The following is a 461,373-nucleotide window of genomic DNA, read 5'->3' on the forward strand; positions in this document are numbered from 1 at the left end:
CGTGTTTTGATATCACCATCTTAATGGTGTGAAAACTATCACCCCCTGATTATTACAAATATTTCTTAATGGGGCTTTTAATGTTTGAATTTATCTCTCTTGATAGGGATGGTGTTTTATATATTGCTGCTTTCTTGGTGATAATAAGATCTGTGTCACTCTATATTTTTTCGAAAGGAAACAATGTTGATAAGGCCAATGTCAACATATTGATGCTGGTTTTTTTTCTGCTCTTTATGACAGCATCCTCCCTTTCATCGTGGCCGCTTATTTATTTTTTGGCACTGTTTTTCGTCGGCAGTATTATCTCTTTCACATGGTTCACATACTCAGGAATGATAACCCCGTTTGGGTCGGGACTTACAGCAATTAGCACTACTTTGCTTTTATGTCTGCTCAGCTACATGCTTTCTTTTTATGAAACGTTTGTCGAACATGGTTTTCAGGCTATTTTTATTGCTATTTTTTTATTTTCGATAATAACATCGATTTATTCATTTTACTATTTGCCATTTTCTCAAAACTCCTTGTTTTATCTTAATTTCAAGAGAAATAAAAAAGTGATGCATATCCAGAGTGTTAGTGAAGTCTACTCACCCAAAGTCACTATCCATCTGCCTTGCTATTCTGAACCGCCAGAAATAGTAATCAATACGCTGAATAGTATTTCCGCATTAGATTATGACAATTATGAAGTTATCGTCATAGATAATAACACTCGGGATGAAACACTCTGGAAACCCGTGGAAAAACACTGTAGCATGTTGGGTGAGAAATTCAGATTTTATCATGTTCCTGTACTAGCAGGAGCAAAAGCTGGAGCATTGAATTATGCATTGAAAATCACGTCTTCTGATACTGAGTTGATCGCTGTTATTGATGCGGATTATATCACCGAACCCGATTTTATTCGACGCTACGTCAAAATTTTTAAAGATGAAAACGTCGGTTTTGTTCAGACTAGCCATGATTACTATAATCATCAATCAAGCCCTGTTATGGAAGGCGCCTATTATTTCTGGACATTATTCCATAAAATAGAACTGCCATCATATACCGAAATTAACGCTGCATTTACCGTCGGGACGATGTGTATTTTGAGGCGGAATATATTGGAGAAGGTAGGAGGGTGGGATGAAACTGCATTGACAGAGGATTCTGAGCTTGCAGTAAGAATGCATGCGCAGGGATATATAGGTTACGTATTCGCTGATACGGTAGGAAGAGGACTGATTCCTACAACTTTTTCTGATATGAAAAAACAGCAAGTTAGATGGACTGCGGGGCCTGTTCAACAATTACTTAAACATTGGCGGCTGTACTTCGGTTTTTCGAGTGAAAATAAAATGACCCTCAATCAAAGAGTCATGGAAATTAGACATAGTACATCCAGAATCAAACCCGTTTTTTCGCTAATATCACTTCATATTATGGTGGTGGTGAGCTTCTTTCTCTTGAGCGGGAATGTTTATTTATCTATTCCTTATGAATTTATCGTTTTCTTTTTATGCATGTTGATAAGCACCTTTATTGAAAAAATGGCCTATTTTAGATTATTTAATTGCTCAGGGATTCTTCCCGTTTTCTATCATGGGATTATGGCTCGGGCGTTAGAGTGGACTTTTATTTACGGAGTCATTTCATCACTGTTTGGTTTTTCAATGAAATGGGATAGGACAAATAAATTTGAAAATTCGAAGAGCATTAAGCGTGCATTTTTAGCATCAAAAATAGAGGTGGTAATGAGTGTCTTTTTTTTCTTATACTCATTTTTTTTATTATCCGGAAATCATTCTGGTTATAATGATTTTGTTTTCCTTACAGGTATTGCATGCCTTGTTAAAGGGATAGGTTTCCTGTGTGCGCTGCTTGTGGCTTCCTTACTGGAAAACAATTTGCGTATCCTGGAAGCACCTTAAAAATCTCGTAGGGGAAAGGAGAGAAAAGGGCACGCAGAGAAGATGAGAATTACCCTTTTCCTCCTATTGATGGCATCATGCGGCCTTCGCATTATTCTTGTTAATGGATAGGCTTGTGCCAGAAGATTCTCAACCGATATCGTCGTTCCCACTTTATGATTTGCATAGCCATACCACGGCATCTGATGGTCTTTTAACGCCGACGGCGCTGGTCAGTCGGGCGGTAGACATGCGGGTGAGCGTGCTGGCCATTACCGATCACGACACGACGGCTGGACTTGACGAAGCGCAACATGCGATTGCACAACAGGGGCTGCCGCTGAGATTGGTTTCCGGCGTGGAGATCTCCACGCTGTGGGAAAACCATGAGATCCATATTGTCGGATTGGGGATGGATACTGCACACCCTGCATTGACGAGGTTGCTGCAACAGCAGGCGGCGTGTCGGCAAAGTCGGGCGGAGCAGATCGCGGCTCGACTGGAAAAAAACCGCATTCCTGATGCGCTGGCTGGCGCACAGCGTCTGGCGACCGGAGGGCAGATTACACGCGCGCATTTTGCACGTTATCTGATCGAACTGGGTATCGCGGCGAATATGAATCAGGTGTTCAAAAAATATCTGGCGAAAGGCAAAATCGGTTACGTGCCACCGCAGTGGTGCACCATCCCGCAAGCGATTGAGGCGATTCATCAATCCGGCGGTGTGTCGGTGTTGGCGCATCCGGGGCGCTACGATTTGACGGCCAAATGGCTAAAGCGCCTGTTAGCTACCTTCGCAGAAAGCGGCGGGATCGCGATGGAAGTGGCGCAATGCCAGCAGGCACCGGATGAGCGAACACAGTTGGGACGCTATGCGCGTGACTACAACCTGATGGCGTCGCAAGGATCGGATTTCCACCTGCCGTGCGCCTGGATTGAGCTGGGCCGCAAGCTGTGGCTGCCTGCCGATGTCGAACCCGTTTGGCACCATCCGCTATTGGTGGAGGCTGGCAGCGCATAGCCGCGTTGATGCCACGACACTCTTTTTGAAATAACAAATTCATGGAATAACAATCTTTTACCGTCAACACGTTCTATAATAATCCTTATTGCACGATGAAGCGGGTTGGAATGAACAGCGCCGCGAAATGTCAGACGTACGAGGTAGGGTCATGAGCCAGTTTTTCTATATTCACCCACAGAATCCGCAGCCGCGATTGATTAATCAGTCGGTCGAGTTTTTGCATAAAGGTGGGGTGATTGTTTATCCAACGGATTCCGGTTATGCGTTGGGCTGTATGTTGGGCGAAAAGAACGCACTGGAACGCATCTGCCGGATTCGCGATCTGGGGAGCGATCATAACTTCACGCTGATGTGTCGCGATCTGTCCGAACTGTCGACGTATGCCCATGTTGATAACTCGGCTTTTCGGTTGATTAAAAATAATACACCCGGTAATTACACATTTATTCTGAAAGCGACGAAAGAGGTTCCTCGCCGCTTAATGAATGAAAAGCGTAAAACCATCGGCCTGCGCGTGCCGTCCAATCCTATCGCACTGGAGCTGCTGGCCGCGCTGAATGAACCGTTGATGTCGACGACGCTGATGCTGCCGGGAAATGATTTCGCCGAATCCGATCCAGAAGAAATTCAGGACAGATTGGGAAAACAGGTGGATTTGATTATTCATGGCGGTTCGCTGGGTCAACAGCCGACGACGGTTATCGACTTGACCGAGTCCGTGCCGCGCGTCGCCCGCGAAGGTACCGGTGATGTCACGCCGTTCTTATAAACGCGGCGACGAGCGGTAACAATGGGAATACAAATGGCGTGAAGATCGGTATAATCGCGCCAGTTTTTAATACGACAAACGATTTTTACGTAACCTGCTGATTTTTATAAGCAGTTATGACTCCCCCCGACGCCTGGGAAGGCGACACTAGAGGTTGCTCAATGAGCGAAAAGTTACAAAAAGTTCTGGCGCGTGCCGGACATGGCTCACGCCGCGAAATTGAAGGTATCATTCAGGCTGGACGCGTCAGCGTTGACGGTAAGATTGCCACTCTGGGCGATCGCGTTGAAGTGACGAAAGCCACCAAAATCCGTATTGATGGTCATGTGGTTACCGTTAAGGAAACCGAAGAGTCCGTGTGCCGCGTACTGATGTACTACAAACCGGAAGGTGAGTTGTGCACCCGTAACGATCCTGATGGCCGCCCGACAGTATTTGACCGTCTGCCAAAAATTCAGGGTTCTCGCTGGGTTGCAGTAGGGCGTCTGGACGTGAATACCTCCGGCCTGCTGCTGTTCACGACCGACGGTGAGTTAGCCAACCGCCTGATGCACCCCAGCCGTGAGGTTGAGCGTGAATACGCCGTGCGTGTTTTCGGTGAAGTTGACGACGAAAAGATCAAACAGCTGAGCAAAGGCGTACAGCTGGAAGACGGCCCGGCATCATTCCGCACTATCCGCTATCAGGGCGGTGAAGGTCTGAACCAGTGGTATAACGTAACGCTGACAGAAGGGCGTAACCGTGAAGTTCGTCGTCTGTGGGAAGCGGTTGGCGTGCAGGTTAGTCGCCTGATTCGCGTACGCTACGGCGACATTACGTTGCCAAAAGGTATTCCACGCGGTGGCTGGGCAGAAATGCCGCTGGAACAGCTGAACTATCTGCGTGAATTAGTGCAGCTTCCAGCAGAGACAGTGTCGAAACTGCCGGTTGAGCGTGAACGCCGTCGGGTGAAAGCGAACCAGATCCGCCGTGCGGTAAAACGTCACAGCCAGATCAACAGCGCGCCAGCACGTCGTACATCTCCAAAGCCGAAACGTAACGGCTAAGCTTTTCTCTATATACGCTTCACGGGCAGCCTTCGCTGCCCGTTTTCATTTAGCCCATTACTGATAGCTATGGGACTAAAGACTACCAGTCAATGCCTTGTTGTGCCTGAATCCCGTAATCAAACGCATGCTTTACTGGACGCATTTCCGTCACGGTATCGGCCATTTCGAGCAAATCACGGTGGCAGCCACGACCGGTGATGATCACAGTCTGTCCTGCGGGGCGCTGCTTCAATGCAGTGACAACGTCACTTAAATCTAGATAATCATAGCTAATCATATACGTCAGCTCATCTAATACGACGAGGTCAAGCAGTGGATCGGCCAGCATCCGTTTCCCTGCTTGCCAGACATGTTGTGCCGCTTCGGTATCCGTCTGGCGATTCTGCGTATCCCAGGTAAAACCGGTTGCCATCACCTGAAATTCTACGCCGTGCTGCTGCAGCAGGTTCTTTTCACCGTTTGGCCATTCACCTTTAATAAACTGGATCACACCAGCCTGTAACCCGTGGCCTATCGCCCGCGTGACGGTGCCAAACGCGGCTGTCGTTTTCCCTTTCCCATTCCCAGTGAACACAATCAGGATACCGCGCGTTTCATTCGCGGCGGCAATACGGGCATCGACCTTTTCTTTCAGACGCTGTTGGCGTTGCTGGTGGCGTTCATCGCTCATATTGAGTGCTCTTGTCTATTATTCGGCTGGACCGGCTTTTCTACCCGGCTGAGCATCAAAACTCATCCCTGTTTTACGGCGGCTATCATCGCCCATCAGGTAGAGATACAGCGGCATGATATCTGCTGGCGTTTTCAGCTTCATTGGATCTTCGCTGGGGAATGCCGACGCGCGCATACCCGTACGCGTTCCGCCGGGATTAATACAGTTCACCCGCAGATTGTGCGAACGATACTCATCTGCCAGCACCTGCATCAGGCCTTCTGTAGCGAACTTGGATACGGAGTAGGCTCCCCAGTTAGCACGACCTTCGCGGCCGACGCTGGAACTGGTGAAAACCAGAGAAGAGCATGGCGATTTCAATAACAGCGGCAGTAGCGCTTGCGTCAACATGAAAGTCGCGTTGACGTTGACCTGCATAACCTGATGCCAGATCTCCGGTGTTTGCTGTACAACAGGGACAATTTCCCCGAGCAATCCGGCGTTGTGAAGCACGCCATCCAGATGGGGTACAACCTGTGACAGCTCGTCTGCCAACTGAAAGCACTGTGCAGAGGATAAGGCCAGCATATCGCAGACGACAACGTGTGCTGTCGTACCGTGTTCTTGTTCGATCTGCTGCTTAACCGTTTGCAGTTTGCTTTCCGTTCGTCCTAATAAGATAACGTGTGCGCCATACCGAGCATAAGTCAGTGCGGCTTCCCGACCAATGCCGTCACCCGCGCCGGTGACCAGAATGATGCGGTTTTGCAGTAAATCGATTTTAGGTTGGTAGTGCACAATGAATTCCTCTTGCCGCGACGCAGAACGTTCACGCTTCAGATAATAGACCTGCCATAGCATATCGACCCGATGCGAGCTGTCGGGGCGTGCGGTTCGGAACGTCAGGTGAAGGCGCATCCAAACAGGGCGAATGGGGGTGTTATGCCTCAAATACCGCACGTTTTCAATGAGACTGCCTCTATTTATCCCTGTGCTGTTGTAAAAAGCAGCAATAGGCATAAAAACCACAGGAATAACATCGCCATATTGCGTGCCATCAGTTAGGTTATAGGAAGGGAATGGCGTGCGACGTCAAGGCCATGGTTGGTGAGTAGGCCAACATTAATTAATACTCAGTCAATGAGGACGGTGTTTGTGGAATTACTTTCTCTGTACGGTTTATTCCTGGCTAAGGCACTCACCATCGTGGTGGCTATTGGTGCCTTAGTCGTTCTGGCATTCGGGATGACGCAGCGTAAGCGCCAGCATAAGGGTGAGTTGCAGGTCACGAATCTGGGCGAGCAATATCAGGAAATGCAGCGTGAAATGCAGACCGCCTGTATGAGCGACACCGAACGTAAGCTGTTATCTAAACAAGAAAAAAAGAAAGAAAAAGAAACGGCTAAGCAAGATAAACAGCGCGCCAAGCGTGGCGAAGAGAAAAGTGTAAAACCGTGCCTGTACGTTCTCGATTTCAATGGCAGTATGGATGCGGGAGAAGTCAGTTCGCTACGTGAAGAAATCTCCGCCGTACTCGCCGTGGCGAAACCGAAAGACGAAGTGTTGTTGCGTCTCGAAAGCCCCGGCGGTGTAGTACACGGTTATGGGTTGGCTGCGTCGCAATTACAACGTCTGCGCCAAGGCGGCGTACGTTTGACGGTTGCGGTCGATAAAGTGGCTGCCAGCGGTGGATATATGATGGCCTGCGTGGCCGACCGTATCGTAGCAGCGCCTTTTGCCATTGTGGGTTCTATTGGCGTTGTGGCACAAATCCCCAATTTCCACCGTTTGCTGAAAAACAAAGACATTGATGTTGAACTGCATACCGCGGGTGAATTTAAACGCACATTGACGCTGTTTGGTGAGAATACTGAACAAGGCCGCGAGAAATTCCGCGAAGATCTGAATGTCACGCATACGCTGTTTAAGGACTTTGTACAGCAGATGCGTCCGTCCCTGGATATTGATTCGGTTGCAACCGGAGAGCACTGGTTTGGCACTCAGGCGAAAGATTTAGGATTGATAGATGCTATCGGCACCAGTGACGATCTGCTCATTGCCGAAATGGCGAATCATGAAGTATTAAGCGTACGCTATACGCGCCGTAAACGTCTGCTGGATCGTCTGACGGGCAGTGCGGGAGATACCGCTGAACGTCTGATGCTACGCTGGTGGCAGCGTGGTTCGAAGCCTCTGCTGTAACCGATAATTGTTATGCCTATCAATCTCCCCTAAATAATTCGAGTTGCAGGAAAGCCAACGTACATGCAGCTTGAAGTATGACGGGGAAATGCCCGCAAACTGCGGGCATTTGCGTCTAATCGACCAAATAATATTTTTCGGATAAAACATGCGCAAGATGTTTGAACATGTTAAATACAGCAGTACTTTTTAAGGTTGGTATTCCGCTCTCATCGAGAAAAAACTCACCGCGAAAAACGAGCACGCCGCTTTTTTGTTCTACGCTATCAGCGACCATTCCGTGCAAATAATCATCGTGATGTTTAATGATGTCATTGGCTTCAACTAATAAGCTCTGGCGGTCAATAGGACGTTTTTCTTCATTAACCTGGTGTTCAGGTGACATGATTACTACTCCTGTACTCACCCTTGAAAAAGGGGGGTAGTTACACTATATCAACAATGTTATTTCGAAAACCAATGCGGCTATTTCAAAAATAAACACTGTTATTTCAAAAACTGCATCAAGATAAAGGGTACTGCGATCCGGTTTCAGCGTAAAGTGCAGATTATGATGCAAATGGGCTACATTTTAGGGGCTTACCTGCCGATATTCAATTTAGCAGGAAGCGGATAAAACTGGATTTCCATGCTAATTAGGTTGCGTGGCAGTATTTATCAGGTAGAGTGTGGGATTTTGCGCAGTCAGTAGAATCCGCTCTGAATGCCCCGAAAAATATCTGATTTTCAGAAGAATTCAGCAGGTAATAGTACATATGGGTAAAGCTCTCGTTATCGTCGAGTCCCCGGCAAAAGCCAAAACGATCAATAAGTATTTAGGCAATGACTACGTGGTGAAATCCAGCGTCGGTCATGTGCGCGATTTGCCGACGAGCGGCTCAGTTAGTAAAAAGAGCGCGGACTCAACGACTAAAGATAAAACGAAAAAGAAAGTCAAAAAGGATGAGAAATCCGCGCTGGTTAATCGTATGGGCATCGATCCTTATCATGATTGGAAAGCCAACTACGAAATACTGCCGGGTAAGGAGAAGGTTGTCTCCGAATTAAAAACGCTGGCGGAAAATGCTGACCACATCTATCTCGCAACCGACCTTGACCGCGAAGGGGAAGCCATTGCCTGGCACCTGCGGGAAATCATTGGTGGTGACGATCAGCGTTTCAGCCGCGTGGTGTTTAACGAAATCACGAAAAATGCCATTACACAGGCGTTTGAAAAACCAGACACGTTGAATATTGACCGCGTTAATGCACAGCAGGCGCGCCGGTTTATGGATCGCGTTGTGGGGTACATGGTTTCCCCGTTGCTGTGGAAAAAAATTGCTCGTGGCCTGTCTGCTGGGCGCGTGCAGTCGGTTGCGGTGCGCCTGATTGTCGATCGCGAGCGTGAAATCAAAGCGTTCGTGCCGGAAGAATATTGGGAATTGCACGCCGACTTGCTGGCGGGCAGCGATATTCAACTGCAAATGCAGGTGACGCACCACAACGGCAAACCGTTTAAGCCAGTCAATAAAGAGCAAACGCATGCGGCGGTCAGTCTGCTGGAAAACGCACGCTATGTGGTTGCTGACCGTGAAGATAAGCCGACCAGTAGCAAACCGGGCGCGCCGTTCATCACATCCACGCTGCAACAGGCTGCCAGTACGCGTCTTGGTTTTGGCGTGAAAAAGACCATGATGATGGCACAGCGTCTGTACGAAGCGGGCTACATTACCTACATGCGTACCGACTCAACGAACCTCAGTCAGGATGCACTGACGATGGTGCGTGGCTATATCGGCGAAGAGTTCGGCAAGCGCTACCTGCCGGAAGCGGCGACCGGCTACAGCAACAAAGAAAATTCACAGGAAGCGCATGAAGCCATTCGTCCTTCCGATGTCGGCGTACTGGCCGACAGCCTGAAAGATATGGAAGCCGATGCGCAGAAACTGTATCAGTTGATTTGGCGTCAGTTCGTCGCCTGTCAAATGACGCCAGCGCAATACGATTCCACCACGTTAATCGTGGAAGCCGCAGATTATCAACTGCGCGCGAAAGGTCGCACGCTGCGTTTCGATGGCTGGACGAAAGTCATGCCAGCGCTGCGTAAAAATGATGAAGATCGTACGTTGCCGACCGTTGCGGTGGGCGAAGGGCTGTCGTTGCAGAAACTGCTGCCAGGACAACACTTCACCAAACCACCGGCACGCTACAGCGATGCTTCTCTGGTTAAAGAGCTGGAAAAACGCGGTATTGGGCGTCCATCTACCTACGCCTCTATTATTTCAACCATTCAGGATCGCGGCTATGTACGGGCGGAAAACCGCCGTTTCTACGCCGAGAAAATGGGTGAAATCGTTACCGATCGACTGGAAGAAAACTTCCGCGAATTGATGAATTACGATTTTACCGCACGAATGGAAAGCCGCCTCGATCAGGTCGCCAACAATCAGGCAGAATGGAAAGCGGTGCTAGATGAGTTCTTCAACGAATTTAGCCAGCAGTTGGAAAAGGCAGAACAGGATCCTGAAGAAGGCGGTATGCGGCCTAATGCGATGGTGTTGACCAGCATTGACTGTCCTACCTGCTCTCGTCAAATGGGTATTCGCACCGCCAGTACCGGGGTGTTTCTGGGCTGTTCCGGCTATGCACTGCCGCCGAAAGAGCGCTGTAAAACCACGATCAATCTGATACCAGAAACTGAAGTTCTGAACGTGTTAGAAGGTGATGAAGCCGAAACTAACGCGCTACGTGCTCGTCGTCGCTGTGAAAAATGTGGTACGGCGATGGACAGCTACCTGATTGATAATCAGCGTAAACTGCACGTTTGCGGGAATAATCCGGCCTGTGATGGGTATGAGATCGAAGCTGGCGAGTTTCGCATCAAGGGCTATGATGGGCCGATCGTTGAGTGCGAGAAATGTGGTTCCGAAATGCATCTCAAAATGGGACGCTTCGGCAAATACATGGCCTGCACCGGCGAGACGTGTAGTAACACGCGTAAGATCCTACGTAATGGCGATGTTGCACCACCGAAAGAAGATCCGGTGCCGTTGCCTGAGCTGTCCTGTGAGAAGTCCGATGCGTATTTCGTATTGCGTGACGGTGCGGCAGGGGTATTCCTTGCGGCCAATACGTTCCCGAAATCTCGTGAAACACGGGCACCGCTGGTAGAAGAACTGGATCGATTCAAAGATCGTTTGCCGGAAAAACTGCGCTATTTGGCCGATGCCCCTGTTGCAGATAAAGACGGCAATAAAACGCAGGTGCGTTTCAGCCGTAAAACCAAACAGCAATATGTCTCGTCAGAAAAAGACGGCAAGGCAACGGGCTGGTCGGCGTTTTATATTGACGGAAAATGGGTTGAAGGGAAGAAGTAACCCTTACGCACCGTTGTGTTTGTGCGTTTAAAATAGCCCAATCGAGCCAGCCGCAAGGCTGGCTTTTTTTATCATAAAAATATCCTGATAAAACAGGCGTATGAGGATAGTCTTGCGGTAGCATGAAGATTGTTGATCCGTGATAGAGAATCATGCGGTTTACCTCGGTGATAATCGCACGCACTGCGTTCTTTATCGCTGCAGTCATGCAAAAATGGTTATATAAAAATAATTTTTATGATTAAATGACATTAATTGATGGAAATATGCGCCGGACGGTTAAGGCGTAATCAAGGTTAATATATCCCAAATAATTCGAGTGGCAGGACAAAAACGGCAAGGCGTTTTTGAACAGCGCTTGCGCTGACCCGAAGGGGTGAGGCCATAAGGCCGAATAACGCGGCAAGAGAGGGACAAATTCGTCGAGAACGAATTTGACCAGCCAACGGCTGGCCTTCGGTGAGAGACAGGATGTCTCTCGTTTCATCCCGATGAGCTTACTCAGGTAAGTGATTCGGGTGAATGACAAATCAGCCAGAGGGCAGATTTGAACGCTGCTTGCAGCGACCCCAACGGGGCGAGGTCCACGTGAGTGGGCCGAGTAGCGCAGCCAACGCACATGCAGCTTGAAGTATTACGGGTATAAAACGGAACGTCGTCAGAACGTCGTGAGATGCTACACGCACACTTCAATTGGGAATGGGATAAATTATGAAACTACAACAGCTTCGTTATATTGTTGAAGTTGTTAATCACAACCTGAATGTGTCTTCTACCGCAGAAGGGTTGTACACCTCCCAGCCGGGGATCAGTAAACAGGTCCGCATGCTGGAGGATGAGTTGGGTATTCAGATTTTCGCCCGTAGTGGAAAACACCTGACACAGGTGACACCCGCTGGACAGGAAGTCATCCGCATCGCACGTGAAGTGTTGTCGAAAGTCGAGGCTATCAAAGCGGTTGCCGGAGAGCACACCTATCCCGATAAAGGGTCGCTGTACGTCGCAACTACCCATACGCAGGCTCGCTACGCGCTGCCAAGCGTTATCAAAGGTTTCATCGATCGCTATCCTCGCGTATCGCTGCACATGCATCAGGGTTCACCGACGCAGATTGCCGAGGCTGTTGCGAAAGGATCTGCTGATTTTGCTATTGCGACGGAAGCGCTGCATCTGTACGACGATCTGATCATGCTGCCGTGCTACCACTGGAATCGCGCAGTAGTCGTAAAACCGGATCACCCGCTGGCATCCAAAACAGACATCACTATTGAAGAGCTGGCCGCTTATCCCATCGTTACCTATACCTTTGGCTTTACGGGGCGTTCTGAGCTGGATACCGCGTTTAACCGAGCGGGTCTCACGCCGCGCATCGTCTTTACCGCAACAGATGCTGATGTGATTAAGACCTACGTGCGTTTAGGACTGGGCGTGGGGGTGATTGCCAACATGGCGGTTGATCCGCAGACGGAAACCGATCTGGTGACCATCAACGCGAACAGCATCTTTAGCTATAGCACCACGAAAATTGGTTTCCGCCGCAGCACATTCCTGCGCAGCTACATGTACGATTTCATCCAGCGTTTTGCTCCGCATTTAACGCGTGATGTTGTCGATTCTGCCGTTGCGCTGCGCTCGAATGATGAAATTGAAGCGATGTTTAAAGACATTACGCTGCCAGTGAAGTAAGCATCAACAGCCGTACTTAAGCCTTGAAAGCAAAAAAGCCAGACAGTGTCTGGCTTTTTATCATCTATCATCTATCATCTATCTATCTATCTATCTATCTATCTATCTATCTATCTATCTATCTATCTATCTATCTATCTATCTATCTATCTATCTATCCTCAAACGCTTCACCAACAACACCTCACCCCGTTATCCGAGCGAGGTGTTAGGGCGGGTTATCAGGCAGATGCTGTGGTCGTGACGGTATCCACAGGGGCGTCGGTAACATCCTGCGTCATACGTGTCAATTTTGGTGCGGTCAGCAGCATCAGAACGGCGATGATGCCCGTGACGATGCCAATCTGCAGGAAGACATTGCTATAAATCTCAAGAGACGCGTGCGGATCTACGACGTTCTCTGGCACTGCCATCATATTGGCGACGTAGCCTGCGATAATCGCGGCGCCGGCTGATGTCAGGAACCAGGCACCCATGATGAAGCCCATCAGGCGCTGTGGCACCAGTTGAGCGACCATCGCCAGACCCAGACCGGAAATCATTAACTCCCCGATACTTTGCAGGCCATAGCAGAGGATCAGCCAGTTGACGGACATGATACCCTGTTCGTTTGCCATGCTAGCGCCCCACGGCAGCACCAGAAACGCACCGGAACACAACACCATACCAATCGCAAACTTGTGCGCCATCGGCAGTTGGTCGCCCATTTTGTTGTAAACCGCCGCCAAAATTGGGCTGGCCACCATGATCCAGAATGGATTGAGCGCTTGATACTGCTCTGGCTCAAAGGTAAAACCTAAAATAGAGTGCTCAACGTTGCGAATAGCAAAGAAGTTCAGCGATGTTGGCATCTGGTTGTACAGTACGAAGAAAACGACGGCTTCCAGCATCAGCAGAAGTGCCACGATCATTTTCCGACGTTCAGCACCGCTCACGGCCAGCATCTCTTTAATGAAGATGGCGACAACTGCCAGTGAAATAAGCGTCAGAATCCAGCGAGCGACGCTCTGGTTGTGTAACAACCAGGTGGAAATGGCGACCAGCGCGACAATACCCGCAAGGGTGATGGCAAGTTTCAGCAGATTAATTGGCTGAAAATCTGGCTGAGAACCTTGTGTGCTAACCCACTTACGACAGAACATGAAGTTGATCAGCGTCAGAATCATACCGACCACGCTTAGGGAGAAGGCAACGCTCCAGCCATAGCGCGCGGCAAGCACCGGTGTAGCCAGCATAGAAAAGAAGGAGCCGATGTTCACCGACATATAGTACATGGTGAAGGCACCATCCAGACGAGGGTCGTCTTTCGCGTAGCAGGTGGACAGCAGGGCTGACGGATTGGCTTTAAACAATCCGTTACCGACGGCAATCGTTGCCATGCCGATATAGACCCACGTAACGCTGTGGCCCGAGTAGGAAATCATGGCGTAGCCGAATGCCAACACGATAGCACCCAGCACGATGACACGTTTGGTGCCGAGGACTTTGTCGCCCAACCAGCCGCCAATGGCGACGAAACCGTAAACCAGCGCGCTGAAAGAGGAGAAAAGGGTGATGGAATCCGTTTCGGACATGCCCAGCATTTTGACCAGATAAACCGCCATAATGCCCTGCAGACCGTAGTAACCAAAACGCTCCCACAGTTCGATGCTAAAGATGAGATAAAACGCTTTTGGTTGTTTGAATGCGTTCATGCTGACGCTTTCGGGGGATTCGCTGTTGTTGTTTGCTGTTGACACAAAGACCTCTGATTTTACATATCTCGCTTTTTTTAACGAGAAAATAACAAGAGTGAGACAGTGAAACTGCAACCTCTTTTGATTGTTATGGGGAGGAAAAACGGCGTTATATTGACGTTATTTTACGGACAGGCAAGTCGTTTGACATGTTTTGTTACAAGTGGTTTTTGTAGTGGGATAAAACCAGAAAATAAATGTTATGCAGAGTTTAATTTCAGAACTTGCTTTTGCTTCAAATGATTATCTCGGTTTATCGCATTTGTTTTTTGTAAAAGGGATATAATCTGCCTTTTACTTAAAACCAAGACAATATCATTAACTATGAATGAATATGCGGTTTAATCTTTTGCATATTACTAAATATGCAGTGAGTGTAAAAATTCATCAACGGCAGGCAATAAGACCAATCTCGATATAGTTGCTCCATGTGACTTTCAATCCCTGAATTTCCTATTAAAAATAACTTATTAGCCTTAAATAGTGGTTACTTGTGTTTTTATACAGCTTTTGAACGAGGATCAGCCAGAAAGGGCGTGGTTGTCTGAGTGGTGAGGCGTTGCGAGCGTGTGACTGACGCTGATAGAGCGGGAACTAAGACGGGGCCGAGCGTGGAGCAATCGAGAAGAAGGTCTGGTCATAGAAGCCACCAGACCACAACAGATTAGGCGTCGACCTTTTCGCCAAATTCACATAAATCTTCAATCAGGCAGGAACCACAGCGTGGTTTTCGAGCAATACAGGTGTAACGGCCATGTAGGATTAACCAGTGGTGGCAGTCGACTTTAAATTCTGCCGGAACGACTTTCAGCAGTTTTTCCTCTACCTGTTCGACATTTTTACCTGGTGCGAATCTTGTACGGTTACTGACGCGAAAGATATGGGTATCAACAGCAATCGTCGGCCAACCAAATGCGGTATTCAAAACAACGTTTGCCGTTTTTCGTCCTACGCCGGGTAGGGCTTCCAACGCAGCACGATCTTCAGGAACCTGCCCCTGATGCTTTTCCAGCAATAGGCGGCAGGTCTTGATGACGTTTTCCGCTTTGCTGTTAAACAGACCGATTGTCTTGATATAGCCTTTAACGCCGTCGACACCGAGTGTGAGTAGCGCCTCCGGTGTGTTGGCGACAGGATAGAGCTTTGCGGTTGCTTTGTTGACGCTGACGTCGGTTGCCTGTGCGGAAAGCAGTACGGAGATGAGCAGTTCAAACGGCGTACTGAAGTTTAACTCAGTCGTCGGATGGGGATTGTTGTCGCGTAAACGCATTAAGATCTCAACCCGTTTGGCCTTGTTCACAGCGACTCCCCTACAGCACCGGCAGTTGGCACCATTTTCCCTTCGGCGGCAACGGCACGCGCTCGGCGTTGTTTCATTTTCTCATCGATCAAATATTTCACGGCAAGCAGCAGTCCCAGACCGATAAAGGCCCCCGGTGGCAACATTGCCAGCAGGAAAGGGGAATCGAGGTGGACAACCTCAATGCGGAGGACTTTAGCCCAACTGCCCAGCAGCAAGTCTGCACCGTCGAACAGCGTACCGTTACCCAGAATTTCACGCAAAGAGCCGAGAACCACCAGTGCGCTGGTTGCCCCCAGCCCCATTGCCAGCCCATCAATGGCGGAAGGGAAGACGGCATTTTTAGACGCGAAGGCTTCTGCGCGACCGATAACAATGCAGTTCGTCACGATCAGTGGAATAAAAATCCCCAGCGATTGATATAAACCGTAGGCATACGCGTTGATCAGCATCTGTACGGTGCTGACGACGGAAGCAATGATCATGACGTAAATCGGAATACGGATTTCCGCTGGTACCCAACGGCGCAGCGCAGAGACGGCTATGTTGGTACAGGTGAGAACCAGTGTGGTTGCCAGTCCTAATCCCAGCGCGTTAGTTGCAGTTGATGACACCGCCAGCAGGGGGCACAGGCCTAGCAATTGAACCAGTGCCGAGTTGTTCTTCCATAACCCGTCAATGAAAAGCGCTTTGGTTTGACTCATTGGTTCTCTCCACAGGCGGACAGCGTGTTGATTTGTGGCGGTAGCGTTTGCAGATAAAGCGCGCTGCGTTTCACGCTGTTAATGACGGCACGTGGCGTGATGGTGGCCCCGGTAAATTGATCAAACATCCCACCTTCTTTCTTCACCGCCCAGCGGGCGTCATGCTCGCCTTGCACCATCAGCCCATTGAACCTTGTGATCCAGTCAGAAATTCGCACTTCGATTTTATCACCCAGCCCCGGTGTTTCATGGTGCTCGGTCACGCGGACGCCGAGTACCTTGCCATGAAAATCGGCACCTACCAGCAGTCTAATGGCACCAGAGTAACCATCCGGCGCGGTACTTTCCAGTGCAGCGGCGACCGGTTCACCATTCTGACGGGCGATGAAGACACGGTGCGGTGCTGACGATCCTAATGCTGGATTGGTGACAACGTAACACTCTTTTTGAATATCACTATTGTACAACTCGGCGGGAACCACCTGATCTAACAACATCTTTTGCTGCAACATTGCCTGATGGGAGATTGTCGGCTCCGTCAACATATTCACCACGGCAGTGACTGCGGTAGTGGAAGCGGCAAATAGAGCCAGTGTTGTCGCGTGGCGGCGCATTGTTGTCATCATGGGCGTCTCCTCAGCGATGGTGGCCGTAAGCACGTGGCTTGGTGTAATAGTCGATCAGCGGGACGGTGATGTTCGCCAGTAGAACGGCAAAGGCAACGCCGTCTGGGTAGCCGCCATAGGTGCGAATCAGCCACACCAGTAACCCAATCAACGCACCGAAAATCAGACGGCCCCGGTTCGTGGTTGATGCTGTAACGGGATCTGTGGCGATGAAAAATGCGCCGAGCATGGTCGCACCGGACAACAGATGTAACATCGGTTGGGCAAATTTATCCGGCGCGATGATCCAGCTTAGCAGGGCGCAGAACATCAGCGACAGCAGGAAACTGACTGGAATATGCCAGCGAATCGTGCCGCGCATCAGCAAGAACAGCCCGCCGATGAGAAAACCGATATTAACCCACTGCCAGCCAATACCAGACAGTGATTGTGCAAACATCGGCTGTTGCAGGATGTTCTGTGGCGTTTGGCCGGAACGTAAGCTGGTTTTAAACGTATCCAGCGGGGTGGCCTGACTCACGCCATCAACATTGTGCATCAGCTGCTGCATGGTATGCCCGTCAGGCGTGTGTCCGGTAAAAATGATGACTAGCGAGTCATGGAAACTAAGCGAGATGGTTTGCAGCGGCTCGGGTGGCAGCCAGCTCGTCATCTGGACAGGGAAAGAGATCAGCAACACCACATAACCAATCATCGCGGGGTTAAAGGGATTTTGCCCTAATCCGCCATACAGCTGTTTAGCGATAATGATAGCGAAGACGGTTGCCATGACCACCATCCACCAGGGCGCTAATGGCGGTAGACTGATTCCGAGCAGCACGGCGGTCAGTAACGCGGAATTATCAGCCAGGGTGGTACGAACCGCAAATTTCCTCAGTGACAGCGTCACGCCTTCCGCAATGAGTGCGGTGGCAGACGCCAGCCCGACCTGAATCAGGTTGCCGTAGCCAAAGAAATAGACCTGCGCCAACATGCCCGGCAGGCAGGCCAGAATAACCCACAGCATGATGCGCTGCGTGCGCTGCTGGTTATGTGTGAACGGTGAACTCGCAATTCTAAAAGCCATTTATTCCTCTTGATATGACGATGCCTGCGCGGCTTTACGGGCTTTAACGCGAGCGATAGCGGCGGCAACGGCAGCCTTCCGTGGATCTTCTGGCTCTTGTACTTCAACGACAGCAATGGGTTCCGCTGTTGTCTCGGTAACGACAGGAACGGCTGCTTCTACGTTTGTTACAAGCTGCTGCGCGGCTTTACGGGCTTTAACGCGCGCGATAGCGGCGGCCACGGCAGCCTTGCGCGGATCTTCCTGCTCTTGTGCTTCAACGACCGCGATGGGTTCAGCTGCTGTATCGGGAATAGCTGATGACACAGACTCTGTCGTATTTAACTCGGACTGCTGTGCAGCCTTGCGGGCTTTAACGCGCGCAAGAGCAGCCGCTACGGCGGCTTTACGTGGGTCAAGCTCCTCAGGCGTCACCTCTGTCGCTGGTGTTTCCTGCTGTGATTGTTTCTCTCGCACCCGTTCTTCACGTACTAATGCTTTATGTGCGGCACGCGCAGCAATGGCCGCACTGTTATCCGGCTGCGCATCAGGGATTACCGTGATGGGTGAACCGATCTCGGCTTCTGCGGTTTGTTTGCGGCGTACACGTTCTAATGCTGCCTAAACCGCGTCTTTGTCACTGGTGGATACGCCAGCGGCGGCCTGTTTATGGCGCAGTTCGCGCGCGGCTTTTTCCCGTTCCAGACGCGCTTGTTTGGCATCAAAACGCACTTTGGCCAGCGCGGCACGCTGTGCGTCTTCGTCGATGGCCCGAATTTCGGCCTTTTCCTGACGATAGTACTGTACCAGCGGGATATTGCTGGGGCAGACATAGGCACAGGCACCACATTCGATACAATCGAACAGATGGTGATCGCGAGCTTTTTCGTGTTCCTGTCCGCGACTGAACCAGTAAAGCTGCTGGGGTAACAGACCCGCCGGACAAGCATCGGCACATTTGCTACAGCGAATACAGGATTGTTCCTCGGCAACCGGCTCCATTTCCGAATGTGACGGCGCGAGCAGGCAGTTGCTAATTTTGACGATGGGCACGTCTAGCAACGGCAGAGTAAAACCCATCAGCGGGCCACCCATCACCACCATCGGCTGTTTAGTGACATGGAATCCACCCTGTTTCAGCAGGTGGCGTACTGGCGTCCCCAGTCGCGCCCACACGTTACCGGGCTGACGCAAGGCTTCACCGGTCAGCGTTACCACGCGCTCGGTGAGCGGTTCACCGTCGATCACGGCACGTTTGATGGCGTAGGCCGTGCCGACGTTTTGCATGAGCACGCCAATCGCAGCGGAGTGTTTACCGAACGGGACTTCTTTGCCGGTCAAAATCTTGGTGAGCTGCTTGGCACCGCCCGACGGATACTTGGTGGGGATGACGCGCAGCTGCATGTCGCTGCGTTTGCCCAAAGCCAGACGCAGGGCGCTGATGGCTTCCGGCTTGTTATCTTCGATTCCGATCAGAATACGTTTCGGCTGCAACAGGAATGACAGAATCTCGACGCCTTGAATAATCTCATCGGCACACTCCTGCATGAGCCTATCGTCGGCGGTAATATAGGGTTCGCATTCTGCGCCGTTGATAATCAGGGTTTCAATCCCGCGCATCCCGCCTTGTAATTTGGCGGCAGTAGGGAAGCCTGCGCCGCCCAAACCCGCAATGCCAGCCTGATGCAGATGGGCAAGCAGGGTATCGACGCTCTGCGCACGATAATCTCTATAAGTCAGGCGCTCGCACCAGCGATCTTCGCCGTCTGGCACGATAATGATACTGAGTTCGGACAGGCCAGATGGATGCGCCGTCGTGTGCTGGCGAATCGCGTTCACCGTTCCCGATGTCGGTGCGTGAACGGGCAGTGTACGGCCTTTTCCCCGCGTCAACGGCTGGCCACGCAGTACTTTATCGCCGACGCTAACGCAGATTTCACCTTCCGGCCCGAGATGCTGCTTGAGTGGAATAATGAACTGTTCTGGCAGCGAAATCTGGCGCAGTGGCGTTTGGCTGGACTGCGTCTTCATTTCTGGCGGATGAATGCCTCCGTCGAAATCCCAGATCCTGTCTTTTCTAAAGGCGGAAAACAGCTTAAGCATGTCGTTCTACTTGAATAACGCGTACTGGAATCGTATCGAGATCCCATTTCCAGTTAGCAGGAGTCGGAGCGATGGGCCGTAATTCGATACAGTCCGTGGGGCAAGGGGAGATGCAGAGATCGCAGCCAGTGCATAAATCGCTGACGACGGTGTGTACCGCTTTGGTACTGCCGATGATGGCATCAACCGGACAGGCCTGAATGCACTTGGTGCAGCCGATGCAGTTGCTTTCATCGATCCAGGCAACATGTCGCGCAGGGGCTTGAATGTCAGCATCGCCTTCCAGCGGTTGCGGATCGACGTTGAGCTTTTCAGCCAACTTCAACATCATCGCTTCGCCGCCGGGCCCGCATTTATTAATGCTTTCACCATTTAGCGAGACCGCTTCGGCGTAAGGGCGACAGCCGGGGTAACCGCACTGGCCGCACTGGCTCTGCGGCAGCATGGCTTCCACTTCTTCCACGATCGGATCGTTTTCGACTTCAAAACGACGTGAGGCATAGCCAAGCACCAAGCCGAACGCCAGCGCGAGTGCGCTTAATGCCGCAATGGCGATCCAGATAGCGGTCATCAGAATTTCACCAGTCCGGTAAAGCCCATAAATGCCAGCGACATCAGGCCAGCGGTGATCAGTGCGATAGACGAACCTCGGAACGGCGCGGGAATGTCCGACACGGCGAGGCGCTCGCGGATGGCGGCGAAAAGGACCATCACCAGTGAGAATCCTGCGGCACCGCCGAAACCATAAATTGTCGATTGCAGAAAACCGTGCGACAGGTTGATGTTGAGCAAGACGACGCCAAGCACGGCACAGTTGGTGGTGATCAGCGGTAGGAAAATCCCCAGCAGGCGATACAGCTCAGGGCTAACTTTGCGCACGAACATCTCGGAGAACTGCACCACAACGGCGAGCACCAGAATAAAAGCCATGGTGCGTAAATAGAGAATGTCGAGCGGGACAAGAATAAATTCGTTGATCAGCCAGGAAAACATCGAGCCCAGCGTCATCACAAACGTGGTCGCCATTCCCATGCCAATCGCCGTCTCTAGTTTTTTGGACACGCCCATAAAGGGGCACAGCCCAAGAAACTTCACTAAGACGAAATTATTTACCAGAAGGATGCTAACAAAGAGCAATGCGTATTCGGTCATTACGGTGCCTAGAAAACAAAACCGGACTATTATCAGGCATTGTTGGGTTTTCGACAACATACCCAAAGTAGGGTTATCGCTGTTCCCTTCAAGAATAGCCATGAACGGTCATGGTAAAATAGCCTAATAGTTATGTGGTTGAGATGACTAAGTCTATTCAAACAAGAAGTCCATCTAGGACGGATTTGTAAAAATATAGTTATTTTTCAATGACAAAAAATGGAAAATAAAGAATTGATAGGGCGGTGAGATGGCTTTTAAGTCTACGGTGAGTCGCTGGGTGATGACACACAGAGAGTGGAAACAATTAATGTCTATGAAGGGGCAGATTGTGTTCGGATGAACGATCCATAGACAATCTGCCCCTTACGATCGGACTTAGCGGCTACAAAGTTTGTAATACACTTCGTTCCAGCGTAGGGCATCTTTGAATTCGTGGAGTCGGGTTTCGTTGTCGATCACCAGTAGTTCAATGTTCTGCATCTCTGCATAAAGCCGCATGTGGTCGAGATCCAACGCCTGACTAAAGACGGTGTGGTGTGCTCCTCCTGCCAAAATCCAGGCTTCGGCCGCCACTTCCAGCGACGGTTGCGCTTTCCAGATGGCACGAGCAACCGGCAATTTTGGCAATGGACGTGGCTGCTCAATGGTATCGACCAGATTAACCAACATTCTGAAGCGGTCACCCATGTCGATCACGCTGGCGTTGAGAGACGGTCCGGCTGGCGTGGAGAAAATCAAACGGGCAGGGTCGGCTTTTCCGCCGATGCCAAGGTGTTGCGCATCCAGAATCGGTTTCTGCTCTTTCGCAATGGTAGGGCAGACTTCCAGCATGTGGGACCCGACGACCAGATCGTTACCATTCTGGAAGTTATAGGTGTAGTCCTCCATGAACGAGGTTCCGCCCGACAATCCACCGGCCATCACTTTCATGATGCGCAACAGCGCGGCAGTTTTCCAGTCGCCTTCACCGCCGAAACCGTAACCTTGCTGCATCAGACGCTGCACCGCCAGCCCCGGCAGTTGTTTCAAGCCGTATAGGTTTTCAAAATCGGTGGTGAACGCGTGATAGCCGCCTTGTTCTAGAAAGCGTTTCATCCCGAGTTCGATCTGGGCTGCATCCAGCAGGTTCTGACGATTAGCTCCGTTGAGTTTCACCGCGTCCGTCAACTGGTAACTGGTTTCATACTCTTCGATCAGCGCATCGATATCGCCTTTGGAAACAGCATCAACCACGGCGGTTAAATCGCCCAGTCCCCAGGCGCTAACGGAGTAACCGAACTGAATCTGCGCGCCGACTTTATCGCCTTCGGTAACGGCGACCTCACGCATATTGTCGCCAAAGCGTGCGACCTTCAGCTGTTTGCTTTCCTGAATTGCCGCGGCAACACGCATCCATTTGCCGATGCGAACATGCGCGTTCTTATCCTGCCAGTGGCCGACCACCACCTGATGTGCCTGCCGCATCCGGGCACCGATGAAGCCAAACTCACGTCCGCCGTGTGCGGTCTGGTTCAGGTTCATGAAATCCATGTCCATGGTGTCCCACGGCACTTCGGCATTGAACTGGGTATGGAATTGCAGCAGCGGTTTACTGAGTACGCTCAGACCGCCAATCCACATTTTTGCCGGAGAGAAGGTGTGCAGCCAGGTTAGCAGGCCGATACAGTTATCCTGATAGTTGGCATCGCGACACAACGCCAGAATTTCATCCGGTGTTTTCACCAGCGGCTTCAGCACCAGCTTAACCGGTAGGTTGGCCTGTTGATTCAAACCCGCAACGACTTTTTCTGCGTTCTCTTTTACCTGACGTAATGTTTCCGGCCCATAGAGATGTTGGCTACCGATGACGAACCAGACTTCAAGCTGCTTAAAATGATCCATGATGACTCCTGTACGTGATCCCCAGAGGGATAAAAATTAGTTTTTTGCCGTAGACGTTGGGCTATAGGCCGGTTCCGCGAGGCGGCACCACTGCTGATAGCGCTCGTAAAGCTGCTGATAACGGGCAACACGCTGGCTGTCTGGCATCAAGGTGCGCTCTATACCGCTGGCCATATGCTGTTGTGCGGTTGGGATATCTCCGTGAACGCCGGCAGCGACGGCGGCAAAGATCGCCGCACCGAGTGCACAGCACTGGTCGGACGCGACGATCTGTAAGGGACGATTCATTACGTCAGTACACACCTGCATGATGACCGGGGATTTCCGTGCAATACCGCCCAGTGCCAGCACGTTCTCCACGGGGACGCCTTGTTCTTCAAAGCATTCCATAATCGCGCGCGCACCGAAGGCCGTGGCGGCAATGAAACCGCCAAATAGCGTAGGGGCATCAGTGCCCAGATTGAGATCGGTAATCACGCCTTTTAAGCGCTGGTTGGCGAACGGCGTTCTGCGGCCGTTAAACCAGTCCAACACGATAGGTAGGTGATCCAGCGTGGGGTTTTCTGCCCAGTTGTGGGTAAGTCGCTCCAGCAACTTGGCTTCCATCGCCTGTAGTGACGTTTTGAGTTCAGGATGGTCTTTCGCCGCTTCCTGTAACGACCAGCCCAGCAGCCTGCCAAACCAGGCGTACATGTCGCCGAAGGCTGACTGTCCGGCTTCCAGACCGATATAGTTGGGGACGACGCTGCCGTCTACCTGTCCACAAATACCAGCGATAGTGCGGTCGGCAATACGTTCTTCGTCGGCGATCAGAATGTCGCAGGTGGAGGTGCCAATCACTTTGACCAACGTATAGGGCTGTGCGCCAGCGCCGACGGTGCCGACGTGACAGTCAAACGCGCCGCCTGCAAGCGTGACCGTCTCAGGGATGCCAAGACGCTGCGCCCACTCTGCGGTGATGGTGCCGACCGGTTGTTCGGCAGTCCAGGTGTCGGTAAACAGTGGATACTGCAATGTCTCTGTCAGGCAGGGATCGAGCGCGTGTAGGAAATCTTTCGGTGGGAGTCCACCCCAGCTCGGATGCCAGAGTGATTTATGTCCGGCGCTGCACCGGCCACGACGAATATCGGCAGGCGCTTGTGTGCCGGAAAGCAGGGCGGGCACCCAGTCGCACAGTTCTATCCAGGAAACGGCCGCCTGACGCACCGCTGCATCTTCGCGTGATACATGCAGGATTTTGGCCCAGAACCATTCGGATGAGTAAACACCACCGATATAGCGAGTGTAATCCGGGAACTGACCGCTGCGGCACAGCGCGTTAATGGCATCCGCTTCTTCTATTGCCGTGTGGTCTTTCCACAGCACGAACATCGCATTGGGGTTGTTGGCAAACTCGGGGCGTAGCGCCAGGATCTGGCCATGTTCATCAATGGGGGCGGGCGTTGACCCGGTTGAATCCACGCCAATACCGATGATGCTCTGCCGTTGGTCGTTCGTCAGGCGAGAGACGACCACTTTGATCGCCTGTTCCAGCGATTCTATATAGTCCAGCGGATGGTGTCGGAACTGGTTGTTGGCAGGCTGACAATATTTACCCTCACGCCAGCGGGGGTAGTAGACCACGTCTGTTTCCAGCTCTTTCCCGCTTTGGCAGTCAACGGCTAAGGCGCGTACCGAATCACTGCCGAAGTCGAGACCAATCGTAATAGCGCCCGCGCTCATGCTTTGCTCCTCATTAATCTCAGATCGTTGGTGTTTACGATAGGCAGGGATAACGAGAGGCGGTTAGGAGTGGTTAGCTAGAAGTATGTATTTTTCTGTCGCGAGCAGCCATTTTGTGAAGCTGGTCAAAGGTTAATGATTGGTTAAATTTGCTAAATGTATGCACAAACCTGTCATTGTTCCGGACTGTGATAGCGCTCTATATTCTTGCCGGTAATAACGGCTAAAACATAAAGCGTCTGAATGCTACTGAGTAAAGGAATCACGCTAAGTCTGTGTTTTTCCTTTATCCGGACCGGAAATGCCTTACCAGGAACTCGAACTCGCTTCAGCGTCGCTGGCGAATGAAAAGATAATTACACCGGAGAACATCATGCATAAATTCACTAAGGCGCTGGCAGCAATCGGGTTAGCCGCTGTTATGTCACAATCAGCTATGGCAGAGAACATAAAGCTGGGATTTTTGGTTAAGCAGCCGGAAGAGCCCTGGTTCCAGACCGAATGGAAATTCGCTGATAAAGCAGGAAAAGATCTCGGTTTTGATGTGATAAAAATTGCGGTTCCTGACGGGGAAAAAACCCTGAACGCAATTGATAGCCTAGCGGCCAGCGGGGCGAAAGGTTTTGTTATTTGTACCCCAGACCCGAAATTGGGGCCGGCCATTATTGCAAAAGCACGTAGCTATAATCTGAAAGTGATCGCGGTTGATGACCAGTTCGTGAACGCCAAAGGTCAGCCAATGGACACGGTGCCGTTGGTGATGATGGCGGCCACCAAAATTGGTGAGCGTCAGGGTCAGGAACTGTATAAAGAGATGAACAAACGCGGCTGGAAAGTAGACGAAACCGGCGTGATGGCGATTACCGCTGATGAGCTGGACACCGCGCGCCGTCGTACTGCTGGTTCCATGGATGCGCTGAAGGCTGCTGGATTCCCAGAAAAACAGATCTATCGGGTTCCGACCAAATCCAACGATATCCCCGGAGCGTTTGACGCCGCTAACTCCATGCTGGTTCAGCATCCTGGCGTGAAAAACTGGCTGATTATCGGTATGAACGACAACACTGTGCTGGGTGGCGTTCGTGCGACAGAAGGACAGGGCTTTAAAGCGGCAAACGTCATTGGTATCGGTATCAACGGCGTGGATGCGGTGAGCGAACTGTCTAAGGGGCAGGCAACGGGCTTCTTTGGCTCACTGCTGCCAAGCCCAGATATTCACGGCTACAAGAGTATCCAGATGCTGAATGACTGGGTCACCAAAGGCGTGGAACCGGAGAAATTCACCGAAGTGACCGACGTGGTGCTGATCACTCGTGACAACTTTAAGGTCGAACTGGAGAAAAAAGGCCTGATGTAATCACGCCTGATTTCGTAAAGATGCGGATAACATCGATCAGCATGATGCTGGCCGAGGTTATCCGCGCTCTACCTGCATCGTTATGAGGAAACAGACATGACAGCACAGTCACCCTATTTGTCGTTTCATGGGATCGGTAAAGAATTTCCCGGTGTTAAGGCGCTTTCGGATATCAGCTTTTCCTGCCATGCCGGCCAGATCCATGCATTGATGGGGGAAAACGGGGCGGGCAAGTCGACGCTGTTAAAAATCCTGAGCGGCAACTATTCACCGTCAGCGGGCGAAATCCACATTCAGGGCAAGCCTGTGCAGTTTAGTAATACGATGGATGCCCTGAATGCGGGCGTTGCCATCATTTATCAGGAACTGCATTTGGTGCCGGAAATGACGGTCGCCGAGAATATCTATCTGGGTCAATTGCCGCATAAATACGGCATGGTGAACTACTCACTGCTGCGCTATGAAGCCAAACTGCAATTACAGCATCTGGGGTTGGATATCGATCCTGATACCCCGCTGAAATACCTGTCTATCGGGCAGTGGCAAATGGTAGAAATCGCCAAAGCGCTGGCGCGTAATGCCAAGATTATCGCTTTTGATGAACCGACCAGTTCGCTGTCTGCCCGTGAAATTGAGCAACTTTTCCGAGTGATTACTGAATTGCGCAGTGAAGGCCGGATCATTTTGTATGTTTCGCACCGGATGGAAGAAATTTTTGCGCTGAGCGATGCCATTACCGTGTTTAAAGATGGTCGCTACGTGTGCACGTTTGACGATATGCAACAGGTGAACCATGAGTCGCTGGTACAGGCGATGGTAGGGCGTAACTTGGGGAATATCTATGGTTACGCGCCGCGTCCGCACGGCGAAGACCGCTTGACGCTGAAAGACGTAAAAGCGCCGGGCGTGAAATCCACGATTTCCCTGAACGTGAAGCAGGGGGAAATTGTCGGGCTATTTGGCCTGGTGGGGGCTGGCCGCAGCGAACTGATGAAAGGGCTGTTTGGTGCGACCAAAATCACCAGCGGTCAGGTGTTGCTGGATGGCAAACCGCTGGTGGTGAATTCCCCCATCGATGCGATTCGCCAAGGCGTGATGCTCTGCCCTGAGGATCGCAAAGCGGACGGTATCATTCCTGTGCACTCGGTGCGTGACAACATCAATATCAGCGCAAGACGTAAGAGCCTGAAAGCCGGTTTTATTATTAATAATCAGTGGGAAGCGGATAACGCCGCGCAGCGCATTGACGCGTTGAATATCAAAACGCCGTCCGATGAACAGCTGATTATGAATCTTTCCGGCGGAAATCAGCAGAAAGTCATTCTTGGTCGCTGGTTGTCCGAAGAGATGAAAGTCATTTTGCTCGATGAGCCCACGCGCGGCATCGATGTCGGCGCGAAGCACGAAATTTATCATGTCATCTATGAACTGGCGAATCAGGGGATCGCGGTGCTGTTTGCCTCCAGCGATTTACCTGAAGTGCTTGGGCTGGCCGACCGGATTATCGTCATGCGCGAAGGTGCCGTTTCCGGCGAACTGCTACATGCCGATGCAACGGAACAGAAGGTGCTCAGCCTCGCAATGTTACGAATCCCCGATATCGAATCTGCGGTTGCCTGACCGCGAAGGAGCAAAATAATGTCAACGGTTACGTCTGCAACCTCAGAAAAGAAGAAAAACGGTATGGGATTGTCCCGCATTTGGGATAACTACGGCATGCTGGTGGTTTTTGCCGTGCTGTTTCTTGGCTGTGCGATTTTTGTCCCAAATTTCGCCTCATTTATCAATATGAAAGGGTTGGGACTGGCGATCTCCATGTCCGGTATGGTGGCCTGCGGGATGCTGTTCTGTCTGGCTTCTGGTGATTTTGATCTATCCGTGGCTTCGATTATCGCCTGTTCCGGGGTAGCGACGGCGGTGGTGATTAATATCAGTGAAAGTCTGTGGATCGGCGTCGGTGCTGGGCTGCTGTTGGGCGTGGCATTCGGTTTACTTAACGGCTTTGTGATTGCCCGTTTGAAGATCAACGCACTGATCACGACTCTGGCGACCATGCAGATTGCACGCGGTCTGGCGTACATTATTTCTGATGGTAAAGCGGTAGGGATTGAAGATGAGCGTTTCTTCGCATTGGGCTATGCCAACTGGCTGGGCTTGCCTGCGCCAATTTGGATCACCATCGGCTGTATGATCCTGTTTGGCCTGTTGCTGAACAAGACCACGTTTGGCCGCAATACGCTGGCGATTGGGGGAAATGAGGAAGCGGCGCGTTTGGCCGGGGTGCCGGTTGTACGTACCAAGATCATCATTTTTGCCTTGTCCGGTCTGGTATCCGCCGCGGCGGGAATCATTTTGGCTTCGCGTATGACCAGCGGCCAGCCGATGACGTCCATCGGGTATGAGCTGATCGTCATTTCTGCCTGTGTGCTGGGTGGCGTATCGCTGAAAGGCGGGATCGGCAAAATTTCCTACGTGGTGGCTGGCGTACTGATTTTAGGTACGGTGGAAAACGCGATGAACCTGCTAAATATTTCTCCTTTCTCTCAGTATGTGGTGCGCGGTCTTATTTTGCTGGCGGCGGTTATCTTCGACCGTTACAAACAGCTGGCGAAGAAAACGGTATAAATGCCCGTGCGGTAGGTAAGTCATCCTGCCGCTTCTTATCATTACTAGCGTGTACCGGAGGCCTGATGTATCACCGTATGGCGCATGAATCTCAGCCTAATCCGCTGCTGCCGGGATATTCGTTCAACGCTTACCTTGTGGCAGGTCTGACGCCGATTCTGGCTGAAGGGCCGCTCGACTTTTTTATCGATCGTCCCGATGGCATGAAAGGCTACATCATTAATCTCACCATGAAGGGACAGGGTCAGGTCTTTGATGGCGATGAGACCTTTTTCTGTAATCCTGGCGATCTACTGCTGTTCCCGCCTAAATCGAAGCATTTTTATGGCCGCTCATCGGGCAGCGACTGCTGGTATCACCGCTGGGTCTATTTCCGTCCACGCGCCTACTGGGCTGACTGGTTGGAATGGCATACCAAAAGCAGCGGGATTGGCCGTATGAGCCTGCCGAATAACCAACTGCTGCTGGAATTTGACCGGCTGTTTGCCAATATCGAGCAGACGCAGCGTTCAGGACGGCGTTTTTCGGAAGAACTGGGCATGAATCTGCTGGAGCGTCTGTTGCTCAGAGCGATGGAAGAAGATCCGCAGAGTCCGCAGAAAATTATGGATCCGCGCGTGATTGAAGCCTGCCAGTTTATTACCAGCAATCTGGCCGGAGAACTGCGTATTGATGAAGTCGCACGGCACGTTTGTCTGTCGCCGTCGCGGCTGGCGCATTTGTTCCGTGAGCAGGTGGGCATTAACATTCTGCGCTGGCGTGAAGATCAGCGCGTGATCCGCGCCAAGCTGTTATTGCAGACGACGCAGGAATCTATCGCCAATATTGGTCGCGTGGTGGGGTATGACGATCAGCTCTATTTCTCACGCGTGTTCCGTAAACGGGTCGGTGTCAGCCCCAGTGATTTTCGTCGCCGCAGCAGTGAAATCAACTATCCGGCGGCCAAAGCGCTGCCCGTGGCATGGGGAGATCGGATACCCAATGCCGTGACCGGTTAACATACTGGAATGACCTCGATTCCCCTGATAAATATCCCTCTCTGCAATCTGGCGGGTGACGGGTATATACTGAGTGAGAAATCACAAAGTCAAAATAAGCTAAGGGGAATCGTCATGAGTGAGACCGTTCGTGTTGGGCTGCTGGGCTACGGTTATGCCAGTAAGACATTCCACGCGCCGTTAATTGCAGGTACGGCAGGTATGGATCTGGTGGCCGTGTCCAGCAGCAATGCTGAAAAAGTGCATGCGGATTGGGCAAATCTGCGGGTGGAAAAAGACCCGCAGGCATTGTTTAACGATCCCGATATTGACCTCATTGTTATTCCTACCCCCAATGACACACACTTCCCGCTGGCAAAGCAGGCGCTGGAAGCGGGTAAGCATGTCGTCGTCGATAAACCTTTTACCGTGACGTTGTCACAAGCATACGATCTGGGCGCGATTGCCGAACGCTCAGGAAAAGTGCTTTCTGTTTTCCATAACCGCCGTTGGGACAGCGATTTTCTGACGCTGAAACAGCTACTGTCTGCGGGCACACTGGGAAATGTGGTGTATATGGAATCGCATTTTGATCGCTTCCGTCCTGAGGTTCGTCAGCGCTGGCGTGAAGACGGCAGTGAAGGTAGCGGGATCTGGTACGATCTTGGTCCGCACTTGCTGGATCAGGCGTTGGAACTGTTTGGTTTGCCGGTGGCGATTCAGGTAGATATGGCGCAACTGAGACCAGGCAGTAAGGCAACGGATTATTTCCACGCGACGCTGATTTACCCGCAGCGCCGAGTTATCCTGCACGCCAGCATGCTGGTGGCAGCGGCTTCCGCACGCTATACCGTGCATGGTACGCGCGGTAGCTTTGTAAAATATGGACTCGACCCACAGGAAGATCGCCTGAAAGCGGGTGAACGCCCACCGCTGGCCGATTGGGGACAGGATAAACATGATGGCGTGCTGACGCTGTCTCGCGATGGCATAACGGCGGAACAGACCATCGCAACGATTCCGGGTAACTATCCGGCTTACTATGCGGCAGTGCGCGATGCGTTGCTGGGTAAGGGAGAAAATCCTGTTGGCGTGAATCAGGCGATTCAGGTGATGGAGTTAATCGAACTGGGGCTGCTTTCCCACGAGCAGAAAAAAGCCGTCGCGCTGAAAAATAGCTAGATTTGCTGCATTTTATTCCAGATAGTTAACGGTTTGTTTAAACAGGCGATCTTAGGATCGCCGTAGACTGCCGTTTTGGGCGATCTCCGGGTCGCCCGTATTGTTAGAGTGTTAATTAGGCTAAGGCTAGGGGAAAGGTGTCGGGCATGGGGTGGTTACAACGGTTACGCATTGATAAGTTTTTATTGGTTCTGATTCTGGTCGTAGTGACGGCGTCGATTCTTCCTGCTGAAGGCACCGTGAAGGTTTTCTTTGAGTATCTGACAACGGCGGCGATTGCTCTGTTGTTCTTTATGCACGGTGCGAAGCTGTCGCGTGAAGCGATCACCACCGGTATGGGGCACTGGCGTTTGCACCTCGTGGTGTTTGCCAGCACGTTTATTCTGTTCCCGCTGCTGGGAATCGGCATGAGCCTGCTGTCGCCAGTGGTGCTGACGCCAACCTTGTATCTTGGCTTCCTCTACCTGTGTGCGTTACCCGCAACGGTGCAGTCAGCGATTGCTTATACCTCAATGGCTGGCGGTAATGTGGCGGCGGCGATCTGTAGTGCCTCTGCATCCAGTATTTTAGGCGTGTTTCTCTCGCCAATTCTGGTCGGCTTACTGATGCATACGCAGGGGGGAGAAACGGACACGCTGCATGCTATCGGTTCCATCATCATGCAATTAATGGTGCCTTTCGTCATTGGCCATCTGTCGCGCCCGTTGATTGCCAAGTGGGTCGAACGTCACCGTAAGTTGATTAATATTACTGACCGGTCATCGATTCTTCTGGTGGTTTATGTCGCGTTCAGCGAGGCGGTCGTGCAGGGGATTTGGGGGCAGATTAACGGATGGTCATTGCTGGCGGTAGTGGGTTGCTCAATAGTACTGTTAGCGATTGTGCTGGTGGTGAATACACTGGTTGCACGTAAGCTGGGCTTTAACACCGCCGATGAAATCACCATTGTTTTCTGTGGTTCGAAGAAGAGTCTGGCGAACGGGATTCCGATGGCAAATGTGCTGTTCCCAGCGGCGGCGGTCGGTGCGATGGTGCTGCCGCTGATGATCTTTCACCAAATTCAGCTAATGGTTTGCGCCGCGCTTGCACAGCGTTATGCCAAACGGCTAAATAAAGAACAAGATACACCTCATCAGTAAGATATTATCGATCCCTCGATACATAAAATAATGCCCTCGGACCTTACACGGTTCGGGGGCATTGTCATGTGTGACCATTCTGACATAGATTAAATAATCTATTACAGTGATAGTTTCTAAAGTGTATCACTTCCTCGATCCGTTACGTTATAACAATGCTGGCTCATCGACATTCGTTGTCGAGGGCAGGGTACAGTTGATGATAATCGGTATTTTGAGATCGAGGGAATATGTTAAAAAAAACGGTGTTAACTTTAGCAATGCTAGGGGCGTTAGCTTCCACATCCGTACAGGCTGCTCAACATATGGACTGTGTACAAACCAGTCAAAAAGAGATTGCGTCGTTATTTGACCGTTGGAATGCCTCGTTGCAAACGGGTGATGCGAAGAAGGTTGCAAAAAACTATGCGCCAGACGCCGTGCTGCTGCCGACGTTGTCCGATAAACCACGTACGACTGATGCAGAGCGCATTGATTACTTTGAACATTTCCTAGCAAAAAAGCCGGTTGGTAAGATTGACACCAGCACAATCCGGATCGGCTGTAATAAGGCTGTTGATACCGGAACATACACTTTCACATTCGGTGATGGTAGCGTAGCCAAAGCACGCTATACCTATACTTACGCTTGGAACGGTAAACAGTGGTTGATCACCACGCACCATTCTTCAGCGAATCCGAGTAGTTGAACCTTATAGATGTTCTGTAACAAATCCGCATCAAACGGCTAACGAGAGTTAGCCGTTTTTCATGAGCGGCAGGCGGAAGTGACAGCATGACGTCACGGTGATTAGGCAGAAGCCCGCTTACGCAGAACCTTTTCACGCAGCTGTTGTTTTTCCTGCTCGCTGATAAAAGCAATGTTCAGGCCGTTTTCCTGCGCTTTGCGCGTTTCTACCGCCGTCAGGCCGGCAAGTGGTGCTGCGACCTCATATTCGTGGCGGATTTCGATGCCTTGAACCGCAGGGTCATCGGTATTGATAGTGGCGGGAATGCCATAACGCAGGAAGTGGATAAGGGGATGTTTATCCAGTGTTTCCACCGTACTGGTTTGAATGTTAGATGTCAGACAGGATTCAATGCCGATCCCATTCTCTGCCATGTGCGTCATTAGGCGAGGATCGATAATGGCGGTTACGCCGTGCCCGATACGCTCTGCGCCCAGATGATTAATCGCCTGCCAAATACTTTCCGGCCCAGCCGCCTCACCCGCGTGAACGGTGATATGCCAGCCTGCATCGCGGGCTTGTTGGAAATGAGAGGTAAACTGCGCACCAGGGTAGCCCAGTTCATCACCCGCCAGATCGAGCGCTACGATACGATCGCGCTGTGACAACAGGGCATCCAACTCTTGTTGGCAGGCCTCGGTACCGAATGTCCGACTCATGATGCCAATCAGACGGATGTCGGTATCGAAATCACGGCTGCCTGCTGTAATACCATCGATCACAGCTTCAACAACGCCCGCAATCGGCAGCTTATGATTCATCGCCATATAGTAGGGAGAGAAACGTAGCTCGGCGTAATCCAGCCCAGCGTTCATGGCATCTTCAACATTTTCGTAAGCGACGCGGCGGCAGGCATCCAGTGAACCGAGAACGGCTACACCCCAGTCGAGCTTTTGTAAAAAACTCAGTAAATCAGGTTCATTTTTGGTGACCTGAACGTGAGGGCGGAGTGCGTCAAGATCGCTGGCAGGTAACGCAATATTATACTGGCGTCCTAGTTCCAGAATACTCTGGGCGCGGATGTTGCCATCCAAGTGGCGGTGGATATCAGTCAGTGGCAGGCGTAAATCAATCATAATGTTATTGTCTGATTATTGTTTTTCATAGGACAAAGTATAAAAAGAAATCGTGGTAAATAGCTAATCGTTACCGATAAAATTCAAGCGAACTGGGCAGTAATTGAGCAAAAACAATCTGTTATTGGTTTTTTTGCTTAATTTCAGGCGCGTTTAACTTAGGGATAACTCGGATATAAATGAGTTCACTGAGTAACTCGACTAAAGTTTGGCTGACAATGACGGCAGGAAGTAACGGTAGTGCACCCGGTATTGCCAAGGCCAGCGGGAGAATAACCAGAGAGTTACGTGTGCTGGCGCTAAAAGCCACTGCTCGTCCGCTAGCCGAATCCAATCGGAATACGCGGCTAGTTAACCAGCCAAGCAACGGCGCCAGCAGAGCGAAGAGCAGGTAAAACGGTATTGCGAGTAAAACGGATTCCCAGGTGGTGCGCAATTGTGGAATGACAGCAGCCACCACGATAAACAACACCAGAGCCGTGGCTGGAACGGTCAGATAGCCTAATGCATCTGAACATGTTGCCATAATACGCAGCCGCGCCGCTAGCCATTGCAGAAGGGCTGCCAGTGCTAAAGGTATGGCGATGAGCCAGATAAACGCGTCGATAAAGGGTGCGAAGACGATGAGTCTGGCGGCCTCATGGCCGAGGAATAGCGTCAGGTAAAAGGGTAACGCCAGCATTTGCAGCATCAGTAGTATGGGTGTCGCGGCCAGTAGGCGGGTGGCATCGGCACGGCCCAGATGCGCGAATGTCACCACGTAATCTATACAGGGTGCGAGTAGCACTAATATGATGCCTAGCTTCACCAGCGGTTCGGCGGGGAGAAAGGGTAACAGCACCGCGATCAGTAAGGGAATCACGATGAAATTGGCAATGAGAAGCGCGCCGATGAATCTGACCTGAGTGATACTTTTTCCTATCGTGGTCAGCGGAACTTGCAGAAACGTAACAAACAGCATCAGCGCCAGAGCGGGATTAATCACGGCACTGAGTTGCTCTGTTTCCGGAATAACCATGGCGGTTGCCGCTGCCGCTATTACAGCAAAAAAGTAGATTGCGGCCTGATGGGCTTCCATAAAAGGTTTCAGCGCGGACATGACGTTATCTCAATATCAAGCAGAAGATTTAGGGCAGAAAAAACGGTGGCTGAAAGAGCGGCCACCGTGTGTTTTAGCGCGTAATATTATTGAGTACTAGATTATTGCGCTGGTGGTGCGATCGGCTCTTGCGGCGCGCCAGGCTGGGATTCTTCACCTTCTTCCGTTGGAACGGAGAAATAAGGGGCGATGAAATCGGCCAGTGGTATCTTGTTACCGTTGAAGTCAATTTGACCATCAGCGTAGTGCAGTGAGCTGGTAATCGCATTGTCCTTCGTGACACTCATTTGGTTCATTTGACCGATGCCTGCCATCATCTTAGCTTGCTGCTGCGCCATTTCTGTCGCCTGCTTTTGCTCTTCTGCGTTAGCTGGTTTCGGCCCCGCCTGCACCATTAACTCTGCCAGCATATCGAGCGGTACATTGAGTTTGGCATCGAATTTTTTGACCGATTGACGAATGATTTTTTCTTCATCCGATACCGTTGCGTCAGCGGCTTTATCCGTGCTCTGCAATGGGTCGGTTAAATCCAGTGCCAGCGTGAATGTGCCTTCTCCTTTACTGTTTTTCCAACTGATCGGAGAAATCTCAACGCTAGGATTACCTTTCAGCAGTTGTGGCAAGTATTGCAGAATAGACATAGCGACTTCATGCTGATAAACATCGGGGTCCATAGCACTTGGATCTTGCAACAGTTTCTGCACTTTTGCCTGATAGGCGGTGAGGAACTGTTTGGTACCCGCGCCGTCAAGCTGTGAAATGGACATGCTTGCGTTACCCGAGCCCAGATTACGGTCGCCGATGACTAAGGAACCCAGCGTAACGTCCATTTTGCCCGCCAGATTTTTATCATCTTCCGTTGCGCTACTTTGCAGAGAGAAGTCGTTCAAGGTAACAGGATCGCCGCCTTCTACGGTAAACGTCATCGTTTTAAGAGATAGGGCTCCATCGCCTAAATCAATATCGAATTTGCCTTTTTGATTAGTCCCCTTGATGGCGAAATCGCTGACATCGACCTTCTCGGTTTGGCCCCAAGCGTTTTTCCTTTCCATCTTCACGCTGCTGATGGTGGTGTCCAGCTTGCTGCTGCGTAGATCGTGCCCGATATCCAACAGCGCTTCTGCGCCGCTGAAGGAAAATTTCTGTTCTGGCGTCTGATAGTCGATCGGCACCAGCGTAATAAGTGACTGCGTATCACCGCTGTAAGCGACGCGAGTGTCGGACGTAAAGAATGGTTTATCTTTGGTCAGCTCAAACCAGGCTTTGACTGCCGGGGTGTTGGCCAACTCGGTATGAACAGAAGCCATCGACGGAGCGAGGTTGAATTTCTTTAGCTGTGCCAGCGGGAACGGCCCGTGAGACACGGTTTCGTTGAAGACGAGTTCTTCACCGGGCGCAAGGAACTGTGTACCTTTTGCTGTGCCATCGGTCTGTAAGACATAGGCCAGAGTGCTGCTGAATATTCCGCCTTGATAGTCGCGATAGACCACTTTTAACCCAGCGTTCGGGTAGGCTTGCTTGATCTTAGTGTTCAGCGTATCGGTAAAACCATCAATCTGCTGAGCCACTTGTTTGCCGGTGTACCAGGATGCGCCGGTCCAGATGGCGCCCAGAGCAACAATAACGCCTACGGCGACTAATGACTTATTCATTTTTATTCATCCTTTAGTAAAAAAATGCGCGTTTTCAACGCGAAACGCGGGTAACTCTCAACGTAATGCGCAGGTAACTTTCAACGCGATACGTGGGTAACACAGCGTATGGAACAAGTTATCGGTTAAATACGCGAGCGAGACGCCCCTGTCCCTCAACCGTTATCGGTGACTCACTGGCGGAAATAAAGCAGGATTCTCCCGGACGTAGCGAGAGCCGCTGCTCATTTTTTTGCAAGACGGCATGGCCGTCGACGCAAAATACAATGGCAGCACTGTCTTGGCGGAGCGTTTGTGGGCTCTGGCTCAGTTCGTGCAGTGAAAAAGCAAAATCATCAACAGGAATGGGGAAGCTTAGTTCATTACCCTGTCGCTGTGGCGTAGTCAGCAACTGGTTTGCGGGTTTGCCTTCAAACACGACATTTTCCAGCAGCTCTGGAATATCAATGTATTTCGGCGTTAACCCCGCACGCAGCACGTTATCCGAGTTCGCCATGACTTCTAATGCCACGCCTTTTAGATAGGCATGCGGCGTTTGAGCAAACAAGAACATGGCTTCGCCGGGTTGAAGCGTAATGACATTCAGCAGCAGTGGGGAAAACAACCCGCTGTCATCGGAATAGTATTGTGTAATCGCGCGAATAGTGGCCCACGGCTCGTCATTCTGACTGTTTAGCGCAGCCTTCAATACGCCGAGTGCACGGGATTTTTGCTCACCGTCCATACTCAACAGATTAGTGAACAGCATGGCGAGGTTCTTCGCATCGGGCTGTTGTAAAAACGCGGCGATTGACGGGTGTGCGCTGGCAACTGGCTCTAGCAGGTGCACAATTTCAGATAATTCTCTAAACCCGTTCATGGCCTGAAAGGGCGTTAACGCGTAGACCAATTCCGGTTTGTGATTGGCATCTTTGTAGTTTCTTTCGGCTGCATCCAGCGCGATACCGGCGGCATTTTCTTTCGCAAAGCCTTGTTCTGCCGCTGATTTACTTGGATGAACCTGAATAGAAAGTGGCTGTTCTGCACACAATACTTTAAACAAAAAGGGTAATTCGCCAAAACGTTGCGCGATCGTTGCGCCAAGATGAGCTGTCACGTCTTCGGCAATCACCTCACGCAGGCTGCGGGTGTCGCCTTTTTCATCAATAATCGCCGAACTGCTTTTAGGATGGGCACCCATCCACAGTTCCGCCATCGGTAAATTTTTAGGGTTATCAATGCTATAAAGCTCACTTAACGTGTGTTTGCTGCCCCAGGCATAGTGCTGGACGCAATTGAGCATTTTTTGCATGTCGGCTCCCTGCTATTACATTAATGGTTAATTTCTGTGACGCTGGCTGTTAACTACTTGAATGATTATGAATACACTGCATCTTCTTCGCTTCATGGTAATGTTTTATGTAGCGCGATGCCAGACCGTGTTAGTAGACACAATAAGTGTTATAGGCCAGTTAGTGTTATCAGAATAGGCCCAGCGATGTGATTCGATGTCTTCTACTATTTGAATCTGTGTTTTAAGGAGGAAAGGTAATGAGCACGACACGTAGTGAAAAAGACTCAATGGGGCCAATCGATGTTCCTGCTGAACATTTATGGGGTGCGCAAACACAACGCTCACTGGAACACTTCCGTATTTCTGAAGAAAAAATGCCACGCACGCTGATTTATGCACTGGCGCAAACCAAGCGCGCGGCGGCCCGCGTCAATATGGATCTCACACTTCTATCTGCCGATCGGGGAAATGCGATTATTCAGGCCGCGGACGAGGTGTTGGCTGGCAAACATGCTGGGGAATTCCCGTTAGCAATCTGGCAGACGGGGTCTGGCACGCAAAGCAATATGAATATGAACGAGGTGTTGGCTAACCGCGCCAGTGAGCTATTGGGAGGAGAGCGAGGCAACAATCGGCTGGTTCATCCCAATGATGATGTCAATAAAAGTCAGAGTTCCAATGACGTATTCCCAACGGCGATGCATGTTGCGGCCGTGGTTGCGATCAACGAACACCTGATTCCTGAATTGAAAGCGCTGCACGCCACCCTGGCGTCGAAGGCTGAGGAATTCAAAGACATCGTCAAGATTGGCCGTACGCATTTACAGGATGCGACGCCACTGACGTTGGGGCAGGAAATCTCCGGCTGGGCCGCAATGTTGCAGCATAATCTGAAGCATATCGAAAACAGCGTGCCACATATTTGCGAGCTGGCGCTGGGCGGTACGGCGGTAGGTACTGGGTTGAACACACATCCTGAATATGCGGTGCGTGTGGCGGCGGAACTGGCGAAATTAACCGGTCAGCCGTTTGTGACCTCGCCGAATAAATTTGAAGCGCTTGCGACCTGTGATGCGCTGGTTCACGGGCACGGTGCCTTGAAGGGGCTGGCAGCATCGTTAATGAAGATTGCCAACGATGTGCGTTGGCTGGCATCTGGCCCGCGTTGTGGCATCGGCGAACTCAGTATTCCTGAAAATGAACCGGGTAGTTCCATCATGCCGGGCAAGGTCAACCCGACCCAGTGTGAAGCGCTGACAATGCTGTGTTGCCAGGTGATGGGCAATGATGTTGCTGTGAATATCGGCGGAGCTTCCGGTAATTTTGAGCTAAACGTGTACCGGCCAATGGTGATTCATAACTTCCTGCAATCGATTCGCCTGCTGGCTGATGGCATGAAGAGCTTTGATGAGCACTGTGCGGTGGGAATTGAGCCTAATCACGATCGCATTACTCAACTGCTGAACGAATCACTGATGCTGGTTACCGCGCTGAACACGCATATCGGCTATGACAAAGCGGCTGAGATTGCAAAAAAAGCACATAAAGAAGGGCTAACGCTGAAGGCGTCCGCGCTCAAACTGAACCACCTCACTGAAGCACAGTTTGATGAGTGGGTTCGACCGGAAGAGATGGTCGGTAGCCTGAAAAAGTAATGGCGCTGTAGTTAGCGTTTTATCACGTAGCCTGCCGATTTATATCCGCAGGCTTTTTTTATTCCGGCGCATCGGTATACAGATGCAAACGCGGGATAAGCAGGCGAAGTTCGGCTGCTTTCGGCTTGTGCTTATGTTTGATGTTGTTGGCATCGTAAGGATTGAGTTCGCCGATAATCGGCATAGTGCCCCCAGATTCCTGCTGACAAAGCACAAGTAGAGGAGACGGGCAGGGATGTTGAACCTGTTTCTGCTGCTCGGCATACCACACGCGTGCGATTGGCTGCACTTTTACCGGACGTTTGATCTTCAAGACCGCGTCTTCCGGTAACTGCAATACGGCATCCATTTCCTGTTCCACATGCTCAATCCATTGCGCTTTGGTATACGGCGCCGCATGCTTTGCTGCATTCAGGCTTTTGGTCAATTTTTCCAACAATTCTATGCGTGTCATGTTGTTGATGACGTGCTTATTCGCCCAGCCAAACCGGACTGACGCTGGGTTGGTTATGAGCGTTAATGAACGGTAAGCGCTGAGTGTGATCAGCCCTTTCAGGTGTGAGTGGACAAACTCAAAGCGCTGTTCCGGCTCTAGACCAGATTCGACGGTAATAATCTGCTCCAGCTCTTTTTTCAGTGCATTAATTTCCGCGATGAGCGAATGTGCCTGCTGATATTGCGCCGCGTTTACCGCAAAGCAGAGAGCACCTGGTAAGCGAATTGCACTTTTGCTGCTGAGCGCTTCCGGGTAGTGGTGAATGAACAGACGCTGAAAGTGCGCGAGTCCTTTATCTTGAGCCTCCTGACCAACGTACTGCGTGACGGCAATGTGCTCAATAGGATCGTGCTCCGTTCCTTTTTCCACAGGGGGAAGGGAGTAGACGCGGCCCGCCAGCAGTCGATACGTTGAAAACTGTTGCTGCATCACTGCAAGCTTGATCTCTAACGTTTGAAAACAGTCGTTCATGCGTTCGATTAACGCGTAGCGATTCATAGCTAACCCCAATTTAGTTACAACATACTTATGTTTATACTCATAAATACACACTTCAGCAATTGTGATTATCGTTATTTTCAAGCAGGGCTGGTGGGATAATATTGAGGAAGGGAGTAGAAACAACGCGGAGTTTACCCTGATGCAGGTAAACCCCGGTAATAAAAGAGATTAAATACGGTGTTTTAGTATCAGGCTGACTACCAACGCGAGAAGTAAGAGCGTCGCGAGAAACACTGTGATCCCCATCCAGCCGAATGAATGCCAAAAGAATCCCCCTAGCGTGCCTGCCAAGCTTGAGCCCAGATAGTAAGAAAAGAGATACATGGACGAAGCCTGACCTTTCGCGCGCCGCGCACGTTGCCCAATCCAACTGCTCGCTACCGAGTGGGCAGCGAAGAAACCTGCGGTAAAGAGCATCATCCCGCCAAAGATAGCGAATAGCGGGCTCAGTGCCGTTATCCCTAATCCGATTAGCATCAGAAGAATCGAAATACTCAGCACCGGGCCGCGTCCGTAGCGGGACGTTAACGCACCGGCTTTCGGTGAACTGTAACTTCCGGTGAGATAGACCACCGAAAGTAAGCCAACCACCGCCTGACTGATTAAATACGGCGGAGCTAACAGTCGATACCCGATGTAGTTAAACAGGGTAACGAATGCGCCCATCAGCAAAAATCCCTCAAGGAACAGCAGCGGCAAGCCTGCATCGCGCCAGTGCAGTTTACTATTCAGTAATAGCGTTTTCGGGCGTAGTGAGCCGGGGCGGAAATGGCGTGATTCCGGCAGAATTCGCCAAAACGTTATCGCCGCAATGAGCGCTAGTATGCCGATTGCACCGATAGCAACTCGCCATGGGAAATAGTCCGTTAACACGCCGCTGACCAAACGTCCGCTCATTCCTCCAATCGAGTTACCGCTGATATATAACCCCATCGAAAACGCCAGCACGCTGGGGTGAATTTCTTCACTCAGGTAACTCATGGCGACAGCCGCGACACCACTTAGCGACAGGCCAATCATCGCCCGCATAATCAATATGCCGTTCCAACTGGTCATAAAAGCACAAATTATGGTACAGATTGCAGCCAGCATCAGCGACACGGCCATCACATTCTTACGACCAATCGTGTCGGACAGAGGGCCGGTGAACAACAGGCCAAAAGCCAGCATCACCGTTGAGACGGAAAGTGACAAACTGCTGGTTGCTGGAGAAATACCAAAATCCTGAGATAACACCGGCAGCAGCGGTTGTACACAATACAGCAGGGCGAACGTTGCTAACCCAGCGGAAAATAGCGCGAGCGTGACACGCATAAATTGTGGTGTACCACGCGTGATATAAGGTGTTTTTCCAGAAGATTTCGGGGCAATATCGTCCGCAGCGTCGACCGTAGAAATAGGCCAGTCGTTCGGTGCAGAAGATGGCAGGTTACTCACAATAATTCCTTAGCGGGAAAGGTAAATCAGACGTAAAACAACAATAAGCCGATCATAGAAGAGTGATATTATTTTGTATAATATATTAATAATCATGATTGATACGTTTAACATATGAATATAGAACTGCGTCACCTTCGCTATTTTATTGCTGTCGCCGAAGAGCTACATTTTGGCCGAGCTGCTGAAAGATTACGCATTTCACAGCCGCCACTAAGCCAACAGATTCAAATTCTGGAGGAGCAGGTGGGGGCGAAACTTTTAGCGCGCAACAACCGGAATGTTCAACTTACGCCAGCAGGCGCAATGTTCCTGAAAGAAGCCTGGTCGATTATCAGTCAGGTTGATCAGGCGGCAGAGCGGGCGTCCCGCATTCAACGCGGCGAGATTGGGGAATTAACAATCGGCTTTACGTCGTCCGCGCCGTTCATCAAAAAGATCTCCAGCAGCCTGCTGCGTTTTCGCCAAACGTACCCGGAAGTGCATATTCAGATGATCGAGCTCAACACCAAGCAGCAAATTGAACCGCTGCTGAACGGTAAGCTTGATATCGGCATTATGCGCAATAACCCGTTACCGGACGCACTGGATCATCAACTACTATTACGCGAACCGCTGATCGCCGTAGTGCAGGAATCCCATCCCTTAGCGCAGCAGGCCGCAGGGCGGGCAATCAACATCACACAGTTGGCAAATGAGCCGTTCGTTTTCTTCTCCCGCGCGGTTGGAACCGCACTGTATGACGACACGCTGACGCTGTTGAAACGCTATGGCATCAGCCCTTACATCACGCAAGAGGTAGGTGAGGCGATGACCATCGTTGGGCTGGTATCGGCGGGATTGGGCGTGTCCATTTTGCCTGCGTCATTTTTGCGTATCCGGGTCGATGGCGTGAAATATTTGCTGCTGGAAGAAGAGGACGCCACAACGGAAGTCTGGCTGGTTACGGCGCGACATCATCCGCAAAGTGCAGCGGCTAACATGCTGATGTCGCTGATGTTGGGTAGATAATATTTTAAATATGCGCGCTAAATCACATAACGAATCAAATATTTGACGAGTTTAGTGAAAAGCCCCACCATACCCGCAGTTTTTTTATTTTGCAGCGTGAAAAATAGTCATACCGCGATAATAAAGATGAATTTTTCAACAGCAGTGCCAGTTATACCCTAAATAATTCGGGTTGTAGCCAACGCATAGGCAGCTTGAAATATGATGGGTATATAATGCGTAGGAGCCAGGTTTGTGATTGCCGACGGTCAACCAGGACACATCGATCAAATCAAACAAATTAATGCCGGTGCAGTCTATCGGCTGATCGATAAGTACGGCCCGATATCACGTATCGAACTGTCCAAACGCGCTCAGCTCGCACCCGCCAGTATAACCAAAATCGTCCGCGAACTGCTGGAAGCTCATCTGGTACAGGAAACTGAATATCAGGATGTTGGCAGCAGAGGGCGTCCCGCTATCGGCCTGATTCTGGATACCCAGGCCTGGCACTATCTTTCTGCACGCATTAGCCACAATACCCTGTTATTGGCGCTGCGTGATCTCAGCAGTAAGCTGGTTGTGGAGGAAGAAATTCCGCTTCCCGCAGAAGCTCCGCAGCCACTGCTCGACCGCATTCTGAATGAAATCGATCAGTTTTTTATTCGTCACCAAAAACGGCTGGAGCGGTTAACGGCAATCGCGATTACTGCGCCGGGCATGATTGATGCCAGCAAGGGCATTATTCATCGGATGCCATTTTATGACGTTGAGGAAATGGCGATTGGTCCAGCACTGGCACTGCGCACGGGCCTGCCAGTGTATTTGCAGCACGATATCTGCGGCTGGACGATGGCCGAAGCGCTATACGGCGCATCACGCGATTGCCAAAATGTGATTCAGGTGGTGATCGACCATAACGTCGGTGCGGGCGTGATTACCGGAGGACGCATTCTGCACGCAGGGAGTCGGAATCTGGTCGAGATCGGGCATACGCAGGTCGATCCTTATGGCAAGCGTTGCTATTGCGGCAATCACGGCTGTCTGGAAACGGTCGCCAGCACGGAAAATATGCTGGAACTGGCACAACAGCGCATGAATACCTCCATGAGTTCGCTTCTGCACGGTTCACCGCTCAGCGTTGAAAACTTGTGCGATGCTGCGCTCAAAGGCGATCAGTTAGCTAAAGATATCATTAACGATGTGGGTAATAACGTGGGCCGAATTGTCGCCATCATGGTGAATCTCTTCAACCCCGATAAAATTCTGGTCGGTTCCCCCCTGAATAAAGCAGCCAGCATTTTACACCCTGCAATTTTAGGCTGTATTCAACAACAATCATTCCCGCCCTATAGTCACAACATCCAGGTGGAAGCTACTCAGTTTTACAATCAGGGCACGATGCCCGGTGCCGCACTGGTAAAAGATGCTCTCTACAATGGAACGCTGCTAGTTAAATTGTTGCAGGGATAACCATAAAGGTGTAGAGCAACAAAACATTGCGCTAACGCAAACCGCCCGAATGAGGCATAGCCTAGACTTTCACGCTTGGAAAGCATTTTAGCTGTGCTTGTTTTTTGGTATTCAGGTGGTCTGGAGTTATCCCATGTTGAAACGTATTTTTGTCACTGGTACTGATACCGCCGTTGGCAAAACAGTGGTATCCAAGGCGCTACTGCAAAAACTGGCGCAGGCAGGCAAATCGGTTGCAGGTTACAAACCGATAGCAAAAGGGTGTCAAGAGACGGAAGCTGGCCTGCGCAATAAAGATGCACTGTTGCTTCAAGCAGCCTCCACGCTGGAATTACCCTATAAGATGGTTAATCCCATCGCACTGCGAGAAGATGAAATCAGCGCCAGTGAAGACGCCATTGATTACTGCACGATGACACAGGGTCTGCGCCACATGGGCGAGATAGCCGATATCGTGGTGGTTGAAGGCACGGGGGGATGGCGAACCGTCATGAACGATCTGCGTCCATATTCCGAATGGGTGGTACAGGAACAGCTTCCTGTCGTGCTGGTTGTCGGCATCAAGCTGGGCTGCATCAGCCATGCGCTGTTGACGGCGCAGGCGATCATCAATGATGGGCTGCCGCTGGTCGGCTGGGTTGCCAACCGTATTAATCCTGGTCTGGCAAATTACGCAGAAATTATTAACGTTCTGCGGAAAAAAATTCCGGCACCGCAACTGGGTGAACTGCCTTACTTGCCGCGTGCCGAACAGCGGGATCTGTCGTCTTATATCGATCTTTCCGCCGTCAGCTACTAATTTCTTTTAGCCCTCTATTCCCGCATCTCTGCGGGAATAAATTTCCTCCGTAACGCCACCTGTTATACTCACAGGCAGTTTTTCTTCTTATCTTGAAAATATAATGAAAACAGAGAATAACCAGAAACAAACACCTGTCCCACATCGCCATTGGATCTTAATTGCCTGTATGTTAGCCATGTTCACGGCAGCGATTGAAGTGACAATTGTCGCGACAGCGCTTCCCACTATCATCGCGGATTTAGGTGGATTTTCCCTACTAGGTTGGGTCTTTGCAGGTTATTTGTTGACGCAGTCGATCAGCATTCCGATTTATGGCCGATTGGCCGATCTGTATGGTCGTAAAAAGATTTTCTTCTTCGGCATGATTGTGTTCCTGCTGGGGTCGATTCTGTGCGGGTTTTCGACGCAGATGGGCTGGTTGATTGTCTTCCGTACCTTGCAGGGGCTGGGCGCAGGGGCGATTACACCGATTGCATTCACCATTGTTGCCGATGTGTACAGCTCAACCGAACGCCCGAAAATACAGGGCTATTTATCCAGCGTGTGGGGCTTTTCCGCCATTATTGGCCCGTTGCTCGGGGCGTTCATTGTGCAACACTTCAACTGGGCACTGGTGTTCTGGGTCAATGTGCCGATTGGGCTATTCTCTATCTTCCTGCTGGCTCGTTATCTGCCGACGATCAATGTCGTTCGTCAGCATCAGTTGGACTGGACGGGCGCGTTCTATCTGGTTGTGTCCGTTGCCAGCTTGCTGATGGCACTGCTACAAGCTGAGGTATTTGGCTACTGGGTGATTCCTCTGCTTGCGCTCTCCGTCGTGGGCGGCATTCTGCTGGTTCGACAGGAAAAACGTACGCAGGAACCGCTGTTTCCGCTGGCGCTGTGGCGCAACCGAGTCATTATCGCCGGCAATCTCGGCGGATTAGTCGTCGGGGCCGCTATGATGGGCGTGAGCGCCTTTTTGCCGACGTTTATTCAGGGCGTGATGGGTAAAACTCCATTGGAAGCGGGCAGTATATTGGCGATGATGTCGATTGGCTGGCCGCTGGCCAGCACGCTGAGCGGACGGTTAATGCTGTGGACATCTTACCGGTTTACGGCGATGTGCGGCGGTATTGTACTGATTATCGGCAGTCTGACATTATTAACGGTTCAACCGGACAGCAATCTTATGTGGGCGCGGCTAGCCGCATTTTTGATCGGTTCAGGGATGGGGCTGAGCAGCACCACGTTTCTGGTATCGATACAAAATTCGGTGGACTACTCCATTCGTGGCATTGCGACCGCCTCCGCGATGTTTACCCGAATGTTGGGTTCCGCGCTGGGAACGGCAATTCTTGGAGCCACGCTGAATATCAATCTGCACTGGCGATTACCGGAAGTGAGCGATCCTCTCCAGACGCTCATGGACCCAGCCAAGCGCATTTTACTGAGCGTAAATCAGCTCGATACGCTGGCATCGCAAGTCGCTTCGTCAATCCACGGCGTATTTATCGTTTCCGCACTCATCGCGGCTATTACGCTGCTTTCCGCCAGAATGATCCCCGCGAGTCAGCGACCAGGACAGACGTAAACCAGACAGGAATACCAGCAAAAGAAAAGGCGCGAAAGCGCCTTTTGAACATATAGAGAAGGGTTTACGGTGTGGTCGTCGGCTGGCCTTCAGCTGGCGCAGGTGCGCTTTCAGCATTAGCTTCACCATCGGCATGACGGGTGTAAACAATCTTGTGTGAATCACTCTCGCAGTGACCCACCACCTGACCACCGGCTTGATTCACCTGATCGTTCGGTACAATATCCAGCGTAAAACCGGATTCTGGCACACCATTGGCGATGATTTTCTGGGTAATATCCGCTTTCACGCTCTCGCAAGATGCCTGTGCAGCCAATGGAGCAACCAGGAATAACGCGGCACTAAAAATGACGGTTTTTTTCATCTTTTGATCCTTTTCTCTGAAAAAAGTCTATTTGAGTATATCAAACGATGAGGATAACGCGAAAAAGCGGCGAAATCAGACCATCAATGATGGCCAGGAAACACTCTAGACGCAGGGGCCGGTGGCGCAGCCATACATCATAAACAGCGGGAAAAGGATAACGGCCGGAATCATGAGAGGGGCAAGCAGTACTTCTTTACCCGAGTTATCGCTGCTATTGATTACAACGGGGATTGGCTGCGGCAAGCGTCCATTGTCTGTCGGGCTGACCAGCGAACCTTCTTTCTTACTGAATGTGCCTTTCGCGCTAAACGTGACTTCGCCTTTTCCCATCGTCGTGGGAATTTGTGCCGCGTAGAGCTCGCGTAAATCGAGTTCCTGCGCTTTGGTCAACCGGCGAGTATCAATCATATTTTTATAGCTCGCATAGACTTGGCCATTATGGAGAGAAAAGTCGACCCTCACACCAATAATGATGTCTTTATAATCGCGATAAAACGCGTAATAGTCCTGATACTCCTTTTGCGTTCTTGCGTCGGGGAATGTGTAAACGTAGGTATTGGACTCAGCGATAAGCGTCCCGTTGTTGTTGGCGATATGCGTGATGTTGTCCGTTTTCGGGTATGTGCTTGCGCATGAACTGACCAACAAGCACATGATCAGCAGGCCCCACAGCTTGATGTGAAAAGGGCGTGAAAATAACCGTGCTAAATCCATATTCATCCTGGTGCACTCCATTTTGGATAAAAACGCGTGTTGCTGCGGTGTAGCGCTAATCGTTGAATTTAAAGGTGATGTCATCCTCGAATGCAGATTAATTTGCTGCAATACGAAGAGGAAAGGGGAAACCCACGCCAGAAGGCGTGGGTAAAGAATTATGGGGCAACCGGACGACCTGTACGACGATCGAGGCAGCGATCGGTCGTATTTTCCCAATAAGCATTGACGTTATAGCTCGCGTTGCACTTCTCACGCCCATCAATGGATTTTTCAGTTTTATCGAATTCTTTCTCAACGCGGTTATTAACTTTATTACGCAGCGAGCGGGTTGAATCCCATTGCTCTTTGCTTTGACGCGCCGCTTCTTTCGACAACGCGCTGTCGCCAGAGTCGACAATGATATGGCGCGTATCAGCCAGTGCGGCAGGCTGCCAGGCAGCGGAAACGATAACCAGAGAAAGCGGGATGAAGGCCCGAATCAAAGAGGAAAAGGAGTAGTGGTTCATGTTTCACCTTGACAGAACGAATGATAAAAACAAACGCCGATGCCGTAAAACGATAACAAGCGCACGGCAAGCGATAGACAACAAAAGGCGACCGCCGTTCCCTGTAACCTTCGCGCTTCGTGCAAAACGAAAGGTTGCCTATAAAGATAAGTATACATCCTTCGCTTCAACGGCACTATAACCGTGCAACATCGGGTTAAATGCTGTTTGTGACATCATAGAAAAGGGCATGAAACCACGTTCACACCCTTAATTCTCGTCCTGTCGGCGATTATCAGCCTTCGCGATGTACGCTTAACCCTGCAAAAGATTGGCTAACTGGCATCATTTCCAGCGTGTTGATGTTGACGTGTGCTGGCAGGGTAGCAACCCAGAAAACAGCTTCAGACACATCTTCAGCGGTCAACGGTGTCGTGTTGTCGTAGGTTTTGCTGACTTTGTCGTCGTTACCCTTGAAACGCACGGCTGAGAACTCAGTTCCACCGACCAGACCCGGTTCGATATTCGTCACACGGATCCGGGTGCCAGACAGATCGGCGCGTAATCCCAGGCTAAACTGCTGCACGAACGCTTTGCTGGCACCGTATACGTTACCGCCTGCGTATGGCCAATTTCCTGCGGTAGAACCGATGTTAATAACATGACCGATATTGCGCTCTACCATGTCAGGTAGCAGCGCGCGCGTCATAAACACCAAGCCTTTGTTATTGGTATCGATCATATTTTCCCAATCGTCTACCGATGCCTTATGTGCAGGCTCCAGGCCTAGCGCCAGTCCAGCGTTATTCACCAGCACATCAATCGCCCGCCATTCGGCAGGCAGAGAGGCAACGGCCTGCTCAATCGCCTGACGATCGCGCACGTCTAATTTTAGCGGATATAACGCATCGCCCAGCTCAGCCTTCAGCGCATCCAGACGTTCCTGACGGCGGCCCGTCGCGATCACTTTATGGCCCGCGCTAATAAATTTACGGGTAATTGACTCACCAAACCCAGCTGTTGCACCGGTAACAAAAATAATCATGCTTTTTTCTCCCTGACCGTTTTCATATTCTGTTTGTGCCTGATATCGATATAAATAATGAAAGGCATGAGATCATTTAGCCGCGCAATTCCCCGTGGGTCAAGCGTTACTCCGGTTTCAACGATACGGTTCAGGAATAATTGCCCCTCAGGAAGAGGGGCGGATATCGCGCCATAACAGTGCGACAAGACAGGTATAACGGATAATTAAATCCAGTTCTTGTTACGGAATTCTCGCATGGTATCCGCGACCCACTGCATTTCCTGCGGTGTGCCTAGTGAGATACGGCACCAGTTATCCGCCGGAGGAAACGCACGGCCGATCAGCACGCCAGCGTCTGCCATATGCTTTTGGTAATCCTTGAGCGGAACGACCAACTGATGGAAAACAAAATTCCCTTCTGACGGCAAGTACGGCAATTTCAGGTCATCTAGCGCCTTCAACAAGATTTGACGCGACACATCATTACTCTTTTTACTGTAGGTAATAAATGCCGAGTCGTTCATGGACGCCAGTGCGGCATCCACGCCGCTAAAGTTAATTTTTTCACCCGCGACATACCGTCCCATCAACGCAATCACGGTGGGATGCGCAACGGCATACCCAACGCGCATACCGGCCATCGCGTGTATTTTGGAAAAGGTTTTGAGCAGAATAATATTTTCTGCGCCTTGAGTAATCATCGGCGAAATAGAGCGAAAACGTGGGTCATTGACGAATTCGGCGTAGGCTTCATCGACGATAAACATCGTATTGGCAGGCTTGCTGGCAATCCACGGTTCGATTAAATCCGCAGGCGTAATCGTGCCCGTTGGGTTGTTAGGATTGACCAGATAAACAATGGAAGGGCCACTGTAACCCGCAACGGCCGCTTTTAGCCCTTCAATATCGAACGCCCAGTTGTCGAGCATTTTGACTTTTGTGACTTTCATTCCGGCAATTTTGGCAAAGTGCTCGCCGTCACCGTAGGTTAATTCAGGAATGACCAGTTGCGCATCCAACGATGCGTAGGCTTCAATCGCTGCCCGGATGCCCTCGGATGAGCCTGCCGTCAGCAAAATGGAAGGGGCCTCCACCTGATGATGCGCTGCCAGTTTATTGCCAAGCATCAAAATTTCATTCTTTGCGTAGCGGTTGGCTTTCACCACCGCATCACGTGCGGCGGCTTGCGCCTTGGGTGACATCCCCAGTGGATTCTCATTGAAGTTAATACGGATTGGGTTATCGGCCGACGGTGCGGTAAATGCTGCGCTCTCAGGCTGTGTCTCGGCAAACACTCGCGAACTTAATCCTGTGGTTACCGCAGCCGTCCCCAGCAAGGCGCCAGAAAGTTTTAATAATGCTCTGCGTTTCGGGTTTAACACGTCGCTTTCATTGATTAAAAAATTCATCAAAACACTCTCCTTAGTTACATAATGACAGGAGAGCTAAAGCATAAAGCGCGCCAGTTTTCCCAATCGCTCGATCTCTAATACCTTGTCAAATAGATGAAATAATATTTTCTTACGACAAGTTTTCCCGTATGGCGGGAAATTTCACCTTTATTGCGTATCGATCAAAGGTAAAAAAAATTGATTTATTCATCAGGTGATTAAATCAAAGGATCGGTGTTACTTATGCAAGAGATCCATCATGACGCATAAAATGATGCATCATGATGCGCTTGCCCTACGAGATAGCGATTGAGTCACGCTTCCTGATTGTCGGCTTCTACCGCAGCGTACAACCGGTCAAGAATATCGGGAAAAGCAGACTGCACGCGGTTCCAGCTCGGTACAAACGGTTTATCACCTGGACTATCGCTGAAGGCATGGCCGGAAAAGGTGATCACATCGGAAAACAACTCCACAGCCGACTCTTCTTTATGGCGGTCAAAACTCAGGCCGTTCATACGGGCATCGTGTTCGAAGGCATCGATCATATCAAGAGCGGTGCGATAGTAGGTCGCACGCAGGACACGGAAAGAATCTGTGGTGATATTCACACCAAGAATGGCCAGCTTGCGATACAGCGCTTTTGTGATATCCGCCGCCATGCGCTGCAATCCTGCGTTCGGATCGTCTTCAGACATCGGCTGATGTTTATGGTCGTAGCGATCCGCAATGTCTACCTGACAAATACGGCGAGTTGCTGTTCCTCGATGGATCTCTGATAGCACACCAATCTCCAGTCCCCAATCGCTTGGAATGCGCAGGTTATTCAGGATTGCGGTGCGCATCGCAAATTCGCCGGAAAGCGGATAACGGTAACTGCGCATGTAATCCAGATAGTCGGAATTACCGTAGACCTTTTGCAGCGATTTTAGTAACGGATAAACCAGTAGGCGTCCCACGCGGCCATTCAGTTTTCCCTCAGCAACGCGGGCGTAATAGCCTTTGCAGAAGTCGTAACTGAAGTGCGGATTCGCCACAGGATAGAGCAGGCGAGCCAACATCGCACGATCATAGGTGACAATGTCACAATCGTGTAAGGCGACACAGGCAGAGCGACGCGATGCCAGCGTGTAGCCGACGCAAAACCAGACATTTCTGCCTTTGCCGAGTTCACGCGGTGCCAGCGATTTTTCTGCCAACTCGTCGCTGAGTGCTTTCAGTCGCGGGCCATCGTTCCACAAAATACGATGCCGCTGCGGTAGACGAGAGAAAAATTCTCGAGCGTAAAGAAACTGTTCCCGATCGGCGCGATCCAGCCCAATCACAATTTCGCCAAGGTAAGAAACCTGGGATAGCTGCTCGATAATGTGGTTCAGCGCAGGACCTTCCAGCTCAGAATAGAGCGATGGCAAAATCAGTCCCATGCTGTTTTGCCCGGAAAATACCTGAAGTTCATACTCCAACTCTTCCGTACGTCTCTGAGTGAGATTGTGAAAATTGGTAATGATGCCATCTTGATAAAATTCGCTCATCGTGTGCTCCCATACCATCTTGTGGCTCATTCATGCCAAGAAATGACCGTTGCTGATAAAGTGATCCAGTCCTTCGCTCCAGCCCCGAGGCCCTGAATTCTTTGTGCAATATTGTTCACCGCCATACGACCCAGGGAGGCTAACAATTTGATTTTCAATACCTTTAATTAATACAGCACAGTCTACGGTGCATAAAAGAGAGATATCGTTCGGGCCATCGCCGAGGCCGAGGGTTTTGACGTCAGTATCGTATTTCTCGATATACTGTGTTTTTATCCAGTTAGCCGTAAATCCCTTACTCGTTTGAGCGCTCATGACGTGATAGAAGCGACCGCCTTGCGTCAGCGCCAAACCCATATCCGCCAATAATTGGCGAAAATGCGGTAATCTGCTGGCATCATCCAGCCAAAGCAACGGTTCAGAGGCTTCACGCTGTTGCGCTAGTCGGGCGTCTTGCTCGCTTAACCCTGTGACTTCTGCTACTTCCTTACCGCTCATATCACCAAAGCCTTTGAAGCGAAAACCGGATGCGCGCAGTTGCTCTAGCTGTGTGCGGATAATGGAATACCCTGAACCCATCCTCTTCCTTGGGTAGTCAGGATGAGGTCGCCATGTCGGCGGCAGTGTCGCAATGGCGCCGTTTTCAGCAATATAAGGATAATCATCCAGCCCAAGCGCCTGCCGTAATGGCTCAACTTCGGCCGCTGTTTTACTGGTGGTAATAATCAGCGGAATTGCTTCATTCGTCAGCCGCGTCAGCCAGGGTTGCGCGTCATCCCATCGGTAGGTCTCATGGTCAAGCAATGACCCATCGAGGTCGCTGAAAATAATCAGCTTCGTATTGCGTGGTTGCATAGGTTCTCCATGTTTTATCGTGGATAAACAGAGAGTAACGATGGACGGTTAACGTTAGTCAGAAAGGGCGTGTGTTTGTCAGTGAGGTGTTGTATTAGCAGTATTGGTGAATGTGATCATAATCACATTTTAAAGATAGGCGGCGATCTGTAGCTTCACCAATAGCATAATGATCTGGCTACTTTTCTGTGCAAAATGAGGATTAGCGAACGCTACTTTTATCCTGAAACGTTTTACGCCAGTCGGTTGGGTTAACGCTAAAACGTTGTTTAAACTGCTGGCGAAATGTCACCACTGACTGAAACCCCACACTATCCGCAATCGCTTCGATTGAATGGGATGTCGATTCCAGTAATACCTGGCTATGGCGAAGCCGTTCTGCCGTTAACCAGTCGCTGACCGTCATGCCCGTGGCACGGAAGAAATGCCGGGTAAATGTTCTGCGACTCATCTGTACGCGGCTCGCCAATGCATCCAAAGAGTGGGGAGCGCGGAGATGGCTGCGCAGATAATCCAGCAACTGATTGATTTTGCTATCCCGTGTATTCTCCGGCACAGGATGTTCAATAAACTGGGCCTGCCCACCTTCCCGATAAGGCGGAATAACCAAGCGGCGAGCGGCACGGTTAGCGATAGCGCTGCCGCAATGCTGGCGCACCAGATAAAGGCAGCAGTCAATTGCTGCCACCGTGCCCGCAGACGTAATCAGATGTTCATCTTCAACATAGAGCGCATTGGTGTCCAATCGCACATCAAGAAAGCGGGCGATAAAATCCTGCTCAAACGCCCAGTGTGTTGATGCGCGGCGGCCATCTAACAACCCAGCATAAGCCAGCACATAGGTGCCTAAGCATAATCCGGCGATCTGTGCTTTGCGTGCTTCTGCAACACGTAATGCATCCAGAAGTCGCGTAGAAGGGCACGTATCTGGATGGTTCCAGTAGGGAACCACGATCAAATCAGCTTTTTCCAACGCTGAAAAATCGTGCTCAACGTTGATAGAAAAACCGTGTTCAGAGGCAACCGTACCCGGTTTTTCTGCACAGAAAAAAAGTTCAAACTGTTTTTCTTCATAGAGCGTGTCGCTGAAAACCATACTCGGTATAGATAAATGAAACGGGCTAAAATTTTCGCAGACAACCACTGCAACGGTTAATACAGCCATAATAGCCCTCGTTAAAGATCAATATGTTCCGGTATTATCCGGTTTAGAATTGCACGCTTTCACCATCGTTCGGTACGTGCGCGATGGACTGAAGCTTTTCTTCGTGCAGATAGTCACGGAGTTCAGCACGGCTCAGGAGGCAATGATTCACCGCTTCCATATGTGTGGCAACTATCGCCGCGTTAGGCACAAGCTGATGTACACGCCGAACATCCTCTTTTCCCATGATAATCGAACCGAAACTGGGGATGAATGCATTACCGATATTCAATGCGACCACATCGGGAGAATAATCCGTCAGTACATCGATAACATGCTGATTCCATACGGTATCACCAGCCAGATAAAATGACTTCTCATTAGCATGTTGAAAGACGATACCGCAGACTTCACCGAGTCGTTCCGCCAGTTGTGGGTTGGCGTAGGTTTCATCAGAACCGTGCTGACCAGCCGTTTTTATCAGCGTTATTCCGTCATATTCCATCTGCTCACCCAGTACACGTACCGATATAAATCCCGCGCGTCGAATGAGGTCAGCATCTTGCGCATTTTGGCTGAAAATTGGCATCGTTTTCGGGATGGCCTTGATAGCTGCATCATCCCAATGGTCAAGGTGTGTATGCGTCACAATCACGGCATCAACGTCCAGAATCGTCGCCATAGGTAAAGGAAGCTCGACCAAGGGATTACGCAGATGATCATTCGCTGTTCCGGGGAAGCCAGGATAGGTTGCTTTTGGTGCCAACATCGGGTCAATCAGAAACGTTTTTCCACCAAATTCCAGTTGTAATGTCGCATTACGAATCTGCGTTATTTTCATCTTATTGTTCCTATATTGGGTTAACTGGCAGCGCCGTTACGCGCCAAACAGAAGCAGTATAAGAATCTGGCAGATCGCTAACAGTGGCCTGAATGACACACTTCGATGAGTTTAGGCCAATTTGTCATAAGCGGATTGTTTATCATCGGGCGGGACTATCCTATTGCTGTCTTCATGCACACTAGCTATCTTAACTAACTGGCTATCTTAACCAACGTGCTGTTTCATCACTGAAAAGGACCATCCCATGCCCCATATTGATGTCAAACACTTCCCAAGAAACCTGTCTGAAGAAGAGAAGAAAATCGTCGCTGAAGATCTCGCTGCCGTTCTGAAGAAGCATTTCGGTTCTTCTAATGATTCGCTTTCTGTCGCGTTCAACGAAATTCAGCCAGAGCGCTGGAAGGATGAGGTTTACGATCCGATCATCAAACCGCATTTGGATACGTTGGCAAAAAAACCGGGATATTCGTATTAAAAAATACGTAATAAAAAGCCGATAACACTGTGAGTGTTACCGGCTTTTATGCTGCTGTAGAGCAGGGGAGATTACGCTGTCAGCAGTTGCTGTGCAGTGCTTTCAACCAGAGCCAGCAGGACTTTGACATCATCCAGGCTCACCGTTGGGTTCAGCAATGTCAGTTTCAGGCAGGTAACGCCATCAAACTCAGTTACCCCGACGTTGGCACGTCCTGATTCCAGCAGTGCATCGCCAATACGTTGGTTAAGCAGTGCAATCGTTGCATTATCCGCTGTTGCCACCTGTTGTGGACGAGAACGGAACAAAACGCTTGCCAGCTGCGGCTGCATTACTAATTCCAGCGAGGCGTGTTCATCCACATACTGGGCAACCTGCTGCGCCAGCGTGACGCCATGATCGATGATCGCCGCGTACTGCTGTTGGCCTAACGCTTCCAGACCCATCCACAGTTTCAGCGCATCAAAACGACGCGTCGTCTGTAATGATTTCGACACCAGATTCGGCACACCCTGCGCTTCATCGAACTCAGAGTTCAGGTAAGCCGCCTGATAGCGCATTAGCTCATAATGGCGAGCTTCTTTCAGCAAGAATGCGCCACAGCTGATGGTCTGGAAGAATTGTTTGTGGAAATCCAATGTAATGGAATCCACCAATTCAATACCGTCCAGATAATCGCGATACTTCTCGGACAGCAATAGTGCACCGCCCCAAGCTGCATCAACGTGCACCCAAATCTGGTGTTCCGCTGCCAGTGTCGCAATCGCCCGCAGAGGATCGATTGCTCCTGCATCAGTGGTTCCCGCCGTCGCGACAATCGCCAGAATCTGCTCGCCGTTAACCTTGGCCAACGCTACTTTCTCAGCTAAATCGTTGAGATCCATCCGCGCGAAGCGATCGGTTTTCACCAGCGTGACGCATTGATAACCCAGCCCCAATAAAGCCATGTTCTTTTGCACCGAGAAATGGGCATTTTCAGAACAGAACACTTTAATTTTCTTCAGGTTACCGACTAATCCGTCTTGCTGGATCGAATGTCCCTGACGTGCGAAGAAGGCATCACGCGCTAACATCAGCCCCATCAGGTTGCTCTGAGTGCCGCCACTGGTGAATACGCCAGCATCGCCAGACTGATAGCCGACTTGAGTACGCAGCCATTCAATCAGCTTCATCTCAATGATGGTGGCTGACGGGCTTTGATCCCAAGAGTCCATGCTCTGGTTGGTGGCGTTAATCAAGACTTCAGCCGCCTGACTGACCACCAGACTCGGGCAATGCAGGTGAGCGACACACTGTGGATGATGCACCGACAGGCTGTCTTTCAAAAAGTACTCAATTGCACGCTCGATAGCGACCTGGTTACCCAGGCCCTGAGGATTAAAATCCAGCGTGATGCGTTCACGCAGTTCAGCAACCGTTTTCCCCTGATACATCTCAGGCTGTTGCAGCCACTGCATAACGGCTTGGCTACTTTGAGTTATCGCTTCCTGATAGGCTTCAATACTCTGCGCAGAAGAAGCCAGAATCGGGTTGATTTTTGTTTCAACTGCTTCTGTTTCCACTACTTCTTTTTCCACTAATTGGGACATCGTGGTCATTCGCTCCACTCAGACTGGCTTCACGCCAGCAGACAGCAGGGCGTTTTCAAATTTATCCAGGAAGATTTCCAATTCAGCATTGCTGATCAGCAGGGAAGGCAGCAGACGCAGAACGCAACCATTACGGCCACCGCGCTCCAGAATCAGGCCTGATTCAAAACATTTTTTCTGTAACAGCGCAGACAGATCGCCGTCGGCTGGATAGCAACCCATGTGATCCTGCGCTTCGCCAGGCTTAACCATCTCAATCCCGATCATTAACCCCAAACCGCGAATGTGGCCGATTACCGGATAACGTTTTTGCAGCTCAGCCAGTTTGGCCTTCAGCCATTCACCTTGCTCAGCGACTTTATCTGCCACCTGATTGTCTTTGAGGTGCATCAGCGTCGTCAGGCCCGTTGCCATTGCCAGTTGGTTACCGCGGAAGGTGCCGGTATGGTGACCCGGTGCCCAGGCATCGAACTGCTTCTTGATACCCAGTACGGCTAATGGCAAGCCGCCACCGACCGCTTTGGACATCACGATGATATCTGGCTCAATGCCTGCGTGTTCAAAGGCGAAGAATTTACCAGTACGTGCGAAACCGGCCTGAACTTCGTCGATGATCAGCAGAATACCGTGTTCCTGCGTCACTTTACGGATGCGCTGCAACCACTCGGCCGGTGCTGGGTTCACGCCGCCTTCACCCTGAACAGCTTCCAGAATGACCGCTGCCGGTTTGCGTACGCCACTCTCAACGTCGTTGAGCAGGTTTTCAAAATAGTAGGTTAATGCTTTAACGCCAGCGTCACCGCCAATGCCCAGCGGGCAGCGGTACTGATGCGGATAAGGCATAAACTGGACTTCAGGCATCATGCCGTCGACGGCTTCTTTCGGTGACAGATTACCGGTTACCGACAGCGCACCGTGTGTCATGCCGTGGTAGCCACCCGAGAAGCTGATCACACCAGAACGGCCAGTGTATTTTTTTGCCAGTTTCAGCGCGGCTTCAACTGCATCGGCACCAGAAGGGCCGGTAAACTGGAGGCAGTACTCTTTGCCCTGACCAGGCAATAAGGAAAGCAGATATTCGGAGAACTGATCTTTCAACGGCGTTGTCAGATCAAGGGTATGTAACGGCAAGCCGCTAGTAATGACACGTTGGATGCTTTGCAGCACGTCAGGATGGTTATGTCCAAGCGCCAGCGTACCCGCACCAGCCAGACAATCAAGATATTGATTATTCTCAACATCAGTGATCCACACACCTTCAGCTTTCGCAATGGCCAGAGGCAATTTGCGTGGATAACTCCTCACGTTCGATTCAAATTCAGCTTGTCTTGCCAAATAGGTTTCATTGTTTCCGTTTAATGAATTCGCACCTAAACTGTCAATACGGACTTTATCCGTCATCATATCTCTCCTACAACCGTGTGCACGCTGGCAATCACAGTTGAATAAATGAATTAAATACGTAACTACTATAAGAAAAACGCGGCCAATATAGGGTTTTTCAGCCACCGACTCAATGATTTATTTCGTTTCGAAAACTTTATTTTTTCACATAAAAATCAATGTGTTGAGTAATTAATTGCTGATCATGATGCCATGACCATCTTACATGCTTATTAAATAAGCAAAAAAAAACCTCCCGCCGCAGGGTTTTTGAGCCAAAAAGGTGGTAATGAACGGAGTAAACAGCACTTTTAGCTAGAGAAAACGGAATGGAAACCGCAGGCTAGGGGGAATGTGATGCTGCTTTATGCGTTGCGATCAGTCTATATAAAGACTAAATTAAGACTGAAATGGTGGAGGGGAAGGAATTATGAAGATCGAAACGATTAGCTATATCAAAAAAAACGCAGCCACGCTTGACCTCGCTGAGCCAATTTTGGTGACTCAGAATGGCGTCCCAGCCTACGTTATTGAATCCTATGATCAACAGCAGGAACGCGAAAATGCCATTGCACTGCTTAAACTTCTGACGCTGTCTGAAAAAGACAAATCTGAAGGGAAAGTGTTCAGCAGGGAACAATTACTGGATGGGTTGGAATTCTGAGCTGACAATATCATCAGGAAGGGAAGCTAAATGAAAGAACCGAGAGTGGAAATAGAATATACCTCGACGGTCAAAATCTGTATCAGTGATATTGTCAGCCATCTTCGCCGTGTTGATGTAGAACCCGGCCCGGTGATCAATGAAATTCTGGATCAATTTGAGAGTAAAATCCGACAATTTCCCTTGAGCTGTCAGATCAGTCCTGAACTGTTGAAAATTGGGTGCGGGAAATACAGGGAATATAATACTTCGGGAGGATATAGAGTTCTCTATTCAATCGAAAATAATCGAGTTACTGTCCATGCTCTTCTTGCTCACCGACAAGATATCAAGCAATTGTTATTTAAGCGCTTGATTCAGACGTGATTGGGCACAAGGGGACAGTACAGAGATTTTGGATGCCGCTGCAACCCGTTAAATTGGATTCCAGCGGTTTCTGAGATAATTGACCGCTTCCTGAGTTTGTGGCTGATTGAGATAGTTTTCTCTGAACAAAATCGTGCCGTCAATGTGCGGAGTAGACTCGTTCAAATCGAGCTGCTTCTTCAGTTCTGGCACGCCACCACTGATCATCCAGTCTGGTTCATTCTTTGACGGTTCACCCACTTTATACAGTGCAACGCCAATATAGAGGCGCGTGCTTGTGGGCTTCACCACATCCGCCCACCATTTTGCCAATACATCGTAGCGAGCCGCATCGCGCGCAAAGGGCCAGTAAAGCTGCGGGGCGATGTAATCCAGTAGCCCTTGCTGAACCCACAGGCGGGTATCGGCATAGGCTTCATCATAGGCAGCCGCGCCTCGTGTGTCGGAACCTGCTGCATCGTGCGACCGGTTGCGCCATACGCCAGCAGGGCTGACACCGAATTCAACCTCAGGTTTCAACTGCTTGATGGTGCGCGAAACCTGCTCAATCAGCTGTTGTGTATTGTGTCGCCGCCAGTCAGCTTTTGAGCCAAATCCCTGACCATACTTTTTAAAGGTCTCTCCATCGTTAAGAACGGAGCCGGGTGATTCAGCATAGAAGTAGTCATCGAACTGCACCCCATCAATAGCGTAACGCGCAACGACTTCGGCCACGATACTGGTGATCCAGTTTCGTGCTTCCGGAATTCCTGGGTCGAGCACAAAGCGATCGCCAGCCGTGCGAATCCAGTCACGATGCAACACAAATACGCTGGCCGGATTCTGCGACAGCGTGCGGTTTAGCTCCGCAACGGTTCCTGACTTGGTGTTGACGGATACGCGATAGGGATTAAACCAGGCATGGACTTTCATGCCGCGTTTGTGCGCTTCATCCAGCATGAACTGGAGCGGATCGTAACCAGGATCCTCACCAATATGGCCTGTCATCATATCTGACCAAGGCAATATTTTAGAGGGCCAGAGTGCGGTGCCATCAGGCTTAATCTGGAAAAATACGGTATTGATACCGAGACTTTTCAATTTATCCAGCTTGCCTTTCAACGCTTCCTGCTGCTGAGTAATGCGGATGGCAGGGCTGTTGGTATTGACTGATGTCACCGGCGGCCAGTCGAGGCGGGAAACGGTCGCCAGCCAGACACCGCGCACCGGTTCCTGATGCTGCTGAGATGTGGCCGGATGTGGCTGTTTAACAGGAGGAAGCGGAGTGACAAGTGAACTCGGCGGTTTGGAGGCGCAACTGGCGAGTAGAAGCGCAGCGGCAATAAGTACGACTGGCTTTTTCACGTTAGTTAGCTCTTATTTTTGCGACTATTAGCCCATGGGTCAGTGGCACTATCATCTGGTGTTACGGGAGCGGCATCATCCAGAGAATCAAGATACAGTGCTTCAACTTCGGCGCGAGCCCACGGCGTCCGACGCAGAAATTTTAAACTGGATTTCACGCTTGGATCGCTTTTAAAGCAATTGATGTTGATCAGTTTACCCAGCTCAACCCAGCCAAAACGGTCAACCAGCGCATTGACTTGCATTTCAAGCGTTACGCCATGTAAAGGGTCTTTAGAAATATGAGCTGTCATGTAGTAAAAGTCCGGTAGTTTCAGATGTTATGTGCAGAATTGGGCTTGTAGCAAGGGAAGGGTACAAGAAAGCAGGGCGTGCGGCAATGTTGTGCGGCCATGCCGATATGACAATATTGGCACGAATACACAGGATTACATCAGCAAAGTGCTAGTATGAGCGTCCTAAGCCATCATCAAGGAAAGGTAATGAGAGCCAGTATTCGGACGAAGATAGTGAGAGTATGTGAAGCCAAGATTGCAGCTAAAGGAGATAATGTTGGCGTATCATTTTATGCTTTTTTTGCCAACAAAAACGATGATCCGGAATTACTCATGGAAGTCGCCCAATGGTGGATCATGGAGATGAAGCTGGACCATTTTGAAAAAGCCAGAAAAATCATATCTCTTGTATGACTTAATCAAGCTCATATTCCAAAACTGACCTTAATTGCTGGCTCACCGCAGTTTTTAGTGAGGTATGAGCCAATACTTTTTCAGATATTTCCCCACCATATCGTAGGGTGGAATGAGTAAGTAGAGTCTGACATATAAAATTCGGACTCTACTTTCAATAGTTTACCGAGGAAAGTTAATCATTAAACGCTATACATAAACATCTATAGCATTATCTTCCGTTGGACTATTGACGCCTTCAGCAACTTTGGGAGTGGGATTATCTTTCGATACCTCCTCAACGCCTACGATATTTTTATCCGCAGCCTTCTGAGTTTGCTGTTGCTGAATTTGTGCGAGCTGTGCTTGCAGCATTTGAATTTGTGCCTGAATAATATCCTGCATCGCTTTTTTTTCTTTAGCATCAAGAGTCGTGTCGGAGCCTAACTCTTTTAGCTTTTGCGTCAATTGAGAGATCTGTTTGGTTATCGCAGCAATTTGTGAACCGTTGCCTCCTGAGCTCGCTTTCGAGCTGCTTGACACGCTGCTGCTATCCATAGTTATTGTTGCCATAATTCCTCCGTTAGATGGTACTTATTAAGTATCGACCGCGTTTTTCTTCACTTTAATTATTCTGGCGATCAGCCGTTTTTTGATTCACTCCTCTAGATTACCGATTTCTGATTAATATAATAAGAATACTGCTATAGACAGTGAGCTATAGCAGTCAGGCTAGCGGTTATATAGACCACTTAGCTTTGCGCTGCAGCGATACGCTTTCCAACTTCTGCGGAAAGGTCTATTACGACGCTTGCAGGGCGCATCATTACGACTAAATCAGTGATTTTACCAGCATCATTAAATTCAATAAGATCGACACCGGTGAGAAGTTCGTCACCCATATTGGCGTTGAACTCTAAAACATAACCTGATTTGCTGGAAAAGTGTCTAGCATACTGAAAGTTTTCAAGTACGCTAAAGACGGCTGGCAGAATAACCATCAGTGGTCCCTTGCCGTGGTATGGGTCGAACGTTGATGGGTTACTGAAAACAACATCTTCAGCAAGTAAATCAGGCAGCCGTTCCCAATCTGCTTCAGCGATGATGCGATGCCACTCCTGAAGCCCAGACTGAACCGCTGCATTAGGTGAAGTTTGTTGGATATTGTGCTGGGCATTCTGTTCTACTTTACTCATATCTGTTTCCTTCCACTTATTATTATAGGCACGACTTCTTTTTTAAATCATAGAGTCGTGCTAGTGCTGACATTTACCATTTTAATAAATGGCAGGTTTTCAGTTTCTATAGCGTGCTGCTGCACGGCTGTTGCTAAAACCCTGGGCCAGAAGCATTCTTGCATGCTCAAATGAATTCCATTCCTCAATGTCAGGAACAGGAGGGATCGTGACCAGTTCTTGGCGGTCAAAACCTATAAGTGCGGCGTTGACTAACTGGTCTACACGTTCCTCAATATTGGACGGTTGACGAAATGGATGTTAGTATCGTTTAGATAGTCAGTCAATACAAAAAAGATAGTAACAAAGAAAAGCGGCATTCTTGGGCATCTCAGGCTTTGAAAGTGGTGAAGCGTCAAGTCTGTTCAAGTCTAAGATGTACTGAATATTTAACGTCTTATAAGCAGTTAAGAGCGTTGCTGCGGCGATTTTGATAAAATTGTAAGAAAGGATTCATACTCATCGTGCTAGCAATGCGGTGGGTATACCCCCTGGTTTATTAAAAAAACTGCCTGCGATTACAGTATTGCGTGAAGGTTGTGAAGGGAAAAATGGGGAAATAGTTGATGCTTCATACATGTGATTTATTACACTCAGGGTTGACTGATTACCTCTGCTGACCATTTAGGAAGTGACGACAAGGTGTTGTAGATACTCGCGTTTTCCTCAGTCAACAAGTCAACTTTGAAAATGTGTTTTAAAATCAATTAAGTTCCAACCTAATTTTAGTGAATATTATGAAAAATAAAGATTTCTCAACCGGATCTTGTCCTATTGCAAGAAGCCTCGTTTTTTTAGGGGACGCATGGACAGTGCTGATACTCAGGGATGCTCATGCTGGAATGACCCGTTTTGATCAATTCCGTAAAAGTCTGGGGATTGTGCCGACGATGTTAACCAAGCGGCTGGCCTCACTGACTCAGGAAAATCTTCTGCAAAAGAGGCTGTATTCAGAACATCCGCCACGCGAGGAATACGTTCTGACAGAGTCGGGACGGGACTTTTTACCTGTGCTGTTTATGTATGAAGCATGGGGACGAAAATACCGCGGTGAAGGTGAACTCATGCAGATCCTTGATGATGAAACCGGACTTGAAGTGCGGCCCGTAGCGATAGACCGTATTACCGGTGCTGAAATCGGTACCAGACCGTTCCACATCGTGCAGCCTAAAGACTAGCGGAAATATAACTCAAGATGGAGGAAGTAATGGCATTGTCAGAACCTGAACAAAATACGTGGATAAATCGCCCTGAATATTCAGAAGTTAGCGAAGACAGAATAGTTATAGTGAGTGATGCTAACACTGACTTTTGGGAAAATACTTACTATGACTTCAGCCATTACACCGGACATGTGTACGGGAAAGAAACTGAGAGTGATTTCACTTTTCAGGTCAGAATCAAAGCGGACTTCAGAGCCCTGTACGATCAAGCGGGGATTTTCATTGGAGGAACTGAGACAACGTGGATTAAGGCCGGAATAGAATTTAATGATGGACAGCCATCTATCGGATGCGTTGTCACTAACAATAATTCTGACTGGTCGACAGGACTTTTTCCGGGAAATCCAGGCGACTTTTGGATGCGGGTAACATCTAAAAGCGATGTTATACGCATCCAATATTCTATTGACGGAAAAAATTGGCCCTTGCTGAGATTATGTACATGGCCCGGGACACGAAAAAGATTCATTGGCGTGATGTGCTGCTCTCCTAAAAGAAAGGGATTAAGCGCCGAGTTTACCGAAATATTATTGACTACTCCGCTCGATAGCGATCTTCACGACCTTTCATAGGTAACAAGCAATACAGGTGTTCATAAGTCCACTGTTGAAACCTTCTTAAAAGGTAATGGAGTTTATTATGTACGGTCATATACGAAATAAAGGTGTCAATATTGCTTATGAGAGTTTTGGCGACGAATCGGCAGAAATTATCATCCTTGTCGCTGGACTTGGATCTCAGATGATCAGTTGGTCCGATGCATTTTGTCAAAACGTTGTAAGCAGAGGCTATCGCGTTATTCGTTTCGATCATCGCGATGTAGGGTGCTCCTCACATTTCTACGACTCTCCTGTTCCAAATATGGGAGAGGTTAATAAAGCCATATCAGCAAACCGTCAACCGGACGTTCCTTACACGTTAGATGATATGGCGGGGGATTTAATCGGTATGATGGATGCCCTTTCAATTACAGCGGCGCATTTTGTGGGCCGGTCAATGGGAGGGATGATCGCCCAGATTATTGCCGCTCATCATCCTGAAAGGGTGCTATCGCTCTCAATAATTATGTCAAGTTCCGGAAACCCTTCGTTGCCGCAGACAACGTCGGACGTCATGGCTCTGATGACGCAGCCAGCTCCCAATCCTTTCCTTAATGAACCCGAATATCTTAATCACCGCCTGCGGCTGGCTGAGCGGTTAGCGGGTAAGATCTATCCCTTTGATACTGAGAGGTACCGCAGTCAATTCAAGGAGGAACTCAGACGTTGTTTCAACCCAGAAGGATTTACAAGACAAATGGCGGCTCTTGTTGCTTCTGGCGACAGGCGGAAACTACTCGCTACGATAGCGGCTCCGACACTGGTGGTCCACGGTACTGATGACCCTCTGTTCGTTCCTTCACATGGTGAAGACGTTGCCATAAATATCCCAGAGGCTGAATTTATGCTTATTGACGGCATGGGGCATGATATTCCGAATCAGCTAAATGCACTCGTTACTGACGCTATAGTACGGATCGCACAACGCCATCATCAGAATTCCGCGTTACGTACTTCTTAAGATTGTGATTAATCAAGAGGGATTATCAATGCGCAGAAAGAATATTAACGATTATCAGGCTTTTATCGCGGTCGCGCGTGAACAGAGTTTCACCAAAGCAGCAGCACAGTTGGGTGTCTCACAATCTGCGTTAAGCTACACAATCAGAACTCTGGAGGCACATCTGGGTATTCGCCTCCTGACACGTTCAACCCGCAGTGTCTCGGTTACCGAAGCTGGCGAACGTCTCCTCAGTCGCATCGGGCCACATTTCGATCAAATTGAAGATGAAATCGCTGCACTCAGCGGGATGCGTGAAAAACCGGCAGGCACGGTACGCATCACCTCGGTTGAGCATGCAGCTGAAACCCTCCTCTGGCCTAAACTCGCGCCCATGCTCCTGAAATATCCTGATATCAATATTGAGATTATTAGTGAGTACGGGCTTAAAGATATCGTTGCGGAACGTTATGACGCAGGTGTGAGACTCGGGGAGCAGGTTGATAAGGACATGATCTCCCTGCCGCTTGCGGAAAACTTTAGTTTTGCTGTGGTGGGTTCTCCCTCTTACCTTAAAAGGAAGGCGGTTCCTGTGATCCCCAGTGATCTTAGCCACCATAGTTGCATCAAATTACGACTTCCAACTCTGGGAAGCATTTATACGTGGGAGTTTTATAAGGAGGGTAATGAGATTAAAGTTCGCGTTGATGGGCAGGGGACATTTGCCACAATAAGTATGATGCGTCAGGCTGCTCTTGATAGTCTGGGTCTCGCATACCTGCCAAAAGACACGGTAGATGCCGAGCTAAAAAATGGCAAACTGGTTCAGGTTCTTGCTGACTGGTGCCCTCCACGGCCTGCTTATCATCTTTACTATCCCAGCCGGAAGCAGCATTCGCGGGCCTTTATGCTGGTACTCGATGCTCTCCGATATCCCAGCGTATAACTTCCCCACATAAATACCCCGTCTACATGAATCTTATCGATTCGATTTTATTAAGAAAATACCTTTCTAAGCTCATGCACTATTAAGCATCTAATCTCTGAATATCATTGGAAGTATGATGATTTCTGAAATGACAAATGAACTATTCGCCGCTGTCATCGAATGAATGAAGGAGTCTTGCAATGAGCAATAAAACAGGTGGGCTCAGCCGCCGAAATTTCATCCTGAAAAGCTCGGTTGTCTCAGCTGGCTTTTTGATGGCAGGTAAGGCATCAGCAGTACTTCCCCCGACGCCGAGTGTTTCCGGAACGACAACCCATATTGACGGTGTCACCGTCCAGAGTGTCATGTTCAGGAATCACGAGATTATGATGTCGGGTAACATCTATCTTCCCAAAGGTTTCAGCGAAGATCAAAAGTATGCTGCAATCGTCGTGGTACACCCCGGCGGAGGCGTAAAAGAGCAGACGGCGGGTCTGTACGCACTCAAGTTGGCGGAAGCTGGCTTTGTTACGCTTGCCTTTGATGCGTCACATCAGGGGGCCAGTGGCGGTTTGCCTCGTTTTCTTGATGACCCTATGAAACGTGTCGGTGATTTCTACAGTGCTGTCGATTACCTGACTACGCTGCCTTATGTTGATACCGCACGCATCGGCGCACTGGGAGTTTGTGCGGGTAGTGGTATTACCGTGAAAGCCGCCATGACCGAACGACGTATTAAAGTGCTGGCAACAGTCAGTGCGGTAGATGTGGGTGCAGCAACCCGGAAGGGCTGGGAGGGTAATACGAATGAGTCTGAACTTATTCAGACTCTGGACGCTGTCGCTAAGCAGCGCTCGGCAGAAGCCGCGGGGGGAGCCCCCGTCTATGTCAACTATGTACCTAAAATCGGGGACACTACTGCACCTCGTGATCTTCAGGAAGCCGCTGATTACTATTTGACAGCCCGCGGTAGATACCCGACATCAACCAATCAGATGTTAATGACCAGTATCAGCACTCTGGCGTCCTTTACTGGATTTGAAGGCGCGGATATTTACATCACACAACCCCTCCTGATGATAGCCGGTAGCAAAGCAGGGTCACTCTGGCATAGCCAGCAACTGCATACCAGTGCTGCCTCAGAGCAAAAAGAACTCTATATCATCCCGGGTGCGACGCACATGGATCTCTACGATGGCAAGGGTGCAACTACCGCGGCTAAAAAGCTGGCCCCGTTCTTCAAGAAAAATCTCGTATAAGGAAAATCATCGATGAAACACGCTGCACTTTTTGAAAAACTCTCACTGGGTCAGGGTATTACTTTACGTAACCGTATTGTCATGGCACCGATGACGACCTGGTCTGGTAACGACGACGGCACGGTGTCTGAAGATGAAGAGGCTTATTACCGTTTACGTGTGAAGGATATTGGTCTGGTCATTACCGGTTGCACGCATGTACAGGAAAATGGCATTGGATTTACCGGTGAGTTTGCTGCTTATGATGACAAATTTATTCCCAGCTTAAAGCGGCTTGCTGCAGCAGCAAAAAGCGGTGGGGCACCGGCGATTCTGCAAGTTTTCCACGCAGGTGTCAAAACCCGACCCGATCTCGTCTCTGACATTGTGGCTGCGAGCGCCGTTCCCGGGGATGCCGGTCCGTCGGCTCCCTCCGTCACTCCTCGTGAACTTCAAAATGAGGAAGTTCTCATGGTCGTTCAGGCCTTTGGTGAAGCAACTCGGCGTGCTATTGAAGCTGGTTTTGATGGTGTTGAACTCCATGGCGCACATGGCTTTTTACTGCAGAATTTCTTCTCACCACATTTTAATCAACGCACCGATTGCTGGGGTGGTTCTCCTGATAACCGTATGCGCTTTCCACTCGCCGTTGCCAGTGAAGTGCGTAAAACTATTTCCGAACATGCCACTGGTCCTTTTCTGCTCGGTTATCGGATCACTCTTGATGAATCACATGAAGATGGCTTACGAATAAAAGACTCTCTTCAGCTCATTGATAACTTGATAGATGTTGGTATCAACTATCTTCATGTTTCATTAGGTAATGCGCTGGAAGCTCGGCCAGTCGACGGGCCGAACGGTCCTAAAATCATTGAAATCGTTCGAGACCATCTCGACGGCCGCATACCGTTCATCGCTGCGGGTCAGATCAGGACACCAGAGCAAGCCGACGACGCCCTTGCGGCGGGCCTTTCTCTTGCCGCAATCGGGCAGGGACTAGTTATGAATCCTGACTGGGTTCGGATTGCGAGTGGTGAATCTTCAGATCCGATCGCTCTCGACGTGGCAGCTTGCGACGTCGAGTCACTTGCTATCCCTCGAAAACTGTGGGGCATTATCGAAGACACTACGGGGTGGTTTAACGTTCGGTAAACTCAGGCTTTCAGGGACATCTTTCACATCCATGAAGAAACACATTTACCTGACCTATAATCCCTTAAAATACTGGTTCTGACGGGCATTGAGTGGGCGCCGGAAATGTGTTTTCGACAAATTTCTCGTTTATTCCATTTCTAAATATTTATCTGGGCAGACACGCTGCCCGGATATTGTAGCCGGTGAACGCAACGCTAGATGATCTACAAGATATTGTAAGGGATACAGCAGAAGCTGGCTGGTCCAAGTATCCATCAACACCCATAGCCGATGTCGGTGGTTGATATTGAGCTGGGTGAGCATGAACATGCGCACCTTTTCTGGGATCGTATCCGTCCTCAACAGTCGTGATGATCAGACCAAATTTATCTCCTAATAATTATGGTTATGAAGAAAATGTACTCTGTACCTAACGCAAGAAACGGGAGGGAAGTCAGAAATTACTAACGTATTGATTTATCGCAACGTGGATGTGGCTTATGAACTTATTTACCATCACAGGTTATTAACTTATGTTGAGTGAGAATCCAATTCATAAACAACAGATGCCATATCTCTTTGCTTTGAATGAGTATTTTTAATAGAAAGAAGAGTTAACTTTCAAATAACTTCACGAACTAACAGAGAATCCGCTTCTTATGAGCATTTTCTGGCCGCTTACTTTTCTTCCGTTCATGAACCGTTTCCCACCATAATCGCATAGTCAGGCCTATCAAGCTTTAGGGTTTATCTGATTGTCTTCTTGAGCTATTCATGAATTTTGTTAACATTCAGATACATCAATACTTAATCGGAACTGATATCTCTGAGGGCGGTAGCGTTGTCAAGGCTGGTTGGTTTTTCCAGCGGAGGATAAGTTCAATCCGTAGTAGCAAGTTTGGTCTGATTTTACCCACCAATAGTGGACACGCCACTAAGTGAGTAAACTCTCAATCAGAGGTGACTCATGACAAAACCATCATCAACCACTAAGAAGCTCCGTAAACAGCACACACCTGAATTTCGCAACGAGGCTCTCAAGCTTGCAGAGCATATCGGTGTTGCCGCCGCTGCACGATAACTCAGCCTGTATGAATCACAGCTTTATGCCTGGCGCAGCAAGCCCACAGACTGATCCGCAAGGATAATGGACAGCGAGTATATGATAGCCGGATTTTAAATGATAAATATAACGATGCACTAAATAACTTTGCAAAATAATAGATCACTTGGAGGGAACTCAGTCCGAATTGAGCGATCTGATCAATCGCCAAACATCACAAATCACCAACCGGACTGAGCGATGCCGATCATAGCAGTAATCCCTGATGAAGAACGACAACTGATGCGTAAAGAAATCCAGCAGACACGCGATAAAAATTACGCCAGACGACTCATTGCCATGCTGATGTTGCATCGCGGGATGACCGTCACCGACGTTGCCAGACTGCTCTGCGCTGCCCGCTCATCCGTCGGTCGATGGATTAATTGGTTTACTTTACATGGTATTGAAGGACTACAAAGTCTCAGGTCCGGACGTGCTCCCCGGTGGCCTGTCGCTGATATTCTTCAGGTTCTTCCACTGCTGGTACAACGCTCTCCGCAGGATTTCGGCTGGCTGCGTTCCCGATGGAGCACTGAGTTATTGGTACTTATCGTTAATCGGCTTTTTAATGTAGCGCTTCATCCCGCCACGTTGCACCGTTACCTGAGACGAGCGGGTATTGTCTGGCGCAGAGCCGCACCGACACTGAAAATCAAAGACCCGCACTATGAGGAAAAGCGACTCGCCATCGAACACGCTGTCGCGCGGAAGCAGACCGACCATCCGGTATTCTATCAGGATGAAGTCGATATCGACCTGAACCCGAAAATCGGTGCAGACTGGATGCTCAAAGGACAACAGAAGCGTATTACTACGCCGGGACATAACCAAAAACATTATCTGGCAGGTGCACTGCATTCGGACACGAGGCGAGTCCATTATGTCGGCGGTAACAGCAAGTGCTCTGATTTATTTATCAATCTGTTAGAGGCATTACGGCGCACATACCGGCGAGCAAAAACGCTCACGATAGTGGTAGATAACTACATTATCCATAAAAGCCACAAGGTGGAGCGCTGGCTGGAGAAAAACAAGAAGTTCAGGTTGTTGTTCCTGCCAACGTATTCGCCGTGGCTGAATCCAATAGAATTGCTGTGGCTGTCGTTGCACGAAACCATAACGCGTAACCATCAGTGCCGATATATGTGGCAATTGCTGGGTCGGGTAAATCAATTTATGAATGCGGCCTCACCGTTCCCCGGCAATCATCATGGTCTGGCTAAAGTGGAGCGATAATATGCAAAGTTATTTAGACCTCGCATTACATATATCGCGAAGACATGAAAAACCAGCAATAAAGTTTTCGAGGGAAAGTGATTTAAAAAATAGCAGTCAACTACTATTCATCAAGAATAAGGATTTAATTTTGCAAAACTACTCTGAAATGAAAGGATATAAAAAGTTAGAATTTAGAGTTATTCCAACCTTGGTTGATTCTTTAAGTTCATTTTTTTGCGCAAGAATAAAATACACCTCCTCGCCGATGAATTATTTAAAGGACAAATACGACCTTGATGTTAGCTTATTTCCAAATAGAGGTGTTTATATTATTGATGATGAAAAAACCGTTATATTAGGAAAGTTTATAGAAAACAAAACAGTTAAGTATGTTTTTTCGATAGAGATAATGGGTGTTAATTTATCATATGTGCCTAGTTTTTTAAATTCATTGGAAGCCGTGATTGCTCGTAAACTAAGTAATAACACTTGCCTTCAGTTAGCCGAAGACTACTTTTTTTTTGGTGATCAGTTATTAGAGAAATCCATTGTACACTTTCTAGGTAAAGGGCATTATAACCAGAGTGCGTTGCAAGTGTTAATGCAATCATTCCACAAAATATCCTCCTTTCAATATGAAGGTAACTCTTTCACAACCGGTTTACTTTTAACGAAATCTTATGTCGACTTTATAAAGAATAAAAGTCTAAAAGAAAGAGGGGGGTTTTTATCTGAACTACATTCAAAGTTAGTAATTATAGGTAGCACTACAGTAAATAAGCGGCTATGGTTTTTAGTTGATGGAGAGTCGACTTTTTTCCTTGCAACGATGCGTCGAGGTAAAACCCAAATACAAAATTATTTCACTCTGGAGTCTAGCGACATTAGAAACAATGGCTTTGTGGATAATTACAACTTAGTCAAAACGATGAAGGGTAATGATATTCTCTTCAGAGTTACTGGTTGTGCTGAGTTTTCGATTACGACTCCTAAAGGAATCGATTTTAATTATAAGGAGGGGAAATGGATTTTCCGTAATTTAGAATGGTACATTTTCATGCTTTGTTCGCTATTGAAAGCAGAACGCAATGTAATGGAAAGCTTACTGAATTATCTCTTTCTACTATCTAATAGAAGAACTAGCAGCATTATTTGGATGCCGGAGAATGAAGAGGAAATCGCAAGTGTCACTAATAACATCAACGTATTTACAAAGGATGAAATTACAATAACAAATATAAATCACAAAGCAATTATAACAAGGATTTTTTCAAGTGATGGGACTGCTATTTTATCAAAAAAAGGCAGCCTTATTTCATTCTCTACAATGATTAGTCATGATAATAATACTACTGGGCCGCTAAGCGGCACAGGTGAAAAAGTTGCAGAGTATTTATCAAAAAATGGAGTCGCAATTAAGGTATCACAGGATGGTAGCATAAAATTATTTCACCAAGGGAAAATTAAAATTATTCTATAACTCAATCATGTTTTAATTTTTTAATAGAATTGAATAGCGCATACTTTTTTTAGAGAGTATCCTTGCTGATTGCCAAATTAAAATTGGAGTCGAGATGGTTAATTTCGCGGAAGAAAAAGATGAAGGGAAAATATTACGCATACTTTCTCTGGATGGAGGTGGCGCAAAAGGTTTCTATACTCTCGGCGTACTGAAAGAGATAGAGTCGTCGATAGAAACTCCGTTACATCAGAAATTCGATTTGGTTTTTGGTACTAGTACTGGAGCTATAATTGCATCACTAATTTCTTTAGGTTACAATATTGACTCTATTTTAGAACTTTATCGAAAATACGTCCCCGCGATAATGTCAAAAAAGAGAGCTCATGACAGATCTGTTGCATTAGAGGCGTTAGCATACGAGGTTTTCGGTGATGCGATGTTTGAGGATGTAAAAACAGGCATAGGAGTTGTGGCTGCTAAGTGGTCAACTGAACGTCCTATGATTTTCAAAGGAAATATAATGCAGGCCCATGGACGGAGAAAATCGTTCATTCCGGGATTTGGTGTTAGTATCGCCGATGCAGTCAAAGCTTCTTGTTCCGCTTACCCATTTTTTGAACGTACTATCGTTCGGACCTCCTTAGGAGAGGAGATAGAACTTATTGATGGTGGTTACTGTGCTAATAACCCTACTTTATATGCTATCGCAGATGCAATTAAGGCTTATAATATTGAGCGGGATAGTATTCGCGTGGTTAATATTGGTGTTGGTAATTACCCAGAACCCAAGCCTAAATTGCTTATGCGTTTAGCTAGAAAGTACTTGGTTAGTATACAATTATTGCAAAAAACATTAGAGATAAATACGCAGTCTATGGATCAACTGCGTCAAATAATGTTTGATGATGTGCCAACTATCCGAATTAGTGACTCATATGTTGCGCCTGAAATGGCAACCGACCTACTCGAGCATGATATCAAAAAACTTGATGTCCTCTTTCAACGAGGGAGAGAGTCATTTTCTTCTCATGAGAAAGAGCTTTTAGAATACTTGATGTAAACAGCGCTGACTGACCGGAATATAACAGGGAACGACCTCATGAACCCCTGAATAACCCGATACCGGAAGAGTACCGACTGATGGCTGAAAAAACCGGAAACACAGTAGTTCTATTTTGCTTACCCATACCGAGCAAACTAACTGATAAATAACAATAAATTTCGTTTTCCGCTTCAACCATCTCAACGTATTTTTGCTTTTGTGGATGATGTAATTATCAACGATCAGTGTGATTGTTTTGGCACAGTGATATGCGCTTCTCAACTTGCGTAACATTTTGATAAATAGTTCTGAGCTCTTACTTGTTCCGCTAGCGTAATCCACTCTTCCCGTTCCTGCATGGAGGGACCCGACAAGAAGCGTTTTTCCGACGAACAGATCATCAGTATCCTCCGCGAAGCTGAAGCCGGGGTTTCTGCCCGTGAGCTCTGCCGCAAACACGCCATTTCCGATGCCACCTTTTATACCTGGCGTAAGAAGTATGGCGGTATGGAGGTGCCCGAGGTTAAGCGCCTGAAGTCGCTTGAGGAAGAGAACGCAAGACTCAAGAAGCTGCTTGCCGAAGCCATGCTGGATAAGGAGGCACTTCAGGTGGCTCAGCGTCCGGCGGCTGATGCGCATTTATCAGGGCGCATCACTGAGCTGGCACTGGAGCGCAGGCGTTTTGGTTACCGCCGCATCTGGCAGTTACTGCGCCGTGAAGGCCTTCATGTTAATCACAAGCGCGTGTACCGCCTTTATCATCTGAGAGGGCTGGGCGTAAAACGCAGACGACGTCGTAAAGGGCTGGCAACAGAACGTCTGCCGCGGCTCGGAAGTTCAGCCCGGTCAGCTACCGTGAACATGGGTTGCCAGTATCAGAGAACCTATTGAAGCAGGATTTTTACGCCAGCGGCCCGAATCAAAAATGGGCCGGCGATATCACGTATTTACGCACGGATGAAGGGTGGCTTTATCTTGCCGTTGTTCTCGATAAATAATTACGAAACTGAATTTCGCCGATAGGGAAGGGGTTAATAGGGTTCGCTCGGGAACGTGAACTCGGCCTGATAACCTCGTAAAAAACCCTTACCATCTCAGGTGTTAAGCTACGGAATTGTTTGTGAGATTTTTTTATTTTACCAATTTGAAACTCATCCCGGAGCATCGATACGCGATTTGTCAATCGAGAGGAAAGACGAGACAATTCCTTAGGAGATTCATCCATATATCGTGGTGAAATATAAGTGTTAATCATATATGTGATAAAGCGAATAACCGAATGCACATGCTTTGCATTCGTGCAACTTTGAGTAGTCGGTTTTTGGTGGTTTGTGATCCTGAGTATAGGAACACCTGGTTTTCCGCATTCCAAATAATGGAAAAAAGCTTCCAGCTCTTCAATAGCAATCAGAGGATTATGTCCCGACTGGTAAAAACTGAAGCAAAAAGTTACTCCATATTTATTAAACCAAAACTCATAGAAAAACTTTAGCGCCTGGAGGGTAGTTGCTTGAGTGGACGCAGAACGTAAAGACAGGCGGTCGACAAGAAATCTAAGTGGAAACAAAAGTGGCAGGTTTGTTTCTGAATCGACCAACACCCACAGTCGCTTATGCGGCACAACATTGAGCTGAGTGACTACAAACACCATAAATTCCTCATCAAGTGCATGGATATGAAGAAAGTAACTCTTAACATAACTGCTGCAATGAAAAGGTGAGCGACGTTTTAACTACATGATTTCCAGTGGTGAGGATTGATTCGTGAAGTAATTGTGCATTAAACAAGATTTAACATAATATACATTATGCGAACCTATAGATGAAAAGGCAGGAACTGACCGTTCTACTGAGTAAATTCCCACGCATCCGCAAAACACTTTTTCCGGCATCAACAATCATTCAACCGTGTTAACGGTAACCACTAATTATTTAATACGGAAAGACACGCGGTGCGATTTATCTGGGACTCAGAGTGTTTTCCTCTACAATGTGTTTTCCAGTTCGCTTATTAGGTCCATTCCCATGCCCAGACTGACTCAGAAAGACATGACAGAAAGTGAACAACGTCAACTCAAGACGTTACTCGATCAAGCGAGAAAAAAACAGGATCGTCCACTGACCAACTCTGAGAGTAATCATATTAAAGATGATTACATCGATAAACTGATGAAGGAACGTGAAGCCGTGGCAAAGCAAGCGCGGGTCGAGAAGAAGAAAAATAAATTCAAGCCTGATTCCTCTACAACTTATGAGTGGTCTGCTAATACGAATTTACGAGGACGCCGCTAGCATCCCGGCTCGGATGATTGAAAAAGATGCCTAACGGCCGCTGCTCGCACGCTCTGACTTAATGCTTCCAGCGGCACAGAGCGGATATTCCACCGGTGCCAGTACAGGCGGATATCTATCGGGTTCCCGATTTGCAACTGCACCAGCTCGCCTTTTTCTTTATGAGGTGATGCCATATGTTCAGGGATCATCCCCCACCCTAACCCTCTGAAAATGGCGCCGACAAAGGCTGCGGTTGAAGGGACAAATTGCTGAGGCGGTTCAATCACTTCAGGAACCAGCGATTCAATGAATAAGGACTGTAGCCTGTCTTTATTGTTAAATATCAGGAGCGGCGCTTTTTGCAAACTGTCTGCATTAATGCCGTCAGCAAAGTACGTATCGTGAAAAATCTGTGAACAATAGGCGCGATAGCGCATCGTTCCCAAATATTCTACGCCGCATCCTTGAATCGGCTCCGGGCTGGCACTGACAGCGGCCATTACCCGACCTTCACGCAACAAGGTCGCTGAATGCTCCTGATCCTCAACGAGGATGTCGAGCAAAATACCGGATTGGTGACAGACATCCTCCATCGCATCCAGAAACCATCCATCTATAGAGTCCGCATTTACAGCCACTGAGATACTTTGTCTAGCTGGCATTTCAAGCGTGCTGAAGAGCTCACTCTCCAACATATCTATCTGTTCTGCGTGTCGAAGTAGCGCTTGTCCCGTTGGCGTTGCACGACAGGGATTGCCTCTTACGATCAGTACCTGACCAAGCTGATCTTCCAACTGCTTGATACGCTGGCTGATGGCAGACGGCGTGACGTGAAGCTTACGGGCCGCAACCTCAAAACTGCCGCTACGGACGATCTCCATGAACGCTTTCAGGCAAGGGTAATTCAGGTGCATGGTTATTTTTTCTTAACAAGATCAGAATGATTTAATTTGCCTTAATTAAGGGAACGATACAACTTTCACAGCGTTGCGAATGCTATACGCGAATCGGGGAAAATTTGTGGGTATGGGAGGAAGAATCACAGAAGTGCTGAATATAGTAACCCAGCGACCATGAGGTCGCCGGGTTACTGTGTTTCTTTTTATCTCAATAACGCATGAGGTAAAGCGTGCTGCTGTTCCAGACGGAAATGCTCTATCGTTTGCGCCAACAGCATGGACTGATCTTCCAGCGAACTGGCGGCGGCAGACATCTGCTGTACCAGTGCGGAGTTTTGCTGCGTTACGCCATCCATTTCATTGACGGCAATCGTTACCTGACTGATGCCTTTCGCTTGCTCATCCGATGCGGTGACAATTTCACCGATAATACTTTGTACCGAGTTGACGGCATGCGTCATATCCTGCATGGTTTTACCCGCGTCGTTCACCAGCTTAACGCCACTTTCAACGCGCTGGCTGGATTCCTCAATCAGAGCGGCAATCTCTTTCACAGCGCTAGCGCTGCGCTGTGCCAGACTGCGAACTTCAGATGCCACGACGGCGAATCCTCTTCCCTGCTCACCCGCTCGCGCCGCCTCCACCGCTGCGTTCAGCGCCAGAATGTTGGTCTGGAAAGCGATGCTGTTAATCATGGCGGTAATGTCGCCAATCTTCTTCGCACTATCATCAATCTGCGACATAGTCTGAACCACCTGACTGACCAGCGATTCACCGCGCAGAGCTATCTTCGTGGCATTTTCTGTCAGCGTTGTGGCTTGATGGGCATTGTTGGCATTGTGTTTCACCGTGGCGGTAATCTCTTCCATGCTCGCCGCCGTTTGCTCCAGCGCGGCAGCCTGCTGCTCCGTACGCGAAGCGAGGTTGAGGTTACCGCTGGCAATTTCCGCAGCGCCTTGTCGCACGGAATCACTGGCGTCTTTGATCTGTCCCACCACCTGACGCAGCTGTGATTGCATCGTATTCAGCGCGAAGAACAGGCTGCTGCGATCGTTGGCTTTCACGTCAATCACATTACTCAATCGTCCTTCCGCAACAGACAGTGCAATGGTTGCGGCTTCAAGTGGCTCGCCGCCAATCGGTTTAAGCACTTTGCGGCTGAATACCCAGCCCAGCAGCGCGCTCACCAACAGAATGCTGATCACCATCATGATGACGGCATTAATCAACTGGCGCTCAGACGCGGCCATCACTTGACTCACGGGCACAACAATCCCGAGATACCATTTCTCTGTGCTGTTGCCAATGGTGACGGGCTGCCAAGTAACCAGCGCTTGCTCGCCCAGAATCGCATCGTCGTGCTGTACCACAGAAGAGGTGAAATTGTCCGTCGGTCCTTGCCAAGCTTTGCTCGTCTGAGATTTGTCAGGATAAGAGATGACTTTACCCGCGCTGGATAACAACATCGCGTAGCCACCGCCTTCCCAGGGTTTAATCTGGTTAATTTTTTGCTGCAATGACGCAAGAGAAATGTCTGAAGTGACGACACCCCACAGTTTCCCCTGACTAACAATCGGTGCGGCGACTGATGTCAGCAGCGTCGGAACGCCGTTGTAAGCATAGGTGTAGGGTTCGATTAGCGTATCTTTCTGGCTCTTTTGCGGCAGCAGATAGTAATCGCCTTGGCCGGGAGTCAGGTAGGAAAGCAGAGGATGCATGGCGTAATTACCTGCCTGATCGCGGTCAACAAACCAGGCATAGCGACCTTTCGGCGCCTGACCCGGTTGATCGGCAAACTCGGCATCACGTCCGTCAAACACGTTCTCTTCAAAAATGACTGAAATCGAAAGGTATTCCGGGTTATCCCGCAGAGCATATTCCATCATTTTATCGACCACTGCGCGGTCTTTAATGCCTGCGGATGGCAAAGCAGCCAGCCCTTGCCCGAGGTTATGCGCTACATCACGTGCGTAGTTGAGTTCCTGCTGAATTCTCAGGGCTTCGCTTTGAGCTATTTGCTGTAAATAGCGTTCGGCCAAAGACTTTTGTTCACTACTAGACTGCCAGCTGAGCACGCCGATGGTGACAGCAAAACCGAGTGCGATGGTGAATGCGCCAGTTAGCAATACCTGGGCGCGGGTGCTCATTGTCTTTTTTTGTATTAATTGTTTGGCCATTATGGCTCTCCTGGTGTTGATTCTGATCGTAATCAACATTCCCTTGCAATGAGTTCCCTGCTATTTGTCTATCGGCGTTTTTTTTTTGAACTTTAGCGGCGCAGGAATGAACTAGAGATAAGGGGCGGAGGCCAATGGTCGTCGGAGATCGTTTTTTTACGTCATAGACTTAGCCGCAGTCTGACGATGAGTCTGATTCCAGACTTTTGTGCATATTAAAACCGGTAATCTGGAATCCCTGTTTTTCATATAACGCCTTCGCGACCGAGTTACTCGTAGCCACTCTCAGCCCGATTTCGCTGATGCCTAATGCAGCGACCGCAACGTCCATCGCTGCTAGTGAAGCTTTACCGAATCCGCAGCCACGCCACGCGGGCAGAAGGCAAAAATCAGATATCCAGGCAGAATTTCCGTTCAGAATCACCCACAAATAGCCGATGACGCCGCCGCCGTCTAAAGAATGAATGCACCATAATTTATTGGCTGGCGTATGGATGCCTTGCGGCAACGCAATATCGATGGATTGCGTTGCGATCGCCCTCGCCTTTTCCGCGTCATATCCCCGAGACTCTTGTAAATCCTGAGCATATTCAAGAATAAAGAACTGACGATAGTCGGGATAATCCGACTCGGTCATATCCGTTAAGTTTACCATTATGTTCGCTTTACCCAACCCGAGTGACGGCCAGTCTCACGGCTGTTATTCAGCAGTGTCAGCCATCACGTAATTTATTTTCAACATAATCAATATAATGACACAATCAGCGCGGTTCCGATAATACGAAACGAAACCGCGCAGAAACGTCAGTATGGGGTTTCTGATGCCGTTCTGGTCGCACGATCGCGAGCGGAAGAAGAACAAATAAAGGCCAGAATCACCATGACAAGCACCGGCAGCATGGCGATGCGTAACCCCGCAACCTCGCCTAGAAAGCCCAATGCCGGCGGGCCCACGAGAAACGCAAAGTAGCCTAATGTTGCGGCAATCGTAACGCGAACAGCACTGTTTTCTCCACTTCCTGCGGCGGAAATCGTGAGCGGGAACCCCAGCGATGCACCAATACCCCAGAAGATAACGGCGGCAGCAGCCAGCAGTGGCGCATCGGAGAAGATAACCAGCGTTAGCCCTAATGCGGCGGAGGCGGCACTGAATCGGAGGACATTGACCTTGCCGAAGCGATCGACAAAATATCCTCCAGCAAAACGGCCCAGCGTCATACCCGCAGTAAACCCGACATAAACCAGCGTCCCCGTCGTGTGACCGAAATTGTGGCCATCGATCATCAGTAACGGCAGCCAGTCATTGGCTGAACCTTCCGCAAGCGCCATCGCCAGAATTACCACACCCAGAATCAACAATCGGCTGTCTTTAAGTTCGTTGAAAACCTGAGCCGTGTAGTTCCCCTTTTCTTCTTGCCCGGAACTGGCCAAATCGCTCAACCATGGCATTTGGCGCATCAGCAAAATAGCGATAAGTATCGACAGTGCAACCACGACGATAAAATGCATCGTCGTATTGACGCCAAAAGCCGTCATCGCCATCCCTGCCAGTGCACCAACCAGCGTTCCCAGGCTAAAGAAGCCGTGCAGCGTTGTCATTATGCTTTTCTTCAGGTGTTGCTCAAACGCCGCACCTTCAATGTTGATGGCGATATCAACCAAGCCGACACCCGCCCCGAAAATTAGTAGTCCCATAAAGGCGCAGGGCGTGCTCCGGATCGAAAGTGAAACGGCAAGCACAAGTAACCCAAGCAGAAGCAGCAGAAATCCACTGGCCATGGTTTTACGAATGCCGAGGACGTTAATGACTTTACCCGCGGCCAATACACCGAGCATGGAACCACATGAAAAACCGAACAGGATCATGCCGATGGTTTCCGTTGAAGCATTCAGAACATCACGCATCACAGGGGTTCGGGTCACCCACGTTGCCCACGTAAAACCGGGAATGAACATCAGCCCAAACAGTGCGAATTTATTGATAGCGGGTTTTGTGGTCATAGCTCTCGTCGTCTTTATTTAAAAGTATTCGTACATATGTACGAATAACTATCGCACGAATATGCACCGCTTTGCACCTGTTTCATTACGTTCTTTTTTCACGGGAAGACGTCCGGCAAGATCGCGCCAGACGATATCAGGATGTCAGTTTTATCACCGTATTGAGAATGTCTTCGCGGCTAACTGCGTCATCATTGAGATAGTTATGGATCGTATATCCTTCAATCATCGCATCCAGTGAGCACGCGGTCGCAATGTTGAAATGAAGGTGAAGTGATTTTCTACTGCGCGTCATCCACTCCTGCAATATCAGCCGATACTCTTCTTTACGTGATGCCAGCGCGTACAGCTCAAAGCTTAATGTCAGATGACGTGGCGTCGCCCAGATATCGCCACAGATCAGATCAACCACCGCTTCACGTGCGCTGTCGATATCCTTTGCCTGCTTGAGGCGGACACGGAATGCCTGTGAGATGCCATCAACCATATAGACGAACGCGTTGTTGAGCAGCAATTCAATGCTGCTATAGCGATAGGTCAGCGTCCCCGGAGAAAGCCCAGCCTGTTGCGCAATTTTCCGGTAGGTTGCCCCCCGCACGCCATGGTCCAGAATGACTTCCAGCGCAGCCTCAAGAATTCTGTGTTGTGTATTTTTGCCATCATGCGCTGCATCGTGTGATGGTGACATCATTCTGTTCCCCTTAACTGGCAATGCTGACGATCGTAACCTTTATAACAAAAAAAGCCGCCAGCGGGTTCTATTCCCACTGGCGGCTTATGGTAAACGAAAAGCGGCTTAGCCTCTCAATTTACTGTGGTATTCACCCTTCAACGTATTGATTTCTGCTAATGCTGCTTTGGCTTCGCTCACTTTACCGGCATCCGCCAGAGCCTGTGCGCTATCGACTTTTTGCAAAATCTTATCCAAGCCTTCCACATAGGCTTTTCTATCTGGGCCGTCTGCAGGTTGCTTGGCGAAATCAGGCGGCACTTGCGTTTTAGCATGCTCGACGTGTTCGCGGAATGTGCTCAGCGCGGTTTTCAACGTTGCAGCATCGTCCGCTTTCGTCGCCGCGGTATAACTTTTTTGCATACCGCGCATGTCTTCCGACACGGTTGCATTCGCTAAAACCGGTGTCAGCAAACTCCCGGCCAGCAGTACAGAAAAACAGATCTTGGTCATTCTATTCATCTTGAATTCTCGCTTGTTTCCATAGCACGACATACTCGGAGAATCTGGCCATCACACGCCGGCCAGCCCAATATTGATCTTGTTATATTGCGTCCTACGCCATTGCCCACATCACGGAGCGATGGCTCTACTAATTTTATGGTTATTACGGTAAAGATGTTAAATTATTTTTAATCGTTTCGTTATTTTTAATTGTATAAATGTAAAAAAGCTCACCAGAATCACTCTGGTAAGCCTTTTATCAGCACTAATTTTATTGGTAAAGCAGATAAACAGTGTTAGTTCAACTGATAATCCAGCGTAATTTCGGCCTTAAGTACTTTTGACACTGGGCAGCCTGCCTTCGCTTTTTGGATAATCTTATCGAACGTGGCTTCATCAATCCCCGGTAGCTTCACCGTGCTGTGAAGGGCGATCTTGGTGATCGCGAATCCACCATCGACTTTATCCAGTGAGACATCCGCAGTCGTATCAATTGACTCAGGTTTATGGCCTTCTTCGCCCAACATCAGCGATAGCGCCATAGAGAAACAGGCCGCATGCGCCGCACCAATCAACTCTTCTGGGTTCGTACCGGGCTTACCCTCGAAACGGGTATTGAAGCCGTAAGGTTGCTGCTGCAATGCCCCGCTTTCCGTTGAAACCGTGCCCTTTCCCTGCTTGATATCACCTTCCCAATGCGCTTGCCCTTTCTTATGAATGGTCATGCAATCTCCTCTATCATTTTAGATTAGCTATTGGCAGCTATCCGCGTTAGAGCGAAATCATGCTGTCGTCATACCCTTTAAACCGTAGAACACATTTCGCATAAACCCAAATTGATTATTTCATCACATAATAATTTCACGCTATAGAAATAAACCTGGTGATATATTCACTGCTTTATTATTTTAAGATAAAACCGATTTACCTATTTATACAAAACTTGGATTATCGACGGGCCAAATCAATAGATTTTCGAAAAATGGACTTCTGTTTTGGCGTATTTATTTTTACAACTCACCTATGTTATTAATCTTGAATCATATTGGATGTGAAACATGAATAAAATAACCTCATTAGCGTTGTCCGCATTATGCGTCATTCCCCTAATTAATACCGCCCACGCCCAGTGGGAACTGGACGATATCTGTTACGGCTACGCTACCGCAACCGGCTCTGGGTATCAGGGCGGCGCGCTCTTGTTGGACCCTATTCCACAGAACATGGAAATCACCGCATTAAACCGGAGCCAACTGGATTATCGCGGCGTGAAAGCATCACTGGCTGGGGCTTACCTCAAAGTGAATGGCCCAAAAGGCAGCACGGTGGTTTATGTCACGGATCTTTACCCTGAAGGTGGAGATTGCGCATTAGACTTATCGTTTAACGCTTTCGAGAAAATAGGCGATCTGCGAGATGGGAAAATTAATATAGATTGGACGCTGATCGAAGCGCCAGTAAATGGCAACGTTATTTATCGTATAAAGGAAGGTTCAAATCCTTATTGGGCTGCGGTGCAATTTAGGAATGTAAAATATCCGGTTATTGAAATGAAATATATGCGCGATAACCAGTGGGTTGCTGCACAAAAAACCGATTATAACCACTTTATTGTTGAGCACGTTGGAATGAACGATATTCCTATTGAGTTTACCGATGTAAAAGGTAACGTCCTCAGTGACACGCTACCACCAATGTCACAAAGTACCTCATCTGCCTACCTGATCACGGGCAACGTCCAACTGTAGTCGCCCACAACTTGAGGGACGCTGACACCGTGCAGCCTCCCTCGCTTCTGCCATATTGCGTTTAAAAAAGCTCTCGCCATTTTTGCCAGCATTTTCATCACATTATCTGGCCATCGTCTACAGCTCGTGAGTACAGTTCTCGTTTCCCACTTTTTCTATTGCTTAAATATTTGTTAGTTTTACCACTTCTTTAAGCGTTTGATTCGCCATCATTCGCACTACAGTATACCCTGTCGCAGATTACATTTTATTTTCTGCTTTAGGCATCATTACAAAAGGTCTCTTTTGCGTGGCAAAATTATTTTTACGTAGTGGAAGTTTGGATGATTTTCTGGCGCTGGGTGAGAACGGGCAGCCAGTTTATGCATCGGCACTTCAATTGCGGGAAACGTTACGTCTCAGAAAACAGCAGCAGATTGCCGATTGTCTGGCGATTCCCCAACCCAACGAGCATGGCGACCGTATTGACTGGTATTCGCCGGTTGACGGTAACGTCACCTCCTGGATTGCCGCCAGTGAAGAAGAAAGAGAAAAAGCGCTGTCGTTACTGGAAACCTATAAAGCCGCAGTTGCCGACATCAGCCAGCGTGCGCAAAATGCAGAAAAAGCGGGGCAGAAACTTTTCGGTGTCCTGCTGGCAAAAGCGATACAGTTCCCAGGGGCGAACCACGTCTATCTGGTTGATGGCATGCCAGTCTTAACATTCTGGGGCTTCGTTAATCTGGATAAGAAATCCCGCCTTGATGCATTGGACTGCCTACGGCCTATCATCAAGGAAGCAGAGCCGCTTTTTGTTGCACCTGCCCCCGCTGCAAGCGCACCAACGCTTCCACTGGTCGACCCCGTACCGGAACCAGAACCACAGCCTATCGTTCAGCCCGACCCCGTCGAGCCAACGCCTGCACCTGCTACGTTACCGACTCGCCCAGCATTCTTTCGCCTGTGGTGGCTATTACCTGCCGCCGCGCTGTTAGCTATTTTGTCATTGCAGATACGCGGTTGCGTGTCTGAACAAGAAAAACCGACATCCGAACAAGCCGCGACGGTCAAACCGGAAAAACGAGCGCTGTCTTCTTCCACACCTGCTGAACCAACACCGCCACCTGCTCCGCCGGTCGTAGAAAAAGAGATCGTGAAAGCGGCTGAGCCCCCCATTTCAGCTCCGCCTGTTGTTTCTCCGGCGCCTATCGTAGAAGCGGCCAAACCAGAAGCCCCTGCTGCCGTTGAACCAAAAGAGCCGGTTGAACCTGTTGTCGAGCAAGTGCCTGCACTGCCTGCGGGCAAAGATGATTTAGTCATGCCAGCCGACGCCGTGAAAATTGGTTCCATCAAGTTCCTGAACGGCAACTGGCGCGTCATTGTTGATAGTAAAGCGCCGATTACCGGCAGGCCGCCTAGCCTGCGCTACCAGATTCAAAATGGAAAAGGAACGGCGCGCATCACTCATGGTGACGGTGTCACGTGTCGCGCCAACGTTGAGGCAGGCTTAATGGGCTCCGGCAACCTGATCGTCAATAGCCGCTCAGGCGCACGCTGTTCCGATAATTCTCGATTCCAAATGCCTGAACTGGTCTGTAAACAAGGTGCATCTGGCACCGCTGCGGAGTGTATCGGTCGTTATGACGCAGACACCGTTTTCCCGATGACGATAAAGCGCGAGAGTAAATAATCATGCTGGCGACGATTACCGATTATAAACAACGCATTACGTTGATTCAGGACAGCGGAATTCAGTTTTTGGATTTTGCGTTAAAGCCACAGTTTTCGGCTGAACAGCCTAACCGTTATGTGCGTAAAAGCGCCAACGGCCCCTTGCTGCACCTGCTTTACGATGAACACACGGACAAATACCTGCTGCCTTCTGCAACGGGTATGCCACCGGAAGTGGTCAAGCCCGAGTTAAGTGCTTCGCTTGATCAATCGCTGAAGCTGCTGGAGAACATCTGGCTGCCGTTGCCCTTCTTCCGCTTCAATCCGCCACGTACCTTTATGGGTGGGCCGGATAACTGGGCGCGGATGCGGATCCTGGCTTTGGATACGCCCGATCAGGACGGCAATACACACCGCATTTGTCTGGCATTCGATACCAAAACCTACCCAGAAGGTCACGAATACGAGTCGCTGGCGCCTAATGCCAATGACATCAAAACCGGTGGGAATTTCGCGTTGGCCTATCACAGCGATGAACTGGGTGAATTTCTCGATGAAACCTGGGTCGACGGCTGGCTGCGTGAAATATTTACTCAGCAGGTTAAAGCGCAGGAAAAACGCGACAGCCATGATGTGAAAGTGGCACTCAGGGGATTCGAATATCAGGCGCATTACCTGAACGTGTTGGATATGCTGGGCAACCAGCTTGAGATACCGGAAATCCGTATCAACACCAGCACATTGCAGGAGCCAGCCGTCAACGTTGACCTGATTTTGGACGTCGGTAACTCGCACACCTGCGGTATTCTGGTAGAAGATCATGCCGATGAAAGCAACGGCCTGAAGCAGACCTATGAGCTGCAACTGCGCGATCTGAGTGAGCCGCATTATCTGTATAACGAACTGTTTGAGAGCCGTGTTGAGTTTTCACAGGCGAAGTTCGGCAAGGAAAACTTCTCCGTAGAAAGCGGTCGTGATGACGCCTTCATCTGGCCGTCAATCACTCGCGTCGGACGTGAAGCCAGCCACATGGCGTTGCTGCGTCAGGGAACGGAAGGATCGAGCGGAATTTCCAGCCCGCGTCGTTACCTGTGGGACGAAGAAAGCTATGCACCTGGCTGGCGTTTTAGCCAGACGGACGCACATTCACAAACTGAACCATTAGCCACTGCCATGCCGCTGACCATCATGCTGAATGATGAAGGTCAACCGCTCTACAACCAGCCGCTGGATGAGCGTTTACCGGTATTTTCGCCGCACTATAGCCGCAGCTCGATCATGACTTTCATGCTCTCCGAACTGCTGGCTCAGGCGCTCATGCAGATGAACAGCGCCGCCCAGCGGTCGAAGATGATCCACAGCAGCGCACCGCGCCAACTGCGCAACATCATTCTGACGCTGCCTTCCGCGATGCCGAAGCCTGAGCGTGAAATTTTCCGCCGCCGGATGCATGAAGCCATTGCGCTGGTCTGGAAAGCGATGGACTGGCATCCGATGGATGAGGATTTCACCACGCTAGCCGACAAACAGCAGAGCCGGGTTCCCGTGCCTGAAGTACAGATTGAATGGGACGAAGCGACATGCGGGCAGATGGTTTACCTGTATAACGAAGCGCAGGTGAACTTTGGTGGCCGAGCGGAAGATTTCTTTGCCAGCATGGCTCGCCCGGATAAAGAACTCGACGAGGGTGAGCCCGCAGGAAAAACGCTGCGCATTGCCTCAATCGATATTGGCGGCGGTACTACCGACCTCGCCATTACGCAATATTTGCTCGATGACGGTGTCGGTAACAACGTTAAAATCATTCCACGCCTGCTGTTCCGCGAAGGCTTTAAGGTCGCAGGTGACGACATCCTGCTGGATGTGATTCAGCTTTATATCCTCCCCGCGCTACAGGCCGCGCTGAAAACCGCAGGAATGGCCAGCCCAGATGCGCTGATGGCGAAGTTGTTCGGCAATGAAGGTCGTATGGATGCGCAGCTTACGCTGCGCCAGCAGGTGACGTTGCAGGTCTTCATTCCAATCGGTCGCGCGATTCTGGAAGCCTACGAGCGCTTTGATCCGCTGGACACCAGCGCCGAGATTGAATCCACCTTTGGTGAATTGTTGGAACAGGCGCCGACGGAAAAAGTGCTGGAATACATCAATACGGAAGTGCAGCGCGAATTGCCCGTTAGCGATACCGTATTCGATATTTTACAGGTGCCGCTCATCCTCAAACTGAACAAGCTGCACGGCGAATTCCTGTCTAACAAAATGAACATCACGCAGAATTTGCGCCTGATGTCTGAAGTCGTGTCGCTGTATTCGTGCGATGTGCTGCTACTCACTGGTCGCCCTTCACGCTTCCCTGGGATTCAGGCGCTGTTCCGCCACCTGCAACCGCTGCCGATTAACCGAATGCTGTCACTGGATGGCTATCACACCAATGATTGGTATCCGTTTAACAAACGTGGGCGCATCGATAACCCGAAATCCACCGCTGCCGTTGGCGCGATGCTGTGCCTGCTGGCGCTCGATCTGCGTCTGCCGGGCTTTTACTTTAAGGTCGGTGATTTCCAGCCGTACTCTACTGTGCGCTATCTCGGCATGATGGACAGCAGCAACGCACTGACGCTGGATAATGTGTATTACAGCGATATCGATCTGGATGCGCCGGATTTCGTGCTTGATCCGAAACACAGCTTCCAGGTGCGTGGTTCTCTCTGCCTCGGCTTCCGTCAGTTGGACAACGAACGCTGGCCCGCCTCTTCACTCTATATGCTATCGATTGTCGATCAGGATTTGGCCCGTAAGGTCGTCGGCGACAGTAAGCTGCGCGTCCGACTGGCTGTGACGAAAGGCGACGATCAAGACAGCCCTGAGCGTTTTGAGATTGCCGATGCAGTATTGGAAGACGGCACCCGCGTTCCACCTCATCATTTACGACTTAAATTAAACACATTATCCGCTAACGGTTCAGGAGCGACCCATTATTGGATCGATAGTGGGAGTGTATTTAAAAAATGAAACGACTAACGCCTAAACAGCTTTCCACCCGACTTCACGGCCAGCTACAGGCGGTCGCGCAAGGTGTTGAACAGGCCATCGGCTGGGTTGAAACCACACGTCAGAACGCCCCGCGTCTGGATATTGAAGCCGACCGTCTGATCGTTAAACTGCGCCGCAACCACAATAAAGCGCAGCACTTGTCCGATGTAGCGCAGAAAGAGATTGCTATCGGTTTTTTTGGCCTGTCTCAGGCTGGGAAAAGCTATCTTATCTCGTCGCTGGCTGGGGGAGAAAACGGTAAGTTGGAAACCTCATTTGAGGGGCAACAGCTGGATTTTGTCGATCACATTAACCCATCTGACCGAGCCACCGCGCTCGTTACGCGCTTTAGCCGACAGTCGGGCGTGAAGAACAAATCGTTTCCCGTTCAGTTGCAGCTCCTCAGCGAGCTGGATATCGGCAAGATCATGGCTAACGCTTTTTTGAACGATCTCAACCAAGAGACAACGTTTGAAGAGCTGGATGAACGCCATATCGCCGAGCACATTAAAACGCTGTTGATGCACCGCCAGCCAGAACCCGTTGAAGGGATGAGTCGCGATGAAGTGGTCGAACTCTGGGACTACCTCGTGCGCCACGATGTTAAACGGCAAAAACAGCTCGAAGCGCACTTCTGGCCAGTTGCGGTTGAATTAGCACCTTATCTCACCGTAGATGACCGCGCCCAGCTTTTCTCCGTACTGTGGGGAGAGTTGAATTCGCTGACCTCCGCGTATCGCCATTTCAACCACACGCTGCAACACTTGTCTGGTGCAAGTAAGTTATTAGCACCGTTACGGACACTGGTGGATGATGAGTTAAATCCCGCAGACGGTCTGGTCGACGGTTCCGCGTTGGAGCGATTGCACAGTACCGACGATCCCAGCGTGCTGGTACGCCCGGTTCAAAACGGCCGCGCGGGGAAAACAGCAGAACTCTCGCTGGCGGAGTTAACGATGCTGACGGCGGAGTTGCTTATCCCGCTACAATCGCCTCCTAAAGAAGCGCTATTCGAGCAGGTCGATGTGCTGGATTTCCCCGGTTTTGGTGAGGTTCGCGAAACGCGGGCTGCGCCACCAGCAAAAGGTCAAAACACGCTGTATCCGCTGGCGCACACGCTATTACGTGCGAAACGCGCCTATCTGCTGGAACGCTATACCGATAATCAGGAAATGAACGTTCTGATGGTATGCAGCGCCGCTGGCGATCGTGCTGACGTTAAAGTGGTCGGCAAAGCGCTGGATCACTGGGTCAAACAGACTCAGGGTGAAAACGCACAGGTTCGTAGCCACCGTAAACCGGGGCTGATTTGGGCGGTTACCCGTCACGATCGCCGTATTACACACGGGCAAAACTACGATGCCGCGGTACAGCGCTATGTCGGTAATCCCGGCGACGCTTGGGGAACGATGCTAGCCATGGATAAACGTGGTGTAACACGGATGGCAACCTGGCTGGGGACTGAAGTTCACCGAGAAGTAAAACTGGGGCGCATCAGCGAACAGCTGAACGAGATCCAACGTGAACTCAGCGATAACCTGTTAGGTAACTGGTATCTGCCTGTTGATGTTGACGATCCAGCGGAAAAACAGCGCATCGCAGAAACCTTGCTTAAATCGCTCCAGACCCGCACTGGCGTGCACGGCGAACTGCTGGAACGGCTTCTGCCCTCGCGTGATGAGCTACGCCGTCTTTATCTGCAACAGAAAGGGGCAAGCTACGGCGGTTTCCACACCGATGCGGAAGACCTCTCTGCCCCCTTAGCCAATAGCGATCCGTTTGGCGTTGGGATCGAAATCGATCTGTTCGCCGATGAACCGATCGCTATCGATCAACCTGTAATGCCCATTCTGACGATCGATCATGGCTATGAGGCGGACTATGCGCACGGCGTTTATCGTTACTGGATTAACTACCTGCGCGGCTTGCCGGAAAATGCTCCGCTTCTCGATCTGCTGAACGTGCCGAAATCAACGATCGAAATGCTGGTCGAAGAATTGATTACTGGCAGCATCCGTTTACGTATCGAAGAAGCGCTGGTCGACATGTTGGTCGATGGTGAACAATTGGGCATCAACCGCGAGAATAAAGCCGACCGTCAGGTTTCACGCGTGCTGACCATTCTCGGCGATTTTGTCGCCTGGCTCGGCTTCCAGCAGCTTGATGAATCTCTGCGCCCTGCCAGCCGCATCAATCGCGGCCATAAGATTTTCGCCAAGCCGGAAAAACAGTCGGTCAGCTTTGGGGCCTCACAACGCTTAACCAAACTCTCGCTCACGCCTACCAACAATACGGCGTTTTATATCTATGACTGGCTGGTTGGCCTGAATGAGATGATTATCCAGAACGCGGGCTACTCCGCTGCGAGAGAAGTCAGCGCTGAACAACGCGAGCAACTTGGCACAATTCTGGCGCTGATTAAACCCGCTGAGAAATAACGTTCAGTCTGCCGCTGTCGATGTAAGAAACATGACGTGACATTGTCACTAAAACTCACGTCATGTTTCCTTTTTTCTGCAACATTCCCTCTCCTAATGTGTTTATCTTCTGTTGTTACTCCTCAAAATCTTATTTGACGAATCGTGGATTCAATCTATACCTAAGTATATGACTTTCAATTAATAAGCGTTGAGTTCCTCTATCTCTGCTAGCCATTTCCACCGCGTGGGAATGGGTGACCTTAACAGGAGTGGTTATGACGATAGAAAAAGCGCGCGAGGAAGGCGATCTCTCGCTAGAAAATGGCGAGTACGAACCTATTTTGCTGAAAATAAGGGAATTCTATCAACAACTGACAACCGAGGGGTTAGCGAAGCTGGGTGAAATTTATCATCAAGATATTCATTTTATCGATCCCGTATCTAGCCATCATGGGTTGAGTGCTTTACATCGTAACTTTTCCCATTCACTCGAAAATTTGAGTTATTGTCGGTTCGATATCTCCGATATTCATACCTTTCGCGGCGGTGCGACGATGTTCTGGACGATGCATTATGCGCATCCGTCCTTAAAGCGTAATGCGCCGCTGATGCTCGCAGGCTGTAGCCATCTGCTCTTTGCCGACAATAAAGTTATCTACCACCGTGATTATTACGACATGGGTGCGATGCTTTATCAGCATGTTCCCTTGCTCGGCTCGTTAATCAACTATCTGAAGTCGAGACTTAAAACATGAAGCGCGTGTTGATTACCGGCGCCAGTTCTGGAATCGGTCAACAGCTGGCGCTGGATTATGCCAGAGACGGCTGGGACGTCCTCGCCTGCGGGCGCGATGAGCAACGGCTTCACGCATTGACTGCCACCTCCCCAGCCATTCGCACTGTGGCATTTGACATGACGAATTTAGATGACACGCGTCAGGCGTTGGAGGGCGTAACAGCCGATTTGGTGATTCTCAGCGCGGGAACCTGTGAATATCTGGATAACGGCGTCGTTGAGGCAGAAAAAATAAGCCGGGTGCTGACAACCAACGTAATTGGCCCGGTAAATTGCCTGTCGGTGCTATTGCCACAGCTTGCCAGCCATAGTCATCTGGCGCTGGTTGGTTCGACCGCTAGCCTCGTTCCTCTGCCACGTGCGGAAGCCTATGGTGCCTCAAAGGCGGCGCTGGCCTATTTCGCCCGCAGCTTGTCGCTGGATTTACAGGCGCGCAATATCACCGTGTCGCTGATCCTGCCCGGTTTTGTGGAGACCCCACTGACCGCGCGTAATGATTTCCCTATGCCGATGTTGATTTCCGTGTCCCACGCTTCTGATGCTATTCGGCATGGGCTAGCAAAGAAGAAACGCGAAATCGCCTTCCCTCTACGCTTTGCGCTATTGCTCAAATTGATTTCTGTGCTCCCACAGTCATGGCAACGTCTACTCGGAAGCCGCTTAGTAAGGTAAAAAATATGAAGATTGCCATTATTGGTAGCGGTATTTCTGGCTTAACCTGCGCACTCAGGTTGTCCGATCGCTTTCAGGTGTCGGTATTTGAAGCGAACGATTATCTGGGCGGGCACACGGCAACGGTCGATGTGGTTCAGGATGGTACGCCCTACGCCATCGATACGGGCTTTATTGTCTATAACGAGCGGACCTATCCAAACTTCATTGCTCTGCTGGATGAACTGGGGCTAACTGGCCAGCCTACCGAAATGAGTTTCTCGGTCAGTAATCCGGTTTCCGGGCTGGAATATAACGGGCATACCTTAAACACGCTGTTTGCCCAGCGTAGCAACCTGTTCCGCCCCACTTTCTATCGCTTCGTTGCGGAAATCGTGCGTTTTAACCGCGTGTGTAAGCGGTATTTGACTGACGACAATTATCAGGGGCTGACGCTAAGCCATTTATTGCAGCAGGAAAAATTCTCGCCGTTCTTTGCTCAGCACTATCTTTTGCCCATGGGCGCAGCAATCTGGTCGTCGTCGCTTGAAGATATGCGACTTTTCCCGCTGTCGCTTTTCCTGACCTTCTTCAACCATCATGGGCTGTTGGATTTGGTCAATCGTCCGCAGTGGATGGTGGTGCCCGGCGGTTCACGAGAATATGTGCGGCGCATTGCCGAGCGTGTCCGCGATCGGGCGACGATCCACCTCCAGACGCCTGTCAGCCAGGTAGTACGTGATGACGCAGGGGTTACGGTGCATACCGCCGAACAGGCGCATCGGTTCGATCAGGTTATTTTTGCCTGCCATTCCGATCAGGCGCTGGCGATGCTGGAAACGAGTACGCTCGATGAGCAACATATTCTCGGTGGCATACGTTATCAGCCTAACCACGTCATTTTGCATACCGACACCCGACTTTTACCGCATAGCCGACGGGCATGGGCAAGTTGGAATTATCGTCTGCCGGTCGATCAGGCGCTTAGCCGTTCGCGCGCGTCCGTCACCTATAACATGAATATCCTGCAAGGTATTCGTTCATCCACCACCTTCTGTGTTTCGTTGAACCCTCAGCAAGATATCGACCCGAGTAAAATATTGCATCGCGCGGTTTATCATCACCCCGTATTTACGCAACAGACAACAGAGTATCAACAGCAGCGCGAACGCATTAATGGGCACAACCGTAGCTGGTTTTGTGGGGCCTATTGGTATAACGGTTTTCATGAGGACGGTGTAAAAAGCGCGCTGGACGTCGTCAGCCACATCGAACAAGGTGTGCAACATGAATAGCGCACTGTATGTAGGCAAGGTTCGTCATCGGCGCTTCACTCCCGTCACGCATCGTTTTGACTATGCATTATTCATGGCATTAATCGATTTAGATGAAATCCCCGCCTTGCCGCACGTTGGCATTGCGTTGGAACGTTTTGCTCCTGCGTCATTCTATCGCGGTGATTACCTCGGTGGCGGCGATATCAAAACCAAAGCACAGGATCGGATTGCGGAACTAACCGGGGAACGCCTCACGGGGAGGGTCTTGCTGCTGTGCCAGCTACGCTATCTGGGCTGTTCTTTCAACCCGGTTAATTTCTATTATTTGTACGATGAACATAACCAGCTACGCTGGTTATTGGCAGAAGTGCGCAATACGCCCTGGAACGAACGCCATACTTATGCTGTCGTCCCCGATGGGTCTACGCCCATTTCCAAGGCGTTTCACGTGTCTCCTTTTAACCCGATGGATATGGTTTACCACTGGCGACTCACGCCGCCCGTCGAGCGTTTGAGGATCCACATTGAGAATCACCGGCAAGGACGCGAATTTGATGCGACGCTGTTGTTGCACCGTCAGCCGCTCACTCGCGCGGCGCTGCGCAAACAGCTTTGGTCCCTGCCGTTAATGACGATAAAGATCGCCTGCACCATATATTGGCAGGCTTTAAAACTGTGGATTAAACGCTCACCCGTTTATCCTCATCCGCAGTCTGGAAGGAAGGACAACCCATGAGTTCGACGGAAACACAGCTGGTACGTCAGCCAAACAATACCGCTCGCTATACACGAGACCGGAAAGTGGTATTTGCCTTACTTGGGCGAATAGACGGAGGAAGTTTGCGCCTCCGCGAACCTGAAGGTCATGAGATACTCTTCGGAGGCCAGCACGCGACATTGCAAGGCGAAATCACGATACATAATCCTCGCGTTTATCGCCGCATATTGCTGGGTGGAAGCATCGCCGCTGGAGAGAGCTACATTGATGGCGACTGGAGCTCAACAAACCTCACTCTCGTCCTCCAGCTTTTGGCGCAGAATCAAGGGCTAATTGATACGCTTGAAGCGCGTTTCGGCTGGCTGACGGCGCCATTTCATCGGTTTATCCACTGGTGTCGTCGTAATCGTCCGCAGCAGGCACAGAAAAACATCGCCGCCCATTACGATCTGGGCAACCATTTTTACCGCAGTTTTCTCGATAGCGAGATGCTCTACTCTAGCGCCTGGTATCAGCAACCCGACATGACACTCGAAGAGGCTCAGCGCGCTAAGCTGCGTCGCCTCTGCGAGCAATTGTCGCTGTGTGAAACCGATCATTTGCTGGAAATTGGCACCGGTTGGGGAGGACTGGCCGAACTGGCCGCCCGTGAATATGGCTGTCACGTCACCACGACCACGCTGTCACAGCAGCAATATGACTACGCGGTTGAGCGTATTCAGCAAGCTGGACTGAGTCATAAAGTGACGGTTCTGCTACAGGATTACCGCACATTGACCGGCCAGTATGACAAGCTGGCATCGGTCGAAATGATCGAAGCGGTCGGGAAAGCTTATTTGCCCACCTTCTTCAAACGCTGCCAGCAATTGTTGAAGCCACAGGGCCGAATGGTGCTTCAGGCTATCACCATCGCCGACCAACGCTACCATCATTACTCTCGCAACGTAGATTTTATCCAACGCTATGTTTTCCCCGGCGGTTTCCTACCATCGGTCACGGCGATGACGACCACCATGACGCGGCATACCGACTTTATCACCCGTGACCTGTTCGATATCGGCCAGGACTATGCCCGCACCCTCAGCGAATGGCGGCAGCGTTTTCATCAGCAGTGGCATACCCTGAGTACTCAGGGTTTTGATGAATCTTTCCAACGCCTGTGGGTATTTTACCTTTGCTACTGCGAAGCAGGCTTTCGCGCACGCACCATCAGCACAGTACAGCTCACGGCAGAAAGACCATGAGCCAAAAGCGGAACGCTTGACCCTTTACACTCAAATCCTAAGAGGCAAAAGACAATGAAACTGAAGGCACTTATCCTGACAGGCGTGTTCTTTTCCTGTTCTACCTTGGCGGCAAGCACCACGGTTACACTGAATGAAGCGCTGCCAACGGGCGCAGGTAGCAGTATCGGTGACGTCTCCATTACGGAAACACCGTACGGCCTGCTTTTCACGCCGAACTTGAAAGGATTGGAAGCGGGTATTCACGGGTTTCACGTACATGAAAATGCCAGCTGTGAACCAGCCGAGCAAGACGGTAAATCGGTTCCTGCGCTGGCAGCAGGCGGCCACTTCGATCCGAAAAAAACGGGTAAACACCTTGGACCTTATGACGATCAGGGACACGTAGGTGATTTACCCGGACTGGTGGCTAATGCCGATGGTACGTCAACTTATCCGATTCTAGTTCCTCGTATAAAATCACTGTCTGAGGTAAAAAATCACGCGTTGATGGTACATGTCGGCGGGGATAACTACGCGGATATGCCAGCAAAGCTGGGTGGTGGCGGTGCCCGCATGGCGTGTGGTGTGATTAAGTAAAGCGAGAAGAAAAAATAACGATGCCATATCGCGAAGGATATGGCATCGCACGTTAACAATCGTTGGTTATCGAATGGCGCGTTTTAATATACGGTTAGCGCCGCTGAGGAAATCATCGGCAACCTTATTCACTTCACCATTGCCGTAGTCCAGTTTTTGCAGGCTCGTCGTCCACAACTGAACCAGTTCCTGATTTTCCATAAACGGTGAAACAGCCACCTTCGATTCAGGCTGTGCTGCGGCTGCCCTATAGGCATTTGCTAATAAGTTACCGGGGTTGATCACGCCGATATCCTCCAGCAGTTTTTGCGCTTTCGGGTTGGCTGGCATCCCGTTTTGCAGCCCAAGCGCCTTCACGCCTTCTGGATTACTCAGCATGAAATTCATCAACATCGCCGCTTCTTTAGGATGTTTGCTGTTCTTACTGATCGCAAACAGTGAGGACGGTTTGCTTGTAAGCCCCGAGTCTTTAGCGCCCGGTATCGTGATAAACGGCCCAGTTTCCAATACGGCATCTTTCGGCATATTGCTCGAATAGGTATAAATGGCTGAATCCCACAGATACATACCCGCTAATTCGCCGTTAATCCACGGACGGATTTCATAGACGTTGGTGCGCCCGAACGAGGAGAAATAGCGCTGATCGGGTATTACATGGGAATCAACCAGCTTTTTATAAAAGCCGAAGAGCTCCCGCACCTGATCGCGGCTATAGGCGATGCTTTGCTTCTTCTCATCGATCATATCGATGCCATATTTCTGCGCCATATAGCTACGACCGAGCGTGAGAATATCCAGCACATCGCTTGCCCCTTGGGCTACGCCGAGCGGATAGTAGCTGTCACCCAGTTTTTGTTTAAACACCGGGCCAGCAGCAAACAGCTCATCCCAGGTTTTCGGGTAGGCAACGCCCGCGTTGTCCCAGGTGGTTTTATTGTAAATCATACTGCGGGATGTCATCGAAATCGGGAGACCTTGCAGTTTCCCTTTTACATCCGCCGTTTTCAGAGCGTTAGGCGGAAAATCCCCCAACCCCAAAATGTCTTTTTGCTTATTCAAATCATAAAAGCCGTCTCCATTGCGGGAAAACTGCGGCAACCAGTTCCAGTCAATACGCATAACATCAGGTTCTTGCCCCCCTGCAATCTGTGTTGATAGTCGAGAAAGATAACCATCCCAGCCAGCATATTCGGCTTTGACGGTGATCGTCGGGTTGGCTTTTTGAAACGCGTTAATTGCAGCCAGCGTGGCCTCATGTCGCTGATTACCGCCCCACCAAGAGATGCGGATTTCGGCAGCGTCAGCAGAGTGAGAAAATGCCGCACCCAAAGGGAGAGCAGCACAGAGCAGGAGTAGGTGAGATAATGTGTTCCGTGTTTTCGCCATAATAGAACCCTTATAATTGTATTCGGAGGTTTCCACCCGCTGCCCTTTTAGGGGCAGACAGGTACTACGGATGCGGAAGCTTTTTCTGCCCAATGGCAGAGACTCTGATTAATTCTCTCTTTTCAGGTTAACGGCCAGCTCGCTTATTTTCACTGGCAATTCGGTGCGTAATGACCGATTAGCGGCAATACCGGTTAAAATAGACATTGCCCCGTCTCGATAATCCGCTGCACGATGTAATGGATCGGGTTCCGGTGTACCAAACAGATCGTTCAACATGACCTGATCGCCGCCACCGTGTCCGCCCGATTTAAATTCAACCGGTACGACATAAGGTTCATCAAACATCGGATAGATCTTTATTTCACATTCATTCAGCGCACCTTCATCCTCTTTTTGTCCGCCTCCGTTTACATAAGACTTTTCTACCAGTTTCATTTCTAACCGGCCCTTGCTACCATTAAATACCACATTCAACCCTTCCCATGGCAAATAGGCATTTAATGAGTATGTCATGATGGCTTTGTTCTTATAGCGCACCATCACACCCAGTACATCTTCAATATTAATACCGTCATCGAACACGCTTTTATCACGGTAATAACCATCTTCGTGTTCGGCGTCTAAATATAAAGCCGTTAGCTGTTCGCTTTGATTCATATGCAACGCAAACGGGTCGTTTTCCGCCGCGGCGCTATTATGTGAACGTGAATAGAAATCCGTGATACCACGCGCTTCGGCATTCGCTTTACCATAAAAACGCAAATCGCCTTGTGCGTAGACCGTTTCCGGTTCGCTATTCAGCCAGAAATTGACCAGGTCAAAATGGTGCGTGGATTTATGCACCAACAGCCCGCCGCTATTGCGTTTGTCACGGTGCCAGCGACGGAAATAATCTGCCCCATGTTCGGTATTCAATAGCCACTCAAAATGAACGGAATAAACTTCACCAATCGATCCTGCGGCAATTAATTCACGGACTTTACTGTGATGCGGTGCGTAACGATAATTAAACGTCACCCGTAATTTACGTCCAGTACGATTAATCGCATCAATAATGGCCTGACATTTTTCTTCGTCAATCGTCATCGGTTTTTCACTGATGACATCACACCCTAATTCCATTGCCCGGATAATATAATGATGATGCGTCCGGTCTATCGACGACACAATAACGATATCTGGCTTGGTTTCCGCGATCATCTGCTCAAACCGATCGGCGTGATACGTTGCCACATTATCGTGTCCAAATTTATGGACAATACGGTTGGCGTAATCCATTCGCGTCTGGTTTGTATCGCAAAAAGCAACAAATTGTCCCTGATCCTGATAATCTCTGGCGATCGACTCCAGATAAAGGCCTGCACGCCCCCCCGTTCCCACTACGGCATATTTCTTTTTCATTCTGTGTATTTCCTCCAAATAACGTAGGCACATAGCTATTCGTACATAAAACAGGACGCTAAAAAACTTCACCGAATTGACGGGTACATACCGATTGAGGGCTGGCTGGTATAGTGATTTTCATCATGACAGCCATACCCACACTCTCCTGCCTTTGTCATAAAAAATAGAGCATATAGACATAGTTCACCTTCACATTATTGCCACGTGATGATGTTATCTGGCAGTAGGAGAAAGATTGGCATGCTCCATCTCTCATAAGTATAAATTAGAGGACTTCTATTTTAGTGATTGATTTTATTGAAAATGTCACACGTGACGTATCTCCGCATACCTCACAGTAAATGGGGATTAGCTTTCTTACGTGCCATGTTGGGGTAAGGCTGAGCTATGTTCGTGATGACTTTCTCTTTCTTCACTTCATCATGTGACATATCTTGCATTTTATTTTCAATCCGCCGACCGATGCCGGATAATCGACACGTAACTAATATAGAGATGCAGGAAAGCGACAAGCGCGTAAGGAATTACTATGCAGACTTTTTTCCAAGACACCATGGCTACCCCACTTGGGGAGTTATTGATTATTGCTGATGAAAATAATCATTTGCGCGCTGTCGAGTGGCGCGAGTATGAAGACGGTTTATTTCGCTCACTCAATCGCAGTTATCGAAATGATCCCTTTTCGTTACAGTCACGTCATAATCCCGGTGGTCTGACAGACAGCCTGCAGCGCTATTTTGATGGCGAATTAGCGATTATTGATACGCTGCCCGTTGCTTCTGTAGGGACAGAATTTCAACAGCAGGTTTGGCGGGAATTACGTAGAATTCCCTGCGGAGAGATTACCACCTACGGCGAACTCGCCACGCTATTGGGACGCACTGGCGCAGCGCGTGCAGTCGGCATGGCAAATGGCTCAAACCCTATCAGTATCGTGGTTCCGTGCCATCGCGTCATCGGTACGGGCGGTGCACTGACGGGCTATGCGGGGGGGATTCATCGTAAACAGTGGCTATTAGCTCATGAAGGTTACTTACCGCACCAAAATAGTTTACCGTTATAATTATAACGCTGCGGCCTGAGAAAATGCCTCACCGAATTGCTTATCAGCGTAAGTGATTCGGATTAATCAACGTGTAACCGTTTGAAAACGCGATGGACGAAAATATTATCGCCACGCGGCACTTATATATCGAAGTATTTCCCAGAAAAATTGAAAATTTATAGTTAGTTCACTATTTATTGGTCTATTCCGGTGATTGTCGGTCTTATCACAGCCGATAAAAGCTGTTAAAATTGACCAATATCAATTATTGCCTGAGCAAAGCCTATGATCCCGGAAAAGCGAATTATCCGACGCATCCAGTCTGGCGGTTGTGCAATCCACTGTCAGGATTGCAGTATCAGTCAGCTATGCATCCCTTTCACCCTGAATGAACACGAGCTCGATCAGCTCGACAACATCATTGAAAGGAAGAAGCCTATCCAGAAGGGGCAAGCGCTGTTTAAAGCAGGTGATGAGCTGAGATCGCTGTACGCCATCCGCTCCGGTACGATAAAAAGCTACACCATCACCGAGCAAGGCGACGAGCAGATCACGGGTTTTCATCTGGCAGGCGATTTGGTTGGCTTTGACGCTATCGGTACCGCTCAGCACCCAAGTTTCGCTCAGGCGCTGGAAACCTCAATGGTCTGTGAAATCCCTTTCGAGACGCTGGACGATCTCTCAGGGAAAATGCCTAACCTGCGCCAGCAGATGATGCGCCTGATGAGCGGTGAAATCCGTGGCGATCAGGACATGATTCTGCTGCTGTCGAAGAAGAATGCTGAAGAACGTCTGGCTGCATTTGTCTACAACCTCTCCCGCCGTTTCGCTCAGCGTGGTTTCTCACCACGTGAATTCCGTCTGACCATGACGCGCGGTGATATCGGTAACTATCTGGGGCTGACCGTTGAAACCATCAGCCGTCTGCTGGGGCGTTTCCAGAAAAGCGGTACACTGGCAGTAAAAGGGAAATACATCACGATCGAGAATATTGATGCGCTTTCCGAATTAGCCGGGTCTTCACGTAAATAGTCTTTCCAGCCTAACTATTTGACGCTGCCACTGTTTTACTGTGGCAGCGTCAACGTTCTATCCTCCCTGCCCGCGTCGTTCGTGATATTTCTTATTTTTTTATTCTGCGGCTTATCTCTGTTGTCCAAATAGATCCCATTGCGGTACTCTTGATTTACAGGCTGTGGAATAACAGCTGTTTGGAGGCGCTATGGCAAAGTATCAGAATTTACTGGTAGCTATTGACCCAAATCAGGATGACCAACCAGCACTGCGTCGGGCAGTTTACCTGGTTCAGCGACTTGGCGGCCGTATCAAGGCATTTCTGCCGATCTATGATTTCTCTTATGAAATGACGACTCTGCTTTCCCCCGATGACCGGGTGGAAATGCGTCAAGGTGTTATTCAGCAACGGACGGAGTGGATTGAGGAACAGTGTCAACACTACCTTGAAGCGGGCGTTTCGATAGAGATCAAAGTGGTCTGGCACAATAAACCCTTTGAAGCCATTATTCGGGAAGTGATTTCCGGGCAACATGACCTACTCTTGAAAATGGCCCATCAGCACGATCGACTGGAAGCCGTGATCTTTACCCCTACAGACTGGCAATTACTGCGCAAATGCCCTTGCCCTGTATGGATGGTAAAAGATCAACCTTGGCCAGCCGAAGGCCGCGCATTGGTTGCGGTCAATCTGGCCAGCGAAGATCCTTATCACGATCCACTCAATATCAAATTGGTATCGGAAACACTGGAACTGGCACAGCAGGTTGACCAAACCGAGGTTCATCTGGTTGGTGCCTACCCGGTTACCCCCATCAATATCGCCATTGAATTGCCTGATTTCGATCCTAGCGTCTACAACGATGCGATTCGAGGGCAACACCTGATTGCCATGAAATCGCTACGGCAGAAGTTTAGTTTGGATGAGCGCGTGACGCACGTAGAAAAAGGGCTGCCAGAAGAAGTGATTCCCGACCTGGCGGAGCATTTGCAGGCAGGCGTCGTGGTGTTAGGGTCGCTGGGTCGAACCGGCCTTTCCGCCGCCTTTATCGGCAACACCGTCGAGCATGTTATCGATCATTTGAAGTGCGACCTGTTGGCGATCAAACCCGATGACTTCGTTTCGCCGATTACACAGGAAGACAGCGACAACAGCTGACCTCATGTTTCATCACGTTCGAATCGAATAATGCCAGCCTCAGTGCTGGCATTATTTTTGCCAATGTTATGCGACGCACATGCAGCGTAAAGTATGACGAGTAAAGCTTATTTTCAGATGTAAAAAAGAGATGTAAAAAAGGGGCGATATTCGCCCCTTTCGTTGTCAGTCGAAAACCACCTCTGAGGAGGTGGCTTTCACTTATTACAGCGCTTTCAAAATCGCCTCGACGCTGTCTTTGGCATCGCCAAACAGCATCTGCGTGTTCTCTTTAAAGAACAGCGGATTCTGTACGCCAGCGTAGCCGGTATTCATGGAACGCTTAAACACGATAACATTCTGCGCTTTCCACACTTCCAGCACTGGCATGCCAGCAATTGGGCTATGTGGATCTTCTTGCGCCGCTGGGTTAACGGTGTCATTCGCGCCAATGACCAGAACGGTGTCGGTGTCGGTGAAATCATCGTTAATTTCATCCATTTCCAGCACGATGTCGTAAGGCACTCTCGCTTCGGCTAACAGCACGTTCATATGTCCAGGCAAACGCCCTGCAACCGGGTGAATACCAAAGCGGACATTGATACCACGCGCACGCAGTTTTGCAGTGATGTCATGCACAGGGTATTGTGCCTGTGCTACGGCCATACCGTATCCCGGTGTGATAATGACCGAGGTTGAGTTCTTGAGTAAATCAGCCACGTCTTCCGCTGAAGCCTCACGATATTCCCCAACCTCTTCGCTCTCACTGGTGGAAACGCCATCGGTACCAAAACCACCGGCAATCACGCTGAAAAAGGAACGGTTCATCGCCTTACACATGATGTAAGACAGAATCGCACCAGAAGAACCCACCAAAGCACCGGTCACGATCAACAGGTCATTGCCCAGCATGAAGCCTGCCGCTGCTGCCGCCCAACCAGAGTAGGAGTTCAGCATGGAAACGACTACTGGCATGTCCGCACCGCCAATCGATGCAACCAGATGCCAGCCAAATACCAGAGCAATCGCTGTCATCAGAATCAGCGCCAACACCTGCAACGCTACGCTTCCCGTGTTGACGAAAACCAACAGCAGCAGGAAGGATACGACCAGCGCCGCCAGATTCATTTTATGGCGATGAGGCAACATCAACGGTTTGGAAGAAATATTACCGCGCAGTTTACCGAACGCGATAACTGAACCCGTGAAGGTCACAGCACCGATGAAGATACCCAGGAAGACTTCCGTCAAATGGATATTGACCATCACCGGGTCGGTGATTTCACCATGATCGAGAAAACTGTTAAAACCAACCAGCACCGCAGCCATCCCCACAAAACTGTGAAGAATAGCGACCAACTCTGGCATTTCGGTCATTTCAACCTTACGCGCCAGATAAATACCGATTGACCCACCGATCGCCATAGCCACGATGATCCAACCAACGTTGCCGGAATCAGGCCCCAGAATCGTCGCGATCAGTGCAAGTGCCATCCCGCTGATACCAAAGATGTTCCCTTGTTGCGACGTTTCGTGCTTGGATAATCCAGCCAAACTGAAAATAAAGAGAATTGCGGCAACAATGTATGCAGCAGTTACTAATCCACCAGACATGTGTTACCCCTTAGTTTTTACGGAACATTTTCAGCATGCGCTGAGTCACGGTGAAGCCACCGAAAATATTGATGCTGGCAATCAATACAGCAATGAATGAGAAGAATGACACCCATCCGCCGTGACCGATTTGCAACAATGCTCCGACAACGATAATGCCTGATATCGCGTTAGTGACTGACATCAATGGTGTGTGCAACGCGTGGCTGACATTCCAGACAACGTAATAGCCCACCACGCAGGACAACGCAAAAACAGTAAAGTGGGACAAGAACTCTTTAGGTGCGACATTTGCCAGCCAGCCAAACAGCAGAATAGCGATCACAAGGAATGCATATTTCTTCCACGGTGATGTTGGCTTGGCTTCTACCTTCACAGCCGCAGCGGCAGGTTTCGCCTGCTGTGGCTGAGCAGAAACCTGAATCGGCGGAGCTGGCCAGGTGATTTCGCCTTCTTTAACAACGGTCACACCGCGAATCACGGTGTCGTCAAAATCGACGTCGATTTCGCCGTTTTTCTCTTTGCAGAGTAATTTCAGCAGGTTAACCAAGTTCGTGCCGTAAAGCTGCGAGGATTGTGTCGGCAAACGGCTGGGTAAATCGGTGTAACCGATAATTTTGACGCCGTTTTGCGTCACCGTCACGCGGTCGGCAACGGTCAATTCGCAGTTTCCGCCCGTTTGCGCGGCCAAATCGACGATCACGCTGCCGGGCTTCATGCTCAGCACCATCTCTTTGGTGATCAGGCGTGGAGCCGGTTTCCCTGGGATCAGTGCGGTAGTGACGATAATGTCGACGTCTTTCGCCTGTGCGGCAAACAGTTCCATTTCCGCTTTGATAAAGGCTTCAGACATGACTTTGGCATAGCCGTCGCCGCTGCCAGCTTCTTCTTCAAAGTCGAGTTCGAGGAACTCGGCACCCATACTCTTAACCTGCTCTTTTACTTCAGGGCGGGTGTCAAAAGCACGAACGATAGCACCTAGGCTGCCAGCAGCACCGATCGCGGCCAAACCTGCCACACCCGCGCCGATAATCATGACTTTGGCAGGAGGAACCTTACCTGCTGCGGTAATTTGCCCAGTAAAGAAGCGGCCAAATTCGTGAGCAGCCTCAACGATAGCGCGATAGCCTGCGATGTTAGCCATCGAGCTGAGCGCATCCAGTGACTGCGCTCGCGAAATACGCGGCACGGAATCCATTGCCATTACCGTCACTTGACGGGCAGCCAGCTTCTCCAGCAGTTCTGGGTTTTGTGCTGGCCAGATAAAGCTGACAACCGTACTGCCCGCACGGGTCAGTTCGATTTCATCATCCTGCGGCGCGTTTACCTTCAGGACGATATCAGATTGCCAGACTTCTGAACTGTCAACAATTGACGCACCGACTTCTTCATATGCCGCATCGTCAAAACTTGCCAGTTTTCCCGCTTCACGTTCTATCGAGACCGTAAAGCCCAGTTTCAGCAGTTGTTCAACCGTTTTCGGCGTCGCTGCAACACGGGCTTCATTGGTCAACCGCTCTCTTGGTACACCAATACGCATGCTGATACCCTTTTCGCTTATTTTTAACGAAGGTTATTATTCTCACCCTACTCTGTTATACGAATTCGCCGAGACCTGCTGCACTCTGAATCCCCGCATTCACACGGTAGGAAGAGGGTCTTATCATCTTCTTGCTACACGCTTTTCTGGGGCGTCTCACTGTAGGCGAACTCATTTATAACGTACTGAAAATGTGATCGATGATCCATAAATAAAATGAATTTCACAGAAAAGCCGAGTTATCACAGGTTCCATCAGCCTTTCTTGGTCGAAAATCATGCTCTTCTCTGTCTTTTGTAGCATTATTACAGAAGTATTTTTCTGTTCTGTTTCACAAAAACGATGTGTTACAAGGTTGTTAATGCGATAAGCCACATAAATATCCCTTATGATGTCAAAACAATCATTAACCGTTATTATTAGCACTTTTCTTGTTCCCAGCCGAAGTATCACGGCTTTTCAGCACCGCTGAAAATGCTAAAGCACAAGAATTTATTCCGTGCGATAATCAGCCCTATTCCGTTACAGGTTGATTGCTATACCTTAAATAATTCGAGTTGCAGGAAGGCGAAAGGATTTTTTATGAAGCTGAAGACTACTGTTATTGCATCTACATTGTTGTTATCACTCTCGGCATTTTCAGCGCAGGCTGCACAGGAACTTACACCTGAGCAGGCAGAATCCCTGCAACCCTTTGAGCGGATTACGTTTAAAGGACGTTTCAACGCAATCAATGAAGCGGTAGCCGCGGCATCAAAACGCGCCGACAAATTGGGTGCCCAGTCGTTCTATGTGCAAGCTATGGATGACGCTAATTCGAGCGGTAACTGGAATGTTACTGTCGATCTATATCGCAAAGATGCGCCAAAGGCGAATCAGGATACCCAATTCCGCACGTTCTACGGTGTAAAAGAGCTGCCGAAAGATGTCGCTTACGGGTTGGAACCTTATGACACGGTAACCGTTGGTGGATTCTTCCGTAGCCAGCCGGATGTGAATGATGCGATTGCGAAAGCAGCAAAAGAGAAAAACGCCGATTCATTCTATATCGTCCGTCAGGTTGATGTGAACTCGAATAGCGCCAATCAAAAAGTCACTGCATATATTTATAAAGCCGACGCACCGAAGCGCCAAACCCAGAGTACGGACGTGATTCCAGCAGATTCTGATGCGGGACGCGCTGCGCTTGCTGCGGGTGGTGCGGAAGCTGCTAAGGTAGAAATCCCAGGTGTCGCCAACTCAGGTAGCCCTAGCCGTAACGTAGGTAACTTCTTTGAAACGCAGTCATCAAAAGGTGGACGTTACACGGTAACGTTGTCTGATGGCACACAAATTCAAGAACTAAACAATGCCACGGCGGCGCAGATGGTACCTTTCGACTCCATTCAGTTCCGCGGCAACTACACCAATATGACACAGGTGTCTGAAGCAGTGGCTAAACGCGCAGGCGAGAAAGGGGCCAAATACTACCACGTCACCAGACAGTGGGAAGGTAAAGGCAACAACCTCACGATTAGCGCCGATCTCTATAAATAACAGCAATCGCACAGTGTCGTAGAAATCAGCGAGCTGTTATAAGACAAAAAACCCGCGATATCGCGTAATGCCGATCAGTTAAGGATCAGTTGATCGATCCAGTGCTGTGTAAGAATCCGTAGTCTTCATGGAAGATTACGGATTTTTTATGCAACTATCTCAGGCTCTCAACGTTATTTCCCAGTATGACACTCTGCGTAATCCCCTCTCCACCCTGGCTGAGGTCCTCGACCCCGAACTTGTCGCGCGCTGCCTTGAAGAAGCTGGGACCGTCACGCTGCGTAAACGCAGACTCACTACCGACATGATGGTCTGGTGCCTTATTGGTATAGCGCTTGAAAGAAAAGAACCACTACATCAGATAGTTAACCGACTGGATATCCTCCCCCCCGGTAACCGTCCCTTCGTCGCACCCAGCGCAGTGGTACAGGCGCGACAGCGTCTGGGTAGTGAGGCTGTCAGGCTTGTTTTTGAACAGACTGCTGACCTCTGGAACCGGCAAACAAACCATCCCCACTGGGGCGGGCTGACCCTGCTGGCTGTCGATGGTGTCATCTGGCGCACGCCTGATACGCCTGAAAACGACACCGCAGGCGCGGAAAAAATGGCCACATCTGGCTGAAAAAATAGCAGTACGGATGACTGAACGTGAAATCAAAGGAAAAACAATCCGCTTCCTGACCTCAATGACGGATCCAATGCGCTGGCCGGGTAAAGAAATAGCCGATCTGTACAGCTACCGGTGGGGAGCCTTGCACAAGGCCTGTCCGATCAAGATCAGCAAGCTGCTCATGGACAACGGCAAGGAGTTCACGGATCGCTTGTTTGCCAGCCGCGAGCGTGAGCCCAGCGGCAATCATGAGTTTGATCAGTTGTGCAAGGAATTGAGCATCGAGCACCGCCTGACCCGACCCAGAACGCCCAAGACCAACGGGATGGTGGAGCGCTTCAACGGGCGTATTGCGGATGTGCTCAAGACCCACAGGTTCAACAACAGTGAAGACCTGGAGCAGACGTTGATGCGTTACACGGCGCTTTACAACCATCAGTTGCCGCAGACGGTCTTGAAGAGTAAGACACCGCTGCAAACCATGAAGCAGTGGCACCAGTCACATTTGTTCCACAGACGTCCTTATGATCGTCCTAAAAGAACTTTATTTTGTCGGTCGTTGGACATGATTTTCTCCGGTGGCGGTTGCTCTTAATCTGCAGGAACCCCGCGCATCGTTGCTTGTGACGCAGGACTACTTCAGTTTCACTTGAGGCAGCGAAGACGGGTCGAAGCCGTTCAACTTGATGGTTCCCAAAGTTTGGCTTGAGAGATTGATCTGCTTCTTGCGGCCGGTCTTTGTGTCGCTGACGCCACGCACAGCCTCGTGCAAGACCCAGCCGTTGATTTCGGGCGCGTACTTGAAGTGAAATTCATTCCACCAGTGTTCCCGGGACCCGCCTTCCGTGACCACAGTGAAACGCCCGGGAGCCACACGTGAATAGCTATAGGGGTCTCCCGCAGCGCCCCCGCACCGGGCGCACGGAACGATCTTGTCGTTCTGGGCGAGCGTTCTCAACTGCCCTTGTCCATCGCGTGCCACTAGCAACAATGTGCGCGACGGGCCTTCCCGTGCACTCGGATCACTGCTGGCAGGGCGCTCAAGTACGACCAGTGCTGCAGCGTTGCCTTGGCCAGTGAGATCGCCAATCTGGGCATCCAGCAGTTTGGACCCGTCGGCAGTCAGACCCTTTAAGTCATCTTTGGTCAGTGGCTGGACGCTGCCCGGCCCCTGTGGGGACTCCGACGTTGGCGCCGAGCCGGCAGTCTGCACACGCACTATGCTTGGTTGAGCGGCGAGGCTGGCTGCAGAGAAACATGCCACCCAAGCCAATGAAAGAACCAAAGTTGATCGAAGTGCGAGCGAGCGAGTGAGATGGGCCGGTCCAGTTGCGGTCGAACTGGCGGCTCCGAACAATGCGCCAAAAAAATTACTTGTTCTCATTTGAATCCTTCAGCTAACGGATACGGACTGCATGCGCTGTACAAAACCACGCAACTCCTGTCGCTATCTTTACACTTTTGGATGCCCGATGCAATCGCTTCATCCACGGTCGCTCTAGACGCGATGTTGTAACCCCATTCACCGACGATCATTGCTGTGCAGCCATTCTTATAGGAGTTCTCGATCTTGCAGTGCTCGCCGCCCTTTGTCGCACAGTCAGCCAACGCTGCATGTTGTGCGGCAGGTTCACTTGGGAGCCAGGTCGAGAAACCAAGAATACCTTTTGGCTTGTCGCCTGCGATCGCACCCCAGCGGTCTTCCCATATGGGCGCCGGAGGACTCGGTTCATACTGCCAGCCGCCCCCGCCCGCGTTGCCCCCACCGGGAATAGGAGCGCATCCTGCTGTGGCACCTCCGCCAATCGGGTAGGAACCTGGCGGGCAGTTTCCTTCGGCATGGACGTCTATGCTGAAGCAAGAAAGAGCGAGCAACGCACCTGCCAAGTTGATGCATTTCATGAGCGTACTCCAGGGTCGCCTTGATAGGACCTCACTCTCTCAGGGGGGCACTTGAGCGCTGGACCGGTACCCTCCGAGATTCGAATGGGCAGCGTTGACAGTCGAAGCCGCAGGCGGTGCTGCCCCACTCCAAGACCCAGGCGGCTGCCCCTGCGGCCCCGGACGGTTCACGGAACCTCCCCCATTGACCTGCGCATAGCTCATGAACTGCCCCATCGTGCCCCAAAAAACGCTGCGGCCATCGGCGGGCCGGCCACACCTAGCAAGGCGATAAACGAAGCACGGCTCTGAGCGTTGGAGCCTGCAGCATCGTCCGGCGGAACCGGGATCGCTTCGATTGCTCCCATCGCGAGCTGGGGCAAGCGGATTGAACCTGGTGACCGCCGCCATCGTGCTGTGGAACACGGTCTACCTGGAGCGGGCTACCCAAGGACTGGTTGACGCCGGAAATCCGGTGAATACCGACCTGTATCAGTACCTGTCGCCGTTAGGTTGGGAGCACATCAACCTGACCGACGATTACGTCTGGCGGCAGAGCCGCAAGCTTGAAGACGGCAAATTCAGGCCGCTACGACAGCTCGGAAAACCTTAGCATACGATTTTTTCCGAATTCTCTAGGCTCCCCACGGTGGGAAATAGAACTGGGCTACCGGGAAATAAAACAGGGACTTCAGGACAGCAGGCTGACGCTGAGAAGTAAAAAATCGGACATGGTGCGACAGGAACTGTGGGGCGTACTGCTGGCATATAATATAGTGCGTTATTAGATGATTAAGATGGCGGCGATGCTAAAAGGAATGTGGCCAAATCAACTGAGCTTCAGGGAATCGACGGCATGGGTAATGAAGCTACTCTGGACGCTGGAAGGGGCATCACCGAGCAGGATCCCGGAGTTGGTCAAAGATGTGGCGAGCATAGCGCAGATGGTGAAGCTTCCGCCGCGCAGAGAAAGAGCTTTCCCCCGAATAGTGAAGGAAAGGCCCCAAAAGTATGCAACGGCACGGAGAAAAAATGCAGCCAAGCTTAACTGACTGGCATTACGCGATATCGCGGTTTTTTTATGGCGAGCTTCCTGCCCGCCACACTGCGGGCCGTCGCAAGCGACGTTGAAAAACGTTCCCTACGTTTTTTACGTCAGCAATCAATCTACAGTGATTAAGATTAGTTACTGGTATCCAGTTCTGGGAAGCTTTTCACTAGATCGTCAATCGCTTTGATCTGTTGCAGGAACGGCTCCAGTTTATCCAGCGGCAGCGCGGACGGACCATCACACTTCGCGTTAGCTGGATCGGGGTGAGCTTCAATAAATAGCCCCGCCAGACCGACTGCCATGCCAGCACGCGCCAGCTCGGTTACCTGCCCGCGACGGCCACCGGACGCCGCACCAAACGGGTCGCGGCACTGTAACGCATGCGTAACGTCAAAAATCACGGGTGAGCCGTTGGAAGCGTGCTTCATGACATTGAAGCCCAACATATCAACAACCAGATTGTCGTAACCGAAATTGCTGCCGCGATCGCACAGAATAATCTGATCGTTGCCACCTTCGATAAACTTATCGACGATGTTACCCATTTGACCAGGGCTGACGAACTGCGGTTTTTTAACGTTGATCACCGCACCGGTTTTCGCCATCGCTTCCACCAGATCGGTTTGGCGTGCTAAAAACGCAGGAAGCTGGATCACATCAACCACATCAGCAACGGGCTGCGCCTGATGCGAGTCATGTACGTCAGTGATAATTTTTACGCCAAAGGTCTGTTTCAATTCTTGGAAGATTTTCATCCCTTCTTCCAGACCAGGACCACGGTAAGAGTGAATCGAAGAACGGTTAGCCTTATCGAATGACGCCTTGAACACGTAAGGAATGCCCAACTTCTGCGTGACCGTGACGTAATGCTCACAAATGCGCATCGCCAGATCGCGTGATTCAAGAACATTCATGCCGCCAAACAGCACAAAAGGCAAGTCGTTGGCAACGGGGATATCCCCTATCTTGACCACTTTATTCGTCATACTTTTACCTTCATGTCGGGAAATAAATTAACGCTGCATTACTGCAAAACGGTTTCTTAATGCAAGACAATCTGTTTTTGCTCTATCGAGTGAATCTGTACTTTTATCATTTCACTCACTGGATCTTCCGGGCACTGTTCAACGAAATAGTTGAGATCGGACAGCGCGATATGGTCGCAATCCAGTTGAGCATAAATCAGGCCGCGATCGCGAATTTCATACGGATCGTCCGGGTCAAATTGCAGCACAGCTTCACTGGCTCTCAACGCCAGTTCCATCTGTTTTTCTTCCATCAGAGCAACTTTCAACGTATCGAGCATTTTACGCACGATCATGACATTTTCTGCTTCATCCAGATCTTCATCCAACAAACGGGTTGAAGGACCGATGTTACCTTTCAGCCAGACTTCCAGCACATGCTCACTCAGCGTATCGCCATTGAGCGGATTGATCAGCCACATCTCTTCATCGAGCCAGTCAGCACGCAAAATCAACTGCGTCGGGAAAATCACCGGCATCAGCGGCAGGCCGAGTTCGTTTGCGATATGCAGGAAGATAATGCCAAGCGACACGGGCATGCCCTGGCGAGATTCCAGCACCTGATCCAGCCATAGTGCATCAGACAGGCGATAAACACCGCCGGCACCGCCGAATCCCCAGGTGTGATAAAACAGCTCAATCAGTTTTTCAAGCTGAAGATCTTGCTCAAGGCCGTCAGGAATAACGGCTCGGGCGCTCTCAACCAGCTGTTGCAGATTTTGCCGCACATCCTGAGCGGGAAAGTCGCGGCGAATAGCCTGTGAAACCAACACGACACCATCACTTAGCAGTGACTGGTTGAATTCAAAATCAGCAATAGCACTCATAATTATTCCATCAGCAACGGTGACTGGGTCAGTGCCAGCAGCACAACCACACCAAAGCATAGTAAAGCAGATACAAACGCCAGCCAGCGAACTTTCTGGCTACGGGGGCGTTTCCCCAAGGCAATAGCGCCAAGAAGGATATAAATGATAACGCCAAACAGTTTTTCCGTCAGCCAGCTTTGCTCGGGCGTAAACGGATAAGTGTGACTCAGAATGATTAAACCAATACCGCTGATCAATAACAAGGTATCGTTAATATGCGGCAGAATTTTAACCCAGCGCTGTTGCAGTAAAGCCGATTGCCGACATAGCCAGAAAAAACGGATGACAAACAGGGAAATACTGATGCCAACCGTTGCCAGATGAAGATATATCGTGGCTGGGTAAAGAGTTATCACGTCCATTGCTCCTAATAATTGATGGTATCCAACCAGCGCCCTAACGACACACGGTCATTGCCACCATAATCCTGATAAGTTTCTATCTGTGTAAATCCTCGTACCTGCAACAGTCGACGCACGGCGTCCCCCTGCTGCCAGCCGTGTTCCAACAGCAGCCACCCACCGGCATCTAAATAATGCGGGGCGGATTCAATAATGGCGCGTAAATCCGCCAACCCGTTGTCGGCAGCAATCAGTGCGCTGGCAGGTTCAAAGCGAACATCCCCCTGCGCCAGATGCACATCATCAACATCGATATACGGAGGATTACTGACGATAAGCGCAAAGCGCATGTGTTCGAGCGGTGAATACCAGCTTCCAGGCAAAAAACGGGCGTTGTCGAGCTTCAATTGCTGGGCATTTTTTGTCGCTAACGCAACCGCGTCCGGTTGAAGGTCAACACCAATCACCCGGCAATCACGTCGCTCGCTGGCCAACGCCAGCGCGATCGCGCCGGTTCCAGTGCCCAAATCCAGCACGGAACACGGCGTTTGAGGCAGGCGCAACAACGCTTGCTCGACCAAGCATTCGGTATCGGGACGGGGAATCAGCGTGGCGGGCGAGACGGCCAGCGGCAGTGACCAGAACTCGCGCACGCCGATCAAATAAGCGATAGGTTCTCCCTGTTCACGGCGCGCCAACAGTTCAGTTAACGGCTGCTGTTCAGCCGCGCTCAACTCGGTTTCACCAAACGCTAGCAAGAACGTGCGAGACTTGCCGGTCACAAAGCCCAACAGAATTTCCGCATCTCGCTTCGGGCTTTCACCCGCTGCGAGTTGCTCCGTCGCAGAGATTAACCAATCCTGATACGTCATTATTCCTGCTCGGACAACGCAGCAAGCTGATCGGCCTGATATTCCTGTACTACTGGCTGAATCAGCGCGTCCAGTTTCCCTTCCATGACTTCATCCAGTCGGTAAAGCGTCAGGTTAATACGGTGATCGGTCACCCTTCCCTGTGGGAAATTGTAGGTGCGGATACGGTCGGAACGATCGCCACTGCCAAGCAGGTTACGGCGTGTTGACGCTTCTTCCTGCTGACGTTTATGGATTTCTGCCGCACGAATACGCGCGCCCAACACTGACAACGCTTTAGCTTTGTTCTTGTGCTGTGAACGTTCGTCCTGACATTCCACAACAATACCGGTTGGCAAGTGGGTAATACGAATGGCGGAGTCGGTGGTGTTAACGTGCTGACCGCCCGCGCCAGAAGAGCGGAAGGTATCGATGCGTAAATCCGAAGGGTTGATGTCCGGCAGTTCCGCTTCCGGCACTGCCGCCATGACAGCGACCGTACAGGCCGATGTATGAATTCGCCCCTGAGATTCAGTAGCAGGAACGCGCTGTACGCGATGACCGCCGGATTCAAACTTGAGCTGGCCGTACACACCGTCACCGGAGATTTTGGCAATCACTTCTTTATAACCGCCATGTTCACCATCGCTGGCACTCATAACTTCCACGCGCCAGCGGCGTGATTCAGCATAACGGCTGTACATGCGGAACAGGTCGCCAGCAAAAATCGCGGCTTCGTCCCCACCCGTTCCGGCACGCACTTCCAGAAAACAGCCGCGTTCATCGTCGGGGTCTTTCGGCAACAACAGCACCTGAAGCTCCTGCTCCAGTGCTTCAATCGCCGCTTTACCCTCTTTCAGTTCTTCCTGCGCCATATCGCGCATTTCTGGATCGTCCAGCATCATTTCTGCGGTCTGCTGATCCTCTTGCGCCTGCTGCCATTGCTGGAAACAGCGGGTAATATCAGTGAGCTGTGCATATTCTCGCGACAACGCGCGAAAGCGATCCATGTCAGCGATGACGCTGGGCTCACCGAGTAACGCCTGGACTTCTTCGTGGCGTTCTTGTAACGCTTCCAGTTTAGCAACAATAGAAGGCTTCATGCGGGCGGTTAAATCCTGTAATAGAGATGAATGCTAGTCCAGCCCAAGGCTGTCACGTAAAATTTGTAACCGGTTTTGGTCGCCGTCACGAGCGGCTTGCTGAAGGGATTTGGTCGGCGCGTGAATCAGACGATTAGTTAAACGGTGTGTCAATTCCTGAATCACCGCCTCAACGTCATTGCCTTGCTGAATGGCAGCCAGCGCTTTGGCCGTCATTTCCGCACGCAGCTCATCGGCCTGAGCGCGATAATCGCGAATCGTTTCCACCGCGGACTGCGCACGCAGCCACGCCATGAAATCGGAGCTTTCCTGCTGCACGATAGATTCAGCCTGCACCGCCGCCGCTTTGCGCTGCGCAAGATTATGCTGAATAATCGCATGCAGATCGTCCACACTGTAGAGATAAACGTTCGGCAATTTGCCCACTTCTGGCTCAATATCACGTGGAACCGCAATATCTACCATCAGCATAGGCTGATTCCGTCTCGCCTTCAGCGTCCGTTCCATCATCCCTTTTCCGATAATCGGCAGCGTGCTTGCCGTTGAACTGATCACGATATCAGCATGAACGAGCTGTTCGTCCAACTCAGCCAAGGTGATGACTTCTGCGCCCACTTCTGTTGCCAATGCCTGTGCGCGTTCACGGGTTCGGTTCGCGATCACCATTTTCTGAACGTTGTGATCTCGAAGATAGCGAGCGACCAGTTCAATGGTTTCTCCAGCACCGACCAGCAGCACAGTGACATCGGCCAGTGATTCAAAAATCTGTCGCGCCAGCGTACAAGCAGCAAACGCCACCGACACCGCGCTGGCACCGATATCCGTTTCTGTACGAACACGCTTGGCGACGGTAAAGGATTTCTGGAACAACCGCTCCAGTTCGCTGGACAAGGAATGGCCACGCTGTGATTCGGCAAACGCCTTCTTCACCTGCCCTAAAATTTGCGGTTCGCCTAACACCAGAGAATCCAGACCACTGGCAACGCGCATGAGATGGCTAACAGCAGCGTTGCCCTGATGCCAATATAGGCTGCTGTTGACTTCTTCCGGGCGCAATTGATGATATTCGCACAGCCAGCGAATCAACTGCTCACGCTGATTTTCCTGTTCGTCAACGCTAAGGTAGAGTTCCGTGCGATTGCAGGTAGACAGCACAACACCGCCCTGCACCAGCGGTTGCTGTAACAGACTATCGAGGGCCACCCCGAGTTTATCTTGTGAGAACACAACGCGTTCACGCAAAGAAACGGGGGCGGTTTTGTGATTAATACCAAGCGCAAGCAGGGTCATTAGGCTGTTTCTAAGTAATACCGATCTTAGTATGGATTTCGTTTGAGTCGCATTCTACTTGATGCAGGAGTGCAAGAAAAGCGACAGCACGCGATACACCTCGTCTGAGGTATACGCTTTTTGATAAAAAACAATAAACGCCATTAACGAATAACAACCATTGACGCTGAGCGGTAAGCCCGTTAGCGTGACGTATTTCACGGACTTCTTCATTACAGGATACGACCGACATGCCAACCAAAACCGTCCGATGCCTGCGTTTACTGCCTTTAGCCAGCCTATTGCTAGCCGCCTGTAGCGTTAATCAACCAACACAAACGGGTAAAAGCCCAACCTCGCCAGAGTGGCAAAAACATCAACAAAAAGTACAGCAACTCACCCAATATCAAACGCGCGGCGCTTTTGCCTATATCTCCGATAGCAAAAGAGTATCAGCCAATTTTTTCTGGCAGGACACGCCTCCGCAGCGTTATAGACTGTTGCTGACCAACCCGCTCGGCAGCACCGAATTAGAACTGCGCGCCCAGCCCGACGGCGTGCAAATCACCGACAATCAAGGCAAACGTTACGTAGGTAAAGATGCCGAGTACATGATTCAGCAACTGACCGGCATGGCGATCCCGCTGAATAATCTGCGTCAATGGATCCTCGGCATACCGGGTGATGCGACCGAATTCACATTGGATGAACGCTATCTGCTAAAAACCATCACCTATCGTCAGGGCAATCAAAACTGGGATGTCAGCTATCAGAGCTACAACACCGAGTTGACGCCCCCGCTTCCAACCAGTCTGGAATTGGTTCAGGGCGAACAGCGAATTAAGCTGAAGATGAATAACTGGATGGTTAAATAGCGATGCAACCGACGGTTATCGAAACATGGCCTGCTCCCGCCAAACTGAATCTGTTTCTTTATATTACAGGTCAGAGGCAGGACGGGTATCACCTGCTGCAAACGCTATTTCAGTTTCTGGATTACGGCGACACGCTGACAATTCGACCGCGTAATGATGACCAGATTAACCTGCTTACCCCCATAGACGGTGTAGAGAACGAGCAAAACTTGATCATCCGCGCCGCACGCTTATTACAGCAGCACTGCGAACGCCGTAATATTCGCCCTGCACAGTTTGGTGCAAACATTCATATCGAAAAGTGCCTACCAATGGGCGGTGGATTGGGCGGCGGTTCATCCAATGCGGCCACCGTGTTGGTCGCCCTTAATCATTTGTGGCAAAGTGGTCTAAACGTTGATACGTTGGCCGAATTGGGACTGCAACTGGGTGCGGATGTTCCTGTGTTTATCCGTGGGTATGCTGCCTTCGCAGAAGGCATTGGCGAACAGCTAACACCGGCGAATCCGCCAGAAAAATGGTATCTGGTGGCACACCCTAGCATTAGCATTGCCACACCGTTGATTTTCGGCGATCCTGAACTGACGCGTAATTCGCCAGTTCGTGATTTAGAAACTTTATTAAACCAGACCTTCGTCAATGATTGTGAAGCTATCGCAAGAAAACGTTTTCGTGAGGTTGAACAGCTACTTTCATGGCTGCTAGAATATGCCCCGGCGCGCCTGACTGGAACGGGGGCTTGTGTGTTTGCAGAGTTTGACACCGAGTTCGCAGCCCGTCAGGTGCTTGACCAGGCCCCGGAATGGTTAAACGGTTTCGTAGCACGAGGCGTTAACGTCTCTCCGCTACAACGTAGACTTTCTGGGCAACGTTAGGTTTTGCTACACACCGGCTGCCGTGCGGCCAGTCTGTAGCAAACTTAATTCATACACCCGTATGCATATTGTTCCTGTTGCTCTTCGCTGCTTGGCAGGTACAATATTTCTCTGGACGCAAGCCTGAGGTTCTTCTCGTGCCTGATATGAAGCTTTTTGCTGGTAACGCCATCCCGGAACTAGCACAACGTATTGCCAACCGTTTGTACACTAGCCTTGGCGACGCCGCTGTTGGTCGTTTTAGTGATGGCGAAGTCAGCGTGCAAATCAATGAAAATGTACGCGGTGGTGATATTTTCATCATCCAGTCCACCTGTGCACCCACCAATGACAACCTGATGGAACTGGTTGTGATGGTAGATGCTCTGCGTCGCGCTTCTGCGGGACGTATTACCGCTGTTATCCCCTACTTCGGCTATGCCCGTCAGGATCGTCGCGTGCGTTCCGCACGTGTGCCAATTACCGCGAAAGTCGTTGCTGACTTCCTGTCCAGCGTGGGTGTTGACCGTGTTCTGACCGTTGATCTGCATGCTGAGCAGATTCAGGGTTTCTTCGACGTGCCGGTAGATAACGTATTCGGTAGCCCGATCCTGCTGGAAGATATGTTGCAACAGAATCTGGAAAACCCAATCGTGGTTTCTCCTGATATCGGTGGCGTTGTGCGTGCTCGCGCAATCGCTAAACTGTTGAACGATACCGACATGGCGATCATCGACAAGCGCCGTCCACGTGCCAACGTTTCTCAGGTGATGCACATCATCGGTGACGTCGCTGGCCGTGACTGTGTGCTAGTTGACGATATGATCGACACGGGCGGTACGCTGTGCAAAGCGGCGGAAGCGCTGAAAGAACGTGGTGCTAAACGTGTATTCGCTTATGCTACACACCCGATCTTCTCAGGCAATGCTTACGAGAACATCAAGAACTCTGTAATTGATGAAGTGATTGTCTGCGATACCATCCCGCTAGCGGAAAACATTCGTTCACTGCCGAATGTTCGTACGTTGACGCTGTCAGGTATGTTGGCCGAAGCGATTCGTCGTATCAGCAACGAAGAATCTATTTCTGCGATGTTTGAACATTAATCGCTTCTGACCGGGTAACCGATCACAAACGATAATGATGGAGCCACCTGTAACAAGGTGGCTTTCTTATTTCTACCGTTGTTGTCGCTATAAAAAACAAAAAGCCACCATAGCGAGGCTACAGCGGCTTTACTGTTTAATGTTCATTCGACTTCATTAACGCTTATGGGTGACGCTGGCGGCGGCAACGCTTATCAAAGTGTTTAACCCACCAATAACGGTCTGCGACTTCTTCACGCCCGCTAATACGCGCCCCCACCAACCAAAATATTGCGCCAGAAAAGATACCAACCAAGTCAATGTAAGTCATATATTCAGGGACATTCAGCTTAGGAAACTGACTAGCGATGGAGAAGCCAATACCACCAATCATCAGAATCATACCAAGCCCCATCAACACATTACCCAATGCTGCCACATTCTTGCGTTTCATCTGCCACCTCCAGATTAATTCTGTGGATGAATCGGAGTGCCATTACAGGTTGCTTCCTTATATTGATATAATTATAGACAATAACGCAGTCGGATGATTGCGGGAGGGATCACAGATAAAGGGAATGATTAATATTTTTTTACGTTTAAACAAATAAATAGACAAAAATATGAATAATCACATCACTAAACAAATAACAATGTATTCACATTCCAATACCGCGATTTGGCTATCCACCATGCGGTGTGTAAACTAGCGTTCTCATAATCACGCTACCCTGCGTAAGTCTAAGCACGTAATCTGGAATATACCGTGAGCAGCATTAAATTAATTGTCGGCCTGGCTAATCCTGGCGCGGAATATGCCGCCACTCGTCATAATGCGGGTGCCTGGTTTGTCGATCGTCTGGCTGAGTCTTATCGCCAGTCGCTAAAAGAAGAAAGCAAATTTTTCGGTTACACCTCCCGTCTGAACCTGGCTGGGCAAGATGTACGTCTGCTGGTTCCCACCACGTTCATGAACCTAAGCGGAAAAGCCGTCGCGGCAATGGCCACCTTCTACCGCATCCAGCCCGATGAAATTCTGGTTGCACACGATGAACTGGATTTATTACCGGGGATTGCCAAACTTAAACTGGGTGGCGGACACGGCGGTCATAACGGGCTTAAAGACATCATCAGTAAATTGGGTAATAACCCTAACTTCCATCGTTTGCGCATTGGTATCGGTCATCCGGGTGATAAAAGTAAAGTGACCGGTTTTGTGTTGGGTAAGCCACCGATGAGCGAGCAGACTCTGATCGACGAGGCCATTGACGAAGCCGTGCGCTGCACAGAAATTCTTATGAAAGAAGACATGATAAAAGCGATGAATCGCTTACATGCTTTCAAAGCGGCATAATCTGGTCAGAATGCGGATGGTAGATCGAGATAAATCACCATTCCGTGTATAATCGGCCGAAATGTTTCCATTCTGACAGGCAAGATAAAGTAATTGCCTGATTAATAAGTTATTTAAGGTGATATAAACATGGGATTCAAATGCGGTATCGTTGGGCTGCCTAACGTCGGTAAATCCACTCTGTTCAATGCGCTGACCAAAGCCGGCATCGAAGCAGCCAACTTCCCGTTTTGTACCATCGAGCCGAACACCGGCGTAGTGCCGATGCCCGATCCACGTCTGGACAAGCTGGCTGAAATCGTTAAGCCGCAGCGCATCCTCCCTACCACCATGGAATTTGTTGATATCGCTGGTCTGGTAAAAGGCGCGTCCAAAGGTGAAGGTTTGGGTAATCAGTTTCTGACCAACATCCGTGAAACGGAAGCCATTGGCCACGTTGTACGCTGCTTCGAGAACGACAACATCATCCACGTCAATAATAAAGTTGATCCGGCTGATGACATCGAAGTCATCAATACTGAATTAGCACTGTCTGATCTCGATACCTGCGAACGTGCCATTCATCGAGTGCAGAAGAGAGCTAAAGGCGGCGATAAAGATGCTAAAGCTGAGCTGGCTGCACTGGAGAAATGCTTACCGCAGTTGGAAAACGCTGGCATGCTGCGCTCGCTGGATTTAAGCGATGATGATAAAGCAGCCATCCGCTACCTGAGCTTCCTGACGCTGAAGCCAACGATGTATATCGCCAACGTCAACGAAGACGGTTTCGAGAATAACCCTTACCTCGATAAAGTGCGTGAAATCGCTGTTGCTGAAGGTTCTGTCGTCGTAGCCGTCTGTGCCGCCGTTGAATCAGACATTGCAGAAATGGATGATGCCGATCGTGAAGAATTCATGACCGAGTTAGGTTTGGAAGAACCGGGTCTGAACCGCGTTATCCGCGCAGGCTATGAACTGCTGAACCTGCAAACCTACTTTACCGCTGGCGTGAAAGAAGTTCGCGCATGGACAATCCCTGTCGGCGCCACCGCCCCACAGGCCGCAGGTAAAATTCACACCGACTTTGAAAAAGGCTTCATCCGCGCACAAACTATCGCCTATGAAGACTTCATCACTTACAAAGGTGAACAAGGCGCGAAAGAAGCCGGAAAAATGCGTTCGGAAGGCAAAGATTACATCGTAAAAGATGGCGACGTGATGAACTTCCTGTTTAACGTCTAAATGATTTCTGTTGTCTCATGGTATCTCAAAGCATCGCATGAAGACTAAAAACCCCATAAAATCCACGCAGTTGCGTGGATTTTCCTTTTCATAGTGTCTCAACTCATCTCGTGACAGCGCAGTCAAAAATGCGTACAAGGATGAGTACAATCAATTTCCATCTTCATGTTCGCGTTGGGTGAGTACTCAGCGGTAAAACTTGCCGAGGCGCGGGAGAAATGCAATCAAGCGCGTAAGCAAGTTGCAGAGGGAGTCAACCCGGCACAGGCTAGGCAACTAGATAAAATCCGCAAGGTCAACTACGCCTCCAACACCTTTGAGCTTATCGCCAAAGAGTGGTTACAGATGAAAGACTGGGCCGAAATCACCAAAACGCGGCGACTGGATATGCTTGAACGTGTGGTTTTTCCCGCAATCGGTAAGCTCCCAGTCAGAGAGATCACTCCACACCATATACTTAAAATTCTTCAGGAAACCGCTAAACGAGGAGCGCCAACAGTTGCCGCTGAAGCCCGTCGCACCATTTCATCAGTTTTTGAGTTGGCAGTCGCGACGCTTAGAGCTGATAGCGATCCCGTATGGCCTGTGCGTAAGGCCCTTCCGGCCAATAAGACACAGCACAAACAGGCACTAAATCCTCAGCAAATCGGAAAGTTATTAAGCTGTTTTGACAATAGTCGTGGCTCGTACCAGGTTAACTATTGCATGTGGCTTATGTGGTGGACATTGGCGCGTCCTGCAGAAGCCACCGAAGCAGAATGGACAGAATTCGATCTTGATAACGCCCTGTGGACCATTCCGGCTACGCGAATGAAAGCCCGAAGAGAACACGTTATTCCCCTACCCTTCCAAGCTGTCAAAATGCTCAGAACACTACAGGGATTAATCGGGCATCGGCAGCACCTTTTCCCGGGCAGAGATAATCCGCTGGGTCCAATGACATCGCACTCTCTGCGTCAGCTACTTAAAAGCCTCGGCTGGAGTGGCACTTATAGCCCACATGCAACCCGAACCACAGGAAGTACCCGTTTAAACGAGATGGGCTATCGACCTGATGCTATCGAGGCTCAGCTTGCGCACGCTGATACCAACAATATTCGTCGCACGTATAACCACGCGACTTATCTTGATGAACGCAAAGTGATGATGCAGGATTGGGCTGATAAGCTTGATGGATGGGTAAGCAGCACTCGCAGCAGTGCTGATGTTTCGTAAACGATGATGCATTGGTGCGTTAACACTGATTACTAACGATTATTTCCCACCATAATATAAAAACTACATTTTAACCTATACTTTAGTAACTATCTGATTTTACAAATATTGTTTGCTCTACTTATCCAGCGTTATAATCCCTCTGTTTTTCCATTCCTCTAATAACACAGGGCATATCCATGAGCCGATACCATGTATCCAGTAGTCAAGGTCAGTATGAGAAAGACTCTGGCGAGCAGAACGGGGCGGCACTGGTCAATACGCTGGCACCGGAATTAATGGGTACTGCGGCAGTGAGAGAGCTGGCGATACGGCGGGCGACACATTACATCGGTGAAGCACTGCGGGGCTATCTGGCGACAAGTAATGAAATCAATTATTCGGCTGAAAATAACGACATTTTAACGGCCATCGGATTCAGGCCTGATACGGCTTCACGGGTAGATAATCAGCAGAAATATACCCCGGTACAGAACCGTGTTTACGCGCACCGGCAGGCAGAACTGAGTCAGCAAAAACCCACTTAAAATCAGCCATAAAATACCGCGATTTAATTCAATTAAACCATGCATTACGGTGCATGGTTTTGCATGTAAAACCCCGTATTTTTCACACCTCAACACCCCAGAGCCGGCGCGGCTCGGGGGTGCTCATGCACCTGCATAAAACCCCACCCATGAAGCGGGCAGGCGTGGCGGAGATAGCATTGCGCGCTAAGAGTAAACATTTCTCACGCACAGCGTTGATATTATATGATGTTTGAAAGTTCATCATTCTGTATGACGAGCCCTTCTCTAAAGGCTGTTTCAAGCAAGGGGCTAATTTTTTGTGTTTTTTCAGTTACGAAAGCTACTTGATATTTAGCTCTTGTAATCGCAACATATAATTTATTGAAAGAAGAGTAATTGATGAAATGGAGTGATTCTCCATTATAAGTTGATTGCTCAGGGAATTTGTCTGAGTCAGCGCCTACAATTATCACTGCGGAAAACTCTAACCCTCCGATGTATTCCATACCTCCGATTACATATAAGTTTTTTTCCGAAGCTTTAAATACAGCAAGATTATCCCCGCGCCTTTCTATAGAAATATGGTTTATATCATGTTTATTTGCATGATTTTTAAGATCTTTCAATGTGCTATCGGTGCACGGAACTATTAAAATGTCACTTCGTTTAATGCCAGAATTTTGCGATATATAATCAGCCAAAGCAAATGTGGATCTATAAACTTCTGATGATCTTTGTTTGCTTATAATATAAGGAATGTCGCATTTTTCCTCAATAAGGGACGTGTGGCCTGTCATTGACTCAGCTAAAGGATTTTCTAACTCTTGGAATAAGGTAGCACCTGAAGCTAACACACAGCTTGCTAAGTTTATAATATGCTCCGATGAGCGGAAAACAGCATTTAAACCATGCTCATGTGCTAGAGTTGCATCAAGCTCTTTTGCAACATCTTCTTTAGTTATAGTCGTGTCCCCAGAAGCTTGGCTTCGATCCATTGTGAATACAATATGGTTTGAATTTGGTTTAAGAAGGTTGTGGAATAAACTCAACTCATTAATATTAAAAAGATGAGTTTCATCGATATACATGATATCAAAACCGCCATTTATTCTTCTGCGCTTCCAAATTGGAGTCGAGGTTTCTTTAAGAGCGGATAGGGTTATATCATCACTATCAAACAAACCTAAAGTGATAAGTTTATCTTGATATTTATTATAAATTGAGAAGATAGTTTTAAAGTCATCCTCATTTTCTAATGGTATGACATTTTTACTACGAGGAAGAGCGGCGTAAGTTTTAAGATCATCACCAGCACGCCCTTTAATGTATGTAGAGATCTCCTCTTGAAGCAAAATAGAAATCCCCCATGGATCATTGTTTCCGAAAAAATCTTTAAGTGCGGGGGAAATAAAGTTGACAGATCCTGCGTAATCATTTATCAAAAAATCTTCAAGAGCTTCGTTTATATATAAGAGCTGTAACTGCTTAGATTCAAAAGCATCGCTATCAAGATACTCTGTTGCTTCTATTCTGTTACCTAAATTTTTGATACACCATTCCTGTAAAGTTGTCACTTCAACAGACTGCTGATGTTCTGAGTCAATAAATTCAGAGCCACCATTAGATGCTATAAGGTTTTCTATATTAGTCTTAGTTGCTATGCTGTGGGTTATAAAAATAGCTCGTAGCAGATTGTCTGTTTTTTTTGAATTTTGAAGCTGAACTACACATCTCAATATTAAACTTAAAGTTTTTCCTGTTCCTGCTGCCCCTTTAAGAATATCCGGCCCATAGCTTTCGCTATAAACAAATCTTTTTTGACTTTCAGTAAGATTTTTTTCCCAATAATCTAACCCCATATGTGGGTTTGATTGAGTATTGGTATTATCAGTTTCATTTATGTTCAGATATGTAGTGACATTCTCCTCTTCTATGTCGGGTATTTTAAACAGAGAAAGCGTATCAATATCATGTATCCCTTCTTTAGCTTTGCGGAAATTAGCTAATTTTGGCACCGCATCGGTAGTGTCATACCCGTCATGAAATATTAAAAAACTACTTTCGTTCCTTTTTTCTTGTCGCTCCTTATCAGGAGATTTATCAAGTATGACTTTATAGGATTTTCCAGTAGTAAATGAAAGAGGTAATAAAGCAATTAAAGAAGAACCACTAATTATTTTCTCACATGGACTATGCCCAATCTTATCCCACAATTTTATCGCCAGCCTGCAAGATTTCTGAATTATCGTGATAATTTCATTACTGTTTTTTTTAAAACCATCAAAGGTCGTTGTGTCGAATATTAACATATTCTTTTTATTTGGGTTTTTGCTTAATATATATATACCAGTATTGATAGAGACAGCTTTAACTTCGAGGCTGAAATCAAGTATTTTTCTGTCTTTCAATAAATCAGCAAGTATCTGACCTTTATCATAATCTGCTGACTGAAGCATTCTTTCAGAAACGATTTTTCGTGCTGCATTACTTTCAATGGCTATGAAACTCATATTTATACGCTCATGATATTGGTTAATAATGCCGAGCGGTGATTAGCTACACCTACTCTAACAAAGTTATTTGTGAAACGTTGCATTAATAATTCTATAAACGGTGATTTCAATTGACCTACAATACTACAAAATTTATTGGAGATATTTAAATTTAGACCAGGATGTAATTCGCCATTATCAAGCTCTATTCCATTAGGGATTTTTTTTGCTGTAAGAAGATTAAATTCATAAATTTCTCTTAAGTTCACTAATACTGAATTATAGCCAAGAACGTCATCAATGAAAAAATAGTCGGGGTTTTTATTTTCAATAATGTCACAAATTATTTTTCTTGCTTCATCATGAAAATAACTTAATAACTGTGAATAAGAAGAGTTTTGCTCTAGGCAATTTATTTTTTCTTTTACACTATTTAGGCGAGTTATCTGTTTCTGGTTAAGCAATTTTTTTTCAACGATAATATCATAAATCCTATCAAAGCCATAGGTTTCAATATTAGCTGATGAAAAACTTGCTGTAGTTAGCAACACTGAATATTGCTGTTCTAAATTTTTAAAAACTTGTTTTTTTATAAGAGGTAACAGCCCTTTCTCTTTCCAAATTTCAAATTTCAAATTTCAAATTTCAAATTTCAAATGGAATTGCCGGTATGAAATTATAAAAATCAACCTTATCTTTATTAACTATGTCACATCTTGCGGTTATAACTAAACCTAACGTTTCATTGTTGGGGTACGAAGCGCAATAGGCACAATTGAAAATTGTGCCTTGTGTTAGATTTTTATCATCCGTAACATCGACCATGTCACGCAGCATTTGATCTCCTTATATAGAGTTCTTAGTCACAAAATTTCCCCACCAGTCCATCATCACTGTTCTGATATCGGGATAGATGGAGCGGTTGTAAGCTCTTCTTACTTCATTTTTATCGGCATGTGCTAAAGAAACTTCAATAGCATCGCTATTGAATTCAGCCTCATTTAATGCAGTACTGGCAACGATCCTTAGACCATGCGCAACTAACTTACCACCGTAGCCAATTCTTTTTAAAGCGGCATTAGCCGTCTGGCTATTCATGTTGGTCTGGGCTGGGCGGATAAAAAGCACGATGTCTGCGTTCACTTTAAAAACAGTGAGCGCATATTCCAAGTGATTAAACATACGCCGGAAGCGCTTGATATCTGGCTTACCAAGTTACACCCGAAGGTGAAAGGCAAGATCGCTATTGCCGTTAAGCTGGCAGGTGCCAATAAGGGAGTAAAGCACCGCGGCCCGCTCACCGCCGCTGTCTGAACTGGCAAACAGCCAGTTTTTACGGCCCTGGGCAACGCCCCGCAGGGCGTTCTCCGAGATGTTGTTATCTATTTCGGCCCAGCCGTTGCCGCAGTACAGGTTGAGTGCATCCCACTGCTTCAGCAGGTACGAGAACGCCTTCGCTGTATCCGAGCGTCATCTGCACCTGTATCCAGTCGTACAGTGACTGCATCAGCTGGATAGTTTTCTCTTTCCGGATCGCCAGTCGTTCATCTGCCGGGCTGCCACGTATTTCCGCCTCGATGGCGTACCGCTCACCGATGCGCTTCAGCGCTTCGGTGGTAATGTCGGTCGGGGTACGAACGTGAACGTCGTGGATTTTTCTCCGGGCGTGCGCCATGCAGGCCGCCTCCGTGATGTGGCCGTCTTCGTACAGCGCGTTTGCAGGCAAAAGAGGTGAACAGGCTAACCAGTTTGTTATCCATAATCGCAACAGTGCTGGCACCATCAGTCATCAGCAGCAGATACGGCTTTTTAAGCTGATCTATCCAGATTATATTCAGAGAGCCCGTAACAACTATGACCAGTGGACTGGGAAATATGCTGAGCGTACTCAATGGGATAGTTTAAAATCGGCGATTAGCGATCTTCTGGTCGACTTTGTCTACCAGGGATTCACCAAAGGTGAAGTACCGATGAAAGCTGGCATGACAAATGATGTGGATACACTCATTTATTATATCGAACACAGTACTACTATGATGAGTTATGAAAAAGGACGTAACCGGGTTGGTTACTTGAAGAAAAACCGTTAAAGGGCGTGTTATGAAGAAAATTTTAATCGCTGCCGCAATGCTTGCTGGCATGAGTGTCAGCACTTCGCTTTGGGCCGCTGATTGTGCAAATCCTAGTGCAAGTGCAGAAGTTGACAGTTGTGCCAAACAGGGCAAAGAGGCCACTGAACAGGCATTAAATAAAGCTTGGAGCGAAGCCAAGGGTCGTATCACAACGACTTACAAAGTGGATGATAAGCTGCAAAAAGAGTATCAGCAGAACCTGGTGGATTCGCAGCGTGGCTGGCTAAAATACCGCGATAGTCAGTGCAAAATGCAGGCTTTCCTCGCTGAAGAGGGGACCACAGCTCATGACACGCTGACCAATAACTGTATTAGCGATATCGATAAGCAGCGTATTGAGCAGTTAAAACTAATCCCTTATCAGTAATAACAGGCCGGAATGAATGACGGCAGCAAGTGATTTTGCTGCCGTCAGCTGCCCCTGAATCAATAAATTTTGGCACAGGATTTTTTATGAAGTTGGCTGATGGATTGGTAGTAACGATATTGGCACTAGGTGGAATTGCTTCGGCTTTTGCTGACGATATTTGCTCCAAACAGCCTTCAGATGGTGCACTTTATCAGTGTATGGTGCAGCAGAAAAAATTGGCGGAAGATGATCTAAATAAAGAGTACGCGGCTGCCAAAAAAAGGATTGTGCAGATGTATGGATCGCAGAAGCAGTTAGGCGATCAGTATGTTGCCATTGTCGTTGATACGCAGCGCAGCTGGCTGCCTGTCGATACGATAAGGGGCGATCTGGGTAACGGTTTACTGGTCCCCCTCAAACTTGCCGTCGGCGACAGTCGTATCATTCATCTGAACCTCTATCGGGGGACCACCGATGCGGCAGCGACAAACGCGGCAATGTCTTTGGAGAGTTTGCTGCGCGCTCTCGACTGAACTACGTCCAGATCTCTGATTTATCCTGGCCCCAATGTCGATACCATATCGCTCCCGTTCATACCGGATAATGAGCAGGTATTGCGGATTCAGGACTCAAACGTCGTCAGTTGGGATCTTTCCGCCGCGACCTGTCCCCCAAACTTCGGGCATTCATTAACTGCCTGAGTGAGAAAACATTTAGTTGATGGCGAATACCCTATCCATTCGCCACGCGGCAAAAATGTTGATAAATGCGTTTAACTCTCGTTCAACTCATTACCACCACTGACTAAAAATCTGCTGCGGATTATCGACCTGTACACGTTCACCAATACGGGGCGTCATTAATCGCCAGCCCTGATTTTCGCTGGCTTGAGAAATGCGCTCCAATGGATCGTTCCAGCGGTGGTGCGCCAGCTTAAATTTGCTGTTGTGGCTCGGTAACACCGCTTTGGCGTGCAAGTCACTCGCCGCCTGTGCGCTCTCTTCCGGCGTCATGTGAACGTAGGGCCAGTCACTGTCGTATTGGCCGCATTCCAGTATCGCGATATCGAATCCACCCAAACGCTCGGCGATCTCTTTGTAGTGCGCACCATAGCCGCTGTCACCACCGAGATACAGGCGATGCTGCGCCGTTATCAGCGCAAATGAGCCCCACAGCGTTTGGTTATGCTTGAGGAGTCGACCGGAAAAATGCTGCGTCGGCAGCACGTGAATTTCCACCCCGTTCTCTTTCAAGCTGCTGAACCAGTCACCTTCCGTAATATCTTTCCGAGGGAAGCCCCATTTTACAAAATAGGAACCCACACCGGTCGGCGTGACAATACGACGGATTTTTCCACGTAGCGCGTTCAACGTAGGGTAATCCAGATGATCCCAGTGATCGTGAGTGATCAACAGATAGTCGATTTCTGGAATGTCTTCCGGTGAATACACATTGCTGCCTTTGAAGGCGATATTAGTACGCGGCACCGGCGAGGCGTTGTCACTAAATACCGGATCCAGCAGGAAGGTTTTCCCATCCAATTGAATAAAGTAGCTGGAATGCCCCATCCAGATGATGACGTTATCCGTTTTACTTAACTGATGCAGATCGGTCTTTTCCGACAGCAGGTGGGTATCGGGTAACGCGCCAGCGTCTTTCTCGAAAAGAAAGCGGTACAGCAACCCGAACCGGTTCTGGCTATCTACCGTCGGGCGGGCTACCGGGTTATGAAACGCGCCATCGCGAAAGAGTGGGTTTTCCGGTTGAGGTTTTACCTCTGGTGAAACGTATTGCGGCTGTTTTAACCAGCCGTAAACGGCGACTGCAATCACAGCCAAAACGAGTAACAAAAGCATAGAGTTTATCCAGTGTCGTTTCGTGATGAATATTGTTTTGTAGCGAGTACGAGTTCGTAATAATGATTTCAGGCATCGTATCTCCAGCTTCGGCAGTTATGCACGAACGCTGAGAACCTGGCAAGGGAGAACCGGGGGGTTTTTGGTGCAAAAAAAGCGAAGGCGCTCACCTTCGCTCTGGTTTCTGATGAAAAACTATATGCCCTTTCACCGATAATACTAGTCTTGCTGTGTCACCCACATACTATTTTTTAAGCGTCAGCAGCGTTTTTCCCATCGCGATAACAAATTCGTTCTGTTGTTCGATGGTTTTATTAAGCCCTGCTTCATCCTGAATATTATCGACCGTATTGATCGCCTGAACTTCCAGTACGCGCCCTTTAATCAGCGTCGAGCACAGCGAATGCAGAACCTTGTTATTCAAAATCGTTTGTAAGCAGCGAAAAGGCGTCGCGTCGTCAACCTTTCCCGCACGCTGGTCAGGCTTGATGCGCTGGCGTAGCATCTCTTTTTCCGTACTGGCGATCACTGCATCCAGATCGCTAGGCTTGGAAGCAATCGGGACGTTACCCTCTCTATCTGGCGGCAACATGAACAGTGAAACCAACGCCTTATTGCCTGTCGTCGGATCAACATACTCGGTTTGCACCATGTGGTTTGCCGCATCGACCACTTTTTCTCGCTGAACCATGCTCAACAACCGAGCAGGCAATGCATCGGTGAGATCCTGCGTGGTATAGCCGACGAACAAATCTGGATCCTTTGTCTCGGCAAACCCATGCAGCGGCAGCACCAATAACAGACCCGCAATCCCTTTCTTTATCACACTGATTTTCATTATATTCCTCTACTCTTCATTGTGTGCATCATCCCGTCATACTCAGCACGTTTATGTCGATAGACTTCGACTTTTTTATCGCCTTTACCACCGCATTTAAACACTACAACGCATTCTACAACTACAGGAAAGAATAGCATTTTTTATACAAAAACTTGTTGTCGGAGGATTCCTTCGCTAGAATCGCGCCATTTACTCACCCCCAATGTGTCATTTGGAGCCCTAAAGTGCCCTGTACGTCAGCCCCCCACTAACCGCCGACGACTGCATTAAGCAGCCTCGATTCGGCGCAGTCTGCGCCAGCGTTGGCTGCGGTACTGGTTCCCTTCTCTTTCTCGCCATCACGCGGAACAGAGAATGAATCTCCCGCTTCCTCCCCCGCGACTCTGACCTCTGGAATGCCAGTGGCCAGCCTATTGACTCGCGCTCGAACACGTTCGTCGGCCCTCTTTTTTACCGTAGATGGGCCTGGCTGCGCCAATAACGCAGCAGGCGAAAAACATGTATTTACATTCAATACCGTTATTAAAGTATCCGCGTACACCTCATTTGGAAGGCTCACGCTTACAGCCCGGCGATGATGCATCTGACCAAATTGCACTGAAAGCGCTGGCAGGCCGTTACGTCGTGATCGAAGAAAAAATCGACGGCGCGAACAGCGGTGTGTCCTTCAATGAAACGGCAGAGCTTTTGCTCCAATCACGCGGCCACTATCTGGCTGGCGGTTCGCGGGAACGACAGTTCAACCAGTTCAAACTTTGGGCTACTGCGCACGAAATGCGTTTTCTTGAACTGTTGGAAGACCGTTTTGTGATGTACGGCGAATGGGCCTACAGCAAGCATTCCGTGTTTTATGACCGTTTACCGCACTACTTTCACGAATTTGATCTTTACGATCGTCGTGACGGCATTTTTTTATCGACGGCGCGCCGACATGCCATGCTGGCTGGCTCGCCCGTGTTGTCCGTTCCGGTGCTGTATGCCGGAGAGATGCCAACGAATCCGGCGTTGCTGTGGAAGTTGGTATACCGTTCGCTGGCGAAGAGCCAGAACTGGAAAACCGCGTTTGAATCCACCGTTCAGCGTGAAAGTTTGCCGCTCGCGCTATGCTGGCAACAAACTGACAAATCGGATCGTTCGGAAGGACTTTATCTAAAGGTTGAAGATGATGAACAGGTGCTAGCGCGTTACAAACTGGTACGCCATGACTTCATTCAGACCATTTTGGACAGCGGCTCGCATCATTCTCGACGCCCTATTTTGCCGAACCAACTGGCAGAAGGCGTTGACCTGTATGCGCCTTGTCCACCGGTATCTTGGGAAATGCTGGGGCTGAATACGCTGCGTTCGTTGGACGCACTCGCCACCGCAATGCCCGATAAATAAGGAGTATGACTATCATGGATTGGAATACCATTAAGGGGCTGGTCCCCGTCTCTGGCGTACAGCCAGATTTTGTGAATTGTCTGGATGCGTTCCCTGTACTTAAGCGGGCCAAAGAAACGCCGCAAGAGCCACGCTATCACGGTGAAGGCGATGTCTGGACGCACACCATGATGGTGATCGAGTCGCTATTACAGCTTCCCGATTACCAGACAGCCACGCGAGAACAACAGGAAATCTTGTTTTTTGCCGCGCTGCTGCATGACGTTGCGAAATACCGAACAACGGTCATTGATCCAGTGACGGGCCAGATTGGTCAACCGGGACATTCGCGCAAAGGTGCCATCGACGCTCGGGTGCTGCTGTGGGATGCAGATGTCCCGTTTGCGATTCGAGAAGCGATTTGCCGGTTAATTGCGGTGCATCAGGTGCCGTTTTACTGCCTTGAAGATGAACGCCGTCGGGTGTCGCCGATCTTTACGATTCGCGAACTCTCTTGGCAGTTGAGCATTCCGCTGCTGGCCACGCTGGCGGAAGCTGATATACGTGGGCGAATCTGTCAGGATCAAACGCGCGTACTCGACAGCATTGAGTTGTTCCGCGAACTGGCGCGGGAAGAAGGCTGTTACGGCCAGCCGAGAGCGTTTGTCGATGCTCACACGCGCCTGAGTTATTTTCGCGGTGCCGATGTCCATCCAGACTATCCGCTGTTTCAGGAACCAGGCTCGAAAGTCACTGTTATGTGCGGTTTGCCTGCTTCAGGAAAAGACACCTGGGTACGGACGCATCGGCATGATTTACCGGTGGTCTCTTTTGACGATGCGCGCACAGAGTTGGGGCTGAAACACGGAGAAAATGAAGGAAAAGCGGTGCATTGGGCGACCGATAAAGCACGTTCACTGCTGCGAACCCATGAACCATTCGTGTGGAACGCCACGCATCTGAGTCAGCAAATGCGCACCCGCACGTTGGATTTGTGCTATGCCTACGGCGCAGAAGTGGAGATCGTTTATCTGGAGCGTCCGCGTCAAGAACTACTTCGCCGCAACGGTAAACGAGACACGACGCTGAGCAATAAAACGCTGCAAGGAATGCTGACAAAATGGGAGCTTCCCTCACCAACGGAAGCGCATGTTGTTCGCTATGAAAGCTAACGCAGCTGTAGCGAAGTCCAGCGTGGAAGCGCGGTAAACGGGATCTCGTATTCCGTGCTACCGTGTTTTTCTGCACCAAAATACTGTTTTTCATAGATCAGATTATCGTCCTCGAAGCGTACGGGGACGATAAATCCACCCGCAGCCTGAGAAACCTGGCATTGCCTCTCTTCGAGCACATCAATACACAGCAAAGCCGTTTGCGGGCCGTCGCGTTCCGCCGTAGAGAGCCACTCTTGTGCCACAAGGTAACGAGAATCCGGCGACCACAGCATCTCGTTGCCGAAAACGCGCTCTTCTAATGCGTTGCCGTCGATCGATAGCGAAAAATAAGGCGGGCCAAATCGAATTTCACCAGCGAAAATCAGCATCGCGCTATGTTGTCGATCGAATGATGGCAGTTTGTGCAGCATACAAAGGGTTCCCGAATCAGTCTGATGTTATCTCAATCAGATTACCATCAGGGTCGCTGACGATCGCTTCATAAAAACCGTCCCCCGTCATGCGAGGTGGGGCAACCAAAATGCCGCGTTCAGCCGCTTTGCTAGCTAACGCTTCCACATCCGCTTTACTGCCAACCGAAATCGCCACATGCGCCCAACCGCAACCTTCTTTGTTGGTTAAGGCGTCCGCCAGCACCGGCAGCGTCATCAGCTCAATGGATGCCCCTTCACTCAGTTGAACGAAATGCGATTCAAACCCGGGGCGATTCTGGCTCACATATTTTTCCCCCACCTGAGCAGAGAAGAACTCTTGCCAAAATGCAGCCTGTTCGGCCAGATCGGCTGTCCATAATGCAACGTGTGCCACTTTCATCATGATTCCTTCTTAACCGTTGTTTTTCACATCACCATGGTCTGTTATACAAACCAAAGACGATTACCGCGATCCGTTGAGAATCGCTAAAACCTGCGGGTGCAAGTCTGGATTACCGGTCGCGACCACGGTGCCACCCGCTTCTGCTCGCTGCCCGTTGAGATCGGTAATGATGCCGCCCGCCTGCTCAATAATCGGAATCAGCGCGACAATGTCGTAGGGCTGCAATGCAAATTCCACGCAGATATCAATCTGGCCTGCCGCCAGCATCGCCAGCGCGTAGCACTCACCGCCGTAGCGCGTCATCAGTGTGCTTTCGGTGAGCTCTGCGAAGCGAACGGTCGGATGCATGCTCAGCGCTTCCGGCGCAGTGGTGTGAAGAATCGCCTGTTCGAGTGACACGCCTTTACGCGTACTTAAGCGTGTTTCTCCCTGCCGATCGCTACGCCAGGCCTGTGAGCCATCGGCCCAGAAACACTCTCCGGTAAACGGCTGGCTCATCATTCCCATCACCGCACGTTCATGATGCAACAAACCGATGAGTGTTCCCCACACGGGTAACCCGCATAAGAAAGGCCGGGTTCCATCGACCGGATCCAAAACCCAGCGCACTGGCCCTTCACCGCTCAAGCCAAATTCCTCTCCCATAATCGCGTGCTCGGGATAATGGCGCGTTATGTGTTCACGTATCACACGCTCGGCTTCCCGATCGGCTTCCGTCACTGGATCAAAGCGAAAACCTTCTTTTGGCTTCGTTTCAATTTGGCTGGCTTTGAGAGAACGAAAACGCGGCAACGTTTCTTGACTGGCTAACGTGGCAAGTTCATGAAAAAAAGCAATATCGGGAAGCGACTGACTCATCGTGTTTTACCTTCCTATCGCGTTTGCGCGATCGTATCACTGAGAATTAGGCTGATAGATAGCAATGCTCACTTTAGCTCGATCGCACATCAATGAGCATAACCAATACGCTCGATTATGAGTGAAAAAACAAACACCGACAACCTCACTTTCCTCTACGGATAAAAAAATAGCCCCCAGACGCTACCGTCAGGGGGCTATAACAAGAATAGCTAAACTGAATTATTCCATTCAGCTCAGGTCAGCGCCGTTGCTGGCGATCACCTTTTTATACCAGTAGAACGATTTCTTTTTCTTTCTGGCTAATGTCCCTTCGCCTAGGTCGTCGCGATCGACATAGATGAAGCCATAGCGTTTACTCATCTCGCCGGTAGACGCGGCAACCAGATCGATACAGCCCCACGAGGTGTAGCCGATAACCGGAATACCGTCGCCGATGGCGTCTGCCATCGCGCTGATGTGCTCACGCAGATAGCTGATGCGGTAGTCATCATCAATGTCGCCCTGCGCGTTAATCTCGTCCTTCGCCCCTAATCCATTCTCCACCAAAAACAGCGGTTTCTGATAACGGTCATACATCATGTTCATCGTGATGCGCAGGCCCAGCGGATCAATCCCCCAGCCCCATTCACTCGCCTTGATGTGCGGGTTCTTCAGCGATTTAACGATGTTCGCGGCGCTACTGTTGTGCTCGTTCATATCTGCCGACGCGCAGCGGGAGGCGTAATAACTGAAGGAAACAAAATCCACCGTGTTCTTGAGAATTTCGTCATCGCCCGGCTCAGAAGCAATCGTGATGCCCTTCTCTTTAAACAATCGTCCGGTATACGCCGGATAGGTGCCACGCGCCTGCACATCGATAAAGAACAGGTTTTCACGATCTTTATTCAGCGCCGCCCAGACATCTTCCGGTTTACACGACCACGGATAGAAATTACCGCCAGCCAGCATGCAGCCAACCTGATTTCCTGGGTTAACCTCATGCGCAATCTTCGTCGCCAGCGCGCTCGCCACCAGTTCATGGTGTGCCGCCTGATATTTTACCTGTTCCTGATTTTCCCCTTCGGCAAATACCAGCCCTGCACCGGAAAACGGGCTGTGCAGTAAAATATTGATTTCGTTGAACGTCAGCCAGTATTTCACCAACCCGTCAAACGCTTCAAAACAGGTTCGAGCGTAACGCGTGAAGTACTCCACCATTTTCCGGTTACGCCATGAACCGTATTCCGTGACCAAATGCATCGGCACATCGAAATGGCACAGCGTCACCAACGGTTCCATGTTGTACTTCTTGCACTCGGCAAACATATCGCGATAAAAGGCGATGCCATCCGCGTTGGGCGTCAGCTCATCCCCGTTTGGATAGAGACGGCTCCAAGCGATGGAGGTACGGAACACCGTGAACCCCATTTCCGCCATTAGCGCGATATCTTCCTTATAGCGATGGTAGAAATCGATCGCCTGATGGCTGGGATAAAACTCATCCTCACGCAGCGCAAAACGCGGTTCTTGTCCTAGCTTCACCGGCAGGCGATTCACGCCGTGGGGAATCATGTCCACCGTCGTCAGCCCTTTACCGCCTTCAAGGTACGCGCCTTCTGCCTGATTGGCCGCAATCGCGCCCCCCCATAAGAACCCAGTGGGAAATGTTGATGCAGACATACGCTATTTCTCCTTCGTATTAGTGCTTCATTTAATTCGTGTTCGCTGCGCGCTGCGGCGCGGAAATCTCATCGCCCTCTACGCGTTTTTCTTCCGGTTTTTCTTCTACTGGGATGTCTTCAAAGCCCAGCAGCAAGGTCACGAAGAAGGAAATCACGACGGACAGAATCATGACGCCGAATACCCAGGCAATGCTCATCGGATTGGTAGGATCGAAGAACTGTACGCTGGTGAATAGCCCCGGCGACGCCATTGAATGGCTTGCTAATCCACCGATACCCGCGACGGCACCACAGATAAATCCGGTGATTAAACAAGCGATCAGCGGACGTTTCAGACGTAAAGCCACACCATAAAGCGCAGGTTCAGAGATCCCAGCAACAATCGCTGATGCCGCTGCTGCCAGCGCCGTCTGGCGCAGTTCCGGGTTTTTGGTACGCCAAGCGACGGCCAGTGATGAGCCACCCAGCGACAGGTTCGCGCCAATTTCAGACGGCATGACCATGCCTTCTTTGCCGGTTTCAGCGATGGTTTGAATAATGGTCGGCGTAAACACACGGTGCATACCGGTCATGACCAGAAGTGGCCAGATAGCGCCCATGATGGCAACGGACAGCCAGCCCAGATAGTCATGCACGGTGTACACTACCGCAGAAATACCGCTACCAATCCAAATCCCAATCGGCCCGATAAGCATGATGGCAATCGGGGACGCAATCAGCACGATTAACATCGGCTTGAGGAAGTTTTTGGTCACTGCTGGCGTAATGCGGTCTACCCATTTTTCAATGTAAGACAGAATCCAGGTCATACACAGCGCCGGAATTACGGTATAGGTATACTTCACCGCCGTGACCGACAACCCCATAAACACCACCTGCTGACCCTGTGCTGCTTTTGCCATCAGATCGATAAACGTCGGATGCACCAGTACCCCAGCGATAGCAATCGCCAGCGACATATTGGTTTTGAATTTTACCGCCGCAGACGCCGCCACCATGATCGGCAGGAAGAAGAACGCGCCGTCGCCAATCACGTTCAGAATAGTGATCGTCGATGCGCCCTTCTCAAACAGCCCGGTCATATCCAGAATCATGGCGAGCAATTTCACCATCGACCCACCGATAATTGCCGGGATAAGCGGTGACATCGTGCCAATCAGCGCATCCAGAATGCCTGCACCGATGCGTCGCAGCGTAATTTTATTGTTCACTGGCACCGCTTTTTCAGCAGCCGCACCTTCCGGTAATAGCTTCACCACCTCGGCGTAAGCCTGAGAAACAGTATTACCGATGATGACCTGACACTGGTTATCGTTTTTCACCACACCTAGCACGCCGCCGATCGCCTTCAATTCGGCGACATTCGCCGCATCATTATCTTTAAGCACAAAACGCAGGCGGGTCATACAGTGCGTCACGGCAGTGATGTTATCAGCACCACCGATGGCATCGACTATCGAACGGGATACAGCCGCATAATTCTTTGACATGGATAGACAATCTCTCGTAATCGCGCACGTTACACCTGTTTCAACAAACCGCTTAACGCGAGTTTATTGTTTAGTGAACATGCATTTATTATTAAATTTCATACAGTTATGAAAGAATTCATGCCGGTATCCCTGCTCCATGCAACGTGATGAAACGCCGATGGGTAACCGGTTCCACATAATAGTGTTTATATATGAGTGCGATTTCAATAGATGGATTGTTAATATTTTACTTATGTGACCACGATCGCCATGAAAAGCACAATTCTTCTCCCGAGACCATTGGCTCTGCATTTATCACCCTGCTGCTGCCAGCCTAAAGTGTGTAAAATGATGGAAGTACTCAACGTCTCAGGATGTCCCATGTCAACAATGCAGGAAGTGGCGAAGAAAGCAGGCGTATCAAAAGCGACGGTGTCGCGCGTGCTTTCAGGTAAAGGCTATACCAGTGAAGAAACCAAAACGCTGGTCTATCAGGCCATTGAAGAGACGGGATATCAGCCAAATTTACTGGCGCGTAATCTGGCGACCAGCAAGTCAGCCTGCATTGGTTTGGTGGTGACGAATACGCTCTATCACGGCAGCTATTTTAATGAATTACTGTCACAGGCCGCCAAGAAGCTCGAAGACAATGGGCGTCAGTTAATTCTGGTCGACGGTAAACACAGTGCCGCTGAAGAACGCGATGCGATTCAATTCCTGCTCGGTTTACGCTGCGATGCGATTATCATCTACCCCCGTTTTCTTAACGTGGATGAGATGGATGACATCATCGAGAAGCACAAGCAGCCAATCATGGTGGTCAACCGTAAACTGCGTAAACACCAAAGCCACTGCATCTGCTGCGATCACAAAGGTTCCAGCTACAACGCCACGCAGCATCTGATCGCACGCGGTCATAAAGACATCGCGTTTATCACCGGTTCACTGGATTCACCGACCGCTATCGAACGCCTTTCTGGCTACAAAGACGCCCTGAAAGCAGCTAACATCGCAGTACGGGATGAACTGATCGTGAGAGGGAAATGGACGCCGCGCTGTGGATCACTCGCCATTACCACCCTGCGCGATAGCCAGGTATCGTTCAGCGCCGTGCTTGCCAGTAATGACGATATGGCGATTGGCGCAATAAAAGCGCTGGATGAAGCTGGCGTTGCCGTACCGAACGACGTCTCTGTGGTCGGGTTCGACGATATTCCCACCGCGCCGTTTTTGAAGCCGTCGCTCTCCAGCGTAAAAGATCCGGTGAGCGATATGATTAACGAGGTGATTAACCGCCTGATCGCGATGCTGGACGGCGGGTATTTTTCGAAAGAGAACCTGTTTTTGTCTGAACTGCGGGTCAGAGATTCCATTCAGGACGGGCCGTACGGGTAATCATTCCGCGCTGATCTCAATGCGGGGTCGTTTCAGACCCCGTTTTAACGCCTTATGTCAGCACCAAGAGTGAGTCCTGTTCTTCATCAACAGATTCAGAATTGCCACTGTACGCCCACGCTGTAGCGCGTTTGATCGCCATCCTGATGACCAAAACGACTGCCGATTTCGGAATATAGATTCAGATTCTCTGCCGCAAGCCACTGCACACCGACCGTCGCCTTGCCGAAATTCTTATCCTGCTCTCCCACCGCAACGCGGCGGTTTGCACCATCGACATGATCTTTCACAGTAAAGCTGGAATCGAGCCCATCGGCCAGTTCACGCACCCACGCCACTGTTGCGTAAGGTTGTAGCGACATCGTATTGCTGAATTCCACCTTGCCACGCACTCGCCAGCCCAGACTGGCCTCCAGCGAATCGACATCCTGCTTTTCATACCGCACGCCAGTCCGCAAATTGCCCTTGTCATCAAACGCATTGATGCGATAACGCGCGTAATCCAGACCAACAACCGGGCCAGTGCGCAGGCCGCTTATTGGGAAGTCATAACCGCCGCTAACGCGGGCACCGATAAACTGCGCTTCGGTGTTACCATCCAGCGCGTTGTCCAACAAAACCGGACCGCCTGCAGATTGCAGATAAACCGAGCGGCGTGATTCAATCGCTGCGCGACCTGCCGTCACTTCGCTGCCCAGCCAGGCGGGTCCGCCCTGATTCAGCAAACCATAGACACCCGCTTGCCAGGTATCGCTTTCAATGTGTCCATTGCGCTCCAGCTTATCCTTACTACGCAGCAGACTCAGGCTTCCGCCAATCGTGACAATGTCACTTAATTGATAATCCACCAGTGCATAAGCCATCGCCTGCCGAGAGCGCTGCTGCGGTGCGCGGTCAAAGCCATTTGACGGAATAACATCGCCCTCAACCCCGATCGCCGTATCCAGCGTGCCCACGCTCCGAGTGGTATTTTGCAACAGCAGCCAGCGCTGGTTATGCAAATCACTCAATGACTGACGCTGACGCTTCAGACTCTCTTCCATCGCCTGCTGCATCGCGGCGGCGGAATATGCCGAATGCAGTAAATCGGTATTGGAGATTTCCAGCAACAGTCGCGTCACCAGACGTGAAACGTCACGCAGGTGCTGGTCGATACGCTCCTGCCCGAACACGCTGGTCAGAAAGGCTTCGTTATCAACGGTGGGATCATGCCATGTCGCGCCACCCGGCACCGCGGGGTTTGTGGTTTGCTCATAGCCATCTTGATCGCCAATATCCCAGTTGGTGGCCTCCATATAGAGCACGGGAATATCAAACGCCGCATTGAAGCTATCGCCGTCGCTGCAACAGCCGGTTCCAGCGGGATAACTCGCATTCAACCCCGGATTAGTGAACAGATCGATGCCCAATTCATTCGCAATACGCAGCGTCTGTTCACGCAGGCTTGCCAGAGCAGGGTTAGCCACGCTGTTATCGCCGGCGTGAGCGTAGAGTTTGTCACCGGTGATCATGCTATCCATGTTAATCATGGCCTTAAGATCGCCCGCGTTTCCTTGCGCAATCAGATCGTTAACCATCGCACGCGAACCGCGTAGCCCCTCTTCTTCTGCACCGAAGGCAGCAAAGACCAGCGTTTTTTCCGTCTGGATACCGCTAAAATTACGCGCCACTTCCGTCAGAATGGCGGCACCCGATGCGTTGTCATCCAGCCCTTGTAGCGTTGGCCGCCCGAAGAAGGTATCAAAGTGCGCCCCGGTAATGATGTATTCGCTGCTCAACCCGACATTAGAGGCCAGCACGTTCTGTGACGAACGTGTCGTGCCACCTGCCGTCCAGGAAAAATCCTGCCTGACTGTGCTATAGCCGGGTGCCATACGCTGCGTCATCCAGTCCGCCGCACCAACAAAATTTGCCGTATCGCGATAGCGCCCCGGATAATCATTAATGAGCGTATCCACGGTCTCTCGCGCATAGTCACCATAATCATAAGCCCAGGCCGGTACACATAAACACGCCATCCCTACCGCAACAGCTACTTGCTTCAACATACACCCCACTCCCTTTTCTCGTTATATACACGTAATACTTCAAGCTGCATGTGCGTTGGCTGCGTTCAAATCTGCTCCAGGCAAATTTGTCACCCGAATCACTTACCTGAGATGATCAAGAACAGCACCAGAGGAACCTTATTTAGGTCATGTGTTTGTTAAAGAAAGAAAAATAGCAGCAATATTCATTCCAAGACTATGGAATAGAAGAAAATATGATGAAATGTGTCAAAAAGCAGCAAATAGAAAGGAAGTTATCAGAATTGTGTAATGCTGATTAATCATAGGGTTAATCATGAATTAGCCTGACTTCATCAGGAGACGGGTAAATGACGAGCAGGGAAGAAAAAAGGTGATGGTGGCTCGACAGGTTTGATGAAGGTGCAATGAGGATGTGATGAAGATACTTTTATGAGGATACAACACGATCAAAAAGGGCAAAACACGCACCGAAAACGATCGTTTACAGCGCGCGATTGCCCATTTCTGTAGGAAATTTAAACATAAACGTTAAGCTGGTTAGTTGCCGTTGGGCGATTCACCCCATCTGCTATGGGTGCTTTAAAGACCGAGCCGCTATTTTCATACGCTGTCCGCGTTCGAGTAGAAGCGTCCTGATTAGGGTAACCAGACAGCTGCGACGAACGGGAAATACCTTGGACATAATCCAGTTTGTCAGGCGTGGCGTAATATGACACTGGAGAAACTAAGTTGAGACCAATCATTTTTCTTCCCCCTTATTCATCTCATCTGCCAGTAAAACTTACCTTGCTTATTACTGAGTATAGAACAGTCAAACAGGGGGAATATGTAAGGTTTTGTCTGAAAAAACGCCGCTAACGAGCCCTTATAAGGGGAAAGATAAGGCCAACAATCATTTTTATTTACTATCAAACACTTATTTGTTTTTCTCCCACGTACGCAGGCGTCCGGCCGCATTTTTATAAGGCGCGGCGGTATTGAACTGAATCATTCGACCACGCGTCCACTTGCCGTACCAGCCTTCGCCATAGAGCTGTTCATCGGTATAGCGTTCAACCAATGCGATGAGTGCTAATTTATTCGCGGCAAGCAGCGCGATCAGTTCCGCCCAATCGGTAATAGGGGCATAATCCTGATAGAATTTTTGTGCCAGCAGGCCAAGCTGATTCCATTTATAACCGGCCTCAGGGAAATCAATGGTTTTACCCTGCTCTTCGTCCTCATGCCATTTCAACACCACATTGCCCCAGCCCAGCAAATACGCCACCAGATTTGCCGGGCTCATCTGCGTCCCCTGCGCATGTCCTGCCATTTCTGGCGAGAACGCTCGCTCTGCAGGCACTGCGTCAATTTTCTTCATTAATAGCGTGAACTGACTGTTGATCGCCTTAATCAAGGCCTCCTTGCTCTCCGGCACCGCCATCGCATAACCTCACTTTTCTACCAGACAGCATCAGGTTACTGTCCACATGGCGGCCCGGCGGTGTCATTGCTCACATTTCTAATCATTACTCACGCTGCTAGCCGTTGTTCAGCGTTGCGCCAACAGCCGGATAGACGCCTCACGCTCACGGGGTGATGTCACGGGCGTATGGATAATGAACTCATCTACGCCAAAGCGCTGATGATAGTTCTCCAGACGCTGATGAATATCTTCCGGCGTACCGTAAAGCACATGGCGTGGCTCCTGCTCAATACGGAAATCCGTCACGCCTGCCTGTCGAACGAAATTTTCTGCCTGTTCCTGACTTCCAACCGTTAGCGGCGGCTTGTTTTCAATATAAACCTTATAGTTATGCTGCGTGCTGGCCAGCGCTTCCGCATCCTCATGACGTTCGGCGGCAATCACCGACAGCGATAGCAACGTATGTGCACTGGCTGGCTTCAATTCCCGATAGCTCAAGAGTGATTCTGCCAGCAGCGTTTCGCTGGCGTTAATGAACCCAGCGAACACGAAATTCCAGCCAAGCGATGCCGCTAATCTCGCACTATCCTGACTGGCCCCTAGCAGAAAGCGCTGTGGCGCATGTTCCGGCAGCGGTGTCGCATTCAGACGATCGACCGTATCGTCATTGCTACCGAGAAAACGATTGAGCTGATGTAATTTCTCCGTGAAGGCGACCCGCTGCGCTTCACCGATTTCCTGCTGTAACGCCCGTGTCGCAAGTGGCAACCCGCCCGGCGCTTTACCGATACCCAAATCTACACGTCCGCCTGCCAACGCGCTGATGACATGGAAATTCTCCGCGACTTTATACGGGCTGTAATGCTGTAACATCACGCCGCCGGAGCCAATGCGCAGCGTTGTCGTATGCGCCAACAGCCAGGTGATCAAGACCTCGGGAGACGACCCCGCCAGCTCATCGGAATTATGATGTTCGGAAACCCAAAAGCGGTAATAGCCAAGCGCTTCCGCCACTTTCGCCAACGACACGGTTTGTGCCAACGCCTGCGCCGCGCTCATTCCTTCGGCGATAGGGCTTTGATCTAATAAACTGAGCTTATATCCCACGATGTTTCCTTATTTTCAGCGGCTATCCGTTAGCACTATTCATAGTAATAAATAGTCATAACCAAAAAACAGAAATAGCAAAAAAACCGAATAAGAAGAATGTTGCATAACGGTGTTAAAAATAAATATCAATAATGAGTTTTGTTAGCAGAAATATTCATAATACATGAATACAAAAAACGCCATCATAAAAAGACATGAAATATAACCAGACGGTATTTATCCATTTAGTTGCTATCGGCTACCTTTATCATGTTTACATTTTGTTAAGGAGGTGTATTGATATGGCTGAATCTATCCCCTGTTGTGATACGTCATTTGATCAACAGTTAATTAACTGGCGACGGCACTTGCATCAGTACCCAGAATTGTCCAATCAGGAACACCAAACCACCGCGCACATTACCCGCTGGCTACAAGAAAAAGACATCCGCCTGCTGCCCCTTGCGTTAACCACCGGCGTCGTTGCCGAAATTGGTCACGGCAGCGGTCCGACGATTGCGCTACGCGCTGATATTGATGCGCTGCCGATTGAAGAACTGGTCGATGTCGGCTTTCGCTCTCAAAATGCAGGCGTCATGCATGCCTGCGGACATGACTTCCACACCGCAGTGATGCTCGGCGCTGCCTGTTTGCTGAAAAAACGTGAACATGCCTTACCGGGTAAAATCAGGCTGTTTTTCCAACCGGCAGAAGAGGTATCTACCGGAGCTAAACAGATCATTCGTGCGGGGGCACTCGCCGATGTGGCCGCCATTTTCGGCCTGCACAATGCGCCCGAACTCCCCGCAGGCACCTTCGCCACACGCAGCGGGCAGTTCTATGCCAACGTGGATCGCTTCGCCATTCACATTACAGGCAAAGGCGCGCACGCCGCCAAGCCGGAACAGGGTATCGACAGCATCGTCACCGCCTGTAATATCGTCAATGCACTGCAAACGTTGCCCAGCCGCAGCTTCAGTTCGCTGGAGTCGCTGGTCATCAGCGTCACGCGAATTCAGGGCGGCAACACCTGGAACGTACTACCGCAAACGGTAGAATTGGAAGGAACGGTTCGTACTTACAATGCCGCGATTCGTGCAGAAATACCGGAGCGTATTGAACAACTGATCGGCGGAATTGCCCTTGCTTTGGGCGCAAAAGCGGAACTCAAATGGTATCCCGGCCCGCCAGCGGTCGTGAATACCAGCGAATGGGCCGATTTCAGCAAACAAATTGCCCGAGACGCAGGTTATCAGGTAGAAAATGCCGAACTGCAAATGAGCGGCGAGGACTTTGCCCTTTACCTTCAGGAAGTGCCGGGCACGTTCGTCAGCATTGGCTCAAACAGCGAATTTGGCCTGCATCACCCTCAGTTCAACCCAGATGAAAGCGCGATTGCGCCTGCATCACGCTACTTTGCACAGCTAGCGGAAGCCGCACTGCATCGCTTGCGCACCACGAAAGTTACACCACCACAGGCAGTCCTGTCCTCATCGTGATCGTTGACTTATAAAAATCCCTCCGTCCGGTCAATCCGGCGGAGGGGACTCCCTCAATAATTCGCGTTAGAAAGAGAGCAAAAACCCTATTTTCAGAACGAAAACGGGGGTAATGGAATAGAAGAGTAAAGCGTCCGCGCCAAGGATGGCGCGGCTCGAGCTTACAAGGACGTACTTGCAGCGTCTTTACGATCTATCCATTACCACCGCTCGACGCACTTTGTCTGCAACATCAACTCATATAGATGGCTTAACATATAGTCGATGAATTTCATTACCCGCGAACAGCGTGATAACCACGGGAAAAATACACCAGACCATCGGTACTTTCGCCCTGCTTAATCGCTAACACTCTGCAAATAAAGATATCGTGCGTCGCCGCGCTCACCACTTCCTCAACCCGGCAGTCAAATGCAACCAGCGCATCTTGCAACACCGGTGAACCCGTGTGTAACACGCCCCACTTCGCCGCAGCAAACCGTTCTTCCGTAGACGACCGACTCCCAAACAGCGACGACAGCGCTTCATGATGTGCCGCCAACGTATTAACGCATAAATGTTCATTCACCTGAAACGTGGGATACACCGATGAACCACGATTCAGACACACCAGCAGCGTGCCGGGCGTGTCGCTAACGCTTGATACAGCCGACGCGGTAAACCCAGCCTTACCTGCCGGACCATCGGTGGTAACGATATTAACCGCCGCGCTCAACTTTGCCATTGCATCGCGAAACGCCTGCCGGTCAACGGCGCTAACCGCCGCAGAGGGAACGGCGTCATTCACGGTTACGCGTCGTTCAGCTGTCAAATCAGACATTACATTCTTCCTTTAGATACGGCGAGAGACATGGCTATTAACATCATACTAACAAAATAAGCCGCGCCATCATCTGAAATTTTTGAATTTCATTATCCATTTTTGTTGTTTTACATCACACCTCGCCTCATCAATAGTGAAAACACGCTATTAACGTCCCATTAACCTTTCATTGAATGCGTGAATGCCTATTAATGGCTTATTTATTGACAGCCGATTTTATTGATGGACTGTGTTCACTTTCATGGAAGTTAGCTCAATTAATAACAAGCACATTCAATTAATAACAAGGTTTATAATAATGAGTAAAAAACAAACATCCTCAAATCGACAATTAAGACTAGGTTTAATATTACAAGGTGCGGCGGGAAATATGTCCGCGTGGCGACATAAAAACGTCGTACCGGATGCCAGCATTAATTTTGGTTTTGTGCTAGATGCGGTGAAGAAAGCCGAACTGGGCAAGTTTGATTTTGTCTTCGTGGCAGATGGTCTGTATATCAATGAAAAATCTATCCCACATTTTCTCAACCGTTTTGAGCCGTTGACGCTACTGTCCGCACTGGCTACCGTCACCAGCCATATTGGCCTGGTCGGCACACTCTCGACGTCGTATTCCGAACCCTTTACCACCGCCCGACAGTTCGCCAGCCTCGACCATCTCAGCAACGGTCGCGCGGGCTGGAACGTGGTGACATCGCCATTAGAAGGATCGGCGAAAAATTTTTCCCGTGAGCAGCACCCAGAACACGCGCTGCGCTACCGTATTGCCGATGAATTCCTTCAGGTAACAAAAGGCCTGTGGGATTCCTGGGAAGACGACGCCTTTATTCGTGACAAATCAAGCGGGCAGTTCTTCGACCCTGAGAAGCTGCACACGCCGAATCATCAAGGGGAATTCTTCTCGGTACAGGGCCCGCTGAATATTGGCCGCTCTGCGCAGGGTCGCCCAATTGTGTTTCAGGCTGGCGCGTCTGAGGACGGGCAAAAGCTTGCCGCCAAACACGCCGATGCCATCTTCACCCATCAACACACGCTGGAAGACTCGCAGCGTTATTACCGCGAGGTGAAGCAGAAGCTGGAAGAAAACGGTCGCCACGCCGATCAGCTGCACGTCTTCCAAGGCGTCAGCGTGATTGTCGGCAACGATGCAGAAGACGTCGAGCGCCAGTATCAGGAAACTGCACAGCTGGTCACGATTAAGGACGCGCTAAATTATCTGGGCCGCTACTTTGAGCACTATGACTTCTCACAGCATCCGCTGGATGAGCCCTTCCCCGATATCGGCGAACTGGGGAAAAACAGCTTCCGCAGCACCACCGATGAAATCAAACGCAACGCGCAGGAAAAAGGCTTAACGCTGCGACAAGTCGCGCTGGAAGCGGCGTCACCCCGCCCGGTATTCAGCGGCACGCCCGAGCAGGTGGCGGATGGCTTACAGCTCTGGTTTGAGAATGGTGCGGCAGACGGCTTCATTATTCAGGGCGGCACGCCAGATACGCTCAACCACTTTGTCGATCGCGTCGTCCCACTGCTGCAACAGCGCGGATTATTCCGTCAGGAATATCCCGGCTACACGCTGCGGGAAAATCTGGCGCTGGACTATCCGGTGAATCAATTCACGCGCTAATTCGCGCAACAGGAGATTCACCGTGAAGCATCCCAATTTTATCACTGTAACCGGTCTGGCTACGCTACTGAGCGCCACGCTGGCAGCAAACGTGCAGGCACAAGACGCGGGATTCGTCAGCCGTATCGATCTCAAGGCCAATCAGGTTCCCATTCGTACTGATAAAAACGCCGAGGCTATCGCGCAAATCCCGGCTAATTTCAAATTCGTTACGCCGGGTAAACTGACGATTGCCGTTTCGGCGCTCAGTTCACCACCGCTGTCTCTGCTGGCTGACGACAACAAAACAATTGTCGGCAGCGATGCCGACATCGCACGGCTAGTGGCGGACAGTCTCGGGCTGGATCTGAAACTGGTGCCTGCCTCTTGGGAAGATTGGCCGCTGGGCATTACGGCGGGGAAATACGATGCCGCTATTTTTAATATCGCCGTAACGAAGCTGCGCAAAGAGAAGTTCGATTTCGCCACCTACCGCATTGATACGCTGGGTTTCTACGTGAAATCGACCAGCAAAATTACCGCAATCAACAAACCGGAAGACGTGGCGGGCCTGAAAGTGATTGTCGGCTCCGGCACCAATCAGGAAAACATTCTGCTGGGCTGGGATCGGCAAAACCACGCTAACGGCCTCGCCCCCGAACAGCCTGTCTACGTTACCGACGATGCCGCCGCCAATTTGAGCATCCAGTCCGGGCGTGTCGATGCGTTTTTCGGTCCGCACTCCATCGGCGCTTATAAAGCGGCGTTAACAGGCAAAACGCGCATGGTAGGCAAAGGCCCGACTGTCGCTTATGTCGCGGTCACCACGCAAAAAGGTAACGGTTTGGCGCAGCCAATCAGCACCGCCATCAATGGCGCGATCCACAACGGTAGCTATGCGCAGGTGCTGGATCGCTGGGGTGAAGACGATGAAAAGATCACACAGTCCGTGGTGAATCCGCCGGGTATCGGCGATTAATAAAAGTGACACGTTCTTTAAAGTGACACGTTCTTTAAAGTGACATGTTCTTAAAAGTGACGGCGTCACCATAACAACCTGCAAGGGAAAGACAAATGCAAAAACAGATCGCCTACATCATCGCACATTCGGCCGCGACACCTCGCGTGCTTCCCTCGCTTCTGACAAGGCTACTGACGGGATCGCTGCTGCTCGGCACGCTGTCCGTAACGACTATCGCGCAGGCGGCTATCGACCTGAAAACCAATCAGCAACCGATCCATGCGCCGAAGAATGTGGACGCTATCGCACAGATTCCGGCTGATTTTAAATTTGTCACGCCGGGTAAATTCACCGTCGCGATTGCCACATTGGGATCGTCACCCCCGCTGGCCTTTCTGGCTGACGACAACAAAACTGTAGTGGGCAGCGAACCGGATATTGCCCGACTGGTAGCAGACAGCCTTGGTCTGGAACTAAACATCGTTCCCACCTCATGGGAAGACTGGCCACTCGGCGTAGCCTCCGGCAAATATGATGCCGCCATTATCAATATTACCGTCACCAAAGAACGTAAAGAAAAGTTCGATTTCGCCACTTATCGCATCGACTCACTCGGCTTCTATGTGAAATCCACCAGTAAAATTCAGTCCATCAAGGAAGCGAAAGACATTGCTGGATTGAAAATTATCGTCGGCTCCGGCACCAATCAGGAAGCCGTGCTGCTGGCGTGGGATAAACAGAATCGCGCTAACGGCCTACCCGCCTTTCAGCCCATTTATGTCACGGACGATGCTGCGGCCAACCTGAGCCTGCAATCCGGTCGTTCTGATGCCTATTTCGGTCCAAACGTGATCGGCGCCTACAAGGCAGAGCTAACTGGAAAGGTTAAGCATGTCGGCACGGTAAACGGCGGTTACCCCAACGTTGCACATATCGCGGTCACCACGCGCAAAAGCAGCGGATTGGTACAGCCGATTAATACGGCGTTGAACGGTGTGATTAAAAGCGGTGAATACGACAAAGTGCTGAGCCGCTGGGGAGAAAGCATTGGGCGTATCGAGCGTTCAGAAATCAATCCGCCGGGACTGGGCGATTAATCCCGCTTTATGGCTATCGCGACGCTATAAGCGAAACGCAATAGTTACCGATAGCCCGCGTATCCCCTAATGAATCAGGAGCATGCAATGTCCGACGATATCTTCATTGTTACCCAGCCCGAGGATCCTATCGTGGCCCCTATTATCGACGGCCTGTTCGCGGAATATGAGCAGCGTTATGGTGATTTTTTCGGTGAGCGGGAAAGCGACCCACCGGGAATCTACCAGCAGCCGCACGGCATTTTTATTGCGCTGCTGCGTCAAGGTATCCCCATCGCCACGGGGGCGTTTAAACGCTACGACAGCACTACCGCCGAGATTAAACGGGTATGGACGGATAATTCACTGCGCCGTCAGGGGCTCGCGGGGAAAGTGATGCATGAGCTGGAGCAACACGCTCGACGATCAGGCTATCTGCATTTTTTCCTGACCACCGGTTTCCGTCAACCTGAAGCGGTGCGCTTATACCTGAGCCACGGTTATACCCCTCAGTTCGATACCACCATCGATCCGGTGACCTATAGCCTCCCACCTTACGACGGGCGTTTACCGTTTAAGAAAGCGCTGTTCGAAACGGCGACACCACGGGTTACGCGGCAAACGGAAGTCGATCTTATCACCCGCCATTTGAAAGTGTGTTGACCCTTACGCACCAGTAACAACCCTATGCGCTAACCACAAAACGACATTTTTCAGCATCACATTCAAATGGTATCGATCATGACGCAATCTCTCCAAACATCGTCTCAGCAGCCACCGCTGAGTCAGGCGCAGGAACCACCGTTGAACATTGTTCCGGCGCGTTATCCTTTTCGTTTTGCCGGTGCACTGTTTTCGCTGTTTATTTTTGCTGGGATTATTCAGTCAATCGCGCTGAACCCGCGCTGGGAATGGTCAGTCTTTGCCGAGTGGTTTTTTAATCCGGTCATCCTAGCCGGGCTGGGGCAGACGCTGTTGTTGACCGCGCTGGGTACATTACTCAGCATTTTTCTCGGCACCGCGCTGGCGCTGGCACGGCTTTCACCGTCTTATCTGCTCTCCACCCTGTCGTGGCTGTATATCTGGCTGTTTCGATCGCTGCCGCTGATTCTGGTGCTGATTATTCTCTACAACTTCTCGTATCTCTATGACGAACTGGCGCTGGGGATTCCGTTCACTTCTATCATCTTCCTGCGCTATCCGACGATTGATCTACTGGATCAATTTTCCGTCGCCGTACTTGGCCTGACGCTGGTGCAATCCGCGTATACAGCGGAGATTATTCGCGGCGGTATTCTTGGCGTGGACGCGGGTCAGTTTGAAGCCTCCGCTGCGCTCGGCCTGCCCGGCGGTCGCCGCACGGTACGCATCATTCTGCCGCAGGCGCTGCGTTCGATTCTCCCTACCGGTTTTAACGAGATAATTAGCCTCGCTAAAGGTACCTCGATCGTCTACGTGCTGGCGCTGCCAGAGCTGTTTTACACCGTTCAGGTCATCTACAACCGTACGCAGCAGGTTATTCCGCTGCTGATGGTCGCCACCATCTGGTATCTGTTGATTACCACAGTGCTATCCATCGTCCAATACTACGTGGAACGCTATGTGTCCCGCGGGGCGGTGCGTGAAATGCCGCTAACGCCGCGCCAGAGACTCGTCCGTATCCTGACGCGCAAGCGCGCACGTTAACCCCGATTCTGGAGATTCACCATGTCTGAAGCTATCGATTATTTTGCTCATGCCCGAACGACCACGCAGCCACAGGCAGAAAACGCTCGCGGGCTGATCGAAATCCGCAATGTGGCGAAACATTTTGGTCAGCATAAAGCGCTGGATGATATCAATCTGACGCTGGCACCCGGCTCCGTCACGGTGATCCTGGGTCCATCCGGCTCAGGGAAATCCACGCTGTTGCGCACGATTAATCATCTTGAACGCGTAGATGAAGGGTTTATCCGCATCGACGGCGACTACATCGGCTATCGGCGCAAAGGGAATACGCTCTATGAATTGAAAGAAAAGGACGTGTTACGCCAACGCATCAACGTCGGCTATGTGTTCCAGAATTTCAATCTGTTCCCCCACCTTTCCGTATTGGAAAACATCATTGAAGCGCCGCTGGCACATAAGCTGCATTCCCGTCAGGAAGCGGAAGATCTCGCCTTTACATTGCTGGAAAGCGTCGGGCTACGCCATAAAGCGCAATCTTATCCCCGCCACCTGTCAGGTGGCCAACAGCAGCGCGTCGCGATTGCCCGCGCGCTGGCACTCAAACCGAAAGTGATGCTGTTTGATGAACCGACGTCCGCGCTCGATCCCGAGCTGGTCGGCGAGGTGCTGGATGTGATCAAATCGCTCGCCCGCTCCGGAGTGACGCTGGTTGTCGTCACACATGAAATCGGCTTCGCCCGCGAAGTCGCCGACCGCGTCGTGTTTATGGTGGAGGGGAAAATTGTCGAAAGCGGCGAATCCTGGCAAGTGCTAAACCATCCCCGCCATCCGCGGACGATCAACTTTTTGAATAAGGTACTGTGAGACTCCTACCTGACTCTCATCACACCATTCTCAATGGTAAAGGCTAAAAGCTCAGCGAGCCAGATGACTCCCTTCTGGCTCTATTTCGCATGTTGACCCAATTCATCAGTGACTTTTCCCTACCTTCTTTTGTGAATGCGCCTTGCTGCGTGCGGGAGAAAAAATGGTGGTTTCTGCCCAGCCGTACTCAGGCCGAAGGCATACTGCTATTCACTCTTTGCTAGTATCGGTATGATAGCCAGAGATGAATGGGCAACTACGTGTTGAAGGATAACTATCTGACCGTCAAGATAGTTACTCAACGTATTGACCGCCAAAGCCCGAATCATACTCTGGAGAAATGGGATGACTGCTCAAACACATAATGACGTCGCTGTTTGCTGGAATCAAAATGCCAATCAATGGACTAGTGATGTACGCAATGGCTACGATGTCTATCGCGACTTTTTCACGCTCCCAGCTTTCCTACAATTTTTGCCAACTATGGCAGATCTAAACGTTATCGACTTTGGATGTGGCGAAGGTTCGAATACCCGACACTTCGCTCAGATGGGCGCAAAGGTGGTAGGCATAGATATCTCGAATGGTTTAATCGAGCATGCCAGGCAAGCAGAGCGCGTGGACCCCGTTGGCATAACATATAAGATTGTGTCGTACAGTTCTGACACGGGATTTCCAGCCTCTTCTTTTGATGCAGTCGTTTCGACGATGGCGTTAATGGATGGGCCTGACCTTCAGGGCGCAATGCATGAAGCTTACCGTTTGCTCCGTCCGGGTGGCTTCGTCGCGTTCAGTGTTCTACACCCCTGTTTTATTACGCCCGGCTGGCAATGGCAGAAGGATGAGAACGGTCAGACAACGGGTCTTTGCACCTCACGTTATTTCGATAAATCCGGTTTCACAGAAAACTGGAAATTTGGAAATCGGCCGAAAGACGAGAACGTCGCGCCATTTGCCGTGCCGCGTTTTCCCAGAACGATCGGAGACTATATCAACGCAGTGGCATCAGTTGGATTTCGCATAAGTAAAATTGAAGAACCGCAGCCTACGGAAGAGGCTTGTAAGGCGATTCCACAGCTCCGCAGATGGCGTGATCTCGGCGCGTTTCTTTTGTTGGTAATAGCAGAACGGCCCAAATAGTCATTCTCTGAATTGCCTATAGTGTAATTGGAAAAATCCAATTTATTCCATGGTGAAGAATTGCAATCACTTTTTCCTCAATCTCTATTAAAAAGTTGGTTGTCGTCACACATGAAATCGGCTTCGACCGCGTAGTGTTTGTGGTGGAGGGGAAAATTGTCGAAAGCGGCGAATCTTGGCAGGTGCTAAACCATCCCCGTCATCCGCGGACGATCAACTTTTTGAATAAGGTACTGTGAGGAAAGTAAAAAAGAGTTTATTTACGCTGTTAGCCATATTTCCTGGCGAAATCTTCATCTGAATCGCACAGGTAAATAATAAACTCCACAAACGCAATAATGCTTGGAATAAATGTCCAGCAAAACAGTAAATATAAAATTCCTTGTCCGACTTTTCCTAAGTAAAATTTATGAGCACCAAAGCCCCCAAGGAAAGCAGCGAACAATGCAGCAGATACTCTACTTTTTTCGCCCTTACCACTAGCTTGCGTAGCCCCACACTGTGGGCATGCTTTTGCTGTGCTATGAATTTCCTTGCCGCATCCTCGGCAAAATACCATGGCAGACATAATAATTAGACTCCTAATAATATATTATACTAATTTTAACTTAAATTTACTTACTGCTATTAACACCACCCAAAATGATCAGCAGCGTACTGCGTCGTGTTTTATACACCACTGATTTTCAGTGTTCAATTTAAAACTATCGTGCTAGCGACAGAAGTGGAATAGTGCGTTCATAGTACTATTTTTATCCGTTCCGTTCTTATCTATCTCTTTCGACTATTTTCGCTACGCTTGTATACCTTTATGACTAAATACAGGAAATAACTCGCCAGCTAATAACATCAATGAAGGACAATGAATGATAAAAATCACAGTTTTACTTCATTATTGTGATTTTTACGTTAGTTGAAATAATTATTTAGGTAGTAATGGCTCAGTGTATGGACTGCTATAAACTTGAACCACCACGCTCTTATCGGTATCAAACGTGGCAACCGTCACAACGTCATTAGTACCAGCCGCTCGCCAACATTCAGCCTCAACATCGCAACGATCTTGCTTCTCATACCCCACCGAAGTCAGATAGGTGTGAACGTTGCGGGTATCGCCAGTGCCATAGAAATTCACCGTCCATATTTTAGCTTCTGGACCTGTTACGTTCGAAAAACTGAAGTCATAACGATCTGTAATACGCGGCATTTTCTTTAGAATATCGGGGGTATAGAACGCATATTCCCTTTTATCCTGTTCGGTATAATGCGCACTGCTGGCAAAATCCATTTTGATATACGGCCATATCGCACCAACCACAACAGCAATAACGATGGTGCCGATCGCAGCAAAAATCTTCAGCGGTTTACTCATCCTTAAGTTTCCTTCCCTTTTTAGCTGAAGCTAAACAATGAATTATCTTCTTAAGGTTGTATTTTACACCGCTTGCCCGACCAGTATGAAAATTTTGCACTAACGAAATGAAACCAAGGTCACTGTACTCAAATCGCGACCAATCCCCGTACGTCGTCCTGCTCCATCGTTTCTCCTCGCCCGCGCTGTATGATTTCCCCGCGAGACATCACCAGATAGCTGTCGGCCAGTTCGGCGGCAAAGTCGTAAAATTGCTCAACCAGCAGGATCGCCATATCGCCGCGCTGTGCGAGTTGGCGAATCACCGCGCCGATCTCTTTAATCACCGACGGCTGTATGCCTTCTGTCGGCTCATCCAGAATCAACAGCTGTGGTTTACAGGCCAGCGCGCGACCAATTGCCAGTTGTTGCTGTTGTCCGCCGGACAAATCGCCGCCGCGCCGCTGTTTCATTTCATCCAATACGGGAAAAAGCTGGTAGATCTCATCCGGCACCTGTCGCGCCTGTTTGCCCGGAAAACGCGATAACCCCATCAGCAGATTTTCTTCCACCGTCAGACGGGGGAAAATTTCGCGTCCCTGCGGTACATAGGCAATACCTGCTTGCACGCGCTGGTGGGGTTTACGTGTATTAATTGCCTCGCCCTGCCAGCGAATCGTGCCGGACTTCGCCGGAATCAGCCCCATCAGACATTTCAGCAACGTGGTTTTCCCCACGCCGTTACGCCCTAACAGACAGGTAATCTCGCCGGGTTTTACCTCAAACGACAGGCCGCGCAGAATGTGGCTGCCGCCGTAATATTGATTCAGTTCTGCAATTTCTAACATGTTAGCGCCCCAGATAAACGTCAATGACCTGCTCATTAGCCTGCACCTCACGCAGCGATCCTTCCGCCAGCACCTGTCCCTGATGCAGCACGGTCACGCGATCGGCAATACTCTCGACAAATCCCATATCGTGCTCCACCACCATCAGCGAGTGCTTGCCCGCCAGACTGCGAAACAGCTCGGCGGTGTAGGCAGTTTCTGCATCCGTCATCCCGGCGGCGGGTTCATCGAGCAACAGCAGATGCGGTTCCTGAACCAACAGCATCCCGATTTCCAGAAACTGTTTTTGCCCGTGCGACAACAACCCTGCTGGTCGCTGCCGTTCCTGACCGAGTCGCAGCAGCGCCAGCGTGTCGTCAATCCGGTCACGTTGCTCGCCGTTCAGCCTGGCACGCAGGCTTGCCCACACTGACTTATCGGTTTTCAGCGCAATCTCGAGGTTTTCGAACACGGTCAGCGCTTCAAACACGGTCGGCTTTTGGAATTTTCGCCCAATTCCCGCGCGCGCAATGTCCACGGGTGATAGCGTCGTCAGGTCAGTAAATTGATCGTAAAACACCTTACCGTTATCCGGCCGCGTTTTGCCGGTAATGACATCCATCAGCGTGGTTTTCCCCGCGCCGTTAGGTCCGATGATGCATCGCAGTTCCCCCACGCCAATCTGCAACGAGAGATCGGTGAGTGCCCGAAAACCGTCAAAACTCACGTTAATCTTGTCGAGTTGCAGCACCGGATCGGTCTGGTGTCGATGGCGATCCGACGGATGTTGCTGGGCAAACTGGGTCGGTGAGGAAACCGTCTGTGCAGACACTGAGGATACAGATGCAGGTTCAGTCATGTTTCTTCCTCGTTAGCAATCCAATCACACCACGCGGCAAAAACAGCGTGACGAGAATAAACATCAGCCCCAAAAAGAACAGCCAGTATTCGGGAAAGGCTACGGTAAACCAGCTTTTCGCACCGTTGACGATCCCCGCACCGAGCAACGGCCCGATTAGCGTTCCGCGTCCACCCAGCGCAACCCAAATAGCGGCTTCGATGGAGTTGGTCGGCGACATTTCGCTGGGATTGATAATGCCGACCTGCGGCACATACAACGCCCCCGCCAGCCCGCACAGCACGGCGGACAGCGTCCAGATAAACAGCTTAAATCCTTTCGGATCGTAGCCACAGAACATCAGCCGGTTTTCCGCATCGCGCACCGCCGTCAACACACGACCAAATTTACTGCGCGCCAGCGCAAACCCCACTAACAGGCTGGCGGTCAGCAACAGCACGGTGGCGATAAACAACCCGATGCGCGTACCGGTGGCCGTAATAGGAAAACCCAGCAGCGTAGTAAAACCGGTAAATCCGTTATTCCCACCAAAACCGGTTTCGTTACGGAAGAACAGCAGCATCCCGGCGTAGGTCAGTGCTTGCGTCATGATCGAGAAATAGACGCCTTTGATTTTGGAACGGAACGCGAACCAGCCGAATACAAACGCCAGTACGCCCGGCACCAGCACGATCAGGCACAGCGCCCAGACGAAATACTGGGTGCCCGCCCAGAACCACGGCAGCTCCGTCCACGACAGGAATGACATAAACGCGGGCATTCCCTCGCCAGCGGCCTGCCGCATCAGATACATGCCCATGGCATAGCCGCCCAGCGCAAAAAACAGGCCGTGACCGAGTGATAGCAGCCCGGCGTAGCCCCACACCAGATCCAACGCCACGGCAACAATGGCATAGCACAGAATTTTACCAATCAGCGTCAGCGTATAGGTGGAGATCGCCAGCGGGTTCTCTGCGGGCAACAGCGCGAGAAACGGGAGTATCAGCAAGACCAACAGCATGCTCGAACCGAGGCCAAACATGAGTCGCGGTGCGCGCTGCGTCAGGGTTATCGTCATCGGTTGTTTAATAGATTGCGTAATAGGTTGCGTCATCAGTCAATCACCCGTCCTTTGAATGCAAACAGCCCCTGTGGCCGTTTCTGAATAAACAGCACTATCAGTACCAGAATGACGATTTTTCCCAGCACCGCGCCGATCTGCGGCTCCAGCACTTTGTTGAGAATACCGAGACTAAATGCAGCTACCACCGTCCCCGCAAGCTGCCCAACGCCACCCAACACGACGACGAGGAAGGAATCGATGATGTAACCCTGTCCCAGCTCCGGCCCGACGTTGCCCAGTTGTGATAGCGCTACGCCGCCCAGCCCCGCGATGCCGGAACCCAGCCCGAAAGCCAGCATATCGACGCGTCCGGTCGGCACGCCGCAGCAGTCCGCCATCGCTCGGTTTTGCGTCACTGCCCGCACATTCATGCCGAGTCGTGTTTTATTGAGTAATAGCCAAGTGAGCAGCAGCACGCCGAGGACAAACAAGATCACCGCAATACGGTTATACGGCAGCACCAGATTTGGCAACAAACGCAGCCCACCGGACAACCACGCGGGGTTCGCGACTTCCAGATTCTGCGTACCAAACAGCATCCGCACCAGTTGGATCAGCATCAGGCTGATACCCCACGTTGCCAGCAGTGTCTCCAGCGGGCGACCATAGAGATGGCGAATCACCGTGCGCTCCAGCGCCATGCCGACTCCCGCCGTGATAAAAAAGGCGACAGGTAGCGCCAACAGCGGATAATACGGCAGCCAAGCGGGTGCAAACTGCTGGCACAGCGACTGCACCAACCAGGTTGCATACGCTCCCAGCATCAGCATTTCACCGTGCGCCATGTTGATAACACCCAATAACCCGTAGGTGATCGCCAGCCCCAGTGCAGCCAGCAGCAAAATAGAGCCAAGCGACAGCCCGGTAAACGCCTGCCCTAGCAGATCGCCGACGATCAAACTTTGCTGAATATGATCCAGACTCTCCTGCGCTGCCGCACGCACGCCGGTATCTGATTCATTCGGTGCCTGCGTCAATGGCTGTAACAGTGCCTGCATTTGCGGATCGCCGGTCTGTCCTAAGCGTTTGACCGCATCAAGACGCACCAGCGGATCGGCAGCACTTAACTGGCGGGTGGCAATAGCGATATTCAGCGCATCGTGCACCTGTGCGTCTTTTTCTACCTCAAGCCGTTGCACCAATAGCGGCAGTTGTTCCGCACTGCTGTCGCCTTGCAATTGCCGCACCGCATTCAATCGCGTTGCGACGTCATCACTGACTAACTGGTGTGAGGCCAGTGCAGTGGCAATCAGCACACGCAAGCGGTTATTCATAAACAGTTTTTTGGTCGAGCCAGTCGGTTGAGCATGCCCTTCCAGCGGCGTTAACGTGCCTTGCACATCCATAAACGGCTGTTGATTCTGATCGAGTACCACCGATTCGGCACGCAGTGCCTGTAGCAGCGGCAAGCGTGCGGGCTCCGGCGCAGCGGCCCACTGTTGCAGTAACTCTGCCTGCTGCGTGCGGCTAGCGGCGGCGAAATCGGCTGCGGGCCCAGCCTGTGCCAGAAAAGGAAGCATCAGACACAGCGACAGCACAAACGTAGATAATTGACGATTAATCATCGCAATGTCCGCCATATAAGAGAGGGAAGATCCCCGTCCAGCCGTTGGACGGGGCGTATAGGGCGACGTTTACTGTGCGGCTTTTATTGGATGATCGGGCTTCTTATCATTACCGGCGATGTACGGGCTCCACGGCTGGGCGCGAACCGGTTTATCGGTTTGCCAGACCACGTTGAACTGACCGTTCTCTTCGATTTCGCCAATCATCACTGGTTTATGCAGATGGTGGTTGGTGCTGTCCATCGTCAGCGTAAAGCCATCCGGCGCGGCAAAGGTTTGACCCGCCATTGCAGCGCGCACTTTATCCACGTCGGTGGTGCCCGCTTTCTCTGCCGCCTGCGCCCACATGTGAATGCCGACATAGGTAGCTTCCATCGGATCGTTAGTCACCACCGTGCCAGCGTTCGGCAGGTTTTTCGCTTTGGCATAGGCTTTATAGGCTTCTACGAATTGGGTGTTGGTTGGGTTCTCGACCGATTCAAAGTAGTTCCACGCCGCCAAATGGCCGACCAGCGGTTTGGTATCGATGCCGCGCAGTTCCTCTTCGCCTACCGAGAACGCAACAACCGGCACATCGGTCGCTTTGATACCCTGATTCGCCAGCTCTTTATAGAATGGAACGTTGGAATCACCATTGATGGTAGAAACTACCGCCGTCTTACCGCCCGTCGAGAATTTCTTGATGTTGGAAACGATGGTCTGATAATCGCTATGGCCGAATGGCGTATAGACTTCCTCGATATCCTTGTCCTGCACGCCTTTCGAATGCAGGAACGCACGCAGGATCTTATTGGTGGTACGCGGATAGACATAATCGGTACCCAGCAGGAAGAAACGCTTCGCCGCCCCGCCGTCTTCACTCATCAGATATTCCACGGCAGGGATCGCCTGCTGATTCGGTGCCGCACCGGTATAGAATACGTTCGGCGACATCTCTTCGCCCTCATACTGCACCGGATAGAACAGCAGCCCGTTTAGCTCTTCAAACACCGGCAGCACCGATTTACGCGACACCGATGTCCAGCAGCCGAATACCACCGCCGCTTTATCCTGCGTTAGCAACTGACGCGCCTTTTCAGCAAACAGCGGCCAGTTCGACGCGGGATCGACGACCACCGGTTCCAGCTTTTTACCCAACACCCCGCCTTTAGCATTGATCTCATCAATGGCCATCAGCGCCACATCTTTCAGCGGCGTTTCCGAAATCGCCATCGTGCCAGACAGCGAATGCATCACCCCGACTTTGATGGTTTCCGCCGCCTGCACGCTCCAGGTCAACCCCATACCAACCACCGTCGCAGAAAGCGCAAAAACTTTTATCAATGAACGTCTTTTCATTTATTAGCCCTTAAGTCGTGTTGAGTGAGAACGGAATCGTGTGATGCGTCAGGTGAAACGAGTTCAGCAGAAACAGATTGCGGTGAAGTGGATTCAACAGAAGCGGATTGAGGCCGCGCCTGCTGTAGCATATGCAAGGTTATTTTTCTGACTTCGGCCTTACTGACCGCAATGTGGTCGGTCAGAATGCGCTGCGCCTCCTCGGTGTGTTGTTGCAAGATCGCCAGCAAGATCTGGGCGTGTTCTTTATAGGTCGCATCGATGCGATCCTCACGGGTGAAATCGAGACGGCGAATAATGCGAATTTTCTCCGTCAGTTCGCCGTGAATCCGCGCCATTTCGCTGTTGCCCGCCGCCATAACCAGCCCACGGTGAAACCCTTCGTCATAGCGGGACACGGTCTTCCCATCATCCAGACGCGGTTCCTCAATCCAGAAACGTTTCAGATCGGCCAATAACTCGGCGCAGCGCCCCGGCGGCATCCCGCACAGTCGCCGAATGGCTTCGCGCTCCAACACAATGCGGAAGTCATACAGTTCTTCGAAATACTCAAAATCAAAGGGGCGCACCTGCCAGCCGCTGCGGAAATAGACTTCGACATACCCTTCGCGCTCCAGCCAAAACAGCGCCTGACGCACCGGCGTGCGGCTAACCGACATCCGCTCGGCAATCTCACTTTCACTGAAGCGATCGCCCGGCATCAGGCGAAAGTCGAAAATGTCGTTTTTCAGCGTCTGATACACCCGTTCCGCCAATGCTTCCGGGCGATCTTTGTTATTTTTTTGTGTGCCTGTTCGCATCGTTTTCTCCGCCTCGCCGTTTATTACCTGTCGTCCGTTTTATGCCGACGCATACTTTATTCCAGCCATAGCAAGGCATCGCCAGGACTGACCGGACGCCCCGGCTGGCAACCGATGCGCTTCACTCGGCCAGACTGCGGCGCGTTAATCGTCAGTTCCATTTTCATCGCCTCGACAATGATCAGCGGCTGTCCGGCCTCAACCTCATCCCCCACATTCACCAGTACTTTCCAGATATTGCCGTTCATATCTGCACTGACCTGAAAAGCGTCGTCGTCGTTTTCTACGGGGGCGATTAAAACGTCCTCCTGCGGCGCGCTGTCATTTTCTTGCTGCCACAGCGCCACCTCGGTTTCAAATGCACAGGCCTGACGCTGGCGAAACGCGGCGATATCGTCGGCTTGTTCGGTCAGAAAACGCGTGTGTTCAGCGAAATCAAATTCGGTTTCTTCGATGTGGATCGCAGCGCGTCCTTCGCGAAAATCCTCACGCAGCGCCGTTAATTCGGCTTCGCTGACCGGATAAAACCGTACCTGATCGAAGAAGCGCAGCAACCACGGTTCGCCCGCGATGAATTGATCGTTTTTGAGGAACTTGTTCCAGATCGGCAGCGTGCGCCCCACCAGTTGATAGCCGCCGGGCGAATCCATGCCGTAAATGCACATGTACATGCCGCCGATACCGACCGTGCCTTCAGCAGTAAAGGTGCGCGCCGGATTGTATTTGGAGCTAAGCAGACGGTGGCGTGGATCGACTGGCACCGCACAGGGCGCGCCGAGATAAACGTCGCCCAGCCCCAAAATCAGGTAGCTGGCATCGAAAATGGTGTCGCGCACGTCATCGCGGCTCGGTAAACCGTTAATGCGCTGAATGAAATCGACATTATTCGGCAGCCAGGGCGCACTGGCGCGTACGGTTTCACGGTAGCGTTCAACTGCGCCGAGCGTAGCGCTGTCTTCAAACGCCATTGGCAAATGGACAATGCGCGACGGCACGGTCATCTGGCCGACGTCGCCAAGCTGGCTTTCCAGATGCAGCAACACATCCAGCAGCGCACGCTGGCGGAGAATCCGGCTGTCGTAGCGTACCTGTAGCGAACGTACGCCAGGCGATAGCTCTTCTATTCCCGCCGTCTCTGAAGCACGGATCGCGATCATCAGCAGATGAATACGTAGCCGCAGCGCCAGATCGAGCACGTTCTCGCCGTACTCGACCAAAACGTAGTTATCGCCTGCCTGACGATAGACGGCGGCTGGCGTGGTCGCCGTGGCTTGCACGGCAGCCAGCACCGTTGCGGAGCCATATTCCGTCGTCGCCAACGAGGGGACATCAAATGCAGGTACGTGGGCTACACCCAACGAGGAAACACAGTCAGCCTGCGCCTGTTCCAGCGCAACGGCTTCGTCCGCGCTGATGGGATGGAAACGAATGCGATCGCCCGGCTTAACCTGACCGACTTTCCACAGTTCCGCTTTGGCAATGGTGACCGGACAGACAAATCCGCCCAGACTTGGCCCATCTCGCGTGAGGATCACCGGGAAATCGCCGGTAAAATTCACCGCGCCGATGGCATATTCACAGTCGTGAACGTTGGAAGGATGTAAACCGGCCTCGCCGCCGTTAGCTCTTGTCCAGCTTGGCTTCGGCCCTACCAGACGCACGCCCAGTCGGTTCGAGTTGTAGTGCACCTGCCACTCCGCCGCGAAAAACTCGTCGATTGCCGCATGGGTAAAGAAATCCGGCGCACCATGCGGGCCATAGAGCACGCCAATACGCCATTCGTTGCCATACTGCGGAATCAGCGCGGCGTCCACGGTCTGTGGTTCACTCACTGGTGCCGGCGTAGAACAGGCAGGTAATTCGGGTTGAGAAATCGCCAGCATATCCGCCACGCGCAGCGTTCGTCCGGCGTGACCGCCAAATTCTCCGAGCGCGAACGTCGAGCGGCTGCCGAGATACTGCGGCACATCGATACCGTTACGCACCGCAAGATAGGTGCGACAGCCGGACTGCGCCCGCCCCAGCGTCAGCGTTTGCCCAGCGGTTACCGTAACGGGCTGCCAATAGGGCACAACCTCTCCATCCAGCGTCGCTGGGCAGTCAGCCCCCGTCAGCGCAATCACTGCCTTACTGTGGAAACGCAGCGTCGGCCCTTGCAGCGTAAATTCCAGCCCTGCCGCAGCGTCATCATTACCGACAATGCGGTTCGCCAGACGGAACGCGAAATCGTCCATCGGGCCGGACGGCGGCACGCCGATATCCCAATAGCCGAGGCGTCCGGGATAATCCTGCACGCTGCTCCAGGTGCCGGGTTGGATGACCTCAATCACTGACGCCGACGGCGTAAAGCTGTCGAGCATCCTCGTCCATACCGTTCCGCTACGGAATGCGTCGGTGGTGATAATCTGACGCAGATAATCCAGATTGGTGGCAATACCGTGCAAACGCGTGGCATTTAACGCCTGCTGCATCTTCTCCAGCGCCAACTCACGGGTTTCTGCGTGGACGATCAGCTTGGCGATCATCGGATCGTAATACGCCGACACCTCAGTACCCGTGCTCACCCAACCGTCAACCCGCACACCGTCGGGAAACGTCACTTCTGTCAGCACGCCGGGGCTGGGCTGGAAATTTTTCAGCGGATCTTCAGCATAAATGCGCACTTCAATCGCCGCGCCACGCGGTCGTTGTGCGAGCTGCGCCCAGTCAAGCGGTTCATCCGCCGCAACGCGCAGCATGCATTCGACCAAATCCAGCCCGGTGACACACTCCGTCACCGGATGTTCAACCTGCAAACGGGTATTCACTTCGAGGAAAAAGAACGCGTCACGCTCGGCGTCGTAGATAAATTCCACCGTTCCCGCGCTGCGGTAGCTGACCAGCTCACCGAGTTTTACTGCCGCAGCCAGCAATGCCGCCCGCGTGGTTTCTGGCAAATGCGGCGCAGGTGTTTCTTCCACCACTTTCTGGTTGCGCCGCTGCAATGAGCAATCACGTTCGCCCAGCGCCACCACGCGGCCTTTGCCATCGCCAAAAATCTGTACTTCTACATGGCGTGCCCGATCGATACAGCGTTCGAGAAACACGCCTGCATCGCTGAAAAACTGCTCGCCTAAGCGGCGCACGCTTTCCCACGCTGCGTGAAGTGCGGCGGCATCCGCACAGCGCGTCAGGCCAATTCCCCCGCCACCGGCGGTACTTTTCAGCATCACCGGATAGCCGATCTCGTCTGCTGCAACCAGCGCGTCCTCCAACGAGGCCAGCAGCGGCGTTCCCGGCATCATCGGCACACCCGCAGCCGCGGCCAGTTCACGGGCGCGGTGCTTCAGGCCAAATTCACCAATTTGCTGCGCGGTTGGCCCGACAAATGCGATACCCGCCTTTTCACACGCGGCGGCAAACGGCAGGCTTTCGGATAGAAAACCGTAGCCCGGCCAGATCGCTTCTGCTCCCATCTGCTGGGCAGCCGCCAATACCTTATCGATGCACAGATAGCTGTCGCTGGCCTTTTCCCCGCCAATCGATACGGCGATATCGGCATCTTTCACATGCTGCGCGTTTTTATCCGCGTCGGAATAAATCGCCACGCTGGTAATGCCTAGGTGCTTTAGCGTGCGTATCGCACGGCAGGCGATCTCACCACGGTTAGCAATCAATACGGTCTTAAACATGGGACGCCTCCTGACGAGCGAGCCAATGACGCCAGCCGCCGAACGCGGTGATATCCGTGGCATCGCTCAGCGCGGCCGGTTCGCAAATAAAGCCTTTAACCTGTCGCCCGTCGGCTAACGTCAGCGTGCCAATCCCCAGCGGTGCCGGAATCTCTGCGACAAATTCACCAAAACGCGCCAGCGGGATGTCCCACAGTTCGACGATGATCGCCACGCCGTCGGTGCTTTTCGCTAATCCGGGCTTGGCAGGTTGCGTATTCGCCAGTGCATACAGGCGATAGTTCTCCGCCGTGCGCGTCTCTTCTATCCATACCGCATCACGGTTGGTTAGTTGATGATTGAGCGGCATGCCCGTCAGATGCGCACCGACAACGGCGAGGCGGACGTGTGAAGTGGAAGGCGGTAATGTGGCCGGTCCAGCAGGCAGCGCTTTTCCTGTCGCGCCCAGCGTAAGCGCCAACTGTGCCTGCCAGCGCAGGCCAAAGCTCGCTAATGCACGGTCGTGCCACGCGGGCGCAATCAGCGTGATGCCAGCAGGCAAATCGTCAGCACGGAAAGGTGCAGGTAGCGCCAGTGCCGAAAGATCGGCCAGATTAGTAAAGTTGGTGTAGGTTCCCAACTGGGAGTTGTTACGCACTGGCTCCTGTTTCATCGCCTCACGCGTGTGGATAGTCGGCGAGGTCGGCACCACTAACGCATCGAACGAGGCCAGCGTCTGTTGAATCTGGCGCGACAGTTCGGCTCGCAGGTATTCGGCTTTGAAAGTATCCACCGCGCTAAAGCGCTCACCGCTCGCCACAATACCGTACACCACTGGGTCCATCAGTTCGGGCTGGCGCAGCATATCGCCAACCGCCACCGTGCGTTCCGCCACCCAAGGGCCTTGGTAAAGCTGTTCTGCCAACTGTGTGAATACACTAAAATCGATGGGATGCAGCGTCGCGCCCGTCGCTTCTAATTCGACCAGCGCGAGCTGCCATGCTGCCTGTGCGACGCTATCATCAAAAAAGGTCGGATCGCTGGGAATGGCAACGCGCGGTTTTTCCGGTAGCAAGGCTGGCGCACTGCCCGGATGGCTGCGCGAATAAGCATCTGCGGCATCATATCCGCCAGCCAGCTCCGCGACGGTAAACGCATCTTCGACGGTTAACGCAAACACGGAGATCGTGTCATTCAGGCGACAGGCTGGCACCACGCCGCTTGCCGATAGCCACCCTTTCGTCGGCTTGAGGCCGACGATATTGTTAAACCCAGCGGGAACACGCCCCGATCCGGCGGTGTCGGTGCCTAATGAAAATGCGACCAGCCCCCGCGCCAGCACCGACGCCGATCCTGAACTGGAACCGCCGCTGATATAGTCCGCATTGAAGGTATTTGGTACTTCACCAAACGGGGAACGCGTGCCCACCAAGCCAGTGGCAAACTGATCGAGGTTGGTTTTACCGACAACTACCGCGCCTGCCGCTTTTAATTTGGCGACGGCAGTCGCATCCTTGCTGGCCAGATAGGTGAATGCCGGACACGCTGCGCTCGTCGGCCAGCCTGCAACATCAATATTATCTTTGACAGCAAAGGGAACGCCGAACAGCGGTAGCGCGTCTGGATTTTCACGATACAGAGGCAACAGCGCCGCGATCTGCGCCTCAAGCAGCTCAGGTGTCGCCAGCACGATCCACGCTGGATCGTCCGCAGAGAAACTGGCGAGCAGCGCACTTAGCGTCTCGCCAACGCTATCGGCCTGCTGTTGATAATGCTGTTTCCATTCCTGAAGCGTGAGTCCCGTCATTCTTGGCATAGTGTGAATCCCATCTGGTATACAAGATTGAATTCACTAAAGCGAAAACTATGCCACTTTTCACCGCATTGATTTATATGGAATTAAATGAGTTCGTTTCATTATCATGCACAGAAAAGGAACAACCGTGCGCCATCGCGGAGCACGGTTGTTATAGGTTAATTCACGGAAAATGCCACGTCAGGCGATCTTATTCGCGGCCTGCTGCGCCAGAATCGACAGTTCTGTTGCCTTGAAGATATGAGGCTGCGACATCGCATTTTCGGTGCGCTCACGACAGTCACGTAGAAAATCGGGGAAAAAAGCGCGTTCAACGCTACCTGCGGGGGTGAAACGTTGTTCACCCTTGCCATTCACCAGATAAACGACGTTGCTTTCACCGCGCGTGAGATCGACATATTTCCTGATTTCGATATAGCCTTCCGTCCCCAGTATCGTCAGGCGACCGTCGCCCCAAACGCTCAACCCATCCGGCGTAAACCAGTCACAGCGGAAATAGCCCGTTGCCCCATTGTCGCCCAGTAGCATCGAATCGCCAAAATCCTCAAATTCGGGATGGTGCGGGTGGTGATAATTCGCCGTCTGGCTGGTCACCACGCGCGCATTGGTATTGCCAGTAAAATAGAGAAACTGCTCAATTTGATGGATGCCGATATCACAGAGAATTCCGCCGTACTGACGCTTTTGATAAAACCAGTCAGGCCGCGCGCCACGTTCACGATGTGGGCCAACACCCATCGTCTGAATTACTCGCCCGATCTCACCCCGCTGCACCAGTTCACCGGCAAACAACGCGCTATCCACATTGATGCGTTCATTAAAGTACACGGCAAACTTGCGACCCGTCTCCGCCACCCGACGTTGGACGGCATCCAGCTGTTCCAACGTGGTCAACGGCGGTTTGGCCGTGAAAAAATCCTTGCCCGCATCAAGCGTGCGCAGCGCCAGTTCGGCTCTGTCACAGGGAATCACCGCACAGGCGATGAGATCGGTAGAAGCATCGGTAATCAGCTGTTCCGCAGAAGCAGCAAAAGGGACGGACGGGAAAAGCGAGGTAAATTTTGCCCGATTATCCGAGTCAGATTCGAATACGCCAACCAACTCAGCACCTGCATCAATGAGTTGCTGACACATGTCATAAATGTGGTTGTGTGCTAATCCAATCGCTGCAAACCGAATCTTTTTCATCTTCACCTCTGCCGATCTCGCTATACCGAATCACTACAATAGAGTGGGAATGGGACTAGCTAAAGACAAAAGCCACGCAACGCGTTAGAATTTTCCCTGTTTTTTGACATACCTACATTTTCTGCAACGCAACCAAAAAAGATAACCATGAAAAGAAAACGTATTCTGATCCCCCTCCTCATTCTGTTCCTGTTTGTGCTCTATCTGAATCGCGATGCGTTGAATCCTTTTGCCCCAGACTGCAAAAACCTGCCGGCGAATCAACCGAAGCCAGAAGCGTGCAAAAAACCGGTGAAAGAAGTTGCACCCGGTTTTGAGATTTAAGCTGTCGAAATTTAATCTGTTCCAGCGCGGGATTAACCGCCTTGCAAATCTTCAGGGATATTTGATGGCTCTGGGTTATTTATTCATTTTATAGGAACGTCACTTCCAGAAAAATATTCCTGAGCTTGTGGCGGAAGTAATACAGACAACAGGTCAATTGTTGTTCGATTTCATATCATTATCATCATTAACGTTCAAGAGATACATCCCTCAACCTGACAACAACGATCCCCGTAAGACCTACGCTCCCCTCTTACAATAATCAGACTAAATTATTACAAATAATTTCAAGTGGTAACTAAATATGTGATCCACATAAATGAAACAACGCTTTCTTTTCACCATAATACCACACAGGCTAATTATCAAATTTACTGATTAATTAGAGTGACCCGTAAAAGGTAGGGATTATCGACACTCACTCATCAGCATAAGTCATTTCGCTGATTGAAATACTCATAACCTAAGTCGTATATAAGGGGTAACCGATGAATTGATAGATCTTGATTTACCAGGGAGAATGCCCTGTCTGACATTATTAATGGCGTCATCATCATAACTGGTGATTCTATTTTTACGCCCAAAAAATGACACCAACTGTCTGGTTTTAAAGATAGAGACTGCACTCGCCAAAAATATTATTTATTCAAAAAGAGAAAGACAGAATGAAAATAGACACACGTAACCTACTTATCGTTTGCGCTGGACTCGCCCCTTTTCTTGCCCAGGCAGAAACTGACGGCAAAACGACTTTCCAATATGAACATAACTGGAAGACGGAAGACCGCCGCCACTCAGATTCCATCAAGCTCATTCACAAGAAAACAAACGGCTGGTCGTACGAAGTCAAATTCAGTACGTCTGCGGGCGGGAACAGCAACTACGACGTCGCCTATGACGATATGCAAGGCGGCTCAGGTGGCATGGTGATTGGTAAGGACTTCAAACTAAGCAAAGCCGCAACCTTAACCCCTAGCTTCGAGTTCTCGATTGGGAATGCCTCCATGATGTATCAACCGGGGCTAAAATATAGCTACCGGATCAACAGCGACTGGTCCACTTATGGTCGCTATCGCTACGAATATAAAAAACCGACTCGTAGTTCACGTTATTCGACCATTTCCACGTCGGATAAATATGGTTACGCAGGGGAATCTTATTTATCAAAATCTGACACCGGACGCCACCGGTTGGATGCCGGGGCAACCTATTCTGGGTTGGATAATATTAATCTGACTTACGTCTTTAACTACTATATCGGTGATAACACCTCCAAATCGTATAAATACAGCAAAGGTGAATTCACAGAAAGAGAATACGCCGTTTATGACAACGGTAAAACGGATTATGAGCATCAGTTCAAAGTTCAATATAAGTTAAACAAACAGCTAACTCCTTATATTGAGTATGATGATATTAGCCAATCCAGCACATCATCAAGCCGTCAGGGGAAAATCAAAGTTGGTTTCAACTACGTTTTCTAAGAAATGCAGAACTTTATAAAATAAATATACCGTATTTCGTATCGCGTTGATGAAAAATAAACTCATGAATAAATTTTGTCTATCAGCGCACAGTTTTCATAATTAACGACCAATATTAATGGTGCCCATAATGAAAAAACGCTACCTTGTGGCCGGGATTCTCTTTGCCCAAATTTATGCTATTTCCGCGTCTGCCTCTGATACTAAACTCAGCTATGAACATAGTTGGGGAACGATGAATCGCTATCACGGTGATGAAATCGGCATGCGACATTTTATGGATAATGGCCTGTACGTTGGCGTTAAGCTGAATTTTTATAATAAGAATAAAGATCTGACGATCGATGATGTCGTCTCGAACTCTTATGCTTTTTATACCGGTTATGCCTACAGCTTAACGCCTGAATTAACACTGACACCCAATCTGGAAGCACGCTTCTACTCCGGCGGCACCAGCGGTGAAGGCACCGTAGGTGATATCGCCGATAGTCAAACGTCCGGTGCACGCTATACGCCGGGGTTAAAACTGACCTGGGCGGTGACGGATAAGACGGATCTTCATGCGCAATATCGCTATGACCTCAGAAAAATCACTCGTAGCAAGCGTACCAGCACGGATGATGACACCCACCGTCAACGTTATGAAGCAGGGGTTGCCTACAAAGGCTTCGATAACTTCACGCTGGCGTACACCGCTTACTACTATCACGCGGATTACGTGCTGCAAAACAACAAAAAACATGACTATCAACAGGATTTCGACGTGTCTTACACCATCAACGACAACTGGACGGCACACGTTGGCGTTGAAGACGTCGCTAGTGGGCGCGATGTGAAATCACGTGAAGGAAAAGGCAAAGTCGGCTTCACCTATACGTTCTAACGCCGACTTACTGCTACGCAATGTTTCTCGGGGATCCTGTTAATCAAGCGGGATCCCTTCATTACAGTTACAGATGAACACTCGTTACAGGGAAATAACATGAAAAGATTTGCGCTGTCGCTCCTTGCGGGTCTGGTCGCTTTACAGGCCAGCGCGGCTACACCGGACCGTCTCACCATCGTCAATCAGTATGTTGACAACGTGCTGGCGAAAGCCGGTGACCATTATCACGGTCAATCACCTACACCACTGCTTGCTGATGGCGTCGATCCGCGTACTGGCAAACAGATGGAGTGGATCTTCCCTGATGGTCGTCAGGCCGTATTATCCAACTTCTCCGCTCAGCAGAACCTGATGCGCGTGCTGGTTGGACTCAGCAACCTGAGCGGTAATGCCAGCTATAAGCAGCGTGCCGAAGCGATTGTGAAGTACCACTTTCAGCATTATCAAGATGAGAGCGGCCTGCTGATTTGGGGCGGTCATCGTTTCGTTGATTTAAAAACGCTGCAACCGGAAGGCCCGAGCGAAAAAGAGATGGTGCATGAGCTGAAAAATGCTTATCCCTACTACGATTTGATGTTCAGCGTTGATAAAGACGCAACCGCACGCTTTATTCGTGGTTTCTGGAATGCGCACGTTTATGACTGGAAGATTATGGAAACCAGTCGCCACGGTAAATACGGGCAAAAAATGGGCGCACTCTGGCAAAGCCCGTTCGAACAACAGCCGCCCTTCTTCGCCACCAAAGGCCTCAGCTTCCTGAATGCGGGTAACGACCTGATCTATTCCGCATCGCTGCTCTATAAATACAATAAGGAAGATGGCGCGCTGGTCTGGGCAAAACGTTTAGCGCAGCAGTATGTACTGCCACGGGATAAGGCTACCGGTCTTGGCGTGTACCAGTTTACGCAGGCGCTGAAACGCGATGAAACCACTGACGATGCGGATACACATTCCAAATACGGCGATCGCGCCCAGCGTCAGTTTGGCCCAGAGTTCGGCCCGACCGCGTTGGAAGGCAATATGATGCTGAAAGGACGTACCAGCACGATCTATTCTGAAAATGCGCTCATGCAGATCCAACTGGGCAAAGATTTAGGTGCGGAAGGTAAAGAGTTGCTGACGTGGACAACCGACGGCCTGAAAGCCTTTGCTAAATATGCCTACAACGCGTCCGACAACACGTTCCGCCCGATGCTCGCTAACGGCAAAGATCTTTCCAACTACGTTCTGCCGCGTGACGGTTACTACGGTAAAAAAGGCACCGTGCTCAAGCCTTATGCTGCGGATAATTCGTTCCTGCTTTCATATGCTCGCGCCTATACCGTTTCACCGGATGCCGAACTGTGGCGTGTTGCACGTGGTATCGCTGGCGCACAGGGGCTGGGTGAATTAGGTTCAGCGCCGGGTAAAGACGTCAAAGTCGATCTCGCCACCAAGAACAACGATCCTTATGCCCTGTTCGCGCTGCTGGATCTGTATCAGGCTAGCAAAGTGAAAGACTATTTGTCGCTGGCGGAAAAAGTGGGCGATAACATGATCAGCACACGTTATAAAAATGGCTTCTTCATGGCCGAGACCAACAGACAGTATGCCGATGTCGATACCATCGAGCCTTATGCCCTGCTAGCGCTCGAAGCTGCGGTACGCAATCAGCCACAGTCTGTTGCACCGTTCCTGAATGGTGCGGGCTTCACTGAAGGCGGCTACCGGATGGAAGATGGTTCAACGCGCGTGTCGACTCGCGATAATGAACTTTTTCTGCTGAACGTTGGTGAAACACTCAAACCCAACAACAAGAAATAAGCGTTAATCCTCAACAAGCCAATGGTGGTTCGCTGCCATTGGCAATCCCTTTTGCTTACCCTGCTCAACCGTTCACAAAACGATCCAGCCATTACACGATGCGCTATATAGTGTAATGCTGGCCACTATTGATGTGACCAGCATAAGTTGACGCAATAATCTCAGGCGTTAGTTAACCAGAGGGACTTCTGGGTGCACGCCAAGCCAGCCCGGCGTTGGTTCTCCTTTGGCTTCACCCACATACAGGCTCAACTGCGCGCGAAAACGCTCTACCGCACCGCGGTCGTACATGAAATCAGCAAAAGCCTGAGGACGCGTGTTGCGGTATTCCCAGATATGCTTGTAACCCACTGGTGGTTCAACATCGGTACGTACTGACCACATACGTGAAACCTGAGTCTGCGTTTGCGGATCCAGCACCCAGCTCAGATACAGCTTGGCGCTTTCTGGGTGTTTAGCCTGTTTAAAGATGGCTGCGCGTTGTGCCCAGGAGACAAACGGATCGGACTTAGGCAGAACAAAACGGGTTACAGCATCGGCTGCCGGAACGAGCGCACCGGAACTGCTAAAGGTCGCGCTGTATTTCCCTGTCGCGATCTCAGCACCGGGTACGTTGGTGCCGCGCACGTAGACGGGATCCTGCTCCTGCAATTTTTTAACAAAATCCCAGCCGTATTTATCTACAGCCAGTTTGTACCAGAACAACACCGCATCATCGTCGTTAGGATAGGCCAGAATCAAATTGCCCCTCAGATTGGGACGAAGGTAGTCATTGACTTCGCGCGGCCAGGATTTTTCATCCAGAAGCTGGGTGTTGACCAGATTACTGAATGCGATGACATAAGCGCCAGTCCAGGCACCATCCGCATCACGAAACTCTGGATAGATTTTGTCCCAGCCCCGTGCCTTGTAATTCAGCAGCACGCCTTCCTTTTTCCAGCGCGGAAAATTCTGCACCGTTTGCAGCTGCACCACATCAGGAATCAGGGTATCGGTCGCCAGTTGGTTATCGATACGGGCATCATGATATTTGCTGTAATCGACAATCACATTCAGTTTCATGCCAGGAAAACGTGTCTCAAATGCATTCTTGAAGCCAGTCTGCTGTGATTGCACGTCACCACCGGCATAGACGGTGACCGTACCACCTTCTCTCAACGCACTCTGATAGATTTGATCCAGCGAACGCGTCTCAATTTCGACGCCCGCCTGACTTTGTCCGACGCTGAGACCGGCCATCATGGCCAACATCAGCACTGTTTTCTTCAGGTACTTCCCAGTGTATTGCATTGTGATTTCCTTCACTTAATGAATAAAACCCGTGCCGACAAACAACAGATATCAGCCGCTGAAACGGCAACGGTGTGACCAGCGAATCGTGAGTACGCGACGCGCAGGATTGGATCGACGATGAAATCGTCAAAAACAAAGCCGGAATAGAAAACGGATGAACCTTCGTCATTATATCTTCCATCCAAAGGCCAACATCCATGCTTCTATTATGGAATTTAGCCGTAAGTTTACAGGATTAAATAAAAATACATACGAAGAAAAAACGAACGATATAGTTAAAAATATTGAATGGAATAAGAGAGGCGATATTCTATTCAGTGCGAACTAAACAGAGAGAGGGAGAAATCCAGAGGGAAAAGAATGGAAAAATTTAGCCTTTATAATGATTCCAGTTTAAATAATGTCATTTTGAAATCATGTAGGTGTGATAACATTAGGATTGAAATCACTTACCATTTCAGCCACTAAAATAAAACCCTGAAAATAACAATCACTCGATTAACGCTAAGAATCTATATACTCAGCAAGAAATAATACATAGTCGTGATTATCTATATAATGATTATCAGGATTGGAATAAAAGATCCTTCTCAATTATCGTTACCTTGTCTGTTTCAGTATCCAGAATAAGCAGAGCTTCGTGTGTCGCATCAGCTTGTATAAGAAGTTTTCCCTCACGATCCCAAATCGCCGACTGCCCTGCACAGATAAAATTATCAGCATGACCAACCGCATTCGCCATCAGGACAAACATCCCATGCTTCTTGGCGATTGCAGGATAATGCGCATGAGCCTGCATAACGCCATTAGGCGACTTTGCCACACTTGTAGCATAAAGATCGGCACCCAGGTTTGCGGCCTCAAGAGCATGAATTGGCTGCAAAGACTCATAACATATCGCAGGCACAATCAACTTACCTTCAATACTAACCGTCGTTTGTTGCATGCCTTGTTTAAAAAAAGGCATTTCATCAGGATGAAGTAACTGCTTTGAATAAAATAACGTCTCTTTTTCAGGTTGAAAAATAATCATCGTTATCTTTATTTCATCGCTGAATTTTACGGGATAACCAACCGAAATAGAAAGTTGCTATCGCAGTTGATAAATCAGCATTGTCTGAAAGCATTCCAGTTTCGATATGCTGGAAAAGCTCTAACTTATCTGATTCTCTTAAACAATCCAATTGGTTTACTAATGCCTTGCCCACCAATGAGAACAATAAAATAGTCGGGGGGTTATCTGGAAGCCAATACTTGACACTCTTATTTACTTCATTTTTTATGTACTCCGATTTCTGAGTGAAAATACTAAGGTATTCATTAATATATTTTCCCATTACTACTCACCTTTAAGGTAACTGGCTGGAAGCCGCCGAGTTTGACACAGATATCTCAGTCGTCATCACCGTTGAGCACTGCCAACTGCTGATACACATTGTGGCTGAGTGACAGATGCAAAAATCCCAGCTTTTTTAGGAGCCGGGATTTTTAATGGCTAATAGAATTCGGGATCTATTCGACCTTCCGCTTTCAGGATTTCAAGGAAGCGTTTATATGCAGTTTCATCATACTCAAGAAGATCATCAAGGAGTTTTTCTTCTATCAAAGGTTTATAAAAAACACCTTGGTTAAAATAAATAAAATCACCTGATAAATCAGAGTCAACTATATCTATGCCATCTCCTAGTTTATAAGCAGACAACCCACCATTCCCCTTAGATAGACCATAGAAGTAAGTGTTGCCTCCAACCCAATAGACTGCATAAACATCAACGAGATATCCCCCTCGTTGAGTTATTATTTTCATTGTTTTTCCTTAAATGAAGCACCTTGACGTTGTGGTGTGATAACTTTCATATCATAAGCCTTATTAGTCAATGAGTTATATTGATAATGAACTTCAATATTCCTACCATCCGGGAGTGTATGATTGACTGACATTTTCTGGAACCCTGCCGATGAAGGAAATTTAGGATCATTATTCAATCCCGTCAGTGGATATCCAGCCGATGGATTAGCCTTAACTCCATTCCATAATACTTGCTCATTCAGATCCCTCGGGAACGGATTCTGTATCCCCTTTGCTGTTGATACAGACTCAGCCTTTCTGATTAATTCCTGTTGCTCTCTTGTCAGCGGCGATGCATTAGAGCTTCCACCGATAGGTCTTTCGAGCGTTAGACCAGATATAACTGCAGCCAATATTCCTTTGTTAATATTATCCTGATGTAATTGAGGGTTGTTAACCACTGGTTCGAGCTGGGAAATCGAGTAACTTACTAACTCCTGACATTGACCGACACAATCCGGTGAAACAGCAAGCAACTTCAGTTTTTCCAGTTCTGCTTTTTGTTCCTTCAACGGGATACCGGTCGATAAGGCTTGATGCTGTTTATCTTTATCTAACTGGCTAAGTTCAGCTTTAAGTTGATCTCTTTCCTCATCGGTCTTCGCATTCGCATATTTCTCAGTGAAGATCGTGATGTCCTTATCACTCAGATAGTTATTCTCCACCGCATTACGCCCAGACTGTGCTCCGCTGGCGGCGGAGGCGGTGCTGTTGCCTGCCAGGCCGGATACCAGCCCCGCAGCCAGTGTCGAAAGCGCGCTCACTGACTGTTTTTCCGCTTCCGTCAGGTCGTTCGCCGTCTTGCCGGGATATTGATCGGCCATGATGGCTCGGGCGATCAGTTCACCGCTGGAGGCACCTATCGCCCCCGCTGCCGCATTCTGACCCGACAACTGTGCAACCACCGCACCCACCACTGCATGCGCCATCGCGTTGGCTGCGATATCGGAGGCCGTGACTTTGCTCTCATCCTTCGGCATCGTGACATCTTTCACCAGCTGTGCCAGATACGGTGACGCACCACTGGCAATCGCTTTCTGGATATCCCCGCCCGCCAATGCCTGAATCGCCGCCGTCGCCGCCTGTGCCGCCCGCTGGAAATCGCTACCCGTGCCGTATTTCTGCATCTCGGCCTTGTAGGTCGGCGATTCCGTCAGCGCCTTTTTATAGTCCTCCCACAGCGCGACCGAATCACCGTCTTTCGGACGTTCGACTTTGGAATCACCTTTCGCTTCCGCGGCCTTCTGCGCTTTCAGCTCGCCTTCCGTGCGCACGATATCCATCACCTGCGCGCCGATTTCACCAATCAGCTGCGCCTGTTTCAGGCGTTTTTGCTCTTTCTCTTTGTTAAAGATCGGGCTGAGCGCATTGTTCGCGTGCTCAACATCACGGCTCAGCGTGGCGATATCCTGCACCTGCTTCGCCGTATCCCGCAACAGCAGGCTGCCGTCACTCACCGCCGCATAGGTGGTGCTGGATGCATTGCCACTGTTACCCAATGCCATCAGCGCCGACGGCACATTCATCGCCAGCGTCGACAGCATGCTACCGCCCATCGATGGGCTGGCGCTGAAACCTGCGCCGCTGTGCTCCACCTTGAATTCGGCTTTATTGTTAAGCCCGCTCCAGCCGAGCGTCCCCGTTTCCAGCCGGTTTTTCTCGGCGCTGGCGGTAGAACCAATAACGGCAGCGTCAAGCTGGGTATGTTCACCGGTTTTTATACCAAATCCGTCTTTACCAGCAAAGAACCCCGTCTGCTGCTGCACACTATCATAATTGCTGTGCATCTTGTCCTGGCTGAGGCTGATGTAGCCGCTGCCGCCACCGCCGCCCCAGGTAAAGCTGCCCCCAGCCGCCACGCTGGTCTGTTTAGAATCATAGCGGTCGCTATCCTGCTGGCTTTGCAACAGCAGATTGCGTCCTGCGTCGACATCAATGCGCTCACCGTTAACCTGCGCGCCAATCAGTCGCGTGTCGCGATCGCTTTTCAGCGTGACATGGTTACCTGCATCCACCGTGGTTTCTGACCATGTATTGCCCGTGCCGGTTTCCCGCCCTTTCGCCGCATTAACGTTAGCAAAAATGCTAAGCCCCGCGCTGCCGTTACTCAGTCCCAGACTGATGCCGATATTGCCGCCGCTACTGCTGTTTTTGCCACTTAGTGCTTCACTATTACGGGCGGAGATCAGGTGGATATCCTGCGCCGCGTTCATCATGACATCGCCGCCCGCCTTAAGCTGGCTACCCGCAACCGTGATATCTCCCGTGCGCGCTTCAATGCCGATATCCCGCGTTGCATTCAGCGTCGAACCAAAGCTCTGCTTCTGTTCACTGGTCTGGCTGGAGCGTGAGTTCTGCGCCCCGAGAGAAATACTGACGCCGACAAAAGAAGCCTCCCCTTTGTTGTTCAACTCAGACTGACTGCCCTGGTAAGCCTGATACCCAGCCAGCCCCGCCTTCATCCCCTGAAGTAGCGCCAGTCGGCCATCACTTTCGCTTTTTGCCGCCTGAATGCTCTGCACCGCGCTATTGAGCGCCGACCCCACCACGCCGGAGAGCGCCACGGTCAGACCTGCGCTTTTCTGCTCAAACTCCTGTTGCTGCTTGCGCGTGTCATAACCCGGATCGATCGTGACGTTGTTACCTTGCAGGAGGATGTCTTTCCCCGCCACCATGTCGGTGCCGCTGATGGTGACATCGTTCCCGGCCTTCACCGTCACCGAGTCTGTCGTACTGCCGAGCGTGCTGATACTCTGGCTCTGTGTTGCGGCCTGATCGCGCAGTTTTTGGCTGGTCGACGTCGATCCGATGGTGAAGCCAATGCCGCCGCCGCTGAACAAGCCGCTTTTTTTCTTGCTGTGCTCTTCATAGTTCTGGTAGTTCTCTACGCTGGCAGCGGTGTTGATATCATTATTTGCCAGAAGCGTGACCTGCTTGTCGCCGACCACCGAAGAGCCTTGCAGATTAATATTCTGATTAGCCGCCATAGTGACACTGTCACCAGAAAGCAGACTGCCTTTCTCATCGGTTTGCAACGTTTCCCGCAACGTATGCGTCACCGTCTTCGAAAAGGCCTTTTTCTTGACTTTCGTTTCTTCAAAGAAGGTGTGCTGCGTTTCGGTCGCCGACAGCAGATTGATGTCGTTGCCCGCCTGTGCCGTCACCGCGCCGCTGGCTACACCCTGTGCCGCTTGCAGATTGATGTCTCTGCCCGCCTGCAGGTTCAGGCCCTTGCCCGTCGTTAACTCGGTACTTTGCTGAGTGATGTTTTGCTGCCAGTCGGCATGACGGTTCCACCAGTTGCCGCTGTAGGTTTCTTCCTCTTCAGACAGCAAATTGAGATCGCGCCCAGCCGCCAGTGTCGCCGTGCCTTTGGCATTCAAGCTGGCCGCTTCAGACAAGACATCTCGCCCCGCCACCAGAGTCAGATCGCCGCCGCTCAGTAACTGGCTGTTTGCCACCTCCTGCGTGCGACGCTGCGCCGTGCTGCTGCCCTGATACAGCGTCTCTTTCAGCGTGTCCTGCGCGGTGAGGTGAATATCATTACCCGCCGCCAGCGACAGCGCCGAGCCGCCGGAAAGCTGGCTGGCATCGATCTGAATATCCTGACCCGCTACCGCTTTCAGCGCGCCGCCCGCATTGACGGTGCTGCCTTGCACAGCCGTGTTCAGCGCAGTATTGCTGCTGCCCCACCCGATATCCACGCGATTATTGGTCAGCGTCAGCGCCTCAATCGCCACATTGCCTTTGGCGTTCAGCGCCATATCCTGCCCGGCGTTCAGCGTAGCCGCCACGTTGCGGATATCCTTGCCCGCGCTGAGGGTCAGGCTGTTACCTGCCACGATTTCGGCGGTTTTACCCAATTCGGTGAACGTAAGCGAGCCCGTGCCGCTGCGTGAAGCATTCGGCTGCGCGGTCTGAAAATCGCGCGACGCAGTCTGGTTGATAATGTCGCCGTTAATGCTGGCGAGCTGCAGCGTATTGCCTTCAATCCGGCTGCCGCTGTTTGTGATGTTGCTGAGCGCTACCAGATTCAGGCCGCCGTCTGACTTGATCAGTCCGCCTTCATGGTTATCAATCTTGTCGCCACTGGCAATCGCCAGCACCTCAACTGCCTTGAGCGTGCCGCTGTTGGTGACGCTGCCGCCAGCGTTCAGCTCAACCTTGTTCGCGACAATCGCGCTGCCCTGCAGGTTATTTTTATCCGCCTGCGCCAGATACAGCTTCGGCGCCAGCACGGTCTGGCCATTGACTTCAATATTTTCCCACCAGATCATACTCTGGCTGAGGTTGGCAACCTGATCCGGCGTCAAACTCACACCAAGTTGCAGGTTCATGCCTTTCTGCGCAGCAGCGGCGTTATCGAGCAGCATTTGCATCTGTGCCAGATCGGAGCCAGTGCCATTCAGGTGACGCTGCCCGCTCTGTTTCAGCACCGCCTGACTGATGTAGCGAGTATCAAACTCCGCATCCCCCAGAAAACGGTAGTCGTGATCCGCATCCAGATTGAGTTTATCTAGCAGATAGGACGACCCCAGCACCTTGTCGACCTGCGTCCACTGTGAACGCGTTTCGACAGGCACCACCGTTGACGGTTGTTGTCCCAGCAGCGTTTGCAGATCGCTGAACAGCGCATTGTCGACCTGCCCAAGCTGTTCCAGTTTCGGGTTGGTGTGGATCAGATAGCGGCTGTCCGCATTAGGATCGACAACCAGCAGCCCGTTATTGCCAGTGGGCAGTGGGTACTCGGCGAGCGGATTGGTGCTCAGGTTTTGCAGTCCATTGCCAATGGCGTTTAGCAGTTCTGTGGCAGAAAGAGGCTTCGGCACGGCGGGGGTAACCCCACCCGGAAGGTTGTCTGCGCTCACCGTTTGTTTCGGTATTTCTACCTCCACCGTGCCCGGCTTCGTCAATACGGCAGGCGAACCTACCGTGCCCGCTATCGTGACGCCCGCGACGGTATTGTCCACGGTAACGGGCGTCAGCCCCTGTCCCGCATCAGGACGTTGACCTGTCGACGTGAGCGCAACAGCATCAGGGTGGGCGACAGAGCTGGCGTTGGGATCGGTTAACACTAACGCATCATCGGTTTTCAACGTCAGCGGCCCTGCGGACTGCTGCCCCTGCGTCAACGGCGTAATGTTCTCTGCCTGCACCGCCGTTTGCAGCACAGTGCCTGCTTGCTGCGTCAGCGCGACCGTATCAGGATTGCTGACGTGACCGGAAGTAGAAGGCTGTAACGCCACCGCATCGCTGGTGTTCAGCGTCAGCGGCTCTGCAACCTGCTGCCCCGGCATCATTGCCGTAATGTTCTCCGCCTGCACAGCCGTTTGCAGCGCGGTGCCAGACTGCTGCGTCAGTATCACGGCTTTACCCGTCGCAGCTACGCCTGTGGCATTGCCCGCCAGCGTCGCCTGTCCGCTACCTGTTTTCGTAACGTCTATCGCACCCGTATTAAACGACGAATCCTGACTGACCAACTGACGTGTGGTCTGTTTCTGCAATGGCGACAGCGTGGTGATAGCATCCAGCACCGGTTTGGTGGACGCCGGCATAAATCCGCCGCTGCCCGGTTGCAGCGTGGTGTTGCTGATATCCTGTTTAAAGTCGGCGGTAATGGTGCCGCCTGCCTGAATTAACGCATTATAGCTTTCACCCTCAGTTTTTTCGTAGGTTGGAGTGCCGTCAAGTTGATAACTAATATATCTGAATAGAGCTCTCTGATGATGATAATCGCTAATCGTTGTACTTGTTGCTCTTGGTCCTATATATGCATAAGTCAAATACTCAGTAAATCCACCCTCATGATATGAGCTATTTTCAAATTTATTACCTAAAATAAAAATATTATCGGCTGCATATAATGAAGATGCTCTGTTTATCAAATCATCGGATAATATTGACAGCATATGACCAGAATTAATGACAGCATTATTTCCTTGGGCTACAACGTTTATTTTTTTATCTTTTAAAGTAAAACGCTGAACAATAAAATCTCCGAGAGGAGCATATATGGTTCTATCAGGGGCCCCCAAATGCCCTTTGTTAACATAAACTCCATAACTACCTTCTTTAAACCACTCAATCGGAATTTTTATCACCATTTCACCCACCCAATCCGGCACAGATTCCGCCGTAGATTCACTCTCCGTCACCACAAACCCTTCACGCTGATTAGTCAACGTGCCGGTATTAATCGTGATATCGCCGGACTGGGTTTCGATGGTGCCGGAGCTGTTGAGCAGCGAGGTGCTGGCCGTGCCCTGATCGTCACGCTGAATGAGCAGGTTATTGCCCGCTAGAATGGTGCCAAAGACGTTGGTGAGGGAATCGGACAGCAGACGCATATTGCCGCCCGCATAGAGCATGCTGCTGTTATGGAGCGCGCCACCCGCCTGAATAAGCAGATCGCTCGTAGTGCCAATCAGTCCTTTATTATTCAGCGTGTTATCGCTCACCAGCGTCAGGTTACCCCCCGCCTGAATGCTGCCCGCCTCCAACTGAGCGATGTTTTTCGCGCTGATACGCGACTCGCCGCCGCCCGCCAGAATGTTGCCCTGATTGGTCAGCGTACCGGTACTGGTCAATTGGACGGATTTACCCTGTAACGTCCCGCGCTGATCGAGGTCACCCGCCACGTTTAGCGCCAGCTGTTGCCCCGCAGCCATGCTTTGGGTGAAAGTCAGCGGTCCGGTAATATCGGCGGTCAGGTTACCCAGCGCGACCAGTTGCCCGTCCTGTTGTAGTTGATTGGTTTTCAGGCGCAGATCCTGCGCGCTGTAGAGCTTCGCGCCCTGACGGTTAATCAGCCGCTGCGTTTGCAGCGCAAGCTGTGTTAAGCCCAGCAGCGTACCGTGGTTGTCCAGTTCGTCGGCGATAATCTCCAGTTCGCCCGCCTGCACCAGTCCGTTGTTTACCCACTGCGGGATTTTCAGCGTCAGTTTGTCCTGCGCCATCAGGCTGCCCTGCTGAGTAAACTGGGCAGATTGCACCTCCAGTCCACGCCCTTGCAGCCAGCCGTGGTTGTCTACCGCCGCTGATTTCAGCGTCGTGGTGCCGTCGGATAACAGTTGTCCGGCCTGTTGGTTGACGATGCGGTCTATCGTGTCCAATTGCAGCGCTGCTGTGCCCTGCACCGTGCCGCTGTTGGTGACGGTATTGCCCGTCAGCATGGTGTTGACGGCTTTTATCTCGCCCTGATTATTCAGTGCGCCCGCTTGCACGTTCAGCGTGCCGTCGCTGCTTAAACGCGCTTGTGGCGCATTGCTGAACTGAGTGGAGACAGTCGCGTTAAGCGCGCTATCGCCACGCAGAGTGCCGTGATTCGTGATCTCATCAGCACCCAGCGTCAGCGTGCGGCCCTGAACCTGTCCACGGTTAGTGATGTCATGCGCCGTCAGGCTGAGATCGCCGCCGCTGACCAGTTGGCTACCCTGCGCGCCCTGATATGATCCGGTCAGTTGCAACGTACCACGCTGCACGCCCAGCAGATTCCCCTGTTGATCGAGGTCACGGGCTGTCAAACGCAATTCATCCGCTTGCCACAACCCCTGATTGCTCAACACACCAGTCGTGAGTTCGCCCACACCGCCGCTGAGTAAACGTCCCGCCGCTAGATTGTCGACGCGATCGGTCAATTGCAGCGTAAAGCCGCCGACACCCGTCAGCGTGCCGCTGTTTTCCAGCGTCTTGCCCGTTAACGTCACCGTTCCTTGCGAGAATAATTCACCCTGATTATTTAGCACGTCACCGTTGAGTGACAGGCTGTTCAGCCCCGCCACGGTGCCACTATTGTCGAGCGATTCTCCGTTCAGCGTCAGCGTACCCGCCTGCCATAAACCGGCGTTTTCTGCCTGTTTAGCATTAAGGGTTGCGACGCCTTTGCTAAGCAGTTGACTGCTTTTATCGCCTACATAGCGCAGCACGTCGAGCAAACGCAATGCGTCGGTGCCCTGAATGCGTCCCTGATTATCGATTTCACCAGTCCGCAGTTGCAGGTCGTTAGCTTGTAGCGTGCCCGCGTTGGTCAGCGATCCGCTGTCAACACGGCCTGCGCCGTTAGTCAGCAGCTCTCCATCGGCATGGTTAAGTAGCGCATCACGGTTTGTAACCGTCAGGCCATTGGTGCCCAGCACCCGCCCGCCGTTCTCCAGCGTCCCAGTGGTCAGGCTCAGCGTTCCCGCTGCAATTTCACCGGTCTGTGTCAGGCGATCGGCTGTGATAGTGGCCTCACCGTCACTCAGTAGGTGGGATAAATCGGTTCCCTGATAGGTGCGCTGTAAATCGAGGTGAAGGCCATCCTGACCGAGCAGCGAACCACCATTAATCAGGTCGTTCGCGGACAGTTCCAGTGTGTTGCCCTGCCAGAAACCGTCGTTCACGACCATCCCCGCCTGCGCCTGCAGGGCACCGTTGGTCAGCAGTTTGCCGGTGTCGCCGACCGTCAAGCCTTCACGCAATTCCAGCGTGATGCCGCGTTCACCGACTAGCGTACCCTGATTGTTCAGTGACCCGCCGTTCAGCGCCAGCGCCCGGCTTTCCCAGCGTCCGCTGTTGTTCAATTGATTACCGCGTAGCGTCAGCGTGTCGGCCGTGTGTAGCAGGCCTGCACCCTGATAGTCGCCACGGAGCGACAGTGCGCCGTCGGCAATCAGATTGCCCGCATTGCGAATATCTGCACTCTGCACGTCCATCTTGCCCATGCTGGAGACCGTGCCCTGATTGTCGAACCGGCTGGCGTTAAGCTGTGTATCACCACCGGAGAGCAGCGTGCCCTTATTGGTTAACAGGCTGGCAGGGTTGTTGCTATCCAGCGTGATATCGAATCCACGATCGCCCTGCATCCGTCCGCGGTTAGTCAGCTGTTGTGCCTCAAACGTCAGGCGATCGGCCTGTACATCACCGTCGTTTATCACACTTGCGGCGCGTAAGGCGGCAATACCCTGCGACAGGAGCGTACCGTCTTTCTGATTAGTCAGATCGTGGGTTGTCGTCAGCGACAAAGCATCGAGACCGAATATCTGTCCGGTATTGATCAGATCATTGGCCTGAAGCGTGATATCACCCGCCTGCCACTGGCCGTTATTTTCAACCTGACCCGCGGTCAGCGTGCTGCTGCCCTGACTCAGCCATTTCCCCTGATTGCGTGCCGTATCCGAAATCGCCAGCGTCAGTGCATCCACACCCAGCATTTTTCCGTGGTTATCCAGTGTCTGGGCGTCCACGGTCAACGCGCGGGCTTCCAGCGTGCCCTGCTGATCGAGGCTTTTCGCGATCACACCCAACGTATTGCTACCGCTGATGACACCGCGATTATCCAGCTTATTGCGCAGATCCAATTGCAGATCGTCCGAACCCTGCATCTGCCCGTGGTTGAGCACGTCCTCCGCGGTTATATCGATGCGCTGGCTGGTGAGGTCACCGGTGTTGGTCAAGCCACCACCCAGCGTTAACTGAAGGCCGCGTGTGCCGTTAAGCTGTCCGCCGTTGCTCACGTCGCGGGCGGCAATGGCAAGCACATGGCTGTTCAACGTACCCTGATTATCAAGATGATTGCTGAGTTCCAGCGTCAGCCCGTTAACGCCCGTCAGGGTACCGTGGTTGAATACGTCATTGGCCTTGAGCGTCAGCGCATTACTGCTGACGTCACGCGCGTTGTTCAGTGTCCCCGTCAGATCCAGGGTCAGGCTGTCCACGCCCGTAATATCGCCGCTGTTGGTCAGGTCGTTCGCGTTCAGCGTCAACGCCGTACCGTACAACGCCCCCTGATTATCCAGGCTATCGACAGCAGTCAATTCAAGGCGGTCAAGGCCGTTAATTTTTCCGCTATTGACCAGTCTGTTGGCCTGTGCGCTGAGCTGGTTGCTGTTCAGCGCACCCTGGTTAGTTAAGGTGTTATCCAGCGTCAGTTGAAGACCGTTAACGCCAGTGATGTTGCCCTCGTTGGTCAGCGTCTGGGCGGCAATATCGGCGTTATCGCTCCACAGCGTGCCCTTATTGTCTACATCACCATTCACCAGCGTCGCCTTAAGCAATTTATCGCCCTGAATGTGCCCGCGGTTGATCAAGTTCTGCGCGTCCAGCGTCAGGCTATCCGCCTGCCATTCACCGTCATTTTCCACGTCGGCCGCGTGCAATACCGCGAGTCCCTGTGTGAGCAGCTTGCCATTTTGCGTATTGTCCAAACGGTTTTTCGCCGTCAGCGACAGCGCAGACAGCCCCAGCAGTTGCCCGGCATTTTCGACGTCATCTGCCGTCAGCGTCAGCGTGTTGCCCTGCCAGAAACCGTCGTTCACGACCATCCCCGCCTGCGCCTGCAGGGCACCGTTGGTCAGCAGTTTGCCGGTGTCGCCGACCGTCAGGCCTTCACGCAATTCCAGCGTGATGCCGCGTTCACCGACTAGTGTGCCCTGATTGTTCAGTGACCCGCCGTTCAGCGCCAGCGCCCGACTTTCCCAGCGTCCGCTGTTGTTCAGTTGATTACCGCGTAGCGTCAGTGTGTCGGCCGTGTGCAGCAGGCCTGCACCCTGATAGTCGCCACTGAGCGACAGTGCGCCGTCGGCAATCAGATTGCCCGCATTGCGAATATCCGCACTCTGCACGTCCATCTTGCCCACGCTGGAGACCGTGCCCTGATTGTCGAACCGTCTGGCTTGCAGTTGGCTGTCGCCACCGGACATCAGGGTACCCAGATTGGTTAAACGGCTGGCGGGATTATTGCTATCCAGCGTGACCGCTAACTCGCGATCCCCCTGAATACGCCAACGGTTGGTCAGCTGCTGTGCCTCAAACGTCAGGCGATCGGCCTGTACATCACCGTCGTTTATCACACTTGCGGCGCGTAAGGCGGCAATACCCTGCGACAGGAGCGTACCGTTTTGTTGGTTAGTCAGACCGTGGGTTGTCGTCAGCGACAAGGCATTGATGCCGAAGATCTGCCCACTGTTGGTCAGATCATTGGCCTGAAGCGTGATATCACCCGCCTGCCACTGGCCGTGGTTGTCAACCTGATCTGCCGTCAGTGTGCTGCTGCCCTGACTCAGCCATTTGCCCTGATTGCGTGCCGTCCCCGCAATCGCCAGCGTCAGCGCATCCACGCCCAGCATTTTTCCGCGGTTATCCAGCGTCTGGGCGTCCACGGTCAGCGCACGGGCTTCCAGAGTACCCTGCTGATCGAGGCTTTTCGCGATTACACCCAATGTATTGCTACCGCTAATGACACCGCGATTATCCAGCTTATTGCGCAAGTCCAATTGCAGATCGTCCGAACCCTGCATTTGCCCATGATTGAGCACATCATTGGCCGTTATCGCTATTTGCTGGCTGGTAAGATCGCCGCGATTGGTCAACGCCTCGTTGAGAGACAGTTGCAGGTTGCGTGTGCCGTTGATCTGGCCATCGTTAGTGAGACCGTTGGCGGTGATGGACAGCGCATGGCTGTTCAGCGCTCCCTGATTGTCGAGGTGATTGCCGAGCAGGAACGTTAACCCGTTAACACCCGTAATCATGCCGTGGTTGAACACGTCGTTAGCATCAAGAGTCAGCGCATTGCTGCTGATATCACGCGCATTGTCCAGCGTCCCCTTTAGGCTCAGGGTCAGGCTGTCCACGCCCGTAATCGTGCCGCTGTTGGTCAGATCGCTGGCGTTCAGCGTCAACGCCGTACCGTACAACGCCCCCTGATTATCCAGGCTATCGACGGCGGTCAGTTCAAGACGGTCAAGGCCGTTGATTTTTCCGCTATTGACCAGTCTGTTGGCCTGTGCGCTGAGCTGGTTGCTGTTCAGCGCACCCTGGTTAGTTAAGGTGTTACCCAGCGTCAGTTGAAGACCGTTAACACCGGTGATGTTGCCTTCATTAGTCAGTGTCCGGGCGGCAAGCGTGGCGTTTTCGCTCCACAGTGTGCCCTCATTGTCTACATCACCGTTTACCAGCGTCGCCTTAAGCGATTTATCGCCCTGAATGTGCCCGCGGTTGATCAGGTTTTGCGCGTCCAGCGTCAGGCTATCCGCCTGCCATTCACCGTCATTTTTTACGTTAGTCGCCTGCAATACCGCGATCCCCTGCGTGAGCAGCTTGCCGTTTTGCGCATTGTCCAGACGGTCCTTCGCCGTCAACGACAGCGCAGACAACCCCAGCAACTGTCCGGCATTCGCGATCTCGTCTGCCGTCAGCGCCAGCGTGTCCGCCTGCCAGTGTCCGCTGTTTTCCAGCCGATTAGCTGTGAGCGTGCTGGTGCCCTGACTCAGCAACTTGCCCTGATTACGTGCGGTATCACGGATGGCAAACGTCAACGCATCCACGCCCAGCATTGTGCCCTGATTGTCGAGTGTATTTGCCTGCACCTGCAGATCGCGGCTTTCCAGCGAACCCCGTTGATCGACCTGACTGGCCTCAAGCTGCACTTGCTTGCTGCCGCTAATCAGACCACGATTGTGCAAGCCATCTTGCAACGTCAGGTGCAGGTCGTCACCGGAGACGTCGCCCTGATTGAACAGATCGGTCGCCGACAGCGTCAGCGCCGACCCATAGAGTTCGCCTTGATTCGTCAGGCGATCGGCAAGCGTCAATTGCAACGCGTCAATCCCGGCCATCTCGCCGCCGTTGAACACGTTATCTGCCGTAATATCAATCCGTTGCCCCAGCAACGTGCCCTGATTATCCAGCGTGAGTCCCTTCGCCTGAATGGTATTCGCCCGCCAGTGCCCGGTATTCGCCAGCGTCGTGCCGGACAAGGCCAACAAACCGTCCGTATTGAGCGACCCGCTTCCCTGATAATTCCCCGTCAGCGACAGCGATTTCATTGCCACCACAGCACCGGTATTATCAATCGACTCACCAGTTAAGGTTGCTGCACCGTTGCTGGAGAGCGAGCCATGGTTGGCTATTTGCGTGGCGCGTAGGTGTACATCCCCACCTGACACCAGCGAGCCGCGATTGTCCAGAACACCGCTGTTTTCCCCCGCATCCTGAGGTGAAGCACTCAGGCTGAGTTGCTGTGCATCTGCCGCCAACGTTAACGCCATCGCCAGAAAAGACGGCTGACGAAGAGCACGCGTTGGCTCCACGATAATGCCGAGATCGCGATCGATCTGGATCCGTCCCGTGTTAGTGAAACGTTCGGCCTGCAACGTCAGGTTATCCGCCAGCCATTCACCGTGGTTCTCCGCCTGAGCCGCCTGCAGGACCGCCGCCCCCTGCGTGAGCAATTTGCCGTTCTGCTGGTTGGTCAGCCCGTGTTGTGCGGTTATCGACAGCGCCTGAATACCGAGTAATTGCCCAGCATTGGTCACCTCATCCGCTTCTAGCGTGAGACTGTCGGCCTGCAGCAGCCCGCTATTGTCCAGTTGCTGCGCGGTCACCATCCCGTTGCCCTGCGTCAGCACATTGCCACTGTTCGTGGCATTGCCTGCGATGGCGAGCGTCAGCGCATCCACGCCCAGTATTTTGCCCTGATTGACCAGCGAGGCGGCGTCCAGTGTGACGGTTTTCCCTTCCAAGGTGCCGAGCTGTTTGACGTCACCTGCCGTCACTGCCACCGACTGGTTGCCGCTGATGACGCCCGCGTTATCTATTAATCCCGCCACATTCAGTTGCAGGGTATTGATGCCCTGAATATCGCCATGATTGTTCATGCCTGATGCCGCAATAGACAGATTGTCGCTGCGCAACTCGCCGACGTTATCCAGACGGTCAGACAACGTGATCCCCAGAGAATCACCGCCCACAACGCTGCCGTGATTCGTCAGACGGTTTGCCGACAGCGTCACGTCATTCCCCAACACCGAGCCCTGATTGGTGAACGACATCCCTTGCAGAGACAGCGCCCGACTTTCCCAGTGCCCGTCGTTAACCAGCGTGTCGCCCTGGAGCGTCAGCGTACCGGCCGTGTTCAGCAGTCCGCGGCCACGATAGTCACCGTGCAGCGACAGCCCTGTCGCGGCCACTAAACGGCCGTCGTTAGTCAACGACATCCCGGTCAGTACCGTGTGACCCAGACTGGATAGCGTGCCCTGATTATCTATCAGACGCGCGAACAACGTGGCGTCACCGCCCGTCGTCAATGCGCCACGATTGATTAACGAGCCCTTGCCTTCAGTGGCCGGTAGCGTCAGGGATAAGGCGTCATCCCCCTGAATCTCACCGTCATTGGTTAAATTATTCGCCGTCAGCGTCAGTCGCTGTGCCTGCCATTCTCCAACATTGACGACATCCGCCGCGGTGAGCACCGCCGCACCCTGTGTGAGTAATTTACCACTCTGCTGATTGGTCAACCCGTTGGTGGCCGTCAGCGCCAGTGAAGCGATACCGAAGATTTTTCCAGCGTTATCCAGCGAACCCACCTGAAGTGCAGCGTTTTTTGCCTGTAATAACCCTGAGTTATCAAGTTGCTGTGCCGTCACCGTGCTGTCGCCTTCGCTCAGCAACGTCCCCTGATTAGACAGGTTGCCAGTTATCGCCAGCGTCAGTGCATCCGTACCGTGAAGCGTGCCCTGATTGGTGAGGCGAGCTGCCTCTGCGTGAAGCTGATTGCCCTGAAGCGTGCCGCTGTTATCCAGATCTCCGGTGATAGCCAGCGTCAGCGCATCGGTACCGTAAAGCGCTCCCTGATTAGTGAGGCGGGCAGCCTCCGCGTGAAGCTGGTTGCCCTGCAGGGTTCCAGCGTTATCCAGATTGCCGTTTAAGAAGAATGACAGGCTATTGATACCACTGATGTTGCCGCTGTTGTTAAGCGCGCTACCGACTGCAGTGAGGTTTAACGCCTGTAGTGTGCCCACGTTCTGGACGTTCGCCGCCTGAATGCGCAGCGCATCACCGCTTAACCAGTCGCCGTCGTTGGTAAACGCATCAGCCACGGTCAGAGTCACCGCCCCCGGTGCCTGTACTTGACCGTGATTCATGAGCGTATCAGCCTGAAGAGTCAGCGTATTGCCCTGCAACGTACCGTCATTGCTCATGGCATTGCTGGCAATTGCCCAGTTCCCCGCCGTCAGCAAACTGCCGCGGTTGTCCAACTGAGCAGCCGTAATCTGCCCGTCGCCGGTAATGCTGGTTTTACCCGTATTGAGCCAGCGTTCGGCATTCATCAGGAACTGCTGCGCCTGAATCGCGCCGTCGGTCTCTGCCTGTCCGGCGTTCAGCGTCAGTTCGGTGCCCGCCAGCAGCGTTCCGCTGGCAGATTGCGTCAATTGATGCGTGGCATCGAGGTGCAGCGCATTATCGGCCTGAAGCGCCCCCTGATTGGCTAGGGTTTCGGTGTGCAGCTGTAATTCAGGAGCGGTGAGCGTACCGTCATTGCTAACGTGGTCGGCGGTCACGTGTAAGGCAGTACCGGCCTGCATCAGACCACGGTTATCCAGCGTATTCCCCAGCGTCAGCGCCAGCTTCTCTCCCGCGCTGAGCGTGCCGTCATTCACTACACTGCCGCCATGCAGCGCCAACATCTGCTGCGCATTGATGGTGCCGTGGTTTTCTGTCGTCTGATTGGCCAGATCGAGTTCATTAGCCGTCACTTCGCCCTGATTGGTAAACTGACGACTTTGCGCGGTCAGCGCGGTCGCTTGTAACGTCCCATCGTTGCTGATGCTGTCAGCCAGCAGAAACAGCTGGTTATCCGTCAGGATCTTGCCCTGATTGGCAAGCGCCGTTTGCAGCTCAAGCCTGATATCGTCACGCGCACTGAGTAAGCCAGTATTATCTAGTCGATTCGCATTGACCGTCAGGCGTTCTGCGGCGGCCAGCGTCCCGCCGTTTGTCAGGTCAGTGCCGCTGAACGTCAACCCCTGCAGCGAGGCGATATCACCCTGATTATCCAGCGAATCGACAGTCAGCGAGATCGTTTTCCCTGCCAGCGTACCGCGCTGCACCAAACGTCCACCCTCAACGGCTAGCGCGTTACCTGCAGTCAGATTACCCTGCCAGTCACCCTGCTGCGTGACGCGCACCGTGGCGTTGTTTTTTGCCTGAAGTTGCGCGCTGCCTGCACCGTTGAGGATTTTTGCCTCAAGGCGAATAGTGTCTGCGTCCGCCATGCCCGCCAGCGACACCACGTCCCCACGCACATCAAGTAAGGTACCTGTCTTAATCCCGCTTTTGGCATCCTGCTGCAGCGATTTCCCCGCATCGATCGCGACCTTACCCGCCGCAAGCTGGGTATTGGAGAGTGTGACGCTGTCACTTTTTAGGGATAATAGATTGGTGGGTTTGACGGTGCCTTGTGCATCCACGCCTGCGCTGATAAGACTGTTCTGCGCAGCCAGCTCACCGCCGGATTGGAGATCGATATCCTGCCCGGCACGCAGCGTGGCGTCCTGCAGCGCGATGTCCTGCCGGGCTTTTAGCGTCAGAGCGCTTCCCGCCTGCTGCTTGCCCTGTAGCACTAGCGCGTCAGCGTCGGCCTGAATTGTCCCCTGCGCCACCGTATCACCGAGGCTGAGTTTACCGTTGGCGGACAGCGTGATATCGCCGTTACGTGCACTGAGGTTGCCGACGTTCACGCCCACACCTTTATCACTCGAAATCAGCTTGATGCGATTGGTGTACATCCCGCCGAGTGCGCCGGTATCCAACGCGACTTTGACACCATTAACCGCACCGCCATCCGCCGCCTGCGCCGTCACCTTGCCCGTCGCGTCAACCTGATTGGCACCCAGCACAATCTGCGCATCGTTGGCATTCAGCCCGGCATTAATCTGCGCGGTACGGGAAATCAGGCTGAGGTAGTCGCTCTTGCTCGCATCCAGTCCCTGCCCGGTCAGCGTGATATCACCGCGTGTCACATCAATACGCTGCAGATTGCCCTGCGCATCCAACTGGGGTTTCCCAGTGGTCAACGTCACTTGTGGGGTGTTGATAAAACCGCAGCCGTCACAGGTAATGCCGTTCGGGTTGGCAACGATGACACTGGCCGGTTTACCGCCCACTTCCAGATAGCCCGCCAGCGTACTGCGGTTGGTCGATACCACTTCGTTGATAATGGCGTCGGCGGCTTTCCCCTTCAGATTGGGGTTGTTCTGAATCAGCCCACCGAGTTGGGTGGGATTAAGCTGTTCCGTGCCGTTATTCAGGATCAGACCGGGCTTGTCGACGTTAAAATCGTGGTACTGGTTGTGGGAGATCCCCGCACTGTTTGGCGTGGCAATGTTGATGACCGGCACGCCGTTGCCAGCCTGATCCAGCGCGGTATTGCCCGTTGCGACCTGCACGCCTGCGGCCATTGCTGGCAATTGTGGGGGAGTGATCATTTCTGCATAGCTAAGGGGGAGAGTCTGGGATAGCGCGACGCCTTGAATGACGCGGCTTTCGTGGGATTTCAGAGATTTTGCATAGCTCTGGAGAAAATGAGCAAAAGTCGACTTTTTTGTATTTAAAACTGCATAGTTTCGAGCACCGATTGATCCTGTTTAAGCGGCGTTTAACGCATTATTAAAACACCGCATAGGATATTATCTTTTACCCCACACTGTTTGGTAGAGCTGCTGTAATTCACTATCGGTGAGTTCTGTCATTGAGGATTTTTGAAATTTTTTAGCCATATGGCTTTTTCGCCACTCCTGCCATCCATTCTTGGAACATCTTGTTTGGATTGATTTTATTGTCTCTTTTCTCCAATCAGTAACTTTTTGTGGAGCTGAAGCCATATTGCGTAAAATGCCTATCTGTGTACGTAGGTATTTGATGGATTTAGAAAAATCATCTGATTTTATTTCATGATAGCTATTCACTTTCATGCTTTTATTCAACCGAATCCATGCTGCATTATGTGTTATTGCTGTTTTTTTTACAGCATTATGGGTTTCAACCCATTCATATATAAGTGTTTTTATTTGATGTTTTTGATTGGCATCAACAACACCGTCACCCGTTTTCACTTGCACCCGCGGTTTTTTCACGGGGCTGTTGAAATTGATAACATTGTTAACGGTGTTCCCATTACCGATAACGTTACCTGTACCAGATATATAACTATATGATTTTTCGATATTTGAATCATCACTAGCTTCTTCCCCATTGATTAACTGGGCTATCTCCAAGAGCTCATCTTCGAGGGAACGCTTATTTTTTCCTATATGTACGATTTTGTCGTCCTTCATAACATGTCCTCAATATTAAGCAACGAGATCAACGGTTTCTCTGACTAGCTTTATGTCTATGAAATTACTTGACTTAAAGGCTCTATAAAGTATTGCAATAACTTTTGCCTTAGTTGCTGGGGGGATTTTTTTTGTTCGGCTAGCCAGCAAAAGTTCAACAGACTCGATAATTTTTGATAATGCTTCAATATCAATATCTCCTTCATCGAAGACTGCCGTCTCTACCCCTAGAGCTTCTTGTGTTTCCATTGGCAATGAAGATATATGGAACTCAAACGCAACGCCCTTGACCCCCTTCTTCTGGCGTTTTCTCCACTCCTCCTTATTGGCTTTTCTGTTAACGCTACTTTTATCCCCAGGTAGCCCTGGAAGTCCTGCAAGCTCACTAGCTGAAAACCATTCATTCAGTGCCATCACAAAACACCCTATTTGGTTGCATATTTGGTTGCATTGATGGTTGTGAAACGAAAGTAAATAACCTTTAAATTCAGTCAAATGTAAAATCAAGCAAAGGAGAGGTGATTTTATTTCGTTGCAGCCATTGCAATGACAACGCAATGAAAGTATCTTTTTCATAACTAGATGGCTACTTGAGGCGCTAGCTAGTCGGTTAACTTTTAAGGATGGCATGAAATGAAAGGTGAAAAAAGAGTAAACATGCACAGGGCAGACATAGTCGCCGCTCTCCGCAAGAGAAACTTGTCTCTGTCAGGCTTGGGGCGTGAGCACGACTTGTCTCCTTACACATTAAAAAATGCATTAGATAAACCTTATCCAAAGGCTGAAAAGATTATCGCGGATGCTATTGGAATGACTCCCCAAGAAATTTGGCCAGGGAGATATTGAAATGATGTCGATAAGCAGTTGGGTAACAGCAAAGGATATTGCAGGGCTTCCAGGTCTTCCGTCAGCTATCAGTTCGGTACTTAGAAAGGCCAAAAAAGAGAATTGGGTTTTTAGACAAAAGTGTGGAATTAAAGGTGTTGCCTATGAATTTAATTTTGATGGCTTACCGATGGTCGTGCAAAACGCTTTGCGTGAGCGTTACTACAACACCTTGCTGCAACAACAGCCCGTTAAAGCTCTGGCAGTGGCGAAGACTTCTGCGTCATCCAGTCAGTTGCTTGAAATCGTGCGTCAATGCCCTGCGGTACTAGACCAGAAAACCGCAGAAATGACGCAAAAACAGCGTGATATCGCTGATGCCCGTATGGTGCTGGTTGTTGAGGTGCTGCGTCTTGAAGATACCGGTTTATCGCGTATCAAGTCGATTAACTTTATCTGTGACCGGTCACGCTCCGGCGATCTGCCTGCACACCTGCACGGGTATGTTGATCTCGCTAATGCGCGTCGCGGCCAGCGTGTCGGCGTCAGTGTGCGTGCGTTGAATCAGTGGGTTGTTGACTACCTGAGAGCGAAAAACAGCGCGGAACGCCTCGCCCTTTTAGCGCCCGGTCATAAAAAAGCTAAGAAACCAGAGCAGCTTTCGTGGGTGCCGATGTTTATGGCGCACTATCGCAACCCGAACGGCCCGTCAGTTGCAGAGGCTTATCAGGGGTTCTGTGCCGAGTGGCATCAACGCTATGCCGATCAGCCTGCGATGCGTGATGCGGTTCCTTCTGTCCATGCTGTTTATCGCGCATTAGACAAGATGCCTCGCATCGTGCGCCAGCGCGGCCGTGTCACTGGCTCTGCCATGACGGCATTACAGACCTACGTTAAACGCGACTGGTCAGTGATGCCTGTTAATGGTGTCTGGATTGGTGACGGTCACAGCATGAAAATGAAAGTTCAGCATCCTGACCACGGCCGCCCGTTCACGCCAGAGTTAACACTGGTGATTGATGGTCGTACCCGCTACGTCGTCGGCTGGAGTCTGGCGCTGTCAGAAAACACGCTTGCCGTTGCCGATGCGCTGCGCCACGGCATCGAACGCCACGGTGTGCCACTGCTTTACTACTCCGATAACGGGGCGGGCGAAACTGGAAAAATGCTGGATGCGGATATCACCGGTATTCTGCCGCGCCTCGGTATCGAACACCCTACCGGTATTCCAGGGAACCCACAGGCACGCGGTATCATCGAACGTCTGAATAGGGAAATTCCGGCACGTATCGCCCGTAAGTTCGCCACCTATAACGGTAAATCGGCGGATAAAGAAACCGCGCGTATTACCAGCCGCGCGATTGACTCTGCGGTGAATGCCCTGAATCAGAATAAGGCGCTCAATCCCGTACAACAGTCTGCGATTGCCAAGCTGCCAAGCTGGAACCAGTTGATTGATGCGATTGAGGATGAGGTCACGGCATATAACACGCAACACCGGCATAGCGAATTACCACTGCGTGCAGCGGGCGGACATTACACGCCTGCGGAATACCGCGCCGCACTGCTGGCTGACGCTGAGATTGATCGCTTGTCTGAGGCAGAGCTGCGCGAAATGTTCCGGCCGCAAGTCAAGCGCACCGCGCAGCGCGGCTGGTTATCCATTTTCAACAATCAGTATTTTGCTGAAGAGTTGATAAAGGTGGATGGCGAGGAAGTGCTGGTCGCGTTTGATATTCACGATGCAACGAGCGTAACCGTTCGTTGCGTGGATGGTTCGCTGGTCTGCACGGCCATCGTCAACGGCAACACCCGCGCCGCTTTCCCTGTCGATTACATCGAGAAGGTTCGCAAAGACCGTCACAGCCGCCGTATGGCGCTGAATAACAAGAAAGCTGAGGAAATAAACGCTGAGCTTAATCCGGCGTTGCCTGGCGAGACATTTGATTTTGGCAGTTTTATCCCCGCAGAGCGACCGGAGCCGGAAGACGAACCGTATTTCTTCCTGCAAGCCGACCGCGACGAATATTTAAGAAAGAAAGCCGCGCAGCGGTAAATACAGAGAGGTTGATATGAATTTACAGGCTGAATTAAACGAACTGATTACCCGTAAGGGCTGGTCACAGGCGCAAGCCGCGCGGGCGATTGGTAAAAGCCCTGCGGTTATTAACCAGTATTTGCAGGGAAAGTATGCTGGTGACGTAGACGGCATTAATGAACTGATTGCCGGTTTCATTGCGCGTGAAAGTGAAAAAGACAAAGGCCAGCGCATTACGGCGGAATACGTCAAAACGATGACGTCGGCACGCGGTATTGAGGTGATCCGCATGGCGCACCTGGACGGCGACATCAATGTAATTTACGGCGAGGCCGGGCTGGGTAAAACCATGATGTTACGGGAATACGCTGCCCGTCATCGTGACGCGATCCTGATTGAAGCCGACCCCGGCTATACCGCCCGTGTGGTATTGGAAGAACTGTGCAGCCGCCTCGGTCTTAGTAAGCGCGGCAATATGCACGAACTGAGCGAGGCGTGCATTACGGCGCTGCGTGAGTCGGGTCGTATTGTGATGATCGACGAGGCGGAAAACCTGCCCTACCGCGCCCTCGAAACGCTGCGTCGTATTCACGATAAAGCGGGGATCGGGCTGGTATTAGCCGGAATGCCACGCTTGATCATCAATCTGAAAGGCAAGCGTGGCGAATACCGACAGTTATATAGCCGCGTCGGCTTTGCCCTGTTCATCGGTGATGTGCTGCCGGAGGATGATATCAACATTATCGCTACCCATATGCTGCCTGATGCGCAGAACGCCGACATAGCGGGTGCGCTGTTTAAAGCCTGTCGTGGCAATGCCCGACGCCTGTTTAAGCTGGTGCGCGGTGTCAGTCGTCATAGCGATATTAGCGGCAATGCGATTAGCGCGGGGGCGGTACGCAAATTTGCAGAAATGCTGATTAGTTAATTAACGAGGTATTAATGATGTGCAAATTGCCAATTAATAATCCCGAATTAATGCGCCCGATTAATCGGCTTATTCGGTCTGGTATTAACGTCGTCAATGTGAATTTAAATTTTAAACGCCCTGTTATTGAAGTTGATCGTCCGTTTAAAGCATGGGAAGCCGGAGCCGTGGACATTACTGAAACACGCAACGGCGTGCAGCAAATTGTAAAAATGACGCGCTGGCGTGGCGCTCACATTATCTGGAGGTAGTTGATGGCGAAAGTCGTTGTGTATTTGCGTGAACGGTCACGCGGGCTTGTGGTTGATTGCAAAGTGGAGCGTGAGCCTAGTGATGGCGAACTGGCGCAGCGAGCCGCTGAAACGGTGGCCGCAGGTCTGACAGGACACGTACTAGCAAAAGTTAGTGACGTAGTAAAAAAATCTAAATCACGTAAGGGGAAAGTCAATGTCCATTAAAAACAAACAATTCACCGAAACCGCAGCCCCGGAGGGGTACTGGGTTGATGCTAAGGGCGTATTAACGCCAGAGCATCTGATTAAACCGATTGATACCGCGCGTGATGGGCTGGTTGCGGAACTCATTGGCCGTGCGTTGGCTGTCAATAAAGCGCTGGCTGAGTTTAAGTTGTCTGGCTTTGCTGATATCGCCGCGTTCGTGGCGCTATCAGGCGATGAGTACGGCGTTAACTTGGGTGGAAAAAAAGGTAATGTCACTCTGTATAGCTACGATGGCCGTTACAAGATTCAGCGGGCTATGCAAGACCGCATTGATTTTGATGAGCGCCTACAAGCCGCTAAAGCGTTGATCGATGAGTGTCTGGCTGATTGGGTAGAAGGTGCACGTCCAGAGGTTCATGCCATTATCAATCGTGCGTTTCAGTCTGAGAAATCAGGTGAGGTTAACACCGGCGCGGTACTTGCCTTGCGTCGTCTTGAGATTGCAGACGAACGCTGGAATCGGGCGATGGATGCAATCGGCGAAGCGGTGCAGGTTGTCGGTAGCCGTTCTTATATTCGCGTCTATGAGCGGATCGGCGACTCTGACCAGTATCAGCCTATTTCATTAGATATCGCAGGGGTGTGATGTGAACGCTGGCGAGTTTAATAAAAAACATAAAGTGGGGGCGGCGTTTTTTCACCGCGCTCCCCCTCTGCGCCCACGTCGAATGGTTAAAACGGTCGATATTGCGCGTGACTTTAATTGTGGTGCGATTGTTGAAATTAATCTGGAACCGTATTTCGTCAAGATTAATACGTTAAAACCCGCAGGCTGATTTAAACCGAAATTAAAACTTCTTTAAACATGGCGTAAACCCGCCAGGGCTGGCTTACGCCAAAATCAGGAACTGGATCATGATGAATAACGAAAAATATCTCAACAAAATTAAAAAACTGCTGAATCTGGCGCGGCGGAGTACCAATACTAATGAAGCCGCCAATGCCATGAGCCAAGCGCAGGCAATGATGCGCCAGCATGGTTTAACTGAAACTGACGTTGATTTGATGGCAATTAACGAAGCTGACAGTAAAACGGCTCCTTCCAAAGCTCAGAAAACGCCTAAATACATGGCTGGGTTGATGCAGCTTATTTGCAATGCGTTTGGTGTGCGGAGCTATTTATCATTTAAACGTGACTTTCTTGGTGGTCGCCAGAATAGCGTTATTTTTTACGGCCCGAATGAGCGCCCACAAATTGCGGCCTATGCGTTTGATGTTTTATCGCGTCAGATGATGAAAGCCCGTCGTGAGTTTTCAACCAGTCTGCGCAAAAGCATTAAACAGAGTACCAAAATTGCTCGCGCAGACACGTTCTGCGAGGGCTGGGTATTGGGTGTATGGCAAGTAGTTGATTCATTTGTTGTCAGTGACCCGGAAGCCACGTTGATTTCAGCATACCACCATAAGTTACAGCAGAGGGGCGGGCTTAAATCTGGAGAAATGAGAGACGCTAAAAAAGCGCGGGGAACCGAAGATGCACGCTATGCGGGTTATGTCATCGGTAAAAATGCCAATTTGCATCATGCGGTTAACGGTTCGGGAGTCGTTACACCAGCAAGAATCGGGAAGGTGTGACATGCCGACCGTTAACAATTGTGAATATCTGGAGAACGGAGCCAAGCGCCTTTACCACTTTAACGATGGCTCGCTGGTAAAAGAGCGTCCAGCGTTACCGGGAAAATCGCGCCTTGAGTTTTACGACGCGCGCGGTAATCGCATTTACAAGCCTGCGACACAGCGGGAAATGAAACAGGCCATTGAACGTCATAAAAAATTCTGGAGAGTGTCATGAATAATGTTCGCGCTGATTTACATTTGCTTGATGGTTTTATTGCCCATAACCCCGATTTAGGTGATCGGTTTCTGGATATGCTGGCTAATTGTCGTGACGAGCTGCTTGAGCTACGCAAGCAAAGCCCTAACCCTGACCAGCAGGCGCTCGGTCATGTTGGCAATCAGGCTGTGGGTTGCTTCATCAATCGATATGAGCGTAATAGCGGCAATGAAATCATCGCGTTAACCCTGCGGCACACACTGGATGGTAAGGTTCTTGAGCAAGATTTAACGCTGACAAAATTGTGCGGACACTGGCGTGCAATTATCGCCCTAGATGAGTTTCCTGATATGGAAACCCCAGCAGGTGCGCTGTTTACGCTATCTGACTGGCTGATGCGCCTCGGCTTGGCTGCCCGGATTGATGCCGTTACAGAGCAACGGCTGGAGGCGCTGACAGAATGAAAACCGTTAATGATATCCGGCTGGAAGTGATTGGCTTTGGTTCAGTTCCTGCCAGTGTGGACGAACAGCGAGAAATGGCGCGTGAATTGATATCACTGCGCACACAACTGGCAGAGTTGCGGGGGCAAGCGGTATTTATGTGCGGAATCGCAGATCCAGATGGCAATGCGTATTTTGGCGAGTGCTGTGTCGGCGATGCGGGCTTGATGAATGATGAAGTAGCGAGACTAAATGACGATCTGGAAGATGGCGAGCCTCTTTATTCCGTTGTTGATTTATTTCGCCGCCCCGTTCCGCAGCGTAAGGACGGTGATGCATGACAAATACAGCCAAACGGCAAACAGTGGCGCGTAAGCGCCGCCAGCGTGCCAGGCAAGCTGGCGAGTACGGGAAGAACCGGTTGGAACTGGTGTTATCCGATAGTGAATTGCAGATGCTAGAGCAGAACTGCCAGCGCCGTAACCCAGGGCGAGAACCTTACAGCAAGGCGGATTATGTTTCTCTGCTGATACTGTGCGATAACGAGCGACTGATGCGGCAGGAAGCTGCGCTGGGAACCTGTGAGCGTTGCAATGAGACGCTGCCAGCAGGCTGTGGCGGTCTGTTTCGTGGTGAGTCTGCGTGCTTTTTTTTGCGGGATTTTCGGCAGTTGAATTTAACTGGTGTGACCGGTCACGCTCAACTGGATGGGGAGCGACAGAAATGAATATTCAGCAACGTCGCATGATTGGCGCAATCAAAGCGGGGCAATCCGCGCTCGGATGGGACGATGCGACATACCGCAGCGTGCTGGCCCGGATAACGGGAAAATCCTCATCGACCCTTTGCACAATAACAGAACTGGAGAAGGTAAAGGAGTACATGCACCAGCAGGGTTATCCGCGCAAAGCGAAAAGCCACGGCCGTAAACCCAGCGTTCCTGCTAGCAAAAAAACCGTACTCAGCAAGATTGAGGCGCTACTGGCTGATGCACAGCGCCCGTGGCAGTATGCGGAGACTATGGCGAAGAACATGTTTGGTGTACGATATATTGACTGGCTGGATATACAGCAATTAACCAAACTCATGCAGGCGTTGATTATTGACGCCAAACGTCGCAAAAAAGCTGCCGAGGAATAATTATGGAACTGGAGCGTGTCGCGAGGCTGTTGCCCGAAGTCGTTTTGCAAATCGCTGACCTTATCGGCTTCCCCGCGACCGCTCAGTTACTTGAGAAGTTCGGCGGTACAACCTTCCCCATCGGTAAAGGGCTGCGGGCGCTGGGTGCGCATCGCGCCGAGCTACTGCGCGAAACGGTCGGCGTTGATAATGCCGCGATGCTAGTTAAGAAATTCGGCGGCGAAGTCCTTTACCTTCCGCGCTGCGACCGTGCATTACGTGAGTTGCGTAACCGGCGCTTTCTCTCTGAGTTTGCCGCACTGCGCGAGAGCGGCACCTCGGGTAATATGGCAATGACGCAACTTTGCCCCGTGTACGGCTTTTCTGACCGCTTCGCATGGGAACTAGTGCGCGAGAGTAAAAATGCAGTAACACATTCACAGCAAAGTCTTTTTTAGTTTTCTAAGGAATGAGAAATATGAAATTAAAGACCATAACTCTGGGTATTATCTTATCTGTAATGTCATCTACAGCGTTCGCTGCTGATGGCTACAAAAATGTGAAGTTTGGCTCAAGTGTAGAAACGGTTTTAGCATCTAAATTATGCTCTCTTCAAAAATATAAAAGTGATACACCTGGGATGGACTCTTATGCGTGCCAGGACTTTATATTTTCAGGGCAACCGACACTAGCTATGGCTATTTTTTTGAATGGAAAGTTTCAACGATTCGCCATTTCTTTAAATACTTCCGCTACCCCCGTTCTCGAAGGGTTAACCAAGAAGTATGGCCCAGCATCATCGTCCTCTACAGCTGAGGAAATGGATCGCGCCGCAGTCACGGGGGATTCAATTTTTGTTAGATTTGATAACAATACGGTTTTTATCCAAGGAAACAAGAACGTATCGACAGGCAAAGATGAAGGGATACTTGTTTACACTACCCCGCAATATGACAAAGAGTTGCTAGCATTACAGGCAAAATCGCTAGGTAATGACTTGTAACCCACTGAACCCCTTCCTCTTATTCACCTCCCCGCATAATTGAATACTGACCACCTCACATAACGAGGTGGTTTCATGAACATTTTCAACAACAAAATCTTTCATATCACACGCTTTAAACGCTTGCTAGGCTGGCAGTTGACCGCTGTTCTGTTACTTGTACTCATCGGTCTGGTATCACCGCAGCAGCTTCCCGTTGTCATCTACAAAATCTCACTCATCACATTAGCGGCTGTGCTCGGCTACTGGCTTGATCGTTCTTTGTTCCCGAAGGCCGGGTTAGCACAATACCTGGAACACAAACCCGAACTAATGAAAACCGGTATCTATCCGGTCAAATCAGGTTGCGAGCAGGTCTTTGCCGCCGCGCTCATTCGACGTGCAATCATCGTTGCTGCCGTCTGCCTCGCTGTGGCGATGGGGCTGTAATCATGGACTGGCCGAAAATCACCCGTGTGCGATGGTTAGCCGTGTTGCTGCTGTGGGCTGGCAGTATTTTCGGCCATGCCCACGCCGCACAGCCTCCTGCCGCCGCTCAACAGTACCGCAATGATGTGATCCGCAGCGCCCGTCTGGATTGGGGTATCAATGCCCCCATCGCGGACTTTGCCGCACAGTTGCATCAGGAAAGCGGCTGGAATCCACGCGCAATATCCCCCGTTGGCGCACAAGGTCTCGCGCAGTTTATGCCTGCTACCGCCGATTGGTTCAGTCGCATCATGCCTGAATTAAAGGCAAACCAACCGTTTAATCCCACCTGGGCTATCCGTGCATTGACGAGCTATGACCGTTGGCTGTGGGAGCGCGTTAGCGCCCGCAACGACTGCGAACGCATGGCAATGACATTATCTTCCTACAATGGCGGGTTGGGCTGGGTGCAACGCGATCAGCGTTTGGCAACACAACGCGGGTTAGATCGTCTGCGCTGGTTCGGTCACGTCGAAACCGTGAATGCCGGTCGCAGTGCCGCCAACTGGCGCGAGAATCGGCACTATCCTGACCGCATTCTGAATCAACTAGCTCCTCGCTATCAGATGTGGGGAGGCCATAGCTGTGCTGAAACTATTTAGAGCCTACTGGCCTCACATCCTGATCCTCGTCGCTGTTGCGGCATTCGGCTACAACATCGGCCACATCGCGGGCAAGAACGCGAAGCAAACCGAATTACAAGAAGCCATCACGTACTTATCAGCAGATAACAAGCTGAAAACCGGGCAAATCACGGTTTACGAACAGGATAAGCGCATCGCCGCCGAGCAACATGTCGCGGCGTTGCAAAAAGCGATAGCCGATGCAGATACCCAGCGCCAGCGGGCTGACCAACTATCTGTCGAGCTGCTGCAAACCAAAGCCGAGCTGAGTAAGACAAAAAATCAGCTTAAAAGGACGATTAACGATGTTGTTAAAAAAGATGGTGCCACTTTTACTGGTATTGGCCCTGACAGCCTGCGGCTCTACCGCGCCGGTCTTGGCTACCCCGCCGATGATTTGCCCGAAGCCGCCAGCGGAGCTGCTGTATATCCCGCCGATGCCGTCCGCGCCCGTGGCGGACTCTCTCCAGCCGGACTTCTTGAGCACAGCGCCGACTATGGCGAGTGGTGCCTGATCCTGCGTGAGAACATGGCGAAGCTGAATCAGTTTTACGTGGAGGGGAACCCATGAGCATGGAGTGGGTGCTGGGGGTGGCGATGGCGTTAGTTTCCACGCTTGGCAGTCTGTTTATTCGTTCACTGCAAAAGGACATCACGGACTTGGAAAGCGCGGTCGAACGTATCAAAAACGATTACCAGCGCCGTGAGGATGCGCGGCGCGATCAAGATTCTGTGATGGCCGCCCTGCGCGACCTGAAGAACACGATTGAACGCATCGATAACAAACTGGACAGGAAGGCAGATAAATAATGAAGGCACGGCAAAAACGGCGCGTTCGTCGCGTCACAGTGGTATCGAGTGCGGACTCGGCAGCGCTGGTGGGCATTAAGCAGCGGCTGGATGCATTACAGGTTCCGGCCGTGCAACTGGGCGGGCTGGATGAGATTTCAGGTCAGTTAAACCGCATTGAACGGCGCATGGACAGCATCGAAGCCGCCGCCGTTCGCCAGGGCGCAATCGCGGGCGGGGTTACCGGAGCCGTAACCGGTGGCCTGGTCACCACGGCGATTTTACTCATCAAAGCGCGGCTGGGGTACTAATGGCGCATCCGCAGGAGGTTCGCGGCAAATTGCGACGCGCCTACATTTTCGGGCAAATGTCGCTTGAAATCGCCTCCGCGCAGTCTGGTGTCGCATTTGCGACCGCACGGCGTTGGAAGAAAGATGCGCAGGACGCAGGCGATGACTGGGACAAGCTACGCGCCGCGCATGTTATTGCGGGCGGTGGTCTGGAGGAGATTGGCCGCGCTGTACTTACCGGGCTGGTTACACAGTACCAAACCACGCTGGAAATGCTGAACGGTGCAGCCGATATCCCGCCGCGTGAACGCGTCGAGCTGCTTGCCAGTCTGGCGGATGCGTTTAACAAGGCGACATCGGCTAGCAAGAAGATCCTGCCAGAAACCAGCGAGCTGTCTGTTGCGCTTGAGGTCATTCAACTGCTTTCGACCTTCATCCGAGAGAGGCATTCAAAACACCTGGACGCGTTCGTCAGCATTCTTGATGGGTTCGGCGAAGAGATAGGGAAACGTTATGGCTGACAAGTTGATCCGCATAAACCATGAAAATTCAGTAATGGCAAGCCAGGTTACCCGCATAGAGCGCGGGTATCACGATAGTGTTTTTGTCTGGGCTGATGGTGTCAAACATGAGCTATTGGTTGGCTACGGTGAATCAACCTATGACGCAGAAAGACGCATTACTAACGAGATTAACGCGGCGTTAAGCGGGGATTAAATGGCGCGTAAATCTAACAAGCTAACCGCCAAAGACTTTGCCAAAGAACTGGAAGAGCTGGCGGCAACGCTGCGCCGGACGATTGAAGCCGAATGTGTCGGCTTTGATCCGTCTGCGGCGGCAATAGCAGAACGTCGCGCCCGTGTATTCGACCCGGTCAGTGGCTACGACTATTTTGTCGAGCATTACTTCCCGCACTATGTGCGCCATGCTGACAAAAGCGAGCTACATAAATACCTGTTTACGCGCCTACCGGAGATTATCGCCAGCCCCAAAGGCGAAAATGATGCGATAGCCGCGCCGCGCGGCGAGGCTAAATCGACGTTGGTTAGTCAGTTATTTTCGATTTGGTGCATTGTCTGTGGCTTCAAGCATTACCTGGTTATCGTGATGGATTCAATTGATCAAGCGTATCCGATGCTGGAAGCCATCAAAGCCGAGCTGGCGTTTAATCCCCGCGTGGAGATGGATTTTCCTGAGGTCGCTGGCGGTGGTCGTGTGTGGCAGGCTGGAACCATCGTTACCCGCAACGATATCAAAGTACAAGTCGCAGGCAGTGGCAAAAAACTGCGTGGTCTGCGTCATGGCCCGTATCGCCCCGATTTGGTGGTGCTAGATGATATCGAGAACGACGAGCAGGTACGCAGCCCGGAGCAACGCGACAAGCTGGATAACTGGCTGAAAAAGACCATCCTGCCGCTCGGTGGCGCGGGTGCGAAATTCGATGTTATCTATATCGGCACTATCCTGCATTACGATTCTGTTCTGTCACGCACCCTGAAAAACCCGCTGTGGAAAGCCGCGCGATTTAAGGCGGTGATCCAGTGGCCGGTCAATCTGTCGCTGTGGGAAGAGTGGGAGGAAATCCTCCGCAATAACGACAGTAACGGCGAATGGATGGCGAGCGCGTTCTATCAAAACCACAAGCTCGAAATGGACGACGGTGCGGTCGTGTCCTGGTCTGCTCGTCCGATACTGACGCTGATGCTGATCCGTGCGCGTGATGGTCACAGTACTTTTGATTCCGAGTACCAGAATGACCCGGTGAGCGGTGAAGACGCTCCATTCGCCCACTGCATAAATTTTTGGATAAACCGACTCAATGAGTGGATCTTCTTTGGCGCGTGTGACCCCAGTCTCGGCAAAGCTGGTGCGAGTCGTGACCCCTCCGCGTTGCTGGTTGGTGGGTTTAACCGCCATACCGGCATTCTGGATGTGGTGGAAGCGGCTATCCGTAAGCGTTTGCCCGACAAAATCATTTCTGATGTGATTGAGTTACAACGCATTTACGCCTGCCTGGTGTGGTCGATTGAGTCCGTGCAGTTTCAGGAGTTCCTGCGCACCGAGTTGGTGAAGCGCAGCGCGGCTGTGGGTATCCCTGTGCCTGCGCGGGCAGTCCAGCCGCACAGCGACAAACTGCTGCGTATTGAGTCGCTACAGCCACATATGGCTAACGGATTAATTCGATTACATCCGAGCCAATCCACATTGATTGATCAGTTACGGCATTTCCCGATGGCTGACCACGACGACGGCCCGGATGCATTACATATGTTGTGGGCGCTTGCCGTGTCTGGTGTTGGCGCATTTTCATTTACCGCTGTACCCCGCCGTAATTCTGATGACCGGGGCAGTAGATTCGGTTCAGGAGGCTGGTAGTTTATGGCTCAGATTGTTGATCAATATGGTCGTCCGCTTAACCGCGAGGTACTGAAATCCCCGCAGACAGCGCGTGTGGCGCAAATAACCCGGCATTTTCCAGAGCATCCCTCGCGTGGCCTGACGATTCGCCGCTTGCCGCGTATCCTGGAAGCCGCCGAGCGTGGCGATCTGGCCGCGCAAGCTGACCTGTTTGAAGACATGGTCGAGAAAGACGGGCATATATTCTCTGAGATGGCAAAGCGCAAGAATGCGCTATTGGGTTTGGACTGGAGCATCGAACCGCCGCGTAATGCGACCGCCGAAGAGAAAAGCCTGGCAGCGATGGTGGCCGAATGGATGGATGACATTCCCGATTTTGAGGACATTATTCTCAATGCTGCGGAGGCTATTGGGCACGGATTTTCAGCGCAAGAAATTGAAAAGTGGGAGTTTGAAGACAATATCTGGCTCCCCGCGCAAATCAAATTGCGCCCGCATCGCTGGTTCTGCACTAACCCGGAGATTGACGATACAGTTCGCCTTTCTGACGGTAGCATGAATGGCTCGGAGCTATGGCCGTTCGGCTGGCTGGTTCACACTCATAACGCTAAAGCGGGCTACATTGCACAGTCTGGGTTATACCGCGTCTTGGTCTGGCCGTATCTGTTTAAAAATTATTCCGTGCGTGATTTTGCTGAATTCCTTGAGATTTACGGTTTACCCGCGCGGGTCGGAAAATACATGGAAGGGTCGTCTGACGACCAGAAAGACGCGTTGTTACACGCGCTCGTTACGCTTGGCCACAACGCCGCCGGTATTATCCCGATGGGCAGCGAAATCTCATTTGAAGCCGCTGCTGACGGTCAATCCGATCCGTTTATGGCGATGATCGACTGGTGCGAGCGTACCGTATCGAAAGCGGTGCTCGGCGGAACGCTGACGAGCCAGGCGGACGGTAAAACCTCAACGAACGCCCTGGGCAACGTTCACAACGACGTGCGCAACGATATCCTGGTTGCCGACGCGAAACAGCTACGCGGCTTTTTCTCGAACATGATCCAGATGCTGCTGTCGATTAACGGCTATCAAGTGAGCCGCCGCCGCTTGCCGAAATTCGTTTTTGATACCAGTGAGCTGGAAGATATCGGAACGTTCTCGACCGGAGTGTCGACGCTGGTTCAGGCCGGGATGAAGACTATTCCGCTTTCATGGGTACACAAGAAAGTTGGTATTCCCGTCCCACAGAATAACGAGCCGGTGCTAGAAGCCGCTCCGCGTCCCTCACTTACGGGATTATCCACATCACCCTACCGTGGTTTTGCGGCATTAAGCACTGCACCTGGTGAAATCAGCGACCCGGCACAATCGGCACTCGACAGCGCACGCTCAACGCCAGAAGCAATCAACGATGCAATGCAGGCGCTGATTGCACCACTTGTCACAGCGTTACAGCAGGGACAAACGCCAGACGATGCGCTCGATATCATCGCGGCCAGCTATCCTGCGTTGGATGATGCGCATCTCCAGCAACTGCTTTCCCAGGCATTGTTTGTCGCCGATATCTGGGGGCGACTGAATGCCGACGCCTAACGATGTCAACCTCGGCTACGCTATCGGTCTGAAACCCGAAGAAGCGATCCGCTATTTTGAATCCAAAGGCTATACCATCGGCTTTAACTGGCATGACGTCGAAGCCCGCGCCCATGCTACCGCATTCACCGTCGCCGGTATTCTCAAACAAGATGTATTAGAAGATATCCGGGGCGGATTGAATGCAGCGTTGAAGAACGGCGAAACCCTGGAGCAGTTCCGGCGTCGATTAACGCCCGTTCTTGAGCAAAAAGGCTGGCTCGGTAAGGGGCAAGGGCTGAAAGCCGACGAAGACGGTGTGCTCGAAGGGAAAAAGCTCACGCCGCGCCGTCTGAAAACCATTTTTGAGACGAATATGCAAGCGGCCTACAGCGCAGGCCGTTACGAAGAGCAGCTCGCTAACGCGGAGTTTCGCCCTTACTGGGAGCGAATCGGTGTAATGGATTCGCATATTCGCCCCAGCCATGCCGCGCTGCATGGCTACATCGCACGCTATGACGACCCTGTCTGGCAGTTTATGTACCCGCCAGATGGTTATGGATGTCGCTGCCGCGTTCGTGCTCGTTCGCAGTCCGATATTGAACGCCTGAAAGTCACGGTTCAGCACAGCGAGATCGTCGATGTCGAACAAGCGTGGGGGCCGAATGACTCGCGGACGGTACGGGCCATTAAGTGGAACGGTCAACTGTATACGCCTGACGCTGGTTTCGGTCACAATCCCGGACAGGGTTATCTGGCATCGCTCGGCCAGCGGCTGCTTGAGCGTTCGGCAGTCGCAGACCCACAACTGGCAGCGCTGGCTGTTCGTCAAACAATGGGCAATGAAACGCTGTTAAAGGCCGTTTCAACGGACGTTAATGCGTTCGTCAATAATACGCTGCTAAACAAGCAGGCTCGCGGCCAGCTCCGGCACGTCGGCGCACTACCGCCTCAAGTGGTTGACCGTCTGGCAGAGAAAGGCGTCGCCGTTGAGTCATCCGTTATCACGTTGACAGATGAAAACCTGTTGCACGCCATTCGCGACAGCAAGGATGCGCAGCTTCCTGAGTCGCTATGGCAACGCCTACCAGAGTTTATACTCAATCCTAAAGCCATTCTCTATAACACGCAGAAAGCCGACGCGGCATTGACCTACGTTTTAGATCTACCGGACACCTCCGGCAAGCTGGTCGTGTTTATCGATCGGGAGCTAAAAGCTCGGCCGCCAGAGGGCGGAAAGAAAGAAAGGATAAAAACCAATCTGATAAGAACAGGGAAAATCTTGGCGAATGACGAGTCGCTGAGAAACAAAGGGATTAACGAAGTGCTGTTTGGCAATCTGGATTAAGCGGCGGGATGAGAAGCGCCGGACTCGAACCGGATCATGCTCAACACTCGTGGCGTAGTAGCAACCGTTACCCATTGGAAACAGCTTCCCATCCACCGCACCTTAAGTATACACCGAGTAATTTATGTACGAAATAAAATATGACATTACCGATTTTGAGCGCGGCCTCGGTGAGCTGATTAGTCGCATTGAACACCGACAGCCTCTTATGCGTGAGATGGCCGCCGCGATGCATGATGCGGTCGAAGAGAATTTCGCGCAACAGGGTCGTCCTGCTTGGGCTGGCTGGAGTCCACGCTATGCTAAAAAACGCCAGGGCGGAAAAATACTGCAAAAATCAGGGCGACTGGCGGCGAGTATCAATGAGTACAGCGACAATGACAGCGCCACGGTCGGGACTAACGTTGTCTATGCCCGCATTCACCAGGAGGGCGGCACGATCAATATGCCCGCCCGCAGCCAACGGGCTTACTACAAGCAGAACAAAGACGGCAGTGTCGGTAATCGGTTCGTGAAAAAATCAAAATCCAATTTTTCTCAATGGAACACGATGGGAGAGTATAGGATCACTATCCCTGCGCGTCCGTTCCTGCACCTTACGGAATCGGATGTTGAGGGAATGGAGAACACGGCGGCAGAATATTTAAAGCGCGTGATTGACGGTTAACGCCGGCCTCATAAAAACGCCGCTGAGCGCGTTTTCGTTGTTTCATCATGCCGTTACCGCCCCTTATGTGTTTAAGGGGCTTACAACGTGATTTAAACGGGGTTTAAATGCGGTCATATCGGTTGCCGTTGCCATGATTTGAGTGGCAAGATAAAAAGCGTCATTTCCTCTCTACTGTTACCCACTGAACCCCTTCCTCTTATTCGTTGATTAGCGTGCTGCCATTCTGGCGGTATGAAAAAGAAATTACTCGTTGCTGCCCTTGCCGCAGAAATCAATAAAGCCTCCCTCGGCGTCATCCAGTTGTTTCCGGCTGGTGAGTTCCGGGCACGTGATGACCGTCCTACCGAATGCCCTGCATGGATTATGACTGCTGAGGTCGCGCAGGCATTGATTGCCGCCGCTAACGCACAGCTGACCCCGTATGTCATCGATTACGAACACCAGACCCTGCGTGCAGCAAAGAACGGCAAGCCCGCCCCAGCTTCCGGCTGGTTCAAAACGCTGGAATGGCGCGAAGGCGTCGGCTTGTTTGCCGTCGATGTGATTTGGACAGACAGCGCCGCCGCGATGATTGCCGACGGCTCATACCGCTTTGTTTCCCCAGTTTTTTCTTACGACAAATCAGGCCGCGTCTTGCAGCTCCTGCACGCTGCGCTTACGAACACTCCCGCGCTGGACGGAATGGACGAAGTCATGTTGGCTGCCGCGTCATTCTTGACCAGCGCATCATCAACCCAAGAGGACACTATGGACGAACTACTTGAGCGTCTGCGCTGGATGCTGAATTTACCTATCACAGCCACCGCAGAAGACATTACCGCCGAGCTAAACAAGCTCATTGATCAACTGGCATCTGCGACCGCAGGAACAGCGGCAGCATCATTTAACACGCTGTCGGCTAATCCGTTCAATTTGATTGAAAAGCTCACAGCGGATGCCGCCAGCGTTGTTGCGCTGACCACACAGGTCGCAAGTCCCGACCCCGCTAAGTGGGTTTCTGTCGATGTGATGCAGCAATCCGTCACGGAAGCATTGGCAACCGCGAATAACAACACGGCGGCGCTGGCGCAGCAGCAATGTGCGGAGTTGATCACCGTCGCATTGTCTGACGGACGTTTGTTACCCGCGCAAAAAGGCTGGGCGAAATCTCTGGCGGAGTCATCGCCAGACAGTCTTAAAGCGTTTCTGGATAACGCGCCAAAAATCGCGGCGCTGACAACTACCCAAACCAGGGGCCTGCCGCCCCCTGGCGTGAAACCCAAAACCGCAACCGACAATGACGACGATGTCGTAGACGTCGCTATCTGCAACCTGATGGGCATTGATCCTGCTGAGGTGGCGAAGTTTGTAAAAGGAGAAGGTAATGAGTGATCGCAATACACCACACCGTGACGGGCTGCTGTTCCCCGTCCCGGTTGCAGCATCAACCGAAATTTTTGGCGGTCACATTATTGCCGCTAATGCTGCCGGTTATGCCGTTCCCGCGACGGCGACGGCCACGCAAATCACGCTCGGAGTCAGTGACGGCTGGGTGGATAACAGCGCGGGTGCGAACGGCAGCGCTGATGCACTAGTGCGACGTAGCCGTGCGTGGCAGTTCGTCAACCATGCGGCCGATGCAGTGACGCAAGCTGATGTCGGCAAAGACTGCTATGTCGTGGACAGTCAGACCGTCGCGAAAACCAACAATACCAATGCCCGCCCTGTAGCGGGGAAGGTTCAGGCAGTCGGCAGTAATGGCGTCTGGGTTCTGATTTAAGGAGAAATACCGTGTTAGTGAATGTAAAGAACGTAAGGGCGATTTTCGTCAATCTGAAAACTAGCTTCCAGAATGCGTTTGACCAAACGCCGACGGACTGGAAAAAAATTGCAATGGTCGTGCCATCGACCGGGAAACAGAATGATTACAGTTGGCTGGGTCGTTTCCCGAAAATGCGCAAGTGGATCGGGGATAAGGTCATTAAGGCCCTGTCAGCCTTCAACTACAGCATCGTCAACGATGATTTTGAAGCCACAGTCGAAGTTGAGCGCAACGAAATCGAAGATGATCAAGTACTGGGGCTAGCAACTCAGGCTAGAGAGGCAGGCCAATCCGCTGCTGAATTACCCGCTGACCTGGTGTTTGCGTTGCTAAGTCAGGGCTTCGCATTGAAGTGTTATGACGGACAACCGTTCTTTGATACCGATCATCCCGTTGGAAACGATGTGCCTCACTCGGTTTCAAACATGGGAACGAAAAAATTGAAGGTAGGCTCACTGGCGGAAGCTAAAGCCTCCTATGGTGCCGCCCGCACCACTATGCGTAATTTCAAAGATGACGAAGGCGCATCACTGAAAATCCGGCCAGGCGTGCTAGTTGTGCCTGTAACGCTGGAAGACGATGCGAATTATTTGATGACAGCCGAAAAATTCCCAGACGGCACACCAAATCCGTATCGCAATACAGCGGAAGTATTGGTTGCACCTGAGCTGGCATCTGATAGCGCGTGGTTCTTGCTGGACACTACCCGCGCAGTCAAGCCTCTTATCTATCAGGACCGTAAGAAGCCCGAATTTGTCGAGCAGATAGACTACAACTCCGAAAACGTCTTTATGCGTAAAAAATTCCGCTTCGGTGCTGAAGCTCGTGCGGCGGCTGGATATGGGTTCTGGCAAATGGCCTATGGCTCTACAGGAGTAAGTGAATAATGCCAATTCAAATTACTGCCCGCAACGACGGCTTTCGCCGTTGCGGCATGGCGCACAGCGCCAAAACCCAGACCTATGCTGATGACCATTTCACTGCTGTACAGTTAACAGTGCTGGAAAACGATCCGCAGTTGATCGTCGTTCGCGTCAGCGGTGATGTAGAAAAAAACAGGGACACGGCTAAACAACTGTCGGCTGCGCTGGAAAAACTGAAAACGGCGGAAAAAGCCTCGGCGGCGCTGATTGGCGAGCGTGACGCGCTCAAAACCCGCGTAGCAGATCTGGGGCGTGATATTGCGTCCGCTAATGCAGCGATTGAAGCGGTGTCAGCTGAACGTGATGTCCTGCGGGAAAGCAATACGGCACTAACCACCGAGCGTGATGCACTCCAGGCACAGCTAACTGCGGCTGACGCGACGAAGGCGAAAAAATAATGTACGCGACCCGTGACGATATTGTGCTGGCGTTCGGTGAGCGTGAATGTGTTGCACTCACCGACCGGAGTTTTACCGGCGATATCGACGAAGTGGTGCTGAATGGCGCGTTAGATCGCGCCAGTGCGGAAATCGATAGCTATCTGGCTGGTCGTTATCCCGTTCCCTGGTCGGATACGCCTCGCATTCTGGTTGGTCGCTGCTGTGATATTACCCGTTACCTGCTGTGCGGTGCGGGTACACAGATGACTGATGAGGTTCGTCTGCGCTATGAGGACGCCATCCGCTATCTGGAACGTGTCGCTGATGGCCGCATCACGCTCGGAAAAATGCCAGATGGACAGCTTGTGCAACAAACCAGCTCCGGGGCACGTTTCCAGTCTGCGGGGCGCGTGTTTGACAGGGGTTCTACAGGCGGAGGTGCATTTTGATTATCCGTGATATTGAGCTGGCAATGATTGACCGGCTACGCAAAGGGCTGGGCCGTATGGCTGCAAATGTGTGTTCTTACGGTGGTGAACTGGACGGCGAACCCGCAGAGGTTGCTCGTGCAATGCCAGCCGTATGGGTGACGTTCGGCGGCATCCAGAACACGCAAAACGCCAATATTGGTAAACGGAAGTACAAAACCACCGGGCGTTTTGTGGTGATTGTCGGCGAGCGCAGCGTGCGCAGTGAAGAGTCCTCACGCCACGGCGGCGCGCGGACTGATGAGGTCGGTACTTATCGCATGGTCGAAGCTGTACGCCGGTTGATCTCCGGGCAGGATTTAGCCGAGTCCGGGTTAAAGATCGACGTTTTGATGCCAGGCCGTGTACGGCCTTTGTTTAACACCAAGCTGGAAAACCAGGCGCTGTCAGTATTTGCGTGTGAGTTCGACACGGTGTGGATGGAAACCGCGCTGGAAAACGGCAAATACCCGCTAGACGGCGCGGCACCGTTCCATCCTGACAGCGTTTTTTCTGGTTATCAGGGGGCGGTAAGCGAAGACGACCCAGACTGGCTGCGCACCCATTTGAGCTATGACATTCCGCAGACATCTACGTCGCCGGATGCAGAGGATGTGATCCATCATGAAAATCAAGGTTAAAGCGGCTCCGGGGGTTCAGGTGCCGCGTGAAGATAACGGCCGCCGTTACATCACTGATGAAATAGCGGGCGAAGTCGCGCTGACGGCGTACTACCAGCGGCAGTTAAATGCCGGTGATCTGGTAGTCGTTACTGACGACGCGGTAGTAGCAAAGAAAGGCAAATCTGAGGAGGTGAGCCGTGGCGAGTCCTAACGTCGAGTTTTACGAAATCGGCAGTAGCATCCGCAAGCCTGGGAAATATTTTGAGTTCAATACACGGCTTGCGGTGCGCACGTTACCGAGCAATCAGCAAAAGGTTCTACTTGTCGCGCAGATGCTTAGCAGCGGCACGGCAACCCCACTCAATGCGGTTAACGTGTTCTCTGATGAAGAAGCGGCCACGCTATTTGGTCGCGGTTCAATGGCCCATCTTATGGTTGCGGAAGCCATTGGCTGTAACAGCTATTTGCAATTGCAGGTTATTGGCGTCAGCGATGCAGGGGCAGCAACAGCAGCAACAGGAACGATGACACTAACCGGAACGGCGACAGCGTCTGGAACGGTGAGCGCGTTTGTCGGTGCAACGCGTATTGATGTTGCTGTGTCTGCTGATGATACCGCTGCGACCGTTGCTGCTGCGCTGAATACGGCAATCGGGCAAAAAACAGCATTGCCGGTCACTGCTTCTGCCGCCGCTGGTGTAGTCACGCTGACGGCCAAAAATAAAGGCGTGGCGGGCAATGACATTACGCTGCGCATCGCATCAACAGCGGCAGGTGTAATCGCTGCGGCGGCGTCAATGATGAATGGTGATGTTGATCCTAATATTGCACCCGCTTTCGCTGCTGTGTTCGCTGCTGGTCACAATATTATCGTCAGTCCCTATGCGACGCAGACAGCATTAACAGCCCTGCGCACGTATCTGGATAACGTCAGCGGCCCATTGGAGCAGCGCGGCGCGATTGGCGTTGCGGGCTGGCATAAATCACTGTCAATCGGCTCTACACTGTCGGCCAGTATCAACAATGGGCGTATTACGTTCGGCTGGCATAACGGCTCGGTGAAGACACCGGCGCAAATTGCTGCTGCGTATGCCGCTGTTATCGCCAGTGAAGAGGATCCCGCTCGGCCACTGAACACCCTAGCGATGAACACGCTAGATGTGACGGCGCTGTCTGCACGCCCAGGTCGTAACGAGCAGGAAAATGCGTTGTACAACGGGCTGACACCGTTTGAGATTGGCCCCGGTGACAACGTTCAAATCGTCCGGGCTATCAGCACGTACACCAAAAACGCGGATGGCGTTGACGATGTCTCGTTGCTGGATATCACGACTATCCGCACGCTGGATTACGTGCGCAAAGCCTGTCGTGAGCGCATCACGCTGCGTTTCCCGCGTGACAAGCTGAGTTCCCGCACGCCAGACCGTGTGCGCAGCGAGCTGCTTGACGTGCTCTACAAGCTCGAAGAACTGGAAATCATTGAGAATGTTGACGCTTATAAAGACCAGTTAATTGTTGAGCGTGATTCTCAGGATGTTAACCGACTCAACGCCCGCATTCCGGCCGATATCGTGAACGGTCTGCATGTCTTTGCTGGTCGCATCGACCTACTGCTGTAATTGTAAGGAAAATCCATCATGGCATTAGAAGAATACGTCGGGGCCATCGTTCTGGAAGTGAACGGCGTAGAACTGGAATGTACCGACCTGAAAGAAGACGTACAAACTGGGCGTAAGCTGGTCAAGACGATGAACCGCACTGGTCGCGCAAAAGGATTTTCGCGTGGTATCGCTGAGTACCAAATAACGGTATCTGTCGTTATCCCGTTGGGTGGCGATCTGGATTGGGAAGGTATGGAAGGCGTCAAGATTACGCAGTATCCCGTTAGCGGAAGCGGCGGTAAGCGCGTGTCGTTCCTTGACTGTTTTAGCACCCAGGTCGGTGCGCAGTACACCGTTGATAGCGAAGCGAAACGCGATATTACGTTTGCCGCACTGCGTCGTGTTGAGGAGTAATGAAAATGGAAAAAGGTATGTTGCTACACGGCGTTGAACTTGACGGCCAGCGCCACTTTACTTTCTCTGTTCGTCTTCCGGTGGTTGGCGACACCATTGCGGCGCTGGAAGAAACACAGGAAGAGAAAGGCACAACGGACGGGGCCGCTGCGGGTATGCACTATCGCGTCGGTATCCTGGCTAGCGTGCTCACGCTGGACGGTGTCGAGCGTGACAAAGTCACCACGGAATTGCTGTTAGATCAGCTTTCTGATGAGGACTTTGATCTCATCGATGCGCAGGTGTCGGCCGTTAAAAAAAAGCTGATGCAGTCGAGACCGCCCTCGGCGGATACCGCACCGTTATCCTCGCCCTCGGACGCTACGGCATCACAAAACAGCAAATAGAAGCGATGAGCCGTGCTGAGTTGGACGGCTACATCAATGCTCTCGCTAGGCTGAACGGCAGAAAAGCGCCGGCTGCTGGGGGTAGCAACACATCCCGCACCGTAAAATCACTACGCCAAAAGCGGCAGACAAAACGGAGAAAGTAAATCATGGGTCGTACTCTCCAGCTCGCACTGACAATACTCACCCGTGACAACGGCTCAAAGGTACTGCGCAAGGCGCTGGAAGAGGCTGTCGCAAAGACGAAAGCCGCAGAAAAATCCGGTGACGACCTGGCTAAGTCTCAGCAGCAGAACAGCCAGCAAGGTATCCGGGCGTCGAGAGCCTTGAGTGAAGAATTCAAACGGGCGAACAGCGCCCGTTCTACGCTAGGCATTCGCTCAGAGCGTGAGATTCAGCGCGAAATCCAGCAGACGATTGCGGCATACAGCCGCCTAACCCGAATGGGTGTTATGTCGGCGAGTGAGCAGTCTCGTGCATTCGGTGCGATGACTGACCGTGTGAGCCGATTGCGTGGTGAGTTGAGCGGAACCGCTCAGGCTATGAGCCGCATGGATAAGCTGAGCGCGGTGGGTTCTGGCGCTATGGCTATCGCAGGTGGTGTAGCTGCGGGGGCTGCTATGTTAACCCGCCCAGTCAGCAATACGATGACATACGAACAGACGCTGGCGAATATGACAAATACAGCCTTTTCAGACAGGAAGACTGTTGATGCTCGTCGAGCAGGTATGCAAGAAATCGACTCGCTAATCCGTGATTCCGTCAAGGTTGGAGGCGGAACAAAAGAAGGTACGGCAGATACGTTAAATGAAATGTTGGCGTCTGGTGAAGTTGATATGACGTCAGCTAAAACGTTATTACCAATGCTGCAAAAATATTCGACGGCAAGCGGAGCCAGCTCCAGGGATTTATCTCAGATAGCAATCCGACTAAAACAAACGTTTGGCGTCGAAGATAAAGACATGGAAAAAGCGCTGAACATGGCGATTGCTGCCGGACAAGCCGGCGGTTTTGAGTTGTCAGATATGGCTAAATGGTTACCGCAACAGTTAGCGGCTGCAAGTAATAACGGCATGAAAGGATTGGATGACTTTGCTGTTTTACTCGGCGTCAATCAGGCCGCAAAGATTACAGCTGGCACCAGTGATGAAGCTGGGAACAATGTGGTAAACCTGCTGGGGAAAATTACAAGTCAGGATGCGGCGAACGCTGCAAGCAATGTCAAAATTAAAGGCAAGGGAATAGATTTGCCAGGCAGTCTCTCAGCGGCGCAGGGAAAAGGATTGAATTCACTGGATGCGTTTGTTGCCATTATTGATAAAGTCGTTGCCAGTAACCCAGCATACAAGAAGCTGGATGCGCAACTAGCTTCTTCATCCGGTAGTGACCGCCGCCAAATAATGGAATCACAGGCAAAAATATTAGAGGGATCAGCTGTTGGGCAGATCATCGCTGACCGGCAGGCACTGATGGCGCTGATCGGGTATCGCAGTAACCGTGAGTATGCAAAGAACGTTATCACTGAGGTTAACGAGCAACGTAGTCTCCCGTCTGGAGAGACAGCGGGCGATTTGAATTTTTCGCTAATGTCAGATACTGAAGGTTTCAAAATACAGCAGTTAAAAAATACTGCTGATTTTGCAGAAATTGACAGCACAGATGGGTTATCTAAGCTGCTCGGTGATGTATCCGAGAAACTGGTCAAATACTCAAATGAATACCCTGGGTTGACTGTTGCGCTCTCTGGCGCAACGACAGGCATTAAAGCGCTGGGCGCGGGAGCGGTTACTGCCGGGGGTGTTCTGGCTGCGTGGAAACTCATATCGGGAAATGGTGGCGTTACTCCCCCTCCTGTACCCGGAGGCCCGACAACTACGCCGAATGTTCCTGGAACAAAGCTACCCTCATGGTTAAGTCGTCTGGGTGGTGTTGCACGTGTCGCTGGGCGCGTCGCTGCACCATTAGCCCTCTATCAAGCGGCCGAAGATGCCCCGCTGGTGCAAGTCGAGCGTGGTGATGCCGCAGTACGCACCCGCCTCAAGGCGAACAAATACGCCAGCGAACTGGAACGCATTCAGGATAGCCGCCGCGCCGCTCCTGGCTTTCTTGATGTGGTCGATGAGGTTAAAACATGGTGGGCCAGACCGACCACCATCGGCGCAGACGTGAACCCCGCGACGATGGGCGTGCCGTCTTACCTGTTGCCGCAGCAGCCACAAAGCAACCAACCAATTCAGATAAATACAAAGGTTGAGCTGGATAGTCGTGTTATTGCCGAGGCAGTTAACGAAGTCAACAGCCAGCAGGCCACGCGTGGCTCGAACGGAGCATATCAATAATGGCCTGGGCAGACTCATTACAAGACGGCTCCTTTCGTGGCGTGAAATTCGATGTGATCAACGTGCGTGACAGCGCTCAACGCGATATTGCGCAGCATGAATACCCTAACCTGGACGGCGCAGACATTCAGGATTTGGGGTTAAAGCCTCACAGCTCACAGATTCAGGCTGTGGTGTGGGGTGACGATTACGAAACCCGCCTCCAGTCGCTACTGGACGCTCTACGCAAGCCAGGTGCAGCGGAACTGATACACCCGGTGTTTGGTGCGATGCCGAACATGCTGGCGGCTGTGTTTCAGGTCAATCACGATGCGGAGAATGTCAATTACTGCACCATCGATATTCAGTTTGTGCAGTCCAAAACGGGCAATCCGTTCTTTGTTAAAGACTATCCGCTATCAAAAGCCGATGAGATTTTTAATCAGACGCAGTCGCTGATCGACAATGCCAGTTCGCTGCTGGACGATGTTACTCAGCCACTGAGAACGGCAAAAACCATGATGAATAAAGTGCGTGGCCTGGCGACCGGCGCATTAAACATGGTGACGATATTCCGCAGCGATATCAGCGGATTTATCAGCGGTACAACTGATTTTATCAATTTCCCTGGCGCGTTTTTCGGTGACCTGCGTTCTGCGCTGTCACTCAAAACGGGCGCATCAAAGAGTTCACTGCATTCTGCTTATGTGGGTGGTGGCACATCTGCTGTGGCTGCATCATCCGTTACTGTACCCAGCAGTGCAGAGCAACAAGCCATCGCTACAACGAACTATGCAGCATCACCGACTGTCATCATGGCCGATTGGGCAAGCACGCAGGCCGCGCTGCTATCCGTTCAGTCCATGCCTGCTGGTTTAGTCTCCGGCAGTATCGATGCGCCGGTTGATATGCCCGCACAACTGGTCGAGAGCGATATTGTTGAGTTAATCGCGATTGTCGCGGTGGCCGTCGCGATGGAGGCGGCAGAAGAAGCTGGAGCGGTGCTCAGTGACCCTGCGCTGACAGCAGTATTAACGCCGCTCGACATCGAGAAAATCACCAATGAGACGCGGCAGATGATACAGGACGCGATTGATATCAATCGTGATGCGTATGCACCAGCGATGGCTGAAATCAGCAGCAGCGCACAGCCGACGGGCTTGTCTTATCAGCCTGTCATCGACCAGTTGGCGACTATCGCGCTGACAGTTCAAGCGCTGGCCGAAGCTGTCATCAGTGAGAAACCGCAACTGATGACGCGCACCGTCACTGCGCTCGGTAACCTACATCTGGTTGCGCATCGCTGGTATAACGACTATTCCCGCGCGGCAGAGCTGCAACGCCTGAACCCGCAACTGCGCGACCCGAACAACCTTAACGCGGGGGATGTGCTGAATGCCTACGCAGAATAACCCCGCGACTGATAACGCTGCTGTGTCCGTCATTATTAACGGCAAGGCGCACACGGACTGGTCACGCTACCAGATTGACAGCGACTTCCTGATACCGGCTGATGCGTGGAGCGTTAGCCTGGGACTGCCTGATGGTAAGTTTCCTGCTGACGTGGTACGTGGTGCGCCGGTGACGGTAAAAGTCGGCAGCGATACGGTGATGACAGGCCGCATTGACAGCGTGCAGCGTTCTGTTGCGCGTAGTGGCGTCACGCTGTCGCTGTCTGGCCGTGACAGCGCCGCTATCCTTGTTGACTGTGCCGCACCAATCCTCACCGCGCGACAGGTTGGGCTTGAGGATGTCGTCGCGCAGATCGTCCGCCCGCTTGGTATCACAAAAGTCCGCATTGAGGCTGAGAGCGCTATCCGCAGCGATAAAATCAGTGCAGAGCCTGGCGAACGGGCGTGGGACATGCTGTTACGCGCGTGCGCCGGTCGAGGTCTGTGGCCGTGGTTCGCGCCGGACGGGACGTTGGTTGTCGGTGGCCCGGATTACACTAAACAGCCCGTCGCGTCACTCATCATGAGGATGGACGGCAAAGGCAATAATGTGCTGTCGCTGTCTGATGCCAGCTCAATAGATAAATCGTTTTCAGAGCTGACGGTATTAGCGCAAAGCCACGCGCATTCCTCCAGCAAAAAGGATCTGGCGATTATCGATGTCGATGATGACAGCGACAGCGATATTGAGTTGAGTACAGGCACAGCAGAGACGGGCCAGCACGGCATGAAAACCGTAGTTAAAGACCCAACGGTAAATTATTACAGGCCGCAGGTGATGGTTGTGGGTGATGCCGACAATCAGGAGCAAATCAACTATCGCGCCCGTAAAGCGCTGTCTGACGCGCGACTGTCTGGCTACAGTCTGACCGCTATTGTCCACGGCCACAGAGCATCGGACGGCGTGCTGTGGGAGCCAGGGCAACGTATTCACGTAATCAGCGAGTACCACGGTATCGATGCTGTTTTCTTTCTTATGGGGCGTGAGTTCAGCGGTGGACGTCCGGGCGGCACAACCACAACGCTCAGACTGAAGGAAGATGGCGTCTGGATACCCGATGCGTATCCGAAGAAGAAAAAACAGCGTAAACGTAAGAGCAAAAAGGAGCTGCAAATTGTCGATGTGGCCTGATATTGAAAGACGTATTAATGGGGCGTTAAATCGCATTAGACTGGCGTTTAGAATCCGTTTAACGCGGGTGAATAGTACCGGTTCGGTGCAAACGTTCCAGGCTAAAGGACTGGCGGGCGAACCATTGCAAGACAGTGAGCTATTCCAGCACTACGGGTTTACGTCAAATCCGCTGCCTGGTGCGATGGCTATTGTGATACCTCTCGGTGGGCAAACGTCGCACAGTGTCGTGATTGCAACTGAGCACGCGACCTACCGGCTCCAGTCTCTCGCTCCCGGAGAGGTAGCGCTTTATACCGATGAGGGCGCTCGGATTGTACTTAAACGCGGACGGCTGATAGAAACAGACTGTGACGAGTTCCGCGTCAACTGCAAACAATTTGTTGTCAACGCAGAGGAAAAAGCGGATTTTAATACCCCGATGGTGACGGCCAGCGAGCAAGTTACCGCGCAGAGTCAAATCACCGGCAACGGTGGCATTGCGATTAAAGGCGGTACGGGTGCATCGTTTGAAGGTAACGTCACGCAAACACAAGGCGACTATCAGACCAGCGGGAACGTCACTGCGGGCAATATTGCGCTCAACGGCCACAAACATCCTGGCGATTCTGGCGGCACGACTGGCCCCGCCATTCCATAACAACCCACTGAACCCTTTCCTCTTATTGATTGCCTCCCATGCTGCCATTCTGGCGGCATGGATAATTTACTGAACCCGACAACCAGCGATTACACCGGCACGACGACAACGACATTAGCGAATGCCGTTTATCTGCGCCTAATGACGCCGCTAGGCTCGTACTGGGCCGCCCCGTCGTTAGGTTCAAAGCTGCATCTGTTGGCGCGTGAGAAAGACGTTGCGCGGGTGCATAAGCTGGCGCAGCAATACGCGGCTGAAGCATTGCAGCCGATTGTTGACGATGGCCGCGCCTCTGCTATTTCCGTTTCTGTCTCTGCGAGTGAGCCAGGTTGGGTGGTGTTGCTGATCGAGGTCACAACGGCCGCACAGCAAACACAAACCTTTAGACATCCGGTAAGGGTGAGCTGATGCCGCATATCACACCATCGTTCGATGAAGCACGCAGTCGTCTATTGCGTGACCTGAAAAACCTGCGCCCGGATGCAGATATTAGCGACGACAGTGATTTTTATGTCCGTGCATCGTCCGTAGCAAGTGCTGTGACCGGCATTTATCAGCATCAAGGCTGGATAGTTCGCCAGATATTCCCTGATACGGCCGACACTGAATTTTTAGAGATGCACTGCCGGTTACGTGATATTTCACGTAAAGCTGCAACCACAGCCACGGGTGAAATTACGGCCACAGGCGAAGTCGGCGCGGTCGCGCCAGTCGGGCAGATTATCAATCGCGGTAGCCTGTCATTCACAACGACTGCGGCTGGCACTGTGGGCGCAGATGGCAAAGCAATTATTCCTGTCATTGCGTTAGCATCCGGCGCGGTCGGTAACACTACCGCTGTGATGTCTGGCACGTTCTCCAGTGCGCCGGATGGTTATGACAGCACGGTGAGCATTGGTCTGATTGGGGGCGGAACGGACAAAGAGACTGACGCTGAAATGCTGGCGCGTCTGCTTGAGTTGATCCGCCGCCCCCCTGCGGGCGGGAATAAGTACGATTACAAACGCTGGGCGCTGAGTATCACAGGAGTTACGTCTGCGTATGTCTATCCGCTCCGGCGTGGCCTTGGAACCGTTGATGTGGTTATCACGTCTGCAAACGGCTTGCCGTCTGATGAAATCATTAGCGCGGTGCAGACGTACATTGATGATGTTCGCCCGGTCACAGCAAAAAACACGATGATAATCGGCCCGACAATCAAGAATATCGATATTGATGCGCGGGTGTCCCTGTCTGGCGTGACACTGATTGAAGCGACAACGGCAATTAATCACGCGCTGACGGATTATATCAATACGCTCGCGCCCGGTGAGCCGTTTATTCGCAGTCAGGCTGAAATGATTATTTCGCAATTATCCGGCGTGACAGACCGCAATATTATTTCTCCTGCCGCCAATATTTATCCGGCAGCGGATGAAAATAAAGTCGAGTGGCTACGAATTGCAAATATAGCGGTGTCATTGCTATGAGTGAGTCGAAAACATTACTCGGCCTGTTACTACCACCTGTTTCATATGATGCGACACAGCCCGTTATCGCCGCAGAGTTGGAAGTCGAAGGGAATGTGCTGGACGCAGCCAGGCTGCTGGCTAATCGCGTGCTCGGCGGCATCACGCCAGTTGCTGCACAAAGCCTGTTAGCAGATTGGGAGCGCGTTCTGGCTATCACGCTACCCGTCGATAGCAGCTATCAGCAGCGACTCGGCAACGTGCTGATAAAGCTTGCCGAAACGGGTGGGCTGAGTATTCCATATTTTATGCGTTTAGCATCACGACTCGGCTACACAATAACGATTGATGAGCTGCGACCGTTCCGCACAGGCGTAAGCCGCTGCGGTGAGCAAATAATGCATCACGACGTTCTTTGGGCGTGGCGCGTCAATGTTACCGGTACGCAGGTAAAAAAATACTATTTCAGGGCGGGATTATCTGCGGTCGGAGAGCGTCTATTGTCATTCGGTGACACGGTTATTGAGTCGGTATTCAATGACCTGAAACCAGCACACACCTTTTGTTATTTCTCGTATCAGGAAAACTGATTATGCAAAACCTAATGCCCCCGGTAAATACGCCGGATAATGTATTTCACGACGGTAATCCGCTGACGGGTGAACTGGGAACGATTGTCACTGCGAAATTTATGAATGATGTGCAAGCGGCGATCAGGAATTCGCAAGCTGAGATTATTTATGTATTAGCAGATGCTGATATTGTCATTGATCCGAATAAAACTGATCAGTTATTAACGGCGTTAAAAGCAACGTTTGCAACAAACGTGAGCATGAATGACCGTGTGCCATCGACTCGAATAGTTAACGGTAAGTCGCTATCTGCTGACATAACGCTGAATGCTGGTGATGTCCGGGCGTTGGCACAAGACCAGAACGGCGCTGACATTCCAAACAAGCCGCTATTTTTGTCAAACATCAACGCTATGACGCTAGATACATTTCAGCGTGTGACGGGAAAAAAACTGTTCTCAGTTGATAATGACGTGATAACGGTAAAACCAGAAAACTATGGTCAGCGCGCATACTTCCAGTTTAACAATGCAGCAAGCACTGAGGCGATAGCATTCGTCGGGCTGCGATACGGCACAAATGAGCAAGGGCTGACTCTAGAGCATCGATCCGGAGCATCAATACGCATTGATAACGGCGAAATTAATTTTTATGGATTACCGCATGGGGCAACTGCTGCAAGCGGTACCAGCACTCAGCAGCTCGCATCAACTGCGTTTGTGCAAAACGAATTAGCTGTGACAGCTGGTATCCCTCAACCGTGGCCGCGCGCCACCGCTCCGACCGGATGGCTGAAATGCAATGGTCAACCTTTTGATACATCAGCATTCCCGCGTCTGGCCGCAGCATATCCAGCAGGTGTTTTACCAGACTTGCGCGGTGAATTTATGCGGGGTTGGGATGACGGGCGCGGCGTCGATTCTGGTCGTGCTCTGCTTAGCGCTCAAAGTGACGCGATCAGGAACATAGTCGGCGAAATCTGGACTAGCGCAGCAAGCCAGCAGTTTTTAGGTGAAACGTTGTCATCCAGTGGTGTATTTGAACTGCTATATGAATTTGCGGTCGGCGCGATTCCTGATGCTGCTGGAAACTCATGCCCATCACGCATGAGATTTGATGCGTCGCGAGCAGTCCCAACAGCTAACGAAAACCGTCCCCGCAACATTGCCTTTAACTACATCGTGAGAGCAGCATAATGAGCAACTATTCAACACAAATTAAAAACGCAGAACTGAACGAACGCGGCCTGGCAATCAACACGGGCTGGATTACGGTTTATCACGTTAATCCGGCTACGCGGGAATATCAGAACGCCAGCTATGAGTATGTTATGCAGGGTGTTGGTATTCCTGCCGACAGCTATACCGACGAGCCAGAATTACCGCCCGTCGGCCAAGCCCTGCGCCGTTCCGCTGATGGGAAATCGTGGGAACAAGTGCCAGATTATCGCGGCCAGACCGTTTACAGCACAGAAACCCGCCAGCCGCAGACGGTGATGCAATTCGGTGCTCTGCCTGAAAATATGACGTTTCTGGCTCCGGCAACCGAGTTTGATAAGTGGAACGGTAAAGCGTGGGTGCTAGATAAAGTCGCACAAGCCGCCGCAGAGATCAGAGCGGCACAGCAGGAACTGGCAACGCGTAAAGCCGCAGCCACGGCACGCATCAACGAGCTGACATATGCTGTCAATCTAGACATTGCGACGGATGACGAGAAAGCTGCACTGTCCGAGTGGCAAAAATATACGGTGCTGCTGAGTCGAGTTGATGTGAGCACTACTGATATCGAGTGGCCGACTGTGCCAGATAGTGGATTGATCGCTACAACCGATCAATAACACATAATTGATCTGTATAAACGTTTATAAAATAGCCAGCCCAAATGTCATTATGTTGTTGGTTTTAAAAATATAATGATATGCCAGGGAAAGCGAAGCCCGCCAGTAGCATCTGGCGGGCTTTTTATTTAGCTGGAAATAATACTATTCAGGAACACCGCGCTGCATTAAATAGTCAGCCAGTCCGCTACGCTCACCTGAACTTAGAGGGCTATGTTTTTCTGTCAGGCCAAGAAGCTCAGCGCGATTCCCTCCAACCGGGGTCGCCACGCTTGATTTCACGTTCTCCCCATATATCACAAGTGCATAGACCCCATTTGGTAATGACGTCAGCCGAGCATAGCGGCCGACACTAATCTGGTAATCACTCACACGTCACCCTCGCGACTGATATTGCACAATGCTGAATCTCGGTTAAATGGGGATTATAGCTTATGCGGAATTAATCATGATTCTATGCAAAAAAAAACGGCGCGCTACACAATAGCGGCTGAAACGCAATGAAGTGGATCAGCGTATACGCCAGCAGGCGCTGTGTGGTTTTTATTGGTTTCATCCCTGATCCCCTGCCTTACAATAAAAAGTTAACAAGAAAAAATTAACAATTAAAAAGAAAGTCCAACGCGATAATAAGCAACAGCGTGATCCGGTTTTAACCAGTCGGGGTGTGCCAACGGCCAACCAACTGTGATTTGCTGTGAGAGGTATTGGTTAGCAACGCCCATTCCTACCGCCGCGCCCCACAACGTGCCCGACGATTCACTGTCTGCCTGCTGTGAGAAAAGATGCCCGCCGTCCACCGCCGCCGTCAGCGTGACACTGCCCAACAGCGGCAACTGCGTCGCCCGCCAGTTGACTTCGTTGCGCCAGTAGCCACCACGATTACCAGAAAGGTATTGCTCTTTGAAACCACGCACGGAGGTTTCCCCGCCCAGCGTCACCTGCTCGCTGCCATATAGGCGCTGTGGTGAATACTGGCCATAGAGGTTGGTGAGGTAATGGAGGTTGTCAGCGATCGGGTAGTAATAACTGGCCGCCAGCGTCACCTTATTGAATTCGGCGCGCGGCGCATCGTCAGATTTACCGTCATCGCTTTCTGCGCCAAACCAGCGCGTTCCACGGCTGTAAGCCGGATTGAGTGTCGCCAGCCCGCCCCACAGTTTCTGGCTGTGGTTAATGCCGATAATGGCGCTGCTGAGTTTGCGACTGCTGGATTGCAGCAGAACATCGTTCAGGTAGTTCTGTCCGATACGGTGTGACATGCCCGCCGAGAGGCTGGTTTTCATGTCGCCATTACGGAACACCACACGTGAAAGCGTGGCGCGGTGCGTTTGGCTGTCACCCGTTGAATGCCAGAGAAAATCTCGGTTAGTGAAATCGTTGCGGTAACGACTTTGAGAATAGTCATAGCTGAGCATCCAGTAGCCATAGGGTAGCGATAAGCCCGCCTGTAAGCTTTCGGTATTGCGGCTATCCCGAAATTCACTGCTGTGTCCGCCGTTGATAAACCACTGGTCGGCCAGCCCCAGCACGTTATCCGCCCACAGGCCGCCGTTTAGCTGCTGCTCCCCAGTGCTTTTCTGCCCACTATTATCAAAACTGATGTTTGCCGTCAGCGGAATTTGCTTTTTACTGGTGAGGTTAACGATGGAATAGCCAGGCTGGCTACTGGGCTGAATTTCGATACTCACCTGCTGCGTCGGCATGCGGTTGAGTTGTTCCATGCCCTGTTCGATATCGCGGAGATTGAGGATTTCGCCCTCTAGCCCCAGAAAAACCTGTTTTAAGGCTCGCGTCGATTCATTATTAATATTAATGAATTCGAGACGACCTTCCAGAATATCAATCTGTAATATTCCGCTCGACAGATCTTGCTCGGAAATAAAAGCACGACTAGTAATATAGCCCTGTTCGATATACCAATTGCTGACATCATGAATCAGCTGATTTATATTATTAACATTAATACAACGATTGATATAATCTTTATTTAACGTATTTTTATCTTTTTCACTCAGCAGAGAACTGTTGCGATAATGAATTTCATTAATGGTAAAACAGTGTCCTGCATCGCTTCCACCGGCTGGATTTATCGTCTCTTGTGGCTGATTTAACTGCAATAAGTCATCGCGTTGCTGCCGGGATTGGTCGATCACCTCGGCCTGCCGCTGCTGAATATCAATTCTGTCCGCTGGATTAAGCGGCGCGGATAATACAGAAAATGATATAGAAGAAAATAACGCAGGCATGATAACAATCAGCCTAAAAAAACCACGCATGGTTTCATCCCTGATGATAATAATTTTTCGGCATAGTAGAACCGTTAATTACCAAGCTCAATATGTCAGGTAATATATAATTTTATGACAATTGGTTTACGTTAAGACGCGATAAAATATCTTCCTAAGCAATAATTTTAGGTTAGTTACACCTCGTCACACAATACTGCGTATTTCATGACCCTTTCTTGACGATTTTCTGCCAGAGAGATACTTCCCCCATAGCCTCGTTGATGCATCATATTGTATATTAGCGCTTCATCGCCGCGAGTCCGTTGCGGTAGCAAACCATATCTTTATCTCATCACCTTGCGCAGCACTTCTCTCTGGGGGAACAGTGAATTATCCAATTGGGCAGATCAATCACAGCTATCTGGGCTCCAGCGTTTACACCATGCTGCGTGAAGCGTTAATTACCGGCCAACTCAAACCGGATGATCGCTTGAGGATACGGGAGCTTGCCGCACAGGTTGGCACCAGCGTAACGCCAGTAAGGGATGCAATCCTGCAACTGGCGAAAGAACAGGCGCTGGTGCTCAAGACGCCGCGCGATATTCGTGTCCCCCAATTAACCGAAGATCAGTTTAAAGAAATCCGCACTTTGCGGTTGGCGCTGGAAGGAACGGGCGCCGAACTGGCCGCCGCGCACATTACGCCGAAGATGTTGGAGAAAATTGAAGAAAATATTCGCCAGAATCGTCTGGCGATTGACGAGAAAAACCTACGCGAAGCATTGCAGTTGAATAGCGAATTTCACCTGTTTCTGGCACAGGCAGCACGTATGCCGCTGTTAACGCAGTTTATCGGCAGCTTATGGATGCGCACTGGCCCGCTGATTGCGCAGGCCTATGCACATTTTTCCGTGCAGATGGCGATAGAACATCACGAAGACGTTCTCGCAGCCTTACAGCAACACGATGCCAGTGCCGCTCGACAGGCCATCCAGTCTGATATTCTGGACGGGAGCGAAACGATGCTGGCCTTTATTGCCATGGATCAATAGATTGCGGCGTTAAGCTGCCATGAGCCGTGGCAATAGCCCGCGAATCAGAAGTCGGGTCTCTTTTACCTGGCTGATAAACGCGGGCAGCAGCGCCGTAAAACTTGGTTCATCTAACGATTCTGCGGTGTGCTGAGTGCACAAACGCAGCGTCGAATTCTCATCCAACGCCAGCCAACAGCCTTTCATCGCCGCCATCTCAAAATTAAGCATCAGCATCAGTTGATACACCTCGGTGCCGACGTCTCCCTGAAACCGCATCACGTCACTATGCAATACCAACGCGCTGCCGCTCGCGGGGACTTCCAAAACCACCGCTTCCTTCCCGTCTGGCTCGCGCAGTGCGCAGATCCCGTTCTGCAAGCCCAGTTGAGTCCGGTTGAGCGCACCATAATGGCGTAATAAGCGGGCAATATGTTGTTGTGTCGGTGTCATCCTGTTCTCCTTTAATCACAGCATTTTGTTTACATTAACCGTTAAGCTGCAAGCCTTCTTGCTGTAGCTGCTGCAACGCATTAGCGGTAGCAGGATTGGCTTTTGCAATCTCGCCACTCAGTTTGTAGCTTTGCGGTACGGTTTGATCCTGTCCGTAGCTGAAGCTGACGCTGCCCAGCAGTTTATTCATGCTGACGCCTGCACTGCTTGAGGCGTTGATGATGACTGCCGGGGTATTGAACCCTTCGCTCTTCTTCACCGTCTGCGAGACATCGATGCTGGCGAGACGTAAATTATTACCGTCTTTAAACAGCGCAATGACATCATCTTTGCCGTGCGTCTTGTTCTGAATGCCCTTCTCTATCTTTTCCCGCACATCGTCTTTCAGCTCTAGTCCAACCGTCACTGAGGCGCTGTCGCTATCCTGCAAGCGGCTTACGATATCCTTCAGTGCCGGGTTGTCCGCGATCAGTTGATTGATACGGTCGGCATTACTTGGCGGGAGCGAAGAAAACAAATGGTTGCCGATGACCTGAAACAGCCCATTTTCCGTCAGTTTGCTGAGATTGGTGTAGGACGTCGTGTGCTTAACGCTATCCAGCGTCGCCCCATCACGCTGGGCGACATCCTGTCGCACGTTCAATTTTTGCAAACTCATCAACCCCTGATGCTGATCGTCGGTTTTGGCCGTTTTATCGGCGAAGTGCTCATTCAGAATGGCAAGCTGATCGTCCGGTTCTGCCATTTTTTTCACACCGTCGATCAATAGTTGGCTGGCAGGATCGTTAAACGCGGAGTTCAGCGTCTTGGTCAACGCGTCGATATCCTTTTTCTCCAACGGCTCGGCTTTCTTCATGCCCAGGCTAATCGATTGGTTAGTACGCGAGTCTGCCGCCACATTCACCCCAACGCTGGCTGAGGTAAAGAACGGAACCGTCCCCTCTGGTGTGTTTCTGGCTGCCCCGGCGCTAATGGTCGCGTTTGCCCCCATCGCCGCCTGATTCATGAAGCGCAGACGGTTGTCGGATTCGGTGTAGGTGGAGGATTGCTCACCTTGCGCGATGCTGGACGAACTGGCGCCAGACAGAATATTAGCGCTCGCCGTCAGGCCGACAGAGCCGCGTAATGTGGCGCTGGTGGGTGCCGCACCTTTTTCTGTCAGGTTTATCCCACCGCGCAGTTCCAGCGCCGCATTGCTATCCAGATTGAAGCTGACCGTTTTACCCGCCTTCACGCTGTGCTGCTCACCTTTATCCAACAGAGCAAGCGGATTGATCGTACCGCTCGACAGACCGTCAATAAAACCGGGCAGTTCTTCTTCGCTGAGGGTAAAGTTCAGGGCGTTTTGCTGCGCCATTTGCAGGCTGGCGGATACGCCGAATGACGCTCGGACATCCGGTGCAAAGCTGTGTTTGCTGTTAATGTTTTGCGTCATCTGCGCCGAGGTTTTTCCTGTCAGATACTCGCTGACGTCATATCCGCCGGAGTAACTCACTTTCCCGGTAATCCCGCCCGAACGCTCGAAGGCGACATTAATGCCGTTTTCACCACGGGAAAAACTCAGGTTGTAATTTCTTTCGCCGCTGACACCGCCGCCCGGCACCGGAGGGAAAGGCAGAGGCGTGCCGTTGACCACAAACGACATGGATGCCCCGCCGCCATAGGTCCGGTTAAAGGCGATGCTTTCGTTGCTGTCCAACGACAAAACGGTCGCCTTCATTTTATCGATCATGTCCGTCTGGTTCGCCGCCTGCATCACGGTTTTCGAGGTCACGCTGACGGCATTCTCTTCTTTCCTGAACGCCTTCATAAAGGTTTTAACCGAATCGTAATCCGCTTCCAGCGACTTATGGTTGGTGAATCCCATGTCGGTCATTTTCTTCACCGGATTGTCACCATATTCCCCCTGCCGTAACGCGTTTAGCTCCTTCATCATCGATGCCAGCGCCGCCTCATTCGGCGAGGTACCTGATAGCGCCCCAGCGCGATCGGTCAGCTTGTGCAAATCACCTAACACCAGGGTATCCAGCACCAGACGCGTTTTTGCCAGCGACAGAGCATCACTGGTATCACGCTGCTGCCCAAACGCCTCACTATTCGGCTTTTGCGCTATCGGTGTTTTACTGTCTACAAAGGCTTTTATCAGCGTACCGGCGGTACTCGTTTTCGATGACGGATGGCTCTCCATCGCTGCCAGCAGCACCGGAGCTAGATCTTTTTCCCTGCCGTGCACGCTGGCTGGCTTGCCTTCCGGATTCATCACACCGTTATCGTTCACCACGCCCTGCTGCCTGCCGATAAGCAGAGCCGCTTTGGCCGAACTGCTTTCCAGTTCGGTCTGGAACTGTTTTAACAGGTTCACCAACGGTTTCCCCTTCTCCCCCAGATCCAGCGTGTCGAGCTTACTCGCCAGATCCATCGCCGTTCCCTGCGGCTGGCTCGTCGTGGCGTCCAGCTTTTTCAGTAATTCGGTCTGCATGTCGTAAACGGGCTTCAGACCTTCGCGGCCGCTGATGTGGTGCTGCACATGATCGGAAAAGGTTTTTAGCGGTCGGGGTACTTCCATGGAGAACGAGACAACATGGGCTCTGAGCAAATCTGACAGCTTGCTTTTAACCTGCTGTGACTCTTCACCCGTTTTACCCAAGATCTGAACATCGGCTTTAACTGACACGCCGGTCAACGGTATCTTCATCCCTTTTGTCGCCACATCAAGCCGACCAAACACCGTTTCTGCCGCACGCGCTTCCGAAGGTAATGGCGCTTCTCCTTTCGGCACTGTCGTTTTCCACGCGCTCCCGTGTTGGGTATGGAGTTCATGATCGTCATGCGCAACCTGCAAATGATGCTGCGCATCCGTACCCAATGAATTCACTTTGCCTTCTGCTGGCGTCTTCACCGGCTGCCATTGTGCCTTGTCATGGTTCGCGGCATTCTGCCAGTCGTCTTTCGGTAGCTGAAAGAGATGCCCTTCTTTATTCAGAGCGAACAACGTCTGCTGGTGATCCAGCGTGATGTCCTGTATTTCACCGGATAACCCATTTTTAGGCAGCGCCAGCGGCGACGCAGCGGGCTTCTCCGTTCCCGGCTTGATCTGGTGGAAATGCAAATCACCCTGTTTATCGACGGCAATAAATTTATTGCGGTTGAGCACCGCCATCGCCGAGACACCGTCGTCCTTGGCGATCCCAGGGAGCGCAGTGCCCGCAGACGGCGTCATACGCACCTGCGACAGCGCAAAAACGGTGTTGTCACCGTGCGTAAACGACTCTGATTTCTGATTGATGGACAGTGGCGTGATTTCACCATCTTTCAGCGTGTAAGCCTGATTATCCAGCCCGCGCTTTAATTGGCTGGCTTCAACGCTGGACGCTTCCCAGTTTTTAGTATTGCCGTTGTAAAAATGAACTTTGCCATCCTGTAGCCCTATTTGCCCCAGTCGTCCCAGATCTACGGTGTCTTTCGCTGCTGGTGACTCCGTCGTCAGACCTAGTTTATTATCCACCACCAGACTGTCGCTCAGGTTCCATCCCGGCGTTGGCGACACCCCATTTTGCCCCAGAGACGCGACGTGTTTTTGTCCCTGACGATCGGTGGCGAGTGCCTGCGTCTGCCCGTGTTCATCGTGGGCAAATCCGGTAATACGGTGGTCAGTCCCCAATGCCGCATTCAGTTCAGACGTACTGACCGGCGTTAAGGTGGCGTGTTGCTCGCCCGCCTCAGGCAGCGGTGCGTGATAAAGTTCTCCATCATTATCAGCAACGAGCAGATGTTCAGCGGTTAACCCCACCGCTTTCGCATACACCGGTTCACCATTTTCCAGTTTGAGATCCACTGGCTGCGGCGCGGCATCCAGCTCGTTCATCAGATGCAATTGTGTCAGATGATCCTGTTCGGTCAGCACGGCCGATTGTCCGTTCTGATTGGCTGAGAACGCCGTGATTTTATCGCTGAAGGGCGATGACGCCGTCCCCGACGACAAGTTGCTCAGCGTGTGGTCATCTTTGACTGCATACAGTTGACCATCTCCCTGCCGGGATAATTGGCTATGGGGGACGTCGCTGTTTTTCTGCCAGACGCCAAATTCAGTATTCAATGAAAACAGCTTGCCGTCATGCAGGCGCAATTGCTCGCCCGCACCTGAAGCCGAGTCAGGCTGTCGGTGGATACCCGTCAATAGCTCGTGATTCATCCGTCCAGATAGTGGCACGTTGGTGGCTTCACCAGACTTTGTTTGCAGAGAGAGATGTTGCGACGTAGATTCCAGCTGTACGTTATCCCCTCCCGACTTACCTGACGGCATCGTGCTTCGTCCGCTGCTGTGAAGTGCAATATGCTGATTTCCATCACTTTGAACAACGAATAGTCGCCCTGATTTGTCGGCTAACGCATGCTGCTGTTCGCCCGCTCGCCCATCTTGATTTTCATGATGGGCAACGAACGGTTGGCTGTTTTTCCCTATGGTTTGCTGCAACAGCGTAGTCAGCGCTTCCGGTAAGCCCTTGCCGAACTGAAGCTTACCGTGGCTGTCCAGCGTGATATCGGATTTAGCGGCGGATGTAGGATTACCGCTGCCGTTTATTTTGATTTCAGCAGCTTCGGTGGAAGCAAAACGCGGCAAGCTCTGACTCATACCTTCCAATGAAAATAGCTCGCGTAAAGTCGTCGATCGCGCCCCCTGACTCTTTACCTGACTGCTTCCCTGCTCCAATTCAGGCGGTTTGTTTTTATCATGCAAACCTTGCTGAATCAGGGATTGCGCCCCCTTCTGGCTCGCACTGGTGCTACTGCCCTGCGATAACGATGTTTTAGCTAGCGCGGCAGGTGCAATTTCCGAAATGGACAGACTGGGCTGAGCATGCTGGATTTTCTGCATAACAAGTTCCAAAGGTGATGAAGTGAACGTGCCAGTTAAGTGGTCATTTCCCCCCTCTGGTTCCCCATCATCTTTCTCTTCCCCGCTCGGGAACCACATCACACCGCTCTTCACTTAATACGCAACAGACATAAGCCTGTTAATAACCCATCACTATTCACTTTCAAGGAGATGTTATGGCTGATATGACGATTACGCTCAGCATACAACCCGGCGCAGGTCTGTCATCGACAGGTCTGAATTCCCCGCTTTCAGGCAGCAATGGCGGGGCGTCACCACGTTCTGGGCAGCAAGATAGCCAACTGATGGAAGCGCTGAGCACATTGTTGAGTGCCCTTCTGCCCAATTCACAAGGCAATACTCCCTCATCAACAGACGGCAGTTCGCAGGGCCAGGCAGGGATAGGTAATGGAGGGAGTTCAGCATTAGGGCAAAACGGCAGCGCTGCCGATATGCTGATGAAGCTGTTGGAAGCGCTGATCCCTAGCAAAAATGGCCAGGAAGCAGGGAATCCGCTCTCTTCCGGTTCGTCGGGTGCAGCAGGCGGCAACAGCGGTGCCTCACCGCTGACGGGTTCATCCGGTACTGGAGGCGCGGGTGGCGCACAAAATCCAGAGGATCTGAGCCGTTCCCTGCTGCAAGATTCGGCAGGCAGTGCGTTAGATAACGCGATCAATCCAACGGCAGACGGCGGTGGCCAACTAAGCGGCAACGATCTGTTAAAAGCGCTGCTGGAATTGATCGGTAATTTGATGGATTCACAGAAAGGTGAATTTGGTCAGCCGCAAGGTAGCGGCCAGTCACAGGGTGGCGGCTCTCCGTCAACGGGCGCGCCGCAGGCGTCATCTGGTGGTGGAGGTGGCTCCCCAGCTGCATCGTCTGCACCTTCTGGTGGTGGTGGCTCCCCAACTGCGCCTTCAGCACCATCTTCATCAGTCGGCGGTAACGGCGGTGCCGCGTCCGCCCCACTAACGGCGGCGCCAACCGGCGTTGATAACGGCTCAGCTGCGTCAACAGCAGGTGCTGGCCCAGTTTCCTTCCCAACCGCCAGCGCTAACCCCACAGTAGTAAACGACACCATCAAAGTCGGCCCCGGTGAAGTTTTTGACGGCGGCGGCAAAACCTTTACCGCCAGCAGTAAATTAGGTGACGGCGGCCAGGCTGAAGGCCAGAAACCACTGTTTGAGTTGGCTCAAGGCGCAACGCTGAAAAACGTGGTGTTTGGTGATAATGCGGCGGACGGCGTACACGTTCGCGGCGATGCCAAAATTGATAACGTGCACTGGACCAACGTCGGTGAAGATGCACTGACGGTGAAGTCAAACAGCGGTAAACCTGCCAACGTTGAAATCACTAACAGCAGTGCTCAGGGCGCTTCCGATAAAATTTTCCAGTTGAACGCGGATGCCAACCTGACTATCGATAACTTCAAAGCGAAAGATTTCGGTACGTTCGTCCGCACCAACGGCGGACAACAGGGTGACTGGAATTTGAACCTGAGTAACATTGACGCAGAAAACGGCAAGTTCTCGTTCGTGAAAAGCGACAGTGAAGGGTTGAACGTCAAAGGCAACAATATCAACCTGACGAACGTCAATAATCACTACAAAGTACCCGACTCCGCCAACTTACAGGTGAATTAAGATGCCAAACGCGATGACATCGTCCACACCGCCTCGCTGGGCGGATCTCGCCAAGCGAGGCGGATACATTACGCCCGCTCAGCGTGAATCATTCACTCAGGCTATTCATCTGGTGAGAGCACAGTTGAACACGGTACTTAGCCAGTCAGGAACGCAACGGCGGGGTGAGTTCGAGTTCGATAACTTTGTGGATTCTCTGGAACAGGATTTCCTGCATCAGGCCGATATCCATAAGGAGAATGGACTACATAGCGACGTGGCACAAACCTCATTCTGGGTCGCCCGCCTGATCGCCGATCGCTGTATTGCGGTGCGTCAGATGTAATACTTGCGCCACACCACATAGGGAAAAAGCCAGCCAGAGAAACCTGCGCTGGCTTTATTAGGATTTGCGTCGACAGATATCAGGCGTAAATAAACCCTCACCCAATGCTCACCGTTCCCCCGCCAATCAACACGCCGCCACAGCTAACCGCATCACCAGTGCGAGCAGCAGGCTTTCCATCAATGAGCACGGCGGATGAACCACCGCTAATACTCCGGTCATGGCCGTGAGGAACCAGAGGATCGCCTTGTCGAGCCAACGGCATACCATCAACCTTAACCGTTGATGAGCCCGCCGCGACGGGCGTCGGCGGATGGTTACCGTGCCCCGTGTCGCTATCGCCTAATTTAACTGCGTTACCCATTTTTATTCCCTTATTAATCCGTTTATTAAAACACCGAGATAAATCGGTTTATTTAATAGGCTGCTGGTCCGTTTTAGGCTGCTTAGCACGGTAATCATCCATGATCGGCGCCCAGTCCATTCCCAGTGGGATAGGGTGTTGTTTAAACAGTTCGCCGTATTCTTTGTCAAAGTCTTGGAGCGTCACGGTGTATTGGCTCACACCAATCGGAAATTTTTTATCATACCAATTGTCTGTCACCTCTTCGGCGATACCACGGGCAAGCAACAAATCTGGACTGACGCCAAGTCCCCTCCCCATCAAGACCACTTCATAATAGCCGCCTGGGGCCAGACCAAAATACAAACGTTCGCGGCGATCGTAGCGCCCCTGAACTTGATAAACTGCTCTCATTCTCTGTTCTAAATCCGCAGGTAAATCAACCTTGATGCGGTAACGCTTGCGATCGTAGAGAGACACCATTTCTATCACCGCGCGGTCGGGAACCGCAATTCCTTCTACAGGTAAACCGCCACCGCCGGCCCAATAGTAACGTTTTTCCGTAATCCGTTTTACACTGGCACCAGGTCCTACGCCCCCCCCTGGATAGCCGCCAATTAATGTTCCTCCACGATAAAATTCAACGTTGGTCGTCCACGTTTCATCGATATTACTGCCAGTACCATATCGCCATGAAAAAGCTGGGATCGTTGGAGCCGTCGCACAAGCAGCCAATGAAACGCAAAGACCCAGCAACACAATACATTGTTTAAACATCATGCTTCCTCATTCCCTATCATGTGCCGCCGCTCTTTACTCACGGTGACACAATCACTTCACAGGCTGCTGGTCCGTTTTAGGCTGCTTGGCGCGGTAATCATCCATGATCGGCGCCCAGTCCATTCCCTGTGGGATGGAGTGCTGCTTAAATAGTGCGCCGTACTTTTTGTCAAAGTCTTGGAGCGTCACAGTGTATTGGCTCACGCCGATTGGAAATCTTTTATCATACCAATTGTCCGTCACTTCCTCGGCAATACCACGGGCAAGCAACAGATCTGGGCTGACGCCAAGTAAATCCCCCTGCAATAGCACTTCATAATAACCACCGGGTGCAAGGCCAAAATAGAGCCAGCTACGTTGATCAATACGCTTGCCAATCTGATAGCGCTGCTGCATTTGCTGGGCTAAATCAGCCGGTAAATCGACTTTGATGCGATACCGCTTGCGATCGTAGAGGGACACCATCTCGATCGAAGCCCTGTCAGGGACGGGAACACCATCAGTAGGTAACCCGCCGCCCCCAGCCCAGTAATAACGCTGGCCTGTGATTCTGTCACTCAGCAGTCCGCCCGCCCCGCCGCCCGCTTCACGATCGGCGTAAATAAGTTTTCCACCACGATAAAATTCCGTTCGCGTATTGTTAGTGATATCAATGTTGCTGCCAGTGCCATAACTCCAGCTAACCGGAGTTCTTAAATTCGGGCTTGAGCAGGCGACTAGCGAGATGCTGAGGCCCACGACCATAATCAAATACCTGAACATTATGCTTCCTCATTCCCTATCATGTGCCGCCGCTCTTTACTCACGGTGACACAATCACTTCACCGGCTGCTGGTCCGTTTTAGGCTGGTTGGCGCGGTAGGCATCCATGATCGGCGCCCAGTCCATTCCCAGTGGGATGGAGTGCTGCTTAAATAGTGCGCCGTACTTTTTGTCGAAATCATCAATGCCATATTGTTCAGCCACAGATACTTTTTTATCATACCAATCATCGGTAACCTCTTCGGCAATACCACGGGCAAGCAACAAATCTGGACTGACACCAAGTAAATCCCCCTGCAATAGCACTTCATAATAACCACCGGGTGCAAGGCCAAAATAGAGCCAGCTACGTTGGTCAATGCGCTTGCCAATCTGATAGCGCTGCTGTATTTGCTGGGCTAAATCAGCCGGTAAATCGACTTTGATGCGATACCGCTTGCGATCGTAGAAAGACACCATCTCGATCGAAGCCTTATCAGGAACAACAACGCCCTCAGTAGGTAACCCGCCGCCGCCCGCCCAGTAATAACGCTGGCCTGTGATTCTGTCACTCAGCAGTCCGCCCGCCCCGCCACCCGCTTCACGATCAGCGTAAATGAGTTTTCCACCACGATAAAATTCCGTTCGCGTATTGTTAGTGATATCAATGTTGCTGCCAGTGCCATATCGCCATGAAAAAGCCGATTTTGTGGATGTCGTCGCACAGGCAGCCAATGAAACGCAAAGCCCCAGCAACACAATAAATTGTTTAAACATCATGCTTCCTCATTCCCTATTATGTGCCGCCGCTCTTTACTCACGGTAGTTTCAAATTTGCTGGTATTGGCTGGACTGGCGATACCCTGATTGCTGGCGCTACGATGGACATAATCGCGGCGCAGTGACTGATAAACCTCCGCAGAGAGTTGCTGGCTCAGATTTTTCACTACACCCTGCTCGGTGGCCGCTAATGCCCACACCTCATCTAGTTTAGTCAGATTGACCGCTGGCAGTTTGGCTGAAAGTGGTTCAAGCTGAAGCTGTTTATCTTTTGATCGCCACGCCTTAAACGGCACGCTGGCGGCTCGTCCCGCTTCCACCATCATGTGTAGTGGAATGCGCGAATACTCCCCCTCCACCACGCGGCTCATCACCACCTCCACATACACGGCCTTTTTCGGCCACAAATCATCCTTGCCACGCCGTCGGATAAACGAGTAGGGGATCAAACTGATCGCCCCTACAGGAGGAATAGCGGCACGCAGCAAACGCGGGTGAAGACGTCCGACCCAGCCCTGCGCAATTTTTTCCTCGGCATAGGCGTAGGCCTGACGATAGGCCTGACTTTCATCATCCGGCGTGGAGGTCGCTTCTTCACTCATAAAGCGCTCCAGTTCGAGGCACTCGGTCAGCGCCGGATCGCTGTTCGGATTAGGCAGGCTCCAGCGGCTGTAATAGCCGCCGCCAAGATCCGAATGCGCGCCCGGCAGCGCCAGCTCGGTGAAGTGTGGCGGAATGCTAGAGCCTATCGCCGTAGGAGTGACACGCGTTAAGGGGAAGTGTTTTCGCACCTCATCCAGCGCTGTCAGATGCACCACCCGTTCGGCACAATCATCCTGCAAGTGGATGTTCAGACTGGGATGGTACGATGAAGCGACCGTGTCAAAAATCCCGACAAACGTGATACGCACATCGTCCCTATTGGCCCAGTCAAACCCAGCCTTAAGACGGATAGTGGGCGTATTGGCGATCGCCTGTACCAACGGGTGATCGGTTTTCTGGTCGATGACATTGACAAAATGGCGTGCCGCCGCCGCCCCACGACTAAAGCCAAATACATCGAACACGATGCGATGAATGCATTCAATATTCGGTAATACCTCCCTTAAATCACGTTTGACCGCATCCGTAATCCCTTGACTACAAGCCTGATTAACCTTGCCAACGATAGAGGTATTTTCACCGCCAAAATCCAGATCCAACCCTTTTGTCAGCATATTGTCCGATCGGTATTCCAGACCATCTTTTCCTGCAACCGGATCGCGAGTGCCAATGCCGCTGATATAGCTATGGACGACCAACGGGCCAGCAGTCAGATCGTATTGGTTGAATAGTTTACCTACATTAGTAATATCGTTAGCCGCACTATCCCCAACCGGGAGTTGCCCCATCTGGCAGCCACGCAGCTCTTTCTCCCGCTGCGCCGGATCGGAGCAGGTTTCAGCCAGCCATTGCTCCACTTTTTTAAGACCAGACTCGGCATTATACGTGTTATTCCCCGTACCATCGAAGAACACACCGATGCGCAGCACGTTGATCTGATAACCTTTTACTTCGATAACGTAAGAATGCTTGGTAAAGAAACGGACGCTACCCGCTTTCCCTTCCTGATGCGCCTCTGGCAAGGGTTGCTCCGGTGCGGTCAGGCACAGGTCTCCGGTGGTCGCCTTAATATGTTCACGTAGCGTTTCATCATACCCAACCTTTTTTGCCACATAAGCAGGGACGGCACTTTGCCCGTCCTTCAATATTTCACGCGATTGCGCTGCCTTGAGCCAGGGCTGCGTCTCTAGTTTGACGGCTATCGGGCCTACGGCAAAACCACGTACGACTACAGGCCCTTCTTTGAGGGTGACCGTTTCGGATTTGCCGGTATCGTCGGTCAGTGTCGCTTTTAGGCCCTTGAACGAACGATTGTGTTCATCACGAACCTCAATCTCTATCCAGGTATCGTAACGTTCGCAGGGAATACAGTGGGGATCGGCTGCCATTAGTTAGCTCCTATCAACGCGTTATGCTGCACCATCCAGTGGTTGACCTGCGCGAATTCAGCCTCGGTCAGCATCAGCGGCGCTCGAATACTCTCCAAAGGAAGTCCGGCCTGCAAGGTCAAGGCTCCAGCCACCACGCCATCGAGCACATCGTCTTGAAGCCTCTCCGCATTGGCTTGCCTGAGAACGGACAAAATAGTCCCTGCCGGATCGGGATGACGTTCCATCATGCTCGTCATGGTCTGCCACAGACGCCGACGAAGAATGTAGGCGTGACGCTTTTCGTCATACAACGCCGCCATATGGTGTGAGCGGATGTGAAACCAGGGACTCTTTAACCGGAGATGGAAGGGAATATCAGGATTACGCGTAAATCCATTTTCGTTGATCCAGAGTCCATTGCAGGGGCCAAGCACGGCATCCCGCTCTTCTGGGCTCATGGCGCAGAACATCGGAAGAAAGATACGAGGTTCAGAGAAACGAAACCAGACAGCCTCTCCTTCACGGATAGCTAATATCAGGCTTTGCCAATGGTTGCGAACGACGTCAAGAGACTGTTCACTGACCAGATAGAATCCACTCAACGCGGGAGAATCCGTCACGAACGCGGGCGAAGGGTTAGACAGCAGCCAAGGGCCAAGTGCGGCTTGCTCGTTAAACTCGGTCCCCGCAAAGAGGGGGAAAGCTTCACCTTGGCTGAGTTCATAGAAACGGGCTACTGCCGAGCGATCTACCGCGCCGTCGACGATCGCAAAGAGCGCGCCGCTATGCTGGGCTTGCCACGCATTCAGGCTCATGCTTTGCCTCCCTTAGCGAGGGGACAAGGTTTGACAAGCGGTGACATCGATTCCATGCTTTTATGAATGGCAGGGGCAGGCAATGTCGCGGGTGGTGCAGGTGGGACGGCAACACCACCCGGCAGAATGGGGCTCTGTCCTGCCCAACCAGAACCGCTCCCAGCACTGCCCCCAGAGTTAATTTTGATAGCCGGGCCCACCACGCTCACGCCGCTGGGATCGATCTTGATGAAGCTTCCCCCGACTTTCAGCGTCAGCTCCGCCCCCGCTTCAAGAACCACCTTAGCCCCCGCTTTCACATGCACTTCTTGCCCTGCCTCGACCAGCAAAGCCTGTCCCAGTTTCTGGTGCATAGAGGCATCGACGTTCAGTGAGTAATCCCCTTTAACATGATCACGTTTCTCGCTCTCGACCGTCAGGTGATCGTTGGCTTTAACGCGAGTTACACGGTCATTATCAATATCCGTATGTGCATCGCGTTTGATATGCCAGACAACATCGTTCTCAATCAGCGCGTTGAGATCTTTCTGACCATGAATATAAATCTCTTCCTGCCCTGCCTGATCTTCAAAGCGCAGCTCATTAAATCCTTCGCCCTGATGGGTTTCCGTACGCAGCACGGTGCGCGTCTTGTGCGCAGGCAAGTCGTAAGGAGGACGGTTGGTCGCGTGGAACGTACGCCCGGTGATAATCGGCTGGTCGGGATCACCTTCTAGGAAGCTAACAATCACTTCATGGCTGATGCGCGGGATAGCAATCATGCCGTACTGACCGCCAGCCCAGCCCTGACTGACACGCACCCAACAGGAGCTCTGGTCGTTGCTCGCGCCATAGCGATCCCACGGGAATTGCAGTTTTACCCGACCGTACTGGTCGCAGTAAATCTCTTCTCCCGCCGGGCCGACGACGGTGGCGATTTGCGGGCCATCGACCATCGGTTTGTATGGCAACTCCGCACGCCAAGTCGTGTTGGCGCTAATGACGTCGAAGCTGTTACTGTAGGTGGTCGGTTCGCCGCCACTTTCCTCCTCCAGCGCCTGCGGTTGCTGCCCACTGTGCGTGATAGCCACCAGTTGCCAGCCGCTATTCAGCGCCGGATTGGGGTGCTCGGTCAACATGAAACTGCTGCCCGGCATTAACATCGCCGCATTCGATTCACCCGCGCCGGTCACCGCCCCTGAACGTAGCGCATCCAGCCGGTAACCGCTGAACGCCTTGCCGCTCGGTTCTTGTTTATAGCGCCCCGGATAATCGTAGTGCTGATAGCTTTCGCGCTGGTGCGCCAGCTCGTTGCTCATCTTCTTGTGTGACAGCCCGTAAGCCGGGGTTTTGAAGCTGTAGTCCTTCAATTCCACTTCTGCCGTACTCACCCGCTCCGCGTAGTGGAACCGCCGGACATAGTCGCCTTCGCTCAGCCCCTGAACCGCCAGATTGAAGAACAGCTCGGGGCCTTTGGTCAGCGCCCCGGCATCATCAGCAAACACCACACGGTGTTTGCCTTCCTCAAACTCATGGAAGAAGTACAGGCCTTCCTCTGCGGTCAACCGGGTAAGAAACGCCAAATCACTTTCTCGGTACTGCACGCAGTATTCCCGCACCGTATGGTCATGGCGCAGCGAAAAGGCATAATCGGTGATACCCGTTTCTTCCAGCAATATGCTGATAATCGCTTCCGGTTTCTGTGCCTGAAAGATACGGGCATTGGTGCGAAGCCCTAGTCGCCACAGGGCAGGCCTGACTTCTGCCTGATAGCGCGTGCGGCGAAATCCGGTGTCACCCTGCGTGAATCCACTAATAATCCCGCAGACTCGGCGTTTTAACTCGCCCTCATACCAAATCATCAGTTCGCACGGCTGGTCCAGAACCGCGCCAAAATCGACATCCGGCAACGCGCTCGCCAGACTCAGCGACAGGCTGAAAGGCCGGTTCAGCCCCTCATCCAGCCTGAAATCCACCACCGCAAACGTGCCTGCCGCAAGCGCGCCGACCTTTACGGTGAATTGCAATCCGGTACTGTTTGCCATCGGTCTTCTCCTTATTATTCTTGTGCTGTTACCACGGCGACCGCACGCCTCGGGTTCCCTCGGAGCGGCACGTCGCTATCCTGATTAACATCAAAACCTGAGTTGTGGTCTGAGTCTGCTCACACCACGACCTAGGTTGATAAAAACATCACACGGGAAAAATGTGATTTCAGAGAAAAGCACAGAAAATTAGGGGGAGTAGATATTCGGTGTGTTCACGCCATCGGAGACAAAAAGAATACGGGGTTGAAGCGGAGTGAAGAATAATGAAAACGTTCCATGTGACATCCTTGGCGCTATTCCTTTTGAGAAAATATGTGTAAAGGATAACAAGATGCTCACAGAGCTAATAGCGCAAAGAAAGGACAAAAGCTGAGTAAACTAATTGATTTGAATTGAAATAATTTCATTAAAACTAATAACAAGAAAGCAGAGCTTTCGCCCTGCTCCCGGTAATTTTTCGTTTTAGCTCGCGAGCTTTTGCAGCCCCATATTGACGATGCGGTCACCGATCATGGCCGCATCAATCCCCAGAGAAGCGCCGCCGTTGCCACGAGCATTCAGGTTGGTATTGCCGGTATCACCCGCTACCGCGCTCTTGATCATGCCGACAGCCTTCATAAATTTATCCATGCTGCCTTTGGTCATGCCATCGTCATCCGGCTTGCTCAGCGCCTTGGCCCAGGATTTGTCATCCTGCTTCGCCGTCTGCCAGTTATCTTTCTGGTATTCCGGCTTACCGAAGACTTCAGGATATTGATCCATAAACTGACCAATTTCTTTCGCCATCCCCCGATCTTCTTTATCCACGAAGTAACGGGTCGGGCTGTCATTGTGCGTGCTGATGTTATTCAGCTCCTGCAAACCGGCTTTTTGCCCAACGCTCATCCCCAACGTGCTACCCAATTGATTGAACGCCCCTGCGCCGCTCAAGCCTTGCAGACCGTTGTTACCCAGTTGCAGCGGTGAGTTCTGGCCTTGTGCCTGACTCAAGCCGTTGCCCAAAATCGCTGATAACGCATCGTTAACGCCTTGGGTATACGCCGAAATTTCCGGTGATGCAGGCTGTTTATTGCCAAACAGGCCCCCCTGTTGCTGTGACATACCGCCGCCCAACAGATCCTCCAGCGCGCTAAACAGCAGGCTGCCCATCATTGCTGATGGATTCATGGCATTCATACTGGCACCCAGCGCCCCACCTAAACCACCACCGAGTGCGCCACCCAATCCGCTGCCAAGACTGCTCCCGAGACCACCGGCCAGACCGCCACCAAGGCCTTGTCCCAGCAATCCGCCGCCTAATCCGCCCAGGCTACTTCCCAGACCGCCGAGCGCGCCACCCAAACCGCCCCCCATACCACCGAGGCCACCGCCCATGCCGCCGCCCATCATGCTCCCCATGAACATCATGGTGGTCATGATATCGGACAACTGTTCTGCAATATTGCTACGCTGGCCACCAAACCCCGATTGCGATGGCGATGCGCCATTTTGTGAAGACTGAGATTGAAATAAACTGCCGTTACCACCCGCTTTGATCGTAATTTGCAAAGAAGTACCGCCACCAAGAGAATTAAGCATAATGTTTCCTCAATGAATAAATGGAGTATGAAAGCGCCAATAGGTTTGCGGTCAGCCCGCGTGATTGTGACACTCCCCCATTAAGTGATTTTCTTGCCTGCGTGGTTCCCGCCTTACATACGAAAACACAGGACTTTTTCACGGTTCAGCGCGGAGGTAGACCGGCTAAACGCCACAGTTCGTCGATCGCTGCGACGGAGTCAGTCAATATGGATAATGAGCGGCGTAACCGCAGAGTGTGCTGTTCATCCAGGCTCAGGCTGCATGCAGGTAGCGTGTCAGCCTCCAGAAAGCGGCGTTGTAAAATTTGCCGCAGCATACCGGGATAATGTCGGGCAGGTGCCAGCGTTAAGATGAGTTCAACCTGCCGCGCCGACACTACCGTAAACCACAGCCTCACGCCCGGTTGTACTGACCAACATGCCGTCGGCGTGGTTTCCAGCGCTGAGAGAAAATCATGCTGATTGTCGAATACTTCCGTTGGCTCACTCATCCACGCTTACCCTGCTGTAATCCGCCGGGCCATTGCGCAGGTCAGGCTGCCACCAGATGATGAGCTGTCGCGTTTCTGGCTGCGGGCGACAGGTGACTGAAGCACAGTTAGTCACCTGCCGCGGTGAATTGCAGGCACTCAATAAGAATGCGATGAACACCACTAACCACGTTTTATGGTTCATATGCATCTCCTGTAGTGGATAAGATTATTAATTTGATATCAGCACATTGCGTCGGGTTGGTTGAGCCGTTAGCGCGGGCTGCAAAGCAAGGAACACCTCGCTGGATTCCCCCGGTGCCAGCGTCGTTTTCGGCCACACGGCCACCGCTAGCGTGCGGCTACTGGCACAAGCCGCTTCATCAAAACGCTGTGGCTGGGTGCCTCCATTACGCACCACGCCTACGCTCAGGCGTACCTGACCGTTGCCATACCATTGATAGCGCGAGCTGTCATAGATCAGGCCCGACTGTGAGCGGCACACCTCTCCCAATCGCGCGCCTTTGCTGTCGGCCTGAAACCCGGCAGGAAGCTGGCGGCTGGCAAGATCGCGGAACGCGCCTTCAATCAGGCTATAGAGATCCGTTTTACCGTTGCGCTGCGCCACGCGGTTCATGGCACCGTTCAACTGCTGGCGATTGACGGAGGACACATAGCGCGTAGGATCGGTTTGATCGCCAACAAGGTGGGGTGTAAGAATGAAAAGGCGCTCGCGGCGAGAGACTTCATGACGCGTCGAGGTAAACAGTTTCCCCAGCAGCGGGATATCCCCAAGGATCGGAATACGACGATCGCGGTCACCGCTCTCCTCGACGTGAAAACCGCCCAACACCAGCGCTCGGTTCTCACCAATCAACGCCTGCGTGCTGACAGTACCGCGCTTCACGCCAGAGGCTTCCCCCTCGCGCCCTGTCTCGACCTGACCATCTTCGATATCGATAACCAGTTGGATGCTGCGCTGTGCCCCTTCACCAATCACCCGCGGCGTCACTTGCAGGCTGGTGCCCGCCGTCACTGGTTGAATGTCCGCGACACGCTCACCCGTCGCCGTGATGAACGCCGTCCGGCTGAAATCGACAATCGCAGGCTGGTTCTCCAGCGTCAGCACGGAAGGATTGGCGACGATGGAGGCCGTCCCTTCTCCCTCCAACGCCTGAATATCAGCGAAGAAACGCTTGAAATCACTGACAAACAACGTGCTTCGTCCCATCATCATGGTGCTGCCCGCGCTCACATTGCCGAGCTGCGCCTGCCAGTTCGCTTCCAGCCGCGACAGCGCGGTACGATCCACATCCAAAATAATGGCATCAATGTTGACCAGATTTTGCGGTACATCGATATGCTCGACGAGCTGTTGGTACTCCGCCCGGCGTTTTTCATCATCCCGAATCAACAGCGCATTATTGCGTACATCAGCGGAGATCTTGCCGCTTAGCGTCACGCGGCTTGACGCCTCACCGCTGCGTCCTGGGCTAGTGCGGGTTGCGAGCCGAGTCATCAGCGAACGCGTACTGTCCCGCATAGCTTCCATCCCCGTATCCGGCTGTACGGGCATCGGACCAGATGCGCCCGCCGGTGCGGCTCGCTGACCATCCATCAGTTCATTGAGAATGGTCGCGACGCCCGGAATCGTGATTTTTTGATCGCGGTATTGCAGCGTTCGGTCGGATACAGAGGCATAGCGCAGCGGGAAAATCATCACCTTACGCCGTTCGTCCTGCTTTTCCCGCTGTTGGCTAAAATTACGGATCAAATCGATATACGCCTTCGGCCCGGTAACCAGCACTACGCCCTCTTCAGGTAACTCCCCCCAGCCGAAGCGCGAGTCGATCAGCCCGATGCCACTGAGTGCCTGTTTGATGTCAGGCGCAGCATCCGGTGAGATCTCCAGACGCACCGACGCCTGTTCATCCTGTGGGCTGACATACAGCGCATTGTTATACACAAACCACTGGAAGCGATGCTCCAGCGCCAGCCTGTCGAGAAACAGCGTGGGATTATCCGCCCGAATCTTCGCCGTCACCTCATTGTCCGCAATATTGCCCAACACCAAATCCACGCCGTGGCTGTTGGCGAAATCCGCCAGAATCGCAGACAGTGGCGTTTGCTCGGCAGAATACGCATACGCCCCTTTATTCCAGTCGGCGGGTGTGGCGGCGTACGCCAACGAAATAACCCCATTCACGGGGATAATCCCGATCAGCACTATTGCCCAGCAAAACCAGCGATAGATCACCAGCAAAATGCTATACGATCCATTACGTATCAATCCCTTACGCATGTCGTTCTCCTTGCAAAAAAGCCAGCGTGCTCAGATTAAGTGGGGCGGAAACAGCCGCTTTTGTGCGCGGCGTGAGCAGGCTCAGCCAGACGTCCCGTTGATTAAGTAAGGTTTCCAGACTGCGGCACAGTTGCATGACGTCGTCGGCATCGGGCCACATCCATAGCCAAAACTGTTCATCCTGCGGTGAGAGCGAAAGTACGGCGGTATCCTCCTGAAACTGCGCGTGAGCGGCATCAGCCAGCTGTAATGCGCGTGCCAGCATCGGCTCATCCGGCACCGTGTGCAGCGGAATCGCCGCACTGCATGCCACGCCCGATGACTGCCGTACTATCGCCACTGCGCCGCCGTCGATCTCCAGTTTCAGCATTGACGCTCCGCCGTTTAGCCAGCGCTCCAGCATCGCGGCTAACTCAGTTGAAGTCATTGATGATGGCCTTTGCCAAACCGTGCTTAACGCTCAACAGTTGCCCGACCGCCCAGTTGGCATTGGAATAATCCATACTGGCTTCAAAAAAAGCGTAGCTATCAGCCTGACTGGCACCGCCTTCGGCAACATTCAGAGCAATATCATCCAGTTGCTGCTGCGAATCGACCAGGTGCGCGTCAAGGCGGCGCTGAATGGGGTTAAGGGACATAGCACGTTCTCCTCATAAGGTATTTTTCTCACAAAACAGGTTTCGGTCGCTGACCTGATAGTGAGTGGTTAACCCTGGCGTGCAGTTCCCATTGGCAAACGATGATTTCACATAGCAGCGGCGGAGTGATTGGGAGGAATGAGCTGCTGTGTCGCCTGCCGCCAGTTCAGCGACATCACGCCATGCGCCGTGATCAGCTTCATGGCATCGTTATCCAATGCCTCATCGCTGGCGAGACGCCACTCCAAATGTGGATGCGCGTCCAGCCAATGTTGCACATCGGCAAGCTGACCGGGATGGCAGTACAGCGTTCCTCGGCTCTCCCCCTGCTGTTGTTTCAGCAACTGTCGCAATAAGGCATGATGGCGTGACGGCGTAGGCGTTTTATCCAGCAAGTGCGCCAATGCATCGCGCAGCAGTTGTCCGGCTTGCGTAATCATGGTCTGCTCAAGGCGCATCCTGTCTTGCCGAACGCCCAGCAGTAATGCGTTTGCCTGCTGCCAGAACGCAGCTTCTGCATTTTCTACCGCCTGTTCGCAGAGCGTTCCAGCACGATTGTGCGCCTGTGCCACGATCGTCTCTGCCTGTACAGTGGCTTCTTCCCAGAGTGTCCGACTGCGACGATGCGCCGCAACCCGCTCCGCCGGAATAATCACCGCTTCATCTCGACTTGCGCCGGGTAATGTCACAAACATCTTTGTCGTCAGCATGCTTCGTCCTTAGCAAAATGAATAAAAATGAGGAGGGTTATGCGGGGGTTGATGCCTTCCAGATTAGGGCATCGCACAGCGCATTCAGCCGGGCGGCGGGTAATGACACTGCTGGAGCCTGACAGTGGGTTCCCCAATCACGGGAACAATCATATGGAAAGAGCAATCGCAGACGCGGCCAGCACGCTTCGCCATAGCGAACGCGCAACAGCATCAAGGCGTCCTGGTCGCGTGATGTCGAGGGATCCGGTGATGATTGAGCAGAAAAAGCAGCCGGTGTCGGTAGCCACAAACCGGGCCGCAGCGCCTTTGCCAGCCGTTCACACCATATGCCCTCTGCGTCAGAGTGATTCGGTTCACGTATGGGCTGGCACACCCGTGCCATCAGGTGTAATACCGTTTCCCGCTGCGCCGTATCCAGAGTCCCCAGTTGCATCAGCGAGGCAAGCGGATCCGGCGGTAAGACCAACGGCAGAGAGAAATAGCGATTAAGCTGTACGGCGTTCACATGCAGCCAGTCGCGACGCCGTGGCGAATCAGGCAACATAACGCCCCCCGTCCACCAACTGGGGTCCGCTTGTAACAGACAGTCCTTTACCCACCAGGTCAGCCACGCAAGCGGTGTGATGCCATCCGATTCGCGCCCTCTGGTTTGCTCTTGTGTTGTCATTGTGACGACGACGCCCTCGCTTTTTTCTGCTGCCATTGTCGCAGGTAAGGCGAGCCAATACGCCAGCCTAATAGCCCAGCCAGCACTAGGCCAAATAGCCCAGCGCTCCACTGCCAACGACGCATTTCATCCGGCGTCAGCGTGAACGGCCCCAGCGTAACGACGGGGATCGTGTCCTGATACGGTTCTGCCGGAACAAAAACGATCGCCAGTTCTTTATCGTCCTTACCAGACAGACCGGGAATACTGCTGGCGACCATCCGACGGATACGCGGCTCCATCCCATCCGGTTCCAGTTCGGCACGATATTTAATAAATACCGCTGCTGAGGCGGGCTGAACCGGTTCGCCGGGCGCGATACGCTCGGGCAACACCACATGCACTCGCGCCACCATCACGCCATCGATCTGCGCCAGCGTCGCTTCGACTTCCTGCGACAAGGCATAGATATAGCGGGCTCGCTCTTCCAGCGGCGTCGAGATCACACCGCTTTTCTGAAAAACTTCCCCCAGATTAGTGCGCGACTGCTTCGGTAAACCCGCCGCATTTAGAATGTTGACGGCGCGTTCCATATTTTTTGCATCGATCACCAGCGTGACGCCGGTTTTCTCAACCCGTTTCTCCGCACCGATCTGATAGCGGCCAAGCATTGAAATCGCTTCGTTGGCATCGTTCTCCGACAGCCCGCGATTCAGCTCAATCGGCTCACCGCAGCCAGCCAATAATCCGATCAGCAGGAGCAACACTCGCTTATCTATTTTCATAGGCCGCTACTGTAAGTTGGTGAGTTTTTCCAGACTTTGCACACTTTTCGCCACCAGTTTGGCGCTCAGCAAGCTTTCCAGATAGAACGACGACAGTGTTCGGGTTGCATCCAGTACATCCTTTGGATTATTGGAACGCATCGCCTGGCTGACGTCGCGTTCGGCGGATTTGAAGACGCCGTTCAATCCCTGAGATTTTTCCGCCAGCGCACCCAGCCACTGACTGTTACCGCTTCCTGCCGTCATCGGTGCCGATGACAACGCCGCACTAAACCAGGAAACATCCTGATCGTTGGCAGAAAAGGAAAAAGACGTGCCGTTGTCCGCCAGCGGAGCATCCCCCGGCTGAGGCAACGTACTGGCGTGGTTGATTTTCATGGTGTGGATTCCATCGCGGACGGGATAAAAATAAAGCCGGAGCATAGCCCCGGCTCGTTGACTCACGATCAGAACTGGATAGCTTTCGCCGCTTTCTGCCCAGAGTTCAGTGATTTGGAGGCAGAATCCATCTGACCATCCAGAATGGAGTTTTCCGTATCCAACGCAATTTTCTGTGCCTGCGCGCCTGCTGCACGAGTCAGAGAACCGGCCATCGCGGTATCCAGAGTCTGAGAAGCCGCCTGAGATGCAACCTGAGAAAGTCCTAAAGCCATGATATATCTCCAAATATGATGAATGTTTACGGTAGTGAACTGTCATGCTGTACATACAGTCATCTTGTTCATTCATTAAGTAGAGATCGGGCTGGAGGAGTTCCCGCTGAAAGGAAATTCTTTCGGGAAATCGTATTCGAGGGGAAGAACTAGGCTGGTTTTATCAACCTTTCCGACCGTTAGCTAGCGACCATTTTCCTTTAAAATAGCAAAGACCACGACTGCGTCTGCCGAAAACGCACGCGTGGTTTTGATTTGTAGGATCGTTTACGCCATTCTTCTGCCCCTGAATAATGGCTGATAAACGCTGTACCGTTGGCAAGGATGCGATATCTGAATCTATGCCGCTTTTATTTCCGTCATGCTGCCGGATGATCGCTATGCTCGCCTTAACGACGAATACTGGATTGTGGTTCAGACTGGTTTCAATTTCACTTGGCAGCGCATTGCTAGCCCTGTTACTTGGGCAAGCCATTGTCGCCAGGATGGAACAAACACAACTACTGCACTATAGCGAGGAGGTACTCGATCAGGGAATCGCCGTCGCGAATGAAGGCCGGGAAACCATCAACCGGGTTCTGACGCTGAATAACACCCCGTGCTCCAGTGCCGATCTAAAAGAATTACGCCTGATCTCTTTTTACTCCGTTTATCTACGCGATATCGGACGTATCAAAAATAATTATCTCATCTGCTCTGCTGGCTGGGGGATGCTCAATCCTCCTATTTATCTGCTGCCACCGAACCTGACGACGCCGGATGGCGTGCAACTGTGGACCGCAATGAAGGATGTGGTTGATCCACGTATTACCGCAGATATGGCAAGCCTCAACGGTGTGGTCACCATCACCGCCGCCGCTGCATTTCGCCGTTTCACTCAGCCGCCGGCCGAGCATAGTGCGATGCTACTCACACGTAATCTGGACCATGTTTATCAAAAATTTGGCGACATTGATCTGCCTGCGTTTAGGCAAACACGGCAGCAGAATAACGCGTGGCTGACCATGGGAAAACGCCAGACGTTTTTCTGTGCGCAGAACCGAGATATCTGCGTACTGGCTCAGTTGGATTCCGCAGGTATTCTGTATCACCCTTGGTATGTCATCGCTTCTCTTCTGTTTCTCGGTTTGCTGATTGGTGCCAGCTCTACCTTCTCCTATCAGCTCTACTACGATCGGCATCAGGCTTTGCCATCACAGCTAAAACGCGCGATCAAACACCAACGGTTTCAGGTGCATTATCAGCCTCTGATCAGCCTGCCACAGCGTGCCATTATTGGCGTAGAAGCATTGGCCCGCTGGAGAAACGAGCACGGCGACAACGTCTCGCCGGAATACTTCATCAATATTGCAGAAGAAATGGGCTATTTACCGGAGCTCACTCGGATCATTACGCGTCAGGCATTGCATGATATGCAGCCGTACCTCACGCAGGAGCCCCCCTTCCTTCTCAGTATTAATCTGTCGGTAACCGATATTGTTTCGCCTGACTATCACCATTTCCTACAGAAGATGTGTGACGAACTGGGGATAGACAGAGCGCGTATCATGTTAGAACTTACCGAGCGGTCGAGCACATCCCACCAGACGCTGGCCAACGGTCTTGAGGCATTACGACGCGAGGGCTATAAGGTTGCGCTTGATGATTTCGGCACGGGGTATTCCAATCTGGATTATCTGAGCCACTTACCGTTTGATATGATCAAAATCGACAAAGTTTTCGTCGGTGCCATTGGTACGGACTCGGTTAATGCCGCCATGGCGGACCTGCTCTTCACCCTGGTCAAAAAACTGGACGTCCCCGTAATTATCGAAGGGGTAGAAACACGCGAGCAGGCCGCTTATATCCTTCAGCAGTGCCCTTCAGCGATGATACAAGGATGGTATTTCAGTAAAGCGGTAGCATTATGCGATCTACCAGATATCCATCACTATCAGTGCCCACCGATAGAAACGGCGTAACCTGAAAGTAGGTCTACCGTCAAAGGTAGACCTACTTCCATCGTCCACGGTATATGGGTGTTTAAACGATCGGTTTAAACGATCGTCATGCGTTTATCATGCCTGACACGTTTCCCCGCCCCCTGCGCACATTTCTCGCACCGTCACGTTAAGCACTTTCAGGCGATGGTAGAGCGTTCGTTTGGGGATCCCCAACTCCACAATCACATCGTCAATACAGTGGCCGTGGCGGCGCAGCGCATCCTGAATCAGAAACTTTTCAATCCGCTTTAAACGGTCTTTGAGCTGCAAAGGGCGTGGATGCAGTAGTTGTTGAATTTCAGCCAAGGGCGACAGCCCCATTGCCCAGCGATCGGCCGCCGCTTTCAGCTCACGGATATTGCCCGGCCAGCTGTGGGTCAGCAGTTGCTCGTCAATTTCCGCCGTCATCGGCGGCAATGTCATCCGCAGGCGTACCGCCGCTTCCTGACTAAAACGCTGAAACAGCGGCAGAATGAGATCACTGCGGGAACGCAGAGTCGGCAACTGAATTTTTACCGTATCCAGACGGAAATAAAGATCGCGTCGAAACAATCCTTTCTCTACCAGTTGCAGCAGCGGTGTTTGCGTCGCCACAATCACACGCATATCTACGGGGGTGAACTGAGTACTCCCCAGCCGCTTAACGCCGCGGCTTTCCAGCACGCGTAACATCTTGGCTTGCAGCGTCATGGGCATGCTGTCGATCTCATCCAAAAACAGTATTCCCTTGTCTGCACTTTCAAGATAACCGGCGCGGGAGCGGTTAGCGCCGGTATACGCACCCGATACCACGCCAAACAGCTCGCTTTCAGCCAGATTTTCCGGCACAGCGGCACAGTTCACCGCCACCAAAGGGCCGCTGCATTGAGAAATTTGATGGATCCGGTTTGCCAGCGTGTCTTTCCCCGTACCCGTTTCACCTTCGAGAACGATGTCGACATTGAGAGGAGCAATAACATTGATGATTGGCGACAACGATGAGTGAATATCCTCAGCCGTGTAGGTGGAATAGCTCGACGGTAACGAGGAATATTCGAGTGATCGGTTTGCTAATGGGGGATTTTCTAATGCTGAATTCTCTGATGATGAATGTCTTAATGATGAATAGTGCTGTCTGTCCTGACGGTAATGATTGTTCATTAACTACTCCTGGGGCCCAAACGGGCTAACTCACTGCTTTCCATAACGTGGGGCGAACCACCGCATTTCTCCGCGTAGCGCACACCGATTCATCACTGGTGGAACGATGACAATCATTACCGTCATTGAATAATGAAACCATCAGGCATCGCTGAACATCAGGTAGGAATTTCAGAGGGATTTGTAGGGAAATGACTACAAACAATCGGCCAAAATTAGTAAAAACAGCCCGTTACTCTTCCAGATGATTCGCAGGAAAACGAAAAGGGATTGTCAGGAAAACGTTAGCTTCAGCAAAAGGGATTCATCGACTGTTGAATCCCTTTTATCTGTTATCGTCTCGGGCTCCCATTGCTAGGGAATGAGCTTCTTGCTAAAGACGTATTTAACAATCTCCACATTGGTACTGAACTGCATTTTTTCCATCAGGCGCGCTTTGTGGGTACTGACCGTTTTGTTGCTGATGGCCAGCTCATTGGCGATGGTGTTAATCCCCATCCCCTGCGCAAACATAATCATGATTTGGTGCTCTCTGGCCGTCAGGACGTCGTGCTCGGCTCTGCCGCCCTCGGTATAATGAGAAAAAACCAGCTGCTCGGCAATGGTGTGATCGATATAGCGGGCGCCCTGCGCCACACGACGGATCGCCGCCAGCAGCGCCTCTGGGTCTTTATCTTTGGTGATGTAGCCTCTGGCACCGCTTTTCAGGGCATGCTGTGCAATCTGCGCCTCGCTGTACATGCTGAGCACCAAAATCGGCAGACGCGGATATTGCGCCACTACGCGCGAAATCAGCGCTTCACCGCTGATACCGGGCATCGACATATCCAGCAGCAGCAAATCGGGTGCCACGCTGCGCAACTGCGCCAGCACCTGTGCTCCGTTTCCGGCTTCAGCGACGACGCTCAGCGAGTCATCCAGCGCGAAGATCTGCTTGAGTCCTTCACGCATAATGACGTGATCGTCTGCGATCATTAAACGTATTTGTTTGTCCATCGCTCATTTCTTCCTTTTGTTATTCTTGTTCCGCGATTAACGGAGATAGCCATTTTTAGGAAACGTTAACTGCACCTGCGTGCCTTTGCCGGGTGCACTTTCAATGATGACTTCGCCCCCCAGCATGCGACCTCGCTCTTTCATACTCATAAGACCGAAGGCGTTTTTATTTTTCGCGCGGGAATCAAACCCTTTACCGTTGTCTTTGATACACAGCACAACGCAGTCCTGCTGATTTTCCAGCGTAATGATCACCTGTGTGGCAGCAGCATAACGCGCCACATTGGTCAACGACTCCTGAGCGACACGAAATGCCGCGGTAGTGCTTTCATCATTAAGTGCCAACGTTTCCCCCGGCGTTCGCAACAGGCAGGTTGCACTGTAGTGTCGGTTAAATTCGTCGCACAGCCATTCCAGCGCAGGCGTGAGCCCCATATTTAATACATTCGGCCTGAGTCGCGTCGAGACATTACGCACCACCTGAATCGTTTGGTCAGTCAGTTGCATCAACTTTTGCAGATGCGCCTGCATCTCTGGATTTTTCTTGGCAAAGCACATGCGCATCAGCGACAGGCTCATGCGAATCGTGGTCAGGTGTTGCCCAAGCTCATCGTGAATTTCCTGTGCGATATGCTTGCGCTCTTCCTCGCGTGAAATCTCACGCTGGCGTGCCAGTAAGCGCAGTTGCATATGTGAATCGGCCAGCGTCTTCTCCGCATAGCGAATGGCGGTAATGTCCCGCCCCACGGTCAGAATGGAAACCAGAGCGCCACGCTGATCGAACTCCGGCACGCAGCGAATATGGTGAATGCTTTGATGACGCTGATCGCCTTTCCCTAGCTCTTCCATCACTTCGCCTTCCGCGCTGCTGCGGGTATCGACAACCTGCTGCACCAACTGTTCCATGCGGATGGCACACCCCGCTCCGGGCATCAACTCCGTAATCATTCGGCCTCGAAGTTGCTCTACGGTAAATTCCAAATGTTTCAAACTGGCGGGATTGGCATACAGGCAATTCAGGCTGGGATCGAAGCGAATAATCAAATCCGGTGAATTTTCTACCAGCGCGCGAAATTCCTGATCTCGCGCGTAAGCTAACTGTTCGATATGTTTACGTTCCCTGATATCTCTGACTACACACATGCTGTAGCTGCGTCCTTTATGTTGGAAATGCGTTAGATTGACCTCGACTGGAATAGTCATACCGTAGCGAGTGAGGTGCCGGGTTTCAAAAGTGGTACCCACGCCAGATTCATACTCCAGCAACCAATCGGGCGAGCGATGCTCGGCGGCCCAGCAGGGATCGATATCAACCACACTCAGATGCATAAACTCCGTGATGCTGTAGCCCAGCGTCTGACTGGCAGCCTCATTGACATAACAGAAACGCTGATCTGCATTGACGATATAAATCGCATCCTTGATACGGCCAAACGCAAAATCTACTAGCTCCAGTTCGGGGGCCTTGGTTTGTTCATCGGAACGAAAAGGTTGGGTAAACATCATTGCCATCTCCTTATTTTGAATTAAGACATTGGTGCAGCCACCCGCGGTGCAGGTAGCGCAATACGGCGTCTCAACATTCCAGAAGATGGACAGGAAACCCTGCAACGGCTAAACGCGACCTGATATCACAACGTGCGACCTACGTCCTGAGCGGCAACCGCCCTATTGAATCAGGCGGTCACCACATCAAGCAGTGAAAAACGGCGGCGGCAGACACGTCCTTTCGTCCCGTGGGATAGCGTCAGGATTCAACGGCCTGACGGATCACACCTCGGGCACGAGACAGTCGTGACCGCACCGTACCGATGGGGATCCCCAACTGCAACGCGAGATCCTGGTAGCTGGCATCGGTATCCAGCAGTTGCATCAGCATCTGACGAGTATCCTCAGGCAATGAGACGATAGCATCCATGGCGCGTTTCAGGGCTCGCTGGCTTTCGGTAATCGCGCCGGGATCGAGTTCTATCGCGATATGTTCCAGCATCTCATCGCCCATTTCCTGAGCGCGCTGTCGTGCCTGCTTGAAATAGTTGCGCACCAGATTGAGAGCAATGCCGAACACCCATGTTTCCGGCCGCGATGCCCCCGCAAATTTATCCTGATGTTTGAGCACTTCCAGATAGGTCATTTGCTGTAAATCCTCAACGTCATCATGGTTGCTGACGCGCTTGCGGATAAAGTTATGCAATTTCTTTCCGTGTTGACGAAACACCTGTTCCCAATCGACAGCTAGCGCCGGGTAAAGCGAAGGGGTCTGTTCGGTGTGTTTGGTAGACATTTCCATTTGCTGACTCTCCGTTGTTGTGCCCTATTGGCAAAAACGGAAGAGCAAGCCTTATGCCAGCCCAAAATAATTTTTATTCCACTGATTTTTAATCAGTTATTTTTAATTTTGTTTTTTATCGCGCCACTTATTGCCAACGCCAACGGCGTGAAATTGCAAGTTATTGCAATCAGTAAAACGGCATTTAATCCAATCCGCCATCAAATTCAGCCTGCTCCGATGACTTCACACCGGGGAACCCATCCTTTTCTGCGTCCACACAGCAATACATTCATATCACTGCACGTTCACACCACGACACGTAGCCGGTTCATTCAGGATGACATCATGATCAAAATACCGACGGTTCTTCCCACTAGCAGCGCCCTACCGCGCCCTGTCGTCGTGGATGACGATCCCGTGCCGCAGGTTGCGGTACAGCAGACGAGTTCGCTTCATGCTTCACCCGGTTCTCCACTCTCTACCTCAATGGAGGAGGTCGCCATGGCATTTGGCGAGCAGGCCGAACGTAGGAGTAAATCACTGAATCGGCGTCAAATCGCCCAGCAGCCAGAAGCGCGTGCCACTGCCAACGTTGAACGGATCGAGAAACTGACGGAACTGTTCAAAATGTTGGAAAATCCGTCACAAAGTACCCTCGACCAGCAGTTGAGCCGCATGCGCGATCTGTTGACGCGGCAAGGTTCACCGTCTATTGATTCTGTGCTGGAGGCCGCAGGCAACGATCCGGCACGCGGGGACATTTTGCTGCGCCACATCCAGCAGCAATCAGCGCAGCAGCCTGAGCTGGCAACCGCGGCAGAAAATGCGCTACAGCAGTTGCATCAAGAGAAAGGGCCGGAAGTTCGGGCTGGCCTGAATACGGCAACGGCCATTGCTCTGTTCAGTACGCAGCCGGAACAAAAACAGGCGATGCGCGATCTGTACTACCAGAAAATCGTGCATCAGCAGTCGGCCAGTGCGCTGCTGGACTCCCTGTTGGAACGCTTTGACGCCGCGACATTTTCCATTGGGCTGCGCACGTTGCAACGCGCATTAGCGGCGGATATCGCCTCGCTGACGCCGTCTATTTCAAAAGCCGTTCTCAGCAAGATGCTGAGCAATCTCAACGATTCCCGTCACCTGAGCCACACGCTGTCATCCAGCCAGACGCTGCTCACTCGATTGGCGAACAAAGTGCCCGCGTTTACGCTGGGTGCCGTGGAATTGACGCGTCGTTTGATTGGCCTGAGCGCAAACGGCGCCTACGCCCGCGATCTGCATAATCTCGGTCGGGAAGTTGCCGGTACACAGGTGCAACATCAGGCTATGTTTTTCAGCGCCCTGCTGCCGCTCGTCAGCGACCTGCCACATCCGCTGTGGCGAGACAGCAAAAATCGGCAAACGGCGCTCCAACTGATACGCGGCATGATTGGCGATATCGCCCAATACGAGAAACAGCAAGCCAAAAATACTCAGCATGATGATCTGGCACAGCCAAAACAGCCCCCGCACACGCCGGATAAGGGGCAGCCATGAATCTGCTGATTATCTGGCTAAATCGTATTGCGCTGAGTGCAATGCAGCGCTCGGAGGTGGTGGGCGCGGTGATCGTCATGTCTATCGTTTTCATGATGATCATCCCGCTGCCCACCGGACTGATCGATGTGCTGATCGCGCTTAATATCTGTGCCTCCTCTCTGCTAATCGTGCTGGCGATGTACCTGCCTAAACCACTGGCTTTCTCGACGTTTCCGGCGGTGCTGCTGCTAACCACCATGTTCCGGCTGGCGATCTCCATTTCCACCACGCGCCAAATTCTGCTCCAGCAGGACGGCGGCCATATCGTTGAGGCTTTCGGTAACTACGTGGTGGGCGGGAATCTGGCGGTCGGTCTGGTTATTTTCCTGATTCTGACGGTAGTGAATTTTATGGTCATCACCAAAGGCTCTGAACGTGTGGCCGAGGTGGCGGCACGCTTCACGCTCGATGCGATGCCAGGTAAACAGATGTCCATCGACAGCGATCTCCGCGCTGGGTTAATCGAAGCCCATCAGGCACGGCAGCGGCGGGAAAATCTGGCGAAAGAAAGCCAGCTTTTCGGGGCAATGGATGGCGCGATGAAGTTCGTTAAAGGCGATGCGATTGCGTCGCTGGTTATCGTGTTCATTAACATGATCGGCGGCTTTGCCATCGGCGTGTTGCAACACAATATGGCCGCGTCCGATGCCATGCACGTCTACTCGGTATTGACCATCGGCGATGGGCTGATCGCCCAGATTCCGGCACTGCTGATTTCACTGACCGCCGGGATGATCATTACTCGCGTTTCGGCCGACGGGCAAAAAGTGGATGCCAATATTGGTCGGGAAATAGCGGAGCAGCTCACCAGCCAGCCCAAGGCGTGGATCATCTCCTCCATCGGCATGTTTGGATTTGCACTGCTGCCGGGGATGCCAACGTTGGTGTTTGTCGCCATCAGTTTGTCCTCGCTCGGCAGCGGTCTGTTTCAGCTCTGGCGCATCAAACAACAAGGCCAGTTGGATGCCAACCAATTGGAAGCGGACAACATGCCTGCCGAACAGAACGGTTATCAAGATCTACGGCGCTTCAACCCCACGCGTGCCTACCTGCTGCTGTTTCATCCGGTCTGGCAAGGGCAGCCGACGGCGACGGTGTTGGTGCAGAATATCCGTCGCCTGCGTAATCGGCTGGTCTACCGCTTTGGCTTTACGCTGCCGTCCTTTGATATCGAATTCAGCGACCGTCTGGCGGAAGATGAATTCCAGTTTTGTGTCTATGAAATTCCCTACGTTAAAGCCACATTTGTCACCGACCAGTTGGCGGTTGCCAATGGAGCCATCGAACAGGTTGACGCGACGATCGCCACGCCAGGCCACACGTTACGGGATGAAAGCCAGTGGCTATGGCTGCCGCTGGCGCATGTCGCCCAGCAGCCGGACGACATACCGCGCTGGACATCAGATGAGCTGATTCTGGCTCGCATGGAACAGGCCATTCACCGCACAGGTTCACAGTTCATCGGCTTACAGGAAACCAAATCTATTCTGGCCTGGCTGGAGAGTGAACAGCCGGAGTTGGCGCAGGAGCTACAGCGCATCATGCCGCTTTCGCGTTTTGCCAGCGTACTGCAACGGCTGGCTTCCGAACGTGTACCGCTGCGGTCGGTGCGCCCTATCGCCGAAGCGCTGATTGAAGTCGGCCAACACGAACGGGACACGCTGGCGTTGACCGACTACGTGCGTCTGGCGCTCAAATCACAAATCTGCCACCAGTACAGCGATGAGAACAACCTCGCGGTCTGGCTGCTGACGCCGGAAAGCGAAGAGCTGCTGCGCGATGCGCTACGCCAGACGCAGAACGAAACCTTCTTCGCCCTGACGCAAGACTACGCCTCAACGCTGCTCAGCCAATTGCGGCAGGCGTTTCCACCGTTCTCGTCACAGAGCAGTCTGGTGCTGGTAGCACAGGATTTACGCAGCCCGCTGCGCACGCTGTTACAGGACGAATTTCACCACGTCCCCGTGCTGTCCTTCACCGAACTGGAATCCACCCTGTCGATCAACGTCATTGGACGCCTTGATCTTTACGACTCCCCTGATCCCTTTAGCGCATAGGAAGACACCATGTTTGAATTACGCGTGCTGACTGGTTTACATCGCGGAGCGGCGCTGCCGCTCTGTGGAAACGCCTGGCGCATCGGTGCAGCCGATGATGCCGACCTTGTGCTCTACGATCCCGGCATTGCGCCTTATCACGGCCAGTTGGAGAAGGCCGCAGACGGCTGGGCGCTTAGCGCACAGGATGGCACCTTGTCTAATGCGGAAGGCCACTCCGTCGAATACATTAACGCGCTGCCGCCCGGTACCCCTTTTGCACTGGGGCAAATTTGGCTCTGCATCGTAGCCGCCGATACCCCCTGGCCTGATGACAATGAAACGCCTCTGTCTACGGAAGAGGACATCCCCTCTGCGGATATCCCCGCCGATGACTCACCAGTTCATACCACTGTGCCCATTCCCACCACTGCACCCGCGCCGCGCCTACCGCTGTGGGCCAAAGCCTGCTACTTGCTGCTCGGCGCATTGCTGCTGGTGATGGTGGGCAGTTGGCAGCTACAGGAGAGCGTCGCAATGCCTGCCGCCCCGCCGCCGCAGGATACCCGCAAGCCACTTGGCACGCTGCCACAGTTAGAAAGCACGCTGCGGATTATGTTGCAGGAACGGGAGCTGAGCGCGGCCGTGAAAGTGGCGGCGTATCAGGATCGCCTCACGCTCACCGGGCAATTAACGCCAGACGATCAAAAAAAGCTGGAACGGATGCTCGCCCAGTTCCACCAACGTTATAGAACCGCGCTATCCGTTGATAACCGGACACAGCTGAAAACGGAGCAATTGCCGTTTCAGATCATTCAGGTAACCAGCGGGTCACGCGCCAATGTCGTTACGGCAGATGGTCAGCGCTTTTTCATCGGCGATGAGATCGACAACCTGCGTCTGGTGAGAATTGACGAGCACCAGATTGAATTCAGCGGCAGACAACAGATAACGGTGAACTGGTGATGCAGACACAATCTTCTTCTTTTCCGCTGCTCGATCAGTGGGTCGCCCGACAGCGCCAGCATCTGGCGGGTTACGCGCCGGTGGAGAAAAAAGGCCGCGTCATGGCCGTCAGCGGTATTTTGCTGGAGTGCAGCTTGCCGCAGGCACGTATTGGCGATTTGTGCTGGGTGGCGCGTCAGGATGACAGCCAAATGATGGCCGAAATCGTTGGATTCAGCCCGGACAATACTTTCCTCTCCGCACTCGGTGCGCTGGACGGCATTGCACAAGGTGCGACCGTGACGCCGCTGTATCAGCCGCACCGTATTCAGGTGTCAGAACGTTTGCTGGGCAGCGTATTGGACGGATTTGGTCGGGCATTGGAAGACGGCGGCGAGAGCGCCTTTGTCGAACCGGGTCAGGTCACGGGGCGCACGCAGCCGGTGCTGGGCGATGCCCCGCCGCCGACCTCCAGACCGCGCATCAGCCAGCCGCTCCCCACCGGATTACGCGCCGTCGATGGCCTGCTGACCATCGGTCAGGGTCAGCGCGTCGGTATTTTCGCCGGTGCGGGCTGCGGCAAAACCACGCTGCTCGCGGAACTGGCGCGTAATACGCCGTGCGACACCATCGTTTTCGGGCTGATTGGCGAACGTGGGCGCGAACTACGCGAGTTTCTCGACCACGAACTGGACGACGAGCTGCGTAGCCGCACCGTGTTGGTATGTTCGACTTCCGACCGTAGCAGTATGGAGCGCGCCCGCGCGGCATTCACTGCCACCGCCATCGCCGAAGCCTACCGCGCAGAAGGCCGTCAGGTGCTGCTGATTCTTGATTCCCTGACGCGTTTCGCCCGCGCCCAGCGTGAAATCGGTCTGGCACTCGGGGAACCACAGGGGCGAGGCGGGCTACCGCCGTCGGTCTATACGCTGCTGCCGCGTCTGGTCGAACGTGCCGGACAAACGGAAGACGGTGCCATCACCGCGCTCTATTCCGTGCTGATCGAACAGGATTCCATGAACGATCCGGTCGCTGACGAAGTTCGTTCGCTGATCGACGGACACATCGTGCTCGCCCGACGTCTGGCGGAACAAGGGCATTATCCGGCTATCGACGTGCTCGCCAGCCTGAGCCGTACCATGAGTAACGTCGTGGATACCGATCACACCCGCAATGCGGGCGGCGTACGGCGTCTGATGGCAGCTTACAAACAGGTCGAGATGCTGATCCGCCTCGGCGAATACCAGCCCGGTCATGACGAATTAACCGATTCGGCAGTCAACGCCCATTCAGAGATCACACAGTTTCTGCGCCAGTCGATGCGTGAACCGATGCCTTATGGCGTGATTCAACAACAGCTCGCTGGAGTCAGCCGCTATGCCCCATAACACCGAACGTGATGCCGAGTTACAAAGCGTGCTGAATCTGCTGATGCCGATACGCCGCCAGCGCTTAAGCCGCAGCGAGCGCCAGCAGCGGCAGGAAGAACAGCAGCTTATCAGGATTGCGGAGCAGCAACGCCATCACCGGCAGCAGGTCGAGGCGCTGCGACAGGCCAGTCACACACAGCGTGACGCGTTTGTCCAAGAGACTCAGGGACAACGCCAAACGCTGGAAAACCTGAAAAAACACCTTTCCGCCGAACAGCGTTTACTCGGCGAGATAGCGGCAGAAGCGCAGCAGGTTCAGGCCACACAGCAGCAGCACGACGACCAGCAGCGTCAGGTTGATGACGCCCGCAACGCGACCCGCCAATGTCAAAAGGCGGTGGAGAAACTGGAGTATCTGCTTACGTTACCTCAGGAGCACGTATGAATAACCGACAGATTGCGTCATCCGAGTCCAAGGCAACACAGAACGCACAGGCCACGCTACACGGCAAATCCTCACGCGCAGACGACCCGCAACATACCGATTTCTGGGAAGCCTTCACGTTTTCAGACGGCTTTGAAGACGCGCTCTATCAGGAAACGCCTATCGCGTTACCGCAGGGCAACCCCATCAGCACGTCGCTGTCGCTGTATAGCGAGGCACCAGAAAGCCCACAAAATGTGACACCGTCACAGTGGCAGCCACTGCAATGCGAACTGATGGAGGCGATGGACAACATTTGCGCCCCACCGTTTGCCTTTAGCCTGCAACTACCGCAGTTGGGCGACATCGATGCCCGTTTAGCCAATATGGTGCCACGCGGCTGGGACATTTCTCTGCGCTTTAGCCGGGAAAGTTACCACCAGTTAAAAGATCGGCGTGAAGCGTGCCGTCGCGCAATAGCCACCGCGCTGGATTGCCCTATCAACCTGCGTTTTGACGCCAGAGAGTATGAGCGATGAGCCAGAATGCACTCGACTTCAATTCACTGCATGTCAGACCGCTGACGCTGCCGATCATGCGCATACAACACGCCCGCATCAGATCGACGCTGGCCGCCGGACTATCGCTGCCTTTTGTCCGCGATGGGCTGGCTGGCTGGCTGCACCTTCAACTGGCACATAAGGGTGAGCAGATAGAGGAAACGTCTGCCGCACAGGTAAGCAACTGGCGTAGCGATATCGGCAATTTCTCACTGACCGATCCGTTTCCTGTGCTCAGCCTGCTGTCCGACTGCCCGCTGTTGCCCCTTACCGAAGACGACGACGCGGCGCAGACGTGGTACTGGACGCTCTACAACCAGTCGCTGAACCCCGTGCTGCGGTCGCTTGTGGGGGAGATTTATCCAACGGCAGCGACCTCGGAAGAACGTGATTCTGCACAACAGCACGACACCCAACAGTACAGCCCTCAACAACACAGCGCCCAACAATGCAGCAATAGTGCCGCACTCTGCGCCTGGTTCAACGTGAGCTGGAACGGGATTGTGGTGCGCAGCAGGATGCAGGCTGCTGACGCCACCTGGCTAAAACTATTTTCTCTTGCTGAATGGCATCGCCAGCGCCGTGCGCTACCCGCAGGAATGACTATCGCTATCCCGCTGACGCTGGCTGACGTCGTGTTGCCGTTTACCACGCTGCAACACCTCCAAACTGGCGACATAGTTCTCCCTAATCGCCCGTGGTTTACGCCGTCCGGCGAGGGAACGCTGTCATCCGGCACGCTCCGCCTTCGCGGCACGCTGCAACTCGCAGAACACGCGCCCTATATTTTTACCGTTACCGACATGGAGACTGTCTCAATGCCCGCGACCGCGACCGATATAATGCTAGCCGATCCTAACTCCGATACATCGGCGTTTGAATTTACGCTCGATAGTGACAATGTCACTGAAAGTTTACCGCCGCTGCCGATCACCTTACACATTCGCTGCGGCAGCCTGACGATGACGCTGGCGGAATTGCAACATCTTGCCAGCGGTAGCGTGCTGACGCTGCGCGATGTGGTGCCGGGGCAAGCCTGGCTGTATCACGGGGATATCGCGCTGGCGAGCGGCGATCTGGTCGATGTGGAAGGCCGATTGGGGCTACAGATTACCCAGCGCTTTTCCACGCCGAAACCTATGTTACCAATGCAGGATGAAGAACACGCCGCCGCACAGGAGCTGGCACCATGACGTCCGGCGCATTCGATCCGTTGATGTTTGCGCTCTTTCTGGGCGCGCTCTCTTTGATTCCGCTGATGATGATTGTCTGCACCTGCTTTCTGAAGATTGCGATTGTGCTGCTGATTACCCGCAACGCCATCGGGGTGCAGCAGGTACCGCCTAATATGGCGCTGTACGGTATCGCCCTTGCGGCAACGATGTTTGTCATGGCTCCGGTGTTTCAGGACATCAGCAAGCGCGTGCAGGAAAAACCGCTGGATATGACCGATATCACCTCGCTTCAGGCCAGCGTGACCTACGGGTTGGAACCGCTGCAAACCTTTATGTCGCGCAACGTTGACCCGGATATCCTCACCCATTTGCATGAGAACAGCCTGCAAATGTGGCCTGCCTCGCTATCCGAGAAGGTGAATACGCAAAACCTGCTGCTGGTGATTCCGGCTTTCGTGCTGTCGGAGCTACAGGCTGGGTTCAAAATCGGCTTTCTGATCTATATCCCGTTCATCGTCATCGACCTCATCGTCTCCAATGTGCTGTTAGCGCTGGGGATGCAGATGGTCGCACCGATGACGCTCTCGCTGCCGTTAAAGCTGCTGCTGTTCGTGCTGGTCAACGGCTGGACACGGCTGCTAGACGGCCTGTTCTACAGCTACCTGTGAGGCCGCGATGGAAATAATCACGCTTTTCCGTCAGGCCATGGTGATGGTCGTGCTGCTCTCTGCTCCGCCGCTGCTGGTTGCAGTGATTGTCGGCGTGTTGATTTCACTGCTACAGGCGGTAATGCAATTGCAGGATCAGACGCTGCCCTTTGCCGTCAAACTGATCTCTGTCGGGCTGACGCTCGCGCTCTGTGGCCGCTGGATTGGCGTAGAGCTGATGCAATTAGCCATTACCGCGTTCAACATGATTGCGCACACTGGGGTATAAATCCGCATGATCGCCACCATTCAGCACGTTTACGACTTTATCATCGCCATTACACTCGGCATCGCCCGGCTGTATCCCTGCTTTATTCTGGTGCCGGTTTTCTCACTCAACGTGTTGAAAGGCATGATGCGCAACGCCGTGGTGATTTCCCTGACGCTGTTGCCCGCCCCCATCGTGCAGCAGCAACTCCTGTTGACCCCGCTCTCCTGGCCGATGCTACCCGCGCTGTTGTTCAAAGAAATCATGGTGGGATTGCTGATTGCACTCATTCTGGCGATGCCGTTCTGGCTGTTTGAGTCTGTCGGGGCGCTGTTCGATAACCAGCGCGGTGCGTTGATGGGCGGCCAGCTCAACCCCGCGCTGGGCTCGGATGCCACGCCGCTCGGTCATCTACTGAAACAGACCCTAATTCTGCTGCTGATTGTCGGTATCGGCCTAAAGGGGCTGACACAGCTGATTTGGGACAGCTACCAGATCTGGCCGGTACTGTCCTGGCTGCCTGCGCCGAGCGAAAAAGGGTTTGAGGTGTATCTCAACCTGCTGGCCGACACCTTTACTCATCTGGTGGTCTACGCCGGGCCGCTGGTAGCGTTACTGCTGCTATTAGAGTTCAGCATTGCGTTACTCAGCCTGTATAGCCCACAGCTTCAAGTGTTCGTTCTGTCAATTCCGGCTAAATGTCTGGTCGGGATGGCATTTTTCATCATCTATCTGCCGGTGCTGCAATATTTAGGCGACCACAAACTTCAAGGGTTGCCGGATCTCAAACACCTGCTCCCGCTGCTTTTTACCGCATCGAACAGCTAACAAGGCGGAACCGATGAGTGAGAAAACGGAACAACCCACAGAGAAGAAACTGGAAGACGCACGCCGCAAAGGGGAAGTGGGGCAAAGTCAGGATGTGCCCAAGCTGCTGATCTGCGTCGGCCTGCTGGAGTGTGTACTGGCGCTGGCGGACAGCACGATGGGGAAACTGCAAACGCTGGTACAGCTGCCGCTGCAACGGCTTGGCACACCGTTTGCGCAGGTGGCGAAAGAAGTGTTTCATGACGCCGCTGTGCTGGCGGGTACGCTCTGCCTGCTGTCTGCAGCAATTGCCGTGCTGTTACGCATCGCGGGTGGTTGGCTCCAGTATGGTCCGCTGTTCGCGCCCGAAGCGCTGAAGCTCGATCTCAATCGGCTGAACCCAATCAACCAGTTCAAACAGATGTTTTCGATGCGCAAGCTGGTGGAAATGTTGACCAACATTCTAAAGGCGGTGGTGATCGGTACGGTCTTTTATAAAGTGGTGGTACCGGAATTAGAGGCGTTGGTTGAATTAGCCTATGGCGATCTGCACGGCTTCTGGCAAGGGGTGAAAGCGCTGCTGACGCGCATTACCCGCACCACGCTAACGGCGCTGCTGGTGCTGTCGGCACTGGATTTCGGCATGCAAAAATATTTCTTTCTCAAGCAGCAGCGCATGAGCCACGAAGATTTACGCAACGAGCACAAAGATTCCGAAGGCGATCCGCATATGAAAGGCCACCGCAAATCGCTGGCGCATGAACTGGCGAACGAATCCGCCGCGCCGCGTCCCAAGCCGAAGCTGGAAGATGCCGATATGCTGCTAGTCAACCCGACGCACTATGCGGTGGGGCTCTACTATCGCCCCGGCAAAACTCCGCTGCCGCGCATTTTGTTTAAAGGTGAAAACAAGGCGGCGCAGGAGCTCATCGCACAAGCGAAAAAAGCGGGCATCCCGGTGATTCGCTTCATTTGGCTGACCCGCACGCTGTATCGCACCACGCCGGAAGGCCATTATATTCCGCGCGAAACGCTTCAGGCGGTAGCGCAGGTGTATCGCGTCCTGCGCCAGCTCGAAGACGAGCAAAAACGCGACATTATCGAGATGGAGTGAAATAAGCGATGGCAATGAACAGTATCAAACCATATCCGTCGCCATGTGACTCAGATAGTACGCCTCCCCCTGACGCAACTCCGCCATCATGAAATCCAGAAAAGCCTGCTGCTGCGGCGCATGCGCTTTACCAGCCAGCGTTTGGATCTGGAGCGAACGCTGGTCGAGCTGCTTAATATTTAACGGCTTCAGGCGCATCGGTTCCTGTAAGCACTTATACATCACGGAATAGAAGCTACAGGCGGTGACCGCACCCGGCGTGCTCATCGCATAGTAATAGAGCGTGGTGAAGTTGTTGCAGCACAGCGTCGGTTCCAGAAAGGTGCCGTTCATGCGGCATGAGAGGTCAAACAGCTGTCGTAACGTCGTCGATGATTCCGGCAGCGCCAGCGGGAAAGGATGCAGATCCGCCAGTTGAATAGACTGCTGCGCCAGCGGATGTTCATCCGACATCAGCAGCATCAGCGGCGCAGGCAGCGCCAGCTCTACATTCACGCCCTGCTCGGGAGCCAGCGCAAACTATAGCGCGATATCCACTTCACCGTTACGGATCATCTGGGACACTTGCATCGCCGAGTCCACTTTCAGCGCAAAGGTGGTATCTGGATCATGTTGGCGAAAACGCGCAAACAATGTCGGCAACAGATCAAACGCCATTCCTTCCGTACAGCCAATCCGCAGCAGTGCCCGGCGACTGGCCTTCAGCCCCTGAATCTCTGCCACAGCGGCATCCATATCCATCATACTCTTGCGCACATGATTTTCCAGAATGCGTCCCGCATCATTTAACACCATGCCGCGTGCATGACGCTCGAACAGCGGCACACCGATGCGTTCCTCTAATCGCTGAATCTGGCGGCTGATAGCAGAAACGGCAACAAACAGGTGCTGACTGGCGGCGCTGAGCGAACCGGTGGTGGCAACCACCAAAAAATAACGAATCTCGGAGCTGTGCATACCGGCCTTCCTTTCAGACAGAGCGAGGGGACTCGGAGGTTTATATTAAAAGCAAAGCTTAATTGCAATTTTTATTATTGTTGCAAAGCTCGTTTTTCCTTTAAATATCGGTAACTTCGGCACATTATCCAGCAAGGAAAGGCATGACCAGCGCAGACCTTATTCGTATCGCCTGTGAACGTTTCGATCGCGGAGAATTTAAGCAGACGCTGGCACGGCGTATTGCGCATACCAGCGAGAGTCAGAAAACCGATAACCAGCCTGCGCTGAACCGCTATCTGACTGACGAGATCCAGCCCGCGTTGCTGGCGATGGGGTTCAACGTAAAACTGATCGCCTCGTCAGATGAACGTCATCCCCCTTTTCTGCTGGCCGAACGCATTGAAGATCCCAACCTACCGACAGTGCTCTCTTACGGCCACGGCGACGTGGTTTTCGGTGATGAAGAAAACTGGCGCGATGGGCTGATGCCCTGGGAATTGGTGGAAGAAGGCAACCACTGGTACGGACGCGGCAGCGCCGATAATAAAGGCCAGCACAGTATTAACTTGATGGCACTTGAGCAGGTGTTTCAGGCGCGCGGGCAGCGTCTGGGCTTCAACTGCAAGCTGCTGTTCGAGATGGGTGAAGAAATAGGTTCTCCGGGGCTTGCCGACCTATGCCAACAGCATAAACAGGAACTGGCTGCCGATATTTTTATTGCCTCCGACGGGCCGCGACTTAATGCAGAACGCCCGACGTTGTTCCTCGGCTCTCGCGGCTGCGCTAACTTCCGTTTACGCATCAAGGCACGTGAGCAGGCATACCATTCTGGTAACTGGGGCGGGCTGCTGAGCAATCCGGGTACGCAGTTGGCGAACGCCATAGCCAGTCTGGTGGACGAGCAAGGACGGATGAAAATCGACGCCCTGCTCCCCCCGCCGCTGACACCAGCACTGCGGGAAATTCTCAGCACGATTGATCCCGCAGGCAGCGAGGGCGATCCGGCGATTGATGAAAACTGGGGTGCAGAGGGACTCACGCCTGCCGAGCGGCTATTTGGCTGGAACACGCTGGAAGTGCTGTCGTTCATTACCGGTAACCCAAACAAGCCGGTGAACGCGATCCCCGCTGACGCCACCGCGATTTGCCAACTGCGCTTTGTGGTCGGCACCGACTGGAAAAATTTGGCACAACATGTGCATCAACACCTCGACCAGCACGGCTTTGATCAGGTAGACGTTGAGGTGCTTAACACGTCTCCAGCGACGCGGTTTAACCCCGAAGATCCGCTGGTAAACTGGACGCTGGCGCTGATGCAGCAAATCAGCGGTAAGCAACCCGCGCTGTTACCCAATCTGGGCGGCTCGCTGCCTAATGACGTCTTCGCTGACATCCTCGGTCTGCCAACGCTGTGGATCCCCCACTCTTACCCCGCATGCGGCCAGCACGCCGTCAACGAACACCTACTGAAATCTGTCGCCCGAGAAGGATTAGCAATCATGACCGGCTTGTTCTGGGAATTAGGGGAGCAAGGCAGTCACCTGCTGGCACGGCACAAGCAACACGAGAATAGAGATGGGTAACAACATCCTTCATGTTGATAAATTTAATCCCATACTACGAATATTCAGGTTCTGAGTGGTGATGCCATATTGCTTATGGTGTCATTAATAATTTTTCACAGCGTTAAAGGCAGAAAATTTTTTAGTACACATTCCCTTGATGCACCATTTTGGATCGAAAAAGCTCAAGTACTCATCTCTGGATACTGACTCATACCATTGTAGAAATTGAGTGTAAGGATATGACTTTCGCCTTCTTTCATAACACAAACAGAGTCAGTTAATGGAATGTTACATTCTTGATTACTTCAAATGCATTTATATGGTGCACTTAATCGTTACACTGCACTCATTTTGAACGTACCCATTGAAAATAAAACAGATTTATCAGGAAAAAATACTTGATCACCTAATACCTGGCATGTAAATGTATTAACAATGTCACAAGATAAGCGTGATGTTTAAACGAAGACGACTGCAAGTATGTGTCGTTTTTTTTAACAAAACGAAAACCGAACGTCCGTTCGTTCGTAAATTTATCATTATAGTAATAGCAACCTCTAAAGGTGCCAATATGTCCGAACTGACACCCACTATAGCGATCGTTGGTAGCGGCCCTGCTGGCTGCTACAGTGCACAATTTCTTAAGAAATCCATACCCAGTGCTGAAATAACTGTGTTTGAAGCGTTACCCGTTCCCTATGGCCTCCTGCGGTATGGGGTAGCAGCTGACCACCAAGGTACAAAAAATGTTTCTGCCCAATTCGAACGTTTATTTACCCACAGTGGTGTGCGCTTTATGGGTAATGTTGAGATCGGTAAGGATCTCGGCGTGGACGAACTCATGGTTGCCTTTGATGTGGTCGTTTTTGCAACCGGTCTGAGTTCAGATCGTAGGCTAGGTATACCTGGGGATGACCTAGAGAATGTAATCGGTGCAGGAAAGCTCCTGCGCGCGTTGAACGGCTATCCGAACAAAAGCATTAACGGTCAAGACGTTACTCGCCCTCTTGGAGATCGCGTCGCTGTGATAGGCAACGGTAACGTTGCTATGGACATCGTAAGACTCATCGCTAAAAGCGAAGATGAGCTTTTAGGTTCAGATGTTGATGACAACCTGAGACTTGAATTGTGTACTACCAATGTCAGGCGTATCGACATAATTGGCCGTTCTCCCATTGAGTCTGCAAAATTTGACCTAGCCATGCTACGTGAGATCTGCCACCTGAAAGGGGCTACGGTCAACTGGCTTAATAAACCATTAGACATTAACTGCCCAGCCGCTGACCTACTGCTAAGTACAGAAGCGGTATCTTCACTTGTATCGGGTTCGGTTGAAATCAATTTTCGTTTCAGTGCCGCCCCTCTTCTCATCTCTTCTCGAAACCAAGCCACCGTATTGACATTGCGACTTAACGAAGGTGGAACGGTTGAAGACCTCGAGTATGACACCGTGATAACAGCCGTAGGATTCTGTAGCGAAGAGAGTGACTCGTTAGCATTGACGCCGGGAACGTATCCAGTTGGCTGGGCACGCCGTGGCCCAAAAGGAACGGTTGCCGAGAACCGAAGAGATGCCGCAGAGGTCGCCTCTTTAATTGTGGAGGATTTGCATAACGGCCGTCAAAACATAGGTAAACCAGGATTAAAGGCAATTGAACATCTTGTTACCCATAAAGCGGTTTCGTTTGAGCAATGGAAGCGACTTGATCGGCATGAAATTCATTCTGCGGCACCAGGAAGGTGCAGAAAAAAAACAACGTCCATAACTGAAATGCTTTCCGTTATGGAAAATCAAGTTCCTGTAGCGAAATAACAGGGTCCTAGTCCGTCAACGGTTTCTTGCCCCACGCGTCTGAAAATCGTGTTGAGCGGTTACTTAGTTATCTAACAGAGGTTTTAGATGTTGAAAATTATTTTTGGTACAGAAAGCGGCAATGCTGAAATGGCTGCGGAAGATATGGCTACCGCGCTGAATGATTCAGGAATTACCGCCACCGCTGTCGCGATGGATACCTACGACGTGGCTGAAATTGCAAATGAAGAGCACATCATCCTGATGACCTCGACTTACGGAGAGGGTGAACTGCCCATGACGGCAGCACCGTTTTACGAAAGCCTTAAAGCCTCTTCTCCAGATTTGAAAGGGGTGAAGTTTTCAGCGTTTGGGCTAGGTGATAGCACTTATGAGACTTACAACCAAGCGATCAAGTCATTGATTAATCTGATGCAAGATCTGGGAGCCAAGCAAGTGGGTGAACCCGGTTTTCACGATGCGGCACTGCCGTATGCTGTCAGCGATATGGCTGTCTGTTGGGCAAGCCGCCAATTCATTATTGCCAACTAAAACTCAGGGGAGACCACTCATGTTTGCACATCCAGAAAGGCAGGATAAATATTTCCCATGGGCCGATCGTCTTTTTCGCGTAAACCCGTATCCGTGGTATGACAAAGTCCGCGCCGAGCACCCAGTGTACCGCATGGAAAATGGTGAAATTGTACTTACTCGTTATCACGATGTCATGACGTGGCTAAAAGCGCCGCTGGGTATTTCTAATTTTGGCAATGGTCCTTGGAATAATTTTGATAATACCGTTCTGAATTGCGATCCTCCTGAGCACACAACATTGCGTCGCCACTCTAATAAGTGGTTTACACCAAAACTAGTTAACCAGTACGTCACAATTGCCACTGAATTGGCGGAGAATGCTCTTGATCGTTACAGCGACGGTAGCGTGATGGATGCGTTTTACGAGCTAGCAGTCGTTCCTCCGCATGCAACCATGTGCCGTGCTCTTGGCGTGCCGGAAGATGATGCTGGCCTAATTTATCGTCATTTTTTGACCTGTACGGATGCACTGGGTCATGGTGTTGGCCGTGATGATACAGAGAAAGCATCTCAATCTTTTGACTATCTTTTTGAACGTTGTGCTCATTACATTAAAGAAAAACGCAGCAATCCAAACGTTGGTCCGCAGGGGCTGGTCGATGATTTCCTTAAACTGGCTGACGAAGGAAAACTGACAGAACGCGCCGTATTGGAAACGATGGTGCTGTTCTATGGTTCTGGATCGCCTAACCCAGCAACAGTCATTGCATCGGGTCTTAACCATTTTGCTCGTGAACCAGAAACGTTCGAGCTGTATCGTACACAACCGGAAGAACGTAATGCGATAATCAATGAGTTAACCCGACTTTATCCCGCCGAAATTTCAATGATTCGTTATGCGACGGAGGATACCGAGATAGATGGCATTCCCGTTACCAAAGGCACACCAGTGCGTGCTGTTATTGCTGCGGCGAACCGAGATCCTGAGTTTTTCGAAAACCCACACGAGTTCAACCATAAACGTCCACCAGAAACCAGCATGAATCTGACTTTTGGTGTGGGCCACCATGCCTGTGCGGGTCAGTTGATCAGCCGTTCTGCGGTTCGCTCGGTATTCGATGCCGTTGCCAAGAAAGCAACCCGCATTCAGATCGCTGGCGAAGCGGGGATTGCCCATACTGACCGTGTACGTGGCTATCTTTCTCTTCCGCTACGTATTTACTGATATTTATCCCAGTTCATTGATGGGTGAAAGTTAGAAAGCAAATTCGGGGTCTCATGGCCCCCGATATCTCCGCCCTTACCTTCAGAAAAAATAGTCATGTTTAATTCAGCACTGCTTTTATTTTCTGCCTGTATGGAGACAGTAATTGTCGTAAGTATTTACGCACGCATTATCTCTTATACAACCGAATATTAAGATCAAAACACATGAATGTTTAATCATCTTAAAAGATGGTGTGGCGTTTATTTTGAATGTATGAAGAAAATTCAAGGTGATTAAAAACGTGGCCAGAACACAGGATATGCTGAAAAAGCAAAGAGTACGTCTGCTGGAGATCGCACTTGCACTTGGTGGCTTTGCATTAGGGGCGACTGAATTCGCATCAATGGGCCTGCTTCCTGATATCGCCCGTTCTTCTGGCATAACGGAAACACGTGCCGCTGGTGTAATCAGTGCTTATGCTCTCGGCGCTATAGTCGGTGCCCCCCTTCTAACATTGTTGGGTGCAAAGTTGTCGCGACGAAGTTTACTGCTATTAACGATGACGCTAGTAATAATTGGTAATTTTGCTACCGTTTTTTCTACTAGTTTTAGCAGCCTTTTCTTCGCACGCTTCCTAAGCGGCATTCCTCATGGTGCATATTTCGGCGTAGCTGGGTTTGTTGTTGCCTCTTCTGTCCCCCTGCATCAAAGAGCCAGAGCAATAAGTCGTTTTATGTTAGGCGTGACGTTATCAATTGTTGTCGGTACTCCCTCAGCAACATTCATCGGTCAGGTATTTGGGTGGCGATGGGCGTTCGTTATGGTCTGCATACTTGCCATGTTAACTCTGATCATGATCGCCCTCTTTCTTCCCCCCAATCCAAATGAGAAACGTAGCGCACCACAGATTGAGTTACAGGCAATGATGAATATTCAAGTTTGGCTTACGTTGGGAATTGCGGCTGTTGGGTTTGCAGGTATGTTCTGCGTATATAGCTATCTTGCGCCAGCGCTAACCAACATTACCAAACTATCTCCTCACGGGGTGCCATTGATGCTGGTGTTATTTGGCATTGGTACGGTCGTGGGTAACGTAATTGGTGGTCGACTATGTGACCGCTTTGGTTTTGATTCTGTGGGCATAATTTTAGCAGGGAGTGCTGTTTGTATGTTCATTTACCCATCTGCAATGCACGGGACTTTATACGCAGCTATATCAATTCTTTTGGTAGGTTGTCTCATGGCTCTCGCACCTGCTCTGCAAATTCGACTTCTGGAAGTAGCAAGTAGTGCCCCTTCTCTAGCCGCAGCGTCTAATCATGCTGCGTTCAACATCGCCAATGCGGTTGGTCCATGGCTAGGCGGAATCGCGATCTCCGCAGGGTATGGATGGACCTCAACAGGATATATCGGTGCAGCAATGGCGATAGGCGGGCTAGGTATTTGGTATATTTCGCGCCGTCTTGGCACATAATTTTTTTGCCAAGTGACGGCTTAGCGTAATAAAACCAACAATATTCCCATTACCGATACTCGTTTCACTTTAGGCTGAATGTGTTTTTTATTGTAAAGTGTGGTTTTCCCTTACATACGCGATAATTATGCATTCCCTTACCACAACGAGAAAAATGCTACAGAGATTGGACGTCTATCTTACTTCCTTTGAATGGGGAAATTTTTCTAAAAGCAAATTATCAATTCTTCAGGCTTTTCTTAAAATAGCCACTAAAGACGGTTATGATGCCGTTTCAATGCGTAGCCTAGCTAAAGCTGTTGATTTAAAACCACCTACAATGTATTCCCACTTTCCTGCCGGCAAAGATCAGATTGTTTCTTCAGCGTTTCGGTGGCATTACTATTCCTTTGCTATGGCGGTTAAGGAAGGGTTGAGCCAAAGTGAAACATTGGAAGAATACTGGTCAGCACTCATTCGAGTACATATCATTCAGCAGATAAAACATCCTGAAAATGATCTATTTGATATGCTAATGGCTACGGATCGACTGGGAAGTATTCTACCAACAGACCTACGCTCTGAGATGATTGAGTGGCTATCCTTCTGTGATTTTATGTATGAATCAATTGCAACGGATCTAGGTATCGATGATGCAAAACAGAAATCTAAGATAATTCGTGTAACACTCGATGGAGCGAACAGTTGGTGGAAGTGGGATGATAGCCAAGAGAATCTCGAAGAATGTATTCGCTACGCGGAAAGAATTGCGGCAGGAATCCTAAAGATTTAATACTCAATGTGTAAACTCTGGATTCAATACCTTATTACAATATGACAGCCGCAAAAGCGGCTGTCATAAGACGTACTTTTTATGATTATAAATGTGAGCGTCCAAGGCACTCATATACTTTTGGATACTTCTTCTTATAAAACTGAGCTAATCCCATACCAACGAAAAGCACACCTAGCAGACAATAAAGCATCCAGCGGCGTTCACCGGGTTCTCCCCCCACGAGAAGATCAAAGTTTTTAGTAACCAACACTGTCAAACCAATAAAGAAAACACCTGAAATAACGGGAGCCATAAATAATCTGACAACACTGAGTTTTTCAGGACGACCAACACGGAAATACCAAACCAGTGAGGCAATACAAACGACTGTCATCAACATGATGATCCCAGCAGTGCCTACGCCAGACAACTGTCCATAAAGAACATCAGGTTGTGCGCCGCTGATAATGAACGGTGCCATAACCAAAAGAACCAGAGCAGAAACACTCAATGATGCAACATAAGGTGAAGCATGCCGAGGATGCACTCTACGCAACACTCGGGGGAATGCGCCATCTGTACCAAGATTATGCAGATAGCGTGACAACACATTATGGATAGAGAGCACACAGGCGAATGACGAGGTCAATACTAAAACAGCAACAATCATGCTTAGCTTCGGGCTTATATATTTCGAAAATGCATCTGAGAACATAGTCGCTGGAGCATTTTGAGCGATAGTTCTCACTTCCGGTCCATAAGCCGCAATTAAAGCATAGGCGCAAATGGTATAAATCGTTCCAATGAAAATAATCGCTCCGTACGTCGCTCTCGGAATCGTTTTCTCTGGAGAGCGAACCTCATCACGAAACAACGCTGTTGCTTCGAACCCAATAAAGAAAGATACCGCAAAGAGCATAGCAAAAGGAATATTAGCCCCTTCTGCGGTCAATTCAGATACGGCAAATGGAGCGAAAGTAGGAATCGCTATATCCCCACTACCGATGATGCTCCCAGAAAAAACCAGACAAATTATCACTTCGCTAAGCATAACCCATGACAATACTTTTGCAGAAAGTTCAACATGCAAATAGCCCAGTAATGCAACCGCTGCCCAACAAATTAGCGCATAGGCATACCAGGGTAATGAACTTCCAGTTATCCCTTTCATAAGCTCAGATGCCGACACCCCAAAAAAAGACGCGACACCAGCAAGAAGAAGGAAATAAGAGACTGCAGCCATTAACCCTGCTCCCAAACCTACTGATTTACCCAGTCCGAAGCTGATGAAAGAATAGAAGTCACCGGGACGATTAACAGCATTAATGACTGCAGTGTAACCAACAGCGAATAGCAAAATGACAGCGGTTATGATCATAAACACCAAAGGTGCGGCCACTCCTCCAAACATCATTGCTACCGGAATGTATCCAGATACGGTGGTAAGCGGGGCTGAAAAAGCCAGTACGGTAAGTGCCAGACTCACAGCTCCCATCTGGCCAGTGAGTTTGTGCTCACTAGATGAGGCGGATAGGTCGATAAATTCTTTGGTTTCCAAGCTCATTTTTAATGTCTCACGCAGATGAATCGTTGATAGTTATTAAAAGCAGCTGACTCAAACGTTTAGGCTCGGCGGCGTAGTTAACAAACACGACAACTAACCGAACGAACGTTCGTAAACGAAGCAAACTATGTGCCAGATCATCATTGATTGAATTTAGAGGGCTTTGCGTGAGTCTATAGCGCAATATTGCACTGTAAGGATGCTTGTTTCCGTTTCGTTGCACTAAGATGAAACGTTTATAGATAAGTTGTGAACAAAGAAATAACCGTCACGCTATTCAGAGCGAGTCCTCACCTCCTAACAGCTAAATCAATAACGCAGGTTTGAGTTTGAACCGTTATTACACCTGATAGATTTATTTTGAACAGCTACCAGAACAGTAGCCTAAGTGACACGCCCTATCGTGCCCAAACGGCATAGCCGTGTGACATTGCTGGACACGCTAAATATGGCTACAGAGGAAGTTGTTAGTTGCAAACAGCTAACGGGGCAAAAAAATAAAGCCATCTCGATAGGAGATGGCTTTATCGTAAGACAGACTTATATAAAAGCCGTCTTTAATTTAGATTGAGCAATAAACGCGTGCTTCTCTCGGCGTATAAATCCCGAATGTCACCACCCCAAGTAAACCGTTAACAAAGGTCGTCTGTGTTTCAGTGCGAGCAACTTTATCAGCACCGCCACATACCGCCGCAGCATCAATAGTTTTCTTCTGACCAATCCCAGAGACGAAGAAGTGATGTGTTGTCACCTGTTTAGGTGTTGCAACAGCGGCATTCTTGACTGTAAACGTTTGTTGGGCACATCCGGTCAGCACCAGCGCCAATACAGCAGCAGAAAGTATTTTTTTCATTAAATCCTCGTTATGTTGTGTTGATAAATCTTACGAAGAATGACATTTATACAAAAAATTACAATACTTGAAATATTTTTATCTTTGAGTTAACAAAGTATGTTGGCTAGGAGGGAGTTTGCTGGTTGAGACACGTTCAGTGAAGAAGCCAGTGACCGACGAGCAATAGGTCACTGGCAGCTTGAAAGGTCAATTACTTCTTCATCCACTCAGGCTTCTGGAACGCGTGAAACATTGAGTTTTTGTCCGCAAAGAACGCGGCGAATTCTGGGGATTGAACGGCGGCTTTCAGATCCTGAGCAAACGGTTTGTCGGTATCTTCCGCACGCACGACGATCATGTTTTTCAGGTCTTCCGGCAGCACATCCAGTTGAATGGCGTCAGACAGATTCAGACCTGCGGAAATCGCGAAATTGGCATTAATCAGCGAACCCGTTACACCGCCCAGCGCACGTGGTATCTGTGCCGCTTCCAGCGGTTTAAAGACCAGCCCTTTCGGGTTTTCCTTGATATCACGCAGCGATGCTTTGGTCGGCGTAATGTCTGGATTGATCTTGATGAGGCCGTATTTTTGCAGGAAATCCAGCGAGCGTGCCAGATTTGACGGATCGTTCGGTAACGTAATGATATCTCCGGCTTTCAGTTCATTCAGCGAGCGCACTTTGTTGGAGTAAAAGCCCATGCTGGCCGTCGGCACGGTGATCACTTCCGCCAGTTTCAGCCCTTTATCCGCGCTGAAGCGGTCAAGGTAGCGGCGGTTTTGGAACAGGTTGGCGTCGATACTGTTATTCGACAGCGCCAGATTCGGCTGGATGTAGTCGCTGAATTCCCGCACTTTCACGTCGTAGCCTTTTTTCACCATTTCCGGCTTGATCGTTTTCGTGACCATATCGCCATACGGCCCCGGCGATACGCCGATGGTGATTTCTTTGCCTGAATCTGCTGCGTAAGCCTGAGAAATGCCCAACGCCAGCATGAGTGGAATGAGTTTTTTCAATCGCATTGTCGCGTTCCTGTCTGTCCGATTTAGTCAGTCTTTATCATTATTTTGGGCGCAATAGGTGCCATGATATTGATGACGCAGTAAGGCGGGCAGAGAACGTGGGTAGATCGTAAAGACGCGGTGAATACATCCCTGTACGCTCGAGCCGCGCCATCCCTGGCGCGGACGCTTTACTCTTCTATCCCACGCTCTCTGTTGCCATGTCGTATAACGATTATGGGCGTCTGTAGCGCCCTGTTCTATTTTTATGACGTTATTCCCTGGTGTTGGATAACGCTTTACTGCTTACTAACTTTAAAGTTTTTATTTAACAAATAGTTAAAACAAAAAGGTTTCCTGTCCGTAGCAATATTTGTCGTACAGTTCAGGCTTGATATCAAAGCCGATTCCCGGTTTATTTGGCACCGCGACACAGCTGTCGTTGTCTAATTCGACAAACGGCAGCATGAAGTCTTCATGCCAGTAGCGGGAAGATGGCGGAATATCGTGCGCATAGATAAAGTTCGGCAGCGTAGACACCGCAATGTTGTGCGCTTTACCGACCGCCGTATCCAGCATACCGCCGCACCACACCGGAATATTGTGCGCCTGACAGTAATCATGAATCAGCTTGGTTTCAGTAATACCGCCCACGCGCGCCACTTTGATATTGATGATTTTGGCGCTGCCCAGCTCTATTGCTTTACGAGCATCTTCTACCGACGCAATACTTTCATCCAAGCAGATAGGCGTGTTCACCGCTGCCTGAAGTTTGCGGTGGTCGATAATATCGTCGTGCGCCAGCGGTTGTTCAATCATCAGTAGATTGAATTTATCGATGCGCTTAAAGAAATCGATATCGTCCAGCGTATAGGCGGAATTGGCATCCACCATCAGCGTAATATCACCAAATTCCTGACGCAGCGCCGCAATATAGTCGTAATCTTTTCCCGGCTTGATTTTTATTTTGATGCGCTTGTAGCCTTCCTTCAGGAAATTATCGACCACGCTGACTAATTTATCGGGCGTTTCCTGAATACCGATACTGACACCCGCTTCGACTTTATCCCGTACGCCGCCCAGTAATTGATGCAGTGGGACACCTTTTATCTTTGCGTAAGCATCCCAGATGCCACCTTCGATTGCCGCTTTAGCGCAGTTATTACGCTTTACCGGAGCGAAAATATCGCGAACCTGCGAAGGGTGCTCAATATCTCCAGCCTGCTTAATCATCGGGATCAGGAAGTCACGCATAATATGCCAGGCGGTGACGTTGGTTTCTTCGTTATAAAATGGCAGGGAAATGGCGGAACAATCGCCGTAACCAATCTGCCCACCCGCGTGAATTTCCGCGATGGAGAAGTGTTTCTCCGTCTGCGTCGCAAAGCTGGTGGTAAATGGCGTTTTGAGCGCCATTTTCATTTTTCGTAATACAATTTTGTCTATTTTCATGACATCTCTCTGCTGTCCTGAATAACGTATTCTGTCGCGGCTTAGCGGCGTTCGCGCTTATTCGCCCGTCGCGAGAGCATATCGCCCAGCGTTTGTACGACCTGCACCAGTACCACCAATGCAATCACCGTCACAACCATGACTTCGGTTTCATAGCGATAATAGCCGAAGCGGATCGCCAAATCGCCGACACCGCCGCCGCCCACAATTCCGGCCATCGCCGAGTAACCAATCAGGCTGACCAGCGTGATCGTCAGGCCGCGTAACAATCCCGCCAAGGCTTCAGGCAAGAGCACGGTCGCGATGATGCGCGTCGGGCTGGCACCAAAAGCCTCAGCCGCTTCAACAATACCCGGATCAACTTCACGCAGCGCGGAATCCACCAGTCGGGCATAAAACGCAATCGCCGCCACAGACATCGGTACCGCCGCCGCAACAGGCCCTATTGTGTTCCCCAGCAGCAGTTGTGTTAATGGCAACAGTAGCACCAGCAGGATCACAAACGGGATCGAGCGGATGATATTCACCAAAACGGTAGATACCAGATAGATAAAACGGTTCTGCCAGAACAAATGACGATCGGTCACATAAATCGCAATACCTAACGGCAAGCCGAATATCACCGCACAAAGCGTTGAAATACACACCATCGTGAAGGTTTCACCGAAGGCGAAGATTAATTCACCTATTAACTCAGTCATTGATGACCTCCACCCCAAAGGTATTCTGTCGAATATAAGTAATAGCCGCCGCGAGATTTTCTGCTGCTGGATCGTCACGATATGAAATCTGGGCGATAATATGCCCCAATGCGCGATCGTTAATGTACTCAATATTCCCGTGCAGAATATTCACCGATACCTGAAACCGCTGCGCAACGTCGGATAATATCGGTTGTTCTACCGAATCATCGGCGAAGAGTATTTTCAGCAGGACACCTTTATTATTCTGCTTAAAACGCTCAGGTAATTCGATCGGCGTGGTATGGCTAACCAGCTGTTTGGTGTAGGCGTGTTGAGGCGCAGAGAAGATCGTAAAGACCTCACCCTCTTCCACAATATTTCCGCCCGTCATCACCGCCATGCGCTGACAAATACTTTTAATCACGCTCATTTCATGGGAAATCAGCACGATTGTGATACCTAACCGAACATTAATACTTTTCAATAACGCCAGAATAGACGCTGACGTTTCCAGATCCAGCGCCGAGGTAGGTTCATCACACAGCAGCACTTCGGGATGGTTGGCAATGGCACGGGCGATGCCTACACGCTGTTTCTGCCCACCACTCAACTGCGCTGGATACGAGGCCTCTTTATCCTGCAACCCGACCAGCGCCAGAATTTCCGGCACGCGCGAGGCAATCTCTTCTTTACTCTTGCCCGCGGCACGCAGGCTGAACGCCACGTTGTCATACACATTGCGGGTATGCATTAGATTAAAATGCTGGAAGATCATCCCGATACGCTGACGATGCTGGCGCAATTCACGGCCAGAAGCATCGCTGATCAGCGTATCGCCCAGAAACACGCGCCCTTCGGTTGGGCGCTGCAATAAATTGATCGTCCGCAACAGCGTACTTTTCCCCGCGCCGCTGGTGCCAACAATCCCAAAAACTTCACCCTGTTGAATGGTCAGGTTGACGTTGTTCACCGCCCTGGACTGTGCATCTTTACCGGCGGGAAAATCAACGCTCACGTTTTCTAACCGAATCATTACCTGACTCACTCCTGCTGTTACTGACTATTTTAAGACATATGACGTTGGCATACGCAAGGTAAGCCTGTTTGATGTAGGGAAACCTTTGTTCGTGGGTAAAATCATTTCGCATTAGCGTGCGTTAAACCTATCCCACGGAACTGTTTCACTTATTATTTTGAACAGAGATAGGCTCTTCATCGCCTTTTTTGCATTGAGGAATAACCGGGCTATTTATGGCTGCCATTTTTGTTATAATTAGATTAATTTCTTATAAATCAATAAAATATTAAAAAATATTCGTCTGTTTAAGTTAGAGAGAAATGAGCTTTGCGTCAATGATAAAAAAAGCAAATCACCCTTCTGTTTTTTAGAAACTCTTTTATGTCTTTTTCTTCTATATATCCCCGCCATCTTTGTTTATGCCGTTGACGTTTACTGCGTCACCAAACATAACAAATCATGATAATTCTTTGATAAGTATCTCAAAATATATCCTGAAACATTACCATCACAATCAGCGCCTAGCCTGATCCCGCACCGACAAACGTTTGTCCTCCCCATAAGGATGCCATCATGCGTTATCGCACGACTATGCTTGCGACGATCAGAGTGTTACCAATCACCAGTCTTTTTCTGCTACCGCTTTCTGGGATTGCCGCCTCGCCCCAGCCGGACAGCGCGACTATCAGCACCATTGTGGATTCCACCACGCAGGCCAGTAACCGTCCTCACGTTATTGAACTGGAACAAACCATTCAGGCCGCGCTGCGCAAAGCAATCCAAGGCGATGCGCCGCAGCTCACCCGTGCGCAGTTAGCGCAGGCGCAAGAAACATCACAAATGGCGGATATCAACTGGCTGAATGCCAGCGGATATGACTTCGCAGTCAAAGCCAACCAGCAGGCAGGCATTGCGCTATTGGAATCCTTCTCACACCTTTCTACTGATGTGTTGCAGCAAAACACGGCTATCGTTACACGCATTAATCGTGAAGCCACCACGGGACAACGTGAGCAGGCAGTCGTCGATGCTGAAGGCCAGGGATATCTCTATTATCTGGCGGATGCGCTAGGCCCGAGGCTGGGCAAGGTATTTATCACCGCCTATAACCACGGTGAAATACGGAAGGCCGCCGTGTTACTCAAGTTATCAGGCGTCAGCACGTCCGCCGCAAAACTGCATTTCAACTATCCTCGTCCTTTTCTACAGCCAAATAACACGATTCATCTGGTGCCAGATACTGCTGTAATCGGCGATAACAAACCCTATACCGCAACCGGTGGCGCGTTTCCGAGCGGCCATACCAACACCGGCTATACCGATGCCCTACTGTTAGCGGAAATGATCCCTGAACGCTTCGTCCCGCTAATCGATCGCGGCGCACGCTATGGCTATTCACGCGTCGTGCTGGGCGTTCATTACCCATTGGACGTCATAGGTTCACGGATGATTGCCGAACGTAACGTGGCACATTATCTCAACGATCCACAGTATCGTCGGCTGTTTGAACAGGCCAAGGTCGAGTTACGCAGCGCGTTAGAGAAAGCCTGTGGTACCACGTTGAGCGCCTGCGCCAAGAATGCCCCGCAGGACGATCCTTACGCGGCACCGGAAATGAAAACCTTTTATCACTACACCATGACGTACGGGCTGCCTGCTCAGCCTGGCGCAACGTCTACGGTTAGCGTTCCCGAAGGTGCAGAGGTGCTGCTCGACGCCGTGCTGCCACAGCTCTCTGCCGCCCAACGCAGAAATTTGATGGTGAAAACTGCGCTGGCCGATGGCTACCCACTCTCCGGCGCGCCGGGTGATAACGGTGCGCAGAATTTCTGGCAGCGCCTCAATCTCCATGAGGCCGTGCAATTGGCTCAACATCCTTAACCGTTCCCCCTCTTCCTCCGCATTTTCTCGCGCAGAGGAAGAGGGTGTGATAAGGATATAAAAATGAGTAACGGAAATTTATTACCCTCGTTATTCTCTTAATTCCCTGTATCTTTTCATTTTTTAAAACAAACCGTTCTTTTTTAAACATAGCTATTCTGGCGATAAAATGAAGTCACCATACTGACTCCGTGGCTTTGCCGTGATTATTATTTACTTCACTTAGCTGTAACGGTAACTTTCCGGACAGAATAATATATTAACTATTTTTTATCATTCAGCATAGAATATCGAACGTTTTGTAAATCAATGTAAACAAATGCTATTACAAGTCCCCTAATGCCATTTTAAAATTTTAGTTTACCCCAGCATAAACATTCTCCTCATTTCGTCGATATAAGAATACCGCTCCTTATCTTGGAGTAATTTAGAGGTACTTATGAGCATTAAACTTAAATTAATTTCGGTTATGTTGTTAATGGCATTATTGCTTTCGGTTGTCTCTCTTACCGGCTTGTTTGGCATGAATAATACCAATCAGTCGATGAAGACCCTGTATCAGGATCGACTGATCGCGCTGGGTTATCTGGATAATATAACCAGACAGGTAAATAGCGTGATGTTTGAAATCGCGAGCGTTGATCTCTCACAGCCAGACAATGTCAAAACGGGGTTGGCGCACATTGCGGAAGCGCAAAAAATTTATGATACCCAATGGGATTTATACAGTAAGACGTATTTAACTGGTGACGAAAAAATATTAGAAGAACAGTTTTCCATGTTATACAAGCAGTACAACGATAAAGTCATTACCCTTGCCATTAATGCAATACAGAAAAATGATAAAGACGCGTTAGAAAACATTATCAATCACACATTAAAAAGCGAATATGCGCCCCTGCAAAAAATTGCCGATCGGCTGATTAAATTACAATCTGACGTTGGTCAGGAACTCTATTCCGAATCACAAAGTAGCTTCAATAAACTATTATTTTCCGTAGTGATTATCCTTCTGGCGGGCATCGTTATCGTTGCCTTATCCGGCTGGCGGTTGATTGTTTCAATTGCCGTACCGATAAAAAATGCAGTGGATTTAGCAAGAAAGGTAGCGAGTGGCGACCTGACCCATCGTATCGCGATTACTTCACGTGATGAAATGGGACAGTTGCAAACCGCGCTGCGGGAAATGGTGTTGAATCTGACGGACATCGTAGAACGCGTACACAGTAACGCCGACATTATTGCGACGGCATCCAGCCAGATTAGCAGCGGCAATATCGACCTCTCCTCTCGAACCGAACAGCAGGCTAGTTCACTGGAAGAGACGGCGGCGTCAATGGAACAGATGACCTCCTCCGTCAAACAGAATGCTACGCATGCCGCTCACGCCAGCCAGCTGGCAACAACCGCCTCACAGCGCGCTGTCGATGGGGGCAAGATGATGGGCGATGTGACATCAGCGATGCAGCTGATGGTGTCATCCGCAGATAAAATAACCAACATCATCAGCGTGATAGACGGAATCGCTTTCCAAACCAACATCCTCGCACTGAACGCCGCCGTGGAAGCGGCTCGGGCAGGAGAACAAGGCAGAGGCTTTGCCGTCGTCGCAGGCGAAGTCCGCACGTTGGCGCAACGCAGTGCAAACGCGGCCAAAGAGATTAAAAACCTGATCGGGACGTCCGTCGAACAGGCGAACCTTGGCCACACTATCGTCATTGACGCTGGCAACACGATTCAAAGCGTGGTGGAGGACATAAAACGAGTGGCGTCGCTCGTGACCGAAATTTCCACCGCCAGCAATGAGCAAAGCCTGGGCATAGGGCAGATTAATACCGCAATTTCACAGATGGAAACGGTGACGCAGCAAAACGCCGCACTGGTTAACGAAGCCGCCGCTGCCGCGGGTTCATTGTCCGAACGGGCAGGTGAACTCAGTCATGCCGTGGCGGCGTTTCGTATCTAACGCCCTGTCCTTTTCACCGTAACCGCACAATCGATTATCTCTGTGCACGAGTGCCGATGAGCGCTAAAACGTCACTCAGCGTGGTTAAGAACACATCGGCGTGTTCTTCCAGAAACACCAGCGGCGGGCGAATTTTCAGTATGTTCGCCGCTGGCCCCGTCGCGCTGATGAGCACACCACGTTGGCGCATCGCATTCACCACCTGCAACGCGGATTCACTTGCCGGCGTTTTACTTTCGCGATCGCTGACCAGCTCCGCACCAATAAACAGGCCGTAAGCCCGAATATCACCAATCAGCGGGAAATGCTGCGCCAGTTGCTGCAACCCTTGCCGCAGATAATCACCGACCCGCTGGGCATTCTGCTGCAACTGCTCTTCCCGAATCACCCGCAGCACCGCGTGCGCCGCCTGACAGGAAACCGGATTGCCGCCAAAGGTATTGAAATAGCGCACATCGCGCCCAAATGCGTCGAACAGAGCGGAACGCCCCACCAATCCAGCGATGGGATGTCCGTTGCCCATCGGTTTCCCTAGACTCACCAAATCAGGGACGACATTGTGGCGCGCAAAGCCCCACAGTGATTCCCCGGTGCGCCCGAAGCCCGGCTGCACTTCATCCGCAATAAACAGCCCGCCCGCCTGACGGATCAACGCCGCCGCCTGTGCCATTTCGCCTTCCGGCGCACAGAACACGCCATCGCTGGAAAAAATGGTATCTACCAGCAGCGCCGCAGGACGAATACCTTCCCGTTGCATCTGCGCCAGCGCTTCACGAATGCTGGTAAGAAATGCACCGGGCTGACGATAAGTGTCTGGCGCGTCGATCAGCTTCACATGGCTACCGCGCACAACGCCATCCCCCAGCGACGGAGACAGTTCCGCCAGCGCGCTGGTCACGCCGTGATACGCCCAGCGCGTCACCAACATCCCCGTCCCGCCCGTGACATGTCGGGCGATACGCAGCGCCAGATCGTTAGCCTCACTGCCGGTACAGGTCAGCATTACATTGTTCAATTCGGCGGGAAATTCGCTCAGCAAATCTTCCGCAAAATCGACAATCGCGTGGTGCAAATAGCGCGTGTGGGTATTGAGTTGTGCGCTCTGTCGCGCCACGGCTTCAACCACCACGGGGTGGCAATGTCCGACCGAAGCCACATTATTGTAGACATCCAGATAACGTTTCCCTTGGTGATCGAACAGCCACACGCCCTCGCCGCGCGCGACATGCAGCGGCTCTTCATAAAACAGGCGATAACCGCCGCCCAACACTCGCTGACGGCGCGCCAGCAAAGCTTCTGTCGCTGTCATTTCAGACGTCATTCCTTTCTGGTTCATCGCGCATTCTCCGGGCAAACCTGCTGTAGGCGAGTCAAAAATTGCGCATGGGAATAGGTCGCAATGCGCTGCAAACTGTGCCAACAGCGCGGCACGTTACGCAGCAGATACTCCCGATTGTCGGGATAACGCGATGCTCGCCACTGCGCAATGGTCAGGGTCAGCGCCATACGGGTCGCTATCAGATCGGGTAACAGCGCAATCTCCTCCGGTGCTAACGGAATGCGTTGGTGATAGGCCGCAACAAACGGCACAACATGCTCCAACAAATCGGTTCCATCGCCGATCTGATACGCCAGTGCCGTCGCGACTTCGCAAATTAACGGGGCAAATACGGCATCGCCAAAATCGATAATGCCAGTAACCCGCGTCGGCGACGATCCATCCACCAGCACGTTATGCGGATTCAGATCGTTATGAATGACCTGACGACGTAGCGTCGTCAACAGAGGAGCAACGTTACTGTCATAACGGTCAAAAATACGCTGAAGATGCTGATACTGCTGCGGTTCAGAAACGAAATCGAGGTAAGGACGCACCTGCTCTGCCCGGCTGATATCCCACAGCAGCGCACGGTTTGCCGCCGGATGCGTAAAGCTGTGAAGCGCGTTATCCAACTGCGCCAGCGTTCCCCCCAACTGCGGCATCAGCGCCGTTGACGGTGAGGCCAGATACTGCGGCATTCCTGCCAGATAGCTCACAAGCCGCACACGCAGCAGTACACCATCGATCTCAACGCCTGTTTCCGACTGACCCGCTTTTGTCGACCTGATACGCGGTACGGGCAGTTCAGGTGCCTGACGGGCAAGATGCAGCAGCAGCGCGGTTTGGAAATTGCTGACGTCGGCAGGTTCTGCCGCATTGATGACTTTCAGCATGTAGCGTTCATCTGGCGTCACCGTCAGACAGAAATTCACATCACGCTCGCCCTGAAGCAGCGACATCTGCCCAGACAAGCCATATTCTTGCTGCGCAATCGCCAACGCCTGCTGACAGGAAACCTGCGGTACGGCCTGCGTCATTAACTCGTCGTCGTGCGGTGAAGCCTCGGCAAATACGGGCTGATTGGACGCCGGGTGTGGGAATGCAGGAAAAAGTGCGGTGAGTCGTCCGTCAGACATGCTGCCCTCCGTTAACATGAATTTCGGCACCGTTGACATAAGAGGCACCGGACGTGCAGAGAAAATAGATCAGGCTGGCCACTTCTTCGGGCTTACCTAAGCGCTGCATCGGCACCTGCCGCTCGATGATGTCGTTCGTGCCGGGCGACAGAATCGAAGTTTCAATTTCTCCCGGCGCAATCGCATTCACACGAACGCCGTGCGGACCAAAATCAAACGCCATTTCTCGCGTCAGCGCAGACAGCGCCGCTTTTGAGGTGGCATAGGCCACGCCAGCAAAGGGGTGAACGCGCGAACCGGCAATCGAGGTCACATTAATGACGCAGCCCTGTGAAGCCTTGAGCTCATCGAACAGGCCGTTTGCCAATAGCGCACAGGAAAACAGGTTAACGTTGAAGACGCGCAGCCAGGTCGCATAGTCTGTGTCACGTACGCCAAGACGTTGCCCTTCTGCACCCTTTGGTGAAATCCCTGCGTTATCGACCAGCGCATCCAACCGCCCGCCTAGCTTTTCCTTAATCAGCGGCAGCGTCTGTTGCAGGCTGTCGATATCTTCCAAATCGAGATGAATATGATTGAGCAGCTTTTCTGCCCACGGGCACTCTTCCGCCCAGTTCTGGCGTGAAGCGGTAAAGATCCGCCACCCCGCCGCGTGGAAATGCTTAACGGTAGCATGCCCGATTCCCCGGCTGGCACCGGTCAGCAATAACGTTTTTTGCGCTGTCATACCGAACCTCCTGAACGCTTTTACACAATAATTTTTTTACACAGCACACATCAAAATGGTGTTTGATGCATCATCATTTTGGTTTTAAAAAAAGCTGAAAAAAATTTCAGCGAAAAAAACGATTTTTCCCTTGGCGTAGAATGATGCTGAAGAGAAAACGTTTTCCAGGATGAGCAGCATGGATGCTGCGAAAGCCAGTGCCGCGTAGGGAACGCGTCACTGGCGGTCCGTCAGGAAAACGTTATCTCTGAAGGCACCGCGCAGCGGCATCATGTACCGCCAAAAAGCCAGGGTTCCAAGGGCGACGGCAACTGAGCCGCCCTTGGTCGTGCGCTCTCCCATGCAAAGGGAGAAATCCAATATCAAAGCGCACGAAACAAACCACCAACACTAAACAAGAATTACGAGGCACACCCTAGCGTGGTGTGGTTAACCACCTTATCCCCCACTCCGTAACCGCTCCGAACGGCGACGTAAAATTTCCATCACGATCAGTAGGATAAGCGCCGCACCGACCATCATTGTCGCGGCGGCGGCTATCGTTGGGTCGAGGTTTTCACGAATGCCGGCAAACATCTGTAGCGGTAGCGTGCGTTGGCGCGGGCTGGCGAGAAACAGCGTGACGATCACCTCATCGAACGAGGTCGCAAAGGCAAAGAGCGCTCCAGAGAATACCCCCGGCGCAATCAGCGGAAACGTTACCTTGCGAAAAGCCAACAACGGTGAAGCGCCCAGACTGGCAGCTGCGCGCGTCAGGTTGTGATCGTAGTTCTTTAGTACCGCCGTGACCGTAATCACCACGAACGGCACGCCCAGCATCGCATGCGCTAACACCAGCCCCAGATAGCTGTTCAGCAGCGACAGTTTGGCGAAGAAGAAAAACATCCCTACCGCGACAATCACCACTGGCGCAATCATCGGCGAAATCAGTACCGCCATCACCAGCGATTTGCCGCGAAATTCACCACGTACCAGCCCGACTGACGCTAATACGCCGAGCACCGTCGCCAACAGCGTCGCCAGCGGTGCAATCAGCAGGCTGTTGCCCAGCGCCCCCAGCCACTCGCTAGAGTTGAAAAACTCGCGATACCAGCGCAGGGAAAATCCCGTCAGCGGATAGCTCAGAAACGACCCCGCATTAAACGAAAGCGGAACAATCACCAGCACGGGGACGATCAAAAACAACAACATCGCTGCGCCGTAAAAATTAAAGAACGTGTTCCACAGACGGATACCCACTTCACCCTGCTGTCTCATTTGTTATCTCCCCAGTATAAGGTTATGGATATCGTACTTAATGCGCTGCCGCTTCCGCATTGGTGCGCGTCACACGGATATACACCACGTACAGTAGCGTCACGATGATCAGCAATTGCGTACCCAGCGCGGCGGCCATCCCCCAGTTCATGGTGGTATTGGTGAAGAACGCGACAAAGTAGCTCAGCATCTGGTCGCTTGGCCCACCCAACAACGCAGGCGTAATGTAGTAGCCAATCGCCATCATGAAGACCAGCAGCGCCCCCGCCGTTACCCCCGCATACGTTTGTGGCACGTAAACCCGCCAGAACGCGATAAACGGATGCGCCCCCAGCGAGATCGCCGCACGCACATAGTTCGGGGAAATGCCTTTCATTACCGCGTATAACGGCAGAATGAAAAACGGCAGCAGGATGTGGGTCATCGAGATATAGACACCGATGCGATTGAACACCAACACCAGCGGTTCATCAATAATTCCGGTGCTCATCAACGAACGGTTGATCAACCCGCCGGACTGCAACAGCACAATCCAGCTCGCCGTCCGCACAATCAGCGATGTCCAGAACGGCAGTAAAACCAGAATGAGCAACAGGTTGGCACGGTTAGACGGCTGTTTTGCCAGCCAGTATGCCAGCGGATAGCCCAGCCCCACGCACAGCAGCGTCACGACACCCGCCATCAGCAACGTGCGCAGCAGCACGTCCACATACAGCGCCTGATCGGCAGGTAGCGGAACGATTTGCTGGGTAGTGGCATCAACTTTATGGTCAAACACCGCCAATAGGTAATAGCTGGTGAAAGGCCTTGCGGCGCGATCGAACGTTTGCCAGGTAGATAATGCTCCCCACATCGGCTGTTCGCGTATCAGTTGGTCACGCATATCGCTGCTGCCCTCAGCGGGCAGCTTACGCAATGTGCGGGTAATCAGCGTGCGATATTCCGACCCTTCATACCCTAACCGTTTAGTGATCGTGCTTAGCTTACCGCTGCTGCGGGCATCACGCAGATCGCCGACCAGCGCCCGGAAGACCGCTTCATCCGGCACATCGTTACCCGACCAAAGCCGCATTGCGGCAATGGTCTGCGGCATATTGTCGCGCAATTCCGGATTGGAGACGCTTTTCCCCAAAATCGAGGTGATCGGGAACAAAAAACTCACCACGATAAACAGAAACAGCGGTGCAATCAGCAGCAGAGAGCGTTTCTTATAGGCTTTCTGCGCGATCCTCAGTTGCTGTTTCAGTGTCGAATCTTCCTCGCTCCCGCTAGGCGGTGCAGAGTCGACGATTTCGCTCTGGGACATAGGCTCTTTCTCCATCATCACGTACGGTAAATCACTGCAACTTTATTGGGCGGCCCAGGCGTTGAAGCGTTGTTCCAACTCTTCACCGTGATCGATCCAAAACTCAGTGTCTACTTGCAAGGCCTGTGCCAGATTATCTGGAGCCGTTGGCAGATTGGCGGCAACAGCCGGAGCCAGCAGGCTGGTGGTCTTGACGTGTGTCGGGCCATAAGGAATGTTCTCGGCGAACACCTTCTGGTTTTCCGGCTGATTGGCAAAGGCAATAAACTGCTCCGCCAGTGCCTTATGCTTGGAACCTTTAACGATCGCCCAACTATCCAGATCGTAAATACTGTCAGCCCAGACAATCTTGAAGTCATGCCCTTCTTTCTGCGCTGCCGCGACGCGACCGTTATAGGCGGACGTCATCACCACATCACCCGACACCAACCATTGCAGCGGCTGCGCACCAGATTCCCACCACTGAATATTTGATTTGATCTGATTCAGTTTCTTAAAGGCGCGCTCGACACCTTCTGGCGTCGCCAGCACCGTGTAGAGGTCTTCACGCTTCACGCCATCGGCTAGCAGCGCAATTTCCAGCGTAAATTTGGCGCTTTTACGCAACGCACGCTTGCCGGGGTAATCTTTTACATTCCAGAAATCGGCCCAGCTTTTCGGTGCCTGTTTCAGTTTCTCAGCGTTGTAGGTCAAGACGGTTGACCACAGGAAGATCCCCGCGCCGCACTCAGTGGCTGCGCCTTTGACAAATTGGGATTGATCGCCCAGCTTTGACCAGTCCAACTGCTCGAACAGCCCTTCGCTACAGCCACGCATCAGCTCAGGGCCTTCGACTTCCACGACATCCCAGCCCACCTGCCCGGTTTCTACCATCGCCCGGATACGCGCCATTTCACCGTTATACTCACCGGCTTCTACCGTACCTTTGCCCGCCGCGGCGAACGGTTTGTAAAACGCTTTATCCTGCGCATCTTTGTTCAAACCGCCAAATGAGATCACCGTGACAGATTCCGCCTGCGCCTGACAGGCCATCGTCACCAAAAAAGCCGTCGCTGCTATTTTCTTCAGCGCCTGACGCGTGAACAGCCCTTTTGCTTTGGAGGAAGTATTGAGTTTGGACATTGCTTTGCTCCTGGAGTGGTAGTCAACGTAAAGGTCAAATGCGTATCACAATTTTGCACACTCTATTTCGTGTACTGCATTCTTGATGCATCATGTATCAACGTAATCATGCAAAAAAATATGAGCATAAACTGTGCCAATTCAAAAATTTCATTGATGTTTTTCTACTGCGGCGGCGGGAACGGCGATGAGAAACATCAGTAGTACGCAGTGTTGCCTTATGCCTGATTGTATTTCGCCATTTTTGCCATGTTGTGGTGCAAGCCGACATTGCCTTGCACCACTCAGACGCATTGCGCGTCTGTCGCACGGGTGCCGACGTTGACTGCCGACACGCGCTTCTTACCGACTATGGGGATGAAAACCTTATCGGGAAAGATCGACGCAAAGGTATTTCATTTCCAGATAGTCTTCGATACCGAAACGTGAGCCTTCACGGCCCAGCCCTGACTGTTTCACCCCGCCAAACGGCGCGACTTCATTCGAGATCAATCCGGTATTGATGCCAACCATGCCGTAGTCCAGTGCTTCCGGCACCGTCCACTGGCGTATCGCGTCGCGCGTGTAGACATAGGCAGCCAGACCGAACTCGGTATCGTTCGCCATCGCAATCACCTCGGCTTCATCGCTGAAGCGGAACAGCGGTGCGACTGGCCCGAACGTCTCTTCACGCGCAAAACGCATCTCGCGGGTCACGTCGCCAACGATGGTCGGCGTGAAGAACGTACCGCCTCGTTCGTGGCGTTGGCCGCCCAGTAGTAGCGTTGCCCCGTGCGATAACGCATCGGCAATGTGCTGCTCGACTTTGCTGACCGCATCGTCATCAATCAGCGGCCCCTGTGTGACACCTGGCTGTGTACCGTCGCCCACGTTTAATTTACGCACTTCCTCGATCAGCCGTTCTACCAGCGTCGGGTAAATCCCGTTCTGCACATAGATCCGGTTAGCACAAACGCAGGTCTGTCCGCTGTTACGGAATTTGGAGGCCAGAATGCCTTTCACCGCCTGATCCACATCGGCATCGTCAAACACGATAAACGGCGCGTTGCCCCCTAGCTCCAGCGACAATTTTTTCACCGTTGGCGCACTCTGCGCCATCAGGATGCGGCCCACTTCCGTGGAACCGGTGAAGCTCAGCTTGCGCACCACTGGGCTATCGCACAGCACCTTACCGACGGACTGTGCGTCGCCGACAATCACCTGCAATACGCCGCGCGGAATACCCGCCTGCTGCGCCAGCTCAGCCAGCGCCAGCGCGGTAAACGGCGTCTGCTCCGCAGGTTTAACGATCATCGTGCAGCCCGCCGCCAACGCGGGTCCGACTTTACGAGTGATCATCGCAGCCGGAAAATTCCACGGCGTAATCGCTGCACACACGCCGATGGGCTGCTTAATCACCATCAGGCGCTGCTGCCCCTGCGGCGATTGCAGCACGCTGCCTTCAATGCGTTTAGCTTCTTCCGCAAACCAGTCGATAAAACTGGTGGCATAGGCAATTTCGCCCCGCGCTTCCGCCAGCGGTTTTCCCTGCTCCGCCGTCAGCAGCACAGCCAGATCGTCCTGATTGTCCATAATCAGGCGTGCCCACGTCTGCAATAGCACGGCACGTTCTTTTCCCGTCTTCTTACGCCATTCAACCAGCGCCTGTTCTGCGGCGGCAATCGCCTGCTCGGTTTGTGACACCGTCACGAGTGGTACTGTACCCAGCACCTCACCCGTCGCCGGATTGATGACATTCAGGCGTTCACCGCTTTGGCTATCCTGCCACTCGCCGTCAATCAGGCAGTGTTGACGAAATAGCACCTGTTGTTTCAGTGAAATAGACTGTTTCAGTTGCATAGCTTCTCTTCTATCGTGTTAATACGCGCGTCAGGATGTTCATCGCTTTGCTGAACTGCTCATCAGGAACCGTCAGCGGATACAGGAAACGAATCACGTTGCCATGCACACCGCAGGTCAGCAGCAGCAAGCCCGCCTCTAATGCGCTTTTCTGAAATTGGCGGGTAATCTCTGCCGAGGGTTTACCCGTGTTCGGATCGTTAAATTCAGCCGCGACCATCGACCCTTGCGCACGAATCGCTACCAGTGCTGGACACTGCGCTTTTACTTTCTCCAGCGTTTCTACCAGTGCAGCACCCAGACGCTGCGCACGTTGGCACAATTTTTCTTCTTCAATCACATCCAATACCGCCAGCGCCGAAGCGACCGACAGCGGGTTACCCGCATAGGTGCCGCCCAGCCCGCCCGGCGATGGCGCATCCATCACCTCAGCACGGCCGACCACGCCAGAGATCGGGAAACCACCGCCCAGGCTTTTCGCCATGGTGATCAGATCCGCTTTCTCCGTGTAATACTCCATCGCAAACAGCTTACCGGTACGCGCAAAGCCCGTCTGCACTTCATCGGCAATCAGCAGGATGCCATGCTCATCGCACAGCTTACGCAGCCCGCTGATAAAAGCGGGCGGCGCAACATGAAAACCGCCTTCACCCTGTACCGGTTCCAGAATAATCGCAGCAACCTGATCGGCGGCGATATCGGTATGCATCAGACGTTCGACGCTTTCCAGTGCCTGTTCAACGGTAATACCGGTTTGTTCATTCGGATAAAGCGCGTGAAAAATGGAACCGGGGAACGGGCCAAACCCCGTGGAGTACGGTGCTACTTTGCCCGTCAGCGTCATGGTCAGCAGTGTACGACCATGAAACGCCGCGTTGAAAGCAATCACGCCAGGACGCTTGGTGTAAGCACGGGCGATTTTCACCGCGTTTTCCACCGCTTCTGCTCCGGTGGTAAAGAACGTGGTTTTTGCCGCGCCTTGAATCGGTGCCAACGCATTAATACGCTCGGCCAACGTGACATAGCTACCGTAAGGCACAATTTGATAGGCCGTATGGGTAAAGCGATCCAGTTGTTCGCGCACCGCAGCGACAATTTTCGGGTGGCGATGGCCGGTATTCAGCACCGCAATCCCGGCGGCGAAATCGATAAACTCGCGTCCTTCAACATCCCACAGGGTGCTGTTTTCCGCTCTCTCAGCATAGAAATCACACATGACACCTACACCACGCGGTGTGGCGGCCAGACGGCGTTGATTCAGTTCGCTATTCTTCATTGTCTGCTCCGGTATCCCAAATACATCTGTTATTAGTTGAAGATGGTGAGTTGAACGATGACAGGTCGTTGCAAGATGATGATGTCATTTAGACGTGAGATGGTTCTATAATCCAGTGCCAGTTTTGAATATTTGAAGGATCCACTTTTGCGCTCACTCCTGACCGACTTATTGCTTCAGCGTTTAGCCAATCAGCAAGATGGTGCGCTGAACAAGCGTTTGTACGACAGTATCCGGCTCGCGATTCTTGACGGCGCGATTGCCGCAGGCGTTCGTCTACCGTCGTCACGCGATCTGGCGCAACAGCTCGCGCTGTCACGTAATACCGTGCTAACGGCTTACGAACAGTTACTGGCTGAAGGCTATATCGAGGCGCGCAAAGGAAGCGGGACCTTCGTCACGGAACAGTTGCCCGACGGCAACATGCAGCCCGTGGATAGCGACAATACGGGGGAAATACGGGAACCTAAACACGAGCTTTCGCGTCGCGGCATGCATCTGCTGGGTTATGCCGGTGCCTCCGTCCGCCAATGGGGAGCGTTTATGCCCGGCATCCCCGATATCGCCAGCTTCCCTCATGATTTATGGCGGCGTATTCAAACGCGGTTGACGCGGCGCGTTCGTCCTGAACAACTGTCTTACTCGCCGATTGGCGGTTCTCCCGAACTCCAGTTGGCGCTGGTGGATTATCTGCGCGTCGCTCGTTCCGTGGAGTGTACGCCGGAGCAGATTCTGATTACTGAAGGCACCCATCAGGCGATGGATCTGCTCGCCAAAATGCTGTGCAATCCCGGTGATTTGGCATGGATTGAAGATCCCTGCTATTGGGGGATTCGCAATGTTCTGACGATTAACGGCCTGCGCATTGCTCCAGTCGATGTGGATGAACAAGGGCTAGTGCCGCCGGATACCCTGTTGCCCGACGCCGCACCGCGTTTGATTTGCGTGACACCGTCACATCAGTATCCGCTGGGTGCAGTGATGAGCCTGGCACGTCGTCAACGACTGCTGGCACTGGCACAGGAGCACGGCTGCTGGGTGGTGGAAGATGATTACGATAGCGAGTTTCGCTTTTCTGGCAGCCCAATCCCCGCACTGCAAGGGCTACAGGCGCAATCACCGGTGATCTACATCGGTACATTCAGCAAAACGCTCTACCCCGGCCTGCGCGTCAGTTACATGGTGCTGCCGCCGCTGCTGGCGCAGTCTTTGAAGACGGCACATTCCGAGCTTTATCGGGGAGGACATTGGCTAACGCAGGCAACGCTCGCGCAGTTTATCCGTGAGGGCCACTACGCCGCGCACATCCGCCGCATGCGCCTGTTGTATGCCAAACGCCGTGCGTTATTGACATCGCTGATCGAACAGCATCTGGGGGCGGATTACGTCGGAGATAACAGTAATGCCGGTCTGCACATGCTGCTTAGCCTGCCGCCCCACGTTGATGATGTTGTGCTGAGCGCCGCCATCCTACGCCGTGGCGTGATGGTCAAACCGCTTTCCAGCTACTACCTGCAACCGACGCAGCAGCGCGGTTTATTGCTGGGCTATGCCAGCATCGAAGAACCTCAAATGGAGCAGGCTTTCGCTGTGATTGTGACGTGTATTCAGGCGCTGAATACGCATGATTTGAACGCCTGACGGGGTGCATTTTTATAGGGCACAGCGATACAGCATGCTCGCACCATTAGAGTGCCACCTATCCATGACGCGCCCCATTACAGGGCATTCATCGTAGCAAGCGACGGCATTTTTGCCTGTCGTAGTATGACAATCCTCAGCTCTCTCGTATCCGGCATGGTTTATGCATCCTTATGAATAACAGTGACTGCCGGAGAGTGAAAAAATGAGAAATTATGTCAGCTTCAAGAACGTTCAGAAGACCTACGACGGCGACCGCCTGATCGTCAAAAACCTGAATCTGGATATTCGTGAAGGTGAATTTCTGACCCTGCTTGGGCCGTCCGGCTCGGGAAAAACCACCAGTTTGATGATGCTCGCCGGGTTTGAAACCCCAACGCAGGGAGAAATCCTGCTGCGCGATGCACCGTTGCATCATCTCCCGCCGCATCAGCGCGACATCGGCATGGTGTTTCAGAACTACGCACTGTTTCCACACATGACTGTGGCGGAGAATCTGGCGTTTCCGCTGTCCATCCGCCGTCTAAACCGCGTCGATATCAAAGAGAAAGTCGATCGCGTGCTGGATCGCGTAAAGCTGACTAGCCTAGCCGATCGCTACCCCGCACAGATGTCCGGCGGCCAGCAGCAGCGTGTGGCGCTGGCTCGCGCGCTGGTCTTCGAACCGAAACTGGTGCTGATGGATGAACCACTGGGTGCGCTGGATAAGCAACTACGCGAGCATATGCAGTTAGAAATCAAAGAGCTGCATCAATCGCTGGAATTAACCGTGGTGTACGTCACCCATGACCAGAGCGAAGCGATGACGATGTCCAACCGCGTCGCCGTGTTTAACGACGGCGTGATTCAGCAGATGGACAGCCCTAGCGATATCTACGAAAAACCGGAGAATGCGTTTGTGGCGCAGTTTATCGGCGAAAACAATACGCTGCTCGCCACGCGCGCCGAGGCCGAAGGCGCGTTCTACCGGGCAACGCTAGACGACGGCACATCGCTGCGTGCGCTGAAAGTCCGCCCCAGCTCGCCGGGTCGTAAAATCACACTCTGCATTCGGCCGGAACGTATTCACGTCAACGCGGCTCATACCGACGACACAATGCAGCATGTCAAAGCCCGCATTCAGCAGTTCATCTATCTGGGCGATCACGTCAGGATGATGACGGAAGTCGCAGGCCAGCCGCAGTTTATGGTGAAACTCCCTGCTAACGAGATTCAGCCGCACTGGAAAGCGGGCACCGAAGTCAACCTGTCGTGGCAGCCAGAGCACCTGCGCGCGCTGGATAGCATCATCACGCATTAATGGTGACGCATTAACCTCTTTCGTATTAGCCACTTTCCAGACCCATTCACCGGGCGCAATGTGCGCCCGTCTCACTGATTTCCAGCCCACACTATTGTATATCTCGCTAACAGACACACGGCTGAACTCACGACCTCATGGATATACTGTGCTTTATCATCGCGTTAACCCCGATCACATTATCTCCTGGAGCCAGTTTTACGCTGGCAATGAATAACGCAACCAGTGGGGGAATACACGCCGTATCGCGCATTATTATCGGTACTGCGCTGGGTATTTATACACATAGCTTACTGGCAAGTATTGGTCTCGCAGGGCTGCTATCCTTTTACCCTACGATCATGCATACCATTACCGCGATTGGTACGGGTTATTTGCTCTACTTAGCGTTTCGTTTGATAGAGAGTGGGTTGCGGGAGAAAAGTACAACCTCATGCAACAGCAGCAGAGTGGGTATCAAAGAGGCCTATTTGGCAAATGTTCTGAATATTAAAGCGATCCTACTTTATGTCACTATTGTTCCGCTGTTTGTGAATACCAAAGGCACCTCACCCGTGTCGCTTGCGTCCTACCTAACACTCGCTACCCTACACATTGTAATGATGTCGGCCTGGCTGCTATTTTCAGCACAGTTACTTATCCGCTCATCAGGCAGAATCAACCCCATTGCGTTGAAAAAAAGCATTAATATTGGTGGAGGGATCGTGCTGGTTGTTCTGACACTCTCTCCCTATATCTCAACTTATTTTTACTAGAGATAATATTCCCGCCGAAGTTAAGGCCATCGACCGAATCGATGTCTACTCGCGTCGCCGTGATTCAGCAGATGGACAGCCCCAGCGTTCTCTACGCGTTAACCATAATCGCTTTCCTCACTACCATGCACAAACAGCCTGAAGTTTGACGGATATATACTGGCCTTATTTTTAAGCAATAAAATATATACTAAAAAAGCATCTTGTGGATAAAAACAAAAGCAGCTTATATGTCATAGTATTTTAGATAATTCCATGTATTTTTTGAATAGACAGGAGGGAAACTCTCGTTAAATGAGGGTTTTATTTACCACAGCAACAACCCTGCACCATCGTAGGATGAATCCAACCAGAAATAAAATAGTAAAATGATAAAAAGGTTTTTTCATTATGCTTTCAAAATATAATAACCCGCCCATTATAAAAACATTTTATCGCCCCATCGAAGTGGCTATTCGGTGGAGTCATTTAATGTCGTCAGAATCTGAAATACTTAAAAAACTCGATGAAGACCCCCTGTTTTTTTTACATTACGCGTATCAAACATGGCCAAAATTGTCGTTAAATCAAGAAAGAGTGATTGATGGGCTTATCAATGGGGAATTGCGTCATAGCAAACGAGGGGTTACTAGTTTGACACCGGTAGACTTAAACGATCCAGATTTATCTATTCGACATGTCGATCTAAAAAACTGGATGATGTCATATTATCCGAACGAAAAGCCCGATTTTTTATTTTCCCCAGAAGAACGATTAACCCCGATAACAATAAACATGAATTCGGTGCAAATATTGCTAGCCGAATTAGAGGTGATGCGTATAAAAAATACCGCTCTTGAAGTTCAGCGAAATAATATAAAAAGCGATTATCTTTCACTAAACGCTACTTACGCATCAGTGATGATGCACCCTACACAACCCATACTCGGGGAGCGTAGTGAAAGTACGTATCTGACGATTATTGGCGCGTTAATCAGCCTATATAACCAACGCTCACCATCAGGCAAGGCCTATACACTTTTTAACTCTCAGGACGCTGTGATTTCTGCCTTAATTGCGCATTATGGCGATAAAAGAGGGATTTCCAAAAGCACGCTTGAAAGTAAGTTCGCTCAGGCAAAACGCCAGCTCAATGGCACGTAGTTCCTACCCTTGCCAGGGTCCAATCCACCCCAGTTAAGGTGAAAGCCGTATACTCTTTTTTGCATAGTAGGTTATCCGCATCATTCTATTACGCCATAGGGATAATCTACTATCATGCATAAACAGGATCGTTTTGTATTAGCGTATCGCCCATCATTTCACGCCCAGCGAATCTCACCGACCAGTAGAAAATCGCTAGTATCATCTTTTGTATTTCGCATGCCCTGCTTTCTCATTCTGCTGTGGACACTCACATTCAGCCCCCCAGGTGTTGCCTTAACGATCGCAGAAACACGACATCTGATAGATCGTACCGGATTTGGCACAACCCCACAGGATATTGAACGTTTCAACGATATGACGCGGGAGCAAGCCGTGGACTATCTACTGGGCACGCTCAATGCGCCTTTTTACACGCTTCCCCCGACTTTCGTGCAGCAACCTCATCCAGATTACTGGCAGGAAGGTTGGCGAGAGCAGAAAATGATTTTTTTCCGTATCAACGAAATTAACCAGCTACAGGCTTGGTGGGTACAGGAAATGATCCTTACTCCCACTCCTTTTGCCGATCGTCTCACGCTGTTCTGGCATAACCATTTCGTTTCCCGGTTTGACAATACCCTCATCACCGCGCCTTTTTTCGATCAGCTCACGCTATTTCGTCAAGCGGGTAGTCAGAGCTTTCGCCTTTTGGCACGAAAAATACTGCAAGATCCCATGATGCTCAGCGGGTTGGATAACACGTCCAATACACGCCAACATCCTAATGAAAATCTTGCTAGAGAATTAATGGAGCTCTTTACCCTGGGAGAGGGTAACTACAGTGAAAATGATGTCAAACAGGTTGCCAAGATTCTGGCAGGGCACGGTGTAAACGCCACGCAACAATGGCGTTATCAATTTGACGCCAGCGCAGCGGTATCCGGCGAAAAAATGCTGCTCGGCCAGAAAATTCAAGGAACGCCCGATGAAGAACTCGATCAACTTGTCGATGTTTTGTTGTCGCAACCCCAAACGGCAACGCGTCTGGCGGGGAAATTCTACCGAGCGTTTATTTCGTTAGAGGACGACCCTGAAACAGTATCGGTATTAGCGCAAGTGCTACGCAATCATGACTATGCGATGAAACCGTTCATGCGAGCATTGCTGCTCAGTCCCGCGTTTTGGCACGAACACCATCGTGGATCATTGGTCAAATCCCCATTGGATCTGATCGTCGGCTTTTCTCGCACGCTGTCACTGGTGTTACCCGATCAACACATCCTACTGGATTATCTCCAAAATTTGGGACAGAGCCCGTTTATGGCCCCCTCCGTAGCGGGATGGGAAGAAGGCACCGCCTGGCTTGATGGGAAGACACTGGTCGATCGTACCAGAGTGTTAACCCGGCTGTGGTCCGCGATAGAAAGCTCGCCGCTGACTGACAATACGAAGCTAATCGTGCGTTTTTCATCCGAAAGCCGTGGACTTCCTGCACGTTTTATCGTTACCGCGAATGGGCAACAGCTTGCCAGAATTACCGCCAAGCTCGGAGCAGATACCCGGCAAGAACAAGCGTCCAACGAACCGGGAAATCTGAAACCGATGTGGGAAACTGTCGCCATTCCACTCCCCAATGCGTCTGCGGTATTGGAAAATGTCACTATTACGATGGATGCTGATGAACCCGACACCCATTTATTTATCAATTGGATTTCCTTCAAGGGCTATCGTTTTTCCCCCTATCAGGCCAGTTGGATCATTCCGAATGGTTCTTCCTGCCTTGCCGACTCACCGTTAGGATCTTTTTACTGTAACTTAAGTTTATCTTTTGACCTCACCACCCCAATCAGGAGCGAAGCAGCCAGCCTGATCGATCGGCACGCTCCGCTCAACGCCAATATCGAATACGGTACGGGTCGCCTGAGGCCGCAATTTAGCCAATCGGGAAACCGACTCCCCGCCAGCATCACGCCTTATACCCGCATACCTGTTGATTCACTACTGGCTACCACACCTTTCGGGCAGCCCGTGCCACCGGATAACAGTGCCACGGCCTTAAAGGCACTGACGCTTGATCCCGCATTTAATCTGAAATAGATAAGGACATCTGCTTATGTCTACACCATTTACATTGTCACGGCGCGTGCTCCTCGGCGGGCTTGGCGCGGGCCTATTAACAGCCATGCTTCCCCTGCGCGGGTTTGCCCAAAACGCCATTCCCACAAACAAGCATTTGATCGTCATCGAATTATTTGGGGGAAATGATGCATTAAACACGCTGGTTCCCTATCGGGATCCACTCTATCGACATTATCGCCCTACGCTGGCGTTAAACGCTCACGAATATGCACCGTTAAGTGATGATCTGGCCTTTAATATCGTCTGGAAAAAGCTCGCTAATGTATTTCAAAAGGGGGAATTAGCGGTAATACAAGATGTTGGCTATCCGTCTCCCAATCTGTCTCATTTTAGTTCCGCCGCAATCTGGGCCAATGGTGCTGACACCCCAACGCTGAAGTCAGGCTGGGCTGGCCGCGTTCTGAGCACATCTTCACGTGAGGATCGCTATCATGATACTGACGGCATTATTCTCTCTGGCGATCAGTCTTTACTCATCCATCCGGCGATCCAGGCACTGACGCTTCAGGATAGTCGCGCCCTACTTAATGCCAATTTCACCCTACCCTCTGCCCACACGAATGATAGAAGTACGACGGCAGCACAGCATATCCTCCGGTTAATGGAGAGTACCAGCACGATAAGTCGCCGGATTCAAAATAAGCTGCGCAATCAGAACCATTTCACCCGTCGATTTACACAGGACGGCTACATTGAACCGCAAAACGCGCAAGCGGCAACGATACTCTGGCTGATAGAGAACAATGTCCGTTCACCACTATATAAAATCAGTTTGTCTGGCTTCGATTTGCATAGCCATTTACGCGGTGAACATGAACGCCAGCTCAGTAAAGTAGAGACGTTGCTGCTTGGGCTACGGCAAGGACTCATCGATATTGGTGCCTGGCAGGATAGCCTGATTATGGTGCATTCGGAGTTCGGCCGTCGGCCAAAAGAGAATGCATCGGGCGGAACCGATCACGGCACGTGCGGGCCGATGCTGCTAGTTGGCGGTCAAGTCGAGGGAGGTATCTGGGGAAATCGCAGCCCACTCGATAAGTTGGATAACGACGGCAACCCTTATTTTTCGACCGACTTCCGCTCGGTATATGCCACCGTCGCCGAACGTTTTTGGCGACTTCCCGCCGCTCAGGTTAGCGGAACATCGCTCTCCCCGCTGAATATTCATCTTTAACCCACCGCCTTATTTCTACAGGACACGCTTTCTATGCAGAAAACAATGACACCAAGCCATCCTCCGACAACGACAGACATGACAGACAGCAAAAACTGGCAGATGTTGGCAAAAATCCGTCAATCTTGTCGTGATAATATCCATATCAGTGGAGAGCTCCCCACCGGACAAACCGATATTCTGGTTTGCCTCACGCTGTATAACGAACCTGCGCCCATGCTTGCCGATACGCTGGCGGGGCTGGTGCGTAACCAGCAAGAGTTAACCGCAACGTTTGCCGATCGTCCGCCCAACATCATCATTTGCATCCTGCTTGATGGCACCAACAGTGCTCACCCATCAACCGTTTCACTTTTAGGGTCGCTAGGGTTGCTGCCAATGCAAATGCCCAGAGCGGATAGCCAGAATAATTCACTGACGCTTCAGGTCAGCGAACAGCCCGCCTCGCATATTCTGCGCTGCTGCGATCAATCTGACGCCATTGAAAACGCGGAGCAGAGCATTACGCTACTTCTTGCCAACAAACACCATAATGCAGGAAAGCTGGATAGCCACGCCTGGTTTTTCTGGGGCGTTGGAAGTGTCGTTAAAGCCGAGTTTGCTATGCAGATTGATGTCGGTTCGGTGACAGAATCAGCATGTTTGATACAGTTGCTACAACACATGTGGCGAGATCCTTATTGTGGGGCCATCACAACGCGCGTTATGCTCCCGGTTCCCACGAATGCAAACCTGTCTCAGAATTGGCAATACGCCGATTTTATCTGGGAAAAAGTCAGTGATTGGGCCATCGGCAGCGCTCTGCATTATCTGGAAGTGGTTCCAGGGCAATGCAGTATGATTCGATGGAGCCAATTTTGTGAAAACCACGGACATTCGCACGCGCCGCTCGACGCCTACCTGCGTGGGCTAATTCCTCAGAGTTTACTGGAGCGCAACCTGTTTCTCGCGGAGGATCGGGTTCTGGGATTTGAACTGACCAAACACCATAAAGGAAGCGGAGTACGTTATGAGCAAGGTGCCATCGTTCGTTCGGATCCTGCTCCCACCTTCATAGAACTTCTGCGCCAGCGACGGCGCTGGGTCAACAGTACTATTGCCGCTCGCTTGCACTCACTGTCCCGATTGCCTGCGGTGATGACACAGTCTTCTCTTTCGCCACTGCGGCGCTGCGGTATTGCGCTTTCTTTGCTTTGGGGAATGTTGCAGTTTATTGCTCAATTTATCATGCCGGCATTTGTCGCCATCTTGCTCGCCACTGGCGTACACCCACTTGCCAGCCATATCCTGCCAGATGCCGCACCGTCTCTTATCACCGCCGCAGCCATAGGTATGGCGCTGCTTTTCCTTGTCGTATGGATAAGCATCCTCTTTATGAGCCGCAGTACCACCTTGACTAGCGAGGTTGGCACACGCTACCACGTCTCAGCGATGTTGCTATTAGGTGCATTAATGGGGGGCGCATTCGTCTTCACGCTGCGGGTGGCACCCATACCGAGCATTGGCCTCATGGGTGTAGCACTTTTCTTGCTTTGCCTTGCAATTAGCCTGCATTCATTGCGCTATCTGCGACAGTTCATACGCTGGATGCCCCTTTACCTCATGCTATTACCCGTCTTCAGTCTCTATCTGACAACCTACTCTATCGCCAACATTAACGATGTCAGTTGGGGAACCAAAGGCTTGACTACTAATCATGTTGAGGAGAATAAACAAAAATCGTGGGCGGCCACACGCAACAAAGTGCTCTTTATCTGGAGTGCCTGTTCACTGAGCGCCGTGCTGCTGTTCTTGCTGACACTCCCTAACACGCAATGGATGTTCGTTATCCAATGTGCCTCCACGTTTTTCTGTGCCCGCATAATACTGTCATCCTCCGTCAGCATCGGTGCCAGTATCACCAAACGATTGCGGACTCTGCGTAAACACACCCCCATGCCGTTTGTCGATCGCGTTGAATGTCCAGTTTCCACCTCACTCCCTATCGTCAGGCCGGTTTTTCCCCCTTTCGCGTCATTCGCTTCGCTGATCAAAGAGAGTCTTACCTCCGGCCATGTCACGAACAATGGCCCCTATGTTCGTCAGTTAGAAAGCCGATTAACTGAATATCAATCGGTCCCCACACGCGTATTCTGTAACGGTGAGCAGGCGCTCATTACCCTGTTACTGGCCGCCGACATTCGGGGTAAAGACGTCATTGTTCCCTCATTTACCTTTGCTGGCACGCCCCATGCGGTTGTTATGGCTGGGGGAAACCCCGTGTTTGCTGATATCAAAAGCCGGGATTGCCCGCTGCTGGATGCCAACGATGTCGTGCACCGCATCACGGCGAATACCTGTGCGATTGTCGCGGTGGACGTGTATGGTTACGCCAGCGACTATTCCGCCTTGCAAAAAATTGCGCGAGACCACGGACTGCGTCTGTTTATCGACAGTGCCCCTGCGTTTGGTACTACGATCAATGGACAACGAACCGGTGGTTTCGGCGATGCACAGATTTTCAGTTTTCACGCAACAAAGCCATATAACACCATTGAAGGTGGCTGCCTATGCAGCCATGACGCAGAGCTTATCAAGCGTGCCGAAGCGATACGCAATTTCGGGTTGGATGCATCAGGCATCTGCGTATCTCCTGGATTAAATGGCAAGATGAGTGAACTCAACGCGATTATCGGGCTGGCGCAGCTTCCTTATCTGGAATCGCAATTAACGTGCCGCCGACAAGCGGCGTCACATCTGATTGCAGGTATAACGTCCATCCCCGGCCTTACACTCTGCTTACCTCCCGAGGGCCAATCCCCTGTCTGGCAGTATCTACCCATTCACGTAGACGCAAAGCGCTACGGTATGGATCGTAACGACCTGCAACACGCGCTGCATGCCCAAGGGATCATGGTGCGCTGCTATTACGCCCCAGCCTGTCATCTCATGCCAGCCTACGCAGGGGAGCATCAGGCCACGCTCCCACAAACCGAACACCTGTCTGCCTGCGTTCTGGCATTGCCAATTTACAACGACATGACGGAGAAAGAATGCGAACGCATCATTACCTCGCTCCGTGCAGTCGCCCTTTCTCCCATCACTCACCACGCGGCTGAAGGAGTATACGCATGAAAAACACGATTCTGGTCGCTGGCGCAGGTGGCTACATAGGCATACCGCTATGCCATTTATTAATTAATCAGGGATATCGCGTGGTGGCCTTCGATCGCTTTTTCTTCGGCCTTCCTGTATCAGAAATGCCACAATCACCAGAGTTCCATACGTTACGTGGCGATATACGCTACATCACCCCCGATATATTGCACAATGTTGAAGCCGTCATCGATCTCGCGGGATTAAGCAACGATCCTGCCGCACAGATATCATCCACGCTCACTCATGCCATCAATTACGAAGGCGCTTGTCATCTCGCAAATACGGCGAAAAAGGCGGGTATTCAGCGCTATATCTATATGAGTTCCGCCTCAGTTTATGGTCGTTCTGGTTCAACACCCGCAGATGAAGAGACAGAGTGCCAACCACAGAGTCTCTACGCGGAGCTGAAACTCAATGTGGAACGTGAACTTCTTCGACTGCGTGATACCACCTTTCATCCGATCATTCTGCGCAATGCCACCGTGTTCGGCCTCGCGCCTCGCATGCGTTATGATCTCTCCGTCAATATCATGACGCATATGGCTGTGCGGGATAAATTCATTGCCATTGATGGTGATGGTCTCCAGCAACGTCCGTTTATTCACGTTAAGGATGTCGCTCGTGCCGTACTACTCACCTTACAGCTTAATCGCCCGCTTTCGGCGCCACCCGTATTTAATATTGGTGGCGACGTGTTAAATCACAACATCAATAGCATTGCTAGCATCATCGCTGAGGAAGTGCCCAACGTGAAAATCGTTCATCGCCCGCAATCTCTGGATACCCGTGATTATCGACTCTGTTTTTTCCATGCGAAAAACACGTTAGGCTTTTCACCGACACGCAGCATTCGAGATGGTGTAAGAGAAATTGCGCATGTCCTGACTACCGATCAAGAGGCAGGAACACAGCCGACCTGCTTTACTGCACAGTGGTACACCGATTTGATTGAGTGGGAGAAACGCTTACAGCCTTTGCAACTAGATGGACACCTCTTTTAGGTATTAACAACAGAAAGCACGTTGCCCCTGAACCGGGGCAACGGATACATACTCTAAATAATTCAAGTTTCAGGAAGGCGGCAAGGGAAGGAATCCCGATGAGCTTACTCAGGTAAGTGATTCGGGTGACTAAACGCAGCCAACGCACATGCAATTTGAAGTATGACGAGTATAGAATTAATCTCGAATCTTGCGGTAAACCCACAGCACAACAATCGCGCCGACAACCGCGACGACAAAGCTGCCGAAGTTAAAGCCATCCACCCGACCGAACCCAAAGAAAACGCTGATGTAGCCACCCACAACTGCACCGACAATCCCGAGTAGCACCGTCAGGATGAAGCCACCGCCGTCTTTACCGGGCATAATCCACTTAGCCAAAATCCCCGCAATCAAGCCAAAAATAACCCAAGACAGAATACCCATACTTACTCCTCGCGTTTTCGTTTCACCACACCCAGCTTGCAACTCGTTGGCAAGTCGGGCAGTTAAGCAAGTATAGGTGAGGATTTGGGAAGTGGTTGGTGGGGGCATGATACAACACAGCGCATCAACTCCCTTGGGATCAAAACGGTGGCGTGTTAGAAAATCCAGATGCATTTAACTTCAGTTTTAAACTCTTGGATATAGAAGACAGGCCCTCAGTTGCCTGCATGTGCAGTTTTTGCCCGCGAACGGAATGGGAAGAAGATGAAGAACACTTTGCGGAAGGTCCAACGCTAAATATTGAAATGTTACAAAATTTTCATTTGCGTGATTCAGAACTGGATGGGAATACCCTAAAGTATGCGCTCTACGCTGTACTATTTTTCATCATAGAGACACAGTGTACTGGGGTTCGCTTAATCGAACCGATTAATGATAGCGTGGCTAACTATTATCTTGAACAGGGTTTTGAGGATATAACGGGAGGTAGCAAAGCAATACTGTGGCGATCTTCAGAAAATCTTCTTCAGTGGCTTGGTGAATACATTCAGGTAGTAAACGACGACGTTGAAGATGAGTATTTTTTAGGCGATAATGAACTCAATCAGAACGAATTTAATGGGGGTGAAAATGGCAACTAACAGAAAAAAAACCTATGCTCCGCCTCTAACCAAAAATAGTCATGACATTGATTTTGATGAAGATAAAATTGGATCGATTCATATGGGCAGTATAAAATACACACAGGAAGAGCTTGCTCGCATAACACCACGCGGGAAATGCATCACTGCTACTAAAGAAGAGGATTTTTCTATCATCTTAGCCTCCGCCAGAAGAACTAAGCGCCAGAAAGACCCTATAATTGAAGCAATTGGCTCAATTTATAAACCCGCTAAATAACGTTTAACGGTCGCATATATTTCTTTATTTGCGACCATTTTGCTGAAAAAATCAAACCACTCCCATACAGTTAACTCTGCGCATCAAAGCAATCTGATATTAAACGCTTTCACCCTACTCCTTCGCATACAAATACACCGAAGCTCTCGATACGCCGAGGTGCTGTGCGATGGTTTCCATCGATTTTTTGACTTCCAGCAGGCCGTTGTCTTTCAGTTCCTGAAGCAGTACTTTTCTGTCCTGCGCTTTTAGCGCCCGTGGCGTGGTGGCAAGCCGTGCGGCGAAAAGATCGATGTGTTGTCTGATCGCCGCTGCACCGTTTGGTTCTAAATGCTCGGTTACGGAGTCCGAAGCAAGCTGGGTGAATTGCGCCAGCGCATTCTGCATGCCGCGAAATAGCGTCATATCGACATTAAGGCACAGTGCGGCGACGTATTCACCTTCCGCGTTTTTGATGCCGACCGAGGTGCTTTTTACCGGACGCCCGTCAGCAAACTGGTTAGCATAGTTCGCTAAAATATTAGGAAATTCGGGTGAAGCGATGCGTGCAAGGCCCAGCTCCGTCGCGGGTGCGCCCACCTCCCTGCCAGAGAGGTTATTGTGAATAGAAAGTATTGCGTGTTCCGGGTTCTTCAGATCGTGCACAACCACTTCACAGAATGGCGCGAACGTCTCGCTCAACCCTTTCGCTATGGCATCTAACTGCGTCAGCAGCAGACCCTCTCCAGATGCAGACATATTCCTCTCCAATACCAATACTGGCGCAACCGCGTTTTCTGGCGCTGAGTGTACTGTAAGTACACCTGTTTTAGCATCACACGCTGCGTCTCACGTAAGCTGAGAATCTAAAAATAAATCAAATTAGACAATTTATCTAATTTTATATATTTTGTTTATCAAGCATTCGATAGCATCGGGGTCAACGGCCTCGGTATTCATAATCGCTACTAGCAGGTGATCCAGACATGAGCGACTTACGCCTCCCAACCTTCGACGATGTGGTAGCCGCAGCGGAACGCATTGATGGCTATGCCAATAAAACGCCAGTGATGACATCACGCACGGTCAATGATGCCTTCGGCGCAGAGGTTTTCTTCAAGTGTGAAAACTTTCAGCGTATGGGCGCATTCAAGTTCCGCGGAGCCATGAACGCGCTGTTGCAGTTCTCAGATGAGCAGAAAGCCGCAGGCGTGGTCACCTTTTCTTCCGGTAACCATGCGCAGGCCATTGCCCTTTCCGCCAAATTACTTGGCATTCCGGCAACGATCGTTATGCCGCACGATGCACCCGCAGCAAAGGTCGCTGCGACACGTGGCTATGGCGGAAACGTGGTGGAATATAATCGATATACCGAAGATCGTGAGCAGATCGGTAGAGATCTGGCTGAAAAGCAGGGTCTGACGCTCATTCCCCCTTATGACCACCCGCACGTCATTGCAGGACAAGGTACGGCTGCGAAAGAGCTGTTGGAAGAAACCGGTGAGCTGGACGCCCTGTTCGTCTGCTTGGGCGGCGGTGGATTGTTGGCAGGTTCCGCACTGTCCGCGCGTCAGCTGTCTCCACGCTGTAAAATTTATGGCGTCGAACCTCTCGCGGGCAACGACGGGCAGCAATCTTTCCGCAGCGGCAATATTGTGCATATCGATACGCCCAAAACCATCGCCGATGGCGCACAGACTCAACATCTGGGCAACTATACCTTCCCGCTGATTCGCCAGAACGTCGACGATATTCTGACCGTGACGGATGACGACCTGATTGACGCAATGCGGTTTTACGCTGAGCGCATGAAGATCGTCGTTGAGCCGACGGGGTGCCTCAGTTTTGCGGCGGCGCGTAATCTCAGGGAATCACTACACGGCAAACGTATCGGTATCATTATCAGCGGCGGGAATGTCGATATCAGCCGCTACGGCGCATTTCTGACCGGCAGCGTTTGAGGAAAAAACGATGATCTTTATTTCTGAAGCGGAATCGGCAGCGCTCATAAGCCATGAGCTGGCTTATGATGCCGTTCGCGAAGCCCTGCTTGCCGCCAGCGAACCGGAAGCGCGCAGCTTTCCAGTAGTACACGGACAAGGCTCCGATCCGGGCAATACATTCAGCATCAAAGCCTCTGCGACCCGTGAGCTTGCGGGGCTAAAAGTGGGTTCATTCTGGCCGGGAAACCCCGCTAACGGCCTGCCCCGCCATAATTCCCTTATTCTGCTGTTCGATCAGCAAATCGGGAAAATGGCTGTGGCCATAGAAGCCGGAAAGGTGAACGCCTTTCGTACCGCCGCCGCCGATGCTGTCGCAGCCGATTTGCTGGCGAGACCCGATGCCTCGGTTCTGGCGGTGTTCGGAACCGGTCATCAGGCCCGTTACGAATGTGCTGCACTGGCAAGAATACGGCCCATTCGTACTGTACTGATTGTCGGGCGCGATAGCGGCAAATCCGCAGAGATGGCGCAAGAACTCAAGGCTGCTGGACTGGATGCACAAGTCAGCGATGCCGAAAGCGCATGCCGCGCAGCGGATATCATCGTGACCGCCACACCATCGCGCGCGCCGCTGTTTAACGCCGAATGGGTCAAGGCAGGAACGCACGTCGTCAGCATGGGATCGGACGCCGCCGGCAAGCAGGAACTGCCGCCAGAACTGTTTACCTCCGGCCGCCTGTTTTGTGATCTGCCTTCTCAGTCCAGAACCATCGGTGAGTTTCAACACGCACCAGCCCATGCGACATTGACCGCCATCGGCGATGTAATTAGCGAGAACGCCACCGGACGGCAAGCGCCGGATGACATCACCATTTTTGACAGTTCTGGTTTGTCCATTCAGGACTTATATATCGGCCAACGCATTCTTGCTGTCTGGCAGGCAGAGAAACAAAATGGAGGCATAGAATGAGTAACGCCGAGTGGCTTAACGCGTTGGAAACACCCTTTTTACTGATCGATGAATTCCGCTTTCAACGCAATATCGACAGGCTTTATCAGCGTACGAAAAATCTAGGCAGCCAGGTTCGACCGCACCTTAAAACGCTACGTTCGATTGAGGCTGGCCGCTATTTGCTCAAAGACTCCGCCTCACCGGCGACGGTTTCAACACTGGCAGAAGCCGAAGCCTTTGCCGGAGCGGGTTACACCAACCTGCTCTACGCCGTGGGAATCGCTCCGCACAAGCTGCCGCGTATCGCTAACCTCATCCATAAAGGAGTGAATCTTCATATTCTGCTGGATAGCGTGGAACAGGCGCGGGCGGTGACGGATTATGCTCTCGCCAATAACGTGACATTTTCAGTGTTTATCGAGATCGACTGTGATGGACATCGCGGCGGTATTCCGCCGGAAAGCGATGCGCTGCTTGAGCTAGCGCAGCAGATCGACGGCAACGGCGCGACACTCACTGGCCTGCTGGCTCATGCAGGAGAATCCTACGCCTGCCGCACGGACGAGGCGATCAGAGCAGCCGCGCGGGCCGAGTGCGCAGCCATCAATATCGCCGGACGGCGTGTACGGGCGCTGGGAATTGCCTGCCCCGTGCTCAGCGTCGGAGCCACGCCGACGGCACACTTTGCCGAAGACTTAACTGGCATTACGGAAGTCAGAGCGGGCGTGTTCACCACGTTCGATCTGGTGATGAAAAATGTCGGGGTCTGTTCGCTGGATGATATCGCCCTCTCAGTCGTCAGCACGGTGATTGGGCATAACCGCGAAAAAGGCTGGGTGTTTATCGATGCAGGCTGGATGGCGCTATCGCGCGATCGTGGTACGGCTTCTCAGGCAAAAGATTACGGTTACGGACTGGTTTGCGACCTGCATGGCAGCCCTTACCACGACCTCTGCGTGACCGTCACCAATCAGGAACACGGCATCATCGCGCTACCTACCGACAGTGGATTTTCGGTCGATAATTTCCCCGTCGGCACGCGGTTGCGGATATTGCCTAACCACGCCTGTGCGACGGCCGCGATGCATCAACACTATCAGGTGTTGAAATCGCACCGGCATGAACAGGAAACCTGGCAGCGCATTACTGGATGGTGATGACCTGCTGAACGTAATCGATCATTCCGCCCGGTCTAAACACATCGGGCGGTGATTTTTGCTTATTTCTTCGCGTAGTTCCCTGTTCAGCTCTTCGTCCCTAACGTCGGCTCACAGTTGACCGGGAAATTCACCGAGTGAGCGATGTAGCAAGCATCATGTGCCAGTTCGTGCAAGGTGGCATATTGCTCGGCGGTAGGCTGCTTTTCACCGCTGAATGTTACCTGCGGGTGCAGCGTGACGTCCAACATCGCCGTTTTCCCCGCCGCGTTAACGCCCATCGTTCCCACCGCGTGATCCTGATAATCATCCACGCAAAACCGCTTTTTAGCCGCAATCGAAAGAAACCACAGCATATGGCAGCTCGACAACGAGGCTACCAGCGCCTCTTCGGGATCGACCGCGTCTTCCAGCGAAAAAGGCAGCGGTACGACATGAGGTGATGACGAGGCGCGCAGCGTAATACCGCCATCAAACTGCCACTGATGAAGTCGGCTGTAGCGGTTATCAATAAAATCTTGTCCATCGCGTTGCCAGCAGATTGAAGCACGGTATTCAGACATGGCTCAGTTTCCTTTGTTATGACTTTCCAACCCGCGCAATAGCGCCGCGAGATTGGTATCAAGTGCCGCCAGAACCTCAGCAGGCAGCACCGAGAGCACCTGCCGCTCATTCTCAATGTGCGCCTCAACGGCACGGTTAATCAGTTCAAGTCCCGAGCTGGTGAGCTGCACGAGCGTACTGCGCGCATCCAGTTCGTTTTGCACTCGTTCGATAAATCCTCGGGTTTCAAGGCGCTTGAGCCGATGAGTCATGGTTCCTGACGTTACCATCAACGTGGAGAAGAGTTCGGTCGGACTAAGGCAATGCGGTGCACCTGCACGCCGCAGCGTAGCCAACATATCAAACTCCCAACTGCTCAGATCGAATCTGGAAAAACAGGATTCCAGACGCTGATCCATAAGCACAGCACATCGCCTGAGGCGTCCAATCGGTCCCATAGGGCTGGCATCCAGATCGGGGCGTTCGCGCCGCCACTGTTCAAGGATGGCATCTACCGCATCGTATTCGTGCTCGTGCTCGTGCTCGCTGGTTTGATTTTTCATTTATCTTGACTTCAAGGTAATTAATCAACACTATCATAGTATCTTGAATTGAAGGTAAAGTCATGAATACTCCATCCCCATCACACTATTGGCGTGACGTCATACTCACGGCGCTGGCTCCCGCGATTTGGGGGTCTACCTACATTGTGACATCAGAATTTTTGCCACCGGATCGCCCCTTCACGGCTGCGTTTATCCGTGTACTGCCTGCTGGCCTGCTGCTACTTTTATTCACCCGCGTCTTTCCCGCTCGGCGAGACTGGTGGCGAGTGGTCGTGCTCAGCGCCCTGAATATCGGCGTTTTTCAGGCACTGCTGTTCGTCGCGGCTTATCGTTTACCCGGCGGATTGGCTGCGGTACTTGGCGCTATCCAACCGCTGCTGGTGATGGTGCTGGTCTGGGCGGTGGATCATCACGCTCCCAAGCTGGCCACGCTGTGGTCGGCGATAATCGGTGTGATTGGCATGAGCATTTTGCTGCTGTCGCCGCAGACAACATTCGAGCCGGTGGGAATTGCCGCAGCGCTGCTGGGTGCGGTATGTATGGCGACGGGAGTCTGGCTGACGCGTCGCTGGCAGCTTGATTTACCCGTACTACCGCTTACCGGCTGGCAGCTCTTTATCGGTGGATTGATGCTTGCGCCCGTTGCGTGGCTAGCCGATGCGCCGCTGCCTACCTTGACTCTGTCGCAGTGGGCCGCTTACGCCTATCTCTGCCTCGCGGGTGCAGTGCTAGCTTATGGGCTCTGGTTTCGCGGCGTATCCCGTCTTCCAACGGTTGCCGTTGCATCACTGGGATTATTGAGTCCGCTGACTGCCGTGCTGCTGGGTTGGGCGCTGCTTTCACAGTCGATGACCGGTACGGCATTTCTGGGCTTGGCGATCGTGTTAGCCAGCGTCTTCGCCGTGCAATGGACGACGGCACGAAGCAGGTAATCGACTGAACTGCGAATGGTGAGTGCTATTGGCGGGGAAAGAGGAAAAGAAAGAGATTAAAACGGCGGTGTTATCATAACACCGCCGTTTTCTATCATACTTAGCGACGGTTACGCACTAACTGGTAGCGACGCGTCAGGTACTCGACCGGTGCGCTCCAGATGTGAACCAGACGGCAGAACGGGAACAGAACGAACAGCGTCAGCCCCAGTACGATATGTAGTTTGAAGATCAGCGCGACACCCACCAGATGCGCAGACGCACCGCCCTGGAAGTACACCACGCTCTGTGCCCAACCGACCAACTTCAGCATTTCACTACCGTCCATGTGCTGTGCAGAGAACGGGATGGTCAACACACCTAAACCGGCCTGAATCACCAACAATGACAGAATAAGAATGTCACCGACGCTGGAAGTGGCACGAATACGCGGGTTAGTCAGACGGCGCTTTAACAACAGCGCGCCACCGACAAATGTCAGCAAACCTGCTGCACCACCGCCGAACATCGCCATTTTCTGTTTTATTTCCATCGGTAGGAAGGCTTCGTACATCCAGTGCGGCGTCAGCATCCCGAGGAAATGTCCGGCAAATACGCCCAAAATCCCCAGGTGGAACAGGTTAGACGCCAGACGCATCCCTTTCTTATCCAGCATTTGGCTCGAACCGGCACGCCAGCTGTACTGGCCGTAGTCATAGCGCAGCCAGCTGCCAATCAGGAAAATAGCCATCGCCAGATAGGGATAGATGTCAAAAAAGAACACGTTGCTGAAGTTGATAAAAGAAGAGTTCGTGAAAGCACTCATTAACGTTGCCCCCCCGCCGATGTAGCGTCAAGATTCAGATATTGCGGCACCACAGCGCCAGCAAAGCGGCGTTGGTGTTGCGTTTGTTGGGCCGATGAGCAGCCTTCTTCACCGAGGAACTTAATCTGTTCCTCTTCCCACACGGCATCCAGCGCCTGCGGCGTGTCGTCGCGCGCTTCGTCAGCGACCTGGTGTGTGACGTCGTCACTTTTTAGGTCGCTGCCAGACAGCGCCAACAACAGATCGAACAGCACGGAATAACCACTGTCACGCTGTTGCAAACGCGCACCAACCAACGCGAGAATCGGCGCGATGTCGAGTAAACCCGCACGACTCTGCGCAGGTTCCAAACGAGAAAGGTACTCAAGATACAGCGGCAGGTAGTCCGGCAGCTCACGGCAATCCAGCGCCAGCCCGGCATCTTGATATTGCTGCATGAGATCGACCATCGCCTGACCACGGTCACGAGACTCTCCGTGAACATGCTCGAACAGCAGCAGCGAGGTTGCCCGACCTCGGTCAAACAGGCCGCTGTACTCCGCCTGTTTGTCCAACAAGTCCTGCGCACACAAGGTATTGATGAACTGCATCAGTTGATGGCTTTCATGCAACGGTAGGGTATCAGTCTGCTCCACCGCTTCGATCAACTCAGCTTTATTTTCCCACAGCTCGCTATCGGGATAGTCCAACAAGCGGGCAATAATCCTCAGGCTAATCATGGTTCGTCTCCCGCATGATTTTGCTGTTCATATCGCGCGTTTTGTTGCTGACATCAATGGCATCAATACGCTTGCTGTTGAACAGGTTGAATTTGGTATCGCTGCCGTGGCAACCATCGCCAAAGCTGAAGCCGCAGCCTTTGCTTTCAGGGAAGGCTTCACGCGCCAGCTCACGATGGCTTGATGGGATCACGAAACGGTCTTCGTAGTTAGCAATCGCCAGATAGCGGTACATTTCCTGCGCCTGTGCTTCCGTCAGCCCAACCTGCTCCAGCGCGCTGGTATCGATTTTGCCTTCTACGGTTTCTGCACGTTTGTAGTGACGCATCGCCAGCATACGTTTCAGCGCCAGCAATACCGGTTCGGTATCCCCAGCAGTCAGCAGGTTCGCCAGGTATTGCACCGGAATACGCAGGCTTTCTACGTCCGGCAATACACCGCTATGCGCCAATTGACCCGCATCCGCGGCAGATTGAATCGGTGACAACGGTGGCACGTACCAGACCATCGGCAACGTGCGGTATTCTGGGTGCAGCGGCAGCGCCAACTTCCAGTCCATCGCCATTTTGTAAACCGGCGACTGCTGTGCCGCTTCAATTACGCTGTTTGGAATACCATCTTTCAGCGCTTGTTCAATGACTTTCGGGTCGTGCGGGTCAAGGAACACATCCAGCTGGCTCTGATACAGATCTTTCTCGTTTTCTACCGCAGCAGCTTGCTCAATACGGTCGGCATCATAGAGCAGCACGCCCAGATAGCGGATACGCCCAACGCAGGTTTCCGAACAGATCGTCGGCTGACCGCTTTCGATACGCGGGTAGCAGAAAATACATTTTTCTGATTTGCCGCTCTTCCAGTTGAAGTAGATTTTCTTGTACGGGCAACCGGTCAAACACATCCGCCAGCCGCGACATTTATCCTGATCGATCAGGACGATACCGTCTTCGCCGCGTTTGTAGATCGCGCCGCTCGGACAGGTCGCTACGCACGCCGGGTTCAGGCAGTGTTCGCACAGGCGCGGCAAATACATCATGAACGTATTTTCAAACTGGCCGTACATCTCTTTCTGTACGTCATTGAAATGGACGGGATCGAAGTTTTTGTCCTTCGACCGCTTGCTGAATTCGCCGCCCAGATCGTCTTCCCAGTTCGGACCCATCTCGATTTTCTTCATCCGCTGACCGGTAATCAGCGAGCGTGGACGGGCAACGGGCTGGTGCTTACCTTCCGGCGCTTTACGCAGGTTCTGATAGTCGTAGTCGAACGGCTCATAGTAGTCGTCGATTTCCGGCACATCCGGGTTAGCAAAGATTTTGGACAACACACTGATGCGGTTACCCATACGTGGTTCGAGCTTACCGCTGATCTTACGGATCCAGCCACCCTTCCACTTTTCCTGATCTTCCCAGGCATGGGGGTAGCCCACGCCCGGTTTGGTTTCGACGTTGTTGAACCAGGCGTATTCCATCCCTTCACGGCTGGTCCAGACGTTTTTACAGGTAACGGAGCAGGTGTGACAGCCGATGCATTTGTCCAGATTCAGCACCATGCCCACTTGTGAACGAATTTTCATCAGGCTTTCCCCCGCTGTACCGCTTTCTGAACTGTTTGTTGCTGAACATAGTCCTGACCTTCATCATCCAGCCAGTCGATGCGTTTCATTTTACGAACCACGACGAACTCATCACGGTTTGACCCGACGGTGCCGTAGTAGTTAAAACCATAAGCCAGTTGTGCATAGCCGCCGATCATATGGGTCGGTTTCGGAGTGATACGGGTCACCGAGTTGTGGATACCGCCGCGCTGCTGGGTAATTTCCGATCCCGGCAGGTTGATGATGCGTTCCTGCGCGTGGTACATCATGGTCATTCCCGACGGTACACGCTGACTCACCACCGCACGCGCCGTCAGCGCACCATTGGCGTTGAACGCTTCTATCCAGTCGTTATCCTCAATACCCAAATCGCTGGCATCCTCTTCGCTCAGCCAGATAATCGGGCCACCGCGACCCAGCGTCAGCATCAACAGGTTGTCGCTGTACGTGGAGTGAATGCCCCATTTCTGGTGCGGCGTCAGGAAGTTCAACGCTTTTTCCGGGTTGCCGTTAGGTTTCTGGTTCATCACCGGTGCAGCAGCACGAGTGTCGACTGGCGGACGGTACACCAGCAGGCTTTCACCGAAAGCACGCATCCACTCATGGTCTTGATACAGCTGTTGGCGACCAGACAGCGTACGCCACGGAATCAGCTCGTGAACGTTGGTATAACAGGCGTTATAGGAAACGTGTTCGTCTTCCAGGCCAGACCAAGTCGGGCTGGAGATAATTTTGCGCGGCTGTGCCTGAATATCACGGAAGCGAATTTTCTCGTCTTCTTTATTCAGTGCCAGGTGCGAGTGATCGCGACCGGTGAATTTGCTCAGCGCTTCCCACGCTTTCACGGCCACCTGACCATTGGTTTCCGGAGCCAGAGACAGAATCACTTCTGCCGCATCGATCGCCGTTTCAATCTTCGGACGACCAGCTGCCGCACCTTCAGTTTTGGTGTAGTTCAGCTTTTTCAGGAAATCGACTTCGGTCTGCGTGTTCCAACCGATACCTTTACCCCCGTTGCCCAGCTTGTCCATCAACGGACCGAGCGAGGTGAAACGTTCGTACAGGTTCGGATAATCGCGCTCTACCATCATCAAGTGTGGTGCCGTTTTACCCGGAATCAGATCGCATTCGCCTTTTTTCCAGTCATCCACGCCGAACGGCTGCGCCATTTCTGCTGGAGAATCGTGTTGAATTGGCAAGGTAACCAGATCAGTTTCCTGCCCAAGGTGTCCCTGACACACGCGAGAGAAGGCTTTAGCGATGCCTTTGTAGATTTCCCAATCACTCTTGGAATCCCACGCAGGATCGACAGCCGCAGACAGTGGGTGAATAAACGGATGCATATCCGAAGTATTCATGTCGTCTTTTTCGTACCAGGTTGCCGTTGGCAGGACGATATCGGAGTACAGGCAGGTGCTGGACATACGGAAATCGAGCGTCACCACCAGATCCAACTTGCCTTCAACGCCGTGATCGCGCCATTCCACTTCTTCCGGCTTCACGCTGCCCGCCATGCCCAAATCTTGCCCTTGAATACCGTGCTCCGTACCCAGCAGGTACTTCAGCATGTATTCGTGGCCTTTACCGGAGGAACCCAGCAGGTTAGAACGCCAGATAAACAGGTTGCGCGGGTAGTTTTGCGGGCTATCCGGCTGTTCAGCGGCAAATCTGATCTCGCCTGACTTCAGCGCGGCAACGGTATATTCCTGCGGCGTCATCCCGGCGGCACGCGCTTTTTCTGCGATATCCAGCGGGTTAACATTCAACTGCGGTGCAGACGGCAGCCAGCCCATACGTTCGGCACGCACGTTGAAGTCAATCATGCTGCCGCTAAAGCGAGATTTATCCGCCAGCGGTGACAGCAATTCCTGCGGCGTGACCGTTTCATAACGCCATTGGCTGGAATGGTTATAGAAGAACGACGTGCTGTTCATGTGACGCGGCGGACGCTGCCAGTCCAGACCAAACGCCAGCGGCGTCCAACCGGTTTGCGGACGCAGTTTTTCTTGTCCGACGTAGTGCGCCCAACCGCCACCGCTCTGACCGACACAACCGCAGAAAACCAGCATATTGATGATGCCGCGGTAGTTCATGTCCATGTGATACCAGTGGTTGATACCCGCACCCACGATAATCATGGAACGACCGTGCGTTTTATCGGCGTTATCCGCGAATTCACGCGCAATACGGATGATGTTCTGACGAGAAACGCCAGTAATCTTCTCGGCCCAGGCTGGGCTGTACGCTTTTACATCGTCGTAATCACGCGCGCAGTTGTCGTCACCCAAACCACGATCCAGGCCGTAGTTCGCCATGGTCAGGTCATAAACGCAAGCAACCAGCGCCTCGCTACCGTCAGCCAGCGTCAAACGTTTAACCGGCAGTTTGTGCAGTAGGATTTCTTGTAACTCGACATTGTTGAAATGTTCGCTGACCGCGCCGCCAAAATACGGGAAGCCGACATCAACCACATCGTCGTGTGTACCTAGCAGGCTCAAGCGCAGTTTAACGTCTTCACCGCTGACGCCGTCGCGCTGTTCCAGGTTCCATTTACCCTGATCGCCCCAACGGTAGCCGATCGACCCTTGCGGTGCCGTCAGGTTGCCGCTTTCATCGTCAATCGCGATGGTTTTCCACTGCGGATTGCTATCATGCCCGAGGTTGTCCACCAGATCGGAGGCACGCAGCATACGACCCGCGGCGTAGTAACCGTCTTCACGCGGCTCCAACAGCACCAGCATGGGTAAGTCCGTGTATTGGCGCACGTACTCGCTGAAATACTGGCTCGGTTTATCGAGGTGGAACTCTTTCAGAATAACGTGGCCCATTGCCAGCGCCATGGCGCTGTCGGTGCCTTGTTTCGGGTTCAACCACTGATCGCACAACTTAGCGATTTCAGCGTAGTCCGGCGTGACCGCAACCGTTTTGGTGCCTTTGTAGCGCACTTCGGTAAAGAAGTGGGCATCCGGCGTACGGGTCTGTGGAACGTTAGAACCCCAGGCGATGATGTAAGAAGAGTTATACCAGTCAGCAGATTCCGGTACGTCAGTCTGTTCACCCCAGGTCATCGGTGACGCTGGCGGTAAGTCGCAGTACCAGTCGTAGAAGCTCAAGCACACGCCGCCGAGCAGAGAAAGGTAACGCGCGCCCGCCGCATAGGACACCATCGACATTGCAGGAATCGGTGAGAAACCGATAACGCGGTCTGGGCCATAGGTTTTGGCGGTGTAAACGTTAGAGGCAGCAATCAGTTCGTTAACTTCGTTCCAGTCAGAACGAACGAAACCACCACGGCCACGAATTTGTTTGTAGTATTTGGTTTTTTCGGGGTCGTTGACGATGGATGCCCAGGCATCAACCGGATCGCTGTGCGTTAGCTTCGCTTCACGCCACAGTTTCATGAGGCGCTTACGCATCATTGGGTATTTCAGGCGATTGGCGCTGTACAGATACCAAGAGTAGCTGGCACCGCGTGGGCAGCCACGAGGCTCATGGTTAGGCAGGTCCGGGCGGGTACGCGGATAGTCAGTCTGCTGCGTTTCCCACGTCACCAGACCGTTTTTCACATAAATCTTCCAGCTACATGAACCGGTGCAGTTTACTCCGTGAGTAGAACGTACAATCTTGTCATGCTGCCAGCGACTGCGATAGCCATCTTCCCAGTCACGATTGCTATTGAGGGTCTGCCCGTGACCGTCAGAAAACGGTTCGGCCAGTTGTTTGAAGTAACGTAACCGGTCAAGGAATTTGCTCATCCGGACTCTCCTGCTGCGAAGCCTGTTGGCTCCTGTCGTTATGAAATGCTCGTAGCAGACATCTGTTTTTGCTGACGACACATCGCTCAAATTGGCGCTAGGGTATCCAGCAACCGCGCAGCCAAACTTGATAACGATCAAGAGTGTCCCCCGATGAAAAACGGAGTACACCGCTAACTACCACTAAAGAATTATTACGAAATAATTAATCAAATTATTGATTTTAAAGGTTAAAAATAAAACCACTAACTTTGTGTTTATACTGAATTCATACACACGACTATTTAGAGGTAGTAGTCAGAAAGTGACGAAGAATCGTGCGCACAAGAGAGATTACATATAGGCATTTTAGTGTGGGCATAAGACCTAAGATCACAGAATGCTCTCTGTGCTTATTTTTTCCGGCGTAAGAAATTGTGCTGAGGTGGACGTGACTGCCGGGTGAGCCGCATGGAAGCGGCGAAAACCAGTGCCGCGTCGAGAACGCGTCACTGGTAGCCCGAGTGGCAGTTACGAACGCCGAAGGTATCGCGTAGCGACACAGTTAGCGCCAAACAGCCACAAGTCAAGGAGCGGCGGCAACTGAGCGCTCCTTGTCGGGCGTGTAATAAAGTTACATAGGAGTGTCGAAATTAATACGCACGAAACTTCGCACTACTGCACATAAACATGTGGAGCTCGCATTGTTCGGCACTTGTTAATAAATTAAAAATCCTAATTTTTCTTTCTGGCATAAAACAACCACGTCACCAGTACACACACCACGTAGCACACCACAAACACTTTCATCGCACCGGTGGGTGAACCCGTTAACTCAAGCGACATCCCAAAGGCTTGAGGAATGAAGAAACCGCCGATAGCGCCAATGGCCGAAATAAAGCCCAACGCCGCTGCGGTATCCGTGACTGCCGCACGCTGCGCGTCAGCATCTTTCCCGCCTTCCGATTTAACGCGATCCGCCGTTAATTTACGGAAAATGACGGCAATCATCTGGAACGTTGATCCACTACCCAAACCAGCCGTCAGGAACAGCATCATGAAGATGCCAAAGAACATTCCGAATGAACCAGCAGAGCTCGCACTCGGCAGAGACAAGAATAACAACACCGAGAAAATCGCCATCAGGATGAAGTTAATCAACGTGACTTTCACACCGCCAAAGCGATCGGACAGCATTCCGCCAACCGGACGCGCCAACGCCCCTAGCAGCGGCCCGAAGAATGCGTAGTACAGAATCACGATGTCTGGGAACTGCGTTCTGGACAGCATCCCGAAGCCTGCTGAAAAACCGATAAATGAACCAAAGGTGGACAGATACAGGAAGCTGAGCACCCACAGGTGCATTTGCTTCAACACTGGCAGCTGTTTGCGTATAGACGCATTGGCCGTCGAAAGATCGTTCATGCCAAACCAAGCAGCGGTTGCGGCAATCACCAAAAACGGTACCCACATCCACGCGGCATGATGCAGCCAAATCTGGTGGCCATCAGGTTGCACAACGCCATTGCCGGAGAATCCCAGAATCGGCAGGAAAATCACCACCGGCACCAGCAACTGCATTACGCTCACACCGAGATTACCCAACCCACCGTTAATACCTAACGCACTGCCCTGACGTGATTTGGGGAAGAAGAAACTGATGTTAGCCATGCTGGATGCGAAGTTAGCACCGGCAAAACCACACAGCAGAGAAATCGTGACGAAAACGCGGTAAGGCGTTTGTGGGTTCTGTACGACAAACCCGAGCCAAATACATGGGATAACCAGAATAATGGTGCTTAATGTCGTCCAACGGCGACCACCAACGATTGGAATAACAAAGGAGTAAGGCACACGTAACAGCGCGCCGGAAACGGAAGGCAGCGCGGTAAGCAAAAATAGCTGGTCTGTGGTAAAACTAAATCCGACCTTGTTTAGGTTAACGGCCACGGTGCTGAAAATCATCCAGACACAAAACGATAACAGCAGGCACGGTACAGAGATCCAAAGATTACGCTGTGCTATCCGTTGTCCGCCAGATTGCCAGAATTTAGTATCTTCAGGATCCCATTCCCTTAGGAGCGTGCTTTGCGATACTTTTTCGGGTGATGAAGGCTGCGTCATAAAAACCTCGATAAATAAAAACGCGGTAGAATTAAGGCGCAACATTAGGGATTACACCGCAGGTAAAGTTGATGCAAATCAACGCGCTGTCAGGTAAAAAAACTGGGTAAAAATAACCACACTCCTTAATGAGTAATAAAAATAGAAAAATAAGCAACGATAATTCAAGCTGTTATATCTCTATTTTTTCTTACTGCCATACCCCCTTTCAAAGCGTGGATATTTAGTGGTACTCACTAGTGGGTATGGGGTTATCTCGTAGGATCGGGAAAAATGCCGAAAGGGTTATCCTTCTCGGTACTGGTTTTCTACTCCTCCAGCAGAGGTCGCTTTATTATGTTGAAACGTTTCCTGCTGCCGCTGTCGCTCGTCAATCAGGTTGCACTATTGATGCTGCTACTCGGTTTGCTGGGTATTGCAGGCATGTCGGTTTCCAGTTGGATGTCTCAAAGCATTCAAGGGAACGCGCACGCCATTAATAAAGCGGGCTCACTGCGTATGCAAAGCTACCGTCTGTTATCGATGGTACCGCTCTCTGCCGAGAATGAAATTTACCTGCAAGAGCTGGAAGAAGACGAAATAAGCAGTGACTTGCAGCAGGCCGTACGCCGAGAAGGGCTCAGTGAGCAATTCACTGCGCTGCGTGTTTTCTGGCTCGATAATCTGCAGCCGCATCTGCGACAGGCAACGCATTCCGCCGATGCCTCGGCGGATGTCGCTCGCTTCGTGAAACAGCTGGACGATCTGGTTTCCGCCATCGATCATAAAACCGAGCAGCGGTTGATGATGGTCACGCTGGTGCAGCGTATCTTCATTGGCATCATGTTCATCCTGCTGATCGCTACATTTTTTTATCTGCGTCGCCGTCTGCTGACACCGTGGCGACGTTTGGTTTCGATGGCGCAGGCTATCGGGCAAGGTGATTTCACCCAGCGTGTCGCTATCACCGGACACGACGAAATGAGCAAACTGGGACAGGCGCTGAACAGCATGTCGGATGAACTTTCCGCCATGTATCACAGCCTGGAACAACGCGTCGCCGAGAAAACGGCCGATCTGCAACAGAAAAACGATCTACTCTCTTTCCTTTATCGCGCCAGTCGACGCCTGCATACCGGCGCACCACTGTGCAGCCGACTGATGCCAATCCTGAACGAACTGCCGTCGTTAACGCCGCTCCGCAATATTCAACTGCGGCTGTATGAAGATAACAATCAGGAACAATTTCATCAGTTTAGCGATTGCAGCCAGTCACAGCCGGAGCACTGCCCGGATAACAGCTGTCAGAGTTGCGGTATGCAGGTAAAACGTGACGACCTGCAGGGTGAACCTCACTGCTGGGATCTGCACGACAAACATGGGCAATATGGCGTTGTGTTGGCCACACTGCCGGGCAATACCGCGCTGAGCCGCGATCAGAATCAGTTGCTGAATACGTTACTTGAACAGTTGACCAGCACGCTGGCGCTGGAGCGTCAATCCAACCACCAACAGCAGTTAATGCTGATGGAAGAACGCGCAACGATTGCCCGCGAGCTGCACGACTCTATCGCGCAGTCCCTCTCCTGTCTGAAAATTCAGGTGAGCTGCCTACAAATGCAGGGCGGCGATTTACCTCCTGCCTCGCAACAACTGCTGATGGAAATGCGGGAAGAATTGAACACCGCGTATCGCCAACTGCGTGAACTGCTGACGACCTTCCGGCTGAAGCTTTCTGAATCCGGCTTACTCGCGGCGCTGCGAGCATCGATCGATGAATTCGGCAAGCGGCTGGGGTATCCCATCGAATTACATTACCGTTTGCCACCGCAGTCGGTATCCGCTCACCAAGGCATTCACGTTCTGCAAATTGTACGTGAAGCGCTGAGCAACATTTATAAGCACGCGCAGGCCACGCAGGTCGATATCACGCTGCAACTACGTCAGGGTTACATCGAACTCAGCGTGACCGATAACGGCATCGGTATTCCTGATGATGCCAGCCGCGCCAACCACTATGGACTTATTATCATGCGTGACCGTGCACGGGGTTTGCACGGCGAATGCATTGTTCGACGCCGGCCGTCGGGAGGCACTGAAGTGAATGTCAGCTTCCTCTCCGAATACCGTCACCGGCTGCCATTAACAGGAGAAACTCATGATTAACGAAGATGCTGCCACCCTACTGCTGATTGACGACCATCCCATGTTGCGCAATGGCGTTAAGCAACTCATCAGTATGGACCCAGAATTGCAGGTGGCAGGTGAAGCTAGCCACGGCGAACAGGGTGTTGAGCTAGCGGAACAACTGGACCCGGATTTGATTCTGCTCGATTTGAACATGCCTGGCATGAATGGCCTAGAAACGTTGAACCGCCTGCGGGAAAAATCGCTGTCTGGCCGCATTGTCGTCTTTAGCGTATCCAACCATGAAGACGATGTGGTCAATGCATTAAAGAATGGTGCCGATGGTTACCTGTTGAAAGATATGGAGCCGGAAGATTTATTAGCCGCGCTGCATCAAGCGGCATCAGGAAAAATGGTGCTGAGTGAAACGTTGACGCCGATTCTGGCCGCCAGCCTGCGCGAAAGCCGCCACAGCAGCGACCGGGATATTCAACTGCTCACGCCGCGCGAACGCGATATTCTGAAATTGCTGGCTCAGGGGCTCTCCAATAAAGTGATTGCTCGCAAGCTCACGATTACGGAAAGTACCGTCAAGGTACACGTCAAACACCTGTTGAAAAAAATGAAGCTAAAATCGCGGGTTGAAGCAGCAGTCTGGGTATTGCAAGAAAAAGTCATTTAATCAAACGGTAATAACAAGCAGCTATGATCGGCGGTACGGATAAGGCGCTCAGGCGCCCTTCCCACCGAGATTATCCTCGCACGAGCGAGGGTGCCGCAACAACTGGTGGAAATGCCACCGCCCCAATCCCCAAAGTAAACGGTTACTAAACGACACCGGCATTTATAGCCATTATCCTAATTAATGTGACGTTGCTCTCGTCTAAACTAGTTCGTAATCGCATTTTTCGGCTTTTACACCGAGTTTAACGTTGAGGAACAACATGAAGAAGGTCAGTAAAGAGCGATTTATCGGCCTAGAGTGGCTACGATTTTTGCTCGGCTGTTATGTGATGATTTATCACACGGTCCACATTTATCCCCAGCGTGAGCGCATTCCTTTCTTGAGTGAACTCACCAGCATGGGATTCTTCGCGACCAGCACGTTCTTTGTCCTGTCTGGCTTTTTGCTAGCGCATGTGTACATTAAGGACGGACGTCTGCGTGAACCTGTTCGCCAGTTCTGGGCCAAACGTTTCTTTAATCTTTATCCTATCCATATCATTGCCCTACTGTCTTCTATTGCCGTTGTCACGCTCATGCAGTGGTTGGCTGTGCCGCCGGAAGGACAAGTCGCCAGCGCGCGTTTCGTCATTTATGACACCAACGATCCCGCTGCCGACCCCGAAACGCTGCGCCATTACATGACAAACGCACAACTGGCGTTCAACGGGTTATTGCAGGTACTGATGTTGCAGGCATGGAATCCTTACTTCCTGACCTTCAATGCCCCGTTATGGTCGCTTTCTACGCTATTCTTTTTCTATCTGGCGTTTCCGCTGTTAGCCCCGCGTCTGTTGAACAGCCGCCATCCGTGGCTGTGGATGGGGATCGTTTGCCTGCTGTATCTGCTGCCACCGATTTGGGTGATCTGGCAACAGCAGTTCGGCATGCCGTACACTGGGTTATTGCAGCGTGGGCCAATCTTCCGTTTACCAGAGTTTTTGGCTGGGATTTTGGGCTATGCACTGTTCCGTCATTATCGCCAGAAAGATCGCTCACCGCTAAGCAAGGGCCAGCGTTACGGTGTCGCCTTCTTCATCGGTGTGAATTTTCTTGTCGCCACCTGGCTGTTCACTAAAGGCGAAGCCTATTGGTACTTCTTGCTGCACAACGGTTTGATGCTGCCAGCTCAGGTCGGTTTGGTTTGTCTGAGTGCGCTGGCGCGTGAACCTAACAGTGAATGGTTGCGGCATTGGTCGCCTCGGCTGGGCGCAGCCTCGCTCTCTATCTTTGCGCTGCATGTTCCGCTGTTTAATCTGTTCCGCACCTTGGAGCAACTGGTGCGTGGTAATCCGATGGCCTGCTTCAGCGATTGGGATCAGTGCATTGCCGCTGCCGGTCAGGTACAGCTGTCCATGACGGGCTATATCATTTTCCTGCTCAGCACCGTGACGCTATGCGTTCTCTTCCAGGAACGGATCGTGTTCCGCGTAAGAACATTACTGATCTCGCGTTTCATTAGTAACAACACATCACGCACGCAACGCACTGCGTAGCACTATAACTGCTCGCAATTCTCTGGCCTGAAACAGACTGGGCCAGAGATTCACCGTCCCACATCGATATCCCCTTCTACCGCTAAAAACGTGACGGACATCGCGTTATAGCAGTTAATCATCAATAGCAACTTTTATAACTATTTACATTCTAATCAATTATCGTTTTCGGGTAGAGCATCACTCCGATTCCTGTTAATGTTTGCCGTTCCGGGCTAAACCGGTTCATTTTTATAGGCTGTACGTCTTTGTCTCTCACGGACGTCTCACTACATGTCACCACGGTTTATTTGGCAATAATGACACTATCCAAACATGCAATCTCTTCCCTCAGCTTGGTTATCGCCCTCTCTGCTGGCATTACACAGAGCCGCGCTGACACCATTTGGCTGAACAACGGCGACAAGCTCACAGGGAAAATCACGCTGCTTGACGGCGGTAAACTCTTTATCAACACAGACTATGCAGGATCTATTTCTGTAGCCTGGGACAAGGTGAAAACCTTTGAAAGCGATCATGGCCTGGTGATTCAGGGCGAACGCTACGAGAAAGGCGTATTGTATCCGGCAGTGAAGGCTGGTGAAAACCGCGCTATCGTCGCAAGCCCATCACTTTCTAACGAAGCCGCAGGTCCGCAAACATTGCCGCTTTCCGAAATCACCTCAATCGTGGCGCAGAAGCCGCTGGTGACTGATTTATCGTGGAAAGGCAACATTGACGCAGGCATGTCACACAAGAAAAGCTCGACCGAAACCGACAACTACGATGTGACGCTGAACACCAAAGCACGTCACGATACGTGGCGACATAACCTTGATGCCAACTATCATTTGGCAAAAGAGGATAAAGTCGAGAGCACCAAAAATGCGGCTGGCGAATATGCGTTGGATAAATTTGTGGATGAAAACTGGTTCTGGCAGGGCCGTTATCAGTACAAACGCGACTGGATTGAAAGCATTAAAATCAACCGTTCTTTGGGTCTCGGTCCAGGTTATCAGTTCTGGGATAACGATTTAGGTTCGTTCTCACTGACGTCGCTGGTTAACTCCCAAACGTTCGTGTACCGCGATCAAGGCGATGATGATTTCTACTCTGGTGCGCTAAAGTGGGCATACAACCGCTATCTGTTCAGCAAATCGGTTGAAGCCTTCACCAACGGTGAATTGGGGCGTTCATTTGATGGCACGGCACCAATCTACCTGAAAGCGGATGCAGGCTTGCGCTTCAAGCTGACCGACTGGTCTTCTATGACTATGAAAGTGTCACGTACCCGTATCGAAAGTAATCAAGGGAATGTTGACGACACGCTGTACACCATGGGTGTTGGCGTCGGCTGGTAATTCGGCAGCTTTACATCGTCTCAAGGTGAACAGCAATATCGCTGTTCACCTCAAATCTCACGCTCGCCCTGTCGTTATTGTCCGCCCCCTGCTGGCGCAGGACATGATTGTTGCAAGGTACGCACCCGCTGCGCCAATTCGCTCACGCTTTCATCTTCCGTTCCGTGATTCTTCAGCTCTTGCTCTAGCGCAAACAGATATTGCGCATTGGTGCCGAGCGGACCGCTCGCACGGGCGATCAGCGGTGCAACGCTTTGAATACAGGTATCATTTTCATTCAGGGGATGTTCCGGTTCAGAAACAAACACCAGTGCCGTCAGCGGCGCACCGTTCTTGCGATGCAGTTCACACCAGAGCGGACGATAGCAGCCCGTCAGCATTTCACGCTTCCACAGCAGTTCCAGATCTTCACGCAATGAGGTTTTCGGCAGGCGGAAAGCCAGGCCCGTCGTTTGTCCACCAGGTTGCAACGCCAGCATCCGCCCCGGCTGTGTTACCGTACCGCGACCAATGGTGAGGCGCAGACAGAAAGCACGCTGCCACCCCGTCAACGTGGCCAGACAGGTTTCTTCGGCGTCAAAAACTGGGTTCCACATGAGTGAACCGTAGCCAAATACCCAAACAGGACAGCTATTTGGCCGTAGCGCCAACATCCTGTCCAACGAATCAGCCCGCTGCTGCGGCGTGAGCAGTAAGGTTTCTTCAATACACCCAAAAGACGTTCTACAATCTGCTTTCTGCAAAAAATCGCGTGTTAACACTACTTCCCACCCCCAACCTTACTCTTTTTCTGCTCGTCAGATCGGCTCTCGCCCTGCGTTTAAAAACCTAACTACTTCATCTGCTTAATTTTACAACACCATATAACTTGAGATTATTCATTTATGGCTTTGCGATCAAGTTTGATACTGGTCACAAAACCTGAAAAAGTTAGTGATAATGTTTCATTCATACATGATGCAGCGTTAATACCCTAAATAATTCGAGTTTCAGGCAGGCGGCAAGGGAAGGACAAATTCGTCGGGAACGAATTTGACCAGCCAACGGCTGGCCTCCGGTGAGAGACAGGATGTCTCTCATTTAATCCCGATGAGCTTACTCAGGTAAGTGATTCGGGTGACAAATCTGCCGGGAGCAGATTTGAACGCTGCTTGCAGCGGCCCTTCAGGGCGAGGCCCACGACGGGCCGAGTATTTCAACGCAGCCAACGCACATGCAACTTGAAGTATGACGGGTATATCAACTTAATCGGCAACTCATCGCTGGACTTGACGCTTTCCTGACACAAACCTCATTTTTGTGACGTCAGGAGCCTGCCACAAGCCATTTGTTTAATGTAAAAGCGCTAGCAGCGTATTTGTTTCGATGAAAATGTATTTATTTTGAGAAAAATAACAACAAAGACACGAAATGATAATAGTTATCATCTCGTGTTACTATCATCCCTACACTGGAATTGATTACCACGGAGACACTGAATGGCAACGCCGCGTCAGCCTGTTTTAGTTCAGATTAAACAGATCCACGATATTTCCCCTCATTTACGCTGCATTACTTTTCATCATGACGCGTTGCGTGATTACCCAACCGAGCGATATGGCGCGCATATCAAACTCTTTCTGCCTCAGGCTGGACAGCAAAAACCGGTTCTGCCTACCATCAGTGAGCGCGGCCCGATCTGGCCAGAAGGCGAAGCTCGCCCCATCGTTCGCACCTACAGTGTTCGCTCGTTGCGCCCAGAGGACGCGGAGTTGGATATGGTTTTCGCGCTGCATGAACACGCAGGGCCTGCAGTCAACTTTGCCCGCCAGGCCAAACCTGGTGACTGGGTCGGTATTTCGCAACCCGGTGGCCCACACCCGATGCTGCCACCTGCTGCCGCTTATTATCTGGCAGCCGACCCGGCTTCGCTTCCTGCGCTAATGGCGCTGCTTGAGAATTTGCCTAGTGATGCCCAAGGGCATGCCGTGATTCGTGTCGACAGTGAAGCGGATAAACTCAATATCGCTAAACCCTCACAGCTTCAACTACATTGGATCGTTGGTGGGACAGACGCTACCGACGCGCTGTTGCAGCATTATCAGGCACTTCCAGCGGCTGATAATGCATTTCACTGGTTGGCGGGTGAGGATCGCATCGTGGTTCAGCTTCGGCGCCACGTGCGTCGCGAACGCGGGTGTGAGCGAAATCAGATGTACGCAGTGCCTTATTGGCGAGAAGGGTTAAATGAAGAGGATTATCATCATAAACGCCACAATATCATGGATAATCCTGACGAATAACCACAAAAAACATATTTGATATTATCATGATAGGGAGAAGATACGCAGATTCTCCCTTTTCATTTAGATTTTAACTCAAAGCGTAAAAATCCGTAAAATCTCCCGCACTCACACGACAATCTGTTATTATATTGTTCGTTTTATTACGTTATAACTACTTTTTAGTAACCTTTTGCGGTTTATTATTGTTTTATGACCATGAATAAATGGTTTTATACCTTTAATAAATTGCTTTATGCCCTAAGTAATTCGAGTTGCCAGTGCGCTAGCTTGACGTATGACGGGGATATTTTGCCGTATCATTCCTCTGGATAAGGAGAACTCCCGCAATGAAGTCTCATGCTGAGGTGGTTAAAACTCGCCATCATGAATACTCACTCGTTTTTCCTGTTATTGCTCTGGTCGTGCTCTACATATGGGGCAATTCACAAGATTTTATCGCCATTCTTGGTATCAACGCCGTCGCGCTAGCCGGGATACTTTTCAGCGCGTTTAGCGTGGTGCGTCATGCTGATGTGCTCGCACATCGCTTAGGTGAACCCTACGGTTCGCTGATCCTCAGCCTATCCGTTGTGATCCTCGAAGTCAGCCTGATTTCAGCGCTAATGGCCACTGGCGATGCTGGCCCGGACCTGATGCGTGACACCCTCTATTCCATTATCGTCATTGTCACCGGCGGCCTGGTGGGCTTCGCCCTCTTGCTCGGCGGCCGTAAGTTCGCTACGCAGTATGTCAACCTCAGTGGTATCAAACAGTACTTGATGGCGATCTTCCCATTGGCCGTGATTGTGCTGGTTTTCCCCAGCGCCTTGCCCGATGGTAACTTCAGCGTAACGCAGTCACTGATTGTTGCCGCCATCTCTGCAGCAATGTACGGTGTTTTTCTGTTGATTCAAACGCGTACGCACCAAAGCCTGTTTGTCTATGAACATGAAGACGAGGGTGACGGCGACGATCCGCATCATGGTAAACCGTCCGCGCACAGCTCGCTGTGGCACACCGGCTGGCTGCTGGTTCACCTGATTGCTGTTATCGCAGTAACCAAGACGAATTCCATGCCGTTGGAAACGCTGCTGACCGAAATGAACGCGCCAACGCAGTTTACGGGCTTCCTGGTAGCGCTGTTAATTCTCTCTCCTGAAGGGCTGGGGGCAATCCGCGCCGTCCTGAAAAATCAGGTACAGCGCGCGATGAACCTGTTTTTCGGTTCCGTACTGGCGACGATTTCACTGACGGTCCCTACCGTCACGATCATCGCCATGATTACCGGCCGCACGCTGAACTTCGGTCTGGATATGCCGCATATCGTCGTGATGCTCTCCGTGCTGGTGCTATGCCACATTACGTTCTCCACGGGTAGAACCAACGTGTTGAGCGGCAGCGCGCACTTGGCGCTTTTTGCCGCCTATTTGATCACCATCACGCTGTAACCCCTTTGCCGACGCGGTTTTAGCCGCGTCGGCCCCGCCAAATCTCACTTCTCTTGATGTATATCTGGATCTTCTGAGCGCGTCCAGCGTATCGTAAGGCTGTCGTCGACGGACCGGCAGGCCCGCCATGTTGATTTACTTCCTTACTTTGGTTTCTGCTTAGATGAAAACGCACGGAATTAACGGCATCAGGCCGTTCAGCGCGCTGATTGATGCGTGCTGGCGCGAAAAATATACGCTGCAACGTTTTACCCACGACATTATCGCTGGTGTTACTGTCGGCATCATCGCCATACCGCTGGCGATGGCACTGGCGATTGCCAGCGGCGTTCCTCCGCAGTACGGGCTATATACGTCGGCCATTGCTGGGATCGTTATCGCCGTCAGCGGCGGTTCACGCTACAGCGTATCCGGCCCGACAGCCGCCTTCGTCGTTATTTTGTATCCGGTATCGCAGCAGTTCGGGCTATCCGGCCTACTGGTTGCTACCTTGCTTTCCGGTGTGTTTCTGCTGCTGATGGGCCTCTGCCGCTTCGGCCGTTTGATTGAATATATTCCACTTTCCGTCACACTGGGGTTTACCTCCGGGATCGCTATTACCATCGGTACGATGCAAATCAAGGATTTCTTCGGTTTACAGATGGCAGTAGTGCCCGAGCATTACGTCGAGAAAGTGGCAGCGCTAGCACAGGCGCTACCTACTCTGCATCTTGCTGATACGTTGATCGGCGCAACGACGCTGCTGGTGTTGATCGTCTGGCCCAGACTCGGTATTCGCCTACCCGGCCACTTGCCTGCGCTGCTGGCCGGTGTCGCGGTGATGGGGATCATGTCGCTAGTGGGTGAAAATGTGGCCACAATCGGTTCCCGATTTAGCTATATGCTGGCGGATGGTTCACAAGGGCAAGGGATTCCCCCTATCCTGCCGCAGCTCGTTTTGCCATGGAATATTCCATCACCGGATGGGAAAACGATGACGCTGGATTGGCAAAGCATTTCCGCTCTGCTGCCTGCGGCATTCTCGATGGCGATGCTGGGGGCGATTGAGTCGCTGCTGTGCGCCGTTGTGCTGGATGGCATGACAGGCAAAAAACACAACTCCAATGCAGAACTGATGGGACAAGGTTTCGGTAACATCATTGCGCCATTCTTTGGCGGTATTACCGCGACCGCTGCGATTGCCCGTTCCGCCGCCAATGTCCGCGCGGGCGCCAATTCACCGGTTTCCGCCGTGATCCATGCGCTACTGGTGTTGTTGGCGCTATTAATACTTGCCCCGTGGCTGTCTTATCTGCCGCTGGCCGCGATGGCATCGTTGCTGCTGATCGTCGCCTGGAACATGAGCGAAGCGCACAAGGTGGTAGATTTGCTACGCCACGGACCGAAAGACGACATTATTGTGATGTTGCTCTGTATGTCGTTGACCGTACTGTTCGATATGGTGATCGCCATTACCGTTGGTATCGTGCTGGCCTCCTTGCTCTTCATGCGTCGCATCGCGCAGATGACACGTCTGAGCGAACTGCCGGACACTAAAATACCGGATCATCTGGTATTGCGCGTTAACGGTCCGCTATTTTTCGCCGCGGCGGAACGCATCTTCAACGATCTGACCGTGCGCAGCGAAGGCTACCAAAATATCATCTTGCAGTGGGATGCTGTGCCAGTGCTGGATGCGGGTGGATTGAATGCGTTCCTGCGCTTTAGCGAAACACTACCCGAGGGTAAACAGCTCATCATTACTGATATTCCCTTCCAGCCGCTAAAAACGCTAGCACGGGCGAAGGTTCACCCAATTGAAGGGCGACTGAGCTTCTACGGTTCATTAGCGCAGGCGATTGAAGCGACGACGGTGCATTCAGCGTAACAGGGACAAAGTAGAAATAGAGAACAGGCCACGCCGTGCTATTGTCACGGTTAGCCCCCTTTTGACTAGCGTGTTGAGGAGACCTAATTGTGACAACTTTTTCTTCTGCTCCCGTGTTAATTACCGGCGGCGCGCGACGTATTGGTCTGGCGCTGGCACGTTCGTTTTTGGCCCAGTCGATTCCCGTCATTATTAGCTATCGCACGCCTTATCCCGAACTGGACACGCTAGAGCAAGACGGTGCTGTTTGTCTGGCTGCCGACTTTTCCACCACGGAAAGCATCTATACGTTTGCTGAGAAAATCCAATCACTCACGCCGCAGCTACGCGCCATTATTCACAACGCCAGCCGCTGGGAGCCAGAAAACCCCTCAATACCGCCAGAACAGACGCTGGCCGATATGCTACAAATTCATGTCTATACGCCCTATTTGCTCAACCAACTGCTAGAACCTTGCCTGCGTGGGCAAGGCATTGCTGGCGCGGATATTATTCATCTGACGGATTACGTGGTTGAAAAAGGCAGCGAGAAACACATCGCCTATGCTGCCAGCAAAGCGGCGTTGGATAACATGACGCGGTCGTTTGCCCGTAAGCTGGCACCGGAAGTGAAGGTCAATGCTATTGCTCCCAGCTTAATCCTGTTTAAGGAACAGGATGACGACACATATCGCCAACAGGCGCTGGAAAAGTCATTGATGAAAATCGCACCCGGCGAAGAGGAAATTGTCCGACTGGTGGATTACCTATTCAGCAGCCGCTACATCACGGGGAAAACGTTGGGCGTTGATGGCGGACGCGCGTTGCGCTAAAGCCCTGAGCAGCAATGTGAGGATAAGAAAATCACCACCAGTGAAGTTCGCCAGCAGCTTACTGCACACCTAACACGCCTGTGGCGCTATGGGCTAGTCCTGTCGCGCAGCCACGAGGTTGCCGAAGAGTTAGTCCAGTCTACCTGCGTTCGTGCGCTCGAAAAAAGTACACAATTTACCCCAGGCACTCGTATCGACAGATGGCTGTTCTCCATTCTCCACTCAATATGGATTTCCGAACTGCGCGCCCGTCGCGTACGTCAGGGGCAAGGATTTATCGAAAGTGAGGAATTGCTGGCTCCAGATACCCATGAGCGGGACAACGATCGTCTGCATTACCAGAAAATAATGCAGCGCGTCAGCGCACTGCCAGAAGCACAGCGCAACACTGTATTTTTAGTTTATGTCGAAGGGTTTACCTATCAGGAGGCGGCAGACACGCTGTCAGTACCGATCGGCACTATTATGAGCAGACTGGCCGCCGCGCGGGGTACGCTGGCTAAATCAGCTGACACCCCGGCCCCTGCAAAGGAGAAACTGTCTTGAAACCCATGAGTTTTACTCCCCCTTACAGTGACGAAGCCATTGTTGCCTGGTTGGATGGCGAGATGACTGAGGCCGATGCGCAAAGATTCAAGGCACGACTTGAAGGGGACGAACAGCTTGCCGAGCGCACCGCTGAACTGATGAAAAGCCAACTTGATTTTGAAGAAGCCTTCGCCCCGTTACTCGACAAAGCACCTGAGGCGAAGATGCAGGACAGGCTTGAGAGATTAGTAACGACAGCGCCAATACCCAGCAAACCTTCATCTCACGCGGGAGTCAGTCGCCGCTCGCTGATTGCTGCTTCCCTCAGTTTTCTGGTGATTGGCTCAGGGCTAGGCTACTTCGCACATTCGCCCCAGATCACTCTCAGCGACAGCGAGAAAATTCGCGATCTTGAAGCCCAGTACATGTCTCTTTACAGCGCTAAAACTCTACTCGATGCGGACAGCTCCGCACAGACCTTGCAGAGTGGGCTGTCTCGTGCTGCTCAAGACATAGGGTTGTCTCTCAATGAACAACAACTGACGCTTCACGACGCAGAGTTGAAAATGGTACGTCTACTGAGCTATGACAATACGTCAATTGCGCAGATTACCTGGATGCATGCCAAATATGGGCCGATGGCACTGTGTATTTCCCCTGAACATCAGGCAACTGCTACTACGCTTAACAATGAGCAACGCCATGATATGCAGGTTGTCTGGTGGCGCGATCGCGGCTATCAGTTCGTATTAATTGGCCGTAGCCCTGTTACGCCGCTGACGGAAAGTGCGCTCAGGTTACAAGCGTCGCTGGCATAAACAGTGAATGCCCTTCACGCACGGTCAACTCCGCGTGTGAAGGGCAAATATTTATACGGTGGGTCGGGCTTTCGCCTGAATTTCAATATTAATCGCTACGCGATCGTCCACCACCCCGGTAAACCGATCCATATTAAAAGATGAGCGTGAAATAGCAGTGGTCGCATGAAGAGACAGCGAACCCTCATGGGATGAGATTCCTCCATGTTCTTCAAGCGTGGCTTCCAGAATTACCGGACGTTGAACGTTTTTTACTGACAGTGAACCAAAAACCCGAAAGTGACCATGACCCAGCGCCACCACTCTGCTGCTGGTGAAAGTAATCGCGGGATAGTGTTCAGCATCAAAAAACAGGCTGCTTTTTAACTGATAAGTCAGCAAACGGTTGGACGCCTGTAGCGTCGTGATTGGAATTTTCACATCAATACGGTCATTCATTTCCTTTTCAGCATCCAGTGTAATGTTGCCCGTCACGCCGTCAAGAGAGGCCTGCGACGGGTGTCCAAATGCTTGCCATGAAAGCCCAATAACCGTGTTATCAGTAGCAACGGTGTAGTTAAGCGGCATAGCGTGCAGCAGTGGGCTGATGAGCAGCCCGAAGGCCAGTACAGGAACGATGCGAGTCATAACAGAATTCTCCTCAGAATAGACAACGCGTAAACGCTCCAGAGCACGACTTTATTCGGACACGTTTCACTATTTCTGTTCATTCTGAGGAAAAAGTTTGGCGAGCTTTGCATTAGCAACCCGCTCAACGAGGTTGTTGACGCGATTACGAACCTTTTTTCTTCGCACGCCCCTTGCGCTGGTAGGCTTTATGTTCGGCTATATATGTCAGGTAGGCTGCCCGCGTCATCCCGTCGGTACGTTGGGCAAACACATCGTAGGTCGTATCGGGCGGAAAGCCAAACTCAGCCAATACCTGCTCCCATGCTTCGAGTTGTTCTGGGTTGAGCAACGTCTTATCCCAGTCTGGGAATCCTCTATCGACAAAACAGTCGGCTGACACGCTGCTATAAGCCCCATTGTTCATATAGTTGCGCCCGGTTTTCAAAGCCGTATCCTGACTGGCTTTACTGATCGAACAAGGTCCCCACGACAGGCGATAATCGCTTTTCTGTGCGCTGATGCTTGAGCCATAACCAACGGGAAACAGGATGTCCTCTTCCGCCAATATTTTCGATCCCACATATTCGTAATTGCCACGCAGGAAAGCGTTATCCATAACAATCCAGCATTTGTCTGACAAAGGAGAAGCCACAATCTCCGACAGCGATGGATTACGCACGGTCGTGCAGAAAAGGTAAGGCCGAACAAACAGCGGCATCGTCATCACATCATTCCAGATGCTGTGTTCAGCAAATAATTCGTCCTTTTGCATCTGGCGCAGATTGCCAATAACCAGAACATAGCCATCGGTATGTAAGTCTATTTCTACGCGAAAGACGTCGCCCGGAATGGTTTTATGCTGCCGATTTTTCATATGCATCAACCGCTCCAGCTTATGCGCATAATCAGCAGGCAAGCGTTCGCGATAAGATTGCAGCCATTCGACAATCTCTTCTTTACTGGCCAGGTCGCGGCATTCCGGCAGAGGCAGTCGGACAGAATTTCGATAATTACTGACGGTAATATATCCGTAGCGTCCCGAGTTCAGCGTTCTGATACCCGCCGAAAACACAATGCCGTCAGCTATTACAATGGAAACGCTAGTGTAAGTGAGTTTTTTCTCTTTACCGCGTGCGGTTCTCGGCAGAACAACCTCGCGCTCACTCGTCTGAATAATGACATCTTCTTCCTGATAATTTAGCTCTGTGGCCGTAATGCGCTTGCGGATCGTATCGCCATCAAAACAGATAAAATAGCCATCACGGACGGTTAAAATATCCCATTCGTCCGATAACGGTTCCAGTCCGAAATAAGGGCGTAGGGCTTCCTGCATCCAGCTAGTTATCTGATCAATTGGTTTCATCTTCAGCACGGTTCCCAGTGAAGTATTCAGTCATCATGTCGTGGTCGTTCTCGGTAAACAACGAGAATCAGGTGCAATACCGCCTAAAAAAGACACGCGCCGCAGCTTATCTAATTTTGATAGGTAAACAAATACTTAACACCCATTTACGCTTCATTTCTCGTTTATCACCTATCATCAGGCTATGCTATGAGCAGTGAGATGGGGATAACGTAGATACCATGCATAAGATTGTTTTTATAGAAGATGATACCGAGGTTGGAAAATTGATCGCTGCCTACCTCGGCAAGCATGACATTGATGTTCAAGTTGAAGCACGAGGCGATCAGGCATTAGCCTTTATTGAGCAACAGCAGCCCGATCTCGTGCTGCTGGATATAATGCTGCCCGGCAAAGACGGGATGACCATCTGCCGGGAGTTGCGGCCACAGTACAGCGGCCCGATTGTGCTACTGACGTCGCTGGACAGCGACATGAATCATATTTTGGCATTAGAAATGGGTGCCGATGATTACATTCTGAAAACCACACCGCCCGCTGTCTTGCTCGCCCGCCTGCGCCTGCATTTGCGGCAATACGCCACCGCGCCACAAACAGTGGCAGAAAATGCAGCGCCCGCCGCGTTGCAGGTGCATAAATCACTGCACTTCGGCCTGCTCTGTATCGATCCGGTTAATCGGGAAGTGACATTAGGGCAAGAGCATATCGTGTTATCGACTGCGGATTTTGATCTCCTCTGGCAGTTGGCGACCCATGCTGGTCACATCATGGATCGGGATGCGCTGCTGAAAAATCTGCGCGGCGTGACCTACGACGGCATGGATCGCAGTATTGATGTCGCTATTTCCCGACTGCGTAAAAAACTGTACGACAACCCGCTAGAGCCATTCCGTATCAAAACCGTACGCAACAAAGGCTATCTGTTCGCCCCCAATACCTGGGAGAGCGTGACGCTATGAGAAAGCTGTTCGTCCAGTTTTTTCTATTGCTGTTTGCCTGCTTTGTCGTCATGACGCTACTGGTCGGGCTGGTTTATAAGGTGACAGCTGAACGCGCTGGGCGTCAGTCCATGGATGATCTGATGAAAAGCTCGCTGTATCTCATTCGTAATGAGCTACGCGCTATCCCCCCTCGCGAGTGGCATAAAACTATCAGCCAGCTCGATCTAAATCTGTCGTTCAAATTGCACATCGAGCCGGTGAGTAAATACGCGCTGAGCCCCAAGAATCGGCAGCGTCTGAATCAGGGGGAGATTATCGCGCTGGATGATGAATACACCTTTATCCAACGCATCCCCCGCAGCCATTACGTTCTCGCCGTCGGCCCTATTCCTTATTTGTTCTTCCTGCACGAAATGCGGCTGCTGGATTTACTGCTGGTGATGCTCATCGGGCTGTCGCTGGCATTACCGGTTTTCTTGTGGATGCGGCCACATTGGCAGGCCATGTTAAAATTGGAGAATGCTGCGCAGCGTTTAGGGGATGGTCATCTGGAAGAACGTATTCATTTTGATAGCACCTCAAGCCTGTTTCGTCTTGGCATCGCCTTCAACCGGATGGCGGATAATCTGAACCAGCTCATCAACAGTAAAAAGCAGCTGATTGACAATATCGCGCACGAACTGCGTACGCCGTTGGTCAGGCTGCGCTATCGGCTGGCGATGAGTGACAACCTGACGGAAGACGAACAGCAGGCATTAAATCGGGATATTGGTCAACTTGAAGCACTGATTGACGAACTGCTAACGTATGCCAGACTCGATCGTCCACAGGTGACGCTGCATCTTGCCGATATTGATATTCCTTCGTGGCTACAGGCAAAAGTTGACGATTTTCGGCTTATCCACCCTGATAAACACATCTCGCTGGACATGCCTCATTCGGCACAGATTGGTGCACTCGATTTGCGTCTAATGGAGCGAGTCCTGAATAATCTGATCGGCAATGGGTTGCGCTTCTGCCATAGCCAATTGCATGTCAGCCTGACGTCCAACGCCGAGCATATCGCCTGTCTGCAAGTCGAAGATGACGGCCCTGGTATTGCACCCGAAAGCCGGGAAAGCGTTTTTGAACCGTTTATCCGTCTGGATGCAGGTATTGAGAACAGCAGCGGTGGGTGTGGGCTGGGGTTGGCGATTGTTCATGCCATCGCGCGTGCTTACGAAGGCAGCATTACCGTGGATGAAAGCCCACTGGGCGGCGCTCGTTTCCGTTTCTGCTGGCCGGTAAAAACCGCAACGACACAGGCTGCAATCACCATTCAGCACTAGCGCCAAGACAGCGGTAACCCCTCGCTGTCTTTCAATGTATTTATCGCCCTTCCAGACTTGTACATTAGGTTACACGCCGAAACCAATCACTCACTGAAGCCGCCCTCTGTTTCTCCTATTCTCTCTTCAACGGCCCGCGTGAGGGTCACGAAACGTGAATGAGATAACGAGGAAATGATGATGAATAAAGTATTAGTTATGATCGCAGGTGCTGCACTGGGTCTGTCCTCTGTAGCCTTTGCCGCGGATACCGTAACCAGCGCACCTGTTCAGCCTTCGGCGACCACTACCACCTCTGCTCCGGCTAAAGCCGTTCATCATAAAAAGCAGATGAAGAAAGCTAAACCAGCCGCTGAACAGAAAGCGCAGGCTGCCAAGAAACATGTGAAGAAAGCTAAACCGGCCCCAGCACAGAAAGCACAGGCTGCCAAGAAACACGTGAAAAAAGCTAAACCAGCCCCTGCACAGAAAGCACAGGCTGCCAAGAAACACGTGAAAAAAGCTAAACCAGCCCCTGCACAGAAAGCGCAGGCTGCTAAGAAACACGTGAAAAAAGCTAAAACGGTAAAACCTGCTGATACCACGCCAGCAGCGTAATCAATTAGCACCCACTCCTTCCCCCACCGGGAAGGAGTCACTTCTGGCTAACCCCGATTTGAATCGTGTAACTAAAAGGTTTACCGAAAAAATAGGGCAACCATCAAACACCCGGTTTACCGGGTGTTTATTTCATAGGGGGACGGGAGAATGATGCGGCGTTACTCATTTGAAATTATGTTATCTCTTGTTCTGCTCTGTGGCGTTATTACTCTGAGTTTTTTTCTTTAGCCCCCAAGGGCAGTATCCCAGCCGCTACCAATCAAACACGCTAGATCCATACGCAGAGAAAGCGCTATCTCAATACAATAACCTCTCCATTAATAATTCGGCTCAACTCATCAAATCCCTTTGAAGATCTGCACATAGATATCACCAAATAATAGAACGTCAAAAAAATAAGATATCGATCCAAACAAAAATTTTGGAATAGTAAAGTTTTACCATTCCGCGCCGTTTATATCATTACACTCCGAGCAATACCGAGAACACCATAATGAAAAAAATCCTGCAAATATCTGCCATATTGCTTAGCACTATGACTGCGACATCGTATACATTCGCATCCCCCTCTCCGTCAGCCGGTATCATTCGATTTTCGGGTGCCATCGTCGAACCCGTTTGTGATGTTACAACGCACTCAAACAATGTGACCGTCAGTTGCGAACGACAAGGTGAAGTACAAACGCTACAAATGAAAAACAGCTCACAACACGCCGCTTTACCTCAAGGCATCGGTTCTGTGAGTTCAAAAACATTGAATTCAGATGCACGTATCGTGATCGTCAGCTACGAATAAGGCTGACGCCGCTCGCGACGATATAACGTTTATTGATGCAAAAACGCGACGCCACCTAAAATCGTGGCGTCGCGTTAATCTTGGCGATCGGCAATACCATGCCAGCCATAGCACTGTTATGTCATGAGCATCCTTTTACACTCGATAACATTTTAATTCCCCGCTCCACGCCAACAATTACATCTATAGTTAAAGCAACACGCTATATTTAGCGCCTCAAAATGACTTTTATCATAAGGCCCATTGACGACATGCGCATATCAGCCTGGTTGCTATGTTCATTATCCTTTATTGCCCCGTTAAGTTGGGCAGAATCCTCACCAGCAGACATCGCTGCGCAGAAACAGCAGCAAATCTTATTTTTCAACCACGACGATCGGGATATCGTTCCTGACACAGCTGTCTGGCCGTGGCAGGCGATTGGGCAGTTGGAAACCGCCAGCGGCAACCTTTGCACCGCGACGCTTATATCACCGCATCTGGCGCTGACGGCTGGGCATTGCGTGGTCACCCCACCGAAGGGCGGGATAGATAAGCCCGTCGCGCTGCGCTTTCTGGCGACAGAAAATGGCTGGCGTTATGAAACGTCGGAAATTGAAGCGCTGGCGAATAAAACACTCGCTAAAAAATTGAAAGCTGACGGCGAGGGGTGGATCGTTCCGCCCTCAGCAGCACCGCTGGATTACGCCTTAATTCGGCTGAAACAAACACCGCCAGGTATTCGTCCGCTCCCGCTCTGGCAAGGCAGCCGCCAAGAATTGATGCAGGCCTTGAAGGACAATGGTCAACGCGTCACGCAGGCTGGCTACCCAGAGGATCATCAGGAAACGCTTTATCGCCATCAGGATTGCTTGATCACTGGCTGGGTTCACCCTGCCGTTATGGCACACCAGTGCGACACGCTGCCTGGCGATAGCGGCTCCCCTCTGATGCTGAACTCGGCAGCAGGTTGGGTACTGATGGGAATTCAAAGCTCAGCACCCGATGCCAGTGAACGCGATCGGGCCGATAATCGCGCTGTTTCGGTTACCGCCATTCGTCAGCAGTTAGAAACATTGGCAAAACTAAGTTCACCAAAACCAGGTTCACCAAAACTTTCACCAAAGTAATGCTAACGCCCACTACGCAGTGGCCCACAGTCAGGCGGCAATCGCAATTCAGGATACCGCCCGACGCCTCCCGCTTCACACCTGCTTCATGGTATAAAAAAATATCTGTTCTATTCTTATCAGAGGTATAGGTTAATCATCCATATTGTCGCCCGACAGCGGCGCGACAATTAACAGGATTTTATTTTATCTTATGAAAGATGCTTCTTTTATAATTAGATTCTCATTTATTCGCAGAGCATTTCATCAGCAAAATCAGTTATCGCTGCTCGCAAGTAATGGGAAAATATCATAAATTCATACCGCACACTGAAAACCGAAAACACGGTTAAGACAAGAAAGCCACTGAACCTTAACGGAAAGATAAAGGTAATATAATAAGTTACCTCAAATTTTAGCCTCTATGTTATTGTGTCGCCGTTAAATTAAATTGATGTCGTCGCGGTTATTATTGCGAAAAGGAAGAGTCTACATGTTAAAACATTTGAGCCATGACGAAAAAAAACGCATGCAGACTCTCGATGAATTACAAAAAATCGATATATCTCAAGACGATGTTCTTCACAAACTCACAAAAATGGCCTGCCAACTGCTCGGAACCCCAACGGCACTCGTTACACTAACAGGTTCTAAATCTCTGCATGTAAAAGCAAAAAACAATTTTCCTATGGATGATATGGATAAAATTGGTTCATTCGACCATTTTACCGTACAAACGGGCCAAGCTTTTGTCTGCACCGATGCCACTCAGGACGACCGTTTTAAAGATAGCCCCTTTGTAACAGGCAAGCCTTTTATCCGTTTTTATGCTGGCGTTCCGCTTAAGACCAAAGATGGCTATTCCATCGGTACTTTCTGCGTCATAGATTATGTTCCACGCTCCTTCACTAAGGTCCAACTGCGGTTACTGCACGATTTAGCCGCCATTGCGATGGTGTTAATGGAATATCGTAATGCGATTGGCCTGATCGATGGGGTAACCCTGTTGCCCAACCGCCAGCGCCTGATTGATGACATCAGCCACATTACCGATATTCACGAGAATTACCTGCTTATCCTGATTGATACCATCGACATTTCTTACGCTTATGAAATGGGATGTGCATTGGGTATGCCAACGGTAGAAGGCCTGCTGAAAGATATCGGGATCTTTTTACGTCTTAGCTTAAATTCATCAGATAACCTTTACTCTGCCGCCGTCGGTCGTTTCGCACTTCTGGTGAAGTCGAACAAGAAAGAACTGGTTCTGGCGGAGCTCGACGCTTGTGCCGAACGGATTCATGAAAGTATCGCCAGCCATATCCCGCTTAAGCTGGAGCTTTTTGTTGGCTATACTGAATTTCAGATTCCGGCCAAAGATCCCCATCAGATCCTGCGTGAATCGATGAGTGCGCTGCGCGCCGCCATCACCACGAATACCCGCCAGTTAGCTTACGACACTGAGGCCGATAAGGCGCAGCAAATCGCCTTTACCTTGCTCAATGAGCTGGCCGATGTGTTACAGAACAATAAGCCGGGTTTGTATTTGGTCTACCAGCCAAAATTAAGCATCAAGACCAATGCCGTCATTGGTGCCGAAGCGCTGATTCGCTGGCGTCATCCCGAATTAGGCGAGATTTATCCTGACCAGTTTATTCCGCTAGCGGAGGGCACGACGCTAATGCGCCCGCTAACAGACTGGGTCACCAGAGAGGCGGCATGTCAGGTGAAACAATGGCGTCAGGAGGGGTTAACCTTCCCTGTGTCGATTAACGTTTCTGCCCGAAATTTTTCCGAAAATGACTTCATTCCGCGCCTAATTTCCATTCTGGACAATCACGGTCTTACTCCTCAGGATATTGACATAGAGTGTGTCGAAACGCAGGAAATCATCGAAAGCACTGAAACGCTCGCCACCATCCAAGCGCTGCAACAGCTCGGATTTACTATCGCTCTTGATGATTTCGGTACCGGGTATAGCAACTTAAGCTATCTGCGTAACATCCCCTCTACGGTGATAAAACTGGATAAGTCACTGATTAAAGATATAAAAACTGACCGAAAAAGCCGCGTTATTGTGCAATCCATTATCAGCATGCTGCACAAACTGAATTATATTGTGCTGGCGGAAGGGGTGGAAAATAAGGAAACGCTCGAACATCTGGCTCATTTTGGCTGTGATGAAGTACAGGGCTACTATTTTTCCAGACCTATCCCACCCAAAGCATTTACCGCTTGGTTAGCGGCGCGCTCGTCACAAACTTCTGCATAATAGTCCCGCCAAACGGGCCATTCAGTAACAGTATGGAGAACACATATGACTCTTCTTACTTCAGAGGATGAGCTCGCTATCAGAAATGCCATAGCTCTGCTGGAAGCCCCTTCCTTTGCAATACAGGCGGCGAATCAGGTTGGAAAACCGATTGAATGGAGCCTATCGAAGTTACCGTCCATAGTGAAAAACAAAATACAGAATCTGGTTCACGCCGCGCTACACAAAGCGGTAAACGCCGCACTCTATACGCTGGAAGACGCCCCTGCTCGCGTGGCATCACCAAGGACACATAAGCTAGCCGTCGCCGCTTCCGGCGCAGTCAGCGGTTTTTTTGGCGCTGCCGGACTGTTGGTTGAACTGCCTATCAGCACCACGATCATGATGCGTTCCGTGGCTGATATTGCTCGCAGCGAAGGTTTCTCCCTCACTGATTATTCCGTCAAAGCCGCCTGTGTGGAAGTTTTCGCGCTCGGCGGTACACAAGAAAGCGACGATGCTGCCGATTCGGCCTATTACGCGTCACGCGCCGTACTTGTCGATATCACAAGACATGCCACACGAGAGTTGATTGGGATAGCAGGAAAGAAAAGCGCGGAGAAAGCATCAGCAAGGGTAACTACCGCACAGGCAGGAAAAACGCTGGCAAAGCTGATTGATGTGGTCGCCACCAGACTAGGTATCACCATGACGGAAAAAATGGCCGCGCAGATTGTCCCCGTGATCGGTGCCGCCAGCGGCGCAGCCATTAATACGCTTTTTATTCACCATTACCAAAACATGGCGAAAGGTCATTTCATCATAAAACGTCTGGAGCAGCAGTATGGTGAAGAGGCGATCAGGTCGGCTTACCTTGAGCTAAAACAGCCACAATCGCCGACCTGATGTAATACGAGAGATTACCCTTCTACCTGCTCCATCGCCTGTAATACGCGTTTATCCGAGATCGGGAACGGCGTTCCTAGCTGTTGGGCAAAGTAGCTAACGCGCAGCTCCTCAAGCATCCAGCGCACCGCCTTCACATCGTCGTCATCGCGTCGTTCCGCAGGCAGCTTATTCCACCACTGCTGCCACGCCTGTTGAACCTGTTCCACTTTCAGCATCTGCGCCCTGTCACGATGTACATCCTGCGCCAGCTTCTCCAGACGTCGCTCTATCGCGTGCAGATAACGCAGTACGTCCGGCAGGCGCTGCCAGCCGTTTTCGGTCACAAAACCGCGGAACACCAGGCCGCTCATCTGGCTTTTGATATCACTTAACGCCAGCGCCATCGCCATATCTATACGCCCTTTCAGGCGCTTGTTAATGGTGAAGACGGCAGTCAAGATTTGCTCAACCTGTTTGGCGATATCGACCACCGTCTCGTTCAGCTCCGCGCGTACTTTCTCATGCAACTGCTGGAAGGCGTCTTCCTGCCAGACAGGACCACCGGATGATTCAATCAGCTTGTCCACCGCACAGGCAATACAGTCATCGATGAGATCCATCACCTTACCGTACGGGTTGAAATAGAGGCCGAGTTTCGCCTTGTTCGGCAGTTTTTCATGCAGATATTTGATCGGCGACGGGATATTCAATAACAACAGACGGCGCAGTCCTTGTCGCATTACCTGCTGTTGCTGGTGTGGCGTGTCAAACAGGCGAATCGCCACGCTATCCTTTTCATCCACCAATGCAGGATAGGCTTTAACCGAGTAGCCACCACGCTTCTGCTCATAACAATTCGGCAGCGAGCCGAAACTCCAAACGTGCAGACCGCGTTGCTCTAACCCATCATCCACCACGGATGACAGCGTTTGTTGCACTTTATCTTTGAGCTGATCTTTCAGCGCGTTCAGGTCTTTACCTTCCCGCTGCGTCCTGTTTTTCTCATCAATGACGCGGAACGTGATTTTCAGATGATCGGGCACCTGATCCCACTGCCACGCTTCGCGTGGCACCGTGACACCCGTCATCAGACGCAGTTCACGTTCCAGCGCATCCAATAACCCTTTCTCCAAGGGAGTGGTACGCGCCAGAAACGCCTCAGCATAGTTCGGCGCAGGGACAAAGTTACGGCGTAACGGCTTAGGCAAGGATTTAATCAACGCGATCGTCAGTTCGCGACGCACGCCGGGAATCTGCCACTCGAAGCCTTCTTCACGCACCTGGTTGAGGATAGGCAACGGAATATGTACCGTCACGCCATCTGCATCCGCGCCCGGCTCAAACTGATAGGACAGGCGCAATTTCAGACTGCCCTGATGCCAGAAGTTCGGGTAGTCCAGCGCGCTCACTTTCTCCGCGCCGTCTTTGATCAACATGCTCTTTTCAAAATTAAGCAGGTCAGCGTTGTCGCGGCTGGCACCTTTCCACCATGTATCAAAATGACGCGACGACACAACATCATGCGGCAAGCGCTGATCGTAGAAGGCAAACAGCGTTTCGTCGTCCACCAGAATGTCGCGACGGCGCGATTTATGCTCTAAATCTTCTACCTCTGCCAGCAGCTTGAGATTGGCACGGAAAAAGGCGTGATGCGTTTGCCAATCGCCTTCCACCAGCCCATGGCGGATGAACATCTCACGCGCCAGCGTCGGATCGATTTGGCTGTAGTTCACCTTACGCGCCGCGACAATCGGCAGCCCGAAGAGCGTCACCTTCTCCTGTGCCATTACTGTGCCCTGCGCTTTCTCCCAGTGAGGATCGCTATAGCTCCGTTTAATCAGGTGCTGAGCCAGCGGCTCGATCCACTCTGGTTCAATACGCGCGGCAATACGTCCCCACAGGCGGCTGGTTTCCACCAGTTCGGCCACCATCGTCCATTTGGGCGGCTTTTTGAATAATCCAGAACCAGGGAAAATAGCAAACCGTGCGTTACGCGCGCCGCTGAACTCTTGTTTCTCAATATCTTTCTGCCCGATATGTGACAACAGCCCGGTGAGCAACGCACAGTGAATACTCAGGTAATCAGCTGGTTCGCTGTTGACCGGCAGCCCCAATTCTTTCACCACCTGACGCAGTTGCGTGTAGATATCTTGCCATTCGCGAACGCGCAGGTAGTTAAGGAAATCAGTGCGGCACTGACGACGGAACTGGCCGGAAGACAGCGCCTTCTGCTGCTCACGTAGATAGTCCCACAGATTGACGAAAGCCAGAAAATCAGAGTCTTTATCGGCAAAGCGGCGGTGTTTTTCATCCGATGCCTGCTTCTTATCCATCGGCCTTTCACGCGGGTCCTGAATCGACAGCGCGGCGGTGATCACCATCACTTCACGCACACAGCCCGTTTTGCGCGCTTCCAGCACCATTCGCGCCAAACGCGGATCAATCGGCAATTGCGCCAACTGTTGCCCTTGCGGCGTCAAATGGTAATGTCCGTTCTCTGCCAGATGAATCGCACCCAACTCCTCCAACAAGCGCACGCCGTCCTGAATGTTGCGCTTATCCGGCGCTTCAACAAACGGGAACGCGGCGATATCGCCCAGCCCCAGCGACGTCATTTGTAGAATAACGGAAGCCAGGTTGGTGCGAAGAATTTCGGGATCGGTAAATTCAGGTCGCGACAGGAAATCCTGCTCGGAATAGAGACGGATACACACCCCAGCGGCGACACGCCCACAGCGCCCTTTACGCTGATTCGCCGACGCCTGCGAGACAGGCTCAATCGGCAGGCGCTGCACCTTGGTGCGGAAGCTATAGCGGCTGATACGCGCGGTGCCGGGATCGATCACATAGCGAATCCCCGGCACGGTTAATGAGGTTTCCGCCACGTTGGTCGCCAGCACGATGCGACGGCCATGATGTGACTGGAAGACGCGGTTCTGTTCCTGATTCGACAGGCGCGCATAGAGCGGGAGAATCTCGGTATGCGGCAAGTCCAGACGGGTCAACGCCTCTGCCGTATCGCGAATTTCACGTTCACCGCTCATGAAGACCAGAATATCCCCCGGCCCTTCGCGCGTAAGCTCATCAACCGCATCAAAAATCGCCTGTAGCTGGTCGCGCTCGCTGTCATCAGCGTCTTCCACCACGGGACGATAGCGCACATCCACCGGATACGTTCGGCCAGACACTTCAATGATCGGCGCATTATTAAAATGGCGGGAGAAGCGCTGCGGATCGATGGTGGCCGACGTAATAATCACTTTTAAATCGGGGCGTTTTGGTAAAAGCTGGCACAAATAGCCCATAATGAAATCGATATTCAGGCTGCGTTCGTGCGCTTCATCGATAATCAGCGTGTCGTACTGCATCAACAGGCGATCTTGCTGAATTTCAGCCAGCAAAATACCGTCGGTCATCAACTTGACCAGCGTATTGTCACCGACTTGATCGTTAAAACGGACTTTATATCCGACGCTGCCGCCCAGCGGCGTTTCCAACTCTGCGGCAATGCGATCGGCAACGGTTCTGGCCGCCAGACGGCGCGGCTGCGTGTGGCCAATCAGACCGTGCACACCGCGACCCAGTTCAAGACAGATTTTCGGCAACTGCGTGGTCTTACCCGACCCCGTCTCACCTGCGACGATAATTACCTGATTATTACGCAGGGCCTCCAGTATCTCGTCTTTTTTCTGGCTAACGGGAAGCTGTTCAGGATAGTGAATCGTCGGACAGCTTGCCCGCCGGTTTTCGACTTTCTGGCGTGCAGCAGCGATTTCCCCCTCAATTTCCTGAGCGATGGCGGCCTGAGCCTGCGGGCTACTGACCTTCGCTGCGCCCTGTAAACGGCGGCGCAAACGTTGCCGATCGCGAAGCATTAGCTCACTTAACTGCGTAGATAATGCACTGAGAGGTGATTTCACGTTGCTCTTCCTTAATCGTTTTCTAATTCTTTTCTCTGTCGGGGAGATGATCGCCACCGAATCTGGCTCAATTGAGCCTAACCTGATTTTAAGGCACTGAATTTTTAAGCCGTGGATAGTAGCACATTGTCATAACCGGCTCTAATGGCACCACCTGGTCTTAGGTAAGAACGGTCTTATGCAAAAACTGTCTTATTCAATAAAATCGAATAAAGACCTCGAATATTTGCACTTTTTACTTTCCAGAACACCGCATAAGATGTGAAGCATCAAAGGGCGTTATGTTGTCGCCCACTTCAATCACTAAAGGAATTGGCAATGAGCAAAGTATTGGTTCTGAAATCAAGCATTCTGGCAGGTTATTCTCAGTCAAACCAACTGGCCGACCACTTCACCACTCAGTGGCAGTCTGCACATCCAGACGATAGCATCACCGTACGCGATTTGGCCGCTCAACCGATTCCGGTTCTCGATGGTGAATTAGTCGGCGCACTGCGTCCTTCCGATGCCACTCTGACTCCTCGTCAGCAGGAAGCACTGAAACTGTCCGACGACTTAATCGCTGAATTGCAGGCACACGACGTGATCGTGATCGCTGCACCAATGTATAACTTCAACATTCCTACCCAGTTGAAGAACTACTTCGACCTGGTGGCACGCGCGGGTGTAACGTTCCGCTACACCGAGCAAGGCCCTGAAGGTCTGGTGAAAGGCAAACGCGCTATCGTATTAACCAGCCGTGGTGGTATCCATAAAGGCACACCAACCGATCTGCTGGAACCGTACCTGCGTGTGTTCCTGGGCTTCCTCGGTCTGACTGACCTTGAGTTCGTATTCGCTGAAGGCTACGGCTACGGCCCGGATGTGGCACAGAAAGCGACCGAAGACGCAAAAACACAGCTGTCCCAACTGGTCACCGCATAACGAACCATTATTCATCGCGAATAATGGTTCATATACCCTAAATAATTCGAGTTTCAGGCAGGCGGCAAGAGAAGGAATCCCGATGAGCTTACTCAAGTAAGTGATTCGGGTGAGTGACAAATCCGCCAAAGGCTGATTTGAGCGCTGCTTGCAGCGACCCCAACGGGGCGAGGCCCACGCGAGTGGGCTGAGTAGTGCAGCCAACGCACATGCAACTTGAAGTATGACGGGTATACCGACCTTGCCATTACATTGATTTAATTGGCTTAATTATTGCGCGCCTTCCGGCGCGCTTTTCTTTATCTCATCACCTGCCGCATTGTCGGATCTTTCCAGCAGTTGCGTCGCTTCTTTATCCGCTTTGATGTGAATCTCATGCTCGATCTTCACATTCATATTGATGGTGATCGGCTCTTTGGGCGCGGCAACCTCAATGCGCGGCACACATCCCGTCAGGAAGGCTACCGTGCAACACACCAGCACTGTCTCGCTTTTATTCATTGTCCTGCCTTGAGTTTATTCATTCGCCTGCTGTTCCAGCGTATCCCGCAAGTTATCGCCAAAGCGCAAACTGCGCCATAGTTGGAAGATATTCTCCTGATGGCGATAGTTAAGAATAACCTGTCGTTTCGCGCTGAGCTGCGGATTTTTCCCCTGCACCCGCGACGTTAATGTCAGCTCACCTTGGTTATTCAGGTCAAGCGTGGCATAAGAACGCCCGATCTCCAGATAGCGCAACCAACCAATCGCCGCACCGCCCGCCAAACTTTTACTCGCTAACTCGTCTGCCAGTTGGTTATCCAATCGTAGCGTCAGGAAACCATCGTTGGTAATTCGTCCACCTTCAATCAGCGTGGTCGGATGATTAAAATTCAGCGGAAGCGTACCACTCACACGCCCGGACAGCGCAAACTGCTTTTGCTTTACCACAGTGATCAGTTCGCTGAGATCGACACTCTTAACGGTGAGAAGTGCCGGCTCACGCTGCGGCCAGCGCAACGTGGACAGGCCGACATGCCCATTCAATACGTCCATATCAGCCTGAGACATAATCAGCGGTCGTCGCTCACTGTACGGATAAAACCCTTGTAGATCGACGCGGATATTGTTCATCCTAAACAGGTTATCCAATACATCGATTCGCAGCGTGACGGGCTGCTTGACGCCCAGTTGCCAACGTTGATCTTTCAGGCGATAAGGGAGAACAAAATTTACCCCGCTAACTTCGCCATCCTGTAGCCATAGCCCACCATTTTTCACCACCCAATGTCCGCCAGCGCTGAACCCTTCTTTACGTGCAGCGGAAAAGGCCGCCTGTGCGTAAAACTGTCCGGTGCGGATATTCATTTTCAACAACGGGGAAAGCAGAGGCTGAAACACCTTAAGCGGCTGTATTGGCCACCATGCGCCACCGCGCAGTCGCTCACCATCCCAGCGTCCGCGCAGCCTAACGGGCCCAATATCTTCAGCCTGTAGCTGCCCCTGTAGCTGGAAATCATTTGGGCTGCGCCCCTGCATTTCCAGCGTTAACAATGAAGGCGGTAAATAGCCACCGTTGCTGAAGTGCGCTCGCTCGGAGGCCAGTTGCAACGCCCCTTGAAAATGTTCGCCTGAGCGGGCGCGCTGCCAACGGATCGGCTCAGTAATCGTCAGGCGAGGCTGGTGTACCGTCACAATGCCATAACCCAGTTGGTCCAGCCCACTCGACAGTTGGCTCACTTCAATCAGCGTATCCTGCCAACGACCTCGACCCGCTACGTCCCACTGTCCTTTCAGCGGCGGCAGGCGACCACTGCCCCAATAGCGCCATTGCCACTCACCTTGGTCCGGCCAGAAATCCTGCGCCTGACCGTCAAGGTGCAGGTTAAAGCGTCCCCAGTATGCTTCCCGTGCCTTCACAATCGCCTGTAGCCGCCCATTCACGCCCGTCGCACTGATCCTAACGCCAGCCAGCGGCCAACGCGCTTCTTCAAGATAAATCTGTGGTGCGGGCGTTCCCCAGGCACGTAGCAGCGCGCCCGGTAAAAGAGAGAGTTCGGGGTTGAGAATAGAACCCTGCAAAATCCCCGGTAGCGTCGCCGTCAGGGAGAGCGCCGGTAAGTTAGCCTGTCCGGTAAGCTGAAAGCGCAATTCACTGTTGAGCAAACCGATATTGCCCGGCCCCAGCACCAACACGGCGTTAGCCTTGCCGTTATGTCCTTGCGTCAGCATATTCAACCGCGCATTAATCGTGGTGGCATCCAGCCCTTGCCGCCAGTGCTGTAATGTCATGGCTACTTGCCCTGAGAGTGGCTGATCCGCATAAGGCCAGCGCCAGACGCCGTTAATGACCTGAATAACGTCATCCGTCAGTTGCCACGGCAGCGATATCAGCGGCGTCTCATCATTCGCCGCATTCAGTACCAGTTCGCCTTGCTGCTTATGCCAATCCAACAGGAGCGAGAGCGGATCCGGCGTCTGCCCTGAATCCAGCTTGCCGGTAAGCCGCCCCCGCACCGGTGCGGCATCCAGTGTATCGGCCAACTCCATCTCACCACTGACTTGTAAACGCACAAATCCTGCTGGCGTGGCAAGCGTGCTTTCATGCAGAGTCAGGCGTGTATCATTTAGCTCTGCCCTAAACGCTAACTGATCGCCCTGATAATCGAGTGTTTGTTGTTGTTTGCCATCGCTACTGAACCTCACCTGTCCGGCATAATCCTGCCAAGGCTGTAGCGTAAATGTCTTTACCTGAATAGTGGCAGCAGGCAGTCGCCGCTGCCATTGCGATAGCTGCACCGCAGGTTCAGTGCTGTTACCTGCTGGCACATGCTGCAAGCAGTCGCTGTTTAACGTCACAGCATCAATATCGGCATGCCATCGCCAGCTATGCCAGCGCAACGTCATATTCCGTACGTCAAATAGCGTGCATTCCCCAGCCGTAATACTGAATCCCGCGCTATGTAGCCCGCCGCCCTGCCAGCCAGGCGACCCATTTACGGTCAACGACAGGCCCGCAGGTAGCCAGATTTCGGCAAGGCGCGGCAGCCACTGTGGCAATGCCCGCCAGGAGAGAAACAGCAAGGCTGCCAACAGAAAAGCGATTGGAAGTGCCTGTTTTTTAATCATTAGAGAATGTTAAGCATATGTTCAATGTCCGTAAAAATCCGTCCTGAATTTACCCGTTGATTGTTCATTCACAAATAGCTCTTTTTATTAACAAATAACCCTACCCAACTCACATTTAGCCCTATTGTGCGTACAGGCTCATTACCCTTTCGTGGTAAAATGTTTAATTGAGGTTATATTTTGTAATGAATCTCGTTATCTCATCATGAACAAAGCGTTTCTGGGTGGATATCAGGATTATCTCCTTCTGTCCGAATCGCCTTAAAAAAAAGCAATGAGCAACCTGAACCATTACCGCTATCCGCTGATTCATTTTCGTGGGTATGCCTCATGTTAAATCAGTAATCGGACACAGCATATCAAGGACTGCTTTATGCGTAATAACACCCCAGTCACCGACCATCAACTCCCGCTTTCTGAAAAAACCAGACTCATGTCGGTCACCACGCCAGAAAGCCACATTACTTATGCAAACAAAGATTTTATTGATGTCAGCGGCTACACCACCGATGAGCTGATGGGGCAGCCCCATAATCTTATCCGACACCCGGATATGCCACCAGCCGCCTTCGCAGATATGTGGAAAACGCTGCGTGCAGGGAATATCTGGACGGGAATTGTAAAAAATCGGTGCAAAAATGGCGATCATTATTGGGTAAAATCCAGCACCACGCCGTTGAGAAAAGGCGGTGAGATTACCGGTTATATGTCTGTGCGAACCGCCGCGTCGCCCGACGAAATTCGCCAAGCCGAGACGCTCTATGCCAGTGCGAACGAAGGTAAACTGAAACACCGCACGTTCCATCACGGTCTACTTATTTATACTGGACCATTGCGTATCCTGAGCCTTTTTAAAACCATGCCGCTACGCTGGCGCATCCGCAGCTATTTTCTGCTCTTTAGCCTGATTCCATTAATCGCCGCCTATTCCCTACTGGCGGGAACGGCATTGGCTTCTGTGCTTTTTCCGCTGCTTATCGCCTGCTGTTTTGTCAGTGGAGAGCTTCTGGTGCACCATGTCGCCCGCCCCATCGAGCAAATATTGGCTCAGGCCATGCGTTCCGCTGCCGGACAGGCAGACAATCTAACGCAGCTTAATCGCGTGGATGAAATTGGCATGTTAATGCGGGCAGTAAACCAGTCCGGTATGAACTTCCGCACTTTCGTGGACGATGTGAACACCAATCTGAGCGAGCTGAAAAACGCCTGTAATGAAATCGCGCAAGGCAACCATACGCTGGCACAGTGCTGCGAGGAGACGGAAAAAAGCCTGCAACAGACTGCCGCGTCCGTGGAACAGCTCACTGCAACAATAAAAAGTAATGCGGAAGCCTCGCTTCAAGCCTCTATATACACGCAGGATGTGAATCAGGCGGTGAACTCTGGCGAACAGGCCGTCAGCCAGGTCTCCGATACGATGGAGACGATCACACGCTCCAGCGAACGCATTACGGATATCGTCAGCGTGATGGATAATCTCGCGTTTCAGACTAATATTCTCGCCGTGAACGCCGCCGTCGAAGCTGCGCATGCCGGAGAACAGGGGAAGAGTTTTGCGGTGGTCGCGAGTGAAGTTCGTTCGTTAGCGCAGCGCAGTGCCTCCTCCTCCAGCGATATTTCGACCATTATTGACGAAACGCTGAATAGTATCCGTACCGGCGAACAGCAGGTCTCGCATACACACAAATCCATGAGCAATATTCTGCTTCAGGTTCAGCACGTCACTAATTTGATGAATGAGATCAGCCTCGCAACGCAGGAACAATCTTTAGGGCTGGAGCAAATTAATGAGGCGGTAAATCGCATTGATGAACTCACACATCAGAATACCGCATTGGCCAGTCAGTCACATTCAGCCACCGATCACCTGCAACAGCAGATATCGAGTATGGTACAGGCTGCCTCGGTCTTCAGCCTTTCCCGCTAATCTCATCTTTAACGGGCGCTTACATCAGGGCGCTCGTCGCCTTCCCTCTCATCATCTCCCGTCGTTCTTCAACATGTGTTGCCCACAGTGCAAATTTGCAAAGGCATAATATACTTAGCAAATGAATGCTTTTGGTCATCAGCATGCGCGTTTGCAGCCAGTCAGGTCGGACAACTACTTTCCGAAAGGGAAAATAACGTAAGAAACTAATGAGAATATATAAATCCCTGAGCTAATTATTTCTTAGACATTGCCGTTAATTAGATAGCGTTAATCGTTTTTCAGTTAGCTAATGGATCTAAAAACATCATATTTACGCTTGCTTATACTAAAAGGATCAATAAATGCGTAAGAATTTTCCTGTCAGCGATATTCAGTATTTATTAGATGAAAAAGCCAAGCTAATGTCGGTTACGACCACCGATAGTCATATCACTTATGCAAATGACGATTTTATTGATGCCAGTGGTTACGACTTTGAGGAAATCCTCCACCAACCTCACAATATCGTACGTCACCCAGATATGCCCCCGCTGGCGTTTGCCGACATGTGGGCAACGCTGAAGGCAGGTAAAATCTGGACGGCGGTCGTCAAGAACCGCCGTAAGAGTGGCGATTACTATTGGGTGAAGGCCAGTACGACGCCGCTGATGAAGGAAGGGAAAATAACAGGATATATGTCGGTGCGAACGCGCGTTTCTCAGGAAGAGATTCGACAAGCTGAAGCGCTTTATCATCAAATGAATGAGAATAAATTAAAAAACCGCCGACTGTATCAAGGATTGCTGATTTATAAAGGGCCGCTCAAGTTCCTTAGCTTATTTAATGTCATTCCGGTACGTTGGCGGATTAGAAGCTATGTTTTCCTTTTCATGTTATTCGCGCTTCTTTTCTTACTCGCAACCCTTCCACTCACCACACCGTTATTCGTTTTTGTTTTGGCGCTACTCGCTGGCGCGACAATAACCAGTGAATTATTAGTTCAGCACTTGGCAAAACCGCTGGAAAAAATTCTCCGCCAAGCCATTAATTCTGCATCCGGGCAGGCGGATAACTCGTTTCAACTTAATCGGGTGGATGAAGTGGGCATGTTATTACGCGCCGTCAATCAATCCGGTATGAATTTCCGTACGTTTGTCGATGATGTCAACGGCAAGCTGGCCGAGCTACGCCACGCCTGCGGCGAGATTGCTTCTGGGAATTACACGCTCAGCCAGCGCTGTGAAGATACCGCACAAAGTTTGCAATCTACTGCGTCATCAATGGAAGAGTTAACGGCAACGATTCAAAGTAATGCGTCTGCCACACAGTTGGCGACACGATGTGCAAATGATGCCAATCAGGCTGCCGACGCTGGCGAGAAAGCGGTCAACCAAGTAACAGAGACGATGGCGACCATGACGCGTTCCAGCAAAGAGATCACCGACATCATCAGCGTGCTGGATAATCTGGCGTTCCAGACCAATATTCTGGCGCTTAATGCGGCAGTAGAAGCGGCTCATGCTGGAGAACAAGGAAAGAGTTTCGCCGTGGTTGCGGGGGAAGTTCGTATTCTGGCACAGCGTAGCGCTGCTGCCGCAAAAGACATCGCGGAGATTATCGACACCACGATTGCGAATATTCACACCAGCGACAAATTGGTCAACCATACCAGCCAGTCAATGCAAAATATTTTAACGCAGGTGCAGCAGGTTACGCAGCTTGTGAATCAGATCAGCTTGGCGACACAAGAGCAATCACAAGGGCTGGGGCAGATTAATTCCGCAGTGAACAACATTGATGAATTGACGCGCCAGAACACCATCTTAGCGACACATTCCAGTTCTGCCATCAACAGCCTGGAACAGCAGATATCTACCATGTCCGAAGCCGTATCGGTCTTCAGCATCCCTCGCTAAATCCGTTCTTATGCAGTTATCACCTCTTATTTTCAAACCGTTACTGTCAGTAAGGTAACGGTTTGTCACCGCCCAATTTTCTGATAGCTTAATCTGAGGATTTTTCGGAGAAACTATCAATGAAACTGGCAATTTACAGCACTAAGCAGTATGACCGTAAATATCTGGAACAGGTCAATCAGCAGTTTGGCTATGAACTGGAGTTTTTTGATTTCATGCTGACCTCGCGCACAGCGAAAACAGCCGCGGGCTGTCAGGCCGTCTGCATCTTCGTGAATGATGATGGCAGCCGCGACGTGTTGACCGAACTGGCGGGGTTGGGCATTAAAACACTGGCGCTACGCTGCGCAGGCTTTAACAATGTCGATTTGGAAGCCGCCAAGGAGCTGGGTATCAGCGTGGTACGCGTTCCCGCGTATTCCCCCGAGGCCGTCGCTGAGCATGCAGTCGGCCTGATGCTGACGCTCAACCGCCGTATTCACCGCGCCTATCAACGTACCCGCGACGCGAACTTCTCTCTGGAAGGGCTGATTGGGTTCAATATGCACAACCGGACGGCGGGCATTATCGGTACTGGCAAAATCGGCATCGCCACCATGCGCATCCTGAAAGGCTTTGGCATGCGCCTGCTGGCATTCGATCCTTACCCGAACCCGCAGGCGTTAGAGTTAGGGGCGGAATATGTCGATCTCAAAACGCTGTACGCCAATGCGGACGTTATTTCTCTGCATTGTCCGCTGACGCCAGAGAATCATCATCTGCTGAATCAGGCGGCCTTTGCACAAATGAAAAATGGCGTCATGATCGTCAATACCAGCCGTGGCGGACTGATCGATTCGCAGGCCGCTATCGATGCATTGAAGCAGCAGAAAATTGGCGCGTTGGGTATGGACGTTTATGAAAACGAGCGCGATCTCTTCTTCGCCGATAAATCTAACGATGTAATCCAGGACGATATTTTCCGCCGTCTATCGGCGTGCCACAACGTACTGTTTACCGGACATCAGGCTTTCCTGACCGAAGAAGCGTTGATCAGTATTTCCCAAACCACGCTACAGAACCTGAAAGACATCAGCCAGAACGTGCCCTGCGCCAATCTGGTTACGCCTTAAGGTTTTCTGCGGCAGTACAGACTGCCGCACATTCACCCCGCAGGACAGCTTCCATTCATCACCGATTGTTCGCTACAGCGCTTACCATTTGCTAACTGACAGGCTCCCACGTTCATACCATCCAGTTGTCTGGCACTCGCCATCGTCCCGCCAATCAATGTACAGTTGACGTCAACCGGAGAACTGCTTTTCAGCAACACCGCGGTACTCCTATCATCATTTTGCATAGCATCTTGTTGGGCAACCGCAGCGTTCTCACTATGATTACTGCATCCCGCCAGCAGGAGCGCAGCAGCAGTACATAGCCATGGCAAAAATTTCATGTTTTGGCCTCGTATCGGATGGACCACAGATTCTGACGCCACATTGGGCACCAAAATCTGACGAATAGACTTTTCAGATAAAGACTATATCCACCACATCTCACGTCGGCAACCGCGATCGTGAAGCAAAAGGCATTATCCCCCTAAACCCCGCACCAGAGGAGACGAAAAAATCATCACTCGGAAGTCAAAGCGATGTACCAAACACCGTGTTTTTTCACGCTAAGCAATCTTTCACATACTTATATTTAATATAGGTAATAGCAAAGATAGCTTGTCGACTTCTTATTAAATAAAACCATAACCATCATTTAATTTAAACATAATAATTAGCTGATAAATCATTTAAATTATTAACACTTCATTGATTTCTTCATTTAAATACCAAGTTTCAGTTATTTTTTTGATATCGCAAATATTAACTTTTTACATAAAGAAAGGAATTAATTATCATTGGTAAATAAAATCACATCGAATAGTGTCATTTCAATGCTCTCAGAAAGACTAATAGAGCATCACAGCAACAATATTAACAATAAAATTAAATAAGGTGACATAATGTCAAATCAACTTCTTAGTGGATGGATTGCTTTCCGTGATTTGAATGATACAGATAAAGCGCTTTTTAAATCTACTGTACATCTGTTGGGCGTGACCTACTCTCCTTTATTTGTCGCAACACAGGTGGTATCAGGCACAAACTATTCTTTTCTGACGAAAGGCACGGTAACGTCTCCAGAGGCACCGCTGAGAATTGTCAAAATCCATGTTTACAAACCGCTAAGCAGCGAGGCGCACATTACTAAAATTGAAGAAGTTCTGCCGCAATAAATAGTTCATAAAATAAATATCACTACGGCTAGTTTATTTATCTTACTAGCCGTAGTACCGTTTTACTGTATATTCCCAACTTGCCAGAACCGCCTCCTATTTTACCTGAACCTCCACCCAGCAATGAAAGTGTATCGCTATTGCTACCTAATAAATTTCCGGGGGTGCGAGGCCACTGCAATCAAAAATCGGTCCAATACCCGCCGACTCCCCAACAGGAATGAACTGACCCCATAATGATTTTGTGGTATAAAAACCGGAGCAACTTTTTAAGGCATACTCCGGTATTTTTCGCGAATTTAGCGCGGATTATCCCTTAACTCAAGTTCAAAGAACTAAAACTAGTAATACTCTGATTAATTAGAAAAACCTACGATAGTGATTATAAAGGCATTATATCCTTTAGAGGAATCATCGTTGATATTTTCGATAGCATTATCATTGCTCTTTTTTATTTCACTTTTATCAGTCAACTTATCGAAACCATCCCACCGAGTGTTCCCATCAGGTTGGAATCCTGGATTCAACCAGTGACCACCTTCGATCATTCCGATTGGTAGATTGCGTTTAGTCGCTTCCTGGCATACTTCAATAGCTGCCTTTGGTGATAATTTCATTACAGCATTACCACCAAGTTCAAAGAAAAATTCACCTTCGCTAAAAAAATCTCGCTTATTTTTATTCATTTTTATCTCCCCAATTAATACGTGAATCATCAACCCATTCGGGATCACTTTTATCACTGAACTGAACGACTTCCCCTGTCCGATCATTAACTACGATATATTTCCCAAATTCGCCATAAACAGAGGCAGGATCATTTCTACCTAAAAAATCAGGGGGCGTCTTTTTAGGACTACACTTATCTTCGGCGCTGCCTTTTGCTCCTTTTGAAACGGTATCTCGAACATCTTGTTCCGTCCACCCACGATTTCCAAGCTGCTCCCTGATTTTATCATCCAACTTCAGCTCAGGAGCTTTACCTTTATCCTTTTCTTGCTCATCCTTCAGCTTTTGATCCGCCGATTTTTTATCCTGCTCAGCTTTTACCCTGCTTTCCAACGCAATAATCAGAGATTTTTCAGCGTTGCTAATTAGTTCCTTGCTCTTTAGCAATTCACTGCGGAGATAACCGTAATATTCCAGAGCTTGCTCTTTGTATACGTCACCTAAGACAAACATAGTTTCGCTAGGATCATTCAGCATATCTTGTGAAAGATTGTTCACAGAATATTTTGTAATGACATCATGCCAAATGATTTCGTCAGTAAACAAAGCACCGGATCCCTGTGCAAAAAGATCGTTGAGATATGAACAAAAAAATTAGCTACTCTTTCTCGTCCATAGGGCAATTGTGGAATGCTGCGGTAAAACGATCTGGCATTCGTCGCCGTAATCCGTACCATACACGCCATGATCACGCAGACCATATTGGCGTCTGCTCTGAACCGTTTTCCACCCGTAACGCCTTTTGCAACGAGCACAGATAAAAATGTCAGAAAATCAACAAACTAACCAAAAAGAACAATACAATTTAAACAAATTGCAAAAGCGCCTGCGCCGTAACGTCGGCGAAGCTATCGCTGATTTCAATATGATTGAAGAAGGCGACCGCATTATGGTGTGCCTTTCCGGCGGGAAAGATAGCTTCACCATGCTGGAGATTCTGCGCAATCTGCAACAAAGTGCGCCAATTAACTTTTCTCTGGTCGCAGTGAATTTGGATCAGAAACAGCCGGGATTCCCGGAACATATTCTGCCGCAATATCTTGATAACATCGGCGTGGAATACAAGATCGTCGAAGAAAATACCTACGGGATTGTGAAAGACAAGATCCCGGAAGGAAAAACGACCTGCTCGCTGTGTTCACGCCTGCGCCGTGGGATTTTATACCGTACCGCGACAGAGCTCGGCGCAACAAAAATCGCCCTTGGCCACCACCGCGACGATATTCTGCAAACGCTGTTTCTGAATATGTTTTACGGTGGAAAACTGAAAGGTATGCCACCAAAGCTGATGAGCGACGACGGTAAACATATCGTCATCCGCCCTCTTGCCTACTGCCGTGAAAAAGATATCGAACGCTTTGCTGAAGCCCGCCAATATCCGATTATTCCGTGTAATTTGTGCGGCTCACAGCCCAATCTGCAACGTCAGGTGATTAAAGACATGCTGCGCGATTGGGATAAACGCCACCCTGGTCGTATTGAAACCATGTTCAGCGCTATGCAGAACGTTGTTCCTTCTCATCTTGCCGATCATGCGCTGTTTGATTTCAAAAACATTCGTCACGGTAGCGACGTGGTGGATGGTGGCGATCTGGCTTTCGACCGCGAAGAACTGCCGTTACAGCCTGCGGGCTGGCAGCCGGAAGAAGATGACGACGCATCGCCAATTACTCGCCTTGATGTGTTGGAAATAAAATAAGCGCGACATTCTCATTAGGGAATGACATTACCGTCAAAAATAGAGACACGGTGGCAAGAAGCAGAAATTACTGTTTCACCACCGTGTTTTTTATTTCCGTTTTCCACCAAGCACAGCTATCTATCTTGCGGTGGTTCAGTGACAGGCTCGTGTTCCGGCCCTGTGGGTGGGTCAGGAATTGGCGGTGGATCGGGGAGTGGATAAGGTGACGGGTCGTTCGGCACAATAGGAATCGGTTCAATGGGAACCGTGTCGGCTTGCAGATAATCCGTCGCGCCTTGCATGAGCATATTTTCCTCCTCGGTGTTGGATAATGTTAAAGCAAATCCAGCTACTGAAGCAGTACAGACATGCGTTACAACTGGTCAAGCAGCACCAGCGCTTCCCTTTAAGCATAGTAAGCTAATGAATAAAATGCCAAAGGCATTTTACAACGTCGCTTGCGACGGCCCGAAGGGTGTGGTGCTTTAGCCCACCATAATAAAATGCCAAAGGCATTTTACAACGTCGCCTGCGACGGCCCGAAGGGTGGATGGAAAAGGAAGGAACCGGATCGAGGGACAAAAAAAAGCCGACAAAACTGTCGGCGTGGTGTGAATCAATTGTGCTATGCAGTAATTCAAAAAAGGAAGTAAGACAATATGGAGCGCAACGCCCATCGCTTGACGTTGCATTCACCTGCGAGAATGATAGTGCCGCACAACAAGGTAAAAAATGTTGATATTGCTCAATTTACGCGTGGTTTTTTAGCCGTTCGCGACAGTTTGTGATTATCTACGCACTCACTCACCGCGAGTTTCTATAGCCATTTACTGCGCTTTAACCACCATGCAACGCCGCCAACCAATATCACCAACATCAGGCAGAACGTGAAAAAACCAAACGGCGCATCGCCGCCGGGAATTCCCCCTAAATTGACGCCAAATAAACCGGTTAAGAACGTCGTTGGCAGAAAAACCATCGCCAAAAGCGACATCGTATAGGTACGGCGGTTCATCGCTTCGGTCATCAAGGCGGTGATTTCATCCGAAAGTACCGTGGTGCGAGCAACACTGGCATCCAAATCCTCCAACCCGCGCCCTAACCGATCGGCAATTTCCTGCATTCTGCGTCGGTCGTCATCCTGCATCCAAGGCAGCTTCTCGCCGGAAATACGCGAGAATACATCGCGCTGTGGCGTCATATAGCGGCGTAGCACGATAAGCTGTTTGCGAATCAGCGCCAGCTCGCCGCGCGGCGGAATCTTTTGTTCCAGCAAATCGTCTTCCAGATCGATGATTTTCTCATGCAAATCATCAATGAACTCGCTGGTATGATCGGTCAAGGCTTCCGCAATGGAGACCAGCCAGTTTCCGCTGTCCGTCGGGCCATTGCCTTCTTTCAGGTCGGTAAGAATCTCATCGATAGCCAGAATCTTACGGCGTCGAGTAGAGATAATCAGCTTGTCGGTAATGAACACCCGAACGGCCACGAGTTGATCTGGCCGCGCATTGGCATTCAGGTTAATGCTGCGCAGCGTGATCAGCGTACCTTCGCCCAAACGCGTAACTCTGGGGCGGACGCTTTCCCCCGCCAACGCAGTGCGTACGCTATCGGGTACCACTAGCGTTTTATTCAGCCAGCGTGCGCTAGCTGGCACTGTAGAATCCAGATGTAGCCAGCAGGGTTTCTCGCTGTTGACAACGTCTTGCTCGCCAATCGGGGTAATGCCCCCCCTTCCATCCAACTGATACGCATGAACCGCACCGCTGTGTTGCAACTCTTTTCCTGCAAAGGATTCCACGTTTTGCCTCCAACGGTTTTTGCTATCAGCTCTTTACCTATTCGTTCTTTTACTACCCGTTCTGCGTTCTACCAGCCGGAAGATCCATCATGACCACTCCGGCTTTATTACCACATCATTCGATGTATCAATACGGTACTTAATGCTTTTCAATGTAGAGCATATGACTGTACGCCACATCTTCAGGGTTAGTAATCGGATAACCCTTCACCCACGGCTTAATCAAGCGACCGTTGGTATATTGATAGATCGGCGCAATCGGCGCTTCATCCATCAATATCTGCTCTGCTCGGTTGTAGTCCGCATTCAACGCCTGCGGGTTAGTCTGGTTACCCGCTTCATCTAGTACACGATCGTAATTCGCACTTTTAAAGCGGGCGATATTCCCGCTGTGGTGCGATGTCATCAGAGAAAGGAACGTCGAGGGTTCGTTATAGTCACCGACCCAAGAGGCACGCACGACGTCAAAATTACCGCTATTTCGGCTGTCTATGTAGGTTTGCCATTCTTGATTGGATAAGCGTACGTCTACTCCCAACGTTTTCTTCCACATGGAAGCCACGGCAATCGCGATCTTCTGGTGGCTTTCCGACGTGTTGTACAACAACGAGAGTTTCAACGGGTTATTTGGGCCATAACCTGCGGCCGCCATCAGCGCTTTTGCCTGCGCATCCAGCTCATCCTGAGAATATTGCTGCAACAGGCTTTCCGTAGGTTTGAAGCCTGCGGTGACATCAGGCGTAAAGTGCCAAGCCGGCTTTTCCCCCGTGCCCAGCACTTTTTCGGCAATCACTTTACGGTCGATGGCATAAGACAGTGCTTTTCGTACCCGGACATCATTGGTGGGCGCACGTTGCGTGTTAAACGCGTAGTAATAGGTGCCAAGCTGCTCTGGCGTATAAACCTGACCGGGCAAATCCTTCAGCAGCTTCTGATACAGATTTTTAGGGAATGACTCGGTGATATCAATATCACCAGACAGATAGCGTTTTGTCGCGTTCGATTCCTGATTGATCGGAACAAAAGTCACCTTTGTCAGGCGCGTGTTGGCGTTATCCCAATAATATTGATTCTGCGTGAGCACCAGCTTCTCATTAACGACGCGATGATCCAGCTTAAACGCGCCATTTCCAACCAGATTTCCCGGCTTCGTCCAGTCGTTCCCGAATTTTTCTACCGTGGCCTGATGGACTGGAAACAGGCTGAAATTCGCCGTCAGGCTGACAAAATAAGGTACTGGCTTGCTGAGCTGCACTTTCAGCGTGTGATCATTAACGGCCGACACACCAAGTTGATCGACAGGCATTTTGCCCGCGAGAATCTGTTCGGCATTCTGAATCCCCGCGAGCCGGGCAAACCAGGCGAATGACGAGCTGTTTTCAGGCGTGACCAAGCGACGCCAGCTATAGACAAAATCGTTTGCCGTAACGGGTTCACCGTTAGACCAGCGAGCATTATCACGCAGGGTAAAGATAAACGTGCGGTTATCGGTCGTCTGCCAGCGCAGCGCCACACCCGGGACGATGTTGCCCTTCGCATCCTGATTGACCAGACCTTCAAATAGGTCACGTGCCACCTGTGCTTCCGGCAGCCCCACCGCTTTTATCGGATCGAGAGAAGCTGGTTCATCTTTAATGTGGCGGACGATTTCCTGTTTCTCAGCCAGAACCGTTCCCGCCGGAACCTGCGCCGCGACAGCATTGCCCGCCAACGCCGCCATCAACGCGGCATAAAATGCAGAATATCCATAGTGCATGATGAGTTGACCTGAAAGCGTAATGAATTGATTGAAGAATATAATAGTCAGAAATCATCGCTATCATCCAGCGATACGCCTGCAATTTGTCAATCCACATCACCGTTTGCGTCTCTGAAGCGATTTTTTTATGATGAAACGCATAGGTAACCACAGGGCGATATCATGGAAAACACAATAATTCCTCTTCAGGCGCGTCAGCAACGAGGTAATTTGCCGTCGCTGGGCGAACCTTATGGAAAATCGCTACTAGGCGCACCGCTACTCTATTTCCCAGCCGAATTAGCGCCTTCAGAAAGCGGGCTGATTATTGCCGGGACACACGGTGATGAAACCGCGGCGGTTGTGGCGCTATCCTGCGCGCTTCGCACCCTCTTTTCAGGGCAGCGCCGCCATCACGTTGTTCTTGCGGTAAATCCCGATGGCTGTCAGTTGGGCCTGCGTGCCAACGCTAACGGTGTCGATCTCAATCGCAATTTTCCAGCCAGTAACTGGCAACCGGGGAATACGGTATATCGCTGGAATAGCGCCGCAGATGAACGTGATGTCGAGCTATCCACGGGTGAAACCGCAGGCTCAGAGCCAGAAACAAAAGCCCTTTGCACGCTGATTGAGAAACTTAATCCTCACTGGGTTGTCTCTTTTCATGAGCCGCTCGCCTGTATTGAAGATCCACACGGGTCCGAACTGGGTCAATGGTTGGCGCAGCAATGCGAACTGCCCTTAGTATCGAGTATCGGCTACGACACACCGGGATCTTTCGGAAGCTGGTGCGCCGATCGGTCGCTCCATTGCATTACCGCTGAGCTTCCGCCAATCTCGGCAGATGCGGCCAGCGAATGCTATCTGAACGCCATGGTCGCGTTGCTAAGCCAGCAATTTTAATCGTAATTTTTATACCAATGTTGCTAATGTTGCCCTAAACTGAGCAGCGTGTTAATCACCTGTAATTAAGGACGCAAACATGTCACAGAACGTACATTTTCAAGGCAATCCTGTGCCAGTAGCTGGGTCATTCCCGGCCAAAGGAAGCAAAGCGCCAGCATTCACTATGGTCGCTAAAGACCTGTCAGATGCTTCACTCAGCAACTATGCTGGCAAGCGCAAAATCCTGAACATTTTCCCAAGCATCGATACCGGTGTTTGTGCCGCGTCCGTGCGTAAATTTAACCAGTTGGGTTCTGAGCTGGATAACACCGTTGTTCTGTGTATCTCTTCCGATCTGCCGTTTGCACAGTCCCGTTTTTGCGGTGCGGAAGGTCTGAACAACGTGGTTGTACTGTCTACCCTGCGTGGCGGTGAGTTCAAAGAAAGCTACGGCGTTGCTATTGCAGATGGTGCGCTGAAAGGCCTGACCGCTCGTGCTGTCGTGGTGCTGGACGAAAATGACAACGTGCTGCATAGCGAACTGGTGAATGAAATCACCACTGAACCAGACTATGACGCTGCACTGGCTGTTTTGAAATAAGCCATACTGCCAGTTATTCATACTGATGATAGTGAAGAAACGGCTGCGCAAGCAGCCGTTTTGTTATTTACTCTTCGTCATCCCCCGCCGGTTTGCGTTGGCTGAGTCCATATTCCCGCAGTTTGTTGGCTATCGCCGTGTGCGACACGCCTAGCCGCTTCGCCAATTTGCGTGTGCTTGGATAGGATTGATAAAGACGGGTCAGCACGGAGCGCTCAAAACGTTTGTTGATGTCATCCAACGAGCCATCCAGCAGAGTTTCATCTTGTGGCGCATCAATCGAAAACGCAGGGAGATCGATGTCTTGCATATGCAGTTCGCCACCGTGCAACTGCGTCAGCGCGCGATAAATGGTATTTCTTAGCTGCCGAACGTTACCCGGCCAACCGTACTGCGGCAGGAAATGTTCCACATCTGCTGCCAGCTTGGGGCGAGGAATTCCCTGTTCGTCGGCAAAACGTGCCACAAAGAGTTCAGCCAGCGGCATAATGTCCGCCGGACGCTCGCGGAGCGGCGGTAACATTAACGTGAGCACATTGAGACGATAATAAAGATCCTCGCGGAATTCCCCGCGCTGCACCAGTTCCAGCAGATTTTTCTTAGTCGCGCAAATCACCCGCACGTCCACATGGACTTCGTGATCTTCGCCCACACGGCGGAATGTCCCGTCATTCAGGAAACGTAACAATTTAGTCTGCATCTGTGCCGACATTTCACCGACTTCATCCAGCAGAACCGAACCACCGTTAGCCTGTTCGAAGAATCCTTTCTTACCTTCCTGCGCATTGAGATACGCGCCGGAAGCATGGCCGAACAGCTCGCTTTCCATTACGTCATCGGGCAATGCTGCGCAGTTCAGCGCCAGGAAAGGATTCTTGCCACGCGGCCCACGCAGGTGGCAGGCACGCGCCAGCATATCTTTGCCCGTCCCCGTGTCACCTACGATCAACAGCGGCGCGTCCAACATCGCCAACTTACGTGCCTGTTCAACCACCTGACGCATTTTTGGGCTAGCGGCGACGATATGATCGAATTCATTTTCATCGTTCACGGCAAGATTCTGTAACTGTCGGCCCATGCGAGCGGCCGATTTCAACATCACTAGTGCGCCTGCGGTTGCCACGTTACCAGCATCATCTTCCAGGCGGACCGGTGTCATTTCCAGCAAGAAATCTTGACCACGAATCACTACGCGTTCTGCGACGATAGAGCTACTCTTCTCAAGCCAGTTGGCGAAATTGAAACTGGGAATCATCGTGGCAATCGTCAATTCGCTGATGGTTTCTGCCGATTGTTCAAACAGCGCCAGCGCGGCCGGATTAAACAGTTCCGGTGTCCCTTTCATATCCAGCGAGAACACGGGCTCAGGCATAGACTCCAGCAGCGCATTCAACGCCCGATGCTCACGTTCAGATGGCATAAACGCCACGGTGCGCACATCGCTGACGCTTTCAATACGGCGGATTTCCGTCATCAGTGGACGAAAATCATCAAAATCTAGGGTGGCAAAATTGAGGTAAATACGGCCAATAGACGCAATTTCGATGCCGCGTAAATCAATATGGCGTGACGCAAGCAGATCTAACAGCTCACGGACCATACCAATGCGGTCTTCACAAATAACTTCCAGATGCATCAACGGCTACCTTCTTCAAGAGACACGACATGGCTATTGCTACTGATAATACCCTTTCGTTTGCACCGGATGAAGTAAAGTGGCAGCAAAAGTTGACACATCTGTACGTTTTTTCCACGTCAATAACGAAACGAGGTTAAGACAGCGGCGTGGTTGCCATCGCCACAATGGTTCGAATGCCTTCCAGATAATTGCCGAGACGTAAATTTTCATCAAAACTATGCTGATTATTATCGGCATTAACCAGAGGCACGATCACGTAAGGCACTTTCAACACGCTGACCGCACCGCTCATCGGCAGCGTACCGCCCATCATACGGTTCTTCTCCGGTGCGATACCACGCGGTGCGGTTGTGGTGGCAACCGCCCAATGACCCAACGGAGAATCGATCTCGGTTCTGGCCGCATAGGCACTGCTCGGATAAGCCGTCAGATGAAGTGAAATCAGATGCGGATACTGCTCGCGTTCTGCCTGTGTAGGCGATTCACCTGCAATGATATGAAAGCCTTTGCTGGCGATATACTGGCGTAATAACGCATACATATCATCCGGCGGCGTTTCCGGTACGGTACGGATATTCACGCTAGCGGTCGCGGTTGATGGAATGGCATTCGATGCTTTTTTTCCCGTCTCACCAGCTTTAATACCGAGAATATCCAGCGAAGGATACTGCACCGCCTCTGCCGCATTGCCTGCGACCTTATCCAACTGCGCGACGCCAAAGCGTTTTTCCAGCGAACCCGCAGGTGGTGAAGTCTCGGCTACCTGTTTTTTATCGCTATCGCTGAGTGTGACGCGGTCATAATAACCGGGGATCGTGACCTTGCCGTCCGCATCTTTCATGCTGGCCAGCAACGTAGCCAGATTTTGCACCGGATTTGGAATAACATTGCCATAGCCACCGCTGTGCGCAGCGGCATTCGCACCGAAAACCGTCATGTCGATCTGAATTGAACCACGATTACCAAAGTTGATGCCAGGGCGATTGCTGGACGGCATCGCACCATCATAAATCACCATACCATCGCTTTTCAGCAGCATCAGATGATCGGCCATCACCGTCGTCAGGCCGGGTGAACCTTTTTCTTCTTCGGAATCCAACAACACTTTGATGTTAACGGCAGGTTCAACACCCTTCTCTTTCATCGCATCCATTGCTGCGAGGAACATCACGATCGGCCCTTTATCATCGGCCGATGCTCGGGCGAAAATACGCCATTCCGGATTCATGTCCCCTTTCAGAAGACGCGACTCAGGCAGCGTCTGCCATTTACCCGCGGCATCTTTTTCTTTTAGCACAGGCTGCCACGGCGGCGTTTGCCACTCGGACGGATTCACGGGCTGCCCGTCAAAATGCATGTAGAACAGGATAGTTTTACGATCGGACTTTGCCGCACCAAACTCAGCATAAACCAGCGGCTTGTCGCCATTCGTCAACGTTTGCGTGGTAAAACCGCGCTTCTGAAACGCCTTTTCCAGCCAGTCGGCATTACGTTGGATATCCGCAGGCACGGCAGCATCATTTTGCAGCGTCAGTAATTCGAGATATTCAGGGAAGCTGTTTTGCGCATAACGTTCAGCATCGGCAGGTGCCAGAACCAACTGGGCACTGGCAGGTAAACAGAGAATGCTCGTCGCCAGCGATAGCGCCGCCAGCGTCAATTTTTTACCGGGAATCATAAAAACGTCCTGTTATACAGAAATGAGAAGTATTTATCCTACACACGATTCTGTAACAACGGTACTCTCTGCCATACCGATACGCTTTTGCATTACATTCCCCAGTTGAACAATGACAAATGACGATGGCGCACACCGTACACCATCGTCTTCACCACTAACGTCCTTTTTGCAGTGTTTCTTTTACCTGACCAATCAGCTCGCGGCGGAAATCACCGAGGCGGGGTTTGTCATCCAGCCACGGCAGCGGGCGACATAATTCCATCGCTTTGATACCCAGACGCGCAGTCAGCAGACCTGCGCCAATGCCCTGTGCGGCGCGGGTCGATAGCCGTGCGGCAAGATCCTGCGACATCCAGTCCATGCCAATTTCCCGCACCAGCTCCGATGCACCGGCAAACGCAATATTAATCAACACCAGACGGAACAAGCGAATGCGGCTGAAATAGCCGAGTTCGATGCCGTATAACGCGGCAATCCGATTAATAAGCCGCAGGTTACGCCAGGCAATAAATGCCATATCGACCAGCGCTAGCGGGCTGACGGCGATCATCAAGGTAGATTCTGCCGCAGAACGACTAATTTCACGCCGCGCCTGCGTGTCCAGTACGGGCTGAACCAGACGCGCATACAATTCCAATACTTCGCGATCGTTGTGCGTTTCGTGGAGTGAAGCCTGCCAGCGCTGTATAGCCGGATGACCGCTATCCAACCCTGCCTGCCGCGCCAGTTTTTCACAGAACTCACGCCCACGTTCCACTCCGTGGCTGTGCAGCAAATCGCGCGCCATATCGCGCTCTTCCGCACGTTCTCGCAGGCGATAGAGTCGTCGCCACTCGACAGCCAGTGAGCCAACGCCCGCCGCCACAATCAGGCTGCCCGCCGTAATACCGCCCAGCGCGATCCAATCCTGTTGCACCCAGGCGTTATGCAGCGACTGAACGCCCTGCGCCAGCGCGCTGATGCCGAACAATGCGACGCCTGCCATCACCATACGCCGCCACAGGCTGCGTTTTGGACGTAGCGCCGCACTGATAGCCTCTTCCGCCGCACCTTCTTCCGGCACTTCTTCTTCGCGGCTGATAGGGGAAAATGGCGTGCTGCTCTGCTCGTCAAATGCCAATCCGGCACGTAGTTGTGGTTGCGGCTCTTGCGGTGAAACATCGTCGAACGTAACGCGTGGTTTTAGTGGCTCGTTCATCGCAATTTATCCTTTAGCAGAAAGTCCATGACCGTATCCAGCCGGATATGCGGCAACGGCGTATCTACCGTCATCTCGCGCGGACGAAATTGATCGAAGTGGAAGCCCTGCGTTTGCCAGAATGCTGCACCCGGTAAACGCGCGGGCACTTCACCGGGATAGACCGTCAACGATTGACCATCGCTGAGCCGATGCCCTTTCAGCGCCGGAATTTTCTGGCCCTGATGATCGACCACCCCGCTCTGCGTTGATTGAATCGATGCAATGCCTTCACAACGCATATCAATGCCTTCAAATGCCGCGTTCTGCCAAGCCTCTTGCACCAGTTGCTGAAGTAAAGACACCAGATTGGCGTGCTGATCGGCGGTAATGTGATCGGCTTTACTCGCAGCAAACATCAATTTGTCGATGCAGGGCGAAAACAAACGCCGGAACAGCGTGCGCTTACCGTAGTGAAAACTTTGCATCAGTTGGGTCAGCGCCAGCCGCATATCGTTAAACGCATGAATACCGCTATTGAGCGGTTGCAGGCAGTCGACCAGCACAATCTGTCGGTCGAAACGTACGAAGTGATCCTTATAAAACCCTTTGACGACCGACTGACAGTAATAATCAAAACGCTTGCGCAGCATGCCGATGTTGGTTTTCTCATCCGCCTGCGCCAGTTTGGCTTCACCGATGTTATTCACCTGCGGCCAAGGGAAGAATTGCAGCACTGGCGCCCCCGCCAGATCGCCCGGTAGAACAAATCGCCCCGGTTGGATAAAGTGCAGCCCTTCCTGTTTGCAGCGATACAGATAGTCGGTGTAGGCCTGCGCTACCTCAGCTAACTGATTTTCATCCGCGGGTGCCAGCGGATCGATTTTCTCACACAGTGCCAGCCAGGGTTTCGCCCATTCAATGCGTCCCCCTTGCAGCAAGCCGCTCATCTGCTGTGACCAGCTCAAATAAGTTTGCTCCAGCAGCGGCAAATCCAACAGCCACTCACCGGGGTAGTCAACAATTTCGAGATAGAGCGTCGAGGTATCTTTAAAATGGCGCAGCAGCGAATCTTTGGAGCGATAGCGCAGCGCCAGACGGATCTCACTCACGCCACGCGTCGGCGTCGGCCAATCCGGCGGTGAACCATATAGCGCCGCCATGCCTTCATCATAGGCGAAGCGCGGCACGCCTAGATCGCGCTGTGGCACACGCTTTACGCCGAGCAAACGCTCTTCGCGCGCGGGGGAAAACATCGGCAGATGCGCACCGCTGTGGGTATTTAATAATTGGTTGACGAACGCGGTGATAAACGCGGTTTTGCCACTACGGCTCAGCCCAGTGACGGCAATACGTAGATGGCGATCCACGCTGCGATTGACTAGTGAGTTAATTTCGTTCTGTAGTCGACTCATCGAATGAACCATCACTCCTGTCGTTGCAAAAGTATGTCGTTAAAAATGCGCATTCAGGCTACCGCATTGATCGCGCAGAAAAAAGCAGTGCGACGCTATCCACTTGCGATCTGCATCGCACGGTAGATAACGTCAGCGGCGGTTATAACGACTAAATGTCATCACTGATGACGAATTACAGATGGCGAAAGCGGTTCTGAACGCCAAACGTATCCGAGGTAACATAGCGCTCAATATTACGTAGACGCTGTTCGCTGGCCTGCAATGTCGCATCTGCCTCATCCAGCAGTTGGCTGGGTGTCCGGGCCGCTTTTTCATCCTCAAATCCCATTCCCGCCGGAGCCGGATCGAGCATAAAGGTCAGAATGATGTAAGCCACAATCGTGAAAAAGAACAGGCCGAAAAACATCGACAGCACCACGATTATCCGCAGGAGTTTCACCGGCACGTCAAAATAACGCGCTAAACCAGCACAAACCCCTTTCAGCATGCCTTCTTCCGGTATGCGATATAACGTTTTACCTGACCACGTATTTTTCATTACGATTTTCTCCAGTCCGGGTGTTCTGCATCCAGAATGTCTTCCAGTGCCCTGATACGCTCACGCATACGGCTGGACTCTTCCGTTAAGCGTGTCAGTCGTTGCATATCGTTTTGTCCCAGTTGAGCACTGTTTTTACGCTGACTGTAATGTAGCCAAAGCCATATCGGTGCCACAAACAACATGAAAATGGTCAGCGGAATGGCAAGAAACAACGCACTCATTGTATCTCCTTAGTATTATTCACACGCCTCAAACAGCGCGAGGGCTAAGCGTTGGCTGCCATTTTGCAACGGCAGCCCGCCCAATAGCGTTTACGCTTTAATTACTCTGCTGGCTTAACTTTAGCTTTAAGTGCCGCCAGCTGCGCGCTGATTTCATCGTCCGCTTTCAACTCGAAAAACTGCTGATCCAGCGATTTTTGTTTCCCCAGCCCGTGGCTTTCAGCTTCCGCTTCCATCGTGTCGATGCGGCGTTCAAACTGATCGAAACGCGCCATAGCTTCATCCAGCTTGCCGCTATCCAGTTGGCGGCGCACATCACGCGATGATGCCGCAGCCTGATGGCGCAACGTCAGTGCCTGCTGGCGAGCACGGGTTTCGCTTAATTTGTTTTCCAGCTCACCGATTTCACGCTTCATGCGCTCCAGCGTTTCATCCACATTTTCGGCTTCATGCTGCAACACGGCGATCAAGTCGGTCAGCTTCTGCTTTTCAATCAGCGCCGCCCGAGCCAAATCGTCTTTATCTTTACGAAGAGCAAGCTCTGCTTTTTCCTGCCACTGCTCTTGCTGACCGTGCGCTTGTTCAATACGGCGGGCGATCTGTTTCTTTTCTGCCAGCGCACGCGCCGAGGTTGAACGCACTTCAACCAGCGTATCTTCCATTTCCTGAATCATCAGCCGCACCAATTTCTGCGGATCTTCAGCTTTATCCAGCAATGAATTGATGTTGGCGTTCACGATGTCGGCAAAACGAGAAAAAATACCCATAATTACATCCTCTTCATGATTTCCAGCGTCTGATTACGCCTGATTTATCATCGTGACCAGACGAGCCAGTCGCGATCTCGTTCTAGATATATCAATAAGCATGCCAACTTTTAATTCCATTTAACTAACTGAAAATAAAAGAATAGATAATTTTGACTATTTTTTCCTTTTCGTTAGATTAGTCAAACACACTAATAGTTAGTAAAAATAACGCGGTGAAACATCATGATTCAGGAAAAAGAGAACCTGCTGGGCGAAGCCAACAGTTTTTTAGAGGTACTGGAACAGGTGTCGCAGTTGGCACAGTTGAATAAACCGGTGCTGGTGATCGGCGAACGTGGCACAGGTAAAGAGCTGATCGCCAGCCGCCTGCACTACCTTTCCCCGCGTTGGCAAGGGCCGTTCGTTTCTCTCAACTGTGCGGCGCTCAACGAGAACCTGCTCGATTCCGAGCTATTTGGTCATGAAGCGGGTGCCTTTACCGGAGCGCAGAAACGCCATCTGGGGCGCTTCGAACGCGCCGACGGCGGAACGCTGTTTTTGGATGAATTAGCCACAGCTCCGATGCTGGTGCAGGAAAAATTACTGCGGGTAATCGAATACGGCATGCTGGAGCGCGTAGGTGGCAGAGATCAGCTCCAGGTTGACGTGCGTCTGGTGTGTGCCACTAATGACGACCTGCCTGCGCTGGCTGCCAGCGGTAAATTTCGTGCGGATCTGCTCGATCGTCTGGCGTTCGATGTCGTGCAACTTCCGCCGCTGCGCGAGCGCCAGCAGGACATCATGTTGCTGGCGGAACACTTTGCCATTCAGATGTGCCGAGAATTGCATCTGCCGCTGTTTCCCGGCTTTACCTCTGCCGCACATACGACGCTGCTGAATTACGATTGGCCGGGCAATATTCGTGAACTGAAAAACGTGGTTGAGCGCTCGGTGTATCGTCACGGCGATAGCGAACAGCCTCTCGATACCATCATTCTTAATCCCTTCAGCCGGACTACCGCCGTTCAGGAAACACCTCTGCGTGCGGCAACTGGCCAGCCAGATTTACCGTTGGACATGAAACCGTGGCTGCTGGAACAAGAGAAGGGCTTGATTAATCGAGCGTTAAATCAGGCAAAGTTTAACCAGCGCAAGGCCGCTGAACTGCTGGGGTTAACCTACCACCAACTGCGTGGATTGCTGAAGAAACATGATATTGCAGTGAATGAGTGAAGGTCTGGAAAGAAAATGCGGGCGAATTAACGCCCGCACTATCAGTCGGTTAATGGGGTAATAACGCGCTATTGCGGCTCAGCGCCCCATACCAGCGTGCCTTTATCATGCACGGTGATCTTATCCCAGTTGGTGTAGCTCGTGACGTTAGCACCGTATGAATAGTCATTCGTTTCATTCACGTTGCTCCAGTCACCAGCGTGAATGCGGACCTGTACCTCACCGGTCTCCGCGCCCGGTTGAAGGGAACCGGCTCCGCTGCTGAAGGTCACCAGAACATAGCGATTGGCCTTATCGGTGCTGGCGGCAGGCATCCCCGTGCTGGTCACGATGTTGTTAGGGCCGACATTCGCCCAATCAACAAAGAGGTTCGCACCCGGTTTACCATCATCGTGGAAGTAGTAACGTACTTGCAGATCGCTGAGTTTGATCGGCGTACTTCCGGTATTTTTGATGTTGAAGGCCATACGAATTGCATCATCGGAAGGGTTGTTATCCACATTACGATATTGCAGCACGACGTCACCCGTTGTTCCATTGCCTGGGTTAGTCGGCTCCGTTGGCGTGGTCGGCGTATCGCCACCACTCAGGTCTGCACCCGCACGAACCTGCTCTCTGACAAATTTTCCTGACGTCGACAGATTCTGCTCCGTCCAACCGCCTGATTTACTCGCCCCTGGAGTCAGCGCCGCAGACGTCTCAGACTTATCGCTTAGTGACCAGTTTACCCAGCTTATGCCACGGTTATTCAGGAAATCGATCCAGGTTTGCGATTCTGGCAGGAACGGCCCGCCATTGCCGGACGCATCGCTTGTCCCCCACTCGCTGACGAAAATTGCGGCACCGCGGCTTTGCGCATAATCGATACGATCGCGCAGGAACTGCCCGTGCGTACCGGCATAGAAGTGCAGCGCATACAGGGTATTCGGATCGGGCAGCTGATTGTCTGCCGCATCATGGATGTCCTGGCTCCAGGTCCCGCTGCCGACGATAATAAGGTTATCAGGATCTTTGCTACGGATAGTGTCAGTAACATCCAGCGCATAAGGCCGAATCTGTCCGTTCCACGTCACGCCGCCGTTTGGCTCATTGGTGATTTCATAAATCACGTTCGGCGAGTTACCATACAGCCCCGCCATTTCAGCAAAGAAGGTTTTTGCCTGCGCTTTATAAGTATTGGGATCGTTATCCGACAAGGTGTGCCAGTCGATAATGATGTAGATGCCAAGGCTTTGCGCCGCCGCAACAGCCTCTTTTACCTTATTGGCGAGGGAAGGGTTAGCAATATAACCATTCTCCGCCGTGTACATGGCAACGCGAAACACATTGATCCCCCAGTCGTCACGCAGCCATTTTATCGAATCTTTGTTTACGTAATCACCAACCCACTGCAACCCGTTCGAGCTGATTCCTCTCAGTTGCACTCTTTTTCCCTGCTCATCCACCAGTCGCCCATTTTCGATGGACAGTTGGCCATGTGTTTCCACCGGCGTGGCGGATAATGCGGAGAAACTGAGCGACATGCCCAGCACCGTTGTTACCACACCTAACGTCAATTTCCTGACGATTTTATTCCTTCTGATCCACATATTCCTTATCTCCATTGTGAACACCCATAATCTTGGGTATAGGCATGATAAGGGAGATTTCCACTCACGAAAATAATTTAGGAAATATCCAAATCATATTGATTTAATTAATTATTTACAAATAAATAGAAAGCAGGATAAGGATGTGGCGAAGCCATTTAGTGGGCAAAAAAAAGCCAGCACGTAGGCTGGCTAAAATAATACTGGAAGCAATGTGAGCAATGTCGTGCTCTCCTTCAGTGTCTGCGAGGAGCCACTGCTGAAGTGCGAGAATAATGATAATAGTTATCAGTATCATCTGTAAAGTACTTTGTTGAGAATTTTTCTCATTTCCATACTGACTATAGGGTTCTTGCCCGTGTATCCATCTCTACTCGGGACTCTGTTTGGGAAATGGATGATATTGCACGCTAAGGCTAAAATTCAACCATAGTCACCGTCGAGAAAACCATAGCTAGCATAATTTCTCTTTATGTCACAAATCCTTATCTACACTCAGCGCTACCGTTCTGGTTTCCTCCAGGATCTGGATCCGAGTGTTCAGCGCATCGCGGATCGAGTGGTATGCCTTGCTGCCGAGTGCCAGGCGGAAAGGTGGAGTATCTGCATCCGCAGCAGCAATAATGGCCTCTGCCGTTTTAGCCGCGTCACCTAGGATGGCAATACTGCCATCTACCAACCCCCTGCGTACATCACCAGCCGGTGTATCATCGTAACAGTCCATCTGCTGGGCAATATCCACCCCGCTGGCGAAATTCGTATCAGTAGGTCCAGGTTCCGCTATCAGAAAATCAATCCCGAAAGGAGCCACTTCCTGCGCGACAGATTCAATGAATCCTTCAATACCCCATTTGGTAGCGTGGTACAGACTGAAATTTGGCCAAGCAATTTGGCCGCCTTCTGACGATACCTGAACAATACGCCCGCCCCCCTGACGACGCAGATACGGCACCGCGGCACGAATAAACTGAATGGAGCCGGTGAGATTGGTAGAAATCTGCCTGTCTATCTGCGTATCACTGACCTCTTCCGCTGCGCCGAACAGGCCGTATCCGGCATTACTCACCAACACATCAATATGGCCAGCACGATCAAATGCTGTTTGCACGGCTCTGCGTATTGCTGCGGTATCGGTTACGTCCAACAACAGGATGTGCAGTTGTTCGCCATATTCCGCCAACAATTCGTCCAAGGCTCCTGGACTGCGCAGTGTGGCAAATACTCGGTCACCCCGTGCCAGCAGGCGCTCTGTCATCACCCTCCCTAATCCGGTGGACGTACCGGTAATAAACCACGTTTTTACATTCATTGCTGTTCTCCACAAAAAATCATTAATCCGCAATCACAGATTATGGCAACATGGTTAGCATGATAAGACTCAACAAATAGCACGAAGAGGTGAAATAAAATCACCAATGAAAACACCAACACTCTCTGATCTGAAAGCGTTTATTGCGGTGGCTGATCAACGTAGTTTTCGACGCGCAGCGGATCTATCCGGTGTTACCCGATCCACGCTAAGCCATGCCATTTGTGGGTTGGAAGAACGTCTTGGTGTCCGGCTGCTGCACCGCACCACACGCAGCGTGGCACTGACAGAAGCTGGGGAGCAATTATTACAACGGATGCGACCCCATCTCAACGGACTGGAACAGGCGTTGGAAGAGGTAGCTGACACGCAGGGGCAACCGATCGGTAGTCTACGTATTAACGGGGGTGAAGAGGCTATTCGTCTCTTGCTGCATACCGTGGTGCCCAGCTATCAGGCACGTTACCCCAGCGTGGTTCTAGATTTGGTCGTCGATGGAAGGCTGGTGGATATTGTCGCTGAGGGGTTTGATGCAGGCATTCGGCTAGCAGAAGATGTTCCTAGAGATATGGTGGCAATACGTTTTGGTAATGATATGCGTTTTCTGGCGGTGGCATCCCCTGCATATCTGATGAAACATCCTGCTCCATCAGTGCCAGATGATCTGGTGCAACACCAATGTATTCGCCAAAGATTACCCAGTGGAAGACGTTATCGCTGGGAGTTTTCCCGCCATGGGCAGGACGTTGCTCTTGATGTTCCCGGCACGCTGACACTAAACAGCTCACCGTTAATGGTGTGTGCCGCTATACAAGGATTAGGGATTGCTTATGTTCCTGAAGTTCACGCGCGGGCGGCGCTGGATGATGGCAGGTTGGTGACGGTGCTGGAGCCTTGGAGTCCTCCTATCCCCGGTCTGTGTCTTTATTTTCCCGCCAATCGCCATATGCCCGCCAGCCTGCGAGCCTTGGTAGATATGATTAAGAAAACGCCAACTATAGTCAGAAACGTGGTGGCTGAAATCAATAAGACGTAGCAGGCTCAGTGTTAGCGATTGAAAATTAGCCAGACGCACACAACAAGAGTGGGGAGGATGCCAAGAGTACGATACACTCTCTCTATAATCGTATTGACTGAAAAATCCCGTATGTTCGGAAAAACCTGTTTCGCACTGGCATTCACCTGGCTGGCTTTGCCTGCACTGGCCGCACCGCAGTCCGTGCTAACGCCACCTGCTCCACTGGAAAATATTCGCCAGAGCGGTTTTGTCTATTGCGTCAATGATGTCCTAAACACGTTTAACCCGCAGATGGCACGCAGCGGCGTTACGATTGATACGCTGGCGGCGCAGCTTTACGATCGCCTGCTGGATGTCGATCCTTATACTTATCGCCTGATGCCGGAACTGGCGCAGCGTTGGGACGTGTTAGATAACGGTTCGACGTACCGTTTCTACCTGCGCCACGATGTGCCATTCCAGAGTACCGACTGGTTCAGCCCGACCCGCATGATGAATGCCGACGACGTGATATTCAGTTTCCAGCGCATGCTGGATAAAAAACACCCGTATCATGATGTCAACGGCGGCGAATATCCCTATTTCGACAGCCTGCAATTTGCCGATTCAGTGCAAAGTATTCGCAAGCTGGGCGAGTACAGCATTGAAATCCGCCTGAACAGCCCAGATGCCTCTTTCTTGTGGCATCTGGCTACGCATTACGCCCCGATTCTGTCCGATGAATATGCCCAACGTCTGGCGAAAGAGGATAAAAAGGAGATGCTGGATCGCGAACCGGTCGGCACCGGGCCTTATATGCTCAATGAATACCGCAACGGGCAATATATCCGGCTGACGCGCAACGCTGATTATTGGCGCGGTTTGCCACGTATGCCGCAGGTGGTTATCGATCTCGGTTCCGGCGGTACGGGTCGCCTATCCAAGCTGTTGACGGGCGAATGTGATGTTCTCGCTTATCCGGCGGCCAGCCAGTTGACCATCCTGCGTAATGACCCGCGTCTGCGTCTGTCGCTACGTCCCGGCATGAACGTCGCCTATTTAGCCTTCAACGTACGAAAACCGCCGCTGGACGATCGCCGCGTGCGAGAAGCCATCGCGCTGGCGATCAATAACGACAGGCTGATGCAGTCAATCTATTACGGCACGGCGGAAACCGCCGCCTCTATTCTGCCCCGGGCCTCGTGGGCGTACGACAATGAATCGCAGGTTACGGAATATAACCCGCAGAAAGCGCGACAAATCTTGCAGGAACTGGGGCTGACTAACCTAAACCTTCGCCTGTGGGTGCCCAGCACCTCTCAATCCTACAACCCCAGTCCGCTGAAAACGGCAGAGCTGATACAGGCCGATCTGGCGCAAATTGGCGTCACCGTCACCATCGTGCCGGTAGAAGGCCGCTTTCAGGAAGCACGACTGATGGAACTCAGTCACGATTTAACACTGGCAGGTTGGGCAACGGACAGTAACGACCCGGACAGTTTTTTCCGACCGTTGTTAAGCTGCGCGGCGATTCGTTCTCAGAGCAACTACGCACACTGGTGCGATCCTACCTTTGATGAAGTGCTACAAAACGCGCTCTCGTCACAGCAGCTCTCTAAGCGGATTGACTATTATCAGCAGGCACAGCGCATTCTGGCAGAACAATTACCCGTTCTACCGCTAGCGTCATCATTGCGATTACTCGCCTACCGCTACGACATGAAAGGGCTGGTATTGAGCCCGTTCGGCAATGCCTCGTTCGCAGGCGTATTCCGCGAGGATCAACAAGCGCAGCAGAAGCCCCCTGCACCGGAAACCGTGGAGGAAGCACAGCCGTGATTATTTTTACCTTGCGACGTCTGGTGTTATTGTTCGTGACATTGTCACTGCTGACGCTGGTTGGCTTCAGCCTCAGCTACTACACGCCTAACGCCCCGCTCAATGGCGCAGCGTTGTTTGATGCCTATCATTTCTACCTCACCAGCCTGCTTCAGGGCGATTTCGGTCGTTCCAGCATTAACGGGCAGGCCATCAGCGAACTGCTGAAAGAAGTGTTCCCAGCCACGATCGAGCTTTGTCTGCTGGCGTTTGCGCTCTCGCTGCTGGTCGGTATTCCGCTGGGGATTACCGCAGGCGTGATGCAGAATCGCAGCGCGGACATCGTGATCAGCACGCTGGCACTGATCGGCTTTTCCCTGCCGGTGTTCTGGCTGGCGCTGCTGTTGACGCTATTCTTCTCGCTGCATCTCGGCTGGCTGCCGGTTTCAGGCCGCTTCGATCTGCTCTATCAGGTTAAAACCGTGACCGGCTTTGCGCTGATTGATGCCTGGCTGTCAGATTCACCGCATCGGGGTGAAATGATCGCCAGCGCCATACGCCACCTGATTTTGCCAATTACCGTGCTGGCCGTCGGGCCGACCACCGAGGTGATTCGCCTAATGCGCGTCAGCACCACGGACATTATCAGCAAAAATTACATTAAAGCGGCGGCAACCCGTGGGCTTTCGCGCTTTACGATCATTCGTCGCCACCTGATTCACAACGCGCTGCCACCGATTATCCCCAAGCTAGGGTTACAATTTTCCACGATGCTGACGCTGACGATGATTACCGAAGTGGTCTTTAATTGGCCGGGCGTGGGTCGCTGGCTGGTGAATGCTATTCGTCAGCAGGATTTCGCCGCGATTTCTGCGGGCGTAATGGTGGTCGGCGCGATGGTCATCACGGTCAATATCCTGTCCGATATTTGGGGTGCTATGGCAAATCCGTTGAAACACAAGGAATGGTATGCCCTACGATAACGTCTATAGCGAAAAGCGGCTGCCTAGCCGACTGGGCGATACCTGGCGGGCATTCCATCAAGATATGCTGGCGATGGTCGGGCTGTACGGTTTTCTGATCCTGATCGGCCTGTGCCTGTTCGGCAAATTTCTTGCGCCTTATGAAGTTGACCAGCAATTTTTGGGCTATCAACTGCTGCCCCCTTCCTGGTCGCACTACGGCGAAGTGTCGTTCTTTCTCGGCACCGATGATTTAGGGCGCGACCAGCTAAGCCGCCTATTGAGCGGTGCGGCCCCCACCGTCGGTGCGTCGCTCATCGTCACCTACGCGGCGGCGCTGTGCGGCATCGTGCTGGGTGTCTTTGCTGGCGTCACGCGCGGGCTGCGTTCGGCGATGCTCAATCATATTTTGGATACACTGCTGTCGATACCGTCGCTGTTGCTGGCGATTGTGGTGATTGCCTTTATGGGCCCTAAGCTCGAACACGCAATGCTCGCCGTCTGGCTGGCGCTGTTGCCACGCATGGTGCGCACTATCTACAACGCCGTACACGATGAAATGGACAAAGAATACGTGATCGCCGCCCGTCTTGACGGTGCCTCAACGTTTTATCTTGTCTGGTACGTCGTCTTACCGAATATTGCTGCGCTGCTGGTTTCCGAGTTTACCCGCGCGTTGTCGATCGCTATTTTGGATATCGCTGCGCTGGGTTTTCTCGATTTAGGCGCACAGCTACCAACCACCGAATGGGGTGCCCTGCTCGGTAACTCACTGGAGCTGGTTTATGCCGCGCCGTGGACCGTGATGCTGCCCGGTGCGGCTATCGCGCTGAGCGTGTTAATCGTCAATCTGCTGGGCGACGGCATCCGCCGCGCGCTCGTCGCGGAAACGGAATAAGAGGCGACGACTCCCTATGCCATTACTTGATATCCGTAACCTGACGATTGAGTTTCTGACCGCCGACGGCGCCGTAAAAGCCGTCGATCGCGTCAGTATGACGCTGAGCGAAGGAGAGATTCGCGGGCTGGTGGGCGAATCAGGCTCAGGAAAAAGCCTGATCGCTAAAGCCATCTGTGGGATCACCAAAGATAACTGGCGCGTGACCGCCGACCGCTTCCGCTTTGATGATATCGACCTGCTGCAACTGTCGTCGCGCGAGCGGCGTAAACTGGTCGGCCATAACGTTTCCATGATTTTTCAGGAGCCGCAATCCTGTCTCGATCCGTCCGAAAGTGTGGGTCGGCAGTTGGTGCAGGCAATTCCCGGCTGGACGTATAAAGGCCGCTGGTGGCAGCGATTTAACTGGCGCAAGCGCCGCGCTATCGAATTGCTGCACCGCGTCGGGATTAAAGATCACAAAGACATCATGGGCAGTTATCCCTATGAACTAAGCGATGGCGAGTGTCAGAAAGTGATGATTGCCATCGCGCTGGCGAACCAGCCGCGTCTGCTGATTGCCGATGAACCGACCAACGCGATGGAATCCACCACGCAGGCGCAGATTTTCCGCCTGCTATCGCGCCTAAACCAAAACAATAACACCACGATTCTGCTCATCAGCCATGACCTACAAACCATGAGTAAATGGGCAGACCGGATTAACGTGCTTTACTGCGGACAAACAGTAGAGAGCGCTACCTGTGAAGATTTGATCACCGCGCCGCATCATCCTTATACGCAGGCGCTGATCCGCGCAATGCCAGATTTCGGCCGCTCACTGCCACACAAAAGCCGGTTAAATACCCTGAACGGCGCGATCCCCTCACTGGAACACCTGCCGATTGGCTGCCGACTCGGCCCGCGCTGCCCTTATTCACAAAAACAGTGTATGCAAACGCCGCCGCTGCTCTCCGTGAAGAACCACTTATATGCCTGCCACTTCCCACTTAACATGGAGGAGCCGTAATGGTTGAGATGCTGCTTGAAGCCCGCAACCTAACTAAGACGTTCCGCTACCGAACCGGGCTGTTTCGTCGTCAGCATGTTGAGGCGGTGAAGTCCGTCAGCTTTACGCTACGTGAACGCCAGACGCTCGCCATCATCGGTGAGAACGGTTCGGGGAAATCGACGCTGGCCAAAATGCTGTCAGGCATGATCGCTCCGACGTCCGGTGAGCTGGTTATCGATGATCATCCGCTGCATTACGGCGATTATGGCTACCGCAGCCAGCGCATCCGCATGATTTTTCAGGATGCGAGCAATGCGCTCAACCCGCGTCAGCGTATCGGGCAACTATTGGATGTTCCGCTGCGGCTAAATACCGACCTCAGCGCCGAAGCGCGCGAAAGAGCGATTAATCAGGCGCTACAGCAGGTCGGGTTACGGCCCGATCACGCTTATTACTATCCGCACGCGCTCGCGCCGGGGCAAAAACAGCGCGTCGGTCTGGCGCGTGCGCTCATTCTGCAACCGAAAGTGATTGTTGCCGATGAAGCGCTGGCTTCGCTGGATATGTCTATGCGGTCACAGATTATCAATCTGATGCTGGAGTTACAGGAAAAGCACGGTATCTCTTATATTTACGTGACGCAGCATCTGGGCATGATGAAGCACATCAGCGACCAGATTCTGGTGATGCAGGCAGGCGAAGTGGTCGAACGCGGCAGTACTGCCGATGTGTTGTCCGCCCCGCTCCATGACCTGACGAAACGTTTGATTGCCAGCCACTTCGGCGAAGCGCTCAGCGCCGATGCCTGGCGACGAGACGGCGCACAACGTTAATCTTCGCGCACTACGACAACTGCTCGGAGTACCCCTACCGTCCCCAACATGGTAGAATTGCGCGGTTTATTCATCTCGGTCGTCACTTGCCACGTATGTTTACAGGCACAGAAGTGGCGATCGCAGCAACAATGATCACAAGGATTACTGCTATGGGTTTTCTTACCGGTAAGCGCATTCTGGTAACAGGTGTTGCCAGCAACCGTTCTATTGCCTACGGTATTGCAAAAGCAATGCAACGTGAAGGTGCCGAACTGGCGTTCACGTATCAGAACGACAAATTGAAAACACGCATTGAAGGCTTTGCCAGCGAGCTGGGTTCCAGCATCGTTCTGCCGTGTGATGTCGCGGAAGATGCCAGCATCGAAGCACTGTTTACCGAACTGGCTAACGTATGGCCGAACTTTGATGGCTTCGTGCATTCCATTGCTTACGCACCGGGCGACCAACTGGACGGTGACTACGTTGATGCTGTTACCCGTGAAGGCTTCAGCATTTCTCACGACATCAGCTCTTACAGCTTCGTCGCGATGGCGAAAGCCTGCCGTAAGATGCTGAACCCGAACTCTGCGCTGGTTACCCTGTCCTATCTGGGTGCTGAGCGTGCCATCCCTAACTACAACGTGATGGGTCTGGCAAAAGCCTCTCTGGAAGCGAACGTACGTTACATGGCAAATGCTATGGGTGCTCAGGGCGTGCGCGTCAACGCCATCTCTGCTGGCCCGATCCGTACACTGGCTGCATCTGGCATCAAAGACTTCAAGAAAATGTTGTCTCATTGTGAAGCCGTTACGCCAATCCGCCGTGTCGTTACCACTGAAGACGTAGGCAACTCTGCTGCGTTCCTGTGTTCCGATCTGGCCGCCGGTATCTCCGGTGAAGTCCTGCACGTTGACGGCGGCTTCAGCATCGCCGCGATGAACGAGCTGGAACTGAAATAAGTTCTCACCGCTAACGGTGTTTCAACAATGCGCTCTTGAAAAGGAGCGCATTGTTATTTCCCCATCCCCAAAAGAAGATCGTCAGTACGATCATCCTTCATAGATAAAATATAATAATTGAATTAATGCATACAAAATAATATGCATGGAAAAGTATGTTTGTGCAGAATAAAATCCCATACAAAAAGCAACCCCTAACATTAATAACTATATATTTAAAAATATTGAATTTTTATCATTTATCCATAAAAAACACAAATGCATAATACTCATTAAATAACAAAGGAATAGTGAATTAATTACAGATGTATTAAAAAATAAATCCTGTCAAATCAAAAGAATGATAAATAATAAAGCAGAACGCAAAAAACAAATCTTCATCTATTATTTACCTGCGCGCCAGTCGAGCCGTATTTTATTTTTCCACAAAAAATTTACACGCTAATTATTTAACGTTTAGTTAAATAATATATTTACCTATCATTTTAAAACGAGGTCATTATGAGTAACGCTGATGCATCTAGTTTCAAATCCAGTAATAGTATTATCAACATCATTGTTGTTATTGATACGGATAGCATTATTAATGATTTTACAGGTAAAAACCCCAGCAAAAATGAAAAAAGCCCGACCCCTATTGGCCATCAATATTCGTATATGGTTGTCGCTTCTGAATCGGCCATTAGTGGTTCAGGCACAGCCGATCTTAATATCAGCGCCAATGTTGGTGATGTGATTCGCTGGACCGGAACATCAGAATCGGGGAACTTTGACTCCAGTGTGTTGATTTATGGTTTACCAAAATTTGGTGGGCAAGATGTATTTACCAGCCCAACCTTTAAAATGTACACAAAGACCTCAATGCTGCCAGCGCAGAACGGTCCTTTTCCAGTAACGTATACCGATCAATCTTACTGGTTCATTCAGGCGGATATCAACCAGAAAGGCAAAGAAAACTATCAAGTGCAATTCGGGTTGTACTATCGCCCAAATGGGGGGACGCAGGAGCTTTTTGGTTATTTCCAATGGGACCCGACGATCACTGTTAACAATTAAAAATACACATCGATTAATAGTATTACTAAAAATGGATGGCCGATTTTTCTTGGCCATCTATTTGTCTATTTTAGAATAACGATAACTACAACATAGTCACCAAATAATCCTCATCCAGCAATTCAAACCGATAGTGCCGCTGCGAAGAAAAGATTATCTCTTTATTCTTCGTCACAAAAACAGCTTCAATATCTTGCAGATTCTTTAGAAAGTGAATGCCTGCGCTCACGCCCATGCCATAGAGTAAGGTGGTGTAGGTATCACCGTCGAGAGAGTCGTTCGAGATAACCGTCACGCTGTGCAGCTCATTATCTAGCGGGTAACCCGTCTGGGGATCGAGAATATGGTGATAGATACGATCGTCCACGGTAAAAAATCGCTCATAAACACCGGAGGTCACCACGGATTTATTCTTCACCTTAATCACACCGAGCAGACTATCGCGGTCCGCAAAAGGTTTCTGCAACCCGACACTCCATAGCCCTTGCTCATCCGTCAACGCACTGCCGATAGCCAGTACATTACCACCCAGATTAATCAGTGCATCCTGAATAGCGTGTTGACGCAGGACGTCCCTGACGATATCGGCAATATACCCTTTCGCAATCGCACCCAGATCGATCTCCATTCCTGCGTTTTCTAATAACACGGCGCAGTCTTGCTCTCTGAGGATAATACGCTCGGGATGCGTTAATAGCAGCGCCCGATGTATCGATTCTTCATCAGGCACCGTGCAGCCGCTAAAGCCAATTTTCCATAATTTGACGACGGGGCCAATCGCCACGTTAAAACCGCTGTTTTCAATCAAGCTCACCGTTTTGGCACGTTTAATCAATTCAAAAACAACCGGGCTGACCGAAACATAATCTTTTCCCGCTGCGTGGTTGATGCTCATCACTTCCGACTGTGCTCGATTAACAGTGAGTACGTCTTCGAGCTGCTTGATACGCTGAAATACCTGCCTGACCGCGGTTTCATCATGGGTAAACAGTTTAAGCAGAATGGGACTGCCCATCAGATGTACGGAATAGACGTAAGCGTTATCGACAGAAGGCATAAGGGGATTCCCATGAACGAAGGAGGTACTGAGAGGAAACGGTGGAAAATGGCGAGCGCCTTTTCATACGCTCGCCAGTAGCGCTATTCTTCTATCATAACAGACTGTTTTTCAGCCGTTTTAGCCATAGATGTCACAAACTTGGCTTTACGCGCCTTGGTAGGAAAAATGCCAGAATGGCGCGGTGAATTCGCATAAGCCGCCGCCTGAATCCCCGCCTGAATGCCGAAGATGATGATATCCGCTACGGCGTTGCCGCCAATGCGGTTCGCACCGTGAATCCCCCCCACCACTTCTCCTGCCGCATAAGCACCGGAGATTGTCTCTTTATGTCGATTCAACACTTCCGCTTTCTCATTAATCGTCACCCCACCCATCGTGTGGTGTACACCCGGCGCGACTTTAATGGCGTAGTAAGGTGCTTGATTCAGCGGATCGCGCATGCCCGTTGAACGACCAAAGTCTTCATCGTGTTTCCCTGCAATAAAGGTATTGTAGCGTTCGAACGTGGCTTGCAACGCAACCTGCGGCATGTCGAGCTTGTCGGCCAGTTCGGTGACGCTGCTGGCGCTGACGGTCAGCCCTTGGGCGACGTATTCTTCAACCGCCCGATTGCGGTTTCTCACCTGTTCATCGAACAGGATGTACGCGTATTCTTCCGGCAAGTTAACAATGGCTGACGAGACGTTATCGCGTGTTTCCATCTCGTTGAAGAAGCGTTCTCCACGCTGTGACACCAAAATAGCACCACCGCCGCGAATGGATTCGGAGATCAGATAAGAGGTCGTCTGTTCAACCGTTGGGTGGGTTTGAATTTCGCCCATGTCCACCGTATCCGCGCCAATCTGCTCCAACAGACGAATCCCGCCGCCCGTTGCGCCTTTGTGGTTGGTCGTGACAAACCCTTTCAGGTCTGGACGGTACGACTCCACCATCGCCTGATTCGCGCTGAAACCGCCCGTGGCAACAATCACCGCTTTTGTCGTAATCAGGCTTTCTTCCTGTTCGTCATTAACGACTTTGACGGCGGTCACTTTGCCCTTATCTTGCACAATCTCCGTCACCGACGTTTCCAGCAGGACCTCAATATTGTATTTATTGAGGTTTTTAATCAGTCCGCTGACCAGATAGCCCCCCACTGCTGCGCCGTTGGCAGGCCGATGCGTTCTGTCCACGCTCATACCGCCCGTCGTGGTGATGTCGCTCAGTTCAATATCGTGCTGCGCCAGCCAGTTAATCGCATCCGACGCATGATCGACGAAATATTGCACCAACGTCGGGTTGTTCTTCTGCTTTCCACTTTTCAGGGTTTCGTTATAGAACAGCGCGTGGCTATCTTCGATACCTCTGTTTTGCTGGAAGACCGTTCCCGCCGCGTTCATCCCGGCAGAGGCCTTGATGGTATTGCCGCCGATGACTGGCATCTTTTCAATGACGATAACGCGAGCGCCCTCTTCGCTAGCCTGAATTGCCGCCGCCAGCCCCGCGCCGCCGCTGCCAATCACCACAACGTCCGCTTCGCGGCGTGCATTCGGATTACCACCATCGGCAATAATGGCGTCTTTGCTCGATTTCACCATCGCCTTGGTGACGGCTTTTTTGATCGCCTCACTCTGCGCTGTTGCGCCCGTTACGGCGTCAACGTGTGGGCTATTGGTATCCAAAATACGTTCACGGATAATTTCAAAACTGATTTTCAGTGAATCATCGATATCACAATTATCCAACGCAATATCAGCGACCCGATTCTGCTCAAAATGGACAGTAATCTGCAATTCGCCACATTCGTCCTGAACGTTTTCCTGATACACCCCAGATTTAAATTTCTTGCCGGTTAAATTCACGTCCCGAATCATGGCTTCGACTAATGAAAAACGCCACAGCGGCTCGGGGATCATGAGTGCTTCACGTTTATCGCTGGCAATATAAAGATCGAGTTTTTTCTGCTCGGCAATGCAATCCGTCCAATCGGGATAAGCAATACAGGCTCTGCCAACAGCAATCAGGTCATAACCATTTTCTAACGCCGCATCGGCGTCTGCTTGATTGACGATATCGCCTACGCCAATAACCGGAATAGCTGCTAATGTCGCAGAACGACGAGCAACATATTTTTTAATCAGTGGCGTCGGATCATTTGTCTCGATAATGGACGAGCGCAGGATATTCCCCATAGAGAAGTGGACATAATCCAGCCCGCGCGCCGCCAGTTTTTCCAGCAGATAGATCGAATCATCAAAATGAATACCCGGCTCTTCAATCTCTTCTGGTGAGAAGCGATAACCGATAATGAACGCAGGATCGGCGTATTTATCGGCTACCTCGTGGGCGATATCCAGAACGGCAAGCGGAAACGCCGCGCGTTTGTCACGACTGCCGCCCCATTGATCTGAGCGTTGATTAGAGTGGGGAGAATAGAACTGTTGAATCAGGTAGGTGTTGGCGCCGTGTATTTCCACGCCATCAAACCCCGCCTGAATGGCACGATGGACGGCAGCGCCAAACTTTCCGATCATGGCTTCGACTTCATCGCCTGACAACGCGACCGGAACGATGGCACCCGCACGCGGTGCAGCAATGGCGCTAGGAGCAACCGGCGTCGCACCGCCAATAAAACGCGGTTCGACCATACGGCCGCCGTGATAAATTTGCAGGATCGCCGTCGAGCCTTTTTCTTTAATCGCCGTCGCAATTTTGGTCAGCCCGGCAATTTTGTCGTCGTTGTCGATCCCTATCGCGCCAGGAAAGGCCAACCCTTTATCATCAATAAAACAGCACTCTACAATCACGGTGCCGATGCTGCCTGCTCTGGCCTGATAATATTCCACCAGTTCTTTGGTCACGCTCCCATCGTAAAACCCACTACAGGTGGTCATGGGAGCCATCAAAACCCGGTTTTTCAGCGTAGCGCCGTTGGGAAGTGTAAAAGCGGCAAATAAATCATGGTGACTATTCTTCATAGTGAATACTCCACTTAAAATAAAAACTCTGTTCGCAAAGGAATCAGAAGCCGCCATGTTTTGTTTTTATTAATTTTTTCGGCTGATAATTCGCGAACTTATTACTTACCAAGTATCTATTTTTTTAACTGTTATAAAACGTTTTTTTACTATTTAAACTATTGTGTAGTTCCGCTGTTATTAAGGGTATTAGTACAACTCTTTTTTATATTTAATATCCCATTCACTTCATTAACATCTCTTTATCCTGACAGTAACCAATCGGATATTATTCATATTCTGCATAACAAAAAAAACGCCCCGGTAATAAGTCCGGGGCGCAATAGGAAGCGATAGGTATAGCGGTGACTATTGGTGTTGATAGGTATCCGTGCGAACGCCATTAATGTACAAATTGCGCTGCTCGCCTGCTGGCAAGCGCAGCGTCGCGTACTTCCAGGCTGGCTGATACTGTCCTTCTGACGTAAACGTGATGTCAATCCGCTGGCTATCCGCGCGGATTTCCCAACGTAACCACAACGCGTTTCCTTCACGCCATTGCCACGTTTCCCCATCATCTTCAAACAGCAGTCCACTGTCCGTGCCGCCTGCGGTAGGCGGAAAGAGCAGGAATTCGCGCTGTTCGTCTTCATGTTGGCTGACATACGCCGTTCGGCTCGACAACGGGATCATCGCTCCCGCTCTGACCAGCAGCGGCAGGCGTTCCAGCGGTGCATCTAACACTATCGTCTGTCCACCGCTGAACCATTGGCCGGAATAAAAATCGTACCAGCCAGACGTATTCGCGGGTAGATAGACTGTACGCTGGCGCTGCTCTGGTTCAACCACGCTGGCGACCAGAATGTCTCGCCCCAGCATGAAATCGTCGGTTTCCTCCAGCGTCGCACGATCCTGTTCGTGATCGAGGAACGTCGGTCGCAGCATCGGTTCATCGTCCGCACTGGCCTGCCAGAGCAACGTATAAAAATACGGCAGAAGACGATAGCGAAGTTCAATCGCGCTGCGTATTGCAGCCGTTACCGAGGGATACATCCACGGTTCGTTCACCGTATGGTCATCATTCCAGGAGTGGATGGTGAAACGCGGGTGCATCACCCCGTTTTGTACCCAGCGCACAAAAAGCTCGGCGTCCGGCTTGTCACCAGAAAACCCCCCGACGTCATGCCCAACATTAAACAAGCCGGACAGACTCATCCCTACTCCCATTCGGGTGTTGTAGCGTAGCGTCTGCCAGTTGGTGCGGTTATCGCCGCTCCAGGTCTGCACATAGCGCTGCATTCCCGCACAGCCGGAACGAGAGATTAAATAAGGACGCAACGTCGGGGCGAAGCGCTGTTGTGCTTCCAGCGAGGCGCGCATCATCAACAGCGGCATCAGCGGACGAATATTTTTGATCGCCATCGGTTGGCCGAACCCGTGACAACGGGCTTCGCCATCCCAGACTTCATACTCGTTGTTGTCATTCCACGTCGAGTCGATGCCTTTCTCCAGCAGTTGCCGAGTGACGTTCTCCTGCCACCAAGCCACCGTTGCGGGGTTAGTGAAATCAAGGTGAGAACCTTCGTCGTCCCAAAAGCTGGAACGTTCGGGCTCATCCGATTCGGAATCACGGATAAACAGCCCCTGCGCCGACACCTCATCGTATTTCGGGTGATCTTGCAGTAAACAGGGTTTGATATTGGCCGCCAGCTTGAGGCCAGCATCGTGGAACGCCTGCGACATCACTTCAGGTTGAGGGACTTTGTCGTGGTTCCAGTTAAACACATAACGCTTATTGTTAATCGACGTGTAGCCCGACGAGAGTTGAAACGAATCACACGGAATATGGTGTTCACGGCACAGCGCAATAAATTTCATCAACTGCTGCTGCGCATCGGGTGCATCGGTGTAATGCATGGTGGAACCGCTGTAGCCCAGACTCCATTTTGGCCCAAAGAGCGTTTTCCCCGTCAGCCGCACGAAGGCTTTTGTCACATCCAGCACACGTGGCCCAATAAACAGGTAATAATCGAGATCGCCCGCCTCCGCCTGATAGCGTCGATACGCCAGATGATAATTATCGATTTCATTGCCGAGATCGAGCCATGTCGTGCTCAGGTTATCGTAGAACAGACCAAAGCTGACATCCTCACGCCGGGTGATGGTGAAAGGAACATGCTTGTACAGCGGGTCGGTACTCGCCGCGTTGTAGCCCATAGCATCCAGATTACGAAACTCAAATCGGCGTCCAGTACGTTCAAGATCGCCTGCTTTTTCACCCAAACCATAATAGCGCTCTGTCGGGAAACGGCGCTGATAGTGCGCAACGCCCTCGCCGTGTGGGTTCAGCAGGTAGGCACTGGTCGGTCGGTCAGCAGCAAACGGCTGCCATTCGCCCTGCTCATCCCGATATTCCCACGCCAGCCACAGCGGCTGGTGAATCGTAATGCGCATCCGCGCGGTGCTGATACGCAGCACGTCGTCCAGATGTTCCAGTGAAAACCCCGGCAGGCTGAAACCGTCGCTACTTTCACGGTTGCGCCCCTCCCAAGGAACATCCTGCTGCGGCGCAATGCTCCAGGTGCGGTTCAGACTCAGTTCGCCATTCTGTTTAATCAGCACGCGGGCCAACATAGGCTCAAGCACGTACAGGCGAAAAACATGTCTGTCGTCCACCAGCAGCTCAACATGATCGGTGCTCTGATGACGAAACACCCAATTTTTCAACGTTTTCATACAGCGTCCTTTTCAGGAAAAAATAAACCAGCCGTTACGCTTGATGCAGGTCACGTAAGCCCATTGTTAGGAGAAACACGGGGATGAGGTTACCGTAGGAAAGCCTCACCCCGGGGTCGCTCCGTGTATCTCGCTTCTTAAACGGTCGGCATAAACCGTTATGCCTGCGTGCGCGTTTTCCCACGGCGTTCAGCAATAAACGCAATCAGAAAGACGGCACCAATCAGATCGAAGAATCCCATCGCCACAAACAGCGGATTAAACCCGATCTTGTCGGCAGTAACGCCAATCAGCAGCGAGAACAGAAAGCTGGCAATCCACGCAAACGAACCACGCATCCCGTTCACAGTTGCCATCTGCCCTTTATCAAACGACTCCACTACCAGTGCACTCAACATGCAGGAAATCACCTGATGGCCGAACCCACCGATAGAAATAAGGAGAATCGCCACCCACGGATCTTTACTGATGGCGACCAGCGCCAGTGACAGCATCAGAAATGCGCCCGTTACCGAACTGGCCACAATCGAGTTGACGCGTGAACAGCCGAACCAGCGGGCGTAAAGCCGAGTGAGGTAACCGCTGGCGATACTGCCCAGATCGGCAGCAAGAAACGGCAGCCACGCGAACATCGCGATCTGTTTCAGGTCCATACCGCGTTCATTCGCCAGATAGAGCGGCACCCAAAAGCTGAGTACGGCCCACGCGGGCTCCGCCATAAATGCCGGAAGCGCGATACCATAAAAGCGTTTATTTTTTGAGACCGTTTTCAGTGCGGTGAAGAAAGGCAATTTGACAGGGGGAGCTTCATTGTCCTGCCGGATGAAATCCAGCTCCTCACGGCTTAAATTGGGGTGTTCTTCTGGGTTATGGTAGAACAGCCACCACAGCACTACCCACATCAGCGCCAGCGCACCCGTGAACATAAATGCGCCCTGCCAGCCGAGATAGGCATGCGCGACGACGATAATCGGCGGTGCCAGCATCGCACCGATGGAAAAACCGACACCGGCCCAGCCTGCCGCAATCGGTCGCTCTTTCTTAGGGAACCATTCGCCCAGCGTTTTGGCGTTCGCTGGTGTTGCGGCAGCTTCGGACGCCCCCATAAAGAAGCGTAGAATCGCAAGGTGCACCCAACTTCCTGCTCCCGCGTGGAGTATGCACATGAGCGCCCATATCACCGCACAGATCATAAAGCCTATTTTCAGACCGATGACATCGATCAGCCAGCCGCAAATCGGCTGAAAAATGGTATATGCAAGCTGGAATGCACCCACAATCCAGGAATATTGTTCGGTGGTGATGCCCATACTGGTTTTCAGTTCTGGTGCCAGAATACCGAGCGAATTACGCGTGATGTAGTTAACGGTAACGCCGAGCAGAAACAGGCTCAACATCCACCAGCGCAGGTTTCTGAATGTCCGTTTACCTTTGGTAGCGATGGAGGACGGATTGATGTCGAGACTCATGGTGACTCCTTTACAGGATAGTAGGGTTACATTGGTCTGATATCTCGAAGGCATTTTTGTATTTATAGCCTATCGGACGATCAGAACATTTTCATCTCATTGTATTTATTAGTTTAAATCCTATTTTATTACATGTAACCACTGGAATTGGTTTACCAAATTGAGAGTAGAACAATTGAAAATCGCGAAACACTCACTTTTTTGAAAACATTTTCATGATATGGTCGAAATGCAGGCAAAAAACCGCCTCGATCACCTAATAACAGGTGATAGATAGTGATGAAAACTTTGTCATTTTCAAAAGTGAACGGGATCACAAAATGAAAGGAAACCTGAAAATACGTGAAATCTCGCAGCGGACGGGCTACTCGATCAGTACCGTTTCACGCGTGCTGTCTGGTCAGTCCAATACCAGCGAGCGAGCCAAAGCAGACATCCTCAACTGCGCCCGTCAATGCGGGGTATTGGCCGATCTCGCCAACGGCCGCCTGCTTTTGAACGGGCTGACTATCTTCGCCCCACCGCGTGCGTTTGATATTCGGTCCGATATCTTCTATCACAAGGTGGTGCAAAGCATTATTGATGCCCTGAAGCCACACGATGTGCGAGTGCGATACTGCGGGCTGGAGGAAAATGACAGCGACGTGGCGCTGTTTTTAGACAAAATGCGCGATCCGGCCACGGAGGCCGCCCTGCTTATCGGTATTGACGACCCGTATATTCACGCACTGGCGGCAGACAGCGGGAAGCCTTGCGTGTTGATTAACTGCATCGACCGTAAGATGAGGTTACCGGGTGTGGCACCAGCACATCGGTTAATTGGCGAGTTCTCCGCCCACTATCTCTTTGAACAGGGTCACCATACCGTGTTAACGCTATTGTGCCTGCGTCGCTACACGATGGAGCTGCGCCTCGACGGCATCCGCGATGCCTATCAGCACCATAACCTTTCTTTCTCCCCTGAAGAGCATTTGCTGGCGTTAGATAATTTCAGCACGGCGGATGCAGAACACGCGATGAGCGATTTTTTAGCCCGTTGCCCGCAGGACAAATGGCCCACGGCGATTCTGGCAGGCGGTGACTTTATCGCGGTTGGGGCGGTGAATGCACTGAACAAGGCGGGATTACGCGTGCCGCAGGACGTCTCCGTGATGAGCATGGATGGGTTCAATCTCTCCGCGATTCACGATGTGCCGCTAACATCGGTACATGTGCCGCGTGAGGCGCTGGGCGAAGAGGCCGTCAAACTGTTGCAATATCGTCTGATTCGCCCCGACGCCCCCGTTGGCAACCTGCTGTTAAACGGTACGCTGGTGATTCGCCAGTCCGTCAGACGGCTTCGCGGAAGCAAATCGGTTGCCCCGGTACAGGACAAAAGCCTCTATGACTGAGCCTGCAACCACTGCTGTGCCACGTCAAAGAAATTCTGTGCCAACGCCGTCGCTCTGCCCGCCTGCGCGATGACAACGGCAGGCTGGCGGCGCATCGGGGGAAATTGCAACGGACGCAGCGTTAACGCAGGCGTCATCTCTGGGATCAGGCTGCCGTGGGGCACAATCCCGCAGCCAAGCCCAACATAGACGCTTTGGATCAGTTGCAGAACGGAAGCGCTTTCTACCTTTACCCACGGCGAGACGCCCATTTCACGAAAATGGCTATCCAGATAGCGACGAAAATAGCGGCTGGCTTCCGCCAAACAGAGCGGTACGTCGGAAAGTGCATCGAGTGCCAGCGGCGCATCACCCACCAACTGCGGGAAATGGTGCGGATGGAACAACAGGTCAACGCCCTGCTCTGTCAGAGGCGATGCCTGAAAGTGCAATTCCTGTAGCGTTGAGAATTCAAAAAAGCCGATGCCGACATCTACCGAATGCGCATTCAACGCTTCCAGCAGTTGATCCGCACTGAACAGCGAGATTTGAAAATCCAGCTGTGGGTATTCCTTATTCACCGCCGCCAGCAGGCTCGACAACGCGATACTGCTTTGCGGCACCGCGCCGATGCGCAATACCCCGCTTACGCCACGTTTCAGCGAGGCAACTTCCAGTTTTAATCCCTGATAAACTGAAACGATCTCCCGCGCCCAAGCCAGCACGCGCTCGCCTTCGGCGGTAAAACCTTCAAAATTGTTACCCCGGTTGATTAACGCCAGATCCAACTCCCGCTCCAAATTTTTCAACCGCATGGAGAGCGTTGGCTGACTGACAAAACTGGCTTCCGCTGCCCGACCAAAATGGCGCTCTTTCTCCAAATTGCACAGGTATTGCAGTTGCTTAATATCCATCGTCGGACTCTGTAGTGGGTGAGCGACAAGTATACCGATAAACCGCCTCTATCCCACCATAGCCGTATTTGATTAGACGCGATCGCCGACGACACCTAAACTTCAAAATAAGAGCAAACATTTAAAGTTTTGTTCACATAAAAAAAACAAAACCCTAAATAATTCGAGTTTCAGGCCGGCGGCAACGCAGCGAGTCCCCAAGAGCTTACATAAGTAAGTGACTGGGGTGAGCGAGGCGGCCAACACACCTGCAACTTGAAGTATGACGGGTTGATTCACCTGCGGAACACATATGAAATTCAAACCATCTATCAAGCCATACCGCAACGCGGCTGGCGGCTGGGGCTCGTTGGAAGCCACCACGCGTTTTGTCCTCGATAGCAAGCAAGCGCTGAAAAATATCCGAAACTTGTTGCGTGTCAATAAATCGAAAGGATTTGACTGCCCCGGCTGTGCCTGGGGTGATGACAACAGCAGCACGTTCAGCTTTTGTGAAAACGGCGCGAAGGCGGTGAGTTGGGAAGCGACGCGCAAAGCGGTCGATCTGGATTTCTTTGCCGCCCACAGCGTCACCACGCTGCGCCAGCAAAGTGACTATTTCCTTGAGTATCAGGGCCGCTTAACCCACCCGATGCGCTACGACCGCGCCAGCGATCGCTATGTTCCCATCGACTGGGACGCGGTTTTTACGCTGATCGCTCACCATATCAGTAACATGGAACACCCTAATCAGGTGGAGCTTTATACCTCCGGCCGAGCCAGCAATGAAGCGTCTTATCTGTATCAACTTTTTGGCCGTATGCTGGGCACCAACAATTTTCCTGACTGCTCGAATATGTGCCATGAAGCCAGCGGCATCGGCCTGAAACAGAGCATCGGCGTCGGCAAAGGGACTATCCGATTGGATGATTTCGAACACGCTGACGCGATTTTCGTCTTCGGTCAGAACCCCGGCACCAACCACCCACGTATGCTGCACAGTCTGCGTCATGCTGCCGATCGCGGCGCGCACATCGTCTCCTTCAATACGCTCCGCGAGCGCGGGCTGGAACGTTTTGCCAATCCACAGAATCCGCTGGAGCTGCTCACGCCATTATCCGGCACCATCAGCGAAACCTACCTGCAACCTAATCTGGGCGGTGATATGGCTGCCGTGCGTGGCATGGTAAAAGCGCTGCTGGAAACGCATCGTCAGCGTCTGTCTGCCGGAGACACGGGGTTATTCGATCAAGATTTCCTGTCCACGCATACCCAACAGGTAAACGACTACCTCGCCGTTGTCGATACGACAAGCTGGCAGAAGATCGAACAGCAGTCAGGCCTGAGCGAAGCACAGTTGCGCTCTGTGGCGGCGATTTATCAGCAGTCACCGCGCGTAATTTGCACCTGGGCGATGGGGATTACTCAGCACAAGCATTCCGTTGCCACCGTGCGCGAAATCGTGAACCTGCAACTGCTGTTTGGGCAGTTGGGGAAACCGGGTGCGGGGTTATGCCCAGTACGCGGTCATAGTAATGTGCAGGGTAATCGCACGATGGGGATCGATGAAAAACCAAGTGCCGCGTTTCTTGATCGTCTGGCTGCGCATTATGATTTCCCCCCCCCTTACGCCGCAGGCCACAACACGGTAGAAGCGCTGGAAGCCATGCTGCGCGATGAAATAAAAGTGCTGATCGCGCTGGGTGGTAACCTCGCTGCTGCCGCGCCGGATTCGGCACGCACCGAAGAAGCACTCAGCCGTTGCGATCTAACCGTACATATCAGTACCAAACTCAACCGCAGCCATCTGGTTACCGGCAAGGTCGATGCACTAATTCTGCCAACGCTCGGCCGTACCGATCTCGATATGCAGGCCAGCGGTGCACAGTTTATTACCGTCGAGGATTCCTTCAGCATGGTGCACGCGTCGCAGGGCGTCGGACAGCCTCTTTCGCCATTACAGCGCTCGGAAACGGCCATTGTTTGCGGTATTGCTAACGCGGTTTTCGGCAATGAAAAACTCGACTGGCTGGCGCTGGCGGATGATTATTCACACATCCGCGACCATATCGCCGCCACCATTCCCGGCTTCACGGATTTCAACGCCAACTGCGACCTGCCGGGCGGATTTTATCTCGGCAATGCGGCCGCCGAACTCCGCTTTAATACCCTCAACGAAAAAGCCCAATTCGGCCATGCCGCGCTGCCCGATACGCTGTTCCCGCAACTGCAAGGCAGCAATGTACCCTTTACGCTGCAAACCCTGCGTTCACACGATCAGTACAACACCACGATTTATGGTCTGGATGACCGCTATCGCGGCGTTTATGGTCAGCGGAAAGTGCTGTTCATGCACCCGGATGACATTGCCGCGTTAGGACTGGAAGATGGCGATCTGGTCGATATAGAGACGCTGTGGAACGATGGCATTACCCGCATCGTCAACGGCTTCAAGCTGGTGAGCTACAATATTCCACGCGGTAATCTGGCGGCCTATTACCCAGAAACCAACCCGCTGGTGCCGCTGTCCAGTTTTGGCGATGAAACGCACACGCCGACCTCTAAGTCAGTACCGGTTAGCGTTCGGCGCAGTACGCAAGCGGAGTCTCTGCTGCGCATCGCTTAAGAACCTATCCAGTAGGCTATTTTATTTGCCATTTTGAACCTGGGCAGTGCTCAAACAAACGCAATTGCGTTTGAACGCCACTTGGGGCGGCCCCCAGGGTGAGCGTAGCGAATAATCCTCACGTACTACGTGTACGCTCCGGTTTTTCCGCGCTGTCCGAGTCCAAACTGGCTGCACCAATAACGCCTACTGAGATAGGTTCTACACCATAACTCGCATTGCAAAACTAATGGCGCACATGACAGGGGCCTCACGCCAATCAGCATTGACTTTATTCGTATTTATCTGCCCTTTCGCTACCGTTATACGGCCGCGGCATCCCCGATTATTCTTGCCGCCAGCACCTGATTCGAGTAAAACTGTGAACTGCTAATTGGGCCACTCACAATCGTATTTCTGGACGCTATGTTTCAAGATAATCCGCTGCTTGCACAGCTAAAACAGCAACTTCACTCTAAGACACCGCGTGTTGAAGGTGTCGTCAAAGGTACCGATAAGGGATTTGGCTTTCTTGAAGCTGACGGACAAAAAAGCTATTTCATTCCGCCTCCACACATGAAAAAAGTGATGCACGGTGACCGGATTACCGCCACCCTGCATACGGAAAAAGATCGGGAAATTGTCGAGCCAGAAACGCTGATCGAACCTTTCCTTACCCGATTTGTTGGGCGTATCCATAAAAAAGACGATCGCTTATCAATTACGCCTGACCACCCGCTGCTGAAAGAGGCGATTCCCTGCCGAGCCGCGCGTGATGTTACAGACGATTTTCAGGAAGGCGATTGGGCCGTAGCTGAAATGCGTCGTCACCCGTTGAAGGGCGATCGTGGATTTCATGCCGAGCTGACGCAGTACATCACCACGGGCGATGACCCACTGGTGCCGTGGTGGGTGACGTTGTCACGCCACAATTTGGAGCGTTCTGCCCCAGAAGTTGAAACCACTGAACGCCATGATGGCGAACTCGTCCGTGAAGATCTGACGGCACTGAACTTTGTCACCATCGACAGCGCCAGCACCGAAGATATGGACGATGCACTGTATGTGCAGGACAACGGTGATGGTTCACTGCAATTAACGATCGCTATCGCCGACCCAACCGCCTATGTGGATGCAGGCAGCGAGTTGGACAACATTGCACGCCAGCGCGCCTTCACCAACTATTTGCCCGGCTTCAACATCCCGATGCTGCCGCGCGCGCTGTCGGACGATATCTGTTCCCTGCGCCCGAACGAGCGTCGCCCTGTTCTCGCCTGCCGCGTGACGATTGCCGCTGACGGTGCGCTGGGTGACGATATCCACTTCTTTGCCGCCTCGATCGAATCCAAAGCCAAATTAGCGTATGACAACGTCTCTGACTGGTTGGAAAACCAAGGCGAATGGCAGCCGCAGAACGAAGAGATTGCCGAACAAATCCGTTTGCTGCATCGCCTCTGTCTGGCACGCAGTGAATGGCGCACCACACACGCGCTGGTGTTTAAAGATCGCCCGGATTATCGCTTCCTGCTGGGTGAAAAAGGCGAAGTGTTGGATATCGTAGTTGAACACCGTCGCATCGCTAACCGTATCGTTGAAGAATCAATGATTGCAGCCAACGTCTGCGCAGCCATTGTGCTGCGCGACAAGCTGGGCTTTGGCATCTATAACGTGCATAACGGCTTCGATCCTGCCTCGATTGAACAAGCGGTCGCCGTACTGGACACGCATGGCGTTCAGGCCGACGCGCAGACGCTGTTGACGCTCGATGGCTTCTGCACGCTGCGCCGCGAGCTGGATGCCCAGCCGACGCAGTTCCTGGATAGCCGTATCCGTCGCTTCCAGTCATTTGCAGAAGTCAGCACCACACCGGGGCCACACTTTGGTCTGGGGCTGGAAGCTTATGCCACCTGGACATCCCCGATCCGTAAATACGGCGATATGGTGAACCACCGTTTGCTGAAAGCGATTATCACCGGACAGGCCGCGGAAAAACCGCAGGACGACGTCACGGTACAACTGGCCGAGCGCCGTCGCCTTAACCGTATGGCTGAGCGTGATGTCGGTGACTGGCTGTATGCTCGCTACCTTAAGGATAAAGCAGGTACAGATATTCGCTTCAACGCGGAAATCATTGACGTCACGCGCGGTGGCCTGCGCGTTCGCCTTTTAGATAACGGCGCGGTGGTGTTTATTCCGTCATCCTTTATCCACGCCGTGCGCGATGAACTGGTGTGCAGCCAGGAAATGGGTACCCTCTCGGTAAAAGGCGAAGTGGTTTATCGTCAGGGGGATACGCTGGACGTCATCATCGCTGAAGTTCGTCTGGAAACCCGCAGCATCGTGGCAAAACCTGCCGCATAATAGTCATACTGCTGCAATACAGCATCTCCGCGCGGGCGTTCATAGTGAACTGACCCGCGCGTCATCATCGTTTATTCCGCTATATGATTTAGCCGCGCCGGATCCGTTTTGAGAACAATCAACGGCACGCATGCAACCCTACTAACAGGAGTGTTCCCGATGAAGAAAATGACAATCGGCACATCCGCGATACAGGCTTCCAACATTGCGTTGGGCTGTATGCGAATGGCGAAGAAAAGCACGAATGAAACTGCTGACATCCTCAATGCTTCCGTTGAGGCTGGCATCGATTTCTTCGATCACGCCGATATCTATGGCTCAGGCTTGTCGGAAGAGATTTTCGCCGCAGGTTTACAGAAGACGTCCATCCGCCGGGAATCGCTTTTTCTGCAATCAAAATGCGGTATCCGTAAGGGCTTTTTTGATTTTTCCAAAGCGCACATCATCGCGTCCGTTGAAGGCAGCCTGCAACGTTTAAAAACAGACTATCTTGATACGCTCCTGTTGCACCGCCCGGACACCTTATTTGAACCTGACGAAGTCGCTGCTGCATTCGATGAGTTGGAAAGTAGCGGGAAGGTTCGCCATTTCGGCGTCAGCAATCAGAATCCGTTGCAGATTGAGTTGCTGAAAAAATCCGTACGCCAGCCGCTCATCGCCAACCAGTTACAGTTCAGCATTATGCACACGGGCATGATTGATGCCGGCTTTAACGTGAATATGACAAACTCGGCATCGGTGAACCACGATGGCGCAATTCTGGAATACAGTCGTCTGAATACGATGACGATTCAAGCCTGGTCACCTTTCCAATACGGCTTTTTTGACGGCGTGTTTCTCGATAATGAGAAATTCCCCACGCTAAACGCAGCGATTGATCACATCGCAGAGCAACACAACGTCACCAACACCGCGATCGCCACCGCGTGGATCTTGCGTCACCCAGCTGCCATGCAGGTGGTTATCGGCACCATGAGTCCAGAACGTATCCGTGACATTGCGGCGGCGTCTACATTGTCGCTCAGCCGCGAAGAATGGTACGAGATTTACCGCGCCGCCGGAAACGTCCTGCCTTAAGCGCATCGGCCCTGCCAGCCACTGAATTATCCACAGCAGGGCCTCTGATTTACCGCTTCTACATGTTAGCCATTGTTTAGCCTTTAAGTTTCTTTACAGAAATTCACGTTCGCTCACATTTTCTCATCCATTCGCTTCTCTTCGTCAACAAACCCACTATTGTTAAATTGCATTAACACCCGCGCCATATACCTCAAATAATTCGAGTTGCAGGAAGGCGGCAAACGCATGAATCCCCAGGAGCTTACACAAGTAAGTGACTGGGGTGAGTAAGAGAAGCCAACGCACATGCAGCTTGAAGTATTACGGTATACCCTTTCTGAATAACGAAGGAGCCGTTGTTATGAGTAACATAAAGAGCATTGTGATCTGGCTGCTAGTCGGACTGGCGGGCGCTTTTTCGTTCGCTATGCTGGCGCTAAGCCGAGGTGAGCACGTCAATGCGGTATGGTTGGTTATCGCCGCAGTATCGTGTTACAGCATCGCTTATCGGTTTTACAGCCTGTTTATCGCCAAAAAAGTGTTTGAGCTCGACGATCGCCGACTAACACCGGCTGAACGTCATAACGACGGTCTGGATTACGTCCCCACCAATAAATGGGTACTGTTCGGACACCACTTCGCCGCTATTGCTGGGGCAGGTCCGCTGGTTGGACCGATTCTCGCCGCACAGATGGGTTTTCTTCCCGGCACAATCTGGATTTTGGTCGGCGTGATGCTGGCGGGTGCCGTGCAGGATTTTCTGGTGCTGTTTATCTCCACACGTCGTGACGGTCGTTCGCTGGGGGAAATGGCAAAACAGGAACTGGGCACGTTCGCGGGTATTATCACCATGCTCGGTGCGCTGGGCGTCATGATCATCATTCTTTCGGCGCTGGCACTGGTTGTCGTTAAAGCGTTAGCGGAAAGCCCGTGGGGGTTGTTTACGATCGCCGCCACCATCCCCATCGCGCTCTTCATGGGCGTTTACATGCGCTTTTTACGTCCGGGTAAAATCGCTGAAGTGTCCATCATCGGCTTTGTGCTAATGATGCTGGCGATTGTCTACGGCGGCAACATCGCCGCACACCCATACTGGGGCCCATTCTTCACGCTGAAAGGCACATCGCTCACTTGGGTGCTGGTTATCTACGGCTTCGTGGCGTCAGTCCTGCCCGTCTGGCTGCTGCTGGCACCGCGTGATTACCTCTCTACGTTCCTGAAAATCGGGGTTATTATCGGGCTGGCCTTCGGTATCGTGTTCGCCATGCCGGAAATGAAAATGCCCGCTGTTTCTCGCTTTATTGATGGCAGCGGCCCCGTATTCTCAGGTTCTCTGTTCCCCTTCTTATTTATTACCATCGCCTGCGGCGCGATTTCCGGCTTCCACGCCCTCGTTTCCAGCGGCACTACACCGAAGTTAATCGAGCGTGAGAGCCATATCCGTTTTATCGGATATGGTGCCATGTTGATGGAGTCCTTCGTGGCAATCATGGCGCTGATTTGTGCATCGGTCATCGAGCCGGGCATTTACTTTGCCATGAACTCACCCGCCGCACTGATTGGCACCACGGTTGAGAGCGCTTCGCTGGCCATTAACAACTGGGGGTTTGTGATTACCCCGCAGGAATTGAGTGCCATTGCCAATGATGTCGGCGAAATCTCTATTCTTTCCCGTGCCGGCGGCGCGCCAACCTTCGCGGTGGGCATGGCCTATATCATCACGGAAATCTTTAATAGCCGGGCGATGATGGCATTCTGGTATCACTTCGCGATTCTGTTTGAAGCCCTGTTCATTCTGACCGCCGTTGACGCCGGGACGCGCGCCTGTCGCTTCATGGTGCAGGATCTGGTCGGTATTGCGATTCCAAGATTAGCTAACAGCCGTTCCTGGATGGGGAATCTGGCCGGTACAACCGTTGCCGTTTCTGGCTGGGGATTCTTCGTGTATCAAGGTGTAATCGACCCGTTGGGTGGTATTAACACGCTCTGGCCACTGTTCGGTATCGGTAACCAGATGCTCGCATCGATGGCGCTGATTCTCGGCACCGTGGTGTTGTTTAAGATGAAGAAACAGCGCTATGCGTGGGTGACTATCGTACCGACCGTCTGGCTGTTTATTACGTCGATGACAGCGGGTTGGCAAAAAATCTTCCATGAAAAACCGAGCATCGGCTTTCTGGCTCAGGCGAAACGCTTCGCTGCGGGTATTGAACAGAACACGCTGATCGCACCGGCTAAATCGATTAAAGACATGGAAACCATCGTCTTCAGTAACCAGATCAACGCCGCACTGTGCGGGTTCTTCATGCTGGTGGCAGTGACTATGCTGGTTTCCGCGTTCTTCGTCATTCGTCGTGCACTCAACAGCAATGTGCCAACGACAAAAGAGACGCCGATTGTCTTACGGGACGGCGCTCAACCTTAAACGTCGTCGGCGTATATTCTCCAATCCCTCCCGCGTGGAGGGATTTTTTTAATCAAAGATAACGTTTTAGGGAATTAGAGTTGAATTAGTGCAGGTCAGGAGCAGCGACATGTGACTCTAACGACGCAACGGGCTTGCGTCGTTAAGGTAAACCGAAGAGGAACTACTGTCGGTTTATTGTCCGTAATACGCGTTCTTACCGTGCTTACGCAAGTAGTGTTTATCCAACAGCGTTTGCTGCATCTCGCCCAACTGAGGTGTTAGCTGGCGCGAGAAAATTCCCATGTAGGCAAGCTCTTCCAGAACCACGGCATTATGCACCGCATTATCGGCATCTTTCCCCCACGCAAAGGGGCCATGCGAGTTAACCAACACGGCTGGGACATCCATCGGAGAAATGCCGCGCTGGCGGAAAGTTTCGACTATCACCGTTCCCGTATCCCACTCATAGCGACAGTTGATTTCCTCGTCCGTCATCAGACGCGTGCAGGGAATGGGGCCATAAAAGTAGTCCGCATGCGTCGTTCCCCAGGCGGGGATATCTTTACCGGCTTGCGCCCAGATCGTGGCATGGCGGGAATGGGTATGAACAATACCGCCGATATCGGCAAATTCCAGATACAGTACACGGTGGGTATCGGTATCTGACGATGGTTTCTTCGTCCCCTCCACCACTTTGCCGCTTTCCAGCTCAACGACAACCATATCCTCCAACGTCATGGCCGAATACTCCACGCCGGAAGGCTTGATCACCATCAGGCCACGCTGTCGGTCTACCGCACTGACATTTCCCCAAGTAAACGTCACCAGATGGTGCTGCGGCAAGGCCAGATTGGCTTCCAACACCTGTTTTTTTAGCGTTTCTAACATAATCAGTCTCCCATCGGCGCGATGACACCATTCTCGCGGCCTGAGGATCTCGTCGCTATGGGCTAAATCGCTAAAGACCTAGCGGTGTTCTGCTATGGGAAAAAGAAAGAGACATGCCACAGAATTGAGCAAAAAACAGCCAAATTTATCAATTATTGCTATCGTTAAGGTAACGTAGGGGAATTAAGAGTTTTTACCTGTTGCAGTTTTTCCCGATGATTATACTTGTCATCACGCGGTAAAGGGCTCGGTTTCTTTATTTAATACCGTATAAAGCACTTTTTTCGATATTTTCCTCACAAGAAACGTGAGGCCAAGAGCAGAAAGGGGAAGAAAATGACATTAAACAAACGCGTTGCAACGGCCGCTCTGGCAATTACGCTTGCTGTTACGCTGGTGGGCTGTTCAAACATGTCAAAACGTGACCGCAATACCGCCATTGGCGCCGGTGCGGGAGCGGTAGGTGGGGCTATCTTAACGGATGGCGGAACATTAGGAACGTTGGGCGGAGCCGCTATCGGCGGGCTGATTGGCCGTCAGGTCGATAAATAACGAATTTGTAGCAGCAGGTTGACGGGAGTAAACCTGCTGCTCTCATACTCGTCATACTTAGCCACCAGCCAGCTTAACCTTCATCCCTTTCGCTTCCAGAAGCTGTTTTAGCAGGTCTCGCTTGTCTCCCTGAATTTCGATCACGCCTTCTTTCACTGAACCGCCGCAGCCGCATTTTTTCTTCAGTTCAGCAGCCAGCTTATCCAATACGGCATCGTCAAGATCGAGACCGCTAATCAGGCATACACCCTTCCCTTTGCGTCCGCTCGTCTGGCGCTGAATGCGCACGATACCATCGCCCTTTGGCCGAACGACCTTTTCTTCTTCCGGCGTAATGCGCCCAGTATCTGTAGAGTAAACCAGTTGACTGTTCTTATCATGATTCATGATGCAATACCGTTTAGCAGCGACGCGCGAATATCACGCAGCGTCTGAGCCGGATCAGACGATTGGGTGATCGGACGTCCAATCACCATGTAATCCACGCCTGCCTGCTGCGCCTGAACGGGCGTCATGATGCGGCGCTGATCGCCAACGTCACTGCCTGCGGGGCGAATCCCCGGCGTGACCAGCTTAAATGCCTGACCGCATACCTGCTTCAACCGCTGCGCTTCATGTGCAGAGCACACCACGCCATCCAACCCACTGTTATGCGTTAGCACAGCCAGCCTTTCCGCCTGCTCCGCTGGGCTAAGGGTAATGCCAAGCCCGCGTAGATCTTCTTCGTCCATACTGGTCAACACGGTCACGGCAATCAGCAGCGGTGCATCTTTACCAAACGGCACCAGCGCGTCTTTCGCCGCTGCCATCATACGCGAACCGCCGCTGGCGTGGACATTGACCATCCACACGCCAAGATCGGCGGCTGCCGCCACAGCATGCGCGACGGTGTTCGGAATATCGTGGAATTTCAGATCGAGAAACACATCAAAGCCGCGCTGTTGCAACGTCTGTACGAACTGTGGGCCAAATAAGGTAAACATCTCTTTGCCTACCTTCAAACGGCAATCCTGCGGATCGATACGGTCAACAAACGACAGCGCTGCATCCTGGCTGGCATAGTCCAACGCGACAACAATCGGGGATGATACCGTTTGATTCTTTTGCTGTAGATTCTCGTTTTTCATTCGTCACCCAGTCTCTAGCGAAGCCAAAATTCCCGCCGCATTCTACATCCCTCGCCCCCGAAATCCCAGCCACCTGAAGACCAATGCGATTAAAGAAGTCTGCTGAAACGGAAATCACGTACAATTATTAGCATGTTGTAACTAAAGTACGTTAAAAAATAGCCGCTCAATATCGCGAGAGGCTATTGTCCGTCTAATCCACGGATCGGCTTCACGCTGGCCCAGGTACGACAGGAAGGACATTGCCAATAGAGGGATTGTGACGTGAAACCGCATTTACGGCAGCTGTAGCGGGGCTTAGTACGAATCTGCTCGCCCACCATGTCGCGCAGCACCACCAGGCTTTCTTTTGCTCGTCCGTCTTCCGCTTCATGCAGGTGAAAATCCATCAGGCGATGGAACACACGCATAGTCGGGTGACGTTGCAGCTGACGATTGATGTAGACCTGCGCAACCTCTGCACCCTCTTCCCTTTCGAGGATATCGGCCAGCATCAATTCCGCCGTCGCTCCGGTATTTTCTTCCACGCAGCGCTTGAGGAAATGAGCCCAATCCAAGGTGTTACCTAAGTGCTGATAGCACTCCTGCAACATCGGTAATGTTTCACTGACCAGCTCTTTATCTTGATCGAGAACCTGCCGCAAGGCCTCCACCGCACGTGAATAATCCTGCTGCGCCATGTAAATACGCCCCATCATAATGGACGCACGAGCGCACTGGTTGTCCGCCGAGGCCCCTTTCTTCAGGAACGTTAACGCTTTATCCAGATCGTCACTGCCCATAGCCAGCAGCGCTAACTCGCAGTAAAAATGAGCGATGTCCACGCGAAGCTCATCTTTTCCCATTTTGACCAGTTTTTCCGCAACATCTATCGCCGTCTGCCAGTCGCTGGTGGCCTGATGGATCTGCAATAGCTGCTGTAAAGCGCTACGCCGAAAATCTTCTTCATCCACCAGTTGGTTAAAAATCTCTTCGGCACGGTCATACAGACCAGCAGCCATGTAATCGCGACCCAGCTGCTGCACCGCCAGCAGGCGTTGTTCAAAGGTTAACGATGCGCTTTCGGTCAGTGCCTGATGGATGCGAATCGCACGGTCAACTTCGCCGCGCGAGCGAAACAGGTTACCGAGCGTGAGGTGGGCTTCAAAGGTATTACTGTCATCCTTGAGCATGTCGAGGAACAGTTCCACCGCCTTATCCTGCTGGTTAGACAACAGGAAGTTAACCCCGGTAACATATTCACGGGACAGGCGGTTGGATTCCTGCTCTTTGTCCTGCTGCGCACTTCTGCGACCCATGTACCAACCGTACGCGGCGGCCACGGGCAGCAACAGAAACAGCAGTTCTAACATAGAGAGAATTCCTTAGTGGGTGACCGTCTGCACCGGCGTCACATTCTCCTCGGTGGAGGTAGAAAGCTGTTGTTCCAGACGCTTGATTTTACGTTGTGCACGGCCAATCGCAATGCGCTGACGCAGATAAAACAGACCACAGATAACCCAGCCAAGAACAAAGCCCAAGGCAAACAGCGTGGCGAGCAGTGTGGAGATACGATAATCCCCCTGTGCCAGCAGGTAGTTAAATGTCACAACCTGATCGTTGTGCGCACCCAGTGTGACAGAAATGATGAATATCGCCAGCACGAGTAAAAAAATCAGCAAATATTTCACATTGTCCTTCCTGTGATATCCATTAACCGGATGAATTATGCCAAATTTTGGCGACTAACCCCATTAAATTACCATGTCCAGCACGGACAGGGAAATCAAGAACCGACCTCCACTGCCGTCTATGCTTGTTATTTATTCTGTGCTGAATAAAAATGACAGCAGCATGCCAGCAAGGGGAAAAGTCATGTCAAAGCAGGACGAACAGCGATTATTAGTCAAGATCGCTACGCTCTATTATAGCGAAGGGATGAAACAAGCAGAAATTGCCGCCTCACTCCATTTGTCACAGTCTTTTGTCTCGCGCGCTATCACACGCAGTGTTAAAGAAGGTGTGGTCAAAATCAGCGTAATTCAACCCCCGAACATGTTCATGGGGTTGGAATCTGCCATTCAGAAGCGCTACGGCATCGATCAGGCTATTGTTGTGGATGTCGCCGACAACGCCACGCTGACGCAAATCAAGCAGGCGATTGGCTCTGCCGCTGCGCACTATGTCCAAACCAGTATCCGCCCTGACGATCTGGTTGGTATCTCATCCTGGAGTAGCACGCTGCGGGCGATGGTGGACAGTTTACATCCGCAAAGCGTCAAGGCGCAGGGCGTGATCCAACTGTTGGGCGGCGTGGGGCCGAACGGCAATGTGCAGGCGACCATCCTGACACAGACCCTAGCCAACCAATTAAGTTGTCCGGCCTATCTTTTACCGGCACAGAGCATTGAACGTTCGGTGGAAGATCGCGCTCGCTTGGTGACCAGCGATGAGGTTTCCAGCGTGGTCGATAAGTTTAGCGAAGTGAGCCTGGCACTTGTGGGCATCGGCGTGCTGGAACCGTCACAATTGCTGAAAAACTCCGGCAACTATTATCACGAAGCGATGCTGCAACAGTTAGCAGAACGCGGTGCCGTCGGTGATTTATGTCTGCATTACTACAACGCAGAAGGCGAGCCGGTGTTGCAGGACGATGAAGATCCGGTGATTGGCATGGCATTACCACAGCTGCGTCAATGTCCACGCGTGGTGGCACTGGCGGGCGGTGTCGAGAAAAGTGCGGCCATTCGCGGCGCGTTAGTCGGCCACTATATTGACGTATTGATTACCGATCGGTTAACCGCTGAGACGCTGATCTAACGCACGTATCACCAATGGTTTGTGCGGCTGGATGTGATGTACCGCGAGTCGCGATGATAATCGCGAAGCAATAAGAGTAACGTCAGGCGCAGGATGATTCCCACTGCTCCGCGCCTGACGAACCGTGACGCGATTATTCGCTAACGTTAATGGATGACAGCAGCGCATCCTGCACAATCCGCTGTGCCTGTAACGGATTTTGCGCTTCCTGTGCCGCCTGAAGCGCGGGGATATCCAGCTTGTCCAGCGCACGATAGATGTGCTTCAAGAAACGGATGGACAACTGCGCCGCCTCCACGTGATTCTCACGGAACGGGAACTGATCGAGCTGCCAGACGCCCTGCCAGTTGTTGATTTTCAACACATAGAAGAATTCGAAAATCTCAGTCATGTGCACCGTGCCGACCACCAAATCGTCATCCCAGCCGCGCAGATTGTCGTTTACATCCATTCCGAACAGCCGGCCGCGATCGATAATCAACTGGGCAGAATCAGCGGGTGATTCACCGCCATACAGTGCATGTCCGAAGTCCAGCAGCACGCCGACGTTATCCAGCCCGATGTCTTCAATACCCAGCAGCGTTCTCGCAGCGGAATCCCAGGTCATTTTCACGCGCGGTTCACGCGGCTTGTATTCGATGGCGAATTTCACATCGGGGTTAGCCCCTGCCAGATCGCGCATACCATCAACGGCAAGCTTCCACAGATTTTTATGGCTGACCTGAAACGGATAATCCCAGCCATCCTGCCCCGGCCAGACTTTGACATAATTCGCACCCAATTCACGCACAATGCCAGCAGATTCATGCATCAGTTCAAACGCCGCAGCTCGGGCCGCCGGATCGGGGTTGGTGAAGGCGCCACGCGACCACTTTTGCAGGTAAATTTCCGGCGTGATGCCAATCGCTTTCAGCCCTGCATCCTTCAGTGCATCTTTCACTTCGCTTAGCGTGACGCCCGGCGTGAAGGGATAAGGCAGGTCGACATAGGAAAGCTCGCCGACCTCTTTCGCCGCATTGATCTGATCGATCGTGCTCAATGCCGGGCCGTAGCCGTCTACGGCGTAGCGGTCGATATAATTCGCAAAATGCCACAAACCGGCACCAAATTCAGGGTAGTTATACGTTGCCATAATAAAGTCACCTCTTTGATTTATAGGGTATTTAGCTGCTTATCTTTTTTGCGTATCGGATAGGTTTTTACGGTTAAAAATGATCATGATTCAGGCCGCAAACGTGCTCGCGCCACCGCCGTACGCCACTGTTGGTAGCTCTCCAGAATGGTGTGATTTGCCGCCGACGGTTCGATAACTTCCACCTCTCTTGGCAGCGCGGCGATCTGTTCGTTGTACTCCCACCATGCCAGCATCTTGCCGCCCAGATAGGCCGCTCCCAGCGCAGACACTTCCGCGTTGTGATTACGAATCAGAGGACGCTGTAATAAGTCGGCCTGAAACTGCATCAGCCAGCGGTTTTGCGTCGCACCACCGTCAACACGCAGAGCGGGTAAAGAGCCCTGTGATGCCTGCTCCATAGCGAAAAAGACATCGGCGACTTGATACGCAATCGCTTCAAGACCGGCACGAGCGATGATGGCAGGTGTGGTGGCGTCGCATAAACCACACAGCAGGCCGCGCGCTTGCACATCCCAATAGGGTGCACCCAGCCCGGATAAGGCAGGAACAAAGAAAACACCCTGATTCGATTCGGCGCTGAGCGCCAGTTCGGTCAGTTGCGTAACGGAAGGGACGCCCAGCATCTGACCAATCCAGGCAAATCCCGAGCCGGTATGGGTGATATTGCCTTCCAGCGCGTAGCGCAGTTCGCCATCGTGCCAAGCGATCGTGGTGCTGAGCCCAGTGGCGTGAAGGTGCGGCGTGTTGATGGTGGTCATCAGCGACGAACCGGTGCCGTATGTCGCCTTGATTTCACCGCTTTGGGTGATGCCCTGACCGTACAGCGCAGCATGGGAATCCCCAATCAGCGCCACAATCGGTACGCAAGCGGCAAGCCCACTGATGCCCGTCACGCCGGTGTGACCGTGTAACGCCGAGGAAGGCGTGACGGCAGGCAGACAAACGCTGGGGATACCGAACAGCGCCAGCAGATCCTCATCCCAGCAGCCGCGGTGAATATTAAACAGTTGGGTTCTCGCCGCGTTGGAATAGTCGGTGGAGAACGCCCGCCCCCCGCTAAACTGCCAGTTAAGCCAGCAATCCACCGTTCCGATGCACAACTCCCCCTGCATTGCACGGGCGACACCGTTTGGCAATTCCGCCAGCATGGCATGCAGTTTGGCGGCGGGAAAAAGCGGATCGACTTGCAGTCCGGTACGGGATTCGATCAGACGTGCCTCAGCGCTTCCTTGTAATGCCTGACAGAATTTCTCCGCACGACGATCCTGCCAACTGACCAATGGCGTCATCGGTTTTCCGGTTTGCCTGTCCCAAATCAGCACCGACTCACGCTGATTGCTAATGGCGACACCCACCACCTGAGCACGGTGTAATGATGACAAGCAAACCTCTGCCGCCTGACAAACCGCACGCCAGATCGCCATCGCATCCTGTTCGGATCTGCCCGGTTGCGGGTGCGTCACCTGCAAAGCAACGGCAGCTTTAGCCAGAATGCGCCCTCTCTCGTCGACGGCAATCGCCTTGGCGTTCGTCGTCCCTTCATCGATTGCCAAAATAACCGGCGTATACATCATCAGCCTCCCGGACAAAGACGCAGTGCCGCGTTGACAATGCCCATCGCGTCCAGCCCGTGATGCGCCCGCATCGCGCTCCGATCGGCAGCAATCGCGTACTGACCATCAGGAATCCCCAGCCGTACCAGAGGAATTCCACTGCCCGCTTCCGCCAGCACTTCCGCAACCAGACTACCTGCACCGCCGTTGACGTTATGTTCCTCGACGGTAATGACACGAGGTGTTTCGCTCAGAATTTCAAGCAATTGCTGAGTATTACACGGTCGAATAGAGGAAAGATTGACCACCGTAGCGGCAAGTCCTTTTTCTGCTAATAATTCAGCAGCCGTCACAATTTCATGTACGGTCGACCCCAATCCGACCAGTGTGATATCACAGCCTTTGCGCAGTACATCGATCTGTCCCGGCACAAAACGATAGTGCTCATCATGCAAGGCAGGCAGTGGTTTTCCATCGAGGCGAATATAGACTGGCCCCTGATGTGCAAACGCATAATCGATAATCTGACGACACTCTTCCGGGCTGGATGGCGCGTAGATCTCAATATTGCCAAACCCTCTCAGCACCGCGATGTCGTCAATACTGTGGTGCGTGCTAGCGAGCGGGCCGTAGCTACAACCCGCATTCAGCCCAAACAGCTTAACGTTGCTGTTGTTGTAGCAGACGTCGACTTTGAGCTGTTCGTTGGCGCGGGAAATCAGAAACGGTGCCGCGTTGCAGGTCACCGCAATCTTGCCGCCGATGGACAGCCCTACCGCCGTTCCCACCATCGTTTGTTCGGCAATCCCCACGTTGACGATGCGATCGGGAAAACGCTGTATAAACGGTGAAATCTTCGCCGTGGAGGTCGAATCCGCCAACACCGGCACTAAATCAATCCCCTGTTCGACGGCCTTAATGAACTGCTCGACCATGACGGTTGCCAGATGCTCTGCGCTACTCATCTTTTAGTTCCTCCAACGCCAGTGCAATTTCTTCGCCTTTCGGCACCCGGTGATGCCATTCAGCCCGCCCTTGAATAAACGATACGCCCGCGCCTTTTTCCGTATTCGCAATCACCACATTCGGCTTGCCGTTGCGAGGCAGATTCTCCAGCGTGTCCACCACCGAGCGCATATCATTACCTGCGCATTCCGTCACCTGTAGGCCAAATGCCTGCCACTTTTCCGCCAGCGGATCCGTGTTCATGATGGAGCAGGTCGTTCCTGCCAGTTGCAGCTTGTTCTTGTCGTTGATGATGATCAGGTTATCCAACTGGTAATGCGCCGCCGCCAGCGCCGCTTCCCAGTTACTGCCTTCCGCCAGCTCGCCATCGCCCGTCAGGACAAACACTCGACGCGGGCTGTTGTCACGTTTCGCAGCCAACGCAATGCCGACGGCAACCGGCAGCCCGTGTCCCAACGCCCCCGTGTTCAACTCAATCCCCGGCGTCTTGTGCTTGACCGGATGCCCCGGTAAATGCGAATCCGGGTGCTGATAGGTTGCCAGCCACGATTCGGGGAAATAGCCCGCTTCTGCCAGACAGCAGTAATATCCGCCCACCGCATGGCCTTTTGACTGGATGTAAATGTCCCGCTGCGGATCCTGAAGGCGATCCGGCGCACAGTTCAGAATGCGAAAATACAGCGCCGTCAGAATTTCCACCTGTGACAGATCTGCACCCGTATGTCCGCCAGCCGGGCTATTGGCATTCAGATGAATAATGCGGCGACGAATGGCGCGGGCTTTGTGCGTCAGCGCCTCCACCGACAATGAGTACGGATTCATACTTCACCTCGCTTGAATTTTTACTCAAAAACGAATATTTATTCATATCAAATCAAAAAAAATTGCGTTTAAATCAGGCCTCGGTATGTCTACCGACATCGCTCCCGCCACAACCCAACGCCCCGTTCTATTTGCTCTTAACTACATCTACGCTTAAATGCTATCGATACTTAATGCATCTACGCCTAACTAAGCGCCTTCCGCCGCGGCCTTCTGTGACACAATTGCGGCCCTGTGCTGCATACGGTTTTGCATCTGGTCGATAATCACAGCCACAATAATGACGATGCCTTTAATCACCATCTGCCAGAATTCACTCACGCCCATCATGACCAGCCCGTCGGCAAGAATCCCGATGACAAACGCGCCAATCAGCGTACCCAGAATAGTCCCGCGTCCGCCCGCTAATGACGTTCCGCCGAGAACCACAGCAGCAATCGCGTTCATTTCAAAAGCGGTGCCCGTCGCCGGATGGCTGGCGACCAACTGAGAGGACACCACGATGCCCGCGATAGCCGCGCAGAAGCCGGAAATTGTGTAGACCCAGACTTTGACCTGACGAACCTTGACGCCGGAAAGCTCAGCGGCACGCTCGTTGTCGCCAATCGCATAGACATGGCGGCCAAACGGCAGGCGACGTGCCACATAGGCAATCACCAGAGCCAGTACCAACATCAGCCAGATAGCGAGCGGCAATCCTAAAATCGTGCCGGAACCAATCAGCTCAAAGCCGGTATTACCCAACTGCGGGTTACCACCTAAGCCTGGGAACGTTTCCCCACCGGAAATCAGCATTGATGCCCCACGCACGATATACATCGTGCCCAGCGTGCAGATAAAGGGCGCAACGTTATACCGCGTGATAATCCAGCCGTTGATGGCACCAATGAGCGCACCAATCACCAATACGACAGGCACAATGACCCACACGCTGGGGAAAATCGCGATGCCGAACATGGGCAGCACAATGCCCTGCGTAATCATGTAACCCGCCACCATGCCACACAGCCCCAGCGTGGCTCCGATTGACAGGTCAATCCCGGCGGTAATGATGACAAACGTGATCCCTAATGCCAGAAACGCGTTGATAGCAATGTGCTTCACCATGATGATCAGGCTACCTGTCGCCAAAAACCCGGGCACCGTGAAAGCAAAGAACCCCAGAATCAGGAACAGCGCGATGAACGTGCGCAGCCTGAGGATCAACAGCAGGATGCTCTCTCGTGAGCGTACAAACTTACCCGGTGATAGCGCGCCCGACGCTGCCGGAAGGTGAGTCGTTTTCATGTCAGAACCCTTGTGCACTTGCTGAAACCAATGCCGATTCGCTGGCCGACTGACGCACAATATTCGCCGTCAGTTTGCCATTCGACATCACCAAAATACGGTCCGATACCGCCATAATCTCTTTCAGATCCGAGGTGGAAAACAGCACGCCGATGCCCTGTTCGGAAAGCCCAACCATCATTTCAAACACATCGGCCTTGGCCCCCACATCAATACCGCGCGTCGGTTCGTCCAGTAACAGCACCTTAGGGCTGGTCAGTAACGAGCGGCCAATCACCACTTTTTGCTGATTGCCGCCGCTGAGCGCCTGAATTTCGACCTCGGGTGAAGACACTTTGATTGCTAACCGCCCAACGGTGCTGGCAACCACCTCTTGCTCTTGTCGCTGGAAGATCGCCATGCCGTATTTCAGTCGCCGCCACAGGCTGGCTATGGTCAGATTGGAAGCCACTGACGAGAGCGGAAAGATGCCAGTTTTTTTGCGATCTTCCGGCACCAGACTCATTCCCATACGAATGCGCTGCGCGGTAGAAAGGCGCGGGCTCACCGGTTTGCTATCGAGATAAATCTTACCCAGATAATCATTCTGAATGCCCAACAGACACTCAAAAAGTTCGGTGCGTCCTGCCCCCATCAGCCCGTAAATACCGACGATTTCCCCTTCACGTACCATCAGCGAGACATCGTTAACGACCTGATGTCCTGCATCATTGAGGCAGGTCAGATGCTCCGCTTCCAATATCGGCGCACCGAACGTTCTACCCGAATGCAGGAAACTGGTGACAGGGTCACCGCCGAGCATTTCCCGGACGATCCACGGCACGTCAATGTCGCTGACCGCCGCTTCCGCCTGAAAACAGCCGTCACGCAGGATAGTGATGTAGTCACCAATCGCCATCAACTCTTCCAACCGATGCGAAATATAGATGATGGAAACATTCTGGCGAGTCAGTTCGCGGATCACGCGAAACAGAATCTCCACTTCGGTTTTGCTTAGCGCGGAGGTCGGTTCGTCCAGAATCAGAATGTCGGCCTGATCTGCCAACGCCTTGGCGATTTCCACCAACTGCTGCTGGCCGACTTTCAGGCTGGCGACTTCGGTACGCGGCGAAATAGCCTGATCGAGACGCGACATTAGCTCCGCCGCAATCCGCTCCTGCTCCAGATAATCGATAGGTGCAACACCCTTTTGCAGTTCCCGCCCCAGAAAAATGTTCTCCGCCACGCTCAGATTCTCGGACAGGTTAAGTTCCTGATGCACCATGCCGATGCCTTTCGCCGCCGCATCGCGTGTATCCGCAATGCGCACCGCTTCGCCATTCAGCAGAATCTGGCCGGACGTCGGCTGCTGCACACCAGCCAGAATCTTCATCAACGTCGATTTACCCGCCCCGTTTTCACCAATAATCACGTTGACCTTGCCGCGGTAAACGTTGTAATCGACGTTATCCAACGCTTTGGTGCCGGGAAACAGCATGGTGATGCCTCGGGTCGCCATCACTATTTCGGGTCGGCTAACCGCATCGGGTTGCATAGCCGCATCTGAACGTTCCATCATTGCGTTCCTCCACTGCTCGCCCCAGTCAGATTTAGCGTCATCGGCACCGCATCGCTGATGCCCTGTTTGGTCAACACCAGCGCCGCCAGTACGTTAACGGGTTTACCCTGCACATCCACATCCACATCCAGCGCCGGCAACGACGCAATCGCTTTGTTATTCAGCGCGCGTGCCAGTTGGGCAAACTGCACCTGATTCTTGAAATCATCAAAGCGGATAAACCCTGCCGCATCGCGAATCGCATTGCCTTTGATTATCGGCCCCAGCTGAAGCGTGACGGCGTCACCTTGGACATCAAGCGTCAATTTTCCTTCGCGACTTTCTCGGTCAATTCCGCTGATCGTGCCCTGAATCCGGGCGTAGACGGCTTTACGTGCTGAACCCTCCAATGCAGCCTGCGTTTTCTTCACATCATCCCAGGACAGCGCCTGCTGCTGTGCCGCAGGGAGCAGCGTTGGTTGCCACAGCGCAGTCGCGATGTTCTCTGGTGTCATGGTGCTATAGCCCGGCGTAGCCGCTGGGTCGGCCGGAATAATCGGCTTACCGTGTTCATCCAGATCGACCACCGTACAGGCAGACAGCAGCAAGGCGCAGAACCCGACCCAGCAGGCACGATATCGTTCATCAAACAACATAACGACTCCTCTATCAGCAGGCGCTAACGCGCCCGCTGCCTCGATTACGGTTTCAACGCGAAGGTGTTGAGTTTGTTCGCGTTAGACTCATCAATCAAAATGCAGTCCATCAGCTGTTTTTCATCAAGCTGCGCCTTGCCGTTCTTCAGGTAGTAATCGGCCTGTTCGACCGCCATCTGCGCCTGTTGCCAGCCGGGTTGCAGCACCGTGGCTTTAATATTGCCTTTATTGATGATGGAATCGCGCACGTAGTCGCTGCCGTCAAAGCCCACCACAATCACATCGTGACGCCCCGCCGCTTTCAGCGCCGCTTCTGCGCCTAGCGCCATGGTGTCGTTGCCGGAAATCACACCGGTGATATCGGGGTTCGCCTGCAAGATGGCTTCCATACGGGTAAACGCTTCCGTCTGGCTCCAGTTCGCCGTTTGTCTGGCAACCCGCTTCATATCGCTATATTGATCGATCACATCGTGGTAGCCCTGCGAGCGGACGTACGCATTGGTGTCCGACTCGCGACCAATCAACTCGACGTACTTGCCTTTCTGGCCCATCAGTGCGACGAATTTCTCCGCGCCGAGCTGCGCACCCTGATAATTATTGGAAACGATCTGCGCCACGGCCACACCGGTTTCATTGATTTCACGGTCAATCAGGAACGCGGGAATACCGGCGGCTTTCGCCTTCTTCAATGGGCCAATGGTGGCATCGGCCCCGGCATTATCCAGAATGATGGCTTTCGCCTTGCGGGCAATAGCAGTTTCAATCAGTTGATTTTGCTTACTAACATCATCGTCGTGCGAGGCCACCAGCGTGGTGTAGCCCAGCTCGGCGGCTTTGGTTCTGGCACCTTCGGCTTCCGCTTTAAAAAACGGATTATCGTGTGAAGGGTAATAATGGCGATCAGGCCGTTATCTGCGGCGAACGTGCCCGCAGAGAGGGAAAACATGATAGCCAGCAGGGAGGATTTCAGACGGTAAGGTTTCATTGTTATTCTCCTATTTGAATATATATTCAATATTGAATTAACATTCAAATGAAGTTTTACAACCAACCGAAAAATTGTCCAACAGCAAAAACAGGAATAGCGAAGCAGCTCACAAATTGTTTACATTTTGCGCGAGGAGATAACGGTGGGGATGAGGAAGAAACAGAAACGAGGGAGAAATTTTTAACGTTGCGTCAGCAACGGCCTGCAGGGTGACGGACAAGGAAGTCCGTCATAAAAATGCGGATGACCGATGTCATCCGCAGGATACGAACTACAGCGATAACTCACTCTAGAGGGCTACGAGGATTTATTCTCAGCGGCATCTTCTTCCGCCTGTTCTTTAATCTCTTCATGCTGGAGCGACAGTGGGCCACACCAGCGCTGTGCTAACCAACTGGCAACGACAACCAGCAGCCAGCTGATTAACGTCGCCACCACCAGATCCTGCGGCCAATGCATGCCAAGCACCAGACGGCTGCCCATGACGCCGTTGGCCCAGAGCATCAGGATCACTACCGTTTTATAATGCCGACGTGCCCACAGTAACCCGACGCCCAGCAGCGCCCAGGTCGCGGCAAACATGGTGTGCCCGGAAGGGAAAGCAAAACCGGTTTCAAACTGCCAGTGGCTGCGTAGCCACTGTGGAATCTGCGCTTGATCCTGCAATTGCGTTTTAACCAGCTCCGAACGTTCCTTGCGCGGCAACGAGTAGAAATAGCTGTCATCCACCTGATGATTTTTCTCCAGCCAGACGACATAGGGACGAGATTCCTGTACCCACTCTTTAATCACCGATTTGATGCCCTGTCCAATCAGCACCGTAATCGCCATAATGACCAACAGGCCGAGAGCAGGCCTCAGACGAAAACGCAGACACCAAAGAAACCAAATGCTCAATACGATGCTGGTCAGAATGCCCCATGGCGATGTCACCGTCTCGGTGATCCAAAAGAGTACGCGCAGCCAGAGCCCGTCATACTCCGGTTGCCACTGCCAGCCGCTCATCCAGATAATCATTGGCATAATCAGTAATAGCACAGCGCCAATGGTTGTTCGTTTGGCAATTTCGTACATAATTTCTTCCCATAATTCAGTATGATGCTTTGCAACAAAACTTTCACAATTCTATCAGAAAATCCGACATGAACTGTCAGTATGGCGTAAAATAGCGCTCAGTTCTGTCAACGAACCTGAAACCAAACCGCGGTCAGGGCACATTCTAATTCAATTTTTGTGACGTTCTTAGACAGGCTTTTTTGCTGGTCAAGCGCGATAGGTCGCAGTAGGATTCGCCTCAGCACTTTTTTGGACACAGCTTTTTTGGACACGGCTTTTTTGGAGAAAAGTATGCAGCTAAAACGGGTGGCGGAAGCCAAATTACCCACTCCGTGGGGCGATTTTCTGATGGTGGGTTTTGAAGAGATCGCCACGGGTCACGATCACCTTGCACTCGTCTATGGTGATATTTCCGGTTCAGTTCCTGTACTGGCTCGCGTGCATTCCGAGTGCCTGACGGGGGATGCCCTGTTTAGCCTGCGCTGCGACTGTGGTTTCCAGCTTGAGGCTGCATTAGGCCACATCGCCGAAGAAGGTCGCGGCGTGCTGTTATACCATCGTCAGGAAGGCCGTAATATCGGGTTGCTCAATAAAATCCGCGCTTATGCGTTGCAGGATCTGGGGGCAGATACGGTAGAAGCGAATCATCAGCTTGGGTTCGCCGCCGATGAGCGCGATTTTACGCTGTGTGCAGATATGTTCAAATTGCTGGACGTTGATGAAGTTCGCCTGTTGACTAATAATCCACAGAAAGTGAAAATCCTCAACGAAGCAGGCATCAATATCGTCGAACGTGTGCCATTAATCGTCGGACGTAACCCGAAGAATGAGCACTATCTGGCAACCAAAGCCGCCAAAATGGGGCACATACTGGATATGAAATAACGTTCCCACGTATCGCTTTGGGATCGCTTGCTTCAATGCCTACAGCCGGTTTTTCACCGGCTGATTTGTTTAGATTAGTGCTTGAGGATGTACATATCTTGCGTGTAATAATCGCCGCGAACATTGGGCGAAAAACCACCGATATACGTCTTAACCATCTGCGGCTGAACATAATAGTAGATGGGTAATAATGGAGTGTCGTTATCTAAAATATCCGAGGCCTGTTGATAAATTGCCTCTTTCTCACTCTTATCTTTGACCGTCAGCGCCTTTTTCAGCAACGCATCATACTGCGTATTACTAAATTTACCGTTGTTGTTGCTGTCGTTGGTTTCCAGAGTATTCAAGAACGTACTTGCTTCATTGTAATCCCCTGTCCAAGATTGTCTGACCACTTCAAAATTACCCGTACGTACGGTATCCAGCATGGTCTTCCATTCCTGATTTTGCAGCGTCACTTCCAGACCAAGATTTTTCTTCCACATTGAACTGGCGGCAATCGCCACGCGTAGATGCGACTCGGAAGTGTTATAAAGCAGATTGAGTTTCAGCGGGTGTTTCTCATCAAATCCGGCCTCTTTCAACAGTTTCTTCGCCTCATCATTACGCTGCTGCTGTGTCCAGCTTGCCCACTCAGGATCTTTACGTTGAAATCCCCCTACATTTTTGGGAATCAAACTGTAAGCGGGCGTCTGGCCCATGCCCATCACCTTTTCAGCGATGACCGCTTTATCTAAGCTGAGGTCTAAGGCGCGGCGAATGCGTGAATCGTCAAAAGGGGCTTTTCCCGTATTGAAACGATAAAAGTAGGTAGACAACAACGGCGAAACCTTCACTTCCTGAGGGTACTCTTTTTGCAGCGACGCAAACTGAATCGGTGATAAAAGCCCTGTGATATCAATCTCGCCCGATTTATAACGATTCAATTCCGCCGCCTGCGAGCTGATCGGCAGATACGTGACTTTGTTAATCACGGTATGCGCATCATCCCAATACTGGCTATTGCGCTTACCGACGATGCGTTCGTTAACCACCCATTCGCTCAGCGTATAAGGGCCACTGCTGACGAAATTCCCAACCTGTGTCCAACTTTCTGGATGCTTTTCAATGACTGCTTTCGGTAATGGCACCAGAACATGATAAGCCGACATTTCCAGGAAATAGGAAAGCGGGTGTTCCAGCGTAACTTCAACCGTATGGCTATCCAGCGCTTTTATGCCCAACGTATCTGGCGCCTTTTTGCCAGCAATAATATCTGCCGAATTCTTCACGTACATACTGGCGATGTAGCTGCCGTAAGGCGACAACGTTTTTGGATCGCCAAGGCGTCGCCAACTGTAAACGACATCATCCGCAGTAATCGGTGAACCATCGGACCATTTAGCATCAGGTCGCAGATGGAATGTCCACACCGTGTTGTCTTTATTATCCCAGCGCTCGGCCAGTCGCGGCTGGATAGTGCCGTCATCGCCCACGCGCACCAGATTATCGAAGAAGTCGTTGATAATATGGCCTTCTACATCGCTTTCTACCTTATGCGGATCTAACGATGCAGGCTCTGAACCATTGCCTCGCACCAGCTCTTGTTTCTCCGCCAGCGACGTGCCAGCAGGAACCTGTGCCGCAAAAACCGATGTCATTGATCCCGCCGCACATAGTGTAAGCAGCAGCGAGTGTTTAAAACGTTTTTTGATTACAGCATTCATATAACCTCCTGTTATATCCCCGTCATTCTTCAAACTGCGTTGGCGTTGTCGTCGGGGCATGGCTGGGCAATAATTTTTACTTATTCCCCATGTAGTTAGCGTCAATACAACATAACCACAATTTGCCGGAGGATACGAGAATTTCATGTGGGAAAAAGTGCGCTGGCACAACGGAAACGTTGCACCAGCGTGGAGGGCTAAGCGAAGATTGCGTTACAACATATTACGGATAACGTAATGAAGGATACCGTCGTTCTGGTAATAGGTCAGTTCATTACGGGTGTCGATGCGGCAGCGGGTGTTGATCACCTGCGTATTACCATCAGCATCCGTGATATTTACCTCAACCGTGGCGCCAGGTGCCAGTTGATTTAATCCCGTAATCGAAATCTGCTCATCCCCGGTTAATTGCAGCGTTTTACGCGTCACACCGTCGGGAAATTCCAGCGGCAGAATCCCCATCCCAATCAGGTTAGAGCGGTGAATACGCTCGAACGATTCGGCGATCACCACGCGAACACCCAGCAAACGTGGGCCTTTCGCGGCCCAGTCTCGGCTAGAACCCGAACCGTACTCTTTCCCAGCAAACAGCGCCAGTGAGACACCTTCTTCCTTGTAGCGCATTGCCGCGTCATAGATCGTCATCTCATTCTGCGACGGAATGTGACGGGTATAACCGCCCTCTTTACCCGGCACCATTTCATTACGGATACGGATGTTGGCAAACGTCCCGCGCATCATCACTTCGTGGTTGCCCCGCCGTGAACCGTAAGAGTTGAACTCCGTGGTTTCAACGCCGCGTTCCAGCAAATATTTCCCTGCAGGGCTATCACGCTTGATGTTGCCTGCTGGCGAGATGTGGTCGGTTGTAACCGAATCGCCCAGCATCGCCAGAATGCGCGCCTTGTGGATATCCTGAACCGGCTCCGGTTCTTTCCCCATATCCAGAAAGAAAGGCGTCTGGCGAATATAGGTCGATTCTTCCGGCCACTGATAGGTAGGATTATCGTCGACCTCGATATCTTGCCACTCCTGCGTACCTTCAAACACTGCGGCATATTGTTTGTGGAACATGCCAGCGTTGACATTCAATACCGCGTCCGCCACCGCTTTCGTCGAGGGCCAGATGTCTTTCAGATAAACGGCTTTTCCGTCACGATCTTCACCCAGCGGTTGTTGCGTCAGATCGACATTCATATTTCCCGCCAGCGCGTAGGCGACCACCAGCGGCGGTGACGCCAGCCAGTTAGTCTTCACCAGCGGATGAATACGGCCTTCAAAGTTACGGTTACCTGACAACACGGCGCCGACCGTCAAGTCGCCTTCTTTTATCGCGGCTTCAATCGCATCCGGCAGCGGGCCGGAGTTACCGATACAGGTGGTACAGCCGTACCCCACCAGATTGAACCCCAACTCGTCGAGGTATGGCGTTAATTCCGCTTTAGCATAGTAATCCGTGACGACCCGTGAGCCCGGTGCCAACGAGGTTTTGACCCACGGCTTGGTTTTAAGACCACGCTCTACGGCATTTTTTGCCAGTAGCCCAGCCGTCATCAGCACGCTAGGGTTGGAGGTATTAGTACAAGAGGTGATCGCCGCGATCACGACCGCCCCCTGATGCAAGCGATGCGTCTCACCTTCCAACGTGAACTCTTCATAGTCAGAGCGGTTCTTCACCGAGCTGACATCCAGTTCCCGGCTGGCTTTAAAGGCTTCCGGCACACCCGCTAAAGGCACGCGATCCTGTGGGCGTTTCGGCCCTGCCAGACTGGTTTCCACCGTTGCCAAATCCAGCGCTAGCTGGCTGGTGAATACCGGCTCATCTCCAGCATTGCGCCACAGCCCCTGTTGCTTACTGTAGGCTTCCACCAGTGCAATCTGTTCTTCGGCGCGGTTGGTCAACCGCATGTAATCCAGCGTGATGTGATCGATAGGGAAAAAGCCACAGGTTGCACCATATTCCGGTGCCATGTTGGCGATAGTCGCGCGATCTGCCAACGGTAGAGAATCCAGCCCATCACCGTAAAATTCCACAAATTTGCCGACAACGCCGTGTTTACGCAGCATCTGCGTTACCGTCAGAACCAAATCGGTTGCCGTGATCCCTTCTTGCATTTTGCCGCTTAATTTGACGCCAACCACATCGGGAATCAGCATCGAAACAGGTTGCCCCAACATCGCGGCTTCTGCTTCTATCCCACCGACACCCCAGCCGAGCACGCCCAAACCGTTAATCATGGTGGTGTGCGAATCGGTTCCTACCAGCGTATCAGGGTAGGCAAACTGTTTGTCGCCCTGTTTTTCGTACCAGATGGCCTTGGCGAGATACTCCAGATTCACCTGATGGCAGATCCCAGTTCCCGGCGGCACGACGCTGAAGTGGCTAAAGGCATTTTGTCCCCAGCGCAAAAATTCATAACGTTCACGGTTACGCGCCATTTCCAACTGCGTGTTATCCGCTAGCGCCTGACGATCGCCGAAGTGATCAACCGTAACCGAGTGGTCAATAACCAGATCGACCGGCGACAGCGGGTTAACCTTGTTAACATCGCCGCCCAACCGTTTCACCGCTGCACGCATCGCCGCCAGATCGACCACGGCGGGCACGCCGGTAAAGTCCTGCATCAGTACGCGCGCTGGCCGATAGGCGATTTCCCGATCGGCGTGACCGATTTTCAGCCAGTCCACGACCGCCTGAAGATCGTCCTGCTCGACCGTGTCGCCGTCCTGATGACGCAATAAATTTTCCAGCAATACCTTGAGTGACTTCGGTAATTTATCGATATTGCCAAGCGTTTTCGCCGCCTTCGGCAGGCTGTAGTAATGGTAAATCTGCTGTCGAACCGTCAGTGTGTCCAGACAAGTGTCGCGAAGGTGTGATGACATGCTTCCTCCCAAATTAACTTGCTATTCGTTATTCTGCATCGGGCGATCAATGAATAACCAGCCTGAGCTTGCGGTCTTATTTAAAGATAACACAAACAAAAAATAACGTTTTTGCAACAATGCCATATGAACGCAGCGATAGCCGTCAGCTATTAAAAAGAGATAAGCCGGAGTAAACACGAAGGGGATGAAAAACAACAACGTCAACGAGCAGAGAATACTGAAGACAATAGGGAGACAATAATCGAGAAAGCGGCCCGAAGGCCGCCTGTTTCAGCATATTAATCTGACGATAATTTAGATATTCCCAGTTGCCATCACAGGGACTTCTTCGTCGGAATGGTCATGGTTTTGTTCCAGTTTGGCAACAACGGCTGTCGCCATGCCGTTACCAATCACATTGGTCGCCGTGCGGCCCATATCCAGGAACTGATCTATACCAATAATCAGCAAAATACCTGCCTCGGGTAAACCGAACATCGGCAATGTGGCTGCCACCACCACGACCGCTGCGCGAGCTACCCCCGCCATGCCTTTACTCGTGATCATCAGTGTCAGCAGAATCAAAGTCTGTTGCGTCAAACTTAGGTGAATATTGTATGCCTGCGCAATAAACAGAATGGCAAAAGCCTGATAAATCATGGAGCCGACAAGGTTAAAGGAGTACCCCAATGGGAGTACGAAGCTGGTGATTTTTTTAGGGACACCGAATTCGCTCAGTGCCTCCATCGTTTTCGGATAGGCCGCTTCGCTACTTGCCGTAGCAAATGCCAGCATACTCGGCTCCCGCAGCAGTTTGAGCAGTCCCCAGGTTGCTTTCTTACCAAGGAACAATGCACCCGCACCGAACATCAGCCCCCATAACAGCGCCAATCCAAGGTAGAACTCACCAATGACTTTGCCAAAGTCGAGAAGAAGCCCCAATCCTTCGGTCGTAATAGAAGACGCTAATGAGGAAAATACCGCCAAAGGCGCTAATCGCATGACATAATCCGTCACCCGAAACATCACTTTCGCCAGTTCTTCTATCATCGACTCCATCGTGACGGCATGTTTATTTTGACCTTTCACAAAAGCCAGTGCGGAACCGAAAAACATGGAGAAAACGAGGATTTGCAATATTTCGTTATTCGCCATCGCTTCGACGATGCTGCGTGGAAATATATGGGCAATAAAGCTTTTCAGTGTAAATCCGCCGGTACTCACGCCGGTATCTACCTGTATTGGCGTGCTTGGGATGGCGAGATTCATTCCGACGCCGGGTTCGAAGATATTGGCTAACAGCATGCCAATAAAAAGGGAAACCAGCGAAGAACAAATAAACCACACCATGGCTTTCAGCCCTATTCGGCCGACGGAAGAAGAGTTCCCCATGCTAGCAAGGCCAGAGACCAATGTTGCGAATACCAATGGCGCAATGATCATTTTTATCAGACGAAGAAAAACATCGGTCACTAAATTAAAGTAGGACACCACCTCTTTTGCTTCTTTTGCAGTCAATAGAGAATGACAAACCCCGCCGACAATAATCCCGAGAATAATAGCCAAGGCTATAAAAAATAATAACCTGTTCTTTTTCATAGTAACCTCATGGTAATGAATAGATTCAGACAATACACATTGTTAGTAGAGTTAGCCGTCCGACTCGCAATCGTAAGCACCTGCGGTTTATCCTATTTTTCGTCGTGTTGTCTGTGTCTTGATGTGATGATAATAATTACTCAGGAATATTATTTATTTTTCTATCACGGATAAGCGGTCTCGCCACGGAAACTATTAAATATAACTACCCCTATTTTGTTACACGCAACAAAAAGGGGTAGTTTAATCAATGTGGCAGTGAAACAGTTTTCTTTCATACCCCTTCCTATTTTTTAATATCCATTAAACACCGGCCTTGGAGAAATAAACTAAATGGACAACATCATGAAAAACACGAAATGTGTCACTAATGAAATTTTTCTTATCAAGAAATTTAGCAAAAATTAATTAACCTCTATAAATCACCCGTCGAAAATCATCACTCACACAGTTAATTTAAGTGTATTTGCTTCAAAAATAGACAATGTTATTTTATTTAACGATTTCCTCTGTTCTATCGCCTCTTCCATCTGCACATCGCGATTTCACCAACCCAGAAGCCCCCTGAACAGTCTGTCGCATTGCCGTTCCAACACGGACTGAACCCGGAAATGTCACGCGCTACAGGATTTTGCTTATCCCTCAGTTAAAGCAGCTCTGATAACACATCAAAATTTGACTTTGTTCCGTCAAAATCGCCCAAATTTCATACGTCAGTCATACATAAGGAGTATTTTGCAAGAAGCCTCACACTCTATCGTTACGTTTTGTTGTAAAAAAACGACATGTCGTCATTCAACAATCATCAGCGCATGTGTTGATGGAAAAATAATAATAGAAAGGGGTTTTCATGAAACTGTTTTACAAAGCTGAAAGCAGTTCTCTTTTTACACACATCGTTTTGATCGAATCCAAATTGGAGTTCAAGCTGGAGAAGGTTAATCTGCGCACGAAAAAAACGGAGCGTGGAACCGACTATACCTTCATCAACCCGAAGGGCATGGTGCCAGCGTTAGAGTTAGAGGATGGTTCAATCCTGACTGAAGGGGTCGCAATCGCCGAATACATTGCCGATCTGGTTCCGCACTGTAATCTTATTGCTCCTACCGGAAGTATGGCGCGCTACCATACGATTGAATGGCTGAACTACATTTCTGCCGAACTGCACAAAACGTTTACGCCGATTTTCCGTCCCGGCACGCCAGAAACGTATAAAGAGCTGTTAGTTGAATATTTGCAGGTCAAATTCCGTTATATCAATCTAGTACTGAGTGAACAAAACTATCTGGTCGCCAACCGCTTCAGTATCGCCGATGCGTATCTGTTTACCGTTATGCGCTGGGCGCAGTCGTTAAAACTGGATATGTTCCGCTACCCTGCACTGGCGGCCTATCTCGACCACATCGCCGAGCGCCCTTCCGTCACTACCGCGCTTAAAGTTGAAAGGTTGAAAGGATAACATGCAATAACGCCCCGAATTTCGGGGCGTTATTCGTTTCACGACAAGCGAACAGCCTGGAAATGATGACGCGGATTGGCAATACCATCCTGAGCAGCAACCAGTTGCAGCTCATATTCATTCATCTCTTTCGTTACCAGCATGACTTCATACACCGCCGCCGTCGTATGCTCCAGCGCTTTATCCAGCGCGACACCTTTCAGCAAGTTGACCAGCAGTAATCCGCTGGTCAAATCGCCCACACCTACGGGCTGGCGTTCAAATTCCACCAGCGGGCGGCTGATGTGCCAGGCATCCGTCGGCGTGACCAGCAGCATTTCGAAGCTGTCTTCGCGGCTAGCCGCTCGGCTAAGGTGCTTCACTAGAACGATTTTTGGCCCTTTCTCACACAGCGCACGCGCGGTTTCCACGGCTTCTGCCACGTTATGCACGGTACGACCACCGAGCAGCTCCAGCTCAGGCAGATTCGGTGCAACAATGTCGGCAGCTAACAACGACTGCTGGCAGTGGAAATCAGACACGCCGGGCGCGACGATACAGCCTTTCTCCGGCGTACCCATAACCGGATCGCAGAAGTACAACGCATCAGGATTGGCGGCTTTTACCTGCCGAACAATACCCAGAATATGTTCCCCTTGCTCAGCAGAGCCGATATAACCACTCAGCACCGCATTACAGGTCTTCAGTTTGTCGATGTTCGCAATCCCCTGCACCACTTCAGTTAAGTGGCTGGCAGGCATCACACATCCTGTCCAGTGACCGTATTGGGTATGGTTCGAGAACTGCACTGTATTCAGTGGCCAAACGTTTGCGCCCATCCGACGCATTGGAAACTCTGCCGCACTGTTACCGGCATGACCAAAAACGACATGTGACTGGATGGAAAGTATATTTTTCATTAGATATGACTTAAATCCTTGCCAGCGCCTGTGCGCCTCAACTTACAAGAAGAAAGGGAGCTCACGCTCCCTTATCGGTAATGATTATGCTTTCCAGCAGATCAGGCAGTAATGTTTTTTACCACGACGCAGCAAGGTGTAGCGATCAAACAGACGGTCGGAAGCGCTGAAGATGTATTCAGGATTGGCCTGTTTTTCGCCATTAATCGTTACCGCATTCGAGGAGATCATCGTGCGGGCTTGACCACGTGACGGCACCAGCTCAGCGCTGACCAGCGCCTGTTGCAAATCAGCACTGTTTTCCAGTTCGATGATAGGCATACCATCTTGCGCCAGTTGGGCAAAATCGTCCTGCGTCATATCCTGCAACGCGCCAGAGAACAGGCTTTGTGTAATACGACGAGCAGCTTCCAGACCCGCTTCGCCATGTACCATACGGGTGACATCTTCCGCCAGCACGTATTGAGCGCGCGGCGCTTTGCCGCTGTTTTTGTCTTCTTCTTCCAGCGCGTCGATATTTTCGAGGCTCATGAACGTGAAGAACTTCAGGAAACGATACACATCGGCATCCGCCGTGTTGATCCAAAACTGATAGAATTTGTAAGGACTGGTCTTACTGGCATCCAGCCAGATTGCGCCGCCTTCCGTTTTACCGAATTTCGTGCCATCAGATTTGGTGATCAACGGAACAGTCAGGCCGTAAACCTGCTTCTGATTCATGCGGCGCGTCAAATCGATACCAGACGTGATGTTGCCCCACTGGTCAGAACCACCGATTTGCAGTTCGACGTCATGCTGCTTGTTCAGCGAGGCAAAGTCGTATCCCTGCAACAGGTTGTAAGAAAACTCGGTGAACGAAATACCGACGTCATCACGGTTTAAACGCTGTTTGACGGCTTCTTTGCTAATCATCTGGTTAACGGAGAAATGCTTGCCGATATCACGCAGAAAATCCAGCACGTTCATGTTGCCAAACCAGTCATAATTATTGGCGGCAATCGCGCTGTTTTTACCGCAGTCAAAATCCAAAAACGGAGAGACCTGACGGCGGATTTTTTCTACCCACTCACCCACAGTTTCAGACGTGTTCAGCTTACGCTCTGTCGCTTTAAAACTGGGGTCACCGATCAGTCCCGTAGCGCCGCCGACCAGCGCAACCGGTTTGTGGCCGGACAGCTGGAAGCGCTTCAGGCAGAGCAGCGGCACCAGATGCCCCAAATGCAAGCTGTCAGCGGTGGGATCGAAGCCGCAATACAGTGCAATTGGCCCTTGCGCCAGCCGCTCTGCTAACGCTTCCTCATCCGTCACCTGGGCAATCAAGCCCCGCTCTTGCAATTGTTTAATCAGGTTACTACTCGCCATCGATAACTCCATTTTTATAAAAAAAGCCGTTACGTTCCCTTTGGGTTTACGCACAAAGCCGTGAGAGATGCGCAGCATACCTGTCTGCTGTCGCATGATGATTTCGCTGCCGCATTACCTTACGCAACAGGCCATGAACGCCATATCGCTACGCAATGCCCAGTCAACGCGAAACCTCATAGGATAAAGTGCGGATGATAGGAGCGCCAGCGTTTAACACGGATATTTCGCGATTAAGGAGCTAAACGATCAATCTGCCAGTTCTCTTCCTGCCGCTGGTAAAAAAACCGGTCATGCAGACGGTGTTCACCGCCCTGCCAAAATTCGACAGAATCGATAACGACGCGGAAGCCCCCCCAGAAGCTCGGCAAAGGAACCTCGCCGTTTTGAAATTTTTGCTTCAATTCCAAAAACTTGCTTTCCAGCACGCCGCGCGCTGAGATTCGGCTAGACTGTTTTGATACCCATGCGCCGATTTGACTGTCTTTCGGGCGACTGTGGAAATATTTCAACACCTCAAGCGCCGGCAGCTTCTCTACGCGCCCCAGCACCATCACTTGCCGTTCCAACACATGCCAAGGGAACAGCAGGCTGATGCGTGGATTGTTTTCCAGATGATGCGCTTTGCGGCTGCCCATATTGGTATAAAACACCATGCCTTTCTCATCATAGTGTTTAAGCAGAACGATACGCTGGTAAGGCTGGCCACGCTCATCAACGGTCGCGACAGACATCGCGGTAGGGTCGGCCAGTTTCGCTTCACAGGCTTGTTTCAGCCAGCGTTCGAACAAGTCCAGCGGGTTAGCGGGAAGATCACCACGACGAAGCCCACCACGAGTGTATTCACGGCGGATGTCGGCGATATCGGCTGGTTGAATAAGAGGAGTACCGTCAGAGGGGGAGCGTTCCTGAGTCATAATATCCTGCTGTCGCAATGTCGGGCCAGAAGCGGGGAAAATCCCATTCTGCTCCCGTACCCGAAAAATCGCAATCAGCAGTAACACTGCAACCGTGCGGCGTCAGTTACATCGTTGCCAGCACACAATCATCGACGATAACCCGTTCACCCCGCTGGATAAATGCACGATCGCCTTTACTCCAGAATGTGTAGGTATCATTGCTATATCTGACACCAGAAGCGGACACCACTTGGGGCAGGATGAGACGTTCACCGTCCAGTAGGAAACTCACCTGCGAAGGCGCTTCCCTCCCCTGCTGTAGCGTAACGGTTAGTGGCATCGTGCCACATTGATAATGCAGCGTTTCCACTGTCTGTTTATGACCAAAATAGCTGCATCCGCTCAGCAGAATCAGCGCTGCCCCTGTCAGCAATCGTTTCATTTTTTTCTCCTGTTATTCTTGTCAATGGCGGCAACTCACGCTGCCGCTCATTCAAGTTTAACAAGAGGATAACGATGAACCTCTCGGCAAAATCTGATTAATCCACGTTAACCGGATAAATCGCACCTAACACCGTTTCCTGACTCGCTCCCGTGACAGACGGCAGATTACCCGGCAATCCCGATAGCGTACGCGACGCCAGCCAGGCAAATGCCAGCGCTTCCATATCATCGCCGTTCACGCCACACTCATCGGTCGTGCTGACTTCGATGCCCGGCAGCAGGGCCGAGAGACGCGCCATGATGAGTGGATTATGCGCACCACCGCCACAAACTAATAAGCGTTCACATCCACCGACCAGCAGCACTTGGTCGGCGATGCTTATGGCCGTTAACTCAACCAGCGTCGCCTGAACATCCTGCGGCGCTATCGGCGGCAAGCCAGCCAACATTCTTTCGAGCCAGCCCAGGTTGAAATACTCACGTCCGGTGCTTTTCGGTGCTCGTAACGCAAAGTAAGGATCGGTCAACATCCGGCGCAGCAGTAACGGGTTCGCCTGTCCGTTTATCGCCCACAGGGCGTCTTTATCATACGGTTGCGCGCAGTGCCGCCAGATCCAAGCATCCAGCAGCATATTCCCAGGCCCGGTATCGTAGCCGCGCACAGGCGCCCCCGGCACCAGCAGCGACAAATTGGCGATTCCCCCGATGTTAAGCACGATACGGCGCTCAACGGGGTGCAATAGTAACGCGTGATGGAATGATGGCACCAGCGGAGCACCCTGCCCGCCATAAGCCAAATCGCGGCGTCGAAAATCCCCTATGGTCGTGATGCCAGTCAAGGCGGCAACGCGGTTGTTATCACCTATCTGCAACGTACAGGGTGCTTCGCCCGTGGGCTCATGCCAGACCGTCTGCCCATGGCAGCCAATCGCAGTAATACCCTGCGCCCTCAGGCCCGTCTCTTTAAGCAGCGTCAGCACTGCTTCGGCAAACAAGATTCCCAGACGCGTATCCAACTGGCCCAGCGCTGACAACGTCACCGCCTGCCCCTGACACATCCCCAAGATAGCCATTTTGATATCCTGCGGTATCGGGTGGCAGTAGCGGGCCTGCTGAGCCACTGTATGTTCGTCAATCGCGGCTAGCACGACATCCACACCATCAAGACTGGTGCCGGACATCACGCCAATATATCTGCCTGATCTCATTATGTAGCCTTTGCCTCTATGGAATAAAAAGAGAACATCGATAACAACCGTTATGTCGAGAATAAAAATAGCACGTTAACACGCTGAATTATTAAATTTTTTGTGTTTTTTGCCACACGGGTTAGGTTTTAACCAAAAGTAGTTTTTTGATAATATTTGCTACAAAAAAAGCCCTTTCTCGTGTTATTTACCCCTCTGTTTATACGCAATTTAAGCGCACTATTATATTCTGCAAAAAAGAGTAAAAAGAGTGGCATGCTACACTGAGCCAGACCATAATTTATTGGTATAACACTGCGTCGGCCGAGGCTGAGCCAGCCCGACATATTCGCTATTAAGGAGTTTGTATTATGATGAAGCGTTTGCTTGTGGTTACCCTTGCTGGTATCACGCTGGCTGGTTGTGCTAATACCAGTACGCTTTCCGGTGATGTGTACAGTGCATCCGAAGCTAAACAGGTGCAGACCGTGACTTACGGTACCATCGTTTCTATGCGTCCGGTTCAGATTCAGGCAGGAGAAGATTCTAACGTTATCGGCGCTCTGGGCGGTGCTGTATTGGGTGGTTTCCTGGGCAACACTATCGGCGGCGGGTCTGGTCGTAGTCTAGCGACAGCGGCGGGTGCAGTGGCAGGTGGTGTAGCGGGTCAAAGCGCAACGGGTGCACTGAATCGTACACAGGGCGTAGAGCTGGAAATCCGCCGTGATGACGGCAGTACCATTATGGTGGTGCAAAAACAAGGCGATACGAAATTCAGCGCAGGTCAACGCGTTGCTATGGCCAGCAATGGCCGCAGTATCACCGTCTCTCCACGCTAATTGTTGTGTGACGATCGCCGCTATCTGTGGCGATCGTCACAACGAATAATCAACTCCCGGAATAAATAACCAATAGCAGGTATCGGTAATCTTGCCGGGATTTAATTCTCCCTTTGCGTAACCCAAATTTAGCTACGCTTGATTCTCATGTAATGCCAATATATTTTTCTCAAGACGCGCAACCAGCAGCGCTAATTCATCAACCTGCTCCGGCGTAATACCAAATAACACTTCACTACGTGTATGACTAATTACCCCATCGACTGCCTGTATTATCGGTTCTGCTGATTCGGTCAGCATAATACGTTTTGCTCGGCGATCGTGCGCACAAACGTGGCGAGTGATTAACCCCTTCTCCTCAAGCTGATCCAATGTTCGGACTAATGAGGGTTGCTCAATACCTATTGCTTTGGCTAGTTGAATCTGCGACTGGCCAGGGGGTAAATGGTATATGTTATGCAACGTGACCCAATGCGTCTGGGTCAGTTCAAGTGGTTTTAATCGATGATCGACCAGCGCACGCCACACGCGCACCAGACGGGCTAAATCAGATCCTAATGGCAATTCCATCACCTTTCCTTATTGTTAGCACACTAAGTTATATCCCTGGATTGCAATCAACTCTGATTTATAAGAATAAAAAACGATTTTGTTATCGTAAAAAATAGAACCTTAACGGAAGTGGATTCTATCAAATAAAAATATTTTAAAAATGATCTTAGCCTTATTTTATTCAATCGGACGCTTCTGCGTTGCTTAAACAAAATTTCACGTAAATAGATCATCTAAGACAAGAAGACTTAAAACAACGATGGCTGATGGGACTCTGCTAACGCATCGGCTTTCTCTGAACGCTGTAACCGTTTCATTCTCTGCCGACACAAACGCAGCACATCCTGTTTCTGCGCATCACTCATTTGGCCCCAACTAAAGCGCTCATTACGATTGCGAAAGCAACCGCGACAATATCCGCGCTCATCCGTCTGACAAATACCACGGCATGGATTAGGGACAACAAAGAGTTCAAGTTGCTCTGGCACAACACCTCCTGCTACAACTCTATTTATTGAAGCCCTGTTCTTTACTGCTGGCAAGCCCAAACGGACAGTCACAATGAAAATAATTAGGTAACCATTGTAATAACTGACGATTTTTTTTACACGCAAGGTAGCCTAAAACTGACCCAGCGCGCTATTTACCCCTCCTGATAGTACGTTTTAACACAAACCTCACTGCAGTGTCGCCTTTTTAGCATCAACCCAACGGCTTGGACTCAACAGAGCCACAACGCTATACTTCCCTTTTGTTGCACTTTTTAACGAGGACACTATGCGTTTACTTCACACCATGCTGCGTGTTGGCGATTTACAACGTTCTATTGATTTCTATACCCAGATTTTGGGAATGCGCGTACTGCGCACCAGCGAGAATACCGAGTACAAATACACGCTAGCTTTCGTCGGTTATACCGAAGAGAGCGAGGGTGCGGTTATCGAGCTGACCTACAATTGGGGCGTCGACAGCTACGATCTGGGCAATGCCTATGGTCATATCGCGTTGGGCGTTGATGATGTTGCCGCAACATGTGAGCGTATCCGTAAGGCAGGTGGCAATGTGACACGTGAGGCCGGCCCAGTCAAAGGCGGCACGACCGTTATCGCATTCATCGAGGATCCAGATGGTTATAAAATCGAATTGATCGAAAATGCCCACGCTGGTAGCGGCATCGGCCACTAATATCCTGCGCAATACAGGTGCTGCATCGGCACCTGTTCTTCTCTCCTCCTCTACCACTTCCGCCATGTGAAATGGCAACGGGCATGCTGCATCTCCAGCCAAAATTTGCAATAATGCGCGCTGCGTTTTGCTAACAATTTAAGAGACAAATGGCTGATAAAAGTGATCTGAACGCCCTGAGCGGCCGTTTTCGTGGGTTTTACCCGGTAGTGATTGATGTTGAAACCGCCGGATTTAATGCGAAAACCGATGCCTTGCTGGAAGTCGCGGCGGTAACATTAAAAATGGATCAAGACGGTTGGTTGCAGCCAGATGAAACGCTACATTTTCATGTTGAGCCATTCGAAGGCGCAATTCTGGAACCCGCCGCGCTGGCATTTAACGGTATTGACCCCACCAACCCGCTTCGCGGCGCGGTAAGCGAATACGATGCGTTGCATGAAATTTTCAAAGTCGTGCGTAAAGGGATCAAAGATCGAGGCTGTAACCGTGCGATTATCGTGGCGCATAATGCCACGTTCGATCACAGCTTTATGGCAGCAGCAGCGGAGCGCTGTAGCCTGAAGCGTAACCCGTTTCACCCTTTCGCTACCTTCGATACCGCAGCACTCAGCGGGCTGGTTTTAGGCCAAACGGTTCTTGCTAAAGCCTGTATTACCGCTGGTATTGCGTTTGACTCCAGTCAGGCGCACTCCGCGCTGTATGACACTAATCAGACCGCATTATTGTTCTGTGAGTTGGTTAACCGCTGGAAACGTCTGGGCGGATGGCCGCTTGCGCTGGAAGAAAGTTCGCTGGAAGACACATCAGCCGAAGACTGAGACGACGGGAAAGATCGAGATCAAAAAACGGGTGCCATAAGGCACCCGCTGGAAAGATTAACACTCGCAGCATAACGACGTTTCGTATCGTCATTATGTTGATAAAAGCTATTACTCTTGATCGGCCTGCTGTGCTTTGTATTTGTCTGCCGTTTCTTTGATCAACTGCTGCAGTTCACCGCGCTGAAACATTTCAACCACGATATCACAGCCGCCAACCAGTTCGCCGTCAACCCACAGCTGTGGGAATGTCGGCCAGTTCGCATATTTTGGCAGCTCAGCTCGAATATCTGGGTTCTGTAAAATATCTACATAAGCAAAGCGTTCGCCACATGAAGACAATGCCTGAACGGTCTGTGCGGAAAAACCACAGCTTGGCAATTTCGGGGAGCCTTTCATGTACAGCAGAATCGGGTTTTCAGCAATTTGGCGCTGAATTTTTTCAATTGTCGGTGTCGTCATCTTCTTGCTTCCTTAAATCTATAGGATGGCTAACGTCCAAAACGCTAGCCATGAGCCGCCGTCAGAGGTATTACGACAGCGACATTGACTCAATGATATTGTACCGATGCCACTAGCTACAAAAAAACGCCATTTTTTGTAGGGTTATTTTCTCTTATCGCTTTGCATCATTGATGAAATCAACGCCAGAAAGTGCTGATAAATCAATCGAAAAAATAACTATTAACGTTTTTTCACTATTCTGTATGAATAAAGCGACCGTGCCCACTTTTTTATGACGCCGTTTTCAGGAATACTGTGGGGATTGAGCGAGTTAAGGATTATGTTCGGTCACTTTTATTATGCGCTTATTTATTACTCTTTTTATATTATTTTTCAGTAATCTATCCCTGAACCTTGTTCAGGCTGCGCCGCATACCCCGCATTCGGCGCCGAAGAAAAGCGCCGTTGAAGAAACGAATAAGAAAAGCCGTCAAACAAAGGGTAATGCTAAATCACCGACTCCGATCAAAAGCAAAAAACCAGAACCTACCGCAGTAAGCAATAAAACCAAACCCCGAACAGCTAACAAATCGACAGAAAAAAAGCCGTCACGGACGCAAAGCAGCACTCCTGCGCTAGTGAAGAAAAACCTTAAAAAGCTGAAATCTGAAGAAGAAAAGCAGACGACTGCACAGGTCAGAGTCAAAACAGGGTTAAAGAAGACGGCCCTCAAAGGAAAGTTGGATAAAAATCCTTCTCCTACAGAAAAAGGAATGACGCTCAGCGCGGCGCATAAAAAACGCTATCAGCATGCCAAAACAACAGCAATGAATAAGTTGATGAGCCAAATAGGTAAACCTTATCACTGGGGCGGCTCATCTCCCTTTACCGGATTTGACTGTAGCGGGCTGGTTTATTACGCCTATAAAGATGTCGTCAAGATACAAATCCCGCGCACCGCAAATGAAATGTACCACCTGCGTGATGCTGCGCCGATTAAAAAGAGCGAGCTGGAAAGTGGCGATCTCGTCTTCTTCCGCATCAATAACCGTGGCGCTGCCGATCACGTTGGGGTTTATCTGGGAGAAGGGAAATTTATCCAGTCGCCGCGTACAGGCTCAGATATTCGTATCAGCAAGTTGAGTGAAGATTATTGGCAGGAGCACTACGTTGGCGCGCGTCGCGTCGTTACGCCACAGACGATTCGTTAAGCAGATTATACCGGTTATACCCTAAATAATTCAGACACGTTTATGCACCACAAACGTGTCTGAATGCCAACCAGCGGCGGAAGCACCGATCGGTTAATTCAGCACCGCGATAAAGCTAAATGCGATGATCACAGCCAACGAACCAACGGTTGTCAGCAAAGACATTTTCAGATTTGTATCCATAAACCACTCCTTATTAGCGAACAAGTTTCATCTGAAACTTCATCTAAAAAAAGACACCACCATTCACAGCAGAACCCACGCAGGTGGTTAAAACTACAAATAATAGGGTTATTACGATTCTTTCATAATTCTAGCGAAAAATCTCGGACGAATGCATCACTAATAGTATAAATTAGCCCTTTCACTTTCATGATAAATCGGACACAATCCGCTGTTTATGAAAGCGCTGCGTATCAGTCGAAAAACGTCAACCCAGACCCCTTCGGTATAACATTCGGCATTCTCCTTCTGAAATCCTGTTTTTTAGCTTAGAAGAAGAACTTTAAACGTAGGCAAACGATTAACAATATACTTACGTCTGTAACAGGTAAGTTCAGGAGTCATTTTTAGATGGCAACGATTAAAGATGTGGCAAAACGTGCTGGCGTTTCCACCACAACCGTATCGCACGTGATCAATAAAACACGTTTCGTCGCCGAAGAGACCAAGGCAGCCGTCAGGGCAGCAATCAAAGAATTGCACTATTCGCCCAGCGCCGTCGCTCGCAGCCTCAAAGTTAATCACACTAAATCTATTGGCTTGCTGGCAACATCCAGCGAAGCGCCCTACTTCGCCGAGATCATTGAAGCTGTCGAAAACAGCTGTTATGCCAAAGGTTACACGTTGGTGCTGTGTAATTCTCATAATGACATTGGCAAACAGCGCGCCTATCTTTCTATGTTGGCGCAAAAACGCGTCGATGGCCTGTTGGTGATGTGCGCAGAATACCCGCCGGAGCTATTGGGCATGCTGGAAGATTATCGCAGCATTCCAATGGTCGTTATGGATTGGGGACAAATGCACAACGATTTCACCGATACGATTATCGATAACGCCTTTGAAGGCGGTTATATGGCGGGCCGCTACCTAATTGAACGCGGCCATCGGGATATCGGTGCCATCCCCGGCATTCAAGAGCGCAACACGGGCAGCGGACGCTATCTCGGCTTTTTAAAAGCGTTGAAGGAAGCTGATATCACCGTGCGCAATGAATGGGTTGTTCAGGGTGATTTCGAACCGGAATCCGGCTACAAAGCCATGCATCAGATTCTCGCGCAGAAACAGCGACCTACGGCCGTATTCTGCGGTGGCGATATCATGGCGATGGGTGCCATCTGTGCAGCCGACGAACTGGGTTTGCGCGTACCGCAGGATATTTCAGTGATCGGCTATGACAACGTGCGCCACGCGCGCTTCTTTACGCCAGCCCTGACCACCATCCACCAGCCGAAAGAACGCCTGGGCCAATCCGCATTTTCTATGCTGCTGGATCGCATTACCAGTAAGCGAGAAGATGCGCACGTCATTGAAGTTCACCCGACGCTGATTGAACGCCGTTCGGTTGCCGACGGCCCGTTCCGCGATTATCGCCGCTAACCCCGACGACGCAATACAGACGGTTTTTCTATTCCTGCCCGCTTTCCCTCTCTGCTTGCTTCAGCCAATTTTCTTGTATATTGGCTGGAGCAACTCTAAACTGAACCCTGCGTTTCAGTTTCACTGATAAAACCAAAATAGCGATAGCCGCACGTCAGTAAGCAGGTCCGTGTTTTTTGCCAATGAGCTCCTGTTTACGTGCAAATTTCTTCTTCATTTTTCTCTGGTGACAGCCGATACGTCGGCTGCAGTAAGTGCTGTCCAGGTGTTTTACGATACTTTTATACGTGAAAAGTTAAGGAGACATGATGGGATTACCTTATGCAGAAGAATGGGATCACGATACCGCGCCTTGGTTCCACATAATGCAGGACATGTTGGCCACCGCAGATATCACGATCAACGGTACTCGCCCTTTTGATATCCACGTTACCCATCCCCGCTTTTTTAAACGCGTCTTGCGAGAAGGTTCGCTGGGATTAGGTGAAAGCTATATGGACGGATGGTGGGAGTGTGAACGGCTGGATATGTTTTTCCATCGTGTCCTGCGCGCAGGACTAGGAAATACGTTACCTCGCCGCCTGCACGATCTTACACGAGTCGCCATTTCCCGCGTCACTAATTTGCAGTCCCGCAGACGCGCTCAGGTTGTCGGCAAAGCACATTACGATTTAGGTAATGACCTCTTTACCCTGATGCTGGATCCCTACATGCAATATTCCTGCGCTTATTGGAAACAGGCACACACGCTGGAACAGGCGCAGGAAAACAAACTCACCATGATTTGCGAAAAACTCCAGCTAAAATCAGGGATGACGCTGCTGGATATCGGCTGCGGCTGGGGCGGGCTTGCTGAGTTCGCGGCGCGGCGCTACGGTGTCTCCGTTTACGGCATCACCATTTCCAGAGAACAGCAGATGCTGGCGCAACAGCGCTGTCAGGATCTTGACGTCACCATTGCGCTACAAGACTACCGCGATCTGAACCAGCAATTCGATAGGATCGCCTCTGTTGGCATGTTTGAACACGTCGGCCCGCGTAACTATGACACTTACTTTCGCATGGCAAAACGCAATCTTAAGCCCGATGGACTCTTCCTGCTACATACTATCGGTGCCAATAAGACCAACCCGCACATTGATCCCTGGATTCACAAATACATATTCCCCAACGGCTGCATTCCATCCATACAGCATATCGCGCAGGCGAGTGAGCCTTACATGGTAATGGAAGACTGGCACAACTTCGGCGCCGATTACGATCGCACATTAATGGCGTGGCATACGCGCTTTCAGCAAGGGTGGCCCCAGCTTTCTACACGCTATACCGCCCGCTTTCGTCGGATGTTTAGCTACTATCTGAACGCGTGTGCAGGAACGTTCAGAGCCAGAGAGCTTCAGCTCTGGCAGATCGTATTCAGTATCAATGGGATTGATGGTGGATTACGCGTTTCACGCTGAGAGAAACGAGAAAACCGGATGATATTGTTCATCCGGTTTACAAAAAGAGGCAACGCAGGGATTACTCTTCGTTGACGAGCTCGTTCGCCTGCTTGCTGGCTAACACGCGTTCTACCGTGTCGACCACGGCCTGCGTTTGCGGGTCGATTTCAATATTGATGCGATTCCCCAGTCGTTTCTGTCCCAGCGTTGTGCGGTTCAACGTTTCTGGAATTAAATGCACGCAGAAACGTCCGCGGGTCACTTCTCCAACAGTCAGACTAATGCCATCAATCCCGACGAAGCCTTTATGCAGCACGTATTTCATCAGCGCTTCATCTGCCAGGCGGAACCAAATCTGATGATTGTTTTCTGAAATCTGAATCTTGACCACTTCTGCCGTACACATAATATGTCCCGACATGACGTGCCCGCCGATCTCATCGCCAAATTTCGCGGCTCGCTCAATATTCACGACATCACCTTCATGAATATCGCCCAGATTTGTTAGCCGCAGCGTTTCTTTCATGAGATCAAAACTGACGCGATCGCCATCAATTGCCGTTACCGTCAGGCAGCAGCCATTGTGCGCCACTGATGCACCGGGCGTAAGCCCTGGCAGTAGGTCGGGTGGGAGTTGAATAACGTGAGTACGAAAGTTGGATTTTTCTTCAATCGACACCACTGGCGCGGTGCCCTGAACAATACCGGTAAACATGCAGTTTGCCTCTTAAAAACAAAGAAATGACTGTATGCAGTGTGCCCGATATTCTGTGGAAAACCAAACCGGAATACCGAGCGTCAAACGCTACCGAAACCGCAGCGTAACAAAAAGAATATATTCTCTTTCAAGCTGGTTTACTTTTATTAAGTCGTTACAATAACACTCTCGTTTTATTCTTGACGTTTTCCATATCCAGATTATTCATCCCGCTAGCAAAATTAAGTCATTCAAGGAAGGTATCCGTGCAACAGTATCTGACAGAAGCGCGTAAATTATCGGCGCTTGCTGTTCCTGTCATTATTGCGCAAGTGTCCCAAACGTCGATGGGTGTGGTTGACACCATCATGGCAGGTGCTTATAGCGCCACCGATATGGCCGCCGTCGCAGTGGGAACCTCTATCTGGCTACCCGCCATTCTTTTTGGTCACGGTCTGTTATTAGCGTTAACCCCCGTTGTCGCACAGCTCAACGGTTCTGGCCGACGCGATCGCATCTCTCATCAGGTGCGACAATCTTTTTTCCTGGCCGCCATCATTTCTGTGTTAACGATGCTGGTGCTGTATCAGGGTGAATATGCCATCAATCTGATGAGCAACGACTCGCCGGAACTGGCTGCAAAAGCCATTGGTTATCTGCATGCGCTGCTGTGGGGCGTTCCCGGCTATCTGTTCTATCAGGTGTTGCGCTGCCAGTGTGAAGGGCTGTCCAAAACCTACCCTGGCATGATGATTGGGTTCATCGGGCTATTAATCAACATCCCGATCAACTATATCTTTATCCACGGTAAATTTGGCATGCCCGAGCTAGGTGGCGTCGGTTGTGGCGTGGCTACCGCATCGGTTTACTGGATCATGATGCTGTTAATGATGCTTTATACCCGACGTGCTTCCTGGTTACGCGATATCCGCCTTCATCGCCCAGCATTCCGACCGGATTTTACCGTACTAAAGCGCCTATTTGGCCTCGGCTTACCCATTGCGCTGGCACTGCTTTTTGAAGTTACGCTGTTTGCAGTGGTGGCACTGTTAGTGTTACCGCTAGGCGTCGTCAATGTGGCCGGTCACCAGATTGCCCTGAACTTCAGTTCACTGATGTTCGTCCTTCCGCTCTCGGTTGGCGTTGCTACGACCATCCGAGTCGGGCACCGCTTAGGGGAAGGTTCAGTTGAGAATGCCCGTATTGCCGCGCACACTGGTATCATGGCTGGCGTGGCGTTAGCCTGCTGCACGGCAATTTTTACCACGCTGCTACGTGAGCCTATCGCCCTGCTCTACAATCAGGATCCACTGGTGGTGGCAATGGCCTCTCAGCTCATGCTGTTGGCTGCCGTTTATCAAATTTCCGATGCTGTTCAGGTGATCGGCACTGGCGTATTACGTGGCTATAAAGATACCCGTTCGATTTTCTATATTACCTTTGTCGCGTATTGGGTGTTGGGGTTACCGAGCGGCTACCTACTAGCGTTGACGGATGTTATCGTGCCGCGCATGGGGCCTGCGGGGTTTTGGTGCGGTTTCATCATTGGCCTAACGGCAGCAGCGGTGATGATGGTGACGCGAATTCGTTTTCTTCAGCGCCAGCCTGCCGCACGAATTTTAGCGCGAGCCGCCCGCTAGCTAACGTTTCACTCAGGTATTGTCGAAAAAAACGGCGGAACGGATACAAGCTCAGCAATCACGCTGGCAAGCGCACAAAATTGCATTTTTCCGCTTGCCAGTTTTTACCTTGATCGCTACTATTCGTCCCGCTGTCAGACAGGCAGCGAGGTATCTAAATGCGTTCATAGCTCAGTTGGTTAGAGCACCACCTTGACATGGTGGGGGTCGTTGGTTCGAGTCCAATTGAACGCACCATTCCTTGTTTTTCACTTCTCCATTCCTTTTGAATTACCGTTTATTTTCCCTCTTTTAATACAATAACCACCGTTATTCTCGGCGGTTTACTAGCTCAGTTTTCCTATCCCACCCAGTTAAATAACTAAATTAACCATTAAGTAACTAATTTCACACTCATTTCGCACTTCTTTGTTTCATCTGACCCGATTCAGCTAAAATTATTTAATAACCACTCATTATATAAGTGTATATAGCACCACGTTGGTATCCCTTGTTTTTTAACTTCTTAAAATCAGGATGTCAGGACACCGCTATGCACGATTATTTATATTTTTTGCTGGGTAGCTTCCCACTGTTGGTCATGATTGTTCTTATTCTCAAAATAAAAATGCCTATCCACCACGCAGTACTGATTACGCTGACGCTAACTGTCGTGATCACCGCCCTATTCTGGCATACGCCGCTGAAAACTCTGGGGCTAGCAGCAAGCTATGGCGCACTAAAAGGTCTATGGCCAATTATCATCGTTATTCTGGGTGCGATATACAGTTATAACCTGATGCAAAAAACACGCAGCATGGATGTACTACGGGATGTCCTTGCCAGTATCAGCGATGATAAACGTATTCAGGTATTGCTGATTTCATGGTGTTTTGGTGGTTTTCTCGAAGCGGCTGCGGGTTATGGCACCGCCGTTGCGATCCCCATCGGCATCCTTATCGCACTCGGTTTCGACCCGATGAAAGCGGCCATCGCCTCACTGGTCGCCAATACCGTCCCTACCGCTTTTGGTGCCGTCGGCATTCCGGTGTCTATTTTAGCGGAACAGGTTCACCTTTCGGTCACCACATTAAGCGCCACGGTGGTATTGCAACTGGCGTTATTCAACATTCTCCTGCCCTTTGTCATCATCGCGATCGTTGGCGGCGGCATTAAAGCCATTCGCGGCGTGTTCGCTATTACGCTGGTGTGCGGCGTAACCACGCTGGTGCCGCAGTATATTGTGGCCGTCCACCTCGGCGCCGAATTGCCCGCCTTCGCAGGCAGTTTAGTCAGCCTGGTTGCGGTTACGTTAATGGCAAAATGCCGTAAGAAAGAAACCGAAAAGACCTACCTTATCGACAGCGCTCAGCGCGCGTCCCTATCGGGCTATTCCGCCAGTCAACTGCTGCGCGCCTGTGCGATTTATATCCTGATTTTTACCTTTATTCTGCTTTGCTCTCCGCTATTTCCCGCTATCAAAAGCACCGTCTCTCAGGTGGCTTCCGTCATTCCCTTTTACCTGACGGACACACAGGTGCTGAAGTTGAAGATCGATTGGATTGCCACTCCCGGCGTCCTAATCATCATCGCCAGCCTGCTGGGCGGTTTTATACAAGGCGCGAATCTGGGGACCATGTTGAATGTCTTCGTCAGCACGGTAAAACAGCTTAGAAATTCGATTATCGCGATTACCGCCATCGTCGCCATGGCAACGGTAATGGATGTCAGCGGACTGATCGCCACATTGGCACAAACCCTGGTGGACGTAACCGGAGGGGGCTATCTGTTTATTGCCCCCGTGATTGGGGCGTTAGGTACTTTCGTCACTGGCAGCGACACCAATTCCAACGTGCTCTTTGGCAAGCTGCAAACCATGGCAGCGGAGAAGTTGCATGTCGATCCCGTCTGGCTGGCTGCGGCGAATACCGCAGGGGCCACCGGCGGCAAGATGATATCGCCGCAAAGTATCGCGATCGCGGTGTCGGCAACACGTATGGAAGGACAAGGCAGCGCGATCATGTCCGGTACGCTGAAGTATTGCGGCGTCTATATCATCATCCTTGGGCTCAAGGTCGGCCTGGTGTACTACCTGTTTATGGCCTGATATCACAATAAAAAATCCATCTACATTGAGTAATGGGAGTCTGTCGTGAATGTTAATTTTTTTGTTACCTGTATTGGTGACGCCCTTAAATCCCGTATGGCGCGTGATTCCGTACTGCTATTGGAGCAGTTGGGCTGCAACGTGCACTTTCCCGAAAAACAGTCATGTTGCGGGCAACCCGCCATCAACGGCGGTTATATCAACAGCGCCATTCCCGGTATGAAAAGCGTGATTGCCGCGCTGGAGGACAATGACGACCCGATCATTTCTCCCGCAGGTTCATGTATGAACGCCATCCGCCACTATCCCGAATATCTGGCCGATGAGCCCGAATGGGTGCTACGTGCCGAGCGTGTTGCCGAACGCATGAAAGATCTGACCTCGTTCATCGTCAATACGCTGGGCGTGACGGACGTCGGTGCACGTTTGTCGGGGACTGCGGTTTATCACCCCTCCTGTAGCCTGTTTCGCAAACTGGGCGTGCGAGAGGAGCCCATCGCGCTGCTCAGCCACGTTCAGGATTTACACTTACTGCCGTTTAAGGCAGAAGAAACCTGTTGCGGTTTCGGCGGCACATTTTCGGTGAAGATGGCAGAAATTTCCGGCGAAATGGTGAAAGAAAAAGTCAGCCATATGATGGAGGTCAAACCCGACTACCTGATTGGCGCCGATGTCAGTTGCCTGCTCAATATCGGTGGCCGAATGCAGCGTGAAGGCCACCCTGTCAAGGTGATGCACATCACCGAAGTTCTGATGAGCCGCTAAGGAGAGAATATGAGCCTAAAAACCAGCGATGTTAAATTTAAGGATCGTATTCAAACCCAGATTCACGATCCCATCATGCGTAAGGCGGTTGCCAACGCGCAGGAACGTATCGGCGCAAACCGTCAGAAAATGGTCGATGAGTTAGGCCATTGGGAAGCGTGGCGCGATCATGCCGCTCAGATTCGCGAGCATGTACTTAACAATCTCGATGCTTACCTTTATCAGCTATCAGAAAAAGTGACGTCCAACGGCGGACAGGTCTATTTCGCCAAAACCAAGGAAGATGCCACCCGTTACATTCTTCAGGTTGCTCAGGCTAACCATGCCAAAAAAGTCGTCAAAGCGAAATCGATGGTCACCGAAGAAATCGGTATGAATCACGTCTTGCAGCAGGCGGGGATTGAGGTTATCGAAACCGATCTGGGCGAATATATTCTGCAACTGGATCAAGACCCGCCTTCGCATGTCGTCGTTCCTGCCATCCATAAAGATCGCTACCAAATCCGCAAAGTACTGCACGAAAAGCTGGGCTATGACGGGCCAGAAACCCCAGAAGCCATGACGCTGTTCATTCGTCAGAAGATACGTGAGGATTTTCTCAGTGCGGAAGTCGGCGTCACCGGCTGTAACTTCGCGGTGGCGGAAACTGGCTCGGTCTGTCTGGTCACCAACGAAGGCAATGCGCGAATGTGTACCACGCTGCCAAAAACGCATATTGCGGTGATGGGGATGGAGCGGATTGCGCCGACCTTTGAGGAGGTGGACGTCTTGATCACCATGTTGGCGCGTAGTGCGGTCGGCGCGCGTCTGACGGGTTACAACACCTGGCTGACGGGGCCACGCGAAGCGGGACACGTTGATGGGCCGCAGGAATTTCATCTGGTGATTGTCGATAACGGTCGTTCACAGATTCTTGGCTCCGCGTTCCGCGATATTCTGCGCTGTATCCGCTGTGGTGCCTGCATCAACACCTGTCCTGCCTATCGTCATATCGGTGGACACGGCTACGGCTCTATTTATCCTGGCCCAATCGGTGCCGTCATTTCCCCCCTGCTGGGTGGCTATCAGGATTTCAAAGAACTGCCTTATGCCTGCTCGCTCTGTACCGCCTGCGATACTGTGTGTCCAGTCCATATTCCATTATCGTCACTGATTCTCAAGCACCGGCGCGTTATGGCGGAAAGCGGAATAACGCCAAAAGCCGAACAGCGCTTCACGAAACTCTTCAGCTACGTCAACAGTCACCCGATGCTGTGGAAGGTCGGAATGATCGCCGGAGCCCATGCCGCAGGCTGGTTTATTAAAAACGGTAAAACACGCATTGAGATGGGTGCTATCGGTGAATGGACGGAAGCGCGCGATCTGCCAGATGCAGACGGCGAAAGCTTCCGCAGCTGGTTTAAGAAACATCAGGCAAGAGGAAAGAAATAATGGAAAACCGAGATAGTTTTCTGGCTGATATTGCCCGCCAGCTCGGACGCAAGGTGCGCCACATTCCCGCTTCGTTGCCAAGGCCTGCCAGCCATCATGCTCGTACTCAATTAACCGATCTGAGCGTACAGCAGCGTTGTGATGCGTTTATAGATGTCGCGACTAACGTCATGCTAGCGCACTGCGAAATCGTCAGCGAAGCCGACGCAGCGCAGGCCGCGCTGCAATTGTGCGATAAATACGGCCACGCGCCCGTGATCGTCAGCGACGATCGGCGTTTAGAGGCATTAGGGATCACCGCGTGCTTGCAGCGTGAATGTCAGGCCAGCGTATGGGATCCCAGCGTGGGAGAAGAAAATCTGCGGCTGGCGGAGCAAGCCAAAGTCGGCGTAGTCTACGCGGAGTATGGCCTAACCGAATCAGGCGGCGTAGTGCTATTTTCCGCACCACAACGAGGACGCGCCGTCAGCCTGTTGCCGGAATCCTCTCTCTTTGTACTGCGAAAAAGCACATTGTTACCCCGTATCGCTCAGTTGGCGCAGCACCTGCATCACATGGCGCAACAAGGCGAGCGTATGCCATCGTGCATTAATATTATTGGTGGCCCGAGCTCCACAGCCGATATTGAACTGATCAAAGTAGTCGGCGTACACGGGCCGATTAATGCCGCCTATCTGATCGTTGAGGACTGTTAACACTAAAGCAGGCGGCCTCATTTCGCCGCCTGCAAAGATCCGGTGCAAGACTTATCCCTGAGACTCAATCACCACCACGCACTGCCCTGCACGAACGGACGCTCCAGGCTGGCAGCGAATCTCTCGAACCCTGCCGTGCTGCGGCGACACAATCGGGATCTCCATTTTCATGGATTCGAGGATCATCAGCGTTTCCCCTTCAGCTACCGTCTTACCCACTTCGGTAGCCACCTGCCAGAGGTTGCCGGCAATCGGGCTTTCCACGCCGACCTGCCCCGGCTGGATCGGCATTTCGCTCGTTTCCTCAATCACGGCGTCCACACTATCCGTCACCGATTGGCCGGCAATACGCCAGCGCTCACGCTCCGCCTCAAACGCTGCCCGCTGGCGCACGCGGAATGTCTCGATGTCTTCCGCTTCCCGCGACAGGAAATCCTGATAGGCGCTTAGCGCCAATTCACTTTGCTCGATCCGCAGCGGATAACGCCCTAGCGGGAAATCCCGTCGGATGGATAACAATTCATCAGCCGACACCGGATAAAAGCGAATTTGGTCGAAGAAGCGCAGCAGCCACGGTTTACCGTCAAAGGCGTCAACGTCGCGATAACGATCCCACATTTGCAGCGTGCGTCCGACAAACTGGTAGCCGCCCGGCCCTTCCATGCCATAAACGCACAGATAAGCGCCGCCAATCCCCACCGAGTTTTCCGCCGTCCAAGTGCGCGCCGGGTTATATTTGGTGGTGACTAAACGGTGACGCGGATCCAGCGGCGTTGCCACCGGTGCGCCGAGGTAAACGTCGCCCAGCCCCATGACCAGATAGCTGGCCTCAAACACCGTTCGATAAACCTCATCGAGATTATCCAGTTCGTTAATACGGCGGATAAATTCAAGGTTGCTTGGGCACCAGGGCGCATCGCTGCGTACCGTGATCATGTATTTCTGAATCGCCAGTTGGCAGGCAGGGTCGTCCCAGGACAGTGGCAGATAAACCACCCGCGATGGCACGGTCAGATTTTGCTGGGCGCAAACGGCCAACCATAGCGAGGAAAGCCCCTCCAGCAGAGGCGACAATGCCAGCGTTTCAGGACGATAGTGCACCTGCAACGAGCGAATACCCGGCGTGATATCAATGATGCCATCAAGCGTTTGTTGTTCCAGCGCCATCATCAGCGCATGAACGCGAAAACGCAGCGCTACGTCCAGCTCCGCCGCCCCCACTTCCAGCAGTAGATGCGTATCACCGGACAGCCTTGCAACCAGCCGCTTATCCGCGTCACCGATATCCAATACCACCGGAGAAATGAGCGCGGCAGGCGACCAGTCGATGTTGATCGGCGCAAGCTGTTCTACCTCAGCATGACACGCCAATGCCAGCGAACGCGCCGTAGCGAGATCGACGGGAATAAAGCGCACGCGATCGCCAGCATTAAGCTGCCCCAGCGCCCACAAGTCGGCTTCGATCACCGTCACCGGACAGACGAAACCGCCCAGACTCGGGCCATCCGGCCCCAGAATAACCGGCATATCGCCGGTGAAATCCACCGCCCCGATGGCATACGGGTTGTCGTGAATGTTCGAAGGGTGCAGCCCCGCCTCTCCGCCGCTATCGCGTACCCACTCCGGTTTCGGCCCAGTCAGGCGTACGCCCGTACGGCTGGAGTTAAAATGCACTTCCCATTCAGTGGTGAGAAAAGTGTCCATATAGGCAGGCGTAAAATAGTCGGGTGCGGCATGCGGGCCGTAAATCACGCGCAGTTCACGCACCGCAGACAACGTGGTGCGTAACGCATCCGGCAGGCGGTCACCAACTCGTCTGTCCGCCAGCGCAGCAAGGTGTAAAACATCCCCCGCCCGTAGCGCACGCCCGGCATGGCCGCCAAACTGTCCCAGCGTGAAGGTGCTTTTACTGCCAAGGTAATCCGGCACCTCGATACCACCGCGCAGGCAGAGATAACTGCGTACGCCCTGTTCCTGCATTGCCCCTAAACGCAGGCTGGCACCAGCCGGTATCGCAAACACGCGATCCATCGGGATGGGCTGGTCGTCTATCTCAATAGCAATCGCCGCTCCCGTAACAACTGCCACCGCATCGGTGTTAAAACGCAATGTCGGCCCGTTCATCGTGACCTCCAGCGCGGCCGTCCCCGCCGGATTTCCCACGAGTCGATTCCCTAAACGCAGCGCGCGATCGTCCATCGGACCCGACGGTGGCACGCCGACCGACCAGTATCCGAGACGTCCGGGATAGTCCTGTACGGTGGTTTGCGTACCCGCACTCACCACTTCGCAGGTTGTCGCCTTATAGGCCAACGCATCCAAACAGCGCGTCCACGGCTGGCCGCTGGCAAACGGTTCTGCCGCCAGAATCTGACGCAGATAGTCACGATTGTGCTCAACGCCGTAGACCCGCGTCTCTGCCAGCGCGCGATCCAGCCCGGCCATCGCCTGCTCGCGGGTTGGCGCGCAGGCGATAATCTTAGCCAGCATCGGGTCGAAAAACGGGGGGATATCGCACCCTGCCGTCACCCAGGTATCGATGCGCAGGCGGTGTTCTTCTGACGCGGGGAATTCGACTTCCGTCAATAATCCCGGTGATGGTTGGAACTGTTTGCCCGGATCTTCGGCATATAAACGCGCCTGAATCGCATGACCACGCGGATTCAGTTGAGCTGCCAGCTCACGCAACGGCGGCAGATCCCCTGCGGCCAGTTCAATCATCCACCGTACCAGATCCACACCCCAAACCTGCTCCGTTACGCCGTGCTCGACCTGTAGGCGCGTGTTGACTTCAAGAAAATAAAAACGGTCGGTCGCACTGTCATAGACGAACTCCACCGTCCCCGCACTGCGGTAATTCACCGCCTGCGCCAGACAGATTGCCGCAGAACACAGCGCGTCAGCGACGCCGTCCGGCAGATTGGGCGCAGGCGTTTCTTCAATGACTTTCTGGTTACGACGCTGTACCGAGCAGTCCCGAACGCCCAGCGCCAGCACGTCGCCCTGACCATCACCAAAAATCTGTACCTCAAGATGCCGGGCACGTTCGATATATTTTTCGATGAAAACGCCCGCATCGCTGAAATTGTTCTGTCCCAGCCGTTTTACCGTTTCAAACGCCTCGGACAGTTCCGTGGCGCTATAGCAGACGCGCATCCCAATCCCGCCACCACCGGCCGTGCTTTTGAGCATGACTGGGTAGCCAATCTCTGCCGCCGCGCACAGGGCGGCATCAATATTTTCCAGCAGTTCAGTGCCTTCCAGCACCGGGACGTGGTATTTCTTCGCCAGCGCGCGCGCCGTATGTTTTAAGCCAAATACGCGCAGCTGCTGCGGCGTCGGCCCAACAAAGGCAATTTGTGCCGTTTCACAGGCTTCGGCAAATGCCGCATTCTCAGATAGAAAGCCATATCCCGGATGGATGGCCTGCGCGCCACTGCGCTGCGCCGCCGATAAAATTTTCGCGACATCCAAATAGGTATGAGCCGCCGCGCCCTCTCCCAGACTAATGGCTTCATCGGCGTCCTGAATATGCAGGCTACTGATATCGGCATCAGAATAGACCGCGACGCCACGGACGTTCATCTCGCGCAGCGAACGCAGAATACGGCACGCAATCGCACCACGGTTAGCAATCAGAAGTGTGTCGAACATACGCTAGACTCATGCAAGGGCAGGTCGTCCCGCCAAAATGCGATCCGCATGATGGTCGTCCATCGCGGTAACGGTCAAAGGATGTAGAGGCGTGCTACCACACCGGAATCATCCGGTTTTGTCAGACGGAGAACGGCTCGTCGACGGCAGAAAATACCGGTTCGCCCTCGCTTCCAATGCACTCACCAGCCACACTTTCACACGCTGCCATCGCGTATGTTTTTCACGGCCTCGATCCGGCGTCAGTTCCATACCAGCACCTCCGCTGGCGTCGGATTCCAACCATTGCACGGATTATTCAGCTGCGGGCAGTTGGAAATCAGCACGATGACATCCGTTTCAGCGCGTAACTCCACGTATTTCCCCGGTGCGGAAATGCCATCCTCGAAGGTCAGTCCGCCTTCCGCCGTTACCGGCACGTTCATAAAGAAGTTGATGTTCGCGCCAATGTCCTTTTTGTTCAGGCGACCATCGTGCAGGCAGGCACAGAGAAAGTTGTCACGGCAGCTGTGCATGTAGCGTCGGTCGAGCGCATAGCGCACCGTGTTGCTCTCTTGCGCACAGGCACCGCCAAGCGTGTCATGTTGACCGCAGGTGTCGGCGACGATCGTCAACAACGGATTGCCAAGGTTGGAATACAGCACACTACCGGTCGTCAGGTAGACGTTATTCTGGCGGCGCATCGTACGTTGAGGATCGTAGCGTTCACGTGGGTCGCTGACGCGATAGAACAGCGTATCCACCGCCTGATTGCCTTCTAAATCCAGCAGCCGCAGCGTCTGCCCCTGTTTTACTTCGAACAGATAGGGTTCTCCGGCTGGGATGACATGGCGGAAGACCGCGTCCTCGGCCATTTTGTTGCTGGCAATTAATGTCATGTCCGGCCTCCTTACAGGTAATCGCGTTCGGTATTGTGAAACGCGCGTGCATTTTCCTCACGGAACTCACGGCAGTATTTGGCAACATCCTCGCTTTCTGCTCGGCTCCAGGTGAGTGCAATTGGACGCGGCGCATACGTCGGGTTGGGATCCATCGGGTGTTGCAAGGCCGTCAGCACGACCAGTGTGTCCATCGGTGCATACAGCTCGATGTAGTTGCCCGCTTGAGAATGATTGGCGTGAAAGTGAAACTGCCCCTGCGCATTCACCGTGACTTTGCTGAACAGGTTGATCGCCATCAGTAGATCTTGCAGGTTGAGATTCCATTTCCCCATTTCGACCAGCAGGTTATCCATGCCGTTACGGAAAAAGCCGTTGCGCAATTCCTGATAGCGCCCCTGCCCGTATTTTTCATGCACCTCCTGCGCATTGAGCACGCCGCCAACGCTGTCGTGCCAGCCGCAGGTATCGGTAACGATCGCCGCCAGTACCCGTCCCATATCAGAGTAAAGGCAGTGCCCTACCGTTAATTTGGCGGTGTGTTGCCCTTTCAGGGTATCCGGCAGGTTTAAACGTTCGCTGGTCTGGTGAGCGTTAAACAGCAGCAAGCCCACATTGCCGCCGCCTTCCACATCGGTTATCCGCAGAATCTGTCCGCGCTTGAGGATGACGGAGGTATGGCCTCCACCCGGTACCGTTTCTTCATCCAACGTTGACCGGCCTGTCGATGTATTTTTCGATGCGTGTGTGTCTGTTAATACCTGTATCTCTGTCATCACAGAAAGCTCCTTAAACGGGGGATGTCGCCGCACTGACAACAGGAGACAGCGGCGTAAAGGCGCGCTGGCGCGTAGCGAGACGTTCCTGATTCAGCGGTATGTCATAAGTAATACGAGCGCCATAGGCTTCAGGCGCATGGGGATCGACGCGCACTTTGTCGAACACCAGCAAACGTGTGCCGAGGTGGAATCCTTCCGGCAAATCGTGGGTGACCATGAAGACCGTTAAGCGGGTTTCCCGCCACAGCTCCAGCAGTAAGGTATGCATATCGCCGCGAATACCGGGGTCCAACGCCCCAAACGGTTCATCGAGCAACAGGATGCGCGGCTGGACAATAAACGCCTGAGCAATCGCAAGCCGCTGCTGCATCCCCCCGGAAAGCTGATTGGGATATTTGTTCATCGCATGTCCAAGCCCGACGCGTTCCAGCATGCGAGCAGCACTGTCACGCACCTCCTGCTTACGCCGTCCGAACAGCCTGCCGAACCAAGGGGAGCGCGGTATTTCCAGCCCAATCACCACGTTTTCCAACACGGTTAAATGTGGGAAAACCGAATAGCGCTGAAACACCACACCGCGGCTGGCATCCGGCTCGGCGGGCAGCGTTTTCCCTTCGAGCCGCACTTCGCCACGACTGGGCGTTTCCTGCCCCAGCAGCAGGCGCAAAAAGGTGGATTTACCGCAGCCGGATGCACCGACCATCGTGCAAAACTCCCCTTCCTCGACGTTCAGATTCAACCGTTCCAGCACAACGTGGGCGCCGTACTCCTGCCAGATGTTATCGATCTCGATAAAACTCATGCTTTGCTTTCCTCTGACCACGGGAACCAACGGCGATGTAGCCAGCGCAGTGCCATATCCATCAGCCATGCCAGCAACGTGATCCATACGACGTAAGGCAGAATCACGTCCATCGCCAGATAGCGGCGTACCAAAAAGATGCGGTAACCCAGCCCAGCCGCTGCCGAAATTGCTTCGGCAGAAATCAG

397 protein-coding genes, 1 tRNA gene and 16 pseudogenes (1 of these 414 cut by a window edge) are annotated in these 461,373 nt (G+C 51.5%); 216 read left to right on the forward strand and 198 right to left on the reverse strand.

Annotation, left to right across the window (positions count from 1 at the left end):
• The first annotated feature begins 80 nt into the window (after positions 1-80).
• The 4 genes from GZ59_RS10925 to rluB all read left to right on the forward strand — a co-directional run bounded on the left by GZ59_RS10925 (position 81) and on the right by rluB (position 4,737).
• Positions 81-1,919, forward strand: a complete 1,839-nt coding sequence (locus GZ59_RS10925; RefSeq protein ID WP_011093852.1) for a glycosyltransferase family 2 protein — start codon at positions 81-83, stop codon at positions 1,917-1,919.
• Between the two features lie 103 nt (positions 1,920-2,022).
• Positions 2,023-2,919, forward strand: coding sequence for an RNase RNM (gene rnm, locus GZ59_RS10930; RefSeq protein ID WP_173361608.1), 897 nt, complete (start codon positions 2,023-2,025; stop codon positions 2,917-2,919).
• Between the two features lie 151 nt (positions 2,920-3,070).
• Complete coding sequence (locus GZ59_RS10935; protein WP_014915351.1) at positions 3,071-3,691, forward strand: L-threonylcarbamoyladenylate synthase; 621 nt, start codon at positions 3,071-3,073, stop codon at positions 3,689-3,691.
• A gap of 161 nt (positions 3,692-3,852) precedes the next feature.
• Positions 3,853-4,737: a 23S rRNA pseudouridine(2605) synthase RluB gene (gene rluB / locus GZ59_RS10940; protein ID WP_039291746.1), complete on the forward strand. Its 885-nt coding sequence runs from the start codon at positions 3,853-3,855 to the stop codon at positions 4,735-4,737.
• A gap of 82 nt (positions 4,738-4,819) precedes the next feature.
• On the opposite strand, the gene cobO is transcribed toward rluB, so the two are convergent.
• Positions 4,820-5,410, reverse strand: a complete 591-nt coding sequence (gene cobO, locus GZ59_RS10945; protein WP_039291749.1) for a cob(I)yrinic acid a,c-diamide adenosyltransferase — start codon at positions 5,408-5,410, stop codon at positions 4,820-4,822.
• Between the two features lie 18 nt (positions 5,411-5,428).
• A complete protein-coding gene (locus GZ59_RS10950) occupies positions 5,429-6,190 on the reverse strand; it encodes a YciK family oxidoreductase (protein ID WP_039294970.1) in 762 nt (253 codons plus the stop codon).
• Positions 6,191-6,547: 357 nt separating this feature from the next.
• On the opposite strand from GZ59_RS10950, the gene sohB reads away from it, so the two are divergent.
• On the forward strand, positions 6,548-7,594 hold the full coding sequence (sohB, locus tag GZ59_RS10955; protein ID WP_039294973.1) for a protease SohB: 1,047 nt from the start codon (positions 6,548-6,550) through the stop codon (positions 7,592-7,594).
• Between the two features lie 115 nt (positions 7,595-7,709).
• Here the strand turns inward: sohB and GZ59_RS10960 are convergent, their stop codons facing one another.
• Positions 7,710-7,979 carry a YciN family protein gene (locus tag GZ59_RS10960; protein ID WP_039291754.1) on the reverse strand — a complete coding sequence of 90 codons (270 nt, stop codon included), beginning with the start codon at positions 7,977-7,979 and terminating at the stop codon, positions 7,710-7,712.
• A gap of 370 nt (positions 7,980-8,349) precedes the next feature.
• On the opposite strand from GZ59_RS10960, the gene topA reads away from it, so the two are divergent.
• A complete protein-coding gene (gene topA / locus GZ59_RS10965; protein WP_039291757.1) occupies positions 8,350-10,950 on the forward strand; it encodes a type I DNA topoisomerase in 2,601 nt (866 codons plus the stop codon).
• Between the two features lie 711 nt (positions 10,951-11,661).
• Entirely contained in the window at positions 11,662-12,636 is a 975-nt protein-coding gene (gene cysB / locus GZ59_RS10970) for an HTH-type transcriptional regulator CysB (RefSeq protein ID WP_039291760.1), read from the forward strand.
• 220 nt (positions 12,637-12,856) lie between these two features.
• Here the strand turns inward: cysB and dtpA are convergent, their stop codons facing one another.
• The 10 genes and pseudogenes from dtpA to GZ59_RS11020 form a co-directional block, all read right to left on the reverse strand.
• Positions 12,857-14,374 carry a dipeptide/tripeptide permease DtpA gene (gene dtpA, locus GZ59_RS10975; RefSeq protein ID WP_039291763.1) on the reverse strand — a complete coding sequence of 506 codons (1,518 nt, stop codon included), beginning with the start codon at positions 14,372-14,374 and terminating at the stop codon, positions 12,857-12,859.
• 661 nt (positions 14,375-15,035) lie between these two features.
• On the reverse strand, positions 15,036-15,671 hold the full coding sequence (gene nth, locus GZ59_RS10980; protein WP_011093840.1) for an endonuclease III: 636 nt from the start codon (positions 15,669-15,671) through the stop codon (positions 15,036-15,038).
• Positions 15,668-16,375 carry an electron transport complex subunit E gene (locus tag GZ59_RS10985; protein WP_011093839.1) on the reverse strand — a complete coding sequence of 236 codons (708 nt, stop codon included), beginning with the start codon at positions 16,373-16,375 and terminating at the stop codon, positions 15,668-15,670. Before GZ59_RS10985 ends, nth begins: the two co-directional genes overlap by 4 nt.
• Positions 16,372-17,001 (reverse strand): electron transport complex subunit RsxG, encoded by a 630-nt coding sequence (rsxG, locus tag GZ59_RS10990; protein ID WP_011093838.1) that lies wholly within the window; start codon positions 16,999-17,001, stop codon positions 16,372-16,374. Before rsxG ends, GZ59_RS10985 begins: the two co-directional genes overlap by 4 nt.
• A gap of 10 nt (positions 17,002-17,011) precedes the next feature.
• Complete coding sequence (rsxD, locus tag GZ59_RS10995; protein WP_011093837.1) at positions 17,012-18,067, reverse strand: electron transport complex subunit RsxD; 1,056 nt, start codon at positions 18,065-18,067, stop codon at positions 17,012-17,014.
• A pseudogene (gene rsxC / locus GZ59_RS11000) lies at positions 18,068-20,149 on the reverse strand (electron transport complex subunit RsxC).
• The gene (gene rsxB, locus GZ59_RS11005; RefSeq protein WP_011093835.1) at positions 20,142-20,720 is read right to left on the reverse strand and encodes an electron transport complex subunit RsxB; all 579 of its coding nucleotides are present in this window, start codon (positions 20,718-20,720) and stop codon (positions 20,142-20,144) included. Before rsxB ends, rsxC begins: the two are co-directional and overlap by 8 nt.
• Positions 20,720-21,301, reverse strand: a complete 582-nt coding sequence (gene rsxA, locus GZ59_RS11010) for an electron transport complex subunit RsxA (RefSeq protein WP_011093834.1) — start codon at positions 21,299-21,301, stop codon at positions 20,720-20,722. Before rsxA ends, rsxB begins: the two co-directional genes overlap by 1 nt.
• Positions 21,302-21,679: 378 nt before the next feature.
• Positions 21,680-23,185 carry an L-arabinose isomerase gene (araA, locus tag GZ59_RS11015; RefSeq protein ID WP_011093833.1) on the reverse strand — a complete coding sequence of 502 codons (1,506 nt, stop codon included), beginning with the start codon at positions 23,183-23,185 and terminating at the stop codon, positions 21,680-21,682.
• Between the two features lie 36 nt (positions 23,186-23,221).
• Positions 23,222-24,907, reverse strand: a complete 1,686-nt coding sequence (locus GZ59_RS11020; protein ID WP_039291769.1) for a ribulokinase — start codon at positions 24,905-24,907, stop codon at positions 23,222-23,224.
• A 373-nt stretch (positions 24,908-25,280) separates the two neighbouring features.
• On the opposite strand from GZ59_RS11020, the gene GZ59_RS11025 reads away from it, so the two are divergent.
• From GZ59_RS11025 to GZ59_RS11055, 7 genes are all read left to right on the forward strand, one after another.
• Complete coding sequence (locus GZ59_RS11025; protein ID WP_011093831.1) at positions 25,281-26,264, forward strand: arabinose ABC transporter substrate-binding protein; 984 nt, start codon at positions 25,281-25,283, stop codon at positions 26,262-26,264.
• 96 nt (positions 26,265-26,360) lie between these two features.
• Positions 26,361-27,884 carry an L-arabinose ABC transporter ATP-binding protein AraG gene (gene araG / locus GZ59_RS11030; RefSeq protein WP_011093830.1) on the forward strand — a complete coding sequence of 508 codons (1,524 nt, stop codon included), beginning with the start codon at positions 26,361-26,363 and terminating at the stop codon, positions 27,882-27,884.
• A gap of 18 nt (positions 27,885-27,902) precedes the next feature.
• Positions 27,903-28,889, forward strand: a complete 987-nt coding sequence (araH, locus tag GZ59_RS11035) for an L-arabinose ABC transporter permease AraH (protein WP_011093829.1) — start codon at positions 27,903-27,905, stop codon at positions 28,887-28,889.
• Between the two features lie 65 nt (positions 28,890-28,954).
• Positions 28,955-29,887 carry an arabinose operon transcriptional regulator AraC gene (araC, locus tag GZ59_RS11040; RefSeq protein ID WP_039291773.1) on the forward strand — a complete coding sequence of 311 codons (933 nt, stop codon included), beginning with the start codon at positions 28,955-28,957 and terminating at the stop codon, positions 29,885-29,887.
• Between the two features lie 114 nt (positions 29,888-30,001).
• Positions 30,002-31,048: an oxidoreductase gene (locus GZ59_RS11045; protein WP_039291776.1), complete on the forward strand. Its 1,047-nt coding sequence runs from the start codon at positions 30,002-30,004 to the stop codon at positions 31,046-31,048.
• A 146-nt stretch (positions 31,049-31,194) separates the two neighbouring features.
• Complete coding sequence (locus tag GZ59_RS11050) at positions 31,195-32,187, forward strand: bile acid:sodium symporter family protein (protein ID WP_039291779.1); 993 nt, start codon at positions 31,195-31,197, stop codon at positions 32,185-32,187.
• Between the two features lie 230 nt (positions 32,188-32,417).
• Positions 32,418-32,876 (forward strand): SgcJ/EcaC family oxidoreductase, encoded by a 459-nt coding sequence (locus GZ59_RS11055; RefSeq protein ID WP_039291782.1) that lies wholly within the window; start codon positions 32,418-32,420, stop codon positions 32,874-32,876.
• 101 nt (positions 32,877-32,977) lie between these two features.
• Here GZ59_RS11055 and add read toward each other — a convergent pair whose 3' ends face one another.
• The 4 genes from add to manA form a co-directional block, all read right to left on the reverse strand.
• Positions 32,978-33,991, reverse strand: a complete 1,014-nt coding sequence (add, locus tag GZ59_RS11060; RefSeq protein ID WP_039291785.1) for an adenosine deaminase — start codon at positions 33,989-33,991, stop codon at positions 32,978-32,980.
• Positions 33,992-34,112: 121 nt separating this feature from the next.
• Positions 34,113-35,090, reverse strand: coding sequence for an arsenic resistance protein (locus tag GZ59_RS11065; protein ID WP_011093823.1), 978 nt, complete (start codon positions 35,088-35,090; stop codon positions 34,113-34,115).
• 101 nt (positions 35,091-35,191) lie between these two features.
• Positions 35,192-36,742 carry a YdgA family protein gene (locus tag GZ59_RS11070; RefSeq protein ID WP_011093822.1) on the reverse strand — a complete coding sequence of 517 codons (1,551 nt, stop codon included), beginning with the start codon at positions 36,740-36,742 and terminating at the stop codon, positions 35,192-35,194.
• A gap of 118 nt (positions 36,743-36,860) precedes the next feature.
• Positions 36,861-38,033, reverse strand: coding sequence for a mannose-6-phosphate isomerase (gene manA / locus GZ59_RS11075; RefSeq protein WP_011093821.1), 1,173 nt, complete (start codon positions 38,031-38,033; stop codon positions 36,861-36,863).
• A 239-nt stretch (positions 38,034-38,272) separates the two neighbouring features.
• Between manA and fumC the strand changes: the two genes are divergently transcribed.
• Complete coding sequence (gene fumC / locus GZ59_RS11080) at positions 38,273-39,670, forward strand: class II fumarate hydratase (protein ID WP_039291789.1); 1,398 nt, start codon at positions 38,273-38,275, stop codon at positions 39,668-39,670.
• 58 nt (positions 39,671-39,728) lie between these two features.
• Here fumC and tus read toward each other — a convergent pair whose 3' ends face one another.
• Both tus and GZ59_RS11090 read right to left on the reverse strand, forming a co-directional pair.
• Positions 39,729-40,664 carry a DNA replication terminus site-binding protein gene (gene tus, locus GZ59_RS11085; protein ID WP_039291791.1) on the reverse strand — a complete coding sequence of 312 codons (936 nt, stop codon included), beginning with the start codon at positions 40,662-40,664 and terminating at the stop codon, positions 39,729-39,731.
• A gap of 171 nt (positions 40,665-40,835) precedes the next feature.
• Positions 40,836-42,104: an MFS transporter gene (locus tag GZ59_RS11090; protein ID WP_011093818.1), complete on the reverse strand. Its 1,269-nt coding sequence runs from the start codon at positions 42,102-42,104 to the stop codon at positions 40,836-40,838.
• A 114-nt stretch (positions 42,105-42,218) separates the two neighbouring features.
• Here GZ59_RS11090 and GZ59_RS11095 point away from each other — a divergent pair, with 114 nt between their 5' ends.
• From GZ59_RS11095 to GZ59_RS11110, 4 genes are all read left to right on the forward strand, one after another.
• On the forward strand, positions 42,219-43,115 hold the full coding sequence (locus tag GZ59_RS11095) for a LysR family transcriptional regulator (RefSeq protein WP_011093817.1): 897 nt from the start codon (positions 42,219-42,221) through the stop codon (positions 43,113-43,115).
• Between the two features lie 234 nt (positions 43,116-43,349).
• Entirely contained in the window at positions 43,350-44,567 is a 1,218-nt protein-coding gene (mlc, locus tag GZ59_RS11100) for a sugar metabolism global transcriptional regulator Mlc (protein ID WP_011093816.1), read from the forward strand.
• A gap of 133 nt (positions 44,568-44,700) precedes the next feature.
• A complete protein-coding gene (gene bioD, locus GZ59_RS11105; protein ID WP_011093815.1) occupies positions 44,701-45,366 on the forward strand; it encodes a dethiobiotin synthase in 666 nt (221 codons plus the stop codon).
• A 103-nt stretch (positions 45,367-45,469) separates the two neighbouring features.
• Positions 45,470-46,942, forward strand: coding sequence for an MDR family MFS transporter (locus tag GZ59_RS11110; RefSeq protein WP_011093814.1), 1,473 nt, complete (start codon positions 45,470-45,472; stop codon positions 46,940-46,942).
• A gap of 64 nt (positions 46,943-47,006) precedes the next feature.
• On the opposite strand, the gene GZ59_RS11115 is transcribed toward GZ59_RS11110, so the two are convergent.
• The 9 genes from GZ59_RS11115 to GZ59_RS11155 all read right to left on the reverse strand — a co-directional run bounded on the left by GZ59_RS11115 (position 47,007) and on the right by GZ59_RS11155 (position 55,301).
• Entirely contained in the window at positions 47,007-47,306 is a 300-nt protein-coding gene (locus tag GZ59_RS11115) for a DUF1161 domain-containing protein (protein ID WP_011093813.1), read from the reverse strand.
• Positions 47,307-47,411: 105 nt separating this feature from the next.
• Positions 47,412-48,029: a hypothetical protein gene (locus GZ59_RS11120; RefSeq protein ID WP_011093812.1), complete on the reverse strand. Its 618-nt coding sequence runs from the start codon at positions 48,027-48,029 to the stop codon at positions 47,412-47,414.
• Positions 48,030-48,181: 152 nt separating this feature from the next.
• Positions 48,182-48,532: a DUF1283 family protein gene (locus GZ59_RS11125; RefSeq protein WP_039291798.1), complete on the reverse strand. Its 351-nt coding sequence runs from the start codon at positions 48,530-48,532 to the stop codon at positions 48,182-48,184.
• Between the two features lie 274 nt (positions 48,533-48,806).
• Positions 48,807-49,556 (reverse strand): bifunctional NADP-dependent 3-hydroxy acid dehydrogenase/3-hydroxypropionate dehydrogenase YdfG, encoded by a 750-nt coding sequence (gene ydfG / locus GZ59_RS11130; RefSeq protein WP_039291800.1) that lies wholly within the window; start codon positions 49,554-49,556, stop codon positions 48,807-48,809.
• Positions 49,557-49,762: 206 nt separating this feature from the next.
• A complete protein-coding gene (locus tag GZ59_RS11135; RefSeq protein WP_039291803.1) occupies positions 49,763-50,947 on the reverse strand; it encodes a pyridoxal phosphate-dependent aminotransferase in 1,185 nt (394 codons plus the stop codon).
• Positions 50,948-51,243: 296 nt separating this feature from the next.
• Positions 51,244-52,461 (reverse strand): glycosyltransferase family protein, encoded by a 1,218-nt coding sequence (locus GZ59_RS11140; protein WP_039294981.1) that lies wholly within the window; start codon positions 52,459-52,461, stop codon positions 51,244-51,246.
• Between the two features lie 30 nt (positions 52,462-52,491).
• Positions 52,492-53,316: a mannosyl-3-phosphoglycerate phosphatase-related protein gene (locus tag GZ59_RS11145; protein ID WP_039291806.1), complete on the reverse strand. Its 825-nt coding sequence runs from the start codon at positions 53,314-53,316 to the stop codon at positions 52,492-52,494.
• A 202-nt stretch (positions 53,317-53,518) separates the two neighbouring features.
• Positions 53,519-54,481 (reverse strand): GlxA family transcriptional regulator, encoded by a 963-nt coding sequence (locus GZ59_RS11150; RefSeq protein ID WP_011093805.1) that lies wholly within the window; start codon positions 54,479-54,481, stop codon positions 53,519-53,521.
• A 43-nt stretch (positions 54,482-54,524) separates the two neighbouring features.
• Positions 54,525-55,301, reverse strand: coding sequence for an MBL fold metallo-hydrolase (locus GZ59_RS11155; protein WP_011093804.1), 777 nt, complete (start codon positions 55,299-55,301; stop codon positions 54,525-54,527).
• Positions 55,302-55,548: 247 nt separating this feature from the next.
• Between GZ59_RS11155 and pptA the strand changes: the two genes are divergently transcribed.
• Positions 55,549-55,779 (forward strand): tautomerase PptA, encoded by a 231-nt coding sequence (gene pptA / locus GZ59_RS11160; RefSeq protein ID WP_011093803.1) that lies wholly within the window; start codon positions 55,549-55,551, stop codon positions 55,777-55,779.
• Between the two features lie 71 nt (positions 55,780-55,850).
• Here the strand turns inward: pptA and GZ59_RS11165 are convergent, their stop codons facing one another.
• Together GZ59_RS11165 and GZ59_RS11170 are read right to left on the reverse strand one after the other, a co-directional pair.
• Positions 55,851-57,368 (reverse strand): pyridoxal phosphate-dependent decarboxylase family protein, encoded by a 1,518-nt coding sequence (locus GZ59_RS11165; RefSeq protein ID WP_011093802.1) that lies wholly within the window; start codon positions 57,366-57,368, stop codon positions 55,851-55,853.
• 18 nt (positions 57,369-57,386) lie between these two features.
• Complete coding sequence (locus GZ59_RS11170) at positions 57,387-58,769, reverse strand: diaminobutyrate--2-oxoglutarate transaminase (protein WP_011093801.1); 1,383 nt, start codon at positions 58,767-58,769, stop codon at positions 57,387-57,389.
• 412 nt (positions 58,770-59,181) lie between these two features.
• Here GZ59_RS11170 and GZ59_RS11175 point away from each other — a divergent pair, with 412 nt between their 5' ends.
• Together GZ59_RS11175 and GZ59_RS11180 are read left to right on the forward strand one after the other, a co-directional pair.
• Positions 59,182-59,415 carry a type II toxin-antitoxin system Phd/YefM family antitoxin gene (locus GZ59_RS11175; RefSeq protein ID WP_011093800.1) on the forward strand — a complete coding sequence of 78 codons (234 nt, stop codon included), beginning with the start codon at positions 59,182-59,184 and terminating at the stop codon, positions 59,413-59,415.
• 30 nt (positions 59,416-59,445) lie between these two features.
• A complete protein-coding gene (locus GZ59_RS11180) occupies positions 59,446-59,781 on the forward strand; it encodes a type II toxin-antitoxin system RelE/ParE family toxin (RefSeq protein ID WP_011093799.1) in 336 nt (111 codons plus the stop codon).
• 48 nt (positions 59,782-59,829) lie between these two features.
• Here GZ59_RS11180 and GZ59_RS11185 read toward each other — a convergent pair whose 3' ends face one another.
• Both GZ59_RS11185 and GZ59_RS11190 read right to left on the reverse strand, forming a co-directional pair.
• Positions 59,830-61,125, reverse strand: coding sequence for a glycoside hydrolase family 10-like protein (locus GZ59_RS11185; protein WP_011093798.1), 1,296 nt, complete (start codon positions 61,123-61,125; stop codon positions 59,830-59,832).
• A gap of 5 nt (positions 61,126-61,130) precedes the next feature.
• A complete protein-coding gene (locus GZ59_RS11190; RefSeq protein WP_039291810.1) occupies positions 61,131-61,418 on the reverse strand; it encodes a VF530 family protein in 288 nt (95 codons plus the stop codon).
• A gap of 189 nt (positions 61,419-61,607) precedes the next feature.
• Here GZ59_RS11190 and GZ59_RS11195 point away from each other — a divergent pair, with 189 nt between their 5' ends.
• Positions 61,608-61,814 carry a DUF6500 family protein gene (locus tag GZ59_RS11195; RefSeq protein WP_039291813.1) on the forward strand — a complete coding sequence of 69 codons (207 nt, stop codon included), beginning with the start codon at positions 61,608-61,610 and terminating at the stop codon, positions 61,812-61,814.
• Positions 61,815-62,003: 189 nt separating this feature from the next.
• On the opposite strand, the gene GZ59_RS11200 is transcribed toward GZ59_RS11195, so the two are convergent.
• Positions 62,004-62,366, reverse strand: coding sequence for a FlxA-like family protein (locus GZ59_RS11200; protein ID WP_011093795.1), 363 nt, complete (start codon positions 62,364-62,366; stop codon positions 62,004-62,006).
• 179 nt (positions 62,367-62,545) lie between these two features.
• On the reverse strand, positions 62,546-62,989 hold the full coding sequence (locus GZ59_RS11205) for a nuclear transport factor 2 family protein (RefSeq protein WP_051122293.1): 444 nt from the start codon (positions 62,987-62,989) through the stop codon (positions 62,546-62,548).
• 776 nt (positions 62,990-63,765) lie between these two features.
• On the opposite strand from GZ59_RS11205, the gene GZ59_RS11210 reads away from it, so the two are divergent.
• The 9 genes from GZ59_RS11210 to GZ59_RS11250 all read left to right on the forward strand — a co-directional run bounded on the left by GZ59_RS11210 (position 63,766) and on the right by GZ59_RS11250 (position 73,935).
• Positions 63,766-64,206, forward strand: coding sequence for a winged helix-turn-helix transcriptional regulator (locus GZ59_RS11210; protein WP_039291815.1), 441 nt, complete (start codon positions 63,766-63,768; stop codon positions 64,204-64,206).
• Between the two features lie 29 nt (positions 64,207-64,235).
• Positions 64,236-64,823, forward strand: coding sequence for a DUF1349 domain-containing protein (locus tag GZ59_RS11215; protein WP_373365832.1), 588 nt, complete (start codon positions 64,236-64,238; stop codon positions 64,821-64,823).
• A gap of 67 nt (positions 64,824-64,890) precedes the next feature.
• Positions 64,891-65,811 carry an alpha/beta fold hydrolase gene (locus GZ59_RS11220; RefSeq protein WP_039291820.1) on the forward strand — a complete coding sequence of 307 codons (921 nt, stop codon included), beginning with the start codon at positions 64,891-64,893 and terminating at the stop codon, positions 65,809-65,811.
• Positions 65,812-65,839: 28 nt separating this feature from the next.
• Entirely contained in the window at positions 65,840-66,736 is an 897-nt protein-coding gene (locus GZ59_RS11225; protein ID WP_011093789.1) for a LysR family transcriptional regulator, read from the forward strand.
• Positions 66,737-66,918: 182 nt separating this feature from the next.
• Positions 66,919-67,977: an alpha/beta hydrolase gene (locus tag GZ59_RS11230; protein WP_226302312.1), complete on the forward strand. Its 1,059-nt coding sequence runs from the start codon at positions 66,919-66,921 to the stop codon at positions 67,975-67,977.
• A 12-nt stretch (positions 67,978-67,989) separates the two neighbouring features.
• Complete coding sequence (locus tag GZ59_RS11235) at positions 67,990-69,108, forward strand: NADH-dependent flavin oxidoreductase (protein ID WP_039291824.1); 1,119 nt, start codon at positions 67,990-67,992, stop codon at positions 69,106-69,108.
• Between the two features lie 1,285 nt (positions 69,109-70,393).
• Positions 70,394-71,431 carry an IS630 family transposase gene (locus GZ59_RS11240; protein ID WP_039291827.1) on the forward strand — a complete coding sequence of 346 codons (1,038 nt, stop codon included), beginning with the start codon at positions 70,394-70,396 and terminating at the stop codon, positions 71,429-71,431.
• Position 71,432: 1 nt separating this feature from the next.
• Complete coding sequence (locus tag GZ59_RS11245) at positions 71,433-72,893, forward strand: hypothetical protein (protein WP_039291830.1); 1,461 nt, start codon at positions 71,433-71,435, stop codon at positions 72,891-72,893.
• Positions 72,894-72,987: 94 nt separating this feature from the next.
• Positions 72,988-73,935, forward strand: coding sequence for a patatin-like phospholipase family protein (locus tag GZ59_RS11250; RefSeq protein WP_039291834.1), 948 nt, complete (start codon positions 72,988-72,990; stop codon positions 73,933-73,935).
• Between the two features lie 102 nt (positions 73,936-74,037).
• Here the strand turns inward: GZ59_RS11250 and GZ59_RS23895 are convergent.
• A pseudogene (locus GZ59_RS23895) lies at positions 74,038-74,301 on the reverse strand (IS630 family transposase); the annotation flags it as partial.
• On the opposite strand from GZ59_RS23895, the pseudogene GZ59_RS23270 reads away from it, so the two are divergent.
• Positions 74,275-74,909 (forward strand): annotated as a pseudogene (locus GZ59_RS23270) (transposase); the annotation flags it as partial. The pseudogenes GZ59_RS23895 and GZ59_RS23270 overlap by 27 nt on opposite strands.
• On the opposite strand, the gene GZ59_RS23675 reads toward GZ59_RS23270, so the two are convergent.
• Positions 74,888-75,568: an integrase gene (locus GZ59_RS23675; RefSeq protein ID WP_155242705.1), complete on the reverse strand. Its 681-nt coding sequence runs from the start codon at positions 75,566-75,568 to the stop codon at positions 74,888-74,890. The pseudogene GZ59_RS23270 and the gene GZ59_RS23675 sit on opposite strands and share 22 nt — an antisense overlap.
• A 373-nt stretch (positions 75,569-75,941) precedes the next feature.
• On the opposite strand from GZ59_RS23675, the gene GZ59_RS11265 reads away from it, so the two are divergent.
• A complete protein-coding gene (locus GZ59_RS11265) occupies positions 75,942-76,208 on the forward strand; it encodes a YjbD family protein (protein ID WP_039291837.1) in 267 nt (88 codons plus the stop codon).
• Here the strand turns inward: GZ59_RS11265 and GZ59_RS11270 are convergent.
• The 7 genes from GZ59_RS11270 to GZ59_RS11300 all read right to left on the reverse strand — a co-directional run bounded on the left by GZ59_RS11270 (position 76,205) and on the right by GZ59_RS11300 (position 83,166).
• Complete coding sequence (locus tag GZ59_RS11270; RefSeq protein WP_071598462.1) at positions 76,205-77,104, reverse strand: HTH-type transcriptional regulator ArgP; 900 nt, start codon at positions 77,102-77,104, stop codon at positions 76,205-76,207. The two genes, GZ59_RS11265 and GZ59_RS11270, sit on opposite strands and share 4 nt — an antisense overlap.
• Before the next feature lie 188 nt (positions 77,105-77,292).
• Positions 77,293-79,266, reverse strand: coding sequence for a methyl-accepting chemotaxis protein (locus GZ59_RS11275; RefSeq protein ID WP_039291840.1), 1,974 nt, complete (start codon positions 79,264-79,266; stop codon positions 77,293-77,295).
• A 169-nt stretch (positions 79,267-79,435) separates the two neighbouring features.
• Complete coding sequence (locus GZ59_RS11280; RefSeq protein WP_039291843.1) at positions 79,436-79,921, reverse strand: GNAT family N-acetyltransferase; 486 nt, start codon at positions 79,919-79,921, stop codon at positions 79,436-79,438.
• Between the two features lie 149 nt (positions 79,922-80,070).
• Positions 80,071-81,267 (reverse strand): MFS transporter, encoded by a 1,197-nt coding sequence (locus GZ59_RS11285; protein WP_039291845.1) that lies wholly within the window; start codon positions 81,265-81,267, stop codon positions 80,071-80,073.
• A 136-nt stretch (positions 81,268-81,403) separates the two neighbouring features.
• A complete protein-coding gene (locus tag GZ59_RS11290) occupies positions 81,404-81,958 on the reverse strand; it encodes a TetR/AcrR family transcriptional regulator (protein WP_039291847.1) in 555 nt (184 codons plus the stop codon).
• A 105-nt stretch (positions 81,959-82,063) separates the two neighbouring features.
• A complete protein-coding gene (locus GZ59_RS11295; protein WP_223257694.1) occupies positions 82,064-82,450 on the reverse strand; it encodes a cytochrome b562 in 387 nt (128 codons plus the stop codon).
• 287 nt (positions 82,451-82,737) lie between these two features.
• Entirely contained in the window at positions 82,738-83,166 is a 429-nt protein-coding gene (locus GZ59_RS11300) for an OsmC family protein (protein WP_039291849.1), read from the reverse strand.
• 333 nt (positions 83,167-83,499) lie between these two features.
• On the opposite strand from GZ59_RS11300, the gene GZ59_RS11305 reads away from it, so the two are divergent.
• The 10 genes from GZ59_RS11305 (at position 83,500) to sodC (ending at position 96,554) form a co-directional block, all read left to right on the forward strand.
• Positions 83,500-84,189, forward strand: a complete 690-nt coding sequence (locus GZ59_RS11305) for an expansin EXLX1 family cellulose-binding protein (RefSeq protein WP_011093777.1) — start codon at positions 83,500-83,502, stop codon at positions 84,187-84,189.
• A 289-nt stretch (positions 84,190-84,478) separates the two neighbouring features.
• The gene (locus tag GZ59_RS11310; RefSeq protein WP_011093776.1) at positions 84,479-85,858 is read left to right on the forward strand and encodes an SrfA family protein; all 1,380 of its coding nucleotides are present in this window, start codon (positions 84,479-84,481) and stop codon (positions 85,856-85,858) included.
• 2 nt (positions 85,859-85,860) lie between these two features.
• Entirely contained in the window at positions 85,861-88,848 is a 2,988-nt protein-coding gene (locus GZ59_RS11315) for a virulence factor SrfB (protein ID WP_039291851.1), read from the forward strand.
• The gene (locus GZ59_RS11320) at positions 88,845-91,307 is read left to right on the forward strand and encodes a putative virulence factor (RefSeq protein WP_039291853.1); all 2,463 of its coding nucleotides are present in this window, start codon (positions 88,845-88,847) and stop codon (positions 91,305-91,307) included. The genes GZ59_RS11315 and GZ59_RS11320 overlap by 4 nt, the downstream gene beginning before the upstream one ends.
• A gap of 257 nt (positions 91,308-91,564) precedes the next feature.
• The gene (locus GZ59_RS11325) at positions 91,565-92,044 is read left to right on the forward strand and encodes a nuclear transport factor 2 family protein (protein WP_039291855.1); all 480 of its coding nucleotides are present in this window, start codon (positions 91,565-91,567) and stop codon (positions 92,042-92,044) included.
• Complete coding sequence (locus GZ59_RS11330; RefSeq protein WP_039291859.1) at positions 92,041-92,757, forward strand: SDR family NAD(P)-dependent oxidoreductase; 717 nt, start codon at positions 92,041-92,043, stop codon at positions 92,755-92,757. Before GZ59_RS11325 ends, GZ59_RS11330 begins: the two co-directional genes overlap by 4 nt.
• 5 nt (positions 92,758-92,762) lie before the next feature.
• Entirely contained in the window at positions 92,763-94,031 is a 1,269-nt protein-coding gene (locus GZ59_RS11335) for an NAD(P)/FAD-dependent oxidoreductase (protein ID WP_039291862.1), read from the forward strand.
• Positions 94,024-94,749, forward strand: a complete 726-nt coding sequence (locus tag GZ59_RS11340) for a DUF1365 domain-containing protein (protein ID WP_039291865.1) — start codon at positions 94,024-94,026, stop codon at positions 94,747-94,749. Before GZ59_RS11335 ends, GZ59_RS11340 begins: the two co-directional genes overlap by 8 nt.
• Positions 94,746-95,975 (forward strand): SAM-dependent methyltransferase, encoded by a 1,230-nt coding sequence (locus tag GZ59_RS11345; RefSeq protein WP_039291868.1) that lies wholly within the window; start codon positions 94,746-94,748, stop codon positions 95,973-95,975. The genes GZ59_RS11340 and GZ59_RS11345 overlap by 4 nt, the downstream gene beginning before the upstream one ends.
• Before the next feature lie 54 nt (positions 95,976-96,029).
• Positions 96,030-96,554 (forward strand): superoxide dismutase family protein, encoded by a 525-nt coding sequence (gene sodC, locus GZ59_RS11350; RefSeq protein WP_039291871.1) that lies wholly within the window; start codon positions 96,030-96,032, stop codon positions 96,552-96,554.
• 66 nt (positions 96,555-96,620) lie between these two features.
• Here sodC and GZ59_RS11355 read toward each other — a convergent pair whose 3' ends face one another.
• Positions 96,621-97,940 carry an ABC transporter substrate-binding protein gene (locus GZ59_RS11355; protein ID WP_011093767.1) on the reverse strand — a complete coding sequence of 440 codons (1,320 nt, stop codon included), beginning with the start codon at positions 97,938-97,940 and terminating at the stop codon, positions 96,621-96,623.
• A gap of 108 nt (positions 97,941-98,048) precedes the next feature.
• On the reverse strand, positions 98,049-99,344 hold the full coding sequence (locus GZ59_RS11360; protein WP_039291875.1) for a Gfo/Idh/MocA family oxidoreductase: 1,296 nt from the start codon (positions 99,342-99,344) through the stop codon (positions 98,049-98,051).
• Positions 99,345-99,876: 532 nt separating this feature from the next.
• On the opposite strand from GZ59_RS11360, the gene ogt reads away from it, so the two are divergent.
• The 3 genes from ogt to uspE all read left to right on the forward strand — a co-directional run bounded on the left by ogt (position 99,877) and on the right by uspE (position 102,565).
• Positions 99,877-100,410: a methylated-DNA--[protein]-cysteine S-methyltransferase gene (ogt, locus tag GZ59_RS11365; RefSeq protein WP_011093765.1), complete on the forward strand. Its 534-nt coding sequence runs from the start codon at positions 99,877-99,879 to the stop codon at positions 100,408-100,410.
• Between the two features lie 267 nt (positions 100,411-100,677).
• The gene (fnr, locus tag GZ59_RS11370) at positions 100,678-101,424 is read left to right on the forward strand and encodes a fumarate/nitrate reduction transcriptional regulator Fnr (protein ID WP_005968491.1); all 747 of its coding nucleotides are present in this window, start codon (positions 100,678-100,680) and stop codon (positions 101,422-101,424) included.
• Between the two features lie 190 nt (positions 101,425-101,614).
• A complete protein-coding gene (gene uspE, locus GZ59_RS11375; RefSeq protein WP_039291880.1) occupies positions 101,615-102,565 on the forward strand; it encodes a universal stress protein UspE in 951 nt (316 codons plus the stop codon).
• A 204-nt stretch (positions 102,566-102,769) separates the two neighbouring features.
• Here uspE and pntB read toward each other — a convergent pair whose 3' ends face one another.
• On the reverse strand, positions 102,770-104,158 hold the full coding sequence (gene pntB, locus GZ59_RS11380; protein ID WP_039291883.1) for a Re/Si-specific NAD(P)(+) transhydrogenase subunit beta: 1,389 nt from the start codon (positions 104,156-104,158) through the stop codon (positions 102,770-102,772).
• Positions 104,159-104,168: 10 nt separating this feature from the next.
• Positions 104,169-105,698 carry a Re/Si-specific NAD(P)(+) transhydrogenase subunit alpha gene (gene pntA, locus GZ59_RS11385; protein ID WP_039291885.1) on the reverse strand — a complete coding sequence of 510 codons (1,530 nt, stop codon included), beginning with the start codon at positions 105,696-105,698 and terminating at the stop codon, positions 104,169-104,171.
• 582 nt (positions 105,699-106,280) lie between these two features.
• Here pntA and ydgH point away from each other — a divergent pair.
• From ydgH to GZ59_RS11400, 3 genes and pseudogenes are all read left to right on the forward strand, one after another.
• Positions 106,281-107,234, forward strand: coding sequence for a DUF1471 family protein YdgH (gene ydgH / locus GZ59_RS11390; RefSeq protein ID WP_039291887.1), 954 nt, complete (start codon positions 106,281-106,283; stop codon positions 107,232-107,234).
• A gap of 148 nt (positions 107,235-107,382) precedes the next feature.
• Positions 107,383-107,980 (forward strand): annotated as a pseudogene (locus GZ59_RS11395) (transposase domain-containing protein); the annotation flags it as partial.
• A gap of 6 nt (positions 107,981-107,986) precedes the next feature.
• A pseudogene (locus GZ59_RS11400) lies at positions 107,987-108,439 on the forward strand (integrase core domain-containing protein); the annotation flags it as partial.
• 39 nt (positions 108,440-108,478) lie between these two features.
• Here the strand turns inward: GZ59_RS11400 and GZ59_RS11405 are convergent.
• Together GZ59_RS11405 and GZ59_RS11410 are read right to left on the reverse strand one after the other, a co-directional pair.
• Positions 108,479-109,228 (reverse strand): hypothetical protein, encoded by a 750-nt coding sequence (locus tag GZ59_RS11405; protein ID WP_011093758.1) that lies wholly within the window; start codon positions 109,226-109,228, stop codon positions 108,479-108,481.
• Positions 109,225-109,746, reverse strand: coding sequence for a DUF4189 domain-containing protein (locus GZ59_RS11410; RefSeq protein ID WP_011093757.1), 522 nt, complete (start codon positions 109,744-109,746; stop codon positions 109,225-109,227). The genes GZ59_RS11405 and GZ59_RS11410 overlap by 4 nt, the downstream gene beginning before the upstream one ends.
• 349 nt (positions 109,747-110,095) lie before the next feature.
• On the opposite strand from GZ59_RS11410, the pseudogene GZ59_RS11415 reads away from it, so the two are divergent.
• Both GZ59_RS11415 and GZ59_RS11420 read left to right on the forward strand, forming a co-directional pair.
• A pseudogene (locus GZ59_RS11415) lies at positions 110,096-110,338 on the forward strand (Tn3 family transposase); the annotation flags it as partial.
• A gap of 22 nt (positions 110,339-110,360) precedes the next feature.
• Positions 110,361-110,777, forward strand: a pseudogene (locus GZ59_RS11420) (transposase); the annotation flags it as partial.
• Positions 110,778-110,907: 130 nt separating this feature from the next.
• On the opposite strand, the gene kdsA reads toward GZ59_RS11420, so the two are convergent.
• From kdsA to hemA, 6 genes are read right to left on the reverse strand one after another with little or no spacing between them, the layout of a single operon-like run.
• Positions 110,908-111,762 (reverse strand): 3-deoxy-8-phosphooctulonate synthase, encoded by an 855-nt coding sequence (gene kdsA, locus GZ59_RS11425; RefSeq protein ID WP_011093753.1) that lies wholly within the window; start codon positions 111,760-111,762, stop codon positions 110,908-110,910.
• Between the two features lie 56 nt (positions 111,763-111,818).
• The gene (gene sirB1, locus GZ59_RS11430; RefSeq protein ID WP_011093752.1) at positions 111,819-112,628 is read right to left on the reverse strand and encodes an invasion regulator SirB1; all 810 of its coding nucleotides are present in this window, start codon (positions 112,626-112,628) and stop codon (positions 111,819-111,821) included.
• Positions 112,629-112,630: 2 nt separating this feature from the next.
• Complete coding sequence (locus GZ59_RS11435) at positions 112,631-113,032, reverse strand: SirB2 family protein (RefSeq protein ID WP_039291890.1); 402 nt, start codon at positions 113,030-113,032, stop codon at positions 112,631-112,633.
• Positions 113,033-113,037: 5 nt separating this feature from the next.
• Positions 113,038-113,883, reverse strand: a complete 846-nt coding sequence (gene prmC, locus GZ59_RS11440; protein WP_011093750.1) for a peptide chain release factor N(5)-glutamine methyltransferase — start codon at positions 113,881-113,883, stop codon at positions 113,038-113,040.
• Complete coding sequence (gene prfA / locus GZ59_RS11445) at positions 113,883-114,965, reverse strand: peptide chain release factor 1 (protein WP_011093749.1); 1,083 nt, start codon at positions 114,963-114,965, stop codon at positions 113,883-113,885. The genes prmC and prfA overlap by 1 nt, the downstream gene beginning before the upstream one ends.
• Before the next feature lie 33 nt (positions 114,966-114,998).
• On the reverse strand, positions 114,999-116,255 hold the full coding sequence (gene hemA, locus GZ59_RS11450; protein WP_011093748.1) for a glutamyl-tRNA reductase: 1,257 nt from the start codon (positions 116,253-116,255) through the stop codon (positions 114,999-115,001).
• 230 nt (positions 116,256-116,485) lie between these two features.
• Between hemA and lolB the strand changes: the two genes are divergently transcribed.
• The 3 genes from lolB (at position 116,486) to prs (ending at position 119,069) form a co-directional block, all read left to right on the forward strand.
• Positions 116,486-117,109, forward strand: coding sequence for a lipoprotein insertase outer membrane protein LolB (lolB, locus tag GZ59_RS11455; protein WP_011093747.1), 624 nt, complete (start codon positions 116,486-116,488; stop codon positions 117,107-117,109).
• A 2-nt stretch (positions 117,110-117,111) separates the two neighbouring features.
• Positions 117,112-117,984: a 4-(cytidine 5'-diphospho)-2-C-methyl-D-erythritol kinase gene (gene ispE, locus GZ59_RS11460; RefSeq protein ID WP_011093746.1), complete on the forward strand. Its 873-nt coding sequence runs from the start codon at positions 117,112-117,114 to the stop codon at positions 117,982-117,984.
• Between the two features lie 137 nt (positions 117,985-118,121).
• Positions 118,122-119,069: a ribose-phosphate diphosphokinase gene (prs, locus tag GZ59_RS11465; protein ID WP_010274915.1), complete on the forward strand. Its 948-nt coding sequence runs from the start codon at positions 118,122-118,124 to the stop codon at positions 119,067-119,069.
• Positions 119,070-119,232: 163 nt separating this feature from the next.
• Here the strand turns inward: prs and ychH are convergent, their stop codons facing one another.
• Positions 119,233-119,502: a stress-induced protein YchH gene (gene ychH / locus GZ59_RS11470; RefSeq protein ID WP_011093745.1), complete on the reverse strand. Its 270-nt coding sequence runs from the start codon at positions 119,500-119,502 to the stop codon at positions 119,233-119,235.
• A gap of 312 nt (positions 119,503-119,814) precedes the next feature.
• Between ychH and pth the strand changes: the two genes are divergently transcribed.
• The 4 genes and pseudogenes from pth to GZ59_RS11490 all read left to right on the forward strand — a co-directional run bounded on the left by pth (position 119,815) and on the right by GZ59_RS11490 (position 123,365).
• Complete coding sequence (pth, locus tag GZ59_RS11475) at positions 119,815-120,402, forward strand: aminoacyl-tRNA hydrolase (protein ID WP_011093744.1); 588 nt, start codon at positions 119,815-119,817, stop codon at positions 120,400-120,402.
• 129 nt (positions 120,403-120,531) lie between these two features.
• Positions 120,532-121,623 carry a redox-regulated ATPase YchF gene (ychF, locus tag GZ59_RS11480; RefSeq protein ID WP_011093743.1) on the forward strand — a complete coding sequence of 364 codons (1,092 nt, stop codon included), beginning with the start codon at positions 120,532-120,534 and terminating at the stop codon, positions 121,621-121,623.
• 165 nt (positions 121,624-121,788) lie between these two features.
• A pseudogene (locus tag GZ59_RS11485) lies at positions 121,789-122,838 on the forward strand (tyrosine-type recombinase/integrase); the annotation flags it as partial.
• A gap of 179 nt (positions 122,839-123,017) precedes the next feature.
• Positions 123,018-123,365 (forward strand): phage polarity suppression protein, encoded by a 348-nt coding sequence (locus tag GZ59_RS11490; RefSeq protein ID WP_011093741.1) that lies wholly within the window; start codon positions 123,018-123,020, stop codon positions 123,363-123,365.
• Between the two features lie 221 nt (positions 123,366-123,586).
• Here GZ59_RS11490 and GZ59_RS11495 read toward each other — a convergent pair whose 3' ends face one another.
• The 3 genes and pseudogenes from GZ59_RS11495 to GZ59_RS22945 all read right to left on the reverse strand — a co-directional run.
• Positions 123,587-125,857, reverse strand: coding sequence for a UvrD-helicase domain-containing protein (locus GZ59_RS11495; RefSeq protein ID WP_011093740.1), 2,271 nt, complete (start codon positions 125,855-125,857; stop codon positions 123,587-123,589).
• Positions 125,858-125,859: 2 nt separating this feature from the next.
• Entirely contained in the window at positions 125,860-126,474 is a 615-nt protein-coding gene (locus GZ59_RS11500; RefSeq protein WP_226302342.1) for a hypothetical protein, read from the reverse strand.
• Between the two features lie 211 nt (positions 126,475-126,685).
• Positions 126,686-126,937 (reverse strand): annotated as a pseudogene (locus tag GZ59_RS22945) (tyrosine-type recombinase/integrase); the annotation flags it as partial.
• On the opposite strand from GZ59_RS22945, the pseudogene GZ59_RS23540 reads away from it, so the two are divergent.
• Positions 126,917-127,099, forward strand: a pseudogene (locus tag GZ59_RS23540) (IS110 family transposase); the annotation flags it as partial. The pseudogenes GZ59_RS22945 and GZ59_RS23540 overlap by 21 nt on opposite strands.
• Here GZ59_RS23540 and GZ59_RS23545 read toward each other — a convergent pair.
• Positions 127,091-127,556 (reverse strand): annotated as a pseudogene (locus GZ59_RS23545) (IS66 family transposase); the annotation flags it as partial. The pseudogenes GZ59_RS23540 and GZ59_RS23545 overlap by 9 nt on opposite strands.
• On the opposite strand from GZ59_RS23545, the gene GZ59_RS11515 reads away from it, so the two are divergent.
• The 3 genes from GZ59_RS11515 to GZ59_RS23735 all read left to right on the forward strand — a co-directional run bounded on the left by GZ59_RS11515 (position 127,513) and on the right by GZ59_RS23735 (position 128,853).
• Positions 127,513-127,929 carry a lysozyme family protein gene (locus tag GZ59_RS11515; RefSeq protein WP_043878049.1) on the forward strand — a complete coding sequence of 139 codons (417 nt, stop codon included), beginning with the start codon at positions 127,513-127,515 and terminating at the stop codon, positions 127,927-127,929. The pseudogene GZ59_RS23545 and the gene GZ59_RS11515 sit on opposite strands and share 44 nt — an antisense overlap.
• A 10-nt stretch (positions 127,930-127,939) precedes the next feature.
• Positions 127,940-128,338 (forward strand): lysozyme inhibitor LprI family protein, encoded by a 399-nt coding sequence (locus GZ59_RS11520; protein WP_039291894.1) that lies wholly within the window; start codon positions 127,940-127,942, stop codon positions 128,336-128,338.
• Between the two features lie 86 nt (positions 128,339-128,424).
• Complete coding sequence (locus tag GZ59_RS23735) at positions 128,425-128,853, forward strand: lysozyme inhibitor LprI family protein (protein ID WP_181023446.1); 429 nt, start codon at positions 128,425-128,427, stop codon at positions 128,851-128,853.
• 258 nt (positions 128,854-129,111) lie between these two features.
• On the opposite strand, the gene GZ59_RS11530 is transcribed toward GZ59_RS23735, so the two are convergent.
• Positions 129,112-130,176, reverse strand: coding sequence for an MBL fold metallo-hydrolase (locus GZ59_RS11530; protein WP_011093734.1), 1,065 nt, complete (start codon positions 130,174-130,176; stop codon positions 129,112-129,114).
• A gap of 244 nt (positions 130,177-130,420) precedes the next feature.
• Complete coding sequence (locus tag GZ59_RS11535) at positions 130,421-131,014, reverse strand: hypothetical protein (RefSeq protein WP_011093733.1); 594 nt, start codon at positions 131,012-131,014, stop codon at positions 130,421-130,423.
• A 501-nt stretch (positions 131,015-131,515) separates the two neighbouring features.
• Here GZ59_RS11535 and GZ59_RS11540 point away from each other — a divergent pair.
• Together GZ59_RS11540 and GZ59_RS11545 are read left to right on the forward strand one after the other, a co-directional pair.
• On the forward strand, positions 131,516-132,400 hold the full coding sequence (locus tag GZ59_RS11540; protein ID WP_011093732.1) for an RNA ligase family protein: 885 nt from the start codon (positions 131,516-131,518) through the stop codon (positions 132,398-132,400).
• 5 nt (positions 132,401-132,405) lie between these two features.
• A complete protein-coding gene (locus tag GZ59_RS11545; protein ID WP_011093731.1) occupies positions 132,406-133,551 on the forward strand; it encodes an AAA family ATPase in 1,146 nt (381 codons plus the stop codon).
• Here the strand turns inward: GZ59_RS11545 and GZ59_RS11550 are convergent.
• From GZ59_RS11550 to ascF, 5 genes are all read right to left on the reverse strand, one after another.
• A complete protein-coding gene (locus tag GZ59_RS11550) occupies positions 133,548-133,964 on the reverse strand; it encodes a hypothetical protein (RefSeq protein ID WP_011093730.1) in 417 nt (138 codons plus the stop codon). The genes GZ59_RS11545 and GZ59_RS11550 overlap by 4 nt on opposite strands.
• Positions 133,965-133,980: 16 nt before the next feature.
• A complete protein-coding gene (locus GZ59_RS11555; RefSeq protein WP_011093729.1) occupies positions 133,981-134,367 on the reverse strand; it encodes a VOC family protein in 387 nt (128 codons plus the stop codon).
• Positions 134,368-134,430: 63 nt separating this feature from the next.
• A complete protein-coding gene (gene hisN, locus GZ59_RS11560) occupies positions 134,431-135,228 on the reverse strand; it encodes a histidinol-phosphatase (RefSeq protein WP_039291897.1) in 798 nt (265 codons plus the stop codon).
• A gap of 231 nt (positions 135,229-135,459) precedes the next feature.
• Positions 135,460-136,890: a 6-phospho-beta-glucosidase gene (locus GZ59_RS11565; protein WP_011093727.1), complete on the reverse strand. Its 1,431-nt coding sequence runs from the start codon at positions 136,888-136,890 to the stop codon at positions 135,460-135,462.
• A gap of 31 nt (positions 136,891-136,921) precedes the next feature.
• On the reverse strand, positions 136,922-138,382 hold the full coding sequence (gene ascF, locus GZ59_RS11570) for a PTS cellobiose/arbutin/salicin transporter subunit IIBC (RefSeq protein ID WP_011093726.1): 1,461 nt from the start codon (positions 138,380-138,382) through the stop codon (positions 136,922-136,924).
• Between the two features lie 363 nt (positions 138,383-138,745).
• Between ascF and GZ59_RS11575 the strand changes: the two genes are divergently transcribed.
• On the forward strand, positions 138,746-139,759 hold the full coding sequence (locus GZ59_RS11575; RefSeq protein ID WP_039291899.1) for a LacI family DNA-binding transcriptional regulator: 1,014 nt from the start codon (positions 138,746-138,748) through the stop codon (positions 139,757-139,759).
• Positions 139,760-139,854: 95 nt separating this feature from the next.
• On the opposite strand, the gene GZ59_RS11580 is transcribed toward GZ59_RS11575, so the two are convergent.
• The 4 genes from GZ59_RS11580 to GZ59_RS11590 all read right to left on the reverse strand — a co-directional run bounded on the left by GZ59_RS11580 (position 139,855) and on the right by GZ59_RS11590 (position 144,301).
• Positions 139,855-141,807: an autotransporter domain-containing protein gene (locus tag GZ59_RS11580; protein ID WP_039291901.1), complete on the reverse strand. Its 1,953-nt coding sequence runs from the start codon at positions 141,805-141,807 to the stop codon at positions 139,855-139,857.
• 497 nt (positions 141,808-142,304) lie between these two features.
• Complete coding sequence (locus tag GZ59_RS22955) at positions 142,305-142,532, reverse strand: hypothetical protein (protein ID WP_071598463.1); 228 nt, start codon at positions 142,530-142,532, stop codon at positions 142,305-142,307.
• Between the two features lie 173 nt (positions 142,533-142,705).
• Positions 142,706-143,212: a ClbS/DfsB family four-helix bundle protein gene (locus GZ59_RS11585; RefSeq protein WP_011093723.1), complete on the reverse strand. Its 507-nt coding sequence runs from the start codon at positions 143,210-143,212 to the stop codon at positions 142,706-142,708.
• Positions 143,213-143,320: 108 nt separating this feature from the next.
• Positions 143,321-144,301: an LLM class flavin-dependent oxidoreductase gene (locus GZ59_RS11590; protein WP_011093722.1), complete on the reverse strand. Its 981-nt coding sequence runs from the start codon at positions 144,299-144,301 to the stop codon at positions 143,321-143,323.
• A 284-nt stretch (positions 144,302-144,585) separates the two neighbouring features.
• Between GZ59_RS11590 and GZ59_RS11595 the strand changes: the two genes are divergently transcribed.
• A complete protein-coding gene (locus tag GZ59_RS11595; protein WP_011093721.1) occupies positions 144,586-145,782 on the forward strand; it encodes a M20 peptidase aminoacylase family protein in 1,197 nt (398 codons plus the stop codon).
• A 274-nt stretch (positions 145,783-146,056) separates the two neighbouring features.
• Here GZ59_RS11595 and GZ59_RS11600 read toward each other — a convergent pair whose 3' ends face one another.
• Complete coding sequence (locus GZ59_RS11600; protein ID WP_011093720.1) at positions 146,057-146,602, reverse strand: flavin reductase; 546 nt, start codon at positions 146,600-146,602, stop codon at positions 146,057-146,059.
• Positions 146,603-146,903: 301 nt separating this feature from the next.
• Between GZ59_RS11600 and GZ59_RS11605 the strand changes: the two genes are divergently transcribed.
• The 8 genes and pseudogenes from GZ59_RS11605 to GZ59_RS22960 all read left to right on the forward strand — a co-directional run.
• Positions 146,904-148,232 carry an LLM class flavin-dependent oxidoreductase gene (locus GZ59_RS11605; protein WP_011093719.1) on the forward strand — a complete coding sequence of 443 codons (1,329 nt, stop codon included), beginning with the start codon at positions 146,904-146,906 and terminating at the stop codon, positions 148,230-148,232.
• Positions 148,233-148,254: 22 nt separating this feature from the next.
• On the forward strand, positions 148,255-149,190 hold the full coding sequence (locus tag GZ59_RS11610) for a transporter substrate-binding domain-containing protein (protein ID WP_011093718.1): 936 nt from the start codon (positions 148,255-148,257) through the stop codon (positions 149,188-149,190).
• 95 nt (positions 149,191-149,285) lie between these two features.
• Positions 149,286-150,269: an ABC transporter substrate-binding protein gene (locus GZ59_RS11615; RefSeq protein ID WP_011093717.1), complete on the forward strand. Its 984-nt coding sequence runs from the start codon at positions 149,286-149,288 to the stop codon at positions 150,267-150,269.
• A gap of 87 nt (positions 150,270-150,356) precedes the next feature.
• Positions 150,357-150,911, forward strand: a complete 555-nt coding sequence (locus tag GZ59_RS11620) for a GNAT family N-acetyltransferase (protein WP_011093716.1) — start codon at positions 150,357-150,359, stop codon at positions 150,909-150,911.
• Between the two features lie 78 nt (positions 150,912-150,989).
• Entirely contained in the window at positions 150,990-151,934 is a 945-nt protein-coding gene (locus GZ59_RS11625; RefSeq protein WP_039291903.1) for an amino acid ABC transporter permease, read from the forward strand.
• 21 nt (positions 151,935-151,955) lie between these two features.
• Positions 151,956-152,780 (forward strand): amino acid ABC transporter ATP-binding protein, encoded by an 825-nt coding sequence (locus GZ59_RS11630; RefSeq protein ID WP_011093714.1) that lies wholly within the window; start codon positions 151,956-151,958, stop codon positions 152,778-152,780.
• 345 nt (positions 152,781-153,125) lie between these two features.
• Positions 153,126-153,920 (forward strand): class I SAM-dependent methyltransferase, encoded by a 795-nt coding sequence (locus tag GZ59_RS11635; protein ID WP_011093713.1) that lies wholly within the window; start codon positions 153,126-153,128, stop codon positions 153,918-153,920.
• A gap of 95 nt (positions 153,921-154,015) precedes the next feature.
• Positions 154,016-154,159, forward strand: a pseudogene (locus tag GZ59_RS22960) (ectoine/hydroxyectoine ABC transporter ATP-binding protein EhuA); the annotation flags it as partial.
• A 29-nt stretch (positions 154,160-154,188) separates the two neighbouring features.
• Here GZ59_RS22960 and GZ59_RS11640 read toward each other — a convergent pair.
• The 11 genes from GZ59_RS11640 to GZ59_RS11690 form a co-directional block, all read right to left on the reverse strand.
• The gene (locus tag GZ59_RS11640) at positions 154,189-154,488 is read right to left on the reverse strand and encodes a TM2 domain-containing protein (RefSeq protein ID WP_011093711.1); all 300 of its coding nucleotides are present in this window, start codon (positions 154,486-154,488) and stop codon (positions 154,189-154,191) included.
• 354 nt (positions 154,489-154,842) lie between these two features.
• Positions 154,843-155,292: a hypothetical protein gene (locus GZ59_RS11645; RefSeq protein ID WP_039291905.1), complete on the reverse strand. Its 450-nt coding sequence runs from the start codon at positions 155,290-155,292 to the stop codon at positions 154,843-154,845.
• 128 nt (positions 155,293-155,420) lie between these two features.
• The gene (gene urtE / locus GZ59_RS11650) at positions 155,421-156,119 is read right to left on the reverse strand and encodes an urea ABC transporter ATP-binding subunit UrtE (protein WP_039291907.1); all 699 of its coding nucleotides are present in this window, start codon (positions 156,117-156,119) and stop codon (positions 155,421-155,423) included.
• Between the two features lies 1 nt (position 156,120).
• Positions 156,121-156,957 carry an urea ABC transporter ATP-binding protein UrtD gene (gene urtD / locus GZ59_RS11655; protein ID WP_051623274.1) on the reverse strand — a complete coding sequence of 279 codons (837 nt, stop codon included), beginning with the start codon at positions 156,955-156,957 and terminating at the stop codon, positions 156,121-156,123.
• Positions 156,950-158,026 carry an urea ABC transporter permease subunit UrtC gene (gene urtC / locus GZ59_RS11660; RefSeq protein ID WP_039295033.1) on the reverse strand — a complete coding sequence of 359 codons (1,077 nt, stop codon included), beginning with the start codon at positions 158,024-158,026 and terminating at the stop codon, positions 156,950-156,952. Before urtC ends, urtD begins: the two co-directional genes overlap by 8 nt.
• Before the next feature lie 23 nt (positions 158,027-158,049).
• Positions 158,050-159,639, reverse strand: coding sequence for an urea ABC transporter permease subunit UrtB (urtB, locus tag GZ59_RS11665; protein WP_051623270.1), 1,590 nt, complete (start codon positions 159,637-159,639; stop codon positions 158,050-158,052).
• A gap of 54 nt (positions 159,640-159,693) precedes the next feature.
• Positions 159,694-160,962 (reverse strand): urea ABC transporter substrate-binding protein, encoded by a 1,269-nt coding sequence (gene urtA, locus GZ59_RS11670; protein WP_039291909.1) that lies wholly within the window; start codon positions 160,960-160,962, stop codon positions 159,694-159,696.
• Positions 160,959-161,762 (reverse strand): GntR family transcriptional regulator, encoded by an 804-nt coding sequence (locus GZ59_RS11675; protein ID WP_011093704.1) that lies wholly within the window; start codon positions 161,760-161,762, stop codon positions 160,959-160,961. The genes urtA and GZ59_RS11675 overlap by 4 nt, the downstream gene beginning before the upstream one ends.
• 56 nt (positions 161,763-161,818) lie before the next feature.
• Positions 161,819-165,433 carry an urea carboxylase gene (uca, locus tag GZ59_RS11680; protein ID WP_039291911.1) on the reverse strand — a complete coding sequence of 1,205 codons (3,615 nt, stop codon included), beginning with the start codon at positions 165,431-165,433 and terminating at the stop codon, positions 161,819-161,821.
• Positions 165,426-167,228, reverse strand: a complete 1,803-nt coding sequence (gene atzF / locus GZ59_RS11685) for an allophanate hydrolase (RefSeq protein ID WP_039291912.1) — start codon at positions 167,226-167,228, stop codon at positions 165,426-165,428. The genes uca (GZ59_RS11680) and atzF overlap by 8 nt, the downstream gene beginning before the upstream one ends.
• Positions 167,229-167,408: 180 nt before the next feature.
• Positions 167,409-168,416, reverse strand: a complete 1,008-nt coding sequence (locus tag GZ59_RS11690; protein ID WP_039291914.1) for a Gfo/Idh/MocA family protein — start codon at positions 168,414-168,416, stop codon at positions 167,409-167,411.
• Between the two features lie 147 nt (positions 168,417-168,563).
• On the opposite strand from GZ59_RS11690, the gene GZ59_RS23740 reads away from it, so the two are divergent.
• From GZ59_RS23740 to GZ59_RS11705, 4 genes are all read left to right on the forward strand, one after another.
• Positions 168,564-168,740, forward strand: a complete 177-nt coding sequence (locus GZ59_RS23740; protein ID WP_167332630.1) for a hypothetical protein — start codon at positions 168,564-168,566, stop codon at positions 168,738-168,740.
• 665 nt (positions 168,741-169,405) lie between these two features.
• Complete coding sequence (locus GZ59_RS11695; protein ID WP_039291917.1) at positions 169,406-170,224, forward strand: oligogalacturonate-specific porin KdgM family protein; 819 nt, start codon at positions 169,406-169,408, stop codon at positions 170,222-170,224.
• A 130-nt stretch (positions 170,225-170,354) separates the two neighbouring features.
• The gene (locus GZ59_RS11700) at positions 170,355-171,107 is read left to right on the forward strand and encodes an oligogalacturonate-specific porin KdgM family protein (RefSeq protein WP_039291920.1); all 753 of its coding nucleotides are present in this window, start codon (positions 170,355-170,357) and stop codon (positions 171,105-171,107) included.
• Positions 171,108-171,206: 99 nt separating this feature from the next.
• Positions 171,207-172,913 (forward strand): pectate lyase, encoded by a 1,707-nt coding sequence (locus GZ59_RS11705; protein WP_039291924.1) that lies wholly within the window; start codon positions 171,207-171,209, stop codon positions 172,911-172,913.
• 168 nt (positions 172,914-173,081) lie between these two features.
• On the opposite strand, the gene GZ59_RS11710 is transcribed toward GZ59_RS11705, so the two are convergent.
• From GZ59_RS11710 to GZ59_RS23680, 7 genes are all read right to left on the reverse strand, one after another.
• A complete protein-coding gene (locus GZ59_RS11710) occupies positions 173,082-174,203 on the reverse strand; it encodes an ABC transporter substrate-binding protein (protein ID WP_039291927.1) in 1,122 nt (373 codons plus the stop codon).
• A 568-nt stretch (positions 174,204-174,771) separates the two neighbouring features.
• Positions 174,772-175,239, reverse strand: a complete 468-nt coding sequence (locus GZ59_RS11715; protein WP_235213958.1) for a nitrilase-related carbon-nitrogen hydrolase — start codon at positions 175,237-175,239, stop codon at positions 174,772-174,774.
• A 13-nt stretch (positions 175,240-175,252) separates the two neighbouring features.
• A complete protein-coding gene (locus GZ59_RS11720; protein WP_011093692.1) occupies positions 175,253-175,543 on the reverse strand; it encodes a hypothetical protein in 291 nt (96 codons plus the stop codon).
• A gap of 158 nt (positions 175,544-175,701) precedes the next feature.
• Entirely contained in the window at positions 175,702-176,013 is a 312-nt protein-coding gene (locus tag GZ59_RS11725; protein WP_039291929.1) for a hypothetical protein, read from the reverse strand.
• Entirely contained in the window at positions 176,010-193,298 is a 17,289-nt protein-coding gene (locus tag GZ59_RS23980) for a hemagglutinin repeat-containing protein (RefSeq protein WP_275451536.1), read from the reverse strand. Before GZ59_RS23980 ends, GZ59_RS11725 begins: the two co-directional genes overlap by 4 nt.
• 201 nt (positions 193,299-193,499) lie before the next feature.
• Entirely contained in the window at positions 193,500-194,147 is a 648-nt protein-coding gene (locus GZ59_RS11735; RefSeq protein WP_039291931.1) for a hypothetical protein, read from the reverse strand.
• A 15-nt stretch (positions 194,148-194,162) separates the two neighbouring features.
• A complete protein-coding gene (locus GZ59_RS23680) occupies positions 194,163-194,561 on the reverse strand; it encodes a DNA-binding protein (protein ID WP_039291934.1) in 399 nt (132 codons plus the stop codon).
• 219 nt (positions 194,562-194,780) lie between these two features.
• Between GZ59_RS23680 and GZ59_RS11745 the strand changes: the two genes are divergently transcribed.
• The 44 genes and pseudogenes from GZ59_RS11745 to GZ59_RS11965 all read left to right on the forward strand — a co-directional run bounded on the left by GZ59_RS11745 (position 194,781) and on the right by GZ59_RS11965 (position 226,885).
• A complete protein-coding gene (locus GZ59_RS11745) occupies positions 194,781-194,993 on the forward strand; it encodes a helix-turn-helix domain-containing protein (RefSeq protein ID WP_039291937.1) in 213 nt (70 codons plus the stop codon).
• A 1-nt stretch (position 194,994) separates the two neighbouring features.
• Positions 194,995-197,028: a Mu transposase C-terminal domain-containing protein gene (locus tag GZ59_RS11750; protein WP_039291940.1), complete on the forward strand. Its 2,034-nt coding sequence runs from the start codon at positions 194,995-194,997 to the stop codon at positions 197,026-197,028.
• A 16-nt stretch (positions 197,029-197,044) separates the two neighbouring features.
• Positions 197,045-197,938: an AAA family ATPase gene (locus GZ59_RS11755; RefSeq protein WP_039291942.1), complete on the forward strand. Its 894-nt coding sequence runs from the start codon at positions 197,045-197,047 to the stop codon at positions 197,936-197,938.
• A 14-nt stretch (positions 197,939-197,952) separates the two neighbouring features.
• On the forward strand, positions 197,953-198,189 hold the full coding sequence (locus tag GZ59_RS11760) for a hypothetical protein (RefSeq protein WP_233505380.1): 237 nt from the start codon (positions 197,953-197,955) through the stop codon (positions 198,187-198,189).
• A gap of 3 nt (positions 198,190-198,192) precedes the next feature.
• Complete coding sequence (locus GZ59_RS11765) at positions 198,193-198,396, forward strand: hypothetical protein (protein ID WP_039291946.1); 204 nt, start codon at positions 198,193-198,195, stop codon at positions 198,394-198,396.
• Positions 198,386-199,024: a DUF3164 family protein gene (locus tag GZ59_RS11770; RefSeq protein WP_039291948.1), complete on the forward strand. Its 639-nt coding sequence runs from the start codon at positions 198,386-198,388 to the stop codon at positions 199,022-199,024. The genes GZ59_RS11765 and GZ59_RS11770 overlap by 11 nt, the downstream gene beginning before the upstream one ends.
• Before the next feature lie 269 nt (positions 199,025-199,293).
• Positions 199,294-200,013, forward strand: coding sequence for a DUF2786 domain-containing protein (locus tag GZ59_RS11780; RefSeq protein WP_039291954.1), 720 nt, complete (start codon positions 199,294-199,296; stop codon positions 200,011-200,013).
• Position 200,014: 1 nt separating this feature from the next.
• Positions 200,015-200,230 carry a hypothetical protein gene (locus tag GZ59_RS11785; RefSeq protein WP_039291957.1) on the forward strand — a complete coding sequence of 72 codons (216 nt, stop codon included), beginning with the start codon at positions 200,015-200,017 and terminating at the stop codon, positions 200,228-200,230.
• The gene (locus tag GZ59_RS22445) at positions 200,227-200,676 is read left to right on the forward strand and encodes a hypothetical protein (protein WP_051918066.1); all 450 of its coding nucleotides are present in this window, start codon (positions 200,227-200,229) and stop codon (positions 200,674-200,676) included. Before GZ59_RS11785 ends, GZ59_RS22445 begins: the two co-directional genes overlap by 4 nt.
• A complete protein-coding gene (locus GZ59_RS11795; RefSeq protein WP_039291960.1) occupies positions 200,673-200,996 on the forward strand; it encodes a hypothetical protein in 324 nt (107 codons plus the stop codon). Before GZ59_RS22445 ends, GZ59_RS11795 begins: the two co-directional genes overlap by 4 nt.
• Positions 200,993-201,382, forward strand: coding sequence for a hypothetical protein (locus tag GZ59_RS11800; RefSeq protein WP_039291963.1), 390 nt, complete (start codon positions 200,993-200,995; stop codon positions 201,380-201,382). Before GZ59_RS11795 ends, GZ59_RS11800 begins: the two co-directional genes overlap by 4 nt.
• Complete coding sequence (locus GZ59_RS11805; RefSeq protein WP_039291966.1) at positions 201,379-201,795, forward strand: gp16 family protein; 417 nt, start codon at positions 201,379-201,381, stop codon at positions 201,793-201,795. Before GZ59_RS11800 ends, GZ59_RS11805 begins: the two co-directional genes overlap by 4 nt.
• A gap of 2 nt (positions 201,796-201,797) precedes the next feature.
• Positions 201,798-202,232 (forward strand): Mor transcription activator family protein, encoded by a 435-nt coding sequence (locus GZ59_RS11810; protein ID WP_039291969.1) that lies wholly within the window; start codon positions 201,798-201,800, stop codon positions 202,230-202,232.
• A 20-nt stretch (positions 202,233-202,252) separates the two neighbouring features.
• The gene (locus GZ59_RS11815; protein WP_051918067.1) at positions 202,253-202,777 is read left to right on the forward strand and encodes a hypothetical protein; all 525 of its coding nucleotides are present in this window, start codon (positions 202,253-202,255) and stop codon (positions 202,775-202,777) included.
• A 75-nt stretch (positions 202,778-202,852) separates the two neighbouring features.
• A complete protein-coding gene (locus GZ59_RS11820) occupies positions 202,853-203,206 on the forward strand; it encodes a putative holin (RefSeq protein ID WP_048018336.1) in 354 nt (117 codons plus the stop codon).
• Positions 203,207-203,208: 2 nt separating this feature from the next.
• Positions 203,209-203,847 (forward strand): transglycosylase SLT domain-containing protein, encoded by a 639-nt coding sequence (locus GZ59_RS11825; RefSeq protein ID WP_039291972.1) that lies wholly within the window; start codon positions 203,209-203,211, stop codon positions 203,845-203,847.
• Positions 203,831-204,439, forward strand: a complete 609-nt coding sequence (locus tag GZ59_RS11830; RefSeq protein WP_051918068.1) for a hypothetical protein — start codon at positions 203,831-203,833, stop codon at positions 204,437-204,439. The genes GZ59_RS11825 and GZ59_RS11830 overlap by 17 nt, the downstream gene beginning before the upstream one ends.
• Positions 204,436-204,678, forward strand: a complete 243-nt coding sequence (locus tag GZ59_RS11835) for a hypothetical protein (RefSeq protein WP_039291974.1) — start codon at positions 204,436-204,438, stop codon at positions 204,676-204,678. Before GZ59_RS11830 ends, GZ59_RS11835 begins: the two co-directional genes overlap by 4 nt.
• Positions 204,678-204,968 carry a hypothetical protein gene (locus tag GZ59_RS11840; RefSeq protein WP_051918069.1) on the forward strand — a complete coding sequence of 97 codons (291 nt, stop codon included), beginning with the start codon at positions 204,678-204,680 and terminating at the stop codon, positions 204,966-204,968. Before GZ59_RS11835 ends, GZ59_RS11840 begins: the two co-directional genes overlap by 1 nt.
• Entirely contained in the window at positions 204,968-205,468 is a 501-nt protein-coding gene (locus tag GZ59_RS11845) for a DUF1804 family protein (protein ID WP_039291977.1), read from the forward strand. Before GZ59_RS11840 ends, GZ59_RS11845 begins: the two co-directional genes overlap by 1 nt.
• Positions 205,461-205,664 carry a hypothetical protein gene (locus GZ59_RS11850; protein WP_039291980.1) on the forward strand — a complete coding sequence of 68 codons (204 nt, stop codon included), beginning with the start codon at positions 205,461-205,463 and terminating at the stop codon, positions 205,662-205,664. The genes GZ59_RS11845 and GZ59_RS11850 overlap by 8 nt, the downstream gene beginning before the upstream one ends.
• The gene (gene terL, locus GZ59_RS11855; protein ID WP_039291983.1) at positions 205,665-207,323 is read left to right on the forward strand and encodes a phage terminase large subunit; all 1,659 of its coding nucleotides are present in this window, start codon (positions 205,665-205,667) and stop codon (positions 207,321-207,323) included. It begins immediately after the preceding gene.
• Between the two features lie 3 nt (positions 207,324-207,326).
• The gene (locus GZ59_RS11860; protein WP_039291986.1) at positions 207,327-208,895 is read left to right on the forward strand and encodes a DUF935 domain-containing protein; all 1,569 of its coding nucleotides are present in this window, start codon (positions 207,327-207,329) and stop codon (positions 208,893-208,895) included.
• On the forward strand, positions 208,882-210,222 hold the full coding sequence (locus GZ59_RS11865) for a phage head morphogenesis protein (protein ID WP_039291988.1): 1,341 nt from the start codon (positions 208,882-208,884) through the stop codon (positions 210,220-210,222). Before GZ59_RS11860 ends, GZ59_RS11865 begins: the two co-directional genes overlap by 14 nt.
• 124 nt (positions 210,223-210,346) lie before the next feature.
• Positions 210,347-210,889 (forward strand): phage virion morphogenesis protein, encoded by a 543-nt coding sequence (locus GZ59_RS11870; protein WP_039291990.1) that lies wholly within the window; start codon positions 210,347-210,349, stop codon positions 210,887-210,889.
• A gap of 234 nt (positions 210,890-211,123) precedes the next feature.
• Positions 211,124-212,263 carry a phage protease gene (locus GZ59_RS11875; protein ID WP_039291993.1) on the forward strand — a complete coding sequence of 380 codons (1,140 nt, stop codon included), beginning with the start codon at positions 211,124-211,126 and terminating at the stop codon, positions 212,261-212,263.
• Positions 212,256-212,651: a hypothetical protein gene (locus GZ59_RS11880; RefSeq protein WP_039291996.1), complete on the forward strand. Its 396-nt coding sequence runs from the start codon at positions 212,256-212,258 to the stop codon at positions 212,649-212,651. Before GZ59_RS11875 ends, GZ59_RS11880 begins: the two co-directional genes overlap by 8 nt.
• An 11-nt stretch (positions 212,652-212,662) precedes the next feature.
• Entirely contained in the window at positions 212,663-213,580 is a 918-nt protein-coding gene (locus GZ59_RS11885) for a Mu-like prophage major head subunit gpT family protein (protein ID WP_039291999.1), read from the forward strand.
• Positions 213,580-214,014, forward strand: coding sequence for an HI1506-related protein (locus GZ59_RS11890; RefSeq protein ID WP_051918070.1), 435 nt, complete (start codon positions 213,580-213,582; stop codon positions 214,012-214,014). The genes GZ59_RS11885 and GZ59_RS11890 overlap by 1 nt, the downstream gene beginning before the upstream one ends.
• On the forward strand, positions 214,014-214,445 hold the full coding sequence (locus GZ59_RS11895) for a gp436 family protein (RefSeq protein ID WP_039292002.1): 432 nt from the start codon (positions 214,014-214,016) through the stop codon (positions 214,443-214,445). Before GZ59_RS11890 ends, GZ59_RS11895 begins: the two co-directional genes overlap by 1 nt.
• Positions 214,442-215,104 (forward strand): DUF1834 family protein, encoded by a 663-nt coding sequence (locus GZ59_RS11900; RefSeq protein WP_039292005.1) that lies wholly within the window; start codon positions 214,442-214,444, stop codon positions 215,102-215,104. Before GZ59_RS11895 ends, GZ59_RS11900 begins: the two co-directional genes overlap by 4 nt.
• Positions 215,088-215,297: a hypothetical protein gene (locus tag GZ59_RS11905; RefSeq protein WP_039292008.1), complete on the forward strand. Its 210-nt coding sequence runs from the start codon at positions 215,088-215,090 to the stop codon at positions 215,295-215,297. The genes GZ59_RS11900 and GZ59_RS11905 overlap by 17 nt, the downstream gene beginning before the upstream one ends.
• On the forward strand, positions 215,284-216,705 hold the full coding sequence (locus tag GZ59_RS11910) for a phage tail sheath C-terminal domain-containing protein (protein WP_039292011.1): 1,422 nt from the start codon (positions 215,284-215,286) through the stop codon (positions 216,703-216,705). Before GZ59_RS11905 ends, GZ59_RS11910 begins: the two co-directional genes overlap by 14 nt.
• A gap of 18 nt (positions 216,706-216,723) precedes the next feature.
• Positions 216,724-217,101 (forward strand): hypothetical protein, encoded by a 378-nt coding sequence (locus tag GZ59_RS11915; RefSeq protein WP_039292014.1) that lies wholly within the window; start codon positions 216,724-216,726, stop codon positions 217,099-217,101.
• A gap of 5 nt (positions 217,102-217,106) precedes the next feature.
• On the forward strand, positions 217,107-217,487 hold the full coding sequence (locus GZ59_RS11920) for a hypothetical protein (protein WP_039295069.1): 381 nt from the start codon (positions 217,107-217,109) through the stop codon (positions 217,485-217,487).
• 149 nt (positions 217,488-217,636) lie between these two features.
• A complete protein-coding gene (locus tag GZ59_RS11925; protein WP_039292017.1) occupies positions 217,637-219,826 on the forward strand; it encodes a phage tail tape measure protein in 2,190 nt (729 codons plus the stop codon).
• Complete coding sequence (locus GZ59_RS11930) at positions 219,826-221,217, forward strand: DNA circularization protein (protein ID WP_039292020.1); 1,392 nt, start codon at positions 219,826-219,828, stop codon at positions 221,215-221,217. The genes GZ59_RS11925 and GZ59_RS11930 overlap by 1 nt, the downstream gene beginning before the upstream one ends.
• Positions 221,201-222,388 (forward strand): phage baseplate assembly protein, encoded by a 1,188-nt coding sequence (locus GZ59_RS11935; RefSeq protein WP_039292024.1) that lies wholly within the window; start codon positions 221,201-221,203, stop codon positions 222,386-222,388. The genes GZ59_RS11930 and GZ59_RS11935 overlap by 17 nt, the downstream gene beginning before the upstream one ends.
• Positions 222,378-223,028, forward strand: a complete 651-nt coding sequence (locus GZ59_RS11940) for a phage baseplate assembly protein V (RefSeq protein WP_039292026.1) — start codon at positions 222,378-222,380, stop codon at positions 223,026-223,028. Before GZ59_RS11935 ends, GZ59_RS11940 begins: the two co-directional genes overlap by 11 nt.
• A gap of 57 nt (positions 223,029-223,085) precedes the next feature.
• Positions 223,086-223,436 (forward strand): phage GP46 family protein, encoded by a 351-nt coding sequence (locus GZ59_RS11945; protein WP_039292029.1) that lies wholly within the window; start codon positions 223,086-223,088, stop codon positions 223,434-223,436.
• Complete coding sequence (locus tag GZ59_RS11950) at positions 223,436-224,497, forward strand: baseplate J/gp47 family protein (protein ID WP_039292032.1); 1,062 nt, start codon at positions 223,436-223,438, stop codon at positions 224,495-224,497. The genes GZ59_RS11945 and GZ59_RS11950 overlap by 1 nt, the downstream gene beginning before the upstream one ends.
• Entirely contained in the window at positions 224,494-225,066 is a 573-nt protein-coding gene (locus GZ59_RS11955) for a YmfQ family protein (protein ID WP_039292035.1), read from the forward strand. The genes GZ59_RS11950 and GZ59_RS11955 overlap by 4 nt, the downstream gene beginning before the upstream one ends.
• 728 nt (positions 225,067-225,794) lie before the next feature.
• Positions 225,795-226,244: pseudogene (locus GZ59_RS24080) on the forward strand (phage tail protein); the annotation flags it as partial.
• Positions 226,244-226,885, forward strand: coding sequence for a tail fiber assembly protein (locus GZ59_RS11965; RefSeq protein ID WP_039292037.1), 642 nt, complete (start codon positions 226,244-226,246; stop codon positions 226,883-226,885). The pseudogene GZ59_RS24080 and the gene GZ59_RS11965, both read left to right, overlap by 1 nt.
• 605 nt (positions 226,886-227,490) lie before the next feature.
• On the opposite strand, the gene GZ59_RS11970 is transcribed toward GZ59_RS11965, so the two are convergent.
• A complete protein-coding gene (locus tag GZ59_RS11970; protein ID WP_039292041.1) occupies positions 227,491-229,164 on the reverse strand; it encodes a ShlB/FhaC/HecB family hemolysin secretion/activation protein in 1,674 nt (557 codons plus the stop codon).
• 337 nt (positions 229,165-229,501) lie between these two features.
• Between GZ59_RS11970 and GZ59_RS11975 the strand changes: the two genes are divergently transcribed.
• Complete coding sequence (locus GZ59_RS11975; protein ID WP_011093676.1) at positions 229,502-230,167, forward strand: GntR family transcriptional regulator; 666 nt, start codon at positions 229,502-229,504, stop codon at positions 230,165-230,167.
• A gap of 9 nt (positions 230,168-230,176) precedes the next feature.
• On the opposite strand, the gene GZ59_RS11980 is transcribed toward GZ59_RS11975, so the two are convergent.
• Both GZ59_RS11980 and GZ59_RS11985 read right to left on the reverse strand, forming a co-directional pair.
• Entirely contained in the window at positions 230,177-230,599 is a 423-nt protein-coding gene (locus tag GZ59_RS11980) for a type III secretion system chaperone (RefSeq protein ID WP_011093675.1), read from the reverse strand.
• A 34-nt stretch (positions 230,600-230,633) separates the two neighbouring features.
• Complete coding sequence (locus GZ59_RS11985; RefSeq protein ID WP_039292044.1) at positions 230,634-235,475, reverse strand: AvrE-family type 3 secretion system effector; 4,842 nt, start codon at positions 235,473-235,475, stop codon at positions 230,634-230,636.
• Positions 235,476-235,651: 176 nt separating this feature from the next.
• On the opposite strand from GZ59_RS11985, the gene GZ59_RS11990 reads away from it, so the two are divergent.
• Both GZ59_RS11990 and GZ59_RS11995 read left to right on the forward strand, forming a co-directional pair.
• On the forward strand, positions 235,652-237,118 hold the full coding sequence (locus GZ59_RS11990; protein ID WP_039292046.1) for a pectate lyase: 1,467 nt from the start codon (positions 235,652-235,654) through the stop codon (positions 237,116-237,118).
• A 1-nt stretch (position 237,119) separates the two neighbouring features.
• Entirely contained in the window at positions 237,120-237,443 is a 324-nt protein-coding gene (locus GZ59_RS11995) for a hypothetical protein (protein WP_039292049.1), read from the forward strand.
• Positions 237,444-237,540: 97 nt separating this feature from the next.
• Here the strand turns inward: GZ59_RS11995 and GZ59_RS12000 are convergent, their stop codons facing one another.
• From GZ59_RS12000 to GZ59_RS12085, 18 genes are all read right to left on the reverse strand, one after another.
• Positions 237,541-237,807, reverse strand: a complete 267-nt coding sequence (locus GZ59_RS12000; protein WP_039292052.1) for a type VI secretion system PAAR protein — start codon at positions 237,805-237,807, stop codon at positions 237,541-237,543.
• A 48-nt stretch (positions 237,808-237,855) separates the two neighbouring features.
• Positions 237,856-238,566 carry a DUF2931 family protein gene (locus tag GZ59_RS12005; RefSeq protein WP_226302341.1) on the reverse strand — a complete coding sequence of 237 codons (711 nt, stop codon included), beginning with the start codon at positions 238,564-238,566 and terminating at the stop codon, positions 237,856-237,858.
• A 51-nt stretch (positions 238,567-238,617) separates the two neighbouring features.
• The gene (locus GZ59_RS12010; RefSeq protein WP_011093669.1) at positions 238,618-239,328 is read right to left on the reverse strand and encodes a DUF2931 family protein; all 711 of its coding nucleotides are present in this window, start codon (positions 239,326-239,328) and stop codon (positions 238,618-238,620) included.
• A 54-nt stretch (positions 239,329-239,382) separates the two neighbouring features.
• On the reverse strand, positions 239,383-240,087 hold the full coding sequence (locus GZ59_RS12015; protein ID WP_226302340.1) for a DUF2931 family protein: 705 nt from the start codon (positions 240,085-240,087) through the stop codon (positions 239,383-239,385).
• Positions 240,084-242,078, reverse strand: a complete 1,995-nt coding sequence (locus GZ59_RS12020; RefSeq protein WP_011093667.1) for a phospholipase effector Tle1 domain-containing protein — start codon at positions 242,076-242,078, stop codon at positions 240,084-240,086. Before GZ59_RS12020 ends, GZ59_RS12015 begins: the two co-directional genes overlap by 4 nt.
• On the reverse strand, positions 242,078-242,875 hold the full coding sequence (locus tag GZ59_RS12025) for a DUF4123 domain-containing protein (protein WP_011093666.1): 798 nt from the start codon (positions 242,873-242,875) through the stop codon (positions 242,078-242,080). Before GZ59_RS12025 ends, GZ59_RS12020 begins: the two co-directional genes overlap by 1 nt.
• A complete protein-coding gene (locus GZ59_RS12030; protein WP_011093665.1) occupies positions 242,872-244,899 on the reverse strand; it encodes a type VI secretion system Vgr family protein in 2,028 nt (675 codons plus the stop codon). Before GZ59_RS12030 ends, GZ59_RS12025 begins: the two co-directional genes overlap by 4 nt.
• A 465-nt stretch (positions 244,900-245,364) precedes the next feature.
• On the reverse strand, positions 245,365-246,480 hold the full coding sequence (locus tag GZ59_RS12035) for a type III secretion protein HrpN (protein ID WP_039292057.1): 1,116 nt from the start codon (positions 246,478-246,480) through the stop codon (positions 245,365-245,367).
• A gap of 145 nt (positions 246,481-246,625) precedes the next feature.
• Entirely contained in the window at positions 246,626-246,973 is a 348-nt protein-coding gene (locus GZ59_RS12040; RefSeq protein ID WP_011093663.1) for a hypothetical protein, read from the reverse strand.
• On the reverse strand, positions 246,966-247,157 hold the full coding sequence (hrpT, locus tag GZ59_RS12045) for an HrpT family type III secretion system protein (RefSeq protein WP_011093662.1): 192 nt from the start codon (positions 247,155-247,157) through the stop codon (positions 246,966-246,968). Before hrpT ends, GZ59_RS12040 begins: the two co-directional genes overlap by 8 nt.
• A gap of 27 nt (positions 247,158-247,184) precedes the next feature.
• Entirely contained in the window at positions 247,185-249,254 is a 2,070-nt protein-coding gene (gene sctC, locus GZ59_RS12050; protein WP_011093661.1) for a type III secretion system outer membrane ring subunit SctC, read from the reverse strand.
• Positions 249,247-249,681, reverse strand: a complete 435-nt coding sequence (locus tag GZ59_RS12055) for a type III secretion system chaperone (RefSeq protein ID WP_039292061.1) — start codon at positions 249,679-249,681, stop codon at positions 249,247-249,249. Before GZ59_RS12055 ends, sctC begins: the two co-directional genes overlap by 8 nt.
• Positions 249,668-249,892 carry a type III secretion protein HrpF gene (locus GZ59_RS12060; RefSeq protein ID WP_011093659.1) on the reverse strand — a complete coding sequence of 75 codons (225 nt, stop codon included), beginning with the start codon at positions 249,890-249,892 and terminating at the stop codon, positions 249,668-249,670. The genes GZ59_RS12055 and GZ59_RS12060 overlap by 14 nt, the downstream gene beginning before the upstream one ends.
• A 107-nt stretch (positions 249,893-249,999) precedes the next feature.
• Complete coding sequence (gene sctL, locus GZ59_RS12065) at positions 250,000-250,602, reverse strand: type III secretion system stator protein SctL (RefSeq protein WP_011093658.1); 603 nt, start codon at positions 250,600-250,602, stop codon at positions 250,000-250,002.
• Between the two features lie 37 nt (positions 250,603-250,639).
• Positions 250,640-251,272, reverse strand: coding sequence for a hypothetical protein (locus tag GZ59_RS12070; RefSeq protein ID WP_011093657.1), 633 nt, complete (start codon positions 251,270-251,272; stop codon positions 250,640-250,642).
• Positions 251,269-252,036, reverse strand: coding sequence for a type III secretion system inner membrane ring lipoprotein SctJ (gene sctJ / locus GZ59_RS12075; RefSeq protein WP_011093656.1), 768 nt, complete (start codon positions 252,034-252,036; stop codon positions 251,269-251,271). The genes GZ59_RS12070 and sctJ overlap by 4 nt, the downstream gene beginning before the upstream one ends.
• A gap of 6 nt (positions 252,037-252,042) precedes the next feature.
• Positions 252,043-252,414, reverse strand: a complete 372-nt coding sequence (locus tag GZ59_RS12080) for an EscI/YscI/HrpB family type III secretion system inner rod protein (protein ID WP_039292066.1) — start codon at positions 252,412-252,414, stop codon at positions 252,043-252,045.
• A 68-nt stretch (positions 252,415-252,482) separates the two neighbouring features.
• Positions 252,483-252,689 carry a type III secretion system major pilin HrpA gene (locus GZ59_RS12085; protein WP_009112561.1) on the reverse strand — a complete coding sequence of 69 codons (207 nt, stop codon included), beginning with the start codon at positions 252,687-252,689 and terminating at the stop codon, positions 252,483-252,485.
• Between the two features lie 380 nt (positions 252,690-253,069).
• On the opposite strand from GZ59_RS12085, the gene GZ59_RS12090 reads away from it, so the two are divergent.
• Complete coding sequence (locus GZ59_RS12090; protein WP_039295075.1) at positions 253,070-254,650, forward strand: EAL domain-containing protein; 1,581 nt, start codon at positions 253,070-253,072, stop codon at positions 254,648-254,650.
• Between the two features lie 96 nt (positions 254,651-254,746).
• Here the strand turns inward: GZ59_RS12090 and GZ59_RS12095 are convergent, their stop codons facing one another.
• The 4 genes from GZ59_RS12095 to GZ59_RS12110 form a co-directional block, all read right to left on the reverse strand.
• Positions 254,747-255,811, reverse strand: coding sequence for a sigma 54-interacting transcriptional regulator (locus tag GZ59_RS12095; RefSeq protein ID WP_011093652.1), 1,065 nt, complete (start codon positions 255,809-255,811; stop codon positions 254,747-254,749).
• 354 nt (positions 255,812-256,165) lie between these two features.
• Entirely contained in the window at positions 256,166-256,807 is a 642-nt protein-coding gene (locus GZ59_RS12100; protein WP_011093651.1) for a response regulator transcription factor, read from the reverse strand.
• Positions 256,808-256,843: 36 nt separating this feature from the next.
• Positions 256,844-258,313, reverse strand: a complete 1,470-nt coding sequence (locus GZ59_RS12105; protein WP_039292073.1) for a PAS domain-containing sensor histidine kinase — start codon at positions 258,311-258,313, stop codon at positions 256,844-256,846.
• 241 nt (positions 258,314-258,554) lie between these two features.
• Entirely contained in the window at positions 258,555-259,097 is a 543-nt protein-coding gene (locus tag GZ59_RS12110) for an RNA polymerase sigma factor (RefSeq protein ID WP_011093649.1), read from the reverse strand.
• Positions 259,098-259,424: 327 nt separating this feature from the next.
• Here GZ59_RS12110 and sctW point away from each other — a divergent pair, with 327 nt between their 5' ends.
• From sctW to sctU, 11 genes are read left to right on the forward strand one after another with little or no spacing between them, the layout of a single operon-like run.
• On the forward strand, positions 259,425-260,615 hold the full coding sequence (gene sctW, locus GZ59_RS12115; RefSeq protein ID WP_011093648.1) for a type III secretion system gatekeeper subunit SctW: 1,191 nt from the start codon (positions 259,425-259,427) through the stop codon (positions 260,613-260,615).
• Positions 260,612-262,714: a type III secretion system export apparatus subunit SctV gene (gene sctV / locus GZ59_RS12120; RefSeq protein WP_011093647.1), complete on the forward strand. Its 2,103-nt coding sequence runs from the start codon at positions 260,612-260,614 to the stop codon at positions 262,712-262,714. The genes sctW and sctV overlap by 4 nt, the downstream gene beginning before the upstream one ends.
• A 9-nt stretch (positions 262,715-262,723) precedes the next feature.
• Complete coding sequence (locus GZ59_RS12125; protein ID WP_011093646.1) at positions 262,724-263,659, forward strand: FHA domain-containing protein; 936 nt, start codon at positions 262,724-262,726, stop codon at positions 263,657-263,659.
• On the forward strand, positions 263,659-265,026 hold the full coding sequence (gene sctN / locus GZ59_RS12130) for a type III secretion system ATPase SctN (protein ID WP_039292078.1): 1,368 nt from the start codon (positions 263,659-263,661) through the stop codon (positions 265,024-265,026). The genes GZ59_RS12125 and sctN overlap by 1 nt, the downstream gene beginning before the upstream one ends.
• Complete coding sequence (locus tag GZ59_RS12135) at positions 265,016-265,453, forward strand: hypothetical protein (RefSeq protein ID WP_011093644.1); 438 nt, start codon at positions 265,016-265,018, stop codon at positions 265,451-265,453. Before sctN ends, GZ59_RS12135 begins: the two co-directional genes overlap by 11 nt.
• Entirely contained in the window at positions 265,450-265,971 is a 522-nt protein-coding gene (locus GZ59_RS12140) for a type III secretion system HrpP C-terminal domain-containing protein (protein ID WP_011093643.1), read from the forward strand. Before GZ59_RS12135 ends, GZ59_RS12140 begins: the two co-directional genes overlap by 4 nt.
• Positions 265,968-267,185, forward strand: coding sequence for a type III secretion system cytoplasmic ring protein SctQ (gene sctQ / locus GZ59_RS12145; protein ID WP_011093642.1), 1,218 nt, complete (start codon positions 265,968-265,970; stop codon positions 267,183-267,185). Before GZ59_RS12140 ends, sctQ begins: the two co-directional genes overlap by 4 nt.
• Positions 267,182-267,835 (forward strand): type III secretion system export apparatus subunit SctR, encoded by a 654-nt coding sequence (gene sctR / locus GZ59_RS12150; protein ID WP_011093641.1) that lies wholly within the window; start codon positions 267,182-267,184, stop codon positions 267,833-267,835. Before sctQ ends, sctR begins: the two co-directional genes overlap by 4 nt.
• A gap of 7 nt (positions 267,836-267,842) precedes the next feature.
• Positions 267,843-268,103, forward strand: a complete 261-nt coding sequence (sctS, locus tag GZ59_RS12155; RefSeq protein WP_011093640.1) for a type III secretion system export apparatus subunit SctS — start codon at positions 267,843-267,845, stop codon at positions 268,101-268,103.
• Positions 268,104-268,109: 6 nt separating this feature from the next.
• A complete protein-coding gene (sctT, locus tag GZ59_RS12160; RefSeq protein WP_011093639.1) occupies positions 268,110-268,910 on the forward strand; it encodes a type III secretion system export apparatus subunit SctT in 801 nt (266 codons plus the stop codon).
• A 13-nt stretch (positions 268,911-268,923) separates the two neighbouring features.
• The gene (gene sctU / locus GZ59_RS12165) at positions 268,924-270,003 is read left to right on the forward strand and encodes a type III secretion system export apparatus subunit SctU (RefSeq protein WP_011093638.1); all 1,080 of its coding nucleotides are present in this window, start codon (positions 268,924-268,926) and stop codon (positions 270,001-270,003) included.
• A gap of 24 nt (positions 270,004-270,027) precedes the next feature.
• Here the strand turns inward: sctU and GZ59_RS12170 are convergent.
• A pseudogene (locus tag GZ59_RS12170) lies at positions 270,028-270,960 on the reverse strand (LysR family transcriptional regulator).
• A 143-nt stretch (positions 270,961-271,103) separates the two neighbouring features.
• Between GZ59_RS12170 and GZ59_RS12175 the strand changes: the two are divergent.
• From GZ59_RS12175 to GZ59_RS12200, 6 genes are all read left to right on the forward strand, one after another.
• Positions 271,104-272,525 carry a M20 family metallopeptidase gene (locus GZ59_RS12175; protein ID WP_011093636.1) on the forward strand — a complete coding sequence of 474 codons (1,422 nt, stop codon included), beginning with the start codon at positions 271,104-271,106 and terminating at the stop codon, positions 272,523-272,525.
• A 553-nt stretch (positions 272,526-273,078) separates the two neighbouring features.
• A complete protein-coding gene (locus GZ59_RS12180; RefSeq protein ID WP_011093635.1) occupies positions 273,079-274,320 on the forward strand; it encodes an FAD-dependent oxidoreductase in 1,242 nt (413 codons plus the stop codon).
• An 87-nt stretch (positions 274,321-274,407) separates the two neighbouring features.
• Positions 274,408-274,851: a flavodoxin domain-containing protein gene (locus tag GZ59_RS12185; protein ID WP_011093634.1), complete on the forward strand. Its 444-nt coding sequence runs from the start codon at positions 274,408-274,410 to the stop codon at positions 274,849-274,851.
• Between the two features lie 19 nt (positions 274,852-274,870).
• The gene (locus GZ59_RS12190; protein ID WP_039292083.1) at positions 274,871-276,058 is read left to right on the forward strand and encodes a cytochrome P450; all 1,188 of its coding nucleotides are present in this window, start codon (positions 274,871-274,873) and stop codon (positions 276,056-276,058) included.
• Between the two features lie 283 nt (positions 276,059-276,341).
• A complete protein-coding gene (locus tag GZ59_RS12195) occupies positions 276,342-277,514 on the forward strand; it encodes an MFS transporter (protein WP_011093632.1) in 1,173 nt (390 codons plus the stop codon).
• 154 nt (positions 277,515-277,668) lie between these two features.
• Positions 277,669-278,286 carry a TetR/AcrR family transcriptional regulator gene (locus GZ59_RS12200; protein WP_051122296.1) on the forward strand — a complete coding sequence of 206 codons (618 nt, stop codon included), beginning with the start codon at positions 277,669-277,671 and terminating at the stop codon, positions 278,284-278,286.
• An 85-nt stretch (positions 278,287-278,371) separates the two neighbouring features.
• Here the strand turns inward: GZ59_RS12200 and GZ59_RS12205 are convergent, their stop codons facing one another.
• The 6 genes from GZ59_RS12205 to GZ59_RS12230 form a co-directional block, all read right to left on the reverse strand.
• Positions 278,372-279,832: an APC family permease gene (locus GZ59_RS12205; protein WP_011093630.1), complete on the reverse strand. Its 1,461-nt coding sequence runs from the start codon at positions 279,830-279,832 to the stop codon at positions 278,372-278,374.
• Between the two features lie 562 nt (positions 279,833-280,394).
• Complete coding sequence (locus GZ59_RS12210) at positions 280,395-280,685, reverse strand: Bor family protein (protein WP_011093629.1); 291 nt, start codon at positions 280,683-280,685, stop codon at positions 280,395-280,397.
• A gap of 193 nt (positions 280,686-280,878) precedes the next feature.
• On the reverse strand, positions 280,879-281,688 hold the full coding sequence (locus GZ59_RS12215; protein WP_039292089.1) for a MetQ/NlpA family ABC transporter substrate-binding protein: 810 nt from the start codon (positions 281,686-281,688) through the stop codon (positions 280,879-280,881).
• 318 nt (positions 281,689-282,006) lie between these two features.
• Positions 282,007-283,119, reverse strand: a complete 1,113-nt coding sequence (gene menC / locus GZ59_RS12220; protein ID WP_011093627.1) for an o-succinylbenzoate synthase — start codon at positions 283,117-283,119, stop codon at positions 282,007-282,009.
• A gap of 41 nt (positions 283,120-283,160) precedes the next feature.
• Positions 283,161-283,820 carry a methionine ABC transporter permease gene (locus tag GZ59_RS12225; RefSeq protein WP_011093626.1) on the reverse strand — a complete coding sequence of 220 codons (660 nt, stop codon included), beginning with the start codon at positions 283,818-283,820 and terminating at the stop codon, positions 283,161-283,163.
• The gene (locus GZ59_RS12230) at positions 283,813-284,835 is read right to left on the reverse strand and encodes a methionine ABC transporter ATP-binding protein (RefSeq protein WP_011093625.1); all 1,023 of its coding nucleotides are present in this window, start codon (positions 284,833-284,835) and stop codon (positions 283,813-283,815) included. Before GZ59_RS12230 ends, GZ59_RS12225 begins: the two co-directional genes overlap by 8 nt.
• Positions 284,836-285,393: 558 nt before the next feature.
• Here GZ59_RS12230 and GZ59_RS12235 point away from each other — a divergent pair.
• Together GZ59_RS12235 and GZ59_RS12240 are read left to right on the forward strand one after the other, a co-directional pair.
• On the forward strand, positions 285,394-286,701 hold the full coding sequence (locus GZ59_RS12235; RefSeq protein WP_011093624.1) for an acid phosphatase: 1,308 nt from the start codon (positions 285,394-285,396) through the stop codon (positions 286,699-286,701).
• Between the two features lie 439 nt (positions 286,702-287,140).
• The gene (locus GZ59_RS12240) at positions 287,141-288,667 is read left to right on the forward strand and encodes a methyl-accepting chemotaxis protein (RefSeq protein ID WP_011093623.1); all 1,527 of its coding nucleotides are present in this window, start codon (positions 287,141-287,143) and stop codon (positions 288,665-288,667) included.
• Positions 288,668-288,701: 34 nt separating this feature from the next.
• Here the strand turns inward: GZ59_RS12240 and GZ59_RS12245 are convergent, their stop codons facing one another.
• The 8 genes from GZ59_RS12245 to GZ59_RS12280 form a co-directional block, all read right to left on the reverse strand.
• Positions 288,702-290,003, reverse strand: coding sequence for an aspartate aminotransferase family protein (locus tag GZ59_RS12245; protein ID WP_039292094.1), 1,302 nt, complete (start codon positions 290,001-290,003; stop codon positions 288,702-288,704).
• On the reverse strand, positions 290,000-291,124 hold the full coding sequence (locus GZ59_RS12250) for a phosphotransferase (protein WP_011093621.1): 1,125 nt from the start codon (positions 291,122-291,124) through the stop codon (positions 290,000-290,002). The genes GZ59_RS12245 and GZ59_RS12250 overlap by 4 nt, the downstream gene beginning before the upstream one ends.
• The gene (locus GZ59_RS12255) at positions 291,117-291,851 is read right to left on the reverse strand and encodes an SDR family NAD(P)-dependent oxidoreductase (RefSeq protein ID WP_011093620.1); all 735 of its coding nucleotides are present in this window, start codon (positions 291,849-291,851) and stop codon (positions 291,117-291,119) included. The genes GZ59_RS12250 and GZ59_RS12255 overlap by 8 nt, the downstream gene beginning before the upstream one ends.
• A 438-nt stretch (positions 291,852-292,289) precedes the next feature.
• A complete protein-coding gene (locus GZ59_RS12260; protein ID WP_011093619.1) occupies positions 292,290-293,108 on the reverse strand; it encodes an ABC transporter permease in 819 nt (272 codons plus the stop codon).
• A gap of 37 nt (positions 293,109-293,145) precedes the next feature.
• Positions 293,146-294,414, reverse strand: coding sequence for an ABC transporter permease (locus GZ59_RS12265; protein WP_011093618.1), 1,269 nt, complete (start codon positions 294,412-294,414; stop codon positions 293,146-293,148).
• A 42-nt stretch (positions 294,415-294,456) separates the two neighbouring features.
• Entirely contained in the window at positions 294,457-295,536 is a 1,080-nt protein-coding gene (locus GZ59_RS12270; RefSeq protein WP_011093617.1) for an ABC transporter substrate-binding protein, read from the reverse strand.
• 366 nt (positions 295,537-295,902) lie between these two features.
• Positions 295,903-297,375, reverse strand: coding sequence for an NAD-dependent succinate-semialdehyde dehydrogenase (locus GZ59_RS12275; RefSeq protein ID WP_039292098.1), 1,473 nt, complete (start codon positions 297,373-297,375; stop codon positions 295,903-295,905).
• A 10-nt stretch (positions 297,376-297,385) separates the two neighbouring features.
• Positions 297,386-298,651, reverse strand: a complete 1,266-nt coding sequence (locus GZ59_RS12280; protein WP_011093615.1) for a 4-aminobutyrate--2-oxoglutarate transaminase — start codon at positions 298,649-298,651, stop codon at positions 297,386-297,388.
• 147 nt (positions 298,652-298,798) lie between these two features.
• On the opposite strand from GZ59_RS12280, the gene pdxR reads away from it, so the two are divergent.
• The 8 genes from pdxR (at position 298,799) to GZ59_RS12320 (ending at position 310,924) form a co-directional block, all read left to right on the forward strand.
• The gene (pdxR, locus tag GZ59_RS12285; RefSeq protein ID WP_011093614.1) at positions 298,799-300,292 is read left to right on the forward strand and encodes a MocR-like pyridoxine biosynthesis transcription factor PdxR; all 1,494 of its coding nucleotides are present in this window, start codon (positions 298,799-298,801) and stop codon (positions 300,290-300,292) included.
• A 205-nt stretch (positions 300,293-300,497) separates the two neighbouring features.
• Positions 300,498-301,592 carry an ABC transporter ATP-binding protein gene (locus GZ59_RS12290; RefSeq protein WP_039292101.1) on the forward strand — a complete coding sequence of 365 codons (1,095 nt, stop codon included), beginning with the start codon at positions 300,498-300,500 and terminating at the stop codon, positions 301,590-301,592.
• Positions 301,593-301,729: 137 nt separating this feature from the next.
• A complete protein-coding gene (locus GZ59_RS12295) occupies positions 301,730-302,347 on the forward strand; it encodes a LysE family translocator (RefSeq protein WP_011093612.1) in 618 nt (205 codons plus the stop codon).
• Positions 302,348-302,818: 471 nt separating this feature from the next.
• On the forward strand, positions 302,819-303,490 hold the full coding sequence (locus tag GZ59_RS12300) for a hypothetical protein (RefSeq protein WP_223250556.1): 672 nt from the start codon (positions 302,819-302,821) through the stop codon (positions 303,488-303,490).
• A 219-nt stretch (positions 303,491-303,709) separates the two neighbouring features.
• Positions 303,710-305,569: a DUF1800 domain-containing protein gene (locus tag GZ59_RS12305; RefSeq protein ID WP_226302339.1), complete on the forward strand. Its 1,860-nt coding sequence runs from the start codon at positions 303,710-303,712 to the stop codon at positions 305,567-305,569.
• Between the two features lie 16 nt (positions 305,570-305,585).
• The gene (locus tag GZ59_RS12310) at positions 305,586-306,785 is read left to right on the forward strand and encodes a DUF1501 domain-containing protein (RefSeq protein ID WP_011093609.1); all 1,200 of its coding nucleotides are present in this window, start codon (positions 305,586-305,588) and stop codon (positions 306,783-306,785) included.
• A gap of 33 nt (positions 306,786-306,818) precedes the next feature.
• Positions 306,819-309,899, forward strand: a complete 3,081-nt coding sequence (locus GZ59_RS12315; RefSeq protein WP_011093608.1) for a DegT/DnrJ/EryC1/StrS family aminotransferase — start codon at positions 306,819-306,821, stop codon at positions 309,897-309,899.
• The gene (locus tag GZ59_RS12320; RefSeq protein ID WP_011093607.1) at positions 309,896-310,924 is read left to right on the forward strand and encodes an NAD-dependent epimerase/dehydratase family protein; all 1,029 of its coding nucleotides are present in this window, start codon (positions 309,896-309,898) and stop codon (positions 310,922-310,924) included. The genes GZ59_RS12315 and GZ59_RS12320 overlap by 4 nt, the downstream gene beginning before the upstream one ends.
• Positions 310,925-311,101: 177 nt before the next feature.
• On the opposite strand, the gene GZ59_RS12325 is transcribed toward GZ59_RS12320, so the two are convergent.
• The gene (locus GZ59_RS12325) at positions 311,102-311,350 is read right to left on the reverse strand and encodes a GlsB/YeaQ/YmgE family stress response membrane protein (protein ID WP_011093606.1); all 249 of its coding nucleotides are present in this window, start codon (positions 311,348-311,350) and stop codon (positions 311,102-311,104) included.
• Between the two features lie 152 nt (positions 311,351-311,502).
• On the opposite strand from GZ59_RS12325, the gene GZ59_RS12330 reads away from it, so the two are divergent.
• Positions 311,503-311,991: a hypothetical protein gene (locus GZ59_RS12330; protein WP_011093605.1), complete on the forward strand. Its 489-nt coding sequence runs from the start codon at positions 311,503-311,505 to the stop codon at positions 311,989-311,991.
• Positions 311,981-312,250, forward strand: coding sequence for a hypothetical protein (locus tag GZ59_RS12335; RefSeq protein WP_100675239.1), 270 nt, complete (start codon positions 311,981-311,983; stop codon positions 312,248-312,250). The genes GZ59_RS12330 and GZ59_RS12335 overlap by 11 nt, the downstream gene beginning before the upstream one ends.
• Positions 312,251-312,364: 114 nt before the next feature.
• Here the strand turns inward: GZ59_RS12335 and GZ59_RS12340 are convergent, their stop codons facing one another.
• Positions 312,365-312,988, reverse strand: coding sequence for a helix-turn-helix transcriptional regulator (locus GZ59_RS12340; protein ID WP_011093603.1), 624 nt, complete (start codon positions 312,986-312,988; stop codon positions 312,365-312,367).
• A 227-nt stretch (positions 312,989-313,215) separates the two neighbouring features.
• Between GZ59_RS12340 and GZ59_RS12345 the strand changes: the two genes are divergently transcribed.
• From GZ59_RS12345 to GZ59_RS12355, 3 genes are read left to right on the forward strand one after another with little or no spacing between them, the layout of a single operon-like run.
• On the forward strand, positions 313,216-314,190 hold the full coding sequence (locus GZ59_RS12345) for a threo-3-hydroxy-L-aspartate ammonia-lyase (RefSeq protein WP_011093602.1): 975 nt from the start codon (positions 313,216-313,218) through the stop codon (positions 314,188-314,190).
• Positions 314,191-314,200: 10 nt separating this feature from the next.
• Positions 314,201-315,142, forward strand: a complete 942-nt coding sequence (locus tag GZ59_RS12350; RefSeq protein ID WP_039292107.1) for an ornithine cyclodeaminase family protein — start codon at positions 314,201-314,203, stop codon at positions 315,140-315,142.
• Positions 315,139-316,281: a DSD1 family PLP-dependent enzyme gene (locus GZ59_RS12355; protein WP_011093600.1), complete on the forward strand. Its 1,143-nt coding sequence runs from the start codon at positions 315,139-315,141 to the stop codon at positions 316,279-316,281. Before GZ59_RS12350 ends, GZ59_RS12355 begins: the two co-directional genes overlap by 4 nt.
• An 86-nt stretch (positions 316,282-316,367) precedes the next feature.
• Here GZ59_RS12355 and GZ59_RS12360 read toward each other — a convergent pair whose 3' ends face one another.
• Together GZ59_RS12360 and GZ59_RS12365 are read right to left on the reverse strand one after the other, a co-directional pair.
• Entirely contained in the window at positions 316,368-316,844 is a 477-nt protein-coding gene (locus GZ59_RS12360) for an OsmC family protein (RefSeq protein ID WP_011093599.1), read from the reverse strand.
• A gap of 3 nt (positions 316,845-316,847) precedes the next feature.
• Positions 316,848-317,387, reverse strand: coding sequence for a MarR family winged helix-turn-helix transcriptional regulator (locus tag GZ59_RS12365; RefSeq protein WP_011093598.1), 540 nt, complete (start codon positions 317,385-317,387; stop codon positions 316,848-316,850).
• A gap of 62 nt (positions 317,388-317,449) precedes the next feature.
• Here GZ59_RS12365 and GZ59_RS12370 point away from each other — a divergent pair, with 62 nt between their 5' ends.
• Entirely contained in the window at positions 317,450-318,322 is an 873-nt protein-coding gene (locus GZ59_RS12370) for an EamA family transporter (protein ID WP_011093597.1), read from the forward strand.
• 100 nt (positions 318,323-318,422) lie between these two features.
• Here the strand turns inward: GZ59_RS12370 and narI are convergent, their stop codons facing one another.
• The 5 genes from narI to GZ59_RS12395 form a co-directional block, all read right to left on the reverse strand.
• A complete protein-coding gene (narI, locus tag GZ59_RS12375) occupies positions 318,423-319,100 on the reverse strand; it encodes a respiratory nitrate reductase subunit gamma (protein ID WP_039295086.1) in 678 nt (225 codons plus the stop codon).
• A gap of 26 nt (positions 319,101-319,126) precedes the next feature.
• A complete protein-coding gene (gene narJ / locus GZ59_RS12380; RefSeq protein WP_011093595.1) occupies positions 319,127-319,846 on the reverse strand; it encodes a nitrate reductase molybdenum cofactor assembly chaperone in 720 nt (239 codons plus the stop codon).
• Positions 319,839-321,419 (reverse strand): nitrate reductase subunit beta, encoded by a 1,581-nt coding sequence (gene narH / locus GZ59_RS12385; protein ID WP_011093594.1) that lies wholly within the window; start codon positions 321,417-321,419, stop codon positions 319,839-319,841. Before narH ends, narJ begins: the two co-directional genes overlap by 8 nt.
• On the reverse strand, positions 321,419-325,195 hold the full coding sequence (locus GZ59_RS12390; RefSeq protein ID WP_039292111.1) for a nitrate reductase subunit alpha: 3,777 nt from the start codon (positions 325,193-325,195) through the stop codon (positions 321,419-321,421). The genes narH and GZ59_RS12390 overlap by 1 nt, the downstream gene beginning before the upstream one ends.
• Before the next feature lie 714 nt (positions 325,196-325,909).
• Positions 325,910-327,298 (reverse strand): NarK family nitrate/nitrite MFS transporter, encoded by a 1,389-nt coding sequence (locus GZ59_RS12395; protein ID WP_039295088.1) that lies wholly within the window; start codon positions 327,296-327,298, stop codon positions 325,910-325,912.
• A 336-nt stretch (positions 327,299-327,634) separates the two neighbouring features.
• On the opposite strand from GZ59_RS12395, the gene narX reads away from it, so the two are divergent.
• The 4 genes from narX to GZ59_RS12415 all read left to right on the forward strand — a co-directional run bounded on the left by narX (position 327,635) and on the right by GZ59_RS12415 (position 332,963).
• A complete protein-coding gene (narX, locus tag GZ59_RS12400; protein ID WP_011093591.1) occupies positions 327,635-329,443 on the forward strand; it encodes a nitrate/nitrite two-component system sensor histidine kinase NarX in 1,809 nt (602 codons plus the stop codon).
• Positions 329,436-330,086 carry a two-component system response regulator NarL gene (gene narL, locus GZ59_RS12405; RefSeq protein ID WP_011093590.1) on the forward strand — a complete coding sequence of 217 codons (651 nt, stop codon included), beginning with the start codon at positions 329,436-329,438 and terminating at the stop codon, positions 330,084-330,086. The genes narX and narL overlap by 8 nt, the downstream gene beginning before the upstream one ends.
• 262 nt (positions 330,087-330,348) lie before the next feature.
• Positions 330,349-331,623, forward strand: a complete 1,275-nt coding sequence (locus GZ59_RS12410; protein WP_011093589.1) for an acyltransferase family protein — start codon at positions 330,349-330,351, stop codon at positions 331,621-331,623.
• Positions 331,624-331,922: 299 nt separating this feature from the next.
• Positions 331,923-332,963, forward strand: coding sequence for a DUF481 domain-containing protein (locus tag GZ59_RS12415; protein WP_039292115.1), 1,041 nt, complete (start codon positions 331,923-331,925; stop codon positions 332,961-332,963).
• 74 nt (positions 332,964-333,037) lie between these two features.
• Here the strand turns inward: GZ59_RS12415 and GZ59_RS12420 are convergent, their stop codons facing one another.
• Positions 333,038-333,724, reverse strand: coding sequence for a gamma-glutamylcyclotransferase (locus GZ59_RS12420; RefSeq protein ID WP_011093587.1), 687 nt, complete (start codon positions 333,722-333,724; stop codon positions 333,038-333,040).
• 717 nt (positions 333,725-334,441) lie between these two features.
• On the opposite strand from GZ59_RS12420, the gene GZ59_RS12425 reads away from it, so the two are divergent.
• The 6 genes from GZ59_RS12425 to GZ59_RS12450 all read left to right on the forward strand — a co-directional run bounded on the left by GZ59_RS12425 (position 334,442) and on the right by GZ59_RS12450 (position 340,700).
• Complete coding sequence (locus tag GZ59_RS12425) at positions 334,442-335,245, forward strand: siderophore-interacting protein (RefSeq protein WP_011093585.1); 804 nt, start codon at positions 334,442-334,444, stop codon at positions 335,243-335,245.
• Positions 335,246-335,574: 329 nt separating this feature from the next.
• A complete protein-coding gene (chaA, locus tag GZ59_RS12430; protein ID WP_011093583.1) occupies positions 335,575-336,675 on the forward strand; it encodes a sodium-potassium/proton antiporter ChaA in 1,101 nt (366 codons plus the stop codon).
• A 163-nt stretch (positions 336,676-336,838) separates the two neighbouring features.
• On the forward strand, positions 336,839-338,542 hold the full coding sequence (dauA, locus tag GZ59_RS12435; protein WP_039292119.1) for a C4-dicarboxylic acid transporter DauA: 1,704 nt from the start codon (positions 336,839-336,841) through the stop codon (positions 338,540-338,542).
• Positions 338,543-338,631: 89 nt separating this feature from the next.
• The gene (gene folM / locus GZ59_RS12440; RefSeq protein ID WP_039292122.1) at positions 338,632-339,354 is read left to right on the forward strand and encodes a dihydromonapterin reductase; all 723 of its coding nucleotides are present in this window, start codon (positions 338,632-338,634) and stop codon (positions 339,352-339,354) included.
• Between the two features lie 30 nt (positions 339,355-339,384).
• Positions 339,385-339,900 (forward strand): sigma-70 family RNA polymerase sigma factor, encoded by a 516-nt coding sequence (locus tag GZ59_RS12445; RefSeq protein ID WP_043878045.1) that lies wholly within the window; start codon positions 339,385-339,387, stop codon positions 339,898-339,900.
• Positions 339,897-340,700: an anti-sigma factor family protein gene (locus GZ59_RS12450; RefSeq protein WP_039292125.1), complete on the forward strand. Its 804-nt coding sequence runs from the start codon at positions 339,897-339,899 to the stop codon at positions 340,698-340,700. The genes GZ59_RS12445 and GZ59_RS12450 overlap by 4 nt, the downstream gene beginning before the upstream one ends.
• A gap of 51 nt (positions 340,701-340,751) precedes the next feature.
• Here GZ59_RS12450 and GZ59_RS12455 read toward each other — a convergent pair whose 3' ends face one another.
• Together GZ59_RS12455 and GZ59_RS12460 are read right to left on the reverse strand one after the other, a co-directional pair.
• Complete coding sequence (locus GZ59_RS12455) at positions 340,752-341,327, reverse strand: YceI family protein (RefSeq protein WP_039292129.1); 576 nt, start codon at positions 341,325-341,327, stop codon at positions 340,752-340,754.
• A 145-nt stretch (positions 341,328-341,472) separates the two neighbouring features.
• Positions 341,473-342,672 carry an immunity 26/phosphotriesterase HocA family protein gene (locus GZ59_RS12460; protein WP_080641320.1) on the reverse strand — a complete coding sequence of 400 codons (1,200 nt, stop codon included), beginning with the start codon at positions 342,670-342,672 and terminating at the stop codon, positions 341,473-341,475.
• A gap of 221 nt (positions 342,673-342,893) precedes the next feature.
• On the opposite strand from GZ59_RS12460, the gene rstA reads away from it, so the two are divergent.
• From rstA to GZ59_RS12495, 7 genes are all read left to right on the forward strand, one after another.
• Positions 342,894-343,631, forward strand: a complete 738-nt coding sequence (gene rstA, locus GZ59_RS12465) for a two-component system response regulator RstA (RefSeq protein ID WP_011093574.1) — start codon at positions 342,894-342,896, stop codon at positions 343,629-343,631.
• Positions 343,628-344,941 (forward strand): two-component system sensor histidine kinase RstB, encoded by a 1,314-nt coding sequence (rstB, locus tag GZ59_RS12470; protein WP_011093573.1) that lies wholly within the window; start codon positions 343,628-343,630, stop codon positions 344,939-344,941. The genes rstA and rstB overlap by 4 nt, the downstream gene beginning before the upstream one ends.
• 180 nt (positions 344,942-345,121) lie before the next feature.
• Positions 345,122-345,538 carry an acid resistance repetitive basic protein Asr gene (gene asr / locus GZ59_RS12475; RefSeq protein ID WP_039292132.1) on the forward strand — a complete coding sequence of 139 codons (417 nt, stop codon included), beginning with the start codon at positions 345,122-345,124 and terminating at the stop codon, positions 345,536-345,538.
• A gap of 496 nt (positions 345,539-346,034) precedes the next feature.
• Complete coding sequence (locus GZ59_RS12480) at positions 346,035-346,337, forward strand: type 1 fimbrial protein (protein WP_039292135.1); 303 nt, start codon at positions 346,035-346,037, stop codon at positions 346,335-346,337.
• A gap of 251 nt (positions 346,338-346,588) precedes the next feature.
• Positions 346,589-347,446, forward strand: a complete 858-nt coding sequence (locus tag GZ59_RS12485; protein WP_039292138.1) for a trypsin-like serine peptidase — start codon at positions 346,589-346,591, stop codon at positions 347,444-347,446.
• Between the two features lie 472 nt (positions 347,447-347,918).
• A complete protein-coding gene (locus tag GZ59_RS12490; protein WP_011093569.1) occupies positions 347,919-349,697 on the forward strand; it encodes a sensor domain-containing phosphodiesterase in 1,779 nt (592 codons plus the stop codon).
• A gap of 45 nt (positions 349,698-349,742) precedes the next feature.
• Complete coding sequence (locus tag GZ59_RS12495; RefSeq protein WP_039292140.1) at positions 349,743-350,582, forward strand: EcsC family protein; 840 nt, start codon at positions 349,743-349,745, stop codon at positions 350,580-350,582.
• A 14-nt stretch (positions 350,583-350,596) separates the two neighbouring features.
• Here GZ59_RS12495 and hrpA read toward each other — a convergent pair whose 3' ends face one another.
• Positions 350,597-354,484: an ATP-dependent RNA helicase HrpA gene (gene hrpA / locus GZ59_RS12500; RefSeq protein WP_039292144.1), complete on the reverse strand. Its 3,888-nt coding sequence runs from the start codon at positions 354,482-354,484 to the stop codon at positions 350,597-350,599.
• Positions 354,485-354,802: 318 nt separating this feature from the next.
• Between hrpA and GZ59_RS12505 the strand changes: the two genes are divergently transcribed.
• Positions 354,803-355,408: an FMN-dependent NADH-azoreductase gene (locus GZ59_RS12505; RefSeq protein ID WP_005972365.1), complete on the forward strand. Its 606-nt coding sequence runs from the start codon at positions 354,803-354,805 to the stop codon at positions 355,406-355,408.
• A gap of 270 nt (positions 355,409-355,678) precedes the next feature.
• Here GZ59_RS12505 and GZ59_RS12510 read toward each other — a convergent pair whose 3' ends face one another.
• Together GZ59_RS12510 and GZ59_RS12515 are read right to left on the reverse strand one after the other, a co-directional pair.
• A complete protein-coding gene (locus GZ59_RS12510; RefSeq protein WP_011093566.1) occupies positions 355,679-355,909 on the reverse strand; it encodes a YnbE family lipoprotein in 231 nt (76 codons plus the stop codon).
• A gap of 15 nt (positions 355,910-355,924) precedes the next feature.
• A complete protein-coding gene (locus GZ59_RS12515; RefSeq protein ID WP_011093565.1) occupies positions 355,925-358,516 on the reverse strand; it encodes a YdbH family protein in 2,592 nt (863 codons plus the stop codon).
• Positions 358,517-358,889: 373 nt separating this feature from the next.
• Here GZ59_RS12515 and GZ59_RS12520 point away from each other — a divergent pair, with 373 nt between their 5' ends.
• From GZ59_RS12520 to GZ59_RS12530, 3 genes are all read left to right on the forward strand, one after another.
• Positions 358,890-360,443, forward strand: coding sequence for a methyl-accepting chemotaxis protein (locus tag GZ59_RS12520; RefSeq protein WP_011093564.1), 1,554 nt, complete (start codon positions 358,890-358,892; stop codon positions 360,441-360,443).
• 344 nt (positions 360,444-360,787) lie between these two features.
• Positions 360,788-362,341, forward strand: a complete 1,554-nt coding sequence (locus GZ59_RS12525; protein ID WP_011093563.1) for a methyl-accepting chemotaxis protein — start codon at positions 360,788-360,790, stop codon at positions 362,339-362,341.
• Between the two features lie 119 nt (positions 362,342-362,460).
• Positions 362,461-363,453, forward strand: coding sequence for a 2-hydroxyacid dehydrogenase (locus GZ59_RS12530; RefSeq protein WP_011093562.1), 993 nt, complete (start codon positions 362,461-362,463; stop codon positions 363,451-363,453).
• Between the two features lie 32 nt (positions 363,454-363,485).
• Here GZ59_RS12530 and GZ59_RS12535 read toward each other — a convergent pair whose 3' ends face one another.
• Complete coding sequence (locus tag GZ59_RS12535; protein ID WP_011093561.1) at positions 363,486-363,776, reverse strand: putative hemolysin; 291 nt, start codon at positions 363,774-363,776, stop codon at positions 363,486-363,488.
• A gap of 558 nt (positions 363,777-364,334) precedes the next feature.
• On the opposite strand from GZ59_RS12535, the gene GZ59_RS12540 reads away from it, so the two are divergent.
• Complete coding sequence (locus GZ59_RS12540; protein ID WP_011093560.1) at positions 364,335-364,607, forward strand: hypothetical protein; 273 nt, start codon at positions 364,335-364,337, stop codon at positions 364,605-364,607.
• A gap of 356 nt (positions 364,608-364,963) precedes the next feature.
• Here GZ59_RS12540 and GZ59_RS12545 read toward each other — a convergent pair whose 3' ends face one another.
• A complete protein-coding gene (locus GZ59_RS12545) occupies positions 364,964-365,293 on the reverse strand; it encodes a colicin transporter (protein WP_226302296.1) in 330 nt (109 codons plus the stop codon).
• Positions 365,286-365,882 (reverse strand): colicin E5-related ribonuclease, encoded by a 597-nt coding sequence (locus GZ59_RS12550; protein ID WP_011093558.1) that lies wholly within the window; start codon positions 365,880-365,882, stop codon positions 365,286-365,288. Before GZ59_RS12550 ends, GZ59_RS12545 begins: the two co-directional genes overlap by 8 nt.
• 41 nt (positions 365,883-365,923) lie before the next feature.
• On the opposite strand from GZ59_RS12550, the pseudogene GZ59_RS23915 reads away from it, so the two are divergent.
• Together GZ59_RS23915 and ttcA are read left to right on the forward strand one after the other, a co-directional pair.
• Positions 365,924-366,031, forward strand: a pseudogene (locus GZ59_RS23915) (hypothetical protein); the annotation flags it as partial.
• Between the two features lie 68 nt (positions 366,032-366,099).
• Positions 366,100-367,035: a tRNA 2-thiocytidine(32) synthetase TtcA gene (gene ttcA, locus GZ59_RS12555; protein WP_011093557.1), complete on the forward strand. Its 936-nt coding sequence runs from the start codon at positions 366,100-366,102 to the stop codon at positions 367,033-367,035.
• 116 nt (positions 367,036-367,151) lie between these two features.
• Here ttcA and GZ59_RS23745 read toward each other — a convergent pair whose 3' ends face one another.
• The 3 genes from GZ59_RS23745 to GZ59_RS12565 form a co-directional block, all read right to left on the reverse strand.
• Positions 367,152-367,325: a hypothetical protein gene (locus GZ59_RS23745; protein WP_011093556.1), complete on the reverse strand. Its 174-nt coding sequence runs from the start codon at positions 367,323-367,325 to the stop codon at positions 367,152-367,154.
• A gap of 509 nt (positions 367,326-367,834) precedes the next feature.
• A complete protein-coding gene (gene zntB / locus GZ59_RS12560) occupies positions 367,835-368,818 on the reverse strand; it encodes a zinc transporter ZntB (RefSeq protein ID WP_039292150.1) in 984 nt (327 codons plus the stop codon).
• A gap of 139 nt (positions 368,819-368,957) precedes the next feature.
• On the reverse strand, positions 368,958-370,574 hold the full coding sequence (locus GZ59_RS12565; RefSeq protein WP_039292153.1) for a peptide ABC transporter substrate-binding protein: 1,617 nt from the start codon (positions 370,572-370,574) through the stop codon (positions 368,958-368,960).
• Positions 370,575-370,739: 165 nt separating this feature from the next.
• Between GZ59_RS12565 and mpaA the strand changes: the two genes are divergently transcribed.
• The gene (gene mpaA, locus GZ59_RS12570) at positions 370,740-371,459 is read left to right on the forward strand and encodes a murein tripeptide amidase MpaA (RefSeq protein ID WP_039292157.1); all 720 of its coding nucleotides are present in this window, start codon (positions 370,740-370,742) and stop codon (positions 371,457-371,459) included.
• A 79-nt stretch (positions 371,460-371,538) separates the two neighbouring features.
• Positions 371,539-372,042, forward strand: coding sequence for a thiol peroxidase (tpx, locus tag GZ59_RS12575; RefSeq protein WP_011093552.1), 504 nt, complete (start codon positions 371,539-371,541; stop codon positions 372,040-372,042).
• 67 nt (positions 372,043-372,109) lie between these two features.
• On the opposite strand, the gene tyrR is transcribed toward tpx, so the two are convergent.
• From tyrR to pspA, 7 genes are all read right to left on the reverse strand, one after another.
• Positions 372,110-373,678, reverse strand: coding sequence for a transcriptional regulator TyrR (gene tyrR / locus GZ59_RS12580; protein ID WP_039292161.1), 1,569 nt, complete (start codon positions 373,676-373,678; stop codon positions 372,110-372,112).
• 136 nt (positions 373,679-373,814) lie between these two features.
• Positions 373,815-375,359 (reverse strand): M20/M25/M40 family metallo-hydrolase, encoded by a 1,545-nt coding sequence (locus GZ59_RS12585; protein ID WP_039292163.1) that lies wholly within the window; start codon positions 375,357-375,359, stop codon positions 373,815-373,817.
• Positions 375,360-375,516: 157 nt separating this feature from the next.
• The gene (locus GZ59_RS12590; protein ID WP_011093549.1) at positions 375,517-376,560 is read right to left on the reverse strand and encodes a YcjF family protein; all 1,044 of its coding nucleotides are present in this window, start codon (positions 376,558-376,560) and stop codon (positions 375,517-375,519) included.
• Complete coding sequence (locus GZ59_RS12595; RefSeq protein ID WP_011093548.1) at positions 376,557-377,954, reverse strand: YcjX family GTP-binding protein; 1,398 nt, start codon at positions 377,952-377,954, stop codon at positions 376,557-376,559. Before GZ59_RS12595 ends, GZ59_RS12590 begins: the two co-directional genes overlap by 4 nt.
• 175 nt (positions 377,955-378,129) lie before the next feature.
• Complete coding sequence (gene pspC, locus GZ59_RS12600; RefSeq protein ID WP_011093547.1) at positions 378,130-378,495, reverse strand: envelope stress response membrane protein PspC; 366 nt, start codon at positions 378,493-378,495, stop codon at positions 378,130-378,132.
• Positions 378,495-378,719 (reverse strand): envelope stress response membrane protein PspB, encoded by a 225-nt coding sequence (gene pspB / locus GZ59_RS12605; protein ID WP_011093546.1) that lies wholly within the window; start codon positions 378,717-378,719, stop codon positions 378,495-378,497. The genes pspC and pspB overlap by 1 nt, the downstream gene beginning before the upstream one ends.
• 101 nt (positions 378,720-378,820) lie before the next feature.
• On the reverse strand, positions 378,821-379,486 hold the full coding sequence (gene pspA, locus GZ59_RS12610; RefSeq protein ID WP_011093545.1) for a phage shock protein PspA: 666 nt from the start codon (positions 379,484-379,486) through the stop codon (positions 378,821-378,823).
• A gap of 225 nt (positions 379,487-379,711) precedes the next feature.
• Here pspA and pspF point away from each other — a divergent pair, with 225 nt between their 5' ends.
• Positions 379,712-380,701: a phage shock protein operon transcriptional activator gene (gene pspF / locus GZ59_RS12615; RefSeq protein WP_011093544.1), complete on the forward strand. Its 990-nt coding sequence runs from the start codon at positions 379,712-379,714 to the stop codon at positions 380,699-380,701.
• A 68-nt stretch (positions 380,702-380,769) separates the two neighbouring features.
• Here pspF and GZ59_RS12620 read toward each other — a convergent pair whose 3' ends face one another.
• Both GZ59_RS12620 and GZ59_RS12630 read right to left on the reverse strand, forming a co-directional pair.
• Positions 380,770-382,290 carry a cellulase family glycosylhydrolase gene (locus GZ59_RS12620; RefSeq protein WP_039292168.1) on the reverse strand — a complete coding sequence of 507 codons (1,521 nt, stop codon included), beginning with the start codon at positions 382,288-382,290 and terminating at the stop codon, positions 380,770-380,772.
• Positions 382,291-382,765: 475 nt separating this feature from the next.
• Positions 382,766-383,599, reverse strand: a complete 834-nt coding sequence (locus GZ59_RS12630) for an SDR family oxidoreductase (RefSeq protein WP_011093542.1) — start codon at positions 383,597-383,599, stop codon at positions 382,766-382,768.
• A 106-nt stretch (positions 383,600-383,705) separates the two neighbouring features.
• Here GZ59_RS12630 and GZ59_RS12635 point away from each other — a divergent pair, with 106 nt between their 5' ends.
• The 8 genes from GZ59_RS12635 to GZ59_RS12670 all read left to right on the forward strand — a co-directional run bounded on the left by GZ59_RS12635 (position 383,706) and on the right by GZ59_RS12670 (position 392,095).
• Complete coding sequence (locus GZ59_RS12635; RefSeq protein WP_181023447.1) at positions 383,706-384,635, forward strand: LysR family transcriptional regulator; 930 nt, start codon at positions 383,706-383,708, stop codon at positions 384,633-384,635.
• A gap of 111 nt (positions 384,636-384,746) precedes the next feature.
• Entirely contained in the window at positions 384,747-386,435 is a 1,689-nt protein-coding gene (gene sapA / locus GZ59_RS12640) for an ABC transporter substrate-binding protein SapA (RefSeq protein WP_039292178.1), read from the forward strand.
• Positions 386,432-387,397, forward strand: coding sequence for a putrescine export ABC transporter permease SapB (gene sapB / locus GZ59_RS12645; RefSeq protein ID WP_011093539.1), 966 nt, complete (start codon positions 386,432-386,434; stop codon positions 387,395-387,397). The genes sapA and sapB overlap by 4 nt, the downstream gene beginning before the upstream one ends.
• Complete coding sequence (sapC, locus tag GZ59_RS12650; protein WP_011093538.1) at positions 387,384-388,274, forward strand: putrescine export ABC transporter permease SapC; 891 nt, start codon at positions 387,384-387,386, stop codon at positions 388,272-388,274. The genes sapB and sapC overlap by 14 nt, the downstream gene beginning before the upstream one ends.
• Before the next feature lie 16 nt (positions 388,275-388,290).
• The gene (gene sapD / locus GZ59_RS12655) at positions 388,291-389,283 is read left to right on the forward strand and encodes a putrescine export ABC transporter ATP-binding protein SapD (protein WP_011093537.1); all 993 of its coding nucleotides are present in this window, start codon (positions 388,291-388,293) and stop codon (positions 389,281-389,283) included.
• The gene (sapF, locus tag GZ59_RS12660; protein ID WP_005972439.1) at positions 389,283-390,098 is read left to right on the forward strand and encodes a putrescine export ABC transporter ATP-binding protein SapF; all 816 of its coding nucleotides are present in this window, start codon (positions 389,283-389,285) and stop codon (positions 390,096-390,098) included. Before sapD ends, sapF begins: the two co-directional genes overlap by 1 nt.
• Before the next feature lie 152 nt (positions 390,099-390,250).
• The gene (fabI, locus tag GZ59_RS12665; RefSeq protein ID WP_039292183.1) at positions 390,251-391,039 is read left to right on the forward strand and encodes an enoyl-ACP reductase FabI; all 789 of its coding nucleotides are present in this window, start codon (positions 390,251-390,253) and stop codon (positions 391,037-391,039) included.
• A 501-nt stretch (positions 391,040-391,540) separates the two neighbouring features.
• Positions 391,541-392,095, forward strand: coding sequence for an inclusion body family protein (locus GZ59_RS12670; protein ID WP_039292186.1), 555 nt, complete (start codon positions 391,541-391,543; stop codon positions 392,093-392,095).
• A gap of 85 nt (positions 392,096-392,180) precedes the next feature.
• On the opposite strand, the gene GZ59_RS12675 is transcribed toward GZ59_RS12670, so the two are convergent.
• The 4 genes from GZ59_RS12675 to GZ59_RS12690 form a co-directional block, all read right to left on the reverse strand.
• A complete protein-coding gene (locus tag GZ59_RS12675) occupies positions 392,181-393,152 on the reverse strand; it encodes an FAD:protein FMN transferase (protein WP_039292189.1) in 972 nt (323 codons plus the stop codon).
• Between the two features lie 83 nt (positions 393,153-393,235).
• Positions 393,236-396,112 carry a flavocytochrome c gene (locus GZ59_RS12680; RefSeq protein WP_039292192.1) on the reverse strand — a complete coding sequence of 959 codons (2,877 nt, stop codon included), beginning with the start codon at positions 396,110-396,112 and terminating at the stop codon, positions 393,236-393,238.
• Between the two features lie 348 nt (positions 396,113-396,460).
• A complete protein-coding gene (locus tag GZ59_RS12685) occupies positions 396,461-398,827 on the reverse strand; it encodes a glycoside hydrolase family 31 protein (RefSeq protein WP_039292196.1) in 2,367 nt (788 codons plus the stop codon).
• Positions 398,828-398,985: 158 nt separating this feature from the next.
• On the reverse strand, positions 398,986-400,296 hold the full coding sequence (locus GZ59_RS12690; RefSeq protein ID WP_039292199.1) for an MFS transporter: 1,311 nt from the start codon (positions 400,294-400,296) through the stop codon (positions 398,986-398,988).
• A 320-nt stretch (positions 400,297-400,616) separates the two neighbouring features.
• Here GZ59_RS12690 and GZ59_RS12695 point away from each other — a divergent pair, with 320 nt between their 5' ends.
• Positions 400,617-401,687, forward strand: coding sequence for a LacI family DNA-binding transcriptional regulator (locus tag GZ59_RS12695; RefSeq protein ID WP_039292202.1), 1,071 nt, complete (start codon positions 400,617-400,619; stop codon positions 401,685-401,687).
• Here the strand turns inward: GZ59_RS12695 and GZ59_RS12700 are convergent.
• Positions 401,678-402,580 (reverse strand): LysR family transcriptional regulator, encoded by a 903-nt coding sequence (locus GZ59_RS12700; protein ID WP_039292206.1) that lies wholly within the window; start codon positions 402,578-402,580, stop codon positions 401,678-401,680. The genes GZ59_RS12695 and GZ59_RS12700 overlap by 10 nt on opposite strands.
• A 292-nt stretch (positions 402,581-402,872) precedes the next feature.
• On the opposite strand from GZ59_RS12700, the gene GZ59_RS12705 reads away from it, so the two are divergent.
• From GZ59_RS12705 to GZ59_RS12720, 4 genes are all read left to right on the forward strand, one after another.
• Positions 402,873-405,185, forward strand: a complete 2,313-nt coding sequence (locus GZ59_RS12705) for an FdhF/YdeP family oxidoreductase (RefSeq protein ID WP_039292209.1) — start codon at positions 402,873-402,875, stop codon at positions 405,183-405,185.
• 405 nt (positions 405,186-405,590) lie between these two features.
• Positions 405,591-407,525 carry an exoribonuclease II gene (locus GZ59_RS12710; RefSeq protein ID WP_039292212.1) on the forward strand — a complete coding sequence of 645 codons (1,935 nt, stop codon included), beginning with the start codon at positions 405,591-405,593 and terminating at the stop codon, positions 407,523-407,525.
• Positions 407,526-407,684: 159 nt separating this feature from the next.
• On the forward strand, positions 407,685-408,602 hold the full coding sequence (locus GZ59_RS12715; protein ID WP_039292215.1) for an aldo/keto reductase: 918 nt from the start codon (positions 407,685-407,687) through the stop codon (positions 408,600-408,602).
• A gap of 343 nt (positions 408,603-408,945) precedes the next feature.
• Entirely contained in the window at positions 408,946-411,009 is a 2,064-nt protein-coding gene (locus GZ59_RS12720) for a carbon starvation CstA family protein (protein ID WP_039292218.1), read from the forward strand.
• 174 nt (positions 411,010-411,183) lie between these two features.
• Here the strand turns inward: GZ59_RS12720 and araD are convergent, their stop codons facing one another.
• A complete protein-coding gene (gene araD, locus GZ59_RS12725; protein ID WP_039292221.1) occupies positions 411,184-411,879 on the reverse strand; it encodes an L-ribulose-5-phosphate 4-epimerase in 696 nt (231 codons plus the stop codon).
• Positions 411,880-412,215: 336 nt separating this feature from the next.
• Here araD and osmB point away from each other — a divergent pair, with 336 nt between their 5' ends.
• On the forward strand, positions 412,216-412,431 hold the full coding sequence (gene osmB / locus GZ59_RS12730; protein WP_011093523.1) for an osmotically-inducible lipoprotein OsmB: 216 nt from the start codon (positions 412,216-412,218) through the stop codon (positions 412,429-412,431).
• Positions 412,432-412,488: 57 nt separating this feature from the next.
• On the opposite strand, the gene yciH is transcribed toward osmB, so the two are convergent.
• The 4 genes from yciH to GZ59_RS12750 all read right to left on the reverse strand — a co-directional run bounded on the left by yciH (position 412,489) and on the right by GZ59_RS12750 (position 415,228).
• The gene (yciH, locus tag GZ59_RS12735; protein WP_039292225.1) at positions 412,489-412,818 is read right to left on the reverse strand and encodes a stress response translation initiation inhibitor YciH; all 330 of its coding nucleotides are present in this window, start codon (positions 412,816-412,818) and stop codon (positions 412,489-412,491) included.
• Complete coding sequence (pyrF, locus tag GZ59_RS12740; RefSeq protein ID WP_039292228.1) at positions 412,815-413,558, reverse strand: orotidine-5'-phosphate decarboxylase; 744 nt, start codon at positions 413,556-413,558, stop codon at positions 412,815-412,817. Before pyrF ends, yciH begins: the two co-directional genes overlap by 4 nt.
• 182 nt (positions 413,559-413,740) lie before the next feature.
• Entirely contained in the window at positions 413,741-414,910 is a 1,170-nt protein-coding gene (lapB, locus tag GZ59_RS12745; RefSeq protein ID WP_039292231.1) for a lipopolysaccharide assembly protein LapB, read from the reverse strand.
• 12 nt (positions 414,911-414,922) lie between these two features.
• Positions 414,923-415,228, reverse strand: a complete 306-nt coding sequence (locus tag GZ59_RS12750) for a LapA family protein (RefSeq protein ID WP_011093519.1) — start codon at positions 415,226-415,228, stop codon at positions 414,923-414,925.
• A 184-nt stretch (positions 415,229-415,412) separates the two neighbouring features.
• Between GZ59_RS12750 and GZ59_RS12755 the strand changes: the two genes are divergently transcribed.
• Positions 415,413-416,357 carry a sugar-binding transcriptional regulator gene (locus GZ59_RS12755; RefSeq protein ID WP_039292235.1) on the forward strand — a complete coding sequence of 315 codons (945 nt, stop codon included), beginning with the start codon at positions 415,413-415,415 and terminating at the stop codon, positions 416,355-416,357.
• 133 nt (positions 416,358-416,490) lie between these two features.
• On the opposite strand, the gene GZ59_RS12760 is transcribed toward GZ59_RS12755, so the two are convergent.
• The 9 genes and pseudogenes from GZ59_RS12760 to pgpB form a co-directional block, all read right to left on the reverse strand.
• Positions 416,491-417,489 carry a sugar phosphate isomerase/epimerase family protein gene (locus GZ59_RS12760; RefSeq protein WP_039292237.1) on the reverse strand — a complete coding sequence of 333 codons (999 nt, stop codon included), beginning with the start codon at positions 417,487-417,489 and terminating at the stop codon, positions 416,491-416,493.
• An 83-nt stretch (positions 417,490-417,572) separates the two neighbouring features.
• Positions 417,573-419,063: an FGGY-family carbohydrate kinase gene (locus GZ59_RS12765; RefSeq protein WP_039292240.1), complete on the reverse strand. Its 1,491-nt coding sequence runs from the start codon at positions 419,061-419,063 to the stop codon at positions 417,573-417,575.
• A gap of 2 nt (positions 419,064-419,065) precedes the next feature.
• Complete coding sequence (locus GZ59_RS12770) at positions 419,066-420,010, reverse strand: transketolase family protein (protein WP_011093515.1); 945 nt, start codon at positions 420,008-420,010, stop codon at positions 419,066-419,068.
• Positions 420,003-420,833: a transketolase gene (locus tag GZ59_RS12775; protein WP_011093514.1), complete on the reverse strand. Its 831-nt coding sequence runs from the start codon at positions 420,831-420,833 to the stop codon at positions 420,003-420,005. Before GZ59_RS12775 ends, GZ59_RS12770 begins: the two co-directional genes overlap by 8 nt.
• Before the next feature lie 189 nt (positions 420,834-421,022).
• A complete protein-coding gene (locus tag GZ59_RS12780; RefSeq protein ID WP_011093513.1) occupies positions 421,023-422,120 on the reverse strand; it encodes an ABC transporter permease in 1,098 nt (365 codons plus the stop codon).
• Between the two features lies 1 nt (position 422,121).
• Positions 422,122-423,597 carry a sugar ABC transporter ATP-binding protein gene (locus GZ59_RS12785; protein ID WP_173361628.1) on the reverse strand — a complete coding sequence of 492 codons (1,476 nt, stop codon included), beginning with the start codon at positions 423,595-423,597 and terminating at the stop codon, positions 422,122-422,124.
• A 77-nt stretch (positions 423,598-423,674) separates the two neighbouring features.
• Complete coding sequence (locus GZ59_RS12790; RefSeq protein ID WP_011093511.1) at positions 423,675-424,313, reverse strand: DUF2291 family protein; 639 nt, start codon at positions 424,311-424,313, stop codon at positions 423,675-423,677.
• Positions 424,314-424,357: 44 nt separating this feature from the next.
• Positions 424,358-425,298: pseudogene (locus GZ59_RS12795) on the reverse strand (substrate-binding domain-containing protein).
• A gap of 300 nt (positions 425,299-425,598) precedes the next feature.
• Positions 425,599-426,375: a phosphatidylglycerophosphatase B gene (pgpB, locus tag GZ59_RS12800; RefSeq protein WP_011093510.1), complete on the reverse strand. Its 777-nt coding sequence runs from the start codon at positions 426,373-426,375 to the stop codon at positions 425,599-425,601.
• 273 nt (positions 426,376-426,648) lie between these two features.
• Here pgpB and ribA point away from each other — a divergent pair, with 273 nt between their 5' ends.
• Positions 426,649-427,242 carry a GTP cyclohydrolase II gene (ribA, locus tag GZ59_RS12805; protein WP_011093509.1) on the forward strand — a complete coding sequence of 198 codons (594 nt, stop codon included), beginning with the start codon at positions 426,649-426,651 and terminating at the stop codon, positions 427,240-427,242.
• A gap of 74 nt (positions 427,243-427,316) precedes the next feature.
• Here ribA and GZ59_RS12810 read toward each other — a convergent pair whose 3' ends face one another.
• The 3 genes from GZ59_RS12810 to GZ59_RS12820 all read right to left on the reverse strand — a co-directional run bounded on the left by GZ59_RS12810 (position 427,317) and on the right by GZ59_RS12820 (position 433,415).
• Entirely contained in the window at positions 427,317-428,948 is a 1,632-nt protein-coding gene (locus GZ59_RS12810) for an ABC transporter substrate-binding protein (RefSeq protein ID WP_011093508.1), read from the reverse strand.
• A gap of 213 nt (positions 428,949-429,161) precedes the next feature.
• The gene (acnA, locus tag GZ59_RS12815; protein ID WP_011093507.1) at positions 429,162-431,834 is read right to left on the reverse strand and encodes an aconitate hydratase AcnA; all 2,673 of its coding nucleotides are present in this window, start codon (positions 431,832-431,834) and stop codon (positions 429,162-429,164) included.
• A 297-nt stretch (positions 431,835-432,131) separates the two neighbouring features.
• On the reverse strand, positions 432,132-433,415 hold the full coding sequence (locus GZ59_RS12820) for a dicarboxylate/amino acid:cation symporter (RefSeq protein ID WP_011093505.1): 1,284 nt from the start codon (positions 433,413-433,415) through the stop codon (positions 432,132-432,134).
• Between the two features lie 850 nt (positions 433,416-434,265).
• Between GZ59_RS12820 and gstA the strand changes: the two genes are divergently transcribed.
• Positions 434,266-434,874, forward strand: coding sequence for a glutathione transferase GstA (gstA, locus tag GZ59_RS12825; protein WP_011093504.1), 609 nt, complete (start codon positions 434,266-434,268; stop codon positions 434,872-434,874).
• Positions 434,875-434,912: 38 nt separating this feature from the next.
• On the opposite strand, the gene pdxY is transcribed toward gstA, so the two are convergent.
• The 5 genes from pdxY to anmK form a co-directional block, all read right to left on the reverse strand.
• Positions 434,913-435,773 (reverse strand): pyridoxal kinase PdxY, encoded by an 861-nt coding sequence (gene pdxY / locus GZ59_RS12830; RefSeq protein ID WP_011093503.1) that lies wholly within the window; start codon positions 435,771-435,773, stop codon positions 434,913-434,915.
• An 84-nt stretch (positions 435,774-435,857) separates the two neighbouring features.
• A complete protein-coding gene (gene tyrS / locus GZ59_RS12835) occupies positions 435,858-437,135 on the reverse strand; it encodes a tyrosine--tRNA ligase (RefSeq protein ID WP_011093502.1) in 1,278 nt (425 codons plus the stop codon).
• A 233-nt stretch (positions 437,136-437,368) separates the two neighbouring features.
• Positions 437,369-438,052 carry a pyridoxamine 5'-phosphate oxidase gene (pdxH, locus tag GZ59_RS12840; RefSeq protein ID WP_011093501.1) on the reverse strand — a complete coding sequence of 228 codons (684 nt, stop codon included), beginning with the start codon at positions 438,050-438,052 and terminating at the stop codon, positions 437,369-437,371.
• 106 nt (positions 438,053-438,158) lie between these two features.
• Entirely contained in the window at positions 438,159-438,476 is a 318-nt protein-coding gene (locus tag GZ59_RS12845) for an MliC family protein (RefSeq protein WP_011093500.1), read from the reverse strand.
• 97 nt (positions 438,477-438,573) lie between these two features.
• Positions 438,574-439,686 (reverse strand): anhydro-N-acetylmuramic acid kinase, encoded by a 1,113-nt coding sequence (gene anmK, locus GZ59_RS12850; protein WP_011093499.1) that lies wholly within the window; start codon positions 439,684-439,686, stop codon positions 438,574-438,576.
• A gap of 350 nt (positions 439,687-440,036) precedes the next feature.
• On the opposite strand from anmK, the gene GZ59_RS12855 reads away from it, so the two are divergent.
• On the forward strand, positions 440,037-440,504 hold the full coding sequence (locus GZ59_RS12855; RefSeq protein WP_005972534.1) for an outer membrane lipoprotein: 468 nt from the start codon (positions 440,037-440,039) through the stop codon (positions 440,502-440,504).
• Between the two features lie 132 nt (positions 440,505-440,636).
• Here the strand turns inward: GZ59_RS12855 and slyA are convergent, their stop codons facing one another.
• On the reverse strand, positions 440,637-441,074 hold the full coding sequence (slyA, locus tag GZ59_RS12860) for a transcriptional regulator SlyA (protein ID WP_011093498.1): 438 nt from the start codon (positions 441,072-441,074) through the stop codon (positions 440,637-440,639).
• Between the two features lie 230 nt (positions 441,075-441,304).
• Entirely contained in the window at positions 441,305-441,544 is a 240-nt protein-coding gene (locus GZ59_RS22985) for a DUF1289 domain-containing protein (protein ID WP_071598504.1), read from the reverse strand.
• Positions 441,545-441,833: 289 nt separating this feature from the next.
• Here GZ59_RS22985 and gloA point away from each other — a divergent pair, with 289 nt between their 5' ends.
• Positions 441,834-442,241: a lactoylglutathione lyase gene (gloA, locus tag GZ59_RS12865; RefSeq protein WP_011093496.1), complete on the forward strand. Its 408-nt coding sequence runs from the start codon at positions 441,834-441,836 to the stop codon at positions 442,239-442,241.
• Between the two features lie 149 nt (positions 442,242-442,390).
• Positions 442,391-443,062 (forward strand): ribonuclease T, encoded by a 672-nt coding sequence (rnt, locus tag GZ59_RS12870; protein WP_011093495.1) that lies wholly within the window; start codon positions 442,391-442,393, stop codon positions 443,060-443,062.
• 111 nt (positions 443,063-443,173) lie between these two features.
• Here the strand turns inward: rnt and GZ59_RS12875 are convergent, their stop codons facing one another.
• Positions 443,174-443,524, reverse strand: coding sequence for a Grx4 family monothiol glutaredoxin (locus GZ59_RS12875; protein ID WP_005972539.1), 351 nt, complete (start codon positions 443,522-443,524; stop codon positions 443,174-443,176).
• 341 nt (positions 443,525-443,865) lie between these two features.
• Here GZ59_RS12875 and GZ59_RS12880 point away from each other — a divergent pair, with 341 nt between their 5' ends.
• Complete coding sequence (locus GZ59_RS12880) at positions 443,866-444,717, forward strand: C40 family peptidase (protein WP_011093494.1); 852 nt, start codon at positions 443,866-443,868, stop codon at positions 444,715-444,717.
• A 93-nt stretch (positions 444,718-444,810) separates the two neighbouring features.
• On the opposite strand, the gene cydH is transcribed toward GZ59_RS12880, so the two are convergent.
• A complete protein-coding gene (cydH, locus tag GZ59_RS23565; protein ID WP_100675241.1) occupies positions 444,811-444,900 on the reverse strand; it encodes a cytochrome bd-I oxidase subunit CydH in 90 nt (29 codons plus the stop codon).
• Positions 444,901-445,290: 390 nt separating this feature from the next.
• Here cydH and purR point away from each other — a divergent pair, with 390 nt between their 5' ends.
• Both purR and cfa read left to right on the forward strand, forming a co-directional pair.
• Entirely contained in the window at positions 445,291-446,316 is a 1,026-nt protein-coding gene (gene purR / locus GZ59_RS12885; protein ID WP_011093493.1) for an HTH-type transcriptional repressor PurR, read from the forward strand.
• Between the two features lie 308 nt (positions 446,317-446,624).
• Positions 446,625-447,776 carry a cyclopropane fatty acyl phospholipid synthase gene (cfa, locus tag GZ59_RS12890; protein ID WP_039292253.1) on the forward strand — a complete coding sequence of 384 codons (1,152 nt, stop codon included), beginning with the start codon at positions 446,625-446,627 and terminating at the stop codon, positions 447,774-447,776.
• Positions 447,777-447,837: 61 nt separating this feature from the next.
• Here the strand turns inward: cfa and GZ59_RS12895 are convergent, their stop codons facing one another.
• Entirely contained in the window at positions 447,838-448,473 is a 636-nt protein-coding gene (locus GZ59_RS12895) for a riboflavin synthase (RefSeq protein WP_011093491.1), read from the reverse strand.
• A 248-nt stretch (positions 448,474-448,721) separates the two neighbouring features.
• Between GZ59_RS12895 and GZ59_RS12900 the strand changes: the two genes are divergently transcribed.
• From GZ59_RS12900 to GZ59_RS12925, 6 genes are all read left to right on the forward strand, one after another.
• Complete coding sequence (locus GZ59_RS12900; protein ID WP_039292255.1) at positions 448,722-450,095, forward strand: MATE family efflux transporter; 1,374 nt, start codon at positions 448,722-448,724, stop codon at positions 450,093-450,095.
• A gap of 160 nt (positions 450,096-450,255) precedes the next feature.
• Positions 450,256-450,332, forward strand: a tRNA-Val gene (locus tag GZ59_RS12905).
• 295 nt (positions 450,333-450,627) lie between these two features.
• Positions 450,628-452,181: an L-lactate permease gene (locus tag GZ59_RS12910; RefSeq protein WP_039292257.1), complete on the forward strand. Its 1,554-nt coding sequence runs from the start codon at positions 450,628-450,630 to the stop codon at positions 452,179-452,181.
• 45 nt (positions 452,182-452,226) lie between these two features.
• Positions 452,227-452,946 carry a (Fe-S)-binding protein gene (locus tag GZ59_RS12915; protein WP_039292259.1) on the forward strand — a complete coding sequence of 240 codons (720 nt, stop codon included), beginning with the start codon at positions 452,227-452,229 and terminating at the stop codon, positions 452,944-452,946.
• A 9-nt stretch (positions 452,947-452,955) separates the two neighbouring features.
• Positions 452,956-454,377 (forward strand): LutB/LldF family L-lactate oxidation iron-sulfur protein, encoded by a 1,422-nt coding sequence (locus GZ59_RS12920; RefSeq protein WP_039292261.1) that lies wholly within the window; start codon positions 452,956-452,958, stop codon positions 454,375-454,377.
• Positions 454,377-455,072: a LutC/YkgG family protein gene (locus GZ59_RS12925; RefSeq protein WP_039292263.1), complete on the forward strand. Its 696-nt coding sequence runs from the start codon at positions 454,377-454,379 to the stop codon at positions 455,070-455,072. Before GZ59_RS12920 ends, GZ59_RS12925 begins: the two co-directional genes overlap by 1 nt.
• Positions 455,073-455,123: 51 nt before the next feature.
• On the opposite strand, the gene uca (GZ59_RS12930) is transcribed toward GZ59_RS12925, so the two are convergent.
• From uca (GZ59_RS12930) to GZ59_RS12950, 6 genes are all read right to left on the reverse strand, one after another.
• Entirely contained in the window at positions 455,124-458,726 is a 3,603-nt protein-coding gene (uca, locus tag GZ59_RS12930) for an urea carboxylase (protein ID WP_039292265.1), read from the reverse strand.
• Between the two features lie 108 nt (positions 458,727-458,834).
• Positions 458,835-458,978 (reverse strand): hypothetical protein, encoded by a 144-nt coding sequence (locus GZ59_RS23750; RefSeq protein ID WP_162837360.1) that lies wholly within the window; start codon positions 458,976-458,978, stop codon positions 458,835-458,837.
• On the reverse strand, positions 458,969-459,604 hold the full coding sequence (locus GZ59_RS12935) for an urea amidolyase associated protein UAAP2 (RefSeq protein ID WP_039292267.1): 636 nt from the start codon (positions 459,602-459,604) through the stop codon (positions 458,969-458,971). Before GZ59_RS12935 ends, GZ59_RS23750 begins: the two co-directional genes overlap by 10 nt.
• A gap of 11 nt (positions 459,605-459,615) precedes the next feature.
• Complete coding sequence (locus tag GZ59_RS12940) at positions 459,616-460,380, reverse strand: urea amidolyase associated protein UAAP1 (protein WP_048018273.1); 765 nt, start codon at positions 460,378-460,380, stop codon at positions 459,616-459,618.
• Between the two features lie 13 nt (positions 460,381-460,393).
• Positions 460,394-461,185, reverse strand: coding sequence for an ABC transporter ATP-binding protein (locus GZ59_RS12945; protein WP_039292269.1), 792 nt, complete (start codon positions 461,183-461,185; stop codon positions 460,394-460,396).
• Positions 461,182-461,373: the final stretch of an ABC transporter permease gene (locus tag GZ59_RS12950; protein ID WP_039292271.1), read on the reverse strand. Its footprint extends 624 nt past the window's final position; only the last 192 of its 816 coding nucleotides appear in the window; the start codon falls outside the window, past its right edge; the stop codon is at positions 461,182-461,184. The genes GZ59_RS12945 and GZ59_RS12950 overlap by 4 nt, the downstream gene beginning before the upstream one ends.

The sequence above is a fragment of the Pectobacterium atrosepticum genome, from assembly GCF_000740965.1.
GTDB lineage: Bacteria > Pseudomonadota > Gammaproteobacteria > Enterobacterales > Enterobacteriaceae > Pectobacterium > Pectobacterium atrosepticum.

Bases quoted from the DNA above. Each gene is read 5' to 3' on its own strand.
- pspB (WP_011093546.1), bottom strand. From the start codon at position 378,719: ATGAGTGCGTTGTTTCTTGCCATTCCGCTGACCATTTTCATGTTGTTT.
- GZ59_RS11865 (WP_039291988.1), top strand. From the start codon at position 208,882: ATGCCGACGCCTAACGATGTCAACCTCGGCTACGCTATCGGTCTGAAA.
- GZ59_RS12520 (WP_011093564.1), top strand. From the start codon at position 358,890: ATGCGTAATAACACCCCAGTCACCGACCATCAACTCCCGCTTTCTGAA.
- GZ59_RS12005 (WP_226302341.1), bottom strand. From the start codon at position 238,566: ATGATGTTTAAACAATGTATTGTGTTGCTGGGTCTTTGCGTTTCATTG.
- GZ59_RS12315 (WP_011093608.1), top strand. From the start codon at position 306,819: ATGCAGAAAACAATGACACCAAGCCATCCTCCGACAACGACAGACATG.
- GZ59_RS12000 (WP_039292052.1), bottom strand. From the start codon at position 237,807: ATGGGTAACGCAGTTAAATTAGGCGATAGCGACACGGGGCACGGTAAC.
- rsxA (WP_011093834.1), bottom strand. From the start codon at position 21,301: ATGACCGAATACGCATTGCTCTTTGTTAGCATCCTTCTGGTAAATAAT.
- GZ59_RS11200 (WP_011093795.1), bottom strand. From the start codon at position 62,366: ATGGCAACAATAACTATGGATAGCAGCAGCGTGTCAAGCAGCTCGAAA.
- GZ59_RS12240 (WP_011093623.1), top strand. From the start codon at position 287,141: ATGAGCATTAAACTTAAATTAATTTCGGTTATGTTGTTAATGGCATTA.
- GZ59_RS11235 (WP_039291824.1), top strand. From the start codon at position 67,990: ATGAAACACGCTGCACTTTTTGAAAAACTCTCACTGGGTCAGGGTATT.
- GZ59_RS12105 (WP_039292073.1), bottom strand. From the start codon at position 258,313: ATGATGTTTACCCAACCTTTTCGTTCCGATGAACAAACCAAGGCCCCC.
- GZ59_RS12355 (WP_011093600.1), top strand. From the start codon at position 315,139: ATGAGTAACGCCGAGTGGCTTAACGCGTTGGAAACACCCTTTTTACTG.
- fumC (WP_039291789.1), top strand. From the start codon at position 38,273: ATGAGCACGACACGTAGTGAAAAAGACTCAATGGGGCCAATCGATGTT.
- pspC (WP_011093547.1), bottom strand. From the start codon at position 378,495: ATGAAAAATACGTGGTCAGGTAAAACGTTATATCGCATACCGGAAGAA.
- GZ59_RS11895 (WP_039292002.1), top strand. From the start codon at position 214,014: ATGTACGCGACCCGTGACGATATTGTGCTGGCGTTCGGTGAGCGTGAA.
- GZ59_RS12945 (WP_039292269.1), bottom strand. From the start codon at position 461,185: ATGAGTTTTATCGAGATCGATAACATCTGGCAGGAGTACGGCGCCCAC.
- sctV (WP_011093647.1), top strand. From the start codon at position 260,612: ATGAATCTGCTGATTATCTGGCTAAATCGTATTGCGCTGAGTGCAATG.
- GZ59_RS12505 (WP_005972365.1), top strand. From the start codon at position 354,803: ATGAGCAAAGTATTGGTTCTGAAATCAAGCATTCTGGCAGGTTATTCT.
- prfA (WP_011093749.1), bottom strand. From the start codon at position 114,965: ATGAAGCCTTCTATTGTTGCTAAACTGGAAGCGTTACAAGAACGCCAC.
- sctT (WP_011093639.1), top strand. From the start codon at position 268,110: ATGATCGCCACCATTCAGCACGTTTACGACTTTATCATCGCCATTACA.
- GZ59_RS11180 (WP_011093799.1), top strand. From the start codon at position 59,446: ATGAAAGAACCGAGAGTGGAAATAGAATATACCTCGACGGTCAAAATC.
- terL (WP_039291983.1), top strand. From the start codon at position 205,665: ATGGCGCGTAAATCTAACAAGCTAACCGCCAAAGACTTTGCCAAAGAA.
- GZ59_RS11890 (WP_051918070.1), top strand. From the start codon at position 213,580: ATGCCAATTCAAATTACTGCCCGCAACGACGGCTTTCGCCGTTGCGGC.
- GZ59_RS23740 (WP_167332630.1), top strand. From the start codon at position 168,564: ATGAAAAGAAAACGTATTCTGATCCCCCTCCTCATTCTGTTCCTGTTT.
- GZ59_RS11760 (WP_233505380.1), top strand. From the start codon at position 197,953: ATGATGTGCAAATTGCCAATTAATAATCCCGAATTAATGCGCCCGATT.
- GZ59_RS11840 (WP_051918069.1), top strand. From the start codon at position 204,678: ATGAAGGCACGGCAAAAACGGCGCGTTCGTCGCGTCACAGTGGTATCG.
- GZ59_RS11955 (WP_039292035.1), top strand. From the start codon at position 224,494: ATGAGTGAGTCGAAAACATTACTCGGCCTGTTACTACCACCTGTTTCA.
- GZ59_RS12875 (WP_005972539.1), bottom strand. From the start codon at position 443,524: ATGACGACACCGACAATTGAAAAAATTCAGCGCCAAATTGCTGAAAAC.
- GZ59_RS12530 (WP_011093562.1), top strand. From the start codon at position 362,461: ATGAAACTGGCAATTTACAGCACTAAGCAGTATGACCGTAAATATCTG.
- GZ59_RS23735 (WP_181023446.1), top strand. From the start codon at position 128,425: ATGAAGTTGGCTGATGGATTGGTAGTAACGATATTGGCACTAGGTGGA.
- GZ59_RS11850 (WP_039291980.1), top strand. From the start codon at position 205,461: ATGGCTGACAAGTTGATCCGCATAAACCATGAAAATTCAGTAATGGCA.
- GZ59_RS12260 (WP_011093619.1), bottom strand. From the start codon at position 293,108: ATGAGACAGCAGGGTGAAGTGGGTATCCGTCTGTGGAACACGTTCTTT.
- GZ59_RS12895 (WP_011093491.1), bottom strand. From the start codon at position 448,473: ATGTTTACCGGTATTGTTCAGGGCACCGCGCCAGTGGTGTCGATTGAA.
- dauA (WP_039292119.1), top strand. From the start codon at position 336,839: ATGAAAACGCACGGAATTAACGGCATCAGGCCGTTCAGCGCGCTGATT.
- uspE (WP_039291880.1), top strand. From the start codon at position 101,615: ATGGCAAAGTATCAGAATTTACTGGTAGCTATTGACCCAAATCAGGAT.
- GZ59_RS11345 (WP_039291868.1), top strand. From the start codon at position 94,746: ATGAGTTCGACGGAAACACAGCTGGTACGTCAGCCAAACAATACCGCT.
- GZ59_RS12720 (WP_039292218.1), top strand. From the start codon at position 408,946: ATGAGTAACATAAAGAGCATTGTGATCTGGCTGCTAGTCGGACTGGCG.
- hisN (WP_039291897.1), bottom strand. From the start codon at position 135,228: ATGAGTCAGTCGCTTCCCGATATTGCTTTTTTTCATGAACTTGCCACG.
- GZ59_RS11110 (WP_011093814.1), top strand. From the start codon at position 45,470: ATGAAAACAGAGAATAACCAGAAACAAACACCTGTCCCACATCGCCAT.
- ydfG (WP_039291800.1), bottom strand. From the start codon at position 49,556: ATGATTATTTTTGTTACCGGTGCAACAGCTGGGTTTGGTGAGTCAATT.
- GZ59_RS12510 (WP_011093566.1), bottom strand. From the start codon at position 355,909: ATGAATAAAAGCGAGACAGTGCTGGTGTGTTGCACGGTAGCCTTCCTG.
- GZ59_RS23980 (WP_275451536.1), bottom strand. From the start codon at position 193,298: ATGATCACTCCCCCACAATTGCCAGCAATGGCCGCAGGCGTGCAGGTC.
- asr (WP_039292132.1), top strand. From the start codon at position 345,122: ATGAATAAAGTATTAGTTATGATCGCAGGTGCTGCACTGGGTCTGTCC.
- GZ59_RS12535 (WP_011093561.1), bottom strand. From the start codon at position 363,776: ATGAAATTTTTGCCATGGCTATGTACTGCTGCTGCGCTCCTGCTGGCG.
- GZ59_RS11175 (WP_011093800.1), top strand. From the start codon at position 59,182: ATGAAGATCGAAACGATTAGCTATATCAAAAAAAACGCAGCCACGCTT.
- GZ59_RS11300 (WP_039291849.1), bottom strand. From the start codon at position 83,166: ATGACCATTCATAAGAAAGGGCAAGCGCATTGGGAAGGTGATATCAAG.
- GZ59_RS11605 (WP_011093719.1), top strand. From the start codon at position 146,904: ATGAGTAAAAAACAAACATCCTCAAATCGACAATTAAGACTAGGTTTA.
- GZ59_RS12755 (WP_039292235.1), top strand. From the start codon at position 415,413: ATGTCAAAGCAGGACGAACAGCGATTATTAGTCAAGATCGCTACGCTC.
- GZ59_RS11635 (WP_011093713.1), top strand. From the start codon at position 153,126: ATGACTGCTCAAACACATAATGACGTCGCTGTTTGCTGGAATCAAAAT.
- GZ59_RS11675 (WP_011093704.1), bottom strand. From the start codon at position 161,762: ATGCGAACAGGCACACAAAAAAATAACAAAGATCGCCCGGAAGCATTG.
- GZ59_RS11515 (WP_043878049.1), top strand. From the start codon at position 127,513: ATGCAGGCCGCCTCCGTGATGTGGCCGTCTTCGTACAGCGCGTTTGCA.
- kdsA (WP_011093753.1), bottom strand. From the start codon at position 111,762: ATGACGAATAAAGTGGTCAAGATAGGGGATATCCCCGTTGCCAACGAC.
- ribA (WP_011093509.1), top strand. From the start codon at position 426,649: ATGCAGCTAAAACGGGTGGCGGAAGCCAAATTACCCACTCCGTGGGGC.
- GZ59_RS11320 (WP_039291853.1), top strand. From the start codon at position 88,845: ATGAAACGACTAACGCCTAAACAGCTTTCCACCCGACTTCACGGCCAG.
- GZ59_RS11640 (WP_011093711.1), bottom strand. From the start codon at position 154,488: ATGTCTGCCATGGTATTTTGCCGAGGATGCGGCAAGGAAATTCATAGC.
- GZ59_RS11250 (WP_039291834.1), top strand. From the start codon at position 72,988: ATGGTTAATTTCGCGGAAGAAAAAGATGAAGGGAAAATATTACGCATA.
- GZ59_RS11755 (WP_039291942.1), top strand. From the start codon at position 197,045: ATGAATTTACAGGCTGAATTAAACGAACTGATTACCCGTAAGGGCTGG.
- hemA (WP_011093748.1), bottom strand. From the start codon at position 116,255: ATGACCCTGCTTGCGCTTGGTATTAATCACAAAACCGCCCCCGTTTCT.
- pdxH (WP_011093501.1), bottom strand. From the start codon at position 438,052: ATGACTCAGGAACGCTCCCCCTCTGACGGTACTCCTCTTATTCAACCA.
- GZ59_RS11585 (WP_011093723.1), bottom strand. From the start codon at position 143,212: ATGGCGGTGCCGGAGAGCAAGGAGGCCTTGATTAAGGCGATCAACAGT.
- uca (WP_039291911.1), bottom strand. From the start codon at position 165,433: ATGTTTAAGACCGTATTGATTGCTAACCGTGGTGAGATCGCCTGCCGT.
- GZ59_RS12225 (WP_011093626.1), bottom strand. From the start codon at position 283,820: ATGACTGAGTTAATAGGTGAATTAATCTTCGCCTTCGGTGAAACCTTC.
- GZ59_RS11555 (WP_011093729.1), bottom strand. From the start codon at position 134,367: ATGAAAGTGGCACACGTTGCATTATGGACAGCCGATCTGGCCGAACAG.
- pntA (WP_039291885.1), bottom strand. From the start codon at position 105,698: ATGCGTATTGGTGTACCAAGAGAGCGGTTGACCAATGAAGCCCGTGTT.
- sctN (WP_039292078.1), top strand. From the start codon at position 263,659: ATGCAGACACAATCTTCTTCTTTTCCGCTGCTCGATCAGTGGGTCGCC.
- sctC (WP_011093661.1), bottom strand. From the start codon at position 249,254: ATGCGTAAGGGATTGATACGTAATGGATCGTATAGCATTTTGCTGGTG.
- GZ59_RS11245 (WP_039291830.1), top strand. From the start codon at position 71,433: ATGCAAAGTTATTTAGACCTCGCATTACATATATCGCGAAGACATGAA.
- GZ59_RS11625 (WP_039291903.1), top strand. From the start codon at position 150,990: ATGACGCAATCTCTCCAAACATCGTCTCAGCAGCCACCGCTGAGTCAG.
- GZ59_RS11125 (WP_039291798.1), bottom strand. From the start codon at position 48,532: ATGAACCACTACTCCTTTTCCTCTTTGATTCGGGCCTTCATCCCGCTT.
- rnm (WP_173361608.1), top strand. From the start codon at position 2,023: ATGGATAGGCTTGTGCCAGAAGATTCTCAACCGATATCGTCGTTCCCA.
- GZ59_RS12490 (WP_011093569.1), top strand. From the start codon at position 347,919: ATGTTAAAACATTTGAGCCATGACGAAAAAAAACGCATGCAGACTCTC.
- GZ59_RS11360 (WP_039291875.1), bottom strand. From the start codon at position 99,344: ATGAAAAAGAAATATGCCGTAGTGGGAACGGGGGGGCGTGCAGGCCTT.
- GZ59_RS11595 (WP_011093721.1), top strand. From the start codon at position 144,586: ATGGCTGAATCTATCCCCTGTTGTGATACGTCATTTGATCAACAGTTA.
- GZ59_RS12030 (WP_011093665.1), bottom strand. From the start codon at position 244,899: ATGGCAAACAGTACCGGATTGCAATTCACCGTAAAGGTCGGCGCGCTT.
- GZ59_RS11140 (WP_039294981.1), bottom strand. From the start codon at position 52,461: ATGAGCGAATTTTATCAAGATGGCATCATTACCAATTTTCACAATCTC.
- GZ59_RS12350 (WP_039292107.1), top strand. From the start codon at position 314,201: ATGATCTTTATTTCTGAAGCGGAATCGGCAGCGCTCATAAGCCATGAG.
- rnt (WP_011093495.1), top strand. From the start codon at position 442,391: ATGGCTGATAAAAGTGATCTGAACGCCCTGAGCGGCCGTTTTCGTGGG.
- hrpT (WP_011093662.1), bottom strand. From the start codon at position 247,157: ATGAACCATAAAACGTGGTTAGTGGTGTTCATCGCATTCTTATTGAGT.
- GZ59_RS12085 (WP_009112561.1), bottom strand. From the start codon at position 252,689: ATGGCTTTAGGACTTTCTCAGGTTGCATCTCAGGCGGCTTCTCAGACT.
- GZ59_RS11435 (WP_039291890.1), bottom strand. From the start codon at position 113,032: ATGGACGTGATAACTCTTTACCCAGCCACGATATATCTTCATCTGGCA.
- GZ59_RS12455 (WP_039292129.1), bottom strand. From the start codon at position 341,327: ATGACTCGCATCGTTCCTGTACTGGCCTTCGGGCTGCTCATCAGCCCA.
- pdxY (WP_011093503.1), bottom strand. From the start codon at position 435,773: ATGAAAAATATACTTTCCATCCAGTCACATGTCGTTTTTGGTCATGCC.
- GZ59_RS11055 (WP_039291782.1), top strand. From the start codon at position 32,418: ATGTTAAAAAAAACGGTGTTAACTTTAGCAATGCTAGGGGCGTTAGCT.
- GZ59_RS12635 (WP_181023447.1), top strand. From the start codon at position 383,706: ATGAAAACACCAACACTCTCTGATCTGAAAGCGTTTATTGCGGTGGCT.
- rstB (WP_011093573.1), top strand. From the start codon at position 343,628: ATGAGAAAGCTGTTCGTCCAGTTTTTTCTATTGCTGTTTGCCTGCTTT.
- GZ59_RS12790 (WP_011093511.1), bottom strand. From the start codon at position 424,313: ATGTTGTTTGATGAACGATATCGTGCCTGCTGGGTCGGGTTCTGCGCC.
- GZ59_RS11195 (WP_039291813.1), top strand. From the start codon at position 61,608: ATGAGAGCCAGTATTCGGACGAAGATAGTGAGAGTATGTGAAGCCAAG.
- GZ59_RS11265 (WP_039291837.1), top strand. From the start codon at position 75,942: ATGCCCAGACTGACTCAGAAAGACATGACAGAAAGTGAACAACGTCAA.
- GZ59_RS11340 (WP_039291865.1), top strand. From the start codon at position 94,024: ATGAATAGCGCACTGTATGTAGGCAAGGTTCGTCATCGGCGCTTCACT.
- narL (WP_011093590.1), top strand. From the start codon at position 329,436: ATGATTAACGAAGATGCTGCCACCCTACTGCTGATTGACGACCATCCC.
- GZ59_RS11845 (WP_039291977.1), top strand. From the start codon at position 204,968: ATGGCGCATCCGCAGGAGGTTCGCGGCAAATTGCGACGCGCCTACATT.
- GZ59_RS12110 (WP_011093649.1), bottom strand. From the start codon at position 259,097: ATGGAAATGTCTACCAAACACACCGAACAGACCCCTTCGCTTTACCCG.
- GZ59_RS12775 (WP_011093514.1), bottom strand. From the start codon at position 420,833: ATGAATCCGTACTCATTGTCGGTGGAGGCGCTGACGCACAAAGCCCGC.
- GZ59_RS11405 (WP_011093758.1), bottom strand. From the start codon at position 109,228: ATGAGAACAAGTAATTTTTTTGGCGCATTGTTCGGAGCCGCCAGTTCG.
- sctR (WP_011093641.1), top strand. From the start codon at position 267,182: ATGACGTCCGGCGCATTCGATCCGTTGATGTTTGCGCTCTTTCTGGGC.
- GZ59_RS11615 (WP_011093717.1), top strand. From the start codon at position 149,286: ATGCAAAAACAGATCGCCTACATCATCGCACATTCGGCCGCGACACCT.
- GZ59_RS11115 (WP_011093813.1), bottom strand. From the start codon at position 47,306: ATGAAAAAAACCGTCATTTTTAGTGCCGCGTTATTCCTGGTTGCTCCA.
- GZ59_RS12100 (WP_011093651.1), bottom strand. From the start codon at position 256,807: ATGGACAAACAAATACGTTTAATGATCGCAGACGATCACGTCATTATG.
- GZ59_RS11860 (WP_039291986.1), top strand. From the start codon at position 207,327: ATGGCTCAGATTGTTGATCAATATGGTCGTCCGCTTAACCGCGAGGTA.
- GZ59_RS12185 (WP_011093634.1), top strand. From the start codon at position 274,408: ATGTTGAAAATTATTTTTGGTACAGAAAGCGGCAATGCTGAAATGGCT.
- GZ59_RS11155 (WP_011093804.1), bottom strand. From the start codon at position 55,301: ATGAAAATAACGCAGATTCGTAATGCGACATTACAACTGGAATTTGGT.
- GZ59_RS11620 (WP_011093716.1), top strand. From the start codon at position 150,357: ATGTCCGACGATATCTTCATTGTTACCCAGCCCGAGGATCCTATCGTG.
- tyrR (WP_039292161.1), bottom strand. From the start codon at position 373,678: ATGCATCTGGAAGTTATTTGTGAAGACCGCATTGGTATGGTCCGTGAG.
- GZ59_RS12925 (WP_039292263.1), top strand. From the start codon at position 454,377: ATGGAAAACCGAGATAGTTTTCTGGCTGATATTGCCCGCCAGCTCGGA.
- GZ59_RS11820 (WP_048018336.1), top strand. From the start codon at position 202,853: ATGAACATTTTCAACAACAAAATCTTTCATATCACACGCTTTAAACGC.
- GZ59_RS12245 (WP_039292094.1), bottom strand. From the start codon at position 290,003: ATGAACCAGAAAGGAATGACGTCTGAAATGACAGCGACAGAAGCTTTG.
- GZ59_RS12265 (WP_011093618.1), bottom strand. From the start codon at position 294,414: ATGTCCCAGAGCGAAATCGTCGACTCTGCACCGCCTAGCGGGAGCGAG.
- pyrF (WP_039292228.1), bottom strand. From the start codon at position 413,558: ATGAAAAACGAGAATCTACAGCAAAAGAATCAAACGGTATCATCCCCG.
- GZ59_RS12630 (WP_011093542.1), bottom strand. From the start codon at position 383,599: ATGAATGTAAAAACGTGGTTTATTACCGGTACGTCCACCGGATTAGGG.
- tus (WP_039291791.1), bottom strand. From the start codon at position 40,664: ATGAATCGCTACGCGTTAATCGAACGCATGAACGACTGTTTTCAAACG.
- GZ59_RS11305 (WP_011093777.1), top strand. From the start codon at position 83,500: ATGAATAAAATAACCTCATTAGCGTTGTCCGCATTATGCGTCATTCCC.
- GZ59_RS11495 (WP_011093740.1), bottom strand. From the start codon at position 125,857: ATGAGTTTCATAGCCATTGAAAGTAATGCAGCACGAAAAATCGTTTCT.
- GZ59_RS12845 (WP_011093500.1), bottom strand. From the start codon at position 438,476: ATGAAACGATTGCTGACAGGGGCAGCGCTGATTCTGCTGAGCGGATGC.
- GZ59_RS11725 (WP_039291929.1), bottom strand. From the start codon at position 176,013: ATGAAAATAATAACTCAACGAGGGGGATATCTCGTTGATGTTTATGCA.
- GZ59_RS12460 (WP_080641320.1), bottom strand. From the start codon at position 342,672: ATGAAACCAATTGATCAGATAACTAGCTGGATGCAGGAAGCCCTACGC.
- GZ59_RS11880 (WP_039291996.1), top strand. From the start codon at position 212,256: ATGAGTGATCGCAATACACCACACCGTGACGGGCTGCTGTTCCCCGTC.
- chaA (WP_011093583.1), top strand. From the start codon at position 335,575: ATGAAGTCTCATGCTGAGGTGGTTAAAACTCGCCATCATGAATACTCA.
- topA (WP_039291757.1), top strand. From the start codon at position 8,350: ATGGGTAAAGCTCTCGTTATCGTCGAGTCCCCGGCAAAAGCCAAAACG.
- GZ59_RS11295 (WP_223257694.1), bottom strand. From the start codon at position 82,450: ATGACCAAGATCTGTTTTTCTGTACTGCTGGCCGGGAGTTTGCTGACA.
- prmC (WP_011093750.1), bottom strand. From the start codon at position 113,883: ATGACGTATCAGGATTGGTTAATCTCTGCGACGGAGCAACTCGCAGCG.
- sapF (WP_005972439.1), top strand. From the start codon at position 389,283: ATGGTTGAGATGCTGCTTGAAGCCCGCAACCTAACTAAGACGTTCCGC.
- GZ59_RS12395 (WP_039295088.1), bottom strand. From the start codon at position 327,298: ATGACGCAGCCTTCATCACCCGAAAAAGTATCGCAAAGCACGCTCCTA.
- GZ59_RS12205 (WP_011093630.1), bottom strand. From the start codon at position 279,832: ATGAGCTTGGAAACCAAAGAATTTATCGACCTATCCGCCTCATCTAGT.
- GZ59_RS11530 (WP_011093734.1), bottom strand. From the start codon at position 130,176: ATGCTTTTGTTACTCGTTTTGGCTGTGATTGCAGTCGCCGTTTACGGC.
- GZ59_RS11935 (WP_039292024.1), top strand. From the start codon at position 221,201: ATGCCTACGCAGAATAACCCCGCGACTGATAACGCTGCTGTGTCCGTC.
- GZ59_RS12525 (WP_011093563.1), top strand. From the start codon at position 360,788: ATGCGTAAGAATTTTCCTGTCAGCGATATTCAGTATTTATTAGATGAA.
- GZ59_RS23675 (WP_155242705.1), bottom strand. From the start codon at position 75,568: ATGGTGTTTGTAGTCACTCAGCTCAATGTTGTGCCGCATAAGCGACTG.
- araA (WP_011093833.1), bottom strand. From the start codon at position 23,185: ATGGATCATTTTAAGCAGCTTGAAGTCTGGTTCGTCATCGGTAGCCAA.
- narX (WP_011093591.1), top strand. From the start codon at position 327,635: ATGTTGAAACGTTTCCTGCTGCCGCTGTCGCTCGTCAATCAGGTTGCA.
- GZ59_RS11940 (WP_039292026.1), top strand. From the start codon at position 222,378: ATGTGGCCTGATATTGAAAGACGTATTAATGGGGCGTTAAATCGCATT.
- GZ59_RS11135 (WP_039291803.1), bottom strand. From the start codon at position 50,947: ATGAATTTTTTAATCAATGAAAGCGACGTGTTAAACCCGAAACGCAGA.
- GZ59_RS12025 (WP_011093666.1), bottom strand. From the start codon at position 242,875: ATGAGCCTGAATGCGTGGCAAGCCCAGCATAGCGGCGCGCTCTTTGCG.
- GZ59_RS12090 (WP_039295075.1), top strand. From the start codon at position 253,070: ATGCTCGCCTTAACGACGAATACTGGATTGTGGTTCAGACTGGTTTCA.
- GZ59_RS12295 (WP_011093612.1), top strand. From the start codon at position 301,730: ATGGATATACTGTGCTTTATCATCGCGTTAACCCCGATCACATTATCT.
- GZ59_RS12935 (WP_039292267.1), bottom strand. From the start codon at position 459,604: ATGACATTAATTGCCAGCAACAAAATGGCCGAGGACGCGGTCTTCCGC.
- GZ59_RS12585 (WP_039292163.1), bottom strand. From the start codon at position 375,359: ATGATTCCCGGTAAAAAATTGACGCTGGCGGCGCTATCGCTGGCGACG.
- GZ59_RS11920 (WP_039295069.1), top strand. From the start codon at position 217,107: ATGGAAAAAGGTATGTTGCTACACGGCGTTGAACTTGACGGCCAGCGC.
- GZ59_RS11735 (WP_039291931.1), bottom strand. From the start codon at position 194,147: ATGAAGGACGACAAAATCGTACATATAGGAAAAAATAAGCGTTCCCTC.
- GZ59_RS11410 (WP_011093757.1), bottom strand. From the start codon at position 109,746: ATGAAATGCATCAACTTGGCAGGTGCGTTGCTCGCTCTTTCTTGCTTC.
- GZ59_RS23680 (WP_039291934.1), bottom strand. From the start codon at position 194,561: ATGGCACTGAATGAATGGTTTTCAGCTAGTGAGCTTGCAGGACTTCCA.
- GZ59_RS11145 (WP_039291806.1), bottom strand. From the start codon at position 53,316: ATGCAACCACGCAATACGAAGCTGATTATTTTCAGCGACCTCGATGGG.
- bioD (WP_011093815.1), top strand. From the start codon at position 44,701: ATGTTGAAACGTATTTTTGTCACTGGTACTGATACCGCCGTTGGCAAA.
- GZ59_RS11695 (WP_039291917.1), top strand. From the start codon at position 169,406: ATGAAAATAGACACACGTAACCTACTTATCGTTTGCGCTGGACTCGCC.
- GZ59_RS11210 (WP_039291815.1), top strand. From the start codon at position 63,766: ATGAAAAATAAAGATTTCTCAACCGGATCTTGTCCTATTGCAAGAAGC.
- GZ59_RS12280 (WP_011093615.1), bottom strand. From the start codon at position 298,651: ATGAAGAATAGCGAACTGAATCAACGCCGTCTGGCCGCCACACCGCGT.
- GZ59_RS12620 (WP_039292168.1), bottom strand. From the start codon at position 382,290: ATGTGGATCAGAAGGAATAAAATCGTCAGGAAATTGACGTTAGGTGTG.
- GZ59_RS11630 (WP_011093714.1), top strand. From the start codon at position 151,956: ATGTCTGAAGCTATCGATTATTTTGCTCATGCCCGAACGACCACGCAG.
- GZ59_RS12590 (WP_011093549.1), bottom strand. From the start codon at position 376,560: ATGAACGAGCCACTAAAACCACGCGTTACGTTCGACGATGTTTCACCG.
- ogt (WP_011093765.1), top strand. From the start codon at position 99,877: ATGCAGACTTTTTTCCAAGACACCATGGCTACCCCACTTGGGGAGTTA.
- purR (WP_011093493.1), top strand. From the start codon at position 445,291: ATGGCAACGATTAAAGATGTGGCAAAACGTGCTGGCGTTTCCACCACA.
- GZ59_RS12135 (WP_011093644.1), top strand. From the start codon at position 265,016: ATGCCCCATAACACCGAACGTGATGCCGAGTTACAAAGCGTGCTGAAT.
- GZ59_RS11905 (WP_039292008.1), top strand. From the start codon at position 215,088: ATGAAAATCAAGGTTAAAGCGGCTCCGGGGGTTCAGGTGCCGCGTGAA.
- mpaA (WP_039292157.1), top strand. From the start codon at position 370,740: ATGGAAAACACAATAATTCCTCTTCAGGCGCGTCAGCAACGAGGTAAT.
- GZ59_RS11165 (WP_011093802.1), bottom strand. From the start codon at position 57,368: ATGTCCCAATTAGTGGAAAAAGAAGTAGTGGAAACAGAAGCAGTTGAA.
- GZ59_RS11645 (WP_039291905.1), bottom strand. From the start codon at position 155,292: ATGAGTAAACCGCTGAAGATTTTTGCTGCGATCGGCACCATCGTTATT.
- GZ59_RS12020 (WP_011093667.1), bottom strand. From the start codon at position 242,078: ATGGCAGCCGATCCCCACTGTATTCCCTGCGAACGTTACGATACCTGG.
- GZ59_RS12515 (WP_011093565.1), bottom strand. From the start codon at position 358,516: ATGATTAAAAAACAGGCACTTCCAATCGCTTTTCTGTTGGCAGCCTTG.
- GZ59_RS11545 (WP_011093731.1), top strand. From the start codon at position 132,406: ATGACTATCATGGATTGGAATACCATTAAGGGGCTGGTCCCCGTCTCT.
- GZ59_RS11170 (WP_011093801.1), bottom strand. From the start codon at position 58,769: ATGACGGATAAAGTCCGTATTGACAGTTTAGGTGCGAATTCATTAAAC.
- GZ59_RS12595 (WP_011093548.1), bottom strand. From the start codon at position 377,954: ATGAGTCGACTACAGAACGAAATTAACTCACTAGTCAATCGCAGCGTG.
- araD (WP_039292221.1), bottom strand. From the start codon at position 411,879: ATGTTAGAAACGCTAAAAAAACAGGTGTTGGAAGCCAATCTGGCCTTG.
- fnr (WP_005968491.1), top strand. From the start codon at position 100,678: ATGATCCCGGAAAAGCGAATTATCCGACGCATCCAGTCTGGCGGTTGT.
- GZ59_RS12230 (WP_011093625.1), bottom strand. From the start codon at position 284,835: ATGATTCGGTTAGAAAACGTGAGCGTTGATTTTCCCGCCGGTAAAGAT.
- GZ59_RS12785 (WP_173361628.1), bottom strand. From the start codon at position 423,597: ATGCTGTTTCCCGGCACCAAAGCGTTGGATAACGTCGATTACAACGTT.
- GZ59_RS11765 (WP_039291946.1), top strand. From the start codon at position 198,193: ATGGCGAAAGTCGTTGTGTATTTGCGTGAACGGTCACGCGGGCTTGTG.
- GZ59_RS11745 (WP_039291937.1), top strand. From the start codon at position 194,781: ATGAAAGGTGAAAAAAGAGTAAACATGCACAGGGCAGACATAGTCGCC.
- pntB (WP_039291883.1), bottom strand. From the start codon at position 104,158: ATGTCTGGTGGATTAGTAACTGCTGCATACATTGTTGCCGCAATTCTC.
- GZ59_RS12070 (WP_011093657.1), bottom strand. From the start codon at position 251,272: ATGACAACACAAGAGCAAACCAGAGGGCGCGAATCGGATGGCATCACA.
- pspF (WP_011093544.1), top strand. From the start codon at position 379,712: ATGATTCAGGAAAAAGAGAACCTGCTGGGCGAAGCCAACAGTTTTTTA.
- GZ59_RS12910 (WP_039292257.1), top strand. From the start codon at position 450,628: ATGCACGATTATTTATATTTTTTGCTGGGTAGCTTCCCACTGTTGGTC.
- GZ59_RS12340 (WP_011093603.1), bottom strand. From the start codon at position 312,988: ATGTCTGCATCTGGAGAGGGTCTGCTGCTGACGCAGTTAGATGCCATA.
- GZ59_RS12670 (WP_039292186.1), top strand. From the start codon at position 391,541: ATGAGTAACGCTGATGCATCTAGTTTCAAATCCAGTAATAGTATTATC.
- GZ59_RS11965 (WP_039292037.1), top strand. From the start codon at position 226,244: ATGAGCAACTATTCAACACAAATTAAAAACGCAGAACTGAACGAACGC.
- GZ59_RS11330 (WP_039291859.1), top strand. From the start codon at position 92,041: ATGAAGCGCGTGTTGATTACCGGCGCCAGTTCTGGAATCGGTCAACAG.
- GZ59_RS12480 (WP_039292135.1), top strand. From the start codon at position 346,035: ATGAAAAAAATCCTGCAAATATCTGCCATATTGCTTAGCACTATGACT.
- GZ59_RS12780 (WP_011093513.1), bottom strand. From the start codon at position 422,120: ATGAAAACGACTCACCTTCCGGCAGCGTCGGGCGCGCTATCACCGGGT.
- GZ59_RS12255 (WP_011093620.1), bottom strand. From the start codon at position 291,851: ATGACAGCGCAAAAAACGTTATTGCTGACCGGTGCCAGCCGGGGAATC.
- GZ59_RS11280 (WP_039291843.1), bottom strand. From the start codon at position 79,921: ATGGTAAACTTAACGGATATGACCGAGTCGGATTATCCCGACTATCGT.
- urtD (WP_051623274.1), bottom strand. From the start codon at position 156,957: ATGACTGAACCTGCATCTGTATCCTCAGTGTCTGCACAGACGGTTTCC.
- GZ59_RS22955 (WP_071598463.1), bottom strand. From the start codon at position 142,532: ATGATTGGTCTCAACTTAGTTTCTCCAGTGTCATATTACGCCACGCCT.
- sctL (WP_011093658.1), bottom strand. From the start codon at position 250,602: ATGCTGACGACAAAGATGTTTGTGACATTACCCGGCGCAAGTCGAGAT.
- pptA (WP_011093803.1), top strand. From the start codon at position 55,549: ATGCCCCATATTGATGTCAAACACTTCCCAAGAAACCTGTCTGAAGAA.
- GZ59_RS12060 (WP_011093659.1), bottom strand. From the start codon at position 249,892: ATGTCCCTTAACCCCATTCAGCGCCGCCTTGACGCGCACCTGGTCGAT.
- GZ59_RS12760 (WP_039292237.1), bottom strand. From the start codon at position 417,489: ATGGCAACGTATAACTACCCTGAATTTGGTGCCGGTTTGTGGCATTTT.
- GZ59_RS11355 (WP_011093767.1), bottom strand. From the start codon at position 97,940: ATGGCGAAAACACGGAACACATTATCTCACCTACTCCTGCTCTGTGCT.
- GZ59_RS11825 (WP_039291972.1), top strand. From the start codon at position 203,209: ATGGACTGGCCGAAAATCACCCGTGTGCGATGGTTAGCCGTGTTGCTG.
- ydgH (WP_039291887.1), top strand. From the start codon at position 106,281: ATGAAGCTGAAGACTACTGTTATTGCATCTACATTGTTGTTATCACTC.
- GZ59_RS11945 (WP_039292029.1), top strand. From the start codon at position 223,086: ATGGATAATTTACTGAACCCGACAACCAGCGATTACACCGGCACGACG.
- araG (WP_011093830.1), top strand. From the start codon at position 26,361: ATGACAGCACAGTCACCCTATTTGTCGTTTCATGGGATCGGTAAAGAA.
- narJ (WP_011093595.1), bottom strand. From the start codon at position 319,846: ATGATTAGCCTGAGGATTATTGCCCGCTTGTTGGACTATCCCGATAGC.
- pgpB (WP_011093510.1), bottom strand. From the start codon at position 426,375: ATGTACGAAATTGCCAAACGAACAACCATTGGCGCTGTGCTATTACTG.
- tyrS (WP_011093502.1), bottom strand. From the start codon at position 437,135: ATGGCGAGTAGTAACCTGATTAAACAATTGCAAGAGCGGGGCTTGATT.
- GZ59_RS10925 (WP_011093852.1), top strand. From the start codon at position 81: ATGTTTGAATTTATCTCTCTTGATAGGGATGGTGTTTTATATATTGCT.
- GZ59_RS11490 (WP_011093741.1), top strand. From the start codon at position 123,018: ATGAGCCGATACCATGTATCCAGTAGTCAAGGTCAGTATGAGAAAGAC.
- ychF (WP_011093743.1), top strand. From the start codon at position 120,532: ATGGGATTCAAATGCGGTATCGTTGGGCTGCCTAACGTCGGTAAATCC.
- GZ59_RS12040 (WP_011093663.1), bottom strand. From the start codon at position 246,973: ATGAGTGAGCCAACGGAAGTATTCGACAATCAGCATGATTTTCTCTCA.
- uca (WP_039292265.1), bottom strand. From the start codon at position 458,726: ATGTTCGACACACTTCTGATTGCTAACCGTGGTGCGATTGCGTGCCGT.
- GZ59_RS11325 (WP_039291855.1), top strand. From the start codon at position 91,565: ATGACGATAGAAAAAGCGCGCGAGGAAGGCGATCTCTCGCTAGAAAAT.
- GZ59_RS12680 (WP_039292192.1), bottom strand. From the start codon at position 396,112: ATGAAGAATAGTCACCATGATTTATTTGCCGCTTTTACACTTCCCAAC.
- GZ59_RS12365 (WP_011093598.1), bottom strand. From the start codon at position 317,387: ATGAAAAATCAAACCAGCGAGCACGAGCACGAGCACGAATACGATGCG.
- add (WP_039291785.1), bottom strand. From the start codon at position 33,991: ATGATTGATTTACGCCTGCCACTGACTGATATCCACCGCCACTTGGAT.
- GZ59_RS12675 (WP_039292189.1), bottom strand. From the start codon at position 393,152: ATGCCTTCTGTCGATAACGCTTACGTCTATTCCGTACATCTGATGGGC.
- ascF (WP_011093726.1), bottom strand. From the start codon at position 138,382: ATGTCAAAGAATTATGCGGCTGTATCCCGTTCGATAGTCGATGCCATC.
- GZ59_RS11220 (WP_039291820.1), top strand. From the start codon at position 64,891: ATGTACGGTCATATACGAAATAAAGGTGTCAATATTGCTTATGAGAGT.
- GZ59_RS12335 (WP_100675239.1), top strand. From the start codon at position 311,981: ATGGCAACTAACAGAAAAAAAACCTATGCTCCGCCTCTAACCAAAAAT.
- GZ59_RS11550 (WP_011093730.1), bottom strand. From the start codon at position 133,964: ATGCTGCACAAACTGCCATCATTCGATCGACAACATAGCGCGATGCTG.
- GZ59_RS11205 (WP_051122293.1), bottom strand. From the start codon at position 62,989: ATGAGTAAAGTAGAACAGAATGCCCAGCACAATATCCAACAAACTTCA.
- GZ59_RS11275 (WP_039291840.1), bottom strand. From the start codon at position 79,266: ATGGCCAAACAATTAATACAAAAAAAGACAATGAGCACCCGCGCCCAG.
- GZ59_RS12715 (WP_039292215.1), top strand. From the start codon at position 407,685: ATGAAGAAAATGACAATCGGCACATCCGCGATACAGGCTTCCAACATT.
- GZ59_RS11930 (WP_039292020.1), top strand. From the start codon at position 219,826: ATGGCCTGGGCAGACTCATTACAAGACGGCTCCTTTCGTGGCGTGAAA.
- GZ59_RS11025 (WP_011093831.1), top strand. From the start codon at position 25,281: ATGCATAAATTCACTAAGGCGCTGGCAGCAATCGGGTTAGCCGCTGTT.
- GZ59_RS11120 (WP_011093812.1), bottom strand. From the start codon at position 48,029: ATGAATATGGATTTAGCACGGTTATTTTCACGCCCTTTTCACATCAAG.
- GZ59_RS11600 (WP_011093720.1), bottom strand. From the start codon at position 146,602: ATGTCTGATTTGACAGCTGAACGACGCGTAACCGTGAATGACGCCGTT.
- sctQ (WP_011093642.1), top strand. From the start codon at position 265,968: ATGAGCCAGAATGCACTCGACTTCAATTCACTGCATGTCAGACCGCTG.
- GZ59_RS11795 (WP_039291960.1), top strand. From the start codon at position 200,673: ATGAAAACCGTTAATGATATCCGGCTGGAAGTGATTGGCTTTGGTTCA.
- GZ59_RS12810 (WP_011093508.1), bottom strand. From the start codon at position 428,948: ATGAATGCTGTAATCAAAAAACGTTTTAAACACTCGCTGCTGCTTACA.
- GZ59_RS11835 (WP_039291974.1), top strand. From the start codon at position 204,436: ATGAGCATGGAGTGGGTGCTGGGGGTGGCGATGGCGTTAGTTTCCACG.
- GZ59_RS11805 (WP_039291966.1), top strand. From the start codon at position 201,379: ATGAATATTCAGCAACGTCGCATGATTGGCGCAATCAAAGCGGGGCAA.
- GZ59_RS12770 (WP_011093515.1), bottom strand. From the start codon at position 420,010: ATGAGTAGCGCAGAGCATCTGGCAACCGTCATGGTCGAGCAGTTCATT.
- GZ59_RS11950 (WP_039292032.1), top strand. From the start codon at position 223,436: ATGCCGCATATCACACCATCGTTCGATGAAGCACGCAGTCGTCTATTG.
- GZ59_RS11520 (WP_039291894.1), top strand. From the start codon at position 127,940: ATGAAGAAAATTTTAATCGCTGCCGCAATGCTTGCTGGCATGAGTGTC.
- GZ59_RS12305 (WP_226302339.1), top strand. From the start codon at position 303,710: ATGCCCTGCTTTCTCATTCTGCTGTGGACACTCACATTCAGCCCCCCA.
- rsxG (WP_011093838.1), bottom strand. From the start codon at position 17,001: ATGATGACAACAATGCGCCGCCACGCGACAACACTGGCTCTATTTGCC.
- GZ59_RS12495 (WP_039292140.1), top strand. From the start codon at position 349,743: ATGACTCTTCTTACTTCAGAGGATGAGCTCGCTATCAGAAATGCCATA.
- GZ59_RS12820 (WP_011093505.1), bottom strand. From the start codon at position 433,415: ATGAAAAAGAACAGGTTATTATTTTTTATAGCCTTGGCTATTATTCTC.
- GZ59_RS12140 (WP_011093643.1), top strand. From the start codon at position 265,450: ATGAATAACCGACAGATTGCGTCATCCGAGTCCAAGGCAACACAGAAC.
- sapA (WP_039292178.1), top strand. From the start codon at position 384,747: ATGTTCGGAAAAACCTGTTTCGCACTGGCATTCACCTGGCTGGCTTTG.
- GZ59_RS12540 (WP_011093560.1), top strand. From the start codon at position 364,335: ATGTCAAATCAACTTCTTAGTGGATGGATTGCTTTCCGTGATTTGAAT.
- GZ59_RS12690 (WP_039292199.1), bottom strand. From the start codon at position 400,296: ATGAGTCTCGACATCAATCCGTCCTCCATCGCTACCAAAGGTAAACGG.
- GZ59_RS23745 (WP_011093556.1), bottom strand. From the start codon at position 367,325: ATGCTCATGCAAGGCGCGACGGATTATCTGCAAGCCGACACGGTTCCC.
- GZ59_RS12235 (WP_011093624.1), top strand. From the start codon at position 285,394: ATGCGTTATCGCACGACTATGCTTGCGACGATCAGAGTGTTACCAATC.
- ispE (WP_011093746.1), top strand. From the start codon at position 117,112: ATGCAACCGACGGTTATCGAAACATGGCCTGCTCCCGCCAAACTGAAT.
- GZ59_RS12310 (WP_011093609.1), top strand. From the start codon at position 305,586: ATGTCTACACCATTTACATTGTCACGGCGCGTGCTCCTCGGCGGGCTT.
- GZ59_RS12545 (WP_226302296.1), bottom strand. From the start codon at position 365,293: ATGAATAAAAATAAGCGAGATTTTTTTAGCGAAGGTGAATTTTTCTTT.
- GZ59_RS12705 (WP_039292209.1), top strand. From the start codon at position 402,873: ATGAAATTCAAACCATCTATCAAGCCATACCGCAACGCGGCTGGCGGC.
- GZ59_RS12035 (WP_039292057.1), bottom strand. From the start codon at position 246,480: ATGCTTAATTCTCTTGGTGGCGGTACTTCTTTGCAAATTACGATCAAA.
- GZ59_RS11315 (WP_039291851.1), top strand. From the start codon at position 85,861: ATGCTGGCGACGATTACCGATTATAAACAACGCATTACGTTGATTCAG.
- GZ59_RS12095 (WP_011093652.1), bottom strand. From the start codon at position 255,811: ATGAACAATCATTACCGTCAGGACAGACAGCACTATTCATCATTAAGA.
- GZ59_RS12390 (WP_039292111.1), bottom strand. From the start codon at position 325,195: ATGAGCAAATTCCTTGACCGGTTACGTTACTTCAAACAACTGGCCGAA.
- rluB (WP_039291746.1), top strand. From the start codon at position 3,853: ATGAGCGAAAAGTTACAAAAAGTTCTGGCGCGTGCCGGACATGGCTCA.
- GZ59_RS12565 (WP_039292153.1), bottom strand. From the start codon at position 370,574: ATGCACTATGGATATTCTGCATTTTATGCCGCGTTGATGGCGGCGTTG.
- GZ59_RS23750 (WP_162837360.1), bottom strand. From the start codon at position 458,978: ATGGAACTGACGCCGGATCGAGGCCGTGAAAAACATACGCGATGGCAG.
- GZ59_RS12685 (WP_039292196.1), bottom strand. From the start codon at position 398,827: ATGAAAACGTTGAAAAATTGGGTGTTTCGTCATCAGAGCACCGATCAT.
- GZ59_RS11190 (WP_039291810.1), bottom strand. From the start codon at position 61,418: ATGACAGCTCATATTTCTAAAGACCCTTTACATGGCGTAACGCTTGAA.
- GZ59_RS12765 (WP_039292240.1), bottom strand. From the start codon at position 419,063: ATGTATACGCCGGTTATTTTGGCAATCGATGAAGGGACGACGAACGCC.
- ychH (WP_011093745.1), bottom strand. From the start codon at position 119,502: ATGAAACGCAAGAATGTGGCAGCATTGGGTAATGTGTTGATGGGGCTT.
- GZ59_RS11800 (WP_039291963.1), top strand. From the start codon at position 200,993: ATGACAAATACAGCCAAACGGCAAACAGTGGCGCGTAAGCGCCGCCAG.
- GZ59_RS12920 (WP_039292261.1), top strand. From the start codon at position 452,956: ATGAGCCTAAAAACCAGCGATGTTAAATTTAAGGATCGTATTCAAACC.
- GZ59_RS12200 (WP_051122296.1), top strand. From the start codon at position 277,669: ATGCTACAGAGATTGGACGTCTATCTTACTTCCTTTGAATGGGGAAAT.
- GZ59_RS11575 (WP_039291899.1), top strand. From the start codon at position 138,746: ATGTCAACAATGCAGGAAGTGGCGAAGAAAGCAGGCGTATCAAAAGCG.
- GZ59_RS12190 (WP_039292083.1), top strand. From the start codon at position 274,871: ATGTTTGCACATCCAGAAAGGCAGGATAAATATTTCCCATGGGCCGAT.
- GZ59_RS12700 (WP_039292206.1), bottom strand. From the start codon at position 402,580: ATGGATATTAAGCAACTGCAATACCTGTGCAATTTGGAGAAAGAGCGC.
- GZ59_RS12300 (WP_223250556.1), top strand. From the start codon at position 302,819: ATGTCGTCAGAATCTGAAATACTTAAAAAACTCGATGAAGACCCCCTG.
- GZ59_RS11580 (WP_039291901.1), bottom strand. From the start codon at position 141,807: ATGTTGAAGCAAGTAGCTGTTGCGGTAGGGATGGCGTGTTTATGTGTA.
- araH (WP_011093829.1), top strand. From the start codon at position 27,903: ATGTCAACGGTTACGTCTGCAACCTCAGAAAAGAAGAAAAACGGTATG.
- GZ59_RS11925 (WP_039292017.1), top strand. From the start codon at position 217,637: ATGGGTCGTACTCTCCAGCTCGCACTGACAATACTCACCCGTGACAAC.
- GZ59_RS12880 (WP_011093494.1), top strand. From the start codon at position 443,866: ATGCGCTTATTTATTACTCTTTTTATATTATTTTTCAGTAATCTATCC.
- cydH (WP_100675241.1), bottom strand. From the start codon at position 444,900: ATGGATACAAATCTGAAAATGTCTTTGCTGACAACCGTTGGTTCGTTG.
- sctW (WP_011093648.1), top strand. From the start codon at position 259,425: ATGATCAAAATACCGACGGTTCTTCCCACTAGCAGCGCCCTACCGCGC.
- rsxD (WP_011093837.1), bottom strand. From the start codon at position 18,067: ATGGCTTTTAGAATTGCGAGTTCACCGTTCACACATAACCAGCAGCGC.
- urtB (WP_051623270.1), bottom strand. From the start codon at position 159,639: ATGGCGGACATTGCGATGATTAATCGTCAATTATCTACGTTTGTGCTG.
- GZ59_RS11810 (WP_039291969.1), top strand. From the start codon at position 201,798: ATGGAACTGGAGCGTGTCGCGAGGCTGTTGCCCGAAGTCGTTTTGCAA.
- GZ59_RS11215 (WP_373365832.1), top strand. From the start codon at position 64,236: ATGGCATTGTCAGAACCTGAACAAAATACGTGGATAAATCGCCCTGAA.
- menC (WP_011093627.1), bottom strand. From the start codon at position 283,119: ATGAAAATAGACAAAATTGTATTACGAAAAATGAAAATGGCGCTCAAA.
- GZ59_RS12695 (WP_039292202.1), top strand. From the start codon at position 400,617: ATGAAAGGAAACCTGAAAATACGTGAAATCTCGCAGCGGACGGGCTAC.
- rsxB (WP_011093835.1), bottom strand. From the start codon at position 20,720: ATGACCGCTATCTGGATCGCCATTGCGGCATTAAGCGCACTCGCGCTG.
- GZ59_RS11565 (WP_011093727.1), bottom strand. From the start codon at position 136,890: ATGTCTGCATCAACATTTCCCACTGGGTTCTTATGGGGGGGCGCGATT.
- sodC (WP_039291871.1), top strand. From the start codon at position 96,030: ATGAAACTGAAGGCACTTATCCTGACAGGCGTGTTCTTTTCCTGTTCT.
- GZ59_RS12210 (WP_011093629.1), bottom strand. From the start codon at position 280,685: ATGAAAAAAATACTTTCTGCTGCTGTATTGGCGCTGGTGCTGACCGGA.
- GZ59_RS11870 (WP_039291990.1), top strand. From the start codon at position 210,347: ATGTACGAAATAAAATATGACATTACCGATTTTGAGCGCGGCCTCGGT.
- rstA (WP_011093574.1), top strand. From the start codon at position 342,894: ATGCATAAGATTGTTTTTATAGAAGATGATACCGAGGTTGGAAAATTG.
- GZ59_RS11720 (WP_011093692.1), bottom strand. From the start codon at position 175,543: ATGGGAAAATATATTAATGAATACCTTAGTATTTTCACTCAGAAATCG.
- GZ59_RS11095 (WP_011093817.1), top strand. From the start codon at position 42,219: ATGAATATAGAACTGCGTCACCTTCGCTATTTTATTGCTGTCGCCGAA.
- GZ59_RS11290 (WP_039291847.1), bottom strand. From the start codon at position 81,958: ATGATGTCACCATCACACGATGCAGCGCATGATGGCAAAAATACACAA.
- GZ59_RS12270 (WP_011093617.1), bottom strand. From the start codon at position 295,536: ATGTCCAAACTCAATACTTCCTCCAAAGCAAAAGGGCTGTTCACGCGT.
- GZ59_RS12360 (WP_011093599.1), bottom strand. From the start codon at position 316,844: ATGTCTGAATACCGTGCTTCAATCTGCTGGCAACGCGATGGACAAGAT.
- GZ59_RS11705 (WP_039291924.1), top strand. From the start codon at position 171,207: ATGAAAAGATTTGCGCTGTCGCTCCTTGCGGGTCTGGTCGCTTTACAG.
- GZ59_RS12485 (WP_039292138.1), top strand. From the start codon at position 346,589: ATGCGCATATCAGCCTGGTTGCTATGTTCATTATCCTTTATTGCCCCG.
- sirB1 (WP_011093752.1), bottom strand. From the start codon at position 112,628: ATGAGTGCTATTGCTGATTTTGAATTCAACCAGTCACTGCTAAGTGAT.
- GZ59_RS12125 (WP_011093646.1), top strand. From the start codon at position 262,724: ATGTTTGAATTACGCGTGCTGACTGGTTTACATCGCGGAGCGGCGCTG.
- GZ59_RS12325 (WP_011093606.1), bottom strand. From the start codon at position 311,350: ATGGGTATTCTGTCTTGGGTTATTTTTGGCTTGATTGCGGGGATTTTG.
- GZ59_RS11970 (WP_039292041.1), bottom strand. From the start codon at position 229,164: ATGCGTGGTTTTTTTAGGCTGATTGTTATCATGCCTGCGTTATTTTCT.
- fabI (WP_039292183.1), top strand. From the start codon at position 390,251: ATGGGTTTTCTTACCGGTAAGCGCATTCTGGTAACAGGTGTTGCCAGC.
- GZ59_RS11815 (WP_051918067.1), top strand. From the start codon at position 202,253: ATGAAATTAAAGACCATAACTCTGGGTATTATCTTATCTGTAATGTCA.
- cysB (WP_039291760.1), top strand. From the start codon at position 11,662: ATGAAACTACAACAGCTTCGTTATATTGTTGAAGTTGTTAATCACAAC.
- GZ59_RS11535 (WP_011093733.1), bottom strand. From the start codon at position 131,014: ATGAAAATCAGTGTGATAAAGAAAGGGATTGCGGGTCTGTTATTGGTG.
- GZ59_RS11690 (WP_039291914.1), bottom strand. From the start codon at position 168,416: ATGAAAAAGATTCGGTTTGCAGCGATTGGATTAGCACACAACCACATT.
- GZ59_RS12010 (WP_011093669.1), bottom strand. From the start codon at position 239,328: ATGTTCAGGTATTTGATTATGGTCGTGGGCCTCAGCATCTCGCTAGTC.
- GZ59_RS12415 (WP_039292115.1), top strand. From the start codon at position 331,923: ATGACACTATCCAAACATGCAATCTCTTCCCTCAGCTTGGTTATCGCC.
- slyA (WP_011093498.1), bottom strand. From the start codon at position 441,074: ATGGAATTGCCATTAGGATCTGATTTAGCCCGTCTGGTGCGCGTGTGG.
- GZ59_RS10960 (WP_039291754.1), bottom strand. From the start codon at position 7,979: ATGTCACCTGAACACCAGGTTAATGAAGAAAAACGTCCTATTGACCGC.
- atzF (WP_039291912.1), bottom strand. From the start codon at position 167,228: ATGCCAAGAATGACGGGACTCACGCTTCAGGAATGGAAACAGCATTAT.
- GZ59_RS11230 (WP_226302312.1), top strand. From the start codon at position 66,919: ATGAGCAATAAAACAGGTGGGCTCAGCCGCCGAAATTTCATCCTGAAA.
- lolB (WP_011093747.1), top strand. From the start codon at position 116,486: ATGCCAACCAAAACCGTCCGATGCCTGCGTTTACTGCCTTTAGCCAGC.
- GZ59_RS11770 (WP_039291948.1), top strand. From the start codon at position 198,386: ATGTCCATTAAAAACAAACAATTCACCGAAACCGCAGCCCCGGAGGGG.
- gstA (WP_011093504.1), top strand. From the start codon at position 434,266: ATGAAACTGTTTTACAAAGCTGAAAGCAGTTCTCTTTTTACACACATC.
- GZ59_RS11335 (WP_039291862.1), top strand. From the start codon at position 92,763: ATGAAGATTGCCATTATTGGTAGCGGTATTTCTGGCTTAACCTGCGCA.
- sctU (WP_011093638.1), top strand. From the start codon at position 268,924: ATGAGTGAGAAAACGGAACAACCCACAGAGAAGAAACTGGAAGACGCA.
- GZ59_RS11980 (WP_011093675.1), bottom strand. From the start codon at position 230,599: ATGACACCGACACAACAACATATTGCCCGCTTATTACGCCATTATGGT.
- GZ59_RS11225 (WP_011093789.1), top strand. From the start codon at position 65,840: ATGCGCAGAAAGAATATTAACGATTATCAGGCTTTTATCGCGGTCGCG.
- GZ59_RS12320 (WP_011093607.1), top strand. From the start codon at position 309,896: ATGAAAAACACGATTCTGGTCGCTGGCGCAGGTGGCTACATAGGCATA.
- GZ59_RS11750 (WP_039291940.1), top strand. From the start codon at position 194,995: ATGATGTCGATAAGCAGTTGGGTAACAGCAAAGGATATTGCAGGGCTT.
- GZ59_RS11785 (WP_039291957.1), top strand. From the start codon at position 200,015: ATGCCGACCGTTAACAATTGTGAATATCTGGAGAACGGAGCCAAGCGC.
- GZ59_RS12940 (WP_048018273.1), bottom strand. From the start codon at position 460,380: ATGACAGAGATACAGGTATTAACAGACACACACGCATCGAAAAATACA.
- urtE (WP_039291907.1), bottom strand. From the start codon at position 156,119: ATGTTAGAAATTGCAGAACTGAATCAATATTACGGCGGCAGCCACATT.
- urtA (WP_039291909.1), bottom strand. From the start codon at position 160,962: ATGAAAAGACGTTCATTGATAAAAGTTTTTGCGCTTTCTGCGACGGTG.
- GZ59_RS11995 (WP_039292049.1), top strand. From the start codon at position 237,120: ATGCCAAACGCGATGACATCGTCCACACCGCCTCGCTGGGCGGATCTC.
- anmK (WP_011093499.1), bottom strand. From the start codon at position 439,686: ATGAGATCAGGCAGATATATTGGCGTGATGTCCGGCACCAGTCTTGAT.
- GZ59_RS12080 (WP_039292066.1), bottom strand. From the start codon at position 252,414: ATGAAAATCAACCACGCCAGTACGTTGCCTCAGCCGGGGGATGCTCCG.
- GZ59_RS22445 (WP_051918066.1), top strand. From the start codon at position 200,227: ATGAATAATGTTCGCGCTGATTTACATTTGCTTGATGGTTTTATTGCC.
- GZ59_RS12180 (WP_011093635.1), top strand. From the start codon at position 273,079: ATGTCCGAACTGACACCCACTATAGCGATCGTTGGTAGCGGCCCTGCT.
- GZ59_RS12410 (WP_011093589.1), top strand. From the start codon at position 330,349: ATGAAGAAGGTCAGTAAAGAGCGATTTATCGGCCTAGAGTGGCTACGA.
- ttcA (WP_011093557.1), top strand. From the start codon at position 366,100: ATGTCAGAAAATCAACAAACTAACCAAAAAGAACAATACAATTTAAAC.
- GZ59_RS12175 (WP_011093636.1), top strand. From the start codon at position 271,104: ATGACCAGCGCAGACCTTATTCGTATCGCCTGTGAACGTTTCGATCGC.
- GZ59_RS12425 (WP_011093585.1), top strand. From the start codon at position 334,442: ATGGCAACGCCGCGTCAGCCTGTTTTAGTTCAGATTAAACAGATCCAC.
- GZ59_RS10935 (WP_014915351.1), top strand. From the start codon at position 3,071: ATGAGCCAGTTTTTCTATATTCACCCACAGAATCCGCAGCCGCGATTG.
- GZ59_RS11985 (WP_039292044.1), bottom strand. From the start codon at position 235,475: ATGCAGAAAATCCAGCATGCTCAGCCCAGTCTGTCCATTTCGGAAATT.
- sapC (WP_011093538.1), top strand. From the start codon at position 387,384: ATGCCCTACGATAACGTCTATAGCGAAAAGCGGCTGCCTAGCCGACTG.
- GZ59_RS11150 (WP_011093805.1), bottom strand. From the start codon at position 54,481: ATGGCTGTATTAACCGTTGCAGTGGTTGTCTGCGAAAATTTTAGCCCG.
- GZ59_RS11270 (WP_071598462.1), bottom strand. From the start codon at position 77,104: ATGCACCTGAATTACCCTTGCCTGAAAGCGTTCATGGAGATCGTCCGT.
- cobO (WP_039291749.1), bottom strand. From the start codon at position 5,410: ATGAGCGATGAACGCCACCAGCAACGCCAACAGCGTCTGAAAGAAAAG.
- GZ59_RS12370 (WP_011093597.1), top strand. From the start codon at position 317,450: ATGAATACTCCATCCCCATCACACTATTGGCGTGACGTCATACTCACG.
- araC (WP_039291773.1), top strand. From the start codon at position 28,955: ATGTATCACCGTATGGCGCATGAATCTCAGCCTAATCCGCTGCTGCCG.
- GZ59_RS12855 (WP_005972534.1), top strand. From the start codon at position 440,037: ATGATGAAGCGTTTGCTTGTGGTTACCCTTGCTGGTATCACGCTGGCT.
- narH (WP_011093594.1), bottom strand. From the start codon at position 321,419: ATGAAAATTCGTTCACAAGTGGGCATGGTGCTGAATCTGGACAAATGC.
- GZ59_RS11240 (WP_039291827.1), top strand. From the start codon at position 70,394: ATGCCGATCATAGCAGTAATCCCTGATGAAGAACGACAACTGATGCGT.
- GZ59_RS11065 (WP_011093823.1), bottom strand. From the start codon at position 35,090: ATGTCCGCGCTGAAACCTTTTATGGAAGCCCATCAGGCCGCAATCTAC.
- GZ59_RS12250 (WP_011093621.1), bottom strand. From the start codon at position 291,124: ATGTCTGACGGACGACTCACCGCACTTTTTCCTGCATTCCCACACCCG.
- cfa (WP_039292253.1), top strand. From the start codon at position 446,625: ATGGGATTACCTTATGCAGAAGAATGGGATCACGATACCGCGCCTTGG.
- GZ59_RS11020 (WP_039291769.1), bottom strand. From the start codon at position 24,907: ATGAGCGCGGGCGCTATTACGATTGGTCTCGACTTCGGCAGTGATTCG.
- GZ59_RS11780 (WP_039291954.1), top strand. From the start codon at position 199,294: ATGATGAATAACGAAAAATATCTCAACAAAATTAAAAAACTGCTGAAT.
- GZ59_RS10985 (WP_011093839.1), bottom strand. From the start codon at position 16,375: ATGAGTCAAACCAAAGCGCTTTTCATTGACGGGTTATGGAAGAACAAC.
- GZ59_RS12290 (WP_039292101.1), top strand. From the start codon at position 300,498: ATGAGAAATTATGTCAGCTTCAAGAACGTTCAGAAGACCTACGACGGC.
- GZ59_RS11050 (WP_039291779.1), top strand. From the start codon at position 31,195: ATGGGGTGGTTACAACGGTTACGCATTGATAAGTTTTTATTGGTTCTG.
- GZ59_RS11285 (WP_039291845.1), bottom strand. From the start codon at position 81,267: ATGACCACAAAACCCGCTATCAATAAATTCGCACTGTTTGGGCTGATG.
- manA (WP_011093821.1), bottom strand. From the start codon at position 38,033: ATGCAAAAAATGCTCAATTGCGTCCAGCACTATGCCTGGGGCAGCAAA.
- pspA (WP_011093545.1), bottom strand. From the start codon at position 379,486: ATGGGTATTTTTTCTCGTTTTGCCGACATCGTGAACGCCAACATCAAT.
- GZ59_RS12055 (WP_039292061.1), bottom strand. From the start codon at position 249,681: ATGACTTCAACTGAGTTAGCCGCGATGCTGGAGCGCTGGCTAAACGGC.
- GZ59_RS11915 (WP_039292014.1), top strand. From the start codon at position 216,724: ATGGCATTAGAAGAATACGTCGGGGCCATCGTTCTGGAAGTGAACGGC.
- GZ59_RS12710 (WP_039292212.1), top strand. From the start codon at position 405,591: ATGTTTCAAGATAATCCGCTGCTTGCACAGCTAAAACAGCAACTTCAC.
- sctS (WP_011093640.1), top strand. From the start codon at position 267,843: ATGGAAATAATCACGCTTTTCCGTCAGGCCATGGTGATGGTCGTGCTG.
- GZ59_RS11990 (WP_039292046.1), top strand. From the start codon at position 235,652: ATGGCTGATATGACGATTACGCTCAGCATACAACCCGGCGCAGGTCTG.
- lapB (WP_039292231.1), bottom strand. From the start codon at position 414,910: ATGTTAGAACTGCTGTTTCTGTTGCTGCCCGTGGCCGCCGCGTACGGT.
- yciH (WP_039292225.1), bottom strand. From the start codon at position 412,818: ATGAATCATGATAAGAACAGTCAACTGGTTTACTCTACAGATACTGGG.
- osmB (WP_011093523.1), top strand. From the start codon at position 412,216: ATGACATTAAACAAACGCGTTGCAACGGCCGCTCTGGCAATTACGCTT.
- GZ59_RS11700 (WP_039291920.1), top strand. From the start codon at position 170,355: ATGAAAAAACGCTACCTTGTGGCCGGGATTCTCTTTGCCCAAATTTAT.
- GZ59_RS12275 (WP_039292098.1), bottom strand. From the start codon at position 297,375: ATGCAACTGAAACAGTCTATTTCACTGAAACAACAGGTGCTATTTCGT.
- GZ59_RS11045 (WP_039291776.1), top strand. From the start codon at position 30,002: ATGAGTGAGACCGTTCGTGTTGGGCTGCTGGGCTACGGTTATGCCAGT.
- GZ59_RS12015 (WP_226302340.1), bottom strand. From the start codon at position 240,087: ATGATGTTTAAACAATTTATTGTGTTGCTGGGGCTTTGCGTTTCATTG.
- GZ59_RS11540 (WP_011093732.1), top strand. From the start codon at position 131,516: ATGTATTTACATTCAATACCGTTATTAAAGTATCCGCGTACACCTCAT.
- GZ59_RS12215 (WP_039292089.1), bottom strand. From the start codon at position 281,688: ATGCGATTGAAAAAACTCATTCCACTCATGCTGGCGTTGGGCATTTCT.
- GZ59_RS11710 (WP_039291927.1), bottom strand. From the start codon at position 174,203: ATGCAATACACTGGGAAGTACCTGAAGAAAACAGTGCTGATGTTGGCC.
- GZ59_RS12345 (WP_011093602.1), top strand. From the start codon at position 313,216: ATGAGCGACTTACGCCTCCCAACCTTCGACGATGTGGTAGCCGCAGCG.
- sapD (WP_011093537.1), top strand. From the start codon at position 388,291: ATGCCATTACTTGATATCCGTAACCTGACGATTGAGTTTCTGACCGCC.
- GZ59_RS11070 (WP_011093822.1), bottom strand. From the start codon at position 36,742: ATGAATAAGTCATTAGTCGCCGTAGGCGTTATTGTTGCTCTGGGCGCC.
- GZ59_RS11875 (WP_039291993.1), top strand. From the start codon at position 211,124: ATGAAAAAGAAATTACTCGTTGCTGCCCTTGCCGCAGAAATCAATAAA.
- GZ59_RS11715 (WP_235213958.1), bottom strand. From the start codon at position 175,239: ATGATTATTTTTCAACCTGAAAAAGAGACGTTATTTTATTCAAAGCAG.
- gloA (WP_011093496.1), top strand. From the start codon at position 441,834: ATGCGTTTACTTCACACCATGCTGCGTGTTGGCGATTTACAACGTTCT.
- acnA (WP_011093507.1), bottom strand. From the start codon at position 431,834: ATGTCATCACACCTTCGCGACACTTGTCTGGACACACTGACGGTTCGA.
- sctJ (WP_011093656.1), bottom strand. From the start codon at position 252,036: ATGAAAATAGATAAGCGAGTGTTGCTCCTGCTGATCGGATTATTGGCT.
- tpx (WP_011093552.1), top strand. From the start codon at position 371,539: ATGTCACAGAACGTACATTTTCAAGGCAATCCTGTGCCAGTAGCTGGG.